Origin of the sequence: Alkaliphilus transvaalensis ATCC 700919 (assembly GCF_000621485.1) — a bacterium.
In the GTDB taxonomy this organism is placed as follows: Bacteria; Bacillota; Clostridia; order Peptostreptococcales; family Natronincolaceae; genus Alkaliphilus; species Alkaliphilus transvaalensis.
The window spans coordinates 57,672-446,976 of sequence record NZ_JHYF01000002.1 but is presented as its reverse complement, the minus strand read 5'-3'; the positions used below and the strand labels follow the sequence as shown (position 1 = coordinate 446,976).

Below are 389,305 nucleotides of genomic sequence, written 5' to 3'. Positions count from 1 at the left end.
CCTATTTCAAGTTTTATATCTTTATCTTCACCTTGAATAGTAACCTCTTCTTTTTCTCCATTCCAGTCTACTTTATGACCCAGTTCTTCTGCGATAAAGCGAATTGGTACTAAAGTTCTTCCACTTTCAATAACCGGTCGTTGGTCTGGGAAAGATACCAATTTTCCATCTACCCTAACTCGAACTTGGTTATTTGCATTTACAGATGTTGTCAAAGTTGAAACAAGAGTTAAAGCTAACATGATCATTAATAAACCAACAAGAAATTTTCTCATGATAATACCCCCATCATTTTGATATCAGTTACTTTTTTTTTACTTAATTCGTGAATAAGTAGTACTTCGAATCTTACCCACTTTAGAAGTTTTTTTTCATTTTAAAGTAATAGCTCATTATTCTTTCAACTCGTCTTGACTAATTTTTTATCTTTATTAATTTCTCTTTATTGATTTTTTCTTTTTTAATTTTTTCTTTACTATTTTTTTCTTTATTATTCTATTCTTTATTATTCTATTCTTTATTAATTCCTTTTTTTATTAATTTCTTTATTCAAAATGCATCACTGTCTTGTTTCAACGTGATTTACTATTGCTTTTATTAGCTGATCTAATTTTTAAACTTAGTATCTACTTTACTACCGTTACTTTAATTTTTATATTTTTAGTAGTCCCATAAGCCTTAGCATCTTCCAGACTTTTAATCTGTTCTGGCGTTAAGGCTACATAGGGAATCACCACATTTAAGATTTTTCCTTCATAATCTTCAGCTTTAATGGTAATCTGTTGATGGGTTTCTTCGGTATATTCTTCTAATCTTCTTATATCCTGAGTAAGGCTATAATAGAAATTTCTCCCTTCATTAGAAGTTAATCTTGTATCATGGGTTCTAATGGAAACAATATAGTTTTGACTAATGGTATCAATAATGGGAAAGTCTTCATGGAGATTTCTATTTAATAAACTTTTTATTTCTCTTCCCCTGTAAAATACAGGTAGTCCCCATACGTCAAATCCTGCAATTACCACTTCATCCACTAATCCATCGGGAAAAATACTTAAATCTATTTCTTCATTTTCTCCTTTTTTATCGCTAAAATCAGTCGGTAATGAACCCCCCATCCAAGCCCTAAGGGTAACCTGTTGTAAAATGGGAATCTCTTTAACAAACTTTATGGGTAAAGGTAGATCCATTCGATAAGCGACAATTAGCACTATATCTTGGCCATTTTTCAAATAACTGGAATGACTAAAATCAAGGCCTTCCCAACCATCAACGACACTTAATGCCTTTAACCTTGTATCAACACTACTACTTCTCCCTATTGCTAAATGCCTTTTAATCAGTTGTTTAATAATGGTGTTACCAAAAAATCCTTTAGTTTGGTCATAACCAGTAGCCATTAGATGATAAACTACATCCTCAAAATCAGTTATCTCCCCAGAATCCCTATAATCATCAAACTGTCTATCTAATTCTTCTTGAAGATCGCTAAGTCCGCTGACATAGTAAAGATAGCTTACTGAAGATAGCTCATTTGCAGTTTCTGTCATGGCATGATGGATAATCTCGTTGACATAGTATATTTTGCTGAAAAAACCTATCGTTATGACAGCACATATTAGTATGGGTAAAACAAGAGCCGCTTCTACCGTTACTGAACCTTTTGTGTTTTTTAATCTTCTTATCATTGTTATACTCCTTAATAACCCTGCCATAATTCAAGCTGATAAAAGGATCTATTATTAAGCTGATTCATGAAAAAAACTTTAATTGAATAATCTACCTTTACATTGATAAAGGTATTCGACCCTTGAATTAAATAATCTTCTCCATATAGGGGGTTCTGCTGTAGATTTAACTGGATTAAATCTTTAATTCTATCTAGTTTTAGGTCAGTATTCAAACTTGGTTTAAGTAAAAATAATCTTAAATAATCTTCATAGTTGAGGCTGATGTTGTGTTTATTTCTGTAAAAATCAACCCTTTCCCCAGCTAAAAGATTTTTAACGTCTTCTATCGAGTAGCCCATGGCCCATCCGCTTAAAATCATCGCCTTTATAAAGGGCATTGCAGCCCCTCCTATTGGAGCAGCCAATGCTGTAGCTAAAATTGTAGCCTCTTTTACAAGTTGGGGATTGTTGAAAACATAGACTAGATTGACCACGAAACGGAGCATTAGAAGATCTCTTCTTGCAGCATTAAAATTATGTGTTTGAGATGGATTACCATATAAAATATACTCAATTTCATTATCAAAAAAACTAATTTTACTAGCCTTTGTATCATTTCTTAAATTAAGTTGAAACTCCTCTTTTGGGGTTACATGGCTTTTAAATGTACCAAGGATATACTCATTAATATATAATTCATCCCTTAGGGCAATACCTAACTGAGAAATGCCCTTTGCAATAGAATCCATCATATGGTGGGATTTTTCATTATAATTTACATCCTGATCTACCTCATGAAAATCAACGACTGCTTCAGATTGATCCCCGCCTGTACCCTTTGAAGGCAACAGTTCTTGGAGATGTAAAGGGATTACTTTCTTCTCTGTAGCGTCCTCCTTCAATAATTCATTAGCCTGCTTTGCAGTTTCTCTTCTTGTATCTTTTTCTAAGGATACTCCTGTAACTTCCTCCTCAAGTTTCCACTTGTTATAGGAAAAAGTTCTATCATAGTTGGACAGATTTTCCTCCGCAATATCAAATATTTCATCGATACCATTTCTATGATTATTTAAGCCAGCCATAATATTACTTTGGATTATCGATTTAATTTCTCCCATTAACCCCCTAGCCTTAGTTAGTACTACGATGTTTGCTTCACTTTTTTCATCGAAACCCTTTACACTATAATTTTCCATTGCTCTGTGATATTTTTTAAGGTCTTCTAACATCCCTTGAGTTAAGCTATTATCCTGTTGGGTCTCCTTAGCTAGAAGCGCCTCCATTTGAATTTTCAAAGTTTTTGATTTTCCTTCTATTTCAATAGATAAGTTTTTGATGTTTCTATTATTTAAAAGAAGTTCTTCTATTAATTCTATTTGATTTTCTATCTCTAAGTGAATCCCTTCAGATAATTGACCTATTGTGGTTTCTATCGATTGAATCGCTAACCTAGTCCCCTCTAGCTCCCCAAGAAGAGCACTTCTTTCTTCCTCTGTCTGTTTAGAGGAAAGTAATGTAGCTAGCCGTTGATATTGTCTTTCCAAGTCCAACTTCATATCTTGTTCACTAATTAATTGATTAAGGCTATTTTTTATCCCACTATTAACTTGCTTAAATAAGGATAAATTAAAGCTAGATGCCTTTTGAATTGATTCATCTAGCTTACCTTCAAAATGGGCTATTACAGCAAGTTCCTTTTCTATTCGTGTTTTTTCATCTAGAAGCTTTGATGCTTCACCTACTTTAGAGAAATCTTTAAAGAGGGACATGACTTCCTCAACAACAGCCTTAGGTCCACGATATTTCATAAAATCTAGTATTTGCTGCTGAATTACCTCATCTTCCCCTAATGAAAGTAACTGGCTTGTTGTTATTCCTTCAATTTGAAACTGATAAATATTCCAAAATTCCTCCAAGTCTTGAAGATCGGTCCCTTCCAACCCCTTGTCTAAATATAGCTTCATGTAATTAAATAGCTCTTCACCTGGAATCGCCATTGCAAACAGCCCATAGTCATCCTTTAAGGTTTGATCATAATGGGATAAAGTTGAGTGGAGGGCATTGGCAGTCGTTCTTTTTAAGATGGTTTCTGATGTCCTTATTCTAGCCCCGTCCACCAGCATTCCTGTTAAAGTGATCACCAATAACAAAGTGATACTTAAAAAGATTGTTATGGCACCTCTTTCTCCTTCTAAATTCCTCAATTTTCTATCGCCTCTATTCAAAGAAAACACTTATCTTCTCCTTTACCTCAATTAAAATTTCATTATATTGATCCTTAATACTTCTTGTGACTTCTGTCTCTTCCATAAGATCATTTATTAAATCTATAGTTCTAATGGTTTCAGCATGATCTTTAATTACTGCTTTTGATGATATTCTAGCTGTATAACCTCTCCCTAACCCTAGTACCTCTTTTAAAAGAGGTATTGGTATTTCATATGTTATGTTGGCATCAACCAATATTTCTCTATACAATATTTGATCTTTATATTTAACCGTTATTTGACTATCTACAGGCTTTAGAACCGTTCTTTCTGTCAGCTTACCCTTAATATATTCACCAATATAATTTTCTTTCATGGTGGTTTGATCAATAACTGTAAAACGCCAATATAATGGATGTTGATAGTTTTTATTATTTACCTCTCCTGTTTCTAATAGAAGGTGAAGGTTTTGTTGCGTATCAATTCTCCCCCAATTCCGACTGGCAGCCTTTGTCACATGATTCACTGTGGATTGAAGGAAAGCTAATTGGTACAAAAGGATGACTATATAAATAACAAATAAAATTGTAATGATGACCAGTGGAAAGATTAAAGACAGTTCAACTGTCATACTCCCTTCTTCTTTCCATGAAGCTTTATAGCCTTTAAACTTATCTAAACTGAATAATGTATTCATAATCAACTTCCTTTATGGAAGGGAGGTCTAAATTGCCTCCCTAGTTTATTACTGGAGCTTCTTTTTATTGAGCCATTTCTTCTGGGTTTATATCGACACCAGTAATGTTATTTAATATTTTCTTTACAAATTCAACTATTACATTTCTAAAGATTAATGCTAAACCTACTAAAACCGCTATTAGTAAAACTAATTCTACAGTTCCTAAACCATCTTCTTCTGTTAAAAAATTCTTTATTATCTTGATCATAGTATCCCTCCCTTCAAAATTAAAGCTAAATCTATTTTTAATTGAGTCAATCGAGTTTGCCTTCATCTAATATTTAAAAATCAATTTCCTCAATCAAATTTAATTACATTTCCATTAAGATCAATACTGCAGGGGTCATAACAATTAATAGAATTGCTAAAAACATGATCATCATAGGAAGTAAAAGTTTTGTGGAGGCTTCTTCCCCCAACACTTTCGCTGTATTTTTTCTCATGATCCAGCATTCATTTGTCAGCATTCTAAGCATAATAATTGTTTCTTCGTTCCCCTTTTTAAGATTTTGAATAATTAAAGAAACAAACTTAAATATTTCTGGATTCCTACAACGATTTGCAAAATCTTCATAGGCTTCCTCTTCTGATTTACCATTTTTAATTTCCAATAATGTAATTTTTAGTTCTTGGTGTAAAACTCTGTTACCATCACTTTCCCCCACGATTTTTTCCCATGCCTTCGATACGGTTAGCCCTGCACTCATTAAAAGAATTAGCTTACTTAAAAACTCTGTAAAGTCTAACTTTATTTGAAGTTTTCTTTTATTAAGTTGCTGGTAAACTTCATGATTTAACCCATAAATTACAGCAACCATCATGCCTACTGCGATAACAAAGAACTCTATAGTGACATCCCCCAGTGCTACAGCAAAAAAAGAAATGATAAAAATTACTACTAATAATAAAGTAATCTGATTAGCCCAGTGGACCTTTACAAACCTTTTTCCTTCCTTTGTCCCATAAAGCTGACTAAAAGTAAGCATTAATTTTTGATCGTAGGCTGTACTATATTGATAATTAAAGCAGTTTAAAATATAATGGCCTAATATTAAAAATCGCTTAAGGGGATATGTTTTTTCATCTAAGTCTTCAAATAAATTAGTCTCCCTCTTTTTGGCTAAGATTAAGAAGATCATTATACCTACTGAATAAACAATTAGCCATCCAATCCATAACATTGATTTACACCTCTATTTTGATTATTTTTTTGCTTATAAATATTGAAGTAATCAACAAGGCCATTGCCACAGTCATAACGACTTTTCCAACAATAGTGGTAAAAACTGGCTCCATATAATCTGGAGCACTCCATGTCAGCACCAATACTAAAGCTACTGGAATAACGACTAAAAACTTTTGCTCTAATTTCCTTTGGGTCAGTAGCAAATCAAGTTCCTGTTGAAATTCAATTTTTTCTGTAATCATCTTTGAAGTATTTCTAATTACCTCTACTAGGTTTCCTCCTGTTCTTTTACAGGTAATTAATATATCAACAAAGCTTTCTATATCTTCTATATGGCTCCTACTGGCAAAGGCTTGAAAAGCTTCCTCTACCGTTTCATTCATTTCAATTCTCCTTACGATATACTGCAATTCTCTAGTGATATAGCTCTTTTCTCCTGGATTTAAAACCTCCATTTCTTTGATGGAATCTTTAACTGCTATTTCTAAGGATTTTCCGATCAAAAGAGAGGATGAAATCATATAGAGGGCTTCTTTGAATTCTAAAGTCAATTGTTTCTTTTGTTTTTCTATTTTTTCTTTTACTTTAAGGGAAGGATATAGCAATCCAAAGGGTGTTAATAACAAAGCACCAATTATATTTTGATAAAAGATATAACCAAAAATAAATAGTAGCGTCGCTGCAATGATTATGTAAAAAAGCTTTTCTTTTAAGTCCATCGGATATTGATTATAATCATATAGCCACTCTTCTACTAAACCTTCCCGTTTAGGCTTTAACTTCGTAAATAACGCTTCTTTTTTCACTTTGTTAAACGATTGGTTGTCTATACTTTTTTCATCCTTTTTCATTAGAAAAAGTAAACCCAATAAAGATATGGTTCCAAAGAATAGCAAAATCCCCCTTACAAACATATCTAGCTCACCTAACCCTTCCACTGGATTCCAGCTAAACTTAGCTTTAAATTATTGATTAGAGGATTCTTAGTTCTTTTTAACCCTCCAATAATCCTTCCATTAGCATCTTCCCCCTCCTCAATAAATTCAAATAGGGGATTTAATTGAATCCTTTCATTATCGCATTTCACAATTTCTGTTATTTCCATTACTCTTCTAGATTTATCCCTTAAACGGGCTAAATGAACAATTAAATCGATTCCACTGGATATCTGATGTCTAATGGCTTCTAAGGGTAAGGGGGTACCACTTAACACCATTGTCTCTAAACGACTTAACATATCTCGTGTTGAGTTGGCATGCCCTGTCGATAGGGAACCATTATGACCAGTATTCATGGCTTGAAGCATGTCGATGGCCTCTACTCCCCTAACCTCCCCCACAATAATTCTGTCGGGTCTCATTCTTAGGGCAGCCCTAATTAAATCTCTTATGGTAATGCTCCCTTTTCCCTCTAAATTAGCATTACGAGTTTCTAACCTTACAATGTTCTCAACTCTTTTTATCTGTAATTCTGCCGAATCTTCAACGGTTATGATCCTTTCATCTGAAGGAATAAAGTTAGATAGTACATTTAAAAAAGTTGTTTTTCCTGAGCCAGTGCCGCCACTAATAAATAGGTTATATCTTGCCTCTACCATTTTTTGTAAAAACAAAGCGGCTTCTTCTGTAATTGAGCCATATTGAAGTAACCCTTCAATCGTAATGGGGTTTTCAGGAAATTTTCTAATGGTTAGAATAGGCCCATTTAAAGCAACAGGGGGTAGCACCACACTAATTCTCGCACCATTTTCTAGCCTTGCATCAACTATCGGAGAAGCTTCGTTTACAACTCTATTTACTTTAGCTACAATCGATTGAATAACATCCTCTAACTTTTTATCATCATAAAACACTTTTGTATATCGGCTTGTCTTTCCTTCCCTCTCAATGAAGATATCTTTAGGTCCATTAATCATGATCTCAGTTATCGTCTCATCTTCTAATAGGGGTTGTAATATGTCTAATCTTCTCATGGAATTAAATATGGTTTCGATTATAAATTGCTTTTCAGAAATCTTTAAAAAGGTTTCCTTTGATTTATCAAAGACGGCTTTTTCAATTAACTCTTCAATTTCTTCATCAGAAGGGTCCTTCATATAATCTATGTTTTCTTTAATTCCGGCCTTAAGTTCTTCTATTAAAGCCTTAAATCTTTCATTTTCCATTCTTCTACTCCTTCACCCCTACTTTTCTAAGTTCTGAATTAGATTAAAAAGCGCCTTAGAAAAATCTGAATTAGTATTTAGTATGATTTGATTATTTCGTGTAAGCCATAGCTCTCGGTCTTCTGGGAAATAATAATCTACAGACCTTTCAGCTAGGCAATAATTTTTAATATTAGAGGCATAATTTAAGGCTAAAATTAATTTATTCTGTATCGTATCCTTTATATAGGGTAATCTCTCTATTTCCTTTAAAAATCCTTCACCCTTTGCCTTGGATGTTAGGTTATACTGTAAGACAAAAATAATTGAGGTAGATAAGGTCATGGCCTTAATGTTTCTCAAGTCAAAGTTACTGGATAAATCAACAATAATATAGTCATATAATCCGCTATTTTGAATTTCCTTAAGTAAAAAATCGATGTCATCTTCCTTTATTTCATCCCATTCTAAAGCACTGTCGAAGGGATCTATATAATTGATTTGAGTTCCATGATCTTTTATCTGCATCGATGATAATTTTGTAATTAAATTTTTTTTCTGCTCTTTTACTAAATAGAATAAATTTGAAGCATTGAAATGAGGTGTCTCTTGGGGAAAGTACTGCTTTATTGATGAAATTCCTTCCAAATTTAGATAAAAAATTCTCTTTCCCATCTGAGCTAGTAGTGTTGCAACCCCTATAGCCATTGTTGTTTTACCACTGCCTCCTACAGGGGAATATACCGACAGTATTTTTGATTCTGTATTACCATTAGGTAGAAGATAATTATTGCTTCCTTCACTATAAAGATCTAATACTTCTCCCATTAATTTATGACAAGGTTGATATTTTAATATAGAAGAATAAATATTTTCAGCTTCTTGATTATCCTTCATATCTTTCTTGCCATCTATAAGTAAGATCACCTTTTTTATTTTTTTTATTTCTGCCAGGTTTGACAGCATCTCTGGGCTAATTAATAGTATGTCTATTTCTCTATTGGCTTCTTTAAGGGACTGATCTAAATACTCCTTACGGGAGAATATACTTAAGTGAAGTTTAAACTGATAGTTTTCTGTTAGATACCCTTCTAAAGCTTCCAAATAGTCTTTGTCATTATCTGCAATAACCATATGTATCCTCATAAAAAACCTCCTAAAAATAAATTAAATTAGCTATATCTATAGATCCTTTATATTAAGATTTGTTTGTAAGAACAAAGTCTTCCTTCGGAAGATTTATAGGATGACTTTATTGAAACTCATTACGTAAAGTTCTCTTATTATAATAATAATTAAAGTCGAACTTTCCTATTCGTTATAAAAAAATGACTAGCAATACTCCTGAAGAAATGGCTATTGCAAAGGGGAATTTACCCTCTTTGTTCTTTGTCATATCTGTATAGGGGGTTATCTGCTGATTAATAACCAATAGCTTAAGGTACTTTATTAGATACCGCAGTCTATTACGGGTATTTTTCCTAATCATCATCAAATAAAGGGCAATCACACCACCACTCAGAAAAGAAGCAATCATTACTTTTATGATATAAGTACTTCCCATTATAGCTCCCACAGCTGAGAACAACTTGATATCCCCAGCACCTATAGCGCCTAGCAAATATAAAACACCAAGAAGGGCAATTGGCAATAGCATTCCTAAAATCGAATTTTTAATACCAACTAATCCGTAGCCAAGTGAATTTAAGGCTAGACCTAAGAACATAAATGAATAAACAATTTTGTTTTTAATCTTATTTGCTTTTAAGTCGGTATAGAGAGAGGAAGCTAAAAGAATGAATATTAATCCCAGTGAAATGATATTTACCGTTAATTTTCCCACAAAATTACTCCTTATTTAGGACTTTTATCCTCTTGACATTTTTCCCTTTGTTAGGTGACATATTATTTATGATTCGATGTTAGTTTTGTTTTCCCTTTATTTTTTTTGCCAAAATTTATATTTTTTTGTATAAAAAGATAGAATTGTATTATTCAAAAGAAAAGGACTGCCCTTATGATTTTAAAAATCATTTTATGACAGCCCTTTGGTATTACTCTGTATTAATGAAATTGCAGCAGGTCTCTAGAATTCATCAAAACCTGTTACTTGTTCAAAAATATAGTTTCCTTGTGGGTCAACAACCACTCGACTAACAGCCATATGGGTTACCCCTTCCCTTTCTCCTGGTGAATAGGATATTTCTGGTGCTAACCCTGCTGTAAATTTCAAGTTATTCATTGCATTGATGTAACCTTCCCAAGAAAGATCATTACCTGCGGCAGTTAAGCCAGCTACAAAGGTTTCTGCTGCTACCCACCCTGCCATTGTATAAGCATTATATGGGTTTCCTTCTGGGAAGTACTTTGTCATTGCATCTACTAAAGGTTGTAGACTAGCTTCATCTACGTCTAACCATCCCATAACATGAAGATTTTTTACTGCTTCAGGTGCTCTGTCAGAAGCTAATTGAAGGAAGCTGGCATCTGCATTAGAATAGGTTGTAAGCATTGGAACATTAATATTATATTCTTCAGCATTAGCTAAAATATTAGCTACCCCACCAGATAAACCAAATAGTATTACTAAATCTGGATCTACTTCTCTTAGTCTTAACATTTCACCTGTAAAGTCTGTATCACCAGGATTATATGCGGTTTGTAATACTAAACGACTTGATTCTCCCAATTCTTGCAAACCTGCAGTAACCCCTTTAAATCCATCATTTCCTGCTTCATCATTACTGTATAAAATAGCAATCGTTTCAGCGTTAAACTCTTCAATAGCATACTTTGTCATTAACTTCCCTTCATACACATAATTAGGTTGTACTGGGAAAAAGTTATCTCCTAATTGAGTTAATTCAGCTGCGCCAGATCCAAAGTATACAGATGGAATTCCTTCTTCTTCAACAATATCAGCAACGGCCATTACTCCTGGTGTTCCTAATTGACCAACAATAGCGAATACTTTTTGATCGTAGATTAATTTTTCTGCTGCAGCTATTGCTTGAGCAGGGTCGAATTGATCATCTTCTTTTAACAGTTGAATTGTTCTACCATTCACACCACCATCATCATTAACGGCATTGAAATAAGCTTCCATCCCTTGATAGTAGGGTAAGCCAATAAAGGAAAGGGGACCTGCCATAACACCAATTGTACCTACAGTTACTGTATCTTCAGTAACACCTTGAGCCCAGTCTTTGCCACCTGTTTCATTAGACTGGCAAGCTGCTAATGAAACTACGAATACCAACATTAATGCCAACATAACTACTTTGTTCTTTTTAAAATATTTCATATTATTTCCCTCCTAGTTTTATTTAATGGCCACCTAAGTAAGCCTGCTTAACTTTCTCGTCTTTTATTAAATCCTTAGCCTCTCCTTGATGAACCACCTTACCAGTCTCTAAGATATAACCATAATGGGATATTGCTAAGGCCTGCATAGCATTTTGCTCAACCAATAATATCGTTGTTCCTTGGCTGTTGATATCCTTTACAATTGAGAAAATATCTTTAACAATTAAAGGTGCTAAACCTAAAGAAGGTTCATCTAAAAGTAATAGTTTAGGATTAGCCATCAAGGCTCTTCCGATGGCTAACATTTGCTGTTCTCCTCCAGAAAGGGTTCCGGCTTCTTGCTTTTTTCTTTCCTTAAGTCTTGGAAAATACCCATACACTTGATCATAGGATTGATTAATGTTATGGCGATCTTTTCGAGTGTAGGCTCCAATTTTCAAGTTTTCTTCAACGGTTAGATCGGCAAACACCTGTCTGCCTTCTGGAGATTGAATGATTCCCTTTGCCACAATTTTTTCGACGGCATCGTTTTTGATACTTTTTCCTTCTAACTTAATGTCACCTTCTTGGACCCCTATTAGGCCAGAAATCGCCTTAAGGGTTGTTGTTTTACCAGCACCATTTGCACCTAAAAGAGCGACGATTTTCCCCTTTGGAACCTCAAGGGAGACATTTTTTAAGGCTTGAATATAACCATAATAGGCATTAACATTTTCAATTTTAAGCATCTTCCTCGTCTCCTTTCCCAAGGTAAGCTTCTTGTACTGCAATATTGTCTTGAATTTCCTTTGGGGTTCCTTCAGCAATTTTCTTACCAAAGTTGATGGCACAAATTCTTTCACATATGTCCATAACAAGGCCCATGTCATGCTCTACCAAAAGAATCGTTGTTTTATAGTGGTCTCTAATCTTTGTAATCAATTTTGCAAGTTCTTTTGTCTCGGACCCATTCATACCTGCTGCTGGTTCATCTAGGATTATTACTTTTGGCTCCGACACTAATGCCCTAGCTAACTCGATTAACTTTTGTATCCCATAGGGTTGGGCAGCTGCAGGCTGATTTTCAATTCCGTCTATTCCTAAAAACTTCATTACTTCCCTTGCCTTATTCTTCGCCTTTTCTTCTTCTCGCTTTATCATAGGAAGCTTGAATCCTTCAAAAAGAATGTTTCCCTTCATTTCACGATGAAGACCAACTGTTATATTATCTAAAACCGTCATCATCTTAAACAATTCAACATTTTGAAAAGTTCTTGCCAAACCCTTTCCAATCACCTCCTCAACTCGATAGTCTAGCAGGTTAATTTCCTCCCCTGTCTTTGATGTAAAAAGGACCTTACCTTCATCTGGCGTATAAAAACGACTAATACAGTTAAAAATCGTTGTCTTACCGGCTCCATTCGGACCAATGAGACCATATATACTATTTTCTTCAACTTCAAAGCTAACACGATCCACAGCCTTTAATCCGCCAAAGCTTATGGATAAATCCTCTATCTTTAAAATCTTCATGGTGTCCCTCCTTCTTTGCTATTAAGCTTACCGACCTTAGCTTTTAGCTTATTCCAAAGAAAGTCAAATCTCCTTATTAATCCTGTTGGGAAGAAGATAATAACAACTATTAGGGCCACCCCTGTTAAAATAAAGTTAATATTGGTTATCCCACCAACTAAGGGCAGATCTTGCATTACCCTTGGAAGTAGCTGAATAAAAGCTGCTCCAACGATACTCCCTCCGATGGAAGCTAACCCACCAATTACCACCATGGCTAGAAGGTTTAGAGATAATTCTACCCCCCATGCACTTGGTTCAACATATCTATAAAGATGGGCATATAGTGAGCCTGCAATTCCAACATAAAATGCGCTTAAAGCAAAAGCATACAACTTATATTTAAAAAGGCTAATTCCCATTGCTTGGGCGGCATGTTCACTATCCCTCATGGCTATCAATGCTCTTCCTGTTTTTGAATGAAGGAAGTTATAAGAAAATATGGCCAACCCAACTAATATCACGATTGATAGAATTAAAAAATGCTCTCTTTGTCTAATTTCAAAACCCAAAATTTCTGGATAAGGTATTCTTCTTAAGCCTGCATGGCCTCCAGTCAAGGCAGTCCATTCTATAAATATATTTTGAAAGGTAACCCCTAAACCAAGGGTTGCAATGGCTAGATAAAGACTTGCTAATCTTAAAGCAACTAGCCCTAGTAACAAACCAATTACCATTGGTACTAAACCTGATAATAATAATGATAATAGGAAGGGTAACTCTAATTGCATTGTTAAATATGCTGATAAATATGCCCCCATCCCCATAAAGGCCGCATGCCCTAAGGATACCTGCCCTGCATAGCCTAGCAGTATATTAAAACCTAAAGCTGCAATTGCAAAAATTACTACATTGTTTAGTAAAGTCATATTTGAAAAACTGATCATACCAGTCCAAAGGTTTATAATTGGTATTAGTAAGAAGATTATACCAACAACCAGATATTGTTGTGGTTTACCTTTTAAAAGATTAGAGATTAATCGATTATTTTTTCTAATTGTACCTTTAGAATCTTCCATCACTACACCTTCTTTCTTCTGACTTTACCAAATAAGCCTGCTGGTTTTACGATCAAAATTAAGATTAAAAAGCCATAGACAATTACTGTGCGCCATTTCGCTGATATATAGAAACCTACTAAATTATCCATTACTCCGATTAATAGTCCTCCAATTACTGGTCCAATAAAGGAAGTAAAGCCCCCTAGCACTGCTGCAATAAAGGATTTCAAATGAACATCCGCCATCATATTTGTATGGACATTTGTTGCAGGTGCAATTAAAATTCCAGCAGTAGCTCCAAGGATGGTTGCAATAATCCAAGCTACAGAAGATACTTTTGCTGTTGGTACCCCCATTAATCTGGCTGTCGTTTCATTCTCTGCTGTAGCTCTAATGGCAACTCCAAACATTGTTTTTCTAATAAGATAGAACAATATAAACATAATAATTAAAGTTAGGAAAATGATAAAATATGCATTGGGTCTTATTAATAGCCCACCAATAAAAAAGCTTGGCGTTGTTATGGCCCTTCTCATGGCGTGGGTGTCAGTACCAAATAACGCCCCAGCTGATCCATTGACAATCATGATTAGCCCCAATGTAATAATCATTTTTCCTACTAAACTGCCCCTAAGGGCTGGTCGAATAAATACCTTTTCAACAATAAAGCCAAAAATAGTTGCAAATAGTAATGCTCCTATAAAGGCCATAATATAGGTCACATGGGTATTCCCAAATGCTAAACTAAGCCTCTGCCATAAACTATAGGCAACAAAACCACTAAACATCGCCATTTCACCCTGGGCAAAGTTAGTTACCGCAGAAACTCGATAGATTAACACAACCCCAAGGGCGGCCAATGCATACAAACTACCTGTTTCAATACCTGCTATGACATTTTGTAAAAACGACGCCATATTGATTGCCTCCTCCAATTTTTTCTCAATTGGTCCTCTTATATAAGAAGAAAACCTACGGGCATAGCTCCCAACCCTTCTGGTCTCTTGCTTTCTTATAGTTCTTTTCCGCTTTTCTTCTTTTCGTTCTTTTCCTTTATATTTAGAAGAGTTTCAATTGTCTTGCTTTCTCTAAAAGTTCATCTCTAAAATCTGGATGGGCGATTGCCACTAATCGTTTTACCCTCTCTTTAATTGAAGTTCCCCTCAGGGCTGCTACTCCATATTCAGTAACAACGTAATCAACATCGTTTCTTGAAAGAGATACGGCTGCACCTGGCTGAAGGGTTGGAACGATTTTTGAGATGGTTTTCCTCTCGCCTTTTTCATCCTTTATTATCGTGGTAGAGTAAAGGGCGATGATGGATTTGCCCTCAGGGGATATTTGGGCTCCAATAGCTGTATCTGCCTGCCCTCCTGTACCACTAAACTGACGATGACCTATTGATTCAGAACAACATTGGCCTGTTAGGTCTATCTCTATGGTTGTATTGATTGAGATCATTTTATGATTTTGACCGATTACATAGGGATTATTTACCCATTGTCCCTTTAAAATTTCAACGGCAGGGTTATCATCTAAAAAGTCGTATAGTTTTTTACTACCTAGTGCAAAGGTAGCTACCATTTTATTTGGTTTTATGGTTTTTAAACGATTAGTAACTGCTCCCGACAAATATAGGTCTACCATGCCATCGGTAAACATCTCGGTATGAATCCCTAAATCTTTTTTGCTCTTTAACTCTGCTGCAACTGCGTTAGGAATACCTCCTATGCCAAGCTGAATAGTCGAGCCATCTTCTACAAGGTCAGCTATATACTTTCCAATTACTTGATCCTTTTCACTTGGTTGTAGAGTTGGTAGCTCTGATAAAGGATAATCTACTTCGATGATGCAATCTATCTCTTCTATAGAAATCACTGTATCTCCAAAGGTTCTTGGTACATTAGGATTTACCTCGAGGATGACTAAATCTGCAGCTTCCATCATTTCCCTTTCATAGGTAGCACTTAAGGCTAAAGATAAGAAACCATGCTTATCCATTGGACTTGCTGAACCAACAAAGATGTTGGGATTTTTATAAGCTAATCGTTTCTTTCCCGATAAATGTAAATGGTTCGGAATAAAAGAAATATTTCCATTTTCATGGGCCTTCCTAATCTCTGGACTGTAAAACCACCCCTCCATTGTGATACTTTCTTTGTGGGCAGGATTTGTGAAATATTCATATCCCCCCATTGGTAAGCAAGTAACTACTGTGACCTCCTTTACGCTGCCACTTAATTCATGGAGCCTCTCCATTATCATTTTAGGCTCGGCAGCTCCAAGGGCCGATATAATTTCATCGCCATCTTTAATCTTAGCTAAGGCTTCTGTCACTGATATCAATTTTGATTGATAAATTTCTTTTTTGTTCATGTTAGCCCTCCTATTCTGCTGGACCCCACTTAATGGTGCATGCATCCCAAGCATAGCCGATTCCAGCACTAACCCAAACAACAATACTTCCGTCTTTAATTTTTCCTTCATTTAAAGCTAATTGAGTCGATAATATTTGGTCTACTTGCCCAATATGTCCATAATCTTCTAGATATATTGATTGATCATTTTCTAGTCCTAATTCCTTTAAAATAAATTCATGGGCAGATCGCTTCATGTGGAGAACAGCAATATAGTCTATATCCTTTCTTGTATAACCGCTATTTAATAAACTATCATCTATAACTTTAATAAAGTTTGGCATACTCTTCTCACCAAGACCTTTTTTCATATGTTCTGGATCTAACACATCTAAGGATTTTAATCCGTTATCTATATTTTCCTTCGTCAAAGGATTATTGGTTCCACCATATTTTACAGCCACATCCTTTGAAAAAGAACCATCGGTTATAATACTTGTTTCTAGTATAAGGTTTTTGCCATGATTCTTCTTTAGTAAAATTGCACCTCCACCAGCAGCAAGGTTAAACATAAAGGTTACCCGTTGGTTTTTATAATCAATAAAATCTCCATTTCTATAACCACCAGCAATTAAAACGGTATTAATTTTCTCATCTTCCAACATCATAGATTTTGCCACCTTCATGGCGGCTACAGCAGTACCGCATCTTTGGGCCATATCAAAGGCCCAAGCATTATGGGCTCCTATCGCCTCTTGAATATAGATTCCTGTCGTGACTAAAGGATATTCCTTGTGTTCTTCTCCGATCGAGATGATTAAGTCTATATCTAACGAATTAACTCCTGTTCTTTTTAAACAATCCTGCGCAGCTCTAACCCCCATTTCCATTGTTCCATCACCCATACCCGGAACTGGCTTTTTATTGAATCCGAACTTGTCTTTTATTACTTCTACTGGAATTCCCGATTGATGGGATATCTCTTCAGCAGTTTCATACTGACTAGGGATATAGATGCCTGTTCCAACGATGCCTATATGTGCCTCTTTCATTTTCTTTTACCTGCCTTCCCAATTATTTTCTTGCTGTATTCCCTTTATTCTAGTGAAACCGTTTTCTTTTAATTTATCTATGAATTCCCAAAAAACCCACCACTAGCAAATTAAATTCATCTGTTTTTTCATAGCAGGAGGCGTGACCTGCCTCTGGAATGACAACAAATTTTGAGTTAGGTATTTTTTTGTGGATTAAGTGTAACTCTTCATAAGGTGTCACGACATCCTTATCCGATGCAATTACTAGTGTTGGTGCTTTTATATCACCAATCAACTCACTTATGTCATAATTATTTAAGCTAGATGATAACCTCAAATATCGTTCAAACCACTGATCGGTTAAAATCTTTCCAAAAATTTTAACTCTATCCTTCAGCCACTTTTCATTTTTTTCATAAAATGTATCAGAATAAATTAATGGCATTGCCAATTTAAAGAATTTCTCTCCATCTTTTAACTTTGCCGCCTCATCCCACGATGCTCCTATAGCGGCTAAATAATTAGTTAGCCTACTGATGGTGTTAGCTAAAATTAAACCCTTAACCATTTCGGGATATTTTAGTGCAAATAGCATAGCTACCTGTCCGCCATAGGATATGCCCATAATATTACATTCTTTTATTTCTAAATAATCTAGTAATCCCTTAAGATCAGATACATGTTGAGTATTATCATAATCTTCTGGTGAAGCCCCTGATTCTCCTTGATCTCTGAAATCTACATTTATCACCTTATATCCAGCTTTATTATATATGGGAGTCATATTTGTCCAGCTAGTAACACTCATCATGATCCCATTAAGGATTAAAAGAACCTGCTCACCTTCTCCAGTTACTTTGTAGTTAATTTCAACTCCATTTATTGCTACCTTGGACATCTCTACACCCCTATCTTTATCCTATAAAGGCTAATATTTTTTCTACTAATAGTTCTGGACAATCTACCAATGGAGAGTGGCCGCATTGAGGTAATACTTCTAACTGCCCACGACTTCCTATTGCTTTAACTGTCTCTTCTACCATGTCCCTTGTTACAACTAGATCGCTATCTCCCCAAAGGGCTAAAACTGATGCCGTTATGTCATTAATCTTATTTGATATATCAAATGTAGCTAAAGCCCAGTCAATATCAACAAGGTTTCTTTGTTCAAAGGTAGCGTCTAAAAATTCATTATAGGCTTCTTCACTAGGCTTCTTATGAACATAAATTGACATGTCCCATACAGTTTTCATCAACTCTCTATTGTGGTTTTCAATTGCCATAACCATGGGAGCCACCTGAACTGGGTCTTTGGCCATTTCTTCTTTGCTAGAATAAGCCTCCCCAATAAGAGGATTTCCTTGTTCATCCTTTTTCCAAATTGGATAGCCAAGATAAGAAACACTATCTAACAGAATCAAATTTTTAACTAAATCAGGATAGTTGGCAGCTAATTCCATTGCTACACCCCCACCAGTAGACCATCCTACAACCGTTAAATTATTTAAATTTTTTCGATCAATAAAAACTTTAATATCTTCTGCCAGTTCCTGTAATGTATCAAATCGATTATAATAGGTGGATTTTCCCATTCCTCTTAAATCTACAGCATAAAGACTATATTCTTCTGGAAAAAGGTTGAATATTGGTTCCCAATGTTTTGAAGAGGACATATTTCCATGTAACAACAATATATTTTCATCTCCACCAACAATTTCCCGATAAAATAATGTCTCCCCACTACTTACTTCAACAGTTGCAAAATTTTGTTTTCTCATAAGCTTACCTCCCTAGACTAATTCTATTTTAGAAATAATATTTTTTACATTGATCATTCATCATAAGGGTTTATCAGTTACTCACTGTTATCTTTTTATATAAGCAATAGTTGTGCCAACTTTATGAACAATTAGAATCAAATTTTAATTATAATTATTGAAACTATGAAATTCTCAAGTTTTCATAAAGATGTTTATTATTAGCCATTTATTGATCAACTAAATAATTATCCTCTTTAGGAAAAGGATTTCATAAAATGTGTATTAATTTTAGACACCTGTCTGTTCTTTACACACTTTTACATATTTGAATATTGGTTTTAAGAGTAAATAAAGAAACCTTTACCAAAGTTAAAGTTGGGCAAAGGTTTCTAATGGTAGCCGATTACATGAAATATGTCTTAATATTAGACAGTTATTTGATATTTTTCAATTTTTCCATAAAGGTTAGATCTAGAAATCCCTAAAAGTTCAGCTGTCTTTTGTTTGTTTCCTTTTGTATATTCCAGACATTGAATAATTGCTTCCTTTTCTGTTCTTTCTATTCGCTCACTTAATTTTTCTATCGGTGCTGAAGAAATCTTTAAGGTTTCATCTTTATTTAATAGTTGTTTTGGCAAATGTTCCAGTAATATATATCCTTCATCAACTAAATTAATTGCCCTCTCTAATATGTTTTCTAGTTCTCTTACATTACCTGGCCATTTATAAGTCTTTATCATTTCTAACGCATCTTCTGAAATACCTTCAACATAAGAACCTAGTTTGTAAGTTAATTTATCAAGTAAGCTTTTCACCAATAATTCAATATCATCCATTCGGTCTCTTAAAGGTGGTACTTCGATCATCATTACATTCAAGCGGTAGTATAGATCTTCTCTAAACTTACCTTCCTCTACTAAAGATTTAAGGTCTTGATTAGTAGCAGCGATTATTCTGACATCTGCCTTTATAGGAGCGATCCCACCTACCCTTTCAAATTCTTTCTCTTGTAGTACCCTTAGTAGCTTAACCTGCATTTCGTGGGGCATGTCTCCAATCTCATCTAAAAATATGCTCCCCCCCTCTGCTAGTTCAAACTTTCCAACTTTTCCACCCTTTCTAGCACCAGTGAAAGCCCCTTCGTCATATCCAAAAAGCTCTGATTCCAATAAATCATGGGGAATAGCTCCACAATTGACCTTAATAAAAGGCTGATGGTTTCTTTTGCTATCTCCATGTATAGCGTGGGCAAATAGTTCTTTCCCTGTACCACTCTCCCCTACAATTAAAACGTTTGAACCTGTTTTTGCTGCTTTCTTGCCATATAATTTTGCATTTGCTATAGATTTACTATTACCAATAATTGTATCCCAATTATAATAAGCTCCTTGAATCTTCTTTAATATTTCTTTATAATGACTTACCTTCGTTTCAAGCAACTTATTTTTAATAACGATATCTTGAAACTCTTCCATGTCGCCAAATAAAATCATTCCAAATCCGTACACAACTTTACCTTTTTGATTTAAAACAGGAATCCGATGAACAATTGCAGTTTCACCATTGGCAAAAGTATGCTTCCAAGCAATTTCTGGTTTTTTACTCTTCATAACAAAGGGAAATCGAGAGTTTTTATTAATTTCAACAACCTTTCTTCCTATAGCCTCTTCCCTAGTCACACCTAGAAAATCAAGAAACTGTTTGTTAATCATTCTAATTCTTGTTTCTCCGTCTACCAAAATCATTGAAACTGGTAATGGATCTGTAATCTTATGAAGAAATTCAACGGTATTATGGTCTATTTTTAGATTGTCTTCATTTAAAATTATCGGTTGTGTTATATCAATGTCTGTAATACCCATAATCTTCCCCCTTTAAAACTTGTCTATTTATTATATATATACTGAATTAACCCTTATTAATCTACTCAATGTATTTATTATTATAACATCATCATGTAAAAATTGGGAAGATTTAAATATTTCTTTGTAAACTGATAACTTCATGATCTATACTGCTCTTATTTAACTTAAGCCTTTATTGCTTTAAATTTAGAGGTGTTAGTGGGTGTTTTCATATTTACATCAAGTTTATATAAATTCATAGTTATGGTATTATGAAATTTCCGCTATTATTGATTAAATAGTTTAGCTTCAAATAAAAAAACTAGTGAATAAATCACTAGTTTTTAGGTCTTGGTAATTGAATTTTAGGGTTATTTTTCGATCTTCTAAATAACACAAATCTATTTCCTATTGCTTGTACAAAATCTGCTTTTAGTAGTCCAGCTGCTTCATTTGCAGTTTCCTTTGTATCCAAAAGTGCAGTCTCTAAAATTGAAATTTTAACAAGTTCTCTTGCCTCTAAAGCTAAGTCTAATTGCTCTAGAAAGCTCTCTGTTAAGCCTGCTTTACCTATTTGAGTTATTGGTTTTTCAGTATTAGCTAGACCTTTTAAATAGCTTCTTTGTTTTCCAGTTAACATTACATTGCTCCTTTTCTTATACCTCTACTTCTTTTCTGCTTTTTCTTCGATGTATTTCGTATTCTTTAACGCCTTTTTTCCAACCTGTTCTTACTTTTTCAACGGTATTTGCTTGTTCTTTAATAACAAAATCATTTTGGGCTAAACAAAAATAAGTCTTTGCAGCTATTTTACAGTTTTCACAGTTTATACAGTTCATACCAACTACTTGACCCCCGTCTCTTTAATCATAATACTCAAATTCAATTTCATCAATTTTTACTAAATCACCATCATTAATTCCTAGCTCTTTTAGCTCATCGATGATTCCCCTCTTTCTTAATACTTTTTGGAAGTAGGCTAATGAATCCATATCATCAAAATTAGTAGAGTATACTAATCTTTCTACAAACTTACCTTCTACAATATAGGTATCATTCTCTCTACGAATTGTGAAGGGTCTTTCTTGATCTTCTTCAAAATTATAAACCTTCTCTTCTTCTTCTCCTTCTAAAAGGGCTGCTCTCTGGGCTTCTTCCACTTCTTTTAATTTTTCAGATACATAAACCATTAAGTCATCTAACCCTTTATTTGTGGCAGCCGAAATCGGGAACACTTTAATCCCTTTTGGTTCTAATTCCTTCTGAACTCTCTCTAAATTTTCTGCAGCTGTTGGTATATCTGTTTTATTAGCTGCAACAATCTGTGGTTTCTCAGATAGTTTTTCGCTGTATAATTTTAGTTCTTGGTTTATCTTTTCAAAGTCTTCTAGAGGATCTCTACCTTCAACTGAAGCAACATCTAACACATGAATTAGTACTTTAGTTCTTTCAACGTGTCTTAAGAATTCATGCCCCAGTCCTATACCTTCATGGGCACCCTCAATTAATCCAGGTATATCAGCTAAAACGAAACTATCATTATACTTGGTTTTAACCATCCCTAAATTTGGCGTTATTGTTGTAAAATGATAATTTGCAATTTTAGGTGTGGCGCTGGTTACAACCGATAAGAAAGTTGATTTACCAACGTTAGGGAAGCCAATCAGCCCGACATCTGCAATCAACTTTAACTCTAATACGACAGTTAAGTTTGCTCCTACTTCTCCAGCAATTGCAAAACGAGGTGCTTGCCTTACGGCAGTTTTAAAATGTGTATTTCCCTTCCCACCTTTTCCTCCTTTTGCAATAATTTTTGAATCACCTTTTTCTGTTAAATCAGCAATAATTCTACCAGACTTCTCTTCTCTTATGATGGTACCAGGAGGAACTTTTAGAATTAGGTCCTCTCCATCTCGTCCAAACATATTTTTATTTCTACCATCTTCACCATTTTCGGCTGCATAGTGCTTTTTATATCTGAAGTCCATGAGGGTTCTCATGCCTTCATCTACAACAAAGACAATATTCCCACCTTTTCCTCCATCTCCACCTGCTGGCCCACCGTCAGGCACATATTTTTCACGACGGAAAGCAACAGCACCGTCGCCGCCTTTTCCTGCCTTTAAGTGTATGGTCGCTTTATCAATAAACATTTTATCACCCTTAGTTATTTAGTTTACTTTACAATTATATATCATCTTATGTACATGTAGGTAAAGTATCAATTCAATAATTTTATTATATCAACTAAATCATTACTGTCAACACATTTATGATTAAATGCCCCATGTACATACTTATTATGTCCATTATTTTCTTTTTAAAATCTATCCTTATATAAAATCCTCTCTTTTATGTCTTAATGGAATGTGTTTCCATTATTTCAATTGAATTGTTGGAGAATATCTGCTTCATTAATTAAATATATATTAGGTAATGATACTCAAACTGGAGGAAGGCCCATGATCTATATAAAGAAAAATAAGGTTAAGTACTATATCAATACTTATCTTGTGGTATTTGTTGTATTCTTTTTTGTCTTAGCAATTGTTTTATTTCCTAACGAATCTGTTAAAGCTGCCCACGAAGGACTTATGACTTGGCTAACCGTCGTTCTTCCTGCCCTATTACCTTTTTTTATCGGTGCAGAACTATTAATTGGTTTAGGAGTAGTTAAGTTCATTGGCGTATTATTAGAACCCCTTATGAGGCCCCTTTTTAATGTGCCAGGAGAGGGTTCCTTTGCATTTACCATGAGTGTTACCTCAGGTTATCCTGTTGGAGCAAAGATTATTACTAAGCTTCGATTATCGCAATCTATTTCTAAAATTGAAGCCCAAAGATTAGCGTCTTTTTGTAGTACCTCGGGTCCCTTATTTATTGTCGGAGCTGTAGGGATAGGGATGTTTAAGTCTAAAGAAATAGGTTATTTTCTAGCCTTTAGTCATTACTTAGCAGCTATTTGTGTTGGATTATTATTCGCTTTTTATCGTCGGTCTACACCTATTAATAAAGTTATAAATAGACCAGAAAAAAATAGAATAAGGGAGGCCTTTCGTCAGTTAAGTCGATGTAGACGAGATAATCCACCCTTTGGAGTCTTATTAGGTAATGCAGTGAAGGAGTCCTTTAACACCATGCTCATGGTAGGAGGCTTTATTATCCTGTTCTCTGTGGTTATTAAAATTTTAGGTGAAGTAGGATTTATTGACTATATAGCCTACTTTCTACATCTAATTTTAAGACCACTAAATATGAGTCTTACAGCAATAAAATCATTAATTGTGGGCTTATTTGAGATTACCATTGGTGGGAAAATGGTGGCTGAAAGCATGTATACTCCCCTCATTACTAAGGTGTCGGTAACAGCCTTCATCATCGCATGGAGTGGATTTTCTATCCACGCCCAGTGCATAAGTCTGTTAGGAACTACCGATCTTAACATTAATCTGTATTTATTAGCAAAACTAATACATGCTTTCTTTGCTGGGATCTTATCATATCTTCTATTTCCCCTTTATGCTAAATGGTTTCAACTATCCTCACCTGTATTTTTTACTGCTAACTCAAGCTCCTACAGCTCTCAATTCTTTAATAGTATTAAATCTTCTTTAGAGCTTTTTGTTCTAATATTTATTGGCTTATTAGTTCTTTCTCTTTTATTCTCATTACTATTATCCATCAGAGACTTTTTTAAAAAGAGAAAATAAGAACAAAAATAGACCCAGCAGATATGAATTTCCCCTATCTGCTGGGCATTATTATTTCATTCCTTTAAGCTCATTTCTGTTTTCTTTAACGGTCTCAACTAACTGTATCAGAGCATTTTCTGCTGATTCTAATAACTCATCTGCATATTCCCTTGCTCCCAAACGTAATTCTTTAGCATTATTTTGAGCCTGGGCAATAATATCTTCTGCTTGTTTATGGGCTTGTTTTGTTATCTCATCTTCATCTACCATTTCCTTAATATGTTTGTGGGCTTCCTCTAAGATTACATCTGCTTCTTTTTGTGCCTCTACTAAAATTCTCTGTCTTTCTTCTTTAATCCACTGAGCTTGTTTCACTTCATCAGGAAGCTGAAGCCTAATTTCCTTGATTAATTCTAATACATCATTTCTATCCACTAACACTTTATGGGCAAAGGGTATAGATGAGCCACTTTCTACAATATCCTCTAAATCCTCTAACAATTCTAACACCTTCATATGCTTCCCCCCTATCTACTACTCACTAAACGATTACCTACAATTTTTTTAGAATTTCCTTCTTTATTATATCTGGAACCAAACCTTCAATACAACCACCCAGTTTAGCAACTTCCTTAACGATACTTGAACTTAAGTATGAATTTTTACTACTGGTCATAAGGAAAATTGTTTCTATTTCTGGTGCTAACTTACGGTTCATTAAGGCCATTTGAAATTCATATTCAAAGTCCGATACTGCCCTTAACCCTTTAATAATTACTTTAGCTTCTTTGATTCTTGCATAGTCCACTAATAAACCTGTAAAACAATCTACCTTTACATTTCCAAAAGGCTTTACGACTTCTTTAATTAGTTCTACCCTTTCTTCCAATGTGAAGAGTGGATTCTTACTAGGGTTGGTAATTACTGAGACAATTACTTCATCGCAAATACTGGAAGCCCTTTGAATAATATCTAAATGTCCATTGGTAATGGGATCAAAGCTTCCAGGATATATTCCTATCTTCATTAGTTGGTTTCCTCCCTCAACTGATAAAAAGAAATACTGGTATTTCCGTAATCTTTTCTTCTAGTACAAATTAATAACTGATTTCCTTCAGGGACTTCATCATTTTTATCATGTTCAGCAACAATAATCCCATCAACCTTAAGGAGTTTATGCTCGGCAATTAAATCTAGTGCTTGGCTAACTAATCCTCTACTATAGGGTGGGTCCATAAAAATGACATCCGCCTTCACATTTTGATGGGCTAATCTTTTAATCCCACTTAATGCATCAATCGTTAAAATTTCTGCCCCCTCCTTCAAGCGGGTCTTCTCTAAATTATATTTTATAATTTCGACACTTTTCCTGCTTTCATCAACAAAATAAGCCTTTTGAGCCCCCCTTGATAGGGACTCTATACCTAAATTGCCAGTACCGGCAAATAAATCGACTATAATACCATCAATTAGATAATCTTGTATAATATTAAAAACCGATTCCTTTACTCGATCAGAAGTGGGCCTAACATCCATTCCTTCCGGTGGCTTAAGTCGATGACCTCTTGCCTTGCCAGATATTACCCTCATTACTCATTCCCTCTTCCTTTAGTATTATTTTAGCACATGTATATTTATTTAAAAAATATTTTTTCCAAATTTCCGTTTTTTTGGCTATACTATTTTTTGTTATTATAACAGATTTATACATCTTCCAACAAGCCGTTTATATCTATTCCCTAACTGAAGGATATCTCATCATCCAACTGCTCAAACTTTTCTTCAATTTTTTTCTTTAATTGGGGATAGTCTTTTAAAGTTAAGGTTTCGTCTTCTAGTAAAAATTTCTGAATTTCTTCTTCCACATGTTTTAAAATTTTCATATGTTTAAATATGTTTGCTATTTTAAACTCTGGTAGTCCATGTTGTCTTGTACCAAAAAACTCTCCTGGTCCCCTTAAAGAAAGGTCTTTTTCTGAAAGAATAAACCCATCATTCGTTTCAACCATGATCCCCATTCTTTCCTTGGCAACCTGGGTTTTACTATTATGAACCAGTAAACAATAGGATTGGTAAGCACCTCTTCCTACCCTTCCCCTTAGCTGGTGAAGTTGAGCTAAGCCAAACCGTTCTGCATTTTCTATTAGCATTACAGAAGCATTAGGAACATTAACCCCCACCTCTATTACTGTTGTAGAAACTAAGACATCAATTTCTTTTCCCTTAAAGGCGGCCATAATTTCTTCTTTTTCTTTTGGGTGCATTTTCCCGTGAAGTAAACCAACTCGATATTCTTTAAATTGATCTGTAGCTAGTTCCTCTGCAATTTCTGTAGCCGATTGGGCTTCTATTTTCTCAGATTCTTCAACTAAAGGGCATACAACATAGGCTTGTCTACCTTGCTGTAGTTGCTTCTTGATAAAGTCATAGGCTTTATCTTTCTTGTCAAGGGTAATTTCATAAGTTTTAATTGGCTTACGACCTGGGGGTAACTCGTCTATAATCGAGATATCTAAATCGCCATAAAGGATTAGGGCTAAGGTTCTAGGAATAGGTGTTGCTGTCATCACTAGAACATGGGGATTTTGTCCTTTACTGGCTAGTATAGCCCTTTGTCTGACACCGAAACGATGCTGTTCATCAGTTATGGCTAAAGCTAAACTCTTAAAATCTACACCTTCTTGAATAATGGCATGGGTCCCTACTACAATTTGCACTTCCCCATTTGCAATATCCGATAAAAGCTTTACTTTTTCCTTTTTCTTTAGACTACCCACCAACAAGCCCACCTTAATTCCTAAAGGTACTAGTATTTCCTGTAAGGAAATATAGTGTTGTTCTGCTAATATTTCAGTTGGGGCCATCATAACACCTTGGTGCCCATTTAATACGGTTAAATAAAGGGCTAAGATGGCTATAATCGTTTTTCCTGAGCCTACATCTCCCTGTACTAATCGGTTCATAGGAGTATGTTTTTTTAAGTCTTCTAGTATTTCATCTAGAGATTTTTGTTGGGCATTGGTTAACTTAAATGGAAGCCTTTCAATAAGATCATTAAAATCATCCTTCAGTTCTAGTGGAATTCCATTTAAATCCTTAGAGAAATTTTGCTTAATCCGTAATAAAGCTATCCGCAATAGAAAAAATTCTTCAAAGATTAACCTATACTTAGCAATTTTTAAAGCCTGAGCTGAATCTGGGAAATGAATATTGGTTAATGCAAATTTTAAATCACATAATCGGTTGGCCCTCAGTACCTTTTCTGGTAAATACTCTACTATTTCATCCGATAGGGTTTCTAATATTCTTTGCTGTAAAGAAATTAGTAAACTTTGTTTTAATCCTTCAGTTGCAGGATAAATAGGCATAACCCCCTCTGCAGGATTCCCTTCTATGGTGTCTACAAACTCGAAGGTAGGATTAACCATTTCTAGTCCATACCTTCCTCGCTTTACTTCCCCATTCACCATCAAGATGCTGCCAGCCTTTAGCTTGTTCTTTAAGTATTGCATGTTGAAAAAGGTAAGAAATAGTTTTCCCGTATCATCTTTTATGGCTGTTTGTAAAATTGTAACCCTACCGCGATTTGGTACCTTTCTTGCTTCACCCATCACTTCACCATAGATGGTGGTTTTTTCTCCAGGAGTCAATTGATTTATTTTTTTCACATTTCTACGGTCATCATAATCCCTTGGAAAGTGATATAATAAATCTTCTATCTTATTAATATTAAGTCGTTGTAACTTTTCACCTGTTTTAGGACCAACCCCCTGTAGGGTCTTGATGTTTTGCTTTAAAAGCTCCATTTTATCACTCCTAATTGTTCTAAAAGCGACGAAATCCAGCAAGACAGCGTATTAAATACGTAGACCTGCTGGATCTATTTTTCTATTCAACAGAAAATATATAATAGTATAGTGGCTGACCACCATAGTAAATTTCTACGTCACATTGGGGGAAGGTTGATTCAATTTCCTCTAATAAAGCTTCTGCTGCTTCTTCTTTAACATCTTCTCCGTAAAATAATGTGATCATTTCATCGTCTTCTGTAACGATCTTTTTCAATAGTTCTAGAGAAACTTCTGCTACTCCTTTTCCAGCAGCTTGAATAGCGCCGTCACCTATTCCTAAAATGTCATCTTTATTAATAATAATATCATTATAGCTGGTATCACGTACGGCATAGGTAACTTGCCCAGTCTTAACTGACTTCAGTGCCTCTATCATTGCTTCTTGATTCTCTTCACCAGTTGCCTCTGGATTAAAGTTTAACAAGGCAGTTATTCCTTGGGGAACTGATTTAGAAGGAATTACCATAATTGTCTTCTCTGAAAGTTCTTTTGCTTGATTTGCCGCCATAATAATATTGCTATTATTAGGGAGCAGGTAGATTGTATCGGCATCAATGTTATCGATTGCCTTAATAAAGTCTTCTGTACTTGGGTTCATCGTTTGACCACCCTCTATTGCATGGTCTGCTCCAAGGTCCTTAAATAGCTTAGTTAATCCGTTACCCATTGTTACCGTAATGATTCCAAAGGGCTTTTTCTGTGGCTTTTCAGCTTGTTTAACCACTTCGTTTTTATGGGGTTGGGCTTGTAGTCTCATATTATCAATTTTAATATCCCCTAGATAGCCAACAGCTAAGGCATGTTCTAATGCCTCACCAGGATGGTTAGTATGGATATGAACTTTAACGACACTTTCATTACCTACTACTAGTAAGGAGTCCCCAAGACCCATTAATTTATTTTTTAAAGCATCGGTATCAACATTTTCACCGTGGATAATAAATTCAGTACAGTAACCAAATTCTATATCTCCTGAAATTTCCTCTTCGTGGTGATGATGAAATTCCATTACTGGTTCTTCGTCAATTACTGTTGTCTTTCCTGTTAAAGCAGCTAAGGTACCCATGTAAAAATATAGTAACCCTTTTCCACCAGAATCGACAACACCTGCATCTTTTAACACCTTAAGCATATCAGGCGTTCTATTTAATGTATCTTCGGCAGCTGCAATTACTTTTTCCATAAAAGTAACTAAATTGGTTTCTGTCTCTGCAAATAATAGGGCCTTTTCTGCACTTTCCCTTGCTACCGTAAGAATGGTTCCTTCTACGGGTTTCATCACTGCCTTATAGGCAGTATCCGCCCCAAACTTTAATATGTCTGCAAGATCTTTGACATTTAATGTTTTTTTGCCTTTAGCTCCTTTTGCAAATCCTCTAAAGAGCTGAGAAAGAATAACACCAGAATTACCTCTAGCTCCCATTAAAGAACCATTGGCAAGGCATTCTGCAATACTTTCTAGAGAATCTGTTGATTTGGATTTAACCTCTCTTACAGCCGATTGCATTGTTAGAGACATATTTGTACCTGTGTCTCCATCTGGTACAGGAAATACGTTAAGTGCATTAACGATTTGCTTATTATTTTCTAGGGTTTGTGCTCCTTCAATAACCATTTTCTTAAAGAGCTGCCCGTCTATATGTTCTATTATCAAGCTAGTACCTCCTCAATTACTTTTCAACTCTGACGCCTTGAACAGTAATATTTACTTTTTTTACCTTCATTCCCGTCAGATTCTCGATATTATATTTTACCTTTTCTATTATGTTGTTGGCAACTACAGATATTCTTGTACCAAATTCTACAATTACAAAAAGATCTATGGTAATTGTATCATCTTCCGTTTGCACCTTAACGCCCTTACTTGAATGCTCTCTTTTTAATAGTTCTACAAGGCCACTTGCTGCAGACTTTGTGGCCATTCCTACTAGACCATAGCATTCCATTGCTGAAACTCCAGCTATTGAGGCCAAAACGTGATCATCAATCGTAATTTCACCTAGTTGGTTTGTTATTTTTCCAGGCATAATAACCCTCCTTTTCTTATTAGCTTCATTAATTTATGTTTTATTTAGTAGTTTGATCTCCGAACTTAAATTTATGTAATGTTCCTTCTGGATTATGGAATACATAAGTAATTATACACTTTTTTCACGACAAATAAGCATCATTTTTAATCATTATGCCTTCCCAAGTTACCTAATAGCTCTTTTTTATAAGGAAATAAGAAAGTATTACTTTAATTTATTTAATTTTAGAAACCTTATGTAAAGCGTTTAATGAAGTCATCCTTTAAATCTTCAGAAGAAATACTTTGTTATAAGCCTCTAAAGGTGATTTATAAGATGTCTATACTATATTTTATATCAATTAGCTATATAGTTCAACAAAAACCCTATGAAAGCCTTCTTTTTTATCTATATTTTGGATTATTTATAGATTATATTTGAATAATTTCATTATACTTATTGCAAAACTAGTATTAATATGTTAATATATATTATGTTTTTAAAGAATTGCCTTGTTTGAAGGAGGTGTAATAATGGCAAGAGTATGTGATGTATGCAACAAAGGAAAAGTTTTCGGAAGCCAAGTCAGTCACTCTGTCCGCCACAGCAAAAGAACCTGGGCTCCTAATTTAAGAAGAGTCAGAGCTATTGTTAACGGGACTCCAAAAAGAGTTAATGTTTGTACAAGATGTCTTCGTACTGGAAAAGTAGAAAGAGCATTATAATTACCTAAAAAAAATCATAAAAATGATAATATAAAAGCCGCCTTTATTGGGTAGGCTTTTTATATTTTCATTTATTATAATTAGCATTTTTCTTTTTATACTCTTTTTGAATTTTTAATAATGATAAACGATAAACTATAAACGAAAAATAAATGAACCAATTATTAGGCAACCGCAACCAAAGAAAAAAATCCACAATTTGAATGGGATGACATAGATCAATACAATGATTCCGACTACACAGAAAATTAAACCTAAAAGATTTCCAATGGTCAACCCATGTCTTCTTCGTCTTCTTCTGAACATTTCATCACCCACTTTTTTATTCTTCTTTACCATCATATTCAAAAAAATTTAAAATGCCACCCCCATTTTCACTTTTCTTCTAATCTGTCTAAAAGAAATTTAAAAACATGTTAAGGTGACACTTTTAGTCCTTACCGTCTTATTAGTCTCTGCTTCTACACACCAATATAATACCTTCCCTAATTGTGACTGTAGCCTCAGAGGTGGCTAATTGATTACTTATCCCTAGGGTATCCCCCATTTGAAAGTTATGATCTGTTAATGGGTACTCTAGTCCCTTTAATGTCACTCCCCTAACTTCCTTCGTAATAGGAATAATAGATAGAATATCACCAGGTTCTCCAGATATCGTGAGTTCTCCATCCACTATTGTCAATTCGTTCTTTTCATTTATCAACCTTCCATAAACCCCATTGTTTAGCATCTTATATAAAAGCATTACATTACCTAAGCTATGGTCCCATCGGGAGCCGACTCCTCCAATTATTGTAACCCTAAGGGGATTCAGCTCTAGGGCATATTCAAGGGCTAGTTCTGAATCTGTAAAATCTTTGCGGGCTGGAAATTTTTTAACTTCAACTCCTTTTTTTTTCATCCAAGCTAAATCTTCTTTAGCAATAGAATCTAAGTCTCCCACCAACAAATTTGGAGTTATGTCCATAGCAATTAAATATCGAGCTGCACCATCAGCACAAATAACATAGGTAGCTTCTGTAATTAAATTTTTAAAAAAACCTAAATTATTAAGGTCTCCATTAAGGATAATAAGCACTTCCATCTGATTACCTCCAATTTTAAAGAAAATTGTATAATTAACTAAGTTAAGGGTCATAGCTTTATCTATTTTCCTAGATATAACATTTTTAATTGCTGATGTTGAAAAACCACCTAAAAGGTGGTCTTTTACAATGACATTTTTAACGACTATACAATCGCATTTTTTCTCAGCAACTCTACTGTTTTAGGAATATCTTCACTATTAAAAATAGCACTCCCTGCAACGATTACATTTGCTCCTGCTTGGGCTACGAGATGAATATTATCTGGTTTAACGCCTCCATCGACTTGTATATCAATAGATAATTCCCTCTCATCGATGATTTCCTTAAGTCTTTGTATTTTTTTGATGGTAGCTTCAATAAACTTCTGTCCACCAAATCCAGGGTTGACAGTCATTAATAATACCATATCTAAATCTTCAAATACATATTCTAGAACATCTAATGGGGTAGCAGGATTTAAAGCTACACAAGCCTTCACATTATGTTGCTTGATTAACTGAATTGTTCTATGAAGGTGGGTGCAAGCTTCTGCATGGACTGAAATAATATCTGCTCCTGCCTTTACGAAATCGGGTATATATCGATCTGGATTCTCGATCATAAGGTGAACATCAAAGGGCATTGCTGTTTTTCCCTTTAAGCTTTCTACGATTAATGGTCCAATTGTTATGTTCGGCACAAAATGCCCATCCATAACATCGATATGCAATAGATCACAACCTGCTTCTTCTACTTTTTTAACATCCTCTAATAAACTTGCAAAGTTTGCTGACAATATTGATGGGGCTAACTTGATCATATCCTAGTACCTCCTGTTTTTTCTAACTTCTTCTAATAGTTGTAAATAGCTGTTGTAACGGGTGTTTGGGATTTTCCCCTCATCTACAGCTTCCTTAATACCACATTTGGGTTCATTTTCATGTATACAACTTAAAAACTTACAATCGTCTTGAAATTGATGAAACTCTCTAAAGGCACCTGCAAGTTCAACTTCTTCCATAAAATCTATCGTTAAAGAACTAAAACCTGGAGTATCTACAACCCATCCAGACTCATGATAAGGAATTAATTCAACATGTCTTGTTGTATGTTTTCCCCTAGCAGTTTTTGCACTTATTTCCCCTGTTTGTAGCACTAAGTTTGACTGTATTCGGTTAAGGAGGGTAGATTTACCTACCCCCGATGGTCCTGCAAAAACAGTGGTTTTATTCTTTAACTTTTCTTTTAATTGTTCTAAAGAAGCTTCGTCATATTTGCTGGTAAAGATAATTGGATAACCGGCTCCACCATAAATTTTTATAATTTCTTCCTTAAGGTTGTTATCATCAATATCCATTTTATTGATACATATTACAATCTCTAATCTTTGACTTTCTGCCAGTACAATAAATCTGTCTAACAAAGAGAAATTGGGGTCTGGTTGGGCAACAGCAAAGACCACTATTGCTTGGTCTACGTTTGATACAGGAGGGCGAATTAACTCGGTCTGACGTTCCTTGATCTCTTCAATCATCCCTAAACGTTTGTCTTCATCTGTTACAGAGATTACTACATAATCCCCCACCATTGGAATGACTTTATTTTTCCTAAAAATGCCTCGAGCTTTACATTCATAGATGCTTCCATGAAAGTCTATGTAATAAAATCCACCAATTCCTTTAATAATCCTACCTTCCTTCATTCAATTCCTCCTAAAAGTTTATTACTATTTGATTGCCATGTTGTTTTCCGTTAACATGAACTTCTATTACTTGTCGTCCTGACCCTGATACATCGAAAGAAGCATATTGTCCGTCCCGCTCTACATGATGTTTAGAAGTCTCCATACGTTTTTTCCCTGTTGATGTTATTGCAAAAATTTCTATTTCAACTTCGCCAGTATACTCTCGAAGATTAATTGAAATACTTTTTGTTGAAGTACCAACGGTGTTGGCATCATCATTATCGTCATCGTCATCTCCATTTCCATTGTCGGTTGGTGGCGTCTCAATAGGTGTTGTATCCACTGGTCTTGGCCCTTGACTAACCACTAGGTCAACAGTCGTATTTTCTTCTACCTCGGTTGTTGGAGGAACGCTTTGGTTAATCACTTGATTAGCAGCGAATTCGTCACTGTATTCTTCACGAATATTGCCACGTCTTAGCCCCAATTCTTGTAGGGTTCTTGTAGCAACTTCTAATTGCTCTCCCTTTAAGTTAGGCATAACTAATACTACCTTTTCGGGCCCTAAACTAACAACAATGTCAACCGGTGTACCCTGGGCTACTGTAAAACCAGCTCTAGGATCTTGACTTATGATTGATCCTGCAGGGATATTACTATTAATTCTGTCTACATTTCCTAAACTTAAATTAGCATTAGTTAGTAAATATGGTGCATCTGCTTCGTTTTCATGCACTAAGTCTGGAACTTCTGTCTCTCTTAAACCTAAACTCACTACTACCTTCACTGTATAGCCAGTCTTTACCCTCCTACCTTCGGGCGGGTTCTGGGAAATGATATGGTTGGCTTCTACTTCATCATTATATCTTTCATCAATATTTAATTGTAGATTCAAAGATTCAGCCAAGGCTTCTGCTTCTTCTCTTTCCATACCCACAAATTCTGGTATCTCAACTTCGCTGGTTCTAAAAAAGTTACCGAAGTAATAAAATCCAAAGGAAAACAACAATGCTGCTATAAGGGCTGCTACGATGGCAGAGGCCACGATCGTCTTCTTTACTTTTTTATTCTTTTTAGGTGACTCTTCTTCTTCTTTTTCTTTGACTATATTTCTCTCTCCACTATATTTACTCCCTTTGCTTTGAAGGTCTTCTTCACTAATGACAGGAATAATTTGTGTTGGCGAATCCTCTTCATTCACTGTTGGTTGAAATGGTTTAATATAGGGATTGTTTTTTAACTTTGATAATTCTTCTAATAATTCCTCAGTATTTTGATATCTAGAGGACTGCTCCTTCGACATTAATTTTATTATGACGTTTTCAATACTTTTAGGTAGTTCTGGATTTAGTTCTGTCGGCAGTTTAGGTTGATCTTGAATATGCTTTAAAGCAACAGTAATTGGGCTATCTCCTTCAAAGGGTACCCGACCAGTTGCCATTTCGTACATAACAATTCCTAATGAATAGAGGTCAGATTTTTCGTCTGTATACCCTCCACGGGCCTGTTCCGGTGAAAAATAATGCACTGATCCAATGACACTTCCAGCATTAGTCATAGTGGAAGAACTGGCCGCTAAGGCAATACCAAAATCTGTTACTTTCGCCCGACCATCAGCAGTTATTAATATATTGTGGGGCTTAATGTCCCTATGGATAATATGGTTATGATGGGCATGACGTAGTGCAAAAGAAATTTGTCTACTATAATCAATTATTTCCTCTGGACTAAGTTTGCCCTTTTCTTTGATCACTTCTTTAAGGGTTTTACCTGCCACATACTCCATAACGATGTAATAGATTTCTTCATCTTCACCTACATCATAAATATTAACCACATTTGGATGAGACAAGCTGGCTGCCGATTGGGATTCTCTTTTAAATTTATCAATTAAGTCTTTATCATTAGTAAACTCAGGTCTAAGGATTTTAACAGCTACAAAACGGTTTAAGAGATTACATTTAGCTCTATAAACCAGCGCCATTCCTCCGCCACCTACTTTTTCAACAATTTCATAACGATTACCAAGTATCTTACCAATCATGTCTTCACCTACCTTCTGATTCGTTTATATTATTCTTAACAACAATGACAGTGATGTTATCAAAGCCGCCCCTTTGATTAGCTAGGGAAACCAGTTCACGACAACAATCATCACAGTCTTCTACTTCTAAAACTAGCTTTTCAATCTCATACTTATCCACAAAATTACTTAATCCATCGGTACATAATACCAATATATCTAAAGGCTGTATATCTGAAGTTAATAAATCCACCTTAATATAATCATCTGTTCCTAACGCTCTAGTAATTACATTTTTTTGGGGATGCTTCATTGCTTCTCTCTCTGAAATACTCCCTCTTCTTACTAATTCTGCCACCAATGAATGGTCTTGGGTCAATTGTCTTATTTCTTTATTTCGAATAAGATAGGCCCTGCTGTCACCTATGTGGGCAATATAAAGCCTTTCTTTAAGCTTTATGATTAATGTGGCAGTGGTTCCCATTCCTTCACATTGGTCGTCAGTTTTACTTCTATTTAAAATTTCTCTATTGGCCCGATTAAAAGCTTCAAATAGAATCCCTTTTACGGATTCATCATCTAGATCATCCATTTCCTCAGAAATATATCTAATAATATGTTCTTTTATAGTATCAATTGCTATTTGACTGGCAACTTCTCCAGCATTATGCCCACCCATACCATCAGCAACCAAATAAAGCTCTATTCCTTCATTAAAGATACAAAAATTATCTTCATTGATTTCCCGCACTTTACCAATATCGGTAATAGCCCCAATATTCATAATACACCCCTCCTTCTATCAATCAATATTCTACTACTATTCTACATTTTATTCTACATTTTTCAGCAAAACCCTTCATGGCTATTTTCTAGATTCTAAATGCTTATTTCGTAACTGTCCACAGGCAGCATTGATATCTGCCCCCATTTCTCTTCTGACGGTTACTTCAATACCATACTTCTTCAGAACACTTTCAAAAATTTTAACTTGGTGTTGTTGGGATTTTCTGTACTCCCTTTCGTCTACTGGATTGACAGGAATTAAATTTACATGACACAAAAGCCCCTTTAGTAATTTACTTAACTGGTAGGCTTCTTCTTCCCCATCATTTACCCCTCTAATTAAGGCGTATTCAAAGGTTATTCTTCGATTATTTTTTTGCAGGTAATAATGGCAACTCTCGATTAATTCATCTATTGTATACCGCTTGGCTATTGGCATCAACCTTTTTCTAATCTCATCATTAGGAGCATGTAGGGAAATGGCTAAATTAATAGGGATTCTTAAGTCCGCTAAATCCTTAATTTCTGGAACTAATCCGCAAGTCGATAAGGTGATATGACGATTTCCGATATTAAGACCGTCTTCATCATTAACTATTCTTAAGAAATTGGTCACTTCCTTATAATTATGTAATGGTTCTCCGCTTCCCATTAGAACAATATTTGAAATTCTAGCTCCAAAGTCCTTCTCCATCATAAGGATTTGGGCAATCAGCTCCCCTGCTTTAAGATTTCTTTCTAACCCTTTTATCGTTGAGGCACAAAAGCTACACCCCATAGCACAGCCTACTTGAGAAGAGATACAAGCGGTATTACCATGCTTATAACTCATTACAACACCTTCAATAATATGGCCGTCTTCTAGAAGAAATAAATACTTAGTCGTTCCATCTAATTTAGATACCAATTTATTTTCTATTCTTACTTGACTAATATATGCCATTTCCTCTAATTTTTGCCTAAGATTTTTTGAGAGGTTGGTCATTTCATCAAAGGAATTGATTCCTTTATGGAGCCATTGGAAAATTTGAATTGCTCTAAATTTCTTTTCCCCTAAATCCTCCATAAATTTAATTAATTCTTCCTTTGTTAAGCTTAACAAATCTACTTTTAACAAGTTTAATCCTCCATTCTAATTTACCACGGTCTTTACTTTCTCTGTAACTTAGCAATAAAAAAGCCATCTGTTTTATGGGTATTGGGATACAATTGTACTGTCTCTCCTTGGGGTTCTCCTGGAATTAGATCAGAATACTCCTTACCAACGTTTACTAACTTAAATTTATCGTTATTGGCTAAAAATCTTTCGATAATGCCTATATTCTCAGATGGTTCTACGGTACAGGTGCTATAGACCAAATAGCCTTTCGGTTTGACATATTTTGAAGCCTTCACAAGGATTTCTAATTGCATTTCTGTTATTTCTTTTAAATCATCAGGCTTCTTTCTATACTTAATTTCTGGTTTTCGACGGATAATTCCGAACCCTGAACAAGGGGCATCTACCAACACGCCATCTGCCATGTCTATTAAATTTTCATCTAATTCTTTCCCATTAAAGGCTTCTGTTTTAATAATATTAATTCCTAGTGTTTTAGCATTTTTCTTAATCAGTTTTAGTTTATGATCATGGACATCCCTTGCCAGTATTTTCCCTTTATTCTTCATTAATTGGGCCATATGGGTTGTTTTCCCCCCTGGTGCACTGCATACATCAATAATAAAATCCTCTTCTTTAGGGTCCATAACCCTTGCAATGAGCATAGAACCAAAGTCTTGTATATATAAGTATCCTTCCTTTAGCAGTTGGAAATCTTGTAGGCTTGTGACATTATTTAATGTTAAGGCTTCTTTGATATAAGGGTTTTGTTGAACTTCAAAGCCCTGTTCCTTTAATAACTTTATACACTCATCAACTGAAATTTTGAGGGTATTTACCCTAAGATTTAATTCTGGCGTCTCATTATTAGCCTTTAATAATTCCTCTGTAAAGTCCAGTGAAAAGTGTTTTAAGAACTGCTCCACCATCCATTCTGGATGAGAATATGTAATAGATAAATATTTCACTGTTTCCTTCTCTTTATCAGGCATTTTAATTGCCTTGTCATTTCTAATGGTGTTTCTTAAAATTGCATTTACGAATCCAGAAGTTTGTTTATTATATTTTTTAGCTAAATTTACCGACTCATTAACTGCTGCCGATGCAGGAATTTTGTCTAGAAATAATATTTGGTAAATCCCCAACCTTAATAAAATTAAAGTGTAGGGATGAATTTTTTTTAGCTTCACTGATGAAAACTGCTTAATTACATGGTCTATATATATTACATTTTCCAGTACTCCGTAGACTAGTTCTGTTAAAAATCCCTTGTCTAACTGACTGTATTTGTATTGCTTTAGCTCTTTATTTAGGGCGATATTTGAATAAGCTTCATTAACTTCTACATCGTATAGTACCCTTAGGGCTCCTTCTCTTGCATTCACGAATAGCCACCTCCTATTTAATAAGTATAGCAAATACTTTTAAGTAAAGGAATGTTGAATTTGTAAGTTCTTTATATTATAGCCTATTTTGAGGATTTTTTTGCGGAGAATTGAATATTGTGGTGAAAAAGGAAAGTCTGCACTGGGGGTGCAGACTTTCCTAATTGGTCTATAGATTCAAATATATATAAATTAAAATAAATATAACTTAAAATAAAATTATTGATTCAAATTCAAATTATGAATAATTTTTTAAAACTATTAACTATTCTTTTATAGGAGCTCTAAAGATTAATAGATATCCTATCGACAAAATAATTATTGAACCAATAGAAAAAGTAACAACTGCTGCAAATGGATTTTGGCTACCACCTAAGCCAAGGGCCATCACTAAAAACTTCTGAATAGATAAGACAAAAGATCCATTGGTCAATCTACTGGCATAGGTAAACAACATTATCACTACGATAGGAATAATAGAAGTTACTACCTTCATCAAAGTATTAGCTCTGTAGTAAATCATTGTGATCAAGTAACCTGCACTTGTTGCAAAAGTATATAACGCTAGATTCCACAAGCCCTTAGATAAAAACCAGTTTCCAGTATAAACTCGATAAGTTTGGTCGAACATTCCTGAAGTCGTAATATATTGGGATAGAACATGATCTATGGCAATGTCTACGATACTCATAATTGCTGAGATTGAAATAATCGCTATTATTGTTCCTAGGTGGAAGGATTTCCTCGAAACATTATTAGCCTGCATAAATTTAAAGCTACCTTTAAAACAGTTTAAACCTACTATAAAAATAAAGATGGACGTTGCCCCACCAAAATGGGTTTCGCCACTAGGTTGGTTTCTTATGGCTACAGTGATAAATAAAAGCCCTATTGAGATAATAGCCAAGTAATATATGAAAATAGAGCTCCTAAGATCTCTTAGCTGATATTTTGCTACCTTTAACATCTTCTCCATGATTAATCCTCCTTCTAATTAGTTAAGCTAATAAATAGTTTTTGAAGCTCCGCCTTACTAAAATCTAATTCTAATTCCTTTGCAAGGGCTTCATTTCGTTTTTTATCAAGGATAGTAACGGATTTAAACTTACCAATTGTTTCTTCCCCAATATAAGTCAGTCCTTTTATATATTGGTCTACCCTTGAGGCTTCTCCAGAGATTTTGTAGGCTGATGAAAGTAAATTTTCTACTGAATCTTTAACAATTAGTTTTCCTTCTTTGATAATTAAAACTTCTTCTAATATATCTGAAATTTCTTCTATTAAATGAGTGGAGATAATAATTGTTTTTGGTGATTCTATATAATTAGTCAGAATTTCTTTATAGAGCATTTCTCGATGATAGGCATCAAGACCTAATACTGGTTCATCTAATATAATAATTTTTGCATTTGAAGCTAAAGCAATAATTACCTTAAAAATAGAAGTATAACCTGTAGATAGTTGCTTTACTTTTTTATTAATATTTAGCTCAAATTTTTCTGCAAGAGAATTAGCATAGTTATGGTTAAATAGTGGGTAGAACTCTTTAGTCCAATTAAAAATCTCTTTTACCTTTAATCCTTCTGGATATAGATTTTTTTCCATCATATAAAACACATTAGATAGCGCTTCATCATTTTCTAATACGACTCCACCATCAATACTGATCCTTCCTGTTGTGGGAAATATTCTATTGGTTATTAAATTGAGTAGGGTTGTTTTTCCTGCTCCATTTCTCCCTAAAAGCCCGTATATTTTATTTTCTTCTATCGTTAAATTAATATCGCTTAATGCCTTTGTATCACCATAGATTTTTGATATTCCCTTTATTTCAATTGTACTCATTTTTCGTTGCTCCCTTCTATCATATTAATGACTTCATGCTTGGCTATTTTAAGTTTTTCAGCTTCTTCTAGCAATCTAACAATAAAGTCCTCATAAAATCTTTCTTTTCGTTTCGTAAGTATTTTTTCTTTTGCTCCAGAAGAAACAAACATACCCACACCCCTCTTTTTATAAAGTATTCCTTCATCCACAAGCAAATTAACACCTTTTCCGGCTGTAGCAGGGTTTATTTTAAAATTTACTGAGATTTCTGTTGTTGAAATAATTTGCTGTTCTTCTTCAAATATCCCTCGAAGGATATCATCTTCTATTGCTTCTGCCAGTTGAAGATAAATTGGTTTTTCACTTTCAAAATTTAATAACAACTTTAGAACCTCCCCTCTTAATTGGTTAGTTACTTATGTAATTAAGTATATACGTAATTAAGGTTTTCGTCAATAGATTTTCCAAATTTTTTAAAATTTATTTATTTACGTATTTGTCTGACGTAACAATTTGAAGAGCTTGAAAAGAAAAAGGCTACCACCTAGGTATGATAGGCTGTAACCTTTTCTAAAAACAATTATGTAGTTGTTATATTAAGGATTACTACCCCTTTAACCCATATAAGGATATCTGTAGTTAGTAGGTGGGTTAAAGGTTTCTTTTATTGTTCTTGGATTCATCCATCTTAAAAGATTTAATTTACTTCCTGCTTTGTCATTTGTACCAGATTTACGACTACCTCCAAAGGGTTGTTGTCCAACTACAGCACCAGTAGGCTTATCGTTTATATAGAAGTTTCCAGCTGCATTACGTAGATGCGCTTCCATTTTTATTAAAGCTCCACGATCTTGAGAAAAGATTGCTCCCGTTAAACCATATATTGTTGAGGAATTACAAATATCTAGGGTCTCTTCAAAGTCTTCTTCCTTATATACATAAAGCGTTAGTACAGGCCCAAATATTTCTTCTGTCATTGTTTTAAAGTGGGGGTCTGTCGTTAATATAATTGTTGGCTCTATAAAATAGCCTAAGCTATCATCACAACGCCCCCCTAATATTATTTCTGCTTGATCCGAAGCCTTTGCATATTCTATATAGCCTTTTATTTTGTCATAGGCCTTCTGGTCAATTACTGCCCCCATAAAGTTACTGAAATCTTCTACATTTCCTACGTTGATGGTGCTGGCTTCTTTAATCAAAACCCCTCTAACTTCTTCCCAAAGCTGAGCTGAAATATAAGCTCTTGATGCAGCTGAACACTTTTGACCTTGGTATTCGAAGGCCCCCCTTATTAAAGCTGTTACCAATTGCTCAACGTTAGCATCTTTATGGGCAAATATAAAGTCCTTTCCACCTGTTTCTCCAACTATTTTAGGGTAGCTATTATATTTTTCAATATTATTCCCGATGGTTTTCCACATGGTGTTAAAAACCTGTGTCGAGCCGGTAAAGTGTACGCCTGCCAGTTCTTGATGATTAAATACCACATCTCCTAGTAAATTCCCTGATGATGGGATAAAGTTAATTACACCATCCGGTAGACCTGCCTCTTGTAATAGCTTCATAACAAAATAATTAGAATAAACTGCAGCGCCAGACGGCTTCCATAATACCGTATTCCCCATGATGGCTGGAGCTACTGGTAAATTTCCCCCTATAGCTGTAAAATTAAAGGGAGAAACTGCAAGGACAAAACCTTCTAAAGGTCTATATTCTAGCCTATTCCAATTGTCATTAGTGGATATTGGTTGATCTGTGTAAATTTCAGACATGAAGTATGTATTAAATCTTAAGAAATCAATCAATTCACAGGCAGAATCAATTTCTGCTTGATAAACGGTTTTACTTTGTCCTAACATTGTAGCTGCATTTAAAGTTGTCCTCCAAGAACCTGATAGTAACTCTGCTGCCTTTAAAAAGATTGCTCCTCGATGCTGCCAAGAAACCGACTCCCACTCTTTCTTGGCTAATCGTGCAGCCTCTATTGCTAGTTTTATTTCTTTTTCCCCGGCAAGGTGATAGGTAGCTAAAACATGTTTGTTATTATGAGGAATAACACACTCCTTAGTATTACCAGTATAAATCTCTTTTCCTCCGATTATTACAGGGATGTCAATTCTTTGTTCCTTTAACTCTTTTAATTTTCCTTTAAGAGAAATTCTTTCTGGGCTACCCTGTAAATAAGATAAAATTGGTTCATTCAATGGTTTCTTTACTGTAAAAAAAGCATTAGACATAATAAATCCTCCTTTATTAATAAACTTTAAATACTTCCCAGCAGTTTATTAAAAAGAAGGTTTTGATCATAGCTAAGGAAACTAGGACAACAGTCATTTTTAGACTAAATAAACTTTAATAACTTAGCTAAAAATAGACATTATTCTAATTTTTTCCCACTACAATCTCTTCTTTCCACACTGGGAGGTACAATCGTTTCCAACCTTACCCTATCGGTCTCATATCATAGATCTTAATCCTTAGATATTTCGACTCGAAGAGACATACTTATGAATTTTTAGTATAGTTTGTATATTTAAAAACTTAATAATATTATATACTTTCTAATATTTATTTTCAACCTAAGTTGCTCTTCCGCCATCACATAAAAGGACCCAAATACGAAAGAGTCATATTTGGGTCCAGAAAAAAGTAAACTTACTTGATGATTCTATTTATCTAGTTTTTTTACCTATTTATTAATTTTACCTTCTCCTATTTCGAATCATAATCAATCTAATCAATTGAGCTACAGCTGTAGCCATAGCTGCCACATAGGTTAGGGCTGCTGCATTTAATACTTTTTTAGCTGGTTTGTATTCCTCTTGTGTAATAAAACCAAATTCATCTAATAGTCTCATCGCTCTACTGCTGGCGTTAAATTCAACTGGCAGGGTAATTGCTGTAAAGGCAACTGCAGCTCCAAATAGTAAAATTCCTAAATCTGCAAGACCTGGGGCCCCTAAAATGATCCCACCGATTACAAAGAACCAGGCTGCCCGAGAGCCAAAGCTTGAAATAGGTAAAATAGCACTTCTTAAAGCTAATGGTGCATAACCGTGGGCATGTTGTAGTGCATGACCAACTTCGTGGGCGGCAACACTGATAGATGCAATAGAACTACCGTTATAGACTTCACTGGATAATCTAACCTTTTTACTTCTTGGATCATAATGATCTGATAATTGTCCATTTACTAATTCCACCGGTACATCTCGTAGACCATTTTTGTCTAGTATTGCTCTAGCAACATCGTAACCACGATAACCTTTTCTTGTTTGAACTCTTAAATATTGATTAAAGGCACTTTTAACTTTTCCTTGAGCGTATAAAGCAAAGATCATTGCAGGTATTAATATAAAAATTGTATGATCATACATGAAAAATGGAAACATAATATCACTCCTTTATAAAATGACATACTGCTCTTTCAACTTCTTTAATGTCTACATTTGTATTAATGCAAGGGCCCTCTGGTCTTTGATTAATGACTGCGATAATAGGCACTTTCTTTACATCCATTAATCCACCAACTAAATCCCTTTCACATGCAATTGCTACAATTGCCTTTGGCCTTAGCTCCATAATCATCTTTCTAGCCAAGGTTCCACCAGTTACAACAATAAAGTTTATCCCATACTTTTCCTTTAAGCCAATTAACTGATCGACACTACACAACCCACATCTTTTACAGTTTTCTACTTTATGGGTAATTTTATGGGGGCAAAAGGATTTTTGAAGACAATGGGGGGTTAAGACCAAAATAGCTTCCCCCTTTAGGTTGTAGCTAGTAGCCATAACCAGCTTATTATTTATAAGGGTATAGGCTCTTCTTATGGTATTTTTCTCAATTTTTAGACCTTTACCCACCACTACCATTATAGGGTAGAGTAAAGGAATAGTAAATTCCACAATCTTCATTAATGGTTTTGGTATACTATTATTATACCATAACAGCATAATTGATAGTATTGTAGTAGCAATTAACAAACCGATCAATAAAAGAAAAAATAGTAGGGCCAATATCACTACTCTAAAAACATCAAGATGATTTTGTAGCGAAATAATAATTAGTCCACCAATGAGTAGTGCAACAATCCCAAGAAGGGTTACAAGCATAAATACAAACTTTTTTTCAGTTTTATCTTGAGTAAGGGTTTGATTATAAATTGTAATCCTCTCCTAAAATAACATCTTCATCAATATGATTACCAACTAAAAAATCCTTAACAGAAAGACGCTTGCCACCACTAAACTGTAATTCTTGTATTACTAGCATGTCCTTTCCCGTACCAACAAATACTTCTTCTTTAGTAACTCTAATAATTTTTCCTGCTGGGTATGTTTCATCTATCTTCTCGACACGACTTTTCCAGATTTTCATAGTCTTATCTTGATAGGTTGTAAATGCTGAAGGCCACGGATTGGTACCCCTTATCAAGTTCTTTATTTCGAAAGCACTTTTATTCCAATCAATGTTACCTAATTCTTTGTTCATGATTGGGGCATATGTAGCTTCTTCATCATTTTGCTTTTGTCTTTCTACTTCTCCTCTTTCGATTAAATCTATCGTATTTAAAAGTAAGTCTGCTCCCATTATTGAAAGACGATCATGAAGTTCACCTGCAGTCTCATCTTCACCAATTGTTAGGGAATCCTTTAAAATGATATCCCCTGTATCCATCCCTACATCCATATACATCGTTGTATTACCTGTAACCTCTTCTCCATTAATGATAGCCCAATTAATTGGAGCAGCGCCTCGATATTTTGGAAGTAATGAAGCATGTACATTAATGCATCCAAAGGGGGGTATATCTAAAATTTCTTTAGACAACAAATGCCCGTAGGCTACGACAATAATAATTTGTGGTTCTAAATCCCTTATTAGCTCCACCATTTCTGGGGTCTTAATCTTGTTAGGTTGATAAACAGCGATGTTGTGCTCCAAAGCCAATTCCTTTACTGGAGGCATTGTCATCTTGTTTCCCCTGCCTTTAGGTTTATCAGGTTGTGTAAAGACAGCTACAACTTCATGTTCTTTTTCAATGATTTTCTGTAGACAAGGGACAGCAAAATCTGGCGTTCCCATATATATAACTCTCATTTACTGATCTTTACCCCCTTTCCTCAATTAGATCTATAAATAGCACTCCATTTAAATGATCTATTTCATGGCATAATGCCCTTGCCATAAAATCAGTTCCTTCAACGATAATCTCATTTCCATTTCGATCAAGACCCTTAACCTTTACCGTTTTAGGTCTAGTTACTTCACCAGAAGCCCCAGGCAAACTTAAACAACCTTCTGCATCTGTTTGGGTCCCCTTCTCTTCAATCATTTCTGGATTAATTATTTCTACTAAGCCCTCACCAATATCAATAACAATAATACGCTTTAAAATACCTATTTGTGGCGCAGCTAACCCAACCCCATCAGCATAATACATGGTTTCTGCCATATCATCTAAAAGGATGTGGATTTTTTCATCTATTTTTTCTACCACCTTTGATTTCTTTCTTAATACTGGGTCATCATCTTTTCTTATTATTCTAATTGCCATATATTTTTCCTCCTTACTTACATCATGTTGTATGGGTTAGTGTCAATGCTAACTGTAATTGTTCTAGGAACATATTTTTGTCTATGCTGTATAAAAAAGTACTTAACGATCCCCTTTAGTAGGTTATATTCAATTTCTTGGTCCTTTAGTATAATTTGAAAACGATATTTTTGATTTATTCTTGTGATAATCGATTCATTTGGACCTAATAAAACATCATTAATTTTACTACATCCCTTTCCCTTTAAAACATATTTCATCATGGCAGCCATTTTTTCAGCATAGGATGAAACTTCTTTCTCATTTGATCCACTAAAATTAATGGTGATTAAATTAGAAAAGGGAGGATATTCAAATTCCCTTCTAATCATTAATTCTTCTTGATAAAAATCTAAATAGTTATGCTTAGAGGCTGTTTGAATACTATAGTGATGGGGATCAAAGGTTTGTAGTATCACCAATCCTTCTTCCATCCCTCTTCCGGCTCTTCCTGCCACCTGAGTAACCAATTGAAAGGTCTTTTCAGCCCCTCTAAAATCTGGCAGGTTTAGGGTTGAATCTACAGAAATAATCCCCACAAGGGTTACATTAGGAAAGTCTAAACCCTTAGAGATCATTTGGGTTCCAATTAATATATCAATCTCACCATTTCTAAAACTCCCTAGTATTTTTTGATGGGAGCCCTTTTGACTTGTTGAGTCCATATCTAGTCGAGCAATGGAAGCTGTTGGAAACAGATCAGCAATCATTTTTTCTAGTTTTTGAGTCCCCGCCCCCATAAACTTAATGGTTTCGCTTCCACATTCTGGGCAACAAGAAGGACTAAGGCTTTTTTCTCCACAATAGTGACATTTTAGATGGTTTTGGGGCATATGAAGGGTCATTGAAATATCACAATGCTTACATTTAATCACATGACCGCAACCCTTACAGGATACAAAGGTTGAAAATCCCCTTCTATTTAAAAACAATATTGTTTGCTTTTTTCTTTGGAGATTTTCATTAATTAACGTCATTAGCCTCCTGCTTAATATTCCCTGATTCCCTTCCTCCAACTCCTTTTTCATGTCGACGATTTCCACAATCGGCAATTTCGACTGTAAAGGTCTCTTTGTTAAGGTCATTAATTCTATTTCACCAGTTTCTGCTTTATAATAACTCTCCAAAGATGGTGTTGCAGACCCTAAAACCACAATAGCACCTTCATTTCCACTTCGATAGGCTGCAATTTCGTGGGCATGATATTTAGGATTTTGCTCCGATTTATAAGTATTTTCATGTTCCTCATCTATGATGATCATCCCTAAGTGCTTTAGAGGTGCAAAAACTGCAGAACGAGCGCCGATGACAATATTAACTTCACCCTTAGCAATTCTTCTCCATTCATCATAACGTTCTCCTTCAGATAGACTACTATGGAGTAGTGCAATTCCTTCCCCAAACCTCCCCTTAAACCGCTCTACTGTTTGGGGGGTTAAGGATATTTCTGGAACTAGTACAATTCCCTGCTTTCCTCGGGCAATTACTTCCTCCATTAAGCGAAGATAAATTTCGGTTTTTCCACTACCTGTTACACCGTGAATTAGAAAGGTTTTAGGTTCTTCTTCATGGATGGTTTTAATTATTTTATCCATTACTAGCTGTTGTTCTTCAGAAGGCTTAAGCTTAGGAAAGGCTTTAATTTCTAAGTTATTAAAGGGATTTCGATTAACCACCTCTTCTAATATCTCTACGTACCCCTTCTCTACTAGCGCCTTAATAGGTGCTCTAGAAGTATTTAGTTCTTTTATTAGAGTTGCCAAGGGGTACCTTCCCTTTTCTTGTAAAAACACTAGTATTTCGCCTTGCTTTTTAGCCGACTTTAAATGCTTTATTGCACCTACTAAACCTTCTTCGTCAATTGTAAGCTGTAGATATTCTTCTGTTTTTACTTTTACCCTTGAAGTTAAATCAAACTCAATTTCTATGATTTTTTCCTGTGCCAAATTTTTAATAGCTGAGTAAATTTCCTTAAAATCTAGACTTTTTTCAATAACCTCTAAAAATTGAGATCCCCCTTCGGCCTCTAGTACTTCTAAAATTGATCTCTGTTTACTCTGTATTGAAGAAACTAAATCTCTCCAGTTTGACTTCATTAACTTAATGATTTTTCGTTCTTTTTGTACAATACCCGCTGGTATAAGACAATGAATTGCTTCTATGTATTTACATAGGTACTTGTTTTTCATCCACAGAATCATCTTAATTTGATCCTCTGTTAAAATGGGTTCATAATCTATCGCCTCTATCATTTCCTTATGGGTAGAAGTGTCAACAACCTTCTCTTCTATATTTAAGACATAAGCCTCAAGTCGTTTATTTCCTTTTCCAAAGGGAACGATCACCCTCATCCCTACACAGATCTCCCCCTGTAGATTGGTGGGGATAATATAGTCAAATATTCTGTCGGTTTGGTAGCTATTTTGATCTACGATTACTTGACCTATGATGTGATTTGACTGCACTTTCCACACCTCCTCTTAAACTATTATTATACCAGAATTCGAGACTAAATAAAAACCCCCATATTCTATTAACTTTAAACCCTAGCAAAACATATTATTACGCAATATGTAGGATTTATTAGTTTAGAATATGAAGGTTTATCTTTTTACTTAGATAGTTCTATCACTTTATCTAAAATTTTATTGGCTATTTCTAGCTTAGAAGCCATCTCAATTTTTCTTTGTTCCCCTTGCCGGTCAAGTAAGTAAACGATATTAGTGTCACTACCAAAACCAGCACCATTTTCTGTAACATCATTTGCAACAATTAAATCTGCATTCTTTTTATTCAATTTACCAGTAGCATATTCCAATAAATTATTGGTTTCAGCTGCAAAGCCCACTAAAATTTGATTCGTTTTCCTTTTCCCTAACTCTAATAAAATATCTGGATTTCTAACAAGATTAATGGTCAAGTTACCTTCTTGCTTTTTAATCTTCATATCGGCAGGATTTTCTGGTCGATAGTCTCCAACTGCTGCAGCCTTTATAATAATATCCTGTTTATTAAAATGTTCCATTACTGTATCGTACATATTAATGGCTGATGTTGTAGGCATAAAGTCCACTCCGGCAGGTGGCTTTATATTGGTTGGACCTGATACCAGTGTTACGATAGCCCCTCTAGCTTGAGCGGCTTCAGCTATGGCATATCCCATTTTTCCTGAAGACCGATTAGAGATAAAACGTACAGGATCGATGGTTTCCACCGTTGGACCTGCTGTTACTAAAAGATTTTTACCAGCTAAATCTTGTACAGGAAGGGCAATTTCTATAACAGCTTCAACAATTTTTTCTGGTTCACATAGCTTACCTACTCCAATATCACCACAAGCTAATCTACCTGAAGCTGGCTGAATGAAATGATAGCCTAAATTCTTTAACTTTTTAATATTATCCTGTACAATGACATTTTCATACATTTTCGTGTTCATGGCTGGTGCAAAAACAACCTTTGCTGTTGATGCCATGATGGTAGTAGATAGCATGTCATCGGCTATTCCATTGGCTACCTTCCCAATGATATTAGCTGTTGCCGGCGCCACCAATAGGACATCGGCTTTTTGGGCAAGGCTAATATGTTCTATATCCCAATACCTAGGAGTTTCAAACATGTCTACTGTTACAGGATTCTGAGATAAGGCTTGGAAAGCTTGAGGTTGAACAAATTCGGTTGCAGCTTTTGTCATAATGACATTTACTTCTGCCCCTAATTTTTTAAATCGGCTTACGATGTCACAAGCTTTATAGGCTGCAACACCACCAGTTACTCCAACTACAATATTTTTCCCCTTTAACATAGACCTTCACCTTCTACCCTTCTTGGTTTTCTTCATATTGTTCTTTCAGGTCATTATATTCTTTTAATTCCTTTAATTCTCTTTGCTCTCGCTTCGTATCGATTAGTTCCTTTTCGCCAATTAGTCGACTATAGGTAACTTTGCCTTCATGAATTTCTTGTGTAGCAATTGAAACTGGCTTTTGGGATTTAGCCCTCACTGTGATTTCATCACCATCAATAATTTGTCTTGCTCTTTTTGCTGCTGCTAAAACTAAGGTATATCTGCTATCAATTTTCTCCATTAAATCATTTGTTGATGGATATAACATGTGATCATCTCCTTCTAAAATCTTGATTGAATTTCCTCATAAACCCTCATAACTTTACATCTTTCAGCTCTAATAATGGCCTCGACATCTTCTTTTGCTCTAGTTAGGTCGTCATTCACCACTGCATAATCATATTTTATAACCTGCTTAATTTCATCTAGGGCTGAACCAAAACGCTTTTTAATATCTTCTTCTGTTTCTGTTCCCCTTCCAACAATTCTATTCCTTAATTCTTCCATTGATGGAGGTAAAATAAAAATAAAAACGCCACCTTTAAACTTTTCTTTAATTTGTAGGGCACCTTCAATATCAATTTCTAGTAAAACATCATTGCCATTTTTCAAGTTTTCTAATACATAGTTTTTGGGTGTTCCATAATAATTATCATAAACCTTGGCATATTCTAGAAATTCATCAAGTTCTAGCATATCCTCGAATTTTTCTTTTTCGATAAAAAAGTAATTCACTCCATCTACTTCACCCGTTCTAGGCTTTCTAGTGGTGGCAGAAACAGACACTCTTATTTGGGGATTTGTTTCCAGCAACTTCTTACAGATGGTCCCTTTACCTGCTCCCGATGGTCCTGAAATTACCAATAATAAACCTCTTGCCATATAAATCTCCTCTTTCTAGCCTATTCATCCTCATTGTTTTCTTCAACTTCTTTAACAACTTCCTTTGAATTTAAACGATGGGCTACTGTTTCTGGTTGAACAGCTGATAAAATAACATGATCACTATCAGTTATAATTACAGCTCTCGTTCTTCTACCATAGGTTGCATCAATTAACATTCCTCTGTCTCTTGCTTCTTGAATAACCCTTTTAATTGGTGCTGATTCTGGACTTACAATCGCTACAATTCGATTACCCGATACAATATTACCAAAACCTATATTAATTAATTTAATACTCATTTGTTCCCCTCCCTATTCAATGTTTTGCACTTGTTCCCTCATCTTTTCAAGTTCACTTTTTAGATTAACTACAATATTGGTTATTGTAAGATCATTTGCCTTAGAGCCAATGGTATTAACTTCTCGATTCATTTCTTGTATTAAGAAGTCTAGTTTTCTACCGATGGAGTCATTTTCCTCCATCGTTTTAGTAAACTGCTTAATGTGACTTCCAAAACGAACAATTTCCTCTACAATACTGCTCTTATCTGCAAAAAGAGCTACTTCCATTAATATTCGACTCTCTTCAATATGATATCCTTCTTCTAGTAGTTCTTTTATTCTTTCATTTAATCTTTGTCTATATTCAACAACAATTTGCGGGCTTCTTCCCTCTATCTCTTTAATATAGTCAGCAAGAATTCCTAATCGCATCAATAGATCTTCTTTTAATTGAGCCCCTTCTATTTTCCGCATTTCAGATAGCTTACTTAGGCTATTTTTTAATGCTTCTACTAAAGCATTCCATGTAGCATCTTCATCAAGCTCCTTTTTTTCAACACGAATAACATCGGGATATTTGGCGATTAAAGACACTGTAACATCATCTTTTACAGGTAGTTCCTTTAACTTTGTTAGGGCGTTAAGGTATTGCTCTGCTAAAGGGACATCTGCAATGACCTTTACCTCTGTGTCACCTATATTTTCATATGATATAAAAACTTCTACTCTTCCTCTTTTTACGTAATCCTTAATTGTCTGCCTGATGTTCTCTTCTAAGTATGTAAACATTTTGGGCATTTTAATATTTATGTCCAAATATCTATGATTGAGGGATTTAATTTCTACTAAAAATCTACGATCTGTGGATTGGGATTCACCTCTTCCAAAGCCTGTCATACTGGTTATCATCCTATTCATCCTTCCATTATATCATTTACTATTTATAGTGCATTAATGATTCATCTATTATTTTATCCTTCTATTGCCCTTGTGACAAGGATATTATTTTAGAAAATAATCGCCAGTACAGATGTCCTCAGCAGGCCCCTCCATAAAAACATCTCCACTTTCTGTAATAGAAATGTGCAATCTTCCACCATCTATATCAACTGTTACCTCTTTCTCGACTAACCCTAAGTGATGGGCAACCCCACAAACACTTGTAACCCCAGTACCACAAGCAAGGGTATAACCTGCACCTCGTTCCCATGTCTTTACATGAATGTTCTTTGGATCTATTATTTTTGCAAAGTTTACATTGGTTTTTTGAGGGAAGAATTGATGTTTTTCAATTATTGGCCCATACTTTCTAACATCCTGTGAATTTAAATCATCAGTAAAGATCACAGTATGGGGAACACCCATTAGGACAGTTGTTATTTCGAAGGTCTCACCTTCAATTTCTAATATTTCCTTTACAAACTGTTCCTTATTGGTTGCAACAGGTATGATTTGGGGATCAAAACTCATTTTTCCCATGTTAACCTTAATGGCAACTGCTTTTCCTGCTTCCGTCAGTACCTTTACTTTAAGGATTCCTGCCAAGGTCTCAACAGAAAATTCTTCTTGGTTTACAATTCCTTCATCAAAAACAAACTTAGCAAAGCATCTAATTCCATTACCACACATATTTGCTAAGGAACCGTCACTATTATAGTAGATCATCTTTGCATCTGCAACAGTTGATGGCGCCACGACTAAAATACCATCTGCTCCAATACCAAAGTGTCTATGGCAACTTTTCTCTGCAAAGTAGCTTAGCCGGTGGTCATAAGGAAAATCTTCATATTTAATGACTACAAAATCATTCCCTGCTCCATGGATTTTTTTAAAGGGTATGTTCATTTTATCCATTTTTTCACCTCTTAATAATTATCTTCTTATTACTTTTATTTTTATCTTTAGGTTTTCTTTTTTAGTTTTGTATTTTAGTTTATATTTTAGGTTGCATTTTAGTTTTTCTTTTAGTTTTTTTTAAAAATTTCTAATTTACTTAATCTAACACCCTTATTTGTTTAGTATATCTTATTTGTTTATTCACTTTTAGCTAATTTTATGAAGGAAGAAATAATTCTTGGTCTTTAATTTATGGACCTTTTCATTTAGTATCCCGACTTCCTTAGAAATAAACCCTAATGGAAATAATTGCAATGGGTATAGCTAAAGGTCTATTTTATGTTTATTCAATTTAAATAGTTATTCTCCTGCAAATTATTACGATTTCTTAATATATTTTATTTCTATGGTTAGACTATCGAATAATTGTTCCTCCATACCATTCTATAATTTTCGCCATGATTAATACAATGTTTTGAAGTTCCCGAAATAAAAATAGCTCTACTAAAAAGTATATAAAATCAATTAGCAATAATGATTTATTGGCATTTTATAATCAAATCATGTATGATTGTATTAATGTAGCCTAATAATCTAATATTCAAGTATTATCAAAAGACATTTACATGATAGGAGGGATTCCGATGGCCTTAGATGGAATTGTTGTAGCTTCCATAGTACATGAGCTGACATCTTTATTACCAGGGAACAAAATAGAAAAAATTCACCAACCAGAGGCTGACGAATTAATAATTGCCCTTAGAAGCCAGGGAAAAAATCATAAACTACTACTGTCTTCCAGTAGCCAACATACAAGGGTTCATTTTACTAATGTAGCTAAAGAAAATCCCAGTGTTCCACCAGTTTTTTGTATGTTCTTAAGAAAGCATCTTCAAGGTGGCCGTATTGTCTCGATAGAACAACCAAATTTTGAAAGAATTATCAAATTTGTGATAGAGTCCTACGACGAACTCAATATTTTAAAACAAAAGCATTTGATTGTTGAATTAATGGGGAAGCACAGTAACATTATTTTAGTAGAGGCAGAAACTAACCGTATTCTAGACTCAATAAAAAGAGTATCCTTTGACGTTAGCCGTCAAAGACAAGTACTACCTGGGCTAACTTATACCTTACCCCCCGCACAAAATAAATTGAATCCTCTACTTATTGAAAATTTAGATGGTTTTAAAGAAGGCTTAACCCCAAATATGTCATCACCAGTCTATAAGGTTATTTACAGCAGTTTTACTGGCATATCCCCCCTAATTGCTAGGGAGATTTGTTTTAATGCCAATGTTTCTGATGATCAACCGCTATTGGCTTTAGATGAGGCAGATTACCAAAAGCTTTTCCATTCCTTTAAAAATCTCATGACAATAGTAAAAAAAGGAACGTTTATTCCAAGTCTTTATATTGATGATGCAACTGGAAAGTATGTAGATTTTAATGTCTTAGGTTTAAATCATTTATCTTATTACCGCACAGAGACCTATGAAAGTCCAAGTCTTCTATTAGAGAGCTTTTATCAAAATAAAGATTCTAAAGAGCGGATGAAACAGAGAACACAGGATCTTCGTAAAAATATTAGTTTAAAATTAGAAAGGCTTTATAACAAAATTGAAAACCTAGAAAAAGACTTAAAAAATGCCGAAAAAGCAGAAGAATGCAAGGTCTACGGCGACTTAATTACTGCCAACATTCACTTGTTAAAGGATAAAGAAGCAGCAGTTAGCGTTATCAATTATTATGATCCAGACATGAAGGAAATTACAATCCCTTTAGACCAAAAATTGACACCTGCTCAAAATGCACAAAAATACTTTAAGCAATACAACAAGTATAAAACAGCCGTTAAAGAAGTCGCCCATCAAAGGGAAATTGCAGTTGAAGAAATTAACTATCTAGAACAAATTTTAATAAGTCTTGATCACGTCACCCAATTGGCTGATATTGAAGAAATTTATACAGAGCTTATTGAAACCGGCTATGTTAAGAAACGGGCTACCAATAAAAAAAATACAGGTAATATTAAGAAAACCAGTTATCTTAAGTATCTTTCTTCTGACGGATACGAAATTTATGTAGGAAAAAACAACAAGCAAAATGACGAGATTACCTTTAAGATTTCGGGAAAAAATGATCTATGGCTCCACGTAAAGGACATGCCTGGCTCCCACACAATTTTAAAGTGTCAAGAAGGTGAATATACAGACCAAGCCCTATTAGAGGCTGCTACCCTAGCTGCCTATTACAGCAAGGCTAAAAACGCTACTAAAGTCCCTATAGATTATACCCTAAGGAAAAACGTTCGAAAACAAAGCGGTGCAAAGCCTGGAATGGTGATCTACGATCATTTTCAAACGGTCTATGTAGATGGTGATCTTGCTGGTCTAAAGGTTAAAGAAATATAGTTATAGCTTCATATAGTTATAGCTTCTAAGTTGTTGTATATCGTTTTAATAATTAAATTTCTGCTATTTGTTATATATCAACAGCCCCATAAGACTTCTTCAGTCCTATGGGGCTACTTATGTTTTCATATCTATTAGGTTAATTTAGCTTATTATTTCGTTTGTGGTAACACTTTATTAGCTACAATCCCTACTATTGCTGCTAAGCTTAATCCACTTAACTGTACAACTTCACCTAATTGAATTCCGATAGTATTCCCATCTGCATCGGTATACATTGCTGTACCAATACCGATTACAAAGATTAAAGCTGCAATTAGTAAGTTTCTATTTTCAGCAAAGTCAATTTTAGCATCAACAATTGTTCTTAGCCCTACACTGGCGATCATACCGAATAATACGATACAGATTCCTCCCATTACTGCTACTGGGATTGATTGTAGAATTACTGAGAAGTAGCCAACAAAACTTAAGCAAAGGGTAAAGAAGGCTGCCAATTGAATAATGGATGGGTCATACACCTTTGTTACAGCCAATACTCCTGTATTTTCACCATAAGTGGTATTAGCTGGTCCTCCAACCATTCCAGCAAACATTGTTGCTATACCGTCTCCTAGAAGGGTTCTGTGAAGACCTGGATTTTTTAAGAAGTCTTTTCCAACAACTGCACTGTTGGTTGTAATATCACCAATGTGCTCCATAAATACGACTAATACAATTGGTGCAATTGTTAAGATTGCTCCTAAATGAAACTTTGGTGGCGTAACTGCTGGTAATGCGAACATAGATGTTTCTCTTAAACTTGAAGCTAATTCTGTTAAATTAATTACCCCTAAAGCAATGGCTGCTACATAACCTACTGTTACTGCTATTAATATTGGTAGCAATTTAAAGAATCCTTTACCGAAAAGAGAAACCATTAACACTGTTGCAAGTACAATTATTGCTAATGTCCAGTTGGCAGAAGCCATGTCTATAGCTACTGGGCTTAGGTTTAAACCAATTACAATAATCATTGGTCCTGTAACAACTGGTGGAAAGAAGGATTTAATTCGATCTAAACCAAACACCTTTACTAAAGCCGCCATAATTACGTACAAGACCCCAGCTACAAGGATTCCACCTTGGGCATATTGCAACCCACCAAAACGATTACTCACATCAACAATTACTGCGATGAAGGCAAAACTTGAACCTAAGAATACTGGTACCATCCCTTTAGTTACCAAGTGAAATAGTAATGTTCCTGCCCCAGCTGAAAATAAGGCTACCGCTGGATTTAAGCCAGTTAACATTGGTACTAATACCGTTGCCCCAAACATTGCTAATATGTGCTGTAATGATAAAATCAACTTTCTTCCTATTGAAACATGATCTTTCTCTTTAACTTGATTCATTGTTTCTACTGCCATTTTTATTCCTCCTTCGATTTTCTAAGGAGGTTACAATTAAAAGTCATGTATTTCCTCCTTTTCAGCCTCACTGGACTGTTTTAAAAGAATTATTGTTATATATTATGAATTTTCAATAATAACACTGTTTTCTCCATCAACTTCTTCAAATTTAACCTTTACTACTTCAGAGGTAGAAGTTGGTACGTTTTTTCCTACGTAATCTGCCCTAATGGGTAGTTCTCTATGTCCCCGGTCTACTAATACTGCCAATTGGATGACCCTTGGTCTGCCGATATCAATTAATGCATCTAAAGCAGCCCTTACAGTTCTTCCTGTATACAACACATCATCCACCAAAACAACTACTTTTCCTTTTATATCTACGGGTATTTCAGAACCATGTAGTACAGGGTCGTTGTTAATTTGGCTTAAATCATCACGATACAGGGTTATGTCTAAGATTCCAACTGGAATTTGTACTTCTTCTATTTGAGTAATTTTTTCTGCTAGTCTCTTGGCTAATGGTACCCCTCTTGTTTTAATCCCCACTAGAATAATATCTTTTGCCCCTTTGTTTTTTTCTAGTATCTCATGGGCTATTCTAGTGATGGCTCTACCTATGCCTTTATCATCTAACACTTGTACTTTTTTCTCTTTTCCCTCCACTTAAATTCCTACCTCCTTATTGGTAAAATTAAAGTATTACATAAAAAAATCTCTTACAGACTGTAAGAGATAGTATTCGTTTGGGCACACATAAATATGACATAAATTTCTTCATATTTATATACATTCCGCATTTTCCTTACAGCCTCACTGGACTTGTTTAAAGGTATTCACTTTTAACTAAAACAAGTATATCACAAAGCAGAATACTTGTCTAGACAAATTTGTTAATTTTGTTGCTTTGTTTTTAGTCTGATTACATCTAGCAATTTAGTAAAATATGCGGGTAACGGTGCTTCAAATTCTAAGTATTCTCCGGTTGAAGGATGGATAAAACCAAGGGTCTTAGCGTGAAGCACTTGACCGTCTAAGTTAAATTTCGAGGTTTTAGAACCATATAGGTCGTCCCCTAACAAGGGATGTTTAATATAAGATAGATGAACACGAATTTGATGGGTTCTACCCGTTTCTAGCTGAGCCTCAAGATATGTATAATCAATGAATCTTTCTAAAACCTTTATATGAGTTACTGCATTTCTACCACCCTGAATAACTGTCATCTTTAAACGATCAACAGGATGTCTGCCTATTGGTGCATTTATTGCAGCAGCATTCTCTTTAATATTCCCCATAGTAATAGCATGATACTTTCTTGTAATACTATGTTCCCTTAATTGTTCAGCTAATCCTCGATGGGCATTGTTATTCTTAGCCACCATTAGTAAACCAGTGGTATCTTTGTCAATTCTATGGACTATTCCTGGTCTAATGACACCATTAATTGAGGAAAGTTGGTCTTTACAGTGATATAATAGGGCATTAACCAAGGTATTTTCATAGTTACCTGGAGCTGGATGCACGACCATATTCTTAGGTTTATTCACTACAAGTAGATCATCATCCTCATAAACGATATCTAAAGGGATATTTTGAGGTTTGATATCTAGCTCAACTGCTGGTGGGATGCTAACTTCTATTTCATCCCCAACCTTTACTAAATATCTGTTTTTCTCAACTTTACTATTTACAGTAATCATTTGATCTTTTATTAATTTTTGAATATAACTTCTGCTAAAGTCTTCATATTGTTCAGCAACAAAAACATCAAGCCTTACACCTTCTTCTTCCTCTGAAACAAAAATTCTTTCCTTTTCCACGTTAACTCTCCTCAGGTTTTATTGAATCATATTTTAAGATGATATAGGAAATTAATAATGCACCTACAACTACACCACAATCGGCAATATTAAAAACTGGCCATATACGAAAATCAAAAAGATCCACCACATAACCATATCTAATACGGTCTATTAAATTTCCAATAGCTCCTCCAACTACTAAACTTAACCCAATTTTTAATAGAAGATGCATATTCTTATTCTTCAGTATAAAAATAATGACGCCAAGGGTAATGGCTGTTGTCATGATAATAAAAAACAATCGTTGATTCTGAAGCATTCCAAAGGCTGCCCCTCTATTTTCTACATAGGTTAGATGGAAAATGTTCTCTATTACCGGGATGCTACCTACAGGTTGTAATTGATTAATTGCCCAATATTTAGTGATTAAGTCTAAAATAATTACTGATATAATAATGATGGCACTAATCATCATGGCTATACCGCCCCCCTCTTACATTTAATTCTTTATGATTATAACATTTAGAAAAGAAAAAAGATACAAATTGTACCTTTTTCCTTTGAAAAAAGTATATTTTATTCTAAATCTTCCTTTTTAATTCTAGCTGTTGAAGCATCTTTACGATCGGCTCTATTTGTATATAATTGAGCCTTATATTCTTCATTAGTTATTTCATCAACCGCTTCTACAGTCCCTACTGGATGAATATCAAATACACCAAGGTGGTCCATACCTGTGTAGGAAGGGTCATTTTTAACTTCATTAAACCTAGCTACAGCTTGGTAAGCATCTTCACCATCAAATCCCGTATAATCTTTGCCGTCTAAATTGCTTCTTTCAAAATCTGGAAATAAAACTTCTTCTTCAACAGGTCTTCCACGGTCTGCATTAAAGGCTTCTATTGGTAGTTTTTTTTCAGCACATTCAATGCAAATATGGGCTTCTGGCATAATTTCCAAGCGATCTTCATCTATTTGAATACCGCAAGAGTCACATGCTCCATAGGTCCCCTCTTCCATTTTATCTAAGGCTCGATCAATCTCTCTTATTCGATATTTTTCATTATCCTCTAGGTTAGCTTGCATCTCAACCATAAACATTTCTGTTCCTAAATCTGCTGGATGATTATCATAAGCAGACAATTCTTCGGTATACTCCCTTATGGAAGCATGTTTACCATGATGATTTTCCATTCGATCAAGGGTATCCATTACTGCCTTTTTTTCATCTAACAGAAGTTTCCTAAAATGCTCAAGCTTTTTTGGGTTCAAAGTAATCCTCCTAACTATCATCAGTTTTATGGGTCTATCTGATCTAATTGTATTTTACTATATAGGATTATTCTTACCCTTTTCTTTTATTTTATTTTGAAAAGAACAAAGTCTTCCTCTAAAGAATAATTGGAAGACTTTAATTATAAATTTTAAATTAATTTTCCCTAATTTATTTCAGTACTTCTTGAAGTTTATGGACTTCCATCATTAAGTCTTCAAAGTCAGGAAATTCTAATGATTGTGGTCCATCAGATAATGCTTCACATGGATTCGGATGGATTTCTACCATGATGCCATCTGCCCCAGCTGCTAAAGCAGCTTTTGCCATTGGAATCACCAATTCTCTTCTACCTGTTCCATGACTTGGATCTACAATAATTGGTAATGAAGTTAAATTTTTTACAATGGGGACAACAGAAAGGTCAAGGGTATTTCTAGTATAGGTTTCGAAGGTTCTTATCCCTCTTTCACATAAGATAATATCTTGATTGCCTCCTGCTGCAATATATTCAGCTGCCAAAAGCCAGTCTTCAACTGTAGCTGATAGACCTCTTTTTAACATGACTGGTTTATTTGCTCTACCGACTTCCCTCAGTAAGCTGTAATTTTGCATATTTCGAGCACCTATTTGCAATATGTCAACATACTGGGCTACCACTTCTACTTCTCTCGTATCCATCACTTCTGATATTACAGGTAATTGATAATATGCCCCTGCTTCCTTTAGAAGTTCTAACCCTTCTTCTCCAAGTCCTTGAAAAGAATAGGGAGAGGTTCGTGGTTTAAAGGCCCCACCACGTAGGATTTTCCCGCCAGCTTTTTTTACCATCTCTGCGGTAGAAAAAATCTGTTCTTTACCTTCGATTGCACAAGGTCCAGCCATCACCACCAATTGACTTCCGCCAATTTCTACATCTCCAACTTGGATGATTCTGTTATCATTGTAACCCTTCTTGTTAATTAGCCTTAATTCCATTTTATCTTCCTTCTTATCTGATTTATTAGTGATCATCTATCGGTTAAGGAAATTTAAAGTTTAAGTTTCTTCATTAATTGATCTAATTGATATTATCGATTTAATTAATTCATGTTTTTTAACATATACTTAACGATTTCCTTCGAATTGATTGCCGCTTGATTCATAAACTCATTAAAATTTTCATGGGCTGAACCATCAGCCTTATCTGACATTGCTCGAATAATAACAAATGGAACAGAATTTACATAGGAAGTATGTCCTATTGCTGCTCCTTCCATCTCTGTACAGAAGCCTTTAAAGGTATCCCATATTTTCTCCTTCAATTGACTGCTACTTACAAAAACATCACCAGATACGATTCTTCCCATTAGTACTTTACTTTCATTAAGTACCTGTTGTGCTCCTTCAAATGCTAATTTAGCCATATTTTCATTTGATGGAAAGATGGATTTATCCATTCTTGGAATTTCTCCAATAGGATAACCAAAGCCTGTAACATCAAAATCATGTTGCTGAACATCTGTAGAAATTACAACATCTAACACATCTAAATCATCATGGATTGCTCCTGCAACGCCTGTATTAATAACAGCTGTTGCTCCCAGTTGTCCCACTAATACTTGTGTACAAATAGCAGCATTTACTTTACCAATTCCGCATCTAACTACAATTACATCTTTATTTTCTAATTTACCAATATAAAAATCCATATTGGCAATTTTTTTAGTTTCATTAATGGTCATTTCTGATTTTAACATTTCTATTTCTTCATCCATCGCACCTATAATTCCAATAATACTCATATAATGCCTCCTTAATATCTACCCTAACATCAAATGATTAATCAGGGGGTTATTTTTATGTATCATAAAAAGATTATACCTTAATAACCATCAAAGGTTAAGAGATTCTTATCAAAAGTATACTATTTAAATGAAATTAAATCAAATTTTGTAAATGTTAACTATCAAATTAAGGAAATTGCATAATTAATATTAAAATCCTCAGCTTTCACCTTTGCATAAAACAAATATAGAAAAAAACTAATCTCAGTTATATTGTCCCCTTATTTTTTACTTTATTAGCATAAGGAAAGGTCAAACTTAATATTAGATTTTTAAAATGTAAATTAAAATGAAATTAAAAGTAAAATACTTTTAACGTTATGGTATGATGCAATTTTTACACATACAAAAGTCTCCCTTAATACAGGAGACTTATATATATAAATTTATTTTATTTCTTTTTTTATTTTTCACCACTAATTTCATCACAAGCCTCTAAAACTGCATCAATTTGTGATTGTAGTAAAGTTTTATAGCGGGTTTTAAATATTTGCATGTGTTTTTTAATTTCTTCATATTCTTGCTTAACTTTATCTACTTCTCTGTTTGCTTTTTCAATAATTTCTTTTCCTCGAGATTCAGCATCTTTAACAATTAGATCTGCCTGCTTAGTGGCATTTGCCCTAACTTCTTCTGCAGCATTTTGAGCTACTACCAACGTATTTTTTAAAGTTTCCTCAATATTTTTATATTGATCCATTTGCTGACTTGCTCTTTCAACCTTATCCTTTAATTCCATGTTTTCTTTATAGAGCTTTTCATAATCTACCATTACCTGGTCTAGAAACTCATCAACTTCATCCTCTTTATAGCCCCGTAACCCTCTTTTAAATTCTTTATTTTGTATATCTAAGGGTGTTATCATTTGGACACCTCCTAAAGTATGTTTTTATATCGGTTTTCTGAATGTAATCTTTACCCGTCCACTTTTAGTTGTTCCGCCAATAGAAAGGATTTCAACTCTTCCCTTTCCTCTTACGGAAATAACATCCCCTTCTGAAACCTCGGTAAAATTTCTCTTAATTGTTTCCCAATTCACACTTACATATTCCTTAGCAATTAAATTTTGTGCCTCTGTTCTTGATAGCTTAAAACCTAAACCAAGGACAGAGTCTAGTCTTAAAGATGCAACATTTCCCACCATTTCTTGATATTTGACTGCCGGAGGTGTTATAGAACATATGGGGATTTCCTTTAATGTTACCTTTATATTTCCTACCTTTTCTAATTGAAAAAGAATATAATCCTTTAACTCTTCATGTATAATTATATGGCAAAAATGTTGTTGCTCATTTTGATGTAAAATAATATCTCCAATTTTCTCTCGTTTTAAGCCTAACCCTAAAATTGCCCCTAAGTAATCTCGATGATTAATTGAGTTGAAATTAATATTACCTCTAGCCTCTAAGGCTACGATTGGCACCTCAACCATTGTTTCATCTAGATAATCTGGAAAAATCACAAGAATTTGACGTTCTGCCTGTAAATGTCCACCTGTGCTAAAAAAATTAATTCCATGAAGAGAAGTCAAAATATTTTTGGCATACTTCACTTGAAAGGGAGTTAAAAAGTCAGTTGCCTTCACTTCGTGGTTTTTTAGTACCATTTGAACTTTATCCAGTATTCTGATTAAGGCCTGTTTTAGTAAAGGATCTTCAACATGCTGTAATAATTTCTCTTTATCCACTATACCACCACACCTTAAAATAAGAACATAACTAGTAGTCTAACAATAATTGGAATAATAGCATAGTTAATCAAAAAGATTGCTGCTAATGCTGAAAAATCAAACATACCTCTATATCCCAATTTATTATAAATTAAATTTCTAATTGGTTCTAAGATTGGATCAGTAACATTATAAACAAATGCTACAATTGGGTTTGACGGCTTAGGGTTAATCCAGGTAAACACAACCCTCACTAGTATTAATAGATTGATTAGCTGTCCTAGATACTGTACTGCATAAATTACACTGGCTGCAAAAGACAATAACATCACACTCCTAACTTATTTCTGCCAGGGGAACACCCCTTTGTTTTTTAATTCTTCTTTTATGTTACCTGCTATGTCTACATTATTTGGAGCTAAGATAAAAATTCCCGCTGAAACTTTTTGAATATTACCATCTAATGCGTAGATGGCTCCGTTTAAAAAATCAAAGAATTTTTTCGCTAATTCTTGATCAATGTTCTCTAGATTAATAATAACTGGCTTTCTATTTTTTAAATTATCAACAATCGCCGGTGCTTCATCGAAATTGCTTGGTTCATAAATGATTACCTTCATTTGAGTTTTTGTATGTATATTTACTACTTTATTTGCGTTAGTATTTTTTTTGTTTACTACAGAATATAGTTCTTCTTGCTCTTGTTGTTGTCCCTCTTCTATTGTTTCTTCCTCTTCTTCTTCAAAAACATCTAAACCTATAAAATATTTTACTTTGTCCATTAATTTACCTGACATTTTTATTCCCTCCTATTTAATCCTCAGTTTAGGTAAAAAGCTTACTACCAACTCTAACCATATTTGCACCTTCTTCTATGGCTACATGGAAATCATTAGACATCCCCATTGACAAATAGTCCATTCTAACATGGCTTAAGTTTTGATTTTTAATTTCCTCTGATAATGCCTTGAGTCCTTTGAAATACTGTCTAGTTTCTTCTGGATCGTCTAAAAATGGGGCCATTGTCATTAATCCAACTACTTTTACATAATGTAGTTCTGCTAATTTTTCTAAAAGTGGTATTGCCTCCAATGGTTCTAACCCATATTTGCTTTCTTCTCCTGAAATATTAACTTCCAACAGACATTTCATTGGTCTTTCAATCTTCTTAGCCCTCTTTTCAATTTCTAGAGCTAACTCATAGCTATCTAGCGAGTGGATATAATCCACTTTATCAATAATGTATTTTACTTTATTTCTCTGCAAATGACCAATCATATGCCAAGTGACTTGATCTCCAATTATTTCATGCTTTTTTGTTAGTTCCTGTACCTTATTTTCTGCTAAATGGGTAACCCCTAAATCGATTGCTTCTTGAATTTTTTCTGGCGGAACAGTCTTTGTTACAGCTACTAAAATGATCTCTTCTTTGGTTCTATTATTTTTTTGAGCTGACGATTCAATCAGTTCTAGTGTTTCCTTCAAGTTGCTTGCTATATTCAATCTATTACCTCCTCTATTATTTTACCCGTTGTCCTTCAGATACCTTGCTTCCATTAGAGACAAGTTCATCATATAGCTTTATCGTACTTACTGTAACTCTTTCATTATCTATAACTTCTTCAAAGGTTTGTTCGTGTAGGATAGCATATTCTCGATTACTACCCCTAACCTTAACTGGAATAAATCTTACAAAACCGTTTACATCTACACGATAAACACCTTTGCGACCATCCAGTTCGTCAATAGTAGTATTGGGAACCATAATTCCCTCATATCTTTCTTGAATTATGTCGATCATTACAGTTCTATCTTGATAGAACCCCTCCATAACTTCATTAATATCTAATATAATTACGCTTCGCTCTCCGTCAGTTACAATTTTCCTAAGCAAAGCGGAATACTGTCGTTCTTCACCCTGCCTTCTAATTCTAATCCTTCTACCTTCACTAAACATTTCAATTTGTTGGGTATCTACTTCTGCTACAATGCTCCATCTATGACTATTGATAATTCTTAATACTGTATTTTCTTCTTGTTGATCCGACTGCTGAGTTTTGCTATTATTAAGGGTCTCTAAATCTCCTACGCCTATGGACTCTATCGTTGTTAGATTAAACAAACCTTCAAGCCCATCTTGCCCAAAGGCAATAAAGCCAGGATAATCGCTATGGATCACTTGCAACGAAGATTGAAGCTTACTTTCAATTATTTTCTTCTCTTCCTCTAATTGTGCTAAGCTTCTACCACCAAAGCTATTACTACCGCTGATGATATTCTTTTTATCAGCCAATTCATCTAATGTTTTTTTATAATTAGATATGTTGCTATAATCACCTTTATTTATATCCTGCTGCATTTTAGCTAGAATTGTATTTACCTCTGAATCTATCTTATTTAGATCTCTATCGAAAAGAGACTTTTCTGCTTGGTTACTTTCAATATTTTGTATTCTATGATTAATTATTTCCAAATCTTGCACATATTTTTCATCAAGATTTTCAGAATATATTTCTGCTAATTTTTGTCCCTTAGCTACCTTTTCACCTTCACTTACAAAGAACTTAATTTCTCCTTGACTAGGTTTAGCAAATACTTTCTCGTCTCTGGCGATATATCCTGTTACCGAAAAGCTATTTTCAATAACCCCAAATTCTGCAACAACAGTTTTCTGACTGTTTGTTCCTAAAATTGGAAACACCCTTGATAAGAAGTATAAACAAATTATTAGGATAATAGCAAATTTTCCAAAACCCTTTTTAATTAATCTTTTCTTTTTCTTTTTAACCTTCGTTTTCATCACACCACCTACCAATAGTCTATGTTTTATAATTCTTCATTTACCAAAAAAGTCCTTCATGTATTTTTGTTATTTTCTACGACTAAAGTCCTAATCAAACGCTGTCAAATAGCAAAATCCTCCAATTGTAGGAGGATTTATGTATCTTGGAGTTAAAATTTGGCAAAAAACTTACCATATCGACTAATTACTTTAAGTTTTTTAATAGAACTAACCTTTAAGTTAGTTACCCCCTTCGAAGTTGTAGCAAGGGCAATACTATTTTCCGACTTAATGATTCCTAAGACGATACCTTTTACCCTGGTGGAATTATCCATATGTATTTTCACTTCGTCTCCTGCCATCACTTCTATCGATCCTAACATAAAATGTTTAACATCTATATTTTCTAGAATATCTGGCTCAACATCCTTATGTTCGATTAATATGATATGATTTTTTAAATAAAACTTTTCTTTTAGTACGACTAAAAAATATCCTATAATGCAGAGTAGAAGCAATGTTATCAATACTGTTAATAGATTATTGACCATTCTCCTTAATCACTTCCTTTTTCCCCCAACTTAAAATGTCCTATAGCTATTATAACATTCTCAACCCTCTAGTTTAAATAGGTTTTTTATCACTTAATAAATTTAAATTATTCGAATTACTCAGATGAATGGAATAAGTTTAACTCTTTTCAAATGATTTCATGAAGTTCTACTAACAGCATTAATACGCCATATATACATCCTAAAAGAAGTGAATATTCCAAAACAGACTTGAAAGCCTCTATTAGGAAAGATATATCCATTGATTGACTTTGGATTTTGACCTCTTTAAACATCAGAAGCTCATCTCTTTGATATTCCATATTCTCATCCCTTTGTTCTTTTTATCATTATATTATTATGCTTGTCTATTTATACTTTATAAGGACAACTTATTTCCTCTTAAAACTTTTTCCCTAACTAAATAAACAACATTTTTGTACAATAAGCTTTAGATTTGATCTCTTACACAATGGTCTACTGTAATGGATGAGGATAGTTTGGATATACTACTGTTGGAGGAGGTGAAAAAATGACTGTTCAAAAAGACCTTGAAAAGGTGTTAGCATATTGTGAAGCGATTAAAGGTGACTACGCAGTAATGGCCCATTCCACTGAAGACCAGCAAACAAAACAGATTTTTAATAATATGAAGGCGGATATCGATAAACATATGGAATTTCTGAGTGGAAGAATTGAATACTTAAAACAAAACAATGATTTAAATATTCAATAGTAGCAAAATCTGAGTCTAAGGAGAATATCTCGATGTTGCAGTTAATTAATAAATTTTACAACGCTACTGTAAGGGAACGCCATAAAAATTTCATTACTACCCTTACAAAATGGTTACTGTGGGGAAGTATTATTGGTACAGCTGTTGGTGGTTTTTCAGCTCTCTTAATTAATTTTAACGACTTTTTAACAGAAGTCCGAGAGGCCAACCCTTTCTTAATTTTTTTCCTTCCATTGGGTGGTGTTGTTATAGGATATATTTATATGTATTATGGAAAAGGCTCTCGAAAAGGTAACGATTTAGTTCTTGAACACATACATCATGGACAAGGCCAGATCCCCATAAGAATGGGACCTATTGTTTATATATGCACTTTTATTACTCACCTCTTTGGAGGTTCTACAGGAAGAGAAGGAGCAGCTATACAAATGGGGGCTAGTGTGGCCGAAGGGGTCAACCGAATATTTAAAATTCACCCTATTGACAGGAGAATCCTTATTATCAGTGGTGTTAGTGGTGGTTTTGGTTCTGCCTTTGGTACCCCCTTAGCTGGCACTCTATTTGGTATGGAGGCAATCGTTGTCGGTAAAACAAAATTTGAAGCATTGGTGCCTTGTTTGGTGGCAAGTTTTACTGGTCATTACGTTGCAACTGCCTTAGGTATCCATCATGATCATTTTATTATCAAACATATTCCTGAAATCAATAGCATTAATTTATTAAAGATTATTGGCGTATCAATTATTTTTTCCTTTACTAGTGTTCTATATGGTCAATTGAGACATGAAGTAAAGAGATTGTCCGATAAATATTTAAATAAAAATCTTATGCTACGGGCATTTTGGGGTGGAATTTTAATTATTTTTCTAACCTATATCATAGGCTCTAGAGATTACTTAGGTCGTGGCTTACCGATGATTAATAGAGCTTTCGAAGGACAGGTGCCTCCCTTTGCCTTCTTAGCTAAGCTCATCTTTACGGCTATAACCATGGGTTCTGGTTTTCGTGGTGGAGAAGTTATTCCACTATTCTTTATTGGGGCAACCTTAGGTAATACATTGGCTACGTTAATAGGCTTTCCTCCTTCCTTTCTTGCTGCCTTAGGAATGATTGCAGTTTTCTCTGCATCTACAAATACGCCAATATCAGCTTTTTTATTAAGCCTAGAAATGTTTGAAGCTAAAGGTATTTCATACTTTTTTATTGTCTGTATCATCAGCTTCTTATTCTCAGGTCATCATGGCATTTATGCAGCACAAAAGATCTATGAACCTAAAAGTAGGCTACTTAATCTTCCATCGGGTAAAACGATTACTGACATTGAGAAATAAGAACAAAAAAGAAAAAACCAAGATAATCCTTATTTTAGATGGTCTTGGTTTTCATTTTCGTGTATTCTATCCTTCACTTCAGTAAAGAGACTAAAATTGTCTTGCGGTACTTTGTAATTTTGGTCAATTAAGTGGGGAAACATTTTTTGTAATTCTCCTATTGTGACTGGTTTAGCATGGGGCATTAACTCATAACCCAATTGACCGTTTGGTTCTAATGTCCCTGTCTTCACATCACTTATGTTAGTTATCCCTTGTTGTCTAAGTCTCATCTCTAACTGATCTACAGTAAATCTTAGTTTTCTTAAATTTTCTGGTACGATCTGACCGTTTAGAATTACGATTATCCCTTTTCCTGTTAAAATATTCTCCAACAAATTAAAATTAACCTGTAGGTATTCAACAATAATTAAAAAAATTATAAAGATGGATGCAGCAACAATCGTTCTCCATGGGCTCGTCTCAATTATTGGCTGTACAATAATATTTCCAATTGAAATCATAATAACTGTTTGGGCAACAGTCATTTGAGAGATAGATTTTCTTCCTGTTATTCTAAGAAGTGCGGTTCCTGTAAAAACCATTAAAAGAGATTCCCAGATAATATGCATTTCCCTTACCTCCTCATCTTTCTCTAACTAGTATAAAGAAGTCTCATTTATTTTATTCAAGTAAGGGCTTGAAAAAAGCAGGTCTTTTATAGCCTGCCTTTAGTGCATCAGTAAAATACTATTTCTTTTCACCAAACTTTTCAGCTAAGGAAATACCCCCAACCCCAATATTGTCTAGTTCATTTTCTTTAATCATCATTAATACTGCCTCTGGTGGTACTTTTGCAATTTCTACTGTAGCTTCTGTAAAAGCCTTTATCAAAGCATTTTTCTGCTCTGTTGTTAACTTACCAATATCTAATGAAATATATGGCATAATTCTTTACCTCCCTTCAACGAATTTAAGATTATTTTAGCACTTATTCTAAAGACTAACAATTATATTTCTAATATAGTCTACTTCTTTTTAATTTATAACTGCTGAGTTTCCCTTAATCACCTTTTCTTGATTAGAAACATAGAATAGAAATGAGTCAACTCAAATAAATAGATTGATGAATTATTATTAATAAAATGGAGGGTTGAAGTATGGCTAATGAAACAATAAAGAAGGACCAATGTCCTCAATTACCTGGTACATTAATTAGAATATCTATTCCTGCAGGAGCAGTAATTAATCTTTTAAACTTAATTGAAATAACATCTCCAAGTGGCATTTGTCTAATAGTGAGATTACCTGCCTTAGGTGGAACTTTTAATATTGCTAGTATTATGGATACCATAAAAAAGGCAGGAGGAAGTATTGAATTTATTACTGAATAATTTTAATTAAGGAGGTCTTGAAATATAATAAGACCTCCTAATTATTAGCACTCTTCTTTATACTTTGCATAAGATATATTGCAAACAGAAAGGAGGGCTTACAATGACTATCGTTTCTAGAACAAATCCTGTAGATACAAGGTGTAAAAAACCAGCTCATCCATGTCCTCAATTGCCTGGTACCATCCTACGAATATTTATTCCTGCTGGGGCTGTAATTAATCTATTAAATCTAATTGAAGTAACTTCCCCTAGTGGAATATGCCTCATTATTAGATTGCCCTTACTAGGAGGTACTGGTTTCAATTTAGGTGGACTGTTTAATACAATTCAACAAGCTGGTGGAAGCGTTGAAGTTATGAAAAACTAAAAACATATAAAAATATAGGTGACTAATTAAAGTCACCTTTACTTATTTTTTGATGATTTTCCATTGACCTTCTCATATATATATAACTTTGTTTGTTAATTAATAATCATTATTAATTGTAGAATTTTCAGAATACTTATCATATAATTAAATTAAGTAAAACGATGTATGGTTTACAATTCAAACAAAAAGGAGGAAGTATTATGTCAAGGAAAAAACTGTATAAACTAACTGGAAGATATGGAGGGCAACGTAATCCTATGGTTGCAGACTTTGAAACAAGTAACGAGGAAGTTTATAAGAAACACTGTAAGCATATCGCCTCTTTTGGTGCTGATAACTATAGTATATCCTTCTGGACACCAGAGTCGGAACAGGCATTTCATGAGGTATTGGAGGATTAAGTTTTGGATGAAAGGGGCTGTCTAAAATGATTTCTTACTATCATTTTAAGACAGCCCCCTTTTATTGTTTTACTAACAACATTGCCTAAAATCTATTATATCCTCTACATATTTCTCAATCTTAATATCTTTGAAAACCCTATAATAACTTAATCATTTATTATATATTTTATTGCTAATCCCTTCTTAATAATAGCCAAAGCTACAAATTATTGAACCTGTGGCTTTTTTTTATATGGCACTTATTTAACATTTATCTTACTGGTTTAACAACCGCTTTTGCCTCTTCTTTAGCAAGTAAGAATAATCCATATTTTATTAACACATAAACCACAATGGCTACTGCTATTATTTCTTCAACTCTAACAACATACTTTAACATAGAAATTGATTGATTAGAGTTATTTAGAAAACCATTTGTAAGTTTAATAGAAATTCCACTAATGACTAATGGAAATGTAAAAGCAGAATAACTAGGGTAGAACTTTAATTTTAATAATTTGGGCATGTAGATTAATACTGCCACTAAACTAACTAGAGATACAAGGGCTAAAAACCCTACAATTGTCATATTTTTCGTTTGGAAGGAATTCATATATCCCGCTAAACAAAGACTGGCTGGTGCAGCAAAAATAGTTATAGTTGGCATTGCTGGTTCTGGGATCTCCTTCACCTTTATTACTCTATATAAGACAATTGGTAATAAGATTAAGTAACTTATAAAACCGAACCAAAAAATATATTGCCCTAATTGAGCTAAACCATACACTGGTGCTGTAACGCTGGCTACTACAATACCAACATAAACTACAAAATAGCTAGGAAATACCTTTTTGATATTAAATGACAGTATATATTTTTTAGTAAAGTAGACTATTAATAAGCTGTGTAATGCCAAACCAAAGATCCAAATTCCTTGTGCAATTACTGGATAATAAGGTTTAAGGTAAGTGGAAAGGATCATTACACCCATAGAAAATGTTGGCGACACACTGGCTACAACAGGATTTTGAAGACCTTCTACTATCCCTTTAGGGTCAGTAATTATTTTGGCTACTAATAAAAGTAATAGAAAAGCTGAAACGCTACCAAATATGTTTCTATAGACTTCTCCATAAGATAAAACTAAATTTCCTGTTGCTGCTAAAGCCAACATCAAACCTGCCATTGGTATAGGTACTTTTTTAATTAATTGTCCCATTTTCATCTCTCCATTAATCATTAATTATTGAAAGATTTAATTCTCTAGCAACAATCTCTGCTGTCTTTTCGGCAATTTCACCTGTAAAAGCTACACATTGGTTTTTATGTTCTCCTGAGGCCATATCCATCCCTTTAGTTAAGACCTTACAACAGAGTACTTTATGGTTATTTTTAAAACTTTCTTGTAGTTCGTTAGCTAATTCAAGGGTTTTTACTACCTTAGGGTCTCCCCCTTTTGTTCTTCCAAAGAAGTATCCAAGGGCCATAACTCCGCCTGAAACTGCTCCACAGACACACTTAGATCTACCAATCCCTACTGGAAATCCCGATGCCATTGCAATCATTTCATCTGGCATATCTAATTCAAGATTGTTTTTAATGGAATAGACAATTGCCTCTGAACAAAAGAAGTCTCCTTTTCTGTATAGTTCTTCAGCGTCTTGCTTGATTTTAGTAATATTAATTTCCTTCTTCATTACTTCGTCCTCCCTTTAATTAAAAAGCAGTTAGTAGACTTAAACATTTTTTTCACATATTAAATATAACATAGATGTTTTTAGCTTAGAAATTGAATGTATCTATAGGAGGAAGGAATTGTATTAATAAAATCTATAATTTTAAAAAACTCTTTAAGGATAATGGAAAAGTATAAAAAGTATCATTTTTATATGATCAAAGTCTTCCTTCGGAAGATTTAAATAAAAAAATGCCCTTAATTTGGGCATTTTTATTTATCCAGCTAATCTTTTTAAGCTTTCTTCTAAAGCTATGGAAAGTTGATCTGGGCAGGAGGTTTGTTTACCACCACAGGTAATTCCCTTTAACTTTTCTATCGCCTCTTCAACCTTCATACCTTCTATTAATTGACTAACTCCTATTAAATTGCCCGGACATCCTCCATGAAAATAAACATTCTTTACTGCTCCATTTTCAATATTAAAGCTAATTTGCTTTGCGCAAACCCCACTAGTTGTATAAGAATACATATTAGTCCCCTTTCTAAACTCTACTTTATTATGTATTTAGACATCAAATAAAATAGTAATGAAATATTGGGGAATTGTCAAATTAATTAATCTTTTAACAGTCATAACATAAATAGATTAAATTTCAGAAATAGTAATGTTTTATCTTCAATTACGTATTTCGATAATCTGATCCCTACCTTCTGATAAGTAAATTATCCCTTCTTCTGTAAAAGCTACTGTCTCTTCCAAATAGACATACACTTCTTGATAGCCCCATTCTGGAACATTTACTGCTGTATTTAACTCTAGGGCATAGCAGGTATTATGGTATAGAGGATAATCTCCCCATATAGGTACTTCATGTTGTTGATCCCATAAACCAATAGTGGGGCCAATACCGTGGCCGTGGGTGCCTATTGGATGGGTGTAGAGCATGGCTTTAATATTCTTTTCTTGTGCTTCCTGCAAAGATTCTAATAGAATCTGATTTCCCGTTTTCCCTACTGTGAAATTGCTTGCTACAATATCTTGAAATTGATTACAATTAGTTAAAGCCTTTTGTAGCCCTTGTGGAACATCCTTTTCATCTGCCTTTAAAACATAGGCCAGCCTTTGGGTGTCGGTGCTTAGTCCTAAATATTCTAAGCCCACATCACAATGGAGTAGGTCCCCCTCTAAAATGACCTGATTAGATAGTCTAGAATCATTTTCACCCCTCCGTTGCAGGTCTACTGTTGGAGTAAACCAACTCTTCAGTCCTAAATCATTAATCCTCTCCATCATCCACCATTCTACTTCTCTTGTTGTTGTTCTTCCCACTTCTATTACTTTATTCGAAAAAGCCTCTTCAATTATTCGTATCGCCACATGATAAATCTGACGATACATTTCTATTTCTGACTCTGTTCTGGTTTCTAGCCAACCGATACAGAGTTTTTCAGCACTAACTAATTTCGATGTATTTTTTTCTCCCAACACCTTTACAAGTTCATCAAAAAGCCCCTTTGTTAGTCCATCGGCTAAAGCAAAGTTTTGGGACACATTAATAGCAATTTTATTGGGGTTCTTTTCTTCTACTAATCTTTTAATACAGTCCCATTGATTTTCCTGTTTACTATCCCATTTTTGACAATAGAACTTTAAAAGATAGGGGCTAGGTCTACCAAGGTTTAAGCATTCTAACTCACCTTTACTATCTAGATAAAACATTAAGCAGGATAGCCTTGAGGCTGTTCTTTGTAGGGGAGGTATTAAGGATAGAAAAATAGGGTCTTCATTGTATTCCCTTGCTAGGATGATCCACATGTCTATTCCTTCTCGTTTCATTAAGCTAGGTAAAAGGTTATCTAACCTTTCCTTTAGCCAAGTTTCCATTATTATATATTGCTCCTTTAACGGAAGGATCTTCATTGACTCCTTTATTGTGTTTTCCATATTAAGCCCCCCTTGATTATATTATTTAATAGATGAATTTCCCATTAGAATCTCTAGGGTAGGATACTTATCTAAATCTTTAGGTTCAATAGTGAAAGAAATAGAATGTATCTCAAGTTGAAGGTCTCCTTCCCAGAAATCAGGATCTACAGTATATTTATGGTTATAGGTCATGGCCTCCCTTGTACCACTTCCCCTACCTTCGCCACCTCTGGGTAGCATTTTTCTGTCTTCTAGTAGACTATACACTTGGTAATAAACATCCATGCTATAGCCATTGCAGCTACGAATAAGGGAAGAAGAATTAATGACATTCGCTCCCTTATTAAGATCAATTTCAAATTCTCCAAGCCCATTAAATTTGATATATTTCTTTTGATTTAATTCTATAGGATATATTTCATTTAATTCCTTTTCGATATATCCTCTATAAAAAACAAGGGTTAGGCCATCTCCCTTTTGATAGGGTAGCTCGGTAAAAGGATAAAAGTACTCTAGATACTGGCCACCCGGATAAAATTTTTCTTTAATAGAAGTAGGGTAGGTTCCTCTTATATAGGGTGTTCCCCATTCTACTATATTTAATTGAGTATTTCTTTCTAAACCTAAATTAGGGAATTGGCGAAAGTAAAAGCCTTGATTTTTTAATTCTTCACCTAACTCAACTTCTGCCCTTAGGGTAATTCCTCTAAAATTTTTAATAAGTTCTAAAGGTTTGATTATCACCAGTCCATCTTCTACAATTAATTGTCCATCTATTCGTATACTTTCGGGAGCCATTAAGTAGGATAGATTCCAATTTTCTTTTTTTATTTTGTTAGCGATTAAGACTACCATTACTAATATTATAATAATTATAAACTTTTGTTTTTTAGAAACTTTCATATTAGACCTCCTTTAAGGATGTTATATGATTTTATTCTAGTTGTTTGGGGTTTATTCCTGCTGGTGGGTGTATTCCCTCCACAAAAGGAATATCTGCCGGAGCAATTTTATAATTTTTTAACGCCTTCGCCGTAACCCATTTGATCTCATCGTGATCCTTTAACTTTATATTTCCCTTCGTAATTTTAGCTATAAAGGCTATTAATTTTATCTTAAAATCGCCATAGTCATGAATATTTGTATCAAAGTATTTCTCTATATTAATTTCCACCTGCATCTCTTCCAGTAGCTCCCGTTTTAGGCTCACTTCTGGTGTTTCTCCTGCTTCAATTTTTCCACCAGGAAATTCCCAAAAACCTTCTAGAGATTTTCCTTTCCTTCGTTTAGCGATCATGATTTCCCCTGTATCATTATAGATAATTGCTGCTACTACTTCAATCATACAAAACTTCCTTTCTTTCATTAGTTGCCTATATTTTTTAATAGTTTCTCATTGCTCATATAGATATATCAGTTTTTTTTAACTCTGTTATAGAGATTTTTTTGATTACTATACTTTTTTATTATTATACTCTGTAATTTTAATTTCATATATATTTTTACCTTTTATTAGCAACAATAAAGGAGTTTTTCTAAATTAAATAGAATATTATTAATGTTAATTTTAAAATCTAATTTATTATTATTTATCGTTACTATCTATTTTGTTTCTATTTAAAGCATATCTTTTTATCAGTTACAAAGAAAGGAAAAATGCCATGAGAAAATTAAATGCTTGGATTATAGTCATTATTGTAGTAGGAGGGATCTTCTACTTATCTTCAATCCCCGGCTTAAGGGTTGTGCCTATTTTAAGTCAATTAAACTCCCTTTTATTAAGGTTTGATAGTATATTTATTAAAATCTCTGAACTAATTGCCCATCGGCTACCAGTAAACATGAATGAATTAAATCCAATACGTACTGCTGGTAATGATTTTTATGCTTATGCTAAAGCAAATCCAATTATTATCGAATTCATTTTAAGAAAAATTGCCCATGTTGTTGTCTTTTTCATTTTAACGATAGTCATATTCTTTTTATTAAATCAATATACAAAGCGGTCGATATCTGCTGCCTTTCTAGCCTATTTAATTACTGCCATCATAGCTGCATTAGATGAATATCGTCAGTCATTTACTGATGGTAGGGTTGCCAGTTTAATAGATGTGGGAATAGACCTAATTGGTATTACTTTAGCAACATTATTGATTTTGTTTGCTATTTTTATTACAAAAAAATGGACCCCAGAGAAGAGTCCATTAAATTAGGTTTGTATTTTTAGTTTTTAATATTTGATTTTTTAAAAAACTTCTTCTGCAATTCTCTTTAACATCTCTAAACCTTTTATTTCTTCTCCATACATAGGTACCCTTAAAAGCTCAGCATCTCTAAAGGTATCCTTCATTTCATCAATATAGCCTAACTGCATCTTTCTTCTATTTTGATAGAAGGGTGTTATGGCCTCTTCTTCTGGAATAATTAAGTTCGCCACAACTAGTTGCGTTTTAATCTCTAGTGTTTCCAGTTCCTTTGATGCACGATAAGCTTCAACAATAGGGGTTTTTTCGGGGTACATTACAAAAGCAAAGGTCGTTGTCTCTTTATTTTTCATCATATCGATTACTTTATCAAAGGCATCCTTTTGCTTTTGATCTACTTCACTAATTTCAGTAGAAATCCCTGCCTTTAGTTGTATTTGTTTACTCCAATCCATAGGCAATTCTAACATCCTTAAGGTATGGCCAGTAGGGGCTGTATCAAAAACGATTACTTGATAGTCTTCTAAGCTTGCAAATTCAATAAATTTCTGAAAAGCGGCCATTTCTTCTGTACAAGGAGAATCTAGTTCTTCCTTCATTGCCATAATTGTTGCAGCATCAAATTTTGATTCTGCCTCCCTTAATACATTCTGTTTATATTCTTCAGTTGCCTTCTTTTGATCAATCTTAGCAGCAAATAGGTTATCTATTCCTATAACTTTTGTAATTTTATCACCAACGGGTTGATCTAATACATTGCCAATGTGGGCGGCTGGATCTGTTGTTAGTAGTAGTGTTTTATAACCTTTATTAGCTGTTTCAACTGCTGTGATACAAGCCATCGATGTTTTTCCTACGCCACCTTTTCCTGAGAAAAAGATATTTTTTCGTTGGCTGTTGATTGGATACAGTATATTTGCTAATTTATTCATTAGAATCACTTCCTTGAAAGAGTTTTTCTGCACTTCTTTTAAACATATCTACACCTTTTAGCTCAGTGTCGAATAACTCCATCGTTTGAATTGGTAATTGACTAAATAGCTCCTTTGCTTTTTCAATGACTACCTGTTGACGATCATATTTTCCTTTGAAGAAAGGTACTATCGTTTCAGCTTCTGGAATTAATCCGTTTATAATTACCTTTGTTGTGTGAATCCCAATTTCTTCAAGATCATGCGAAGACCTTAAGGTCTCTTGTAGGGAGGTTTCCTCTGGTTGCATAACAAATATAAAGTCTGTCTGATTAAAGTCTCTTAATTTAGCAATGGCATTATCATATTTTTTCTTACTATCTTGAATTAAGGCTACAGGGCCCATACAGGTTTGACCGCTACCTTTAGCGCTTTCCTCTATGTGGCGACTCCAATCTACAGGTAATTCTAACAAACGAATCGTATGACCAGTAGGAGCAGTATCAAAAATAACGACTTCATAGTCATCTGTTTCCATAAAGTCTATAAACTTATCAAAGGCAGCCATTTCTTCTGTACAAGGTCCACTTAGTTGTTCCTCTGCTACCTTGATTAAATCCTCATCGAATAATTCCCTCATTGGAGCAAGGGATCTTTCTTTATATTCATCGGTTGCTTTATCTGGGTCTATTTCCATCGCATAAAGATTTTGTACTCCTTCGATTGGCGTAATCTTATGACCGATTTCTTGTTCAAAGACATCTGATAAGTTAGCAGCTGGATCTGTAGTAACAATCAGGGTTTTGCATCCTTTTTCTGCATAATATACTGCTGTGGTAGAAGCCATAGAGGTTTTACCTACTCCGCCTTTACCAGAGAACAGTATAAACTTAGTTTGCATATTACTCATCTCCTATAAATGGTTTTCAATTTCTTCTAAGGTTGGGTATTCTTTCTCCTTGATTACTACCCCATTAACGGTGGTAATAGGCAATACATCTCTCCCTTTTTCTTTAACCAATTGATATACTGCTTCATTTTCTCTAAACTTTAATGGTTGTTGGGTAATCATGTAGCGTTCTACAACAGCCTCTGGGTACTTCTGCTTTAATGTTTCAAGATTTTCCTTAACCTTTACTAAATGATCATCTACACTAGGTCCACAGATCCCTGTAGAACAACACATTGGTGGATCATAAACTTCTATTCTCATTAAACTTCATTCCTTTCCCCTAAATTATTTTTTTATTAAAAATGGATTTACTTTTCCATTTCTAACTATCTAATTACAATAGCAGAGCATAACAAATAGATCTAATTTTAAAATATATATTTATTTAATTTGATATCAATCTTTTATCTAATTTGAGATTCTACCCACAATTTTCCATAAAATATATATAAAATCGTTGCTAATATCTATTTAGTTAAATTTCTTCTATAAACTTAATTAACTTTAGACTTAATTACCTTTTGCTATTTCAGGAAACCAATGTCTAGTTTTATTAGCAATTCTAACCAATGCCAACATTACAGGTACCTCTACTAATACCCCTACTACAGTTGCTAAAGTAGCGCCTGAGTTTAATCCAAACAGTGAGATGGCTACTGCTACAGCTAACTCAAAGAAATTACTTGCACCAATCATCCCGGCAGGAGCTGCTACACTATGGGGCAATTTCCAAGCTTTAGCCCACCCGTAAGCGATGGCAAAAATAAAGAAGGTTTGGATGGTTAATGGTATAGCGATTAATGCAATGTGTAGTGGATTACTAATAATAACATCCCCTTGGAAGGTAAAGATAATAATTAATGTTAGCAATAAACCTACAATTGTTACATGATCAAACTTCTTTAAAAATACATTCTCAAAGTACTCTATCCCTTTATTCTCCACAATATACTTTCTAGAGAAATATCCACCTACAAAGGGAATTACAATAAATAGAATAACAGATAAGAACAATGTACCATAGGGAACAAACACATCTGTTACCCCCAACAGAATTGCAACAATTGGAGTAAAAGCGAATAACAGGATAATATCATTTACTGCAACCTGTACCAAGGTGTAGGCAGGGTCACCTTTAGTTAAGTGACTCCAAACAAAGACCATTGCTGTACAAGGTGCAGCCCCTAAAATTACTGCTCCCGCTACATATTCATTTGCTAATGCACTAGGAATTAGGGCGCTAAATACTCCCTTTAGGAAAAATGCCGCTATTAAATACATTGTAAAGGGCTTTATTAACCAGTTAGTAACACAAGTTACAACTAGCCCCTTTGGTTTTTTCGTTGCCTCTACAATACTGGTAAAGTCGATTTTTAACATCATAGGGTAAATCATTAACCAAATTAAAATAGCAACTGGAATAGAAATTTCGTAGTAGGTAAATTTACTTAAAGCTTCTGGTACTTGTGGCATAAACTGTCCAATTGCCACACCTATTAGGATGCAAGCAGCGACCCAAACAGTAAGATAGGTTTCAAAAAATCCCAATCCTTTACCTTCTTTTTTATTGATTTCATTACTCAAACCGATAACCCCCCTATTAATTTAATTTTTATTTTATATCATTAACATAACCTACGTAAATATTTTAAAAATACACTATTCAAATGTTTGTGCTATATCTGGTTATTTTCAACTCTTTTAATTAATTCTTCAACCTTTACTTTAATTAAATCCCTCGTATTTCTGAATCCTTCAATTGGGCCACCCGATGGGTCTTCTAGCCCCCAGTCTTCGCTATGACTGCATGGTACAAATGGGCAGGCTACGTTACAACCCATAGTGATTAAAATATCTAATTCTTCAGGAATGTCGCTTAATAACTTTGGGTAATGACCGCTCATGTCTATTCCAGCTTCCTCCATAACTTCAACTGCCCCTGGTTTTACTTCTGGGTAATTTTCTGTTCCTGCTGAGTATACTTCTAGTACATGACTGCCTAATTTCTTCGCCCAACCCTCTGCCATTTGAGAACGACACGAATTATGGACACAAACAAATGCAACTTTCTTTTTCATATAAAACTCCTCCTATGCCTAGTTAAATACTTTAGTTTACACTATTAGGATAATATGCTTTAATAATATGCTTCATTAGTATCCTTCTAAGTGTAGCTTTTTCCATTTTAATAATTTTGCCAGTGAAATCTTTATTTCTTCTCTCTCAGTTTCTAATTTAACTGGATAATAAAGAACAACTCCATTTATCCTATTGCTTTTGTAATCCTCCAGATTACCTTCAGGTTCACCTAGATGTATCACTGGTACATCTATCACGCCCGAATGACATCATCCTTTTTTACTGTATCTAATTGTTGCAGATTTTCCATTTGCTATTATATATTGAATAGCCTCATCTTCTATTGAGATCTTCATAGTCTTTTACCATCCAAGTTGATTAGACAATCCTCAGTTTGACAACAATAACTACTGACATTTCCACAGATGCACTGATCCTTAGGATTGGTTATATATTTAACAAATTCTTGCATTTCTGCGATTCGTTCCATATTGATTGAATAAAATACCCACTTTCCTTCTTTTCTCCCATTTACGATTCCTGCTTGCTGTAGGGTTTTCATATGATGGGAAATAGTAGGTTGAGTTAATTTCAATCCATCCATAATGTCGCAAGCGCATAACTCACCACAGGAAAGCATATCTAAAATTAACAACCTGTTCTTATCGGCTAAAGCTTTAAAAATTTCGATCTTATCTTCCATTTCCATTGTGTTTCTCTTCACCTCTTTTTCATATAGATATATATCAATGTATCTATATATAGTATATAAATTTACTAGTTTTTTGTCAATCTTTTCTCTTCTTTTTTTATTAATTCTATTGATTAAAGAAGTTGCATAAAACCTAGGAATGAACTTATATTATTATATTTGTTATGAAAAATATTTTTAATTTAATTATGTAATTTCTTCAATTAATATATCCCATTATATATAGTATTTACTTAATAGGTAAGTCCTATTAATCATGTTGGAAAAATAGATCCCTCAGAAAAAAACAACAATAAAAAACCCTGCATCTATTAAGATACAAGGTTTCTTCACTGGTCTGGCTGACAGGACTTGAACCTGCGACCTCCAGACCCCCAGTCTGGCGCGCTACCAAACTGCGCCACAGCCAGATATAATGTTTTAAGTAACCATAAATTAATGGTACTTATATATTTTATGAGGAAAAAGGTGTTTTGTCAAGGTGTTTTCTAGAAAAATTACCCTAACAATGTACTTATACTAGTTTATCCATATATTTGTGTAATTATACCATAAATTAAATACTTACAAAAAAGATAGTCCTCCCCATAAAATATGAGAAAGACCACCTTCCTATATTCTTTCTTTAATTTTATTATGTTATGTCTTCCTAAGATAACTCTCAAACTATCATTAAAATCTCATTAACAAAGCAATTTTAGTTTATTCTCATCCTTATAATTGATTTGTTTAATTTAATTATGTTAAAGTTTTCTGTAGGATATTTCAAGCTGCTTTTAAGTGTAAAAATTACTATTTTTTTTTTTCTTTGTTTAATTTTATTATGTTATGTCTTCCTAAGATAACTCTCAAACTATCATTAAAATCTCATTAACAAAGCAATTTTAGTTTATTCTCATCCTTATAATTGATTTGTTTAATTTTATTATGTTAAAGTTTTCTGTAGGATATTCAAGCTGCTTTTAACCTTCCATGTAAAAATTACTATAGTTTTTAATCTTTATTTAATTTTTATATGTTTAGAGATTTTTACAAGATAATAGCGATTAGTCCACCACTACCCTCATTAATAAGTTTTTGCAGCGTTTTCTGAAGCTTGATTCTTGTATCCTCTGGCATCATATAAAGCTTATTTTGAAGTTGCTCCTTCACCATATCATGAAGGGATTTACCAAACATATTTGTCTGCCAAATAGCATCTGGACTTTGCTCAAATTCTTCTAATAGATATTTAACCAACTCTTCACTTTGTTTTTCTGTTCCAACAATTGGAGATACCTCTGTAGCAATATCTGCTCGAATAAAATGTAATGAAGGAGCGTTTGCTCTTAATTTTACTCCAAACTGATTACCATGCTTAAAGATTTCTGGCTCCTCCAAAGTTAATTCATCGAATGCAGGCGGCACAAGTCCATAACCAATGTGCTTAACATCCCTTAAAGCCTTTTCTATTTTATCAAATTCTCGTTTAGCCTTTGATAGTTCCATCATTAATCCAATTAACTGATGGTCCCCCTCTATTTCATAGCCAGTTTTTTCTTGTAAGACACGATAGAATAGGTTATCCACAGTCATTAAGTCAATTAGGGCAGTACCTTCCCCCATCTTAATATTTTCTAAACCAACCTTTTTAATATTTTCAATTCCCTTAAGGCGGCTCACCATTGAATCTACATCTCTTAATCGTCTCATTTCTGAAGCAGCTTCTTTAATTTCGTTTAAGATCGAAGCCTTTAACCAATGGCTAGACTCAATTGTTTCTAACCAACCTGGCAAGTTAATATTAACTTCTGTAACTGGGAATTCAAATAATATTTCTTCTAAAATTTCATGTATTCCCCTCATATCCAACTTAGCACAGTCCTTAACAACAACTGGTACTTGATATTTTTCTTCTAGCTTTTCCTTTAGCTCCTGAGTTACTTCAGCTTCTGGAGTTCTGCTATTCAATACCATTACAAAGGGCTTTTTAATTTCCTTTAATTCACTAACTACCCTTTCTTCTGCTTCAATATAATTTTCTCTGTCAATTTCTGTAATTGTCCCATCTGTCGTCACAACTATTCCGATGGTGGAATGTTCTTTAATAACTTTCCTTGTTCCAATCTCTGCTGCTTCTTCAAAGGGGATCTGCTTCTCAAACCATGGAGTATTAACCATTCTTGGTTTACCCTCTTCTTGATGACCCAATGCACCGTCTACCAAGTAGCCTACACAATCAATCATACGCATTTTAAAGGATGCGTTATCCTTCAGAACTAGCTCAACCGCTTCATTAGGTACAAATTTTGGCTCTGTTGTGGTAATGGTTTTTCCCGTTCCACTTTGGGGTAGCTCATCTTTTGCCCGTTCTTTTTTGTAGGAATTTTCTATATTGGGTAAAACGAATAAATCCATTACTCTTTTAATAAGAGTGGATTTTCCTGTTCTAACAGGGCCCACAACGCCAATATATATGTCTCCTTGCGTCCGTTGTGCTATATCTTTGTAAATGTCATAGCCTTCCATTCCATTTCCCTCCTTTAAGATCTCTATATGTATCATTTCATATGCTTAACATTATAAATATATGATTATCCCCCTATATTATGACTAACTACCTCCTTAAGCTTGCTTAATACTTTTATATTTTTATTTATCTCAATTTATGCCTATTATTTTTGCTATCCTACATAACAAAAGCTACCTTTAACAGAAAATATCCTTCTAATCTGTTAAAGGTAGCCCTTAGTATTTCAATTACATGATAGCACATAACTATTTTATTTTTTTGATCTTATGCTAATTATATAATTTCTTCATAAAAGCATTTAGATGGGGAAATTGCATAATACCATAACTATGTATTTATATTCGTTTATTCAAATATAAAATTAAGTCCCCCAGTATGAAGGCAGTAATTTCCTCAGATGTTTAAATAATTACCAATTAATATCTTCATCAACTACTTCTTCTAGTTCATGGGTACGGGTTCTTGTCATTAAGTTTCCTACAGCGTCTGCCGTACTGGTACCTTCATAGAGGACATTAAAAATTTCTTTAGTAATTGGCATTTCTATTTGATATTCTTGGGCTAACTGATAAGCTGCCTTTGTTGTCGTAATCCCTTCTACAACCATGCCGATTTCCTTTAAGGTTTCTTCTAAGTTTTTACCTTGTCCAATTAATATACCTGCTCTACGATTACGACTATGCATACTGGTACAAGTAACAATTAAGTCTCCTATACCTGATAAACCTGCAAAAGTGGCAAGATCAGCCCCCATTGCCTTCCCTAACCTAGCAATTTCTCTAATCCCCCTAGTCATAAGGGCCGCCTTTGCATTATCACCATAGCCTAACCCATCGACAATTCCTGCTCCAAAGGCAATAACATTTTTTAACGCTCCACCTAATTCTACGCCAACAATGTCTGGATTAGTATAAACTCGAAAAGTCGGAGTAATAAATACATCTTGTACGAATTCTGCTATTTTTCTTTCTTTAGACGCAACAACAATAGTAGTTGGCATACCCTTACATACTTCTTCAGCATGGGAAGGGCCTGAAAGGGCCACAAAGGGTTGACCTGGCGCTACCTCTTCTACAACTTCAGAAATCCTTAATAATGTATTTTGTTCTAATCCCTTAGATGTATTAACAATAATTTGCTTGGAATTTATATAGGGTAAAATCTGCTTCATCACACCTCTAACCGATTGGGTTGGGACAGATACTAATATAATTTCGACATTTTTAACTGCCTCTTCTAAATCAGTAAAAAGTTTTAATACTTCTGGAATGTGGACTCCTGGTAGATAATGTTTATTCTCTCTAGTTTCACACATTTCCTGATATTGTTCCCTATTCCTCATCCACAGGTTTACATGATGCCCCTTTCCTTGTAGTAAAAGTGCTAAGGCTGTTCCCCAGCTCCCTGCTCCAAGGACTGCTATTGAAGAATAATTCATTACAAACTCCCCTTTTACTTAGATTTTTGTCCAATTTTTCTTTCTGTTCCATTCATTAATCTATTAATATTCTCTCGATGACGATAGATGGCCATAGCTGCCAAAGCTAAGGCAAATAAGAAGTAAGTACTTCCTAATGAAAAATACATTATAATAGGTAAAATAGATATTGCACTAACAGATGCTAAAGAAACATATTTATATCGATATAAAATGATTACACCAAATAATATACAAATAAGTGCAGACAGGGGATGAATGATTAATACAACCCCTATGGTGGTGGCAATACCTTTTCCCCCTTTAAATTTCAATAATATAGGCCAATTATGCCCAATTATTACTGCTATTCCAGCAAGAAAAGCCAGCTGTTCTCCACCAAAGTAAATTCCTATGAGTACAGCTACGACCCCCTTTATGCTATCGCCTAAGAAGGTCATCGCACCAGCCTTTATTCCTAAAGTTCTAAGAACATTAGTAGAACCTGCATTCCCGCTACCATGATCTCTTATATCAATATTAGCGCTTAATTTTGCCACAAGATATGCAGCAGAAAAATTACCGATTAAATATGCTATAACAATCATAAGCAGTGATTGCACTTTATTAATCCCCCTTACTTTTTTCCCTTAAAATAAATCTAATAGGTGTCCCTTCAAATCCATAGTTTTCTCTTATACGGTTTTCTAGATATCTTTGATATGAGAAATGCATCAATTCTTTATCATTGATAAATAAAATAAATGTTGGCGGTTTAACCGAAGCTTGGGTAGCATAAAAGATTTTAAGCCTTTTCCCTTTATCAGAAGGTGGTTGATTTAATAATGTTGCTTCGCCAATAATTTCATTTAAGCTTCCGGTAGGTATTCTCATGGCATTTTGGTTAGCAACATGCTTCACCTTATCTAGAATCGTATTCATCCGTTGGCCAGTTAATGCTGACACAAACATGATTGGAGCATATTCTAAATAGCTTAATTCATCTCGGATCATCTTGATAAACTTATTCATTGTATGGTTATCCTTTTCAATGATATCCCACTTATTAACAACGATTATCATACCTTTTCCATTTTCATGGCTGTAACCAGCTATCTTTTTATCTTGTTCTGTTACGCCTTCAGCAGCATCAATAACTAATAGGCAAACATCAGCTCTTTCCACAGCTGTAAAGGAACGGATTACGCTATATTTTTCTACATTTTCTTTAATTCTACTCTTTCTTCTAATCCCTGCTGTATCAATTAAAACATATTCATCTTCCCCATGGGTAAAGGGAGTATCAATTGCATCTCTAGTGGTTCCTGCGATATCACTTACAATAACCCTGTTTTCACCTAGCATTCTATTAATAATAGATGATTTACCTACGTTTGGCTTTCCAATAATGGCAACCTTAGTGGTTTCATCATCATCTTCACCTTCTTTTTTTTCAGGGAAGAATTTAATTACTTCATCTAAAAGGTCTCCAATATTAAGGGCTGAAGCTGCTGAAATCTCAATTGGTTCATCTAAGCCTAACTCATAAAATTCATAAAAATGTTCTGAATGACTTGGTGTATCAACTTTATTTACAGTTAAAACAATTGGCTTTTTAGATTTTCTAAGCATAGATGCAACTTCTCGATCGGAAGAAGTTAAACCTTCTCGACCATCTACCATAAAAACGATTACATCTGCCGTTTCAATAGCTAACTCTGCTTGTCTTCTCATTTGGGCTGGAATTAATTCTTGCGACTCTGGTTCGATACCGCCCGTATCAATCATTGTAAACTTACGATCTAACCATTCAACCTCTGTGTAGATACGATCTCTTGTTACACCTGGTTCATCTTCAACGATAGATATTCTTTTCCCTGCTACCCTATTGAAAAAAGTAGATTTTCCTACATTGGGTCTTCCCACTACTGCTACTACGGGTTTAGCCATATTACACTCACCTCTATCTTTTAATTACTAACTTAATATTTTTTCTATAAATCCATAACCATCTACTGGACTAACCTGAACAGGTACTCCCAGCTTTTCTTCCATATCATCAACAGTGATATCGTCTAGAAATACTGCCTCACCTGACTTTAACATATTTTCACCAATAATTATTTTTTCACCAACAGTTTGATTTTGCAAGTTTTTAATAATATCTGTACCTGTTAATAGCCCACTTACCGAAACTCTACCACCAAAAAAGTCATTTATTACAGAGACTACATTTACTTTAAGACCTTCTACATGATCCATTAAATCATCTGATAATTTTTTGATAAAAGGATAAGCAAGGGTCCCAGTAACAACCGTCACTGTTTTAGGCTTCTCTAAGGTTTTTGGGAACTCCTTTAAGGCATCATAAAAACTATCTTGTAAATCTACCATCATCCCAACACCATTTTCAAGCTGAGGAAAACCATCATAACTTTCAACCTCTGGGAATTCTTCTTCTGCTATAATGTAAAATTCATCCGACAAATAAACAAAGTTTCTGTCTATTTGGGGTTGAAAGTGTTTCTGCCATTTCTCAATTTGCTTAATTGTCCCTCTAGCAGTCTCCTTTGTGAAGGGTTGAATTTCAACTAATTCTTCACGGTATCGGGTTAAGCCAACCGGTACAACAGCCACACTATCTATAGCCTCGTTTAAATTACCTAAGTCTCTGATGGTGTTATCTAATTCTTCCTGATCATTAAACCCAGGACAAAGGACGATCTGACAATTCATTGTAATATGATTTTCTGCTAATCGATTTAATATATCCATAATATTTCCTGCAAATCGATTATTTAGCATTTTTTTTCTAAGCTCGCCATTAGTTGTATGTACGGAAATATTTATAGGGCTAATTCGATAACGAATAATTTTATTGATATCTTCTTCCTTCATATTCGTTAAAGTTATATAGTTACCATGTAAAAAAGAAAGTCTAGAGTCATCATCTTTAAAATATAAACTCTGTCTCATATTAGGTGGTAACTGATCAATAAAACAGAAGATACATTTATTTTTACAACTCTTCATATGACTTAAAATAGGGTTCTCAAAGTCTATCCCTAAATCATCATCATAATCCTTTTCAACCTCTAGGTCCCATTGTTCTCCATTTGGTTTTTCTATGATTATTTCTAAATATTCATCAGCTAAGTAAAATTTATATTCAATAATATCTTCAATTGGTTGTCCATTTATGCTGATGAGCATATCTCCAACTTCGATTCCTAATTCTTCAGCTATACTACCAGCTTCTACTATATTAATAATATTCTTTGCTTTAATTTCTTTCAAAAAGACACCTACTTTTATCATAATTAATTTAATCTTAGAAGAAAGCCTTCCTTCGATAAAAATATTGTAACACATTATAGCCCAGTATTACATAATAAAACACATCAAATAATAATAACATTCTAGTCTAAAGTCGTCAAGGTTGGGTTTTAACTGTCTCCTTTACATTTTTAACTAAATCCACAAAGGATTCATACTTTGCTAGTATGCCAAAGATGGTAATAGGCTTACCTATTGTCACCAAATTCATTCGCTTGGATAAAAATCCACCGATCCGAATTGGTAGATTAATTAAAGCAATTGAATTTACCACCAAAACCTTCCCTCTACAGCTTCCATAGAAATCATTTGTAAATTCTAAAATTAGTTGACTGCATTCTTTACGGTAGGAGCCCATCCCAATTACATAAACTTCATTTTCATTTTCATCTTTCCCCATAAATATTGGCTTTCCAATATCCTTTTGAGGTGTTATATCGTAGTAGGGGGTTGTTGCTATTTCTTGAAAGGTGGGGGGAGCATCTGTAGGTAAAAATCCAACGTGGATAGCTGCAGCTACAATAGAAGTGTGGGCTCCTCCATAACAGCTATAAATTATTTTCATAGATGAAATCCTCCAAAGCCTTTCTAAAATTTGTTTTACAACCTAGAAATCTTGGAAATATGCCCTCAAATTTACTAAGATCGATAATTTTCATTTCCTCATTAAAAATATCTCCTAATCCATACAGGATATTCACTAAAATCTCTTTTTTAGCTTTATATTTTAATAAGTATACCTCTCTGCCTTTCTCGTCTAGACCTATATAGTAGGGTTTCATTATTTTAAGGGTATAGTCTACTGTCTTATGGGGTGGATTTCCTTTTAAATGAAGATATGCAGCTAAAATAGCTGCATAGTCCCACTTTCTGTAAATATATATAATCTTCATAATACACCTAATGTTTAACTATGATGTAGGTTCCAGATTCTAGGTCATGTACCATCCCCTGGGTTGTCTTTGCTATGAGGAGTGCTAATCTTTCCTTATGTTCATCATCTCTAGCATAGAATACAGGGGTCATGGAACTACTGACCATCTCTTTATTGGTTGTTACTACTGCTAATATAAACTGTGTAATACCAAATTCCATGACTATCTCCCCATTTTCTCAGATTTTGATTTAAAGGCTACATCGAGGGCTCTTCGTTTTGAAGATTCTAATACTGGTGTTCTCTTTACTACCTCCACCAAACAATCTACATCTGGATTCATTGTGATAATTGCCATAACAACATTTCCGTTCTCTGGATTCCTTCTAGCTATTGGTGTAAAATCAGGTTCATCAACATCTTTCCTGATGCCCAACTGAGTCGATGCGTTATGCTGTATAGCCTGTCTTTGTCCGACATTTGCTAAAACCGACATTGCATCTTCATCCTTGGGAATTATTTCAACAGCAATTCCCTTTTCTAAAAATATTTTTTGTGAATCCTTTAACCCAATATTCATGACAAATACCCCATTGATTGTTAAAAGAGGCCCATCAAAACTAATCTCTGCTGGCTTAACCTCTGCAATATCTTCTATTGAAACCCCCTTTAGCATCTGGGTAATGATTACTATAACAATAGAGCCAAATGCTACTCCTACTAATATTCTAACTACCATAGGCAGCTCAAAGTGTTGCCCAATGAAATATCCTATTCCAGAAGCAAGGGATGTTAGTAACGCCAGATAGTTTCTTGCTTCAAATCCTTTAGCAATGTCTTCAATATAGGCAGTTCCCCTGGGAACAAGTTCTGTCACCTCAATATTATCTAGACTCTCCCGTTCCATATTCCTAACATCTCTAAAATGTTGGGCAGCCAATGTAATAAAGGTAATAGCCGTATATTCTTTTTCAGCTAAGGCTGGTACTGTAACAGCCCCTAACCCTGCAGCAATCATCCCTAATGTAAAATGACCTAAGTAGGATTGAGGATAGGTAGGGTACTGCCTATAATCAACCTTCATCATGAGTAGCCGTGCTATTGTGCCCATTACAAGGGCAGTAATGATCAATATAAAGTATTGTTCCAATCTGTTTCCCACCCATCTGCTTTACTTTCTTTTTCGTCTTCTACCTAAAAAACTATTGAATTCATCTTTAAAGTTAGAGATTTTAGATTTCCATTCCTTTCCACCACTACTTAAAAACAGAAAGGCTAATCCACCACCACCTATCACTGCTAATAAACCTGCAATTCCAAGACCAGACCCTGTATTACTCTCATCTTGAGGTTGTACTTCCTTTTCTTCTCCAGTTTCTTTATCTTCAAAGGTTCCTCCAAAAACAACGGTGGTTAAAACCTCTGCCAAAGGTCCTGTAGCTCTTTCTGGCCTTTCTCTTTCTTGTTCATAAGTTCCCATTTCAAATAACAGGGCACGGGGGGATATATCTTGATTGTAATCTCCCTTTGCGTAGAAAATATCTTTAATTAACCCTGGATGCATTTCATCTCCCACAGCTTTAATTTTTTGTGCGGTTTCTTCATTTGCTGCAAAGTTTTGATTTCTTCTACCGATTACGATTCTAACCATTGATGCCGGTTCGCCATTTAGCTCTGTATTGTATGCCTCTGCCGGTATAGCATCTCGATGGATATCAAATAATGCATTGGGTTGATGCTGTTGTAAAAGTTGCACAGCTGTTCTTCTAGAACGTTTATAGGCACCTGCATCATGGGGAATATGGTTTGTATCATCAAAAACACCATTTACTCCGAAGTTTCCAAATTCTTCACTTAATCTCTGGGCTACTTTTTTAATACCCCCACCTTCTTCTATACTTTCGGACCCATCAGTTGGAACATAGGACTCTGCTGAATGGGTTGTATAGATCCCCACACTTCTTTCTTCCTCTTGAGCCATTAGTGCCGCTAGTCCCTCATTACTCCTAATAAAAGATAGAAATTCTTCCATAGCAACTTTATCTATTACTGGGAGCTCTATATCCTTTTTAAATTCCGCATAGGCCGTCATATTATTGGTGTTTACTCTAATGACTTCGTACATTTTATTGTCATTACTGATATATTGGTCTCCTTTAGAGACTTCTCTAGCTGTTTCAAAAATTAATTCATTATTTCTCACATCATATACTTTAAAATGTTGCCCATATTGGCCATACCAGTCATCAGCATATGTTGTAGGCATCATAGAAATGATTAGTAATATTGAAAGTATGGCTCCTATCGCAATCTGTTTTTTACTTCTCATCTTCATTACCTCCTTCATCTCGTAGAGGAATTACGTTATCTATTTTTGTTTTATTTTCCGTTGTATTTTCTGTTAGATTCTCCAGTTGATTTTCTAAAGATTGCTGATCTGAAATCTGCGGATTCTCTTTGATTTCTTGCTGTCTATCTTCTGTTTTATGTTGATTACCGTCATCTTGTTGATTACTTTCACCCAAAGTACTAACAAAGTGACCCTTATCAAAATGTAGATTTTTCTTTGCAGTACCACCCTGTAATCTTTCTCGAATTTCTCCAAAAACTTCAGCAATAATTACCGCTAATACCCCAGCAATGACTGTTGTATCAACACCGCCTGCTCCTCCAAATCGTGTAGGGGCAGGTATATTATTGATATTATTTAATATTAATTGAATAACATCACTAATAATAACTCCACCAACTCCTGCAATAAAGGCAGCTCTTCTTGATCTTCCTAATATATAGCCAGTTACTGCCGCTAATATGGCATAAACATAGTTAGGATCTATTGTCATGGCCTCTGGCTCGGCTGGTAATACATATCTTTGAACTGCATAGATCACTGCTCCACCGACAACAGCTGCCACAACTGCCCTTAATTTTTCTTTACCTGTCTCTGCCTTAATAAATAAATAGATGGCTAAACCTAGGGGGATGACAAATCCACCAATATTAATGGACACATTCTCTGTTAAACTAATGTTAGGGATAAATACCGTTGAAACGACAATGGCAATAATTATTAAGATCGCTGCTTTGTCACTTAATCTTAAACGGTCCAAAACTCTTTCGGCTAAACCCATGAAAATAAGGACTGAAACAGCAATTAGTATGATCATTCCTATAGACATATATGTTCCTCCTTAATCAGTAGAATTTTACAACCTTAATTTCCCTTATCTTTCCCTTGCCATCTCAAAACTATACGAAAAAGCAAACCATAAAAGAAGAAGGAAGATATTATAAACTTCTTATAATATCTTCCTTCTTAAACTACTTTTAATAAAGTGCAGAAATAATACAATTTAATTTAAAGACACAATATCCCCTTTTAGGTTTTAACGCTTAATCAATTGGTATGATTACAGTAAATTCTGTTCCCTTGTCCAGTTCGCTATTTACTTTAATTTTACCCTTCAGTGATAATACAATATGTTTAACTATAGCTAATCCTAAACCTGTTCCGCCAACCTTCCTCGACCTAGCTTTATCCACCCTGTAAAACCTTTCAAATAATCTTGGCAAGTCTTTTTTGGGTATACCTATACCTGTATCTTTTACAGTTATAATGATGTTGTTATATTTTTCAAAGGCATGCAAATAGACTTTTCCTTCATTTGGGGTATACTTAATGGCATTATCTAAAAGGTTAATTAACATTTGTTTAAACCAGTCTGGATTCCCTTGTAGTATTGGTAAATGATATTCAATTCCTGTAACCAATTCAATATCCTTTCCATTAGCTATTGGTCTCATAATTTCTTCTACTTCTAAAAGGGCTTCACTAGTTAGAATTTCTTGATTCATAGCCTTTAGTTGGGTGTTTTCTATTTCTGACAGGGTTAGTATATCATTAATCAGTCTTGTCAGTCTTTCTGTTTCGATGTCAATAATATCTAAGAAACGCAATTTTGTATCTTCGTCGTCAATTCCACCAGATTTTAAGGTCTCTACAAAACCACTAATAGAGGTCAAGGGTGTTTTTAGCTCATGGGATACATTGGCAACAAAATCTGATCGCATCTTTTCTAATCTTCTTATTTCAGTAACATCTTCAATAAGGGCTACAATCCCTATAATTCTTGAAGGGTCCTCTTCCAATTTAATTGGATTGGAGTAAATCTTTAGTATTTTTTCACTAGGTTCTTCTGTTGTTACTTCAATCTGGTTTTCTACATTGTTTTGCAAAATATCTTTTAACTGCTCATCTAACACATTATTCCTTATCACTTCTAATATATGTTTTCCTAAAGCATCCTCCATCTTCATTTGAAATAGTTCTTCAGCAGCTGGATTTAAGAGAATTAAGCGATGTTTATTATCTACGGCTATAATAGGATTCTTCATACTAGTTAATAGGGCTTTAAATTTCGTGTTATTTTCCGATAATTTACTGATGGTTTCTTTAAGTCTTTCGGCCATATTATTAAAGTTATTAGCCAATTCTCCAATCTCATCATCTGTAATGACTTCTACCCTTCTATCAAAGCCACCAGCAGCAATTTTCTTAGTTACCTCTGTAATGGCCTTAATAGGCTCCATAATTTTATCTACAAAACGATAGGCCAACATTAGTGAAGGTAATAAACCAATTAAGATGGAGATAATAATATAAAAATATTGGGTCTGATTAATTCGAGTAATCTCCTGTAGGTTAACTGCTAAACGAATAACCCTTAGGTTATTTATGTTTAAATCTACAGGAATGGCTACATAAAACATTTCTTCATCTAGGGTTGTACTTCGCCTAAGATCTGTTCCAACTCTACCATTGAGGGCTTCTATCACTTCTTTTCGATTTCTGTGGTTTTCAATTGTTTGTTCATTTGCCATGGTGTCAGCCAAGACTTCTCCATGATTATCTATAAAGGTAATTCTTGCATCTATTCTTCTTCCGTAGTCTTCAGTAATTCTTTTTAGATCAGATTCTGTTAACTGTTGAAGATTTTCTTTAAGAAATTCCTCTATTAAAAATCCGTTTGATACCAGTTTATTTTCTAATTCATTTAGATAATTGGTACGAATGAGGCTTAAATTAAGAAAACCTGTTAATAGAACCCCTAATAATAGGATTACAATAAAAGCACTAAATATTCTCTTCTGCATTGATCCACCTACTTCATCTTATATCCAACACCTCTAATGGTTTCAATATATTTCCCAGTTTCATCGTCTTTAATCTTCTTTCTTAAATGTCTAATATGGACATCAACAGTTCTTGTTTCTCCATAATAGTCATAACCCCAAACTTCGTCCAACAACAAGTTTCTTGACAATACTTTACCTCTGTTTTCTATTAATATTTTCAAAAGTTCAAATTCCTTCAAGGTTAGGTCAATTTCAGTTCCCTCTACTGTTACAATATGCTTTTCTGTATCCATTACAAGATCTTTAACCTCTAAGACTTTAGCTTTTACCTCTTGCTTAGTGTCTGCTCTTCTTAAAACGGCTTTAATTCTTGCAATTAGCTCCCTTACACTAAAGGGTTTTGCAACATAGTCGTCTGCCCCCAACTCTAAGCCAAGTATTCGATCTGTCTCTTCGCTCTTCGCCGTTAGCATAATAATCGGTAGCTTTTCTAATCCGTCAATTCTCCTAATGGTTTTACACACTTCAAAACCATCTATTCCTGGAAGCATTAGATCTAGCACGACAAGATCAACGTTATTCTCTTCTAAAAATTTTATACAATCTTCTCCATTATCCCTTGTTGTTACTTCAAATCCATTTTTCTCTAGATTAAATTTAATTAATTCTGCAATATGTTCTTCATCGTCTACAACTAGTATTTTTCTATGGGCCATCTTCATAACCTCCTATTAGGTTAGTTCTATTATGGATGCCATTCTCCCTGTGTTTCCCTTTTCTTTTCTATGGGAAAAAAATAAGTTAGTAGTGCATCCTGTACAAATTTTACTTACTTCTATATTTCTATCTAATACCCCAATTTCCTTTAGGGCAATACGGTTTGCCTGCCATAGATCTAGCATGTATTTCCCTCCACCTTTTGAAACAACAAAACTTGAGGCATCTGTAAAATTTGTGTTAAATTTATTAATAACATCCTCAGAAACTTCATAGCAACATTGACCAATTGAAGGTCCAATGACAACAATTATCTCTTCAGGCTTAGATTTATATTCTGCCATCATCTTTTCTACCGTTTTCTTACCTATTTTGAGGACTGTACCCGGCCACCCAGCGTGGGCTAATCCGACTACTTTCTTAATAGGGTCAACTAAATAGAGGGGAACACAGTCAGCAAAATATGTAATTAGAGGAACATTTCTTTCGTTTGTAATCATTGCATCGATATTCTCAAAATCCATCTCTTTAGTAAAACCCTTTCCTCGATCTTTTGCAGTAACAATTTGTATTTTATCCTTATGCACTTGATCTGAAACCACTAAATCTTCAAATTTTACACCAACAGCCTTACAAAATCTTTTTGTATTTTCTCGAATATTTTCTATAGAATCGTCAGTTTTCCTACCTAAATTAAGTTGGGAAAAAGGCTCAGAGCTTACTCCTCCAGTACGGGTACTAAAGCCATGCTTAACAAAATCTATTTCTTCTAAACGGGTAAACTGTACCAATTTTACTCCTTCTTTTTCTATAATCCGATAATTCATTTTAATTACCTCCTTTTTTACATGGAAAAGGACAAGTGTTAACTTGCCCCCCTAATCATTTAATCTTATCTTTCATTTTAGTCTTTTTTATCCTTTAAGAGTTTCATTAGTTCATCCATAAAGGTGTTTATATCTTTAAACTCACGATATACAGATGCAAACCGTACATAGGCCACTTCGTCTAGATCTTTAACTCGATCCATCACTAAGCGCCCAATTAGTTCGGTGGTAATTTCTTTCTCCATTGAATTATATAGGTGTTTTTCTATTTCTTCCACAATATGTTCGATTTTACTTAAAGCTACAGGCCGTTTTTCGCAAGCTCTAATGATTCCATTAAGTACCTTGTTTCGATTAAATGCTTCACGGTTACCACCTTTTTTCACGACTATTAAAGGCAGTTCCTCTACTTTTTCATAGGTGGTGAAGCGTTTACCGCAGGCTATACATTCTCTTCTTCTTCTAATAGCTTGACCTTCATCTGTTGGTCTAGAATCTACAACCTTCGATTCTTGATGAACGCAAAATGGACAATTCATTCAATCTCCCCCATCACTTTAGCTTTCCAGCTTTCATGTATGGTTTCATTATAATATACTATAATTGCTATGTCTAATTTTTTTATTCTTTTTCGTCAATTTCTGGGTCTTTTTTCACAAATTCTGGCTCTAGCACTACTTTTTTATCCTCAATATTAAATAAATCTTGATAATGTTCTTTGTACTGGTCTTTAAATTGCTCTTTCTTTTGATCCTTTAAGGGGTCTTTATATTGTTGAGGTTCAACTGCACTTTTCATCTCTACCAATATAACATCTTCACCAATTTTTTTTATTTGATTCCACCCAATTTCATATTCAAGTTCTTTACCAAAAATACCTAAAAACTTTCCCGCACTTGGTATGATGATGGCGTTGATTCTTCCTCTATTTAAATCGACCTCTAAATCCATTATTAATCCCACTCTTTTACCATCTGTAATATTAATGACTTCTTTTTGTGTTAAATCTGATGCTCTTAACAACTTCATCCCTCCTAATTTTCCCACATGTTTATCAGCTATTCAACCATTTTTACCCATTTTGTCTTTTATTGATATACTTCTATTTTATATGTATAGACTTGTCTTAGGGTTTATGACTAAAAGTTTTTAAAAGGGACTTATATTGAAAAGGAAACCTTCACTACTCGGTGTTTTACGTCTAATTGACTTAAAACTGAAATATACTTAGTTCTTCAAAAAACTACGACTCAGATAGCCCTTTACTTAAGTGAATATAGGAAAAACCACCTCTCGGTGGCTTTATCCTTGTTATATATACTTCTTCATATGCTTTAGGGCTGTTTTTTCTAATCTTGAAACTTGTGCTTGAGAAATTCCAATTTCATCGGCAACCTCCATCTGGGTTCTTCCTTCAAAAAAACGGAGGGATAGTATTAATTTTTCTCGATCATTTAATCTGCGCATTGCTTCATTTAAGGCAATATTATCTATCCAACTCTCATCTTCACTTTTTTCATCACTTACTTGATCCATAACAAATATGGTATCTCCACTATCATGATAAATTGGCTCAAATAGAGAAACTGGATCTTGAATGGCATCCAAGGCGAAGACTACATCCTCCCTTGGTACTTCCAGCTCTTTTGCTATCTCTGTGATGGTGGGTTCCTTACCATTTTTATTGGTTAATTGGTCCCTTACTTGTAATGCCTTATAAGCGGTGTCTCTAAGGGATCGGCTCACACGAATTGAATTATTGTCCCTAAGATATCGTCTAATTTCTCCAATAATCATTGGAACAGCATAGGTTGAAAAACGTACATTTTGGCTAAGATCAAAATTATCAATTGCTTTAATCAATCCTATGCAACCCACTTGAAACAAATCATCCACATGTTCTCCACGATTGTTAAACCGTTGGATAACACTTAATACTAAGCGTAGGTTTCCCTGAATAAACTCTTCTCTAGCTGAATTGTCCCCTGCATAAATTTTGTCGAAGAGCTTCCGCATATGTTGATTTGTCAATACTGGTAATTCTGATGTATTCACTCCGCAAATTTCTACTTTATTTATGTGCATAGTAAATGTTCAGTCCTTTCACAGTGAATTACCCCTTTTACTATTTAAATTATTGACGGATTGAAGCTTTTTATACTGCAATAGAAACTTAACTATTAAATCTCTAATGGTAATTTATAACATGTATTTTTTACACATAGAGAAACCCAGCAATCTAAATGCTTGTGCATTTAGTTACTGGGTTTCTTTATTACATATTGAAGGATTAAACCATTCTATTAATTTCTTTTTTAAGCCTAACGATGATTCTTTTTTCTAAGCGAGATATATAAGACTGAGATATTCCTAATAGGTCTGCTACTTCCTTTTGGGTCTTTTCTTGGCCAGAAAACAAACCAAATCTTAGCTCCATGATCTTTTTCTCTCGTTTAGAAAGTTTGTCTAGGGCAATTTTAAGTAATTCTTTGTCTACTTCCTCTTCTAAAAAACGATAGATAATATCATTTTCCGTTCCCAATATATCTGATAATAGAAGTTCATTTCCGTCCCAGTCTATATTAAGGGGCTCATCAAAGGATACTTCCATTCTAATTTTATTGTTTCTTCTTAAATACATTAAGATTTCATTTTCAATACACCTAGAAGCATAGGTGGCTAGCTTTATATTTTTTTCAGGATTAAATGTATTAACAGCTTTAATCAATCCGATTGTACCAATTGATATTAAATCTTCCACTCCTACTCCTGTGTTTTCAAATTTCCTTGCAATATAAACAACTAACCTTAAATTTCTCTCAATTAAGATGGTCCTTACTGTACTTTCGTCATCTTTAAGTTTGCCTATTAAATAATTTTCTTCATCATTTGATAAAGGTGGAGGTAGTGCTTCACTTCCACCTATATAGAATATGCTGTCTTCCCTAAATATATTAAATTTCTTCAGCAACTTAATGGTATAATACCGTAGGGTTAATCTTGTTTTTAATAAAAATAATTTCACTATGCTAACCTCCTCAATGTAGTTCTTTTCAGTTTTAGACTAAGTCTGGATGTAACAAGGCTGTATAGTCACCACTTTTAGATAGCCGTTTGCTATACACCGCTATAATGATGTTTTCAATATTTTTAATTTCATAATCCTTTTCGATCAAAACAGAATCTGGCTTAAAACCCACCAACATTCCGTTTTCTGTTCCTAATGCCTCGAAAGGAATGAATCGAAGTCTTGTCATCCATGGGGTATTAGTCAACAGCATTGTAATTTCATTAAAGTTAGGATATTTTGAACCTATAAAAGCTGCTTGGATACTTTCAGGAAATAAATTGATTATTGCGTTGTACTCTACAATCATAACGGGATGACTTGTAAGGGGATCTTTTAATGAATTACCTGTATCAACTAATCCTTTTAATTCTACGTTTTCACCATTCATTTGAATTTTTACCTTCATATAAATCTTATCTCTTGATAATTGCTTTTGAATATAACCCCAGCAAAAATTGATAAGAATATATGCCAACCCACAAGAAAGCATTAAGTTTTTAAGAGTGATATTAGTGGTATAAAAAATCCCGTTACTGATTATTCCATTAAAGCTGGTAAAATAAAACAATGCAAAACCAGCACCCCCAAATACCATTGTAATGAGATAAAAAATCCCTAATAGCCTAAAAAACTCTTTAAAGCGATAGGGGGAAAATGCTATTATGATTATCAACATCGAACAAGTAACCTTCATCATCATGGAAAATAAAAAATGTAATGATGGGAAGAAAAGCACAAAAGCATATAGGGCTCCTAAGGAGGATGCCATTAATAGCCTAACTTTCTTAGTTTGAGTTTTTCCGAACTTTGATGTTAAAGATAAAATGATGAAATTCATAATAAAATTTTCTAAAAAAACATACTCTGCATAAACAATCATTCCCACACCCCCCAGAGGGACAAATTCATACTACTATACACATATTCACTAATCACTAACTTTATGTATATTATAATAGAACTAACTTTATTTTTCTGTCATTTTACGAAGTCGAAATTTTACTTTATATTGGTTTTTTTGAAGACGAGCCTACAAAGACTAGCTTAAACCCTTAAACTAATTATTGGCATATTTTATATCATTTTTGACATAAAAAAAGGGACCTGCCCCATAACAGATCCTTTTTGAATGTTTAATTTATTTTTTTCTTCTTAAGAAAATAGGTATATCTAGATCGTCACTCTTTATTTTTTCTTCAGTAGATGTTTCTTCTTTAATTGCATCGGCAAGCATCAATTTACCTTGCTTATCAACCATGTTAAGTAAATCTTTTTCAAAACCAGTAGCAATTACTGTAATTCTAATTTCATCCTTTAACTCTTCGTTTATAACAGCTCCAAATATGATGTTTGCATCATCATCTGCAGCTTGTGTAACCAACTCAGCAGCTTCATTAACTTCAAATAGCCCTAGTCCAGAACCACCAGTAATATTTAATAATACTCCTTTAGCTCCTTGAATAGAAGTTTCTAAAAGTGGACTTTGAATCGCTTGTTTAGCCGCTTCTACTGCTCTGTTCTCACCGCTGGCACGGCCAATTCCCATGTGGGCTAATCCTTGTTCAAGCATAATTGTCTTAACATCGGCAAAGTCAAGGTTAACTAGACCAGGTACCGCAATTAAATCAGAAATACCTTGAACACCTTGTTTTAAAATATCGTCAGCAATTCTGAAGGCTTCTAGCATTGTTGTTTTCTTTTCAATTACCTGTAATAACCGATCATTTGGTATTGTAACAAGGGTATCTACTCTTCCCTTTAGTTCTTCGATTCCTTGCTCTGCATGAGTTAATCTTCTTTTTCCTTCGAAGGTAAAGGGTTTAGTTACAACCCCAACTGTCAAGATTCCCATTTCCTTAGCAATTTCAGCTACAATTGGCGCTGCACCAGTTCCAGTTCCACCACCCATACCAGCTGTAACAAACACCATATCTGAACCTTGAAGCAGTTTACAGATATCTTCTCTACTTTCTTCCGCTGCTTTTTTGCCTACTTCTGGGTTAGCACCAGCTCCTAACCCTTTCGTTAGTTTTTCACCGATTTGTATTTTATGTTCAGCTTTAGAAGTATATAAAGCTTGTTTATCAGTATTAACAGCAATAAATTCTACACCCTTTAAACCTGATTCAATCATACGATTTACGGCATTATTTCCACCACCGCCAACACCAATAACTTTGATCTGAGCAAATTGTTCCATATCAACATCAAATTCTAACACAGTATAACCCCCTTGTTATGTATATAAGCTTTTATCGTGTTCGATCATAGCATCAGATAGCATGTCCTTTTTTTCACTTTAACATATAAAAACACTAATTTCTATAGGCTAAAGGACTACATTTCAGCAATTTGGTCCATTAATTCACCAATTTCATTTAAGTTTTTTCCATGATATTTAATTCAACAAAAATGTTAAATTTCCTTTTAATTCTGGGATAAATTTAAATATTTTCTATGAATTATTATTCAGTTCTACTTTTTGATTTTCTTCCCTCTACTAAATGTCGTCTAATTATGGCGAAGTTTTGGAATAAACGATTACCAAAGGCAAAAATTGCAGCATAATATAAGGGAACACCGATCCTGTCCCCAATATATGCTAGAATTCCTGCTAGTATAGCATTTCCAAAGAAACCAGAAACAAAGATTTCTGTATCAAATTTATTTTCTAAATTAGAACGAATGGCACCAAACACAGAGTCTAATGCCGCAAGTATTGCCACGGAAATATATAATGAAAAGGCTGCAGGATATTGTATTGGGATTCGTAAGCCCAGTATTACTCCAATTAAAAGTCCAATTAATGCTATAATCATTTTATTCACCTTCCTTTAGGTTTATATGGTTCATTACAATGTCCCCATCGTATCTTGGAATTCTTATTCTTGAGCTAGTTTGAGCCTCTATGACAACTCCATATACCTGTCTTAAAAAGTGGGCATTAGAATCTGGTGACTTCACTGAAGCTTCCAAAGTTACAGGATCTCCAATTGCCCTTATGACAAAGGGCTGTCCATAAGTGTGTCCATTAATTGTAATGGTATAACCTGCACATTTTATCTCTGAGTTTGGTAATAGACGCTGTCCGTTAATGGAGATGGCTTCTGCCCCGGCAAATTTAAGGTCATTAACAATTGCTAGAACATCTCCTTCATGAATCAGTAGATTATTGGGATCTTCCAATTCATATAAATCTCTAGTGGCATCGCTCATAGAAACGATAACCCCTTCACCCTCCAAATCTACAAATCCACTTATGACCCTTAGCTCGTTTATTTCATCATAAAGAACTTCTTTAATGGATCCTCCCTCTTGTACAGCTCTTTCATATTCAGCTAAACGGTTATTAGTAATTCGAATTATTTCTCTAATATCATTTACTTCAGTTCGCTCTTTATTTATTTCGTCTTGAAGGTCACTAATTGTCTTTAGACTTACAAAACTATAATCTTCAGTTGTATTTAGAAATTGAGTCGTAAATACATATCCAAATAAAATAAAAATAAGTGTAATTACTACTTTACTTTTGCTATAGGCTTTTTTCATATGATCCACCTCAGATCTTCTCTACTAGTTGGCATTGGCTTCAACAGGTCTGGCATATCTAAAATTAGTTACTCTGTTATATCGAGGTATTACGATATTATTTTGCTTTTTCATTGTAATCTTTAATCGATCACCGTAGTCTTGTTTAACAGTATAGATTGTTCCAAACCGCATATTTAAGGCCGCCTCCATAATTTCAGGGTCCCCTATTGCTTGTATTTGAAAAGGTTGTTTTAAGGGAACTGAATTCACATAAACAGCATTGGCATTATAAAAGATTTCTGTTGTTGCTGTATATCTCTGGTCATTAATTGAAATGGCTTCTGCACCAGCAGAATTCAACTTATTAATTACATCTAACATAATGTCAAATCTCAACATGATAAAACTAAAGTCTCCCTGATATTCTTGAGGAATATCTTCTAATGTAATGACTACACCTGGTCCTTCTACAGCACGGTTTCCTGATAATATTTGATATTTCTCTAAATCATTTTTTAAGTTTCTAATAATAAAATTTTCATCTGCTTCTGTCTGCTCATATTCCTTTTGTCGGCGTTCTAGTTCCGTTAATTCTAAACTTAACCGTTCTTTTTCAGTCCTCAAATTTTGAAGCTCTAAGGAAAGTTGTTGAGCCCTTTGTCCAGAAATAAATCCTCCGTCGGTTTCATTTTTTACAGTCTTAAACTGGATTGATATAATTAAGCCTAAAACTGCACATACTAATGCAATGGCAATTTTTCCTTTTAAATCCTTCATTTATATTCCTCCTAGCTGTTTCGGTCTCTAACAGTGATATGACCGTCATACCTTAAGTCAATGATAACATCCCTACGATTAGTTGTATATAAGTTAATTAGCACTTCTTTTAAAGCTAGCATAAGATAAGCGGGGTTAGATGCAGTTCCTAATTGTACTTCGATTCCATCAAAGGTATATAGACGTATGTTATCTGCCTCTGAGATATTTACCTCTGATATCGTTTCAAGCATTTCTGAAAGCTCTGCAGCCTCCAAAAGCCTAAATACTTTGTACAGATCTTGAAGGTTTATCACATCAACTGGCTCACCTACGTTAAAACTTTGAAACTCTGCTCCAGTAATAAGGGGTAGCTCTTGGGATAGTCCGTGATCTGTAACCTTCAAAAGAACCCCCTCTTGATCAATATATATATAAGAGCCCATATATGCTATTATAGCATATTCTCTCCGTTCTTTCACATTAATGATTATTTTATTTGGCAGTTTTCTTGTTACATCTGCAGCCTTGATATAGGCGTGTTCTGCAACATTTACCTCAATTTCAGCTAGGTTATATTTTAGTATATTTCTATCTTTTACCAGCCTAGAATATTGAAAAATTTCATCATAGTCAATTTGATGATTATCTAACACTTCAATCACCTTTAAGTTAAAAAGATCCGATTGTAACAAGGCATAAATCCCCCATAGCAAAAAAACAATAATTAATAAAATAGATGTTATTGTTCTTTTAATCCTAATTCTAGTTTGTTTTCTTTTCTTTATTTCTTCGTAATTACTCATATGTTCCCCCTACCTTAACTAACTTGTCCATTTTTTTACTAAGGGAATAGCAGCACAATGACTGCTACTCTTATACAGATCATGATTATTGGCTTAATAATTTATTTCAAATATTTTATGTTTGCTCCTAGACTTTTAAGTACTTCTTCAAGATGGTCATAACCTCTTTCTATATGTTTACCATGTTCTACAATGGTTTTACCCTCTGCTGCTAAAGCGGCAAGAATCAGAGCTGCTCCTCCTCTTAAATCCTTAGCATTAACCGTTGCACCAGTGAGTTTTTTTACGCCTTTAACAATGGCAACTCTACCATCTACTTTAATACTCGCCCCCATACGGGTAAGCTCTTCAGCATGTTTAAAGCGGTTTTCGAAGATCGTTTCAATAAATACACTGATTCCATCACTTACTGTCATCAACGCCATCATCTGAGATTGCATATCTGTAGGAAAACCTGGATAGGGTAAGGTTTTGATAGAATCAACGGCAATTAGCTTTTCTGGTGCTTCTAATCTTATTGTATTATTTTTACTTACTATATGGCAACCACATTCTTTTAATTTATATAAAATTGATTGAATATGTTCTGGTATTACATTATTTAAGAATATATTTCCTTTTGTGATGGCCGCAGCTGCTAAATAAGTACCTGCAACAATCCTATCTGGAATAATTTGATGTTCTACTGAGTTAAGCTCTTCTACACCTTCAATATAAATCGTTGCACTGCCAGCACCTGAAACCTTACCACCCATAGCATTGATATAATTTTCTAAGTCAATAATTTCAGGTTCTCGGGCTGCATTTCTGATAGTTGTTGTTCCCTTAGCAAAAACAGCCGCTAAAATAATATTTTCTGTAGCTCCCACACTAGGAAAATCCAATTGAATTTCTGTTCCTTTTAATTCTTTAGCTTCACAAAACAAAAATCCATGCTTCTCTACAATTTTTGCTCCCATTTCCCTTAAAGATCGTAAATGAAGGTCTATGGGACGGGGCCCGATCTCACACCCCCCTGGGTAACTAATTACAACTTTACCACATCTTGCTAAAATTGCACCTAAAAAAATAATCGATGATCTCATTTCCCGCACTAAATTTTCTGGTATTTGATAATTATTTAGCCCGCTTGAGTCAATAGATAATGTAGTACCCTCCCGCTCAACAGTACAGCCAATTGATTCTAGAATTTCTGTCATTATAATAACATCAGATAATTTAGGTATATCATGCAATACATTAAGTTTGCCATTTAAAACAGTTGCTGCCATTATTGGAAGAACAGAATTTTTTGCACCGCCCACCCGAACCTCGCCTGATAATTTATTTCCTCCAACGATCACAAATTTACTCACTAGTAAGTCACCTCCAGAATTTCTATATGTTTATATTTAGTGATTGCCTATGGATAAAACAGCAAATATATAAACATATTATGCAGAATTTCTGGAGGTGTTCCATGTTTTTAAAAAGGGCAGCTTTTAAATTTGTCTTATATCATTAGTTATTCATTAGTTTGTTTATCGCTTCATATATTTTTTCAGATGCCTTTAGCTTAGCTTCTCCTTTACTAGCTTTTTGCATCTCTTTTAAACCATTACTTTGACCTATTATTTCTTGTATATTCTGATATAAGGTTTCGCCAGACAAATCCTTCTCTTTAATCATCTTAGCTGCCTTTTTATCGGCTAAAGCCTTTGCATTATACTCTTGATGATTTTCTGCAGTATGGGCCTTTGGTATTAAAATTGATGCTTTGCCAGCTGCTGTTATTTCTGTAATTGTCATGGCCCCAGCACTACATATAATTAAGTCACAAGCCTTTAAAGCATAGGGCATATCGTTAATGTATGGGACAACTCGATTATTATTTAATATGGTTTTTTCTTTTCCTAAAAGCTCCATTACCTTTGAGTAGTGATTTTTACCAGTAGCTAATAGAATTTCAAAATTATTTTTAGGATGTCTTGTAAGTAAGTCTATCACTGCATTATTTAGTTTGACAGAACCTCCACTACCTCCTACAACTAAAATGAGGGGAAGCCCTGGCTTTTTATTATATTTTAATGCCGCCTCTTCTTCCGTAATACGAAGAAAATCTTCACGAATTGGATTTCCTGTAATAATCACCTTATTATGGTTTTTTAAATACTTTTTAGCTTCTTCAAAACTTAGGGCAATACAATCTACATATCTAGCTAATATTCTGTTTGTTAAACCTGGAAAAACATTTGATTCGTGAATCATTGTTTTTATTTTAAGTTGAGCAGCCATAAAAAGTACCGGCCCACATACAAACCCACCTGTACCAATAACAAGATCTGGTTGAAATTCTTTAAGAATTCTTCGAGCTTCCATTAACCCCTTTACCAAGAGACCTGCGCTTTTCACATTATGGAGAGAAATTTTTCTTTTTAAGTAACTAACTGGAATATGCTTTATAGGATATCCTGATTTTGGAACAATATCACTCTCTAAACCCTTTTCTGTACCGATAAAAAGAATTTCTGTATCAGGTTTTTCTTCTTTTATTTTATTGGCGATGGCAATAGCAGGATAAATGTGCCCGCCTGTTCCACCACCACTAATGACAACCTTCATTTCTTCAACTCCTATCAAAAGTGGTATACCTTGAAATATTAAGTAGAATCCCTGCAGTAGCCATGAAGATTACTAAAGAGTTACCTCCAAAACTAATGAAGGGCAATGGCATACCCGTTACAGGCATCGAGGATGTAACAACGGCAATATTGATAATTACTTGTACCGCCAACATTGCAACAAACCCAGTAGCAATCAAGCAACTAAACAAGTCTGGTGCATTGATGGCAATTCGTACTCCCCTCCATATTAATACCATAAATAATAATAGGACAACGGTACCTCCAATAAAGCCCAATTCTTCACCAATAATTGAAAAAATAAAATCGGTTTGGGGTTCTGGTAAATAAAAGTGTTTTTGAATACTCTTGCCTAAGCCCCTTCCAAACAGCCCGCCGGAGCCAATTGCCAATAATGATTGTATCGCTTGAAATCCCGTATTACTGGGATCTGCCCAAGGATCTAAAAAGGCAGTAATTCTTTTAGCTTTATAAGAGTTACCACTTAAAAATAGATAAGCGATCATTGCTGCAATACCTGCAAAGCCTGCTGAAGCTAAACCTACAAAGTGGGAAAGTTTCATCCCGCCAACAAAAACTAAAGACATAATTACCACCGCCACAACAAAGGCAGTACTAAAGTCTGGCTGTTGATAGATTAACCCAAAGAATAGCCCTATAAATAGTAGATAGGGGAGTACACCATAAATAAAACTTTGCATTTTCTCTTTTTTCCTAGTAATACTTGTTGAGACAAAGATGATAGCAGCAAATTTGGCAACCTCCGAAGGCATAACAGAGATGGAGCCTACCCCGATCCAACGTTGAGCACCATTAACCTCCTTACCAATAGGCGTTAGAACAAGAACCAATAAAGCTAAACTTACGATAAGTAGTAAGTTTGCGTACTTCTTCCACTTCCAATAAGGAAACTTAGCACAAAATATCATTGCAAAAGTTCCAATAATTGCCCAGATTATGATCCTTTTTAGAAAGTAATAACCGTCCTTCATGTTTACTAAAGCGTGGGAATAACTTGAGCTAAACACCATGATAATCCCTATTGCTACTAAAGTAGCTACTGACAAAATAATGGTGGAGTCATATGGATTTTTCTTCCCCATATTAAGACCTCCTTATATTGTTAACTATGTTCTTAAAATGCCTACCTCTTTCTTCAAAATTCGGATACATATCCCAACTGGCACAAGCAGGAGACAACAGTATTGTATCTCCTTCAACTGCTACTTCATAGGCTGCTTTTACTGCTTCTTCTAGGTCTTTAACCTTTCTTACATCCATAAAACCTAGACTATGGGCAGTTTCATATATTTTATTTGCTGTTTCGCCATAAACAACCATTTCCCTCACTTTACCCTTAAAGGTTTCAATAAATTCTCTAAAGTCACTGCCTTTATCCATTCCACCTGCTAGTAAGATAATAGGCGCCTTTATTGCTTCAATAGCCTTAATTGAAGCATCTGGGTTAGTACCCTTCGAATCATTGATAAAGGAAATTCCATTAATTTCATCTACAAATTCTGTTCGATGTTCTACTCCTCCAAAGTTCTTAAGGGTTTCTGCGATGGTTTCTACCTTAACACCCATCAAATAAGCCATAGCCGTAGCTGCCAACGCATTTTCTAGGTTGTGATTTCCAGGAATCTTAATTTCTTCAATCGGCAACACCTTTTCAAGTTTATTGTTTAGAGAAACGACTATGTTACCCTCCTTAACAAAAATCCCTTCTGATAAAGTCTCCTTACGACTAAAGAAAATAACTTTTCCCTTCAAATTTTTGCTAGCTTCACGACAAATTTTATCATCGTAATTTATAACAGCATAGTCAGATGAAATTTGATTTTTAAAGATATTTAATTTAGCCTGTAGGTAATTCTCCATAGTTTTATGACGATTTAAGTGATCCTCAGTTAAATTTAACAGGGCCGCCACCCTTGGATGAAAATCCACAATACTTTCTAGTTGGAAGCTACTAACCTCCATTACCATATAATCTTCTATTTTTGTTTCCAAAGCTTTTGAAATAGCAGCAACACCAATATTACCAACAACGTAGGTATTTTCTTCTGCCTGCTTAAATATCTCACCGGTTAATGCTGTAGTGGTGGTTTTACCGTTGGTTCCAGTAATGGCCACAACCTGTGCAGATGACAATCTAAAGGCAAGCTCTATTTCTCCAATCACCTCGATATTAGCCCTTCTAAAACCTTCTATAAAGGGGATTTCTAATGGAACCCCAGGAGAAACTACAACTAGGTCTAGTGGGCCTAGTTCATTAACACCTTCTGGATGTCTTCCTAATATGTAGGTTACATCTAACCCCTCTAGCTCCTTTAAGGAATCCGTTAATTGTTCTTTAGACTTTAGATCATTTACAATAATTTTACTCCCCAATTGGGCAAGCACTTTTACTAAGGGTACTCCAGTTACTGCTAATCCAATTACTAAAATATTTTTGTTTTTTAGATCCATAATCTTCACCTACTTTCTTAACCTAAAGCTACTATCCCAATTAAACATAATACGACGGTTATGCTCCAGAAAACGATCACTACTTTAGTTTCTGGCCAACCACTTAATTCATAATGGTGATGTAATGGGCTCATTTTAAATATACGTTTACCTGTTAATTTATATGAAGCAACTTGCAAAATTACCGACACTGATTCTGCAAAGTAAATTCCCCCAACAATCGGTATAATTAATGCGATATTCATCAATATTGCTAATGTTGCAATTGCACCACCTAGGGCTAAGGAACCTGTATCCCCCATAAATACTTGGGCAGGATGGGAATTAAATCTTAAAAACCCTAAACATGCGCCAGTAACAGCCCCTGCAAATATTGCTAAACTTGGCTGTCCCCAATTTAAGGCTATTAAGCTAAAAAAGGCTGCAACGATTAGTGTCACCCCCGATGCAAGACCGTCTAATCCATCGGTTAAATTAACACTATTAACTGTAGCAATTACTACAAATACGATAAAGGGAATATAGAGTATTCCAATATCTAAATACTGAGGGATGACAATATTTCCAATATTTAAACTACCCTGTATAAAGGGTACTAAAATCTTTGTTCCAGTAGATGAAACATTCGATTGATAAAGAGCTAAAGCTATGGCTACGATGGTTTGCAATACAATTTTCTGATAAGCTCTTAGTCCTAAAGACCTTTTTAGCACCACCTTTATAAAATCATCTATAAAACCAATGACACCAAAGGCTACAGTTGCCAATAATGCCACCATTAAATCTGTATTCATAACACCGGCAGTAACAGAAGTAATGATGATGGATAAAATGATAATAATTCCTCCAATGGTTGGGGTACCACTCTTAGATTTATGACTTTGGGGTCCTTCTTCTCTAATTGTCTGACCTACCTTCAACCTTTTGAGATAAGGTATTACCAAAGGACCCAGTATAAGGGTTATGGCGAATCCTATTATGATGGTGTAGATCAATTGTCTATGGTGTATCATCCTACTAGCTCCTCTCTTGTAAATAGATAATTATTTCTTCCATTTTCATACCTCTTGAGCCCTTTACAAGCACGAGGTCTTTCTTTTGTAGAATTTTGTTTAAAATCTCTATTGCCTCTTGATTATTTTCTAAAGTATAAATCTCTTTAAGTCCACCGATAGCTTTGGCTTCCTCCCCTATCCACTTGGCCATTTCACCAACTGTAATAAGAATATCTAGACCTGTGCCAGTTACATAATTTCCAACGATTCGGTGCCCTTCCTCCGAGAACGCTCCCATTTCCAGCATATTGCCAAATATAGCAATTCTTCTGTTCCCTTCCAAACGATCTAATACATTTAAAGCCGCCTTCATGGAATCGGGACTAGCATTATAGGCATCGTTAATCACCTTAATATCAGGAAGTTCAATGATTTCCATTCTCATTTTACTTGGAACATAGGAGTCTAATCCCCTTTGGATCTCAGATGGGGTCATGTTATAATTTAATCCAATCCAAATTGCTGCCAGTGCATTATAAACGTTATGTAAGCCAGGATAGTTTATTTTAAAGACTTCTATCTTTCCTTTAATGGATATCTCTAATGTAAAACCTTTTTCACCCAAGTCTTCTACTTTATCGGGATAAAAGTCAAGGTCTTTAGATACTCCAAAAAAGACTTTATGGTATGGGCTTTTTTCATCCTTTAAGGTTTTAAGATATTCATCATCTCCATTTAATAACAGATAATCTCCCTCTGTTAGATAGGTAGCAATCTCCATTTTTGCCTTTAGTATATTTTTTTGGCTTCCTAGATTTTCAATATGGGACATGCCTATATTAGTAATAACACTTATATTAGGCCTTACAATATCTACTAAATTATGTATTTCTCCGAAGGAAGACATTCCCATCTCCAGTACTGCCACTTGATGCTCTTCTTCTAAGTTGAAGAGGGTCATTGGCAGGCCTATTTGATTGTTAAAATTACCGAAGTTTTTTAATACATTATATTTAGACGAAAGACTACTGCTTATTAGATCCTTTGTTGTGGTTTTTCCTACACTACCGGTAACCCCAATAAAAGGGATGGAAAATAATTTACGATAGTTTCTTCCTAGTTCCTTTAAGCCATCAAGGGTATCTTTAACTTCTATAATAAAGACATCATCTAGGTTTTCTGGTAACTCGATTTGATGATTTTCCTTTACTAATACAGCTACTGCTCCATTATTTATTGCTTGGGAAATAAATTGATGACCATCATAAAATTCTCCTATTAAAGGGATAAACAGTGACCCCCCTTCTAAATTTCTTGAATCAGTAGAAATAGAAGTAATCCAGCCTTCTTTACCTCCATGGGTTTTTCTACCATTGCAGGCCTTGATAATCCATTCAATTGATAATTGCTTCATATTAGACCTTCCTCTCTTGCAACTTCTATGGCAACCTGTAAGTCATCAAATCTATAGACTTTATCTCTGATTACTTGTGTTTTTTCATGGCCTTTTCCAGCTATAATGACAATATCACCTTCGGATGCATTTTTCAAGGCAAACCTAATGGCTTCTTTACGATTTTCTACTACAGCATATTCCCCTTTAGTCCTATTAATGCCTTCTTCCACCATGGCTAATATTCTAACCGGGTCCTCTGTTCTCGGATTATCTGAAGTAATTACTGCTAAGTCACTTAAATTACCAGCAAGTTCCCCCATAACAGCCCTTTTCGTTTGATCACGATCTCCTCCACAGCCAAAAACTGTAATTATTTTGTTTGATGAGAATCCCCTTGCAGCCTTAAGTACATTTTCTAAGGCATCTGGGGTGTGGGCGTAATCAACGATAACGGAAAAAGACTTAATTTCTTTTATTAACTCAAATCTACCTGGCACTCCTCTAAATTCATCTAATGCTTCGACGATATCTTTACTTGGAATACCCAACATATGACAAGCAACAATTGCACTTAAGGCGTTATAGATGGCAAACTTCACAGGTATCCCCATCGATATAGTTGCCTTAAAATCTGGTCCTTCTACATCAAAGGTTACTTCTTGAAAATTAATATCTATATTTTTAGCTTTAAAATCAGCCTGATCATTTTCTATTCCATAAGTATATAAAGGTGTAGATAAAGTCTTAACCTCTTCAGCAATAATCTTACCATCTGCATCATCTATATTAATTACATTGCATAAACTTGTTTTATAAAAAAGTTTTTTCTTAGCATTTCTGTAGCTCACTAAATCTTGATGAAAATCTAAATGATCTGGTGACAAATTTGTAAATACACCAATTTTATAGTCTATCTCTTCAACACGTTCTAAGTCTAATGAGTGGGAAGAAACTTCCATCACACAGCTATCCTGCCCTGAAGCAGCCATATTACTAAATAGCTTTTGCAAGTCTAATGACTCTGGTGTTGTTCTAACTGCTTCAATGGTATCTTCTCCTACCATCGTTGCTATTGTTCCTATTAAACCTGCTTTTCTACCACTTCTTTCTAAAATACTTTTAATCATATAAGTTACAGAAGTCTTTCCGTTAGTACCTGTGACTCCAATTAAATCTAGTAATTTACTAGGGAAATCGTAGAACTTGTTTGCAATTTTTGCCATTGCCCTTCTAGTATTTTTGACTCTAATTACTGTAACGCCATCACTTTCAATCATATCTTCACAAAGAATAGCCTTAGCTCCATTTTTAATGGCATCTTCAACATATAGATGTCCATCTGTTCTGAATCCCTTAATACATATAAATAGGCTATTTGGGGTGACTTTTTGTGAATTATAATACACATGCTCAATTGTTAGATCTGTCTCACCCTTTATTTCTTCGATCTCTATGTAATCTATTAATTCTTGTAGCTTCACTGGCATCTTCATCCCCTTCTTTTCTTAGTGAGGAAATTGCGTAATATCCATTGATATATTAAATTCTGTAAATCTAATTTCCAGTATTGGAGACTAGATAAGAATGTTTTCATTTTCATTAAGATAAATTAAAATTTTAAACGCAATTTCCTTAGCTATTATTACCAATTAATAACTTTTTAAAAGGCAACATAAAATTATGGCTTGTGACCTCTAATTTTAGTTGCCCATTTTATTATATGACCTTTAGCTTATATAAGCTAGTATTAAATTACTGGTTTGAATTAAAGTCTACATCTATTACTGTTCCTCGTTCTACCATCGTATTAGCCTCTGGATGCTGTGCCTGGGCTACACCACTACCATTAATCTTAAGTCTGAGTCCCAAATTGTTTAAAATACTATTTGCTTCTCTAATAGTTTTTCCAGCCAAATTTGGTACCATAACTGTTGAATCATTATTTTTTTCACTGGTATATAATAATATGATGGATTTTTCAGGTACGGCAGCGCCTGGCTTAGGGAACATATCTACCACAATAGCATTATCATTATTTACATCATCTGTTTCAACTCTGTGAAGCAAGTTACTTTGTGTTAAGACTTGTGAAGCCTCTTTAAGGGACATTTGTCTAACTTCTGGAACAATAATATCTGCCCTAACAAGGTTTTCGGCTTCTTCATCAGTATATTTTGGCTTAATATCTAAATATCTTAAACTTTCTTCTAAAATTTCCTTTGCAACAGGTGCGGCTGTTAAACTACCAAAGGTACTAAAGCCCATTGGTTCATCAACGATTACCAACACTGCCAATTCTGGATCATCACTTGGAGCGATTCCAATAAAGGATGCAACATAAAAACCCTGTGCATACACGCCACCCTTAACTTTTTGTGCAGTACCAGTTTTTCCACCTACACGATAACCTGGGATGTAAGCACTTTTTCCTGACCCTTCTGAAACAACTGACTCCATAATTTCTCTCATCTCTTGAGAGGTTTTTTGTGAAATAACCTGTCTAATCATGGTATCTTCAAACCTTTGAATTACCTTACCTTCATCATCTAGCAATTCTTTTACTATTTTTGGTTGCATTAATTTACCATCATTTGCAATAGCTGAAATTGCTGTAATTAACTGCATTGGTGTTACAGCAATACTTTGCCCAAAGGAAATTGTTGCTAATTCCACTGGACCTACTAATGACTCTGGATACATTTGAGAAGCAGCTTCTCCTGGTAAGTCAATTCCTGTTCTATTAGTAAAACCAAAGGCATCTAGATAATGATAGAAGGTTTTAAGGCCTAGTCTTTCTGCTAATGTTACAAAGATCGGGTTACATGAGTTCTGTACGGCTTCTGTTAAAGTTTGGTCTCCATGAGGATTATACCATCTCCAGCATCTAATTGTCCTTCCGGCAACATTAATTGTCCCAGATGAATAGAATTGACTTTGAGGAGTTGCAACCCCCTCTTCTAAGGCTGCTGCAGTTGTAATTAATTTAAAGGTAGACCCTGGTTCGTAGGTGTCATTAATGACGGGATTTCTCCACATATCAAACCACGCATTTAATTTTTCATCATTGTCCATGCCTTCTAGAGATCTTAATAGTTCTTCATCTAAAGGAACCCTTGGTTGATTAGGATCATAGTCAGGCTTTGATGCCATTGCTAGGATATCTCCAGTTTTGACCTCCATCACGATGGCTGTTACTCTGGCGGCTTGATTAATCTCCAGGGCATTTTCTACCGCCTTTTCAGCAAAGTGCTGGATAACCTCGTCTATGGTTAATACCACATTAAGACCATTCTCTGCGGGATGATATCTTTCTAGACTAAAGGCTAATTGTCGTCCTGCTCCATCTGTATTCTTAATCCATCTTCCGGGATACCCCTTTAAATACTTGTTGTATTCTAACTCTATTCCAGCCATTCCTTCATTGTCATCTGTTGTATGACCTAAAATGAAGGATGCAAAATTTCCGTATGGATAGTATCTCTTATTATCTTCTGCCAGCCACACTCCCTTAAGCCTTGCAGCTCTTATGGCATCGGCTAAATCAGCTTCCACCCATCGCTCAATTCTCACTAAGCTTTGATTTCTTTTACTTAAGTTTTCAACCACTTCTTCTTCATCTAAACTCAGTATTTCTGCCAATATCCTTCCAGTTTCCTCTGGATCTTCTACTTCCCTTGGCCTAGCCCAGACGGTATTTGTACTGGCACTTATGGCAAGTTCTTTTCCGTTTCTATCGAAAATAATCCCTCGTTTTGCCGGTATTGGTATATCCCTAGTTTGCTGTGCATTTGCCAATTCCTTATATCTTTCACCGTTTACAATTTGAATCCAACCTAAACGAATGATTAAAGCAAATATAACCACAGTTGTTGCTACAAAAATAAATAATAATCTTTTTTTACTGGATATACTAGGCTGAGACAAAAGCTTCTCCTCCTTTTTATTTATAAGTATTCTTTAAATATTAAGTATATTGCCTATTCTATTTAACATTTTAGATAAGGGATTAGTATTGCCAACCATGGGCTCTTCACCACTGGCATTTACACGCCTATTTATTTCTTGATTCATCATCGCAACGGTGGTTTGGTCGATCGAAACATAAAAGGTATCTTCTTGACTAGGGTAGTTCATACCTAGCCTTTCTGTTGCAGCTTCTTCTATTGCTCTAGATTTGGAAACCCGCTCCATTTCTATTTTAAGTTTCTCCCTTTGGTTCTCCATTTGATCTAACTGTTGATCTAGGCGATGAATTTGATGTTTTACTTCGGTTATAGCAGTATATCTTAATAATAACGGTAAACTCATTGCTAAAATAGTCATAATCCCTAATGTGGCCATCACCTTTTCAAGGCGATAGCTTTTTTGAGGTTTGATTTTTTTCTGTTTCTTCTTATCTAGATTTAGCTGTTGCTGTTCTTGTAACTGGTAATATTCTTTTCTTGCTACTTCCAAATTTATTCACCCTCTCTCTCTTTTAGAACCCTCTAATTAAACCAACTAAACCTTTTCTGCCACCCTCAATTTAGCACTTCTTGCTCTAGAATTAACCTCTAATTCTTCTTCCGTAGATACAATTGGCTTCCTAGTTATAATTTGTAATTTCTGTACACCACCGCATTTGCATATTGGAAACTGTTTTGGACAAACGCATGGATTTTGAAGTCTTCGAAAGGCATTTTTAACGATCCGATCCTCTAGGGAATGGAAGGTTATAATACAGATTCTGCCTCCTGGATTTAAGTACTTAACTGCTGCTGAGATTGTTTCTTCGATGATTTCCAACTCTTGGTTAACCTCTATTCTAATGGCTTGAAATGTTCTTTTTGCAGGGTGTCCGCCTTCTAGTCTTGCAGCTTTTGGAATTGCCTTTTTTATAATTTCAACCAATTGATGGGTAGTTTCAATTTCTTCTTCCTCCCGATGTTTCACAATAAAGCTAGCGATTCTCTTAGCCCATTTTTCTTCTCCATACTCTTTAATAATTCTGGCAAGCTCTGTTTCACTATATTCATTCACGATTTCCTTTGCCGAAAGGGGGTTTCTGTTGTCCATTCTCATATCTAATGGAGCGTCATGCATATAGGAGAAACCTCTTTCTGCTTCATCAAGTTGGTGGGATGAAACACCTAAGTCTAGTAATATCCCGTCAATCCCTTTTATATCTAATTCTTCTAATACTCCTTCTAAGTTTCTAAAGTTATTTCTAACCAGTTTAACCTTGTGTAAATGACCTTGTAATTTTTCTGTAGCAGCTTTAATGGCATTTTCATCTTGGTCTATCCCAATTAATAACCCATGATCATTTAATTGCTGTACAATATGACTTGAGTGGCCGCCACCACCGAGGGTGCCATCTACATAAATCCCATCACCCTTTATATTTAAATTTTCTATACACTCTTCTAGTAATACTGATACGTGCTTAAAGTTCATTTTCCATCACCTTTATCCCTATATTCCTAATTCTGCCATCTTTGAAGCTATCTCTTCATAGCTTAAATTTTCATCATTGTTATAATTGCTCCATAAGTTTTGACTCCAAACTTCTATTCTGGTTCCTACACCAATCATGACAGCCTCCTTTTCTAATTCAGCATATTCTCTTAAATTATTCGGAATCCTTATTCTGCCCTGATTATCTAATTCACATTCAGTAGCTCCAGAAAAGAAGAATCGTACAAAGGCTCTGGCGTCCCTATTAGTAAGGGGCAATTGTTTCAATTTATTCTCCATAATTTTCCATTCATTTTGTGAATAGACAAATAAACAGTTATCTAGTCCTTTGGTAAGGATAAAAGAATCTCCCAACTGCTCTCTAAATTTAGCAGGAACACTTACCCTGCCCTTTGAATCAATTGTATGGTTATACTCACCAAAAAACATTCTTCATCCCACCTTAGGGGTTTTTGTACCACTTCATACCACTTCATACCACTTTTCATATATTTCTCTTCTTTTTTTAAAAATCCTCCCTAAAATTTAAAATAAAAAATCTTTTTAATACTTTAGTACTACAGGGCTATAAGATTTTTTAATTAGCAAAATTTTGTCGAAATTTATCTACAAAAGTTTATTTATTAAATATTTTGTAATTTATTAAGTAAATTGGCTTTTTTATACTCTGAATAAGTGACATTTTATTACTCAAATGTTGAATCTTATCAATTCGAAGCAGAATTTTGAATGTAAATGCTCTAATCAGCATCGTTATAAATTAAGAATAGCTTACATTTGAAAAACTTCTCCATTAGTGTTCTATGGATTTAAAATCTACTGACAAAAACAAAAAAAAACTACCTTTGCAAAGGTAGTAATTATGGTATATCCACCAATTTAATGGTGCCTGTTATTCAGCTATTTTTCTGTAGTAAGCCACGATTAATGAGTCTAATTGAGTACTTAGATTATAGATTTCTTTATAATCTACCTGCTGATCAATTAGCTCGTTTAATCGTTTTTTTAATAATGCAATTTCTTGTTCCAGCATAACCTCACCCCAATAATCTTATCATTAGTGACTTTTTATATTATCAAATAAAACTATCTAGTTTGTCAAAGGGGATTTAATCATTTTTTTGATAACTTATCAAAGGAATTCTAGTTTTTTCTTTAAATTTCTCCATAATTATATAATAAAAGATATTTTTTCCTTTTTTTATAAATAGGATTTTCTACCTAACAGATATTTTCTCATTACAAGGGCACCCAAAATAATAGCTAGACTAATTACCTGGGCTGTCCTTAAGGGCCCTATCATTAAACTATCCGTTCTTAATCCTTCAATAAAAAATCTTGCAAAGGAATATAGGATTAGATATAAAAGAAAAATTTCTCCCTCAAATTTTTTCTTTTTAGTATAGTATAATAAAAAGAAAAATACGATAAAATTCCAAATTGACTCATATAAAAAAGTTGGATGTACCTTTACGCCATTAATCATTATACCCCAAGGTAAATCAGTAGGTCTACCATAGGCCTCTTGATTAATATAGTTGCCCCATCTACCAATTGCCTGTCCTAAAATAATACTTGGAGCTACAATATCTGCTAATTGCCAAAAACGAATTTTCTTATATCGACAAAAAAAGTATCCTGCCAAAACGCCACCAATGATTCCACCATGGATTGCTAAGCCCCCTTGTCGAATGTTTAAAATTTCTCTAGGAAATTGTCCATAGTAATCCCAATTAAAAGCCACATAGTATAGTCTTGTACCTATTACAGCTATTGGTACTGCAATAATAGCTAAATCAATTATTATGTCATCGGGTAAGTTTTCTTTTTTAGCTCTAGCTGTTGCCACAAGGACAGCCAATAGCATTCCTAGTCCAATTAAGATACCATACCAGCCCACCTCTATACCTAAAATTCTAAATGCAATTGGATCCATCGATATTCCTCCCTTAAAACTTATAGAAAACAATAAAATAATTATGATACAAAAAATAATTATTATACAAATTTTCTAATAAATATGTTGTTTTGATAGAGATTATCATTTGAAAAAATGATAGTTGCCGTTGCCAGCAACTATTTAATTATATTCAATTACTTGATTAAAGTCAAATTATGGTTTAATGATAGATAACACTTGCCGTTCTTCATCAAAATGTTTCATTAAATACTCATTAATATCCTCTATCGTTACATCCTTTAAAAGCTGAATGTAGTCAAAGTAATTAATATCTTTGAAATAATAGGAAACGAAGGAATTGCCAGTGTACTCCATCGAATTAAAATAGCTTAAGGCCTCACCAATCTGCTTTCTTTGTATTCTTTCAAAATCCCTCTTGTCTAACCCATTAACCTTCAGATGACTAATGTGCTCATCTACGAACTTTTTTACTAAATAAGGATCTGTAGACTCTCCACTTAAAATACTATGACCATAATCCACTTCGCTGATATAATCAGCACTAAAGTTATGATCCACTAGTCCTTCATCATATAGTCCCTCGAATAAGGTAGAGCTTTTACCAAAAACGATGTCTAATAACAACCTGATAATAATCTCTTTTTTCATCAACTCAGTACCCCTTATCCCAACATGGAAATCCTTATACCCTAAGTTAAATAGGGGAGTAGATACCGATAGTCTCTCTTCTACTAGGTTATTAGATATTTCATCGGGTTCTTTAGACATATGTCTTTCAATATTAACTGGTTCAGACACTTTAATATTCTCAAAATTTTTCTCTACTTCTTCAAAAACCTGATCTTTATCTAAGTCTCCAGCTATAAAAAGAACCATATTTGAGGGATGATAAAAGGTTTCATAACAGTTATATAAATCTTCTTTTGTTGTTCTTGTTATACTTTCGATAGTACCTGCTATATCATTTTTTACAGGATGAATTTGATACATCCCCTTCAAGAAATTAAAGAAGACCTTCCATTGTGGATTATCTTGGTACATTTTTATTTCTTGCCCTATAATCCCCTTTTCCTTTTCTACATTTTCATCGGTGAAATATGGATTTTGAACAAAATTAATTAGATAGCTTAAATTCTCATAAAAATAATCTGTACTTGTAAAGTAATAGGCTGTAATATTAAAATTTGTGAAGGCATTTACATTTGCTCCTAGGGCAGCAAAACGATCAAATACGTTTCCTTCAGGTTCTTCAAATAATTTATGCTCTAAGAAGTGGGCAATCCCTTCAGGCACTTCTACCATTGCACCATCCCTCTTGCTGAACTTAAGATCATTAGACCCAAATTTTGTAGAAAAGGATGCAAACTGTTTTGCATACCCCTTCTTCGGCAGAAAGAAAACCTCCAGTCCATTTTTTAATGTCTTTCTATAAACCTTTTCCTTTACTATTCCCCCATCTATCTCAACATAGTTCATTGCTATACCTCCTTTACTGTTGCCCATTTTCTAAAAAATAGATTGTATCCAGCAGAATTTTTTCTCCCACAGCTGCTACGTCCTCTTTCTTTACTGCTTCTATCGATTTAATTAATTCTTTAGGAGTTATATATTGATTTGTTATCACTTGCCCATAGTAAAAATCAGCGATTGAATTAACGTTATCTCCCATTTCTTTGACGGAATTGATCATCGCCTTTTTTGTATTTTCCAGTTCCTCGTCAGTTATATTTCCTTTTTTAATTTCCTCTAACTGCTGTTTAATTACTTCAACAGTCTCTTCATATTTAGTAAACTCTATCCCGCAACTTACCAACATGATTGATTTAAACTTTTCCATTCTTGAGTAGATATAGTAACATAAGCTTCTCTCTTCTCTAACTTTAAGGAATAATTTTGAATGGGCTCCACCACCTAATAGGTTTACGTATACCATAAGGGCTGGATATGTAGGGTCGTCATAGGAGATATTTGTTCTGAATCCCATAGTTAGCTTACCTTGATTAATCTCCATAGACTCTCTAACAAACTTAACTTCCTTCGGTTTAACCATAATTTCTTCCCTAGGAATTTCAATTATATCTTGTCTTTCAAACCTAAATTGATTTAATAATTCTTTTTTTATTACTTCTTTATCTATATTGCCTACCACAACTATATCCAAAGGACTTTTTGTGATTAGTTGTTGATAATATCTAAATAAATTTTCTTGATTTATACCCTCTAAATCGTCAATTTTTCCGTACTCATAAAGTCTAAAATTTTCATTTTCACACATTTCTTCGATACAACGCTCTACTGCATATCTATTTTTATCATTTACCCTCGCTTTTATTTTTTTCTCAAGATTTGCCTTTTCCTGTTGTAAATATTCCTTTTTAAAAAATCCATCTATCCTATAGGGCTTATAGATCAATTCATTTAATAGATTAACTGAGTCTTTTAAAAGCCTTTGATCATCTACAAACCTTAAATCTGCAATTCCTAAAGAAAAATCAATTATTTGACTTTCTCCCTTTTTAATAACCTGTCCATCTAAGTAAGCACCGTATAGATATTCTAGTTCTCTTGATAATTTTTTTGATGTTTCAAAACCTTCTGTTCCCCTCTGTAATATCTTAGGTAATAAAGCATTATAGGTTACTTCATCTTGAGTTAAAGGTCTTCTAAAATAAAATTTAATTAAATTAGTCTTAAACTTATCCTCATGTAGTGTATGTAAAGTAACCCCTGTAGCGATTTCCTCCCTCGAATGATTCTTCATTAAATCTTCCCTCCTTGATTTATTAACAATTAATCATTTTTCCTATTATTTCAATAGTATGCTACACTTGCCTTTTTATAATTCCCTATTTCTTATTTGATTAAGCTAAATATCAGTAAAAATTATAAGAGAAATGATATCTTTCTATGTCCAGTAAAAATAAGATACGGTTTTTTATTTTCATTATCTCTTGATAACTGTTTCCATTTACCCTTCTGATTAAATAACTTATCATATAGCCAAAATCTAAAATTAATTGTATTTTTTTTAAATCAGTATAATCTTTATCTTCTGTATAAATATCCATAAAATATGTTAACTTTACTGTTCAAAAAATGAATAAAGATGGATCTAATTTTCCATCTTTACTCATCTTTGATATGTTATTTTATGCTCCTGGAGTTATTCTTCTAACGATATCTTCTATTTCTCTGCCAAATCCACTAAGAGGTCTTCCTCTACCAGTTTCCCTTACAATACTTTCGATACTATCAAAAATCTCTGGGTCAGCAGAAACAGAAACTCGATCAATTTCTCGGTCTGTTCTTCTAACAACGTCTTCTATCTTTCTTTTTGTCTCAGTTGTCATTTCGCCTTCTATGTCGGGGGATAAATCTACTCCTACTAAAGCTAAATTATCGGATATAACAACTGTCGCACTTCTTACTTCTTCTAAACGAACAACTTCATTTACTATGTTATCTGCTCTAATTGTAAGATCTTGCCCTAGCATATCCCGATTAGTTTGATTCTGTGGATTTTCAGGAGTAGCTGGATTAACTGGATCTTGCACCCTTTGGTCTGGAACAACTGGATCTTGTGGTACTGGTCTTGGGGCTGGACGACAACCTGTTGCCAAAAGTATTACTAACAAACAACAACCTAGTACTTTAAATAATTTTTTTGACATTTTACCACCTCCTAAACTTATTTTGTCACTTACTTTCATTTTTATTACAGTCTGTTAATAGTAGATTGTCCACTTTATTCCTATTTGAAGATACCAGATTCAAACTTTTAGTTTTTAGTTAAAACTAAAATTAATTATTTGAAATTGAATACAGGTTTAATGATAAATAGTATTTTTGTACATACTATAGCTAAGAAACCTTTTAGATAGGAGGTAATTAAACTTGTTAGATATTTTAATTATTAATCGTTTGTTTTACTACATTAAACGCAAATTTTATTATATGAAACTATGCTTATTTATTTTGCCGGTTCTATTACCATTGATATTAATATTTTGCTTAAGAAAAGTGTTTATTAATTTTATATTTATCAGTCAACCTAAAGCTGGCAATAAATAATGCTGGCTTCTTTGTTGCCTATTGTTACAGGATAAGGTATAATTTTACTTGTGTGCAAGTTTAGAAACTATAAATTGATTTTATATAAGAGAGGAAGATTTAAATGAAGTTGGGCATCGTCGGTTTACCAAATGTAGGTAAAAGTACATTATTTAACGCCATAACACAAGCAGGTGCAGAATCGGCTAATTATCCTTTTTGTACAATTGAACCAAATGTAGGTGTGGTTGCAGTTCCTGATCACAGATTAAATGTTTTAAGAGATCTTTATCAGTCAGAAAAGGTAATACCTGCAGCAATTGAATTCTATGACATTGCAGGTTTAGTAAGGGGCGCAAGTAAAGGTGAAGGTCTTGGTAATAAATTCTTATCTCATATTAGAGAAGTTTCTTCTATTTTACACGTAGTGAGATGTTTTGAAGATTCTAATATTACCCATGTTGATGGTAACGTTAATCCTTTAAGAGATATTGAAACAATTAACCTTGAGCTTGTTTTTTCAGATTTGGAAATGGTTGAAAAACGTATTCAAAAACAGGAAAAGTTAGCTAAGAGCGATAAATCATTATTACCAGAAGTGGACCTATTAAAAAGAATTAAAGAAACCCTTGAAGAGGGTAAATCTGTTCGTACATTAGATTTAACTGATGAAGAAAATAAAATGATTAAGGATTTTAATTTACTTTCCTCAAAACCTATCATTTATGTTACCAATGTTGACGAAAATGATATTCATAACCTTGGTGCAGATAATCCTCATGTTGCAAAGGTAAAAGAGTTAGCTGCAACTGAAAATGCAGAGGTTGTTACTATATGTGCAAAAATTGAAGCTGAAATCTCTGAGCTTGAAGAAGATGAAAAACAATTATTTTTAGAGGAGTTAGGGTTAAAAGAATCTGGTCTTGATCGTTTAATCAAAGCCTCCTACTCTCTATTAGGTTTAATCAGTTATTTAACGGCTGGACCTAAGGAAGTTCGTGCATGGACAATTAAAAATGGTCTAAAGGCCCCTCAAGCTGCTGGTAAGATCCATACTGATTTTGAAAGAGGTTTTATAAGAGCTGAGATTGTTGCTTATGACGATCTTATTAGTTCTGGCTCCTATTCAGCTGCTAAAGAAAAAGGGTTGGTTAGATTAGAGGGTAAAGAGTATATTGTTAAAGATGGAGATGTTATCTTATTTAGATTTAACGTATAGAAATTAAGTAAACTTTCTTTATAATTAGAATTACCTGCTTACCTTTATTGTTGGAGTAGCAAATCGTAGTGGAATTAATAGCGTCAATCTTATAGATTGACGCTATTTTTTTACTTTTTTATCAATAAAGCCCCCCATATAGACAGTATCAACTGTTAATACGGGGAGCCCCTATAGGTATACCATTCGCCTTTGGGCAAGATATATAACTATACAGTATTCTGTATGCATAAAAGATAAAATAAAAATCCTTCTAGTATATATTTTTATACTATTCAGGTGTTAAAATTCTATGACATATATTATCTTAAAGCTATGGTACATATTATTCTTTAATTAGTTCAACCATATCTCCATTTTTAAGACCAGCAGCGTTACCCTCGTCAATGTCAACATGCATTTCTAATCCATAAGAAGGATGCACTCTTACTAAAACATTATTAAAAATAAGTCCTCTCTCACCAGAGGTTTTAATCATTACTCTTTCATTATCCTTAACCTGAAAATCTGCAGCATCATCAGTATGCATATGAATATGTCTAGAAGCAATAATAACCCCTTCAGCCAATTCAACTTCGCCTTTAGGTCCTACAATTTTAACACCTGGGCTACCAGCAAGATCTCCTGAATCTCTAACCGGTGGTTTAATACCAAGAACAAAACTATCTGTTAATGATATTTCAATTTGAGTTTGTTTTCGAGCAGGTCCAAGAACACGAACTCCCTTTAATATTCCCTTAGGTCCAACAACATCAACCTTTTCATTTGTTGCATATTGTCCAGGTTGTGATAAATCTTTAAATTTTGTCAGTTGATAACCTTCACCATAAAGTACTTCAATATCTTTTTCACTTAAATGAATATGACGATTAGACATAGCTATTGGAAGCATTTTCTTCATTACTCATTCTCCTCCTTTTACTTATAACTGTAATTTCTTTTCCTGATAAATAGCATCCTGTTTATTATACTGCTTTTTTGTAGAAAAATCAATTTTCTGTTCATAAAAATCACGGTTGACTTTTAATTTAGTTGCAATTTGAATTATACTAATTTAATAGGTTTGTTCAGAATTTATAGCAGTTTTATTATTTAGTTTGTTATTGATCTTATACACAACTTATCCTTTATAATTCTTTAAGTTTCTTATTTAAATTTTCCCATGCTTCTTCTTCATTATCTCTTCTGTTAAAAAGGCCCATTGTAATGATCATTAGAGTTAAAAATAAAGTTATACTTGCTACAACCATATAATAGACGGGGTAGGGAGTATAGTAGGCTGTACCTATCAAAAACAAACTTAGTATAAAATAACTCCTAGATTTCTTATTGGCTAACAATGACTTTTTATATTTTCCCCATACTGCTTCTCTTCGACTGATTTTGTTTTCTACTAATTCATCAATTTCTTCTTCAGTAGGAAACATATTATTTTTCTCGATTAAATTCATCATTAATTCTTTATTCAATAGCAGAATCTTATACTTTTCTTCAATCTCTCTTATATATTGATAACAGTCTTTTGTAAAGTCAGATGTGGTTAATAAAATTCCTTTCTTACAACCTTCAGTAATCAACTCTCCGATAAACTCCTTTAAATCCTTCAATTCTACATAAAGTTCACTTTTATAAATAAAGGTTGAAATTAATAGCTTTTCATTATTATAGTTTCCAGCTATCGTTATGGTATTATGATTATTCCATTGATGACTAAGGTTTGAAAATCCAGCCTTATCAAAAATCTCAGTTATATAATTTCTTAACTCTTCTACTGTATTATTCATAATTTCTTGATAAATTTTTTGACTTGCTATTAGCCTTCTTTTTTGATTTTTCAGTGTTTCTAGTTTTTTATTTCTTATCCTAATGGTAATTAAGTGATATATTGTAACAGCCACTACAGTGATTGTTATTGCTATTGTAATTCTACTGGTTTGCATAAAAGTGATGATAAAGATTAGAAAAAATGCTACCATTCGACTAATAATAAAATCTAAGATCTTTGCTGCATCTCCCCTAGTATCTTCTTTATTGCTCATATAATAACTACGAAACCTTCTGCTTTCACCTCTATTTTCTTTATACCCTCTAATTTGATTAATAAAGAACTGAAATAACAAATTTGTTTTACTCATTATTTTCCCTCCTTTTACTATTTATACTCTTGCCATAATTAAAGAACTTATACAATATTGATTACCGTTTACTTCAGCTCCTTTTATTTCTTCGATGCTAGTAAAATGAAAAAAATCGTGACATAAAAAAAGGAACCTATTAGATTCCTAAACTTAAAACTATCGTATAAATAATAAATTATGCATCTAATAGATCTCTTCTATTGTGCTGATTAAGTTATCGATACCAATTTCATCTATATTAATCATTTTTACAAATTCATTATTAGCTGGAACTTCTAGACGACCTGACATGTTATGGGCAATGTAGTCATTATTTTGACTGGAGTATATGATTACATCAATTGGCAAACTACTATCGTCTATCGTTGTTACTGGATAACCCTCTTTTTTTAGTAGGGCAGCAACTTGATGTAGACCTTCTTGTACTGCGACAATTCTTTTATTCATAAATACCACCTCCCATATTAGATTGTGTATATTCCAGTTATTTATTCAAGTAAACAGAAAAAAAAGTCCCCCTTATGGAAGACTTTAAATTAAATTAACCCATGGCTCTTTCGAGCTTATCTAAATGTTGTAGCGGGAAGTGCTTTAATAATTCTTTAAATTGGTCAACTGTTAAACCTTGTGTAGTAGTATAAATCTCTATCTTACCATCTACATCTGCTTGCATAAACCGTTGTTTTACTTCTTCAAAATTCATATTCATTTTCATACCTCCTATATGGCTTTATTAATATTATGTTATAATCGGAGGTGTTCTATTCAAAAGGAACAGGATTCCTTTTATTCTTTTATCATTGCAATGTAAGGTAAGTTTCTATATTTTTCAGCATAATCAATACCATAACCTACAATAAAAGCATCAGGAATTTGAAATCCAACATAATCAATATGTAAATCACATTTTCTTCTAGAAGGTTTATCTAATAATGTGCAAATTTTTAAACTTGCAATCTTTCTAGATTTTAAATTCTCTGTTAAATACTTTAAAGTCAAACCCGTATCTACAATATCTTCAATAATCAAAATGTGCTTTCCCTCTATTTCTAAATCTAAGTCCTTTAATATTCTGACTACTCCAGAACTTTCAGTAGAGTTTCCATAACTAGAGACAGCCATAAAATCAATATACAGTGGTAAGTCAACTTTTCTTATTAAATCACTTAGGAACATATTTGCTCCCTTTAATACGCCTATTACTACGATTTCATCATCACTGTTATAATCATTAGTTATTTTTTTCCCTAACTCTTCAACTTTATCTGCAATCATTTCTTGAGAAAATAGAACCTTATCAATTTCTTTACTCATATACGATCACTCCTTATGTTCATGATAGGTTCATTATAACATATAGCCTGCAACATCTGAATAATTTCAGCTAAATTAAATTAATAATTCGTCATTTTATTAAGATAGCCTACTTTTTTTGAAATTCCACATACTTTAAATCGGATTCTAGATAACGTGCCATAGCGTAAATTGCATCAGAAAGCCTATTTACATACTTAACTAAAAGATCTCCAACATTCTCTACTTTTTTAAGACTTAAAATTCTTCTTTCTGCTCTTCTGCAAACTGTTCTAGCAACATGTAGGCTTGCTGAGCCTTTATTTGTACCTGGAATAATAAACTTATTTATTTGGTCTACCTTAGATATATATTCATCAATGATGACTTCTAAAGCATGAATATGTTCTTCATTAATTTTTTCGGGAAACTGATCACTATTTACCGTAGCCAACTCTCCAGCTACATCAAATAACTCCCTTTGTATTCTATAAATTAGATCACAAATTTTTTCATCTTCAATAAAGTTTCTAGCAAATCCCAGCATCGAATTTAATTCATCAATTGTACCATAACTCTCTACTCTAATATCATCTTTAGAGATTCTTGTACCATCATATAAACTAGTCTCACCTCGATCTCCCGTTTTTGTATAAATTTTCATAGCTTCGCCTCCTTTATAATAGACAGATTCTATTTTTATTGTACCCATTTTACATTATATACTTAACCAAATCTTAATAGAATTAAACAATAGTCACTAATATAGAGGAATGACTGATAATTATACCAAAAGCTATTGTGTTTTATTACAAATATGATATAATTATATTACAATTATTAAATAAAAAGCAAAAAAATAAGGGCGATGCCCTTATTTTTACACTGTAGCTGGCTTTAAGTTTCCTGCAAAATGACATGCAACAAATTTTTCATTACCCATGTCTTGTAATTCAGGAGTTTTAGCTTTACAAATATCTTGTCTGTACCTACATCTTCCATAGAATCGGCATCCTTCTGGTGGGTTAACTGGACTTGGAACGTCTCCCTCAAGAATAACTCTGTCTCTTTTAATATCGATTCTAGGAACAGGTATTGCCGATAACAAAGCTTGTGTATATGGATGTAGTGGATTTTTAAACATTGAATTGTAGTCTGATAATTCCACTACTTTTCCTAAATACATAACAGCGATACGATCACTTACATGCTTAACAACACTTAAGTCGTGAGAAATAAATAGATAAGTTAATCCAAATTCATCCTGAAGATCTGCCATTAGATTTAGAATCTGTGCTTGGATAGAAACGTCAAGAGCTGAAACTGGCTCATCTTGAACTATAAATTTAGGTTTTAGAGCTAATGCCCTTGCAATACCAATTCTTTGTCTTCTACCGCCATCTAACTCATGGGGATAAACATTCATTAATCTTTCCGCTAACCCTACAGTATCCATTAATTCTGTAACGCGCTTATTCATATCTTGTCTATTACTAAAAACCTTATTAACAAGTAATGGCTCAGCTATAATTTCAGAAACACTCATTCTGGGATTTAATGATGCAAATGGATCTTGGAAAACGATTTGCATTTCTTTTCTCATTTGACGCATCTGATCTTTATTATACTGTAAAATATTTTTACCTTCGAATATAATCTCACCGTCAGTTGCTTCTAATAATCTTAATACAACTCTACCTGTTGTAGATTTACCACAGCCAGACTCACCTACAAGTCCTAATGTCTCACCTTTGTTAATATAAAAGTCTACACCGTCAACGGCGTGAAGTAGTCCTTTTTTTGTTTTAAAGTGTTTTTTTAGATTTTTAACATCCAATAATCTTTCTTGCATAGTTTCACCTCCGGTTTTCTATTTTACACCATCTTCAAACAATAGGCATTTTACAAAATGTCCTGGTTCAATTTCTGTATTTAGAGGTTTTCTTTCAGAACAAATACTCATTGCCTTAGGGCATCTTGGATGGAATGGGCATCCTGATGGAAGATCCGTTGGATCTGGCATAAGGCCCTTAATTGGCTTTAAACGATCCTCATCATCATTAATATCAGGAATTGATCCGAATAACCCTATTGTATAAGGATGTTTAGGTGAAGTATAAAGTCTCTTTACATCAGTATACTCAATAACATTACCAGCATACATAATCGCTACTTTATCACAAACCTCTGCAACTACCCCTAAGTCATGGGTAATCATAATCATTGAAGTTTTAAATTCTTTCTTTAAATTCTTCATTAAATCTAGAACCTGAGCTTGAATGGTTACATCTAAAGCTGTAGTAGGCTCATCTGCAATTAGTAGTTGTGGATTACATGCTAAAGCGATAGCAATAACTACCCTTTGTCTCATACCACCACTAAATTGGTGGGGATAATCTTTGTGTCTCTCGCCTGGAATTCCTACCTTCTCTAGCATTGCCATAGATCTTTCAATTGCTTCTTTTGCATTAACACTTTGGTGTAGCTTAATTACCTCTGCTATCTGTTCTCCTACAGTCATAACTGGGTTTAAAGACGTCATAGGATCTTGGAAGATCATAGAGATTTTATTCCCTCTGATTTTTCTAATTTCTACTGGTGTTTTACCAATTAAGTTTTCACCTTCAAAGAAAATCTCTCCTCCAATAATCTTACCAGGAGGATTTGGTACCAATTGCATAATTCCAAGGGCCGTTGTTGTTTTACCGGCACCAGTTTCTCCAACCAGTCCTAATGTTTCTCCCGTTCCAATCTCTAAGTTCATATCTTCTACTGCTTTTACAGTTCCATCATTTGTAATATAATGAATAGATAAGTTTTTTATTTCTAACAAATGCTTATTTTCACTCATCTTGTCACACTCCTATCCTAATTACTTTAGCTTTTTAGTCTAGGGTCAAGTGCATCTCTTAATCCGTCACCTAGAAGGTTTAAAGCGAATATGGTGATCATAATAGCAACACCTGGGAATGTTGTCATGTGCCAGTAATCACGAATATAATCTCTACCAGTTGAAAGCATTGCACCCCATTCTGGTATTGGAGGTTGAATCCCTAATCCAATAAAGCTTAGACCAGCAGTTGAAAGAATTGCCCCTGCAACCCCCATTGTTGCTTGAACAATGATTGGTGCCATAGAATTTGGGATAATATGTTTAGAGATAATTCTAAAATCATTTGCACCTACAGCTTTTGCAGCTTCAATAAACTCTTGCTCTCTAATAGATAAAACTGAAGCCCGTACAATTCTAGCAAAACCTGGAATACCACCTATACCAACGGCAATCATTACGTTTCTAAGTTCTGGCCCTAAGGCTGCAACAATTGAAATTGCTAGTATAATCCCTGGAATCGCCAGTAGAATATCCATCATCCGCATGATTACGTTATCAAGTTTACCTCCATAGTAACCTGCTACGGCTCCAAGACTTCCTCCACATAGGGCTGCAATGGCAACCGAGATAATACCTACTCTAAGGGATATACGTGATCCATATACAATACGACTGAAAATATCTCTACCAAAGTTATCAGTACCAAATAAATGTTCGCTACTTGGTGACTTAAATCTATTTGTTAAAACCTGTTCGTCATAGCCATAAGGAGCAATAAAATCAGCAAATATTGCACTGAAAATTAAAATTAGCATAATTGCAAGCCCTACCATTGCGGCTTTGTTTTTCACAAGTCTTCTCCATACTTCTAGCCATTGGCTCTTCTTTTTCTTAGGAGCTTTTGGGACTGAAGGTTGTACTTCTTCCTTTTGTAATTTAACATTTGACATATGCCTACCTCCTTTACAGATTAATTAAATTATTTGTATTGAGCTTTAATTCTTGGGTCAATGAAGGCATATAATATATCTACCAACAGATTTACTAAACTGAAGGATAATGCTATAAATAATACCCCTCCCTGAACAACGGGGTAGTCTCTTTGTCTAATAGCTTGGATCATTAATGAACCAACCCCTGGAATCGAGAAGATAGATTCTGTTAGAACTGCTCCACCTAATAGTCCACCAAAGGATAAACCAATTACTGTAACAACTGGGATTAAAGCATTTTTTAAGGCATGTTGGTTGATAACAACTGATTCAACCTGGCCTTTTGCTCTAGCTGTACGAATATAATCTTGACGGATAACCTCAAGCATACTAGAACGGGTCATACGGGTAATCTGTGCAGCTGAACTAGTTCCCAATGTTATTGCAGGTAACACAATATGTTTCCATGTAGTAAATCCTGATGCAGGGAACCACCTTAAGTTTAACGCGAAAATAATAATCATCATAAGTCCTTGCCAGAAGTTTGGCATCGAAACCCCTACTAAGGCTAATACCATAGAAACGTTATCAAATAATGAATATTGCTTTGTAGCCGATATTATTCCCGTAGGTATACCTATCACAATGGAAACGATTACGCCCCATGTTGCTAGTTTCAATGTAGTAGGAAAACGATCTATAATCATAGTAGCAACAGGTCTTCTTTGGGTATACGAACGTCCGAAATCTCCCCTTGCAACATTAGTTACATAGCGACCAAATTGCATTAAGAATGGATCATTTAGTCCCATATCCTCTCTAAGTCTTTGAACTGCATCTTCCGGTGCGGATTCCCCCAACATAATTCTTGCAGGATCACCAGGAGTAAAATACATCATTGTGAAAACGATAAAGGTTACCCCTATCATTACTGGTAACATCAACAATAGACGTCTAAAAATATAACGATGCATAGATGTTCCTCCTTCCTTATTTTGCTACTTACTATTACATTAATATAGGGTCATATTCCATGACCCTATATTAATGTTAAAAATTAAATATTAGTTAATTAATAACTATTTGAAAGATACGTTATAGAAGATATGGTGACCAGCTGGGTGTAAGCTTAATCCAGAAATATTGTTTCTGATACCCACTAGGTTTTCATTATCTTGAACGAAGATCCATGGAGCTTCATCTCTAATGATTTCTTGTGCTTCTTTATACAATCTTTCTCTTTCAGCAGGATCTGCAGTTCTTCTTGCTGAGTCTAATAACTCATCAACTTTTGGATTTGAATAGAAAGTTCTGTTACCAGCAGGTCCATGTTGAGTTGAATGGAATAATGCATATAATCCGTAGTCTGGATCTCCAGTTACAGTAGTCCATCCAAGAATGAACATATCATGTTCACCTTTAGATGTATTTTCTAAATATGCACCCCACTCAAGAACTTGAACATCTGTAGTAATGTTGATTTGTTGTAATTGATTTTGAAGGATTTCAGCGATGTCCATTCTTTGTCTATTTCCATCGTTAACCCAGATAGTAGTGCTAAATCCGTTTTCTAATCCAGCTTCCTTCATTAATTCTTTTGCCTTTTCAACATTGTAACCATATTGCTCTAAACCAGTATGGGCAGCAAATACACTTGGTCCTAAAGCTCCAGCAGCTGGAGATCCAACACCTTGATATACTGCTTCAACGATAGTGTCAACATCAAGGGCATAGTTAATAGCTTGACGTACTCTTACATCATCAAATGGAGCTTTGGTTAAGTTGAATCCAATATAGTTGTTACCTAAGCTTGGGTCTCTTAATAAAATTAAGTCGCTGTTATCTTCAATTCTCTTGATTTCGTTTGGAGTAACATTGTTAGCTATATCAATAGAACCAATTTCTAATTCGATAGTTCTATTAGTTGCTTCTGAGATCGCCTTAAATGTCATCGTTTTAAATTCTGGCTTAACAGAATGATGATCGTCGAATCTTGTCAATTCAATAAACTCTCCGTTACTCCAGTTTGCTAACATGAAAGGACCTGTTCCTACTGGATGTTGACCATAGTCATCACCTTTTTCTGTAACAGCCTTTTCATTTAACATTCCAGATGCTCCGTGGGCTAAATGAGCTAATAAAGGAGCAAATGGCTCAGAAGTACCAATTCTAATAGTGTAATCATCAATGATTTCGATAGCTTCACTATTGATAGGTCCAACGATATGACCAATATGATCAGACTTTAATGCTCTTAAAAGAGTAAATTCTACATCTTTAGCTGTAAAGTCTTCACCGTTATGGAACTTAACGCCTTCTCTTAATTTAAATTCAAAAGTAAGGTCATCAATTTTTTCCCAAGATGTTGCTAAACCTGGTTTTAAATCCATGTTTTCATCTTGAACAACTAATGTTTCATAAATTTGCTTCATTACTAAAGCTGAAGAAGCATCATTTGTTCCATGTGGGTCAAGTGAAACAGCATCAGAAGGTGATGCAATAATTAACTCGTCCTTAGCTACAGATGGCTTATCATCTCCTGTAACAGGTGCATCAGTTGTTGAGCCACACCCAACTGCTACTAAAACTACTACTAACATTAAGCTTAATAATGCTAGCATTTTTCTGTTTTTCTTCATTGTATTTCCCCCTTTTATTTATTTTCTTTGCCAGTGGCAAAAGATTATATCTTATAAGATGTATAACTTCTTTTGAAGTTTGTACATTTATAAATTATATGAATATTATATAATCAATTGAATTGTTAGACAAGGAAAATGAATGAATATGAAATTTATTTAACATTTACATTTCTGTATCTTCCAAAACTTAACAATTTTCAGATAATTTTACAGGAATAAATATCCATATTTTTTTCTACATATTATATATTATATTTTTAATCATAACAACTTTACAAAGCCATAAAAAAAAGAGGGAAAAAAATTCCCCCTTATCCTAATACTTATTTAAAAATTAATTGAAACATGATCATGACGATTATAATGCCACCGAATATAAAAACAATATAGGGTAATAGGACTTGAAAAATTGCAATGATGAATGCTACTATATCAGTCCAGTCAAACTCGATGTCATCCTTAGGTGTCTGAAACTCAGACTGTTGAGATATTCCCTGCTGTCTCTTCTCTTCCAACATACGTATCACCCCTTATTTTATTCTACTTAACCAAGTGACAAGCTACAAAGTGTCCTGGTGCTGCCTCTTTAAACTCTGGAACTTCTGCTTTACATTGTTCCATTACATGAGGGCATCTAGTATGGAATCGACAACCTGATGGTGGATTTGCAGGACTTGGTATGTCTCCCTTCAAAATGATACGTTTCCTTCTATTCCTTGGATCTGGAAGTGGAATAGCTGATAATAGGGCTTGTGTATATGGATGTAGTGGATTTTTATACAATTCTTCTTTTGGTGCTAATTCCACCATCGAACCTAAATACATAACGCCTATTCGATCACTAATATGCTTAACTACACTTAAGTCATGGGAAATAAACAGATAGGTTAGTCCCATTTCATCTTGTAAATCCATTAACAGGTTAAGAACTTGAGACTGAATCGATACATCTAGTGCCGAAACTGGCTCATCACAAACAACAAACTTTGGATTTAACGCCAGAGCTCTTGCTATACCAATTCTTTGTCTTTGTCCACCACTAAATTCATGGGGGTAACGACGAATATGATAAGGTGCAAGTCCGCATCTTTCTATAATATCTTTTACCATCTCTACATTCTTTTCGCCCCTTGCAATTCCATGTTCGCTAAGGGCCTCTCCAACAATTTCACCAACTGTCATTCGTGGGTTTAACGAACTGTAGGGGTCCTGGAATACGATTTGCATTTCTGTACGAAGGTTTCTTAGCTCTTCCTTTGACATTCCATATACAGATCTGCCCTTATAGAAAACATCCCCTTCAGTTTTTTCCAATAGTCTTAATAGAGTTCTTCCTGTTGTAGACTTTCCGCAACCAGATTCACCTACGATTCCTAATGTTTCCCCTTCTTTGATTGTAAAGGATATATTTTCAACAGCACGAACATAGTTAACTGTCCTCTTTAATATTCCAGACTTGATGGGGAAGTATTTTTTTAGGTTTTCAACAACTATTAAATCATTTTTTTCTGCAATAATTTCACTCATTACTTCGCCCCCTCCTTTTTAGTATGAAGCCAGCATCTAACTTTACGCTCTCCACCAATACTTTCTAGTGGTGGCATTTCTTCTCTACAAATATCCATTACATGGGGGCATCTTGGATTAAATGCACAGCCTGGAGGTATAGCTAATGGATTAGGCACACTACCTGGAATAACTTCTAAACGATCTGCAGTTCTCTGTAGATTTGGTTTAGAATTTAATAATCCAACTGTATATGGATGCTTTGGTGCTTCAAATAAATCATATACATTCGCTTCCTCTACTACCCTACCAGCGTACATTACGATAATATAATCAGCCATCTCCGCTACAACTCCAAGGTCATGGGTTATTAGCATAATAGCAGTATTAAGCTTTTCTTTAAGTTCTTTCATTAGTTCAAGAATTTGGGCCTGTATAGTAACATCTAAGGCTGTGGTTGGCTCATCTGCAATTAAGAGTTTAGGATTACAAGATAATGCCATTGCAATCATTACTCTTTGTCTCATTCCTCCACTAAATTGGTGGGGGTAATCATCAACTATTTCTGCAGCTCTTGGGATACCAACTAGATTTAGCATCTCTATACACTTTTCTCTGGCGGCCTTCTTGTCTAATTTTTGATGAAGCATAATGGCTTCCATTATTTGAGACCCTATTGTAAAAACAGGGTTTAAAGATGTCATCGGTTCTTGAAAAATCATTGCAATATCATTACCGCGGATTTTTCTCATTTCTGCTTCAGATAGTGTTAATAGGTTTCGATCATCAAAAGTAATTTGACCATCAACAATTTTCCCAGGAGGATTTGGAATCAATCTCATAACAGACATGGAGGTAATACTCTTACCACATCCTGACTCACCAACAATCCCAAGAGTTTGCCCTGGTTTGAGACTAAAATCTACACCGTCCACCGCAGGTATTATACCGTCTTCTGTATAGAAGTGAGTTCGTAAATTTTTTACTTCTAATAAATTCTTCATAGTCACACCTCCAGCTATTGTTTCAGTCTTGGGTCAAGGGCATCACGCAATCCATCACCAAGTAGATTTAGACTTATTACCACAATAAATATAGCTAACCCTGGAGGAATCCATAACCACCATCTAAACCTTAAAGTAAACTGATTTTCTGCACTTCTAAGCATATTACCCCATGTTGGAGTTGGCGGTGCTACCCCTAAACCTAAATAACTTAGGGCGGATTCTGTCAGAATTGCTGCTGCGATTCCGATTGTTGCAGAAACAATAATTGAAGCCATTGTATTAGGTAATAAATGCTTCATAATTTTTCTAAAGTCACTAATACCTAAAGCCGTAGCAGCTTCCATAAATTCTCTTTCCCTCAAGGATAAGATTTCACCACGAACGATTCTTGCAATCCCTGGCCAACCTAGTAAACCTATTACAAGCATTACGTTATAAATACTTGGACCTAATAAGGCAACTACTGTAATGGCTATTGGTAAAAATGGAAAACAAGAGAATATATCTGCTAACCTCATAATGAAGTTGTCTACTCTTTTACCATAAAAACCAGCAATTCCACCTAAAGTTACACCAATTAATAAACGTATACTTGTTGATACTAGACCAACCGTTAAAGAAATTCTTCCTCCATAAAATAATCTTGTTAGATAGTCACGACCTAAGTCGTCTGTTCCTAATAGATTTACATTGTCTGGTGCAGCATTGGTCTTTGCCATATTTACTGCACTGGGGCTGTGGGGTGTTAAGTATGGTGCAAATATTGCCAATAGGGCTACTACTATGATTGTCGCTAATCCCACCATTGCTAACTTATTCTTAAGCAATCTCTTCCAGATGATTTTCCAAGGACCCATTACATCTTCTTTTTTAGCACCTGCATTGGGGTCGACTTGTTGTTTCTTCTTTTTATCTTCTTTAATCATTTTTTTTGCCCCCCCTTTTAGTCATAACGAATTCTTGGATCAACAAATGCATAGGATATATCGGCTAGCAGGTTACCTGTTAACGTCAATAGAGCTAAGAACATGTTGATTCCTAATAACAGTGGATAGTCTCTTTGAATTACCGAGTTAAACTGCATTCTTCCCATTCCTGGCCAAACAAACATAATTTCAATGATTACTGCGCCAGAGAATAGTGTCGGTAATGAAAAACCAAGTAATGTTATAACTGGGATTAGTGCATTTCTTAAAGCATGTTTATAGATTACTACCTTTTCCTTTAATCCCTTTGCTCTTGCTGTTCTAATATAGTCTTGACGAATTACCTCAAGCATACTAGAACGGGTATATCTCATTAAACTTCCTGCCCCTGTTAATCCTAATACTGCAAGGGGTAAAATCATATGCCTTGCACGATCTATTATATTGTAAGGGAAGGCATAGATAATCCCAGGAGATTGAGCTCCAGAAATCGGCAACCATTTCAGGTGAATTCCAAAAAATCTAATCATTAGTAGTGCAAAGAAGAATGATGGTATCGAAATACCCATTAATGCAAATATTGTACCTGCGTAATCAAATATAGAATACTGTTTTGTAGCTGAAATTACCCCTATTGGTATGGCAATTAATAAACTTAAAAATAATGACCCAAAAGCTAATTGGAAGGTCGTCCACATTCTTTCTTGTATTAATACAGAAACTGGCTGTCTTAGTTGAATTGATCGACCAAAATTTCCCCTTAACATATTTGTTAACCAATCAAAATACTGTTCGTAAGCAGGTCTATCAAAACCATATGCTTCCTGTAGTTGTTGAATTTGTTCGGGTGTCATATTTGGATCTGAGAATAACGATGCTAAAGGATTTCCTGGTGCAAAATGAAATATAGTGAACAGTAAAATACTAACTCCAATGAGAATTGGTATTTGCTGTATTAGTCGTCTTATAATGTACTTACCCAAGTCCATTCCTCCTTATCAAGTATTAATCAAGCATATAGCCCAGTAGAACCAGGCTATATACTTGAATATTCAGTTAGAGTCTAGAGATTATTGAACAATTTCCCATAAATGAGCATCCATGTAGTATCTTCTGAACTCAGTTGGATTGAAGTTCTTAATTCTATTATTTACTATCCATGGGTTAGTTCTCATATATACGAAGATATATGGTAGATCTTCGTTGAACTCTATAGCTATTTCTTGATAAATTTCTTTACGCTTGTTTTGATCTAACTCAAGTACACCTTTTTCCATTAATTCTTCTAGTTTTTCATTGTGGTAGTAACCTCTGTTGTTTCCTGGAGGTGCATTTTTAATACTGTAAGTCGATGCCATGTCTGGGTCAGTTGTTAATGACCATGCCATAACATACATATCCCACTCATCTTTATTTGCTGGGTCTTGGATTAATGTTCCAAGGGAGTTAAAGTCCATTAACTCGATTTCTACATCTACTCCTAATTGTGCCCAGTTTTCCTTAGCTAAAGCTGGGAACTGAACAGACCAAGCTGCTTCTTGGTAAGTTTTCCAGTTAAACTCAAATTTTTGTCCGTCTTTATATCTCCATCCGTCACTTTCAAGTAACCAGCCAGCTTCATCTAATAATTCAGCCGCTTTCTCTGGATTATATTTGTATTCATTTAAACCAGAATCTGGATAAGCCCAAGAAACTGGAGAAATTGGAGTATTAGCAACAAATGCTCCGTCTGCTCCGAAGAAGGATTCAACGAAACCATGTCTATCAACACCATATACTAACGCCTGTCTAACCCTTTGATCTTGGAAGATAGGATTAGTAAAGTTAAATGCTGCAAAGGCATAACCATTATTCCAGTTATTTATTAAGTAACCATGATCAAACTCTTTAATTAATTCATAATTTTCTTTTGATGTTTCAAAGTTAACTGCATCAATTGATCCAATTTGGAACTCTGATAATTCGTTGGCTCTTGCTACATGTCGATAGATGTAACCATCAACCTTTGGAGCACCTCTCCAATAGTCTGGGTTAGGATCTAACTCAACATATTGATCTACAACATAGTTTTTCATCATGAAAGGACCTGTTCCAAGAGGGTCTCTATCTAAATCTGCCATTTCATCATAAGTTGCTTTGTCATAATAATGCTTTGGCATAACCCAAATTGTACCAATATTTCTTAAATTAGTAGCTCTTGACTCTGTCATAGTAACCTCAACTGTATAGTCATCAAGGATCTTAATTCCTTCTGGCCAATCAGCGTCACCAGCTTTAACTTCTTCAGCTCCAACAATATATCTTACACTATTGAATAATCTTCCTTTGTAGTCTGGTCTCATAATTACTTCCCAAGTGAAGGCAACGTCTTCTGCTGTTAATTCAACACCATCGTGAAATTTGATTCCTTCTCTTAATTTAAAAGTATAAACTAATCCGTCATCAGACACTGTATAGCTCTCAGCTAAACCGCCCTCAGTTGTAAGGGTTGTATCTTCTTCCCAGCTTAATAAATAGTCAAATACTAAACCAATAATATCTGCATCATAAGCTGTTTGGTAACCAACAGGATTAAATACACCATTTACGTTTGTTCCACCAACAGTTATAATATTACCTCTGTCTGAACCAAGAATTGGCTTACTTGGCTCACCATTGTCACCTGTAGTTGCTGGCTCTTTAGGCGCACAAGCTGCTAAAAACATTGATGCAACTAATGTAAGAACCAACACTAAAATTAGTTTTTTCTTCATTTTTTTGTTTCCCCCTTTAATGATTTTTTATAATAATAGGAAAAAGCATTGCTACTTCTTCCTACTAATAACAAATATTTTGTTTTGCAAGATTGAAAAATCACATTTTGTCGAATGTTGTAATTTTTCTATAAATTTTAACTAATATAATATTTCTATATGTTTTCTAAAATTCCTTTTTTTTTGGATAATTTTTTTTATACGGTTAGTTTTTTTAATTTAGTTGTTTTTCAGATTTTTTAGACTTTTTATAATTTTAATAAAAAAGCGAATAAATTACAACCATTTTTCGAAATATTAAGTATAATTAATAACTTTTTCTATCAATTTAGAAAAAAACACTTCTTCCCCCACCACGTAAGTCTGCAAATTCTTTAGATGAAATATACGGTCCATAAAGGAATAGGGTAATAAAAAACAGTGATATAATATAGCAGATTAGTATTCTCATTTTTGACACTGGAATTCGGCTCCACTTTTCTGTCTCTTTAATATAGACCCATGTAACGATAAAGCTCAGTGCTGTAAACACCAATGGCATAACGAAAACTGCATTTTCTGGTGATAGAATATTTGGTATCAACACTTCTAAGGGTGGGTGATACATTTGTTTAAAGGAAACATAATAAGCAATGCCCCCAGTTATTGTTAAAATTAGAAGGTATAGTTTATTTCCAATATTGTCAAAGAATTGCCTAATGGCAATAGCAGCTACCCCTATAAAAATTAAATTTCCTGAGAAATAAATCCCCATTACCATCATAGAAAAGATATTTAATAGTAAGTGATGAATTAATATTCCGCCTGTAATATTTACCTGCGATTCAGCTACCCCTTGGAAATCCATCTCAATATACCAAACTTGAAGTATTAAAATCATATAAAATAAAGTACAAACAAGACCGATTGTTATGATAGGGTAATTTAATATCTTTCTAATTAAAGGATTAATTGATTCTTTGTTTTTTTTAGAATAGTAAATTTTAAAAACTGCTATTAATACCAACAATATAACAAGCCACCATCCACTGCTAAGCATCACCATTAATTCCGTCAGTAAACTTATATTCCCATAAGTATCAATATAACTTAAAATTAGCATACCTACCTGATTTAATTCATCTAAATAGATACTATCACTATCGTCATATGGACTATTAAGTACATCTTGATTCTTTGATGACAGTATAACTGCAGGCACACCTCTTTTTCTAAACTCCATCAATGATCCATTGGTAGAGCTTAAACTCTCTTGAAGCTCAAGACCCAATTCATCACCCATCAACACCCATCTATTTACAATGGACTTTACCCGTTTTCTATCAGCCCTAGGATTCTGATAAGTTGAAACTGTCAATGGTCCAGCATTTTCTCCACCTAACTGATCTAATAAAATAACCTGAGTCTTTTCATTTGTTGATATGGGGTTTGAAAAGTATGACTCTATCCCTATTCCTCCCGTTTGCTTACCATTATAGGCCAAGAATATAAGAGTAGCATCAAGGTTTATATCTTGATTTTTCATTTCTCTTGCTAGTTCTAATAATAGTGCGAGGGAAGAAGCATTATTGGAGGCAGATGGATAAATATTTCCCATAGCATCTCGACCTAGACCATCAATAGATGCTCCTATAATAATATATCGTTCATACTGTTGACTTTTTCCAGGGATAACCCCTATCACATTATTTGATATCACTGGATCAAAAGATAAAACTGTCTCAACGTCTATTGTGTATCCTAGATTACTAAATTCAACAATTTCATTAAAAACTTCCCTCTTTACTCCAAGTTTTAAAAGACCTCTCTCAGGGGTAAAGGTTAATTTACTACCTAAACTTAAGTCATGGAGATCTACTGGTTTTTCTTCTGGATAAATTACTACAGCAGCCTTCTCTGAACGAAGACGTTCATCCATCTGATGGGAACTTCTATTTAATCTATCAAAAGCTGCATCATGATAGTCAATTAAAACAGCAGTATCCTCATATCGATCATCTGTATGCAGTAGTTGACTGAAGTCAGTTAAATGCACCATATTTCCTTGAAAGGCCCCTCCTACACTTAATCCATCTAAGGGCACTCTAAAGTCAACAGTATGTTCATAGACTTTAATGGGATTACCCGATGAATCATTTATTTGTAGCGTTGCTATTCCAACGTGGGGTTGTATTGTTCTAAATTCTCGTTTATAGCTTCCTCCTTCTAGAGGCGTAAGCTCAATTTTTCTAAAATAATCATCAATATAGTTTACTACCAACTGATTCCCTTCACTACCCACTAATCTTCCTTCCAGTTCCTCATTGGTAAAGTATAGTAGATGTTCTTGAATGTTCTCCAATTTTAATTGTCCAGTAAAATTTTGATCTCTGCCACATCCGCTAATAATCATCATTACAAAAAATAAAATTAATAACCGTCCCTTTGTTTTTATATGATTCATATTTATCCCCCTTGTTAGTCAAAAAAATCCATTATATCTACTTTCATATTATTCTGTATATTATTAAAATTACCTTCTTGCCATATTAATTTTTTTTATCATATAAGTCTTCTTTATTTTCCTATTTACTATAATTAATATGCTTGTTTTCTTTCACTATTCATATTTTTCAATAGTTCTAATGAATATTAATAGAGTTTAACATTTCTCTAATGTTTATTTTACAAATATGTTGTTTCTTACTTTCTGTTGTAATATCCAAAAAATAAAATAGTTGGATTTAGGTATACTACATACCTAATCCAACTATTTCTTAGGACATTAATTTCCATTGTCTGGAGCCTTTATAATATTATTTTTAAACAAATTAACAACTCGATCCCCATTATTTCCTGTCAGTAGGAAGTAGTAACCTTCTAGATAGATAAAATCATCTTTTACTAAGCCATACAAATCTTCATTATTATTAAAATAAAAATGTATAGGCCCTACCACACTATCTTCGCTAGAATCCCCTGGGAGCTTTTCCTGTTTAGGATAAGTAAACAATTCCTCTATAAACTCGAGAATTGCATCCCGCTCCTTTAATAGACCAATCGCTTGATTCTCTGTATTTCTTAACTCAATCCCTACAGTTTCTAATAATATATCTTTTAATTCCTCGGGAGTTAGTTGTTCTAGATAATTATCATCATCTTTTGGATCTAATACTTCTTGATGATCGTTACTTGATATTTGGTCTATCATTTCTTCATTTCGACTACAACCTGCAATCATAAATATAAAAATCAACCCAATAGCCAATAATGCTATTTTTTTATTCTTCATACGATTCACCTACCCTGATTAATCTTAGACTTTTATTATACCATATTCAAAAGGATCATTGCATAGGAATGATATCCTGATAATATCGTATTAACGCCTGCATAGGTAAAAAGTACTGCTGCAAAACCTATTATTGCATACCAGGCAGTTTTTTTATCCTTCCAACCTTTGTTTAGTCGGACATGAAGATAAATGGCATAAATCACCCAAGTGATAAAGGACCAGGTCTCTTTAGGATCCCATTGCCAATATCTGCCCCATGCTCGATCTGCCCAAATTGCTCCACTAATAATCACGACAGTTAACATGATAAAACCTAGGGCAATGGCTCGATAGCTGATTAAATCTAAAGTTTCTAAAGATGGTATATGATTTGTAATAAATTTGTCTGTTTTCAAACGGTCCCTCAAAAGATACATGACAGATATACCACAGGCTATTGCAAAGGCCCCATAGCTAAATATAGCCGTACTCACATGAATAATAATCCAGTTACTTTGCAGGGCTGGCATTAATGGCCTTATTTCACGGGACTGCATCGCAGCATAAAAAATTACTAATAGCAATAAAGGTGTCACAAAGGTACCCAATATCTTAAACTTATATCTTCTTTCAAACTCGAAAAAACAAATGGCTATTCCCCAAGCAAAACTCGTTGCAAACTCATATTGATTACTTAAAGGTAATCGAGCAGCCTCTACAGCTCTAGTAGTTAATGAAACAGTATGAAAAACTAACCCAATTTTTATCATCAAACTCCCATAGTCAGCCATCATTTCTTTTCTGAACAGAAAAAATACAAAGTAACAAATCATCGCTATTGTATAGACAACAAGGGTAATATTAAAACTTTGATTCTCCAATAGCATATATTTCCTCCTAACATGTTTTATAAATTACTTTAAACCTCTAACTGTCTATTCTGGTTATTTAAACCAACATTAATCATACCTTTATCATTGCCATATATATGTAACTTATTCTTTTCTAAAGAAATCAGTAATGTAGCAGGTTTTATATAAAATGCAAGTATCAAACCCACCATAGCTAATAGCCCACCTGTGATGGCTGCAATTTTCCCCTTTAATCTATTCACCTCAAGATATGTATACATTCTTGGATTATCTAACTTAATTTGATATTCGTTCCATTCGATTAAATCGCCAGGTGCTGCAACGTTCATGTCTACCCTTATTCCATTAAAAAATAAGGAATATAGAAACATTGGATTATTTAGATGATTAGATCTAGTAAAAAGACCTCTTTCAGTGGCAATAAAATCTGGATAAAATTTCGTAAAGTGAATGGCTACTTCTTCATTTTCTTCAATAAAAACTGTGCTTTCATATAAGACATCCTCAATAACTTCATTATCTCTCCTAAAGACTAGATCGGCTGCCCATCCAGTGGCTGACTGATAGAAATTGAATCCATTATATCCAAGGGGTCTGTTAACAAAGATTTCTTGGCTTTTTAGTATTTCATCATTACTATTTAAAAGCTTCAAATCTGTATAATATTGATTTACTGTCCCATCTTCCCTGTAATCAACTCTAAAATCTTCAATTGCCACCCTAAAGTCGGTCCCTTCTACATCAATTATGCTCCCTGGAACCCCATAAACACTTGTGGAAAAATTTGTATACTGACCATAACCATAGGAAAGGATAACTATTAGCATACCAAGATGGATTAGCCATGATCCAAGATAACCAATACGAAATTTCCTTCCTATGTATAAAATCTTATCTTTTTCTTTTTTCATTTCAAAATGCTTGAATCCATTGCCTTCAAAGATTCCATTAATATAATTTTCTTGATCTTCTTTATGTTTAAATGTAATGGTTTCAGTTGGATTTGTATTGTCTACCTTTGGCAGGGTCCTCATTCTATTAAGTACGTTACCTAGTCTTGTAATACTGCATAAGGTTAAATTAACACAGAGAAAACCAAATAACATAACGAAATACCATGACCGGTAAATGTTGTTTAATCTTAAGGCTAATATTAAGTTTAACCTTCCCTCTGAAAAGTTGTTTTGGTAAAAGGATAGCTCCCTCTCCTGAGGTATAATCGAACCAACTAAAGAGATCATGGCTAATATACCTAATAAAAATAAACCAAACTTCATAGACCTAAGTAAATTTAAAACTTTTTTTATTTTTTTGTTTTCCATTATATCTACTCCTTTATAAGATAGTAGTGAATTTCATAGAGGAAACTACCACTGGTTATCATTTCCACTAGTGGTAGTTTTTATTTAGACTATTGATATTCTGCAATAATATCCAAGGCTTGTTGGGCATATTCTTTAGCCCTATTTAAAGTCTCTCTAGCTTTTGCTGCATTATGGAACCCTGTACTGTTCTCAACAAATATAAAATCCCATCGGTACTGGGCTTTACGATGCAATGATCTTAGTTCTCTAATCACTTCTTCATCTTCTAATTTTCGTTGATCTAATAATTCAGCGAACCCTTCGATTAGATCTACCAACATCATTCCAACTTCTCCTGTCATATCCTTTACTTCCTGTTGGATGGCTTGGGTTCTATCAATCAACGCTTGTGGTTCTCCTCCATGACAATCAAGACATGACTCTGTAACTGTCTTTAGAGGACTTTTCGCCCAGTGGGAAAGGTATTCCTCCCCTTCTTCAACAACCCGAGGCATGTGACAATCTGCACATGAGACTCCCATCCGATCATGTACACTCCCTGTATAGGTTTCAAATTCAGGATGCTGAACCTTAATTAAAGGTGTACCAGTTCTAGGATGGATCCAATCTGCAAAATCTATTTCATCAAAATATGATTCAATTTCATCTACTCCTAGACCATTATCCCAAGGTAGTACAATTTCTCCAGTATTACCGTCGAAGTAATATTCAACATGACATTGGGCACAGGCCATTGTCCCTGGCTTAGGTTCTTGATCTAGTTTTCTAACCCCTTCGGCAAAATGAGGAGCAGTTATTTGAATCCCACCCTCTGGCTCATTTCTATGGCAATTATAACAACTAATTGCATTTTCTACTTTTTGGGATGTTTCATAAAAATCTAGTCGGAATAAGTCTTGTCCATTTTCTACCCATAACTTTTCAAAATCTGCAGTTTTACATCCTAAACAAGAAGCTCCAGGCTTTGGCCTTGAAGTATTGATCACATCCTCCAATGAATAATAATGACCCCTAGCAATATAATATTCTTTTGAGAATCCTATCCCTTCATATAATACCTTAATCTCTGGATATTTATCTAAGTAACTAATAGGCATTAATCCTCCTAATCCAGTATCCTCTACTTTATTATCTTGCATTCTTGCAGTACGAATAAAGGATTCATAAATCATAGGATATTCTTCTTGCCAACTCTCAGCAGAAAGAATCATATCTTCAACAGCAGGTAGTTCCACTCTTGGTTCTTCTGGCTGCTGGGGTTGAGGCACTGGTTCTTCATCTCTAGCACAACCAATTGGAACTAATAATGTAATGATTAATACCAAAATCATTAAATTTTTGTAGTTCTTTCTCATAATGTCTACTCCTTTCAAATTATCCAACTCTCTAGTATTATTACTAATTCTTTTCTAAACTATAAATTTTTTATTAAAATTTTAAAATTATTTTTATAAACAAGCTAAGTTCCTTATATTTCTTTCATATAATCTATTAGTTAAGGCAATTGGATAATGTATTTAAAATTTATATTTCCAAAACTAAATATATTTTTAAAATAGTTATCATTTTGTTCAATTTCCTTAGTCGAAATTAATTAGAAAGGAGATGCTTATGGAAATTATCCCACCACCTCAACCAAGTAATCCTACACCTGAAGAACGATTAAAACTACTTTATTTTGGCTTAGAGTTGAATGAAAGGCCTGAAGACTTTACTAATATAATTAGTCTCTTTAACCCACCCCAGGAAATATCAACTATTTTACCCCCAGGATCATGTAAAGGAATTAAAGTTGCAATATTGGGGGGAGGCTTGGCAGGATTATCTGCTGCCTTTGAATTAAGAAAGTTAGGATTTGATATCACCATCTATGAAGCGGAGGAAAACAGAGTAGGTGGTAGGGTTTTTACCCATTACTTTGATAAAAGATTAGGTCTTTATGGAGAATTAGGCCCCTTAAGATTTCCTGTAGCCCATCAATCATTATGGCATTATATTGATTTATTTCGGCTAAATACTAGACGATTTATCGTAGCAAATGAAAATACCTTTCGATATGTGGGTGGAGTAAGAAGTCGTAATACTCCTGATGAAGTTCAAAGATTAATCTATCCACTATTTAATTTGACCCCTGAAGAAAAAAATACTCCTTGGCCAAGTTTAGAAGCTAGAATTCTAGAAGACTATATTCGACCTCTTTCCCCCGAGGTTAGGGCAGAAATTTTAGAGTTAAGAGAAATTTACTCCCCTGCCATAGCTTCAGCTGACTATTATAACATTAACCAAGCCCTCCAAAATGCTAATTTAAGTAGAGGCGCAATATCAATGTTAAGTAGTGTTAATCCTTTTCTAGGCGGATACTTAGACAAAGGGCATATTAATTTTTTACAGGACGCTTACCCATTAAATTTTTTATATATGTACGAATTGATTGGTGGCTTAGCAACCCTTCCAAAAGCCTTTTATCGTTCTTTAATCAATCCATGCCCAACAGAATATGGAGAACGTGTTCCTTTGAAAGCTTTAGGTAAAGTGGCTTTTAAAAGAGGCCATCAAGTTACAGGATTAAGTCAACGTGAAGGTGGATCTGTCGCAGTCCAATACAAAGAACGTCATTCTTCAATTAAGAGAACTAAAATATTTGATTTTATTGTTTGTGGTATTCCCTTTTCTAACCTAAGACTGATTGATTTGCAGCCTCAATTTAATATTGAAAAAATGGAAGCTATTCGACAATTAAATTTATCTCCAGCACAAAAAACTACTTTCCTTTGCAACCGCCGTTTTTGGGAGAATGATAGAATTATTGGCGGTACCTCCTCCACAGATCTTATTATTAATAGTATTCTCTACCCTACCGATACAGCTCCTATTGATAGCCCTGGGGTAATTACAGCCTCCTATAATTGGACGCAAGATGCTCTACGTTTAGGAAATTTTATAAGAAAAGATGCAATAGAAATTATTAAAAGACAAATCGAAGAGATTCATGGGTTACCTAAGTTTAGCTTAGACAGTATTGTCGTAGCCCATAAAACAATCCTTTGGACTGATCATCCTTGGGCATTGGGAGCTTTCACTTTTACAACTTCAAAGCAAAACCAATTATATGCTAGGGTAAGTATAGCACCAGAATACAATAATAGGGTATTTTTTGCCGGTGAACATGTCTCTAACGCCAAGGGTTGGATGCAAGGAGCCCTACAAACCGGCATGTTTGCTGCCAATAACATTGCTTTAAAATGTCAACAATATACTTAGATTGATTGCACAAATCTATAGGTAAGCTTCATATGATAGAATATAATTACTTATTAAGGAGCATTGCCTATGGCCACTTTTGAAAAAGAGGTACTAACACTTTTATCTACTGATTTATTTAAAAAAATATTAGGAGCAGGCAATCTACCCCTAGTTCAATTAAATGCTGTCTTAGCCCTATTAATAAAGTCACGAATCCCCTTTGACCTTGAATATTCACCGGGAACACGAAGAATTGCTGCAGGTCTAAATCTTTCTATCTATATAAACCCCACAACAACCCTAAGCTTCACCATCCCCCTTGAAGAAGGAGGAACAGTATTTAATATCCCTACTTAGTTATATTTATGTTAATTATAAAGACCCTGCTTTCTTTATGAAAGAACAGGGTCTTTATGAATTATTGGAAGTAATTGAACATCACTACGCTTTTATTATGTTTTGCTTTTATTATGTTTTGCTTTAATTATGTTCAACTCATCTTTTATGCACTAAAACGTGTTATAATCGCATGTAGATCTTGAGCTAATTGTGATAGTCCTTCACTGGAGCTTGCAATCTCTTCCATAGAAGCAGTTTGTTCCTCCATAGAAGCTGAAGCCTGTTGGGTACCTGCAGAATTTTCTTCTGCTATTGCTGCAAGATTTTCCAATGTCGTAAGAATTTCTTCCTTCATTATTTCCATTTCTTTACTAGAATCATTTAAATTATTGACTGCTCTTTCAGCAAGCTTAATACTTTCCGAAATTTCCATAAATGTTTCTCTACTCCTTATAACGTTATTTGTTTGCTCCTTTGAAATTAAAGCAACTCGTTCTGCAGTATTTACAGCGTCTTTTGAATTACTCTGAAGTTCGACAACAACTTCATCTATAGCCTTTGTTGAAATGGAAGATTGCTCGGCTAATTTTCTTATTTCTTCAGCTACAACTGCAAAACCCTTACCTGCATCTCCTGCCCTAGCTGCTTCTATGGCAGCATTAAGGGCCAATAAATTAGTTTGTTCTGCTATTGAAGCAATAACATTACTAGCAGAACCGATTTTCTCAGAACTTTCATGGCTTTTCAAAATAACATTATGTATTTCTTTAATTGCTGAACTACTTTCTTTCGTTATATTAGATAAGTTCTCAACTTCTTTAATACCATCCTTAACTACTGTAGTTACCCTTTCTGTTGCTAGATTAAGCTCAGTAACATATAATTGATCTTTTTCAATAATTTTTCCAAGCTCCACTGCTTTATTTGATCCGTCTTCTGTACTTCTAGCTTGTTGGGATGCTCCTTTAGCAATTTCTTCGACTGTTTTTGCTACTTCTTCACTGGCTACTGTAGATTGTTGAGATGTAGCGGTTAATTCTTCTGAAGCTGCAGCAACTTGATCAGAAGATTTACTAATTTCGATTACAATGCTTCTAAGATTTGTTGTAACCCGCTGAATTGAATTAGCTAATATTCCAATCTCATCCTTTTTATTAAGTAAATCTTCCTCAACATCTTCAGTTATGTTTAAGTCTGCTAATTTTTCAGCTTTTTCTTTTATCCTTTTAATTGGATTTGCAATGGTATCACCTATAAAATATACAACAATAATGCTTATTAACAAACCTATGGATGCAGTCAATAGGATATTTCTAAAGATATTTGGTACTGCCGCCAGTACTTCACTTTCATTTGCAGTTATAACCAGAATCCAATTAGTGTCAGGAATAGGTGCATAGGCAGCGTATAAACTGTTACCTTGAAAGTTATAAGGGTTTAGACCGCTCTTATCCTTTAATATTATTTGGAACAAATCTGCTACTGGTCTTAATTCTTCATTTTGAGATGCCGACTCAATAGGATTTACTTGGTTTAAAACCCGATCTCGATCGATATGACCTACAGTTCTACCTTCTGTATTGATGACATAAGCATACCCACTTCCTCCATAGCCCATATCATCAATAATGGTACTTAATCCAATACCATCCCTTTCACCAATTAGTACCCCAACAATTTTTCCATCCCTTTCTATTGGCGTTGCATAAATTATATAAGCTTTTCCGTCTCGAATGAATATATCAGAGATATTAGTAGAACCACTAAAGGCTGTTTTAATATAATCCTCTTCTCCTAACTTTACTATTCGACCGTCATGGAAATAAGCTGTCCCATCTGGTTGAACAACTCCAAAGGATAAATAATTTGTTCTTTCTAACTGTCTTAATAATAGAGGTAGTTGCTCTTCCCATTCCATATTTATTATATCTGTTCTGTTAGCAATCATTTCTAAAGTTCTTTTTTGGACCTCTACCCTACCCTGTACAAGCTTTGCTCCCTCTTGTGTCAATAAAGTTAGAGCCTGTTCAGCTTCTTTAGTCAATGCTTGTGTAGCTTGATATACTGACATTCCTCCTATAAAAACGCAAGTTACTAGAATGAGTATTGAAAAAGATATGATTAATTTTAATTTTATGCTTTTCACCTTTCTGCTCCTCTCAATATGTTTCTTCTGGATTACATCGGTTGCTAATATTTAACTTATTTTATTTTCCTCTATAACCGAGTATAAGTGTGGCTTCCCTTTAATTAGTATAGGTAGGCTTTTTACTCTAACATTAACAATTTTATCATTATTTTTTCGATGCTTAAAATTGAAATAATTTTTTAATACCATCTTGGCTTTCTTCATTTCTTCAAAGATTTCTTTTTCTGATAAAATATTAATATCAGTAATTCTCATGTTTTTTAACTTCTTTGTTGGTATATCATAAAAATTAGCAGCTTCTCTGTTTGCATCTACAATTTCTGATGTTTCTGGATCAATTAAAAGAATATTTCTATCATTCTTATTAAATAAGTACCAAAAGAAATCTTCCTCACTATTTACTAATTCTTCGATATGATTTAAAAGAAAAGAAGGCCCTTCGACTTTACTTAGAGCCCGTAAAATCTTTAATATCCTTGGCTCTGCTAAAAGTAGGGTCTTTATATCACCAGGTAGTTTATTGGCATGAAGGAAAATTTCGTCTTGATCTAATTTAAGGACTTTAGTTAACTTAAGCAATAATTCCTCACTAGGGGGTGGTTCAATATTATTTTCTAATTTACTGATATAGGGATAACCAACCCCAACCTTTTTTGCCAATTCTCGTTGGGTCATATTTTCTTTTCGTTTACATCGAAGATATGCACCGAAATTATTCATTATTTCCCATCCTTTGTACATTTGTCTAACAATTAACATCTTATATCAAGTTGTGTTTGTACGCAACATTTTTCGTCATTTTTTTACCTTTTATGCCACATTTCTACAATAATTAGTAAAATAGTCCTATTCTAAAACTAACTTCATCCTTTATTTTTGTCATTAAAAACCCCTGTTTTAAACTACTATTCTATGCATAAAAAAACTCCCACTAGGACTAAGGAAGTATTTTGGTTAAAGTTTACTTTTTAGAAATTTCATGATGATTGTAGATTTATATTAATCGGACTTAATAAGACAGCAAACCATATTAGGATTACAGGTATAATTTTTAAAAACATGATGATCTTCAGCTGCAATATGATTAAATCCAAGTCTAGACCAAAAATGATCTGTTCTTTGATTCAATGAAGATATGTAGATTTTATTAAAGAATACTTCTTCCTTTATCCGTAACTTAAAGTGTTCCATAAGGAGGGTTCCCCGCCCTTCACCTTTGGGAGATACCTCTAACTTGATAATAAATATATAGGGTAAAGACTCCCCAGCATTAAAAAGCAGATCGAAATTAAATGTGAATCCTCTTTTATAACAGTTAGCATTATACTGGCCCTCCTTTAGCTTGTATACATTGAATTGGGGTTTAAAATTAATGATCTCTAAAAAGTCTCCCTGTAGCTTATCAATTAGTCTACTCACTATATTAATACTATCTTTCAATTTCATCCCTCCTGAAGATCTCCAGTCTATTAAAATATTTATATTTATGATTTACATCCACTATTTATGAACTAAACAAAACAACATTAGAAGCTAAAAAAATGAGGGTATGGTCTTATTTCCATCCCCTCATTAATATGCTAAAAAAAGTTATATTATTATAGTGTTATAGGTTAGTTTTCTTCTAGAAATCCTTTGAAAACTCATCAATACATTGTTGTACTAAGGTTGTTGTATAGGCAATAGCTGGCCCTCCACCAAAAGCTCCAGTCACTAAAGCAGCTTCCATAATTTCCTCTGGTGTGGCTCCAATTTTTAAAGCATTGTAAACATGAAGAACAATACAGTACTCACACCGACTATAAACACTAACACCAACACTTATTAGTTCTTTTACTTTTTCATCAATTGCCCCACCTTTAGCTGTAACACCTGCAAAGTTCATAAAAGCTGACATGATCTCTGGGTTTGTTTTACCTGCTGCTCCCATACCTGCCATTAGTTCACTTAAAATTTCCCTTGGATTTCTAGTCATAAATTAGTCCCCTTTTCATTAGATATTTATTAACCTAGTTAATATTTTATCAATTTATACAAAAGGATTCAATTTATATAACCACTTCTACCTATTGAAAATTCTAATACTTCATTGGCAATAGATAGATACTGACAATTATATCTATTTTCATAAAGGGGGATCATTCCCACGATTTAACGTAGGAATGTTTTGAAAACACCTGATAAAATTACTTGTTTTCTTATAGTATTCTTTTCTTTTTTTCTATTAAAGTAACTATATATCATAGTTCCCACAAGTCCACCAATACTCCCACCTACTGCTGCAAATAATAAGGCAGGAATAACCTTCATTGGGTCATTGAAGGCAAATGGCGCCAACATTCCTGGAATAGGAGATGCAGTTCCAGGGGCGTTAGTTATAATACCAAAGGTTACAGCACTGATCCCTGCTAATCCCCCCCCTAAAAAGTTGGAGAGATAAATTGGCACTGGGTTTGATGTAACGATATCTGCTTGGGTTAAAGGTTCTAACATAACTGCTACTACATTGCTGGAATCCCCTAATTTTAATTTTTTAAATACAATTCCATTGGCAAAGGCACCTCCAAAACTAGCTATGCAAGCAATACCCATGGCTGGCCCTTGTAACCCCAACATTGCTGTTAGAGCCATAGAGCTTAAAGGAGATGTACAGATTACTTTAATCATGCCACCTAGTAAAAAGCCCATTACTATTGGCGATTGCTCTGATGCATTAACAATTACATTCCCTATATTTAATAAGGTCCCATTTACAACTGGGGCCGTCATAACTGCAATAAACCTCGCTAAAGGTGCAATCATTAAAGCACCAAAGATCACCTCTACACCTTGAGGTAATTTTTTTTCGATAAGTGGTGCTACAAAACCAACTATATAACCTGCTACAAAACCTGGTATAATTCCTACTCCTGATAAAGCAGCCCCTGCCACCACTGCAAAAATAGGATTAACACCCATCTTTAATGAAACTAAGATTGCTGCAATCGCACCACTCATACTACCTGAGGATAAACCTACTTCCTTCAGAAAAGCAATTTGTAGTAAATCTCCACTGATAAAATTATGGATTGCTTCAACTAAAAATGTGGCAATAGCAGTACCAGCCAAACCTGTCATGGCTTCTTTTCCTTTTGGTGCCTTTAAACTAAAGATAGAAAATACTCCTAAGGCCAATATTAATAATCCAATTCCTTTAAAGGTTAATAGCATTTTAAATTCCTCCTTCAAATTTTTTAAGTACAAACAAAAACACGAAAACAGGAAGCCAAAAAGCATATAGAAATATCATGCTTTCGGCTTCCTGTCCTTTTATCTGAAAGTTTCCCAATCCCAATAAACTGAGATCGGTTGCTTCTTCGATGTCTTTATTTAAAAGAACTCTCCAGGAATGTGTCCAATCATTGTCCTTTTACCTGAAAGTTTCAAACTAGACTTGAGCATAGTCTTGTTCTTGCTTCGTCGGTGATCGCTTTATAGCAATGCTCCTCAATGATTATCATCCACTAATATTTATTTTTATTTGTCTTCAAATATAGAATACTAAAATTATAAATAAAAATCAATAGTCTAAATGAATAAATTTTAAATATGTTATTATTTTTATTAATATGTATTAGCTTTTTTATAGACTATATCTATGATTATAATAGACTAATGAAAAGAGCTCTAAATAATGGACTTTAACCTTCAACCCTTTCTAAAAAAAGCCTTGAATCAAACCCACCTCTTATTTCCTTTTTCTGTTGTCTAATCTCTTCAAATTCCTGAAGGCTAACCCCTTTAAATTTTAAAATTGCATAAACCAATTCAACTAGGTCGGCTAATTCTTCAATATCCTCATTCTCATAGTATTCATCTAATTCTTCTTGAAGTTTTAGGTTAAGACTTTTTATGTATTCCTCTTCCTTTAAAGTTCTTATTATTGGCTTTTTTCCACTTTTCTCAATAATCGCTGGAATATGATCTCTAATTAGTTTATTATATACTTTCATTGCTTTCCCCCTATTTTTTATTCTATTAATTAAAAAACTTCTTGCATAACCATAACTCCCAATTTATATTTATTTTATAGAAACATTTTATAGAAATGTAAACTACTACTATCAATTATGCAGTTTCTTCAGTTGTTCATATTCTAATATCGAATTATGGTGCTCATCTAATCTTAGATAATTTTACCATACTTTTTCAATTACCTCTTACTTTTATTTTTTAAATTCCTTATTGCTTTTGATCACCAGTGGCAGTTCAAAGGCATCAACAGTTTACTCAATTCAAAAACTGAGAAAACCCAAGGGCAATAACCCTTGAGTTTTCATATTGATATGTGAGCAAATCTATAAGCCGAGTTCTGTATCTGACGGTCATCTATCTAGGCCGGCTGTTACCAGACGGCTCAAGCAACCTACCACGGGACACGACGAGCAGCCGCTTTTTCATCCCTACTTGGTCTTGCTCCAGATGGGGTTTACATAGCCAACTAGTCACCTAGTTGCTGGTGAGCTCTTACCTCACCTTTCCAGCCTTACCCCCTACATAAAGTAAAGTCGAAACCTTACAAAAGTAAAGGGCGGTATCTCTCTGTTGCACTTTCCTTGGAGTCGCCTCCACTGGGTATTACCCAGCACCCTGCTCTATGGAGCTCGGACTTTCCTCGTCCACAGCAAAGCTGTGTCCGCGACCATCTGACTTACTCACAATATTCACTTGTTGTCCTGCTGAGATATAATAATAACATAGATTTAAGAACCTGTCAAAATCCAATTTTTGTTATTCTTTTCGGTCCATCGCTAAATTAGCTAAAGCATCGGCCCTTTTATTATGCTCTCTTCGTACATGTTGAATTTTAAATGATTGAAATTTTCTCGTTAGAGGTAAAACCATTTGATAAATAGGAATTAAGCCTTCGTTTTTAACTTTATATTCACCTTTAATTTGTTTTACTACTAGTTCGCTATCTAAATAACATGTAATATCATTCACCCCAAGATCTAATGCTGTTTCTAATCCTTTATAGAGAGCTTGATATTCAGCTACATTATTAGTTTGTTTCCCTATATATTGACTAATTTCTTTAATTACTTCACCCTGTTCGTCCTCTAAAAGGATACCGATTCCTGCCTCACCAGGGTTACCCCTTGAACCACCGTCACTGTACATTACTGCCTTCATCTACTACACCCCTATTCATTTAAATTATCCTTAATAATAAGTAATAATGTCTTTTATTTTGATTCTAATGTTTAAGACCTTCAATCTTTTATCTTCTTTGCGTGATGTCTTTTAAGTAATATCTTATTAACGGCTAACAGATATCCCTTGCTAACCCTTTGTCCTAAATGATGTAATCCTAGAATATTTATTCTAACAAAAAAGACCCTATACTTCAAGACAATGCGCTTATAATAATTGAAATGGATTAAGATCTGTTTCTGAAGGAATTATTTCGATATTTAATCCTTTTTCTTTACTTTTTACTGTTAAATATTCTGTCATCCATTGAACAAATAATACTTCTGATTCATAATGACCTATATCGATGACATTTAAACCATAGTCTAGTGCAATCTGGGCATCATGATATTTAACATCTCCTGTAATAAGACAATCGCATTTGGCCTTTATTGCATCAAAAATCAAATCTGCTCCGCTACCATTAACAATCGCCACTTTTTTAAGGTGAGTATTAACATCTCCGCTGAACTTTACTTTCTCAATCCCTAAAGAAGTTTTAATTTTATCAACCATAATTGAAACCTTCACTGGTTCTTCCAAAGTACCTACTCTCCCAATCCCTGTGACTGGCTGACTATTTATTATCGGATAAATATCATAGGCAACTTCTTCGTAAGGGTGGGTTTGAATCATTCCCTTTAAAGCTTGACTCAAATCTTCTTTTTTAATGATTGTTTCCAACCGTATTTCCTCTACCTTTTCTAGATTACCCTTAGTTCCTATAAAGGGGTTTGTTCCCTCTAGGGCCATAAAAGTACCTATCCCCTTACTTCTGAAACTACAATGGCTGTAATTCCCAATATGTCCTGCTCCTGCAGAGGCTAAAGCATTGGCTACCTCTTCTTCGTGGCCTAATGGCACAAAAACAACTATTTTATAATATTCCTGTTGGTTTGTTACCTGTAAAATTTCTGTTTCTTCTAGTCCCAGTTTTAAAGCTAATTGATCATTTAGCCCTCCTATCACCACATCTATGTTGGTATGGGCAGCATACAGTGCTACATTGTTTTGTATTGCTTGATAAAGTAATCTTCCTTTGGGGTCATCTTTAGAAATAGACTTTACTGCTTTAAAGATTATTGGGTGGTGGGCAACAATTAAATCTACTTTTTTTTCCTTAGCCTCTGTAAGTACTGCTTCTGTTACATCTAAAGTTATTAATACTTTACTTACATCATCTTGAAGACCTCCCACTTGAAGTCCAACATTGTCCCAAGTTTCTGCTGTTTTTTTAGGTGCTAATCCCTCAATTATTTCAATAATGTCCTTTAATCTTTCAGCCATTCCAACACCTCCTCTAATTCCTTTAATTTTGATAAAGCCATTTGATTTTTTTCTATTGTCGATTCTGCAGTTAACCCTCTAGTCTCTTCAAATATCTTGCTAAAAGCCTTTATTTTGCGTTCAATAAATTCTTCAGCTAAAGGTAGGGGATTATCCTTTAAGTGAAAACCGACCATATAAAATATTTCTTTATCTACCAGCTGTTTTCCTTTTTCAACAACAATTATTTCATAGATTCGATGATCTTCTTTCACTAGTAAATCTTCTTTAATGGAATATCCATTTTCAATTAGGTAGCGTCTAAGCTCTTCTTGGGCCTGCATCGGTTGAAGGATAAATGTATTAATATTACTAACAACATCTGGCGAAGCTTTTAGCAAGTCTGCAATTAATAATCCACCCATTCCTGCAATAATAACTGTATCTACTTCTCCTACCTTTAAAGTTTCTAACCCACTTCCTAGGCGAGTTTCAACTTGATTTTCATATCCAAAATCTTTAATATTTCCTTCGGCACTTTCTAAAGGTTTTTGATTAACATCACTGGCAATAACAAATGTACTGATTTTATTTTCAAGCAAATATAAGGGAATATAGCCATGATCTGTTCCGATATCTGCAACTCTACTACCTTCTTTAACTAGACAAGCAATTTTTTCAAGTCTAGGGGTTAATTTAACTTGCATATTATTTACTCCTTTATTTCAGAATAATAAATGTATCTCTTTATTTTCTCCAATTAATAATGAACTAAAACCAAAACAAATTTAGCAGGGAGGTTTTATGATGCCCCACATACCTAAAAAACCAAAGGAAATTGTTCCTCCAGAAGATATGGTGCATTTTAAATGGGGTGGTCGTACTCAAGAATGGGAAGAAGAAGCAGACCAATATATGCACACCCTTCAAGACCAAATTGATCGACAAGAAACTGAAGAAGAAAAGAAGAAAAAAATTGAATATGCTAAACAAAAATTTTACTGGTAAAAATTAAATAGATTCGCCAATGAGCGAATCTATTTTTTTATTCAAGATAGTCCTTTAACTTTTTACTTCGACTTGGGTGTCTTAGCTTTCTTAAAGCTTTAGCTTCAATTTGGCGTATACGTTCTCTTGTTACATCAAACTTTTTACCTACTTCTTCTAATGTCCTGGCTCTTCCATCATCTAAACCAAAACGTAGGCGTAGTACTTTTTGCTCTCTTGGGGTTAATGTATCTAATACTTCAATCAGCTGTTCTTTTAATAAGGAAAAGGCAGCAGCTTCTGCTGGAGCCGGAGCATCATCATCTGGGATAAAATCTCCTAAATGACTATCCTCTTCTTCTCCTATTGGAGTTTCAAGGGATACGGGCTCTTGAGCTATCTTTAATATCTCCCTTACTTTATCTTCTGAAAGATCCATTTCCTTTGCAATTTCCTCTGGCTTAGGTTCTCTTCCCAATTCTTGTAATAATTGTCGCGATACCCTAATTAATTTATTTATAGTTTCTACCATATGCACAGGAATTCTAATTGTTCGAGCTTGATCTGCAATAGCTCTAGTAATGGCTTGTCTGATCCACCAAGTTGCATAGGTACTAAACTTGTATCCTTTTCGATAATCAAATTTTTCAACAGCTTTTATTAAACCAAGATTTCCTTCTTGAATTAAATCTAAAAATAGCATTCCTCTTCCTACATATCTTTTAGCAATACTTACAACTAAACGTAAATTTGCTTCTACTAAGCGTTTTTTGGCATGCTCATTACCTGCCTCCATTTTCTTAGCTAATTCTATTTCCTCATCACCGCTTAAGAGAGGTACCTTTCCTATTTCTTTAAGGTACATTCTAACAGGATCATCAATATTTATTCCCTTTAATAGGGCAACGTCATCTTCAATATTTTCTTCAATTACTTCATCAGCTTCTATTTCAACTTCTTCTAAATCAACATCTATATCAATATCTTCAATATCTAAATCCTCTTTGCTTCCATCTCCAACAACGTCAATACCTAGAGAAGCTAAATGATCATATAAATCATCTATTTGATCTTTATCAATATTAATTTCTTCTAGCGTATCCATAATTTCGGCATAAGTAATCATGCCTCTTTTTTTGCCCTTTTCTATTAATTTCTTTACCGATTCTTTTTTTGCTTCATTTGACTCAGTCAATATATTCCCCTCCCTTCATTAAAGCTGCAGCTTCTGTATCTCTGTATTAATTTTCATTATTTCCATGCCGATTTTAAGCAATTCCGTCTCAACCTCTTCCTTATTTAGTTTCTTACTTTCTATAAGTTCTTTCTGCTTATTTTGAAGCAATTTAGCTTGATACATTAACTTAAATCTTTTAATGTTGACAATATATTTTTCTAGAGTTTTTGAAAAGTCTAAGTGGTCTATATCTATATTTAATATATCTTCTATATCATGATTAAGATGCGGTAAATCTTTTAAAATTAATTCGCTATTGGTGATTTGATTTCTTAATATATATTCAACAATTAATTGATGATTTCCTTTTGAAAAATCTTCTGGATTAATGCCTTTAGCAATTAACTCTAACATTTTGGGTTCTACCAACATCGTTTTTATTAGTTGTTTCTCTGCCATGACGTGACCATTTTGCTCTGCTGGCGGCACTGCTTCTATATATTTATTATCTCTTTTGTTGTTAGAACTATACTTTAGATTCTTGTCAAAGGGCGTCGTTCCTTTGTTTCCATATATCTCCAAGTGAATTACCTGTTTGGAGACACCAATTTCTTTTTCAATTTTTTGAACATAAACTTCCCTTTCAACTGGACTCTTAATTTGCTTTAAAATTTCTGCTAATTCTTTGACAAAATTAATTTTTCCTTCTGGTAGTTCTAGATTATGTTTATTTTTAGCTTGTATAATTTTGTAATCAATAGGGCTCACTGCACCATCTATTTGTTCTTGAAAGGCAAATTTACCCTTATCTTTAATAAAATCATCTGGATCTTTTTTTGAAGGCAAGAGTAATATTTTGCAATTTAAGTTAGCCTCCTTTAAGATTTCTATACTTCTAATCGTTGCTTTTACCCCAGCATCATCTCCATCAAAGCATATGATTACTTCTGAACAATATTTTTTTAAAGTTTCAGCGTGTTGCTTTGTTAAGGCAGTACCAAGGGCAGCTATAACATTTTTAAAACCTTCTTGATGAAGGGCTATTACATCCATATAGCCTTCTACTAAAATAATTTTGCCATCGGTAATATGTCTTCTGGCAAAATTTAAACCATAAATAGTACTACTTTTATTAAAGATAGGAGTTTCAGATGAATTTAAATATTTTGGCAATGAATCATCCAATACTCTACCACCAAATCCAATAACATTCCCTGTTATGTCGAAGATCGGAAACATAACACGATTTCTGAAACGATCGTAATAATCTGTTTGTTTAGCATTTTGAATTATTAAACCACATTTTTCTAAATCTTTTAATTGATAGCCTTCTTTACTCAAATAATTTAACAAATCCTTCCATGAATCATTTGAATAACCAATACCAAAAGATTTAATAACTTTTTGAGATAATCCCCTTTTTAATAAATACTCTAAAGCAGCATTTCTTCCTCTGGTTAAATTATTATAGTAAAATTGAGCTGCCTTCTTATGAATCTCAAAAAAAAGCATTTTTTGTTCCATTGTCTTCTTATATTCCTCTGAAGTATTGAGTTCCTTCAGTTGAATATTAGCCCTTTGAGCTAGCAGCTTAATTGCATCAATAAAGCTTAAATTCTCAATTTTCATAATAAAACGTATAACATCTCCTGCTTCGCCACAACCAAAACACTTATACATTTGTCTTTGAGGATTTATGACAAAAGAAGGAGTCTTTTCATTATGAAAGGGGCATCGGGCTTTATAGGTATCTCTTCCCGATGACTTAACCTGTATATACTGTGAAATTACATCGACAACTGAATTACGGTCCTTTATTTCATCTATTATTTCTTCTGGAAAGAAATTTCCCATCATAATCACACCTAAAGTTATTCTTTACTACATACTATTTAGTTCTTTGTAATTTTAAAATCTCCTTCTAATATACTTACATTTTTATTTAATAGATATTTTTCAATAAAACTAACTAGCATATGGGCAAATTTCTCATTGTCCTCTTTCTTCCTTTTTGAAGGTCCTTTTAATCTCCCTTTAGATGCTAGAATTTTTTGGTTTAGATATCTTTGATGTAAATGTTGATCTATATTTTCTGGGGTATAAAAATTGCCCCATGGATTTAAAACATAGGCTCCTTTACCGATAATTAAAGCTGCCAAACCTATGTCAGCAGTGATGACTAAATCATCTTTTTCTGTATGATTAACAATTGCCATGTCGGCTGATTGAAATCCCTTATCAACTATTATTTTCTCAACAAGAGGATATTGATGGGATATATGATCTAAACTATGTATAAAAATTAGTTTTATATTATATTTCTTACATTTGTCTACAATGATCTCTTTTACAGGACAAGCGTCAGCATCTACAATAACTTTCATTTTTATCTCCTTTTTGTAGGGATTGATGAATTTTATTCGACATAGTTCTCCTTAATTCCTCCCTAACCCCTAAAAAAAATATATTCAGAATATTAACTCTTCCCTGTGGATAACCCTACTGTGGCGAAGGTATAAACTTATTTTGAAAGACTTTAATTGCATAGGAGTCTGTTGCACCTGCAATAACGTCCGTTACGATTCGCTCTAGGCTCTCCTTTCCCATTAAAGAACGATATTCTTCGGGTATTTCATGAGGATTCTCTAGAAAATGTTGAAATAAAGAAGAAACAATAAAAGTAGCTTTTTCTTTTTCCCTATTGCAAACATCCCCATAATAAACCCGCTTAAACATAAATGCTCTAAGTTCCATCATAATTTCATAAATTTCATTACTTTGATAAATATCCAGTTTATTACCTTCACTAATTTGAAGGAAGGTTTCTTGAATCATATCCTTAACAAAGGTATTAACCCGTTTACTGTGGGCGTCTCCTAAAACATGGATAATTCCTTTAGGGATGTCTCCATCTTTTAATATTCCTGCACTAATACTATTTTGAATATCATGACATAGGTAGGTAATTCTATCGACAATTTTAACTAGTTTTCCTTCCATTGTCATTGGAGCATTGGCTCCTGTATGATTGAGTATACCATCTCTAACCTCGAGGGTTAGATTTAATCCTCTACCATTCCTCTCTAAAACCTCTACCACCCTTAGACTCTGCTCATTATGTCTAAAATGGCCCGTGAGATCCCTTAAGACATCTTCCCCACTATGGCCAAAACAGGTATGTCCTAGATCATGGCCTAAGGCTATTGCTTCAACCAGATCTTCATTAAGTTTAAGGGCCTTAGCAATTGTTCTCGCAATTTGACTGACCTCTAAAGTATGACTTAGTCTGGTTCGAAAAAAGTCATCCTTTACAATAAATACTTGGGTTTTTTCCTTCAGTGCTCTAAAGGATTTAGAATGAATGATTCGATCTCGATCCCTCTGGTATACAGTTCTAATATCACATTCATCCTCTTCTTCTTTTCTTCCCCTTGTGTTTTTACTAAGTTGAGCAAAGTTGGCTAAATATTTACTTTCAAAGGTTTCTGTAACTTCTCGTAATTTCTGTGCCATAGCTTTTCTCCTTACTGGATATTTATATTATATATACTCTATAAAATATAAAAACCCTTTTTAACAAGAGGTTTTTTAGTGTCAATAGATAATTTTTACAAAAAAATAAATTTTATACCTTGACTTTTTGAATATTTTGTATTATACATTATCTTTTTCCAGAAAAGTTACTAGTGAATTTAAAACCCACTACCTATTTTTATAAATTTACTAAAACTTAATCTATATTTAAAGAACCTTTTCAATCTCTTTTGTATAATAAAGGTGCTAGATTATTAAAAGGAGGGCTTACAATGAAAAAATTAAATCTTTGCATTGATATTGATGGTACCATAACAGAGGCTTATGACTGGATTCCTAGAGCAAATAGTTACTTTAATACTAATATTACAGCTATGGATGTAAAAGTTTATGACATACATCAAAACCTAGGTGTAGAGCGAAAAGCATACGATGAATTTTATAGAAGCTATGGAGAAATCCTTCATGATGAAGTAACGATTAGAGCAGGAGCCAAAGAAGTTCTAGATGAATTAGCAAAGGATCATCAAATACATTTTGTTACAGCCCGAGAGGAAAGGATGAGGGATGTGACAAATAAATGGTTAAAGCGCCACCTAATCCCGTTGAATACCCTTTCATTATTGGGTAGCCATAATAAAATAGGGAAAGCAATAGAACTGAGCTGTGATATTTTTATTGAAGATCGCTATGAAAATGCTATTCAATTAGCCTCATCTGGCTTTCAAGTCTTACTAATTAATTGTTACTATAACCAAGAGCCCTTGCCCCCTCAAGTTACACGAGTAAATAATTGGTTTGAGATTAAGAACGTAATTGAAGAATATACTCAATACCCAATTAGTCAATTTAAAATTGCAACATAAAATAAACCCTGAATAACCTTTTAAAAGCCATCTGTAAAGGAGTAATGTTGTATGGTAACAGAAATTATGAAACTAAAGAGTTTTTAACTTTATTAGATATATTCTGCTAAATTATAGAGGACTAACTAATCCACAGCGTCTATATATAGTATAAAACAATCAATTAGAAGCTGTAGTTTTGACTACAACTTCATTATACAAGGAGGATGCTATGAGGATCGCTATTATTGCTTCTGTAGGAGAAGGTCACAATTCTGTTGCAGGATCACTACAGGAGGCACTCAAAAATGAAACACCTAATAGTGCATTAGAAATATTTGATCTTTAGATGATAACAAAGTCTATCAATTAATCACCCAAATTTATTTAGAGCTTATAACAAAAAACCGTCTATCTATAATAAAATTTTTAGCTGGTCTCAGCAACATCCTAATACCACAAACTTTATTAGTTTTTGCAATTTTTTAACTCTGAGTTATTTAAAACGGATTAAAAGGTCCTTCCAAGCTGAAACCTTTATTTTTACCCATCCAATCCCTACTAGTTGCTATAACTATTCCTTAGGCATACCTGGGTGGACTAGTTTTTTGTAATAACAACCTCCCTCATGATCCCTTCTACAGTTTGAAAATACTTAATTGATTTGAAATTACCGCTATAGACAATGATACAACAGGAAATTTCTGGTTTATTCCCCTTCAGTTATTATTGTAGACATTTCCCCTCTCTAAATCTTCTTGGTCGTAGAAAGTGGCTATCTTAGAATCAAATTCCTTAATGATATCAGTACATAAAGTTACATATTCATGATTATTTAGAATACCTATAAAATCATCTCCACCAATATGCCCCACAAAAGCTTTTTCTTTGCTCCCTTCTTGTAGTTTTGAAGTAATAATACTGGCTGTTTCTCGTATGACCTCATCACCCTTTTTAAAACCGTATACATCGTTATATACTTTAAAGTTGTCTAGATCAAAGTATAGTATTGTAAACTTACTGTACTGTAATAACTCCCACATTTTTTCTAGTTTATTTTCTAGTTTATTTTCTAATTTTTTCTATTGTAATTATATATTACAGTGGTATAATTATAAGTAAGAATTGCATATATATACAAATTAGTTGAAATAATTAATCTGGGCTCCTTTTAGCCCAGTAACTATAAGGGAGGTATATTAAAATGAAAGGCTATTTGTTATTAAGAGATGGAAGTATATTCTTTGGGGAAGCTGTTGGTAAAGAAAATATATTGGGAAATATACTTATTGATGAAAAGGGAATGATTAAAGTTGAATGCCCAACAACGGGGAAGTTTGGCGTAGTTGGAACCACATTACTTAAAGATCATAATAACATGTTACTGTCTGATGCCGACTTTGAGTGCCTAAAGCATAAAATTGAAAATAATGATTTACAGGGAAAAATTGTAACTGATAATTTGCCTATAGATTTCCATGTATACGATGTTAAAACCTATATACCTATGTTCTAAAATAACTTAAACAACCGTCCCTTAAGCTAAGGGACGGTTATTTACAGCATTTATACTATTCTACTGTCTATTCTATCTAAAATAACTTAATTTCTAGAAGCTGCATTTATTCCCGCAATGCGGCCAAAGACAAATATGTCAGTAATGGCGTTACCACCAAGTCTATTACCACCATGTACGCCACCTGTAACTTCTCCCGCTGCCCATAAACCAGGAATAATATTTCCGCCTCCATCTAAAACACGACTTTCAACATCAATGACTACACCACCCATTGTATGATGCAATGATGCTTTTCTTGGACTTATTATAATTCCAACATCATCATTAGATTCTATATACTCAAGATCTATAGCTCCTGCAATGACTTCTTTATGGAAGTCAACATCCTTTTGATTTGCCACATAGCTATTATATTTTTCTATTGTATTACGTAATTGTTCTTCAGTAAAGGCAGGAGCAACACCTGCTGCCGAGGTTTTAGAAGCTTCCGCTAATTCGGCAAGATTCTTACCATACCATACATGACCGCCTTCAACCATAGCTGCTACACGGGGATTATAGTCGCTTCCTTTTAATTGTTGATCTGGCTTTCCGATATCTCCCCTACCAGCGTAGATAATATAGAAAATACCATTATCAAGAGCTAAAGAAGCTTTTGCAAGCACATCACGTTCAGCATATTCGTTTACGAAACGATTTCCTTCTCCATCAATCCAGATTTGCTCTGCCGCATCTGACCAAATACCATCTGTCATTGTACCTTTAACAGGAGACGAGGAAGGCATCATTTGTGCAACTTCCATACCACTTACAGCAGCACCAATTTTAAGTCCCATTAAAATGCCATCACCTGTATTAGTACCCATATTGGTCGATAGTGTTCTAGTTGTAAGATCATCTCCCCAATAACTGTCATATTCCTTAACCATAGTTGGATCTGCACAATATCCACCTGTTGCAAGTACAACACCATTAGTTGTGTTAATTGTAATTTGTGTACCATCTATCTGTTCAGCCTTTGCCCCAACGATCTTACCAGATGCATCTACTAAAAGTTCAGTACCTTTTGTTTCTGTATAGATAGTAACACCCTTTTCCTCTGCAACTTTTGCAAGATGAGGAATACGTAAAGCCCCTGACATAAAGTTGTGGGTTCTTGGCCACATAGCACCAAGTACCGTACCTGTTCCAGGCGCATCCCCATATTTAGCATCGGCACCGTAGGATGCTTCAAGTCCAATTTCTCCCATCCATTTAAAAGCATCTAGTGAATGAACAGCCAGCTGTCTTGCAAGATGGACTTCTGGAGCAATCCAATTACCATTTATTAACTCCCTTAATCCTCCTGTGTACATGTGCCACATATGTAATGCACTAGAGTCGAAGCCAGGCAAATCTTCTCCAGCCTTTTTGCCAATATTATTTGAATAAAATTCATTGATGTCAGCCTTTAGTTCTGTTAATACTTCCTCCCATTCTGGAAAAACATCAAATTTCAGATTTGGATCATTGGGGTCTAGGGCAAGATAACCATCCAATGTATCCTTTTGCCCTCTAGTCAATATCATTTGATTTTGAGCCTCTACGTCAACTGCATTGTAGGCTGCACCTGCCAACAAGGTATTTCCACCTAATACAGAACCTTTCTCTATTAGGATTACTCTAGCACCTTCTTCAGCAGCACTAATTGCAGCCGATAGTCCAGCTCCACCACCACCCATTACAAGAACATCTGTATCCCATGTTTGTGGCTCTTTTGGTGTAACAACTATCTTATTTTGTTTTAGAGCGTCAACATCTAAACCAGCATTTTTAGCGGCATTGGTAACTGCATTAATTATTGCAAAGCTCGTTAAAGTTGCTCCTGTTACCGTTTCTATAGCTAAACTCTGGTGCTCAATTATTTGAGCTGGTATACGTTCAATCGCCACTTTTACAACATAATCAGTTTCAGAATTCTCTATAAACTCAATCTCTGTTATTTTACTGTCTTCTACAGCTATCTTCACAGTCATTGGCCCTTGCATACCTGCAGCGGTTCCTTCATAACTACCATGGATAAGGGCAGTTGGCTGATCATTAGTACACCCAGCAAGCATCAAAGTAATCATACAAATACAAATAAGTAATGAAATAAACTTCTTCATTTTTTCTCCTCCGATCTTAAATTTAATAAATACTTAAAGACTTATAGGGCTTTAAATATTTGGGTTTAGAGTTTATTAGCGAAAGCACTAATAAAAAACTACTTAAACCAGTTTCCTTTCTTTTTTGACTTCGACTAAATTTTAACATACTTTATGCCTTAAATTGATTAAGTAGTTATTAAGATTCTATGCCTTTTTACCATCCAATATTTGTAATTAAATCCATTAAGCGACAATAAACAGCAATTTTACCCTAAAATTTATAAAAAAATCCCTTATAATGCTGAAAATGCATTTTTAGGGATTAAGGAATCTTAATATTTATTTTGTTTTTATTAATATCTTCTTAATTTATAATGTGGAATTTATTTTAATATTGACATTAAATTATCATTTAAATTTTTATTCCATAAAAGGAACTCAATTGTTTATATCAACTTTTTCCTTTAGGGTCAAAGTAATAACCTTGTCCCCACTCCATTTTTAAGAATCTTGGATTATTCACATCTTCTTCTATTTTATTTCTAATATTATGTATATGAACAATTACAGTTCGTGTATCACCGTAGCTTTTCGACCCCCATACTTTATAATAAATTTCTTTTGGGGTATAGTATTTACCTGGATTCATCATTAAAAATGACAAGATCTTAAATTCTGTAGAAGATAATTTTAATTCGCCTTCCTTTTTAATAACAACATGGCGGTTTGCATCTAATTTAAAACCTGTACATTCTAAAACGTTCTTAGTATTATTAGGTAATTTATTTGCCCTTCTTAGATTTGCTTTTATCCGAGCTTCAAGGATTTTATTATCAAAAGGCTTAACTATAAAATCGTCCCCTCCCTGTTCAAGCGCTTTAACAATTGTATCACTACAGTCAAGACAGGATATAAAAATAATAGGACAATCATGCCACTCTGTTAATCTTGAACAAAGGTCAACGCCATTAACATCAGGCAACAAAATATCAAGAAGTATAATATCAAATTTATCTCTTGCATTTGCGTAGGCATCACTTCCTGTTTTGGCCCAAACAACTTCATAGGTTTCAGCTTGTTTTAGATAATATAGAATTATTTCTGCTACTAATGGATCATCTTCGATTAAAAGAATTTTAATCATTTTGTCTCACCCCTTAAATCAATATTACCTCAATTGTTACTATTTTGACAAGGGAATCGAGGGATTTGATTATTCCCTCCTCCTTTTACTTCCATTATAGTTAAATCTTTATGTTCTATCAATTATTTGATATACTTTCATTGTGGCATTTTTAACATAAACTAATTTATCTAAGGTAAGTGAGGTTTTTTTATGAGGCGAAATTATTTTAAGGCAATACTTGTATTCTTAATTATATTTAGCTTTGCTTTTTTTATTGGCTTTAAAATAAATAAAAGCTTTGGTATTTTGAAAAATGGGGACACATATTCTGATGATGAAGCAAACATGATCTATTCACTTACAGATTATCAATGGGATTCTTCAACTAATACCTATTACTTTGACTTAATTCGAAAAAATAAGTATCAGCAGTTAGAACTGATTTATGGAAAATTGCCATCAGAAGTTTATATAAACGGTACTGCCTTGAAGGAATCTTCTTTCTTTACAAGACTATTACTTAGTTCCCATCTATTTATAGATAACAAGATTAGGATAGTTTTTGACACCAATATAGATCCCCATAAAACACCCATATATGTAACAACTACACCTAGTGCTGAAATGGCACTTACAACCTTTAATATTGTATTTGCCTTTAGTCTTGGAATAACATTTTTAATGTTTATCTATGGTCTTTCTCTTTATCATCGAAAAAAAACAGAAAAATACCTATTATGGTTTGCAATTTATACTGGTGCATTGACTTTATGGAGTGTTCTACCTCTATTTGTAGGTACAGGTATAAATTTTCTACGTTACTATGCCTTTGCTTGGTGTGTAATACTTGATATTGTTATATGTTTTAAAATGTTTGATATTAAGCTTCCTGGTCGCTTAAACCTGCTCCTAAGTGTAAGGGGGGTAATTTCTATTTTAGTCCTGTGGTCAATTTTAGAAAGTATATTTCCAAAATTACATAGTGAAATTTATGTTTATAGCTTGTTCTTATTTTCCATTGGAGTTCTCATATATGCCTGTGTTGATAAGCGTAAAGGAGGGTGGTTATTAATTTCAGGTCATGCTTTAAGTCTAGGACTACGTATGGCCATCCCCTTATCTTCCCTTTCATCATCAAGTGTAAGTTATCCATTACGTGCCCTACAGTTTTCAAAGTTTTTTAATGTTCCATTTGCCTTTTGCTGTATGCTATTAATTAACCACATTTTTGCTGAAAAATATACTGAAGCTGAGATCCTTGCTAAAGAGTTGGAACAGATAAACCAAAATCTTGATAAAAAGGTTTTAGACGGCAAACTAGCATTGGAAGAGCAGATGAAACGACGACATAGCCTTATGATGAATATCTTTCATGATTTACGCACACCATTATTTGTTATACAAGGCTGCACCGAAAAAATTACTAGCCAACCACAACTACTCAATACGGAATTACCTATCATTAAGGAAAGGTTAGATTTTACAAAACATCTAGTTGAAGATTTATTTTTGATGGCAAAATTGGAGGATAAACAAGTAATTCTTGAAATGGACCGGATTCCTGTATCAAGCCTAATTAAAAATGTTATCAGTGCCTGTAGTATAGAGGCTGAAGGTAAGAATATTTATATAGATGCAGAATTAAAGTGTGAATGTCTAACTTGGGGAGATGAATATCGTCTTAAACAGGCTTTTCAAAACCTTCTTTTAAATGCAATTTACTATACAAAACCAAAAGGCAGGATCTATATATCCTTAGAAAAGAAAAAAAATATAACGATAATATCCTTTACAGATACGGGTATTGGAATATCTCCACAAGATATAGATAAAATATTTGACAGGTATTATCGGATAAGTCATACGGATAAGCACCAATCTACTGGCTTAGGCCTTTCCATTGCACAAGAAATTATACAGCAACACCTAGGAAGTATTAGCGTCGAAAGTCAATTAGGGTCTGGCACAACCTTTACAGTACACCTCCCCATAATCTCTTAACCCGTTAATTACAGCTTAAAAGTCAAATTATAAAGGGCCGTCCCAGTTACAGGGAGGCCCTAAAAATGATTTATTGTTTTTCATTTACTCCAACAGCACTGGCGGTGGCCTGCATTGGATAAGATTCTAACACTCCACCAGCAATGATAATCTCTACATGATTTCCTACTTTAAAATCTCTGCTAACATCTCTAAAGCCGATTGCAACATTCTCTGGAATATTTTCAAAGAAATTAGTTTCCTCTGTAATAGTTACCCATATCAAACCACTGACATCTGCATCTTTAGAATCCACCAATAGACGCTTTCCACCCTCTTCTATCTCTACTATTTTTCCAACTATTTCAGGAGTCTGTACCCTTGCATTGATCACTGGAACTTCTGAGTTTTCAGTTATGTTATTTGCTTTATTTGCAGCTGCCCCATCCTCCAACAGAATGAATTGCCCTTCTGCATCCCAATCTATATTCAAACCAACTAAACTAGATATTGCTCTTAATGGTAAGTAGGTACTACCATCTATCATGATGGGGGTCAATACCTCACCGTTAGCGTCCTTTAATTCTACTGCTTCATTGTTGTATTTCACCATTATATCTGGCCTTAATATGGCACTTACGCTATTGTAGACGGTACTGGCTCCTACGGTACTTAAGCCTGCTATAACCAGTATTCCACAGATTGATAAGGACCTTACAAATTTTGATTTCATGTCTATTCCTCCTAAATAAAATTAATTAAATTCGTTATGAATTTTAGACGATGAAATCATAGAATAAGTTCCCTATCTTGTAAATTACTTGTATTAGCACTTTATTGTAACTCATTACGTAAAGCTCTTTTCCCTCAAAATAATTAATGGAATACTTGCTATTCCTTAACAAAACTACTTCGTATTTTCTACATTTCTAATTCTAATCTTTGAAGCTTGTCAAAAAGCTTTGCTAAAATATCTTGTAGATCCTTAGGGTCCACCCTTTTAGGAGGATCCTTCATAAACTCCACAGCACTCCATATTTTAGCCAACTTAATCTGTTTAAGCAACTTTAGCTCTTGTAAGGGAAACTCAATATACGAATCTCTCCACTTTGAGAGGTATCTCTTCGTTATTAAGGTTTCAAGGGAATCATTTGGAGTTCCTAAACCAGGTATTGTTATAGCAAGGTCAATGGCAGGAGAGGCACAGCTAATTCTTTCCCAGTCAAACAATACAACTGTTCCATCTTCTCTAACACCCCAATTGGTAGGATTTGTGTCGCCATTAATCCAACAATGAGGTAGAAAAAGCTCCTGTGACTGTCTTTGAGCCTCCAACAATATTGGCTCCAGCTTCACAGCGTCTTTCTCCTTGTATTGACTTAATAGTGCTTCATTAAATGAGATATCCCACTTGGGGCGATAACACCCCTTAAAGACCTCCTCTTTACGCCATGTTTCTGAATGAAGTTTGTAAAGAACCTCCACTACAGCTGGATCTCCCTGTCTACTTTTAGGCGGTAAAGGTGTTGGGATATCCTCTATTAAGATATAATAGGTTTCCCCTTCTTCGTAATGCCATAGTAGCTTTGGTATATGAGGAATTGTATTTTTTAAGAATTTTGTAGACTCTGTATAAAATAAGTATTCCTGTGGTTCTGCCATTTCCTTTAAAATAATAGAGTTGTTACTAAATTTTAAACGATAGCATCCACCAATATCTTTTATACCCGCTAACTTGTCAATTATAGCTACTTCTCCATAGGTAGACTGTAGGTAGTTCTTAAGATTTTTTGGCCATCTTTTCATTACCATCCCCCTTTTTTCTGAAATATATAAACCAAGATGACAATTTAAATAATTCCCTCTTCTGAATACGAGAAATCCATCTATCTACTGCATTAGAAAGATAGATGGATTTTAGTGAATTAGGATGAACTTAATATTTAAATTTAGCTATACTTTCTTGCATTTCCTCTGCTAGCTTTGATAAGGATTCACTTGCATTAGCAATTTCCACCATAGAAGCAGATTGCTCTTGTACAGAAGCTGAAGCTTCTTCGGTTCCAGCTGCATTTTCCTCTGATATTGTCGATAGATTTGTAATAATATTTACTATTTCATCCTTCTTTCTTTCCATTTCTTTCCCAGAATGATTAACCTCTTTGATCACTTCTTTCATATTTTCAATAGCATCTGCAATTCCTTTAAATTTTGAGTTGGTCATTTCTACACTCTCTGTTTGAGATATTACAATCTTATCAACATTTTGTATCGTATTGACTGCATGTCCAGTTTTATCAATTAAATCTTGAATAATACTCATAATGTCTTCTGTAAATTTATTCGATTGCTCTGCAAGCTTTCGTATCTCGTCTGCTACAACAGCAAAACCTCTGCCCGATTCCCCTGCTCTAGCAGCTTCTATAGCTGCATTGAGGGCTAATAGATTGGTTTGCTCTGCAATACTTCTAATCATCTGACTGGCCTTCTCGATTTTTTCTGCACTTTCATTGGTATTTAAAATAATGACTTGCACCTCTTTTGAAGCCTTATTATTGCTCTCTGTCTTTTCTATAAGATCTTCTAAGATTTCAAAACCTTCATCCTTTAAACAATTTACCTTATTTAAAGAGCTACTTAGGTTTTTTACATACTTTTGTTGTTCCTCGACTAACTCTCCCAACTCATTAATATGTAATGCTCCCTGTCCTGTGTCTCTTGACTGTTCAGTAGCTCCTTGTGCAATGGACTCAACTGTTTTTGCAATTTCCTCAGCCACAGTAGCCGATTGCTCACTGTTACTTGTCAACTCTTCTGACGAAGCAGAAAGTAATTGAGAAGTATCGGCTATTTGAACGATGAATTCCCTAAGGGTATTGGCCATGATCATAATGTTATTATACAATTCTCCTAATTCATCTTTACTATTAATGGTAGTTTTATCATCTATCTTAGAAATATCTTTTTTAGCAATTTTTTTAGCCACTTCATTAATAGTAACAATTGGGGCTACTAGCTTTGTACTAAATATAATGGCAACAATTATTGCTAATAGAATGCATATTAGTGAAATAATTATAAATATCCACTTTAGCGATAGAATATTTGCTTCCAGTTCTGAATTTTCAACAGAAATCCCTAGATACCATGGTTCATTTCCAATAATATTAATCGGAGTTATTATTGTAGAAACCTTATTTTCGTACAGATCATGTTCTAATAATAGATGTGCTTCATTATCTATACTTACTATATTATCCCATACATATTTTATTGGATGCCCTTTTAGATCATCGGATTCGAGAATCAACTTCCCTTGAAGTTCTTCTTCCTTAGCATGGGCTAAAACCATACCTTCTTGATTTAATAGAAAACCAAACCCCGTTTCACCAAATTGTAACCCTGTAACAATCTCCTGAATTCGGTCTAATTCTAAGGTTGCATAGCCTATACCCATTGCTTTATTCATTTCATCTATTATTGGTGATACAACAATCACAGATAATTTCCCAGTTGTGTTAGACACCAGCACATCTGAAATGATAGGAGCTTTGGAATCCATTGCCTGCTGGAAGTACTCTCTAGTGGCAACCGAACCCTCATCTCCCCTATAGTTCCATCTTGTACCTTCATAATTGGCAAAGGAAATATTAGCAAATATATCCTTGTAAAAAGGATACACCCTTGCCAATTCAGAAACTGCATCTTCAGGATCAGCATTAATTAATCCTTTCAAACGAGAAAAACCCTCAACCTTGGATATCGCATCCTGTAGGAGCAATTCTACTTCTTGCCCCCTTGAATCTACCACAGCCTCTAGCAAAACATTGTTAGATTCCACCATCGATTTTTTAGAAAAGCTATATCCAGAAAATGATAATACAGATAAAGAGATTACGATTAATAAAGAAACCATTACTGATAATTTTAAACGAATACCCATTTGGCAATCACCTCATTCATAGTATTTTTATTTACTGCTTTCTCATCATCACCAAACACTTATTGATTTTCCGTTACCAATTTGAAGAAGACCTGAAAACACAAATTAGCTTTTCTCTCAATTACTACTTCAATTTAGTTAAGTATCAGCTTACAAGATAAACAGACATACTTTTTTACATAATTTTCTTAATAACCTTAATACTACTTCTACCTTTTATTTGTTTTTAATCAATTTCTAATTTATCACCCCTCGTTTTTTAGCTTGCAACTATATATTCATGATCTCAAGAAATACCTAATATACAGAAATAAGGTTTTCATACTTTATTTCGACAAATTTCACAAGATTCCCTTCTTATATTAGACATTTTTTTTAGATATATTCTCCTGTAACAAGAACTAAATGAAATAAGATATCATTTGATTGAGGTGGTAGAATGATTATAAAGAAAGCCATGAAATCATTGATATGGAAAAATAAACTATTTAAAGAAAAATCTTGTGTAATAAAAGTTCTTTCATTGTCCTTTTCTCTCTACTTTGTTTGTGACGTTTCTCTTGATTTAAATATTATTTAGTAGAATTTATCTCTGAATAGATCTAAAGAAAAAAGGATATTACTTCTTAAAAAACTAAGAAATAATACCCTTGTATTTTTATGCTAAATCCTTGAAATATAATTTCTTTCATGGGCCAGATTCTTGTGGGTTTAATCGTATAACATTCATACTTTGTTCTACTAATGGGATGTCAAATGATTTTAATTACTTTATTCCACTATATCAAAAGTATAAATGCAAGGGCTATCTTTGCTTACTCCAAGCTGGGGTATGTCTATTGAACTCAAAAGGCGCTGTAAGTTTCCTTTAAGGGTATGTCTGTAACACTCGTCACAGGCAAATGTTATCGCTATAGTATTATTTTCTTCGTTCAAAAGGATGTTACGTGTCTTTCCTGTATAATCTTTAATAAAAGTATTTAAATACAGTTCCAGTCTTAGGGGAAGGGGTTTATCTGCATGTTCAAAGGAAAATGCTTTACGGACTTTATCGTGCCCGGTACCCTGACAAGCTCCGTTTTGTTCCCAAAGCTTAAAGCGTTGCTCTTCGGTGAGAAGTTCACCCATCGCTTCCATAAACCTATTATCACACTCGTTTCTGCCGTATGTTTGAACAATGCTTTCAAATATAGACAATACATCTTCAGGAATACCGTTTTTTCTCTTTTTCATAATGCTTAGCATAGTTTTCAATTACTTTAGCCTCCTTTTCTATATTTAGTTTTATAGGTAAATTTCTTTTATTTGTAATAAGTAAATTTTCCATAAAAAAACTCCCCTCTGGCTATTATTTCTAGTGATTTCCAGAAAGGAGTGACATTAAGTAAAAAATTCAATTTATTGGTAAATTTCAATAAAATATATTTTTTTATTTAACAACATTTTGCAGATCATCACTCAATTCCCTTATTTTAGAATTTTCATCAAGCAAATTAATTAGACGATTATTTTCATCCTCTATTGAAGCTAATATTTCCTCTGTAGTTGCAGCATGTTGTTGTGATATTGCAGCTATGCTCTCCAGCTTACCTTGCACGTTTGAGAAGGTAACACTGATATCATCTATCATGAAATCCTCTTTTTCTATATGTCTACCAATAATATTAGAAGCAGTTTTTATTTCATCAAAGCTTTCATAAACCTTCTTAACTATATTATTTCCTTGTTCTACAGCTTTATTGCCTTCTTGAGCTTTCTCTAAGGCTTTCTTTGTTTTATCTTTAGTATCAGTTATTATTTCATTTATATCATTTACTGTTTTAGCACTCTGTTCCGCCAATTTTCGCACCTCATCCGCCACTATAGCAAAGCCCTTTCCAGCTTCTCCTGCCCTTGCAGCTTCTATAGCAGCATTTAGTGCCAGTAAATTTGTTTGTTCTGCTATTTGTGTAATGCCAGATAAAAAATCATTAATATTATTCATATTATCCTGTAATTGGGCAACGGTTGATAAAGAAGAACTAACGGAGCTTTTAATTGTTTCCATTTGCTCATTCATCTTTTCGATATCGTCAGAGCTGGAATTAACTGTATGAATAATGCTGCTGGAGATGGTTTTTACTTCACTTGATAAAAGCTTAATTTCACAAACCCCTGTGTTGGTATTAGACATTGATAAGGAAATATCATAAATCTCATTGGCTTCTGATTCTACACCTTTGGCCATTTCTTGGACGGAGAAGGTAATCCCTTTACTAAGCTCCCCTATATCTTGTAAATTACTGTTGCTTTTAGTAATACTATCATTTAAAACGACAATACCATTTTCTATTTTTTCCATAGTCAAGCATAATTTTCCATAAAGTTCCCTAGACTTAGCTTCGTTCTTTATTGAAGCCTCCACATAATCATTGCCCCATTTTGTTAGAAAATAAAGGACTACTAAACCACAGTTGATTACTAAAACACGAGCTATAAATTCACGAATATTTGCTTCTCCACCTAAAAGATATTCGGGTTTTATAATATAGAAAGATATAAGGAAGCCATTAAATATCAGGGCATAATATGCAACCATTTTACTCTTAAAATACAATGCCACCATACATCCACATATAAAATACATCAAAAACACTCTTGCAGAAACACTACCCTGTTGAGAGTATAACATAAATGAACCTGCGAAGACGGGTGATAAGCAGATTAATAATCCACCAATAGTTATATTTAGTATTCTTTTCAAATTTAAAATGTAAATAATATTATTAAATATTGCCGCAAAAAAAGTAAAAGTAGCTAAAGTAATAGCATATTCCATGCCAGCAACTGCAAATGCTTGAGCAGTTAAAGCAAAAGCAAATAAATAAACTAAAATTACATTAAATTTATTTACCCTCATCACATCATAGTTGTTAGTACCCTCATAACTCATTTAAAGTCACCCCTATTGTAATTAATATAAAGAATATAGAACTGCAAAGTTATATGGGATAATTCTATTAAAATATAAGAAAACCCTCTTTTTTCACCTATTATCCAATAGCATTTTTCTATATCATATTTATATCCTAACACTTTTCTTTGGCTATAGAAATAAAGTCTGTGTTAATCAATTGTTAACTAATTTCCAATAGCACTTTAACTGTCTTTGGTATTATCTAATAAAACTAAATAACTAAATTAAATAAGGTATTGCCTCTTAAAACGATTAAGTGGCAATACCCAAGTTTATATGTTATAGTAGTCTTTAAACTTTATTAATATACGCTTCTAAGCTTAAACAAGTAGCTACAAGCTTTATTTTAATTGGTCTACATTTTTAATTGCTGCATGGGCAGCGGCTAATCTCGCAATTGGTACTCTAAAAGGAGAGCAAGAAACATAGTCTAGATTAAGCATATGACAAAACTCAATAGAATTTGGCTCGCCACCATGCTCTCCACATATTCCAAGTTTTATATCTGGTCTAACCCTTTTACCTAAATCAACTGCCATCTCCATCAGTTTTCCAACGCCATCCCTGTCTATTCTTTCAAAAGGATCCTTCTCCAATAAATTCTTTTCTAGATATTCTTTTATAAAAGAACCTGCATCATCTCTAGAAAAACCGTAGGTCATTTGTGTAAGGTCATTTGTACCAAAGGAGAAGAACTCTGCTTCTTTGGCTATTTCATCTGCTGTTATTGCAGCCCTTGGCACCTCAATCATAGTACCTAATAGATATTTAATATCAGCTTCATTCTCCTGTAATACTTCTTCAATGGTTTCTGTAATAACTTGCTTAACATATTGAAGCTCTTTAATTTCTCCTATTAATGGAATCATAATCTCTGGCACTATATTAATACCTCTATGTTCCTTTACATAGATGGCTGCTTCAATAATTGCCCTTGCCTGCATTTGATAAATTTCAGGATAAGTTACTGCTAAACGACATCCCCTATGTCCTAGCATTGGGTTAAACTCTTTTAGGTCATTAACCACATCCTTTAGCTGATGGTAGGGAATCTCCATTGAAGTTGCCAATTCTCTAATATCCTTCTCTTCATGGGGCAAAAATTCGTGTAATGGTGGGTCTAATAATCGAATCGTAGCAGGAAGTTCTCCCATGACATCAAAAATTCCAATGAAATCTTGACGCTGTATAGGTAACAACTGGTCTAGTGCTTTTTTCCTTTGCTCTATTGTTCTAGCCAAAATCATTTGGCGAACAACAGGAATACGACTCTCTTCAAAGAACATGTGCTCTGTTCTGCAAAGTCCAATCCCTTCTGCACCAAAATCTAAAGCCTGTTTTGTATCCCTTGGGGTATCAGCATTAGTTCTAACTTTTAATTTTCTATATTGATCAGCCCACTTCATAAACTTTTCAAAGTTCCCTGTTAGCTGTGAGTCCTTTGTTTTAATCTCTCCAGCGTAAACCTCTCCATTAATACCATTTAAAGAAATATAGTCTCCCTCTTTAAAGACTAACTCTCTAATTTTAATGATCTTATTGGGTTCATCAATTTTAACCTCTCCGGCTCCTGCAACACAGCATTTACCCATTCCTCTTGCGACTACTGCAGCATGGGAGGTCATCCCCCCTCTAGCTGTTAAAATACCAACTGAAGCTACCATTCCCTCGATATCTTCAGGTGATGTTTCGTGTCTAACTAAAACAACTTTTTCACCAGAAGCATTGGCTTTTACTGCATCCTCAGGATTAAAATAAATTTTACCCGATGCTGCTCCAGAAGAAGCTGGTAGACCTCTTGTAAGAATTTCAGCTTTCTGTAATTCTTCTTCATCAAAGGTAGGGTGTAATAATTGTTCTAATTGTTGAGGTTGAACCCTCATTATCGCTTCCTTTTCTGTAATTAGTCCTTCTGAAACCATCTCTACAGCTATGTTAATAGCCGCAAGTGTCGTTCTTTTACCATTTCTTGTTTGAAGAATGAATAATTCTCCCCTCTCAATGGTAAACTCAATATCTTGCATATCTTGATAATGCTTCTCTAATAGTTTTGTTACATCAATAAATTGTTGGTAAACTTCTGGCATTTTTTCTTTTAGTTCAGAAATTTCCTTTGGAGTTCTGATTCCTGCTACAACGTCTTCTCCTTGGGCATTCATTAAAAACTCCCCAAACAACTCATTATCTCCATTGGAAGGATTTCTTGTAAAGGCAACTCCAGTTCCAGATGTTTCTCCCATATTACCAAAAACCATCGACTGGATATTTACTGCTGTACCTAAATGGTCAGAAATATCATTTATTTTTCTATAGACATTAGCCCTAGGATTGTTCCAAGACTTAAATACCGCTTCAATTGCCATTAATAACTGTTCTTTAACATCTTGTGGGAATGTTTTTCCAGTTTCCTTCTTAATAATTTTCTTAAATTCTTCTACTAAGTAGATCAGATCTTCTGCGGTTAAGTCGATGTCTTGTTCTATATTTTTTTCATGTTTCCTTTTGTCTAATGCAGTATCAAATTTGTATTTTTTGACTCCCAGTACAACATCACCGAACATTTGAATGAACCTTCTATAGCTGTCATAGGCAAAACGGGGATTTTGTGTTGCTGTAGCTAACCCTTTAACCGATTCATCATTAAGTCCTAAATTAAGAATCGTATCCATCATTCCTGGCATTGAAAAAACTGAGCCTGATCTTACTGAAACTAATAATGGATTAGTGAGGTCACCAAACTTTTTTCCTGACTGTTTTTCTAACTGATCAAGATGAAGAAAAATCCCGTCTTCAAGGCCCTTCCAGATTGTCTTATGGTTTTTATAGTATTCGTTACAAGCTTCTGTTGTAACTGTAAAACCCGGAGGTACTGGTAAACCTATTTTTGTCATCTCTGCTAAGTTGGCCCCCTTCCCCCCTAATAATGGCTTCATAGACATATTTCCCTCTTTGAAATCATATACAAACTTCTGCATTATCTACCGCCTCCATTAAATTAGTACTTTGATATCCCATTATTAAACTTATATCCTATTTCTCTAAAGATCTCTAAAATGATACTGGCACTTTCTTCTACCGCCTTTGTCGATACATCAATTACAGGGCAATTAACCCTTTTCATGATGGCTTCAGCATAGTCCAATTCTGCTAAAATTCTTTCCATGCTTGCATAGTTTGCTTCATGCTTTAAACCAAGGGCTTTTAATCTCTCTTGGCGAATTTCTATTAATTTTAATGGATTGGTGGTTAAGCCAATAATCTTTTTAGGATTAACTTCGTATAACTCCTTTGGTGGATTAACTTCAGGTACTAACGGTACATTTGCCACCTTAAGGTTTTTGTGGGCAAGATACATACTTAAAGGCGTTTTAGATGTTCTTGAAATTCCTACAAGTATAATGTCAGCCTTCTTTAACCCTCTAGGATCTTTTCCATCATCATATTTAACTGCAAATTCAATAGCTTCTACCTTCTTGAAGTATTTTTCGTCTAATCTTCTTATCAGACCTGGCTCTCTTCTAGGATTATTGCTTAAAACTCCCCCCAATGTATTTACTAAGGGAGTCATGATATCAACATAGGGTATGCCATTTTTTTCTGCTTCTTCAACCAAGAAATTTTTCAAATCCTCCACAACCATTGTAAAAACAATTACTGCTTTTTCCTGCTTTGCTTCCCATAATACCTCTTGGATTTGCTGTTTTTCCGTTATGAAGGGAAAACGCCTAATCTCGTAGTCTTCAACACTAAATTGACTAATACCGGCCTTAGCCACCTGTTCGCCTGTTTCACCTATAGAATCTGACAAAATATAGATTACTAAATTATTATTTTGATTCAATGGACTCCCTCCTACTCTTTACATAGTTCCATAAATAATTTTGTAATGTTACTTTTAGATACCTTTCCTATCACCTTAAGGTTCTCTTTTCCATCAACAACTGTTTTTTCTATTACTGGTAGGCTATCCACTTCATGCTCAATTATTTTCACCGCAGCATGCAGGACATTTTCTTCCCCCATTACTGTTATAATATTGGGTCTTCTTGTCATAATCATCCCTACAGGTACCTTATTAATATCAATTCCACCAATGGCACTTTTTAAAAAGTCTTTTCGAGATACAACACCCGTTAAACTTCCATTAGAGGCAACAAAGATGGTCCCTACATCCTCTAAAAACAATGTCACGATAGCTTCATATACCGAGGTGTCCTCTGAAACAATTGAAGGAACTGACATAATGTCTGATACCTTTATGTTTTTAATTTGTTGAGAGAAAAGGTTTACTTCTGCCTTTCCCAAATAAAAATAACCTACCTTGGGACGAGCATCTAAAATGCCAGACATTGTTAGTATTGCAAGGTCTGGTCTTAAGGTAGCCCTGGTAACGTTTAAATTACTGGCAATTTGCTCACTTGTTATTGGCTCGCTTTCTTTAACAATTTCTATAATTCGTTGTTGGCGTTTTGATAGTTCGATGGTAATCACCCCTTTATGCTATACTATTTATATTTATGTTATATTATATAATAATGTATCATAAATCTGTATATTTTGCCACTATTTTTTTATCATATTCTTATTCTTTACTTTAGACAGCAGAAAACAGCTGAAACAAATTTCCAGCTGTTTTACGCTTCTAAAATTTTAACTTTTCTTCTAAATATGCTTCCAATTCATTTATAGCAATTCTTTCTTGTTCCATTGAGTCCCTATGTCTTATGGTTACTGTTTGATCTTCTAGCGTATCAAAATCAACTGTAATACAGAAAGGTGTACCAATTTCATCATGTCTTCTATATCTTTTACCAATACTTCCAGCTTCATCGTAATCTACCATAAACTTTTCTGATAGTTTTTCAAAAAGGCCTAATGCTTCATCTTTTAATTTTTTAGTTAATGGGAAGATGGCTGCTTTAAATGGTGCTAAAGCTGGATGAAGGCTTAATACAACCCTTGTATCGTTTTCAGCTACTTCCTCTTCTCTATAGGCATCTACTAAAAATGCTAATGCAACACGGTCAACCCCTACTGATGGTTCTATACAATAGGGAACATATCTTTCATTTGTCACTGGATCAATATAAGTAAAATCTGAACCTGAATGTTCTGCGTGCTTTTTAAGGTCATAATCGGTTCTGTCGGCAATACCCCAAAGTTCTCCCCAACCGAAGGGAAATCTGTATTCAATATCGCTGGTTGCATTACTGTAGTGGGATAATTCTTCTTCTGAATGCTCTCTTACTCTTATAAATTCTTCCCTCATATTTAGGTTTAGTAACCAGTTTTTGCAGAAATCACTCCAATAATTGAACCATTCGATATCTTCTCCTGGCTTACAGAAAAATTCTAGTTCCATTTGTTCGAACTCTCTTGTTCTAAAGGTGAAATTACCAGGTGTTATTTCATTTCTAAAGGACTTACCGATTTGACCAATACCAAAAGGAACTTTTTTTCTAGCTGTTCTTTGTACATTTTTAAAGTTTACAAAGATTCCTTGGGCAGTCTCTGGTCTTAAGAAAATTTCGGTACTTGTTTCTTCTGTTACCCCTTGGAAGGTTTTAAACATAAGGTTAAATTGACGAATATCGGTATACTCTAATGCCCCACATTCTGGACAGACGATTTTTTCTGTCTCGATGAAGTCCTTCATCCTTTTGTTGTCCCAACCATCTACAATAATGTCTTGATTCTGACTTACACCATAGTCTTCAATTAATTTGTCTGCTCTAAATCTAGCCTTACATTTTTTACAATCCATTAAAGGGTCATTGAATCCACCCACATGACCTGAGGCTACCCAAGTTTGTGGGTTCATTAAAATTGCAGAGTCTAAACCAACATTATAAGGACTTTGTTGGATAAATTTTTTCCACCAAGCTTTTTTTACATTATTCTTTAGCTCTACTCCCAAAGGACCATAATCCCATGTATTTGCCAAACCGCCGTATATTTCAGAGCCTGGAAAAACAAAACCTCTATTTTTCGCTAAAGAAACTACTTTTTCCATTGTTACTTCTTTTGACATTCAAACCCCTCCTCTAATACTTACATCAATAAATTCAAAAATAAAAAAAGCCCTTCATCCCTATCAATTAGGGACGAAAGACTTTACTTCCGCGGTTCCACCCTAGTTGGTACAATGTACCCCCTTAGTCAAATAAGCTCTGAAGTGCCCTTCGAAGATAGTCTATACTGGGCTTTCACCTTCCCCAGGTCGCTAAAAATAGATTTATCTACTACTCCTCTTCATCATTGCTAATAATTTAATTAATAATTAATCTACCAAATATTCCATCCATTGTCAAGAAGTATTTAGTAAAAATTATTTATCTGCTCCGTCATCAGTATCTTCTAAGTCTTTATTAAGGTCTACATCTACCTTAACTTCGCTATCATCACCATCCATAAAGTCCATATCAGAAAGATCTTCTTTATTTCCTTTAAAGATGTTTTTAATTTCGTTTACCTTACCTTCTGCATAATCGTTTATGTCAACTACTTCTCCATCCTTCTTTACAATTTCAATGGTTGCCTTTGAAGCTACAGCAGCTGATACCCCAATAATTGATACTAATGGTGCTAATACTACCCCTACAGCGCCAGCTGTAACAGGGATATTAAGCATAATTTCTCCATCTTTTTTCAAAATAACTCGTGTTACATTACCTGTTTTGATAATTCTTTTTAGCTTTTCGATAATGTCATTACCAGCTATCCCTAGTGACTCTGACCAGTTTTTGTTCCCTTTTTCTTCTAGCTCAATAAGGGAATCTACTAAATTACCGTTGTTTCTTTCTAAAACTTCCTTCGCTTCCTTATAGGATACACCCGTACGCTCTCTAATTGTGTCGATTTTTTCAAGATTAATATCCATTCCTCTCAACTCCTTATTTATAATTTTTCTAGCATTTCTAAACTTTTAAATTGATATTTATTAATATGAACTATGATGTACTTCCTTAAAATCTCCTTTAGTTCCTTATTTAATTTATCATTTACTTTAAGCTTTTGAATTTCTGTTATATCTTTATTGATTAGATAATTTGCTAGTCTAACTGCCGTAACTGAAATTTTTATTGCAAATGGATCTACTTGAAAGCAATTGGGACATAGGAGCCCACCTTCTTCTACACTAAATTTTATTTGAGAAAAACTAGTGTTATTACAACTAACACAACTGGTGAGGTGGGGTTTATATCCAGCATAGGTTAATAGTTTTAATTCAAAGCTTCTTGTAACCGTTAGAATTTCTATATCTTTTGTTGATATTACTGTGAGGGTTTTTCCCAACAGATTAAATAATCTGTTATTTGTTTGACCTTCATTTGTAACAGCTTCTACCAGTTCTAAATAATATGCCCCATAGGTTAAAGCATCTAAATCTTCCCTAATTTTGTAAAAAATCTCTTTTGAGTCACATTGACTAACTGTGTATAAGCTTTTCCCTTTATAAAGGACAAAATCGCTATAACAAAATGGTTGAATACCAGCCAGTAAGTTACTCTTGGGGCGGCGGGCTCCTTTGGCAATTGCAGTAATTTTACCTACTTTTCTAGTGAATAGCGTAAGCATACTGTCGGTTTCCCCATATTTATTGTTCTTTAAAACAAAGCCTTCAGTTTTAATTAACATTAGATGTCCCCCACTACTCCAAAATCATTGTATCAGAAGCTTACTTTTAATGGCTTATTTAAGGGAATTGTCATTTACAGCTATTGGATAATCTGTCTGATCTTCCTCTTCAAATATCTCTTGATGGCGTTTGTAGTATAAATAAGCCTCTATATTCCCTGTATTTTCGAATATTTTCCACATTTCATTTGGTAGCATGTCGTAGTCCCCTTTCCTTTTTATGTATTACTTGAATGCCTTTATATTTTTTGTAATTTGGGGACTACTATACATTGAAATTTTTGTAATTCTATATTAAATTTTATTCGTAGCCAAAACCACGAAGAATACTTTCACTATTTCTCCAGTCTTCCCTTATTTTTACCCAAAGCTCTAAATACACTTTAGATCCTAATAGGGATTCTATATCTTCCCTAGCACTTTTACCTATTCCTTTGAGTTTTCTACCTTGTTTCCCAATAATAATTCCTTTATGGGTTTTTCTTTCACAGTAGATGGTCGCATGAACATCGATAATATCCTTTTCTGGCCGCTTTTTCATCATTGAAACTTCTACAGCCACACCATGGGGAATCTCTTGTTCTGTATAGTGAAGAATTTTCTCACGAATAATTTCACCTACAATTACTCTTTCTGGCTGGTCTGTAATCATATCACCCGGGAAATATTGTGGACCTTCTTCTAAGAATCCCGATATCTTTTCTACTAAAGCATGAAGATTTGCCCCCTCCAAGGCTGAAATTCCAACAATATCTTTAAATAATCCTGTTGCTTTATACTGATTATATAGTTGATTAAACTCTTCTTGCCCCATCTTATCTATTTTATTCATGACTAGAATAATAGGTGTTTTTATTCCCTCTAACTGATCCATTATAAATCGATCACCTGGTCCAATGGTGTTTCCTTCATCTACTACAAATAATACTACATCAACTTCTTTTAAAGATTCTGTAGCTACCTTAACCATGTAGTCACCTAACTTATGTTTAGGCTTATGGATTCCAGGTGTATCTAGAAAGATAATTTGATAGTTTTCATTTGTATAAACACACTGAATTTTATTTCGAGTGGTTTGGGGTTTATCTGAAATAATAGCAATTTTTTCTCCAATTATTTGGTTCATTAGAGTAGATTTTCCTACGTTTGGTCTACCGATAATTGTTACGAATCCTGATTTAAATGACATTTTAACAACCTCCACATTGATGACCTAAGTCTTCTGGGGTAAAGGAGTGGGGCAATAATTGATCCATTGTATATATTTTATAATCTTCCTCCGACTTACCCACAATAACTTTGATATTTTTTCCAAACTCAACCATTACTTGACGGCAGATTCCACAGGGGAATGTATACTGGTTATCATCACCAGTAACAGCAATAGCTTCAAATTGTCTTTCTCCTTCAGAAACAGCTTTAAATATTGCTGTTCGCTCTGCACAGTTTGTACCTCCATAAGAAGCACATTCTATATTGCAGCCCGTATAAACCTTACCAGTTTTTGTTAACAATGCAGCTCCTACATGAAATTTTGAGTAGGGCACATAAGCCATTTTCTTGGCCTCTATTGCTCTTTTCATTAATTCTTTATATTCCATAAAGTTCCTCCTAATATTAGGGTTATGTTATTCCTAAATCAAATATTTATTTTAGTATTTGCTTAGTATTTGCCTAATGGGTATAAATACTCTAATCTAGTTGTATCTGTCTATTGTTTGGGAAAATAATAATCCATGTATTCCCTTTATTCATTTCAAGTTTATTTCCTTGTTGATCTCGATAAATCGTTGGAGCTTGGTGGGAATCCTTACTCCATGTGATGGGTATTGCATAGCCATTGCTAATATACATTCCCTCACCTTTGTCAACTAATTTAATATCTCTTCTACCAGCTGTATCTCCCTGTATATGCCTTATATTGGTATATTGTACGATAATATTTTTTGTTGTCAATTGTTGATTATTCATTTCATCTATATGGGGCCCATTAAATTGTATTCTATTGTATAGTCCTGTTTCTTTGTCATATTCAAAACTAGTTGAGATTTGATTTGTGAAGGGGAAAATTACCTTATTAGCTTGATCTCCCTTTGGTATTACTTCTTCACTACTAAACAATAGCATATTTGGCAAATCTTCTTTTATTTCTTCTCGATACTTCATTCTTTCCCAGCCCTTCATAATCATTTCAAAATTAGTATATAGGCTGTGCTCAAACATCCCTCTTTGTTGTCGCCTAACAGGGTCTCTCCAAGTTACTGTAGACTCTAAAAAAGATAGGGTATTCATGTTATCTGCCTTCAAGTCTTTAACTCCCTGTAGCGCTTGGGGACTCCCTCCGTGATGTAGTAAAATGGCATCGTGATTAAAGGCTAAGTCTATGTAATAATGACGGGCGCTTCTTACTGGTCCAATTTTTTCTGCATCAAAACTTTGAAAAATTGCCAGTAATCTAGTAATGTTTCCTTCTGCTAAGGTTTCGTAAATTACTTCTGCCTGTGAAATACCACTTTGGGGGAGGGCTACTTTAATGTTATTGATCATTACAGCAACTGGTCTCCGACGGGCTACTTCTTCATCAACATACAGCCCTGTTAATGGACTGAGGGCTAAACCTTCTAAGTTTTCTTCAATTTCTTCCACTACATCTACATCAGTTTCCTCTATGTCTTCATTTAATGAATCATCCTTTTTCCCACAACCTACTAAACTTAAGAATAATAATAGTATTAATAAAGAAGCGAGCCACTTCTTATCAATAAACTTCATATCTTTCACCCTTTCTCCTATCCCCGTGTCTATCTAATAAAATTAATTTTTCTTTTGACCTGGCTTAACGATTCCTCCAGAAACAACTAGCTTAATGGCATCCTCCACCGACATTTCTAAAGGAATTGTATTGTTTCTAGGAACCATAATAAACATTCCTGATGTAGGATTAGGCGTGGTAGGAATAAAGAGTCCCACTAAGTCTTCACCTGTTTTCCTAACAACTTCTTCGGTTCCATCTGAAGTGATAAAAGCAATGGTATATAGACCCTTTGTTGGATATTCCACTAACACAGCGTTTCTAAAAGCTGTGTGCTTACTCCCATAGATTGTTTCTGTCAGTTGTTTAATTGAGAAATATACAGTTCTAACTAAAGGAATTTTCTCTAGAATTAATTCGGTAAAGGTGATCATCTTTAGGCCTGAATAATTCCTTGCTACTAATCCTACAGATAAAATTAACAGAATAGTGATGAGTACCCCTAACCCATAAATTCTAAAACCGAGCCAATCTTCTATTGGCTGTCTAAAAACCAAGTCTACTCGATTAAAGAGCCATAAAATTAAGATTGTTGTCAAAGCCATTGGTAAAATCATCAATAAGCCGGTTAAAAAAGTTTTACGAATTTCCTTCCACAAATCTCTCACCTTCTGCTCTTTAGATTATCCAAATAATTGAAAAAAGATTACAGTAATTAACAACCCTAAAATAGCCCCTACTACTACTTCAAAAAAACTATGGATTTTTCCTTCAATTCTACTTTGACAAACTAATAATGCCATTAGTAGTGAAAGGGTTGCTACAAATGTACTCTCCGAAATAAAAGTCATAGAGGTTGCTAGAGAAAAGGCTACTGCAGCATGTCCACTGGGCATTCCCCCCTGTAGGGGTGTTCCTCTGCCGAAATAAGCCTTTAAGCTTATGGTTGCAAAAATAACAATAATAAATACAATAAATGTAATATGTATAGGTGATTGTCTAACAGAGTGAAGTACCCATTGAGCATAGGGATTAAATCTCTGAAAAAAAAGGAAATATGCAACAAAAATTGCGTTTACAGCAGCAATTAAAACTGCTCCTGCAGCTACATTTTTAGAAATTTTAGCGAATATATGATACTTATCGGTAATAAGATCTATTGCTGTTTCTATGGAGGTATTAATCATCTCAGCAATAATTACTAAAGAAATTGTTAAAAGCAATATTAAAAATTCTATTTTACTCAACTCAAAAAACAAACTAAAGATTAGTATCGCAATCGTGACAAAGAAGTGAATTTTCATATTGCGTTGAGTTTTGAGGGCATATATAATGCCCTCAATAGCATAGTTTAAACTATCAATTAGCTTCCTAACCCTCATTTACATGCCCTCATTTACTGACGTACCTGCCCCAATTGGCTTAATACATCTTCTTCTTTTTTTCTCATTTCTTTTTCACTGGCATCATCCATATGATCATAACCCATTAAGTGGAACATACTATGGACTGTTAAAAAGGACATTTCTCGCTCAAAGCTGTGACCATATTCTTCGGCCTGTTGAAGGGCCTTTTCAACAGAGATCACAATATCTCCTAATAGTTTTTCCTCACCTACAGGAAATTCATCATCCACTAGAGGGAAGGAAAGCACATCGGTGGCATAGTCTTTCCCTCTATAGGTTTTATTTAGTTCTTGTATCTCCTCATTACTTACTAGGGATAGGCTTACCTCAAAATCTGGATCCCACCCTTCATATTTCAAGCTTAGTTCAACAGCTTTTGATAATATCTCAATCAGTTCTGTACTGGTATTTATCAAGTCTTGTCTATTATCAATGACTAGATTCATCGGATTTCCTCCCTTTGACTTCTTTTAGATCAAGGTCTGGATATTCAATTCTTTCGTGAAAAATCCCTAATATAACATTAACAAAGGTATTCTTAAGTTTTTCTAATTCTCCTAATGTTAAATTACTTTCCTCCAACTGTCCATCCTCTAATTTATCTTTTATAATTTTATTAATAAGTTTCTCTACTTTTTCTTTATTAGGGGAAGATAAACTTCTCACAGCAGCCTCTACAGAATCTGCCAACATAACAATTGCAGTTTCTTTGGTTTGAGGTTTTTGTCCCTTATACCTAAAGCTTTCAATATCAACATTTTCCCCATTTTCGCTATTTTTAGCCTTATGATAGAAATAAGCTACTAATGTATTACCATGATGTTGATCTATAAAGTTGACAATTTCCTGGGGGAGATTATGCTTCTTAGCTAATTCTAACCCATCCTTCACATGACTTGTAATGATAATACTACTTAAAGTAGGACTAATTTTATCATGGGGATTTTCAGATGTTAATTGGTTTTCTTTAAAGAAATAAGGTCTAGAAGTTTTTCCAATATCATGATAAAAAGCTCCTGTTCTTGCCAATAAAGAATTCCCTCCTACTGCGTTTGCTGCAGCTTCACTTAAATTACCAACAATGATACTGTGGTGATAGGTTCCAGGTGCTTCAATTAATAATTTTTTCAGCAATGGATGATTTGGATTAGATAATTCTAATAGTTTTAACGGTGTCACTACATCAAACAGAGATTCCCAAAGAGGTAATGAACCTACTGTTAAAATTGCTGAGAAAATTCCATTAATAAAACCGTAAGAACCATAGGTTAGTACTCCTAAAACTTCATTACTGTTGATTAGACCAATTCCCATTACTGTCATTAGATGGGCAATACTAACCAGAAAACCCGATATGAAAATACTTCCCCTTTGTTGGGTATTTAAGACACTGAAAATTCCAACAGTCCCTCCAACTAATGCCATAAATAAAAAGGTTATATCATTACCAGTGATAACCGATACCACCAAAGTTAAACAAAGGTTAAGCAAAAAAGATAATCTAGCATCTGTTAATATAGCCCAAAGCATTGCGGCGGCGGCAACTGGCATGAGGTAAATTGAAATAACAGAAAGTACTTTAGAAATAATAAGAACGCAGATAAAGATGATGGCAATCATAAAAAGCCTTCCAATCTTGTCCAACAGTTCTCGATTAAATACATAGATATAGGCAATAATCATCAGTTCTAGCACTAATACAATTAGAGCCACACCAGCATAAAGCATTACATCAATTTGACTTACCCCAATTAATAAACCTAATTCTTGTAATAGGGCATGCCTATCAGCAGTAATGATTTCTCCTTCTCTAAGGATTATTTCTCCCTTTTTTATCATCTGTCTTTCTATACTTTCTCGAGCCTCTTGACGTTTTTGATCGGTTCCCTCAGGGTCAAAAAACTGATTTGGTCGTATAGTAGCATTAATAATGGCTATTGAAAGTTCTTTCAAACCACTATCAAGCTCATCTAATCCAGAGATAAAGTCTTTAATATTATTTTTCTCTTTCTGAAGATCTTCAATCTTGATCCCTGCACTCATATTTTGCTCAATTATTTCGTAGATATAATTTTCTAGGTACTTTAATCTTTCAATAGAAGCATCTAACGCAATTCTTGAGACATCTGCAGAAATATTGAGATCATTAAGGGCAATTAGGTTTTGTTTTTGAAATCGGTCCAGTTCTTCATCTTCTCTTACTCCATAAACTAAATTAAAAAAACTTTCAATATCCTTTTTCACTTCAATTTGTACGTTTGGCTCTAATTTATATCTTAAAGCAACTTGATCTGAGGCGGCATCTTTTAGACGCTCTGTTTCATATCGGTCTTCTATTTCCTTTGGGGCTCGAATGTCGACAGGAGCTCTTTGACCTATATTTATATCAAATTTCTGCGGCTTTAAACTAGTAAACAATATGACGAAAATACACACAAAGAAAAGTAATGCTAATAAAATTTGCTGTATTCTCTTTTGGTTAAACATTTTAAATGAGCCTTTTAAAAAATTATCTTTAAGCTTACGATATTTGCCCATTGGATTTCCTCCTTAGATTAAAGCCCTATTTACTCTTATTATTTTTTATTTTTACTATTTTGCTTGTTGTTTTCTTCTTGTTTTAATTCATTGATTTCATAGGCCTTAATAATTTTTTGTACCAGTGAATGTCTGACAACATCCTTATCTGATAAATGGCTAAATCCTATTTCTTCTACATTTTTTAAGACTTCCATCGCATGTTTTAAACCAGAAGATTTTCCCCTTGGCAAATCAACTTGTGTAATATCTCCTGTAACAACAGCTTTAGAGCCTGCCCCCAACCTTGTTAAAAACATTTTCATCTGTTCTTTTGTCGTGTTTTGAGCTTCATCTAATATTATAAATGAGTAATCTAAGGTTCTTCCCCTCATGTAGGCTAATGGTGCAACCTCAATCATACCCCTCTCCATGTACTTTTGAAATTTTTCAACTCCTAGAATATCAAATAGCCCATCGTATAAAGGTCTTAGGTATGGGTCAACCTTGTCCTTTAAATCTCCTGGAAGAAAGCCTAGGCTCTCTCCTGCCTCAACAGCTGGTCTTGTCAAAATAATTCTATTGACCTGTTCGTTTCTAAAAGCTTTAACCGCCATGGCTACAGCAAGATAAGTTTTCCCTGTCCCTGCTGGACCAATCCCAAAGGTTAGATCTTTATTTTCAATTAGAGAAACATATTCTTTTTGCCCTAAGGTTTTAGGTTTAATAGGTTTCCCTTTATCAGTTACAAAGATCACATCGCCTGCTAGTTCTTTAGCCTTTGTTTCCTTTCCTTCCATGATTAGATTTACAGCATAGGTTATATTTTGGGTTGTTAAACCTTCACCTTTATTGAATACTTCCATTAGCTGAACAATAAGCTTATTTCCTAAGTCTACTGCTTCTTCACTTCCAAGAATAATGATTTCACCTTCTCTAAGGACTAAATCTACTGAAAGTAGCTTATGAATTAAATTAATATGCTCATCGTAGTTACCAAATAATTCTCTAGTAAACTCTGTATCATCCATTTTTATGCGTTTTTGGTATGTGTTTTTGTTCAAAGACTAATCCTCCCCAGTTATAATTTGCTTTTGTTTTGCTATATCTTCAATAACCTCAATAATAAAGGTTCCCTTCAGGGTGCTACCTTCCTCTATAAAAGTAATCTTTGTATCAACAATTTCTCCTTCTAATGGAATTTCCTCCATCAGCTCTCCTATTGCTTCTTGATGGATTATTTCCTTGGCTTGCTGGAGCTCTATTTTTTCTTCAATCTCCACAGCTTCATAATAGGTATCTAAAATAATTTCGACAGGTAGCTTTATATTCCTCCATAGCGTTATGGTTTTATTTGATTTTTCAACTTCATAATCTGAATAAGGGATTTCATTACCTCCAATTGCCAGTTCTAATTTTCCAAGTTTTATCCTTCTACGATTATAAACTTCTCCCGTCCTTTGTTTTTTTATCTCAACTAAAGAAATACTCTTGTTTGACTCATAATAGGTTTTGGCGAAGACCTCTCCATAGGCATGAACGTATAGTGGGTTCTTCATCTGCTCCCTTGAGACTATACCTGTTATTAGCAGATCTCCCTCGGAAACAATATCCCCTTTTTGAACAACAGCGTCACCATTTTTGGCGATGACCTGCTCGATCACCCCTTGCTTACTAGCCACTACATCAGCAGGTGTATTTTTATCTATTTTAGTTGGCGGGGCCACCTTTTCAACTACTTCTACTTTAGCATATATACCCTTTATTTCAATACCCACCCATGCTAGTTCATTAAATTCTATCATCAACTCATTTTCAAGTTGGCGGAGGTCAATTCGATAACGATTAGCACCTGGCTTTAACCCAATTTCTCTAAGATAGTTTATAACGGGTTCTTCTGCCAATTGTTGATTACCGATGACTTCTACATCATAGATGAAACTAGAGGCTATGATAAGCAAAAGAATAGAAAAAAATGCTCCAATTAAAAGCATTTTGCGTTTTTTAATTTTGTGGGCCCAAAAAGGATAGCCATTTTTTTTAGACAAATAAACCCTACATCCTGCTTTACGGGAAATTCGTCGCAAATCCTTAAAGCCCTTTATCCCTATACAGGCTTCTAGGGTAGTATAGTTAACCCTTTTTATATCCCATAAATAGATGCCTTTTTCGATGCAATGATTTATAAACTTTTCAAGGTATAGTCCCTCTACTCTAATGATAACATAACCCCTTAGATAATTCCATAGTCTGAGTATTAACATATGATACACTCCCTAATCCATAAATTCTATATGAGTTATTTCTCCTACGATAACAATTTCTTCTACCACGATATTCTTTAAAATTAAATTTTTTCCAATTATTCTTAAGACGCCATTTTTGGTATAGATTCGTACTCTAGTTGTTGAATACTCTAGAATGCCTTTATGATTTTCTACATAAATTTGAAGGTTGCCCACCATGGTAATTTTGGGAAGATCTAGTATAATATCTTGAGGAAGTTCTAATATATCGGCTATACTTTTCTTTATTTCTTCTGATTTTTTCATACGGCACACCCCCTATCTATAAATTTTTATGCAAAATTAGCCTTATATAGACCTGAATTTATATAAACTAGCATAGGAAAAGCTTGTTAGGACAACTAAAAAACAATAACAACAAGTGACAAATAAAAAAAGCAAAAAAAGATAGGGTTATTAGCCCTATCTAATTTCTCTTCCTCTTAAGCTCTTTGGTTTTCCTAAAACCTCTGACATAATGATTCCTTGAATTACACTTTGCCGGTTAAACTTAACCTTTGAGACCTTCATTCTACCTATTTCACCACCAGAGATCACCGATGGTATATTTTCATCTTGTTTTACTTTTTCTCTTTGTTTTACTACTGTTCCCTTACTCTCTTGCTTTAGAGGTTTGTTTTCAGTCCTTACAGTTTCAGTAGTCGAGATTTCTGTAATGGTTTCTTCTTGTTTTGTTTCATATTGTTCAAAAGTATCCCTCATATTTTTTTGCAGTTCCCTCAGCATATCCTCTAGCCCTGTAACTGTCCTTTTGGGCCGTGGTTGGGGCTTTGGAGCTGTTTTTGGGTGTTGTGGCGATGCTGGTCTTTGGGGAGCTTCATTCCTATTCGGGACATCATTTCTTTGGGTTTCATTTCTTTTTGCTGTGTTTTGTTCCTTAGATTTATTAAACAAAGAACTAATAACAGCAATAACAATAAACCCGATTATAGCTTCGAAACTCATCGAATCACGTCCTTTATATTAGGAGTTTCTATTTTTTTGTAGTGTAATCCTTCTCTCCATCATCTTCCTTAGTAGCACCTGCAATAGCTTCTCTCATATTTGTATCAGCTAAAACATTTTTCATATTATAATAGTCTAATACCCCAAGTTTACCTTCTCTTAAGGCAGCTGCCATTGCCTTTGGTACTTCAGCCTCTGCCTCAACTACCTTAGCCCTCATTTCTTGAACAGCAGCGATCATTTCTTGCTCTTTTGCCACAGCCATTGCTCTTCTTTCTTCAGCTTTAGCTTGAGCAATTCGCTTATCTGCCTCTGCCTGATCAGTTTGAAGTTGTGCACCAATATTTCTTCCAATATCAATATCTGCAATATCTATTGAAAGGATTTCATAGGCTGTACCTGCATCTAAACCTTTTTTAAGTACTGTTCTTGAGATTAGATCAGGATTTTCTAAAACTTCTTTATGACTACTGGCAGAACCAACAGTTGTAACAATCCCTTCACCTACTCTGGCAATAATGGTTTCTTCTCCAGAACCTCCAACTAAACGCTCAATATTTGCCCTCACCGTTACTCTAGCCTTAACCATTACTTCAATACCATCCTTTGCAACGGCTGCTATTTTAGGGGTTTCAATAACCTTTGGGTTAACACTTACCTGTACTGCTTGAAGTACTTCACGACCTGCTAAGTCAATAGCTGCTGCCCGTTCAAACTCTAGATTTATTTCTGCTCTTTGGGCTGCGATTAATGCGTCAATTACACTATTTACATCTCCACCTGCTAAATAATGGGCTTCTAATTTATCAATATTTAATGCTAATCCTGCTTTTGTAGCTTTAATTAATGGATTAACAATTCTAATAGGCTGAACCCTTCTAAAACGCATTCCAATTAACGTACCTATTCCAATTCTTACTCCCGAGAAATAAGCAGTAAACCATAAACCTAATGGTACAAAACTTAAGAAAATCGATGCAATGATGAAAAATAAAGCAATAGCAACAATAATAACAATAATACTTTCCATTATGAATCCCTCCTAGTCAATTTTTCTTACAATTATTCTTCTGCCCTCCACCTTTATAATCTTTACGGTGGTGCCAGATTCTATATAATCTCCTTCTGAGACTACATCTAACAATTCTCCGTTTACCTCTATAGTTCCTGCTGGTCGAAGGAATGTTTTTACAATTCCCACCTCGCCAACAAATTCATTATATCTGCTATAGTTACTGGTATACCCTAGTTCTGCCTTCTCTTCTGCCCCTAATACCACCTTATCAAAAAAGCGCAGTCTTGGGCCATATTTCAAAAGAAGGATCGCTGCAACAATTGTTAAAATAAAGGCGATTACTAAAGAAGTAATTGCAGTTACGATACTATTGGCAGCAAACACAATACTTGCAGCAATAGCCAGCAAGCCACCTAAACCTGCCACACCAAAACCTGGCGCAAAGGCCTCAATGGTTAATAATGCAATCCCAATTAAAAAGATGATAACAATCCCCCCTCCAGCATACCCTGCCAGAATACTGCCACCAAAATATAAACCAAAGGCAACAAGTCCAACCGTACCTCCTACGCCAAAGCCTGGTGTAAAAAGCTCCACCAATAGACCAATAAATCCAAGGGTTAGTAAGATGGGGGTAATATAAGAACTTGTTAAAAACTGAGCTAACCGTACTCTATTGGGTACCTCAAGAAGAATGATATTTTCATAATCAACCCCTAACTTCTCTAAAATTTCTTCATAATCAGTTGCTACCACATCAAGAAAGTTCAATTCCGAAGCTTCACGGGTTGTTAGATTTAGTAATCTGCCCCTTTCTACAACACCTGGAATCTCAATACTTACGTCTGCCATTGCTACTACCAATTCTTCATCCCTACCCTTCTCTTGAGCCATAGTCCGCAGCTCACCAGCCCAGTAGGAAAGGGTTTTTTCTGTATTTGGTATTGGCTCTGCCGACCCAATTGTCCCCCCTGGGGCCATTGCAATATGATCAGCTGAAATGGTAATTAATACACCGGCAGATTCCGCCTTAGTGTTTACATAAGAAATTGTATGTAGGTCTTCATTTGCTATCGTCTTAGAAATTTCTTCAGCAGACTTAATTAGTCCCCCTAAGGTGTCTATTTCTATAATAACTGCCCTAGCCTTAGGATCTGCATTAACCCTTTCTAGACTTGACTTCAGATACTGATGTACTGCTGGGTTAATCTCACCCTGTATTTGTATAACATAAACAGTCTCTCCTTGATTAACACCCACAGCTGGAATAGTTAGAAACAAACATAATAACAAAATAATTAAAAACTTCCTTTTAGTCATCCTTTCACCTCCCTTTAGTCTACTATTCTATATATATGCATATTTTCCCTTCCTAAACTAAATATATGTATAAAAAAGAAGAGCTTTACAACTGTTATCCAGTTGTAAAGCTCTAGTATTTAGCTAAATCTACTTTTTCTAGCCTTCAGATGGGTGAAACATAAAGTAATTCCTTAAGGTAAAACAATCTCCGAATGAATTGGATAATGGTCAGATGCTCTATTTTTGATAACATCATAGCTATTAGCCTTTATGCTTTGATCTACAAAGATGTAGTCGATTCTCTTTGATAGAACAGGTAAATCAAAGGTTGGAATATGACCTTTATCCATAACGGCAGCCACATCTACCATTTTCTTTCTAATCTGTCTCATTTCATCATTTTCTGGTGGAGCGTTGAAATCCCCTACCAATACTACATCGTAGGGTAAGGTTTGGATATAATCTAAAATAACACTTATCTGTTTTCTTCTCTCCTCATGATTTAACCCTAAATGGGTAACTAAAAAGTGAATTTTTCTTCCCTCTACGTCAATGATCGTACTTAAAAGCCCCCTTGGCTCTCTACCACTGGGTAGGGCAATATTCTCTGAAAAAACAATAGGATGTTTACTTAATACACCATTTCCATATTTAGCGGTTCCGATAACCAAGTTTTCTCCATAAACATAGTTCATAGAAAGAGCATTTCCTAAATACTTCATTTGGTTTTGAAATCTCGTACGGGGCATACCGCTATCGGCCTCTTGTATTCCGATAATTTCAACACCACTTTCATTAATTAGCTCCACCATTTGATCTATGGTATTTTTCCCAGCTAGATTTTTACCATGATGAATATTATATGACATTACTTTTATCGTTTTTTCACTACTTATTGAAAATTGCTCATGATCTTGAGTCATATCGATAATCCCGATCTCCTCCATATCAAAAATTTTTCCTTCATTGTTTTGAGGGTATATTCTTATTTTATTAAATTGATTGAAATTTGCCATTCTTTTAGTAATATAAAAATGATTTAATTGGATACCAGATGCATTTTTTTTAATGAGGGGATAATCTAAGATATAGAAATGGGTCATTTCTTCCCTATCATTAAGTATTTCCAAAATCAAATGATCTATATCTCTCGGAGCTTGAATTTTTATATGGGATATGCCATTTTCATCAATATATTTTAATACCTCTAGACCACCATGGGAAGATGACCTAGTAATTAAACCTAAGCCTACAAAAACTAAAACAATGACAATCAGTCTTTTAAATCGCTCCATAGTCTATACCCCTTATCTTTTGAAAGTTTTGATAATTCATTATAACATACTAGGGAGGATTCTTTATAACAGAAAATAATGGCAAAAAGCAACAAAACCCGGAATAATATCCGGGTTGTTTTATTTATGATTGTAAGTATTTTTTAACAATTTCATTAACCAGCTTACCATCTGCTCTACCTTTTGTTTTAGGTACAATAGCAGCCATTACTTTTCCCATATCCTTCATGGTGGAAGCACCAACTTCCAAAATTGTTTCACTTACAAGCTTTACGATTTCTTCCTCTGACAATTGTTGTGGCAAGTATTTTAACAAAATTTCAACTTCCTGACGAGCTTGATCAACAAGGTCTTCACGACCTCCCTTTTCAAATTCATCTAGGGCATCTCTTCTTTGTTTTACTTGCTTTGCAATAATATCAACAACATCTTCATCTCCAAGCTCAATTCGCTTATCAACTTCAATTTGTTTAATGTCAGCTCGAACCATCGTAATAACATTTTTTCGAAGCTGTTCTTTATTTTTCATCGCTTCTTTTAGATCATTCGTTAATTGATCCTTGAGGGACAAATCAATCACCTCTACTTTTTAATCTCTTAGAACTTCTTAGCCTTAGAGTTATTTCTGCGAGCTGCCTCAGCCTTCTTCTTACGCTTTACGCTAGGCTTTTCGTAATGCTCTCTTTTTCTTACCTCTGATAATACACCAGATTTTGCACATTGTCTTTTAAATCTGCGAAGAGCACTATCTAAGGATTCATTATCTCTTATTTTGATCTCTGACATTTACTTCTCCCTCCCTCCGCTAGCACCCGCCGTGCTTTATCTATAGCAACATAATGCTATATTGCTAGTGGGATTACTACAATACCTTGTTATTATACATTAAATAAAAAAGTTATGCAATAAAAATTTTAACCTGGTGGCCATTGTAGTTTTCTCCCCCCCAACAAATGGAAATGAATATGGTCTACTGTCTGACCACCGTCCAGTCCGCAATTGTTGACGATTCTAAAGCCTGTTTCCTCCAGATTAAATTCTTTTGCCAACTTTGTTATTGCAATAAAAACTTCAGGCATAATCTCCTGAGCAACCTCTTCATCAATAAAAAGGGCAGATGGAATATGTTTCTTAGGAATAATCAATAGGTGTACAGGTGCTTGAGGGGTAATATCATGAAAGGCTACGATTTGATCATTCTCATAAACCTTTTTAGAAGGAATTTCCCCCTTAACGATCTTGCAAAATATACAATCCGACATGTTACACCTCCTTATCCCTATAGTATATCCATAATTTATTTCCACAAAAATATTAAAATTCCTTTTTTCATTTTAAAATTATATCAATTTTCCTATTATATAATCTTTTTTCGGAATCTCTAATAGAACTCTTTTAATTGCTCCTTCTATTTCTTCATCTGAAGGAACCAATACTTTGAGGTAGTTATCTGTTAACCCTTCTACATACCCTACTAATTCATTAGAATTGTTTTCAAAAAGGACTTCTATAGTTTCACCAATAAATCGACTTTGATATTCTTCCTTTAGCTGATTCCCTAAAATAATTAATTTTTCACTTCTATGGTGTTTCTCTACACCATTAACTTGATCAGAGAAATCTGCTGCTGGAGTACCTTTTCTAGGTGAAAATTTAAAGACATGAATATCACTAAAGGCCATTTCTTCCACAAAACGATAGGTTGTTTCAAAATCATCTTGGGTTTCTCCTGGAAAACCAACAATAATATCTGTTGTTAAGGCAATATTAGGATAATAACGTCTAATTCGTTTTACAATTTGACGATATTCATCGGTAGTATACCTTCTGTTCATTTTCTTTAATACTGAATCACTGCCGCTCTGTAGGGACAAATGGAAGTGCTGACATATTTTTTCTAACTTTACTAGTTCTTTAATAAAGTCTTCACTAATTAGAGTGGGTTCTAAAGAACTTAATCGAATCCGTTCTAGTCCCTCAACCCCGTTAACTTCCTTCAAGAGATTGATTAAGGCATCCTTTTCCTTTAGATCTTTCCCATAAGAAGCCACATGGATTCCCGTTAATACCACTTCTTTAAAACCATTAGTAACCAAGGTTCTAACTTCCTTTAAAACATCAGAAATCTTACGACTTCTAATTGGCCCCCTAGCATAGGGGATAATACAATAGGCACAGTATTGATTGCAACCTTCTTGAATTTTTAAAAAAGCCCTTGTTTTGCCTTTTATTTCTTGAACAGAAAGCTCTTCAAATTCTTTTACTTGCATGATATCATCTACTGCATTTATTTTTTCACTAGGGTTCGATTGTTCAACAAATTCAACAATTTTTCCCCTCTCATTTGTACCAACTACGATATTAACTCCTTCAATGTCCAGTACTTCCTTTGGAGCAGTTTGAGCATAACAACCTACAACTGCAATAATCGAGTCGGGGTTATTTTTTTTTGCTCTACGAATAAACTGACGAGATTTTTTGTCACCTACATTGGTAACAGTACACGTGTTAATAACGTACACATCTGCTACATCAGTATCGGGTACTACTGTATAGTCAGCCTTCTCAAATAGCTCTGTCATTGCCTGAGTTTCGTATTGATTAACCTTACATCCTAAGGTGTGGAATGCTACTTTCTTCACTTAATACCCTCCTAAATCACCTAACTCATACATAATCATTGATAGTAAAGCGAAACCTGCCGTCTCAGTTCTTAGAATCCTTGGTCCTAAAGTAATTGGCTTAAGATCCATTGCGATAGCCAGTTCAACTTCCTTCTCTGTATACCCACCTTCTGGCCCAATCCATATTCCAATTTCTGTAGTAGACTTATTATTTTCTAACTTAAGAAGAGATTTCAGACTCCTATCTTCTTCTAATTCGTATGCCATTAAATTTAATTGATTTTGCTGACTATGCTTCAATGCAGCTTCATAAGTCATAGGATTATGTACAACTGGAATAACGCCTCTTTTACTCTGCTTGGCGGCTTCTAAAGCTATTTTCTGCCATCGTTCAGTCTTCTTCACTTCATCTTTACTATTATGAAACTGAACTACTGTCCGTTGTGTTAAGACTGGAACAATGGATATGATCCCCATTTCAGTTGTCTTTTGAATAATTAAATCCATTTTAGTTGACTTAGGAACTCCTTGGTAGAGGGTGATCTTTACAGGAGACTCAGTATTGATTTCATTTTTTGATAGTACTGTAAGTAGTATATCATTTTTATTAATTTCCTTAATTTTTCCTACGTATTCATAGGCAACGCCATCACATACTTCTACTTCTGACCCTTCAGTTAATCTTAGGACTTTAGAAATATGCTTAACATCTTCTCCCTCAATAACTATTTCTTGATTAGCTTCATTAATTTGAGAAGTCTCAACAAAAAACCTATTCATTCATTTCACCCTTAATTTTTGATACGATTACTGCCCATTCTCCCATTTCTTTTACCTTTAGAATTTCTAACCCATTTTCTTCCAAAGCATTCTTGACCACAGTTACTTTGTCTAATATGATTCCAGAAGAAATAAAAACACCATCTTCCTTAAGGAATTGCTTTATATCCTTTGCTAACCGTACAATGATATCGGCTATAATATTAGCCACAACAACATCAGCTTTACCAGAGATTTCTTCCATTAAATCTCCATGTCTTACATCGACAACATTATCTACATGGTTTTCTACCACATTTCTTTGGGCTACTTCTACAGCCAATTTGTCTAAGTCTATAGCAACTACTTCTTTAGCTCCAACCTTGGCAGCAGCAATTCCCAAAATCCCACTACCACAGCCAATATCATATACAATAGAATTAGGTGCTACCCTGTCTTCTAATTCCATTACACACATCATTGTAGTTTCATGGGTTCCAGTTCCAAAAGCCATACCTGGGTCCATTTCAATAATTATTTCATCACCTTCTGGTTGGTAATCTTCCCACGTAGGCTTAATAAGGATTTTTTCACCTATTTTAATAGGTTTGTAATACTGTTTCCAAGAATTACTCCAATCTTCTTCGTTTACTTCGATGGTTGTAACCTCACCCAAGCCGATATCTAAACCGTACTGTGGTAACAAGGCTACTGCGTCCTTAATCAATTCCACCTTATCAATTAAGTCTGCACCCGCTGGTAGATAGGCTTTAACAATTGCACCCTCTGCGAAATCTGGGGGTAATAAAGCTTCATCCACATAATCCCACGCTTTATCATCTTGATTTAGCATGAAAAAATCATTTGGGTCTTCAATAGCTACTCCCGAAACACCAGCATCATAAAGAATATTGGATACTGCTTCTACTGCTTCCGTTGTGGTTTTAATTGATACTTCGATCCACTTCATTTTATCACTTCCCTAAAAATAATGTCCCAATAGTTCTATCCTATTATACAATATATTTTCTAAAAAACCCATTAAATCTTAACTAATGTGCTAAAAATCACTCTACATATTGTAGAGTGATTTTTAATCTTTACTCTATTGAGGAAATTGCCTAGTACCATACATCTAAATTTATATTGGTTTTATACAAGGATGAAAGCTTAGTCGTATATTGTGGAATTTCTTCTATTACTAGATAGTTCATTTAAATTAATCATCTAACTACTTAAAACATCCTTTACCTTATCAAAGAAGGATTTTCTTTGTTCGTGTACCTCTTCTCCACCTTCAGCTGCAAATTGTTTTAAAATATCCTTTTGTTTTTCTGATAGTTTCTTAGGTACTTCAACAATTACCTTAACATATTGGTCACCTTTTCCATGCCCTCGAGGGCTAACAATCCCCTTACCCTTTAGTCTGAATACAGTTCCACTTTGGGTTCCTTCGGCGATTTTATACTTCACCTTACCCTCAAGGGTAGGTACTTCCATTTCGTCTCCTAATGTTGCCTGTACAAAGGTAATCGGTATTTCACATATAATATCCATACCATCTCTTTGGAAGATTTTATGGGGCAATACTCTAATGACCACATAAAAATCTCCTGGTGGGCCTCCCTTTACGCCAGGCTCCCCTTCTCCACGAATAGGAATAACCATTCCTGTATCAACACCTGCAGGAATTTTCACCTTAATTTTTTTATGTTTTCTTACTTTTCCTTTACCTTTACAGCTAGGGCATGGACTCTCTATAATCTGTCCATTGCCATCACAGTGGGGACAAGTCTTTACATTAACAATTTGCCCTAAGGGTGTTCTTTGGGCATACCGAATTTCTCCCTTACCTTGACAGTGGACACAGGTTTTTTTAGCAGTTCCTGGCTTAGCGCCAGTACCCTCACACTTGTCACAATTATCATTTCGGTGGAATTCTACAGTTTTTTCTGTACCAAAAGCTGCTTCCTCAAAGGTTACAGTAGTTTCATACTTAATATCTGCACCTTTTTGCGGGCCAGAACGTCGGCGAGAAGAAAAACCTCCGCCTCCAAACATATCAAAAATATCTCCAAAAATGTCTTCAAAGCCACCCCCAAAGCCTTCAAAACCACCGCCACCATTACCATTTACTCCTGCGTGGCCAAACTGGTCGTATCTTTGCTTCTTTTCTGGGCTACCTAATACTTCATAGGCTTCATTTAGCTCTTTAAATTTTTCTTCTGCTTCCTTATCTCCTGGGTTACGGTCTGGATGGTACTTCATTGCCAGTTTACGATAAGCTCTTTTTAAGTCTTCGGCCGAAGCGTTCCGATCCACCCCCAAGACTTCATAAAAATCTCGTTTACTCACCTACTCACCGCCTCTCAGTTTTGAGGACACCCATAGGGTGTCCTCCTTAAACTACTATTTATCGTCATCAGAAACTTCTTCATATTCTGCATCAACAACATTATCGTCTTGTGCTCCTTGAGCTTCAGCTTCTGGATTAGCTCCTTCTGCTCCTGTTTGTTGATACATTTGTTGAGAAATGGCATGGAAGGCATTTGTTAAGTCTTCAACACCCTTCTTCATATCTTCAAGATTATCAGCTTCAATAGCTTTCTTTAGTTTCTCGACTTCAGCAGTAACTTTATCTGCATCTTCTTTATTTATTTTACCTTCTGCTTCTTTTAAAGTTTTTTCTGTTTGATATACTAAAGAATCAGCTTGGTTTTTAACTTCGATTTTTTCTTTTCTCTTCTTATCTTCTTCTGCAAATTGCTCTGCTTCCTTAACTTTTCTCTCAACTTCATCATCGGAAAGATTAGTAGAAGCTGTAATAGTAATTTTTTGCTCTGTTCCTGTACCTAAGTCTTTTGCAGAAACATTTACGATACCATTGGCATCAATGTCAAAGGTTACTTCAATTTGTGGAACTCCTCTTGGTGCTGGTGGAATACCTGTTAATTGGAATCTACCTAAAGTAATATTATCATTTGCCATTGATCTTTCCCCTTGAAGCACATGGATCTCAACTGCTGGTTGATTATCTGCTGCTGTAGAGAAAATTTGGCTCTTCTTACTTGGAATTGTAGTGTTTCTTTCAATTAACTTGGTAAATACGCCCCCTAAAGTCTCGATACCTAATGATAAAGGAGTTACGTCTAATAAAAGTACGTCTTTAACTTCTCCAGTTAATACCCCTGCTTGAATTGAAGCACCAACAGCAACGCATTCGTCTGGATTAATTCCTTTATGAGGGTCTTTACCTGTAATATTTTTAACTGCAGCTTGAACAGCTGGAATACGAGTTGATCCACCAACTAAAATTACTTTATCTAAATCTCCTGCCGATAAACCTGCATCTGACAGGGCTTTTCTCATTGGTTCTTTTGTTTTTTCAACTAAGTGACTGGTTAATTCATCAAACTTAGCTCTAGTTATATCTAATGTTAAGTGTTTTGGTCCTGTGCTTGTAGCTGTTATAAAAGGAAGATTAATATTTGTTGTCATTGTGCTAGAAAGCTCTTTCTTAGCTTTTTCAGCTGCTTCCTTTAAGCGTTGTAGCGCCATCTTGTCTTGTCTTAAGTCGATAGCCTCTTGCTTTTTAAATTCATCTGCAATGTAATCAATTAGTACTTCATCAAAGTTATCTCCACCTAAGTTGTTGTTACCACTTGTAGATAATACTTCAAAAACACCGTCTCCTAATTCAAGGATAGATACGTCGAAGGTACCGCCCCCTAAATCGTAAACAAGAATTTTTTGATGTTGCTCTGTTTTATCTAAACCATAAGCTAAAGAAGCCGCTGTTGGCTCATTAATAATTCTTTGTACATTTAAACCTGCAATTTTACCTGCATCCTTTGTTGCTTGTCTTTGACTATCTGTAAAGTATGCTGGAACAGTAATAACTGCATCTGTTACAGTTTCTCCTAAGTAAGCTTCTGCATCTGCTTTTAATTTTTGTAAAATCATTGCAGAAATATCTTGTGGTGTATAATCTTTACCATCAATTGATACTTTATGGTTAGAACCCATATGGGTTTTAATTGATATAATTGTTCTTTCTGGGTTTGTAACCGCTTGTCTTTTAGCTGGTTCCCCCACAATTCTTTCTCCATTTTTTCCAAAAGCTACAACCGAAGGAGTTGTTCTGTTCCCCTCAGAATTTGGTATAACTACTGGTTCTCCACCTTCTAATACTGCTACACATGAGTTGGTGGTTCCTAAATCGATCCCTATAACTTTAGCCATAGATCTTTCTTCCTCCTTTAATGAATTATCATTTTATCAAATTTATTTTAAATTTATTTATACAAAATAACACTTTACCCCTTATAACCTTATATTACAAATGGGAGTTTTATTTTGATACCTTTACCATAGCTGGCCTTAAAATTCTATTATTTATTTTGTAGCCCTTTTGATATACCTCAATAACTGTATTAGATTCTACATCCTCAACATCCTCCTGCATAACTGCATGGTGCAGGTTCATATCAAAGGGTTGATTTAAGGCATCAATTTCTTCGATGTCATGCTTTAATAGAATTTCTTTTAATTGTTTAAATACCAGTTGAATTCCTTGATATAGTCCACTATCGGCTTCAGCTTCATCAGAACCTGCAATAGCTCTTTCAAGATTATCAACAATACCTAATAGATCAGATGCAATTTTTTCATTAGCATATAAGTAGATTTCACTTTTTTCTTTTTCTACTCGCTTCTTATAATTAATGAAGTCTGCCTGTAGTCGTTGCAACTGATTAGTTTGTTCTTGTAATTCTTGTTCTTTTTTCTTTAACTGATCTTCTAAAGACTGAATTTCATCAGGATTGTTAGTTTCTTCCATTACATCCTCCACAGCCTCTAGGTTATTGTCAGCCGTTTCTGCTTCTAATTCTGTCTCTTCGTCTTTTTCCTTTTCTTCTTCCCTGATTTCCTTCTCCAATTAAAACACCGCCTTTTTCATTAAGTACTATATAAAATCTAAAGATAGTGGAAAACACATAAGTATTTCCCACTACTTTACTTATCTGTTCTTTAATAGATGATTAATATAGGAGCTTACTTGGTCCATTACACTAATTACATGGGAATAGTCCATTCTAGTTGGCCCTATGACACTTAACCACCCAATTACATTCCCCTCCAACTTAAAGCTGGCAGTAACCAAACTACAGTCCTTTGCTTCTTGGAAGGGGTTCTCACTTCCAATTGAAATACTTATTCCCTCTGATTCAGTTGCAGTAATTAAGTTACTAATTAATGCTTTTTCTTCTAACATCGTTAGAAAAGACTTTGCCCTTAAAAGATCACTGAACTCTGGAAAGTTAAATATGTTAGTAGTCCCATTTAAGAAAAGTTCAATGTCATCGATCTCCTCTAGGGTTCTAAACACTTCTGGAACAACAGTTTCAATGATATTACTAAATTCATTGGCTTCCTTTTTTAAGTCTGCAGCCAACTTCTGCTCTATCTCTTGAAAGGTTAACCCAGAGAGTTTATCATTTAATAGGGCCGATACTTTTAAAGTGTGTTCTAGGTCCATGCCACCTGTAACCTTTAACAAAGGTTTTTTGATCACACCGGTATCCGTAACAATCATGGCGATAATATGCTCTCCATCAATGGGTACTAACTGTACATGCTTTAACTTACTCCCCTTAATTTGAGGTGCTAAAGCGATGGATGTATAATTGGTTAGCTGGGATAGGATTCTAGAGCTATATTGTAATAGATCCTCTATCTCACCAAACCGTTTTAATAAATCTGCCCTCATTGTATCCCTATGGAAGGAGGCAATTTTCTTCATTTGTAATAGATAGTCTACATACAATCGATATGCCTTATCTGAAGGAATCCTTCCGGCGGAAGTATGGGGTTGTGTTAAAAACCCTAAATCTTCCAAGTCAGCCATTTCATTTCTAATTGTTGCAGGACTTACCCCTATATTGTATTTTTTCGTTAGGGTTCTAGAACCGATGGGTTCTGCAGTTTGAATATAATCCTGAACAATCGCTTGTAATATTTTTAGCTTCCTTTCATTTAATTCCATCATATCACCTCAATTATTAGCACTCTTGATTAATGAGTGCTAATGCTACCTGCTATTAAAATATCACTTCATAATATTTTTGTCAATAGTTTCTAATAAACTTTTTTAGAAGCAAATTTTATAGAAGCATCTCTTGAAAAACAAGGTTTGAAAGGTCAATCCCCTTTGGGGTAAGACGTACACTTTCTTGATCTATAACGATTAGCCCTTGCCTCATAAGCTTTTCAAATTGACTTTTGTAAATCGTTAAAGGAGATCTCCCAAATCGTTCTTGAAAAGATTTAAGTTTTACCCCTTCCATCAGTCTTAAGCCTAAGAACATACTTTCACTTATTTCATCTTCTCTACTATTAATGATATTTTCTACAATTGGTAGCTTGTTATTTTTAATTTCATTAATATAGGTTGTAATTTCCCCTTCATTATGATGTCGTTTAGGGGAAAGGTAGGAATGGGCCCCTGCACCAAAACCTAAATAATTTCCATAATGCCAATAGGTTAGGTTATGTTGGCTTTCGTAACCACCCTTTGCGAAGTTGGATATTTCATAATGCTGATAACCCTTCTCCTTTAAAAAGTGTATCGATTCATGATACATCTCTAACTCTAGGTCTTCTCCTAGTTCTTTAAGTTTTCCTTCTTGTTGCCATTGTAGAAAGAGGGTATCCTCCTCCCATATTAAGCTGTAGGTAGAGATATGCTGTATCCCTAAGCTAGTAATTTCTTTTAAGCTCTGTTGCCACTGGATCATTGTCTGCTCTGGTAAAGCGAACATTAAATCTACGTTAATATTGTTAAAGCCTACCCCTTGGGCATCCTGTAGATTTTTCAAAAAATCTTCATAGCTATGGATTCTCCCTAAGCTTTTTAGATGATGATTTTGGGTAGCCTGTAGCCCAATGCTTAATCGATTAATGCCACTTTGATAGTAGCCCTTTATATTTTCTAGGCTAAGGGTTCCTGGGTTCATTTCCATGGTTACTTCTGAATTCTTACCGATTTTCACTTTTTTTATAAGGTGATTCATTAAAGTGTCCATTTGAAGACCCGTTAATAACGAAGGTGTGCCTCCACCAATAAATATGGTCTTCACTTCATATCCCTTTAATTCATCTTCATAAAAATCTATTTCCTTTATAAGGGCCTCTAAATAGGGTTCTATTAAATGTTTCTTCCCTCCATAGGAGTTAAAGTCACAGTAGTAGCACTTCTTCTCACAAAAGGGTATATGGATATATAGGCTGATAGGTTTCATTTTTCACCTCTCTATTTACAATATAAAACCATTTCACATAATTTATTTAATGATTTTTAGTTGAATATTATTTAGAACATTACTTTTCAGTTAAAGTTTATCTCATCAATCATTATTGTCAATAAATTATACCACAACCCGCTTATTTATAATAAATAAAAAAAGACCTCATCTAATATAAGGTCTAAACTTTCGTCTTAATTGGCAAGCGACTAATAATTGATTACTTCATTAATATTATTTATTTCTATTTCTATTTCTTTTACTAAGTTCAAGATTTCATTATAATTATTATTTTCTTTTACTTGAAATGGATAAGCTACTAAATTATACAGTGTTAAGTCATGATTAGTTACTGTTCTTCCACCTTGGCCTATAGCATAAGTCAGATTACTTAATTTATTCAACCTAATTTCTAGTTGATTGACATGATCCTTATTACTAGACAAATATACTTCTAAGTTACCAATTAGATCTCTTAAGTTATTTTCAATAGTTATTATTCTGTCTACCATAACATCTTCGTAAAACTGCTTCAGTATATGATAAACTTCTTTTTCATCCTTCATGAAGATGCCATCTTTTTCAGTAGCAACTAAATAACCATCTACAACCCCAAGAGCTTCTTTAAACCTCTCTTCGTTAATGTGATCTTCAACAACTAATAAAAGTCTAGCATGGGTTTCTATTCTTTCTGCCCAGTAATAATTAGTGTTATGGTCAGTAATCATGGAATTATTTTTTACTTGAAAGCTACAGCCTACTAGAAGCAACATGATACTTAAAAGAGCAATATATTTTTTCATACATACCTCCTTGAAAAAAGGTGGCTCGAAAGCCACCTTTATAATTTAAGGTCTAGCTCCTGTGGAAAAGAATGGTCCATTTGATTTTTGATATATTACGCTATTGCCTTTTTCTTCGCTCCTTGTATCAGAAGCGCCTACTTATATTTTAATTTGCATCTCTGATGAATGTCAAACGAATTTTTCCTTTTTTCACTCACTGCTAAAAGCTTTTTAGCTTCATCTGCACAGCAGATGTTTTCCTTATATAATTAAAGGGCCTAGTCATAGAACAAAATGACTAAACCCTCCAAATATTCTTTTAATCGTCTAACTTTAAAACTGACATAAAGGCTTTTTGAGGTACTTCGACACTACCAACTTGTCTCATACGCTTCTTACCTTCTTTCTGTTTCTCTAGAAGTTTCTTCTTACGGGAAATATCCCCACCATAACACTTGGCCAATACGTCCTTACGTAATGCGCTAATGGTTTCTCTAGCAATGATTTTTTGCCCAATAGCCGCCTGTAGTGGAATTGGGAATTGGTGTCTTGGTATTTCGTTCTTTAACTTTTCACACATTGCCTTTCCTCTAGCATAGGCTTTTGTCTCATGGACAATAAAAGAGAGGGCATCTACTTGTTCAGTATTAATTAAAATATCAAGTTTAACTAGTTTTGAAGGTCTGTAGCCCAGGAATTCATAATCCAAGGAACCATAACCCTTCGTTTTTGATTTTAAAGCATCAAAGAAGTCATAAACTACTTCATTTAATGGTAATTCATAATGGATGGAAACTCTTGTATCATCAATATACTCCATATTCTTCATGTCTCCTCGTCGCTCTTGACAAAGTTCCATTACTGTACCGGTATATTGAGTTGGTACCATGATACTAGCCTTTACAATTGGCTCCTCCATCATATGAATTTCTTGAGGTTTTGGTAGGTTAGCAGGATTTTGAATCATAACTACTTCACCATCGGTTTTAGTAACACGATAAATTACACTTGGAGCTGTTGTAACCATATCAAGATCGAACTCTCTTTCAAGCCTTTCTTGAATAATCTCCATATGTAATAATCCTAAGAATCCGCATCTAAAACCAAAGCCTAAGGCTACTGAAGTTTCTGGCTCAAATACTAGAGCCGCGTCATTTACCTGTAACTTTTCAAGGGCATCTCTTACGTCTTCATATTTCTCCCCTTCTGCAGGGTAAATACCACAATATACCATTGGAGTAACTTTTCGATATCCTGGCAATGGTTGTGGTGTTGGATTTTCTGCATCGGTAATGGTGTCCCCAACTCTACAATTTCGAACATCTTTAATGCTGGCAGCAACATAACCAACGTCCCCAGCCTTTAATTCTGCTAAAGGAATTTGACCCGGTGAGTTTACGCCAACCTCAACAACTTCAAAAATCTTGTTGGTAGCCATCATTTTTATTTTCATACCTTTTTTGATGCAACCCTCTACAACTCTAATATAAGCAACGACACCCTTATAATTATCATAATAGGAATCAAAAATTAATGCCTTTAAAGGTGCTTCTTCCTCTTCCTTTGGTGCAGGGACCTTTTGAACGATGGCCTCTAAAACATCTGTAATATTAAGACCTTCTTTAGCTGAAATTAGTGGTGCATCACTGGCGTCTAGCCCAATAATATCTTCTATTTCCTTCTTAATTTCATCTGGTCTTGCACTTGGTAAGTCAATTTTATTTATAACTGGGATAATTTCTAAATCTTGCTCTAAAGCTAAATAGACATTGGCCAAGGTTTGAGCTTCTATTCCTTGGGCAGCATCTACCACCAGTATTGCCCCTTCACAGGCTGCTAAACTTCTAGATACCTCATAAGTAAAGTCCACATGGCCGGGAGTATCAATTAGGTTTAAAAAGTACTCTTCTCCGTCTTTTGCTTTATAGGCCAACTTAATGGATTGAAGCTTAATGGTAATTCCTCTTTCTCGCTCTAAATCCATATTATCTAGTATCTGGTTTTGCATTTCCCGTTGACTTATTAGTCCTGTATGTTCTATCAGTCTATCAGCCAAGGTAGATTTTCCATGATCGATATGGGCAATGATAGAGAAGTTTCTAATTTTCTTTTGTCTATCACTTGGCATAAGGTAAAATCCTCCTTTAATCTTGCGTAACTTTATAAATTATATCATAAACTGTCAAAGGGTGGTAGCCTATCTATTAATATTTACAAAAAAATGTCGGTTATCCCGACATTTTACCTATTAATGCTTTTATACTTTCAAATAAGGCTACTGATTTCCCCTTAGTCCACTCAATATAACTAACTAAGTTTCCATAGATGTTTTCATGATCTATATAAAACTCATGCCCCATTATTTCAAGATAATGGATGTTATTTTCTCTACCATAAGAAAATAGTTGCCCGCCATCAAATAGGGCCATCATATTTCTTAAGGCATAGTCTGTTGCCAAGAGGCCTAAAACCAAAAGTAAAAGTAAGAGTAGTAGCCCTAATCTAACGTAACGTTTTTTTCTCTTTAAAACCTTTTTTTCTTCCATTCTTCCAACTGTTTTCATCTACATCACCATTGATAGTGTAGACTACTTCTCTATTTTTTAAACCTATTTACTAATTAACTTGAGGGATTCTGCTATAACCTCTGCAAAGTAGTAGGCAGACCTTTTTGCCTCTTCTATCGTATTGGCATTACTTCCTAGTTCTACAAGGGCATAATGATCTACTAAAGATGTATTTAAAATATAAGGTTTCATAAATAATGGCTTACTAAAACCAGGGTACATTTGATCACTAACGGCCTTTACAAAGCGACCAAAGGTCTCAACTTCTTGCCTGTTAGGGCTTTTTTCCCCTATTACAAAATAATATTTAGCCATTGTCTCATTATTGTAGCTCCATTGATTATTTCGAATCAAATTTTCATTATCTGGAAATTCAAATCCATCTCTATGGATATCCAAAACCACTTTTATGCTTGGATTTGCCTTTAAGATTTCTTGAGCTGTTACTAAAGAGCGGCCATAGGATCCATTAAAGGAGGGATAATCATGATAGGTGGTATCATGAATAACATTAAAGCCTTGTTTTTCTAGTTCTTTTACAACAATTTCCGCTACAGCAATTACCGAATATTGCTTATTTAAAGTATGATAGTTCCCTTCTGAAGCAGGTTTGTATGATTCAGTTCCGTGGGTATGATAAACTAAAATATGGGGTTTCCCCTCTTCAAAATCTATTTTTTCTGGTAACTTTAATCCCTCTAAAGAAATATCTCCCGAAGTACTCCTACTATCCACTACATCTGTGTCGGGCAAGTAAATTCCCGTCTGATTATCGCCATAGTCATAATCTTCTGGGTTATCAACTTCTGCTAAGTCATCTACTTCAATAGCTTCATCATCTACATCTACAAAATAAATATCTTGCGATGTTACTGGTAAAGGATTATTGACCCCCCTATTTTCATCCAGTTCTGATGCCATTAGCTGATTATAGGTTGTCATACCGGGGAATTGTGGTTCAATAAAGGAATAGGGATCATTAAGATCAATAAAAAAAATACTATTGACCACTGTTGCATAAATGCTTTTAATCCCACCCAATAGATTGCCGCCCTCTTGGGCTCCTCCTGCTGGAAAAACATGATTAATTGCCTTATATAAAAACTGTTTGTCCTGTTGTTGCTGTTGAGCTATTTCTCCATTAATATATGTAGCAGCAAAGGCGTCTCTGTTAAAAAGCATATTACCAAGAGAAAAGAAAATTGCCAACAATAAAACCAATATAAGAATATTTCGATAGTCCTTTCTTAAACTTCTATTTCCATTAAACAACTTTAGCACCCACCTTTTTTGTAGAATATATTAGTATATACAATACTTATGAAGGGGGTGCTTAATTATAGAACTATTTTTATATTTAATTTTAATTACATCAGATTATTTTTCCTAAGATCTTCTTAAATCAATCAATGCAATAATACAGTATATCTTTAACATTTAAAGACTAGTTTTTTGCAATTATTATATTTTAAACCGATATAAACTTTAAGCTTATTTAGTTCTAAAATTGGTTCTAAAATTTAATTCTTAAACTAATTAATATAACGATTAACATCCTTTAAATCGATACCAGGATGAAGGGCGATATTAATACCATTGGCAATAATTTGAGAAAGGTTTGTAATTGTCTCGTCTATATCCTTTGGTGTAACCATTACATTTGCATTATAGGGTTCTAGTATTTCTCTAATTAACGCATATTTTTCTTCCTCTTGAAGCTCCTTTAACATATTATAGAAATCTGAGCCCTTATCTGCCTGTCTAGTAAAGGCATCGATTACCATAGCAATTGTATCGCTGGTTAACGTTGCTGCATCTACTACTGTAGGGACTCCTATGGCAATAACAGGTACACCTAAATTTTCTTGGTTTAGGGCTTTTCTTTTGTTACCTAAACCAGACCCAGGGCTAATTCCTGTATTGGAGATTTGTATTGTAGCATTTACCCGCTCCATTTTTCGAGAAGCCAATGCATCTACAGCCACTACAACATCTGGATTAATTTTTTCTACTATTCCTTTAATAATTTCACTGGTCTCTACTCCAGTAGTTCCCATTACACCAGGGGAAATTGCACTAATTTGAGCTAGGTCATCATCTTTATCTTTATTGTAGAATTGAAATAAATGTCTCGTCACAAATACCTTAGATACCACCTTTGGCCCAAGGGCATCGGGAGTAACATTCCAATTTCCTAAGCCGACTACTAAAGCTTTAATGTTTTTTCTGTTTCCAGTTATAGCCCTTAACTCTTTTGCCATTACTTGACTTACTTCATCTTTTAAATCTGCATCTGCCCTTCTTAGACCCATACACTCTAATGTAATATAACTACCTTTAGGTTTTCCCATAACTTTGGCGGCTTCTTCATTTAATACCTCTACCCTAGTAATGGTAACGTCCTTTAACTCTTCTTGTTCGACAGAAACCCCTTGTATTTCTTGCTTTTTCTCTTCTTGATATAGTTCTCTAGCCTCCATGGCGAGGTCAGTTCTAATTTGAAATTCGTTATTACTATTTTTCTTTTCCATTTTTCCACCTCATATCAATTTATTCAATAATAAGCTTCTCTTCATTACCTTTAGTATTAGATGAATAGCCACAAATTATTAATTATATGAGGGAAAGATTGTTTTGAAGATTTTTTGATTTACCGATTCTTATTAATGGAAAAACTATTAATAAAACTATAGGCTCCAAAGCCGATTTGAGCAGCTCCAATAGCTGACATAAAGAAAAAAATAACTAAAAATTGCCTAAGTCCGCCTTGAGGCTCTAATCTTTTTATTAGATAGTCTATCAGAGATAAAATGATGGCAAAAAAGACCCCAATCAACATCTGTTTTATACTTTTTCTTCTAGATGGTGGCGGCTGATTATGCTTACTTTGTAAGTCTTTAATCGTTTGATTTCTCACTTGATCATTTTCGAATTCCCTTAACCGTTGATTGAACTTATTATCCAAACTTATTACCTCCCTTTTAATGGTATGTATTAATGATACTATTTAATTCATTAAATGTAAATAATTGTTTAAATCACCAGAATGCTCTATTATATTAGTATAATAATTCTTCTTTATGGTAATAAAACTATATAAAAGTTATTAAATTATTTTATTGCATTTTGTCCTTATTTCTGATAAAATTACAATGTTAGTGACCACGTAAGGGGGTGAACATGTTGGCAAATATTAAATCAGCACAAAAGAGAATTAAAGTTATTGCAAAGAAAACTGCAAGAAACAGAATGGTTAAATCTCAACTTAAGACTGCTATTAGAAGATTTGAAGAGGCTATTTCAGCTGGAAACTTCGAAGATGCTAAAGCTAAATTAAGATTCGTTGAGAAGAAATTACATCAAGCAGCTGCCAAAGGTGTAATTCATAAAGCTAAAGCTTCTAGAAAAGTTTCTAGATTAGCTACTAAGTTAAACAAAGCTGTATAATCCTACATGAAAAAGAAAACCGTGTCTCGGTAACCTTAAAAATAAAATAAGCGTACTTATGTACGCTTTTTTAATGCTCTTTTTTATTACACATCTCCATTAATAACAATTCTAACGCCAGTCGATCGTTGATTTTACCCGATTTAATCATCAAGTCCATCTCAAGAAAATGATTCAATAGGGCTTTTAATTGCTTAATTGAATAGTGCCTACTTTGCTCTGCACATTTTGATGCTACAAAGGGATGGATGCCAATTTTAGAAGCAATCATTTTAGGGTTGTAACCTTCCTCTAATAATAATTTTGTCGATAATATATTTTTCAACTGATTACTTAAGGTTACCATTAAACGGATGATCACTTCCCCTTCTTCTAAAAGGTGATTTAACCTTTTTAAGGTCTCTTGAATATTCCGCTGCCCCACTGCATCTAAAAGCTTAAATATATCATTCTGAAACTTAAAGGTTGATACCTTTTCAATATGGCTAATCTCTACTTTACTTTCATCCCCCATGTAGTAAGCAATTTTCTTAATTTCATTGGCTATATCCATAAGGGTTTGAGTGGCATTTCTTCCAAAGTAATCTAGATGATTCATTAAGTAAGTCAGCTCTTTAGGCTGAATTTCTTTATCATATCCCTTTATTTCTTTTAAAATCCATTGACTTAGTTCGTTTTCTTTTAATTTTTCTATATTAATTACTTGACCATACTTAGAAATAGTCTTAACAATTTTCCTTCTCGAATCAATAGTTGGCTGCCCATAAAAAACTAAGCAGGTACTATCAGATATTTTTTGAAAATAACCGATTAACTCTTCTTCATCATCTTCAGTAAGGACCTTCTTTTTCCCTTGAAAGCCTTCAAAGTTCTTAACAAGAACTAACTTTTTTTCTGCCATAAAGGGTAAAGTCTCACAAGCATCAATTAATTTCTCTGCAGTTAAATCTTTGCCATCAAAAGTCATCAGGTTAAGACTTTCAAAATCAGGTGAAACTAATTTTTTTATTAGTCTCTTCACGGCTTCTTCCATTAAATAAATTTCTTCTCCGTATAGTAAATAGATATTAGCTATTTCATTTTTTTTAATACTGTTTAAGATTATTTGATAACTCATCTTTCCTCCAACTTTCTTTATACCATAAATATTTTCCTGATGTTAGTAAGTAGTATAACATAACTAAAATAATATAATAAATTAGTATTATCATACCATTAATTTTCTCAACTTGTATACTGCTATAGGAGAATCTGCTACTGGTCTCTACAATTAAATAAATATAAGTTAGTAGTCCATTTGTAAAGTAGTTTATCAGAGCACCCAGCTGCTGATTGATTAATCCTAAAAAAATACTAATTAACCCCAAGGATAATAATAAACCAAGGGTGGGAACAATTAAAAGATTAACTAATAATGAAATAATTGAAATCTCATTAAAATGATAGGCTATAATTGGAGTAGTTCCCAATTGAGCTGCTAGGGTAACCACTAGTAATCCCTTCAACGACTGGGGTATTTTCATAGGTATTTTATTTATTAATGGATACAGCGTTAGAATACTTAGGGTCGCACTAAAGGATAATTGAAAAGATACTGAAAACAAACTTAAAGGATTAAACATCAAGGTTACTACGCCAATGAACATTAAACAATTTATAGAATCATATCTTCTATCTAGAAAATAGGCTAACACATATAAAACATACATCGATGCTGCCCGTATAATTGATACGGGGAAACCAACGATATATCCATATAAGAAAATACATCCACTAATAACAATTAATCTCTTGTTTCTTCCAACGGTGAGAATTTTTAAGACCTTCTCTAACAGTAATACTAAAATACCAATATGTAGACCTGAAACTGCTACCATATGGGCAGTTCCACTTTTTGAAAAAGCTGACCGAATTTCTGGTGATAGGTATCCTTGATTACCAAATAGAACACTCTTCATAATCTCCCCTTGAGGATCTTGTAGGGTTGAATCATAAAACTTTTCTACGTAACTTTTTACTTTAAAACTTAGCCCAAGGGGCATAAGCTTTGTGGTTGGGTGAATCTTTTCAACTTGCTGGGTATTGGCACCTATCTCATATAGAATCCCCTTCCCCCTTAAATATAGCTCATAACCTACTAAACCTCTATCATTAAACTCTTTATTGAGTTTTGGGTTCTTTATCCTAACCACATCTCCAGGCTCTAAATTTAAAGAAGGATCTCCCCTTAAAATGAGTCTAGTCTTTTCTTTAATTTTAACACCTTCATGATTAATGTATAGCTGTAAGATCTCTCCCTCTACTTCAATTCTGTCAAATCTAATAGCAGGCATGGAAAGAATTTTTATTTCCATAAGGGGTAATTCTTCTCCATAATTGCTTAAAGTAGTGGTGTTTGGAAATTGTATTTGATAAATAAATACACCAAAAACCATTAGAAGAATTGCCAGCCATAAAGTAGACCCTTTTTTTAAAAACTCTAAGGCTAGTAGCAATAGTGCAAAAATAGCAAAAAACATTCCAATCGGCAAATCTACCGTCAAGATGTGGCTACTTAAAAGGATTCCCAAAACAAAAAATATAAAAATAAATGTAAAGGGTCTACCCATCATTTTCTGCTCCTTCTTTCCTAAAGTTAATAAAGTTTACAGATAAGATCAAGTTAAATTTTTTAGTTATTCAATTTCCTGCACTAATAACCTTCTAAGAGTATTATGGAATTTACTTAGATAAAATAGAGAATCAAGATACCTTCAAGCATAATATTTAAAGGTACCTGATTCTCATGTCTTATGCTTCTATTTTTTTCTCTTTTATTTTTTCTAACAAGATTCCACTTGCTAACGTAGTAATTGGAATTGTTAATATTAGACCAATACTTCCTGCTATTGCTCGAACAATTTCTGTAGCAATTACATCTAAATTAACAATCTCCACCATATTAATTTCATAGGCCATAAATAATAATAAAAGTGGTATAGCACTTCCTGCATAGGCAAGAATAAGGGTATTTGACATGGTTCCCATAATATCTTTACCAACATTCATCCCAGAAATCATCAACTCTTTTCGACTAATTGATGGGTTTATCTTTCTTACTTCCTCCATAGAAGATGCTACTGACATGGCAACATCCATTACAGCTCCTAGGGCCCCCAGCATAATTCCAGAAAAAAGAAGTCTTGTAAAATCAAACTCTATATTCTGGGGAATATACATTAACATATTTGCTTCTGTGGCTGATAACCCGGTTAATCTTACCTTGGTTCCAATATAAAAGGTAATAAAGCCCGCAGCTAAGACTCCTCCTAATACCCCTAGTATTGCAGAGAAGCTTTTTATGTTGATCCCACCAATTAACAATATTGTTATGACTGTAATTAGAATGGAAATTCCTATCGTCAATAATATAGGGTCGTATCCCTTCAGTATTCCAGGCAACAGTACCTTTACTATAAAGAAGGCCGTTAAACATAAGGTTACTAAAGTTTTCAAACCTGTCATCTTTCCTACTAAAAGAATTAGCAGAAAAAATATAGCAATGATTCCATATACATAGGTATCACGGGCATAGTCTGAGATTATAAATTCTGTACCATCCATATATTCTTCTATTGTTAAAATGATTTTATCTCCTGCCTTTACAGGCAAATCATAGGCCAAATTTCCAGTTAACATATTTTTGATTTCAATAACTTTCCCTTTATAGGCCCCAGAAGTAATCTCTACTGTTACGATATATCCCTCAACAAAATCAACCTCTTCTCTTTGCCCCTCTTCAACTGAAATAACCTTCCCTCTACCAGCACTAGTACTAATGGGCTCGTCAAAGTCAAAAGCAAAACTAGGTAGGGTTAGTCCAACTAATAATGCTAAGGTTACTAAAAATAATACAGTTTTTTTCATTATTTTTCTTCCTCCTTTGTTTGCCTCCCTTTACATTTCACTCACTTCTGTTATTATACTAAATAAAAGGCAGAAAGTCACCACTTATGACTTTCTGCCTTTATTTACTGTTGTCTTTGAGAACTATAATGTCTAATTGGATTTGGGCGAATATAGGCTTCCGTATGGGTATTTCCTTCATATGATAATCGAGTATGGATATTTACGGTATGATTTTTTTCATCGTGGTTTACTTTAATGCCTTGGGGTCTACCATCATCACTGTAATACTCTAAATAAAGATTTAAAATATTTTGTGCTCCCTCTTCATTAACATCTTCATAAATTTGAAGATACTCTTGGTCTGGTACCTCTAGATATAAATCATAACCATCATCAGTTTTTACTCGTCTATCCTGTATACTATTTAACATGCCTTGCCACCTTCCTTCATTATTGGTAGTTTGAAATATAGACTATAAATACTTCCTCTTTTCTATTTTTCCCTACGAAGGAATAATTATTAGGGCATAGACAAATTATTGCTTTTCATAATACAAGACTCAGTTTTTTATATTTACATAAAACGAATATAGATTCTGAGTTATGATATTATTCAATTTCTTCAAATAATGTAGGTTTTATATTCTTCTGCCAGCTCTACCTTTGAAATAAATACCGATTCGGCCTCCTTTAAAAATTCTTCATTTCCCACTTCTGGATAAAAATGAGTTAAGACTAATTTTTTGACTCCAGCAGCAAGGGCCATTTCTCCAGCTTGCTTTGCTGAAACATGGGGAGTATTCTCGGTCCTATCCTTTTCAAGGATTCCTCCTTCACACAAAAATAGATCACTTTTCATTGCAAAATCTATTAGTGGCTGATGATACTTTGTATCTGCTGAATAAACTAGCTTTTTACCATCCTTTTCAAAGGCCATTGCATAACATTCAATTGGATGATCTGTTTTTTGAAAAGAAATCTTTAATCCTTTTATATTGATTTCCATACCATCATGAAGGACTTTTTGATCAAAAGCTTGATTATATTGCACCCGAGCATAATCCGCTTCTGGAGTAGCTGGCAAATATAAATCTATAGATTTTTGTGTATTCCCCATCATTTTTTTTATAGCAACTGCATATCGTAAAACTAATAGATCGCTCATATGATCGGGATGAAGATGGCTAATTAAGATGCCATCTAGTTCATTTAAGTCTGGACAATATTCTAATAACCTAGACAAAACACCATTACCGCAGTCTATTAATATCTTGGTATCTTCATCCTCCAATAGATATCCCGAGCAAGCTCCCTTAGCTTTTGGATATGGTCCATAACAACCTAATACAGTTAATTTCATTTATTCCCTCTCCCTTTCCATATAAAGTAACGCTATACCTAATGTAATTGAAGAATATTATTATGTAATTGTGTAATTATGTAGTTCTGTAATGATGTAGTTCTATAATGATCTACCTGTTATTTTAAAAGTCTATCTTTTTACATTTAACTTCCTTAAATTAATATTATCCCTTATATCTTTTTACTATACATAAAGTCATATACAATTGAATACTGAAGCTAAATAAAAGCAACTCCAATTATCAACTGGAATTGCCTTTCATTAGATATGAAGTTTAATTACTTTATTGAACTGCTTAAGATATTGAATTGCTTCAAAAATCGGCTCATAATAGGGCAAAATTCTTCTTGCTTTATAGAGGTGCCATTTTGCTTTTTCATAATTTTCCATCTGTAGGTAGATTAGCCCCAATTGATATTGTCCATAGCCATTTTCAGGTGTCATCTCCACCAGTATTTTACCATAATATAGGGCAGCCTTAAGATCTTTTAAATTGTTTAGGTAGATTTGTGACAAACTCAATAGTACATAACCATCACCTGGGTAATATTTCAAAACCTTTTTGTAGTATTTTACTGCCTCTTCAAAATCCTCTACTTCATAGTAAGCAGAAGCAATCCCGTGGTACAAATCTGTTGTAAAATCATCTACGTTTATTTTTTTAAGCTTTTTTAAGGCTTTTTGATAGCATTCTATTGCTTCCTTATTTTTTTCCATCTCATACAGAATATCCCCCATCATCTTTAAGAAAAAAGGATTATTGGGTTGTTGCGTAATGGCCTTTTTAATATATTCAACGGCATAATCATAGTTTCCAATATTACTTAAGGCTAATATGAGATTACTCACTAGGAATTTATTTTCTGGATGTTTCTTTAAAGCTTCCTTACATAGTTTAATTGCTTCATCTTCCATTTCATTCATAATGAAAAAACTGCTCATATTAAGATATGGTTCTGCGGATTCTGGTTGTAATCTTAAATGTAGCTTTAAACATTTAAGAGCCTTCCCTAGATTCCCCATCTCTTCATATAGGTAGGCTAGTTCTTCAAAAATATAGAAGCGTTTATATCTTTTAAGATAAAAGGGATTATATCTTAAGAAAAACAGCAACCCATTAAAGGCAACCTCTACACGTTTATCCCTTAAGTGGCTTCTCACTTCTTTATAAAAAAGTCCCCATACTTCATCATTTATGTCTTCTTTAGAAAAGCTATACTTCTTACTCCAACCCTCTTCCAACTCTTTATATTTTAGAGCATCTAATGGATAAAAGATCTTATCTTCAATTTTATCTTCTTCTACAGAACTAATAATTTTATGATAAATTTTATGATAATCTATTTGCTTATTAAATTGGATCTCTAACCAATACCCAGGTATGTTTTTGTAGCTTCCTTTTAATTTTAAATAGGTGACCTCTATCATTATAGGTGGAACCACTTTATTATCAAGTATCTTTATTTCATTCATATGAAATTGTGTTTTAATAAATTTTAGTCTCTCTTCATTGCTGGAGAAAAAAATGTTCAACTTCATTTTTCCTCCTCCTTTCCAGCATAACCTCTACTTCTTTCTATTCTACTATAACCATAGGGGTTTGTTAACATAAAAATGTTAAAAAGAAATAAATTTATGGTTAAAATAGCTCATCGAGAAAGAGAAATACTGTTTGGCATGTATCTGTCCCTTCAATGAAAAAGACAATCAAATTCTTTTCTGGTATAAACTGTATTCTACTTACTTCTCCCTTATTTCTGAGAATTCGAACAGTAGAAGCCTTCTTAATAAGATATACCTCTCCATCCTTTATATAGATAACCCCTTCATCGATTACCATAAAGTTCCTTAAATCCTTATCGTCCCCAATTTGAAGCTGAAAGGTATCGACATCTAGATATTGGGTAGTACCTGTTCCATTCAAAGCGGCTATCTTAAAGGTACTGATCTGATCCTCCACAGGATGAGCATACACTAAGGCATGATCAATTAAATAAATGTCATTTATTCGATAAGGTTTTTCATTCTCTATGGCAACTTCCTCTGTAACCCTAATACTACTTCGGTCTTTAAGATCAACTATTTGAATACTTCTAGACTCCTCTACTCCAGTTGTAAAGTATAGATAAGCATCATCCTTAGTCCAGAAGGGAACTCCAATAATTAGCTCTGGTTTTTCTAATTCCACTAGATAAGTAATTTTTCTTGTTCTTCTTTGATAAATACCAACCTTATCTAGATCACGATAAAGAAAAGCTATTGTATTCTCTTGATGGTTCCATTGAGGATTAATTCCATAGATAAGATCGTGAACTTTATTACCACTATCGGCACCAAAACTCACGAATCCTTCGCCATTTTTTTCGTCTAACATTTTTATGCTTATATATCCTGCCTTTGGAGAAAAAATTATGTTTTCATGATAGGGTTTCTTGATGTGGGAAATGTCAATTGAATCGATGACTGTCGTTTTTTTATTATTGAAGTGATAGATTTTTATTGTGTTTTCTGCCTCATTAATGATTGCTATTTTACTCATATCTTGACTTACTACATATTCCATATTTAATTGTGTTTCAATGCCAAAACCATATCGCTTTTGTTCTTCTACCGAATAATGCTTAATTGCATCAGAATCTTCTTCAGACCATGTTAGGGTCTCAAAATCTATAGATATTTGCCTTTTCCTCTGCTGATCGATTAATTTAAAACCATCATTTTCAGTTACCAATAAGCCTTCTAAATAATTATTTGTGCCTTTTAAAGTATAGTAACCTTCTTTCTGAAGTAGTTGGATCTCTATTTGAGAATCTTCTTGTAAGCCCTCGCTATTGGATAATGAAGTCAACATTATCTCTGTATTCGTTTCTTTTAGATCTGTTTCTTCAAAGTTATTTGTACATCCTGTTAATATAAATAATCCCACAAGAATTAAAATATACTTTGTTTTATTTAATATCATTTTTCTCCTCCATTTTAATAAAATTATAAAAATATCTTAGGTATTATTCTGCCAATTATATCCTTTTTTATTCATAACCCCTTTTCAATCGTTACTTTCTCCCTATATTAAGATATTCTCTTCCCTTTTTAAGGTTTCTTATATATATTAGATATAGACAGTAAATTATAGAAAAGGAGTTACATTAATGAAAATTATCAACAACAGAATCCACCTTTTAATATTCATACTTATTATGGCATTATTTTTAACCAGCTGTCAATCCGACACTTCTTCTTACCTTTCCATTCATGTTTTAGATGTAGGTCAAGGGGATAGTATTCTTATCATAACCCCAAATAATAAAACAATTTTAATTGATGCAGGAGAAGCAGAGTATGGCACTAAAGTGGTTAACTATTTAAAAAACAATAGAATTAAAAAGATCGACTGGCTAATTGCTACCCATCCCCATTCAGATCATATAGGGGGCTTAGTGGAAGTCATCAACCAATTTGATATTGGAGAAATTTATATGCCGCCTGTCGTTCATACTTCTAGAACTTTTGAAAATCTTATAGGAGCTATTGACGAAAAGGGAATGAAAATTACAGCTGGAAGAGATGGTAAATTATTAGAAATTGATGAAGACCTATTCTTTCGATTTCTGGGACCATTAAAGGATTATGGTGATCATTTAAATAATTGGAGTATTGTTAACCAGTTACGCTATAAAGAAAAGACCTTCATTTTTATGGGAGATGCAGAATTAGAAGTGGAGAAGGACTTGATCAGTACCTATTCTTCTGGAGATTTAAAAAGCCACTTTATTAAAATAGGTCATCATGGAAGCAATTCCTCTAGTAGTAAAGATTTTTTAGAATCCCTCCGTCCTGATGTTGCTGTTATTTCATCAGGTAAAAATAATTCCTATGGACACCCCCATAAGGAAGTTGTTGATCGTATCAACGAAGGAGGAATTCATTTATATCGTACCGACCTACAGGGGACCATTGTCTTTTACAGTGATGGTGAAAAAATTTGGTCCCCTAAGGCTCCCATTAATGACTAGCTTCTATTATTAGGCTCAACGTCAAATAAATATCTTTCAAAAACTTCTTTTGTCCAACTTTCACCTAAGTAACGTTTAGTGGATAAAAAGCCGTAATCTTCTTTATAAAAGACATTTCTAAAATTTTCAAACCATTTTTGGTGGGAGTCCATTTCTTCTTTTGAAGTAGACTTTCCCTGTAGCAGTAAGCCTGTGTGCCATTGTTCTAGTAATGAAGCTATGGCTTCATAGGCTTTATCAATATCTGTTGTTCTAATTAAACCATTAAATTTATTAGGTAGGACATGATCTTCAATAAAGGATTGGGGTTTAAACTCTTTAATAAACAGTTCTTCATATTGAGTTTCTTTATTAGTCAGGTCTTCAATCCCTGCTAAGGTTTTACCCTTTTCCAACTCTGAAAAGGCATAATGGGTTAATACTAATACTCGCTTTGGCGCTATGATGACTTGATAAAAAAAGATAGGGTAAACATAGTCCTTCTCGGGATATACCATGCCGAAATCATAATGATATAAATGCATCCCCTTAACACTCAAATTAACTAATTTACTAATCCCATCTCCTTTATATATATTAACTTGTCCCTTAGAAAATAATCGTTTTTTATTTCCTATGGTCTTAGGAGTCTCAATAGGAGATAAAGTTCCTAGGTTCTCAATATAGCTTGAAATCGGATATAAAGCGGTTGGAATCATCATAAGTTCATTCTCCTTTCAAATGTATTAACAGTTGAGGAGATTGCATAAAACGAATATACATTCAGATTTAAATGGTATTATGCAATTTCCTCAGTTATCTTAAACTTAGTTTAAACTATAATTAAGTTTTTTTATAGTCTATTGACATATTTTTATGATATAGAAATCTCCTGTATTAATGAAAACCTGCATTTATTTCCTTTAGATTTAAATCAAGAAAAAAGGTGAAGACTTGTCTTCACCTAATTCAATCACATTTTTGGGCATTATATGATTGACTCCAATGTGTATTGGGATAATTAAATATTCTACAAAAAATAATAATATCCTTTTTTATTGAGGAAATTGCATCATAATTTTATAGCAATATTAATGTATGTTTAAAAGACCTTTCCCTAAATTAATATTATAGCTAAACGTAAATGTAATTTTAGACGATAATATAATAAAGAAGCCCATAAGGGAGGGATTTTATGAGTAAAATTAACAAGGTTGGGTCAGTTAACAAAGATCGTATTCATCGTATGTATGTAGATAGGAAAACTGTTGTTAGTGGAGTTGCCAGCATTGAGAAGATAGATCCTATAAAGCCTGTCCATAATGAGGCTTCTTCTGTTAATGAGAATTTTCTACTGTTTACCGGTTCTTTTTACGATAAAATAGAAGACTTAAAAAAATATTATAATAAGTTTTATTTAGATCACCAAGACTTAGGTAATCTGATGGAGAAATTTAAAGATCAAAAAAGTGATGATTCCCTAGAAGAAATCATCACCATCATTAATGAATTAGTCGATAAATTTAATAAAGCAATTGGTAGTCTTAGGAGCTTTGAAGCCCAACTTCCCAACATAAACTTTAGTCAAGAAATCTATGAGGCAATCCTCTCATATGAAAGTGAATTGAGTACAATAGGAATAACATTGTCTGAAGAACATGATTTAACCTTTGACCCTGACACACTAAAAAACAATTTAGAAAGTCAACCTAACTGTTTATTTTTTCTATTTGACCACCAAAAAGGTTTAATTCGCAATCTCTTTACAATCTTTAGGAATATTAAAGTCTCCCGTATAATAGAGGCCTATAGTTATGGAAATTCTTCTGATTCCATTTCGGGCTTGTTAATAGATAGCAAACTCTAAAACATAAAGAACAATTATATTAAGTCGTCTATTGATAATTCTTCATCCTTTAGATGTACAAGGTGTTCTCCTAGCTGATCAGCTAGGATTTCTTTTGCTGTTTTTTGGTCTTCTTTGTTATTACATTCTACTTCTAAACGTTCTTTTTGTAATACCATCTCTGCAAGCAATAGATCCTCATCCATTAAATGATAGAGTCCATCTCCTTGATCCTCTTCTACTACCTGATTAAGTTGCGTAAACAGCTCTTTTACAGCTTTATAATTTTTTACAGCATATAAGCTTTGATAAAGGGTAACATCGCCTTCTTGATTTTTAAAAGAAAGTAATCGATTAACAATTCCCAACACTGCTAATAAGTTCTCTTTAAAATATTGTGGAAAGGTTAGATAAGGTTTTCTTTCTTTTATTAAATCATAATTTTCTATAACTTGTCCGATTAGTAATGTCTTAAATTGATAGGGTAATACAGTAATCTGAGAACTTACTATCTGTGGAAGATCGCCATTAGTTATTCTGATTAGTAAAATTTCATGCAAATTAACTTCCTCTTCTAAATCTGCTTTACTAAGACTATGTAACTCGTTAGTGAAAAGATTTTTTATTTGAAGACTATTTTCCTTTAGTTTTAGGACCTCATAAAATCCAAGATAACTATTTATTCTATTCTTTATATACTTTATTTCACCTTCTTCTAGTTGCCCCTCCATATCCTCTAAATACGCTTCTGCATAGGATCTTTTTTCTGTATTGGCAACATAATCATAGGCCAACCAATCTGTAAACTGTTGTGCCAGTCCCTCAGTTTCTTTTAAAAACTTAGCCTCCAAGTTTTTTAATTGAACTTCGTTATGTTTTCGATAAATATGAGTAATTACCTTTTCGGTGATAAATTCTTGTAGCATACTATCCCTCCTTATATTATCCTTATGGTTTGAATCATAGCATAGAAAGAGTTCAACTTCAAACCAATATTTTACACCACCCAAGAAAAATAGATTTATTACTAAAAAACTAAGTAATCATTTAATAAAAGCTTCTTATTGCGTTATATAGGCCATTTTGGACTCTACTTCTATTGTAAAAAAATTTCTAAAGGGGTATTATAGAACTTAATGACGACCTAACTATATGACAAGGAGGATTATCTTGGCTAAATTAATATCATTTCATGATTACATTCATAAAAAAAACAATAAAAAAAGACCTCCCCTAACCCGCTCCAATCCTATAGGCTTTTCAGACATAAAGAATGGCATTCTATCTATAGCCATTAAGGATCAAGAACTTATTTATAAAAATATTAAGTATAATTATTATCACCAATATGTCGAGTATATCCAACTTAGTGGGATGATAGACAGTCAATATAGTTTTATAAATTATATTGAAGATCATCTAAACCTAGAAGAGCCCTTCGAAATTCTTCATGGTGTAGATTTTTCAGGGGAAAAATCATTAAACCGCTTATCAGATGACGATTGGGAAAATATTGCAGATATGATTGTTAGAATTAGTTTATGCTTTACCTTAGAGGATGAAGTTGGAGAAATAGATTTACTACCCTTAGCGGAGCAATATGAATGGGACTATGTTTTACTAGACATGAAGTAGACAGCACTTATTTAATTTAATTTTATTTTATTTATTTCTATTTAATTTTTATTTAATTCTAGTATTATATTTTTAGTATTATAAAATTTTAAACTTTTAAAGACAAATTCTTAGGAAATTTGTCTTTTTTCATAATAAAAGGGCATCTCAGCCCTTTTGTATAGAATAGGAAAGTTCTGTTTTAATAATATTACTTAAAAGAACTTTACGTTATGAATTCAAAAAAGTCATCCTTTAAATCTTCTGAAGGAAGACTTTTTCTACTTTTTGTCATGTACTAAATTTGTGATTGTAATTTCTGGTGTTTCTAAAGCTTTAGTAATTTTTTTATCTAACATGATAACATCAATGGGCATTTTTCTTTTATGAAACTTCTCTTTATTTATAAAATCCTTCACTAGATTAGAAAGAAACACAATATCACTTTTTAAAAAAGTATCACTCGTTAATAATATTGGCATAAATTTATTAACTTCTGTCTTTCCTGGTACATCTTTAAAGCCCCCATAACTACCAATATCATCATTTACATTTATTTCAAATCGCAGGGTAATACCTTCATCATTGATTCTAATAGCACATGCTACTATGTTCTCAAATAACTTTTTAAACTGTTGCAACTGATTATTGGTTAAAGATATAGAAAAAGATAAATTTACATGATATTGCAGACCACTTTGTGCCACTAAAGGTTTCATACTTAACCACCTTTCTGTTTTAACAAAACTTATTATACCAGATTTTTTAGTTAAAAAAAGTATCTACCGACTATTTTAATAAATTTTATTATTTACTTTAATTAGTTTAATTATCATTTATCTGACATATATTTTATAGAGGTGATAATATGAAAAAAATAATAATATCCATTTGCTCTTTTCTTATAATCCTTTTGACGATATTTAGTACCTATTCCTTTTTTGAGTCTGAAGCAGTGATTAGAACTTTTATAACCTATACTTCCCCCCAATATCGGCTTACTAGTCAACTACTAGAAAATTATTACTCTGAGGATGGGCCCCTTCAACAAAAAGCTGAAAAAGAAATCATATCCATTACATTAAAGGGGTTAAACTTAGAAAAGTGGAATGAATATATTGACTACATCCAGCTACAGGTCTACGAAGACCAAGTACTTCCTAATTCTAAAAGCCAACTTATCATTGCCTTAAATCTATCAAAAGATTTAGCTGTTATAGGGGTCTACGATTTTATTGGAGATCATTATGTCTTTCATAGCAAGATAGATCAGCTAACTCCTATCAATAAAATAAACCTTTATCAAGTCTCCTCATTAGATCATAAGGCACTATTCATTAATCAAACAATAGACGAAAAATTTGGCGGCTTTTTTTATGAAGATTTTATTGAGGTCTATTATTACTTGTCTGGGGACTTTAAAAAAGTTTGGCATAAAACCATCTATTTCGAAGAAATCTATAAAGAAACTTGGATACAACCTCAAGGTAACGACAATCTATGGAACAGGGTTATTGAAGAAACTATGATTGAGTTTATCAAAAATGAAAATGATCCCTTTAAGCTTGCTACAGCAACTTCCTTGAAAAAATACACTTCTATTACGCCAAAGACACCTGCTATTGGGGATTTTACCTTAGCTAACTCTGAAACCCATAATGATATCTATTATTGGAGTGAAAGGTATCAAACATTTATTCTAGGAGAGATAAGTCAAGACGTATTTCTTTCCGACGCTGCATTACTATTGGACCTATCAAAGGGAAGGGAATCTTTATATGGTATCCCAAATCAAAACTTTAAGCTACTTACATCTAAGGGTGAGTTAATCTATTTACCTAAAAAGGAATTTAGCGGAATGTTTCAATTTATTTTTGAAGAATGATATAATTAATGTAACTAAAGAAAATGAGGTGTAGAGATGACAAAAAAATTATTCTGGGAGGACGCTACCCAATCCTCCTTCAAAAGTAAGATACTTTCAGTTGAGGTTTATGAAAAAGATCCTTCTAAATTTACTGTTGTTATGGATGAGACTGCCTTTTACCCCGAGGGAGGCGGCCAACCTTGGGATGAAGGTACTATTGGCGGAATGAAAGTCTCTTATGTTTATGAAGAGCAGGGAGTAATTTATCACGTTTTAGATCAAACTGCCACCATAGACTCTAATGTAACTTGTGAAATTGATTGGAATAGACGTTTTGATCATATGCAACAACATTTAGGTCAGCATATCTTATCGGCAGCCTTTGAAAACCTTTATTCCGCTAGTACTGTTGGCTTTCATCTCGGAACTGAATTTGTTACGATAGATGTTACAAAGGACTCTCTTTCTTATGATGAGGTAGTACAAATAGAGGCGGAAGCTAATCAAATAATATTTAATAACTTAAAGGTTTCTAGCCATTTTCCATCTGTAGAAGAACTGAAAAACCTTCCTTTAAGAAAAGCCCCAACTGTAACAGAGGGGATTAGGATTATTGAAATAGAAAACTATGATTACTCTCCATGTGGTGGAACCCACCCTACCCATACAGGAGCTGTAGGTTTAATCAAAATTAGAAGGTGGGAAAAAATGAAGGGTCAGATTAGGGTTGAATTTGTTTGTGGTTTAAGGGCCCTTAAGGATTATTCATGGAAAAATCGTCAAATTAATGAAATATCTAACCAATTGTCCATTAGAGATATTGAAACTCAAGAATTTGTCGAGAAAATGATTGATGAAAACAAAACCTTATCCAAAACCATAAGAACCTTTAAAAAAGATCTGCAGGATTATCAGGTTAAGGAGCTTTATCAATCAGCAGAAATCCATAAGGATTATTCTCTAGTAGTAAAAATATTCGATGGACTAGATTTTAAAGACCTACAATCTATGGCAAATAGCTTAAATCAATATTCTAAAACGATAGCCTTATTGGCAACAAAAAACGACAAAGCCCAAATCGTGTTCACCCGATCAAAAGATGTAGAGATAAATATCGGGAATCTCTTTAAAGAGGTAATAGGACTAATTGAAGGTAAAGGTGGTGGAAGTCCACAAACGGCTCAAGGAGGAGGAAGTGACCTTGCCAACCTTGATGGATTGATGACAGCTGCAGTACTGAAAATTAAGAAGGACTATTTAAGTTAGTTTAATTTGGCAAAAGGAGTAATCTATTAAGATTCTCCTTTTTAAAATGGGAAAATTGCATAATTAATATTAAATTTATATTAATACAAAATGAGTATAAGTTCTGAGTTATGGTATTATGCAATTTCCACAATTACTATGATTAAACTTTAAATAGCTAACTTATATAATTAAAAATTAAATACCAAGTCTTACTTCAAAAGATTCAAAGGGACCAAATGCATTTACCTAAAGCTCTCTTGATACAATTAGAAAGTAATACTAATACGATCCTGTTAGTATAAATTTCCCATAAGGTTATCTGAAATTTTTTCATTCATTAATGATTTTAAAAAATAGTTGAACTAAGGCTTTATCATATTGAAGGCCTGCCTGTTCTTTCAATAATTTTAATGCATCCTCTTTAGATTTTCCTTTTTTATAAACTCGATCTGTCGTCATAGCATCGAAAGTATCACAAATGGCAATGATTTTCGCTTCCTCCAAAATTTCTTCTCCCTTCAGACCCTTAGGATAACCTGAGCCATTTGTTCTTTCATGGTGTTGTTTAATAATTTCATAGGTTTCAATGTTAAAATTCTCTAAAATTAAGTTTTTACCATTTGTTACATGTTCCTTCATTGCTTCATACTCTGCTTCCGTTAATTGACTTGGCTTGTTTAATATTTCATCATCAACATATATCTTCCCAATATCATGATATTTTGCCGCACAGCATAGATTTTGAAACCGCTGTCCCTGATACCCTAGATTTGTTGCCATCATTTTTGCCAATTCATATACCCTCATAGAATGATTATGGGTATAGGCGTCTTTGTTTTGTATCTTTAAAAGTATATTATAAATATCTATAAAACTATTTTCAGTATGGATATAGGAATCATCCCTCACACTATGGACTAAGAGACAAGTTCTTTCTAGTGCATTGATATGTAATAGATCGTCTTCATAACGTAACATCACTAGTGTATCCTTCTTATAATACTCCTTTGTCGTAATACAATAGATTTTTCCTTCAAGAATATAATAGGATTTAACTGAATCTTTGGTTAAGGGAGGTCTAAGGTGTACACCCTCTCCTTCATTAATCACATAAATATTAATTTCTATTAATTGGTCTTTGTATTTATTGATGATTTCTGCAGAACCTTCAGGGAGCTTTGCTGATTTTTGAAATTCGTCTTCTCTTATAATGCAATAATTATTCTTCATCCTCTAACTCCTTTTAACAGTAATGGTAGAAGTATTTGTATACATTCGCCTAATTTCAACATTATCTTTCCTTTTATTATATCAGAAAATTAATTATTTCCAATCAAAATATCAGAATTTTCGATTATATAGGTATAAAGTCTGCAATAAACAAATAAAGGATAACCCTATTTAAGAGTTACCCTTATTTTATAACGAATCGTAAAGTTTTACTTTAATTTATACTTACATTCCCCTGCAACATAGGTCTCTAATACATTTACATCCTTTAAAGAAGTTGTAGGAATAGCCTTAATATCTTCTTGTATAATTAAAAAGTCAGCAAAATAACCTTCCTGTATCTTCCCCTTGTTATTTTCTTCAAAGGTGGCATAACTAGATCCAGTTGTGTATAACCCTATACTTTCTTCTATTGATAAGCATTCTTCTAGGTTCCACCCTTCAGTTGGGTTTCCTTCATAATCTTTTCTAGTGACAGCACCATAAATTCCTAAAAATGGATTGAAGGACTCAATCGGACAATCGGACCCCCCTGCCACCTTCACACCTGCCTTTAACATAGACTTCCATGCGTAGCTATCCTTTCCTCGGGCTACTCCTACTCTAGCTTCTACCATTTTAAGATCTGTTGGTAAGAAGCCCGGTTGAATATCAGCAATAACTTTTAATCTACCCATCCTTTCAATTAACCCTTGATTCGTTATTTGACAATGGATTAATCTTGGTCTTTTATCCTCTTTTTCGTCTAATAGTTCTTCAAAAATACTTAACAGTTGATCCATTGTTCTGTCTCCAATGGCATGCACAGCTAATTGTATTCCATTTTCATTTGCCTTACTCAAGTGTTCTTTAAGCCTTTCCTTTTGAAAAATTAATATTCCCCTATTATCTGGATCATCTTGATAGGGTTCTAATAAGGCTGCTGTTCTCCCGCCTAAAGATCCGTCTGCTAGCATTTTAAGGGGGCCAATTTTAAAGAAGTCACCTCCCATACCTGTCTTATAACCTAAATCTATTAACTTTTGTAGCTTTTCTTCTTCTTGCAATAACATTTGAAGATTAATTCTGCAATGAAGTTTGCCTTCAGCTTCTAATTCTTGATAGGCTTTAATAACTTTTGTAAAATCTTCTACCTGACCAAAATCTTCTGTCTGGATAGAGGTTAATCCTACCTTCAATGCGTCTTTAACTGCATCCTGTAGGACGCTTTTGATTTGCTCTACCTCTGTCATCATTGGTATTTTTTCAAAAGCTAATAACAATGCATTCTCTCTTAATATACCATTTGGCATTGTTGTATTGTCATATCGATCAATTTTTCCACCCTCTGGATCAATACTATTTTCATTAATTCCAGCCAATTCTAACCCACGACTATTTACCCCACATATGTGATAACATGCTCGGGAAATATAGATGGGGTATTCCTTTGTAATTTCATCTAAAAAATCTGCTGTTGGTAATATTGATTGGGTAAAGTTCTCTTCATTCCATCCATGACCAACAATCCATTCACCAAAATAATTGGTTTCTAAACCTTCTATGTAATTTTTAATTGTCGTCTTAATATCTTCTAAAGATTTACATTGCCTTAGATCTACCTTCTTGGTTGAAAGACCATAGCTGATTAAGTGCATATGACTATCATTAAAACCTGGAATTACCCACTTCCTCTCTAAGTCAACAATCTTAGTATTTTCATCAGATAATTTTAAGACCTCCTCATTAGATCCTACTTTTACAAATCTATCTTCTTCTACTAGAAAGGCTTCTACTATTTCACAATTATTCATAGTCATAATTTTTCCATTTATAAACATTTGTTTAGTTTTCAATATTTCTCCTCCCTAAACTATTTTATTTTAATTTTATACTAACATACTTTTTAATTCTTTAGAATATTTTACGTTTTTTGTTTAATACTTTTTATATCATGTTTTATTTTATCAAGTTAGAAGGAGAGGGTTTTATTATGAAGGAAAAAGTAATTGAAATGATTGAAAAAAGAGGCGTCTCAATTGTTGATTTAGCCCAATTGGCCTATGAGCTTCAGGTCGATTACATCCCCATTACTTTAGAGGATGCCATAGAAAATATACATAAAGTTCTAGAAAAAAGAGAAGTTCAAAATGCCATTTTAACTGGAATTTCTATTGATATACTAGCAGAAAGGGATCAATTTGAAGAACCGCTACTTTCTATACTTAAACGAGACGATTCCCTATATGGTATAGATGAAATTTTGGCCCTAAGTATAACAAATATTTATGGCTCTATCGGCTTAACTAACTTTGGTTTTTTAGATAAGATTAAACCTGGTATCATTGGTAAAGTTAATGACTCTAAAGGAGTACAGGTAAATACTTTTTTAGATGATTTACTATCAGGAATAGTAGCAGCTGCTTGTTCTCGAATGGCCCATTCTTATGGTGACTCAAAAATAGAAGAACAAGAAATTCAAATGAACTAAGGATACATATTTGTTGTAATTCTCTGTAAAAATATAAATAAGCAATTTGGGTGTAAGGAGTTCATAAAAGATGAAGGTAGAAAACTATAAAAGTACACTATTATCAAAAAAGCTTAATGAAAACCTCCTTCAATTAAAGGATATTTTTTCAGATTGCTGTGATATCATTTATAGGAAATTAAAGATCAACGTGGGTAATACTTCCTTAGATCTCTTAATGGTTTTTACTGATGGACTGGTTGATACTCAAACCATCAATGAGCATATTATGAAGCCCATAACAACCTATCAGCCTTCCCCTACCTTAAAGACCCTATCTTCTTTTACATTAGATACACTAAAAAATGTTATCACCATTAATAATGTAGATGAGGTAAGTAATTATCAAGAAGTACTCTATGCCATATTATCGGGGGATACAGTTTTAATGGTAAACGGATTTGATATAGGATTATCTTTAAACACCAAGGGATGGGCTGAAAGAACAGTTGAAGAACCCCCAGCTGAAAGTGTTATACGAGGTTCTAGAGAGGGGTTAACAGAAAACCTATCCAGTAATGTAGGACTCATTAGAAGAAAATTGAAAGATACTTCCCTTAAAGCTAAGGAATTAATAATTGGCACTAGAACCCAAACAATGATTAATGTTTTGTATATGGATGATTTGGTAAATAAACAACTTCTAAATGATTTGATAAACGAACTAGAGTCAATTGAAATCGATGGCATATTTGAAAGTGGTTATATAGAACAATTAATTGAGAAGCATCCTTATTCACCTTTTCCACAAGTTCAAGTTACAGAGCGGCCCGATAAGATATGCGGAAACTTATTGGAGGGAAGAATCATTATATTGGTAGATGGAGCTCCATTATCATTAATTTTGCCAATGTCTTTTTTCCTATTGTTTCAATCACCGGAGGACTATAATGAACGCATCATTTTTGGAAATCTGTTAAGATTGTTACGATTTTTAGGTTTCATTATTGCTACATCCTTTCCATCTATTTATGTAGCTTTGATATCTTTTCACCAGCAAATGCTACCTGCAGATTTAATAGTTGATCTATCTAAGACTAGGGCACAGATACCCTTTCCGCCAGTAGTTGAAGCACTACTAATGGAATTAACTATAGAACTACTTAGGGAAGCTAGCGCACGACTACCTGGAACGATTGGTCAAACTATTGGTATCGTAGGGGCAATTGTTATTGGCGATGCCGCCGTAAGGGCCAATATTGCAAGTCCAGCAATGGTAATTGTCGTTGCTATTACTGCTATAGGGAGTTATGTTCTACCCCATTATAGCACAACTTACCCTTTAAGGTTTCTTCGGTTTCCTATGATCTTTATGGCTGCCACCTTTGGAGCCTTTGGCATCATTATCGCTTGGGCTTGGATTATAATCCACTTATGTAGTATCAGTTCTTTTGGTTTCCCTTACCTGTCACCATTAGCGCCCTATGATTCAGAATTTACTAAAGATACTGTATTACGTAAGCCCTTTTGGTTTTTAAGACAACGACCAAAAGTTGCAAATAAAAATAATCGAAATAGATGGAGTTAATAGGAGGAATGTCAGTTGTATCAAAAATATACTGGGGGCGAGATTTCAGCTATACAAGCCTATATTATTATTGTTAGTATCATGATTGGAACTGGTATTTTGAACTTAGCTAGAGTAGTTAGTGAAGTGTCTAAACAAGACGCTTGGATATCAGTTTTAATTAATGGTATATTTATAAGCCTAATAATTGGACTGATAACCTATACAGTAGGTCGATTTCCTGAATTGAACTTTTTACAGTATTGCAGTTATTTACTTTCTAAACCAATTGGTTATTTAATTAGTTTTGCCTATATAATCTATTCCATTGCCTTCACAGCAACAATCATTAGCTTTTTAACTGAAATGGCTTCAACTTGGCTTTTGCCTAATACGCCTATATTTATTATTAGCTTCATCATTGTAATTACAGGGGTCTACATGATTCAACACGGACTTACAGTATTAGCAAGATATAATGAAGTAATCGTATTTTTATTAATCCCTTTAGCTCTTTTAATTTTTGTTGGAATGCCCGAAGTAAGGCTTATTAACTTAAGACCTGTTGGGGCTACTGGTATAACAGCAATTTTAAAAGGGGTTGTGCCCTCCTTTTATGCCTTTGCTGGCTATGAAGTAATAATGATCTATTACCCCTATATATCCAATAAATCAAAGCACATTACGAAGTATTCTGTACTATCAATTCTCCTTGTTACAATATTTTATACGGCTACTGTTATTTCTCAAATTGCTCTTTATGGTCATGAAGAAATACAACATGTTTTGTATCCATCCATTAACTATTTAAGAGCTGTAGATTTTCCTTTTATAGAACGGATGGAGCTATTTTTTACAATTTTTTGGACCTTAACAGTATTAGGGACCGTTGGTTTGCAGTATTTTGCGACCTCAATTGTCCTTCAGTCAGTCTTCAAAAATAAAACCACTCGTTTCTTTACATATTTATTGGCACCTTTAGTCTTTGGACTCTCTTTGTATCCCCAAAACACCCCTCAAGTTGCAGATATTGGAAGTATAATTGGTAATCTTAACTTCTTTTTTGGTATACTTTTACCTATTATTTTATTTATTATGTGTATTATTCGAGAAGGTAGGAGAAAAAATGAACAAAAAATTTAAACTTATTGTAACCGTAATACTATTAATTACATTAACTGGATGTTGGGATTCTCAAAGTCTTGAAGATTTATTGACCGTATATGGAATAGGGATAGATCTTGCTCCAGAAGACCCTAATAATTACCAATTCAGCATAGTCTTTCCTACTGTTATTGAAGAGGCTCCTAAGGCTAAATTTGAACTTTCCGTTAAAACTCACTCACTAACGGCTGCAAAACAACAATTGCAATATAAAGTATATAGACAAATTAGCTATGGAAATACTAGAGTAGTTGTATTTGCCCATGATGCAGCCGAACATGGTATTATTAAACATGTAGATGCCATGTTAAGGGAGCCTGTTTTCCCTAGAACGACTCGTTTGGTAGTTGTAGATACTAAAGCCCATGAGCTTTTAGAAATGACTCCACCTGTTTCCCTCTTCGTTACCACTTTTTTATTTCAAGCCATAAATCAAAGTAATGAAGCCACAAGGGTGCCATTTACAACATTAAGAAACTTTAATTATCAATATTATACAACTGGTATCGAACCTGTTTTCCCCTATATAAATTTTAATCAATCTGCTAATACCATTTCTATTGATTCTACAGCACTTTTTAAAGGTGACAGATTGATTCATGTACTAGAAGGTAATGAAAGTACTTACCTAATGCTCTTAAAGGGAGAAATTAATGACGGTTTCTACTCAACTCCCTATACCGACACAGATGAAAATCTTCATCATATTAGTCTTCGTATTAAGACTGGCAAGATGAAAATCCGCTCAGAGTTGATTGATTCACAACTTTATATCAATCAAGAAATAACTTTATCGGTTAATTTAGCTGAATACACTGGCGAAGCTTCGGTATTTGACCATGAAACGATTAAGGAGTTTGAAGCATATCTAGCTCAACATCTAGAAGTGAATTTATCAAATACAGTTAAAATATTACAAGACTTAAACTCTGATAATGCTGGCTATGGCCTATATATACGGGCCAATCATCCTGAATATTTTAATCCTGAAGAATGGGGAGACCAATTTTCTAACGCATTAATTAATATTAAGGTCAATATTAATATGCATACAGTCGGTATTACCAAATAGTCTGAAATTCTATAGCGAAGAAATAGCATAATTAATTTTATATATGCAGCTTTTATATTCCATAAATCGAATATAAATATATCGTTTTAGTATTTTTAATTCCTTTAATAATAAAGCAGAGTACAAGGCTCTGCTTTTATTTAAAATATTTACATTATCATACTCATCATGTTGTTCTTACCATAATTATTTTACCCTGAAGATTTCTCAACATAGATATCAGAAAACTCAATGCTAATTTTCTCTACCTGATTGCAATTGGTATAGGGAGTAGTTTCTTCCATTAATATAGGCCAACTATCTTCTTCTCCTATTGGAAGTTCAATGATAAACTCAGAACCTTTATTAAGAATACTTCTAACTGAGACTTTACCTTTGTGCATTTCAACGAGGGATTTTACTAAGGCTAAGCCGATTCCACTCCCTTGATTTTTTCTTACTAGTGATTCGTCAACTTGGCTAAAACGTTCAAAGATGATATCTAATTTTTCCTTTGGAATGCCTGTTCCTGTATCCTTTACTGTAACAATAACTTTATCTGCTGTTTTCTTAATTGATACAGTAATACTTCCACCAGCTGTGGTATGCTTAATTGCATTAGAGAGGAGGTTAAGTAGAATCCGTTCTATTTTATCTGGGTCACAGGCAATGATTAAACTATTTATCTGGGTTTCAAAAATAAATTTTATATCCTTATTCTCTATATAATCCTTAACTGATAGGGTAATATCTCTAATAATTCTAACAATATCGTAATTTTCTTTGTTTATTACGTAATAACCTGCATCTATCCTATTAATGTCGATCAAGTTATTTACAAGTCTTAATAGACGATAGCAATTCTGCTTCATGGTATTGATCTTTTTAATAATATTTTTTTCCATTGGTTTATTGGCATGATCCTTTAAATACAATAGAATTAATTGCAGCGTTCCTAATATAACATTTAAAGGTGTTTTAAATTCATGGGAAATGTTTGAAAAAAACTCTGTTCTAAGTTTATCAAACTCTAAAGCCTCTTTTAGCCTTTTTTCATTTTCTGTAATTGCTTTTTGCAGTTCATCATTTTTTTTACGGGCTGAGATATCTCTAATCATACAAATAACAGTCTTATTATCACCGTAGGGCAAATTAATAGGGGCCACCTCAGCATTTATTTTGCTTCCTTCTAAATCTACCAACTCTATTTCAATTAAAGTTGTTGATTGGTATTTGGCGGGAAAACACGCTTCCCTCACTTGTCGATACTCTTCTTCTTTAATAAAATCGAATATAGGACGGTTAAACAGCTCAACAGTATTCTCCATCTTTAGAAGTTTTGCAGCTGCTGGGTTAGCATATTTAATTTTCCCCCTGGAAATTACCACCCATCCATCTGGGGAAGATTCTACTAAAAAACGATAACGTTCTTCACTTTGCCTTAGCTTTTCTTCCATTTCCTTTTGTTTTGTAATATCACGAACAATTGCATGAACAATGCCATCATCCATAAGGGGCGTACAATTCCAAGATAACCATTTATATGTACCATCTTTACAGCGGAATCTCATTTCATGATCCATTAACACATGACCATCATAACATTTTTTCAACATTTCTTTCGTTAAAGGGATGTCTTGAGGATAAACTAGTTCTAACAAAGATTTTAAAAAGATTTCCCCTAGAGAAAAACCCAAAACCCGCTCCCATGCCAAATTCAAATTAACAAAATTGCCCTTTGAATCAAAAATACAAAGTAAGTCAGCTGATGCATTAAAAAGCTTAAACTGTGGACTTTCTGCCTCCTTAATCTCAGTAATATTTCTTCCAATAGATAGTACTGATTCAATATCTCCTTCATCATTTCTTTCTGGGACTAGTCGAATGTGAAAATGTTTAAACCCATAGGGACTTGGTTGTAAGGATTCAAAGGTTAATTCTTCACATGTATCAAAAACTCTTTTTACAGCCATTACCCACTTACTAAAATAGTCTGCCGTAGAATTTAATTCTATTAATGTCTTACCAATTAAGTTTGACTTTGAAACACCAAATTCTTTTTCTACTACTTTGTTTGTATAGAGTAATTGTAAATGTTTGTCAACACGAATAATCAAGTCTGGAGAATTTTCCACCATCGACCTATAATTATATTGATTTTTCATACATAATCCCCACCTTAAATCATGTATTTTTATCCCAGTGATTCTATATTATAACAATTATTCACTTATCAAAATTCTATAAAAAAACAAAAAACCCTTTTTAATTTAACAATTGTTAATATATTCAGAAATTTACTTTTTATTTTCTTTTCATGTCATGTAACTTGTTAATTAAAATCCATTTAGAAAAAACAAAACTCCCTGTAACGATGGTTTGCTAGAGGGAGTGTGGACACTATTTATTTTTGCTGCAGATATCCCTTACGGATTTTTAACATATAGCTTATTGCTTTTTCTCCTTCTTCAATCAAACAATATACTTGTCCGTAAAAACTATAGAGCTCATTTATTTTTAGCTTAATTTCATTTTTCATAATTAATTTCTCAACAATTTCTAACTGATTTAAAGCATTATTATAGTCCTTCTGTATGATATATAATTCTACTATAGCAAAATGATAGTCTATGATCATCTCATTCATGGATACTTCTTTGGCGATGATTAACCCTTCCTGTAAAGCCTTAGAAGCATTACTTATGTTACCTAGTTTCATTTCACACTGAGCTTTTGTCAAAATGATGCCTAACAGATCACTTGGCTTAGTTGCATTAATTAATTTAAAGGCTTTATTTATATAGAAAAGAGCCCTCTCAATATTTCCACATTGCAAATTTAGAATGGACAAATTATCATAAATGACAATCAAATAATAATTCTCTATCTCTCCTGCCTTTTGTAATAGTTTATTATACATCCTTTCTGCCTTAGGGAAATTCTTTAAATCCCTATAGGTATTAGCCTCTAGTATACCAATTTTAATCTGATGACGAAATGAAACTATATAATCTACATCTATTTTCTTTAAAAGATTTAGATAATGGAGGGCCATATCATATCTTTCTATTTTTCTATAGGCGAGGATTAAGTTAAGTATAATTGTATGAGTGTTAACAATATCTGGTGAAACATCATTTTCTATTGCAGTATCATAGGCTTTTATGTAGTAGATCAGAGCTTGATCAACTAACATTAACATGTAATAACAGATACCTATAAAGTTATATATTCGTGCTACTATTCCATAATCTTTTTCTTGCATATAGTAGACTAATGCTTCTGATAAATCTTTAATAGCATCTTTATATTTATAGTTTTTATGATAAAATTCCCCTCTTATTAAGAGCAATTCCATTTTAGGTCCTATTAAGTTCCAATGTTCAACTGTTTTCATTAAGGTATTAAACTTAGCATCAAATAACCTTTCATTTATTATGGCTTTATCCACAGATCCTCTAAGGTATTCTATTTCATTATAAATGTCCCTTTGAACCCGCTCTATTTCTGATTCCATTAATTCTTCTGGAAAAATTTCCTTTCCAATTCTCTTATAATATTTATTTATGTTGTTAGCTATGATAACGGCTACTTTTTCTGTTAGATTTCGTTTATTTTTCTCGATCATACTAATTAAACTCTTTGATATTTGGTCACTTGCAATGTCTTCTTGATTTAACCCCAGTTCTTTACGTATCTTTTTTACCTTCTCTCCAGGAGTTAATATCTCCATAATACCCTACCCCTTTCCTTTAGGCTTCTGCCATAGGAATCAATTACAGTCCCTTAACTGTATTAATCCCTTTCTGTATTTTTCTATCCCCTACTAATAAATATATACTATTATTAACGATAATTCAATAGTCATGTAAATGTTATTTGCAGTTTTTTTGCTAATTTGTTTAAATTTGTTATTAGGATTATCTATTATTAATCTTTATTTTTGAATATTGATATAGAGATAGCGATAATTTTCTAGGTAAAAAGACTATTTTCTTTCCCTATATCACGTATAACATATTTTATATGTTTTACATCTATTGTATCTATAGTAAACTCCCTCTACCCTTTAAATTTCATATAAAATAGAAAAAATCCCTATTAAAGGGATTTGATAGATATTTATAGGCTCACTGTGACAATTGGAATTTCTTTCTCAATTCTATCTTTAATCTGATTTAATAAATCGATTTGTCTCTCAGTTAAGTTGCCTTTATCTAGCTTTTTATTTAATACAGAATAGAGGACAATATCTCTTAATCTTAAAAAATATGGTAATTGGTCGATCCAATATTGATCGAGTCTATGGATCTCATTATACCCTCTGAAAAAGGCCCTTAAAAACTCTGTAGCAAAGACCAGTTTCTCTTCTTCTGTCTTATCTCCAACACATCTCCAAACAGAATAATATAAAGCAATAGCTATATCGCTAATATACCATTGATATGAACAATCATCAAAATCAAAAACGGTTATTTCTCCTCCATCAACAAAAAAGTTTCCGAAATGAATATCAGTATGAATTAGTCCATAAGAGTCTTTGTCTCTTGGAAGGCTGTTAAGATAGTCTACAAGTTGCTTAGCTATGTTTATAATTTTTTCTTCCTCGTTACCTATATATTTCTCTAGATCTAATAAATCATCTTCATCCCAAGCTGGTCTTTTAATCCTATCGTTTGGAACTTGATATTCTTTAGTAGCCCTATGGATTTCAGCTATTGTTCTGCCCCATTTTTCAAATAAATATCCATTCCATTCTAGTTTATTTGTGGGATCAACAATTTTTCCTGGAGCCTTATCAAATAAACTAACAAGAAAATAGCCTTTCTCTACAGAGATAATTTCAACTAAATTGCCGTTAATTGATGGATTTGGTTTTGCCACCTTAATCCCTTGTTCAGATAAAAATCTTAACCAGTCTAATTCACCCAAAATCATATTTTCCTCTCGATGGCTGCTATGTACTAGCCTTAAAATATATCTATTTCCATCTTTTTCGCCTTCATAAACATAGTTTTCGAATTTACCTAATAATTCTAGCCCCTGCTCTTTTAAACCAAATCTCCTCGCCGCTTGATGTAATAGACCTTCACTAAACTGTTCTTCTACTGATTTTTCCACTGTATTTCCTCCTAACTATAGAATTCACCATTTTAATAACCATAGAGAGAATAATGCAATAAAAACTGAACTATACTTATCGACTATATATTTTTTTTATTATGTATTAAAAATATTATTCGTTTGTCTAGTATATCTATTCTACTGATAAAGCAGAATTCCTGCTATTGATCATACAAAAAATCCCTGTTAGTGAGGGATTTTTTGAACTTTGATTATAGCTATTTACGCTTACTGTTTGTTCTATAGATTTAATATCTTCTCTAAAAGTTTATTCGTTACATCATTGATCTCTTCAAAACGAATATTTGGGATATAATATTCTTCCATACCATCATGGTTCTTCTTTGTCTTTTTAAGATTTTCATATACCTGCTCCAACAGTAATGTGAAATATCCTTGACTTATTTCAAGTTCTTCTGCATATTTGTTAAGAATGTCTGTATTCATGTATTCATCTAAATCTAAAATCTTTTTAGCCTGTTCCTGCCTATAACTAGTTATAGCTACACTTGCCTCGGGTATAACAATTGATTCTAATCGCTCTGGTACAAGGGGTTCATGATAAAAATCAACATCATATCCTTTTTCTAAATATTTATCTGCAATTTTCTTTAATATGTCAGATTTGCGCTGGCTAGAGGACCCCACAACGCTGTAGAGTTTTTTGGTATCTTCTAAATAGGTTTCCCGATGATGAATATGACCAAAGAAGGTATAAGCACTACCAAATAGGTGTCGTTCTTTTGGTAACTTACTTTGTTGTTTAGTTCCTTTGATTATTTTCTTTATAAATTCTTGGGATTCTTCTGTGGTTTTTAATTGATTTGATGCCTCTTGATAGATCCATTCAACATCATCATGAATTATCTTAGCTGCTGATAAAAATTTATATACTCTTTTGTATATTTTCCCATTATGTTCTGTTGAGCTTATTATATCATCTCTATTTGCCCTTAGATCCTCTTCATTCCAATGCTCCCCTAGGTTGATGATTTCATCCACTGCTCCAGGGAATTTCGGATCAATCACGTGGGGTGATGTGCCATCGATAATTGCAACCTTTAAGGCTGGTATCACTACAGCATCAACCCCTTCAGGATCTGCTGAACAGTGATGAAATTCGATATCATAACCCCTTTCTACCATTCCGTGACCAATTTTCTTCATCAAAGAAGATTTTCCAACTCCAGGGCCACCCTTTAGTAAGTAAAGTCTGTTAGCTTCCTTTAAATCAATTACGTACTGATAATACGAGAAAAAGCCTACCGAAGTATTGCCTCCTGGAAATAATCGTTTAATCTTTCCCTTTGTTGCCATATGATTTAATCCCTCCTCTAAGCCTGCTATCTTTTCAGTTTATTCAACTGACTTAGAAGAGGTGATTGTTAAATACTCTATCCTATAGATATTTTATTATCATGCTGGTGATAAATTGATAAAAGCTAACTTATTATATTTCTTTAATTTCTACTACTTTACATTCGGCTGCTTCTATTGCTATTTTAAACTTATCATTACTTATTTCTTGGCTTAATTCAACTACAGCATTTTTATCCGAATAATTTAAATCCACTGAATGAACTCCCTTAATCCCCATTAGATTTCTGATTACTTCCGAAGCGCAGTATTCACAATTAATGCCTTCAATTATAATTTTCTTTTTCATTTTATTTCCTAGCTTAGGAACCAATATTATAGGTTCTACTAAATAAACCAGGATTCACCTCCCTTTATTGTCATTTACTTTATGCACCAGTTAACTAGAACACTATCTACTACCAAATTTAACTTTGCCAAAATCAACTCTATTGTTTAAAAGAGCTTTGGTAATTTTATTACCAAAGCTCAGTCTAATCACTATAACGTTTCAATTCCCACTACATAGTATTTTTCAGTATTAATAGCAGCTTTTATAGCTTCATTACTAACATCGCTGTTTGTCTCAACTACAACAATCTTTTCTACTAAGTTTACATCAGCACTTATTACTCCATCTACACCAGTTAAGGCCTCTTTCACATGCTTAACACAATTACCACACTTCATACCTTCAACTACTATTTTCTTTGTCATTTCACTCTCTCCCTTTTAATTATTATCACTTTATTTAACTAAATCCGCTGTGACGTTAGATTAAATAAAATCTGTTTCTGCAACTATATATCAGAGGTCTAGTTAGACTCTCCACGTAGAATATAGAAAAATTTATTTACCAACATAAATAGGACTAATATCTACCTTTTTAAGTCTCAATGAGTTATATACAACGTTTAATGAGCTTACGGCCATGGCAGCAGCACCTAACATTGGGTGTAATAAACCAAACATGGCTACTGGAATAAACAGTGCATTATAGAACCATGCCCAGAAGTAATTTTGCTTAATTTTTCTAAAGATAGCTCTAGATAACTTAATTGCAGATATAATCCCACTTAACTCTCCTCTTACTAAAGTCACATCAGCAGCTTCTATTGCAATATCAGTACCAGTTCCAATTGCTATACCTACATTAGCTTGTTTTAGCGCTGGAGCATCATTAATACCATCTCCTACCATAGCTACTGTATCATACTTTTCTTGTAGTTTTACAACTTCCTCTACTTTACCATCTGGCAGCACCTCTGCAATTACGTGGCTAATTCCAACTTTCTTACCTATAGCTGCAGCTGTCCTTTTATTATCCCCGGTAATCATGGCTGTCTTAATACCCATAGCCTCTAACGCTGCTATGGCCTGTGGGGAGTCTTCTTTAATAGGGTCTGCTACAGCTATAATCCCTAATAATTGATCTCCTTTAGCAATCATCATGGCAGTTTTTGCTTCTTCTTCTAGCCTAATTAATTCTTCTTCATAGGCTCCATAAGAAACGTTATTTTCTTTCATCAGTTTTCTATTTCCTACAAATATTCTTTCTCCATCTATATTACCTGTTACTCCCATACCTACAACAGCATTAAAATCAATTACTTTTCCTAAATTAATTTTTTCATTCTTTGCCTTTTCCATAATAGCATGGGCTAGGGGATGCTCAGACCCATGTTCAATAGTAGCTGCATAGTAAAGGAAATCTTCTTCACTAACACCTTCTGCCATAACTAAATCTGTCACTTCTGGTTTCCCCTTAGTTATAGTCCCTGTTTTATCAAAGGCTATAGCCTTTACTTCTTTAAAAGTTTGAATCGCTTCACCATTTCTAATTAAGATTCCATTTTCTGCTCCCATACCACTACCTACCATTAATGCCGTTGGTGTTCCTAGTCCTAATGCACATGGACAAGAGATTACTAATACAGCTGTAGATGTGATAAATGCTAAAGTAAGTGGTGTCATCTCAGGGTTTATCCATGGTAGGAATGTTGCTCCCCATTTGATAATACTTAGGTGAAATTCTGAGAAAATGTTAAAAGAAATAAATGTCCCGATTGTAAGAAGAATTATTGCTGGAACAAAGTAGCCAGTAATACGATCTGCAAATTCCTGTATCGGAACTTTAGAACCTTGACATTCTTCCATCATTTTAACAACTTGAGATAGGAATGTATCTTTGCCTACTTTAGTTACCTCAACCTTTAATAAACCTTGTTTATTAATTGTTGCACCAATTACTTCATCGCCTTTTTGTCGTTTCACAGGCATCGATTCTCCTGTAGCCATGGACTCATCTAATAGTCCATTTCCTTCAACAACAATACCATCAGTAGGTACTTTCTCTCCAGGGCGTATCACCATGACATCTCCTACTTGTAAATCCTTAGTAGGAATTTCAATTTCCTCTCTATCAACAATAATCTTTGCTGTCTTAGCCCCCATTTGAAGTAGCTTTTTAATAGCTTGAGAAGCTCTACCTTTTGCACGGGCTTCTAAATATTTCCCAATTAAGTGGAAAGTCATAATGCTTGTAGCCATTTCAATGAAGGATTGTAGCGGAAAGAAAAGTGCCATTAAGCCAATTAAATAAGGTGGTAAAGAACCTAATGTTACTAATACGTCCATATTAGGACTTTTATTTTTTAGTGCTTTCCAGCTTGCAACATGAACATGCCACCCCGTTCCAAAAATAATTGGTATTCCAAGGACTGCAATAATCGGTAAATAACCTGGAATAGGAGTAATAAACATTTGGATCAACATAAGACCCTTAATAGCAATTGTAAATATAATAGATGTCATCATTGTTTTCTTTGCTTTATTGATTTTTATTTCATCTTCATCTATTAAATTTTCTTCATCTTCTTCTATATTAAGTTCATACCCTAGCGAAGAAACTTTTTTCTGCATATCTATTAACCTAGTTTTTTTAGGATCGTACTCTATTGTCACCTTTTCTACTGCAAAATTCACATTTGCAGATACAATGCCTTCGATTTTATTTAACGATTTTTCCACCTTATTTGCACATGCTGTACAAGTCATACCTTTAATTTTCAAGGTAACTTTTTCTGTATTTTTTTCTTCGTCTAATATTGCTTTATATCCCATATTATCAACTGCATTTAAAATGCTTTTAATATCGATTTTATTACTATCATACTCTACTTGTCCTTTTTCAGTAGCTATATTAACACTTGCATCAATAATACCTTCTAAAGAATTTAATTTCTTTTGAACGTTATTAGAGCAACTACTGCAGGTCATACCTTGGACTTTAAAATCTACTTTTTGAATGCTTTTAATTTGCTCCACCTTTAAAACTCCTCTCTATTTTTAAATTAAATCTATTAACATCCACTTCAACCACTCACCGCATACTATACCCCCGTATAGTATATAGCTATTTAAAAAAATTTCCACCTTTATATTAATGTCTTATAGAACTCCTCCTAAGCTAATTATACTACTGTAATGGCACAGAGTGACTTTCTAATAATAGTATCTCTGCAGCATTTAAAACTCTCCTTGAATATTCAATTTGTTTAATAATATCAAAGTAGTGGTCATCACTTTCAATCATAAACTTAATATCATCAATTTGCCTTTGCATCTCACTTAAGCGGTTTGTAATAATTTCTTTGTCTTCCCGTGATAGTACAGTGGGCTTCTTCTTTTCCAGAAGAAAGCTTTTCATCTTATTTAATCCATACATAATACCTTCTTTAATTTTCAATGATTGTTTTATAAGTTTTTTCAGTTTCATAAGATAGCCCCCTCCCTCTAGACTCAATATACCATACCCCCGTAGGGTATGTAAAGTGTTTTTTATATAGCTGATACCTTTCAAAAGAGTTCTCTATAAATATTTTAAGATGATTATAATTGCTATTGCTATGACTTCGAAATTTAGATGAAGAATGGATTTCAACCATTTGTAGATATGATATTGTCTCAAATAATCAAGTAACCCCTTACTCTATCAAAAATAGGTTAAGGGGTTATGTCTATCGATTCTATTAAACGCAACAACATCCACACCAGCATCATTAGAATGCTATATATTCTTAATCTCTAAGTTCTATGTCAAATATATCTTTTATAAGAGCCTCAAATTCTTTTATCATCAACTCCTTATTAAGTCCGTAGTTATTGTAGCTTGTCCGAAAAATCTAATAATAACAAATCTATAAAACACCAATAACCTCAACAAGAATTGATTCTACTTTGGATTTTACCCACTTAGTATAATTTACACTAGTCACCATTACTGGAAGATAATCTCATCCGCTACTCTTGGGAATCTAGGGTCAATCACATGGGGTGCGGTATCATAAACACATTATTTAAGCTTTACTAAAACCAAAATAGCCATTTAATTTTTATTACCCTCTCTTTGGTCTCTTTATCCTTCTCCCCTATTTCTATATAATCTATAAATTTATTTACTATTGTAGGGGTAAGTTTATCGATATTCTTATATCGATTTACTATAGCTCTATAGGCTTCAATATCATTAATTTTATTTTGTATTTCTTCAATATGTTTAGATAGTTCTTCTTGTCGGCCTAATAGAGTCTCTTTTTCCTTCTCGAAGCTGGACTTCATTTCTATAAAAAGGACTTCATCAACCACACCTTTTACTTTATCTATATAAAGATTCTTTATAAGGGTAGTTTTCTCTTCAATTAGCTTCGTATTCATGGTTTGCTCTTTCTTTATCGCTAAAACCCTATTAGATATTTCTGATTGTTGGTGGAGTTTTGAAGATACAAAGTCGTTGTCGATCATGGTAAAATGGGTAACAATTTTTTCTGTAACGATAGCTTCTAGTTCGTCTAATCTAATGGAGTGGCTACTGCATAGCTTATTTTGTTTGCCGGTCTTAGCATATAAAGAACATCTTAAGTATACGTTTTTACTACGTGCACTAGTATTAGAAGTCTTACTCATTGTACTACCACAATCCATGCATTTTACTTTTGAAGCAAATATATGAGTCTTACCCGTACCACTACTCCCTCCCCTGCTAGTTATTCTTTTTTGAACACTTTCAAAGGTGGTTTTATCAATAATTGCTTCATGAGTTCCTTCTACTACTACCCAATCTTCTTTATCTACATTGATTTTTTTCTTGGTTTTATAGCTTACCTTCTTTACTACTCCCTGTACCATATTACCAATATACATTTGGTTTTTTAAGATTCTTTTAATTGTTGTTTTGTTCCATAAACCATAGCTTTTCTTTTGAGCAGCATTAACGTAGTTTAGACCTTTCATCTGTTTATATTTTGTAGGGTTAGGTATGCCTTTGTCATTGAGCATAAAGGCTATGTGCTGGGTACCGTTTCCTTCAAGGTACCATTTGTATATTTGTCTTACTGTCTCAGCAGCTACCTCATCAACTATTAATTTGTTTTTATCGCTAGGGTCTTTCGCATAGCCATAGGTGGCAAATGAGCCAATAAACTTACCATCTTCTATTTTACTTTTGAAGGTGGCTTTTATCGTTTCTGATATATCCTCGCAATACCATTCATTAACTAGGCCATTAATTTGTCTAGCTTTCTTACCACCTTTTTGGTGGGTATCTACATGATCACTTAGGCTTATAAATCTAATATTCCATTCTAAGAATTTATTGTGTAGATATTTTTCGATTAGCTCCATATCTCTAGTAAACCTAGACTGACTCTTACAGAGGATAATATTAAACTTCCCTTGTTCTGCTTCTGCAATCATTTTACAAAATTCTGGCCGTTCTGAATCTAGACCAGAATAGTCATCATCACTATAAATATTATAGATTGACCATCTCTGTTCAATAGCATATTTAGTAAGCATATTTTTTTGATTTTGTATACTTTCGCTATCATCAAGCTTACTTCTTTTATCTCTATCTTCGTCGGAGAATCTACAATAAATTGCCACTTTCACGTGATTATATCCTCCTTTTAGACAGAATATAACCACCTACTTTATGCATTTATTAATAGTAGAGGAAATTGCATAATTGATATTATATTTATATTAATGCAAAATAAAAACTTCGCTACTTAGTGTTCAACGAGTAATTTGTTGGAATACAAAGGAGATTACTCGTTTCACAATGCGCGACTTAGTTTTTATTTTTGCATAAATCGAATATAAATTTATTGTTATGGTTTATTGTTATGGTAATATGCAATTTCCCCAGTAAAGTATAGTAGGTGGCAAATCAAGTTTTATTTCTCACTTATTAAAATCATCTCGATAAACAATTGTTGAAGGCTATCCTTCATTTGTTTAGTATTATTAAATTCTTCTATTACTGCTATGTTATGTTTTTTCTTTTCCATAACATCACCCCTTTTAAAATATATGCTACTGGAAAATTGTTCTATTACGTGGACAAAATAAAACCATGAACCATCATAGCCCATATTGTTAACTATGAATTTTTTTCTAACAAAAAAACAGACCCTATACATTCAAGAGTCTGTTTGAGATATTAAATTCACTCAATTAAAAAAACAATATTATTATTAATGAAATTAGTATTATAGTCTTCTTATGTAGGTTCAGATACCTAACTTTTAGGGAATTTAACTTTTTAAATTTAATTTTTTTATAAAATCGAAAACTAAATGAACTGTAAAATAAAACAAGTGTACAAACTAGTAAATCAAGCCATCTATTTTTTAAAAAGTATAAATACCAAAATACCGCCAATATAATGAGAAAAAATGTAAAAAATTCATAGTACCAAAATAAATTTTCATAATTTTCATCTACAACAATTGGATCTTTATAAAAAGCAAGCCCGATGAATGCCCTTTCTTTCCAAGTGATGGGAATCATTGCTGCAGGGTAAATAGATTCATTAGATCCGAAAAGACTTATGGTTCCAAAATATAAAGTAAAAACTACTCCAAGAGTATATGCAACATTTGTAACTACTTTAAGAGGTTTTCTCAAATTCATATTTTATTCCTTTCCAATAAATACTCATTATAATGTATTTAACAAATGTGATTTAACATAGTGAGTCTTCCCCAATGCACCGTCGCCATAGAGCCAGCAGTCACCCACCGCCCCTGGCACAGATCCCGGCGTGCGGAACTACCGCACCGGGCTCTTCAGTTGTATATCTCTACTTCCGTATTCTGCTTATATTTGAAATACCATTTGTTCGTTTGCGGTTTCTACATACGGTTTTAACAGTGGATAGTTGTTTTTTAACTTCTTCTTAAATTCTATCCAGTTAAAGCTCCTTCTTTGACTTCTTCGGTTTAGCCATTTATACAACTGCCTTTTAACAATTATATACATCTTTTCAAGCATCTTATAGTTTCCAATCAACCCATAGTAATTATAGTATCCTCTTAATTTGATGTTCAGATGGTCTGTCAGTTTCCTAAGTCTCTTATTTCTACTTTCTTTTATCCACTGTTTAAATCTCTGAACTGATGCTTTAAACTTTCCTTTACTTGTTGTATGGGTGATGATGTCTTTCCCCTTCGTTGATACTCTCCAATTAAAGTTAAAACCTAGAAAATCAAATTCTCCATTTCTTTCTTTACTAAATCTACTGAACTTTATGAGTTTTGTTTTATCCTTTGCAAGTTCAAGACCAAACTTCTTGAAACGTCTCTCTAGCGCTACCATAAACCGTTCTGCATCTTTCTTGTATCTGAAGGCGCATACAAAATCATCAGCATAGGCTATTAACATCCCTTCACCTTCTAAGTACTTTTTGACTACTTTTTCAAACCATAGGTCTAAAATATAGTGAAGATAAATGTTGGCTAATATGGGACTAATGACACCACCCTGCGGGGTTCCTTGATGAGGTTTTTCAACGATGTTCTCTTCTGTCATAATCCCTGCTTTGAGCCATTTCTTGATGAGCCTTATAAAGGACTTATCAGCTATATCATGGAATAGCATTGACACTAGATATTCATGGTTGATATTTTGAAAGTACCCTTTGATATCTGCCTCCACTATATAGCCATATTTGCCAAAGTTGAGTTCCTTTCCTAGATGCTTAACCGCATCTTTAGCACCTTTTCCTTTTCTGTAACCATATCTAAAATCATAGAACTTAGGTTCATAGATGGCCTCTAGTATTTTACTGCAGGTCGCTTGTACCAATTTATCTCTTACAGTTGGTATTCCTAGAGGTCTTTGACCACCATTAGATTTTCTAATGTGTGTTCTTCTTACTAGGTTGGTACGGTATGATCCATTTCTTAGTTCTCTTTCAAGTAAATTTAGTTCTTCAGTTAAGTTGGATTCAAATTCTTTGGCACTTATTTTGTCGACTCCCTTTGCTGCTCTTTTATTAATAGACTTCCATGATTGGCTAAGAGTCCATTTATTCAGTAGTCTATATAGATTTTCAAACTTATGGTCTTTCTTGTATTTCGCTTTCCTTTCGATACCATTCAGGGAGGTTTGCAAATGTTTTTCCAACCCTACATGTCTGGCATTTTTTTCCTTTGAATGGTGCATACTCCTGTTTCTCCCTTCCCCTTGTAGATGGCTCTCCCACCCTCTGAGTAATATGGAGAAATCCGACTTCTTACCACCTTTACATATTCTTCTTTTTCGGTTGATATATGCTTCTCATTTAGAGGGATGATAAGATCTCCCAAGTTCCTGACATCTCTCTCCATACATACCACGTCCTTGGACCCCGACAGACCCTCCAAAGTCTCACCTTTAACGACTTCTTTGTATTGGCTTCCATGACGTTAAACATGTCGCCATCTGCATTATCCTATTTCTAGGCACACGATTTACGGGGCTGAATATGTTTCAGGGATTACGGTCTCCCCTGTGGTCTATATAGTTCTTTGTGTACGCTTCACCTTTACTGTCACCAGCATTGGCGCAACACTCAATACAGGTGGTTGGTTATACCTTACCTGACAGGGACTCTCACCCTGCAAGAGATGCCAAGCTTTGCTTGGCGCACTAACGTTTCCGTGTTTGCGACGCCTTCGAACTGGACCCTAAAGATAGACCGTCTTGGCGGTGCTTGCCACCCAGTGAGGAGGTGTGGTGCTCTGACCTTTCCCGCAAAACGCGCCCTCCAGCACCTCCCTCAAACACGCTGTTATCTGCTGTCCCACGTTTCTTATTCACTAATCCCACTACAGCTTTTCTAGTTTTGATGTGTAAAATTAATAGTTATCACGTATTCTAATTACTTCTTTTTTTGTTTCATCGGCTTGACATTAGCATAAAAGCTATCTTTCTTGATTGCCATAAAAACATTATAACCATCTAATTCCCAAATTTTTACACCTCCAAATATAGAAATTAACTTGTTTTTATACCAATCTTTACGTTTTGTGACCATATACATTTTCCCACCGATCACTAATCTATTAAATCCTTTTTCAATAAATTCTTTAGCAACAGAAAAATCAGTATGATACGGCGGATTAGAAAGTATAGAACTAAAGTTTTTTTCATTAATATTACTAAATCCATCGCTTTGATATATTCTAATTCCTTTGACATCATTTAGGATAATATTTTCTCTAGCAATATCTACTGCTTTACTATCTATATCGGTCATTACTACATTTGTTGGACCTACTATCTTAGCTGAAAATATTCCAACTATACCATAACCACATCCCAAATCGAGTATCTTATCATTATCATTAAATTCAACTACTGACAACATAGCTAAAGTCCCTCTATCTGCATTTAGAGGTGAGAAAACCTCATTTGAAGTTTTAAATTTCATATTTACATCTCTAATATTTACATTTAACATACTTACTACTTATCCTCCAAAGTCATCTGAAACTTTTCGTTTCATCTTTTTTTATTTATTTAACTTTCTACATTATGTATTATATCCAATTTTAAAATGGGATTGCATATAACGTAATATTACCGAAACCAGATTCGTAAATCGTGCTGTTTAGGAGATATTCACGAACCTTGTTCTGCTAATTTTTACCTCTTTAATTTTACCTGATGTCAATAGTCATATAACTACTATTCTACGTGCTATATTGTTACACCTTTGTAAAGTGTTCGCCAAATTCTCTTATAATTCGACATTTATTAATTACTTTACTCTTTTTTGAGCATTAAAATAACCGACAGCGTTGATATGCTCTTCCTTACAGTTAACAGTTTTTATAATTTTAACTGTCTACCATAAGGGGAACATATCATCATACCATCGGTTTGTTTATTATATTTATATTAATCAATCAGCCCAAAGATTCTTCATTAGCTTTTCTATCTTCTCTTTTCGTTCTTTAGTTTCTTGAGAATTAATCTTTATTTCGATTACATCTCCTTCTTTTGCTCCTTTAGGTAGTAGTTTTTTGGAATATCAACCATTTTTCTATTTTCTAGCTCTACTACGTTCCATAATATTTTTAAATCAATACCAAAATAACCATGGAGTGAAATGTCTCATAATCCTAGAGTATTTGTCAAACAGATCAACCCTCTAAGGTTTTATTATCTGTTTATGTAGTCATCAACATCTTCATCAATATTACTTAACTGCTGTTTTGCTTTCTCCAAACCCCAATCGTTAGGCATCTCGTTTTCATCATTGAACTTCCACTTACACCCACTATTTATCCACTTTGCTCTTAATAATCGGTGGGCTACCTCGACTGGCATACGATCATATTTTTCTAAATCACTTTTAACATAGCCTGCACTATTTAAATCTTGATTGGTGAATTTTTCTAATTCTTCAGGCAATATATCATCACTCACACACGATTCATTACCACAACAAGCACAAATATACCCAATAGCAAACTCTTCTAATAATACTTTTCCACAAATGGAACAAAAATACCTACTCATATTGAAATAGTCACCTCTTATTTTATATTGTTTACATAATAGTTATATGCATCCTGACTCCATTTTGCTATATTACGGGCATTACTACTACTCCATTTAGGTAAAAAGCAAGTGATGATTTGACCAGTATTCTTATTATATACCAAAAATTCTTCACTGCGCTACATTCTCAATTCTTTGCTCTAATATTTCCAATACTGCAGTGTCCATTTGTTCTTTTGTAACTATTAATAGATTGGATGTATCAAATGTATTCTTCTCAGCGTATCGAAGGTAATGCAGATATCGAACTAATCTAATGAATGCCCTCAATTTTTCATCTGACCACGGAATAACTACTCCAAATCTCCCAAGAGCAGATGCATTTATTGCTCCACCCATTAGATGCTTTCTACTAACTAAGTTCTCAATTTCAATAGCCATGAAACATCTTGCGTTATGATTCATATAAAGAATCTCTTCAAAGCATGCAGGAAGAACGAATCCATCTCCATATCTCTCTAAATTGTTTCTATTGTATTCAACCAGCCTCCTTACGAAGCATCAATTAAAGGGTTTCTTAACATATCATCATATACAAGACCTAAACGCTCATGAGTTGCAAAAGGACCTATTGCAACATCCAATCGAGGAGAATAAATAGAGAGGTCATATTCGTCTCGCATTGATGACCATTCTTCCTGGATATCATCAATATCGAATACTTGCTTTAAATTATCTCTCAATTGTAATTGATACAAGTGAAGTGCAATATTTTTAAATCTACCTCGAGGATCCCTCATTATAATCTTTCCTTTCTAATTTAAATGGCTATCGTTTCTGCACTCAAGACGTTTCTCAGCCCTAGATAGCTCTTATCTTGGACTGAGAAATGTGCTTTGGCCTCAACTACTTAAAAGGGGTGACCCTAATCAGCTAAAACGAACTTGAGTGCATTGTTAGGAGGCGTTTCTACACTCTACTCTGATTCAAATAAATTTTTAAGTATTTCCGTTATGGTATTAACATCTTGACTATTTTCAGCAAGCCTGTATCTATCATCTTCCGAAATATTGTTCCATTCAGATATTTCTTGGTAATCAATTCCTTTGTACTCTAATAGTTTCTCTGCACTAATAACCTTAATTTCGATATCTATATCGTTAATTACCTTATCAAGATCAATTGATATTGGAACTATAAGTTCTGTACTGATAACCTTTAGCATTATGTTAAATAATATATCAGAAAATAAATGATATAGTTTTACACATGTTTCATTTTCAGTTAATGGGTATAAAAGATTTTTATCTTCGTTTAAAAATATTATATTATATTTGGATAAGTTTGCATGAGCAAGCAAGTTTCTTATTTGCCTCATACCATTATCATGGTTATTTAGAAAGTCATATTCAATATCATTAATAAAATTTTGTTGTTTTAACTTTTCTATTACTTTCTTGAATCCGGAATCATAATCTTTTATCTTTGATTTAAATACAATTTCAGCTAAGTTGAATAAATAATTAAGAGAAGCATGTCCATTTTCATCATTTGCTATTTGTTCACAGTATCCTAGTAAATTCCCATAATATCGCGAGTATTGCCATATATACTCGATAACTTTACCTTTTGAATATACTTGTCCCATATAATTCTTCCTCCTGCTATTCTGTTTAATTTTTTAAGTTACAAACATCATGCACAAATATCATATATGTCGCCTAATGTATTCATATAGCCACTATTCTACGTGCTATATTATTACACCTTTGTAAAGCGTTCCTCAAATTCTCTTATAATTCGACATTTTTAAAAAATTTCTACTCTCTTTTAAGCATTAAGATAACCGATAGCGCTATCACCATCGGTTTGTTTGTTTTAATATCTTTATCAATTAATCAGCCCAAAGATTCTTCATCAGCTTTTCTATCTTCTCTTTTCGTTCTTTAGTTTCTTGAGAATTAATCGTTATTTCGATTACATCTCCTTCTTTTGCTCCTTTAGGTAATAGTTCTTTTGGTATATCAACCACCTTTCTATTTTCTAGCTCTACTACTGCATATTTCTCTTCAAATCCATCAATAATCACCTTCACTCGTTTCACTCCCTTTATTCAACATAAGCTTTTCCTTCTTCTATTATGTCCTTTAATCGTCCAACACTTATACCGTTTATCTTAACGAGTTCATCTATTGATGTAAAAGGTCTTATTTCTATAATTTGATGTGCATAGGCTAGCCCTATGTGTATGATCCCTTGTAATTCTTCTAAAGTTGCAGTATTAATATTTATTCCATTTTTGTTCTGCAGGTCTTTTGCACTTTCATTTTTTATAATCTCTTGCTTAATTGGATTTAACTTTATGTCATAATTACTTCCATCGGTTGTAATAACTATATCGCCATGTATATCAGTTCTATAAACTTCTGTATTTGCTTCCTTTAACCTTTTCATTACAACATCGTGGGGATGCCCATAGGTATTATCCGTACCTACTGATATGATTGCATTTATATTTTACCTATGTTAAAGTTCTTAATAACTTCAGCCATACCCCCTACATGATCAGAATGGGGATGAGTTGCTATTAGTACATCAATTGTCAGTATTCCCTGTTCTTTTATGTAAGCAACAACCCTCTCTGCTACGGTATATTCTCCTGCATCGATAAGTATTGCTTTTCCATTTGGTGTTTGAATTAGAGTAGAGTCACCTTGTCCTACATCTATGAAATGGACTATCATTTCTCCACTATTCTCTTTTGGTACCTTGGTTTCTGACTGGGTGCTTATAGGCTGTAGATTTGATTCATTTTGTGGGGTACAGCCTGTAAATAGCATTGTTATTAGTAGTATGACAGATATGATGGATATAAGGTGTTTGCATTGCTTTTGCCTCCCTAGTTGCATTCATAATTATAGTGTGCCATTAGAAGGTCTCATAATCAATTCTCAGTACAGTTGTATTGATCTTTCATTAATTCTTGAGTTAAAGGTAATAAAAGTTCATAAGAAGCTGCTACTACTTTATATGATACATTATTAAAATCTCCATGATTTATTTTATTTCTTGTTACTTGGATACATTTTAAAAGATTAAATGCTATTATACTATTAATACATGTTCCATTATGTAACTTTTCCCTTTCCTCTTCTATATTTTTAGAAAAACACTTAGGTGGATTACTTCTTGTATCTTTTAAGTCTGCAATTATAAATTCATTAATAATGTCTAATAACCTCTCTAGATATTCTTCTACATAGATTTGTTTTATAATACTTTCAAATCTAGATGCTAGTAACTCATAATTTATATGGATACCACCATTCTTTTTTGGTGCTAAACTATCAAAAACAGAAAATAATGCACGAAATCTATGGAGCATATTTATATTTTTATTAGATTCAATAAGATTGAAAAACTGTTCATTGGCTTGTTTGTTTTCCATATTATCTTTCATTATATGTGATTTTAAATTTATTTCATTTCCGCCTACAATTCTCATCGGAGGTCTCACTTCAACTGTTGCAGCTAAAAAATCATTCGATGTATTTATTTCTAGTTCTCCTTTTATTCGTGTACAAACACCAAACAAAGAAAATAGTTTGATCAAAAACTCTTTAAATTCGTTAGCTATTAGAAAGTTCTTATTTTTATCTTCACTTTTTATATTAAAAGTAGCTGCTATACTTTTATTATCCAATTTCTTTATAAAAACTTTTTCTACATAATCTTCAAATATATATTTTTTTAATTCAAAACTTTCTATTATGTCTATACCTTCTATTATTACTTTTGCTTCACTAATAATCATATCCAAAACTCCTTATCATTTTTTAATTTTAGCATTGGATGAAGTAGCATCAATTTTATAATTTTGATTTAAAGGGTTATTTTTCTTATTGATATTTTTTTAATCCCTAACCCATCTAGTTACAGTACTGGAACCAGGTTAATTTCTAGCAACTAAGGTGGCATTTCCTGTTTCTTTGACGTCTTTAACTATTTGATTTTAAAAATCAGCTGAAAACCTATTTTGCTTTGATCTCATTTTAGACAACCTCCTGTTAGTTTTTATTTTACTAAATTAGTGTGTAGTTGTCCAAAAGGGTTAGGAAGGATTAAGAGATGTTAGACTGAACAGTTAATACTCTAATTTTGTAAAGTCAAATTCAAATCTATGTTGACTTGGATTCCTTTTACATACAAAAAAATACCTATCTCTTTCAGGATCGTATTCAAATCTGAAACTTCCTCCACAATTATGAATGTGACATTTACTTTGTAGTTTCATCATCCCCAACTTACCGTCTTTAAATAAGCCAATATGCCTTGATAATATAGATTTAGGCATAATACTGATTATTCGCTTTCTTTTAAGCATAATAAGATATACTACTATCATAAATGCAAATAAAAATACCATCATAGAGATAATAATCCATGTAGATGAGGTTATTCCTAGAAAAGCCTTTTCGTTAAAATCAATTAAAGTAAGGTTTTTAAAACTTTGAAAAATTGTTATTAAACTAGATATCAAACTTATAAACGAAACTACTGAAAGTGTGCTTGCTGTTCTTATAGCTGCTTTCCAACTAATATTTAATTTACCTCTTTTAACTTCATACACTACTTTTTCTTCTTTTTCTCCATTACAAAGAATCAAAGTATTTGCAATTATTCCATTATCACCATTAATCGTGTTTCCATTTTCGATTACAATAGTTTTGTTACCATTTCCATTGATATCTCTCATGATTGCTCCTTTCTTACACTAATTATTTATTAATCAACATATAGTAGCTAGTAATCCAGCATAATTCAGATTGAGGGCTCTACAGTATCTTTTTTCTTAATTTCAATCTTCTGTATAAATTTCTTCTTACTTACTTTATAAGGCATAGATTATCTCTTTCTTCAGTTACTTTGAACCTGTTCTTCCTCATTAAATATTATCTTCTTAAACTTGGAACATTCCAATTAACTTGTACTGTTGTATAAACATTTTTCTTAACACTTAACTTTTCAGTTGGATTATCAATTATATTAAATATTAGATTTCTTTCATCAGCAACATTACTGACAACAACTAAATAGTAATTTTCTTTAAATTGTCGTGCAATATTCCATTCTTTATCAGTAAATAGCATACTCCAACTGAATGTAAGCGACTTTAAGATTTTCCTGAAGAATTCTTTATCCCAGCAACCGATAGTCAAGCTTATAAACAATTTGGAAATTCAGTAGCAGTCCCTGTCGTAAGAGCTATTGCTAGAGAAATGATCCAAATAATGTCTCAGCAAAATATGCTCTAGAATACTCTTTTATTATATATTATTGTGTAATATTATTCCACATTTTTGTATTTTTTTGTAAACAATACAATACAGCCACTTTTTTATTGTAAAAAACTTATACTCTGTAAAAAAGTGGTTTCTATATTAATCCTTTAATCGTTCTACTAGGTACTTGTCCTTTAAAAGGATGTACTTCTCCAGTTGGAAGTATCACACCTTTATGGCATCCTCTTTTATCATAGACTTCAATCTCACCATGTAGTGGATCTTTATGGTAATATAACTTCTTTTTACGGTCATAAAATATACTTTCAGAGTAATTGCCCTTCCTCCATCGCTTCTTTAATTTCTCTAAGCCTTTTAGTGCAGGATATTGTGAAGCAGGTGTTTCAGCCCAATTAATCATTATATATCTTCCTTTCTTTCAAAAAATAAAAAAAGCGCCGATAAAAGGCGCTTGGTCGAATTTATATGAAGTTCAAAAAACAAAAAAAGCCCAAATTATGGGCAAATTTCCTATTTAATTTTGATCAACTTGATAATTTTTTAAATACATATACTAATTTGTTCTTAAAAATTTCTCAAAAAATAAAAAAAACCTGCTAAGTCCTTAGCAGGTTCACTTTCTTCTCATTTTTTATAATTGTTAATAATATTGTTCTTTAATAAAATGTCTTTTATTTGGGTTAAATAAAATGACAATGTATTGATAATTATTGTACCTAAAAATAACTTAAAATTACAATAACTTAAAATTACAATTTCAAGATGATTTCAAATAAAAGAGTAGAAAAATCTTTTTGATCTCAAACTTTCTAGTATCTGATTAATCGTATAAAATATAGTTATAGTTCAAAATAGAAAACAATAACTATATTAATGTATTAAGTTAAAGTACATATTGCATATTGAGTTATTAAATTTATAAAATTCATTATAATTTACTTTCACGATTAAGGTTCCCCGACAATCAATTCAAAAAACAGACGTTTTTTATAATTTAGACAATTCTTTCAATATATTTTTTTCTGCACGTAATTTAGTTTTATTTATTGTTTGCTGAGTTACTCCTAGAATTACTTTTATCTCTTTTTCTGTTAAATTGCGCTCTCCATAATACAATTCTATAATATTTCTTTGTCGTATTTTTAAATTCGTATGTAGATCATTTTTAACTATTAATTGAAAAAACTGTCTCCTTGTTTCTAATTTTGTATCTAAATTTATTTCCTTACTAATATTCTTTAAGACTTCTATATCATTTTCTTCATCAGCATATGTCTCAGCTTGATTAAGTCGATCAAAATAGTACTTTATATCATCTGACTTAGACCTTCGTTTACAACTTTCTGCATTAACATATTTTTCCCTAGACCATATTTTCTTTATCCGTGCACTAATAGCACGCCTTAAATAAGGCCACAACTTACCTTTACTTGAATCAAACCTATGAATAAACTCAAAAATAACATAGTCAACTAGTTCATTGTACATTTCTTCTTTTGTTTTAAAGGATTCATCAGACCAATATTTTTCAAGTTCAGCAAATATTAAACGTCTAAACATTTTTTTCAGCTCTATATAAGCACCAGTACTTCCTTTATCATTATTTGTGACCTTATTACAAAGTTCTATTACTTCTTCTTCCATTGCATCATTTCTCAGTATATTTTTGTTAGTATTTTTTACTTTAATAACTTCGGTAAAGCTACACGTCACTATCTCATAGCCTTTTTTAAGCTTACCATATTCATCACCACAAAGAGCAAGTGCCTTTTCAGGTGAACTTGCCTTATATGTTGCATTAATTTCCTCACCTAATAAACTAAAACCTTTGATTAAATATGTATCCATCCAAACCTCCTTAATATATAAGTATATATATTAATTATAGTAGCAATTTCATTTAAAAGTAACTAGACTTTTTTGATAATTATGCTTTAAATAGTTGTTAATATATGCTAACATAAATACTATGACGAACGTTTGTTCTGTGTCTAGAGGTACCCATGATAATTACAGAAAAATTAGAAGAAATTATTATTAATTGCAAAATTATTAAAAGCTTTGTCCCTCTTCCTGATCACATTTTGGGACATTACTCTTTCGATGGTGAGTTTTACATTATACTTATAAATAAGGAGATTGAACATAATGAAAGGCTATATAGAACTGTTTTAGCTGAAGAGATTGGTCATTATAGGACAACTATAGGGGACATAACCCCTAGAAGGTATATGTCCTATAGAGATCGCATCGAAGTGGATAAAAAGGAGCTTCTTGCCTTAAGGTGGGCTTGTGACTTTCTTATTCCTACAAAATCGCTAATGGAAGTGATCAGTCGGCAACCATCAATTTCTCTCGAGTATTTAGCTGATCACTTTATGGTTACAGAAAAACTTTTACTTCAAAAATTTGATTTTATGGCCAAGATAAAGCCTGTGTGGGAAATTGATACTGAAAGGTGTTTGTATTTACATAGCTTGCCATCTATTTTTATTTATAATGGTTTTATAGATTAATCTCTATTCTATTAGACAGCCGACTGAAGTACGTTCCAGTCGGCTATCTCTAATAATTTTTAATTATTAATTCTCTAAATTTTCGTTTCCCCTCTTTTTCAACTGAGTACATCACTTCTGTCTCTAAAAACTCAAAACCTTGATACCATTCACGCACCTCTGGGTAATCGTTAATAGTTAATATAAACTTTCCTTTTATATTTTTTAAAATATCCTCAACAAATATGCTGCTCTCTTCCAAACTCATTTTCATAACCTTCTGTTTCGAAATAATGGATTATAAAAGGCAATGTTTGAGTTCTTCTATAAATAGATAACAAGACAAAATTAGATATTTAAATATCCGATTTTGTCTTGTCTACAAGGGGGGACTAACCTACAATAAAAATTGGTAAGTATAAACCAGGATCATTAATATTAACTTCCTTAACGGTTGTGTCGGATGAATAAATTACGAAGAATATTTTACCATTAATTCTGTCAAACAAAATATCATAAGGGCCTATAGTAAATTTATAAAATCTCGATACCTCACCGATATACATCATTCTGTCTATCTCTTTTTTTATGGCTTTAAATTCATTGTCAAGTCGATTAGGATTTTCGTTTAAACTCACAAGATTTTCACGCATGCTATTTGAAAAGTTTTCAAGACCTTTAAGACATATCTCCTTAGTTATTTTCATGGCTTCTTCTTTTGTTATTAAATCACTAGAATTATATTTTTCATCAATTATTATATTTGTAAAGTTTCTAATTATGGTGTCTGCAGGAGATACTGGCATCTTTGTATCATAATAAAATGTGTTTTCATTAGATAAGCATGGGGAATAATGAACCGTGGCCTCTAAATTTTCTGAAGCAAACCTTAAGGGCACATACGTTAAATCTTTATATATTATCGCTGGATAATCTAATTCATAATCTATTCCATTGACAAAAGCGATATTACTATTAATGGCAAGGGCAATCTCTTTTTGAGATTTTGTAATTGTTATTACTTTATTACTCTCGCTCCAATCCACAGAAGCACCTAATTCTTGAGCGATTAACCTTACAGGTACTAATGTCCTGTCATTTCTAATAATTATTTCATAATCAGTTATTAGAGTTCCGTTCAAAAATAATAGTGCAGCATGTTCCTTCAATTCAACTTCATCATTGTTTGATAAAATAATTCTATCAGATAAGTAAATTGCTGACGGATTCCCTTTTTCTATATCTGAAGCGTTTATAATGTTACTATTTGCACAGAAAATTAAGATTGTCATTAACAAACACGAAAAAGTTTTTTTCATAAATATTACCTCCAAAAAGTATTATAAATCTACAAATATCAAATATTTCTGCAATACACTTTGCCACAAAATAAACAATACTGCCTACTTTTTTGATGCTGAGTCAGCCCGTATCGCCTACAAAGTTAGATCAATTAGGTTGCAATAGAAAACCATAGCAGGATCTTCTTAACCATCAAAATTAAAGATTATTCTTGTTAATTAAGCGAAGCTGATGCACGAAAAAGTTTACGACGAATCCACAACACGGTTAATTATATAATTAAAAGATACTTGCTATTCATAGTTTACTATTTTATGATGGGAAAATTGAGTAAAAACTGCCTTTTTTTATTAAAAGACAGTTTTTATTTTAACTTAATTAGGTATCGTTGTTTTATAGAAATACCGTCCTACGCGTTAATTCTTTAAGAGGTCAACACTAAAGCTCATTATTTCAGTATACTACTATATGGTAAGTAGAACTTAAATGTTTTAAAATTAGGATCATTAGATGTTTGAAGGAGTGTTTCTCTACCAGACTTTTTCACATTAGAGTGATCTGCATAGTAAACATTCGACCCATCCCCAGAAGTAACTAGTCCCACATGACTAGCGCTTGTATTATATATTATTGAGCCTGCAAAAGCCTTATTCCAACTTGTTTCCTCGTAAAAGTAACCCTTATCGACCATATACGGAGCTACTCCACCATTATTATTGTATCCTGTTCTAAACCAATTTATGTATTTATAGGCTCCTATAGTAGAACCATTAGAATAGTGAGCCCAATTACCGCTTACATCTTGAGGAATGCCGCCTTGATTTATCGCCCTTGAAACAAAATTAGCACAATCACTACCATGACCGTTGGCCTTCGAGTACTCTGGTTCTGCTGCCCTATTATCTCTGGCCCAGTCTCTTGCTTTAAGTCTATCATATTGGACACTACTCACAGAAATTTCTAAGTTGCTTACTTCGTCCCTTAATTGAATCTTATTAACCATTTCCTCTACGGCTTTATAGCCATTATCAAAAGCATTTTCCTCGTCCTTTTCTCTGCTACTTTTGATACTGTCAACGCTAGTTAGAAGTGATTCGTCTTCCTCAAGGAAGTCAATTCGTGAAAAGAGCTCAAAACCTTCTTCTGTCGACGCCATACTAAAATTTCCTAACTTAATGGTGTAAAGCACTTGAACATTTCTTGTGTTGTTATAAGCTTCTTCAATATCCATTATAAGATGTTTAATTTCATTTTCTGCAATTAACTTCTCCATACCTTCCAACTCATCAATCTTATCAAGCATTCCTTGAACAAAAGCATTTTCAGATACAGATCTTGTCAACGTCATATCTACGTAAACGTCAATGTCAACTAGTCTATCAGTTCCCACAATCTTCTCTTCATAAATCTTATAGGTGAAGTTTTCAAAAATATATGAATCTCCATATGTATCAACTAATTGATTTTGTATTGCTTCATAAATCTTTTGTTGCTGGTATTTGCTTAGAACACTTGCCGCTTGCACATCTTTAGTTGTAGCGAAGGCAGTAGAAAAACCTACCATCATAATGAACACCATAGTAAGACTTAAAAATACTTTGCTTTTCTTTAACATAATAACACCTCCGTTATTTTATTATTTTAATGAGTTCTTTCTGTTGATATAACAGTAACTGTTTCACTAACCCCATTACGAACTACAGTAGCAGTTACACTAAGCCTATAGGTTCCACCAGCTACATTACTACTCTCTGCAAATGTAAGCCTAGTAGCACTTGTGCTATCTGTCCAAGTCCGAACAGTTGACCACGTATTTCCAGATTTTTTTTCAAGGCTGTAAATAGCACTAATGCTAGTGGTACCTTTTGCTCCGCTAATAATCGCACTGCTGGAAGCAACTCCGGTATTTGATATCGAAAGCGATGTAGTAATGCTGTTGATATTAAGCCACAATGGAGCTATCTCAACTATTTTGGACTGCCCGTTTGTGACCATCGATTCATGTGTTAACACTTCTGTAGAGGCTAAAACACTTTGTGAAATAATAAACAATCCAACAATCATAAGCGACAACATTTTTCTAAAATTCATTTATAACCACCTCCCTCTTTTTGTAAGTTAAGCAATTTCTAAAACAATAATTTCTTCGCTCATTGAAAGGTTTATTGAAAATTCATTTTTCAAAAATGCCTACACTATATAAACGCTCGGCTAATCATTTTTCCTAAATTTTTAAAATTATTTTTTTAAAATTATTTTTTATTAATAGAAAAGCTTTCACAGGAGCAAAAAAGATGGTGCGTTAACCATCTTTTCTCTCAACTCAATTATTTTTTACCAATCTTAATTGATTTAAATACTTTTATAAGCTCATCAGCTACAAACTCTCCTTCAATATTTATTGTTAATGAACCAATACTTCCGATTAAAATATTATCAAAATCCTTGCCTGTAGCAGTAGTCACAAAAACAATGTCATCATTAATTATGCGTTCTTCAAAAATACGATTTTCATTATCCACAAAATTGTCCATATTTGAGCTATAGATGATATAAAGAACTTTTTCTTTGTTTGTAATCGTTATAATCCCCACATCACCTAATTCTTCTCTACTATATTCGAAATACCCGTCAGGCAAATACCCTATATTTATTTCAAAGTCAGCCAAATTAACATATGTAGCATTATTAAACCTGATAGACGTAAATTGCTCGTATATATTTACACCAACTCTAACAACTGATGCCCTAACATCTGAGTTAAATAGTAATGCACTAAATAAAATTGTAGATGTTGCCATTATAAGTATGGCAACTCTTTTTGTGTAATACAAAATTTGCTTAAAATTATCTTTTGCTTTATCTTTTGAAAAAAGTTTATCCATTTTTAATTCAAACTCCGGCGAAAATGAATATATTTTATAAAGTTCTTCATTTGAAGGTATACTTGTTATTTCTTCCAAGTAATTATCAATAACTGCTTGACGTAAGAGAGCTTCAAATGCTACATCATTGCTGTTTCTAGTACTCATTTTAACTCACCTTGCTTTCATTAAATCATTTATTAATTTCTTTTTTGAGTAATACATAATATTATCGACTTCTTTAGGAGTTATCCCAAGTTCATTGGCTATTTCAATGTAACTCTTATCAAGATAATATTTTAAAAGAAGCACTTGTTGACTTATTACGTTTAGAGTTTTCACAGCATTTTGTAAAGATTTATACTCTGATGACATAATCACTTGTTCTTCAACAGGCATATCGCTCGATTTAAGTTCATTTTGCAACTCATCAAAATCTTCATCGCTATAGCGCTTTTGTTTCCGGATTATATCAATGCACTTGTTCTTCACTATATAAACGCACGAAGCTCTTGTTTTCCTATAATCTAAATATAAGTATTTTTCTTTATGATTTATTATTGAAACAAAGGCCTCATGAACAGCGTCTTCAGCTAATGTTCTGTTGTTAAGTATTTTCATTGCAACTGCCAATAATGCGTGTCTATGCTCTTCATAAATTTTAGTCAAAGTATTCTTATCGTATTCATTGTTAAGCATTGATATGTAAATGGATAGCATAATTTGGCCTCCTCTCCCGTCACATCTAAAATTAATGAATATTAGATATAGAACCTGGACATTCGATACGATGTAATTATATTCAATATGACTTATTGGAGGGTCTAGATTAATTTTATATAATCACCACTTCCATTTGATTTTAATTTTCTAATATGAATAATTGCCTAATTTGAACTCTTGTCAAAATAATTAGAATCATATACATTTTTTCTTTTCTTCAGAGTTTCTGCTTTATTGTATAAATATCTCACGTATAGAGCTTCTATAGTAATTGTTAGAACCAATTAGCTCCTTTTTAAATTATATCACATGGAATTTAAATTTTGGTAAAATATGTTTTACGTTATTGAATCTACATATACCTTAAAACCAACACACCAACCAATATGGCAAACACTCCCTTCTCCACGATCCCATCAGTAGTAACAACAGCCATTTTCACCCTTTTCTTACTAAATGGAAAGAATAAAGCCGTTCCAGAATGGGTTAATATGTCTGCTAATACATGTAAAATACATCCTAAAGAAAGTCCAATAGCTAGGCTCTTAAAGTTATAATACTCAGTTATAAGATATGAAATATATATTACAAAGCCTAAACCAACTAAACTATGGGTGAAGGTTCTCTTCAGTTGCCGCTGAGGGGCTATTTTCTTTCAACCATGATTTCAAGTAATATCTAAGGTCTTTTATTGTACCCCCATATAAAAAGCTTTTCTTAATCTGCATCACTACACCTCCCTTCTAAGAATTGAATCCAAATAAAAAAAGCCTATTTCTAAGCTTCTCTTTAAATAAAGTAGGTGGTTCTTTAAAAATTGCTTTACGAGACTGCATCATGGGGTGATGTGCCATCGATAATTGCAACCTTTAAGGCTGGTATCACTACAGCATCCACCCCTTCAGGACCTGCTGAACAGTGATGAAACTCGATATCATAACCCCTTTCTACCATTTCGTGACCAATTTTCTTCATCAAAGAAGATTTTCCAACCCCTGGGCCACCCTTTAGTAAGTAAAGTCGGTTCGCTTCCTTTAAATCAATTACGTACTGATAATACGAGAAAAAGCCTACCGAAGTATTGCCTCCTGGAAATAATCGTTTAATCCTTCCCTTTGTTGCCATATGATTTAATCCCTCTCTAAGACTTTCTATCTTTTCAGTTTATTCAACTGACTTAGAAGAGGTAATTGTTAAATACTCTATCCTATAGATATTTTATTATCCTGCATGCTGGTGATAAATTGATAAAAGCTAACTTATTATGTATTAATGGCTAAGCTCAGAAATAGGTGAAAAGTTTAAAGATAAAAGCAAATTATATTATAATCAAATGGAATCTAGATCTTTTTTTTCATGTAATATCTGTTATGACCCGAAGGACAATCTTCTAAAACACCAAAAATTTCATATCCATTTTTTAGATAAAAATCTTTTGCTTGAAAATCAAAAGTGTCTAAATGCGCAAGTTCACAACCTTTTTCTTTTGCTATATTTTCGACTTCAATTAATAGTGCTGCACCATACCCACATTGTCTATACTCCTCTTTAACCCATAGCACGTCTATATATAGACAATTCCAACAATATAAGATGCTATTAATCCCTGCTATTAATTCCCCCGTCTTCCCTCTTATAACTCTATTTATAGCTACAAAGGTTGATTCTTGGGTAAAAGGAACTTTCGATAAATTGAACTTAACAATACCGTCATCAACTAAGCCCACTTCTTCCTTTGTACTTTTTTCAATAATAAAATTTTTCACGTTAATTTCCCCTTATTCAATTTTATTTTGTATTGCCATAGTCTTAAAACACCTTTTCAAATTTTTATATCATTTTTTGTCCGACTTCTTGACGGAGCCACCCTCTAGGTGAAGGCCCTGCCTACAGCTAATGTGACGACTGATTTAGTTAGAAGAAATGGGTATATAAATAATCCACATAACTCTAACCTAATGTCGTTACTAATTTAATTTTTCTATAGCATTAAGTTTTCTTATCGATAATCTATGCCAATATATAAATACTAAAGCCAAAATCATATAACCTAATGCAAATACTGAAATTAGATCTATTAATTCACCTCGGTAAAATTCCGTATAGAAGTTTAGCATAAAGTGAATCCAAATAGGAACGAGTAAATTTTTGCAATGATGATAGCAAATCCCAATTATAACCCCAACCGATGTAATGCATATACTAAACACGATTATATACTTTACTAGTTCAATTCCATTGTAACCTGTAGACACAAACCACAAAGGTGCATGCCAAAAATTCCAGATTAAACCTACTATTATTGATCCTTTAATTACACCTAACTTTTCTTCAACAGCTTGTTGTAAGTATCCCCTCCAACCACTTTCTTCTCCAACTGCTCCCTGTATTAAAGTAAAAAAAATAGCTGAGATAATTGTAGAAGAAGATAAGTCCAGTAAATTCTTGACTGGGAAACCCTGTTTTGTTGCTAGAAAATATATACTAACCAAAAAAATTAACAATTGAATTAAGAACGTCACTATCAATAATCTAATATTTAGTCGTTCTCGAAAACTATTTGTGTAAAAATTTTTTAAGGTACTATTTGGATAAAGCTTTTTAAACATAATTAAAAGAACTATAGTAGGAACCCATGAGTTTATAGCTGTCAAGAACTGCATGACTAATGGTGCCCCACCCAATTTTGATATTGCTATACCCGATAATGGAAATAACACTAGCCAAAATAATAAATACACAGAAATAATATATTGCTTTATATATTTTTTTTCTTTACTTATAGATTGCATTAACTTCCCTCTTTCTAACTGTATTCTCTTCTATTAATGATAAGTTCTAGGCAAATTAAACTAATATACTTCAGATCACGTTTCTGCAATTCTCAGCACTTCCAACTAAACCCACTTCACCTTCTTTTTGTAATCTTTTTTTTATAATCTTTTTTTTATAATCTTTTTTTTATAATCTTTTTTTCATCACTATTGCATCTAGTAAATTATGGGACCACTTCAATTGAGTTTTTTCTATTTCGTTAAATCCTCTATTTATCCAAAAATGTAATACTTCTTTATTGTAATTATAAACGACATCAATTCTTATACACTTTAATTTTTTCATTCTTATGTAGTTTTCAAATTCTTCATAAATTTCTTTTCCTAATCCTTTACTTCTATATAAATTATGCACCATAAGTAGTGATAAATAGCATTCTTCTATTGGACAAAAGTCTATAAACCCTATTACAGTATCATTGAAATTTTCTTTAACGATTAAGGTTTTAAAATTCATTTCTTTCATTTCCTCATGCTCTTGCTTTAACCATTCAAGACTTACTTCTTTCCTCCCCATATGAGATAAAAGAAAAAGCTGATTTGAATTATATACATCTAAAATCCCTTTTTCATCCTCTTTAGTTGCCTCGCTTATAGTAAAATTTTCTGTCTTTAAAATCACTAAATCCTCTCCTATCAAAGTATTTCTATTAACATGATTCTTGACCTACTTTCAGTCATCCTCTAATTCTTCATTTTCAAAGGCTAGTAGCTTTCTTTGAGTTTTTCCAGTTCTCCTAGGAGACTTTCATTCGTTAACCACACTCCCCGAACCATAGTTCCTTCTATAGTTCTAGTACTTTTAATGTCTTCTAGGGGGTTTTTCGATAAAAAAATTACTAAACCAATTAGATATCTATTCTAAAGCTATACACATAATCCTAATCTAAAGTTATCCAATATCTTTGAGTAATTCCTTCACCTTCTGGTATTTCATTTTCCAATTTAGCACCATTTTTTATCATAATCTTGGCAGAAGCAACATTTTCCTTATCACATGTAATTAAAACATGATTAATATTCATTTTTTTACATTCTATTAAAGCTAGGGCCAGTATTTCTGTTGCATAGCCTTTATTTCTTTCAGATTTCCTCACACTATAACCTATATGTCCACCAAAGTTTAATAAATAATTATTTAATCGATGTCTTATATCAATCATTCCTACCAAGCGTTCATCATCTGTAGTAATAGCCATATATGTAGTTGCAGGAACTAACCCCTCTCCTACAGTTTCTTCTTTTAAATTATCACAGAATGCACTATACCATTCTTCAAAAGTATTAGCATTTCTCAAGCCTGCAGTTCCATCCATGCTATCTCCACTTTCAATAAATTCTCTTTTATAATCCAGAAGTTCATCTTTATATTTTAATGACGGTAATACTAATCTCAATCTATTCATTTTAATCCTCCCATTGTATAAATACATTTATTTCTACCGACTCAATTTCATCATTCAGTTTATATTTCTTAATTTTAGCCTTTAATAAGTGGAAGAATTATCAATACCATTGCTAAAACCAATAATGTCCTTGTAATTAATTTAGGTAATTTACTAGACCTGCTACTTTTAAACCATCCTTTAAATTGCAAATTATTTCTATATACAACAAAAACAATTATTAAATTTGCAAATGCTATCATCCATCCTAACGAATTTTCTAATAAAGCTATATCTAATAATCCGTAAAGCCACACTTCTAGAGTTACTAATAAACCTGTACCAAATATTAATATAAACAAAACCCTTATTATTTCGATGAATGCTAACATATGATAATATCTCCTTTTAAAATAATCAATTCACTTCATAAAGAAAACTACAAAACATAAATTCTCCACATGATAAAAGGTATTCACTAGACTTTACATCTTTTATCTATTTGATTAATTATTTATCAATTTAAATTGGGCTTGGTCTATTATCTTAACACCATGCCTATCATTTACTAACTTAACCTCTGACGATTGGCTTTTTAAAAAAACAAGCTTATCTCCTTCTATTCTGAATACGTACTTATATAATTTATCATGGGTAATCATTGTTAATATGTCTTCCTCTATTTTATAGTCACCAGTTGGAAAATAACTGCTTAAAAGGTCATATGTAAAGGAAATATCATCACCTGAAATGGTAATCCGGGGAGTCATGACTGCCCCTATAATTGTTCCTGATTGTTCTAGAATAAAAGTTCCTTCTTTTATAGAATTGTCCTTATTGTTAGAATTACATGATGTGAAAATTGATAAAATCAGAATCATAATCAAACTAACCAATAATCTCTTCAAGTTTAATCCTCCCCTTCCAACTATTTGTGTTTTCCTTAACTAGTATTCTACACAGTAGCAAATTGTACCTTTTAAAAATGTCTATTATTTTCCATTATAATTCGACATATCTTTAAAGTCTTTTCTACTTTACAAAAATATGAATAAAATTATTAAAACAAAACACCTCAACTAAACCATCAGGTTGGCTATGGTTTATTAAGGTGTTTTGTGAGGGTGCTTATTCATTTAAATATTTAATCAAAAGCAACTCACATTGATATACTTTTATATATTATTTTACTCTACATTTTATTAGGAATCTTCCTCATTTGTGTCATCTCTATATTCTAAAATATCACCCGGTTGGCATTGTAGTTCTCTACATATCGCTTCCAGTGTGGAGAATCTAATGGCCTTTGCTTTATTGGTTTTAAGGATTGATAGATTAGCATTTGTAAGGTCTATTCTCTCTGCTAGTTCAGTTAAAGAGATCTTTCTTTTTGCCATCATAACATCCAAGTTAACGATAATCATCTTAGCCCCCCTTATACAGTTAAATCATTATCTTTTTTGATTTCCATGGCAAACCTAAATACATTGGCCAATACCAACACTACACAACCTATAAAAATATTTGAAATAAATACAGACACTAATGATGCCCCTAAGGACCCAGTAGCTTCTAAAGCCCTCCTACCTGTAGCTATTAAAGTTAATTGATATATCGTACTAACTAAAGGAAATGCAAAAAAGATATATGCCATCCTTTTAAACCTCATAATATTCCCCTCAACAAAGGGGTTTCGCTCAAATAATATAGTTCTAACAACCCGTTTTAGCATTACTATAATAGCCAAAGATCCAATCGAGCTTATAAATCCTGATAATACATATAATAAACTACCAACACCTTCTAATTCCTTAGTTCTAATCATACTGTATATCATTGGAATAAATAAAAATAACCCTATAATACCTATCAGCATTAAAAGATTTAAAAAAACATTTAGATATTTAGTTGATTCAGTTGATTCAGTTGATTCAGTTGATCTCATTTTTTTAACCCCTCTCTCTTTATATTAATACCATTATATTACATTAATTATTGTTTTTCAATAAATATTTATTAATTTTAGATATATTTTTATTTAAATTCAATATTTAAACAGAAACTACAAAACTAGATTTCTATTTTTAAACTTAGGTTCCTTATCAATTTAGATTCCTTATCAATTCAGGCCCCGTTTGTACGCAAGATTCTCTTATCTAAAATAAAATTGCCATCAATTATCTTCTTCCACGCAATAAAAAATACCGTACAATTTCATTACTGAAAACATACGGTAGTAAATTCTATTCATAATGGTAGTTATTATATATTTACAACAAAATATGATTAAAAGTGTTAGACAGAACATGATAGTTGCACTATTTCCTCAGACAAGACTAATTATATACTAATTATTATCTAATAACTTATCAATTTCTATCTAATAACTTATCAATTTTTTTATCCAATTCTTCTATTCTAGATTTTTGACTTATATAAGTCGTCGTCAATAGTGATAGTAACATTGAGATAATAATTAAAATACCCCAAATATTACTTTCAAAGATAATAATTGTTGCAGCATAACAAACAATTAGCCAAATAAAAAATATGGGTATAAATTCCTTCACTTCTGTACCTCCTTCACAAGTCTAATAATCTTCCCCCCCTCGTTTATCTCCATTTAGTTAAAATTCATTTACGAGAATACACTAATGCTTTCGGGGCTAATTCCTCTAAATTTCCATAATAAAATATGTAATGTCATCATCATTTATATTAGCTTCTGTTATGTTGACAATTTCTTGATCAATCCTACGTTTAGCTTCTAACACATCTACTTCCATCCCTTTTTTCATGATATCTATTAAAATTTCTTTATTAATTGTTTTTTGAAATTCTCTTGGTTCCATCAAACCGTCGGTAAAAAAAATAATTCTATCTCCTTTTTTTAAGTTTACTTCAGCCCTTTGATAAAGGGGTTGAAAATAGTCACCAAATTTACAGATTGGGAAGCCTTCACTTTGATCCAATACTTCAACTTCACCTGATTTTCTAAATAAAATAGGTATCGTATTCATTCCCCCTGTACAATAGGATAATATTTTCGTTGAGGCATTGTAGACAGCACTAAAAATTACAATATGCATCTCATCAGGAAAATATGCTTTATTAAACTCCCGATAAAGGTATTCCAAGGTTTTATCAGGGCGAATATAGCTCCCCATTCTTCCGTCATAATAGACTGGTTTAATAATTCGCTCAGTAAATACTGTCATCATTGCTGCAGCAACTCCATGTCCCGAAACATCTGCAATTACTAATCCAATATTTTCTTCGTCAATTTTTTGAATATAGTAAAAATCTCCACTCACCTTTTCACATGGAAAATTTTGCGAGGCAAATTTTACGTTATTAATTACTAAAAATTCTTCTGGAAGCAATGATTGTTGAATTAATTTTGCATACTCAAGATCTAAAATTAGTTTTTCATTTTTATTCTGAAGTTCCATTGTTCTCTCTTTAACGGTATGTTCTAAATTATCGGCGTAACTTTTTATTGTGTTACGGGCCTGATCTAATTGCTTAAAATGTCTTTCTAAATTGTATAGAAATATACCCCTAAAGATGTAAAAAGCACTTATAATCTTAAGAATATGCCCTAAAAAGTTATATGTATCATACACACTACGATACATTGTAAATGAAACTTCTGTGAAGATTGCATAGGTAATCCCATATGCATATAACATAAAAAATTTGCTTTCAGTTGCTTGATAGTCTTTAATAACTCTAAGTATAGTCACTATAAAAAAGAGGATAATAATATATTCCAGATATACTTTTATATGTGTTAACCCTTGTCCTTGTATAAATAAAACTGGAAATATGTCCAAATGAAAACTTACGAGATAAAAAATAAATAAAGTTCCCATTCCTGCTAGTATTAAATAGGTAAGGGGCTTTTCCTTTGACCTATGATCATGGGGAATAATTGCAGCAATCATCATACCAAAGGATTGAATCAACCTTGCTATAATCCAATAAGTAGTCGCCCTAGGAATTGAAGCTTCGACAAAAAAACCTTGCATGCCATTATAGCTCATAGTATGAAAGAAATCCAACCAACCTACCATAAAAAAAATAACTGCAAACACCAATAGCCTCGTTCTATGAATTTTTGTATATGTATAAAAGGTTACAGTAAAAACAATAAAATAAATTATGATTGTTATAAACTCCAACAGAGTATGAAAGTGCAAAAAGGAGGTAATGTCAAAAACCCAATAAATATGGGGTTCCAGTTTATCTACTAACGAAAAGGTACTATAGATTATAAGCCAAAGGAATCCTAATTTCAGATACGTTGTATTAATGATCTTGTTTTCGATTTTTTTAATTACTTCCATATTCGTCCCCCCCCTTATTACAAGAAACTACACAAACTATTTTTTTACAAACATCTTCCCGTTATATAGACATTATTTCTCCAAATTAAGACAAAATCCTCTATTCTATTTTCATTTATTACCAATGTCACAATTTTTTTAGAAAAAAAATGAACCCATACTCTCAAGGGTTCCCATTCTATATTAAGTATCATATTGTTATTGTTTAGTACCAATCATTTTGATTTGTACATTGCCTTTTACCTGTATATTGGCATTAGAAAATTGCTTATTCCAATTCTCTGCATCAAAAAAATCTTTATGGTTGGCTTTAACATATCTTCCATAACCAATATTATCTGAAACATATTGAATTTGTAAGCGATTAATTAATTGTTTACAGAGTCCTTCAAGGTGCAGATTAGCTGCATTTTCCATTTCTTTTATTATTTTTTCATCAAGAACTGTCATTGGTGCTGTATATTCTGATATATGGGCAATGAGGGAGACTTCATGGAAAATATGTAGCTGTGCATCACGAATCTCTGTTTTTATCTTATTTTTACCACTAATCACTCTTAAAGTAAGTATAGGAGATTCATCAGCATCCCCTAAAGGATAAGGCAAAGACATAAATCCATCATTAACTTCTCCCCTTAAGACAATTAATAAGAAGCTATCTACCCCTTCTATCTTGCCAATCATCCTATCCGAATTAAATAGTGCAATAGTATTTACAAGAAACTCATCGGGTCTATTTCCATATTTTAAATAAGGCATAACAGGTTCAATTCCATCAGTTTTTAAAGCATTGTTAAAACTTCGCAATGTTGTTAACGGAATTGTCGACGTTTCTTGACTTTGCTTTAACAAATCAGCAAGATAGAGGCTTACTAATGCTGATGCTGGAGGATTGAGTTCCATCAAATCAACTGCTCTTCCTTCTGTAATCATTAACTTCATGGTTCCCCTACCTTCCGGATCCCTCAACAAAGAGTCAGTATGTTGCTCTAAACCTCGTTTGGCAACCTCTTCACCAACAATTAACAAATGAGTATTATTGAAAGTAATTCTTCGAGCCGCTTTATTTTGAATATTATCTTGGGCATTTCTAAGGGATGCCCCTTCAGCAGAAATTTCAACCTTAGGCGCTTCAGCTTCTGGCAAAACAGTTGGCGCAGCCACTGTTACCAAATATTTGCCTGGATTCTCTTCACTAAGATCGACTCCAATACCATAAACTAAATAGAGATCTTCTAATTGCTTTGCATCCCAACAGGATGTAAATAGACCACAGATCAATATTAAAATTACTAATTTGCTAGCTCTTCTCACTTACAACCTTCCTCCCTCTAATTATGTACATTAACAAAAGTAAAATAGGAAGCACTATACCAAAACCAATACTTGCTTGCCCAACCTTTTCACTATAAGCAACTACCTTTGCAGAATTATCTGGTAGTAATGACAAAACATAAATAATAGGAGATAAAATATAGACGATTATACTAACTCTTTTATTTGAAATGATTGATTGGAGGGCTAAACAACCAGCAATTTGTTGAATAGTTAAAGTACCCAACACAGCAAAAATCCAAAAAAAAGAGAAAACAATTTCAATACGTTCAATAATGGGGAAATCTATCACATCAAGATAATTAATTATTGAGTATAAAATACCTGTTAGTTCTTGATAGCCAAACAATGCTATTTGAGCAGCCACAATAACAGTATATAACGCTGTTACAAATAAAATTGCCCATACAGAATATTTTAAGTTATTCTTATTTTTGTTAGATATATAGGGAAAAATAATTAAAATCACTTCATATCCTCCAAAAGCGTAAAAAGAGGGCATTACTCCTTTTAATATATTTTCTAAACCTGCACCACCTATAGGTTTAAAGTTAATTAATGAGGCCTCCGTTAGCGAAGGAAAAATGAGAACTATTAATGGAATAATTGCAAATACCATAATCTCATTAAATCTACCTACAATGGTCAACCCATCCTTTAGAATATACACCATAGTAGCAACAATAATTAAAGAAATAATTGAGGGAGGAGTTCTAGGTAAAAACCAAGTCCCTATCATTTCGTTTAAAAACCTAACTATAAGAGAACTTGCAAACACTGAATAAACAACATAAGCAGAAGTAATGATATAAGCAACAGGCTTACTTAAAAGATATGAGGTATATTCTAAAAAATTTAACTGGGGAAATTTACTGATTACAAAAATAGTAACACCCACAATTATACTTATTCCAATCCCATTGATTAAAACTGATATCCATGCATCTTGTTTAGACACTTCCGCTACAGACCTAGCTAAACCTAATATGCCAGTCCCTACCATCACGCTAACAATAATTAAATAACTTTGTTCAGCAGTAATTTCACCATCTTTATATTTGCTGATCATAGAAACCTCTCCTACTCAATTTTTTTATTCTTATTGGATGCAGGTAATGGCCGCTCTCCAATACTTCCAATTTGGGCCCTAAAAACAGTATCCTTCAAGTCTTTTATATAAATTGGTGCAATAGGCGTTAAATATGCATAGCCAAAGGAATTGATTCTACACATGTGGGCAATGATCCAAGTCCAGGTAATGATAATACCAAAGGCGCCAAAGGTTGCTGCCATTAAAATCATTGGAATTCTAATGAATCGTATGGCGTAGGAGGTACTAAAATGGGGTAAAATATACGACCCAATGGCGGTAATGGCTACAACAATCACCATAATTGGGCTTATGATACCTGCTCTAACAGCAGCATCTCCTATAACCAATGCTCCCACAATACCAATGGTTTGTCCGATTCGTGATGGTAGTCGAACGCTGGCCTCTCTTAAAAGTTCAATTGTTCCCTCCATTAAGAAAGCTTCAATTACAGGTGGAAATGGAACCTCTACTCTTGTTTTTGCAATATCTAAGATAAAGTCAGTTGGTAAAATTTCTTGATGAAATGTGGTAATAGCAACGTAAATTGCTGGAAAGGTTGTGGCGATAATAAATCCAATAAATCTAATAAAACGAACAATATTGCCATAAATAACCCGTTCATAATAGTCTTCGGGGGACTGAAAGAACTGAAATAGTCCAACGGGCAAAATGAGGGCATCTGGGGAGCCATCTACCAAAATACTAATCCGCCCTTCTAATAAATTGGCACAGACCTTATCGGGACGTTCTGTTACTAACATTTGAGGCAATATAGAGAAGTTATTATTAATTAATAATTGTTCTATATAACCACTGTCGAAAACACCTTCTATTTTAATTTCTTCTAATTTATTTAATATGTCTTGAAGTAATTGTTGATTAACGATATCATTTATATAAACAACTGCTACTGTGGTATTTGTTCTTGTGCCAATGGTTAAAGGCTGTATTACCAAGTTAGGATCTTTTAGCTTCCTTCTAATTAAGGCTGTGTTTGTACGAATACTTTCAATAAAACTTTCTTTCGAACCTCTTATTACGCTCTCAACAGAAGACTCTTCTACGTTCCTAGTTTCAAACCCTTTAGTATCTAATAGAAAGACCTCATTCAATCCATCAATAAACAATACTGTATCACCTGACAAAATTGTATGTGTAATGTCTTCATACTTTTTCGTTTTTTTTATATCATTCACTAGTAAATTATCCTGTAGAAAATTAAGTATCGTATCTTTTGAATGATTAGATTCCTGAAGCATGTTAAGTCGCTTAATAATCCCTTCATTAATAATGAAATTGTCTACAAGTCCGTCAGTAAAAATTAATGTAGCCTCATCAAAATTACCACAGTTATAATGTAAGTTTACCTTTCTAAAAAGAATATCACTTGAACCATTAAAAATATTTTTTATATGATTTATATTAATTTCAGCTTCTTCTAAGATTTCAGAGTTAGCATCTGTTATGTTGGACTTTTCAATTTTATTAATATTTTTATTGTATCGCTTATATTTATTGTATCGTCCCAATTTAATCACTCCACCCATGTATTAAATATAATCTATTATTTTTCAATGCTACATTAATTATGCACCTAAGTACCGAAATCTACTGGCAAGTAAAAAAGAAAAAAAGAGAGATAGTAATTAACTACCCCTCTCTATTCCTTTATTATTTATATAATTCCATAAATGTCGGTGCCACTTTACATGGCATAACATTAATCTCTTTCCAAACATTCCCCTTAACATATGGTTCCAGTTCCAGATACTGGTCTACATCCTTTCTGGTGGGAAAATCAACAACAACACAAGAACCAATCATTTTATCATTTTCATCTAAAAGGGCAACTCCATATAGATATTTCCCCTCTTTAAATAATTTATCCACAAGCTTTAAATGTTCCTCTCTAGCTACCATTCTCCTTTCAAGGGCTCCATCATCTTTTCCATCATAGGCTGTTATCATAAATTGCATTTTAATTCCTCCCCAGTGGTTATTTAGTTTCTCTACATGTTACTGTATATAATTAAACATATTTTACCCCAATCCTTCTAGTAAATCAGATTTATTACTTTAATTTTATTTTAATTTCTTTACTAATTTCTATCTATGTTGATGATATTTTAAATATTTGATTGTACTCTATATAGAATAATAACTTATTTAATAGCTAATAATACCGATGTCTAATTTTTAGAGAAGGGAGTTGCAATATGAGTAAAACATCAATAATATTACTAACTAAGTTGGGGATGATTTTTATATCTGCATGGATTACCTTTGGCTATATAGACGACAATACTATTGGGCTAATTTTTCTTGTATCCCTAATAGGAACAATATTAAATTATATTTTAGGAGATTTATTTGTTTTACCTGCTTTAGGAAACATAGTAGCATCTCTATGGGATGGACTAATGGGTTGGTTAGTTGTCTACTTATACGCAATAATTATCCCTACTTTTACTGTAAGTTGGACTTCACTAGCCATCTTTTCGCTATTGGTTGCTATAGTAGAATATTTCTTTCATGTCTATCTTGTTAAGTCTGAAAAAGTTGCCCCATAGTATTAAAACACTTAACCCTACTATATTAATTATAGCTAATTTAGTATATCAATATATTATCCTTGTATAAATATGATTTTTTAAAAGAATAATAGGATAGGAGGTGTTAAAAATGTTTAAACACGATAAACAATTACTAAGAAATGTTAAAGTTGAAAGACCCAACCCACAATATGCTGCTTTACTACAAGAGCAGTTAGGGGGACCAAATGGAGAATTGAAAGCAGCATTACAGTATTTATCTCAGAGTTTCCGTGTAAAGGATCCTGCAATTAAGGACCTCTTCCTTGATATCGGTGCTGAAGAACTAAGTCATATGGAAATGGTAGCTCAAACCATTAATCTTTTGAATGGTCGTGACTTAAGTGTAGAAAGTGTACCTCTAGGAGAAGTTCAAAATCATGTATTAACAGGATTAGCTCCTGATTTAGTTAATGCTTCGGGGGCTCCCTTTACAGCCGACTACGTTAATGTTACAGGAGATTTAGCAGCAGATTTATTATCTAACATTGCTGCTGAACAAAGGGCGAAGGTAGTTTACGAGTATCTTTATCGACAAATTGGTGATAAGTATGTAAGAGAAACAATAGATTTTTTACTTAATAGAGAAGAGGCCCATAACGCTTTATTTAGAGAAGCCTTAAACCGCATTCAAGATACTGGCTCTAATAGAGATTTTGGTGTTACTGAAGATTCTAAACTCTACTTTGACCTATCTACACCCGGTAAACATTTTGATAACCCTAATCCAACCCCACCAAGCTTCAATAATCCAAGACAAATGGGACCAGGACCAGGATCAATGAATTAAAAACACAAGGTTTTAGCCCCATTCCTTAGGGCGACTATGGAATGGGGCTTTATTATTTTATAATTCCGTATTTTATATCATATTTTATATCATATTAGTGTTTTAACTTAACCAAATAAAGTTTCTTACTTGAGCTTCTCTTTCTCTTTGAACTAACTGATGCCTTAATTCCCTTTCTATTTCCTTCTTATTTCTTAATAAAACACAGGCATCCTTTTTAAGTTTCGAGATATTTAGCTCAAGTCTAAAGTTTCTGATACTGATGGTTTTTGTCATCTTTACAACTCCTTTTTAATATTTCTTGACTTATTCATTATTAACAGCATTAAGGCAGTTTAAACCTATTAACTGTCATGATCTTCTTCTATAGTTAAATAAAAAATAAACTAATCTACATTAAAAAAGGACCCTCTGCCCTTTTTCTGTATCAGTATATTCTTAAGATTAGTAATTGTGATATTAAAGTCAAAAAAATACAAAGGCCTGAGAACTGAACTCTGTATTTTTTGATTTTATTTATGTTTTTAAATATATTATTTAAAGGATGTAACATTTGGACTACCCATTAGTTGGTTATTTATTTCTAAATGAAGTTCTGTAATCGTTATAGGATCTTGAATTTCAATATTCGGGTATTTTCTAACTAATTGTGCTTCGATATCAAAGATATCGATATTCTTTTCTTTCATCTGATTAAATAATTCTTCACAATTTTGCTTTACTACTTTTTCAGTAGCTTGCTGAATTTTTTCTGCATTTTCTGAATTAAAAACAAAGGGGACTTGTGTCTCCATAAGGGATGTTTTTAAAGTCATGCTTTTCTTTAAAATAATTTTGTTTCCATCATATTCTATATCAGACTTAGTACTGCTATGGATTGTGTCCACCGCCATAAAAAGTTCTTCATCTCCGGTTATATCTGTTGCCGGAAAAATAATTAATCCTCTGTCTACACGATTAGTTAAAAATCGCCATGCCTGCATCTTTCCCTCTTCTATTTTTCCTACTAACTTATCATTAACAAAGATTGCACCACCATCGACAGTCATTCTGGCATCAACAGGATTTTCTTCTATTGAGAGGTTGGATAAAATATGGGTATGCCCCGCTTGATAACGTTGGTTCAAATATTGATTTAGTCGATCTACCCGAAACATTTTTACTAAAAAGGGGTTTTCCATTAGTTCGTTAAGATATAGACCAATATACTCATTTTGCTTGATGGGAAAGTTGAGTATCGTTGATGGCTCTTCATCAGTTACGATAATATGGGCTCTTAAAATTGTCTCCTGACCTCTTTCCAATATATCTACAATATAATTTAGTCCCTTTTCGGCAACCCTTTCCGTTACGATTACTGCCTTCATTTGGGTATAATCAACTTTAAAAGCAGCTTGTCGATTAAAATCCCTTGCTGCATCAAATAACGTAAGTCCTTCCATTCTAAAAAAAAGTTTATCCCCTTTTTCAGCATTTGTTTGGTTACTTCGAAAAGAATGAAAAGCCTCTGTATAAAGAACATATTTTCCTTCGTCATCTATATCTACCACTGCAGCTGTAACGAAGATAACTCGGTTTATGTCATTATAATCAAAACATCCAGCAAGAAAAAGATTTACTACTATGATTAAAGCTAAAATGATCTTTTTCATCATCATTCACCTTCTTCAAAGATATTATCAGAGATATCCCTTAGATCTGCCCTTAATATGAGATCCTTAAAGTTAAAATTTTTAAAAGTTCCTAAAGGAAATAAATATGGATATCCGCAACTAGTTAGTCCAGCAATGTGGGAGACGAATATACAAAAACCTATAAAAAAACCTGGTAACCCTAAAACTGCACCAAAGATCATAATAATATTTGACCAAATTACAATAGCCCCATAAATTTTAGGTATTAAGAAAAGGGATATTGATGCTAAAGCTACTACTAGAACAGTTATTTCAGAAGCCAATCCTGCCCCTATAGCCGCATCTCCAAGAATTAAAGCCCCTACTATACTCAAAGCTGATCCGATAGGTTGAGGAAGACGTATTCCCGCTTCTCGTAATACTTGAAAAAAGAACATCATTATGAAAATTTCAACAATCATTGGATAGGGAACGCCAGCTCTAGTTACTGCTAGCCTAAATACAAAAACCGTCGGAATCAGTTTAAAATGATGGGTGGCTATTGATAGGTATAACCCAGGTAAAAGCAATGCGATTAACAAACCAACCCATCGAACAATCCTAAAGTAATTCTGAGCATATTTATTTGAATAATAATCATCAGGTGTTGTCATATCTTCAATAAAAAAATGGGGAGCAGTTACAGCAAAGGGGGTATTATCAACTAAGATCACCACTCGCCCCTCTGTTATCAATGTAACAGCAATATCTGGCTTTTCTGTATATCCAATTGTGTCAAAAACAGAGCGTTTTTCCTGTAATCTTTCATCAATATAATTTGAGTCTAATAGATACTCTACTTCTTCGTCCTCTAGCCTTTTGCGGATATAATTTACTAGTTTAGATGGGGCTTCTCCATCTAAATAAACCATTATAACATTAGTATTACTCCCTTTTCCTATGTTTATATTTTCTAGCTTTAATTTTTGATTTCTTAACCGCCTTCTTACTAAGGATATATTATCATTTATATTTTCAGTAAATCCCTCTCTCGGTCCCTTAATAACCGTCTCGGTAGGAGGCTCTTCTATTCCTCTGTTACTATAGCTTTTTGTTTCGCAATATATGATTCTATCATCAAAACTAAATAAAATAACTGTATTTCCGGACAAAACCTGTAGTATAAGTTCTTGTAGATTCATTACATATTCCGAAATTGCTATATTTAGAATTTTTTCTTTTATATAGTCTAAGTCTTCACCCTTTATTTCTCGTTTAATTAGGGGTTTAATAATGTTTTCACTTATCTGTTGAATATCACTCATAGTATCGATAAAAATAACTGTTGCTTCCCCTTGATCCGTTTCAATTGTACGAAAGGTAATATCAAATATATTTTCCAAGGATTTTTTTATTTCCTTTAAATTATCTTCATATTTTTTATGTAGTAGACTTCTCTTACCCATAATGATCACCCCAATATTATTGTTAGTTGCCCCATTGAATAATATTCTATCTGGTGGCAATAATAGAAGATAATTCTCTAGGTAATTTATACAATTTTTAACAGGAGTAGGTAAATAAATGGATAAGTTTAATTCAATGCATTTAGCATTTTTAATTGCAGGTACAACAATTGTTTCTTTGAAGACCTATCCTAAGATCTACACTCAAAATGGTCTTAGGGATAGTTGGATTGCTATGATTATCGCTTCAATTTTGATTTTACTATTTATGATTTATGTTATTAATACTTGCAGAAGGAGTAATACCTATAACTTATTAGAAATCTATCAAGGGGCTCTAGGAAAAACATTGGGCAATATCATGTTAGGATTCTTTTGTTTTACCCTATATATAACCTTAATAGAAAGTGCTGCAGTTCAGTCAAGTTCTATGCATACTAATATGCTCCTTGGCACCCCCATCTGGTTTTTTATTCTCCTTTTTGTTGGTCCAGCTATTTATACCATTGTGCAAGATAAGGTGGCAATTATAACGGTTACTTTAGTAGGGATTGCCCTCATTACTGTAGCTGGAATTAACTTGGCCTCCTTGTCCCACACCTATAAAAGATGGGAATTACTATTTCCAATCTTTTCTCGAGGCATCAGTAGAGGGTTTATTATGTCGATTCTGCAAATTTTAGGCCTTTATGGGTGTGTTGCCATTACTTTTCCTTATTTAATTGATGTAAAAACCCAAAATAAACTACTTCGACATACAATGTTTGGCATTCTATATGTTATTCAAATGCAAATTGTATCAATAACCGGAGTAATTGCAACCTTTGATATAGGCAGAATTAATCAAATGCCTTATCCAAAGCTTTTACAAACCCAATTAGTAAGTCATTTTCGCTTTTTAGAAGCTGGTGAATTATTTGTAATGCTTCAAATTGTTGGTGGTTGGTATTTAAAATATGTTATTACCTTCTATGCACTAGTTAAACTACTTAAGGCATTTCGTATTAAATTTAAATATCAAATTTATATCATTAGCTTATTGGTTGCAGTACCCGCCTTCTTGGTAGCCAGAAATATCGTAATATTATTTCAATTTTTAAATATTTATGCTTATATTGCCCTTGTAAACTTTATAATTGTTCCGACTCTAGTTTTTCTACTCTACTCGGTCAAACAAAAAAGGCTAATAAAAGGCACCTAAAGTAGTTATCAAATCTTAAACTACTATATAATTTACGATCATTTGCTACACATAAAAAGACCAACATCTACATATAAAACCTTCTTAGTCTAAGGTTTTTTTGTAGATATTGGTCTTTTTTTACTTAAAGGTATCTAGTTGTATGTCTGCAATCCAGAAAATAGCTTGATCTGTGCTAAACTCTAAAATAATTTCATTTAATTGATGATCATTTAATGTCACATTTAACATCTCCCACATTTGGGGTATTTTCACTAAATGAGTTATATCTTTTTCATAGTTAAGTTGGTCTCTATTGTATCCTTTTATATTAATATCAATTTTATCAATTGTACTTCCTTTAACCCAAAGGGTTAAGGTATCATAAATGCTTTGATCTGTTTCATCAGTACTAATAGATAATTTAGGATTTTCATTGTTTACCTTTTCTACCTTTAAGGAAAAATCATGATTTCGAAGAATGACATTATCTCGGTTAATGCCATCTGAGTAAGTATATGTAAGGGACTTTGAACTTTCTGAATATTGAATCTCCACTAGATCTTCTTCATCAGGTTCTCCGACTATAATCTTTTCACTATATTTTTCACTCCACTGATTATAAGCATCTTTAACTTTAATGCTGACAACATATTCTCCCTCTTCAGTAAAACTTAAAATGGGATTATGACTATTAGAGGTACTAATAAGTTCCCCATCCTTTATAATTTCCCATAAGTATTCTTCTACAAAATTATCTTCACCAGCTACTATACTTTCATCAATAAACTCCCATTGATCCTTATCACGTATAGTGGTAAAATATGCTCTTGGTGCCGTTAGTTTCTGTTCTACCTCGCCTTTTCCTCTTAGAAAAGTACCTAGAGAAAAATCAGACATAAAACCATAGACCCCAAGCCCTAGCAATAGCAGGAGAGAAACTGCCATAAGGGTCTTCTTGGGAAGCGTATTCCTTTTTTCTTTTGTAGATCTTCTACTTGCCGCTTCGTAATCGGGTTTACCTGAGGCTTCGTTTGAATCTTCATTTGAATCTTGGTAGATCCTTTCATGAGTTATTTCATTGATGGTTTCCTTTACTGTGTCAGCACTTTCTTCATCTGTAGTAGCTCTAGATAATATTTTTGATAGCCAACCTTTACTTTCATTAGCGTTATGGTGGGTATTATCATTTTCATCAGGATCAATACTTTCCATGCACAAATGGTAAATATAAAGCTTTCTATATTCATCTAAAATCTGTTTCAAATTATGAAATTTATTATTATTCTTTAACCCTTCAATGAATTGTTGTACTTCTAGTAAAAGATATTCTTCTCTTTTTAAATTTCTGTATTCAAAATAAATAATTTTTTCTAATACATGGCTTACTTTAATACAAAGTTCATTAAAATTTATATCATTTTCACCCTCATTAATTAAAAGTAGTTCATCAAAAACAAGGGTATCATCCACCATCACCAATTGGCCTTCATCAATTAATATATTTTTAGTGGCATTCTTTAAGTGATCATAACTTGCAATCCCTTTAAGATATTGTAGCGCCATACTCATTCTATTTTTAATTGGGATATAATTTTCTTCTAGATAGAGAAGTAAAGGCTGTGTGTCATCCATTACTTTCGTTATAATAACCAATTCTTCTTCTAATGCTTCTACATAAACCAAGTTATTTAATGTTCCTTCTAGGGGTTCATTCTTCAAGACATCAATGACACTTTGATTTTTTATATGATTAACCACTACTGGTATTCCTGCCGTAAGTTCGACACCAATATAGACAGCCTGATGCTCTGTCTCCTTAAAAGTTTCTATTATTCGATAATGTGACGTATAATTATATTCCATATTTTACCATCCTCAGTTTATGATGTTTTTATCTTATATTGATAGTAATGTTTATTTCTCAAATGATAAATGGGTATTTTGTCTCATATTTATTAACTCCATCAATTATCTCTTATCTTATTGATCTCACCAAACCATTTTCATCTACTATAATTGTTGGAGACAATCTTTGTAGTCTTCCAAATACCCGTTTACGATCTTCTTCCTCTTTTAAATGTTTTAGTAAACCAAATTTAATTTCTCCTGGCCATGCCTTAACCGATTCAATATTATTTTTAGATAGATGAAGCTCTAATGCAATAAAATCGTTTGCTATGGCTTGCCTACTGGTGGAAAAAACAAAATTTCCTAAGGAAAAGGCGGTTAATTGATTGCCTTCCCACCTTATTTCTTGTATCACATGGGGGTGGGTACCGATCACAGCCCTTACTCCCGCTTCTAATAATTTTTCATTTAAGCTGGTTTGTTCTTCATTAGGAATCTCTGCTAATTCTTCTCCCCAATGGATCGACACAATTACATGGTCCACCTTATCTACCCATTTACCGATATAGCTAATTAAAGGTTCATAACTATAGGCTGTAGCCATACCACTTTTATGGGCTTCTGCCCTCCATTCGGGGACTGGAATAACCCTAGAGGCTGCTAAAAATGCAAATGAAACACCATTAATCTCTTCTATATGGGGTCTAAAGGCCATTTCCATATTCTGACCTACCCCAATATATTTAAAGTTCATCCTATCTAATTCTTTCATTGTTTCATCTAAAGGGGCATCCATACCATGGTTGTTGGCAAGACTAAAAAGTAATTTTTCATTAATTGGATCAAATAAGGCAAATCGATCTGGATTAGTTTGAAAGGCATAGGTTTTTTCCATAAGTTCGCCACTTGTCCCTACTGCTGTTTCTAAGTTAGCTACTACAAAATCTGCCCCTTCTAAGATTGGCATAAATTCTGTTAAAGGATAATGGTCTCCCTTTTCAATCATTACCTTAGCAACATTACCATCCATCATAGTATCACCAACAAAAATAATACGGGCTAAATTTTTTTCATTCTTTTTTTCATTATCATTTTCTTCATCTTGTGTATCTTGTCTATCATGCTCATCTTTCTCATTCTGATTTTCATCTTCTATCACAATTGTATCATTGTTATGATCATCATTTAAATAATCATCTTTACTATTACAGCCACTGAATAAACCCACCATTACCATAACAATCATTAATATAAATCGTATCTTTTTCATTTTATTCACCCTTACTAATGTCTTTTCTCTATTATGTGGTAATTATCCTACTTCTATGGATGGGATCTTCTGTAATATATTGTCATAATCATTATATCAAGTTAAATAAAATGTTGCAATAAGCTAATATTTATGAAAAAATTCTACTTACGATTATTCCATAAGTAGAATTTTTAAAACAACTGTTCTAACTACCTTATACTATGGCCTATTGCTAATATATCGATTTAGATAGCCAATTGATCCTATTATAAGATTTTAGGCTTCTCTGTCATTTTCGTTAATAGTGGTTAGGACTGACTAGGTGGAAGGTGTAGATCAATAAATTGAAATTTATTGACATCAAAAAGCCCCATATCCGTTAGCTTTATTTCTGGAATAACAGGTAAAGCTAAAAAGGACAATGTCATAAAAGGGTCTATCTCAGGGTTTACCTCTAACTGATGGTAAGCAATATCTAACATTTCTTTTAACTGGGTATTCACTTCTTCCATTGAAGCATTAGAAATTAGTCCTGCAATCGGTAAACTTAAGGTCTTTAGTACCTGCCCTTTAGAGACGATGGTTATTCCTCCACCAACCCGCTCTACCTCTTTTATTGCCATCAACATATCAGCGTCATTATCTCCAATGACAATTAAATTGTGAGAATCGTGGGCGATGGTAGAAGCTAAGGCTCCCTCTTTTAGTTTGAAGTTCTCTACTAAACCTAATCCGATGTTTCCCTTCCCATGATGCCTTTCAACAACTGCTAGTTTTAATATATCTAAGCTCTTATGAAACTCAAACTGCCCCTCCTTAACCTCTACTTTTCTAATCACCTTTTCGGTAACTAAGCTATGGGCATTTAACTTGATAACATTAACAATATCAGAGGAAACATTTAACTGTAGGTCTATTTTATTAACAGGTTTCATGTTTACTGTATTAATCACTTTGCTTGCATCGGAATGAGGCACATTAAATAGGGGCTGTTTTTCTTCTGCAACTAATTGACCTTTTTTAAATACCTTAAGTACATTAAATTCCTTTAAATCTTCTAAAACAACAAGATCTGCATCGTAGCCTACCCCAATCGCCCCAACATGTTTTAATCCATAGCATTCGGCGGCATTGATACTGGCCATTTGAATGGCTGAAATAGGGTCTATTCCCGCCTTTACTGCTAGTCTAAGATTATTATCGATGTGGCCTCCTATTAAAATATCCTCTGGGTGTTTATCATCTGTACAGAATAAACACCTTCTCATATTTTCCTTAGTTACTGCCCTTACTAAAGTCTCTAGGTTTCTAGCAGCTGAACCTTCTCTAATCTGAATATACATTCCTGCCCGAAGTCGATTAATCATTTCCTCAACTGTAGAACATTCATGTTCAGTCCTCACTCCTGCTGCTACATAGGCATTTAAGTCATTTCCTTCTATAGAAGGTCCATGCCCATCTATAATCTTGCTCTCGGCAACGACGATTTTATTTATTATTTTCTCATCCCCTGCAATAACACTTGGGTAATCCATTAATTCACCTAATCCTAAAACCCGTTCATGATTTATCAACTTTGCCAGCTCTTCAGAATTTAAAATGGCCCCTGCATTTTCGAAGGAGGTAGAAGGTACACAGGAGGGAAGCATTACATATACATTTAAGGGAAGTCCTTTACTGCCTTCTAAAATATATTCTATCCCCTCTAACCCACATACATTAGCAATTTCATGGGGATCGGCTATGATGGTTGTTGTTCCCCTTGGGACAATTGCCCTCGCAAACTGAGGGGGAGTTACCATTGAAGATTCGATATGAACATGACCGTCTATAAATCCGGGAGCAACATATCGCCCTTCTAAGTCAACTTCATCAGTTCCGTTATAGTTTCCGATGCCAACTATTTTACCATTATGAATAGCGATATCCCCCTCCACAATTTCGTGGGAGAATACATTGACTATTTTACCATTTTTTAATACCAACTGAGGCTTTATTCTTCCAGCGGCTAAATCAATCCGTTCTTTGATCCGTTCTTTGATCCGTTCTTTGATCCCTTCCTTCAATTCTATCTCCTCCAATATTTTTTATTATCGATCTACCCAATGTAGCGTCTCATCTAATCATACTTTACACTACATTTAGATGATATTTGTTCTATATAATTTGTTCTATATAATTTGTTCTATATAATTTGTTCTATATAATTTTCCCTATTAAAATCTTCTATACTTAACCTATAAATACCTTCATTCTTCTGCCTTATTTATTGCCTTCAAAAGTTTCTCTGGTGTTACTGGTATTTCTGTCATCCGAACCCCTACTGCATCATAAATGGCATTTAGTATTGCAGGGGCTACACCAATCATTACAGGTTCTCCTATTCCCTTTGCCCCATAGGGAGCAGTTTCTTCTGGCGATTCAATAATAATTTTTTCTAGTTCTGGTATATCTAGAGCTGTTGGTATTAAGTAATTAGAAAACCGTCGATTCTTCATTTCTCCTTTTTGCAGCCCTAGGTCTTCAAAAATCGTATACCCCACTCCCATAGCAAAGCCACCATCTATTTGTCCCTCTACTAATTTAGGATTTATGGCTCTTCCAACATCTTGTGCACATACGGCTTTTGTAATCTCTACTAAACCTGTCTCTGTATCTACTTCTACTTCCACACCATAGACAGAAAAGGTATAGGGCCAATAGGGAGCCCCTTGACCTGTTTCTTCATCCATTTTTGTTGTTAGAGCTGTAAAGCTACCCTCTACCCGAAGAGTCTTTCTCTTGTTTTGTTTTGAGAATGTATCAGCAATCTCTTTAAAAGTTACTGCCAAACTAGGGAAAGAGTTTAAATAAACCTTCCCATCCGCCATCTTTAGTCCCACCTTACTATTGATTTTAAGGTGTTCAACTGCTAATCTATAAATTTCTTCCCTTAAATTTTCACTAGCTATTTTAATGGCATTGCCAGTATTATAGGTTTGACGGCTAGCAGCTGCTGTACCAGCATCTGGAGTCGTAGCGGTATCTTCACATACAAATAGGATCTGCTGTAGAGGTATTCCTAAAACTTCTGCAGCGATTTGACTTAAGATGGTTTTAGCCCCCTGACCAACTTCAGTAGCGCCTACATAAATAGCCACTTTTCCATCGGGTAAAAGCTCAGCAATAGCGTTAGAAACATCTGGAAATCCGTTACCATAACCTGTTCCGTAAAAAATACTACCTATTCCTTTTCCTCTTTTTTTCATATTCCTACACCTGCTTCCATTGCCAATTCTTCCATCTTTTCCTCATAATGATTTTTTATACCTAAGCTATTTTCAACTGCTTCAATACATTCCTTTAGAGGCACACTATCACTAAGTACCTGACCTGTTGCAGTTGTAGAACCTAATGTAAAGCCATTTATTAGACGAATGGTAATTGGGTCTATATCAAGCTCTTCTGCAATCATATCCATTTGTTGTTCATGGGCGATAGGAACCTGAGTAGCTCCAAACCCCCTCATTGCCCCAGCAAAGGGATTATTTGTATAGACAGCATAACTATCAACTTTAACATTTGGGATTTCATATGGACCTGTTGCATGTACCCCGGCTTTTCTCATAACATTAATAGCCCACGATGCATAGGCTCCTGTATCCCCTACTAATTCTGCCTCCATCGCCAATAGCTTTCCATTAGCATCGGCTCCTGTTTTATAGGTCATAACCATTGGATGTCTTTTACTGTGGGCTAAAAAGGATTCTTCCCTTGAGTAAACGGTTTTGATGGGTCTTCCTAATACTTTAGTTGCCAAAGCTAAATGAACTTGCATTGTGATATCTTCCCTACCTCCAAAGGCTCCACCTACAGCTGGGTTAATAATTCTCACTTTTTCCTGGGAAATATGAAGGGCTTCAGCCACCTCCAGTTGATCGAAGTGGGGATATTGGGTTGCAGCACAAACCACAACCGTATCCCCATCCATGTAGGCCAACCCCGCCTCTGGTTGTAAAAAACCATGGTCTACCATGCCGCATTTATACTGTTTTTCAATAATAACAGCACATTTTTTAAAAGCTTCCTCTATATTTCCCCGACGTAACTTATAGTGAAATATAATATTACTTTTATGGTTTTCATGTACCAAGGGAGCATCTTTCATCATTGCTTCTACAGGATCGAAAATTGCTGGTATTTCATTATATTCTACCTTTATTGTTTTTAAGGCCTTCTCTGCAATTTTATTACTTATGGCAACTACAAAGGCAAGGGGATCTCCTATTCTTCTAACTTTTTTACTACAAAAAACTTCATGATCTTTTAAAACAACCCCATGATGATTATCTGGCACATCCCTATAGGTAAAAACCTTAATAACCCCTTCCATTTTCTCTGCATCTTGGGTGTCTAAATTAACATGGGCATGGGCTTTGGTAGACCTTAAGGTTTTTCCCCATAACATATCCTTCATATAAAAATCTTCTGGATAAGTTGCCTCTCCGATAACTTTAGCCATGGCATCTACCCTGACTTCACTATGACCGACCGTTTTAAATTTCATTATCCTCTGCCTCCTTTACCAGATAATAAGCCGCTTTTTCTATTGCATCTACGATCTTGTTATACCCAGTGCAGCGACATAGGTTGCCAGAAATTCCTTCCCTAATTTCTTCCCTTGAAGGGGTATTATTTTCATCCAAAAGAGCCTTTGCCGATAGTACCATTCCAGGAATACAAAATCCACATTGTACTGCCCCTTCTTCTAGGAAGGCTTTTTGAATAGGATGAAGTTTGTCATTGCCTTTGCCCTTTACCCCTTCTATGGTTAAAATCTCTTTACCATTTGCTTGAAAGGCTAAAACCATACAAGAATTTACTGTAACTCCCCCCATAATTACGGTACAGGCTCCACATTCTCCTTCACCACATCCCTCTTTAGTGCCAGTTAACCCCACAACATCTCTGATCAAATCAATTAATCTCATGTTTTCATCTATTTCTAAACTATATTCCGAACCATTTATCTTAAGATTTATTTTCTTCATCTTTAGACCCCTCCTTTTTTTGCCAGGTGGGTTGCTTTTCCTAGCCCATCTTTAAAAATCCCCTTAATTGCTTCACTTTTATAGTCAGAACCATGGCGACCGGCTAATCTTTTAAGGATGATATTGCTATAGAGGTTTGCCCCTGCTTCAATTAATTCGTCTGTTACTTGTTTATTCCTCATAAAATCTTCTACTTCTTTTTCTCTTATGGCAAACTTTCCACAAGAACCTGTGGCAATTCTAATTTCATTAAAACATCCATCCTTCATTTCTAAAAATACAGCAACGGATATTCTAGAAATGGCAAGGGCTTTTCGAAGGCCTAACTTAGTAAAACCTAACCCTTGGTTTTCTTTGATATTTTCAAACTCAATATAGGACAATAGTTCATTATTCTTTAAATCTACCTTCCCCTTATCTATAAAGAAAGTTTCTAGTGGGACTTTTCTTTCTGTCATTTTATTAGCAATTACCAGTTGACTATTAAGGGCCAGTAAAGGAGGCACAATATCAGCCGCTGGTGATCCATTACAGATGTTTCCCCCTATCGTAGCTGCATTTCTAATTTGGGGTGATCCAACTTGACTGGCAGCTTCTATTAGTCCCCAAAGGTTTTTTGGAATAACTTGACTTTTCATAAGACTAGTAAAAGTGGTGGCAGAACCAATTAGTATACGACCTTCTATTTGTTTAATTTCCTTTATTTCATTTAAATTACTAATATCAATTAATACCTCTGGATTAACCCGTCCCTGATGCAGTTGTATAATAATATCCGTTCCACCTGCAATAATTTTACTGTTGTCTTGATATTGGTCTAATAAAGACAATACAGCTTCTACTTCAGTTTCTTGGAAGGTCTTATTAATCTCCAATTTGAATCCTCCTTTTAGCTAAAATCCCTTACTATTTGATAAAATACCAGCCTGTATAAAAGCCCTAAACGCTTTGTTATAGATGGCTTCTAACAGGCTTTAATTTTACTTTTTGATCCCACTTAAAATAATTTGTTGTTGTAATATTCTATTAGCTTCCGTCATAATTTCTTTCTCATTTAAGGTTTGTAACTCTCTGTTTACCATTAATATTTTTCCGTCTACAATTGTCGTCTCTACATCACTGGCTGAAGCTGAATAGACCAATTGAGAAATAATATCTGCCTCATAATTTGGCCCTATATGCAATTTATTCAAGTCCATAATTACAACATCAGCTAACTTACCTTTTTCTAAACTACCCAATTGATTTTCCATTCTCATGGCCTTTGCTCCCCCAAGGGTGGCCATTTCAAAAACCTGATGGGCTGGCATCACGGTAGGACTTAAGAGTCTAGCCTTCTGAATTAAGGCTGCACTTCTCATTTCTTGAAATATATCTAAGTTATTATTACAGGGAGCACCATCGGCTGCTAAGGACACATTTGCACCCATTTTTAATAGCTCTGGTATTTTTGCAATTCCTGAGGCAAGTTTTAGATTTGAATTAGGACAGTGGGCTATTTTGGTCCCTGTGTCGGCCAATATTTTCATTTCTTCATCATCTAACCAAATACAGTGGGCTAACACTAATTTTTCACCTGTTAGGCCTAAATGGTGGAGATAATTTATATTTCTCATTCCCCGATCTTGTTGAACTAATTCAATTTCACCTCTATTTTCTGAAGCATGGGTGTGAATCATCACATCGTATTCAATTGCTAGATCCCTCACCTTTATTAATAACGCTTCAGAACAGGATACAACAAACCTAGGTGTGAAGGCATATTGTAGACGACCATTCCCTTTTCCGTGCCATTTTTTTAGTAGTTTTATACTCTCATCAATAGAATCTTCAGTTTTTTCCATTAAACTTGCTGGTAGACCACTTCCATAATCCATCATACATTTGCCAGATATGGCCCTTATACCACTTTCTATAATTGCTTCAAAGGCTGCTTCTGTATGGCTAACCGTTTCCATATCTATGATAGAGGTTGTTCCTCCCTTAATTAATTCAGCGATTCCTAACTTTGCAGAAATATAATTAGATTCTGCCGTATGGGAACCTTCTAAAGGCCATACCCTTTCCTTTAACCAATCTAATAATTCTAAATCATCAGCCTGCCCCCTATACAGTGTTTGGGTTAGATGGATATGGGTCTGAATTAACCCTGGAATAACTACTTTTCCTTCTGCATCGATAATGATGGCTTCTTCTATTTCTATTTTTCTAGCAACTTCTTTTATCAAATTTCCTTCGATTAAAAGATCCCCTTTAAAAATTTCCCGTTCTTTGTTCATTGTTACAATCGTTCCATTTTTGATTAATATCTTACTCATAATGGTCTCCCCCTTAAATGAATAATATAAACACCTATCAAAGATATTTATTATAGATCCTTCATAGCTATTCATATTTTATAAAGCTCCCACCCAAAGATGGGAGCTTTATAGAAATTACATCACAACTAAAGCAATTCCAAAGATAATGGTCAAGACATACATAATAGGAGATACAGCTTTTCCTTTACCTGTTATTAACTTTAAGAAGGTATAAGACATAATACCAAATACAATCCCTTCAGCTATACTAAAGGTGAAAGGCATCAAGACTATTGTTAAGAAGGCAGGAATGGCTTCTGTATAGTCTTCTAAATTGATCTTAGCAATTGGAGAAAGCATGAATAACCCCACTAAGATCAGTACTGGTGCTGTTGCTGCCGATGGTACGATTAAGAAGATTGGGGAGAATAATAATGCGATTAAGAAAAGTGACCCTGTAGTAAAGGCAGTTAAACCAGTTCTTCCACCTTCTGCTACACCAGATGCACTTTCAACATAAGTTGTAACAGTACTTGTTCCTAGACAGGCTCCTACAGTTGTACCAATGGCGTCGGCAAATAAAGCTTGCTTTGCCTTTGGAAGTTTTCCGTCTTTATCTAACATATCTGCTTTAGTAGCTACCCCTACTAATGTTCCTAAAGTATCAAATAAGTCTACAAATAGGAAGGTAAATACAACTACTACCATATCAAGGGATAAGATATTTGAAAACTCAAACTGCATAAAGATAGGTGATAAGGATGGAGGAGCACTTAGTAGCTTTTCAGGTAATGGCGTTACTCCAAATGGAATCCCAATTACAGTTGTAAGCATCATTCCAATTAGTAGAGCTCCTTTAACTTTTTTAGCTAACAATACCCCAACGATAATAATTCCTACTAGTGCTACAAGTACTGCTGGGTCAGTTATAGAGCCTAAGGTTACTAAGGTAGCTCCATCACCTACTACAATACCTGCATTTTTAAAACCTATTAGAGCAATAAATAGACCGATCCCCACACTTACCGCATGTTTAATATTCATAGGTATACAATTAATAATAGCTTCTCTTACATTAAACATCGTTAAAAGCAGGAAAATAACCCCTTCAATTAAAATAGCTGTAAGGGCAAACTGCCATGAATAACCTAAGTTAATTACAACATAGTAGGCGAAAAAAGCATTTAAGCCCATCCCTGGCGCTAGGGCAAAGGGATAGTTGGCTAAGAAGGCCATTACTAAAGTAGCAATAGCAGCCGATAAAGCAGTAGCTGTAAATAATGCATTAATATCCATACCTGTTTCACTTAAAATAAGTGGGTTGATTACTAAAATATACGCCATGGTCATAAAAGTTGTAATGCCTGCAATTACCTCTGTTTTAACATTAGTTTTATGCTCCTTTAACTTAAAGGCTTTTTCAAAAAAACTACTTTCAGATGCTTGCATCTTAGAACTCATTAAAATTTCCCCCTTCGGTTTAGGCATTTCAAAACACACTTTTGACTATAGGCAAAAACCTACCCCATGGTGTCTGAAAACTAAATTCTCCCCTCCTTTATTTTTAATCCATTCCTTCACCTAGTAACTGTAACTCATTGTAACTTCTAATATTAGTCTATTACTGGTGAAAGAATCTTAAAATTATTTACATCAATAAGCCCTTGGTCAGTAATTTTCCACTTTGGACTTGTAGATAAGGCTAAGAAAGATAGATGCATAAATGGAGCGTGGACGCTACAACCTAATTGCTCCTTAGCTACCCTTTCCAACTGGGCTATTTTTTTACTTACTTCTGGTCCTGTTAGTTCGTCTGTAATTAATCCTCCTACTGGTAGTCTTAATTCTTCAATAACTGAACCTCTGTTGGTTAGGGCAATTCCTCCCCCCATCTTTATTACATGGTTAATTGCAGCAGTTAAATCCTTCAAATTTGTTCCAACAGCAATAATATTATGGGTGTCATGGGCAACACTCTCGGCAAAGGCTCCTTGCTTTAAACCAAAGCCCTTAACAAAGGCTTTACCAATGCTACCATTTCTTCCATATCGCTCTAGGCAAACAATTTCCAATACATCTTGGCTAGGGTCCGACATCACAATTCCCTGTTGTACCCTTAGACTTTCCTCTAAACTACCAGAAAGATTTTGATCTGGGATCAGTTCAATACATCTAACCCTTGCTTGACTACCTGTTGCTGTAATTTGTAAGTCTTTTTCTTGTATCGGAGGACATTTCACCGACTGTTTAACATTTTCGGGGTAAGTATATTTAGGTAAATCAATAAGTAAATTACCTTGGGAAGCCACTAATTGTCCCTTTAAAAATACTGCCTCCACTGTCATGTCTTTTAAATCACTAATGACTGCTATATCTGCCATTTTTCCTGGTGCTAAAACACCTCGATCTTCTAAGCCAAAATAAGTGGCAGGATTAATGGTTACCATCTGAATTGCCTCTACAGGGTTTACCCCTTCAGCAATGGTTCTTTTTACAATTTCATTCATATGACCCAATTTCTCTAAATCTTCTGCCACCATATCATCAGTAGCTAAGATACATCTTCTGGAGTCAAGACCTTCTTCTGTCACAGCCCGAATACATTCTGCCATATTTCTTTGGGTTGAACCTTCCCTCATGAAAACGTATACACCCTGTCTAAGCTTTTCTACGCACTCTTCCTTTGTAGTAGTTTCGTGACAAGAACATTTTCCACCAGTGGCAATAATATGGGCAGCAAGCTCACTACCAAATAATTCTGGTGCATTACCATCTACTATCTTACCAATACTTTTAGCATAGATGGTAGAGGCAACTAAATCAGTAATTACTTCTGGGGTATTTCGATAGACATGTTTAGCGTTACTAAAGCCCTGTAGCTCTCCAATTCCAATTACATTAGGATAATTTAAGATTTCCTTCATATCCTTAGATGTTATATCATATCCTGCCGTTTCTAGACCGGGACAATCGGGAGTTAAAGCAGGTACAACAAGATGAACATGGTTAGGTACAACACTTGCCTCTTCTGCCATGGCTTTTATCCCTATAGGGCCTAAAGCATTGCCTATTTCATGGGGATCAGCCACAAGGGTAGTTGTCCCCGATGGAATAGAAAGTCTTGAGAATTCAGTAATTGTCAACATACTACTTTCAAAGTGCATATGGGAATCTATAAAACCTGGGGCTAAAAACTTTCCTTGTAGATCCACAACAATTGTTTCTGGCCCTATTAAACCAGTCGCATCACCAACTACTAAAATATACTTTCCCTTTATAGCAATATCAGCTTGATAAATTTCTCTAGTAATTACATTAATTACATTTCCACGATAAAGGACTAAATCTGCCCAATGTTTATCAGACATTAAGACATCAATTAATCCCCTATATTCTATTGCTTGTTTTACTCCTTGGGCATCTAACAAAGGAAATCCCCTCCTCTCTCCTTTACTTATCTTCCATTAAGTCTTTATAAACATCGATGTTATCTACAATTCCTATAATAGCAGCATCAATAGGTGATTGAAGCTTTTCAGCTGCATGCCGAGCGGCTGTTCCTGTAGCAAATATTACAGTTTCACCAATCCCCGCCCCTACTGTATCTACAGCAATAAGGGGTTGGCCTATGGGCTTTTCCTCCATACTTAAGGGTTGGGTAATCATTAATTTATTCCCTGTTAACCTTTCATCTTTTCTTGTTGCTACTATTGTTCCAACGACTCTACCTAATTGCATAAACCTCTCCCCCTTATTTTGGAGCTTTTATCTTAATTAGCTTAATTCCTCTGGCTTTTGCTGCATCATGGGCCAATGATGTGATAATAGCATTTTCTTCTACTTGAATTTCCTTTTCACCAATTGGATAATTTAATATGTCTCTTTCAGTAATAACAACCCTCTGAGACTTATTCTTATCACCCCATTGAAATGAGTCCAATCTTACAATAGAATCTATGGAATCCATAGATTCTACTGATATTTCTTTAGGATTTATCTTTCCTTTAAGAATCTCCAACAGATAATGGTTGTTATCAATTCTTTTGACTCCCATATCTGTTAATCTAGTTATATGGCCTCTAATAACCTCTTTTAAGGCAGAAGAAGTAGTTTCCTTCCCTTTGTATAGAAATAGCCCATCTAGGTTCATCCATAGCGGTATCCCCCTCCATAAGCCTTCCCATAAAAGCCTTGGAACCAACTGATCTTGAATTCCTAAGGCCAGCTTAAAGGCGGTATTTTGTGTTGGAACTGGAACCACTATAGAATCTATTCCTTTAAGGATCTCCTCTGGATAAAAGTTTTTTGTCTCTTCAAATACTCTTTTAGGTTGAAGCTGCTGTACAATTATCCCTACATCTAATAGAGCTTCTGCAGCCTCTGTAAAGACCAGATCGTATCTAAATCCATAGGATCTACCAGCTATTAACGTCTTTATTCCTGTTTCTACCTCATGGTTGTTCCCCGTAAAAATGACTAGAATATTTTTACTCATTCCGCCAGAGGTATCGTTGGATACGGAAGCAGTTCTATTGGAAAGCTGCTTCATAATTTCCCTTGTTCGGTTATATTGATTCATGTCTTCACCTACTCAGGATTATTTTATTCTCCCTTTAACAGAACTCTTTCAACTTCTGAATGGGGTCTTGGGATTACATGAACAGAGTGAAGCTCTCCAACTGCTCTAGCTGCTTCTGCCCCTGCATCAGTAGCTGCTTTAACTGCTCCTACGTCTCCTCTAACCATAACAGTTACAAGCCCATATCCAATTTTTTCATATCCGACTAAAGTAACGTTGGCTGCCTTTACCATTGCATCGGCTGCTTCAACTGCACCTACTAAACCTTTTGTTTCTACCATTCCTAATGCTTGACTCATACTTATTTCCTCCCTTTTTTGTAATAACCATTGGTTATTTTAGAATGTTTTTCTGCTTTTCTTGGTCTATTTAGTTGAGAAAATTGCATAAAATTTAAAATTTATTAATACAAAATGAAAACTTCACTGCTTAGTGTTCAATGAGTAATCTATTATAATATCAAAGAAATTACCCATTTCACAATGCGGGACTCTGCTTTCATATTTGCATAAATCGTATATAAATTCATTTGTTATGGTATGATGTAATTTCCTAAGTTGACTTATTTTCATTTACTTATTTTCATTTACTTACTTTCTTTTACTTACTTTCTTTTACTTTTTTACTTCCAATAGCCTTATTACTGACTTGACTGGTATTAGATTTCTTTTTCTTATCTTGTAGATTTTTCTTAAACATTTCAACTAGCTTATCTACTTCATCATGGGGTCTTGGGATCACATGATGGGATAACACAGTACCTATTTTACTTGCAGCCATTACTCCTGCTTCTACACTGGCCTTTACAGCTGCCACCTCTCCAACGATATGAATTGTTACCGTAATGGCTTTACCAGCACCAATAACCTTATCATATCCTACTAAGGTTACGTCTGCCGCCTTTGCCGCTGCATCTAAGGCTGTAATAGCTGTTGTTAAACCAACTGCTTCAATTAATCCTAATGCTGCCACAAGCTCACCTCCCAATATATTAGCTTACTGTTTACTTATTAAATCCTTTTTTTCCTATGGAATTTAGTGATACCGTGGGTACATAGGAACTCAAATCCATATATTTAGTCGTAGCAGTAACTTTGCCATCCTCTGCAACTGTCTTTCCACTTACCTTCTTTTCATCTTCTTTTTGATACTGTTTTGCCAATTCATCTAGGGTCATGGTTTTTGATGTATCTCGATCCCACTGATTTACGGCTTTAATGGAAGCGTCAGATTGCGGGCTAGATAAAGTGTAATTTTTATTAGTAGATATTTTTTTTTGATTAGTTGATATATTCCGATAATTAACGCCATTATTTTTATAAATTATGTTAATTAACAACTCTTCCTCTTTTTTATTTAGATTATTGGAGGTAGCGTTTTCATATTTCTGCGTTTTTTTATTTTCCTCTTTATGATAAGGGGACTGCTTCACCATATTGTCCATCACTTTTCTAGTTAGTGGATTCGCCATTTTCCTCACCGCCATCTATTTCTTCTTCTAATAACTTATCAACCTCATCATGGGGCCTTGCAATTACATTAGTAGAGATAATTTCTCCTAAGTGTTGGGCAACTGCTATGCCATTGTCTACAGCTGCTTTAACTGCTGCTACTTCCCCAGCGACGATTACTGCAATAATTCCTGAGCCAACATAGTTAAAGTCCATAATTTTAACATCGGCTGATTTCACCATCGTATCGGCTGCTTGAACAGCTGCTACAAGACTTCTGGTTTCAATGAATCCTAAGGCCTGTTTCATCTTGATAACCACCTTTTACTATTTTTTCATCCCTGGAAAATATTTGTTTATGTCAATCTGTTCATATCCTGGAATAATTGCCCGCTCAAATTGTTTCCTCATTTCGCCTAAAGGCTTTGTGGCATCTATTCCTAATTTATCGGTTACACCCCTCATTAAATGGGAGGGCTCTAAACCTGAGCCTAATCCATCGGGGATGATTACTAGGTCCTTCGATGCTTGGACCCTAGATGCGATAGCCCATTCTATATCATCGTGGCTATAAATATCTACATCTTCATCTACAATCACAACATGTTTAACATCTTTACTACTGGCTAAGGCTCCAATGATGGCTGTTTTCCCATCTCCATCCTTTTGCTTTTCAATAGAGGCAATGGCGTGGAATCGACATCCCCCCGACACAGTCACATTAACATCCTTTACCTTAACTAATTTCTGAAGAGTTGTAAAAAGTTCTACCTCCCTGATTAGTCCATTGGATAGATGTTCTTCTCTACAAGGAAAAGCAGTTTGAAAAATTGGATTGTTTCGATGCATGATACAACTCACTTCTACAACTGGATGGGGAGCAATAGCACCGTAATACCCCATTAATTCTCCAAAGGGCCCTTCAATCTCCCTTTTATGAGGTGGCATTACTCCTTCTATTACTATCTCTGAATAGGCAGGAACCTCTAAATCTACAGTATGACACTTTACTAGTTCTAAAGGTTCTCCCCTTAAAGCACTATCGACTTCATATTTATCAACTCCGTAGGTTTCACTACTGATTTGAGAAGCTAAGAGAAATTCATAGTCATAACCAAGAATGATGGCTACTTCAAGAGGTTTATTTTGAGCTTCTTTAATTCTATACTGGCTATTAGCCAAAGGAGAAGCAACCAAAATCGACATTTCATTTCCCCTATTGATTTGTAATCTACGAACCGAAGTATGGTTTTTTCCTGTATCAGGATCTTTAACTACTACAATTCCTGCAGTAATAAAGCTAGATGAATCGCCGCCATGAAAGGTAGGAATAGGGAGTATTCTTTGAAGGTCTATATTTCTTGTTATGATGTTTTCCTTGACTGGGCCATCGGATAATCGCTTTACTGGCTGAGGATTGGCGATTGCCTCCATGAATTTAAAGAGTCTTTCTTCTTGATTGGTCTGCATCATTTTATAATAGATTTCTCTATTCCCAAATAAGCCCCCTACAACCGGCATGTTATAGCCCTTTACTTTATTAAAAAGAATTGGTTTTTCATTGTTAAAATATTTGAGGACTGCACCTAACTCATATTTTGGATCAACTTCAACATTACACTGCTGCAATTCTTCTATTTTATTCAGTTGATCTAGTGCCCCCCTAAGCATTTGGTTTTCCATTATATCCCTCCTATTCGCCCCATCTTTTGAATAGGTTATGTTCTATATCTAATTGATCTAAGGTTCTCCCCACCATGATACTCACTAGATCTGTAATACTTTCTGGTTGATGATAAAAACCTGGGGCTGCCGGCATTACTGTTACCCCCATTTTCGCTAACTTCAACATGTTTTCTAGATGAATTACGCTTAAGGGGGTCTCCCTTGGAACAACCACCAACCTTCTTCTTTCCTTTATCACAACATCAGCAGCCCTTGTTAGAAGGTTATCTGACATTCCATTAGCCACCGCTGCCAAGGTCTTCATAGAACAAGGAACGATCACCATTCCGTCTGTTTTGAAGGAACCACTGGCAATAGGTGCAGCCAAATCTTTATTATCATGGAAGTAGGTAGCTAACGATTTTAGTTCTTGAAGATCCATTCCACACTCGTGTTTTGCAACATATTCACCCATTGTTGATACAACTAAATGGGTTTCTATATTTAAATCTTGAAGAACCTTCAATAAGCCAACACCATAGATGGCACAGCTACCTCCTGATAGTCCAACAATGATCCTCATATGCTCACCACTTTCTCAAGTCCCTTTATTGGTTATTACTGGATAAAAAAGCGCTATAATTGGGTAAATCCCGCCCGCCTAAGCGGGCAGGTTCACTCATTAACCCCTTATATTATTTAACTTTGTTTTCAGCGTCGCCGCCACCAATCCAAGGGTCTTCCCCTTTTTCCCAAGCATTAATATATTCATCAATCGTCATTACCTTTGTGAAGATACTTAAATCATTCAATCCATATTGGTGCATTTCTTCTGTTTTTGAAGCACAACCATCACTTAGGGTAATTACCTTATAGGCGTTAGCTAGTGCATCTGTAGCTGAACTTCTTACACATACATTAGTCCACACACCAGTTACCACAACTGTATCTATATTTTCTTCCCTTAAGTAAAGGTCTAAGTCTGTATGGGCAAATGCACTATGACGTCTTTTAGGTACGATATATTCGTCTCCTTCTGGATATAACTCTTTAATAAAGTCAGACCCCCATGTTCCCTTTACTGCATGAACTGGTCTTACTCTAAAATCTGCATCATGTTTACGATGGGCTTCTTGAATATGAACTAAATGGATATCGTCATCTTTTCTAGCTCTTACCCATTTAAAAAGTTTTTGTAAGTCTGGTATAATTGTTTCTCCACCAGGACATCTTAGTGGAGCCTTCTCTCCAACAAAGTCATTAAGCATATCGATTACCAATATCGCATGACGTGGCATCATTAATTCCCCCTTCAGTTTTTTATCTTCCTATGGGATACACCAATTTTTTTATCCTATCATTAATATTTAATCATTAATATTTAATCATTAATATTTAATTGTTTTATCTAACTTATCAATTCTTTGCCTTCTAACAAATTGACCAAAACCTTCTTTAACAACAATCCCAACATTTTCATCATATACTAGGGTTCCTCTAACAATTGTCTTAACTGGTTTACCCTTTAGCTTTATACCATGTAATGGGTTATATTTTGCCATAGAATAGGTTTTCTTTTGGTCTATAGTCCATTCTTTCTCTAGGTCTATAATGGTAAAGTCTGCATCCGATCCGATCATCATAGCTCCCTTCTTAGGATATAAACCATATTGTTTTGCAGGGGCTGTACTTAATACTTCTACCAATCTTGAAAGGCTTAATCTTCCTTTGTTATAGCCTTCACTTACCATAATAGGTACTAAGGTTTCTACCCCTGGTATACCTGGGAAAGCAGTCCAAATATTCATGCCTTCACCTTCTTTTTCTGTTTCGATTTCATAAGGGGCATGGTCTGTAGCCATAAAGTCAACGCTACCATTTTGCAGTCCTTCCCAAAGTTCTTCATTATCCTTAGTAGTTCTTAATGGAGGTGCTATTTTAGCAAATTGCATATGCTCTGTCATTGCATCTTGATAGTTTAACATCAAGTAATGGGGGCAGGTTTCAGAAGTTACATTTAACCCCTTCTTTTTTGCTTCTCCCACTAACTTTGCACCTATACCAGAACTCATATGAACAATGTGTAATCTTGCCCCAGTGGCTTGTGAGAAGTTAATCCCTAACTCGATAGCAGCTTGCTCTGCCTCAACTAGTCTTGCCTCTGCCCAGGCTGGACCATCTAACCTACCTTCTTTTTGAAACTTCTTTACAAAGTAGTCACACATTGCGAAATTCTCTGCATGGATTCCTACCGGTACTCCAGTTTCTGCAACCCATCTAAAGGCTTCTAGCATCTCGGGATCATTTACTCTTTCATAGGTTGGTACAGAAGGTGTCATATACACTTTAAAGGCACATACTCCGTAATCGGCTTGTTCTTTAATAATATGCTTCTTACCTGCTCTGATATCTTCTCCTGTTACACCACCCCACATGGCATAATCTATCACTGCTTTATCTTTAATAGCAGCTAGCTTAGACTCTAGCTCTTCAACCCCTCTAACTGAAGGCTTAGAACAACAAGGCATATCCATAATCATTGTAAGCCCGCCAGCAGCAGCTGATGATGTTCCTGTTAAGAAGTTTTCTCTATGGGTGAATCCAGGATCCATAAAATGAGTATGGGAATCGAAGCATCCTGGTAAAGTTAAGTTTCCTTCAACATCAATTTCATTTTCATATTGGATTCCTTCTAGATTTGTAACAAAACCTGCTATCTTTTCATCTTTTACTAAGATATGGGTATCCACCATTTCGTCACCATAGGGTATTTTCGCATTTTTTAATACTACATCATATTTCATTTAAAGACCTCCTTTTATTCTCTCTTAGAATTAGTTTCCATAAATCTACACACATGACTAAATTCTAAACCCCTTTTGAAACTTCATTTCACATTTAATTCGAATAAAGTCCTTCTACTCCATTAAATGGGTTTCTAAAATTTGCTCTTTTCTAAATCCTTCTAAGCCAAGATAAAATTCTAAAGAATTTAACAAATAATCTAATTTTACTGGACCAACAATTTCAGAGCCTGTTACAGCAACCCCATACCTAGAAGCTTCTTGTTTAACAAAGTTATATGCTCTGTAGAGGGGTGTTGCACCACAATCAAACATATTCATCGAAACAACGACACCAGATCTTTCTGGAAATTTGATCCCAACGGCTCTAACTGTGGAAAATCCGCCACTTGGTCCTCTAACTCCCTTTGCAATTGCTTTAGCAATATTTACATCTTCTGTAGCTAAGAAAACATTATAGGCTGTTAATCCTTCTAAGTCTGCACTAACTATGGTAGCCCCAGCTGATGAATGTAGGGCAGCTGGACCGATATCTGGTTTTCTTGCATCAGTATGGGCAACTTCCTTTAAACCTTCATATTGGCCTTTTCTGATGAAGGAAAGCGCTTTACGATCTTCATTTCTTGCATTTGCTCCCGAAAAGTAAACTGGTACTTCATATCTTTGATAAACTTCTTCTCCAATTTCTTCAGCTAACTGAACACATTCCTCTAAGCTAATGTTTTTAAAAGGGAAAAGCGGTATCGTATCCTGTGCGCCAATTCTTGGGTGAGTTCCCTCTTGTTGTTCCATATCGATTAGCTCATAACATTTACCAGCCATTTTTAATAGCGCCTCTTTTAATGGGGCTGGTTCGCCAATTACTGTAACAACAGTTCTATTAAAGTCATGTTCTGGCTCATAACTAACTAGTTTGACACCCTCTTTACCTTTTAACTCCCCCACTACTGCCTCGATCACCTCTTGTCTTCTTCCGTCACTAAAATTAGGAACTGCTAATACATATTTTTTTTCTGTTGACATTTAAGTTCCTCCTTAAAATAATTTGATAGATCATATAATAAATAAAATTTGATTGTGTTAATTTTACATTTTTGATCCCCTACAAGAAGCATTTCAATGACCAATCATGCATAAAAACCAATAGTAATATTTATGTTATCGTTGTACTTTTTAGTATGTATATTATTTATAAAAAGGTATATTGCTTTGAATCACAAGGTTTGTTGTTTTTGATTAGTTGTCTATTAAACAATTCAATAAATTCGAATAATAACCTTTGTTGTATTTATCTAAATATTTAGATTTATACGACATTTTTCGCTATTTGTTTTGTTCATTATTAACGAAAATATTCTCAATATAACTTGTTTTATTTAGCTAACCTCTTTAAATAACTTAATTCCATAGGTTTTAAACTCCCTTTAGTAAACCTATATAGTAGGACTAAAATAAGAAGGAAAATCTAGATTAAAATCTAAGTATTATACATATATAATTTAGGAAAGGAGAAATGTCTATGGCTTTACGTTTAATTGATTTATCCCAAGAAATTTTTCAAGGTATGTCTGTTTTTCCTATGCATCAACAAACCTTCATTATGACAAACATGACCCATGAAGAAAATATGCAAACCACCGGTAGTAAGAAATTAGGCTTTTCTGCAAGAAACCTCTTAATTAGTGAACACGGAGGCACCCATTGTGACGCTGTTTGGGAATATAAGCCTTCTGGGGCAACCATCGAAAAAATGCCGCTGGAATATTTTTGGGGTAGTGCCCTTTGCATTGATTTATCCCATATACCTGCTACTAGGTATATAGAGCCTAATGATTTAGAAGCAGCAGAAAGAAAGTCAGGTCTTACTATTGAAAAGGGTGATATTGTTCTATTATACACAGGCCATTATGATCGAAACTTTGGAACTGACAAATGGCAGACCACCTACAGTGGCTTAAGCTATCAAGGTGCTAAATGGCTGGCAGAGAAGGGTGTCGTTAACATTGGAGTTGATGCCCCCGCTATTGATCATCCTGAAGATATAGATTTTTCAGGACATCTAGTATGTGGAGAATATGATATAACTAACACCGAAAATCTTTGTAATCTACACCTATTGCTTAATAAACGATTTTTATATTTCGGTCTACCATTAAAGATTAGGGAAGGTTCGGGTTCTCCTATTAGGGCAGTGGCACTTTTAGATGAATAGTTTTTTTAAGTGTAACTTTTTAAGGACTGTATTCTATTTTGTACTAGAATCCAGTCCTTTTCATTAACTCTTTATCTACTTTTTCAATAAACGTTTAATTTTTAGAGCAACTTCTAAGTTCAAACGATCTTTGTGATTTTCTAGATTCATGCCAGATATGTCTTGTATTCTCTGAATGCGATAGAGAATTGTATTATAATGGGTAAACATGGCACTGGAAATTTTTTTCAAATTCCCATTATACAAATAGTAACTTTCTAGGGTACTTACTAGATCTGTCGATTTTTGATTGTCATATTCTACTAAAGGCAGGACTGTTCTTTTATAAAATTCTTCTAATTCATCCTTTAATACTTCTTGACTAAGGATTTTATAAATTCCTAGCTCATCAAAGTACACAACTGATTCTTCCTTAAGAATTTCACCTGTCTGAATTGCTCTGATGGCATCAATATAACTTTTATACACTTGATCTAATCGTTTATAGGGTCTACCTACACCAATTTTAAATTCCGTAGACTTTAATCTTTCAGTAAGTAAGCTATCAATTTTTTCAGTAAAGGTTTTAAGTAAGTCTTTATTTCTTTTATTATGGGATAGTAGTACATAAATACAATCACTCTTACAAGCAACAAACCCTTTCAAATCTAGTTCTAATAACAGTCTTTCTGTTGAACGACTTAAATCATGTGTTCCTTGATAAATTGAATCCCTTACGGGCTGTCCTTGAAAAAATAGCTGAATCACAATACTAATATATTCCTCATCATAACTCAACTTAAAGGTGCTTGCCCGTTCTATTGCCTTTTCATTTCTTCGTTCGTCCCTAGAGAATAAATCTTCGATAAATTCTGTACGGTAGCGATTTTCCACTTCCCTTACAGAAATTTGCTTTAAGATTTCTAATGCAATTGTGGTGGAAGCTGACTCTAATACTGACAGATCAAATCCGCCTAAAGGCGAATCAATATCCCAAGCAAATATATGGCCATAGACACGATCTTTTACTAAGATAGGCATAATCATTCTTCTAATGGGTCGATCATTTATCGTTACTGAACTTTCATCAAATTTTTTATTATATCTTTTTTTAGAACCTTGACTATAAAATTTTTCAACATTTTCAATTAAACAATTTTTCATATCTTCTTTTGAACCCAGTTGATGATGAGCTTGATTTAAAGAGAATAAACTAATATAAATAGGATTTCTCAAATTTTCATAGATAATTTTAGTTAATTCTTCAAAGCTTCCTTCATTAAGGGCTACATTCATTAACTGTTCATGAACCTTTTCAATTCGTTCTAACAATGATGCCTGTTTATTAAAAATTTCTTTAAATACTGCTGTTGTAATATCGGAAAAGGGTGTAGCATAGTGGATATCAATAATAGGAAAGTTTAATTTATTAGCTATATCTAATACTTCTTGAGAGAGACTTTCTAAATATGGCGTTATTTTAATACCTATACCAGCAAGGTTTTTAGCTGCCCCTTCTTTAATCAAACGTTTTTGACCTTCTATATCGTCCTTTTCAAAGGAATAGGCCGTAGTGAGCAATAACTCCCCTGGTGAAACCCAATTTAAGGCATCTGGATCTGCCATAATATTTACCTTTGAGACAGTTCTTCTTGTTCCCAGCAGTCCAGCTATCAGTGTTGATTTTTCCATACAAGTCATACCCATTACATTTTCTATCGTTATCCCATTTTGTCTTTTCATATCTATCTGCCAACCCCCTAGTACTTTATATTTATTAAATATATACAAAGGAAGGTACTAAAAGCTCCTTTGTAGTATATATTCTGAATATTTTACAAATATCCTTTATATCTTATTTACAAATTATAAAAATACCTGCCTAAAATTGCAGAATAATTTACCAAATTTTTTAGGAACCCAATTATCTAATTGCTACGAATTTTATAAATGGAAGAATTATTCGTCATTATTCGACATGTATACAGGGAGGTTATTATCCATGAGCATTACCACATTTCAATTTAATCTAAATCTGATTAAAACCTTTGTCACAAAACTAAGGAATGAAACCATTTCTCATCGAGATCAGCGGGTATTATTAAAGTCTTATGCTAACTTACTAAACCTGAACTTAACAGATTCTATGATCGATGAAGTTTTATTGACTTTACAGATTTAATTGCCCTATAAAATTAATTCCTCGATGAACTCAACACTAAATGATAGAAATCCCTTTAGTTCATCTATGAACAAAGTCTTCCTTCGGAAGATTTATAGGATGACTAAGCCTTGGCATCTTGTCCTTTGGTCTTTCAAAATATAAAATATTACATAACAATTCAAAAACATAAAAAAAGAGAGGATTACCCTCTCTTTGTTATTTGTTATATCCAAAATACCGTTTGCTCTATTTTGACACCTATCTAACGATAGGTGGGTGCCCGCATAAATACTTCAATCTTCCTCTGCCTCATTAGGACTTACTCTAGGCCCGACCTCCATATTTAATATAAAGCTCCCGTAAATATAATGTAGGTTCAAAATAAAAGCTTCACGGGTATTTCAGAAATCTTTAATTTTGGTGCGGATGATGGGACTTGAACCCATACGAGCCTAGGCCCACTACCCCCTCAAGATAGCGTGTCTGCCATTCCACCACATCCGCTTGTTGTTATGGTACTTTAATATTATAATACCCTATTATATAAAAGTCAATTCCTTTCCTTAAGGTGGTTGAAAGAGGAAGTCAATCATTAGACTCCCTCTATTGGATTATTTTTGTATTAATATACCAGTTTTCAATTCCCTTATAAATATTAATATCATGAGGGTGCTTTTCACCTTTAACATGATCTCTAACTAGAATCCCATTGTTTTGGAAGAATAAGCTTAAATAGGGTAACTCATTAGCAATATGGAATTGAAGTTTTTGATAGGTCTCTAACTTTTCTTGACGATTCCTTGCCCGAGAAGCATTCTCCAATAAAGTATCCATCTCTTCATTATTATAGGCAATATAGTTAGTTCCACCTATTTGTGATGAATGGAAGGCAAAGGTTAGATCAGGTACTGGCGCTAACTCCCAGCCCCCTAAAAGGATATCAAAGTTACCTCTAGAAATTGCTTCGTTAAAGTCTTCCCATTCTAAAAATTCTACTTCTATTTTTATGCCGATTGCTGCCATCTCATCCTTAATAAAATAAGCAGTTTTTTCCCTTAAGGTATTTCCCTTATTTGTAATTAATTTAAAAGTAAGGGTTTCACCTGCTTCATTTTTTCTGTACAGGTCTACATAATCTTTAGTAAAGCCAGCTCCTTCTAATAGAGCATTAGCTGTATCAACACTATAACCATATTGTACCCCTGCTTCATCACTATATAGCCACAATTGGGGATTTATTGGAACATCTGTTACTGTCGCATTATTCAGATATACATTTCTGACTATTGCATGACGATCTACCCCATAGGCAAAGGCCTTTCTTACAGCTTCATTCTGTAATAGCTTATTTCTGAAATTGAAGCCAATAAATTCATAATCATTACTTACAAATTCATAGGCATTCACCCGTCTATTATCGGCGTACCTACCCCAGTCAATAGAGGTTGGTCTTGCCACATCCACATCACCATTTTCAAATAATGATAATTTCGCTTCAACATCTGGTACAATCAATACCTCAACGGTATCGATATAAGGTTTTTGACCCCAATAATTATTATTTTTCTTCAATTGAATTTTTTTCATCCGTTGATAACCTTCTAATTGATAAGGACCTGTCCCTACAAGGGGAAAGTCTTCATTATTTAATGTAATAATTTTATTCCCCTCAAATAGATGCTTTGGTAATATCGGAAAGGTCATCACTTCAAGACCATTACTAAAAGGTCTAGTGAAGGTTACTCTTACGATATCATCATCGATAGCCTTCATATCCGATACTTGTTGTAGACTTCCTCTATAAATTGAGGTACCCTTCAGATCTTTAAGGGTTCCCTTTATAGCTTGAAAGGTAAAAATAACATCTTGGGAAGTAAAGGGTTGTCCATCATGCCACCTAACATCTTTTCTTAGGGCAAAATCTATACTTTGACCATCAGGAGAAATTGTCCAATTTTCAGCTAAGGCAGGTTCTAAATCCATCTCATGATTAAAGGCTACCAAACCCTCAAATACTAAATGCTGAAACTGTTGTAAACTTTTATTACTATTAAACAAAGGATTTGCTGTATTAAACCTTGTTACAGCCAATTTAAGATTACCACCTTCTGCTGGGTCATAGTTTTCAATGACGATTTCCTCTTCTTCATCTTCTTGGAAGGTCTCATCTGGCAGCAGCTGTCCACTACAGGCGGTGAAAGATAATGCTATTATTAATATTAGAATGATATAAATGTTTTTTGACATATTCATCATTGGTCCCCCTCTTACAGCAGTACAACACTTCTACTTACTTAACTTCTCTTTTCTTTCCATTATAAACTATTTTAGTAGGTGTTAAAACATAAAATAATATTTACTAAAACAAGGTTGGTTTATCAATTAAATGCCTAATTAGCTTCAAGACTCCTAAGTCTTCATAGATTATTTGATATCTTTCATAATCCCTTAATACCTTTGTTAAATAGTTTCTAGTTTCAGGAAAAGGTATTTCATCTAGATTTTTGCCATCTTTACTATAGGCTGGGTTTTCGAGCCATCTACTAACATTGCCATTTCCTGCATTATAGGCTGCCACCATCAAATGCAAATTACCATCAAATTCATTTTCTAAAATACTAATATACCATACTCCAATTCGAATATTAAGTTCTGGCTCATAAAGAGCTTCATAGGTAAAATTATCTATATTTAATTTTTCTGCAGCCCAATCTCCTGTTACAGGAGCGATTTGCATTAATCCCCTCGCTTCTCTTCTTGAAATTGCATTAGGATTAAACCTGCTTTCATTCCTCATAATAGCTGCTACTAAATATGGATCTACATTATATTCCTCAGCATATGTCTCTACTAAGTCACGATAATGAAAGGGGTATATTATCCCTAAAATCCATTTAGCATTGTAGGTTAAAAAGGCACCAATTACTAGAATTAACATTATCATTAGTAAGGTTCGAATTTTTCTGCTTATAACTATAATCAATGACACCCCTCCACAAAACTTTCCTTAATCTAAATTCCTCCACAAAACTTTAACTTCTTTAATTAAGTGCTCTAAATCCATTGAATTATCAATTGTTTGGTGGGCAAACTTCTTCTTTTCCTCTAAACTCATTTGAGAATTAACTCTTTTTTCAGCTTCCGCCAAAGTTAGCTGATCTCTTTCCATCAGCCTTTTTAACTGTTGCTCGTAGGGTAAAGCCACCAGCCAAACCTCATCCACTAATTCAGTAAGCTTCATTTCAATTAATAAAGCTGCATCTACAATTATAACAGTATTTGGCCAGTTTTTCTTGTGGGAAATTATCTCTTTTTTTATCTCTTCAATTATTTTTGGATGGGTAATTTCATTAAGCTTTTTTAAGGCCTCATTATCTTTAAAAACAAGCCCCCCCAACTTTTTTCGATCTAATTCGCCCCTTTTATTTAAGTAATCTTCCCCAAAAAAGTTTTTAATCTCGTCTAAAGCTGGTGATCCCTTAGTAACGATTTTTCTAGCGATGATATCACCATCAATGATTACCGCCCCTAGATCTGAGAGTATTTTTGAAACGGTAGACTTTCCACTAGCAATTCCTCCTGTTAGTCCTATCACCTTATTCATTTTGCTAACTCCTTTATTTTGCATCGTACCAGTTACTACCATAGGATACATCTATCTTTAATTTGACAGCTAAATCCATAGCTGATTCCATACCTACTTTGATTATTTCTGTTACCTGCTCCATCTCTTCATGGGGAGTTTCAACAATTAATTCATCGTGGACTTGTAGAATTAACCTTCCATTGAGACCTTCTTCCTTCAATTTACGATAAACATTAATCATTGCAATCTTAATAATATCAGCAGCACTCCCTTGAATAGGCGTATTCATAGCCATGCGTTCTCCAAAAGACCTGATATTAAAGTTTTTAGAGTGAAGTTCTGGCAAATATCTTCTACGATTTAGTAGGGTTACCACGTATCCTTTCTCCTTACCTTCCTTTATAATATTTTCCATATAATTTCTAACAGATGAATATTTCTCTAGGTATTTATCGATATATTTCTTTGCCTCTACTCTAGATATTTTTAAATTCTCACCTAAACCAAAATCACTAATTCCATACACAATTCCAAAGTTAACAGCCTTTGCACTGCTTCTCATGGCAGAAGTAACTTCTTCAACTGGCACTCCAAATATCTCTGATGCTGTTCTTGTATGAATATCTTGGTCTTTTTCGAAGGCATCGATAAGATTTTCATCTTTTGAAATGTGGGCCAGTACCCTTAATTCAATTTGTGAATAATCGGCATCGATAAACTGATGGCCTTCTTTAGAAATAAATACCTTTCGCAACTGACGACCTAGTTCTAATCTAACAGGAATGTTTTGTAGATTTGGCTCGGTACTTGATATTCTGCCTGTGGTTGTTACTGTCTGATTAAAACTTGAATGAATCCGCTTTGTTACAGGATTAATAATAGATAATAAACCATCTACATAGGTGGACTTTAATTTTGCGATGGTACGATATTCTAAAATTTTAGGAATAATTTCATGTTTTTCTTGAAGTTTCTCTAATACTTCTGCATTTGTTGAATAGCCTGTTTTTGTCTTTTTTAAAGGTGGTAGCTCAAGTTTATCAAATAAGATTTCTCCCAGTTGTTTAGGGGAATTAATATTAAATTCTACTCCAGCTAACTCATATATTTCTGTTGTTAATTGATTTATTTTATCTGTAAATTGTATTTCTAATTTCTCCAGCATATGCTTATCAACTTTAATTCCTGCAACTTCCATAGAGGCCAAAACCTCTGTTAAGGGTAACTCTACCTCATAATATAATTTTTCTAAGCTTAGTTCGGTCAATCTTTCTTTAATTTTGGGTACTAGGTTATAGATTACCTTTACCTGTTGATATAAGAAATTTTGCAGTTCTTCTTCAGTTAAGTCTGTAAAGGTTTTACGGCCCTTCCCTTTTCCTAAAAGCTCTTCTTCGTCTTTTATGTCTTCCCCTAAATAGATGGCTGCCAGTTCCTTTAGATTATAGGTGGACTTTGCAGGATCAATTAAATATTCTCCGATAAAGGTATCAAAGGCAACATGATTAATATGTATTTGATGGGGGGCAAAATGTACTAATTCCTTTTTAATATCATGTCCAATAATTTTCGTATTTTCATCTTCTAATACTTCCTTAAGTAAGGCTAATGCCTTCTCTTGATCCTTTAATCCTTTAAAATCTATATAATAAATATCTTCTGATGTAACTGCCATTCCTAATGCAATAATTTTGTTAGTGATAATATTTTCTCCACCACCAACTATGGTTTTTATTACTACTTCACCAGTTTCCTTCATTTTATCAGCTAAGATTTTAACATCTTCTAGACTATCAATTACTTTAAGATTTTCTGTAGCAATGGTAGTTAATTGATTACTACTTGATTCTACCTTAGAAAATCTACTAATTAAGCTATTAAACTCAAAGCGCTTTAATAAACCTATTAGGTCCTCATAGTTAGGTTCTTCTGCCTCAAGGGTCTTAATGTCAAATTCTACTGGAATATCTGTAATGATTGTGGCTAACCTTTTACTTAAGATAATATCTTGGATATGATTTTCGACTTTTTCCCTAAGTTTAGCAGCAGCAATTTCATGGGTGTTTTGAATTAGATTTTCTACTGATTCAAATTGTTTAACAAGTTTAATAGCCGTTTTTTCGCCGACACCAGGTACCCCAGGGATATTATCGGACTTATCTCCCATTAGTGCCTTTAAATCAATAAATTGCAATGGAGTAACTTCATAATCTTCCATTAGTTTTTTGTCGTCGTAAATATCTAAACTTGAGATTCCTTTTCTAGTAATTAATACTTTTACATCCTGAGAAACTAATTGAAGGGCATCTTTGTCTCCAGTTACAATTAAACACTCCATTTCTTTATTTTCACAGTACTTACTGAGGGTTCCAATCAAGTCGTCGGCTTCATAGCCTTCTAATTCTATACGGAAAATATTTAAAGCATCTAAAAGTTCCTTTAAAGGCTCAATTTGCTCTCTTAATTCGTTAGGCATTTTCTTTCTACCAGCTTTATAATCGGTAAACTCTTTATGTCTAAAGGTTGGGGCCTTTAAGTCAAAGGCAACGCCTATGTATTGGGGCTTATAATCCTCCAAAACCTTTAATAGCATTGTTAAAAAGCCATAAATGGCATTTGTATGTTGCCCATCCTTAGTAACAAAGGGCGGCAGGGCATAAAAGGCTCTATTTACTAAACTATTTCCATCGATAATCACAATTCGATCTTTTGCCATATCTCTCAATCCCTTCAAATAAATATTTATCAATATTTTATCATGTATTGTCATGTTAGTAAAATAAAGAAGATGCCACCTTTAACTATAGTATTAACATTATTAATTTTGATAATGGTATTTTTATAAACTTTATTAGATATTTTAGAAAAAAATAGAGGCAAATTACAGATCGTAATCTACCTCTACCGAAAAACTATTCTAGCTAAATCTTATTAATAGTTATATACTACTTGAAGATCTGCTCTTATTTCCATTTCCCCTGTTGATAATTCTGTATTTGCCATTGCTTTTTCAGCCATATCATAACTCATTTCCATTCTTAAAGCTATTGGTGCGTTATAGCTGTTTTCTGTTACTTTAGATGGTTTTCCAACCTTTACCCCTAATGTATCGGCAAGGGTTTTAGCTTTACTATCAGCATCTTTAACTGCTAGCTTTAATGCTTCTTGATAATATTTACTAGTATCTGAAACAGTAAAGCGTACTCCATTTACTTGATTAGCACCACTTTTTGTTGCTAAGTCGATGATTGCACCTACTTTATCTATATCTCTAACTGTCACTTCAACATAATGAGATACTCTAAAGTTACCATCTGTTGTTCTACCATCTTGAGGATTGTACTGACGTTCTTGATACATGTTATAGGATGAAGTCTTAATGTCATCTTTTTTAATGTTTTCTTTAGTTAATGCTGCAATTAACTGGTTACTTAGTTTAGTATTCTCTTCTTGAGCAACCTTTGAATCTTTATTACTGGTTTCGACTCCTAAAACAACTATCCCTACGTCTGGCTTAGCCATTACAATTCCTGTACCTCCAACAGAAATTTCCCCTGCAGCTGGATTTACTGCTGTTGCTGTATTAGTTAGGAGTCCCCCCAGCATAAAGAAGCCAACTAATGCTAAAGATAAAATTGATAGCATAATCCCCTTTTGAAAAATTTTACTTTTCATGATTATTCCTCCTCTTCTTAATGATTTTATTTCCTATACTTACCACTGGTAAAGTAATAGCTGTTATTAAAACCGCCCATGGAATTAATCCATAAAGGTTAATTAATGCCCTTTCTCCAAACCGAATAATTTGATTGACTGATTTAATGAAATTATCTTTTCCTCTACCCAATAGACCTTGGTCCACAGACTGTAGTTTAATAGCTGAATCACTAGTTTCCTTTACTTCTATTAATTCAACTTCAATGGTAGACAAACTCACCAGTTGATCATAATTTTTTAAGGTTCCCCGCATACTATTAATTTGAAGTCTTATCCTAGATAACTCATTTTCTATCCTTAGAATATCTTCTATTTTTTCAGCTTTTTGTAAAATCTCCCTTAAACGTTCTTCTTGTATTTCAAGGTTTAACACTTCGGTTTCAACATCTCTATAGGTCATTGTTATATCTTGGGCATTAGTATTTTCATTAATGACAATCCCAACTTCCTTTAATTCTTGAAAGATGTCGTTAAAATTTTCGCTAGGAACACGAATATTAAAGTAGGTAGTTCTAAGGGATTCCTCGGGTTTTTCTCTATTTAAAAGACGATATTGTGTATCAGACGTTTGAAAATACCCCCCATATTTCTCTACAAGGTAATAGGTATCTTTATAAGATTCATCGAACTCCATTGTTTCGAGGGATAATCTCCCTTTATTAATTATCTTTCTGTTATCTGTGGCTAATTCAGCTGTAGCTACTGAAAATTCTTCTTTTTCCAGCGCTTCTTGCTCCTCAACACTTTCAGCTGCCTTATCTCCCATAGTTACTGAAAATTGAGTAGTCGTTTCACCTGACCTACCAGTTATCGTAGGAGTAGTACCATAGTTCTCCATATCCCTTGCCGCCATTTCATTTGAATAGCCAGCATCTGTCATAGGCTCCATCATCAACTTATTTGGATTTAGATCTTCTAAAGCTGTCATGGAGATGGCAGTAATCATTAATCCTGCAGCGATTCCACTAACTACCTTCCAATTAATTAAACTTTTATTCTTTTCTGTTTCCTTCTCTTTTTCATCCTGAAGCTTTTTCCTTAATGAAAGGGTAAAGTCTGTAGGTAAATCAACTTCTTCCATCTCATTTACTGTACTGACAATTAACTTTAGATTTTCTAAAGAAATATAACAATTTTCACAGCTTTCTATATGTTTTCTAAACTTTATCATCTCTTCCTCCGTTAGCATTTCATCTATAAAGAGAGAAGCATACTCTTCAAATTGACTACAATTCATTTTACCCCTCCTTTCATGCCTCTTGTAACTTTTTGCTTAGTAATATTCTTAAACTGTTTCTTGCACGACTAATTCTCGATTTAACTGTTCCTTCTGAACATTTCAGTATATCTGCAATTTCTTGATAACTAAAACCATTTATATCTCTTAATATAATAATTTCCTTCTGATCCACTTTTAGTTGATTAATGGCATCATGTATAATATTTCGCATTTCTTTTCTTTCAAATAAATACTCCGGAGTATTCATTTCATCAGCTACCTCAATTTGATAGGTTTTTTCGCCTGTATCATCTTGTTGTTCTAAATAAACCACCTGGGACTTTTTCTTCTTTCTTAAAAAGTCTATACATGTATTACTGACAATTGAGTAAATCCATGTGGAGAAACTGCTTTTTCCCTCAAATTTATTAATGGATTTATATATTTTGATTAGAGCTTCTTGGGTGATGTCATTTGCATCCTCTAGATTTCCCAACATTCGATAGGCTATATTAAATGCTTTTTTTTGATAGGGCTCTATCAACTTTTCGAAACTAAGTATATCTCCCTGTTTCGTTTTTTCTATTAAGGAGATTTCCTGTTGGTTCAAGCGCTTCACTCCTTCCCGTCCTCTTCATTAATTTAGACGTATAAAAATTAACTTTGTTCCATGTTTATATTAGTCTTTTAAAATTATTATCCTTCTTCTATATAATGTAAACTTTATATTTCTGAGAAAAGAATTAACTATAAAAATAACCAGTGAAAAAAATCACTGATTATTCTCATATATCTTTAATTTTTTGTCTGACGAAAAAGGCAAGAAATTACTATTAATTAAATTGCCATCTACCTTATTATAATGAAAAAAGGCATGATGCATAAATTGATTTTTCATTCGATACCTTAAATCCGTCATTTTAACTTGAATTCTTTCCTTTCCCTTTTCCATCACATCTACATGGAAAAAGGGTGTAAAGCTTTTAAAATACATCCCTAGTTCTTCTTTTAAAGACTTCTGTATAATTGGATTTTCAACCTTTTTTAATTCTCTAACAGAGTTAGTATTATAGCTTAAACTATTAATTTCTCCCACATAAAAATATGACTCTGTCTCGACAATAAAGTCCCATTTAAGGGGGTTAAAGGTTGATGGCATTAATTCTAGTTTCTTAAAGTCTCTATCATATTTTGTCTCAAGTAGTATTCTTAGTCGGTTTCTAAAATATCTTCTACCCATAACATATACCCCAAAGAATATTAATAATAAAATATTTTCAACAAAATTTCTTTTGCCAAAAAAGATGATATAAACATTCATTAAAATGAGTATTGGGTCATAAATCATTAATAAGTTTAAAGTATATTTCTTTCTATTTAAGGGATATAATATAGATGCGCCATAGGAATTTAGAATATCTAAGGCGGTATGGGATACCCCCCCGATTAAGGTCCAAAAAAATACTTCTCTAAAGAAGAAATTATGATAGAACAGTGATAAGGTTAGGGTTATTAATAATGATAATGCCATAATTCCTGGAAATGAATGGGTTTCAACTCGATGATGTTTTAGATAAACATAATCCCCTTTTATTCTAGCAGCTATATCAAAATCGGGGGCTATGGCTCCAATTACGGCCCCTACACAAGCTGGATTAGATAATGCAGGGGCGTGTTGCATCCCAAATAATGATAACCCCACCAGTGCATGTGATAGTGGATCCATCTGAACTCCCCCTTTTAACTTTTTAATAAATGCTATTCATTCTATATAGCACAGTGTCATTTATTCTCTTATGTATTATAACAAAGGTTTTGATCCTTTTATAGTTGAATTATTTTCTAATTATTTTTAAACTTGACAGCTTCATATATATATGTTATGATTAACCTTGTCAATAATTCAGCCGCGGTGGCGGAACTGGCAGACGCAGCAGACTCAAAATCTGCCGGTGGCAACATCGTGGGGGTTCGATTCCCTTCCGCGGCACCAATAAATGAAGTCCTTAGAATAGCTGGTAGATAGCAATTTGGGGCTTCTTTTTTTATGTCTTTTTATTTTACATATGTCTTTTACTTTACACAAAACATGATAATGCGATAATTTATATTTGTCGCATTATCATGTTAATTAATAGAAAGGGGCATTATCATGGAATATCAATTAATCAATATCTCTACTGAAAGTTTAAAAAAGAATGAGAGAAAAATAATACCCTATAAAATCTATAATGAAGAAGTTATTTGTGCCGGAGATAAGGGAATCTATACCTATAGTGGTAAGATAAAAAAGCAAATAGGAGCAAATGTCATTAGAGTAGTTTCAAAACCCTTTGAAAATAACGCTAAAAAATTATACTATGTTTCTTTAGTTAACAAGGGATATTATCATATTAATTTAAATAGTTATACATATGAAACTAAAACAAAAGAAATCATCTTAAATATTGCTACAAACCTTACTTCAAAAGATGAGGCCATTCGCTATATTCATCAGGAGAGGGTTTACTTTAGATATTTAGACGAAAATTTGATACTTTTTGGATATCGAAAAAATTGTGTAAACAAAAATTTTGAAATTTCCTTTAAAGACTTTAAAATAGAACTTAGTAATGAATTTAACGAAACTTTTCAAAATCAAATATTATCATTAGAAGACAAGGAAGTGTTACCCCTGCCCAAAATTAATTTTGTCGCAGGCCCTATTTCTTGGGTAAATGACAATGCAAATACATATTTAGTATTAAAACAAAATTTTTGGCGTATTGATGATAAAAAAGAGCTCTTTGAATACAGAAAAAACTACCCCCTATTTGATACTTCTAAAAATACACTTATTAGTGATGATCTGTTCTTATTAAAATACACCAAAAATGCTGAAAGCAAGGCTTCATTAGGTAATCCATTTATCATAAAACCGTCTGATGATAATACAATGATTAATGTCATTAATGCAGCAAATCAAAAAATAACCTATGAATTACAAAAGTTTACAGAGGATGAAGCCTATATTGTTGAGTTTGATCTTCTTACTAAGCAAAAATCCGTTACTCCTATTAAACGAAAATATTATCCACCTATTTTTAAAGCCAACAACAGATTATATTCTCATGGTCATAATTGTTTATTTGACGTTATAGATCAAGATAAGGACATTATATTTTCTCAAGAATTAGGTTATTTCTACATTTTTTTGGATACAGAAAATATCATAACTTTTTATTTTGACTTTGAAATTTATAAACCATTTAGTTATATATATAATTTTAAAACTAAAAAAAGTATAAAATATGAGGGGGCCTTACATTATTCAAAGTCAGACAATGTTCTTATCAGTATTCTTTATTAGATGCTATATTTTACACTAGAAACCCTATGGCCTTTCTCTGATTGAGAATTTCTATAATAGGAAAAGTTTACCTAATCCTTCACGCTCGTTATATCAGTCATTAAAATTACTTTTATTTAACAGTGTACATAACAATCGATAAGCTAAGATTTTAATCATACAATTACATGTGATGCTTTAACCCTAACCCGTTAAAAGCTAATAAATATTTTTAATTATTTTAAATTATTTCTAACGATCTCTACTATATGTTTCCATAATTATTAATATATTCGAAAATTTTATTTTTCCCTCGACAAACTACGACAAATTACACCCTATGCTATGTTATATAATAATTAGGTCGGAAGATATAGTAGAATTAGCTAATAAGTTCTATGTATTTTCTCTGGGGGGATTGGGATTAATAAATAAACTGTTAGAAACGAAAAAGAACTTCTTTGCTGCGCTGGCTAAGAAGTTTCTTTTAATTTCCCCCTGTACTATACCAATACAATCTTATGGGGAATAATTGTTAGTAAGCTAACATAAAAACGATTAATAATTTTATCTAAATCCTTTTCTAATGCAATAGGATTTAAAGATATGGAATCATCATCGGTATAGGTTTCAATTATTTTTAATAGGGTATCTTTAAACATATCTTTATTTTCATTATTTTCAATAGTGCTTAATTCTGGAAAATGCTCATTTAAGTCACTATTTTTTATAAACACCATTACCATAAAGGTAATCATAGGGATATGAAAATAATTAACTACTAAAGGGTTTATTTTATATTTTTTTACTAAATCTAAAAACAAATCATCAAATTCTATTAAAATTTCATCAAATTCGTTATTTAAGTTCTTGTTTAGAAATTGATATAAATTAATAAAAAACTCCCTTTGTTTAATGGTTCGATCAGTAGTGTTTTCTAATTGCTTTAACATTTTATTGTCTTTATATTCCTTTATATCGATAATTTGTGCCATGTTGAATACCTCCTTAAGATATTTTTAATATTTGCATATCTTCTCAAATGTATTCAGATAATATGGACAGTAAAGATTAATGTTTAACTGTAAAATATTGTATTTTTTTAAGGGTGGTGTATTAATGGAAGATCAACAACGTTATTCAGAAGTTAAAAAAGTGTCTATAGTCAGTATCATTGGTAATGTGTTATTGACTATTTTAAAAGGGATTATTGGCTTTTCTGCCGGCAGTACTGCCCTATTAGCAGATGCCTTTCACTCTGCTTCAGATTTGTTTGGTACAATTGTTCTACTTCAGGGTTTAAAAATTGCTCATATTCCCCCAGATGAATCCCATCCTTATGGGCATCATAGAGCCGAATCTATTACTGCTAAAATTTTAGCCATTATCTTAATTGTTACTGCCTTAGGTATTGGTTATGAAGCCTTCAAAATTCTTCGTGAAGGCGATATTACCCCTCCTGCTATTACGGCTATATACATTGCAGTTTTGTCTATTATCGTAAAAGAAGGGATGTACCAATACTCTGTAAAAATTGGGAAGAAAATTAAAAGTTCTGCAGTAATAGCCGATGCTTGGCATCATCGTTCCGACGCCTTTTCTTCAATTGCTACTTTAGTGGGGGTTACTGGTGCAATATTTGGTTTTCCTTTTATGGATCCAATAGCAGGGATTCTTGTTTCTTTTCTAGTTTTAAGAACAGGAATCAAAATTTACTTAGATGCAATAAAGGGACTTATGGATACAGCACCAGATAAAGAAATCTTAGATGCTATTAAAAAATCAGGAGTTGCTGCAGAGGGTGTGAGGGAGATTCAAGATTTAAAGGTGAGGCAATATGGTTCTAAGTATTTAGTAGACATGAAAATTTGTGTAGACCCTAAAATTACAGTAGAAGAGGGACACGGGGCAGCTGCACGAGCTAAAGAAAATATTCTTAATGAAAACGAAGATGTTCAAGATGTGCTAATTCATGTTAATCCATGTTATAAAACAAAAGATTATTGCCAATTATGTGATAAAAAAGACGAATAGAATTGCATTTTCCTTCCATCAATGCTACTATTTTAGTATTAGACTATGGGAGGAAATTTTTTATGGATTTTAGACAATTAGAAACCTTCGTTGCTGTTGCAAGATTTAAAAGTTTTTCCAAAGCGGCTGACCACCTTTTCTTAACTCAGCCCACCATCAGTAGTCATATTGCTAATTTAGAAAAAGAATTAAATACAATATTAATTAATCGTTCTAGCAGAAAAATTTCCTTAACAAAAGCTGGAGAAATATTATTTGAATATGCCACTAGTATTGTAAACCTTAAGGAAGGTGCAGTCTTTAAGCTAAATGAATTTAAAGGAAAGATAGTAGGTAATATAGAAATAGCCTCCAGTACAATTCCCGAGCAGTACATTATCCCTGAAATAATCTGTGGTTTCAATAAGAGATACCCTGATGTAACCTTCAGCATGCTTCATTATGATTCTCAAGAAGTAGTAGAGGGAATTATACAGGGAGATATAGATTTTGGAATTGTTGGAGCAAAAATTCCCCATAACCAACTTCATTATGAAGAACTTTTATCCGATGAGTTATCTCTAATTACCCCTTACCGACCACCCTACAATCAGTTAGGTGATGAAGTTGAACTAAGTAACTTATTAGAATGGAAATTAATATTACGTGAAAAGGGTTCAGGTACTAGACAACTTCTAGAAAATGCTCTAAAAAATTCAGATTTGAGCTTAAATCAGTTACAGATCATAGCTTATATTGAAAATACCGAAGCCATTAAGCAGTGTATCCGCCGTGGTTTAGGCGTATCATTTTTATCTAAGCGGGCTGTAGAAGATGAAATAGAACATAAGTCACTAAGAGCCCATCGAGTTAAAGGATTAGATCTAACAAGAAAATTCTATTTTGTGTATCATAAGTATCGTAATCCTTCTCCGTTGGAAAATGCGTTTCAACAGTTTGTATGTAGCTATTTTAGCCTTCCTAATCTATAACGTTGGAGATTTTCTTAAATGGAATAAAACTAAAAGCCCATGTTATCATTTAATTGATCCCATGGGCTTTCTTCTATCTTTTGCTGTATTAACCTTACCTTTTATTCCAGATTATAAATAAAAAGCTTTATAGGCTTTATAGGTCATATATAAATCTATTTTACTAATAAGCTCCAATGGTGCATGCATGCTCAACATTGGTGTCCCACAATCTACAACTTCTGCTCCATAGTTTGCCAGGATGTAAGCAATGGTTCCACCACCACCCTGGTCCACTTTTCCTAATTCTCCTACTTGCCAAACAACATCATTTTTATTAAAAATCTCCCTAAGTTCGCCTAAAAACTCTGAGTTTGCGTCATTACAACCACCTTTACCCCTAACCCCAGTATATTTACTTATGGTTACTCCCTTACCGATGAAGGCGGCATTTCTTTTATCTAACACCTCTGGATAATTAGGATCTAACCCCGCTGTTACATCTCCAGAAAGGACCTTTGTGTTTTTAAAAGCTCTATGAATCGACACATAGCTGCTACAACCCTGTAGGTTAAGTAACTCTGCAACACAATGTTTGAAGAACATAGATTCCATACCAGTATTCCCCATGCTACCTACTTCTTCTTTGTCTACAAATAAGCCAACAACGGTTTTATTCGGCTGTTCCATCTCGAAAACTGCTTCTAAAGCAGCAAAAGAACAAACTCGATCGTCATGACCATGGGCTGCAATCATACTTCTATCTAAGCCTACATCCCTTGCTTTACTTGCTGGTACAATTTCAAGTTCTGCAACAGTAAAGTCTTCCTCTGTAATTTCATATTTATTATAAAGTATGTTTAAGATATTTAGCTTAACTCTTTCACTAATGTCTTGATCTTGATAAGGAATATTACCAATTAAAACATTAAGTCCTTCTCCAGTAATTCCTTCTCCCATTTTTTTTGCCATCTGATCACTGGCTAGATGGGGTAGGAGATCAGTTATGTAGAATACAGGATCATTTTCATCTTCACCTATTACAATATTGATCTTGTCTCCATTACTTTTTACCATCACACCATGAATAGCAAGGGGAATCGTAACCCACTGGTATTTTTTGATCCCACCATAATAATGGGTTTTTAATAATGCTAATCCGCCATCTTCATATAATGGAAATGCCTTCAAGTCCAACCTTGGAGCATCTAGATGAGAGCCAACTATCTTCATACCCGCTTCAAGATTCTCCTTCCCCATTACAAATAGGGCTGCGGCTTTACCACGATTTTCTGCATATATTTTATCTCCAGCAGCAACCGTTCCCTTTGCTATTGCCTCTTCAAAGGAGATAAACCCCTTCTTTTTAGCTTGAGCAATGATTTCTGTAACGCATTCTCTCTCGGTTTTTCCATGATCCATAAAGTGTTTATAGGCTTCACCAAAGGCAAAAACTTTTTCCAATTCTCCATCTTGCAGTTGATCCCAAGCACTTCTAAATTCTTTAGTTAGTTTTTTTTGAAGCGCTTTCCCTTGTTCTACTGTATTCATCCACTGTTCTCCCCTTTATCTACACTATTTTCATCATACATATTAAAAATATTATATGCTACCAATATCATATAATTGCCAGTTATTAATGTCAATCGTTTATAGTCTAAATAAAGGGATTTATTTAAATTTTCTTTATATTGTGTTTATAGGCATAAATTGCAGCTTGGGTTCTATCATTTACATCGATTTTCTTAAAAATATTAGAAACATGATTCTTTACAGTTTTTTCACTGATAAAGAGGCTATTAGCAATCTCTCGATTATTCTGGCCTTCTGCAATAAGGGTGAGTACTTCATATTCCCTTCTAGTTAGTTTGTTTTCAACTGAATCTTCATCTTCATTTGGTTTTTTTCGATTAAACTCCTTTACTAACCCTGTAGCCAAATTAGGATGAATGTAAGAAGACCCTTTGTAGACATCTCTAACTGCTTGGACTAAACTTTCACTCTCTGAGTCCTTTAAAACATATCCATTTGCCCCTAAATTAATTGTCTCAAATAAATATTCCTGGTCTTCATGGAAAGTCAACATAATTACCTTCGTTGTCTTATCTATGTCTTTTAATCGTCTTAATGTCTGTATGCCATTTAATTTGGGCATGTTAATATCTAATAATACGATATCGGGTCTTAATTGTTGTACCTTTAGCAGAGCTTCTTCTCCGTCACCTGCTTGTCCAACAATTTCTATGTCATTTTCTAGTTCTAAAATTTGCTTTAATCCTTGTCTTACTAAGGAATGATCATCAACTATTAAAATGCCTATTTTTTTCATATAAAAACCTCCTATTTCATATCTGGTATATTTACAAAAATTTTAGTTCCTTTATTTGGCTCACTTTTAATTTCGAAGGTACCATTTAATAATTCTACCCGTTCCCTTATACTGAATAATCCAAAACCTCCTTCTTCCTTTTGCTTAAAGGCTATTTTTTCCACATCAAAGCCTACACCATTATCAATAATCGTTAATTGTAGACCTTTAGATGACATCTCTAACTTAATTTTAATTTGACTTGCTTGGGAATGTTTTCTAGCATTATTTAGAGCCTCTTGTATAATACGAAAAACTGCTAGATTTTTGATGGAGTCCTCCATCGTTAATTGAGAAAGAATTATAAAATCAGTTTGAATTCCTGTTTCATCTTGAAACCCTTCTACAAACCTTTGAACAGTTGGTATAAATCCTAAATCGTCTAAAGACATTGGTCTTAAATTATATATAATCTTACGAATCTCTTTAATTCCTTCTCTCAAAAACTGCCTTAGTTCTCTTAATTCTTCCTTTGATCTTTCTCGATCAATATCTATTAATTTTTCACATAGCTCTGCCTTAATTACTAAATTAGCCAATGATTGGGCTGGACCATCATGAATATCTCTTGCAACCCGCTGTCTTTCTTCTTCTTGGGCTTGAATAATCTGCTTTCCTAGTATTGCTCTTGACTGTATGTCTTCTATGGTATTTGTAACATTAGCTAAGTTTCCATTTAAGAACTCCATTGCAACACCTATTTTTGAAATTAGGTCCTCAGCCTTTTTTAAAATATCTAAAGAGTTTTTATATCTCATTTCTAGTTCTGTACGCTGTCTAATTAAATCAGATTCTTCTTGTCTTTTGATGACCAACTGAATTTGGATTTCATTAGCTTTTTCATAAGCTCTTCTAATATCTTCTTCACTAAACTTTGAAAAATCCTTGCTAACATCTAGAAGTCTCTTTCTACAACCCTTTTCTATGGACTCCATTTTCTCCACTTCTTGTATGACAGCATATATTTTTATTTTTACAAGTTCTAATTGTTCCTTTAATCTTTTACATTCTCTACGGGCATTTTCAGCTATATCGAAAATAGCATCCTGACTATCTTCTATTGCACTGATAGCTTTATTGAGGATCATATTTATATCTTTAGCATCAATCTTTTGATTGTTCATTTTTCCACCCCATATAGATTCTAATATTTTTAGTTCTGCATAATTACATACTTCTCCTTTATTTTAAATTGAGAATTGTTTTATTTTTGTAATAATCCTACTATGTACCTATTTCGTGCTACAAAAAGCCCAGCTAGTTGTATTTTACTAATACAAGGCTGGGCTGATTCTGCCATTATTTTAATTAACAACCTGATAATCTGCCAATAACCATAATTCTTTCGATTTTCTCATCTCTAAAATATAATTAACTGTTTCAGTTGACACTCCACTGTAGCCTTCCAGTTCCCATATTATTTTTAACCGTATTTTCTTTTTATCAATACTATTTTCCAATTGACTACTTTCTATAATTGTTAATGCTCTTATTTTTTCAAAGAAAGTTGGCTCATTAAGCATCTCTTCATAAAGACTTATTTCATCTGTTATCAATGGATCTACTATATAATCTTTAAGTATTTCTTCTAATTGCATTATATCATTAGTTTCTTCAGATTCCAGTAAAGCGTTCCACATATCGATCCTTACTTGAAATATTTCTTCTATTCGCTGAAGTAATTCCTCTGTAAGGGGTTCCTCTTCTGTAAAGGATGCAAATATCACTTGTAGGTGGGATGATAATACAATCAGTAGCAAAAAAAATACCAGCATGCGTTTCATAATTTTTCCTCCTTTGTTATAAACCTAAAAGGTTGTAGGCTTTTATTATAAACAAAGAATATAAAAAAATTTGCTTGTTTTTGCTGGTAGTTTCTTTTTTCGATTTTCATTATTCTACATATTACATTATTATCCTATCTAAACTACATCATTTCAATTTTCTTTTTTTCTTCATCACTAAGCACTTTTTCTAAATCTAATAGAATAACCATTCTTTCATTAACTTTAGCAATACCACTAATAAACTTTTGGTCTATTCCTGTAATAATTTCTGGTGCAGGATCTACATCCTTCTGGTCAATTGTTAAAACTTGAGAAGCATCATCTACTAAGAATCCAACTTGTTTATCATTTAAGTATATGATGATAATTCGAGTATTTGCATTAACCGCCTGCAGCTCCATATTAAACTTTTTCCTTAAATTGATAATTGGTGTAACTACCCCCCTATAATTAACGATTCCATCAATGAAAGTAGGGGAATTTGGAACCTTCATACTTTCCTTAAATTCGCTAATTTCCTTAACGTGCATAATATCTACACCATACTCTTCTTTATCTAGTTTAAATATGACATATTGTCTTTCTGACATATCATTACCTCCTAAAAATCGACATATTTTCGCTTATCTTTTAATAATTCTATAAAGATTTCCTTTTTCCTTCTGATCAAAGAAAAAAAAGAAGATAGACAATACTATCTTCTTATTAATCAACATATTCAATTGAATCTAACTGTTGTTTAAAGGACTTTTTAAAGGATTCAATATATTCCTTTCTTAAAGTTGCCCTTTCCTTTTCTTCCTCCGCTGTTAAGGTTCTAGTCTTTGCTATTTTAGCTAATTCATTTATTCTAGCGATTTTTTCTTTAGATACCATACTAACACTCCTTTGTTATTCTTCATTATATCAATATAACATAAATTCTATACAGATTAAAGGTCAAATTCAGTCTAAGGATTTTTAGATTCTGGACTAATTTCAATTTCCTTCGGTTCCATTAAATTTGAAATATCTTTATCTTCCTGTTCTTTAACTCCTTCTTTAGTATTTATATTTTCTTCTAATATCTTTGACTCTTCACTAGACTCATTATTAATGGCACTAAAAACCTTAACCAACTGAATCATTCTTGTTAATTGATCTCCTTGTTCTTGACTAACAAATGGTTTAATAATTTCGATTAAATCCGTTTCATCTAATTGACCCTTCGTCTCCATTGATTTAAATAATTTTAATACACCCACTAATGCCTTTAGTTCCTTTGTTCTTCCTTGAAGCTGCCCTTCCAAAATCGGATCAAATAGTTCTATGTACTTCTCTACGGTTTCTATTGTAATCGACTGGGTGTCTAAACTTTTAATTTCTTGTAATTTGCTACCCATATGGTGAATTTTTGAGTGCATATCAATGGATTTATAGATGATGTCCTGTTTATCTGCATCAACAAACTCACTAATGTCTAATAACATATTTTTCTTTTTATCCTCAATTGAAAGAGAACTGTAGGTACTGCTATTGAGGATATCGGGGGTCTCCATCATTACTTTAACCTTAGAAATAATCTGTAGTAACATCTCTGTCCTATGGATAATTAATTGCTCTTCGGAGCTCATATATCCTTTTATTCGATTTAACAATCTTGCTTTCTTTTCCATAGAGTTAGTATCAATTTCATAAATATTTAACTTTGTACTTCCTTTTCTTAAATATAGCATTAATATTGGCAATAGCCATAACCAGTTGGAAGGAAAGCTATTATTTTTTTCAGTATCCATTTTTTTCCCCCTTTACCTTTTTTCCTTAACCCATCTGTTCTTATATATATGCGACATGACCAGCCATTGATACAAAATATATAAAAAAATTCTAAAGTATTATCATTTTTTTGTGGCAATAAATGTCCCTGCTGCATAGTTTATATGGATAGCTATTTTCTATAAATATGACATTATTTAGGAGGGATATAGGTGGATCAAAGAAAAATTAGCGAACTTATTGAGGCAGCTAAAAAGGGAGATCTTTCTAAATTAGAAGAAGTTAAAAACTATGTATCTGAAGAGGACTATCAGAAAGCATTACAGTTATTTAATCAATATGCAGGAAGATCAGAAGCAGAAATTATGCAAGAATTAGCTCGCCTTAAAAAAACTGTACCAAATCAACAGGAAATTATAGATAAGATTCAGCCCTTCTTAAATGAAGAGCAAAAGGCTAAATTAAGAAAAGTTTTAGAAGTATTGGATCAAGAATAAGAATTACAAATAATAAAAAGGACTATCGTTCTTCCTCTAGAGAACAATAGTCCTTAATTCTATGTTTATATTTACCTCAACTTAATACTTCATTTTACTTCATCTCAAAATACCTATCGCTTATTTTAATTCTACCAAACCTTCAACTCTATCTACAATAGTATGTTTTAAAATTAATTCATTACAAGCATTGATGTCTACATACATTACCCTATCTTCTTCTAAGGTTGTAACCTTTTCTCTTATGCTTCGATAAGCTTCCCCAGTTCCCTTACCTAATGTAGCACCTGAATGAAAATCGATCCCTTGAGCTGCTGATAATAATTCTATTGCCAATACATTTGCAGCATTAAAGTAAATCTCCCTTGCCTTTCTTGCTGCAATAGTTCCCATAGATACGTGATCCTCTTGGTTTGCTGATGATGGAATAGAATCTACACTAGCGGGGTGGGCCAAGACCTTGTTTTCTGACACTAAAGAAGCAGCTGAATATTGAGCGATCATAAAACCTGAGTTTAACCCACCTTTAGCTGTTAAGAAGGCTGGTAATCCACTTAATTGAGGGTTAACTAACCTTTCTATTCTACGTTCCGATACATTAGCTAACTCAGCAATAGCAATTCCTAAGAAATCGAAAGCAAGGGCCATAGGCTGTCCATGGAAATTACCTCCCGAAATTACCTCTCCCTCATTAGGGAAGATCAAAGGATTATCTGTAGCTGCATTCATTTCTATTTCTAACTTCGATTCTACATAAGTAATGGCATCTTTACTTCCTCCATGAATTTGAGGTATGCATCGAAGGGTATAGGCATCTTGTACACGTAATTCCCCTTGTCTTGTTGTTAATGAACTTCCCTCCAGTAAAGCTAATAAGTTTACTGCTGTATCTATTTGTCCTTGATGGGGTCTTACTTGATGAACCTTAGCATCGAAGGCATCTACTATTCCCCTCTGAGCTTCTACTGTCAGGGCAGCAGCAATGTCGGCAAGCTTTGTTAGTTTTTTACAATCGTATACAGTTAAAGCACCTATGGCGGTCATTACCTGTGTCCCATTAATTAGTGCTAAACCTTCCTTTGAAGTAAGGGATATTGCCTTAATACCTGCCTGTTCCATAGCTTCTTTACCAGATAATCGCTTACCTTTGTAAATTGCTTCTCCTTCCCCTAACATAACTAAAACCATATGGGAAAGGGGGGCTAAGTCTCCACTTGCTCCTAAAGAACCTTTTTCTGGAATAATAGGATGTACACCTTTATTTAACATTTCTAATAAGGTTTCAACTGTAGATAATCGGATCCCCGAATGTCCTTTAGCCAGTGCATTTGCCCTTAAAAGCATAATCCCTCTAACAATTTCTTCATCCAATGGATTTCCTACCCCGCAGGCATGACTAATAATTAAATTTCTTTGAAGGGTTTCTGCTTCATCTTTGGAAATTGCAACATCACTGAACTTACCAAAACCTGTGGTTATTCCATACACCACGTCTTCATTATCTACAAACTGATCTACTAATCTACGACTTTTTTCTATTTTCCCCTTAGCTTCTTCTGTAATTTCTACCTGATAGTTCTCCCTTGCCACCTTAACTAATTCTTCTAGAGTTAAACTATTCCCATCAATTCTAATCTGCATCTTAGGTCCACTCCTTTATATCATCATATTATTAATAATAATTAAACAATTCTTTATATAATCTTTCTACAGTAAATTTTGAATTCCTTCTATATTTACAATTATTTTTTAACAGTTAAAATTATTTTAGTAATTTAATGTTTTAGTCTGGTAAACTAATAGAGGGAAATTATATTTTTTTAATTAAGTATATCATTGCAAAATAAACATTTAATCTTTAAGTTTAGTGTTTTCTTCTATACAAAAACAAAACCCACTTAGAAACTATTCTAACTGGGTTCTGCCTTTAGATATCTTTATTTTTTATAACTACGATAATCTGTTTAAACGACTCTCAATTTGATCGTAAACTGCTTCAGCTGAAAGACCTCTAGCTGTTATAATAGGTGTTTTTGTTTGGGCATTTTCTATTCCCATTGTATTTGAATCTTGACCGGTTACAACAACTGCATCAAATGCATCAAGGTTTCTACTATGGTCTAAATTTTCTACCTTAAATCCCTTACTTTGAAGATAATCTTTAACATCTGTCAATGAATGTTCTATCGCTACACGTTTTTTCATATTGACACCTCCCTAAGCATCCATAATCAATCATGGTAACTTCATTTATTATTATTTGCTTGGTAGTCAATATTATGCTGACAATTACTATTTTACTGTTTCTTCCATAAAAGGACCCATAATACTACTGGTAATTTTAGCTAAGTTGTAGGCATTAAAATCAAATTCTCTTTCTTTAACAGATGCCGAAAGATAAATTACACCCTTTAAATCACCATTATAAATAATAGGAACAACGATGACAGATTTCCAATTAGGTGTTCCTGTAAAGATATCTATTTGACTAATATCTTCCCAGTCAATTAAGTATTCTCCCTGTCTAGTCTGAATAACTTTATCAATTAGTTTTTCGTTATAGTTTAGACTGCTTACCCAATTATCTACAAATCTTTTGCGATAAAACTTAGAGCTAATTTTCCCATTTTCAACTAAGAAAAGAATCCCTTCCTCTGCCTCTAAAATTTCAATTAATCTTCCCAATAAAATGAAGTTCTTTTCTTCTCTTGGTCTCTTTTCAGTTAATATTTCTATTGCTTCTGCAAGTACCAACACATTCCTTTGATCCTGTACAATATTTCCCGATACAATTCCAGCCAATTTATCGGTTCGTTTATCAACAAAGCTCATTCCATTACGCCAAGTTACAGTCATATTTCTACCTTGTTCCTTAGCATTATATAGGGCTTGATCTGCCTTTTCGATTATAATTTCCTTATTAGATCCATCTTCTGGGAAACTTGCAACACCACAACTAATGGTTAAGTTAAATTCATCACCTAGTAACTTTGCTTCTTCAAAGGAAATACGGATCTTTTCAGCAATTTTATAGGCAGCATTTTTATCTGCACCTGGTAATAATATAATGAACTCTTCTCCACCATATCTCCCTACAAAATCACTTGTCCGAATACTGCGCTGTAGTACTTTCCCAGCTTCTTCTAATATCAGGTCCCCCCGTTGATGGCCATAGGTATCATTTATGATTTTAAAATGATCAATATCGCACATAACGATAGAAAGATTTTGATTAATCTCTTTTGCAGATTCAATATTTTCTAATAGAAGCTTTTCAAAATACTTTCTAACATAAGCTCCCGTCATTTTATCTATTGAAGATTCAATCTTTAGATAATAGTTGTTTAACATAATATACGCAAGAGAAATGAGCTTCTTACATTCTTTGAAGGTTTCATAGGAGAAATTATTAAACACTTTATCTGTTTCTAAATAAAGGTATCCACTAATCTTTGATTTATCCTTTAAGTGCCAGTTTCGTTTTTCTGTTTGTAAATGTTCAACTTTTCCCTGTTGTATAATTGGTAAGCATATGGATGCCCTAATATCCTTATTTGCATACTCTCTTTTGCTATCACTTGTCTGGTTAAACTGATTCATTATAAGTAAGCCATTTTTATTATTTGTTGCCTTTTCTAATAAATGATTTATTTTCTCGACATTAATTTTGGCTCCTATATGGGCAATTACTTCATAACCATCTTCTTTTACGCCTAATATAGCTCCAGAGGTTGCCAGTACAAATTTCCCTGCCAATTTAGTTAAAAGTTCTAGATTAAATTGAACATCATTGGATAGGTGATCCAACAGCCCTTCTAAATCATCAACTTCTATAGATACTAGAGATTTATACTGTTGTAGGGCTAGTTCATAGAAGGCAGGGTTTTGAAATAGTTCTTGAAATCTACTAATATCAAAAAAATCTTGTAGATTAATATCCTGCAACTTTAATGATTTATTGATTTTAGGAAGCTCTGAGGCTTCGATGGTTCCCCGCTGTATTAAACTTTCCATTCTTAACAACTGTTGTTTTAAATTATATTTATTCTCCACCATTAAGTAATGCTTTTTATACTTATCTGGTGTACGATTTAGCAGATGTTGAATAACCTCTAATGCATTAAGATAATAACTGGTAGCTTTATAGTAATCTCCTTCTTTAAAATATGCATACCCAAGACTACTATGAATCTTCCATTCCTCTTCCTTATCATTTGATGGATGGAGTTTACCAATTAAGGCTTCAAGGGCAAGTATTTTCTTTTTATTATCTTCAAGAACTAACCCTTCATACAAATTCCTTTTAATCATTAAATAATGATTAGTAAAGTCTCCCATTAAGGTCTCATCTTGCTTAAGTAGTTCTTTTACCACATCTATTTTTCCTTTATCGTAGAAATACCCTACAGCTGTCATTAACGCAATCCTATGATCTCTACTATAGGTTTTCTCTCGATATTCTTCTAGTATTTCAAGTAATTCAGCTTCTTCTACAGCTTCTCCCAAGGAGGTCTTAACCATAAATTCTGTTAACCTGATCCTTAATAGACTGATAAAGTTGTTCCCACTATATTCCTTTAGATTTTTTATTTGCTCTAAAGCTTCATGGAAGGAACCCATTGTCATTAAAAAGTTAACCATTGCTTTATAATAAGTTTCTCGATTAAGATTGTTATATATATCACTCTCAGCCTTAAGAAGATAGTTATAGGATTGCTTATAGTCTCCGATCATTAGATAACATTCGGATAAATTCATATAACCAATCATTTTAATATGAACATCTTCATACTCAGTAGCTAAATTAATATTTTTATGCAATACCTCAATGGCATCATCATATCGGTTTTCAAGCATATAACAATCAGCTATATTATTATAGGCTCTAAATAAATCTTCCATTCTATGGTATTGCTGTGCAATTTTCATTGATTTTTCAAAATATTTCCTTGCTTCCTCAATTTTTTGAAAATGATCTTGAAGGATTACCCCAATATTATTGATTGGTCTACTAGTTTCTTCTATTCGTTTACCCTTTTCTAAAAATCCAACACTAATTTCACAATATTCCTTTGCCTGTAGGACATTACCCTTTAAGAATTCTAAAATTCCCTTTTGGTTAATAAACATGCCTATATATTCAAAGCGATTGAGCTTTTTAGCTATCTCTAAATATTTTTCACAGACTTCCTCTAAATTATCTACCTCTTTACTATGCATGTATACCCTAGCTAGCAAATAAGCTGCCTTCAATAACCCTTCACCATACTGTATTTTCTCAGCATTATGTAGGATTTCTTTTAAATCTCTTTCGGCTAATTTTAATTCATTTCTATTTAAATAAATTTGAGCAATATTACATTGTGCATCAATGGTAAGCTCCTGAATCTTACCATTTGTTAATGACGTAACCTCTTTATAGCTCTCTAATGCCTCATTATTTTTACCTTGATTCTGATAAACTTCACCCATTCTAATTAGAAGTTTTAGATATTTCTCATCAGGATTCATCTTTAGTAGAGAATAGGCTCGCTTATAAAAGACCACTGCCTGAGTATAGATGCGAAGATTAAACATGTGATCGCCGGCCTCTATACAATAATCAATGGCCTTATTTCTCTGATTAGACTGAAATAAGTGGTAGATTAATTCTTCTTTATTTTCCCTACCTTCCTTTTGATACAAATCTTCTAATATGATACTTACCTTTTGGTGTAACTGTATCCTTTTTTCCAATTGAATTGATTCATAGATGTAAGTTTTTAGTTGACTTCTGTAGAACCCATAGGTATAACCCCAGTCCTCCAATTTTTCGTTAAGAATTTTCAACTGGGTTAATCTATTTAGACATGGTGAGTATTGCTGATCTTCTCCTAATAACTTAGACAATATTTGTAGAGACACGCTGGTATTAAATAAAGATACAATTTCCAGTAGCTTTTTTGTAAAGTCATCAAAGGTATTTAACATAATATAAATGGACTCATCAAAATTTTCAGGTAATTTTATTCGTGAATAATCTTCAATATTGCTATGCCATGTATATCCATTTTTTTCGGAAGTATAGTCAACATAAATATGTTTTTGAGCATAGAGTTCACGAATTGCCTCTTCTATTAATGCAGGGTTTCCATCTGTTTCCCTCATAATATTAGTTGCAAAATTTAAAGGTTCTATAAACCATCCTAGAATATATTTAATCATCTTAGCAGTTTCTTCTACAGTTAGTCTTGATAATTTAATTTTTAATACCTCTACAGAGTTATTCCAATCAACAAGATAATTATGGGTTTCCTGCCAATGATAAAGTTCATCAGTATACCCAAGTAAAATCATTATTGGTGCTTTTTTTAATCTATTGATCTTTAGGAAATAATCGATAAACTCAATAACAGTTCGGTCTGCAAAATGAATATCATCGAAGGTCAGAAGGGTCTGTTGAGCACCTACAGTTTCTATGATAAAGTTGGTAATGCGATCGTATAGACGTAAAATTTCTCGATCTTCCGTTAATTCTCTTGAGGGCGTAATTTTTTTGTTAAATCCGATTTCGGGTATAATCTTGACTAGCTCTTCAGCATATTTATCTATGATATTTTGAGGGGCATGCCTTAATACCTGACGTAATAAAAGGGTAATGGTTTGGTGGAAATCATTACGATCGTTTAAAATACTTGTACTAAATACATGGACTTTATTAAATTGCATTTGATGTCTAACCTCATTAATAAACCGCGATTTACCTATTCCTTTATCTCCTTGAATGAGGATTAGACTTTTATTCCAGTTTTCCACTAATGACATGATTTTTTTAAGTTCCATGTCTCGTCCTATAATGGGAATTTTAAAGTTTAGCGTTTCTAACACAGTTTTATCTTCTATAGGTTCCTTTAACTGATACAACCCTTCAATATCCCTATTCATTTGATGAATCGATTGATATCGGTCGATATAATCTAGTTGGGTAGCATTCTTAATGATATTAAAAAAATCTAGTTCCCACTTTAATTGTACTTTTTCACTACATAAACTTATTTCATCTAATAATTTATGATAATAAAATTCTTCTGTAGTATAAAAATAGTAAAGCAATACCCCTAGAGAATAAATGTCTGTATAAGGGCCAGTTTCTATTCCATAATATAGCTCTGGGGCTCTACTATTTACTGCCAACTTTTGTTCATGCTGTTTATCAAACTCTTTCTTTTTTAAAGAAATTAAATCCATTAATTTAACCACTAATTCCCCATTATCTCTGGTAATAGATATGTTTTCTAAGTCTATATACTTATAATTCATTCCATGGAAATGTAGAAAATCTAGAAAGTTAGCCATTTGCTTATAAATCTGTAGCAAATCTGCTTTACTTAGACTCCCTTTTACAGGCTTTAATACTGTCGGCTGAAAATATTCCGTTGTATAGAAATAAAGCATCTCATGATTGTGTTTATCATCGATGGTTTCAACAGTTCCACAACTATATAGAGATACGATATTTTTATGGTTTATTGCAGAAATTTCATGAAAGTGATGTCTGCAATACTCAATAAAGGTCTTAGAGTACTGATTGTCTTTTATAATGTATAATAAAACCTTTTTATTTTTTTGCAATAAATCAGAGGCGGTATATTTGCTGTAAAAGTTATCAATTTCTAGACATTCGCCTATTTTATATCGATTGTTAATAATCTCCATGAATCCACTTCCCCATATTGATTTTCACCTTTTGCTTATACCGTTCTTGAATAAATCATTTCTACGCTCTTTAATATTGCCTTTTTTTCATCACTATGCAGGTCTTGTAAAAGGTCATCTAAATAATGCCTTCTGGCGTCTAAAACCTCGTTTATTATTTCATGGCCTTTTTCTAACACATAGATCCGAACTACTCTTCTGTCCTTCTCATCACGAACCCGCTTTACTAACTCGTTTTTTTCCATACGATCTACTAAATCTGTTATCGTACTGCAGGCAAGATACATTTTATTGCTTAGTTCTCCTATGGTTAGATTTTCTTCGTTTATTAAATATTGCAATGCTTGAAATTGGGGTGGAGTTATTTCGAAATTAGTTAAAATTTCTCTTCCCTTTTGTTTTATTACAGTACATAAATGTCTTAACTCTCTCTCCAGCTCCGTAATGGTATCCTCATATCTTATATCTTTCATAGATAACCTCCTATCCAGATAATCAGTCAATTTGATTTTCCTTAATTCAATTAGTATTCTAACTTCTACCTATAAAATCCTCTTTTATATCTCAAATTTTTTAAAAATCTATAGTTATTTATGACTATTTTTATTTTTTCTATTTTCGAGAAGGGATTTGATTTTTTCTGTAGAAGTGTAAGTTAGCTTAAAAGGTTTATTTGTAAGGAGGTTCATTGATGAAAAAGCTTCAACACACCAACCATTCTCAAAAAAAAATTCTCTCATTTACCATCATTCCAAGTACAACAAATAAAGTCATACATTTTAGTATTCCCTATTGGTCAATATTTTCTTTCATAGGTGTATTCTTATGTATTAGTCTTTATTCTATCGGAGTTTCTAAAAATTTATCCCAAACTCAAGAACAATTACTGATTACAACTAACAACTTAACAATATTAAGCTCACAAAACCACGCACAAACAATAGAAATTGATTATCTTAAAGGTAGATCTGAAGAAATAGAAGAAAAATTGATCGCCTTAAATGATCTACAAACTAAAGTTTTAAGCATGGTAGGTTTGGAAGACCCATTAGAAGAACAACAAGCTGCTAATCCATTAACAGTTCTAGTCTCTCGTTCGGATAATCGTATACCTGTCGTAGATCACAATTATGACCTTGAAGAGGACATAATTCTATTAGATAATCTTATTGAACAACAAACAATGAATTTTGAAAAACTTGTTGTAGATGTCGAAAAACAACTTCAATACATTGATTCATTACCTAATCTTCGGCCAGCAATCGGCAGAGTTTCTTCAAATTTCGGTTATCGACTATCCCCTACTAGTCGTAATAGAGAATTTCATTCTGGTATCGATATTGCAAATAAGACTAATACAGATATTGTTGCAGCTGGCAGTGGTGTCGTGACCTTCTCTGGATACAATGGTGCCTATGGAAGAATGATTATTATTTCCCACGGATATGGTTATACCAGCGTTTATGCCCATAACAATACCAATTTGGTAAAGGTGGGAGACCATGTTGCTAAAGGAGATGTCATTGCAAAGATGGGAAGCACTGGTCGAAGTACTGGCCCCCATGTCCATTTCGAAATTCGCCTAAACGGTAAAGTTATTAATCCTAATACAGTTCTAGAAAATTAATAAAGGAGGATCTTAATGTTTAATAAGAAGGAAGATATCCATTACAGTAAAGCGACTACCATCATCGGCGCAGATTGTCAGTTTCAAGGAGACTTAAAGGCATCTGGTACAATACGTGTAGATGGAGAATTTAAGGGAGAAATAAGGGTGGATGGAAATATATATATTGGCGAAACGGCTAAAATAGAAGGTAATATTTACGCCAATAACGTTATGGTTTCAGGTGAAATAAAGGGAAATATAGAGGCCCACCAACAACTTCGTATTACCTCCTCTGGCAGCTTATGGGGGGATGTTAATGTTTCTAGCTTCATACTTGATGAAAACTCTTCTTTCGACGGTAACTGTAAAATGAAGCATGATCACGTTAAAACAGAAACAACTAAAGATCCAGTTTAGTAGTATTTTAGGAAGTGGCTTAATTATTTTTAAATTAATGTTACAGCAAAAATAAAAACTTCGCTACTTGGGTGTTCAATGGATAATATAATGTATTATTAAGATATTGTCTATTACTTTCACGGAGAGGGGCTTAGCAATCATTTTTGTAAATTGAAGAATAAATAGATAAGATATTATGTAAGTTTCTCAACTAAAAAACATCCTACTAATAGCACAGATGATGTGCCCCCCAAAAGTTAGACCTAAAAATCTAACAATTGGAGGTCGCTTCAGCCTAGAGCTTAGCAGGATGTTTTATTTCGTTATTCAGGTACAATAATGTTAATGGCTTCTTTAATTACTTTAAAGTTCATAGGTAGTGGTCCGCAATATTCGCCATCAACATCAACAATAATTTCTTCTGGTCCAATAATACTAAAATCACTAACTTGAAGATATTTAAAGTTTGGATGGTTTACGTGGTTGCCTTGAAGCATCAAGAAGAAGATGCTGGCTACATCTATAAACTGGCAATTCTCGATAATGAGAAGGTCAAATAATCCATCATTAATTTTTGCCTCCGATGCAATATGCTTAAACCCTCCCACATGGGGACTATTTGCCAATACAAAAAATAGAATTTCCTTCTCCTCTGTAATCTTTCCAATTTTCAATTGAATCTTAATCGGCTTAAAAATCTGTTTTGGAAACTCTTTTATTCCCTCTAAATAATATGCAAATTTTCCCAAAGCTGTTTTAGACTCTGATGAGACCTTGTGGGCCACATCTGTTAATAGACCTGCTGCCGCAACATTCATAAAGTATCGGTCTCCACAGGTTCCTATATCCAGCCCATGAACTCTATTTAAGTGAATCATATGGGCAAATTGATGGATGTTCCTTGGAATTTTCAAATGATTCCCCAGATCATTAACTGTACCTGCTGGATAAATTGCAAGTTTAGTTTTATGATTTAGCTTACTGTTCATCATCCCATTAACAACTTCATTAACAGTACCATCTCCACCTGCCGCAATAATTAAATCGTAACCTTCTTGACAGCTATTATATGCTATCTCCTTAGCATGCTGTGGTGCCTTAGTTCCCTCAAGATCTGCCTTTATTCTGTAATCTTCCCAAAGGATTTCCTTTAGGTCAGGAATGTTTTTCTGAAGAATTTGTCTACCTGAATCAGGATTATATATTATTTTTACTCTTCTCATAAATGGTTCCCCCTTATATATAACTCCTTATAAAATAGGTTTAATTGTACTAGCTCTTACCACTGAGGATTTATATTTATTAATGTATTCCTCCATTATTTTACAAAGCTGTCTCATTCCCACCTCAATTTCTGGGGGACTAACTGCTGCTATACTCAATCTAAAATATTCATCATGGAAATTATTTAAATGAAACAAGTTACCCGGCGCAAAGACGATATTTTCATTTACTGCTAACTCATATAATTGCTGAGATGAACAGTTAGAAGGCAGTTTAAACCAAAAATTCACTCCACCCCTCGGCAAAATATATTCCACCTCAGAAGGCATATATGCTTCAATACAGCTAATCATTTTTTCAAATCTCTCCTTATATTTTCCCTCCATATATCGTAGGTGCTGTTGCCAGATTCCCTTCTTTAAATAGAGTTCTAAGGCTCTTTGTAATAACCCTGAAGTGGAGATATCAGTCGTATGCTTTGCCATAAGAAGTCTTCCATGAAGATTATTAGGAATTACTAAAAATCCTAAACGAAGACCTGGCATAAATATCTTAGAAAAGCTTTTAACATAAATCACAATATTTTCTTTGTCTATGCTTTTTAAGGTACTTGTATCATCATGATAGTAATTTAGCTCACTTAAATAATCGTCCTCCATTATATATACGCCATAATTTTTACAGATTTCTAATAGTTTTTCCTTCTTTTCTCTTGTATATGAAACGCCAGTTGGATTTTGGAAATTCGGCATGATATAGAGCAGTTTTGGCCTATTTGACTGTATTTTCTTTTCCAATATCTCCAAATTTAGTCCATCGTATTCAAGGGGGATGTCAATAATTCTTGCCCCACGGGATTGAAAGGCTGCAATTGCACCAGTATAAGAAGGACCCTCAATAATCACATAGTCGCCATAATTAAGTAATGCCTTTGATACAAGATCTATTCCTTGTTGTGCTCCAGAAATAACCTGGATATTTTCTGCATCAACATTTATACCATACTCTTTCACATAGCTCCCCAAAATTTCTCTAAGGGGATAGTAGCCTTGTCCCTCTTGGTAGCCAAAGGCATTTCCTTTATCTCTGTCTAAAACATCATTTAATACTTGTTTAAAGTCATCGACTGGAAATAGTTCGGCGGATGGAGTTGCACTGGCAAAGTTAATTGTATTTTCTTCAATTTTAATTTGACCTTGGTCTAGTAATCTATGCTTATTAATTGCTTGATGGGTTTCTTCTTCTATACCCTCTGGATCATCTCCCTTGATTTGATGGGCAATATAAGTACCGCTACCAATTCTTTTGTAAACTAGTGCTTCTTTTTCTAAAATCTCGTAGGCTTTGACAATGGTTACATTATTTACTTCCATCATTTTAGCCATTTTTCTTACTGGTGGAAGTCGATCTCCTTCCATCAGTTTCCCCCCCAAAATTAACTCTTTAATGGATTTATATAATTGAATATATAAATGCTCTGAGTCCTCCTTTGATAGTCTTATATTATTGTATATCTCCACGCCCATCACCTCACTTATATTGTTACCATACAATTAATTATATCAAATTTTATACTAAAAATACAAAAAATAAAAGACACAATTAAATGTGCCTTTTATCTCTTTGTTTTTAGTCTCTTCTATAACGATCCGCCATTCTTTGTAGTTCTTGAGCCTGAAGACCACTTTCTTCTGCAAAGTTTTTAAACATTCGGGCTAACTCATTATCCTCAGTATGCTTAGAAAACATTTCGTAATCCCTTACCATCTCCTGTGCATCTAATAGCTTCTTTGTAATCATATCCTTTGGTCCTAAATTCATTTGAAGCACCTCCTTTTAATTTATATTTTGTCTAATGGAGAATTGAAATATGTATACATTTTTAAAATTAGGAAATTACTCATTGCTCACTGGGGACTAAGTTTTAATACTTACATAACTAATATAAATTCAGAGTTATGGTATTATAATTTCCTCAAATAAAAGACGACCGTTTTTGTTTGCTTTTTAATTTTAATTTTGATGTCGGATTTTTTTTATTTCTTCTTTATATAAATCAAGAATTAAATGGGCTTCTTCAGCATTAAGTTTATTTCTACCACCCATAGTCTCAAAAAATCTTTTTGGAAAATGAATTTCATCATAAGAAAAACCCATTTTTTCTTTTAGGGCAATTTTTTCTATAAAGGTTTTTGTGGCTAGCTTCTTTAAATCCTCTAGAGAAACTTTTTGTCCAATAGCCTCAAGGCCTGCAATTACAGTAGGATAGTCATATATTTTTCTGGCGAAGAGACATATAACTAGGCTGTTTAATAGATTACGATCAATTTCTTCTTGAATAAGCTTCTTTACTAACTCTTCATTACCTATATTTCCCTTTTCTTGATCAAAGGAGTAACCTGCGTTATCTAGATGGGAGTGTCTTCCACCTACTGCCTGTCCTATTAAATTACCATACCCAGTATGATAACCTGCTACTTCATTTTTACCTAAAACCATTGCAAAATCCTTGCCACCATACTTTTCGGCAAGATAGTGAGTCCCCTTAGCGGCCTGTTTATAAAAGAGATTGGGTTGTTTTACTATTAACTTAATCATTTCATGATAAGCTTTAGCATTACCAAATTGAGGTTTTTCAATTGTTTCCTTTTCTGTAATATACCCTTTTTCGTATGCCTCTGTAATCCATGCCAGCAAGACACCAGTAGTCATGGCATCTAGCCCCATCAATTCTACAGTTTCTATAAGGACCATTAGTTCTTCTGGATTTCCCACCCCTAGCATCGATCCTAATGAATAGATCAGTTCATGATCATAAGCAATGGTAGATGACTGATATTCATGGGAATCCCCGTATTTCTGCCTCAATAAAGCAATATGAATACAACCAATGGTACAGCCACTACAGGCAACCTTCTTAATTAAATGATCTTTAGCAAAGGTTTCTCCACTAATTTCATTGGCAAATTCAAAACAATTATCTTTAAAATTATGGGTAGGCAAAGCCTTTATATCATTAAGGGCATTGATATTAATGGACGTTCCTACCCCGTGATATTTTTCCATTAAATCAGTCTCGTTCACCCTATGATAGATCTCCTCATAGACTTTATTATATTTCTTGGGGTTATCTATTATCTGAGATTGATCTCCTTCAACTATGATCCCTTTAATGCCTTTACTTCCCATCACTGCTCCTAACCCTAGTCTGCCAAAATGTCGATAAGTATCTACAGTTACACAAGCAAAATTAATGTTCTTCTCTCCTGCTTCTCCAATAACTAAAATAGAACGCAACCCTCTTCTACCTGGTTGGTCATGTAAAAGTCGTGTGGTCTCATCGGTATTAAGTCCCCATAGGGAGTGGCCCTCTTTTATTTCTAAGGAATGGTTGTTAATTTTTAATATGATTGGTCGATTGGCTTTTCCTTTGATCACTAAGCCATCTAACCCTGCCATTCCCATTGCCATTGAAAATCTCATTCCTACATAGCTTTCTCCTAATTCTCCTGTTAGGGGTGACTTAAAGAGACTGCAGGTTTTGGTTACTACTGGAAAAACTGTATTTAGGGGACCTTTTGTATAAATAATTGGCTGTTGAGGATTTAAGGCCTCTTCTTCAGGGAAACCATGTTCCTTTAAAAGTTGAAGCCCTAAAGCTACACCACCTATATAAGTAGATAAATCTGGTCGGTCTAACACCTCTGCTTCTTCATTATCTAAATCTATTACCATTATTTTAATAGTCCTATTACTCATTTATCTAACCTCCATTGCCAATACATTATGGGGGCATCTTGTTACACATTTACCACATTGAATACAGGTAATTACCTTGCCACTAGTATTATCATATTTAATAGCACCCACTAAACAGGCTCCTACACACTTTCTACACCCAGTACATTTATCAATGGCATACTTAATACCTCCCCCTTTTCTTGGGATAATTGCCTCAAAAGGACAAGCTTTAACGCAGGAAGCCTCTAGACAACCTCGGCAAATATCCACCACCAACCTTCCTTGGTATCCCCCACTGGTTTTTATAGTAATGGCACTTTTTATTAAAGAATAATCTTTATGAACAGCTGTTGCACATGCAATCATACAGGAATAACAACCTATACATTGACCTACATTTTTTACCTTTAGTATTGGTAGTTCTTGATCTCGCTGGGTCTCCATAGAGACTTCACCTCCAACTTATATCCATACTTCAACATAATGCTGTATTATTTTCCTTTGTTGGAGATAATATACCTAGCAAGAGGGAAATTGGAATATTCTTAATTTAGTGGAGGAATTTTCGGTTTCAATATAGAATTTTTAGAGTAACAAAATAAACTGGGGGGTTATTATGGGTCACTTTTCAACACTTAAATATTTTTTCGTCAAGAACAAATGGTATTATTTCTGGGGAATTATCTGGCTACTTTTAGTAGACGTTTTCCAGTTAATTATTCCAGAAATCTTAAGACGCTTTACTGATCAGCTACAGGAAAATACATTAACCCGTAGTGATCTGTTACGCTATGGTGGATATATTCTATTAATTGGTATAGGTATAGGTTTTTTCCGTTTTTTGTGGCGAATATTTATTATTGGTACTTCAAGAAGATTAGAATATGAATTGAGGAATAAGCTTTTTTCTCATTTATTGAGTCTATCTACTAATTACTATACCCACAATAAAACTGGAGACTTAATGGCCCACGCTACCAACGATATCAATGCCGTTAGAATGGCTTTGGGGATGGGGGTAGTTATGATGACAGATGCTGTATTTATAACAGTAGTAGCCATTACCATGATGGCACGAACTACAGATTATCGACTAACATTGTTGGCCTTAATTCCATTACCGATTCTTGCCGTTAGTATTGGCCGTTTCGGTAAAGTCATCCATCGACGATTCAAGGCGGTTCAAGAAGCTATATCAACTTTAACTGACACTGTTCAAGAAAATTTCTCTGGAATTAGGGTTGTTAAGTCTTTTGTGCAGGAAGAAGACGAAGTTAAAAAATTTAATGAAAAAAATCATAACTTATTCCAAAAAAATATGGGATTAGTTAAACTATATGGTCTTTTCCACCCCTTTATCCAGTTCGTATCAGCTTTAAGTTTTATCATTGTTGTTGGCTATGGAGGTATGCTGGTAATCTACGGTGACATCTCTTTAGGTGACTTCATTGCCTTTAACAGCTATCTATCTTTACTTGTTTGGCCTGTTATGGCCATAGGTTGGGTAATTAATGTAATGCAAAGGGGTACAGCTTCAATGGAAAGATTAAATAAAATTTTTAGTGAAACACCTGAAATCATTGAAGATTCAAAGGCTATTTCACTAGATCATTTCCGTGGAAATATTGAATTTAAACAGGTTACCTTTAAGTATCCTAACAGTCATGTTAATGCCCTAGAAAATTTTTCTATCAAAATTCCAGAAGGAAGAAGTCTTGGGGTAATCGGTAAAACAGGAAGTGGAAAATCATCTATTGCGAATCTTATCCTTAGACTTTATGATGTAGACGAAGGAAATATTTTAATTGACGGCCATCCTATTGAGAAATTACAACTTGCTTCTCTAAGACAACATATTGGCTATGTAGACCAGGATAGTTTTTTATTTTCTACTACTATTTCTGAAAATATTGCCTTTGGTATTGATAAGTACACTCAATTAGAAGTAGAGGAAGCCGCAAAGCTAGCAGAAGTCCACGACAATATAATCGATTTTCCTAAAAAATATGATACCTATGTTGGGGAACGAGGAGTCACCCTATCTGGTGGTCAAAAACAAAGGGTTTCTATTGCTCGATCCCTTGTAAAAAAGCCTCAAGTTCTAATTCTTGATGATTCTCTATCGGCAGTTGATACCGATACCGAGGAACGAATTCTTAAATCTTTAAAAACTGAAATGAGGGGCAAAACAAACATCATCATTGCCCATAGAATTTCAACCATTAAAGATTGTGATGAGATTATCGTTTTAGAAGAGGGAAAAATACTTGAACAGGGAACCCATGAAGCCTTATTAGAGAATCGTAAGCAATATTATGAATTGTATCAAAAGCAGCTATTAGAAGAAAAAATAGCCAGTGAACATTAGGGGGGATTAAAATGAGTAATATACATCAAGAAGAAACCTTAGGAAAAGCCTATGATTCTAAGCTTATGTCTAGACTACTTCAATATGCCAAACCCTATTGGAAGTGGCTTTCTCTCTGTATCATTTTATTGATGATTATATCAGCCATTGACTTGGCTCAACCATATGTAATTAAAATTGCCATTGATGATTACATTAATGTTTTCGAAAAACCAATTTATGTTTATCATACTCCACCTGAATCTGAAAAGGGCTTTTTCTTTCAAGACCGATATTACGTTAAAGCCAAAAACATGGACGATGACCTGTCCTTTGATAAGATCGTTCAATTAATCCAATATGATGGAAAAGACTATTTAATTGAAGGAACTGGAGCTAATTCTTTACAAAACCAAGATTATCAAATAATCAAACATGGCCAAGAATCGATATTACAAGTAAAGGATCAGTCTTTCCCTGCAAGGTCTCTCTCTAAGGCAGAGATAAGACAATTTAGACAAAATGATGTTCTTTCACTACGTAACCTTAGTATTTTATACTTTATCCTAATTACCTTTGGCTTTCTAATGAATTTTGTCCAGGTATACTTATTAAACTACACAGGTAATTTAATCATCTATCGCATTAGAGATCAATTGTTTAGTCACCTACAAAATATGTCCCTTAGCTTCTTTGACAGTAATCCTGTCGGTCGCTTGGTAACAAGAGTTACAAATGATACAGAAACCCTCTATGAAATGTATACCAGTGTCTTAGTTAATCTCTTTAAGGATGTTTTTCTCCTTTTGGGGATTATCGTAATCATGCTAAGACTAAATGTTGCCCTTGCTCTAGCTTCTTTGTTGGTACTTCCACTTGTTTTAATATCAGCAGCAATTTTTAGGGTTAAAATTAGAGAAGCTTATCGAGAAGTACGGGTACAGCTGGCAAGGATCAACTCTTTTTTAAATGAGAATTTTACAGGGATGAAAACCATCCATACCTTCAAAAGAGAAATACAGCAGTTCCAAAAGTTTGATCAGAACAACCAAGATCTTTTAAAGGCTAATCAAAGAGAAATATTTGTCTTCGCCATTTTCAGACCATCTATGGAGATATTACGCTCTTTAGGGATTAGTATTATAATATGGTACGGTGGGGGGCAAGTCCTTAGACAAACGATTGAATTTGGCGTCTTATTTGCCTTTGTAAATTATATTAAACTATTTTTTCAACCCATTAACGATCTAACTGAGAAATATAATATCCTTCAATCGGCCATGGCTTCTTCCGAAAGAATTTTTGCGCTATTGGATAAGAAGTCGGATATAGTAGATTCTACTACTCCTATCATCCCTAAAGAATTTAATGGAGAAATAGAATTTAAAAACGTATGGTTTGCCTATAAAGATGAAGACTGGGTACTCAAAAATATTAGTTTTAAAATAAATCCTGGTGAATCTGTAGCTTTTGTTGGAGCAACGGGAGCTGGTAAATCTTCCATTATAAATTTAATTGGTCGTTTTTATGATATACAGAAGGGTGAAATCTTGATTGATGGAGTAAATATTAAAGACATACCACTGAAAGAACTACGGAGCAAGATTGGTATTGTATTACAGGATGTGTTTATGTTTTCGGGTACAATTAAAGATAACATTTTATTAAACAATAAAAAAATAACAGATGAAAGGGTTAAGGAGATTTCACAATATGTTAATGCCCATTCATTTATCGAAAAGCTCCCTAATCAATATGATGAACTTGTTATGGAAAGAGGAGCAAATCTCTCTACAGGTCAAAGACAATTATTGGCTTTTTCTAGAGCATTAGCCTTCGATCCTAAAATTTTAATATTAGATGAGGCTACTTCTAATATCGATACTGAAACAGAAAACTTAATACAAGATGCCATTGCTAAATTAATTAAAGGTAGGACCTCAATAGCTATTGCCCACCGATTATCAACCATTCAAAACTGTGATAAAATTATTGTGCTACACAAAGGTGTCCTTCGGGAAATAGGAAGTCATCAAGAGTTACTACAATTAGAAGGCATCTACTACAAGCTCTATCAATTACAATATAAAGAAAGCTTTTCAGTATAATTTTGTAAAAATATGATGCAAGGTGAAGGTTTACTGCCTTCATCTTTTTTTATTGTATTAAATGTATCAAGGCTGTTTCTATATTTTATAGAAATCTCCCCTTCCCAATAACGTTTTAGATCCTTTAGTTTATCTTTTAATCCATCTGAAATATCTAATAAATCAGCTTTCTGTAGATTTTTATCGAAAAATAATCTATTTATGCCAAAATATAATTTCCTCTAATAAAAATAATTTATGTTATGATCTATGAAATACTTAAGTAAATTTATATTGCAAAATGCAACATATTATTATTTTCATGCAATAAAAAAATCTTCCACATTAACTGGGAAGATTTTTCTTATATTTTGGATAATTTGATTAGCCCTCTTGTAAAAACTTTCTTTCGAACATATCACATTCGTCTAAGGTACATGTATTGACAACGCAGTGAATACATGTATATACTCCACACTCACGGATCTCTTCACTCTTATCACAATTCATATTTTCTTTTAGCATAAACATGCTCCCCTTTCATCGTTATCATTTTGTAATTTTATTATATCAGTTATTCATTTATCTGTCAATTGCAATTCTTAAAATTATTTTATTCATTACTTCAATATAATATTCTTTATTTTTGATAAAATATTTTTCCATAGGAAAAGTTAAAGATTAATCACCCCTTAATTAAGACATAATATTAAAAGAGTACTTAAGGAATAAACCTTGAAAGGAGCATTACAATGTCTAAAGTGCCTGTTAAAGTTGTTAATGATATTCACTGGATTGGTATGATAGATAAAGACCTGCGAATTTTTGATGTGATTATGAGAACCGAATATGGAACTAGTTACAATTCCTATTTAGTAAAGGGTTCAGAAAAAACTGCAATTTTTGAAACTGTAAAAACCAAATACTTCGACGAATATCTCGCTATGATTAGTAGATTGGTCCCTCCTGAAGAAATTGACTATTTCATTATTAATCATACTGAACCGGATCATTCTGGCGCCTTAGCAGAACTTTTAAAGGTTAATCCTAAGGCTATTGTCGTAGCTACCAAACCCGCTTTGAAATTTTTAAGACAAATTATCAACTTCCCCTTTAACGAAATGGAAGTAAAGGACGGCGACTCCATCTCTTTAGGTAATAAAACGATTAAATTTTTCGAAGCACCTTTTCTCCATTGGCCAGATTCTATGTATTCCTACGTGGTGGAGGATAAAATGCTAATTACCTGTGACTCTTTTGGTTGTCATTATGCCAGTGATGAGATCTTTAACGACGAAATAGAAAAAGACCCTTTAAAAGATGCAGATTTACAGTCCGCCTACAAATACTATTATGATATGATTATGGGTCCCTTTAAAAATCATGTTTTAAAGGCTTTAGATAAAATTAGACCTTTGGAAATTGATATCATTTGCCCTGGACATGGCCCTATCCTCAGAAATGACATAGATTATTATATCGATTTGTATCAACGTTGGAGCAGTGATGTTAAGATAAATGATGGAATTACCCGTGTCACCATTTCCTACGTCTCGGCCTATGGTTTTACCCACGAAATAGCTGAAGAGATTGCAAAGGGATTAAAGTCTTTAGATAACTTTGAAGTGTATTCCTATGATATTCTCCATACAGAGCATAAGGATATTATGAGTAAAATCTACTGGTCCGATGGTCTTCTTTTCGGTTCCCCTACTATTTGTGCAGACGCATTAAAACCTGTATGGGATATCCTTAGTCAAGTAAATCCTTTAGTTCATGGTGGAAAAGTTGCTGCAGCCTTTGGTAGTTATGGATGGAGTGGGGAGGCCATCAAAAATATTGAAGGTCGATTAAAGCAACTACGTATGAAGGTTTTAGAACCTGGTTTAAGAATAGCTTTTAAAGCTTCTCAAGAAGAATTACAAGAGGCTTATAACTTTGGAAGACAATTTGGAAACTATATACTTGATAAAAATAATGAAACTAAGCAAAAGGAGTTGAGTTGATGATATGACTAATAATATAAGCGTATATAATGAGATCGGGCAATTAAGAAGTGTTTTATTACATTGCCCTGGTGAAGAAATAGAAAATATTGTTCCTGATTATTTAACTAGACTACTATTTGATGAAATTGCCTTTATGAAGCAAGCCCAGAAGGAACACAATCAATTTGCTAGTATTTTAAAAAGTGAAGGAGTAGAAGTTTTATATTTGACAGAATTAATGGCAGAAATTTTAGAAATTCCAGAAGTTAGAAATCAATTTTTAGAAGATTTTATGTCGGAAGGTAGGGTCGCCACAGAAGGCTTAAGAGCTGCCTTAAGGGAGTTTTTTGCTCCAATGGCCCCTCTGGAAATGGTTAAAAAATGTATCAATGGCGTTAAAAAAACAGAAGTAAAAGAAATCACTAAAAAAAGCCTTGGAGATATGATTAAAAACCCCTATCCTTTTTATTTAGATCCGATTCCTAATATGTACTTTCAGAGGGACCCCTTTTCATCAATTGGAAGAGGCGTAACCTTGAATGTCATGCATTCAGTTACCAGAAACCGAGAAACTTTATTTGCTAAGTATTTATTTGATCATCACCCCAGATTCAAGAATGTTCCACGATGGTATAATAGAGATAAAACCCACTCATTAGAGGGAGGAGACGAATTGGTACTTTCTGATAAAGTCATTGCAATTGGTGTTAGCGAACGTACCGATGCAATTTCCATCGAAACTGTTGCAAAAAATATTCTTAATTCTGATGAAAGTTTTGAAACGCTATTAGCTTTTGATATCCCCAAAACAAGGGCTTATATGCACTTAGATACTGTATTTACCATGGTGGATCACGATCAATTCACGATTTATCCTGGTATAGAAATGCCTCTAGACGTCTTTAGTATCCATCGAGGCAAAAATAATGGCTTAGAGATCACCTATGAGGCTGCAAAATTATCGGATATATTGAAAAAGTACTTAAAACTTCCTGCTGTAAACTTAATTCGGTGTGGTGATGGTGATCCAATTGCTGCAAGTAGAGAGCAATGGAATGATGGTAGTAATACTTTAGCAGTCTCTCCCGGAAAGGTTGTTTGCTATAACAGAAATCACGTAACGAATGAGGCCTTAAGAAGAAATAATATAGAGGTATTAGAGTTTGATTCCTTCGAGCTTTCTAGAGGTCGAGGTGGTCCCCGTTGTATGAGTATGCCCCTACTCCGAGATAAACTTTGATATTTTGTTTTAAAGCTTATGCCTCACTTTTATAAACAATAGTGGAATTGTTATCTTGCGCTTATCATTATTGTGTGTGTCATTATTGTGATTCTCATTTTTTTGACTTTTATAAGAATAAATTGTAAGATAGAATAAAATTAATAATCGTTTTTAAGCAAGAGTAGGAGGTCTTACAATGTTCGATTATCATGTACACAGTTGTCAATTTTCTGGGGATGCCAGTATGTCTATGGAAGAGGCTATTGAGACAGCAATAAAAAGAAATATCTTAGAAATTTGTTTTACTGATCATACCGATTATGATTACGATGGATTAAATAATGATTATAAATTTAATTATGAAGAATATTTTAAGACGATTGATTTTTACAAAAATAAATATAAAGATCAAATTTCAATAAAACATGGGGTTGAATTTGGTCTTCAGCCCCATCTAATTGAAAAATATTCATTAGATGCTTCTAACTATAATTTTGACTTTATAATTTGTTCGATTCATGCTGTTGAGAAAACTGACCTTTATAAAGGGAATTTTTTCACTAACAAAAAACAGTTAGACGCCTATTCAGTATATTTTCAAGAACTTGAGCAAGTGGTAGATGGTTTTGACGACTATTCGGTTTTGGGACATTTGGATGTTATCAAGCGTTATGGGAGCTTTGATATATCCCTCCCTCTAGATGATTATCGTGAGTTTTTAACGCCACTATTAAAGAAAATTATCCATAAAGGTAAGGGGATTGAATTAAATACTTCTGGAATACGTTATATGCTAGGAGATTATCATCCATCTTTAGACACATTAAAGCTATACCACAGTTTAGGTGGAGAGATTATTACTGTAGGTTCTGATGCCCACCAAATACCCCAAGTAGCCTTTGACTTTCCTAATGCTTTAAAAGCCCTCAGTGAAATTGGCTTTAAATATATTACTACCTTTAATCAAAGAGTACCTAAATTCCATTCAATTAGCAAGTTGATTGATTAAGATTAAGATTAGTATTAATATTAAATTTGATAGATTAATAGAAAAAGCATGACTCTGGTCTTAAGAATCATGCTTTTTCTGTTGTTTCACATTGTTATGGTTTTAATGGGCACCCGCTGGTCTGCTCCACATTTTTCACAGAAAAAAATATGTAGACAACAATGGTGGGCTACTCCATCTACTTGCTGTGTAATCTCCTTCGATAGATATGGACTATAGTCATCATAATAATCTTGAATGGCTCCCCTCGCTGTCATTCCACCACCACATTTAGGGCACTCAACAATATAACTGTTCATACCATTACAAATTGGACATACTTCTTCCATCATAGGTACCCACTCCTCTACCAGCTGGCTTTTTTAACCCCTGGAATTTGTCCCTTATAGGCCAATTCTCTAAAGCATATTCTACAAATTCCAAACTTACTTAAATAACCATGGGGTCTACCGCATATATTACAACGATTATATTTTCTCGTTCTATACTTTTGTTTTCTTCTCTGCTTTACTATTAATGAAGTTTTGGCCATGTTTCTCCTCCTTTTAATCTACTTAATAATATTATTTACTAAGGATAGCTTTTCAATCCCTAAAGATAAAACAAAATCGACTTTCACCATTATTATCGCTAGGAAGTCACTCTTTTTACCTTTTTAATAGAGGAAATTGCATAGTTAATATTAAATTTTATAACGAGAAAAGATTACAAAAAAGATTAGGATGCATGGCTCCGTTAGAATATCGAAACCATGCATCAATATGTGCATGCTACTTTAATTAAATTACTGTCTAGTTGACAAGGGTTAGTTCCTTTTACTGTCTGCTTTATTTATCATTATTTTTTTCTGTTAGAAATTGTAGTATTTCTTCTGCATGTCCTGTGGTTTTAACATTCCTAAATTCCTTTACTAGCTTTCCATTTTTATCTATTATAAACGTAGATCTAACTGTACCAATAACATCCTTGCCAAACATTTTTTTAGGCTTTAAAACCCCATATAATTCATGAACAACCCTCTCTTCATCACTTAATAATTCAAAGGGTAAGTTTAGCTTTTCTTTAAATTTGATATGGCTTTTTAAACTATCTTTACTAATCCCAAGAAGGGTATAGCCTTTAGCATTAAATTCTTTGAAATAATCTCTGAACTCAGAGGCTTCGTTGGTACAGCCAGGGGTATGATCCTTTGGGTAGAAAAATAACACGACATCATTTTTGTCTTTAAAGTCACTTAAGGATATATTTTCACCATTCGTGGAAGCTAGTGTGAAATTAGGAGCCTGTTCTCCTACTACTAAATTACTCATGTCATCACCTCAAATTATGTTTATATGTATTTTACCCACATTTATATAAACAAAATCACTTTTATCATAATATATTGTAGCTAACAAGAAAACTCAGCGAACGTAGCGTATACATTCATACGCAAGGGTGCTGGGGTTTTGCAGTAACGCTGAAGATGAGGGCTTTTCAACTACTTTGTAGCCTCTGTAGCCTGTTCAAAAGTCCTTAGATTCAAGGAACAAAAAAACCCAGCGAAGGTAGCGTATACATTCATACGCAAGGGTGCTGGGGTTTTGCAGTGACGCTGAAGATGAGGGCTTTTCAACTACTTTGTAGCCTCTGTAGCCTGTTCAAAAGTCCTTAGATTCAAGGAACAAAAAAACCCAGCGAACGTAGCGTATACATTCATACGCAAGGGTGCTGGGGTTTTGCAGTGACGCTGAAGATGAGGGCTTTTCAACAGGCTACTTGCTGTATTTCTCAAACAAGTCATCCAACGCCTCCCTCATTAAAAAAGCCTCTGTCTTTTCAGTTTTTTTGGATAGCTCTGCTAATCTTTCTAATTGAGTTTTTGTAAAATAGTTAGACTTTTGCACCATATTTTCACTGGCGGCGACACAGACTTTATTTTTACCTTCTCTCTTGGCTCTAAATAATGCACTATCGGCTGCTCGAATTAGTTCTACTGCATTTTTTGCGTCCTTGGGATAATTAGAGATTCCGGCACTAATTTTAATTGAAATTTCTTTTTTACGGCCTCCTATATGAAAGGTGTTTTCGTCTATATGCCTTCTTATTTCTTCCATCATAATGTAGCCAGTATCAGAGGTGGTATTGCTGAATAGTAGGTTAAATTCATCTTTATTACTTCGACACAGAGCATCTTTATCTTTTATATTCTGCTTCAATATAGAAGCGATTTTTTTTATGACTTCATCCCCAACAACTTCTCCATAGTAGCTATTAACAGCCTCAAAATTATCAATGTCTATCGTTGCTAGGGTAAATGTATTGTCTTCGCTGTTAATCTTCTCATCTAATAAATTTATAAATGTTTCCTTATCTAAAATTCCTGCAATCTTCTCGATCATGATAGACCCCCTCCAAAAGTTAACTCAAAATATAGCTTGTTCCTATTTATATGTACCCAATATCATTTATTATTCACTATGGATCTATTAAATTCCTTCTTTACCTATGGGAATATTGTAATAAAGTTTATTTCCTTAGAATATTTATTGTAGTAGAAATTTTAAGTGTTTCTAAACACAATTGAGGTGATCTTTTGAAAAAAACATCCTTTATCATGGGCACAATACTTCTAGCTTCAATTAACTTTATTGTGAGATCCCTTGGTTTTATTTATCGGATCCTACTTTCTAGAACCATAGGAGCTCAAGCCATTGGATTATATCAAATGGTTTTCCCATTTCTTATGGTCTTAATCACAATCCCCACCTCTGGAATTCCGATTGCAGTTTCAAAACTGGTGGCTAAGGAAAACTCCCTTCATAATCGGAAGGGAATTTATCGATTATTGACACTTTCACTTCTATTAGGAGGCGGAATTGCCCTTTTAATAACGATAGTAGTATCCTTAAATATGGATTTCGTAATTACAAAGATCTTAAAAAATGAAGACTTATTCTACCCTGTTTTGTGGTCTATACCTGCTATTGGCATCATTACTTTTTCTAGTATTTTGAGGGGCTTCTTCTATGGTTTAAAGGACATTAAACCAGCAGCCACAGCTCAAGTTTTAGAACAAGTTGCAAGAATTGTCTTCGTTCTATTCTACCTATATTATAGAAAGCCTAGTCATCCAGTTACTGCTGCTACCATCGCCATCATTGGCGTTTCTATAGGGGAGTTTTTTGGTCTTTTATACTTAATTTTAAAGTTTAACTTTAAGAAGCTTATAGGTAGAAGAAGCTTTGTTCCCCATATTAGTACTGGATTTATGAACTTAATGAGTGATTTACTGTACATATCAATCCCCATAACCATTAGTAGACTACTTTCAGTTTTTATGCAGACAATCAATTCTATCCTCATACCTCAAAGATTACAAGCTGCAGGATATTCATCGGTGGCAGCTATCGAGACTTTTGGAAAAATTTCTGGAATGGCAATGCCACTCTTATTTCTACCTTTTACCGTTACATCAGCATTGGTTTTAAATATCATTCCAAATATTTCTGAAGAGCTTGCTGTAAATAACACAAAAGAGGTTGCTCATAAAGCAAATTTAGCTCTAAAAATTACCATCTTGATTGCTATACCAATTACAGGGATGTATATTATATTTGGAGACCAGTTAGCTCAACTAATTTACCATGAAGCTGAAGTAGGTCGATACCTTGCCATAATCAGCTACGCCACCCTATTTTTATGTATGCAACACACTCTATCTGGTATACTACATGGGATGGGTAAACAGGTCATCACAACCATCAACTTCATGTTGGGAATGATCATCCAACTCTATTGTACCTATTTCTTAGTTGCAAACCCCAACTACGGCGTTAATGGCTTTTTTATAGGTTATATTTTAGCATCCTTTGTTATCTTCATCCTTAATTTAATAACATTAAGTAGACACGTTAAGTTACAACTACCTTTTTTTCAATCAATACTTAAACCTACCCTTTGTTCGGTTTCAATGTTTTTAATCATCATTATTCTTGAAAAAATTCTTGTAAATTATATCTCAACCACCCTTACAATTATTGTTTCTTTATGTTTTGGCGCCTTCTTCTATTGTATAGCCCTTATATTAACTAAAACAATAGATCTAAAGTATTTTATCAATAGCATTAAAGGATAGTAAATTCGCTATCCTTTTTGTATTTGAAAATTACATAGCTGAGAAAATTACATAGCTAAGGAAATTGCATAATTAATTCAAAAAGCCTATTAATAAAAAATGAAAACTTGGCTATTCACCTCGTAATCTAAGATTTGGCCATCTACTTCTATTTCATTAAATAATTTCCTTCCAGTAAACTAACTCCTTTATCTTTTTAAAGAAAAATATTTAATAATTTCTTCAGGTTCCATTGTATTTATAACATCTTTTTCTTCTAGCCATCCTTTACGCCCAATGCCTACACCATAGTAAATATCATCTATTCCTTCTATACTATGGGCATCTGGTTCAATTACCAGCTTCACACCCTTTTCTCTAGCAAATCGGCAAAGTCTCCAATCGAGATCTAAACGATGGGGATTACTGTTTATTTCTATAGCAACTTGATTCTTACCACAAGCTTCTATAATTTTTTCTATATCTAACTGATATCCTTTTCTAGAAAGTAATAGTCTACCAGTAACATGCCCTAATATTGAGAGGTATCTATTTTCTATAGCCTTTAAGATTCTTTTCGTCATGGTTTCTTCATCTAGGTTAAAGTGACTATGGATAGAACCAATTACATAATCAAAAGAAGCCAAAACTTCATCATCGTAGTCTAAGGAACCATCGACAAGAATATCTGATTCGATTCCTTTTAAAATCTTTATTTTCGGGTACTTTATTCTTAATTCCTCAATCTCTTCATGCTGTTTTATAATATTTTCTTCCTTTAACCCTCCGGCATAAAAGGCACTTATACTATGGTCTGAAATCCCAATATACTTAAAACCTTTATCTATCGCAGCACTTACTAATTCCTCTATACTATTTTTCCCATCACTGTAGTGACTATGAACATGTAAAACTCCCTTTAAGTCCCCTACATCTATTAATCGAGGAAGTTGTTTATGCTCTGCAGCTTCTATTTCTCCCTGTCCTTCCCTCAACTCTGGTGGAATATATTCTAATTCTAAAAGATTGTAGATCTCTTCTTCAGTTGATGCAGGCAACCTGTCTTCCCCTCTAAAAACACCATATTCATTAACTTTTAGACCTAACTTTTTAGCTCGGTGCCTTAACATTGTATTATGTTCTTTACTTCCTGTAAAATGTTGTAGGGCATAGGGGTATTCGTCTTCTTCAACTAGCCTTAAATCAATATTAACTCCAATGTTTAACCCTATACTACTTTTAGTTTCTCCCTTAGCAATGATCTTTTCTACCCCTTCAATTGAAGTAAAGAAATCCATCACTTTTCCACGTGAATCCATTGGACAACTTGCAATAATATCTATGTCTTTAATGATTTCCTTTCTCCTACGAATACTTCCTGCTAGGGAAATATCAATAATCTCTGGTAACTCTTTTAACTGATTTAAAACATAACCCCCATACTTCAAACCTGTAGAGATTAAAAACTGCCCCTGATACTTTTTTAGCTGCTGTATTCCATCAAAAATTTTCCCTTGGGTCTTTTCACCAAATCCCTTTAGATCTACAAGTCGATTTTCTATACAAGCATATTCCAATTCTCCAATAGATGTAATTTCTAGTTTTTGATATAATTCTCTAATCTTTTTGGGGCCGACGCCTGGTATTCTCATCATTTCCATTAATCCTTCTGGAGTTTCTGCCTTCAGCTTTTCATAAAATTCTAATTTACCTGTTTTAACTAGTTCTATAATTTTCTCTTCTAGAGCCCTTCCAATTCCCTTTACTGTATTTAGGCGATTTTCCTCCACCAAAACCTTTAAATCTTCTTCCAGAAGTTCTACAGTTCTTGCCCCATTATAATAGGCTCTTATCTTAAAGGGATTCTCCCCCTTAAGCTCCATCATCATTCCTATTTCTTCAAAAATTTTACTGATGTCGTATTTATCCATAGTTCCCCTCCTACCTGTAACTTTGTTTTCCTCTTTTCTATTTACATTATACCCCTACAATGGGAAAAATAAAAAGCAACCCACGAGATGATTGCTTTCTACTGAAAATTTGTAAGTTCTTATTCCATCTATAATCTCTTAAATTAGTTCAACTGCCCTATATTTTGACTATAGATATAACTCTATTGTTTAATAATTACTGTTGTATCTATTCAGATACTTCAACCCTTTCTACTACCTCAATTTCATCTCCTGCTTTCACTAATCCACCCTTTAAGATTTTTGTAAAGATACCTTCTTTTGGCATTACACAATCCCCTACAGTGTGGAAGATAGCACAGCGGCTATGGCATTCCTTACCTATTTGGGTTACTTCTTGAAGGGTTTCACCAATCTTCAGCTTTGTTCCTATCGGTAATTCATACAACTTAATTCCTTCAGTAGTGATGTTTTCAGCAAATCGTCCTGCTTCTAAGTCTTCAATGCCCATTGCTTTAATTTTATCAATACTTTCTTGTCCTAAAAGACTTACTTGTCGATGCCAATCGCCTCCATGGGAGTCACCCTCTAGACCAAAATTGTCAATAAAGATCCCCTCTTTCATAGGGTCCTTCGGAATACCCTTTTCCTTACTAATATTAATTGAAATTACTTTAGCCATCTTAAATTCCCCCTTAAATTAATTTAATTTCACCTATTCCATCTGTTTTATAGCCACCTAAACCATTAATATATTCTATAAAATCTTTACTTTTCATTACTTCAATTAGCTGAAGAATCCTTTCATCATCTAATAAATCTTGCGATATTAATAGATCGTAATCTTCCCATGCAATAGGAATAAAATCTAATCCCATTGTAAAAGCTGCAGAAGAGATTCCCATTCCACAATCGGCTGTTCCACCTGCTATGGCGGCTGCAACAGCCATATGGGTTGTCATTTCTCGCTGGTACCCCTGAACCTTTGAAGTATCAATTTGTAACTTTTCTAAATAGTAATCTAGAAGAATTCGAGTACCTGCACCCCGCTGACGATTTACAAATTGTAGATCTTCTCTTCCTAAATCTTCTATTCCTTTAATTCCCTTTGGGTTACCTCGCTTTACCATCAAACCTTGACTTCTACCCACAAATTTTATTAAGGCCATCGATTGACCCTTTAAGTACTGTCTTACATAACTTAGATTATATTCTCCACTATTGGTATCAAGTAAGTGTATTGGAGCAATATGGCATTCTTGTTTTTTCATTGCCATAATTCCCCCAAGACTACCAACATGGGCTGAAGATAGATACAATTGACTGTTTGCCTTATGAAGCTGATTGCCTAAAAGATCCATAACCATATCATGGCTTCCTATTGAAACTAATGTGTCATAAATTTCTTCAATAGGCTTTAGTAATTGAATTTCCACATTTGTTCCACCTTCATAGCCTTCTAAGTTTTGCGGAACAACTAAAACACCATCAGCTCTAACCAATGACATAGTTACTCCTGCTCCCCTTTCCAGTGGGGTTGCAATTAACTTTTCACCGACCTTACCTAACTTCATTCTGATGTATTCTTCATGTTTTAAAGAAGAAACAACCCTTCTAGATAAAGTGGCATTAATCGTGGGTGGTTTAACCATCACTTGTTTATTGTAGGCAGCTATTAGAGGCTTAACAAAAAACTCTACTGTAAAATAAGCGGAAACTGGATAACCAGGTATCCCTATAACTGGTTTTCCTGATACAAGGGCTAAGATGACTGGCTTCCCAGGCTTAGTGGCTACTCCATGAATAACCACTTCTCCTATCTCCCTTAAGACATCCACCGTAAAATCTTTAGAGCCTGCTGATGATCCCGCATTAATTACAACAATATCATTTTCTTCAACAGCCTTCAGTATACTCATTTTAATTTTCTCATAATCATCTTCAACAACACCATATCGATTAGGAACACCATTATATTCCTGAATCATTGCAGCAAACATGCTGGTATTGGATTCGATGATCTTACCATCTTCTAACTCATCATCTACACTAATTATTTCTGAACCTGTGGGAATTAATCCAACCTTTGGCAGGGAATAGACCTCCACTTTTCTTATTTGTCCTGCCAATAATGCCCCAATATCTACTGGTCTAATTTGATGATTAGCTGAAATAATCAATTCCCCTGCTACAATGTCTTCACCAATAGGCCTAACATGTTGCCATGGTCTAGCTGGTTCGTGGATTTCTACAGTAACCTCATCTACTACGATAATATCCTCTATCATAATCACTGCATTAAAAGGTTCTTTCATTTGTCCACCAGTATTAATATAACTAAAGTCTTCTCCTTCTTTAAGATGGACTGCCTTGATTTCTGTGGCGCCATAGGTTTTTTCAGCTACTACAGCAATTCCATCCATTGCTGCTGCGTTATAGTTTGGAGAAGATTTTTCAGCAAAAATTCCAGTGGTGGTAATACGACCTAAGGCAGAAGTAACTGGAATCATTTCTTTTTTTTCATCAAATTGATTAAAGTTAATCCGATTTAAATATTGTTCTTGTGCTTCTTTTAAAGGAATATTAGTTAAATATATATTTCTTGTATCCTTCATTCCACCCACCCTTTTCATTAAAATAAGTAGACCTTTACTTTTTCTCCTTTGTATAGCCCTTCTTGATTTTGATCTATACAGATGTAGCCAATAGACTTTGTCATCATTGTAAGCATTCCCGACTTTCCATAGACTGGCGTAACCGTTGTTTTTTCTCCTTCTTGAGAAACAGTAACCATTACATAATGTTCTCTACCTGTCCCTGACGAAACGTTAACAGTCATTTCTCCCATCAAATAGGGTTGTACTTGTTTCAATGTATATAAATGATGAATTAGTTCTCTTACTAAAACTTGATAAATTACCATTGCCGATACAGGTTGTCCAGGTAAGCCAAATATCGCTGTATTACCTATTTTCCCAACAATAGTCGGTTTGCCAGGTTTTACGGCAATACCATGGATAAAAACCCCAGGTTCACCTAATGCATTGATCACATCTTTGGTAATGTCCTTGGTACCCATCGAGCTTCCACCAGAAACTAATATAATATCGCTTTTCTCTAGGGCCTCAATTAAGACCTCCTTTAAACTCTGGAAGTGGTCTTTAACAATGGTGGCTTCTACCACCTCACATCGATCGATTTCTACAGCTGCCGATAAACTGTAGGTATTCATATCCCTGATCTTACCTAGTTCGTGTTTTTCATTAAGGCCTATTAATTCATCTCCCGTTGAAATAATACTGATTCGAGGCTTTCGAAAGACCTTTACCTTACTAAAGCCCATCCCTGCTAAAACCCCTATATCTTGGCTTCTTAAAAGTTGGCCCTTTTCAAATATGACTTGCCCTATTTTTACGTCGTCACCTATTTGAAGAACATTTTCTAATGGTGCTACTGGTTTTTGCATACATACCGTCTCTTCGTCCAGTAATTCGGTATATTCCACCATTACAACGCTATCACTTCCTTGAGGTAACATTCCCCCTGTGGGAATATAGCAGGCTTCCCCTTCCTTGATGGTCAACTTTGCCGCTTTCCCCATTTCAATTTCACCAACTATATTTAAAAAACTTGGCAATGATTCACTGGCACCATTGGTATCTTTTGAAATAACTGCATAGCCATCTACCGTAGAACGATTAAATTCTGGAACATTAATTGGTGATACCACATCTTCTGCTACAATCCGATTATTTGCCTCAACAATGGCTACTTCTTCAACTTCTAAAACAAGATCTTTAAAGGATTCTCGAACTTTTTCCTTTGCTTCCTTCATTGATAAGGTGCTTAATAGCTCCATTGATAAACCTCCTCAAACTTAGGAAAATCAAATAAAATAATTTCCCACCAAATTTAAATTTTAAGACTTTGTTCTTTATTATTTTAATTGAAGAAGTTGCATAATTAGTGTTTAGATTTATATTAATGCAATTTCCTCAATTAATAAAAGCTAACCCCTATGGATTAGCTTTATCAAAAGTACATTTAAACTTCTTCAAACAGACATTATGTCTGTACTATGTAAAGTAAATTTCCTTTCCAAGGGTGGGGAGGTAAATAAATTTCTTTATTTACCCAAAGGTGAATAATCTTAGCCTCAAGTTTTAACTTTTAAAACCTTAGATTAATTCACTCGGAAATTTGATGTAATTATTTAATTTAAATATATGGTAACATATTTTGTTTGACAATTCAATTAATTTATTCTGTTAATGAAGCCCCTCGTTATTTTAAACTAGGGGCTCCTATCTAATCTATTCACCAATACTAAGCTAAATTTTTTAATATGACATCTGGGTTAGCCTTTTCAATTTCCTTTGGAACATCTTTAAACTGTTGAAAGTTATCGTTAAAGCTTTGGGCTAATTTAATTGCTGTTTGATTAAATAAACTAATGTCTTCCCATGTATTAGATGGGTTTAAGATTTCTGTTGGTACTTCTGAGCACTCTGTCGGAATCTGCAACTTAAAAATTGGGTCTGTAACATAGCTTACTTGATCAAGTTCCCCCTTCATGGCAGCTCTAACCATCGATCTAGTGTATTTAAGTTTCATTCGATTGCCGGTTCCATAGGACCCACCCGTCCAACCTGTGTTAACTAAAAATACATTCACATTATATTGATCAATCTTCTCACCTAATAATTTGGCATAAACTTGAGGTTTTAAGATCATAAAAGGCCCACCAAAGCAAGTAGAGAATGTTGCTGTTGGTTCAATAATTCCTCTTTCTGTTCCTGCTAGCTTACTGGTATATCCCGACATAAAATGATACATAGCTTGTTCCTTAGTCAATTTAGAGATAGGAGGTAATACTCCTGTCGCATCTGCCGTAAGGAAAATAATCGTACTTGGGATTCCTCCCTTTCCTGATAAAATTGCTTCATCTATATGTTCTACTGGAAAAGCAGCTCTTGTATTTTCTGTATATCTATCATCGCTATAATCTGGTATGCCACTTTCATTTAAAACAACATTTTCAAGTATTGCACCTTCTTTAATAGCATTCCAGATTTGAGGTTCATGCTCTTTAGAAAGATTGATGGTCTTTGCATAACATCCTCCTTCAAAGTTAAATACACCATTTTCTGTCCAGCCATGTTCGTCATCACCAATTAACCTTCTGTCATGATCAGCCGAAAGGGTTGTTTTTCCTGTACCAGATAGCCCAAAGAATAAAGTTACATCCCCTTTTTCTCCAACATTAGCAGAACAATGCATTGGTAGTACATTTTTAAAGGGTAATAAATAATTCATTACAGTGAAAATTGATTTTTTAATTTCACCAGAATATTTTGTTCCACCAATCAACACAACTTTTTTCTCAAAGCTTATGATAATAAAGACTTCTGAGTTTGTACCATCAATTTCAGGTATCGCCTTAAGTTCTGGTAAAGCAATAACAGTAAAGTCTGGATTAAAACCCTCTAATTCTCCCTGCTTCGGTCTAATAAACATCTGTTGAGCAAATAGATTTTGATAGGCAAATTCATTAATTACCCTTATTGGCATTCTATATTGTAAGTCTGAACCTACAAACCCATCAAATATATATAATTCTTTATCCTTCATGTATTCCAAAGCTTTGTTATAAAGTTTTTCAAAGCTTTCTTTAGAAATCGGTAAATTAGTTTTATTCCAGTTAATATGATCATGAACTAATGGTTCATCAACAATAAATCGATCATTGGGAGATCTTCCTGTATATGTGCCAGTATTAACACATAGGGCACCATTATCAGCTATCCTTCCACCTTCTTTTTCAACGGCTCTTTTCATCAATTCCTTAACTGATAAGTTAAAATGACTTTTAACAGAACTTAAAACACCCGAGTCGATCAATTGATTGACATTATTCACAATAATAACCTCCCAAAATTAATTATAGTCATATTTTTATAAACTTGTTAAAGCTTTTGAAATTGCATAATATATTTAGATTTATGTTAATGGGATAAGCCAAATATAAATTCTCAAAAAAAATTATGTAATTCCTAAAAGCGATCATTTAATTTAAACTTAAATTCGTATACCTCAATTCACTTATTAGTATAGCACATTTACTTTTAAAATCAATATAGGATAATAAAATAAATTATTAAAATTTATTAATGATATATATTAACTAGTACGTCGAATAATTTGTATGTCACTTTTTCTGATAAGTTTTTATTTTCTTATAATTTCTCTTATGTACACCCTCTTAAAACAACAAAGCCTTCCTTCTAAAGATTTAGTGGTAGACTTGTGTTGAAATACATTAAAATTATGAAGATTGCAACCTTTAAAAGACCATAATTTCCTATTTATTACAAAAAAACCCTAGATCACTAATATAATCTAAGGTTTAAGAATTAAATTAAATTCTATATTCTTTTCGATTTGCCATTCCTTTATAAAGCTTTTAAAGTACGTTTTCATATCCTATTCTGTTAAATTAATGCCCACCATTTTCATTAAGTATTTTGCGTTCGTTGTATTACAACGTCCACTTCTTAATAAATAATCAAATTTAATTTCATTATCTACATAGTACTCAGTAAAATGATAGTTTTTAACTTTTAAATTTTTCTCTAACTCTAAATCACATAATTCAAAGTCATGGGTAGATATAAGACCTATCACCCAGTCTTTGTTTAAGTTTCTTAAAACGCTTTGGGCGCCAATAATTCGATCTTTAGAATTTGTACCCCTAAACATTTCATCAATCAGATAGATCATTGGTTTTCTTTTTCTTGAATAGTCTATAATCATTTTAATACGTATTAATTCTGCATAAAAGGTTGATATTCCGCTATTTAAATCATCACTAATTCGCATGGAGGTGAAAATATCCATCACGGAGGTCTCCAATTGTTTTACATAAAGTGGTGCTCCAGCATAGGCTAACACTAAATTTATGCCAATTGTTCTTAATAAAGTTGTCTTACCTGACATATTAGAACCAGTAATTATACAAGAATTATTGTCCACTATAATATCATTACATTTACAGTCGTCTACCTTGATTAAGGGGTGACCCATTTCCTTTACTGAGAATTTTTGCCCCTCTTCAAGAATGGTAGGAAAACACCACTCTGGATACAACTGCTTTATAATGGCTAAACTTGATATTGCTTCAAATTCACCTATAAATCTAAGGATTTTTCTAATATCTGTACCATAACTTTCTTTCCAATGTTCTAAATCAAAAACACAATGAAAATCCCATAATAGGGTGGCATTAAGGATGAAGTATACCAACGGATTATACCTTATATCAATAAAGTTTGATATTCGTTCTAGCATATGAATTGCTTCTGATGCTGATTTTCGCTTTAATATAATATCCTCTTTCAGCTGCGTTAAATATCTAGAATCTACATTTTCCGCTTCGATCAATGTCAACATATTCTTATAGGCTTCTAAATTGTTTTTAAATCCATAGACTGTATTTAGTATACTTGAAGTCTTTTTATATCCTATATAAGTTAAAGCGAACTGAATAACCATATGAATTAGGGGTATGGCAATAGGTATTGGACTTCCTGTAAATATAAGAACAAAAGAAAGTAATAAAATTAAAGGTGATATGTAAAATATACTTTTTACGCTTTTATTTTTAATCAATTTTGATCGATCTTCAGCATAGTTCAAAAGTTTTTCCGGGTTTTTGGCTATCTCTTTAGACTGACTTCCCCTTCGATGTAGTTCTTGACTAAAATCAATTTTTCGAGAAAGCTCATTTACTGCTTCTTGTCTATTTTTAATTGCTTCGATTCCCTTGTCGGGTGCTTCTAAGAGACTTTTTAAACTTCTCCTCCCTTTATAGGTATTAGCTAGATTGATCCATTGAAATAGAGATTTAGGACCAAAAATATCTAAATCACTAGTATATGGGTGATTTAAGTCAACAAAATCTACGCCACAATCTTTAAAAGTTACCCACTGGCCATTTAATCGTTTAAGATAGCTTTCGTTAATTTCTGCTAAGTCTCTGACTCGCCCCAGTTCCCTTTTAATACATTGATGCTTATAAATTACTGGTACTAAAATTAATAACAGTACCCCTAATGTCAAATATCCATAAAGGGCTGACATTTGAATAAATAAGGTTATACTTATGGCTCCACCTAATAAGATAATTAATAATCTGATATTAGCCATCTGATCAAAAAACTTCTTTAGCTTTTTTTCTTCCTCTTGATATTTTTTTAATCTTTTTTCAAATTCGCTTCTATTAGACATTAGCTTCTCCTTTTATTATGTTTTATTTTTATTGTGTTACTTTTTTATCCTGTATAATCAGTATGAAATTTCCTTCCGACTGATCACTTCTCCATTTTTTAATTCTGATAAGGTTGTACCAAACATTACTGCTTACTTAATGGGTTACTATGATGCCATTACCGCCCTTTGAGTCTAAATTACCTATTGACTCAACTAATAAAAAATTTCAGGTTCAACGATTAGTGCTCTTGAGATGTTTTCCTATCTTATATAATAAAGTACTTAATAAATAAATTATACCTAAATTTTCCTTTTATATATACACCATTTTAAAAATATTTAAATTTTTTACAATTATTAATAGGATTTCCTTCTACACGCTTCATGTTTAGGTAGTTTTGATTTCCATAATTTTATATACAAAAAAGCTAGCTCCCTATCGTAATAAAACATAGGTTGCTAGCTTTCCAAAGTAAATAATTAATCATTAATCTAACTGATCTATCAATTCAATAAAAAAATATAAATATATCTAGTTATTTTTAAGATAGCTTTTTTTAATTTGAAGATATACAGGTAATCCTATTAACGTAATTACTAAACCAAATAAAGCATTAAAAGTATCTGTTACTAAGGTACTTCCAATGATATAGACTCCTCCTGCAATACCAACTATCGGTACAAGTGGATACATTGGTACTTTATAACTACGGGGAATATGATTAAATTTCTTTCTAAGAATAAAAATTCCTGCTACTGTCATGATGAAGAATAACCACATAACAAACATGGCTAAGTTTGTTAATAACTCAAAGGAACCACTTAACACATAAAGAGCCGAAAGTATTCCTACGAAAATAAATGTGTTTAATGGTGTTTCAAATTTTTCATTAATTTTACCTAGTGTCTTAGAACAGGGAAAAAGTTTTTCTTGTGCCATAGCAAAAGGTACTCTAACTCCAGTCATTAAATAACCATTTAATGCACCAAAAATAGAAATCATAATACCTGCAGCTATTAATGCACCACCACCATTACCAAATAATACTATAGCTGCATCAGAAGCTGGTGTACCAGAAGCAATTACTTGATCTACTGGAATAATATTTATGATAGCTAAATTAATTAAAACATAAATTACAATAATCATAGAAAGACCTAAAATAATTGATTTTGGTAAGTCTTTTCCAGGGTTTTTTAATTCTCCTGCCATATTACCTACCCCGATCCAACCATCATAAGCCCAAAGAGTTCCTAAAATAGCTGCACCAAAACCTGCGATTCCTGTAGTACTCTTAGCTGTTGCAGTAACAGCTTGAAGGGCTCCTGCATTCCCTTGTATTAAACCAAAGGCAATAATGATTACAATTGGTATTAATTTTGCAATTGTAGAGATAAATTGAACCTTACTTCCTAACTTTGTTGAAATAACATTAATCGTTATGATAAAGAAAATCATAAAAATTGCTAATAATTTTTGTTGTGTTTCAGTTAGAGGAACAAAAAAGGTTGCTTGAGTAACAAATACAATTGAAAGGGCAGCTGTTACACCGGGTACATAAATAATTGATTGTACCCAACCAAATAAGAAGGCCCACTTTTCACCGTATAATTCTTTTAAATAGGCAAAAACACCACCTGTTTTAGGAATAGCAGTTGCTATTTCTGTTACCGTTAATGCCGAAGCAATTGTTACTATACCACCAATGATCCAAGCTAAAATACCCAATAGCGGCGTACCTGCATAGTCAAAAACAGAAGATGATTTAAAGAAAATCCCTGAGCCAATTACTACTCCTACTACCATTGTAATTGCTTCAGAAAGGCCAATATTCTTTTTTAATCCAGCCGATTCAGGTGATGATGAATCTTGCTGTAAGTTCTTTGTGTTTTCTACTGATTTTTTTGCTACTACACTCATTTAACTTTCATCCTTTCCTTAGTTGTAATAGAATTATAAGTCCAATCCCGGTAAACTGCATAGGCATAAAAATAGACAGGAAAGTAGGTAACACAAAAACATGCTACGCTACTCCCTGTCCTTTTATCTGAAAGATTCCCCATTCCATCGAATAGGTTGCTTCTTTGATGCCACATTAAATGTAGTCTCTCCAGGGGTGTGTCAGATTATTGTACAAGACCTGAAAGCTTCGGTCACTATTGTTTGCATGATAGTGCCTTTCTCCTACGGTTATCTAAATTAGATATCTCCAATAATCATCATCCACCTATATTAATTTCTTTTTTATTTTAAGGATTTACCCCTTTAATGTCAATACTTATTTGAATAATTATATAAAGTCATACTATATTTATTCTATTGAAAATTCTGTTTAAATTGAAAAATCTTAATTGTAAATTTAAACTTCAAGTTAAACTATTTAAATTTAGCCATTTCAGCACCTAGTCTTCTATTGCTATATTTTTCTAGATTCCGTTTTTTAATAACACAAAATGAATATTTAATCAATTTTTACTATTCTAATATTAAGGGCTATTATTTATTAAACATAACTATCATTTAAGGAATTGCATTATCTCTTAACTCTGAATTATTATTCGTTTAAACAATATAAATCGAAAATAAAGCTAACATTGACTATACAATTCTATCATTTGAAGAAATTGTATAATACCATAAATCTGAATTTATATTCGTTTTATCCAAAGATGAAAGCTAAGTCGTGCATTGTGAAATGAGTAATTTCCTTAGTAAAATAATATATTACTCATTGAATACTAAACAGCGAAGTTTTCATTTTGCATTAATATAAACTTAAAATTAATTATGCAATTTCCTCATTTAAATAAAAGTACCCAAACACTGAACTGCCCTCCTTGCGGTACTCATTAAAAATAACAAAGCACTTTTAACTATAAGGAGAGGCAGATCAAACTGGGTACTTCTAATTAATCTAATAATCTTTTTTGATTATACAATCTCTTTAAATATAATAATCCCTTTAATAAACTAATTAACTTTACTATTTTGATAGTTATTAAATAGCTGGTCAATCTCTTCTTCTTTTAAAGTTTCTTTTGCAAGTAACCCATTAGTAATTTCTTCAACTAGGGGAAGATTGGTTTTAATTAGTTCTTTCGTTTCTTCATACAGTCTTTCCATTTCTTTATTGATTGTTTCGACTAAGTTTTGATTTACCCCTTGCTGACCTAATAGGATATCATAATTGATCATGCCTAATTTATTTGACATACCGAATCTTTTAATCATAGAAGTTAAAATATCTGTTGCTCTTTCAATATCGTTGCTTGCTCCAGTAGTAATATTATCTTCTCCAAAGATAATTTCTTCAACAATTCTACCTGCTAATGCTACTTTAACGTTATTTAACATGTCCCTCTTCGTATGATACATTTTATCAGGAGGAATATTCATACTAAAACCTCCTGCTCCTTTAGTACTAGGAATTATGGTTACTTTAGTTACACGATTTTCTGGACACAATAGCTTGGTTACAGCAGCATGGCCTGCCTCATGATAGGCAGTGATATCTCGATCTATTTGAGCAATATTACTTCTATCCTTTTTCTCTTCACCTGCAATTACTTTATAGAAGGCCTTATCAACATGTTGCTCTGTAATAACATCAGCATTTTCACGGGCAGCATAAATGGCTGCTTCATTCATTAAGTTTTCTAGTTTCGCACCACTAAAGTAGACAGTTTGTTGTGCCAATGCTGAGATATTAAAGGCCTCACTAACTGGTTTATTCTTAGTGTATAATGATAAAATCTCAACTCTAGCTTTTAAGTCAGGTAAGCCTACTTCAATTTGACGATCGAATCTACCTGGTCTTAATAAAGCCTCATCTAAAGTATCTAATCTATTAGTTGCTGCTAAGACAATTATTCCCTCATTATCTTTAAAACCTGACATTTCTGTTAAAAGGGCGTTTAGGGTACGATCGGATTCGTCACTACCTCCGAGTCCACTTCTATCACGCTTTTTACCTATGGCATCAATTTCGTCAATAAAAATAACACACTTATTTTTTTCAGATGCACTTTTAAATAGACTTCTAATTCTGGCAGCTCCAACTCCCGCATAGATTTGAACAAAGTCAGAACCGGAAACTGCTAGAAAATCTACTCCTGCTTCACTAGCTAATGCTTTAGCCATTAAGGTTTTACCTGTTCCCGGTGGTCCATAAAGGATTACCCCTCTAGGAATTTTAGCTCCATATCGTTTATATTTTTCTGGATACTTTAAAAAGTCCACCATCTCCATCAAACTAGACTTCGCTTCTTCGTTCCCAGCAACGCTTTGAAAACTAATTCGAGATTTCTTTTCCGTAGAATATTCTACAGATGACATCTTGTCATATTCTTTAGAGGCTTGCTTAGAAGTGTTTTTTGATAAAAATATAGCTAGTCCAACAAACGCCCCTATGAATACTACAAAAATAACGATTTGAGAGATAGTAAATTGCTCACTAACCTCAATTACTTTAATATTTTTCGTTAATAACATTTCCTTTAAGTTATCGGTTCTTGGGTTATCAGTAATAAAACCCTCACCCGAGATCAACTTTCCTTTAAGATTTGCGGCCTCTGATAGGTATACCTCTTGTACTTCTCCAGCTTCAATTTTTGTTAAGAAGTTTTGATATGATAGTTCAGTTGTTTCCTGCTGAAAGTACATTCTATATACACCAAAGGATACCATTGCCACGAATACCAGAACAATACCTGCAATTACATATAGTTTATGTTTTCTTATTTTCATTAGGTTAAACATAAAAAAACCCCCTTTTCTAATTAAATTGGGTTCCTTGTACTAAAGAAGTTTACATAATATATTAACATAATAACGCAAAAAAATAAAGCCCTAAGGCTTTCTATTTTTTGTAAGTTAATTTTCCTTCTTAACTTTTATTTCATTTATTTCCTTTTGTGCAGCCAATTCCTTTATCATAGCTTTTTTAGTTTTGGTCGTCAAAATTTCATAATTCCCCATTGCAGCAGCTGCAACAAAAAAAGCATTGATTACGGCAAGATATACATTTTGTAGCGAGATTTTATCAAATATCACCACATTAGCCAGTACTACTACAACAGCTGTAAGTAAAGTGACAATTTTTTTGTCAATTGAATCTGGTAAGTAATCTTTTATGAAATGAGTTATAATATTGGTAACAAAAACTGCACCTGTAAAGGTCATTAGAAAATCGAAGGTAATCCAGCTAAAGGTTTCTCCCATCCCACAATTCCTCCTTTTAGGATCTTATACTATCTTATGTGGGTGGAAAAAATTAGTGCAGTATATATTTTTATAGTTGAGGAAATTGCATAATTAATATTTAACTTATATTAATGTAAAATGAAGCTTATGCATAAAACCAATATAGTTTCAGATTTATGGTAGTATGTAATTTCCTCAGTTATTATTTAGTTTCTAAGATAAGAATTTTATTTTATGTGCCACTAGACGATTATATTCCTCTTCATTTATTTTCCCCTGATGTTTCTGATCAGTTAGCAATTGAATCATCATCTTTGCTAATAGTCTTAGCTCCCACTCTACTTCATTAATCTCTTTCGCTGAAGTTAGGTGTTGCTTTTCCATTACCCATTCCCCCTATGTATTTATTTTTCTTAAATCCTTATAGCTTACCAATTGATCTTTTTCAACGATTAAACTAATAGAATAAGAAAATACGATCTATATCTCTATTATTTTATGAAAGTTCATGAGGGGATATGTCGAATTAATCAATTGATAGCAGATTTAATATAATAATCTTCTAATTGTCCCAATTAATTGTTGTTATTCGATATCAATTGAAAAAATCCTTCTTCATACCTAGTTTTTTATTTATTTAGATTGTTATCTTAATTTTTGTAAAAACACTATATTTTTACATACTTCCACTTACCGGTTCTAAATCGTAAAAACAGTATAGTGTATCTTATAACTTGATCTATACATATTCCTAACCATGCACCGATTAACCCCAAGTCAAATATAAAAACAAATAAGTAACCTAATGTTAATCTAATACCCCAAATACCTGCCATAGTAGAATATAGAGGCCATCGAGTGTCCCCTGCCCCCCTTAGCCCTCCTGCTAAAATTAGTTGAGAACTTTGAAAAGGCTGTATTATTGCGATCATTTTTAAAACCATTGAAGCACTATTAATTACCTCTTGCTCGTTTGTATATAAGCCTACTATTTGTTTTGAGAACACGAAAAAAATTGCAGCTATTGAAGTTGCAACTACTGAGCCTAAATGACGCACTTCCTTTCCATATTCTTCTGCCAATTTTGTGTCCTCTGCTCCTAAGCTTTGACCGATCAAAGTAGAGGCCGCCATTGCAAAAGCCATCCCTGTCGTAAAGGAAAGGGAAAGAATATTGATGGAGATTTGGTGAGCTGCATACACTATTGTCCCTAACCCTGCAACTATTTTAATAAAGAAGAGGTTGCCAGTACGCAGTACCAATTGTTCCATTGCAGAAGGAAGTCCTATTTTTATTAACTTATTCATTAACTTATAGTCTATATGAAGTATATTTGAAAAGTTCAATTTCAAACCACTCTTACCTCTAATTAATAATATCATTAGAATTCCAAAGGCTAATATTCTTGAGACTAAGGTTGCAACCCCTGCACCAGTTACCCCCATTTGAGGAAGTCCAAACCTACCAAATATCAATGCATAGTTTAAAGCTACATTAATGATATTTGAAGCTACATTAACCTTCATTGGCGTCTTTGTATCACCACTACCCCTTAAGACAGCAGCAATGGCTAAAGATATATTTTGAAAGATAACACCAATCAATGCTACTTTAAAATAACCTAACCCAATTGCGATTACTTCCTGATCGGCCCCCATAAACTTGTAAATTGCTTCTACATACATAATAGCTGGTGTTACGATTAGGATAGAAAATATAATCGTAATAAAAATGACATGTCTTGTAGCTTGGTTAGCCTCTTTATTATTTTTTGCCCCAATTGCCCTTGATACTATAGCCGTACCCCCAACATTTAAAGCTTGGAATACAGCCATAATTAGGAAGATAGGTTGATTTGTCAAACCGATAGAAGCAATTGCAGCAGCTCCTAATTGACCAACCATGATCATATCGATGGCACCAAATAAAGAGATTAAAATTAATTCTGTTACTGCAGGCCAGGCAATTGCTATTACTTTTTTTCTCAATAGCTTTTTATCAACAACACCTGCACCTAAGGCTGAAGCCGTGTCCATAATATTTTGTCCCCCTCATATTTAGACTAACTAAATTTTCTTTATATTTATATTTTATCAAAATTAAAGGAGTTTTACAAATAATTTAGAATTTTTAATATGTGGTGAAATAATCTAACATTTAACCTATTGACTTTTTCAAGTTTATCTAGTAATATTTTCTTGTTAAAGGATATAAGCTTGGGGGTATGGCGCAGCTGGGAGCGCGTCTGACTGGCAGTCAGAAGGTCAGGGGTTCGAATCCCCTTATCTCCACCATTATTAAGATAAAAGAGTCCATAACTGATGTTATGGGCTCTTTTGATTGTGGGTATAAACTGTTGAATGCTAATATTTAAATTGACTTCTATAGGACTTTCACTATAGATATTTGCCTAATCTTGAGGAATTTATTATTATCTGCAGTCATTAGACTAATTTAGAGATATTCAATACTCTGGTAATTAGTTATATCAAAATCACCTAATTTTTCTTGTAAATAATCACACAATTCAACCCACAATTGTATTTTTAAATTATCATTATAATTTATTTCTTGTGCCAAATAAAATTTCTTTCATATGCAACTTCCCCAGAACTCATGATGTCTGCTTAATACTCTAGCCAACTCTCATACTTTAAGGATTCTCGGTTATGTGTAGTATAGTAATTGTAGATTAGTAATTAGGCAAAATCAAATAGGTTAAATTTATTGTTATTGACTAGCATACTATAATGATTTTCTTCTACTTTATATAATGTATCTTCATAAAACTTTTGCAATGCTTTCCTTAGCTCAATTGAAGTATTCTCCCATTTAATTGGGTTTATCACAATATTTTCTGTGGCTACTACAATCATATTGCTAAGATAGCTTAAGCGTTTTTCTTCACTCAAATCATTAATCTGATTTACGAAATATTTTAATTCACAATCATGATTTTTCAACCACGATATTAAAATATATGATTTTTCTTCACATGGAAAAACTGAAAAGAATATATATTTTAATTCATCTTCTAATGAATTTGTTGTTTTCTGGATGTTATTTAATTTCAAATCTTTTTGTGGAGCAAAAAAACCGGAGGCTGCAAAGAAAATTTCTTGCTCTACCTCCCATATTTTGTATGACAATGATTCATAATTTTGTGATTGAATACCGCTATCTAAAACTTCCTTAACATACATTAGACATCTTATATCCGTAAAAAATGCTCTTGTAATATCTCTTTTTAAACGGTCTTTCTCTAACTGACCTTGGAACCATGATGATATACGCTTAAACCCCAACATTTTCTTATATAGCTCATGAGATAAATTTCTATATGTGTGTAAAAACACATGCTCAGCTGAATAATCAAACTTACTTTCATCAATCAGACGAAATAAAGATAAATCATGATGACTGCAAAAACCTTTAAATGTAGTAGCTTGACCTCTCCCCCATTGGGACCAACCACCACTTATGATATCCTTTGGTTTTGGTATAGGCATAACGAGTTTTCCTTTATAAGATAGTCTATTTAGAATTCTATTGTTTTGTATCGAATGAGCTTTAATAATTCTGTTACTACAACTCGCTTTATCTGGGTGCAGACATAATTTTAAATCATGTTCTTTCAAATAAAAACTCATTTGTTTACTGATCTCTCTTTCAAGTTTTTTTAACTCATCATTATTTCTAGAGCAACAGTTTTTATATTTCTTTTCACTGCCACAATAACATCTATCATTTCTCCCAATTTTATCTGTCATTTGATCCCTCCGTACAAATTATGTCCCTCTATTACAATTTTCACCTTTTTTAAAAGTGTTAACTTTCAGAGTGTATACACATAACGTTACAACAGTTACTGAAGTGGTACTTCTCAGCCATTCTGTTAATTGACGTAACGTTATGTGGTGAACTTATTAATTATTATGTTATCTACTATTTGAGATCATTCTATCTGTAAATTCATTAAAGCTATCTCTTAATAGTGGTAGGTCAACTTTTACATTATTTAATATACTGCTCCAATCGCCATCATATTTGTTTTCTAAACGATAATTTAAGATTTGAATTGGTGATAATTTTGTTTCTTTCATATAATAAAGAAATTTCTCAAATTCCATAATGGACATTATTTCTGGATAACAATTATCTTCAACATCTATTCTTTGATAATCCAGTATGTTTTTTCTATACCAACTAGAGTTGGCAAAATATAATTGCTTATATGTTAATATAATTTTAACTACAGTTTTATCCCCACTAACAAGATCAGAAAATACACCGCTTTTATATAAATTCTCTATTGAATTCAACTGCTTAAAAGCCTTACTAAAAGCTCGCGTTGAATTATCTTTTCTCATTGCATTTTCGGTAGCGATGATTGAATTAAATTCAGTCCCTTTACACTCAACAAGTACAATTGAATCATCAAATTCTAAAAGAAAATCACAAACTTTAGAATTTGAATACCTTATTAAGTCGTTCTCAGTATAAATGTGATCCTTCGATAAAAAAGTCGATAACAATGTACTCACATATCCTTCAAAGGCCTTTCCGAATTCATTACCAAATGTACCACCAGAAGTAATGCTCTTCATCAGATCATATATTCCCTCTGTGGCTTGTCTAAGAAGAAAATGCTTGTGTACAACTAAATACCTACTCTCATCAAGCTTTAGCATTGGTTTATCATAAAATATTGATTCTATATAAACATCAAATTGCATTGCTAGTGAATTATTTATTTTACTTATCTTCTCAATACAAGCCTGACTGACATATCGTGGCTCAATTGATAGTAATTTAAACACATTGCGTATAGACTCATTCTCTGCGATTTTTTTATCACTATCTAAGTAATACTCTATTCGAATTCTTGGCGGTACTCCTTTAGTTGACGAGGCAAAAACAGAAAAACATATTAACATCCATTCTGAGAATCCAATTCCAAATTTACTTTCAAATACTTTTGATGATTTATTTAAACTTGTACTTGTAAATATCAGTATTGCTCGCCCTAGATCGTCATATCCATAAGTTCTATTCACATAAAATTGTTGTCTTGCCATATTGATAAAAAAGGGTATAATACCGTCTTCTTCAACTTCTAACAAGTATTCAGCTACAGGGTCATAATATCTGATATAATGATCGATAATTTCTGAAAACTTAGCTTCAGTTAAAATTTCATTTCGACACAATTCATAGTACCGACAATTAGACTCTATGGCATGTAATATATGTGTCTGAAACGTCCCTTAACCAGAACCACCTGCCCCCGCTCAATGGTGGAGGTCAACTCTAAATTATCTTAGAATATGTTTATTATTAGAAGTACTTAATCTTATTTTCATAGAATACCGTTATAGATCCATTACTTGGTATACTATCAGTTAAAAAACCATTATCATAAAGCTTAATCGCTGTAGCTTTTCTTAGATATCGCCAAAAATTCATCATCATATTTTCTATCGGCGCACCTTGTTTGCCTACTATTGTTGACTGTAACAATTTAATCACGACATCAATATTATTGCTATCAAAGAAATATGATGTGCAAGCCTTTGTTATCTTTGTAATAATACTTTGATACTTAATTGAATCATTATAATTTATAATGATATCTTTATCTTCTACATCTATATTTGATGCTTTTGCTAAATTCATAAGGGAATCATCTTTTATTTTTCCACTTACAAGTAATGGCAACGTATCAGTCAAATAATTTGCCAAACTTATATAAAAAGTGTTTTTTGAATTATTAGGATTCATCGAATTCAGGCTAAAGATATTAGAAATATAATTATTTTGACCTGCGCCTATGACAACACTTGTGTATTGGTTACCTCTATGTATTCTCTTTATTTGAAAATCTTCTCCGAACCTCAAGTAAGCTTCACATTCTTCATTGAAGTCAATCTTACTCTTTTCATACTTTCCAGTTTTAGTTTGCCAATTTGATGCAACCCCTGCATCTTTCATAACACTATGTAGGCCTTGTCCTGCGCCTATTATACTTCCAATAAAGTTCTTGATATTGGGAGAGTAGCTCTCAAGTTCTTTTCCACTTTCTTTTATAACATCTGCCAATTCAGAACCAATAACTAATACTGGTTCTGTAATCATCTCTATATCTTCTTCAAGAAATATAGCAGTATTAGGGCTAAATACACCTTCATGTTTCTTAAAAATATCCATTTCAATTAATTCATGCATCAAATTCTCATCTATGTCATAGGCCAATTGAGGAGACTTTATTACGTCTCCAATCATTTTCTTTATGTCTTCATTTATTACATTTTGAATATTTCTATAGGATTCTCCAGTATAACTAGCAATTGATTCAATTAATTTCATTAATAATCCTCCTTAAGTAATCGAATATTGAACCTCTCATTTTTAATAATTTTTTGAGCAGTTCAAAATGGCATACTAATTGAATTCTGTCACCTAACATTCTGGTATTCACGACGTCTGACGTAGTCAGATGTGTCTGCTGAAATGCGCTTCCCTGAAATCCATCCAGCAGACCAAGGCTCCCTGAGGAGCCACAGCTTGAGTATTATATGTGAAGGTGCTTCTTCTTAAGTAAGCTACTAATCATTCGATTTCTCTTGGCTCTCTGTTTTTAAACCATTTTGCTTCTGGTATTTGTGGAAAAATTGAACTGTATTCTGCAAATAAATTATCAATTATTTCTGGTGCTTCAACGCTGAAGCGTTCTATATCTTGACCATAAACCTTATAAAAATCCTTTTTAGAATAATGCACAATAGGATTTCTTATTTTGCTTAATTCAATATATTTTTGAATTTTTAAATTTCCTCTGTTAAATTCTATTGTCGAATCTATTGCATTTGGCAGAAAATCATATAGCCGCTTATCAATTCTAGTGAAACCTTCAGCATTCCTTTATTGGGAGTCTCTAAAAATTGTAAAAGTTTTTGTTCATCATCATTGAGTCTCTCTTCTCTATTTTTTAAGCTCAAATAGATCAACTTACTTATCCATGCCTCTGCTGAAGAACAAAAACATAAAATAGAAGTCCTAAAATATCTCCATTTTTCATAAGTATTTGTGGTGGCTTGGGCTAATTCAGAAAAAATAAAAGACCATCGTTAAACATCTCATCTGATAAGTTTGTAATTGTTATACTTCCAAACATTTTTTACCTCCTAATTTTTTCTTGTTGTAAGCACTTTCCCATAACGTCTCCGTATCTCCGGCGCCTCCGAACTGTACCGGCGCCGCCCTTCTTCTTAGCGGTGCTTGTACCCAGTGAGAAGGGGTGCGCAAAAATACTCTCCCAAACGCAGAATACACAAAAATGTATGCTAAGGATTATGCTCATTTTACTGGAATATATCTATAAGGAAATTCAGCACGTGCATATTCCGAATATTTCTTAACAAAAACTCCCTTTGCTTCAGTGTATCCATCTCTATCATGAGGATATTGTTCTTTTAACTTAAGTTTTAGCTTCCCATATTCATGAGCAATATTAGGATATGAAATTAAATAATCTCTAAAGTATAATTCATCCCAATCATCGTAATGTCTTACATGAATATGCACACATTGCCCTTCAAAACCTCTTGGTGTATATCCTTTCAAGTACATAATGATGTCCTTTTTAGGATTATTCACAACATAACCTTCATCTTTCATTTTTTCCGTGATTGCTGATAAATCAATATCATGAGGAATTTCAACTAATATATCAATAGTAGGCTTTGCTATAAGCCCTGGCACAGAAGAACTTCCAATGTGATTAATTCTTAAAATTGTATCTCCGAAAACAGATTGCAAAAAATCCCTTTCAACAAAATAATAATCTATCCAAGCAGAATTATGTGGTTCTAGTAAAACTGGAAATAACTCAGAAAGCTTTTTGTTTGATACATTAGAAAAATCCTGTCTCATTTCATCATTCCCTCCACAAAATAATTAATATTAAACTATATCAAATAAATGTAAGCTACACGCATTTCAAATCATCTTTTACAATGAAATTCCTCGAAGCAGCCAATTGCTCCAACCTACTATATATAATATTACTTGCTTGATCTGCCCAGCTCTCGAATGCTGCCAGATCACTTTGTTGATTGATATAGTACAAGTACAGGTTATCCACTAATAGACTGTTTTCTTTCATATAAATACTAAGTGCATTTTTCATCTCCAAAATATCATCTTGCCATTCGCCCACATCTTCTAAAATCAATGTATATAAGCTCCTAATTAATCGTTTCGAATAACCTCTGATAGTTTTCCCTACATCACCTTTATCTTTTGTATTATCAAGTGTATATTTTAGCTTATTTATAGATTCCTCAAAATCAGAAAGTAAACTTAAAATCAACTCTGAATCAGTAATCAACTCAGGCACTTCTTCTCCCAAATCTACTCCGTAAATACAATAACATATAATTTTTATCCAAAATCCCCAATCTAGGGGTTTACTTTTTACATCGCTTAATGTAATTATTGTTGTATCAATCTTTGTAACAAATGGATACTCATTTAATAACTCAGACTTAATTTTGACTATTTCATCTTTATCTATATTCCTCTCTAAACTTTTGCAAACTATAGTAAAGTCAGCGTCTGATTTATATAGTTCTGCCTTTCCTTTTGGGATTGAACCACAAATATAAATACTATGAACATTATCTCCTAATTTTTTCAAGACCCTCAGTAGAAATTGCTCTACAAACTCCTCATACTCATTTTTTATCATGCATGATTTAATCACTTTTTTTAGCACCATATATACCTCCTGTGATTTTTTTCAGATAACGTTTCCGTGTTTGCCACGTCCCTAAACCGGACACCTTAAGCCGTTTCTCGCTGAGCTAAGCTCCTGGTGAAGGAATGTGGTGCGCTGATCTTTCCCCCAAAAACGTGCCCTCCAGCACCTTCTGTAAACACATTGTTATGTGGCGGAATCACTCAAGATCCACGACAGAGCACCTTCTATTTTTCATTTCTCTTTTTAAAATATCTTGCAAGTAGTTGAGTATTATATATTAAAATATCAACTGTGGTTATGTTATTCGAACAAATCTAAGCACACTCTATCTTTCATGACAGACCCCACAAATTGACTTACCCGTTTGTGTTCAGGGTGAACTTGATAATTGGCCAAATCCTGTTCTGTATAAAAAAGACTAATTAATACAACTTTTCTATTGCTCGTTTTCGCAGGATTAAGAATAACTTTCATTTCTACTATTTCACTGATGAGATTCTTCAAATTCTCCAACTCATATTTTACCTTTTCTGCATTTTCTTGGTTTTCTTCATCACAAAATCCATCCATATAATTCCATGCAACAATATGCCTGATCACAACTTATCCCTCCAAACATCTCATTTTTCTAACTATTTTGCTTATTTCCCATTTTCATTTATGTACACTCTTCACTTTACTGCCATATAACGTTTTACGTATTCCCGAAGGTCTGGTTACTACACTCATATTATCTCAAACTTTGGTAATACGCTGTTCTACCACATATCGTTCCCCCAGACTCAGACTGTGTTACAAACGGCATTGCCTAAAATAATCACCGCTAAACCTCTAGGCATAAATAATCTAAACTTTCACTTGAATAATAAAGTTAAGTCGTAACTATTAAATATAACGTCTCACTTTATTCATATATTTTATATACTCTTCTCCGAATTTCCAAATACACCATCTTTCTTCCGAAAGAATAATCCAGTGTACTGATATTTGAAAACTTATTAACAACAAAAACAATATCCATGAACGAGTTAACAACACACATCCTAAAAAATAAATGAAATATGCAACGTACATTGGATTACGCGATACTCCATACAGCCCACTTAAATTTATCCCGCTCTTTTTAGGTATAGAGTAACTTATTATAGATACGACATATAAAATGATTCCTAAACCATATATTATCACACCTATGTAAAACCAAACAGAGTCAGTTTTGATTTTGAGTAAGAATAAATATATCAGTATCAAGGCAGTTGTAATTTGATAAACCCAGAATGCTGCTTTTTCTCTTCCTATTAACGGAGCAAAGAAACTTGCACGTTTAAGTGCTTCTTTATTTATCATATTTAATAGTCCATACCTAATAAGAATAATTGGTATAACTGTTATAAATGCATTCATTTTGTCCCCTACTTTCAAGATTCAAGGTTTTTAATTTTTTTGTCCGTGCCAAGACGGCGCCGCTTTTGCACGATATGTCGTAGAACGGAACCGTCTTTACGACGTCTTCGAACTGGGCCCTAAAGGAATAACCCTTTAGCGTGCACCCAGTGAGAAGGTGTGGTGCTGAACCTGCCCGAAAAACGTGGTTCCAGCACCTTTATGCAAATGCGTGGTTATATGATGGACACTCACTCAAGTTATTGTCTAAAATGACTCTATTAATCTTCTCTTTACCAATCATCAGGAACAAGTAGCCATAAGGCAGGAGTAAGACATTTATTTCCCATAATATAATCATTAGGTGTATATCTGAAAGGCTTTTCAAGCCTCTTCCATACTCTGTTTAAAACTTTTAAATTAAATATACCAATCAAGTGCTTGTCATATTCTTCCACTGTGCTTTTTA

The 389,305-nt window shown here is 33.7% G+C and carries 379 protein-coding genes, 4 tRNA genes, 2 other RNA genes, 2 pseudogenes and 4 riboswitches (1 of these 391 running past the window's edge); of the genes and pseudogenes, 48 read left to right on the top strand and 339 right to left on the bottom strand.

Translation table 11 applies throughout. The features are described 5' to 3' along the window. From T335_RS0104500 to obgE, 23 genes are all read right to left on the bottom strand, one after another. Nucleotides 1-275 (bottom strand): copper amine oxidase N-terminal domain-containing protein (locus tag T335_RS0104500; protein ID WP_026476478.1); only part of this gene is annotated, 275 nt, incomplete at its 3' end. Nucleotides 276-626: 351 nt separating this feature from the next. Beyond that, entirely contained in the window at nt 627-1,688 is a 1,062-nt protein-coding gene (locus T335_RS0104495) for an endonuclease toxin domain-containing protein (protein WP_026476477.1), read from the bottom strand. An 11-nt stretch (nt 1,689-1,699) separates the two neighbouring features. Further along, nucleotides 1,700-3,904, bottom strand: coding sequence for a DUF5702 domain-containing protein (locus tag T335_RS0104490; RefSeq protein WP_026476476.1), 2,205 nt, complete (start codon nt 3,902-3,904; stop codon nt 1,700-1,702). Beyond that, the gene (locus T335_RS0104485) at nt 3,888-4,574 is read right to left on the bottom strand and encodes a TadE family protein (protein WP_026476475.1); all 687 of its coding nucleotides are present in this window, start codon (nt 4,572-4,574) and stop codon (nt 3,888-3,890) included. The genes T335_RS0104490 and T335_RS0104485 overlap by 17 nt, the downstream gene beginning before the upstream one ends. 64 nt (nt 4,575-4,638) lie before the next feature. After that, on the bottom strand, nt 4,639-4,824 hold the full coding sequence (locus T335_RS0104480) for a Flp1 family type IVb pilin (RefSeq protein ID WP_026476474.1): 186 nt from the start codon (nt 4,822-4,824) through the stop codon (nt 4,639-4,641). Nucleotides 4,825-4,927: 103 nt separating this feature from the next. Then, nucleotides 4,928-5,797, bottom strand: a complete 870-nt coding sequence (locus tag T335_RS0104475) for a type II secretion system F family protein (protein ID WP_026476473.1) — start codon at nt 5,795-5,797, stop codon at nt 4,928-4,930. A gap of 4 nt (nt 5,798-5,801) precedes the next feature. Beyond that, a complete protein-coding gene (locus T335_RS0104470; RefSeq protein ID WP_156943623.1) occupies nt 5,802-6,740 on the bottom strand; it encodes a type II secretion system F family protein in 939 nt (312 codons plus the stop codon). Then, a complete protein-coding gene (locus T335_RS0104465) occupies nt 6,728-7,966 on the bottom strand; it encodes a CpaF family protein (protein ID WP_026476471.1) in 1,239 nt (412 codons plus the stop codon). The genes T335_RS0104470 and T335_RS0104465 overlap by 13 nt, the downstream gene beginning before the upstream one ends. Nucleotides 7,967-7,984: 18 nt before the next feature. Further along, on the bottom strand, nt 7,985-9,091 hold the full coding sequence (locus tag T335_RS0104460; RefSeq protein ID WP_026476470.1) for an AAA family ATPase: 1,107 nt from the start codon (nt 9,089-9,091) through the stop codon (nt 7,985-7,987). Between the two features lie 172 nt (nt 9,092-9,263). After that, nucleotides 9,264-9,788 carry an A24 family peptidase gene (locus tag T335_RS0104455; protein WP_169735926.1) on the bottom strand — a complete coding sequence of 175 codons (525 nt, stop codon included), beginning with the start codon at nt 9,786-9,788 and terminating at the stop codon, nt 9,264-9,266. A 243-nt stretch (nt 9,789-10,031) separates the two neighbouring features. Next, nucleotides 10,032-11,249, bottom strand: a complete 1,218-nt coding sequence (locus T335_RS0104450; protein ID WP_026476468.1) for an ABC transporter substrate-binding protein — start codon at nt 11,247-11,249, stop codon at nt 10,032-10,034. Nucleotides 11,250-11,271: 22 nt separating this feature from the next. Then, entirely contained in the window at nt 11,272-11,979 is a 708-nt protein-coding gene (locus T335_RS0104445; protein WP_026476467.1) for an ABC transporter ATP-binding protein, read from the bottom strand. After that, nucleotides 11,972-12,763 (bottom strand): ABC transporter ATP-binding protein, encoded by a 792-nt coding sequence (locus T335_RS0104440; RefSeq protein ID WP_026476466.1) that lies wholly within the window; start codon nt 12,761-12,763, stop codon nt 11,972-11,974. Before T335_RS0104440 ends, T335_RS0104445 begins: the two co-directional genes overlap by 8 nt. Next, nucleotides 12,760-13,821, bottom strand: a complete 1,062-nt coding sequence (locus tag T335_RS19860) for a branched-chain amino acid ABC transporter permease (protein WP_051569128.1) — start codon at nt 13,819-13,821, stop codon at nt 12,760-12,762. Before T335_RS19860 ends, T335_RS0104440 begins: the two co-directional genes overlap by 4 nt. Nucleotides 13,822-13,823: 2 nt before the next feature. Further along, nucleotides 13,824-14,720 (bottom strand): branched-chain amino acid ABC transporter permease, encoded by an 897-nt coding sequence (locus T335_RS0104430; protein WP_026476465.1) that lies wholly within the window; start codon nt 14,718-14,720, stop codon nt 13,824-13,826. Between the two features lie 142 nt (nt 14,721-14,862). Then, complete coding sequence (locus T335_RS0104425) at nt 14,863-16,179, bottom strand: acetyl-CoA hydrolase/transferase family protein (protein ID WP_026476464.1); 1,317 nt, start codon at nt 16,177-16,179, stop codon at nt 14,863-14,865. 10 nt (nt 16,180-16,189) lie between these two features. Continuing rightward, on the bottom strand, nt 16,190-17,212 hold the full coding sequence (locus T335_RS0104420; RefSeq protein WP_026476463.1) for a 3-oxoacyl-ACP synthase: 1,023 nt from the start codon (nt 17,210-17,212) through the stop codon (nt 16,190-16,192). A 73-nt stretch (nt 17,213-17,285) separates the two neighbouring features. Continuing rightward, nucleotides 17,286-18,092 (bottom strand): alpha/beta fold hydrolase, encoded by an 807-nt coding sequence (locus T335_RS0104415; protein WP_026476462.1) that lies wholly within the window; start codon nt 18,090-18,092, stop codon nt 17,286-17,288. Nucleotides 18,093-18,108: 16 nt separating this feature from the next. Continuing rightward, nucleotides 18,109-18,972 carry an intracellular short-chain-length polyhydroxyalkanoate depolymerase gene (gene phaZ / locus T335_RS0104410; RefSeq protein WP_026476461.1) on the bottom strand — a complete coding sequence of 288 codons (864 nt, stop codon included), beginning with the start codon at nt 18,970-18,972 and terminating at the stop codon, nt 18,109-18,111. A gap of 407 nt (nt 18,973-19,379) precedes the next feature. Then, nucleotides 19,380-20,816: a sigma-54 interaction domain-containing protein gene (locus tag T335_RS0104405; RefSeq protein WP_084280960.1), complete on the bottom strand. Its 1,437-nt coding sequence runs from the start codon at nt 20,814-20,816 to the stop codon at nt 19,380-19,382. A gap of 319 nt (nt 20,817-21,135) precedes the next feature. Then, the gene (locus tag T335_RS0104400) at nt 21,136-21,438 is read right to left on the bottom strand and encodes a YhbY family RNA-binding protein (RefSeq protein WP_026476459.1); all 303 of its coding nucleotides are present in this window, start codon (nt 21,436-21,438) and stop codon (nt 21,136-21,138) included. A gap of 16 nt (nt 21,439-21,454) precedes the next feature. Further along, nucleotides 21,455-21,637, bottom strand: a complete 183-nt coding sequence (locus T335_RS0104395) for a hypothetical protein (protein WP_026476458.1) — start codon at nt 21,635-21,637, stop codon at nt 21,455-21,457. 24 nt (nt 21,638-21,661) lie between these two features. After that, nucleotides 21,662-22,951, bottom strand: a complete 1,290-nt coding sequence (gene obgE / locus T335_RS0104390) for a GTPase ObgE (RefSeq protein WP_026476457.1) — start codon at nt 22,949-22,951, stop codon at nt 21,662-21,664. Between the two features lie 309 nt (nt 22,952-23,260). Between obgE and ylbJ the strand changes: the two genes are divergently transcribed. Then, nucleotides 23,261-24,508, top strand: coding sequence for a sporulation integral membrane protein YlbJ (gene ylbJ, locus T335_RS0104385; RefSeq protein WP_051569127.1), 1,248 nt, complete (start codon nt 23,261-23,263; stop codon nt 24,506-24,508). Nucleotides 24,509-24,559: 51 nt separating this feature from the next. Here ylbJ and T335_RS0104380 read toward each other — a convergent pair whose 3' ends face one another. From T335_RS0104380 to T335_RS0104355, 6 genes are all read right to left on the bottom strand, one after another. Further along, on the bottom strand, nt 24,560-25,006 hold the full coding sequence (locus tag T335_RS0104380; RefSeq protein ID WP_026476455.1) for an ATP synthase subunit B family protein: 447 nt from the start codon (nt 25,004-25,006) through the stop codon (nt 24,560-24,562). Nucleotides 25,007-25,043: 37 nt separating this feature from the next. Further along, the gene (gene coaD / locus T335_RS0104375) at nt 25,044-25,517 is read right to left on the bottom strand and encodes a pantetheine-phosphate adenylyltransferase (protein ID WP_026476454.1); all 474 of its coding nucleotides are present in this window, start codon (nt 25,515-25,517) and stop codon (nt 25,044-25,046) included. Then, nucleotides 25,517-26,080: a 16S rRNA (guanine(966)-N(2))-methyltransferase RsmD gene (gene rsmD / locus T335_RS0104370; protein WP_026476453.1), complete on the bottom strand. Its 564-nt coding sequence runs from the start codon at nt 26,078-26,080 to the stop codon at nt 25,517-25,519. Before rsmD ends, coaD begins: the two co-directional genes overlap by 1 nt. A gap of 149 nt (nt 26,081-26,229) precedes the next feature. Next, the gene (recG, locus tag T335_RS0104365; protein ID WP_026476452.1) at nt 26,230-28,296 is read right to left on the bottom strand and encodes an ATP-dependent DNA helicase RecG; all 2,067 of its coding nucleotides are present in this window, start codon (nt 28,294-28,296) and stop codon (nt 26,230-26,232) included. A gap of 82 nt (nt 28,297-28,378) precedes the next feature. After that, nucleotides 28,379-29,992, bottom strand: a complete 1,614-nt coding sequence (locus T335_RS0104360) for a DAK2 domain-containing protein (RefSeq protein ID WP_026476451.1) — start codon at nt 29,990-29,992, stop codon at nt 28,379-28,381. Between the two features lie 19 nt (nt 29,993-30,011). Then, nucleotides 30,012-30,368 carry an Asp23/Gls24 family envelope stress response protein gene (locus T335_RS0104355; RefSeq protein WP_026476450.1) on the bottom strand — a complete coding sequence of 119 codons (357 nt, stop codon included), beginning with the start codon at nt 30,366-30,368 and terminating at the stop codon, nt 30,012-30,014. A 515-nt stretch (nt 30,369-30,883) separates the two neighbouring features. On the opposite strand from T335_RS0104355, the gene rpmB reads away from it, so the two are divergent. Further along, nucleotides 30,884-31,075, top strand: coding sequence for a 50S ribosomal protein L28 (rpmB, locus tag T335_RS0104350; RefSeq protein WP_026476449.1), 192 nt, complete (start codon nt 30,884-30,886; stop codon nt 31,073-31,075). A gap of 448 nt (nt 31,076-31,523) precedes the next feature. Here the strand turns inward: rpmB and T335_RS0104345 are convergent, their stop codons facing one another. The 22 genes from T335_RS0104345 to dapF form a co-directional block, all read right to left on the bottom strand. Next, nucleotides 31,524-32,159, bottom strand: a complete 636-nt coding sequence (locus tag T335_RS0104345) for a thiamine diphosphokinase (RefSeq protein ID WP_026476448.1) — start codon at nt 32,157-32,159, stop codon at nt 31,524-31,526. 146 nt (nt 32,160-32,305) lie between these two features. After that, entirely contained in the window at nt 32,306-32,962 is a 657-nt protein-coding gene (rpe, locus tag T335_RS0104340; protein WP_026476447.1) for a ribulose-phosphate 3-epimerase, read from the bottom strand. A gap of 3 nt (nt 32,963-32,965) precedes the next feature. Beyond that, on the bottom strand, nt 32,966-33,844 hold the full coding sequence (rsgA, locus tag T335_RS0104335; RefSeq protein WP_026476446.1) for a ribosome small subunit-dependent GTPase A: 879 nt from the start codon (nt 33,842-33,844) through the stop codon (nt 32,966-32,968). A 10-nt stretch (nt 33,845-33,854) separates the two neighbouring features. Further along, nucleotides 33,855-35,870, bottom strand: a complete 2,016-nt coding sequence (gene pknB, locus T335_RS0104330; protein ID WP_026476445.1) for a Stk1 family PASTA domain-containing Ser/Thr kinase — start codon at nt 35,868-35,870, stop codon at nt 33,855-33,857. A 4-nt stretch (nt 35,871-35,874) separates the two neighbouring features. Beyond that, nucleotides 35,875-36,633: a Stp1/IreP family PP2C-type Ser/Thr phosphatase gene (locus tag T335_RS0104325; protein WP_026476444.1), complete on the bottom strand. Its 759-nt coding sequence runs from the start codon at nt 36,631-36,633 to the stop codon at nt 35,875-35,877. Nucleotides 36,634-36,714: 81 nt separating this feature from the next. Next, nucleotides 36,715-37,752 carry a 23S rRNA (adenine(2503)-C(2))-methyltransferase RlmN gene (gene rlmN, locus T335_RS0104320; RefSeq protein WP_026476443.1) on the bottom strand — a complete coding sequence of 346 codons (1,038 nt, stop codon included), beginning with the start codon at nt 37,750-37,752 and terminating at the stop codon, nt 36,715-36,717. Between the two features lie 32 nt (nt 37,753-37,784). Next, complete coding sequence (rsmB, locus tag T335_RS0104315; protein WP_026476442.1) at nt 37,785-39,119, bottom strand: 16S rRNA (cytosine(967)-C(5))-methyltransferase RsmB; 1,335 nt, start codon at nt 39,117-39,119, stop codon at nt 37,785-37,787. A gap of 265 nt (nt 39,120-39,384) precedes the next feature. Then, complete coding sequence (locus T335_RS0104310; protein WP_026476441.1) at nt 39,385-40,095, bottom strand: hypothetical protein; 711 nt, start codon at nt 40,093-40,095, stop codon at nt 39,385-39,387. A gap of 14 nt (nt 40,096-40,109) precedes the next feature. Beyond that, nucleotides 40,110-40,964 (bottom strand): ABC transporter ATP-binding protein, encoded by an 855-nt coding sequence (locus T335_RS0104305; protein WP_026476440.1) that lies wholly within the window; start codon nt 40,962-40,964, stop codon nt 40,110-40,112. Continuing rightward, a complete protein-coding gene (locus tag T335_RS0104300) occupies nt 40,961-41,329 on the bottom strand; it encodes a GntR family transcriptional regulator (RefSeq protein ID WP_026476439.1) in 369 nt (122 codons plus the stop codon). Before T335_RS0104300 ends, T335_RS0104305 begins: the two co-directional genes overlap by 4 nt. 231 nt (nt 41,330-41,560) lie before the next feature. Beyond that, on the bottom strand, nt 41,561-43,186 hold the full coding sequence (pruA, locus tag T335_RS0104295) for an L-glutamate gamma-semialdehyde dehydrogenase (protein WP_026476438.1): 1,626 nt from the start codon (nt 43,184-43,186) through the stop codon (nt 41,561-41,563). Between the two features lie 152 nt (nt 43,187-43,338). After that, a riboswitch (molybdenum cofactor riboswitch) is annotated at nt 43,339-43,458 on the bottom strand. Nucleotides 43,459-43,651: 193 nt separating this feature from the next. Then, on the bottom strand, nt 43,652-44,341 hold the full coding sequence (locus T335_RS0104290) for a zinc metallopeptidase (protein WP_034327626.1): 690 nt from the start codon (nt 44,339-44,341) through the stop codon (nt 43,652-43,654). Between the two features lie 4 nt (nt 44,342-44,345). After that, entirely contained in the window at nt 44,346-45,065 is a 720-nt protein-coding gene (locus T335_RS0104285; RefSeq protein WP_034327624.1) for a DUF116 domain-containing protein, read from the bottom strand. 43 nt (nt 45,066-45,108) lie between these two features. Further along, nucleotides 45,109-46,053, bottom strand: a complete 945-nt coding sequence (gene fmt / locus T335_RS0104280) for a methionyl-tRNA formyltransferase (RefSeq protein ID WP_026476435.1) — start codon at nt 46,051-46,053, stop codon at nt 45,109-45,111. 10 nt (nt 46,054-46,063) lie between these two features. Continuing rightward, on the bottom strand, nt 46,064-46,510 hold the full coding sequence (gene def / locus T335_RS0104275; protein ID WP_026476434.1) for a peptide deformylase: 447 nt from the start codon (nt 46,508-46,510) through the stop codon (nt 46,064-46,066). Nucleotides 46,511-46,527: 17 nt separating this feature from the next. After that, nucleotides 46,528-49,014 (bottom strand): primosomal protein N', encoded by a 2,487-nt coding sequence (gene priA, locus T335_RS0104270; RefSeq protein ID WP_051569126.1) that lies wholly within the window; start codon nt 49,012-49,014, stop codon nt 46,528-46,530. Nucleotides 49,015-49,160: 146 nt separating this feature from the next. Next, nucleotides 49,161-50,354, bottom strand: a complete 1,194-nt coding sequence (gene coaBC / locus T335_RS0104265) for a bifunctional phosphopantothenoylcysteine decarboxylase/phosphopantothenate--cysteine ligase CoaBC (protein ID WP_026476432.1) — start codon at nt 50,352-50,354, stop codon at nt 49,161-49,163. Between the two features lie 13 nt (nt 50,355-50,367). Then, nucleotides 50,368-50,664: a DNA-directed RNA polymerase subunit omega gene (gene rpoZ / locus T335_RS0104260; protein WP_026476431.1), complete on the bottom strand. Its 297-nt coding sequence runs from the start codon at nt 50,662-50,664 to the stop codon at nt 50,368-50,370. 14 nt (nt 50,665-50,678) lie between these two features. Beyond that, nucleotides 50,679-51,284, bottom strand: a complete 606-nt coding sequence (gene gmk / locus T335_RS0104255; RefSeq protein WP_026476430.1) for a guanylate kinase — start codon at nt 51,282-51,284, stop codon at nt 50,679-50,681. Between the two features lie 14 nt (nt 51,285-51,298). Continuing rightward, nucleotides 51,299-51,580, bottom strand: a complete 282-nt coding sequence (gene remA / locus T335_RS0104250; RefSeq protein WP_026476429.1) for an extracellular matrix/biofilm regulator RemA — start codon at nt 51,578-51,580, stop codon at nt 51,299-51,301. A 12-nt stretch (nt 51,581-51,592) separates the two neighbouring features. Beyond that, complete coding sequence (locus T335_RS0104245) at nt 51,593-52,471, bottom strand: YicC/YloC family endoribonuclease (protein WP_026476428.1); 879 nt, start codon at nt 52,469-52,471, stop codon at nt 51,593-51,595. Between the two features lie 93 nt (nt 52,472-52,564). Continuing rightward, the gene (gene dapF / locus T335_RS0104240; protein WP_330371177.1) at nt 52,565-53,416 is read right to left on the bottom strand and encodes a diaminopimelate epimerase; all 852 of its coding nucleotides are present in this window, start codon (nt 53,414-53,416) and stop codon (nt 52,565-52,567) included. 626 nt (nt 53,417-54,042) lie between these two features. Between dapF and T335_RS0104235 the strand changes: the two genes are divergently transcribed. Then, a complete protein-coding gene (locus tag T335_RS0104235; protein ID WP_026476426.1) occupies nt 54,043-55,812 on the top strand; it encodes an Rqc2 family fibronectin-binding protein in 1,770 nt (589 codons plus the stop codon). A 152-nt stretch (nt 55,813-55,964) separates the two neighbouring features. Here the strand turns inward: T335_RS0104235 and T335_RS0104230 are convergent, their stop codons facing one another. The 15 genes from T335_RS0104230 to T335_RS22180 all read right to left on the bottom strand — a co-directional run bounded on the left by T335_RS0104230 (nt 55,965) and on the right by T335_RS22180 (nt 67,435). Beyond that, nucleotides 55,965-57,224: a uracil-xanthine permease family protein gene (locus T335_RS0104230; protein ID WP_084280949.1), complete on the bottom strand. Its 1,260-nt coding sequence runs from the start codon at nt 57,222-57,224 to the stop codon at nt 55,965-55,967. A gap of 102 nt (nt 57,225-57,326) precedes the next feature. Continuing rightward, nucleotides 57,327-57,872 (bottom strand): bifunctional pyr operon transcriptional regulator/uracil phosphoribosyltransferase PyrR, encoded by a 546-nt coding sequence (gene pyrR, locus T335_RS0104225; RefSeq protein ID WP_026476424.1) that lies wholly within the window; start codon nt 57,870-57,872, stop codon nt 57,327-57,329. Nucleotides 57,873-58,099: 227 nt separating this feature from the next. Then, on the bottom strand, nt 58,100-59,029 hold the full coding sequence (locus T335_RS0104220) for an RluA family pseudouridine synthase (protein ID WP_026476423.1): 930 nt from the start codon (nt 59,027-59,029) through the stop codon (nt 58,100-58,102). 1 nt (nt 59,030) lies between these two features. After that, nucleotides 59,031-59,486 (bottom strand): signal peptidase II, encoded by a 456-nt coding sequence (lspA, locus tag T335_RS0104215; RefSeq protein WP_084280947.1) that lies wholly within the window; start codon nt 59,484-59,486, stop codon nt 59,031-59,033. 101 nt (nt 59,487-59,587) lie between these two features. After that, on the bottom strand, nt 59,588-60,283 hold the full coding sequence (locus tag T335_RS19855; RefSeq protein ID WP_051569125.1) for a TraR/DksA C4-type zinc finger protein: 696 nt from the start codon (nt 60,281-60,283) through the stop codon (nt 59,588-59,590). Between the two features lie 172 nt (nt 60,284-60,455). Continuing rightward, nucleotides 60,456-61,262, bottom strand: coding sequence for a 3-deoxy-7-phosphoheptulonate synthase (aroF, locus tag T335_RS19850; protein WP_051569124.1), 807 nt, complete (start codon nt 61,260-61,262; stop codon nt 60,456-60,458). Between the two features lie 104 nt (nt 61,263-61,366). After that, nucleotides 61,367-62,068 (bottom strand): 5'-methylthioadenosine/adenosylhomocysteine nucleosidase, encoded by a 702-nt coding sequence (locus tag T335_RS0104200; RefSeq protein ID WP_026476421.1) that lies wholly within the window; start codon nt 62,066-62,068, stop codon nt 61,367-61,369. Nucleotides 62,069-62,513: 445 nt separating this feature from the next. Next, nucleotides 62,514-62,975 (bottom strand): DivIVA domain-containing protein, encoded by a 462-nt coding sequence (locus T335_RS0104195; protein WP_026476420.1) that lies wholly within the window; start codon nt 62,973-62,975, stop codon nt 62,514-62,516. A 24-nt stretch (nt 62,976-62,999) separates the two neighbouring features. After that, entirely contained in the window at nt 63,000-63,797 is a 798-nt protein-coding gene (locus tag T335_RS0104190) for a YlmH family RNA-binding protein (protein ID WP_026476419.1), read from the bottom strand. 14 nt (nt 63,798-63,811) lie between these two features. Then, on the bottom strand, nt 63,812-64,102 hold the full coding sequence (locus T335_RS0104185) for a YggT family protein (protein ID WP_242837242.1): 291 nt from the start codon (nt 64,100-64,102) through the stop codon (nt 63,812-63,814). A gap of 18 nt (nt 64,103-64,120) precedes the next feature. After that, on the bottom strand, nt 64,121-64,576 hold the full coding sequence (locus T335_RS0104180) for a cell division protein SepF (protein ID WP_026476417.1): 456 nt from the start codon (nt 64,574-64,576) through the stop codon (nt 64,121-64,123). A gap of 28 nt (nt 64,577-64,604) precedes the next feature. Continuing rightward, nucleotides 64,605-65,282, bottom strand: a complete 678-nt coding sequence (locus tag T335_RS0104175) for a YggS family pyridoxal phosphate-dependent enzyme (RefSeq protein WP_026476416.1) — start codon at nt 65,280-65,282, stop codon at nt 64,605-64,607. Nucleotides 65,283-65,298: 16 nt separating this feature from the next. Next, nucleotides 65,299-66,579, bottom strand: coding sequence for an HlyD family efflux transporter periplasmic adaptor subunit (locus T335_RS0104170; protein ID WP_026476415.1), 1,281 nt, complete (start codon nt 66,577-66,579; stop codon nt 65,299-65,301). A 152-nt stretch (nt 66,580-66,731) separates the two neighbouring features. Next, complete coding sequence (locus T335_RS0104165) at nt 66,732-67,112, bottom strand: hypothetical protein (protein ID WP_026476414.1); 381 nt, start codon at nt 67,110-67,112, stop codon at nt 66,732-66,734. 149 nt (nt 67,113-67,261) lie between these two features. Further along, a complete protein-coding gene (locus T335_RS22180) occupies nt 67,262-67,435 on the bottom strand; it encodes a hypothetical protein (protein WP_156943622.1) in 174 nt (57 codons plus the stop codon). Between the two features lie 209 nt (nt 67,436-67,644). Between T335_RS22180 and T335_RS0104155 the strand changes: the two genes are divergently transcribed. After that, the gene (locus T335_RS0104155; RefSeq protein ID WP_026476413.1) at nt 67,645-67,848 is read left to right on the top strand and encodes a DUF1657 domain-containing protein; all 204 of its coding nucleotides are present in this window, start codon (nt 67,645-67,647) and stop codon (nt 67,846-67,848) included. A gap of 32 nt (nt 67,849-67,880) precedes the next feature. Further along, nucleotides 67,881-69,179 (top strand): voltage-gated chloride channel family protein, encoded by a 1,299-nt coding sequence (locus T335_RS0104150; protein WP_034327620.1) that lies wholly within the window; start codon nt 67,881-67,883, stop codon nt 69,177-69,179. A 29-nt stretch (nt 69,180-69,208) separates the two neighbouring features. Here the strand turns inward: T335_RS0104150 and T335_RS0104145 are convergent, their stop codons facing one another. Both T335_RS0104145 and dmpI read right to left on the bottom strand, forming a co-directional pair. After that, entirely contained in the window at nt 69,209-69,790 is a 582-nt protein-coding gene (locus tag T335_RS0104145; protein WP_026476411.1) for a DUF421 domain-containing protein, read from the bottom strand. A 118-nt stretch (nt 69,791-69,908) separates the two neighbouring features. After that, nucleotides 69,909-70,106, bottom strand: a complete 198-nt coding sequence (gene dmpI / locus T335_RS0104140) for a 4-oxalocrotonate tautomerase DmpI (protein WP_026476410.1) — start codon at nt 70,104-70,106, stop codon at nt 69,909-69,911. A 212-nt stretch (nt 70,107-70,318) separates the two neighbouring features. On the opposite strand from dmpI, the gene T335_RS0104135 reads away from it, so the two are divergent. The 3 genes from T335_RS0104135 to T335_RS0104125 all read left to right on the top strand — a co-directional run bounded on the left by T335_RS0104135 (nt 70,319) and on the right by T335_RS0104125 (nt 71,326). Further along, nucleotides 70,319-70,552, top strand: a complete 234-nt coding sequence (locus T335_RS0104135) for a hypothetical protein (RefSeq protein WP_026476409.1) — start codon at nt 70,319-70,321, stop codon at nt 70,550-70,552. Nucleotides 70,553-70,655: 103 nt separating this feature from the next. Further along, complete coding sequence (locus T335_RS19845) at nt 70,656-70,922, top strand: hypothetical protein (protein WP_034327618.1); 267 nt, start codon at nt 70,656-70,658, stop codon at nt 70,920-70,922. 203 nt (nt 70,923-71,125) lie between these two features. Next, entirely contained in the window at nt 71,126-71,326 is a 201-nt protein-coding gene (locus T335_RS0104125; protein WP_026476408.1) for a hypothetical protein, read from the top strand. A 253-nt stretch (nt 71,327-71,579) separates the two neighbouring features. On the opposite strand, the gene T335_RS0104120 is transcribed toward T335_RS0104125, so the two are convergent. From T335_RS0104120 to mutT, 6 genes are all read right to left on the bottom strand, one after another. Beyond that, nucleotides 71,580-72,527 carry a TDT family transporter gene (locus T335_RS0104120; protein ID WP_026476407.1) on the bottom strand — a complete coding sequence of 316 codons (948 nt, stop codon included), beginning with the start codon at nt 72,525-72,527 and terminating at the stop codon, nt 71,580-71,582. A gap of 13 nt (nt 72,528-72,540) precedes the next feature. Continuing rightward, nucleotides 72,541-73,005, bottom strand: a complete 465-nt coding sequence (locus T335_RS0104115; RefSeq protein ID WP_026476406.1) for a C-GCAxxG-C-C family (seleno)protein — start codon at nt 73,003-73,005, stop codon at nt 72,541-72,543. A 255-nt stretch (nt 73,006-73,260) separates the two neighbouring features. Next, entirely contained in the window at nt 73,261-73,515 is a 255-nt protein-coding gene (locus T335_RS0104110) for a TIGR03905 family TSCPD domain-containing protein (protein WP_026476405.1), read from the bottom strand. Nucleotides 73,516-73,662: 147 nt separating this feature from the next. Beyond that, the gene (locus tag T335_RS0104105; RefSeq protein ID WP_026476404.1) at nt 73,663-74,931 is read right to left on the bottom strand and encodes a M24 family metallopeptidase; all 1,269 of its coding nucleotides are present in this window, start codon (nt 74,929-74,931) and stop codon (nt 73,663-73,665) included. 21 nt (nt 74,932-74,952) lie between these two features. After that, complete coding sequence (locus T335_RS0104100) at nt 74,953-75,816, bottom strand: hypothetical protein (RefSeq protein WP_026476403.1); 864 nt, start codon at nt 75,814-75,816, stop codon at nt 74,953-74,955. A gap of 31 nt (nt 75,817-75,847) precedes the next feature. Next, nucleotides 75,848-76,258: an 8-oxo-dGTP diphosphatase MutT gene (gene mutT, locus T335_RS19840; RefSeq protein WP_051569121.1), complete on the bottom strand. Its 411-nt coding sequence runs from the start codon at nt 76,256-76,258 to the stop codon at nt 75,848-75,850. A gap of 316 nt (nt 76,259-76,574) precedes the next feature. On the opposite strand from mutT, the gene T335_RS21510 reads away from it, so the two are divergent. After that, entirely contained in the window at nt 76,575-77,126 is a 552-nt protein-coding gene (locus tag T335_RS21510) for a VanZ family protein (protein ID WP_051569120.1), read from the top strand. A gap of 32 nt (nt 77,127-77,158) precedes the next feature. On the opposite strand, the gene T335_RS0104085 is transcribed toward T335_RS21510, so the two are convergent. From T335_RS0104085 to T335_RS21505, 48 genes are all read right to left on the bottom strand, one after another. Next, nucleotides 77,159-78,049 (bottom strand): ArsA family ATPase, encoded by an 891-nt coding sequence (locus T335_RS0104085; RefSeq protein ID WP_026476402.1) that lies wholly within the window; start codon nt 78,047-78,049, stop codon nt 77,159-77,161. Then, nucleotides 78,042-78,929, bottom strand: coding sequence for an ArsA family ATPase (locus tag T335_RS0104080; RefSeq protein WP_026476401.1), 888 nt, complete (start codon nt 78,927-78,929; stop codon nt 78,042-78,044). Before T335_RS0104080 ends, T335_RS0104085 begins: the two co-directional genes overlap by 8 nt. Nucleotides 78,930-78,941: 12 nt before the next feature. After that, complete coding sequence (gene arsD, locus T335_RS0104075; protein ID WP_026476400.1) at nt 78,942-79,241, bottom strand: arsenite efflux transporter metallochaperone ArsD; 300 nt, start codon at nt 79,239-79,241, stop codon at nt 78,942-78,944. A gap of 249 nt (nt 79,242-79,490) precedes the next feature. Beyond that, nucleotides 79,491-80,564, bottom strand: a complete 1,074-nt coding sequence (gene arsB / locus T335_RS0104070; protein WP_026476399.1) for an ACR3 family arsenite efflux transporter — start codon at nt 80,562-80,564, stop codon at nt 79,491-79,493. 92 nt (nt 80,565-80,656) lie between these two features. After that, nucleotides 80,657-81,058 carry an arsenate reductase ArsC gene (locus T335_RS0104065; protein ID WP_026476398.1) on the bottom strand — a complete coding sequence of 134 codons (402 nt, stop codon included), beginning with the start codon at nt 81,056-81,058 and terminating at the stop codon, nt 80,657-80,659. Between the two features lie 75 nt (nt 81,059-81,133). Next, on the bottom strand, nt 81,134-81,316 hold the full coding sequence (locus T335_RS0104060) for a hypothetical protein (RefSeq protein ID WP_026476397.1): 183 nt from the start codon (nt 81,314-81,316) through the stop codon (nt 81,134-81,136). Between the two features lie 95 nt (nt 81,317-81,411). Continuing rightward, the gene (locus T335_RS19830; protein WP_330371173.1) at nt 81,412-81,768 is read right to left on the bottom strand and encodes an ArsR/SmtB family transcription factor; all 357 of its coding nucleotides are present in this window, start codon (nt 81,766-81,768) and stop codon (nt 81,412-81,414) included. Between the two features lie 336 nt (nt 81,769-82,104). After that, nucleotides 82,105-82,181, bottom strand: a tRNA-Pro gene (locus T335_RS0104045). Between the two features lie 619 nt (nt 82,182-82,800). Then, entirely contained in the window at nt 82,801-84,279 is a 1,479-nt protein-coding gene (spoIVA, locus tag T335_RS0104040; protein WP_026476396.1) for a stage IV sporulation protein A, read from the bottom strand. 413 nt (nt 84,280-84,692) lie between these two features. After that, nucleotides 84,693-85,721, bottom strand: coding sequence for an NAD(P)H-dependent glycerol-3-phosphate dehydrogenase (locus tag T335_RS0104035; protein WP_026476395.1), 1,029 nt, complete (start codon nt 85,719-85,721; stop codon nt 84,693-84,695). A 14-nt stretch (nt 85,722-85,735) separates the two neighbouring features. Continuing rightward, the gene (gene plsY / locus T335_RS0104030; protein WP_026476394.1) at nt 85,736-86,323 is read right to left on the bottom strand and encodes a glycerol-3-phosphate 1-O-acyltransferase PlsY; all 588 of its coding nucleotides are present in this window, start codon (nt 86,321-86,323) and stop codon (nt 85,736-85,738) included. 4 nt (nt 86,324-86,327) lie between these two features. After that, complete coding sequence (der, locus tag T335_RS0104025) at nt 86,328-87,650, bottom strand: ribosome biogenesis GTPase Der (RefSeq protein WP_026476393.1); 1,323 nt, start codon at nt 87,648-87,650, stop codon at nt 86,328-86,330. 27 nt (nt 87,651-87,677) lie between these two features. Next, nucleotides 87,678-88,997 (bottom strand): DUF512 domain-containing protein, encoded by a 1,320-nt coding sequence (locus T335_RS0104020; RefSeq protein ID WP_026476392.1) that lies wholly within the window; start codon nt 88,995-88,997, stop codon nt 87,678-87,680. A gap of 136 nt (nt 88,998-89,133) precedes the next feature. Then, complete coding sequence (locus T335_RS0104015) at nt 89,134-89,601, bottom strand: DUF3189 family protein (protein WP_026476391.1); 468 nt, start codon at nt 89,599-89,601, stop codon at nt 89,134-89,136. Further along, on the bottom strand, nt 89,585-89,929 hold the full coding sequence (locus T335_RS0104010) for a DUF3189 family protein (protein WP_026476390.1): 345 nt from the start codon (nt 89,927-89,929) through the stop codon (nt 89,585-89,587). The genes T335_RS0104015 and T335_RS0104010 overlap by 17 nt, the downstream gene beginning before the upstream one ends. A gap of 7 nt (nt 89,930-89,936) precedes the next feature. Continuing rightward, nucleotides 89,937-90,131: a capping complex subunit for YIEGIA gene (locus T335_RS0104005; protein ID WP_034327615.1), complete on the bottom strand. Its 195-nt coding sequence runs from the start codon at nt 90,129-90,131 to the stop codon at nt 89,937-89,939. Nucleotides 90,132-90,133: 2 nt separating this feature from the next. Further along, on the bottom strand, nt 90,134-91,060 hold the full coding sequence (locus tag T335_RS0104000) for a YIEGIA family protein (RefSeq protein WP_026476388.1): 927 nt from the start codon (nt 91,058-91,060) through the stop codon (nt 90,134-90,136). A gap of 21 nt (nt 91,061-91,081) precedes the next feature. Beyond that, nucleotides 91,082-92,239 carry a stage II sporulation protein P gene (spoIIP, locus tag T335_RS0103995; RefSeq protein WP_026476387.1) on the bottom strand — a complete coding sequence of 386 codons (1,158 nt, stop codon included), beginning with the start codon at nt 92,237-92,239 and terminating at the stop codon, nt 91,082-91,084. Beyond that, nucleotides 92,229-93,089, bottom strand: coding sequence for a DUF1614 domain-containing protein (locus T335_RS19825; RefSeq protein ID WP_084280943.1), 861 nt, complete (start codon nt 93,087-93,089; stop codon nt 92,229-92,231). Before T335_RS19825 ends, spoIIP (T335_RS0103995) begins: the two co-directional genes overlap by 11 nt. A gap of 214 nt (nt 93,090-93,303) precedes the next feature. Next, nucleotides 93,304-95,064 (bottom strand): two-component system histidine kinase PnpS, encoded by a 1,761-nt coding sequence (pnpS, locus tag T335_RS0103985; RefSeq protein ID WP_026476386.1) that lies wholly within the window; start codon nt 95,062-95,064, stop codon nt 93,304-93,306. Nucleotides 95,065-95,072: 8 nt separating this feature from the next. Beyond that, nucleotides 95,073-95,762: a response regulator gene (locus T335_RS0103980; RefSeq protein WP_026476385.1), complete on the bottom strand. Its 690-nt coding sequence runs from the start codon at nt 95,760-95,762 to the stop codon at nt 95,073-95,075. A gap of 15 nt (nt 95,763-95,777) precedes the next feature. Further along, nucleotides 95,778-96,590, bottom strand: coding sequence for a peptidoglycan editing factor PgeF (gene pgeF / locus T335_RS0103975; RefSeq protein WP_026476384.1), 813 nt, complete (start codon nt 96,588-96,590; stop codon nt 95,778-95,780). A gap of 77 nt (nt 96,591-96,667) precedes the next feature. Next, nucleotides 96,668-97,129 carry a transcriptional regulator NrdR gene (gene nrdR, locus T335_RS0103970; RefSeq protein WP_026476383.1) on the bottom strand — a complete coding sequence of 154 codons (462 nt, stop codon included), beginning with the start codon at nt 97,127-97,129 and terminating at the stop codon, nt 96,668-96,670. An 82-nt stretch (nt 97,130-97,211) separates the two neighbouring features. Next, the gene (locus tag T335_RS22910) at nt 97,212-97,613 is read right to left on the bottom strand and encodes a YlmC/YmxH family sporulation protein (protein WP_084280939.1); all 402 of its coding nucleotides are present in this window, start codon (nt 97,611-97,613) and stop codon (nt 97,212-97,214) included. Between the two features lie 288 nt (nt 97,614-97,901). Next, nucleotides 97,902-98,675, bottom strand: coding sequence for an RNA polymerase sporulation sigma factor SigG (sigG, locus tag T335_RS0103960; RefSeq protein WP_026476382.1), 774 nt, complete (start codon nt 98,673-98,675; stop codon nt 97,902-97,904). A gap of 205 nt (nt 98,676-98,880) precedes the next feature. Then, nucleotides 98,881-99,615: an RNA polymerase sporulation sigma factor SigE gene (gene sigE, locus T335_RS0103955; protein ID WP_026476381.1), complete on the bottom strand. Its 735-nt coding sequence runs from the start codon at nt 99,613-99,615 to the stop codon at nt 98,881-98,883. Nucleotides 99,616-99,649: 34 nt separating this feature from the next. Continuing rightward, nucleotides 99,650-100,540, bottom strand: a complete 891-nt coding sequence (gene spoIIGA / locus T335_RS0103950) for a sigma-E processing peptidase SpoIIGA (RefSeq protein ID WP_026476380.1) — start codon at nt 100,538-100,540, stop codon at nt 99,650-99,652. 258 nt (nt 100,541-100,798) lie between these two features. Next, a complete protein-coding gene (gene ftsZ, locus T335_RS0103945) occupies nt 100,799-101,881 on the bottom strand; it encodes a cell division protein FtsZ (protein ID WP_026476379.1) in 1,083 nt (360 codons plus the stop codon). Between the two features lie 244 nt (nt 101,882-102,125). Continuing rightward, nucleotides 102,126-102,479: a small basic family protein gene (locus tag T335_RS0103940; protein WP_026476378.1), complete on the bottom strand. Its 354-nt coding sequence runs from the start codon at nt 102,477-102,479 to the stop codon at nt 102,126-102,128. A 1-nt stretch (nt 102,480) separates the two neighbouring features. After that, nucleotides 102,481-103,209 carry a DUF881 domain-containing protein gene (locus T335_RS0103935; RefSeq protein WP_026476377.1) on the bottom strand — a complete coding sequence of 243 codons (729 nt, stop codon included), beginning with the start codon at nt 103,207-103,209 and terminating at the stop codon, nt 102,481-102,483. A gap of 24 nt (nt 103,210-103,233) precedes the next feature. Next, nucleotides 103,234-103,968, bottom strand: a complete 735-nt coding sequence (locus tag T335_RS0103930) for a DUF881 domain-containing protein (RefSeq protein WP_026476376.1) — start codon at nt 103,966-103,968, stop codon at nt 103,234-103,236. An 11-nt stretch (nt 103,969-103,979) separates the two neighbouring features. Continuing rightward, nucleotides 103,980-104,753 (bottom strand): cell division protein FtsQ/DivIB, encoded by a 774-nt coding sequence (locus T335_RS0103925; protein WP_026476375.1) that lies wholly within the window; start codon nt 104,751-104,753, stop codon nt 103,980-103,982. A 101-nt stretch (nt 104,754-104,854) separates the two neighbouring features. Then, complete coding sequence (gene murA / locus T335_RS0103920; protein WP_026476374.1) at nt 104,855-106,108, bottom strand: UDP-N-acetylglucosamine 1-carboxyvinyltransferase; 1,254 nt, start codon at nt 106,106-106,108, stop codon at nt 104,855-104,857. Between the two features lie 145 nt (nt 106,109-106,253). Further along, nucleotides 106,254-107,354: an undecaprenyldiphospho-muramoylpentapeptide beta-N-acetylglucosaminyltransferase gene (murG, locus tag T335_RS0103915; RefSeq protein WP_026476373.1), complete on the bottom strand. Its 1,101-nt coding sequence runs from the start codon at nt 107,352-107,354 to the stop codon at nt 106,254-106,256. Nucleotides 107,355-107,358: 4 nt separating this feature from the next. Next, nucleotides 107,359-108,477 carry a stage V sporulation protein E gene (spoVE, locus tag T335_RS0103910; RefSeq protein WP_026476372.1) on the bottom strand — a complete coding sequence of 373 codons (1,119 nt, stop codon included), beginning with the start codon at nt 108,475-108,477 and terminating at the stop codon, nt 107,359-107,361. Nucleotide 108,478: 1 nt separating this feature from the next. Then, nucleotides 108,479-109,846 carry a UDP-N-acetylmuramoyl-L-alanine--D-glutamate ligase gene (murD, locus tag T335_RS0103905; protein WP_026476371.1) on the bottom strand — a complete coding sequence of 456 codons (1,368 nt, stop codon included), beginning with the start codon at nt 109,844-109,846 and terminating at the stop codon, nt 108,479-108,481. 17 nt (nt 109,847-109,863) lie between these two features. Continuing rightward, nucleotides 109,864-110,859 carry a phospho-N-acetylmuramoyl-pentapeptide-transferase gene (gene mraY, locus T335_RS0103900; RefSeq protein ID WP_026476370.1) on the bottom strand — a complete coding sequence of 332 codons (996 nt, stop codon included), beginning with the start codon at nt 110,857-110,859 and terminating at the stop codon, nt 109,864-109,866. 4 nt (nt 110,860-110,863) lie between these two features. Continuing rightward, nucleotides 110,864-112,255, bottom strand: coding sequence for a UDP-N-acetylmuramoyl-tripeptide--D-alanyl-D-alanine ligase (locus T335_RS0103895; protein WP_026476369.1), 1,392 nt, complete (start codon nt 112,253-112,255; stop codon nt 110,864-110,866). Beyond that, a complete protein-coding gene (locus T335_RS0103890; protein WP_242837241.1) occupies nt 112,252-113,724 on the bottom strand; it encodes a UDP-N-acetylmuramoyl-L-alanyl-D-glutamate--2,6-diaminopimelate ligase in 1,473 nt (490 codons plus the stop codon). The genes T335_RS0103895 and T335_RS0103890 overlap by 4 nt, the downstream gene beginning before the upstream one ends. 265 nt (nt 113,725-113,989) lie before the next feature. Next, nucleotides 113,990-116,161 carry a stage V sporulation protein D gene (locus T335_RS19815; RefSeq protein ID WP_034327610.1) on the bottom strand — a complete coding sequence of 724 codons (2,172 nt, stop codon included), beginning with the start codon at nt 116,159-116,161 and terminating at the stop codon, nt 113,990-113,992. Nucleotides 116,162-116,194: 33 nt separating this feature from the next. Continuing rightward, the gene (locus T335_RS0103880; RefSeq protein ID WP_026476367.1) at nt 116,195-116,692 is read right to left on the bottom strand and encodes a septum formation initiator family protein; all 498 of its coding nucleotides are present in this window, start codon (nt 116,690-116,692) and stop codon (nt 116,195-116,197) included. Nucleotides 116,693-116,737: 45 nt separating this feature from the next. Then, on the bottom strand, nt 116,738-117,673 hold the full coding sequence (gene rsmH, locus T335_RS0103875; RefSeq protein ID WP_026476366.1) for a 16S rRNA (cytosine(1402)-N(4))-methyltransferase RsmH: 936 nt from the start codon (nt 117,671-117,673) through the stop codon (nt 116,738-116,740). Between the two features lie 18 nt (nt 117,674-117,691). Continuing rightward, nucleotides 117,692-118,123 carry a division/cell wall cluster transcriptional repressor MraZ gene (gene mraZ, locus T335_RS0103870; protein ID WP_026476365.1) on the bottom strand — a complete coding sequence of 144 codons (432 nt, stop codon included), beginning with the start codon at nt 118,121-118,123 and terminating at the stop codon, nt 117,692-117,694. 463 nt (nt 118,124-118,586) lie between these two features. Continuing rightward, nucleotides 118,587-118,727 (bottom strand): aspartyl-phosphate phosphatase Spo0E family protein, encoded by a 141-nt coding sequence (locus T335_RS21905; RefSeq protein ID WP_084280936.1) that lies wholly within the window; start codon nt 118,725-118,727, stop codon nt 118,587-118,589. 168 nt (nt 118,728-118,895) lie between these two features. Further along, entirely contained in the window at nt 118,896-119,630 is a 735-nt protein-coding gene (lgt, locus tag T335_RS0103860) for a prolipoprotein diacylglyceryl transferase (protein WP_026476364.1), read from the bottom strand. A gap of 177 nt (nt 119,631-119,807) precedes the next feature. Beyond that, the gene (gene yfmH / locus T335_RS0103855; protein ID WP_026476363.1) at nt 119,808-121,091 is read right to left on the bottom strand and encodes an EF-P 5-aminopentanol modification-associated protein YfmH; all 1,284 of its coding nucleotides are present in this window, start codon (nt 121,089-121,091) and stop codon (nt 119,808-119,810) included. 13 nt (nt 121,092-121,104) lie between these two features. Next, complete coding sequence (yfmF, locus tag T335_RS0103850; protein ID WP_026476362.1) at nt 121,105-122,376, bottom strand: EF-P 5-aminopentanol modification-associated protein YfmF; 1,272 nt, start codon at nt 122,374-122,376, stop codon at nt 121,105-121,107. A 388-nt stretch (nt 122,377-122,764) separates the two neighbouring features. Next, nucleotides 122,765-123,286 carry a YhcN/YlaJ family sporulation lipoprotein gene (locus T335_RS21505; protein ID WP_051569118.1) on the bottom strand — a complete coding sequence of 174 codons (522 nt, stop codon included), beginning with the start codon at nt 123,284-123,286 and terminating at the stop codon, nt 122,765-122,767. A gap of 503 nt (nt 123,287-123,789) precedes the next feature. On the opposite strand from T335_RS21505, the gene ychF reads away from it, so the two are divergent. Then, complete coding sequence (ychF, locus tag T335_RS0103840) at nt 123,790-124,884, top strand: redox-regulated ATPase YchF (RefSeq protein WP_026476361.1); 1,095 nt, start codon at nt 123,790-123,792, stop codon at nt 124,882-124,884. A gap of 325 nt (nt 124,885-125,209) precedes the next feature. On the opposite strand, the gene pduL is transcribed toward ychF, so the two are convergent. The 22 genes from pduL to T335_RS0103730 form a co-directional block, all read right to left on the bottom strand. Further along, nucleotides 125,210-125,785 carry a phosphate propanoyltransferase gene (pduL, locus tag T335_RS0103835; protein WP_026476360.1) on the bottom strand — a complete coding sequence of 192 codons (576 nt, stop codon included), beginning with the start codon at nt 125,783-125,785 and terminating at the stop codon, nt 125,210-125,212. Nucleotides 125,786-126,011: 226 nt separating this feature from the next. Further along, nucleotides 126,012-127,019: a restriction endonuclease gene (locus T335_RS0103830; RefSeq protein WP_026476359.1), complete on the bottom strand. Its 1,008-nt coding sequence runs from the start codon at nt 127,017-127,019 to the stop codon at nt 126,012-126,014. A 186-nt stretch (nt 127,020-127,205) separates the two neighbouring features. Continuing rightward, nucleotides 127,206-127,469, bottom strand: coding sequence for a YkuS family protein (locus tag T335_RS0103825; protein ID WP_026476358.1), 264 nt, complete (start codon nt 127,467-127,469; stop codon nt 127,206-127,208). Between the two features lie 94 nt (nt 127,470-127,563). Next, nucleotides 127,564-127,731, bottom strand: coding sequence for a hypothetical protein (locus T335_RS22475; RefSeq protein WP_169735925.1), 168 nt, complete (start codon nt 127,729-127,731; stop codon nt 127,564-127,566). A gap of 77 nt (nt 127,732-127,808) precedes the next feature. After that, entirely contained in the window at nt 127,809-128,336 is a 528-nt protein-coding gene (gene hpt, locus T335_RS0103815; protein ID WP_026476357.1) for a hypoxanthine phosphoribosyltransferase, read from the bottom strand. A 109-nt stretch (nt 128,337-128,445) separates the two neighbouring features. Continuing rightward, entirely contained in the window at nt 128,446-128,979 is a 534-nt protein-coding gene (locus T335_RS0103810; protein ID WP_026476356.1) for a cob(I)yrinic acid a,c-diamide adenosyltransferase, read from the bottom strand. Nucleotides 128,980-129,195: 216 nt separating this feature from the next. Next, nucleotides 129,196-130,167 carry an ABC transporter ATP-binding protein gene (locus T335_RS0103805; protein WP_026476355.1) on the bottom strand — a complete coding sequence of 324 codons (972 nt, stop codon included), beginning with the start codon at nt 130,165-130,167 and terminating at the stop codon, nt 129,196-129,198. Between the two features lie 18 nt (nt 130,168-130,185). Next, a complete protein-coding gene (locus tag T335_RS0103800; protein ID WP_026476354.1) occupies nt 130,186-131,166 on the bottom strand; it encodes an ABC transporter ATP-binding protein in 981 nt (326 codons plus the stop codon). A 26-nt stretch (nt 131,167-131,192) separates the two neighbouring features. Continuing rightward, nucleotides 131,193-132,098 (bottom strand): ABC transporter permease, encoded by a 906-nt coding sequence (locus T335_RS0103795; protein ID WP_026476353.1) that lies wholly within the window; start codon nt 132,096-132,098, stop codon nt 131,193-131,195. A gap of 29 nt (nt 132,099-132,127) precedes the next feature. Beyond that, a complete protein-coding gene (nikB, locus tag T335_RS0103790) occupies nt 132,128-133,054 on the bottom strand; it encodes a nickel ABC transporter permease (protein WP_026476352.1) in 927 nt (308 codons plus the stop codon). Nucleotides 133,055-133,159: 105 nt separating this feature from the next. After that, nucleotides 133,160-134,719 carry a glutathione ABC transporter substrate-binding protein gene (locus T335_RS0103785; RefSeq protein WP_026476351.1) on the bottom strand — a complete coding sequence of 520 codons (1,560 nt, stop codon included), beginning with the start codon at nt 134,717-134,719 and terminating at the stop codon, nt 133,160-133,162. Between the two features lie 326 nt (nt 134,720-135,045). Further along, nucleotides 135,046-135,240: a hypothetical protein gene (locus T335_RS0103780; RefSeq protein WP_026476350.1), complete on the bottom strand. Its 195-nt coding sequence runs from the start codon at nt 135,238-135,240 to the stop codon at nt 135,046-135,048. Nucleotides 135,241-135,262: 22 nt separating this feature from the next. Beyond that, a complete protein-coding gene (locus T335_RS0103775; protein ID WP_026476349.1) occupies nt 135,263-136,249 on the bottom strand; it encodes an ABC transporter ATP-binding protein in 987 nt (328 codons plus the stop codon). Continuing rightward, nucleotides 136,249-137,232: an ABC transporter ATP-binding protein gene (locus T335_RS0103770; protein ID WP_026476348.1), complete on the bottom strand. Its 984-nt coding sequence runs from the start codon at nt 137,230-137,232 to the stop codon at nt 136,249-136,251. Before T335_RS0103770 ends, T335_RS0103775 begins: the two co-directional genes overlap by 1 nt. A 14-nt stretch (nt 137,233-137,246) precedes the next feature. After that, nucleotides 137,247-138,161 (bottom strand): oligopeptide ABC transporter permease, encoded by a 915-nt coding sequence (opp4C, locus tag T335_RS0103765; protein ID WP_026476347.1) that lies wholly within the window; start codon nt 138,159-138,161, stop codon nt 137,247-137,249. A gap of 17 nt (nt 138,162-138,178) precedes the next feature. After that, the gene (locus T335_RS0103760; protein WP_034327606.1) at nt 138,179-139,150 is read right to left on the bottom strand and encodes an ABC transporter permease; all 972 of its coding nucleotides are present in this window, start codon (nt 139,148-139,150) and stop codon (nt 138,179-138,181) included. 81 nt (nt 139,151-139,231) lie between these two features. Beyond that, nucleotides 139,232-140,914 carry an ABC transporter substrate-binding protein gene (locus T335_RS0103755; RefSeq protein ID WP_026476345.1) on the bottom strand — a complete coding sequence of 561 codons (1,683 nt, stop codon included), beginning with the start codon at nt 140,912-140,914 and terminating at the stop codon, nt 139,232-139,234. A 328-nt stretch (nt 140,915-141,242) separates the two neighbouring features. Further along, nucleotides 141,243-143,357: a M28 family peptidase gene (locus tag T335_RS0103750; protein WP_026476344.1), complete on the bottom strand. Its 2,115-nt coding sequence runs from the start codon at nt 143,355-143,357 to the stop codon at nt 141,243-141,245. 321 nt (nt 143,358-143,678) lie between these two features. Continuing rightward, complete coding sequence (locus T335_RS0103745) at nt 143,679-144,185, bottom strand: hypothetical protein (RefSeq protein ID WP_026476343.1); 507 nt, start codon at nt 144,183-144,185, stop codon at nt 143,679-143,681. 35 nt (nt 144,186-144,220) lie between these two features. Next, the gene (gene ccsB, locus T335_RS0103740; RefSeq protein WP_026476342.1) at nt 144,221-145,054 is read right to left on the bottom strand and encodes a c-type cytochrome biogenesis protein CcsB; all 834 of its coding nucleotides are present in this window, start codon (nt 145,052-145,054) and stop codon (nt 144,221-144,223) included. Nucleotides 145,055-145,086: 32 nt separating this feature from the next. Then, nucleotides 145,087-146,361: a cytochrome c biogenesis protein ResB gene (locus T335_RS0103735; protein WP_026476341.1), complete on the bottom strand. Its 1,275-nt coding sequence runs from the start codon at nt 146,359-146,361 to the stop codon at nt 145,087-145,089. An 89-nt stretch (nt 146,362-146,450) separates the two neighbouring features. After that, complete coding sequence (locus T335_RS0103730; protein ID WP_026476340.1) at nt 146,451-147,719, bottom strand: ammonia-forming cytochrome c nitrite reductase subunit c552; 1,269 nt, start codon at nt 147,717-147,719, stop codon at nt 146,451-146,453. A gap of 256 nt (nt 147,720-147,975) precedes the next feature. Here T335_RS0103730 and T335_RS0103725 point away from each other — a divergent pair, with 256 nt between their 5' ends. Both T335_RS0103725 and T335_RS0103720 read left to right on the top strand, forming a co-directional pair. Then, complete coding sequence (locus T335_RS0103725; RefSeq protein ID WP_034327604.1) at nt 147,976-149,625, top strand: flavin monoamine oxidase family protein; 1,650 nt, start codon at nt 147,976-147,978, stop codon at nt 149,623-149,625. 69 nt (nt 149,626-149,694) lie between these two features. Further along, nucleotides 149,695-149,964, top strand: a complete 270-nt coding sequence (locus T335_RS0103720; protein WP_026476338.1) for a hypothetical protein — start codon at nt 149,695-149,697, stop codon at nt 149,962-149,964. A 145-nt stretch (nt 149,965-150,109) separates the two neighbouring features. Here the strand turns inward: T335_RS0103720 and T335_RS0103715 are convergent, their stop codons facing one another. The 10 genes from T335_RS0103715 to T335_RS0103675 form a co-directional block, all read right to left on the bottom strand. Then, complete coding sequence (locus tag T335_RS0103715) at nt 150,110-152,017, bottom strand: methyl-accepting chemotaxis protein (protein ID WP_084280931.1); 1,908 nt, start codon at nt 152,015-152,017, stop codon at nt 150,110-150,112. A gap of 126 nt (nt 152,018-152,143) precedes the next feature. Next, nucleotides 152,144-152,815 carry a helix-turn-helix domain-containing protein gene (locus tag T335_RS0103710; RefSeq protein ID WP_026476336.1) on the bottom strand — a complete coding sequence of 224 codons (672 nt, stop codon included), beginning with the start codon at nt 152,813-152,815 and terminating at the stop codon, nt 152,144-152,146. A gap of 279 nt (nt 152,816-153,094) precedes the next feature. Continuing rightward, nucleotides 153,095-153,535, bottom strand: a complete 441-nt coding sequence (locus T335_RS0103705) for an N-acetyltransferase (protein ID WP_026476335.1) — start codon at nt 153,533-153,535, stop codon at nt 153,095-153,097. A gap of 184 nt (nt 153,536-153,719) precedes the next feature. Then, nucleotides 153,720-154,070 (bottom strand): carboxymuconolactone decarboxylase family protein, encoded by a 351-nt coding sequence (locus T335_RS0103700; RefSeq protein ID WP_026476334.1) that lies wholly within the window; start codon nt 154,068-154,070, stop codon nt 153,720-153,722. 176 nt (nt 154,071-154,246) lie between these two features. Further along, entirely contained in the window at nt 154,247-155,305 is a 1,059-nt protein-coding gene (locus T335_RS19805) for a PTS sugar transporter subunit IIC (protein WP_051569117.1), read from the bottom strand. 81 nt (nt 155,306-155,386) lie between these two features. After that, a riboswitch (glycine riboswitch) is annotated at nt 155,387-155,491 on the bottom strand. A gap of 284 nt (nt 155,492-155,775) precedes the next feature. Further along, on the bottom strand, nt 155,776-156,087 hold the full coding sequence (locus tag T335_RS0103690; protein ID WP_026476333.1) for a nucleoside triphosphate pyrophosphohydrolase: 312 nt from the start codon (nt 156,085-156,087) through the stop codon (nt 155,776-155,778). A 332-nt stretch (nt 156,088-156,419) separates the two neighbouring features. Further along, an RNA gene (gene rnpB, locus T335_RS21515) (RNase P RNA component class A) lies at nt 156,420-156,792 on the bottom strand. Nucleotides 156,793-156,865: 73 nt separating this feature from the next. Beyond that, nucleotides 156,866-157,267, bottom strand: a complete 402-nt coding sequence (locus T335_RS0103685) for a ribonuclease HI family protein (RefSeq protein WP_026476332.1) — start codon at nt 157,265-157,267, stop codon at nt 156,866-156,868. Between the two features lie 228 nt (nt 157,268-157,495). Beyond that, nucleotides 157,496-158,614 (bottom strand): Nif3-like dinuclear metal center hexameric protein, encoded by a 1,119-nt coding sequence (locus T335_RS0103680; RefSeq protein WP_026476331.1) that lies wholly within the window; start codon nt 158,612-158,614, stop codon nt 157,496-157,498. Then, complete coding sequence (locus T335_RS0103675) at nt 158,599-159,300, bottom strand: tRNA (adenine(22)-N(1))-methyltransferase (protein WP_026476330.1); 702 nt, start codon at nt 159,298-159,300, stop codon at nt 158,599-158,601. Before T335_RS0103675 ends, T335_RS0103680 begins: the two co-directional genes overlap by 16 nt. A 100-nt stretch (nt 159,301-159,400) precedes the next feature. Between T335_RS0103675 and T335_RS0103670 the strand changes: the two genes are divergently transcribed. Next, nucleotides 159,401-159,601: a hypothetical protein gene (locus T335_RS0103670; protein ID WP_026476329.1), complete on the top strand. Its 201-nt coding sequence runs from the start codon at nt 159,401-159,403 to the stop codon at nt 159,599-159,601. Nucleotides 159,602-159,638: 37 nt separating this feature from the next. Here the strand turns inward: T335_RS0103670 and rpoD are convergent, their stop codons facing one another. From rpoD to T335_RS0103650, 4 genes are all read right to left on the bottom strand, one after another. Beyond that, nucleotides 159,639-160,775 carry an RNA polymerase sigma factor RpoD gene (rpoD, locus tag T335_RS0103665; RefSeq protein ID WP_026476328.1) on the bottom strand — a complete coding sequence of 379 codons (1,137 nt, stop codon included), beginning with the start codon at nt 160,773-160,775 and terminating at the stop codon, nt 159,639-159,641. Nucleotides 160,776-160,793: 18 nt separating this feature from the next. Beyond that, complete coding sequence (gene dnaG / locus T335_RS0103660) at nt 160,794-162,611, bottom strand: DNA primase (RefSeq protein WP_026476327.1); 1,818 nt, start codon at nt 162,609-162,611, stop codon at nt 160,794-160,796. 38 nt (nt 162,612-162,649) lie between these two features. Continuing rightward, complete coding sequence (locus T335_RS19800; RefSeq protein WP_051569116.1) at nt 162,650-163,141, bottom strand: YaiI/YqxD family protein; 492 nt, start codon at nt 163,139-163,141, stop codon at nt 162,650-162,652. A gap of 115 nt (nt 163,142-163,256) precedes the next feature. Continuing rightward, nucleotides 163,257-164,270, bottom strand: a complete 1,014-nt coding sequence (locus T335_RS0103650) for a deoxyguanosinetriphosphate triphosphohydrolase (protein ID WP_026476326.1) — start codon at nt 164,268-164,270, stop codon at nt 163,257-163,259. 293 nt (nt 164,271-164,563) lie between these two features. Here T335_RS0103650 and T335_RS0103645 point away from each other — a divergent pair, with 293 nt between their 5' ends. Next, nucleotides 164,564-165,157 (top strand): 5' nucleotidase, NT5C type, encoded by a 594-nt coding sequence (locus tag T335_RS0103645; RefSeq protein ID WP_026476325.1) that lies wholly within the window; start codon nt 164,564-164,566, stop codon nt 165,155-165,157. Between the two features lie 698 nt (nt 165,158-165,855). On the opposite strand, the pseudogene T335_RS19795 reads toward T335_RS0103645, so the two are convergent. Next, nucleotides 165,856-166,194: pseudogene (locus T335_RS19795) on the bottom strand (diguanylate cyclase); the annotation flags it as partial. 146 nt (nt 166,195-166,340) lie between these two features. On the opposite strand from T335_RS19795, the gene T335_RS0103630 reads away from it, so the two are divergent. After that, entirely contained in the window at nt 166,341-166,652 is a 312-nt protein-coding gene (locus tag T335_RS0103630; protein WP_026476323.1) for a hypothetical protein, read from the top strand. Nucleotides 166,653-166,738: 86 nt separating this feature from the next. Here T335_RS0103630 and T335_RS0103625 read toward each other — a convergent pair whose 3' ends face one another. Next, nucleotides 166,739-168,802 carry an FAD-dependent oxidoreductase gene (locus tag T335_RS0103625; RefSeq protein WP_026476322.1) on the bottom strand — a complete coding sequence of 688 codons (2,064 nt, stop codon included), beginning with the start codon at nt 168,800-168,802 and terminating at the stop codon, nt 166,739-166,741. Nucleotides 168,803-169,235: 433 nt separating this feature from the next. Next, a complete protein-coding gene (locus T335_RS0103620; protein WP_026476321.1) occupies nt 169,236-169,928 on the bottom strand; it encodes a response regulator transcription factor in 693 nt (230 codons plus the stop codon). Nucleotides 169,929-170,120: 192 nt separating this feature from the next. On the opposite strand from T335_RS0103620, the gene T335_RS0103615 reads away from it, so the two are divergent. Then, a complete protein-coding gene (locus tag T335_RS0103615) occupies nt 170,121-171,911 on the top strand; it encodes a sensor histidine kinase (protein ID WP_026476320.1) in 1,791 nt (596 codons plus the stop codon). A 70-nt stretch (nt 171,912-171,981) separates the two neighbouring features. Here the strand turns inward: T335_RS0103615 and T335_RS21500 are convergent, their stop codons facing one another. From T335_RS21500 to T335_RS0103395, 43 genes are all read right to left on the bottom strand, one after another. After that, the gene (locus tag T335_RS21500) at nt 171,982-172,623 is read right to left on the bottom strand and encodes a DUF3221 domain-containing protein (protein WP_026476319.1); all 642 of its coding nucleotides are present in this window, start codon (nt 172,621-172,623) and stop codon (nt 171,982-171,984) included. A 188-nt stretch (nt 172,624-172,811) separates the two neighbouring features. Then, nucleotides 172,812-173,696, bottom strand: a complete 885-nt coding sequence (locus T335_RS0103605) for an aminoglycoside phosphotransferase family protein (protein WP_026476318.1) — start codon at nt 173,694-173,696, stop codon at nt 172,812-172,814. Between the two features lie 130 nt (nt 173,697-173,826). Then, a complete protein-coding gene (locus T335_RS19785; protein WP_051569115.1) occupies nt 173,827-175,833 on the bottom strand; it encodes a methyl-accepting chemotaxis protein in 2,007 nt (668 codons plus the stop codon). Between the two features lie 771 nt (nt 175,834-176,604). Continuing rightward, complete coding sequence (locus T335_RS0103595) at nt 176,605-177,087, bottom strand: hypothetical protein (protein WP_156943621.1); 483 nt, start codon at nt 177,085-177,087, stop codon at nt 176,605-176,607. A gap of 175 nt (nt 177,088-177,262) precedes the next feature. After that, nucleotides 177,263-178,765, bottom strand: coding sequence for a methyl-accepting chemotaxis protein (locus T335_RS0103585; RefSeq protein ID WP_026476316.1), 1,503 nt, complete (start codon nt 178,763-178,765; stop codon nt 177,263-177,265). 365 nt (nt 178,766-179,130) lie between these two features. After that, entirely contained in the window at nt 179,131-181,764 is a 2,634-nt protein-coding gene (ppdK, locus tag T335_RS0103580) for a pyruvate, phosphate dikinase (RefSeq protein ID WP_156943620.1), read from the bottom strand. A gap of 20 nt (nt 181,765-181,784) precedes the next feature. Continuing rightward, nucleotides 181,785-182,630, bottom strand: coding sequence for a pyruvate, water dikinase regulatory protein (locus T335_RS0103575; protein WP_026476314.1), 846 nt, complete (start codon nt 182,628-182,630; stop codon nt 181,785-181,787). Nucleotides 182,631-182,641: 11 nt separating this feature from the next. Then, the gene (locus tag T335_RS0103570; protein ID WP_026476313.1) at nt 182,642-183,280 is read right to left on the bottom strand and encodes a helix-turn-helix transcriptional regulator; all 639 of its coding nucleotides are present in this window, start codon (nt 183,278-183,280) and stop codon (nt 182,642-182,644) included. A 151-nt stretch (nt 183,281-183,431) separates the two neighbouring features. Continuing rightward, the gene (locus tag T335_RS0103565; protein WP_026476312.1) at nt 183,432-184,820 is read right to left on the bottom strand and encodes a glycine--tRNA ligase; all 1,389 of its coding nucleotides are present in this window, start codon (nt 184,818-184,820) and stop codon (nt 183,432-183,434) included. A gap of 297 nt (nt 184,821-185,117) precedes the next feature. Beyond that, nucleotides 185,118-185,669 (bottom strand): DUF4342 domain-containing protein, encoded by a 552-nt coding sequence (locus T335_RS0103560; protein ID WP_026476311.1) that lies wholly within the window; start codon nt 185,667-185,669, stop codon nt 185,118-185,120. A 17-nt stretch (nt 185,670-185,686) separates the two neighbouring features. Continuing rightward, complete coding sequence (gene recO, locus T335_RS0103555; RefSeq protein ID WP_026476310.1) at nt 185,687-186,427, bottom strand: DNA repair protein RecO; 741 nt, start codon at nt 186,425-186,427, stop codon at nt 185,687-185,689. A 54-nt stretch (nt 186,428-186,481) separates the two neighbouring features. Continuing rightward, on the bottom strand, nt 186,482-186,625 hold the full coding sequence (locus T335_RS21900) for a YqzL family protein (RefSeq protein WP_084280924.1): 144 nt from the start codon (nt 186,623-186,625) through the stop codon (nt 186,482-186,484). Between the two features lie 103 nt (nt 186,626-186,728). Then, nucleotides 186,729-187,616 (bottom strand): GTPase Era, encoded by an 888-nt coding sequence (gene era / locus T335_RS0103545; RefSeq protein ID WP_026476309.1) that lies wholly within the window; start codon nt 187,614-187,616, stop codon nt 186,729-186,731. Between the two features lies 1 nt (nt 187,617). Then, nucleotides 187,618-188,028: a cytidine deaminase gene (locus tag T335_RS0103540; protein ID WP_026476308.1), complete on the bottom strand. Its 411-nt coding sequence runs from the start codon at nt 188,026-188,028 to the stop codon at nt 187,618-187,620. 91 nt (nt 188,029-188,119) lie between these two features. Next, a complete protein-coding gene (locus tag T335_RS0103535) occupies nt 188,120-189,199 on the bottom strand; it encodes a DUF3048 domain-containing protein (RefSeq protein ID WP_156943619.1) in 1,080 nt (359 codons plus the stop codon). A 42-nt stretch (nt 189,200-189,241) separates the two neighbouring features. Continuing rightward, a complete protein-coding gene (locus T335_RS0103530; RefSeq protein ID WP_026476306.1) occupies nt 189,242-189,838 on the bottom strand; it encodes a DUF502 domain-containing protein in 597 nt (198 codons plus the stop codon). 24 nt (nt 189,839-189,862) lie between these two features. Further along, entirely contained in the window at nt 189,863-190,561 is a 699-nt protein-coding gene (locus T335_RS0103525; protein ID WP_026476305.1) for a diacylglycerol kinase, read from the bottom strand. 14 nt (nt 190,562-190,575) lie between these two features. Then, entirely contained in the window at nt 190,576-191,031 is a 456-nt protein-coding gene (ybeY, locus tag T335_RS0103520; protein ID WP_026476304.1) for an rRNA maturation RNase YbeY, read from the bottom strand. Beyond that, nucleotides 191,015-193,123 carry an HD family phosphohydrolase gene (locus tag T335_RS0103515; RefSeq protein WP_051569114.1) on the bottom strand — a complete coding sequence of 703 codons (2,109 nt, stop codon included), beginning with the start codon at nt 193,121-193,123 and terminating at the stop codon, nt 191,015-191,017. The genes ybeY and T335_RS0103515 overlap by 17 nt, the downstream gene beginning before the upstream one ends. 38 nt (nt 193,124-193,161) lie before the next feature. After that, entirely contained in the window at nt 193,162-194,133 is a 972-nt protein-coding gene (locus T335_RS0103510) for a PhoH family protein (protein WP_034327676.1), read from the bottom strand. A gap of 36 nt (nt 194,134-194,169) precedes the next feature. Continuing rightward, complete coding sequence (gene yqfD / locus T335_RS0103505) at nt 194,170-195,366, bottom strand: sporulation protein YqfD (protein ID WP_026476301.1); 1,197 nt, start codon at nt 195,364-195,366, stop codon at nt 194,170-194,172. 12 nt (nt 195,367-195,378) lie between these two features. Then, nucleotides 195,379-195,654 (bottom strand): sporulation protein YqfC, encoded by a 276-nt coding sequence (yqfC, locus tag T335_RS0103500; RefSeq protein WP_026476300.1) that lies wholly within the window; start codon nt 195,652-195,654, stop codon nt 195,379-195,381. A gap of 156 nt (nt 195,655-195,810) precedes the next feature. Beyond that, nucleotides 195,811-196,353 (bottom strand): hypothetical protein, encoded by a 543-nt coding sequence (locus tag T335_RS0103495; protein ID WP_026476299.1) that lies wholly within the window; start codon nt 196,351-196,353, stop codon nt 195,811-195,813. 28 nt (nt 196,354-196,381) lie between these two features. Beyond that, the gene (gene floA, locus T335_RS0103490; RefSeq protein ID WP_026476298.1) at nt 196,382-197,383 is read right to left on the bottom strand and encodes a flotillin-like protein FloA; all 1,002 of its coding nucleotides are present in this window, start codon (nt 197,381-197,383) and stop codon (nt 196,382-196,384) included. A 12-nt stretch (nt 197,384-197,395) separates the two neighbouring features. Beyond that, nucleotides 197,396-198,688 (bottom strand): NfeD family protein, encoded by a 1,293-nt coding sequence (locus tag T335_RS0103485; protein WP_026476297.1) that lies wholly within the window; start codon nt 198,686-198,688, stop codon nt 197,396-197,398. A 173-nt stretch (nt 198,689-198,861) separates the two neighbouring features. Further along, on the bottom strand, nt 198,862-199,965 hold the full coding sequence (locus tag T335_RS21495) for an endonuclease/exonuclease/phosphatase family protein (RefSeq protein ID WP_051569113.1): 1,104 nt from the start codon (nt 199,963-199,965) through the stop codon (nt 198,862-198,864). Nucleotides 199,966-200,089: 124 nt separating this feature from the next. Further along, on the bottom strand, nt 200,090-200,536 hold the full coding sequence (locus tag T335_RS0103475; protein WP_026476295.1) for a GatB/YqeY domain-containing protein: 447 nt from the start codon (nt 200,534-200,536) through the stop codon (nt 200,090-200,092). Between the two features lie 26 nt (nt 200,537-200,562). Then, nucleotides 200,563-200,751 carry a 30S ribosomal protein S21 gene (gene rpsU / locus T335_RS0103470; protein WP_026476294.1) on the bottom strand — a complete coding sequence of 63 codons (189 nt, stop codon included), beginning with the start codon at nt 200,749-200,751 and terminating at the stop codon, nt 200,563-200,565. Between the two features lie 128 nt (nt 200,752-200,879). Next, on the bottom strand, nt 200,880-201,227 hold the full coding sequence (locus T335_RS0103465; RefSeq protein ID WP_026476293.1) for a histidine triad nucleotide-binding protein: 348 nt from the start codon (nt 201,225-201,227) through the stop codon (nt 200,880-200,882). A 78-nt stretch (nt 201,228-201,305) separates the two neighbouring features. Further along, nucleotides 201,306-202,607: a tRNA (N(6)-L-threonylcarbamoyladenosine(37)-C(2))-methylthiotransferase MtaB gene (gene mtaB, locus T335_RS0103460; protein ID WP_026476292.1), complete on the bottom strand. Its 1,302-nt coding sequence runs from the start codon at nt 202,605-202,607 to the stop codon at nt 201,306-201,308. Continuing rightward, nucleotides 202,608-203,369 carry a 16S rRNA (uracil(1498)-N(3))-methyltransferase gene (locus T335_RS0103455; protein ID WP_026476291.1) on the bottom strand — a complete coding sequence of 254 codons (762 nt, stop codon included), beginning with the start codon at nt 203,367-203,369 and terminating at the stop codon, nt 202,608-202,610. Further along, nucleotides 203,362-204,318, bottom strand: coding sequence for a 50S ribosomal protein L11 methyltransferase (gene prmA / locus T335_RS0103450; RefSeq protein WP_026476290.1), 957 nt, complete (start codon nt 204,316-204,318; stop codon nt 203,362-203,364). Before prmA ends, T335_RS0103455 begins: the two co-directional genes overlap by 8 nt. A gap of 257 nt (nt 204,319-204,575) precedes the next feature. Continuing rightward, complete coding sequence (dnaJ, locus tag T335_RS0103445; protein ID WP_026476289.1) at nt 204,576-205,703, bottom strand: molecular chaperone DnaJ; 1,128 nt, start codon at nt 205,701-205,703, stop codon at nt 204,576-204,578. Nucleotides 205,704-205,757: 54 nt separating this feature from the next. After that, a complete protein-coding gene (gene dnaK, locus T335_RS0103440; RefSeq protein WP_026476288.1) occupies nt 205,758-207,590 on the bottom strand; it encodes a molecular chaperone DnaK in 1,833 nt (610 codons plus the stop codon). Nucleotides 207,591-207,699: 109 nt separating this feature from the next. After that, nucleotides 207,700-208,287, bottom strand: a complete 588-nt coding sequence (grpE, locus tag T335_RS0103435; RefSeq protein ID WP_242837240.1) for a nucleotide exchange factor GrpE — start codon at nt 208,285-208,287, stop codon at nt 207,700-207,702. Nucleotides 208,288-208,368: 81 nt separating this feature from the next. Continuing rightward, nucleotides 208,369-209,394, bottom strand: a complete 1,026-nt coding sequence (hrcA, locus tag T335_RS0103430) for a heat-inducible transcriptional repressor HrcA (protein ID WP_026476286.1) — start codon at nt 209,392-209,394, stop codon at nt 208,369-208,371. 118 nt (nt 209,395-209,512) lie between these two features. Further along, nucleotides 209,513-210,649, bottom strand: a complete 1,137-nt coding sequence (hemW, locus tag T335_RS0103425) for a radical SAM family heme chaperone HemW (RefSeq protein ID WP_026476285.1) — start codon at nt 210,647-210,649, stop codon at nt 209,513-209,515. Between the two features lie 212 nt (nt 210,650-210,861). Further along, on the bottom strand, nt 210,862-211,455 hold the full coding sequence (locus T335_RS0103420; protein ID WP_026476284.1) for a membrane lipoprotein lipid attachment site-containing protein: 594 nt from the start codon (nt 211,453-211,455) through the stop codon (nt 210,862-210,864). A 301-nt stretch (nt 211,456-211,756) separates the two neighbouring features. Continuing rightward, on the bottom strand, nt 211,757-213,565 hold the full coding sequence (gene lepA, locus T335_RS0103415; protein ID WP_026476283.1) for a translation elongation factor 4: 1,809 nt from the start codon (nt 213,563-213,565) through the stop codon (nt 211,757-211,759). Between the two features lie 100 nt (nt 213,566-213,665). Then, complete coding sequence (locus T335_RS0103410) at nt 213,666-214,001, bottom strand: hypothetical protein (protein ID WP_026476282.1); 336 nt, start codon at nt 213,999-214,001, stop codon at nt 213,666-213,668. A 45-nt stretch (nt 214,002-214,046) separates the two neighbouring features. Beyond that, complete coding sequence (gene spoIIP, locus T335_RS0103405; RefSeq protein WP_026476281.1) at nt 214,047-215,276, bottom strand: stage II sporulation protein P; 1,230 nt, start codon at nt 215,274-215,276, stop codon at nt 214,047-214,049. A 260-nt stretch (nt 215,277-215,536) separates the two neighbouring features. After that, nucleotides 215,537-216,535, bottom strand: coding sequence for a GPR endopeptidase (gene gpr / locus T335_RS0103400; RefSeq protein WP_026476280.1), 999 nt, complete (start codon nt 216,533-216,535; stop codon nt 215,537-215,539). Nucleotides 216,536-216,654: 119 nt separating this feature from the next. Continuing rightward, nucleotides 216,655-216,969, bottom strand: a complete 315-nt coding sequence (locus tag T335_RS0103395) for a hypothetical protein (protein WP_026476279.1) — start codon at nt 216,967-216,969, stop codon at nt 216,655-216,657. Nucleotides 216,970-217,184: 215 nt separating this feature from the next. Between T335_RS0103395 and rpsT the strand changes: the two genes are divergently transcribed. Further along, nucleotides 217,185-217,451, top strand: a complete 267-nt coding sequence (gene rpsT, locus T335_RS0103390; protein WP_408605157.1) for a 30S ribosomal protein S20 — start codon at nt 217,185-217,187, stop codon at nt 217,449-217,451. Nucleotides 217,452-217,521: 70 nt separating this feature from the next. Here rpsT and holA read toward each other — a convergent pair whose 3' ends face one another. The 7 genes from holA to T335_RS0103355 all read right to left on the bottom strand — a co-directional run bounded on the left by holA (nt 217,522) and on the right by T335_RS0103355 (nt 225,664). After that, complete coding sequence (gene holA, locus T335_RS0103385) at nt 217,522-218,568, bottom strand: DNA polymerase III subunit delta (protein WP_026476277.1); 1,047 nt, start codon at nt 218,566-218,568, stop codon at nt 217,522-217,524. Then, a complete protein-coding gene (locus T335_RS0103380; protein ID WP_026476276.1) occupies nt 218,537-220,060 on the bottom strand; it encodes a ComEC/Rec2 family competence protein in 1,524 nt (507 codons plus the stop codon). The genes holA and T335_RS0103380 overlap by 32 nt, the downstream gene beginning before the upstream one ends. A 181-nt stretch (nt 220,061-220,241) precedes the next feature. Next, a complete protein-coding gene (locus T335_RS19780; protein ID WP_034327595.1) occupies nt 220,242-221,357 on the bottom strand; it encodes a YibE/F family protein in 1,116 nt (371 codons plus the stop codon). Nucleotides 221,358-221,461: 104 nt separating this feature from the next. Continuing rightward, on the bottom strand, nt 221,462-221,770 hold the full coding sequence (locus T335_RS19775) for a hypothetical protein (protein WP_051569112.1): 309 nt from the start codon (nt 221,768-221,770) through the stop codon (nt 221,462-221,464). A gap of 191 nt (nt 221,771-221,961) precedes the next feature. Beyond that, nucleotides 221,962-222,699 carry an MBL fold metallo-hydrolase gene (locus tag T335_RS0103365; RefSeq protein WP_026476275.1) on the bottom strand — a complete coding sequence of 246 codons (738 nt, stop codon included), beginning with the start codon at nt 222,697-222,699 and terminating at the stop codon, nt 221,962-221,964. A 264-nt stretch (nt 222,700-222,963) separates the two neighbouring features. Continuing rightward, a complete protein-coding gene (locus tag T335_RS0103360; protein ID WP_026476274.1) occupies nt 222,964-224,241 on the bottom strand; it encodes a tetratricopeptide repeat protein in 1,278 nt (425 codons plus the stop codon). Nucleotides 224,242-224,341: 100 nt separating this feature from the next. After that, nucleotides 224,342-225,664 carry a hypothetical protein gene (locus T335_RS0103355; protein ID WP_026476273.1) on the bottom strand — a complete coding sequence of 441 codons (1,323 nt, stop codon included), beginning with the start codon at nt 225,662-225,664 and terminating at the stop codon, nt 224,342-224,344. A gap of 187 nt (nt 225,665-225,851) precedes the next feature. Between T335_RS0103355 and T335_RS0103350 the strand changes: the two genes are divergently transcribed. Further along, entirely contained in the window at nt 225,852-226,715 is an 864-nt protein-coding gene (locus tag T335_RS0103350) for a ComEC/Rec2 family competence protein (protein WP_034327592.1), read from the top strand. On the opposite strand, the gene T335_RS0103345 is transcribed toward T335_RS0103350, so the two are convergent. Further along, nucleotides 226,712-227,416 (bottom strand): hypothetical protein, encoded by a 705-nt coding sequence (locus T335_RS0103345; RefSeq protein WP_026476271.1) that lies wholly within the window; start codon nt 227,414-227,416, stop codon nt 226,712-226,714. The genes T335_RS0103350 and T335_RS0103345 overlap by 4 nt on opposite strands. A gap of 473 nt (nt 227,417-227,889) precedes the next feature. Between T335_RS0103345 and T335_RS0103340 the strand changes: the two genes are divergently transcribed. Beyond that, entirely contained in the window at nt 227,890-228,561 is a 672-nt protein-coding gene (locus T335_RS0103340; RefSeq protein WP_026476270.1) for a hypothetical protein, read from the top strand. A 14-nt stretch (nt 228,562-228,575) separates the two neighbouring features. Here the strand turns inward: T335_RS0103340 and T335_RS0103335 are convergent, their stop codons facing one another. Further along, complete coding sequence (locus tag T335_RS0103335) at nt 228,576-229,466, bottom strand: hypothetical protein (RefSeq protein ID WP_026476269.1); 891 nt, start codon at nt 229,464-229,466, stop codon at nt 228,576-228,578. Between the two features lie 244 nt (nt 229,467-229,710). On the opposite strand from T335_RS0103335, the gene T335_RS0103330 reads away from it, so the two are divergent. Beyond that, the gene (locus tag T335_RS0103330) at nt 229,711-230,175 is read left to right on the top strand and encodes a hypothetical protein (protein WP_026476268.1); all 465 of its coding nucleotides are present in this window, start codon (nt 229,711-229,713) and stop codon (nt 230,173-230,175) included. Between the two features lie 260 nt (nt 230,176-230,435). Here the strand turns inward: T335_RS0103330 and T335_RS0103325 are convergent, their stop codons facing one another. Next, a complete protein-coding gene (locus T335_RS0103325) occupies nt 230,436-230,873 on the bottom strand; it encodes a hypothetical protein (protein ID WP_026476267.1) in 438 nt (145 codons plus the stop codon). A 149-nt stretch (nt 230,874-231,022) separates the two neighbouring features. Here T335_RS0103325 and T335_RS0103320 point away from each other — a divergent pair, with 149 nt between their 5' ends. Together T335_RS0103320 and T335_RS0103315 are read left to right on the top strand one after the other, a co-directional pair. Further along, nucleotides 231,023-232,039: a hypothetical protein gene (locus T335_RS0103320; RefSeq protein ID WP_026476266.1), complete on the top strand. Its 1,017-nt coding sequence runs from the start codon at nt 231,023-231,025 to the stop codon at nt 232,037-232,039. Between the two features lie 36 nt (nt 232,040-232,075). Then, entirely contained in the window at nt 232,076-233,287 is a 1,212-nt protein-coding gene (locus T335_RS0103315) for an alanyl-tRNA editing protein (protein WP_026476265.1), read from the top strand. A gap of 312 nt (nt 233,288-233,599) precedes the next feature. On the opposite strand, the gene T335_RS21490 is transcribed toward T335_RS0103315, so the two are convergent. Together T335_RS21490 and T335_RS19765 are read right to left on the bottom strand one after the other, a co-directional pair. After that, entirely contained in the window at nt 233,600-234,499 is a 900-nt protein-coding gene (locus tag T335_RS21490; RefSeq protein WP_051569111.1) for an HD-GYP domain-containing protein, read from the bottom strand. 209 nt (nt 234,500-234,708) lie between these two features. Further along, complete coding sequence (locus T335_RS19765) at nt 234,709-236,334, bottom strand: amidohydrolase (protein ID WP_051569110.1); 1,626 nt, start codon at nt 236,332-236,334, stop codon at nt 234,709-234,711. Between the two features lie 137 nt (nt 236,335-236,471). Between T335_RS19765 and T335_RS19760 the strand changes: the two genes are divergently transcribed. The 4 genes from T335_RS19760 (at nt 236,472) to T335_RS0103285 (ending at nt 240,751) form a co-directional block, all read left to right on the top strand. After that, nucleotides 236,472-236,969 (top strand): phosphatidylglycerophosphatase A family protein, encoded by a 498-nt coding sequence (locus T335_RS19760; RefSeq protein WP_034327590.1) that lies wholly within the window; start codon nt 236,472-236,474, stop codon nt 236,967-236,969. Between the two features lie 70 nt (nt 236,970-237,039). Next, entirely contained in the window at nt 237,040-238,536 is a 1,497-nt protein-coding gene (locus tag T335_RS19755) for a spore germination protein (protein WP_051569109.1), read from the top strand. A gap of 15 nt (nt 238,537-238,551) precedes the next feature. Next, nucleotides 238,552-239,658, top strand: coding sequence for a GerAB/ArcD/ProY family transporter (locus T335_RS0103290; protein ID WP_026476264.1), 1,107 nt, complete (start codon nt 238,552-238,554; stop codon nt 239,656-239,658). Continuing rightward, the gene (locus T335_RS0103285) at nt 239,642-240,751 is read left to right on the top strand and encodes a Ger(x)C family spore germination protein (RefSeq protein ID WP_026476263.1); all 1,110 of its coding nucleotides are present in this window, start codon (nt 239,642-239,644) and stop codon (nt 240,749-240,751) included. The genes T335_RS0103290 and T335_RS0103285 overlap by 17 nt, the downstream gene beginning before the upstream one ends. Nucleotides 240,752-240,942: 191 nt before the next feature. Here the strand turns inward: T335_RS0103285 and T335_RS21485 are convergent, their stop codons facing one another. From T335_RS21485 to T335_RS0103160, 23 genes are all read right to left on the bottom strand, one after another. Beyond that, a complete protein-coding gene (locus T335_RS21485) occupies nt 240,943-242,895 on the bottom strand; it encodes a PAS domain-containing sensor histidine kinase (protein WP_051569108.1) in 1,953 nt (650 codons plus the stop codon). A gap of 239 nt (nt 242,896-243,134) precedes the next feature. Then, on the bottom strand, nt 243,135-244,463 hold the full coding sequence (locus T335_RS0103275; protein WP_026476262.1) for a helix-turn-helix domain-containing protein: 1,329 nt from the start codon (nt 244,461-244,463) through the stop codon (nt 243,135-243,137). A gap of 389 nt (nt 244,464-244,852) precedes the next feature. Then, nucleotides 244,853-245,851, bottom strand: coding sequence for a phosphotransferase enzyme family protein (locus T335_RS0103270; protein ID WP_026476261.1), 999 nt, complete (start codon nt 245,849-245,851; stop codon nt 244,853-244,855). A gap of 243 nt (nt 245,852-246,094) precedes the next feature. Further along, entirely contained in the window at nt 246,095-247,171 is a 1,077-nt protein-coding gene (locus T335_RS0103265; RefSeq protein ID WP_026476260.1) for a hypothetical protein, read from the bottom strand. A gap of 133 nt (nt 247,172-247,304) precedes the next feature. Then, nucleotides 247,305-247,520 (bottom strand): heavy-metal-associated domain-containing protein, encoded by a 216-nt coding sequence (locus T335_RS0103260; protein WP_026476259.1) that lies wholly within the window; start codon nt 247,518-247,520, stop codon nt 247,305-247,307. 191 nt (nt 247,521-247,711) lie between these two features. After that, nucleotides 247,712-247,927 (bottom strand): heavy-metal-associated domain-containing protein, encoded by a 216-nt coding sequence (locus tag T335_RS0103255; RefSeq protein ID WP_026476258.1) that lies wholly within the window; start codon nt 247,925-247,927, stop codon nt 247,712-247,714. Nucleotides 247,928-248,059: 132 nt separating this feature from the next. Continuing rightward, nucleotides 248,060-250,537, bottom strand: coding sequence for a heavy metal translocating P-type ATPase (locus T335_RS0103250; RefSeq protein ID WP_026476257.1), 2,478 nt, complete (start codon nt 250,535-250,537; stop codon nt 248,060-248,062). 151 nt (nt 250,538-250,688) lie between these two features. After that, a complete protein-coding gene (locus T335_RS0103245; RefSeq protein ID WP_026476256.1) occupies nt 250,689-250,988 on the bottom strand; it encodes a metal-sensing transcriptional repressor in 300 nt (99 codons plus the stop codon). Between the two features lie 590 nt (nt 250,989-251,578). Next, nucleotides 251,579-253,159, bottom strand: coding sequence for a recombinase family protein (locus T335_RS0103240; protein WP_026476255.1), 1,581 nt, complete (start codon nt 253,157-253,159; stop codon nt 251,579-251,581). A 1,212-nt stretch (nt 253,160-254,371) separates the two neighbouring features. Beyond that, nucleotides 254,372-255,718: a group II intron reverse transcriptase/maturase gene (gene ltrA, locus T335_RS0103225; protein WP_026476253.1), complete on the bottom strand. Its 1,347-nt coding sequence runs from the start codon at nt 255,716-255,718 to the stop codon at nt 254,372-254,374. After that, nucleotides 255,682-255,882, bottom strand: a complete 201-nt coding sequence (locus T335_RS0103220; protein ID WP_026476252.1) for a hypothetical protein — start codon at nt 255,880-255,882, stop codon at nt 255,682-255,684. The genes ltrA and T335_RS0103220 overlap by 37 nt, the downstream gene beginning before the upstream one ends. A gap of 533 nt (nt 255,883-256,415) precedes the next feature. Continuing rightward, nucleotides 256,416-256,997 carry a class I SAM-dependent methyltransferase gene (locus T335_RS0103215; protein WP_026476251.1) on the bottom strand — a complete coding sequence of 194 codons (582 nt, stop codon included), beginning with the start codon at nt 256,995-256,997 and terminating at the stop codon, nt 256,416-256,418. Nucleotides 256,998-257,441: 444 nt separating this feature from the next. After that, nucleotides 257,442-257,513, bottom strand: coding sequence for a hypothetical protein (locus tag T335_RS22980; RefSeq protein WP_242837244.1), 72 nt, complete (start codon nt 257,511-257,513; stop codon nt 257,442-257,444). A 188-nt stretch (nt 257,514-257,701) separates the two neighbouring features. Beyond that, a complete protein-coding gene (locus T335_RS0103210) occupies nt 257,702-258,061 on the bottom strand; it encodes a hypothetical protein (protein ID WP_026476250.1) in 360 nt (119 codons plus the stop codon). Between the two features lie 153 nt (nt 258,062-258,214). Then, nucleotides 258,215-258,508 (bottom strand): hypothetical protein, encoded by a 294-nt coding sequence (locus T335_RS0103205; RefSeq protein WP_026476249.1) that lies wholly within the window; start codon nt 258,506-258,508, stop codon nt 258,215-258,217. An 86-nt stretch (nt 258,509-258,594) separates the two neighbouring features. Beyond that, a complete protein-coding gene (locus T335_RS0103200) occupies nt 258,595-258,843 on the bottom strand; it encodes a hypothetical protein (protein WP_026476248.1) in 249 nt (82 codons plus the stop codon). Nucleotides 258,844-259,019: 176 nt separating this feature from the next. Beyond that, nucleotides 259,020-259,691, bottom strand: coding sequence for a hypothetical protein (locus T335_RS0103195; protein ID WP_026476247.1), 672 nt, complete (start codon nt 259,689-259,691; stop codon nt 259,020-259,022). A gap of 246 nt (nt 259,692-259,937) precedes the next feature. After that, the gene (locus T335_RS0103190; RefSeq protein WP_026476246.1) at nt 259,938-260,138 is read right to left on the bottom strand and encodes a DUF3006 domain-containing protein; all 201 of its coding nucleotides are present in this window, start codon (nt 260,136-260,138) and stop codon (nt 259,938-259,940) included. 14 nt (nt 260,139-260,152) lie between these two features. Further along, on the bottom strand, nt 260,153-260,497 hold the full coding sequence (locus T335_RS22625) for a ComEA family DNA-binding protein (RefSeq protein WP_026476245.1): 345 nt from the start codon (nt 260,495-260,497) through the stop codon (nt 260,153-260,155). Nucleotides 260,498-260,553: 56 nt separating this feature from the next. Continuing rightward, complete coding sequence (locus T335_RS22620; protein ID WP_242837239.1) at nt 260,554-260,787, bottom strand: MBL fold metallo-hydrolase; 234 nt, start codon at nt 260,785-260,787, stop codon at nt 260,554-260,556. A gap of 200 nt (nt 260,788-260,987) precedes the next feature. After that, nucleotides 260,988-261,857, bottom strand: a complete 870-nt coding sequence (locus T335_RS0103175; RefSeq protein WP_026476243.1) for a hypothetical protein — start codon at nt 261,855-261,857, stop codon at nt 260,988-260,990. Between the two features lie 330 nt (nt 261,858-262,187). Continuing rightward, the gene (locus T335_RS0103170) at nt 262,188-262,799 is read right to left on the bottom strand and encodes a hypothetical protein (RefSeq protein ID WP_026476242.1); all 612 of its coding nucleotides are present in this window, start codon (nt 262,797-262,799) and stop codon (nt 262,188-262,190) included. A 196-nt stretch (nt 262,800-262,995) separates the two neighbouring features. Further along, a complete protein-coding gene (locus T335_RS0103160) occupies nt 262,996-263,193 on the bottom strand; it encodes a protein NO VEIN domain-containing protein (RefSeq protein WP_026476241.1) in 198 nt (65 codons plus the stop codon). A gap of 42 nt (nt 263,194-263,235) precedes the next feature. On the opposite strand from T335_RS0103160, the pseudogene T335_RS21890 reads away from it, so the two are divergent. After that, nucleotides 263,236-263,358: pseudogene (locus T335_RS21890) on the top strand (DNA cytosine methyltransferase); the annotation flags it as partial. A gap of 121 nt (nt 263,359-263,479) precedes the next feature. Here T335_RS21890 and T335_RS19745 read toward each other — a convergent pair. Continuing rightward, nucleotides 263,480-263,746 carry a colicin E3/pyocin S6 family cytotoxin gene (locus T335_RS19745; RefSeq protein WP_034327584.1) on the bottom strand — a complete coding sequence of 89 codons (267 nt, stop codon included), beginning with the start codon at nt 263,744-263,746 and terminating at the stop codon, nt 263,480-263,482. A gap of 587 nt (nt 263,747-264,333) precedes the next feature. Then, on the bottom strand, nt 264,334-265,194 hold the full coding sequence (locus T335_RS0103150; RefSeq protein WP_026476240.1) for a sigma-70 RNA polymerase sigma factor region 4 domain-containing protein: 861 nt from the start codon (nt 265,192-265,194) through the stop codon (nt 264,334-264,336). Nucleotides 265,195-265,349: 155 nt separating this feature from the next. On the opposite strand from T335_RS0103150, the gene T335_RS0103145 reads away from it, so the two are divergent. Beyond that, nucleotides 265,350-265,862, top strand: coding sequence for an ImmA/IrrE family metallo-endopeptidase (locus T335_RS0103145; protein ID WP_026476239.1), 513 nt, complete (start codon nt 265,350-265,352; stop codon nt 265,860-265,862). A gap of 49 nt (nt 265,863-265,911) precedes the next feature. On the opposite strand, the gene T335_RS19740 is transcribed toward T335_RS0103145, so the two are convergent. The 22 genes from T335_RS19740 to T335_RS0103035 form a co-directional block, all read right to left on the bottom strand. After that, entirely contained in the window at nt 265,912-266,109 is a 198-nt protein-coding gene (locus T335_RS19740) for a hypothetical protein (protein ID WP_026476238.1), read from the bottom strand. Nucleotides 266,110-266,233: 124 nt separating this feature from the next. Beyond that, entirely contained in the window at nt 266,234-267,160 is a 927-nt protein-coding gene (locus T335_RS21480) for a stalk domain-containing protein (RefSeq protein WP_026476237.1), read from the bottom strand. Nucleotides 267,161-267,591: 431 nt separating this feature from the next. After that, nucleotides 267,592-268,758 carry an amidase domain-containing protein gene (locus tag T335_RS0103130; protein ID WP_026476236.1) on the bottom strand — a complete coding sequence of 389 codons (1,167 nt, stop codon included), beginning with the start codon at nt 268,756-268,758 and terminating at the stop codon, nt 267,592-267,594. 26 nt (nt 268,759-268,784) lie between these two features. Then, nucleotides 268,785-269,234 carry a hypothetical protein gene (locus T335_RS0103125; RefSeq protein ID WP_026476235.1) on the bottom strand — a complete coding sequence of 150 codons (450 nt, stop codon included), beginning with the start codon at nt 269,232-269,234 and terminating at the stop codon, nt 268,785-268,787. A gap of 236 nt (nt 269,235-269,470) precedes the next feature. After that, entirely contained in the window at nt 269,471-270,175 is a 705-nt protein-coding gene (locus tag T335_RS0103120) for a DUF4367 domain-containing protein (protein ID WP_026476234.1), read from the bottom strand. A 6-nt stretch (nt 270,176-270,181) separates the two neighbouring features. Beyond that, nucleotides 270,182-270,727 (bottom strand): RNA polymerase sigma factor, encoded by a 546-nt coding sequence (locus T335_RS0103115; protein ID WP_026476233.1) that lies wholly within the window; start codon nt 270,725-270,727, stop codon nt 270,182-270,184. A 355-nt stretch (nt 270,728-271,082) separates the two neighbouring features. Next, nucleotides 271,083-271,298, bottom strand: a complete 216-nt coding sequence (locus T335_RS22975; RefSeq protein WP_408605159.1) for a metal-dependent hydrolase — start codon at nt 271,296-271,298, stop codon at nt 271,083-271,085. Between the two features lie 254 nt (nt 271,299-271,552). Next, the gene (locus T335_RS0103105; protein ID WP_026476232.1) at nt 271,553-271,855 is read right to left on the bottom strand and encodes an ATPase; all 303 of its coding nucleotides are present in this window, start codon (nt 271,853-271,855) and stop codon (nt 271,553-271,555) included. Nucleotides 271,856-272,070: 215 nt separating this feature from the next. Further along, entirely contained in the window at nt 272,071-272,496 is a 426-nt protein-coding gene (locus tag T335_RS0103100) for a GNAT family N-acetyltransferase (protein ID WP_026476231.1), read from the bottom strand. A 201-nt stretch (nt 272,497-272,697) separates the two neighbouring features. After that, nucleotides 272,698-273,522 carry a CPBP family intramembrane glutamic endopeptidase gene (locus T335_RS19730; RefSeq protein WP_034327581.1) on the bottom strand — a complete coding sequence of 275 codons (825 nt, stop codon included), beginning with the start codon at nt 273,520-273,522 and terminating at the stop codon, nt 272,698-272,700. A gap of 169 nt (nt 273,523-273,691) precedes the next feature. After that, nucleotides 273,692-274,186, bottom strand: a complete 495-nt coding sequence (locus tag T335_RS0103090) for a GNAT family N-acetyltransferase (protein WP_051569106.1) — start codon at nt 274,184-274,186, stop codon at nt 273,692-273,694. Between the two features lie 259 nt (nt 274,187-274,445). Beyond that, entirely contained in the window at nt 274,446-274,970 is a 525-nt protein-coding gene (locus tag T335_RS0103085) for a GNAT family N-acetyltransferase (protein WP_026476229.1), read from the bottom strand. 74 nt (nt 274,971-275,044) lie between these two features. Then, nucleotides 275,045-275,341 carry a hypothetical protein gene (locus T335_RS0103080; protein WP_026476228.1) on the bottom strand — a complete coding sequence of 99 codons (297 nt, stop codon included), beginning with the start codon at nt 275,339-275,341 and terminating at the stop codon, nt 275,045-275,047. A 114-nt stretch (nt 275,342-275,455) separates the two neighbouring features. After that, nucleotides 275,456-275,857 carry a hypothetical protein gene (locus tag T335_RS0103075; protein WP_026476227.1) on the bottom strand — a complete coding sequence of 134 codons (402 nt, stop codon included), beginning with the start codon at nt 275,855-275,857 and terminating at the stop codon, nt 275,456-275,458. 294 nt (nt 275,858-276,151) lie between these two features. Then, nucleotides 276,152-276,373: a helix-turn-helix domain-containing protein gene (locus T335_RS0103070; RefSeq protein ID WP_026476226.1), complete on the bottom strand. Its 222-nt coding sequence runs from the start codon at nt 276,371-276,373 to the stop codon at nt 276,152-276,154. An 11-nt stretch (nt 276,374-276,384) separates the two neighbouring features. Next, nucleotides 276,385-276,894, bottom strand: a complete 510-nt coding sequence (locus T335_RS0103065; protein WP_026476225.1) for a DUF2975 domain-containing protein — start codon at nt 276,892-276,894, stop codon at nt 276,385-276,387. Between the two features lie 424 nt (nt 276,895-277,318). Further along, nucleotides 277,319-277,519, bottom strand: coding sequence for a hypothetical protein (locus tag T335_RS0103060; protein ID WP_026476224.1), 201 nt, complete (start codon nt 277,517-277,519; stop codon nt 277,319-277,321). A 105-nt stretch (nt 277,520-277,624) separates the two neighbouring features. After that, the gene (locus T335_RS0103055) at nt 277,625-279,298 is read right to left on the bottom strand and encodes an MASE3 domain-containing protein (RefSeq protein WP_026476223.1); all 1,674 of its coding nucleotides are present in this window, start codon (nt 279,296-279,298) and stop codon (nt 277,625-277,627) included. Nucleotides 279,299-279,496: 198 nt separating this feature from the next. Next, nucleotides 279,497-280,612, bottom strand: a complete 1,116-nt coding sequence (locus T335_RS0103050; RefSeq protein ID WP_026476222.1) for a Ger(x)C family spore germination protein — start codon at nt 280,610-280,612, stop codon at nt 279,497-279,499. Further along, a complete protein-coding gene (locus tag T335_RS0103045; protein WP_026476221.1) occupies nt 280,599-281,702 on the bottom strand; it encodes a GerAB/ArcD/ProY family transporter in 1,104 nt (367 codons plus the stop codon). The genes T335_RS0103050 and T335_RS0103045 overlap by 14 nt, the downstream gene beginning before the upstream one ends. Before the next feature lie 11 nt (nt 281,703-281,713). Then, entirely contained in the window at nt 281,714-283,255 is a 1,542-nt protein-coding gene (locus T335_RS19725; RefSeq protein ID WP_034327577.1) for a spore germination protein, read from the bottom strand. A gap of 142 nt (nt 283,256-283,397) precedes the next feature. Next, nucleotides 283,398-283,703 (bottom strand): YciI family protein, encoded by a 306-nt coding sequence (locus T335_RS0103035; protein ID WP_026476220.1) that lies wholly within the window; start codon nt 283,701-283,703, stop codon nt 283,398-283,400. Between the two features lie 239 nt (nt 283,704-283,942). Between T335_RS0103035 and T335_RS0103030 the strand changes: the two genes are divergently transcribed. Then, nucleotides 283,943-284,296, top strand: coding sequence for a DUF2512 family protein (locus tag T335_RS0103030; RefSeq protein ID WP_026476219.1), 354 nt, complete (start codon nt 283,943-283,945; stop codon nt 284,294-284,296). Between the two features lie 112 nt (nt 284,297-284,408). After that, nucleotides 284,409-285,107, top strand: coding sequence for a manganese catalase family protein (locus tag T335_RS0103025; RefSeq protein ID WP_026476218.1), 699 nt, complete (start codon nt 284,409-284,411; stop codon nt 285,105-285,107). 102 nt (nt 285,108-285,209) lie between these two features. Here T335_RS0103025 and T335_RS22170 read toward each other — a convergent pair whose 3' ends face one another. The 3 genes from T335_RS22170 to T335_RS0103010 form a co-directional block, all read right to left on the bottom strand. Next, the gene (locus T335_RS22170; RefSeq protein ID WP_156943616.1) at nt 285,210-285,383 is read right to left on the bottom strand and encodes a hypothetical protein; all 174 of its coding nucleotides are present in this window, start codon (nt 285,381-285,383) and stop codon (nt 285,210-285,212) included. A gap of 257 nt (nt 285,384-285,640) precedes the next feature. Next, nucleotides 285,641-286,759, bottom strand: coding sequence for a Ger(x)C family spore germination protein (locus T335_RS0103015; RefSeq protein ID WP_169735924.1), 1,119 nt, complete (start codon nt 286,757-286,759; stop codon nt 285,641-285,643). A gap of 2 nt (nt 286,760-286,761) precedes the next feature. Continuing rightward, nucleotides 286,762-288,186 carry a spore germination protein gene (locus T335_RS0103010; protein WP_034327575.1) on the bottom strand — a complete coding sequence of 475 codons (1,425 nt, stop codon included), beginning with the start codon at nt 288,184-288,186 and terminating at the stop codon, nt 286,762-286,764. A gap of 118 nt (nt 288,187-288,304) precedes the next feature. Here T335_RS0103010 and T335_RS0103005 point away from each other — a divergent pair, with 118 nt between their 5' ends. Next, nucleotides 288,305-289,387 carry a GerAB/ArcD/ProY family transporter gene (locus tag T335_RS0103005; RefSeq protein WP_026476215.1) on the top strand — a complete coding sequence of 361 codons (1,083 nt, stop codon included), beginning with the start codon at nt 288,305-288,307 and terminating at the stop codon, nt 289,385-289,387. 120 nt (nt 289,388-289,507) lie between these two features. Here T335_RS0103005 and T335_RS0103000 read toward each other — a convergent pair whose 3' ends face one another. The 21 genes from T335_RS0103000 to ftcD form a co-directional block, all read right to left on the bottom strand. Continuing rightward, entirely contained in the window at nt 289,508-291,232 is a 1,725-nt protein-coding gene (locus T335_RS0103000; protein WP_026476214.1) for a PKD domain-containing protein, read from the bottom strand. 112 nt (nt 291,233-291,344) lie between these two features. After that, complete coding sequence (locus T335_RS0102995) at nt 291,345-292,487, bottom strand: CapA family protein (RefSeq protein ID WP_026476213.1); 1,143 nt, start codon at nt 292,485-292,487, stop codon at nt 291,345-291,347. A gap of 290 nt (nt 292,488-292,777) precedes the next feature. Next, the gene (gene ade, locus T335_RS0102990) at nt 292,778-294,535 is read right to left on the bottom strand and encodes an adenine deaminase (protein WP_330371171.1); all 1,758 of its coding nucleotides are present in this window, start codon (nt 294,533-294,535) and stop codon (nt 292,778-292,780) included. Between the two features lie 183 nt (nt 294,536-294,718). Further along, nucleotides 294,719-295,717 (bottom strand): xanthine dehydrogenase family protein molybdopterin-binding subunit, encoded by a 999-nt coding sequence (locus tag T335_RS22805; RefSeq protein ID WP_026476211.1) that lies wholly within the window; start codon nt 295,715-295,717, stop codon nt 294,719-294,721. Continuing rightward, nucleotides 295,714-297,015 carry a xanthine dehydrogenase family protein molybdopterin-binding subunit gene (locus tag T335_RS22800; protein ID WP_051569105.1) on the bottom strand — a complete coding sequence of 434 codons (1,302 nt, stop codon included), beginning with the start codon at nt 297,013-297,015 and terminating at the stop codon, nt 295,714-295,716. Before T335_RS22800 ends, T335_RS22805 begins: the two co-directional genes overlap by 4 nt. Next, entirely contained in the window at nt 297,005-297,499 is a 495-nt protein-coding gene (locus T335_RS0102975) for a (2Fe-2S)-binding protein (RefSeq protein ID WP_026476210.1), read from the bottom strand. The genes T335_RS22800 and T335_RS0102975 overlap by 11 nt, the downstream gene beginning before the upstream one ends. Before the next feature lie 2 nt (nt 297,500-297,501). Then, nucleotides 297,502-298,374 (bottom strand): FAD binding domain-containing protein, encoded by an 873-nt coding sequence (locus T335_RS19715; RefSeq protein ID WP_034327571.1) that lies wholly within the window; start codon nt 298,372-298,374, stop codon nt 297,502-297,504. A gap of 105 nt (nt 298,375-298,479) precedes the next feature. After that, a complete protein-coding gene (locus tag T335_RS0102965) occupies nt 298,480-299,817 on the bottom strand; it encodes a 5'-deoxyadenosine deaminase (protein ID WP_026476209.1) in 1,338 nt (445 codons plus the stop codon). Nucleotides 299,818-299,934: 117 nt separating this feature from the next. Continuing rightward, the gene (locus T335_RS0102960; protein ID WP_084280909.1) at nt 299,935-301,260 is read right to left on the bottom strand and encodes an NCS2 family permease; all 1,326 of its coding nucleotides are present in this window, start codon (nt 301,258-301,260) and stop codon (nt 299,935-299,937) included. 152 nt (nt 301,261-301,412) lie between these two features. Next, a complete protein-coding gene (gene ade, locus T335_RS0102955) occupies nt 301,413-303,227 on the bottom strand; it encodes an adenine deaminase (RefSeq protein ID WP_026476207.1) in 1,815 nt (604 codons plus the stop codon). Between the two features lie 22 nt (nt 303,228-303,249). After that, the gene (locus T335_RS0102950) at nt 303,250-303,537 is read right to left on the bottom strand and encodes a EutN/CcmL family microcompartment protein (protein ID WP_026476206.1); all 288 of its coding nucleotides are present in this window, start codon (nt 303,535-303,537) and stop codon (nt 303,250-303,252) included. Between the two features lie 13 nt (nt 303,538-303,550). Beyond that, entirely contained in the window at nt 303,551-304,378 is an 828-nt protein-coding gene (locus T335_RS0102945) for a hypothetical protein (protein WP_026476205.1), read from the bottom strand. Nucleotides 304,379-304,401: 23 nt separating this feature from the next. Continuing rightward, a complete protein-coding gene (locus T335_RS0102940; RefSeq protein WP_026476204.1) occupies nt 304,402-304,677 on the bottom strand; it encodes a BMC domain-containing protein in 276 nt (91 codons plus the stop codon). A 301-nt stretch (nt 304,678-304,978) separates the two neighbouring features. Beyond that, entirely contained in the window at nt 304,979-305,350 is a 372-nt protein-coding gene (locus T335_RS19710) for a BMC domain-containing protein (protein ID WP_051569104.1), read from the bottom strand. Nucleotides 305,351-305,381: 31 nt separating this feature from the next. Further along, nucleotides 305,382-305,864, bottom strand: a complete 483-nt coding sequence (locus tag T335_RS0102930; RefSeq protein ID WP_156943615.1) for a hypothetical protein — start codon at nt 305,862-305,864, stop codon at nt 305,382-305,384. Continuing rightward, the gene (locus tag T335_RS19705; protein WP_051569103.1) at nt 305,830-306,138 is read right to left on the bottom strand and encodes a BMC domain-containing protein; all 309 of its coding nucleotides are present in this window, start codon (nt 306,136-306,138) and stop codon (nt 305,830-305,832) included. The genes T335_RS0102930 and T335_RS19705 overlap by 35 nt, the downstream gene beginning before the upstream one ends. A gap of 18 nt (nt 306,139-306,156) precedes the next feature. Continuing rightward, nucleotides 306,157-307,512 (bottom strand): UbiD family decarboxylase, encoded by a 1,356-nt coding sequence (locus T335_RS0102920; RefSeq protein ID WP_026476202.1) that lies wholly within the window; start codon nt 307,510-307,512, stop codon nt 306,157-306,159. A 10-nt stretch (nt 307,513-307,522) separates the two neighbouring features. After that, nucleotides 307,523-308,077 carry a UbiX family flavin prenyltransferase gene (locus T335_RS0102915; RefSeq protein WP_026476201.1) on the bottom strand — a complete coding sequence of 185 codons (555 nt, stop codon included), beginning with the start codon at nt 308,075-308,077 and terminating at the stop codon, nt 307,523-307,525. A gap of 112 nt (nt 308,078-308,189) precedes the next feature. Next, entirely contained in the window at nt 308,190-308,792 is a 603-nt protein-coding gene (locus tag T335_RS0102910; protein ID WP_026476200.1) for a cysteine hydrolase family protein, read from the bottom strand. Between the two features lie 90 nt (nt 308,793-308,882). Beyond that, a complete protein-coding gene (locus T335_RS0102905; RefSeq protein WP_026476199.1) occupies nt 308,883-310,298 on the bottom strand; it encodes a dihydroorotase in 1,416 nt (471 codons plus the stop codon). 114 nt (nt 310,299-310,412) lie between these two features. Further along, nucleotides 310,413-311,321, bottom strand: a complete 909-nt coding sequence (gene ftcD / locus T335_RS0102900; RefSeq protein WP_026476198.1) for a glutamate formimidoyltransferase — start codon at nt 311,319-311,321, stop codon at nt 310,413-310,415. A gap of 496 nt (nt 311,322-311,817) precedes the next feature. Here ftcD and T335_RS0102895 point away from each other — a divergent pair, with 496 nt between their 5' ends. Next, nucleotides 311,818-312,510 (top strand): cyclase family protein, encoded by a 693-nt coding sequence (locus T335_RS0102895; protein WP_026476197.1) that lies wholly within the window; start codon nt 311,818-311,820, stop codon nt 312,508-312,510. Nucleotides 312,511-312,585: 75 nt separating this feature from the next. Here the strand turns inward: T335_RS0102895 and T335_RS0102890 are convergent, their stop codons facing one another. Continuing rightward, nucleotides 312,586-314,232, bottom strand: coding sequence for a PucR family transcriptional regulator (locus T335_RS0102890; RefSeq protein ID WP_026476196.1), 1,647 nt, complete (start codon nt 314,230-314,232; stop codon nt 312,586-312,588). Nucleotides 314,233-314,491: 259 nt separating this feature from the next. On the opposite strand from T335_RS0102890, the gene T335_RS0102885 reads away from it, so the two are divergent. Continuing rightward, nucleotides 314,492-314,671, top strand: coding sequence for a hypothetical protein (locus tag T335_RS0102885; RefSeq protein ID WP_026476195.1), 180 nt, complete (start codon nt 314,492-314,494; stop codon nt 314,669-314,671). Between the two features lie 204 nt (nt 314,672-314,875). On the opposite strand, the gene ssrS is transcribed toward T335_RS0102885, so the two are convergent. The 10 genes from ssrS to T335_RS0102840 form a co-directional block, all read right to left on the bottom strand. Continuing rightward, a non-coding RNA gene (gene ssrS / locus T335_RS21880) (6S RNA) lies at nt 314,876-315,064 on the bottom strand. Between the two features lie 7 nt (nt 315,065-315,071). Further along, nucleotides 315,072-315,157: transfer RNA gene (locus T335_RS0102880), tRNA-Leu, on the bottom strand. Nucleotides 315,158-315,256: 99 nt separating this feature from the next. Then, entirely contained in the window at nt 315,257-316,906 is a 1,650-nt protein-coding gene (locus T335_RS0102875; RefSeq protein WP_026476194.1) for a peptide ABC transporter substrate-binding protein, read from the bottom strand. A 106-nt stretch (nt 316,907-317,012) separates the two neighbouring features. Then, nucleotides 317,013-317,636 carry a lytic transglycosylase domain-containing protein gene (locus T335_RS19700; protein ID WP_051569102.1) on the bottom strand — a complete coding sequence of 208 codons (624 nt, stop codon included), beginning with the start codon at nt 317,634-317,636 and terminating at the stop codon, nt 317,013-317,015. A gap of 24 nt (nt 317,637-317,660) precedes the next feature. Further along, nucleotides 317,661-318,257 carry a dephospho-CoA kinase gene (gene coaE, locus T335_RS0102865; RefSeq protein WP_026476193.1) on the bottom strand — a complete coding sequence of 199 codons (597 nt, stop codon included), beginning with the start codon at nt 318,255-318,257 and terminating at the stop codon, nt 317,661-317,663. A gap of 13 nt (nt 318,258-318,270) precedes the next feature. After that, a complete protein-coding gene (gene polA / locus T335_RS0102860) occupies nt 318,271-320,955 on the bottom strand; it encodes a DNA polymerase I (protein WP_026476192.1) in 2,685 nt (894 codons plus the stop codon). A gap of 215 nt (nt 320,956-321,170) precedes the next feature. Beyond that, entirely contained in the window at nt 321,171-321,914 is a 744-nt protein-coding gene (locus tag T335_RS21475; RefSeq protein WP_051569101.1) for an SIMPL domain-containing protein, read from the bottom strand. Then, nucleotides 321,904-323,193 carry a DUF4349 domain-containing protein gene (locus T335_RS0102850; RefSeq protein ID WP_026476191.1) on the bottom strand — a complete coding sequence of 430 codons (1,290 nt, stop codon included), beginning with the start codon at nt 323,191-323,193 and terminating at the stop codon, nt 321,904-321,906. The genes T335_RS21475 and T335_RS0102850 overlap by 11 nt, the downstream gene beginning before the upstream one ends. Nucleotides 323,194-323,206: 13 nt before the next feature. Further along, a complete protein-coding gene (locus tag T335_RS0102845; RefSeq protein ID WP_026476190.1) occupies nt 323,207-323,794 on the bottom strand; it encodes an RNA polymerase sigma factor in 588 nt (195 codons plus the stop codon). 153 nt (nt 323,795-323,947) lie between these two features. Further along, nucleotides 323,948-324,901 carry a metal-dependent hydrolase gene (locus T335_RS0102840; RefSeq protein WP_026476189.1) on the bottom strand — a complete coding sequence of 318 codons (954 nt, stop codon included), beginning with the start codon at nt 324,899-324,901 and terminating at the stop codon, nt 323,948-323,950. A 180-nt stretch (nt 324,902-325,081) separates the two neighbouring features. Between T335_RS0102840 and T335_RS0102835 the strand changes: the two genes are divergently transcribed. Together T335_RS0102835 and T335_RS0102830 are read left to right on the top strand one after the other, a co-directional pair. Further along, nucleotides 325,082-325,168: transfer RNA gene (locus T335_RS0102835), tRNA-Leu, on the top strand. A gap of 159 nt (nt 325,169-325,327) precedes the next feature. Beyond that, a complete protein-coding gene (locus T335_RS0102830) occupies nt 325,328-326,524 on the top strand; it encodes a hypothetical protein (protein WP_026476188.1) in 1,197 nt (398 codons plus the stop codon). Nucleotides 326,525-327,006: 482 nt separating this feature from the next. On the opposite strand, the gene T335_RS0102825 is transcribed toward T335_RS0102830, so the two are convergent. Next, nucleotides 327,007-327,498, bottom strand: a complete 492-nt coding sequence (locus T335_RS0102825; protein WP_026476187.1) for a hypothetical protein — start codon at nt 327,496-327,498, stop codon at nt 327,007-327,009. Nucleotides 327,499-327,622: 124 nt separating this feature from the next. On the opposite strand from T335_RS0102825, the gene T335_RS19690 reads away from it, so the two are divergent. Together T335_RS19690 and T335_RS0102815 are read left to right on the top strand one after the other, a co-directional pair. Further along, nucleotides 327,623-328,537 carry a cation diffusion facilitator family transporter gene (locus T335_RS19690; RefSeq protein ID WP_051569100.1) on the top strand — a complete coding sequence of 305 codons (915 nt, stop codon included), beginning with the start codon at nt 327,623-327,625 and terminating at the stop codon, nt 328,535-328,537. A gap of 62 nt (nt 328,538-328,599) precedes the next feature. Then, nucleotides 328,600-329,508: a selenium metabolism-associated LysR family transcriptional regulator gene (locus T335_RS0102815; protein ID WP_026476186.1), complete on the top strand. Its 909-nt coding sequence runs from the start codon at nt 328,600-328,602 to the stop codon at nt 329,506-329,508. Nucleotides 329,509-329,619: 111 nt separating this feature from the next. Here T335_RS0102815 and T335_RS0102810 read toward each other — a convergent pair whose 3' ends face one another. The 7 genes from T335_RS0102810 to T335_RS0102780 all read right to left on the bottom strand — a co-directional run bounded on the left by T335_RS0102810 (nt 329,620) and on the right by T335_RS0102780 (nt 335,417). Beyond that, entirely contained in the window at nt 329,620-331,038 is a 1,419-nt protein-coding gene (locus T335_RS0102810) for an aminopeptidase (protein ID WP_026476185.1), read from the bottom strand. A 124-nt stretch (nt 331,039-331,162) separates the two neighbouring features. Continuing rightward, nucleotides 331,163-331,816, bottom strand: coding sequence for a response regulator (locus tag T335_RS0102805; RefSeq protein ID WP_026476184.1), 654 nt, complete (start codon nt 331,814-331,816; stop codon nt 331,163-331,165). An 11-nt stretch (nt 331,817-331,827) separates the two neighbouring features. After that, the gene (locus tag T335_RS0102800; protein WP_026476183.1) at nt 331,828-332,979 is read right to left on the bottom strand and encodes a sensor histidine kinase; all 1,152 of its coding nucleotides are present in this window, start codon (nt 332,977-332,979) and stop codon (nt 331,828-331,830) included. Nucleotides 332,980-333,159: 180 nt separating this feature from the next. Then, the gene (locus T335_RS0102795; protein ID WP_026476182.1) at nt 333,160-333,639 is read right to left on the bottom strand and encodes a hypothetical protein; all 480 of its coding nucleotides are present in this window, start codon (nt 333,637-333,639) and stop codon (nt 333,160-333,162) included. A gap of 143 nt (nt 333,640-333,782) precedes the next feature. After that, complete coding sequence (locus tag T335_RS0102790) at nt 333,783-334,232, bottom strand: chemotaxis protein CheW (RefSeq protein ID WP_026476181.1); 450 nt, start codon at nt 334,230-334,232, stop codon at nt 333,783-333,785. 115 nt (nt 334,233-334,347) lie between these two features. Further along, nucleotides 334,348-334,518: a DUF896 domain-containing protein gene (locus T335_RS21875; RefSeq protein ID WP_084280896.1), complete on the bottom strand. Its 171-nt coding sequence runs from the start codon at nt 334,516-334,518 to the stop codon at nt 334,348-334,350. A gap of 74 nt (nt 334,519-334,592) precedes the next feature. After that, on the bottom strand, nt 334,593-335,417 hold the full coding sequence (locus T335_RS0102780) for a hypothetical protein (protein ID WP_026476180.1): 825 nt from the start codon (nt 335,415-335,417) through the stop codon (nt 334,593-334,595). A 192-nt stretch (nt 335,418-335,609) separates the two neighbouring features. Between T335_RS0102780 and T335_RS0102775 the strand changes: the two genes are divergently transcribed. Continuing rightward, nucleotides 335,610-335,894: a hypothetical protein gene (locus tag T335_RS0102775; RefSeq protein WP_026476179.1), complete on the top strand. Its 285-nt coding sequence runs from the start codon at nt 335,610-335,612 to the stop codon at nt 335,892-335,894. 120 nt (nt 335,895-336,014) lie between these two features. Here T335_RS0102775 and hutH read toward each other — a convergent pair whose 3' ends face one another. The 4 genes from hutH to T335_RS0102755 all read right to left on the bottom strand — a co-directional run bounded on the left by hutH (nt 336,015) and on the right by T335_RS0102755 (nt 344,062). Then, nucleotides 336,015-337,535, bottom strand: a complete 1,521-nt coding sequence (gene hutH, locus T335_RS0102770; protein WP_026476178.1) for a histidine ammonia-lyase — start codon at nt 337,533-337,535, stop codon at nt 336,015-336,017. Between the two features lie 309 nt (nt 337,536-337,844). Continuing rightward, complete coding sequence (locus tag T335_RS0102765; protein WP_026476177.1) at nt 337,845-338,099, bottom strand: YkuS family protein; 255 nt, start codon at nt 338,097-338,099, stop codon at nt 337,845-337,847. An 87-nt stretch (nt 338,100-338,186) separates the two neighbouring features. After that, a complete protein-coding gene (locus T335_RS0102760; RefSeq protein WP_026476176.1) occupies nt 338,187-343,589 on the bottom strand; it encodes a diguanylate cyclase in 5,403 nt (1,800 codons plus the stop codon). Between the two features lie 35 nt (nt 343,590-343,624). Next, a complete protein-coding gene (locus tag T335_RS0102755; protein ID WP_026476175.1) occupies nt 343,625-344,062 on the bottom strand; it encodes a MarR family winged helix-turn-helix transcriptional regulator in 438 nt (145 codons plus the stop codon). A 218-nt stretch (nt 344,063-344,280) separates the two neighbouring features. On the opposite strand from T335_RS0102755, the gene T335_RS19685 reads away from it, so the two are divergent. Both T335_RS19685 and T335_RS19680 read left to right on the top strand, forming a co-directional pair. Next, nucleotides 344,281-345,216, top strand: coding sequence for a M23 family metallopeptidase (locus T335_RS19685; RefSeq protein ID WP_051569099.1), 936 nt, complete (start codon nt 344,281-344,283; stop codon nt 345,214-345,216). A gap of 15 nt (nt 345,217-345,231) precedes the next feature. After that, nucleotides 345,232-345,615, top strand: a complete 384-nt coding sequence (locus T335_RS19680) for a bactofilin family protein (protein ID WP_051569098.1) — start codon at nt 345,232-345,234, stop codon at nt 345,613-345,615. Nucleotides 345,616-345,920: 305 nt separating this feature from the next. Here T335_RS19680 and T335_RS0102740 read toward each other — a convergent pair whose 3' ends face one another. The 5 genes from T335_RS0102740 to T335_RS0102720 all read right to left on the bottom strand — a co-directional run bounded on the left by T335_RS0102740 (nt 345,921) and on the right by T335_RS0102720 (nt 351,006). Beyond that, nucleotides 345,921-346,820, bottom strand: a complete 900-nt coding sequence (locus tag T335_RS0102740) for a diacylglycerol/lipid kinase family protein (RefSeq protein WP_026476174.1) — start codon at nt 346,818-346,820, stop codon at nt 345,921-345,923. 27 nt (nt 346,821-346,847) lie between these two features. Continuing rightward, nucleotides 346,848-348,347, bottom strand: coding sequence for a MocR-like pyridoxine biosynthesis transcription factor PdxR (gene pdxR, locus T335_RS0102735; protein WP_034327565.1), 1,500 nt, complete (start codon nt 348,345-348,347; stop codon nt 346,848-346,850). A 103-nt stretch (nt 348,348-348,450) separates the two neighbouring features. After that, nucleotides 348,451-348,642: a hypothetical protein gene (locus T335_RS0102730; RefSeq protein WP_026476172.1), complete on the bottom strand. Its 192-nt coding sequence runs from the start codon at nt 348,640-348,642 to the stop codon at nt 348,451-348,453. Between the two features lie 192 nt (nt 348,643-348,834). After that, nucleotides 348,835-350,580, bottom strand: coding sequence for an aldehyde ferredoxin oxidoreductase N-terminal domain-containing protein (locus T335_RS0102725; protein WP_026476171.1), 1,746 nt, complete (start codon nt 350,578-350,580; stop codon nt 348,835-348,837). After that, nucleotides 350,581-351,006, bottom strand: coding sequence for a 4Fe-4S dicluster domain-containing protein (locus T335_RS0102720; protein WP_034327560.1), 426 nt, complete (start codon nt 351,004-351,006; stop codon nt 350,581-350,583). A gap of 172 nt (nt 351,007-351,178) precedes the next feature. On the opposite strand from T335_RS0102720, the gene T335_RS0102715 reads away from it, so the two are divergent. The 5 genes from T335_RS0102715 (at nt 351,179) to T335_RS0102690 (ending at nt 359,215) form a co-directional block, all read left to right on the top strand. Further along, a complete protein-coding gene (locus tag T335_RS0102715) occupies nt 351,179-352,930 on the top strand; it encodes an ABC transporter ATP-binding protein (protein ID WP_026476169.1) in 1,752 nt (583 codons plus the stop codon). Between the two features lie 11 nt (nt 352,931-352,941). After that, nucleotides 352,942-355,017, top strand: a complete 2,076-nt coding sequence (locus T335_RS0102710; protein ID WP_026476168.1) for an ABC transporter ATP-binding protein — start codon at nt 352,942-352,944, stop codon at nt 355,015-355,017. Nucleotides 355,018-355,748: 731 nt separating this feature from the next. Continuing rightward, a complete protein-coding gene (locus tag T335_RS19675) occupies nt 355,749-357,002 on the top strand; it encodes an FprA family A-type flavoprotein (protein ID WP_034327558.1) in 1,254 nt (417 codons plus the stop codon). Between the two features lie 4 nt (nt 357,003-357,006). Then, entirely contained in the window at nt 357,007-358,224 is a 1,218-nt protein-coding gene (gene arcA / locus T335_RS0102695) for an arginine deiminase (RefSeq protein ID WP_026476167.1), read from the top strand. A 178-nt stretch (nt 358,225-358,402) separates the two neighbouring features. Further along, nucleotides 358,403-359,215 (top strand): histidinol-phosphatase HisJ family protein, encoded by an 813-nt coding sequence (locus T335_RS0102690; RefSeq protein ID WP_026476166.1) that lies wholly within the window; start codon nt 358,403-358,405, stop codon nt 359,213-359,215. Between the two features lie 86 nt (nt 359,216-359,301). Here the strand turns inward: T335_RS0102690 and T335_RS0102685 are convergent, their stop codons facing one another. Next, nucleotides 359,302-359,547 (bottom strand): hypothetical protein, encoded by a 246-nt coding sequence (locus T335_RS0102685; RefSeq protein ID WP_242837237.1) that lies wholly within the window; start codon nt 359,545-359,547, stop codon nt 359,302-359,304. Nucleotides 359,548-359,561: 14 nt separating this feature from the next. Beyond that, on the bottom strand, nt 359,562-359,747 hold the full coding sequence (locus tag T335_RS0102680) for a type Z 30S ribosomal protein S14 (protein ID WP_026476164.1): 186 nt from the start codon (nt 359,745-359,747) through the stop codon (nt 359,562-359,564). A gap of 44 nt (nt 359,748-359,791) precedes the next feature. Here T335_RS0102680 and T335_RS22970 point away from each other — a divergent pair, with 44 nt between their 5' ends. After that, a complete protein-coding gene (locus tag T335_RS22970; protein ID WP_408605158.1) occupies nt 359,792-359,998 on the top strand; it encodes an IS3 family transposase in 207 nt (68 codons plus the stop codon). Between the two features lie 44 nt (nt 359,999-360,042). Here the strand turns inward: T335_RS22970 and bcp are convergent, their stop codons facing one another. After that, complete coding sequence (gene bcp, locus T335_RS0102675; RefSeq protein WP_026476163.1) at nt 360,043-360,525, bottom strand: thioredoxin-dependent thiol peroxidase; 483 nt, start codon at nt 360,523-360,525, stop codon at nt 360,043-360,045. Between the two features lie 444 nt (nt 360,526-360,969). Further along, the gene (locus T335_RS0102670) at nt 360,970-361,596 is read right to left on the bottom strand and encodes a diguanylate cyclase domain-containing protein (protein WP_026476162.1); all 627 of its coding nucleotides are present in this window, start codon (nt 361,594-361,596) and stop codon (nt 360,970-360,972) included. A gap of 194 nt (nt 361,597-361,790) precedes the next feature. Between T335_RS0102670 and T335_RS0102665 the strand changes: the two genes are divergently transcribed. Next, nucleotides 361,791-363,332, top strand: a complete 1,542-nt coding sequence (locus tag T335_RS0102665; protein WP_026476161.1) for a putative polysaccharide biosynthesis protein — start codon at nt 361,791-361,793, stop codon at nt 363,330-363,332. A 188-nt stretch (nt 363,333-363,520) separates the two neighbouring features. Here T335_RS0102665 and polX read toward each other — a convergent pair whose 3' ends face one another. The 11 genes from polX to T335_RS0102605 all read right to left on the bottom strand — a co-directional run bounded on the left by polX (nt 363,521) and on the right by T335_RS0102605 (nt 380,728). Then, nucleotides 363,521-365,242 (bottom strand): DNA polymerase/3'-5' exonuclease PolX, encoded by a 1,722-nt coding sequence (gene polX, locus T335_RS0102660; RefSeq protein WP_026476160.1) that lies wholly within the window; start codon nt 365,240-365,242, stop codon nt 363,521-363,523. 208 nt (nt 365,243-365,450) lie between these two features. Further along, nucleotides 365,451-365,903: an MOSC domain-containing protein gene (locus T335_RS0102655; RefSeq protein WP_026476159.1), complete on the bottom strand. Its 453-nt coding sequence runs from the start codon at nt 365,901-365,903 to the stop codon at nt 365,451-365,453. Nucleotides 365,904-365,916: 13 nt separating this feature from the next. Beyond that, nucleotides 365,917-367,836 carry a molybdopterin biosynthesis protein gene (locus tag T335_RS0102650; RefSeq protein ID WP_034327642.1) on the bottom strand — a complete coding sequence of 640 codons (1,920 nt, stop codon included), beginning with the start codon at nt 367,834-367,836 and terminating at the stop codon, nt 365,917-365,919. A 17-nt stretch (nt 367,837-367,853) separates the two neighbouring features. Further along, the gene (locus T335_RS0102645) at nt 367,854-369,080 is read right to left on the bottom strand and encodes a molybdopterin molybdotransferase MoeA (protein WP_026476157.1); all 1,227 of its coding nucleotides are present in this window, start codon (nt 369,078-369,080) and stop codon (nt 367,854-367,856) included. Nucleotides 369,081-369,296: 216 nt separating this feature from the next. Further along, nucleotides 369,297-369,431, bottom strand: a riboswitch (molybdenum cofactor riboswitch). 116 nt (nt 369,432-369,547) lie between these two features. Beyond that, nucleotides 369,548-371,140 carry a phosphoenolpyruvate carboxykinase (ATP) gene (gene pckA, locus T335_RS0102640; RefSeq protein ID WP_026476156.1) on the bottom strand — a complete coding sequence of 531 codons (1,593 nt, stop codon included), beginning with the start codon at nt 371,138-371,140 and terminating at the stop codon, nt 369,548-369,550. A 564-nt stretch (nt 371,141-371,704) separates the two neighbouring features. Then, a complete protein-coding gene (locus T335_RS0102635; protein ID WP_026476155.1) occupies nt 371,705-373,507 on the bottom strand; it encodes a MutS-related protein in 1,803 nt (600 codons plus the stop codon). A 514-nt stretch (nt 373,508-374,021) separates the two neighbouring features. Continuing rightward, on the bottom strand, nt 374,022-375,410 hold the full coding sequence (locus T335_RS0102630; RefSeq protein ID WP_026476154.1) for an APC family permease: 1,389 nt from the start codon (nt 375,408-375,410) through the stop codon (nt 374,022-374,024). 105 nt (nt 375,411-375,515) lie between these two features. Beyond that, nucleotides 375,516-375,614, bottom strand: a riboswitch (glycine riboswitch). Nucleotides 375,615-376,460: 846 nt separating this feature from the next. Further along, nucleotides 376,461-378,248: an ATP-dependent metallopeptidase FtsH/Yme1/Tma family protein gene (locus T335_RS0102620; protein WP_330371169.1), complete on the bottom strand. Its 1,788-nt coding sequence runs from the start codon at nt 378,246-378,248 to the stop codon at nt 376,461-376,463. A gap of 114 nt (nt 378,249-378,362) precedes the next feature. Continuing rightward, on the bottom strand, nt 378,363-378,710 hold the full coding sequence (locus T335_RS0102615) for a hypothetical protein (protein WP_026476151.1): 348 nt from the start codon (nt 378,708-378,710) through the stop codon (nt 378,363-378,365). Nucleotides 378,711-378,905: 195 nt separating this feature from the next. Further along, nucleotides 378,906-379,076 carry a hypothetical protein gene (locus tag T335_RS22165; RefSeq protein ID WP_156943614.1) on the bottom strand — a complete coding sequence of 57 codons (171 nt, stop codon included), beginning with the start codon at nt 379,074-379,076 and terminating at the stop codon, nt 378,906-378,908. 284 nt (nt 379,077-379,360) lie between these two features. Further along, complete coding sequence (locus T335_RS0102605; protein WP_026476150.1) at nt 379,361-380,728, bottom strand: MATE family efflux transporter; 1,368 nt, start codon at nt 380,726-380,728, stop codon at nt 379,361-379,363. A 182-nt stretch (nt 380,729-380,910) separates the two neighbouring features. Here T335_RS0102605 and T335_RS0102600 point away from each other — a divergent pair. Continuing rightward, a tRNA-Ala gene (locus T335_RS0102600) sits at nt 380,911-380,986 on the top strand. 405 nt (nt 380,987-381,391) lie between these two features. Here the strand turns inward: T335_RS0102600 and T335_RS0102595 are convergent. The 9 genes from T335_RS0102595 to T335_RS0102550 form a co-directional block, all read right to left on the bottom strand. Next, nucleotides 381,392-382,462: a YecA family protein gene (locus T335_RS0102595; protein ID WP_026476149.1), complete on the bottom strand. Its 1,071-nt coding sequence runs from the start codon at nt 382,460-382,462 to the stop codon at nt 381,392-381,394. A gap of 168 nt (nt 382,463-382,630) precedes the next feature. After that, on the bottom strand, nt 382,631-383,815 hold the full coding sequence (locus tag T335_RS0102590) for a hypothetical protein (RefSeq protein WP_156943613.1): 1,185 nt from the start codon (nt 383,813-383,815) through the stop codon (nt 382,631-382,633). Nucleotides 383,816-384,029: 214 nt separating this feature from the next. Beyond that, on the bottom strand, nt 384,030-385,058 hold the full coding sequence (locus T335_RS0102585; protein ID WP_026476147.1) for a hypothetical protein: 1,029 nt from the start codon (nt 385,056-385,058) through the stop codon (nt 384,030-384,032). A 243-nt stretch (nt 385,059-385,301) separates the two neighbouring features. Further along, entirely contained in the window at nt 385,302-385,472 is a 171-nt protein-coding gene (locus T335_RS22160; RefSeq protein WP_156943612.1) for a hypothetical protein, read from the bottom strand. A 576-nt stretch (nt 385,473-386,048) separates the two neighbouring features. Beyond that, nucleotides 386,049-386,624, bottom strand: a complete 576-nt coding sequence (locus T335_RS0102570; RefSeq protein ID WP_026476146.1) for a GrpB family protein — start codon at nt 386,622-386,624, stop codon at nt 386,049-386,051. A 55-nt stretch (nt 386,625-386,679) separates the two neighbouring features. Beyond that, entirely contained in the window at nt 386,680-387,471 is a 792-nt protein-coding gene (locus tag T335_RS0102565; RefSeq protein WP_026476145.1) for a hypothetical protein, read from the bottom strand. Nucleotides 387,472-387,753: 282 nt separating this feature from the next. Continuing rightward, nucleotides 387,754-388,053: a Dabb family protein gene (locus tag T335_RS0102560; RefSeq protein ID WP_026476144.1), complete on the bottom strand. Its 300-nt coding sequence runs from the start codon at nt 388,051-388,053 to the stop codon at nt 387,754-387,756. Nucleotides 388,054-388,338: 285 nt separating this feature from the next. Then, the gene (locus T335_RS0102555) at nt 388,339-388,857 is read right to left on the bottom strand and encodes a methyltransferase family protein (protein ID WP_026476143.1); all 519 of its coding nucleotides are present in this window, start codon (nt 388,855-388,857) and stop codon (nt 388,339-388,341) included. A gap of 272 nt (nt 388,858-389,129) precedes the next feature. Further along, nucleotides 389,130-389,305: the end of a hypothetical protein gene (locus tag T335_RS0102550; protein WP_026476142.1), read on the bottom strand. The gene runs 322 nt beyond the window's last position; 176 of the gene's 498 nt are visible here — the last part of the coding sequence; its start codon lies beyond the right edge, outside the window — the gene reads right to left on this strand; the stop codon is at nt 389,130-389,132.

Coding starts and splice junctions, on each gene's coding strand:
- T335_RS19845 (WP_034327618.1), top strand. CDS start 70,656: ATGACTATCGTTTCTAGAACAAATCCTGTAGATACAAGGTGTAAAAAA.
- T335_RS0103285 (WP_026476263.1), top strand. CDS start 239,642: ATGAACAAAAAATTTAAACTTATTGTAACCGTAATACTATTAATTACA.
- T335_RS0103085 (WP_026476229.1), bottom strand. CDS start 274,970: ATGAATAGATTGAGATTAGTATTACCGTCATTAAAATATAAAGATGAA.
- T335_RS0104165 (WP_026476414.1), bottom strand. CDS start 67,112: ATGGTCAATAATCTATTAACAGTATTGATAACATTGCTTCTACTCTGC.
- T335_RS19755 (WP_051569109.1), top strand. CDS start 237,040: ATGAAGGTAGAAAACTATAAAAGTACACTATTATCAAAAAAGCTTAAT.
- T335_RS0102950 (WP_026476206.1), bottom strand. CDS start 303,537: ATGCAATTAGGTAGAGTCGTTGGAACAATAGTAGCAACAAGAAAAGAT.
- T335_RS0102690 (WP_026476166.1), top strand. CDS start 358,403: ATGTTCGATTATCATGTACACAGTTGTCAATTTTCTGGGGATGCCAGT.
- T335_RS22180 (WP_156943622.1), bottom strand. CDS start 67,435: ATGGAATATCAAAGAGATGAGCTTCTGATGTTTAAAGAGGTCAAAATC.
- T335_RS0102570 (WP_026476146.1), bottom strand. CDS start 386,624: ATGAGACAGGATTTTTCTAATGTATCAAACAAAAAGCTTTCTGAGTTA.
- T335_RS0103030 (WP_026476219.1), top strand. CDS start 283,943: ATGAGTAAAACATCAATAATATTACTAACTAAGTTGGGGATGATTTTT.
- T335_RS0102965 (WP_026476209.1), bottom strand. CDS start 299,817: ATGAGTAAGATATTAATCAAAAATGGAACGATTGTAACAATGAACAAA.
- T335_RS0102825 (WP_026476187.1), bottom strand. CDS start 327,498: ATGGCACAAATTATCGATATAAAGGAATATAAAGACAATAAAATGTTA.
- T335_RS0102595 (WP_026476149.1), bottom strand. CDS start 382,462: ATGACAGATAAAATTGGGAGAAATGATAGATGTTATTGTGGCAGTGAA.
- T335_RS0104420 (WP_026476463.1), bottom strand. CDS start 17,212: ATGAAAGAGGCACATATAGGCATCGTTGGAACAGGCATCTATATCCCT.
- T335_RS22475 (WP_169735925.1), bottom strand. CDS start 127,731: ATGAATATGAATTTTGAAGAAGTAAAACAACGGTTTATGCAAGCAGAT.
- T335_RS0104355 (WP_026476450.1), bottom strand. CDS start 30,368: ATGCCTGGAAAAATAACAAACCAACTAGGTGAAATTACGATTGATGAT.
- hemW (WP_026476285.1), bottom strand. CDS start 210,649: ATGAAACCTATCAGCCTATATATCCATATACCCTTTTGTGAGAAGAAG.
- T335_RS0104450 (WP_026476468.1), bottom strand. CDS start 11,249: ATGAAATATTTTAAAAAGAACAAAGTAGTTATGTTGGCATTAATGTTG.
- T335_RS0102910 (WP_026476200.1), bottom strand. CDS start 308,792: ATGCCACGTCATGCGATATTGGTAATCGATATGCTTAATGACTTTGTT.
- T335_RS22165 (WP_156943614.1), bottom strand. CDS start 379,076: ATGGAAAAGCAACACCTAACTTCAGCGAAAGAGATTAATGAAGTAGAG.
- T335_RS0103125 (WP_026476235.1), bottom strand. CDS start 269,234: ATGAATTTTAGAAAAATGTTGTCGCTTATGATTGTTGGATTGTTTATT.
- T335_RS0102655 (WP_026476159.1), bottom strand. CDS start 365,903: ATGGCTAAAGTAATTTCAATTAATATTAGTAAGGAAAAGGGTATTCCG.
- T335_RS0103255 (WP_026476258.1), bottom strand. CDS start 247,927: ATGACAAAGAAAATAGTAGTTGAAGGTATGAAGTGTGGTAATTGTGTT.
- T335_RS0102730 (WP_026476172.1), bottom strand. CDS start 348,642: ATGAATTTAGGACCAAAGGATATGATTACAAAGAAGCTATTAGATGCA.
- T335_RS0103935 (WP_026476377.1), bottom strand. CDS start 103,209: ATGAAAAAAGCCTATAGCAAAAGTAAAGTAGTAATTACACTTATTTTT.
- dmpI (WP_026476410.1), bottom strand. CDS start 70,106: ATGCCATATATTTCATTAGATATTGGTAAGTTAACAACAGAGCAGAAA.
- T335_RS0103650 (WP_026476326.1), bottom strand. CDS start 164,270: ATGGCACAGAAATTACGAGAAGTTACAGAAACCTTTGAAAGTAAATAT.
- T335_RS0103260 (WP_026476259.1), bottom strand. CDS start 247,520: ATGAAAAAGAAAATTATAATTGAAGGCATTAATTGTGAATACTGCGCT.
- T335_RS0103380 (WP_026476276.1), bottom strand. CDS start 220,060: ATGGGTAGACCCTTTACATTTATTTTTATATTTTTTGTTTTGGGAATC.
- T335_RS21900 (WP_084280924.1), bottom strand. CDS start 186,625: ATGCTACCAAATGAAATGTGGAAAATATTCGAAAATACAGGGAATATA.
- T335_RS0103615 (WP_026476320.1), top strand. CDS start 170,121: ATGAGGCGAAATTATTTTAAGGCAATACTTGTATTCTTAATTATATTT.
- T335_RS22625 (WP_026476245.1), bottom strand. CDS start 260,497: ATGAAAAGGTTAAAGGAAGCAAATACAGAAGTTTATAGAACTGATATA.
- T335_RS0103715 (WP_084280931.1), bottom strand. CDS start 152,017: ATGTCAGTATATCAAGCTACACAAGCATTGACTAAAGAAGCTGAACAG.
- T335_RS0102635 (WP_026476155.1), bottom strand. CDS start 373,507: ATGTCTAATAGAAGCGAATTTGAAAAAAGATTAAAAAAATATCAAGAG.
- fmt (WP_026476435.1), bottom strand. CDS start 46,053: ATGAGAGTTATATATATGGGAACGCCAGATTTTGCTGTCCCTTGTCTA.
- ppdK (WP_156943620.1), bottom strand. CDS start 181,764: ATGCAGAAGTTTGTATATGATTTCAAAGAGGGAAATATGTCTATGAAG.
- T335_RS0103645 (WP_026476325.1), top strand. CDS start 164,564: ATGAAAAAATTAAATCTTTGCATTGATATTGATGGTACCATAACAGAG.
- T335_RS0104145 (WP_026476411.1), bottom strand. CDS start 69,790: ATGCATATTATCTGGGAATCTCTTTTAATGGTTTTTACAGGAACCGCA.
- T335_RS0103535 (WP_156943619.1), bottom strand. CDS start 189,199: ATGAAGTTTATTGATAAGAAGTGGCTCGCTTCTTTATTAATACTATTA.
- T335_RS0104430 (WP_026476465.1), bottom strand. CDS start 14,720: ATGGCGTCGTTTTTACAAAATGTCATAGCAGGTATTGAAACAGGTAGT.
- T335_RS19830 (WP_330371173.1), bottom strand. CDS start 81,768: ATGGAAATGGAAGATAAGATCGAAATTTTTAAAGCTTTAGCCGATAAG.
- pnpS (WP_026476386.1), bottom strand. CDS start 95,064: ATGCAGAAGAGAATATTTAGTGCTTTTATTGTAATCCTATTATTAGGG.
- T335_RS0102850 (WP_026476191.1), bottom strand. CDS start 323,193: ATGAATTGTAGTCAATTTGAAGAGTATGCTTCTCTCTTTATAGATGAA.
- T335_RS0103200 (WP_026476248.1), bottom strand. CDS start 258,843: ATGAGGGATCCTCGAGGTAGATTTAAAAATATTGCACTTCACTTGTAT.
- T335_RS0104115 (WP_026476406.1), bottom strand. CDS start 73,005: ATGAAGAAGGAAATTAATATTACTAAAATCAAGCAAGACGCTGAAGAA.
- T335_RS0103620 (WP_026476321.1), bottom strand. CDS start 169,928: ATGATTAAAATTCTTTTAATCGAAGATGATCCATTAGTAGCAGAAATA.
- T335_RS19675 (WP_034327558.1), top strand. CDS start 355,749: ATGTCTAAAGTGCCTGTTAAAGTTGTTAATGATATTCACTGGATTGGT.
- T335_RS0102680 (WP_026476164.1), bottom strand. CDS start 359,747: ATGGCCAAAACTTCATTAATAGTAAAGCAGAGAAGAAAACAAAAGTAT.
- T335_RS0103980 (WP_026476385.1), bottom strand. CDS start 95,762: ATGGCCCATAGAAAAATACTAGTTGTAGACGATGAAGAACATATTGCA.
- T335_RS21475 (WP_051569101.1), bottom strand. CDS start 321,914: ATGAAAAGTAAAATTTTTCAAAAGGGGATTATGCTATCAATTTTATCT.
- T335_RS0104345 (WP_026476448.1), bottom strand. CDS start 32,159: ATGGAAGTGCTTATTATCCTTAATGGAGACCTTAATAATTTAGGTTTT.
- T335_RS0102555 (WP_026476143.1), bottom strand. CDS start 388,857: ATGAATGCATTTATAACAGTTATACCAATTATTCTTATTAGGTATGGA.
- pknB (WP_026476445.1), bottom strand. CDS start 35,870: ATGATTGGTAAGATACTTGGTAATCGTTATGAAATTGTTGAAAAAGTA.
- T335_RS0103420 (WP_026476284.1), bottom strand. CDS start 211,455: ATGAAAAAATATATTGCTCTTTTAAGTATCATGTTGCTTCTAGTAGGC.
- T335_RS0104290 (WP_034327626.1), bottom strand. CDS start 44,341: ATGTTTCCATTTTTCATGTATGATCATACAATTTTTATATTAATACCT.
- T335_RS0102830 (WP_026476188.1), top strand. CDS start 325,328: ATGGAATATCAATTAATCAATATCTCTACTGAAAGTTTAAAAAAGAAT.
- T335_RS0103755 (WP_026476345.1), bottom strand. CDS start 140,914: ATGAAGAAAAAACTAATTTTAGTGTTGGTTCTTACATTAGTTGCATCA.
- T335_RS0102630 (WP_026476154.1), bottom strand. CDS start 375,410: ATGAGTGTAGTAGCAAAAAAATCAGTAGAAAACACAAAGAACTTACAG.
- T335_RS0103130 (WP_026476236.1), bottom strand. CDS start 268,758: ATGTTAAAGAAAAGCAAAGTATTTTTAAGTCTTACTATGGTGTTCATT.
- T335_RS0102905 (WP_026476199.1), bottom strand. CDS start 310,298: ATGAAATATGATGTAGTATTAAAAAATGCGAAAATACCCTATGGTGAC.
- T335_RS0103495 (WP_026476299.1), bottom strand. CDS start 196,353: ATGAGTTTCGAAGCTATAATCGGGTTTATTGTTATTGCTGTTATTAGT.
- T335_RS0103070 (WP_026476226.1), bottom strand. CDS start 276,373: ATGATTATCGTTAACTTGGATGTTATGATGGCAAAAAGAAAGATCTCT.
- rsmH (WP_026476366.1), bottom strand. CDS start 117,673: ATGAACTTTAAGCACGTATCAGTATTACTAGAAGAGTGTATAGAAAAT.
- lepA (WP_026476283.1), bottom strand. CDS start 213,565: ATGCCAAGTGATAGACAAAAGAAAATTAGAAACTTCTCTATCATTGCC.
- T335_RS0103750 (WP_026476344.1), bottom strand. CDS start 143,357: ATGAATCATATAAAAACAAAGGGACGGTTATTAATTTTATTTTTTGTA.
- T335_RS0103735 (WP_026476341.1), bottom strand. CDS start 146,361: ATGGAAAACAAAAAAATAAAAAAAGTTTTAAATTTACTTAGGTCTATG.
- T335_RS0104180 (WP_026476417.1), bottom strand. CDS start 64,576: ATGTCAGGTAAATTAATGGACAAAGTAAAATATTTTATAGGTTTAGAT.
- T335_RS0103745 (WP_026476343.1), bottom strand. CDS start 144,185: ATGAAGAATAAAAAAATAGCATTATTGGCTATTGGGTTGATTTTTATA.
- T335_RS19780 (WP_034327595.1), bottom strand. CDS start 221,357: ATGAAAAAAACTGTATTATTTTTAGTAACCTTAGCATTATTAGTTGGA.
- T335_RS0103785 (WP_026476351.1), bottom strand. CDS start 134,719: ATGAAGAAAAACAGAAAAATGCTAGCATTATTAAGCTTAATGTTAGTA.
- der (WP_026476393.1), bottom strand. CDS start 87,650: ATGGCTAAACCCGTAGTAGCAGTAGTGGGAAGACCCAATGTAGGAAAA.
- T335_RS0103925 (WP_026476375.1), bottom strand. CDS start 104,753: ATGAGTAATTACGAAGAAATAAAGAAAAGAAAACAAACTAGAATTAGG.
- T335_RS0103005 (WP_026476215.1), top strand. CDS start 288,305: ATGGATAAGTTTAATTCAATGCATTTAGCATTTTTAATTGCAGGTACA.
- remA (WP_026476429.1), bottom strand. CDS start 51,580: ATGAGTATTAAATTAATTAATATAGGTTTTGGTAATATTGTATCGGGT.
- polX (WP_026476160.1), bottom strand. CDS start 365,242: ATGGATAAATACGACATCAGTAAAATTTTTGAAGAAATAGGAATGATG.
- T335_RS0103685 (WP_026476332.1), bottom strand. CDS start 157,267: ATGAAGGCAGTAATGTACAGTGACGGTGGTTCAAGGGGTAACCCTGGT.
- T335_RS0103800 (WP_026476354.1), bottom strand. CDS start 131,166: ATGAGTGAAAATAAGCATTTGTTAGAAATAAAAAACTTATCTATTCAT.
- pruA (WP_026476438.1), bottom strand. CDS start 43,186: ATGTCTAATGCTTTTTTTACAGTAAAGAAACCATTGAATGAACCAATT.
- T335_RS21875 (WP_084280896.1), bottom strand. CDS start 334,518: ATGGTATCTAAAGAAAAAATCGCTAGAATAAATGAATTAGCTAAAATA.
- T335_RS0103160 (WP_026476241.1), bottom strand. CDS start 263,193: ATGCTATTTACTGATAAAGAATGGAATATTGCACGACAATTTAAAGAA.
- ylbJ (WP_051569127.1), top strand. CDS start 23,261: ATGATCTATATAAAGAAAAATAAGGTTAAGTACTATATCAATACTTAT.
- T335_RS22800 (WP_051569105.1), bottom strand. CDS start 297,015: ATGAAATTTAAAACGGTCGGTCATAGTGAAGTCAGGGTAGATGCCATG.
- T335_RS0104065 (WP_026476398.1), bottom strand. CDS start 81,058: ATGAAAAAGAAAGTTGCATTTGTTTGTGTCCATAATTCGTGTCGTTCT.
- T335_RS0102585 (WP_026476147.1), bottom strand. CDS start 385,058: ATGAAATTAATTGAATCAATTGCTAGTTATACTGGAGAATCCTATAGA.
- T335_RS0102995 (WP_026476213.1), bottom strand. CDS start 292,487: ATGAAAAAGATACGATTTATATTAATGATTGTTATGGTAATGGTGGGT.
- T335_RS0103805 (WP_026476355.1), bottom strand. CDS start 130,167: ATGCAAGAAAGATTATTGGATGTTAAAAATCTAAAAAAACACTTTAAA.
- T335_RS0104305 (WP_026476440.1), bottom strand. CDS start 40,964: ATGAGTACAATTGAAATAAAGGGAATATCAAAAATCTATGGTGATACA.
- T335_RS19730 (WP_034327581.1), bottom strand. CDS start 273,522: ATGCAATCTATAAGTAAAGAAAAAAAATATATAAAGCAATATATTATT.
- T335_RS22620 (WP_242837239.1), bottom strand. CDS start 260,787: ATGATAGTCCATTTCATAGATGTAGGACAAGGTGACTCTACTCTAATT.
- ychF (WP_026476361.1), top strand. CDS start 123,790: ATGAAGTTGGGCATCGTCGGTTTACCAAATGTAGGTAAAAGTACATTA.
- T335_RS0104310 (WP_026476441.1), bottom strand. CDS start 40,095: ATGGAGAAGATGTTAAAGGTAGCAAAATATCAGCTAAGAGATCTTAGG.
- T335_RS0103560 (WP_026476311.1), bottom strand. CDS start 185,669: ATGGATATTAATCTTGAAAAAATCGACACAATTAGAGAGCGTACGGGT.
- T335_RS19775 (WP_051569112.1), bottom strand. CDS start 221,770: ATGTTAAATAGTATACAGGATAGACGAGTAAAAACTGATGATGGTTAT.
- T335_RS0103605 (WP_026476318.1), bottom strand. CDS start 173,696: ATGAAAAGATGGCCAAAAAATCTTAAGAACTACCTACAGTCTACCTAT.
- T335_RS0103410 (WP_026476282.1), bottom strand. CDS start 214,001: ATGAAAACAGTTGGAAGAATGGAAGAAAAAAAGGTTTTAAAGAGAAAA.
- T335_RS0103940 (WP_026476378.1), bottom strand. CDS start 102,479: ATGATTATAGCATTAATTGGACTTTTAATTGGAGTAATACTGGGCTTA.
- T335_RS0103725 (WP_034327604.1), top strand. CDS start 147,976: ATGGAAATTATCCCACCACCTCAACCAAGTAATCCTACACCTGAAGAA.
- T335_RS0102755 (WP_026476175.1), bottom strand. CDS start 344,062: ATGAAAGATATAAGATATGAGGATACCATTACGGAGCTGGAGAGAGAG.
- murD (WP_026476371.1), bottom strand. CDS start 109,846: ATGGATCTAAAAAACAAAAATATTTTAGTAATTGGATTAGCAGTAACT.
- T335_RS0104285 (WP_034327624.1), bottom strand. CDS start 45,065: ATGCTTGTAACCCTTCTTGGGATTGTTGCACTACTCATTGGTGGACTA.
- T335_RS0103045 (WP_026476221.1), bottom strand. CDS start 281,702: ATGATCAGCAAATATAAAGATGGTGAAATTACTGCTGAACAAAGTTAT.
- T335_RS0103010 (WP_034327575.1), bottom strand. CDS start 288,186: ATGGGTAAGAGAAGTCTACTACATAAAAAATATGAAGATAATTTAAAG.
- ltrA (WP_026476253.1), bottom strand. CDS start 255,718: ATGCACCATTCAAAGGAAAAAAATGCCAGACATGTAGGGTTGGAAAAA.
- T335_RS0104400 (WP_026476459.1), bottom strand. CDS start 21,438: ATGTTAACTGGAAAACAAAGAAGCTATTTAAAAGGTCTAGCTAATACT.
- T335_RS0103780 (WP_026476350.1), bottom strand. CDS start 135,240: ATGTTGGAAGAGAAGAGACAGCAGGGAATATCTCAACAGTCTGAGTTT.
- T335_RS0102815 (WP_026476186.1), top strand. CDS start 328,600: ATGGATTTTAGACAATTAGAAACCTTCGTTGCTGTTGCAAGATTTAAA.
- pdxR (WP_034327565.1), bottom strand. CDS start 348,347: ATGGGCGTGGAGATATACAATAATATAAGACTATCAAAGGAGGACTCA.
- T335_RS19690 (WP_051569100.1), top strand. CDS start 327,623: ATGGAAGATCAACAACGTTATTCAGAAGTTAAAAAAGTGTCTATAGTC.
- lgt (WP_026476364.1), bottom strand. CDS start 119,630: ATGGATCCAATTGCATTTAGAATTTTAGGTATAGAGGTGGGCTGGTAT.
- T335_RS0103215 (WP_026476251.1), bottom strand. CDS start 256,997: ATGTTAAATGTAAATATTAGAGATGTAAATATGAAATTTAAAACTTCA.
- T335_RS22805 (WP_026476211.1), bottom strand. CDS start 295,717: ATGAAAAAAAGAGGAAAAGGAATAGGTAGTATTTTTTACGGAACAGGT.
- yfmF (WP_026476362.1), bottom strand. CDS start 122,376: ATGAAGAATCATTCGAGGGAGGAAATCGCTACAGGGGTTACTTTACAT.
- recG (WP_026476452.1), bottom strand. CDS start 28,296: ATGGAGCTTTTAAAGCAAAACATCAAGACCCTACAGGGGGTTGGTCCT.
- T335_RS0103315 (WP_026476265.1), top strand. CDS start 232,076: ATGACAAAAAAATTATTCTGGGAGGACGCTACCCAATCCTCCTTCAAA.
- T335_RS19800 (WP_051569116.1), bottom strand. CDS start 163,141: ATGAAAGTTATTGTAGATGCTGACGCTTGTCCTGTAAAAGAGATCATT.
- T335_RS0103340 (WP_026476270.1), top strand. CDS start 227,890: ATGAGTAAAATTAACAAGGTTGGGTCAGTTAACAAAGATCGTATTCAT.
- T335_RS0102895 (WP_026476197.1), top strand. CDS start 311,818: ATGGCTTTACGTTTAATTGATTTATCCCAAGAAATTTTTCAAGGTATG.
- T335_RS0103365 (WP_026476275.1), bottom strand. CDS start 222,699: ATGAAATTAACTGTATTAGGTTGTTATGGACCATATCCAAAAGCTAAG.
- T335_RS0104480 (WP_026476474.1), bottom strand. CDS start 4,824: ATGATCAAGATAATAAAGAATTTTTTAACAGAAGAAGATGGTTTAGGA.
- T335_RS0104155 (WP_026476413.1), top strand. CDS start 67,645: ATGACTGTTCAAAAAGACCTTGAAAAGGTGTTAGCATATTGTGAAGCG.
- T335_RS0103345 (WP_026476271.1), bottom strand. CDS start 227,416: ATGATGATTCCAACCGCTTTATATCCGATTTCAAGCTATATTGAGAAC.
- T335_RS0103055 (WP_026476223.1), bottom strand. CDS start 279,298: ATGGAAGTAATTAAAAAAATCGAAAACAAGATCATTAATACAACGTAT.
- yqfC (WP_026476300.1), bottom strand. CDS start 195,654: ATGAAAAAATCAGAAGAAATAAAGAAAAGTATAGCCGATATATTAGAA.
- rpe (WP_026476447.1), bottom strand. CDS start 32,962: ATGATCAAGTTAGCCCCATCAATATTGTCAGCAAACTTTGCAAGTTTA.
- hpt (WP_026476357.1), bottom strand. CDS start 128,336: ATGAGTAAAGAAATTGATAAGGTTCTATTTTCTCAAGAAATGATTGCA.
- T335_RS0104035 (WP_026476395.1), bottom strand. CDS start 85,721: ATGAATTATTCTTCAATAGCAGTCCTTGGAGCAGGGAGCTGGGGAACA.
- T335_RS0103630 (WP_026476323.1), top strand. CDS start 166,341: ATGAAAGGCTATTTGTTATTAAGAGATGGAAGTATATTCTTTGGGGAA.
- mraZ (WP_026476365.1), bottom strand. CDS start 118,123: ATGTTTTTTGGTGAGTATAACCATACAATTGATTCAAAGGGCAGGGTA.
- T335_RS0104170 (WP_026476415.1), bottom strand. CDS start 66,579: ATGAAAACGAAGGTTAAAAAGAAAAAGAAAAGATTAATTAAAAAGGGT.
- T335_RS0104495 (WP_026476477.1), bottom strand. CDS start 1,688: ATGATAAGAAGATTAAAAAACACAAAAGGTTCAGTAACGGTAGAAGCG.
- T335_RS0102765 (WP_026476177.1), bottom strand. CDS start 338,099: ATGAAAAAACGTGTAGCGATAGAACATTCATTGACAGATGTTAAAGAT.
- T335_RS0103355 (WP_026476273.1), bottom strand. CDS start 225,664: ATGATATTAAATAAAACAAAGTATATTTTAATTCTTGTGGGATTATTT.
- T335_RS0102930 (WP_156943615.1), bottom strand. CDS start 305,864: ATGGCGGTGAGGAAAATGGCGAATCCACTAACTAGAAAAGTGATGGAC.
- T335_RS21505 (WP_051569118.1), bottom strand. CDS start 123,286: ATGTCAAAAAAATTATTTAAAGTACTAGGTTGTTGTTTGTTAGTAATA.
- def (WP_026476434.1), bottom strand. CDS start 46,510: ATGGCAATTAGAATAATAAGAAAAGATGATGACCCAGTATTAAGAAAG.
- T335_RS0104245 (WP_026476428.1), bottom strand. CDS start 52,471: ATGATAACCAGTATGACAGGCTTTGGAAGAGGTGAATCCCAATCCACA.
- spoVE (WP_026476372.1), bottom strand. CDS start 108,477: ATGGGGAAGAAAAATCCATATGACTCCACCATTATTTTGTCAGTAGCT.
- nikB (WP_026476352.1), bottom strand. CDS start 133,054: ATGCATCGTTATATTTTTAGACGTCTATTGTTGATGTTACCAGTAATG.
- T335_RS0104325 (WP_026476444.1), bottom strand. CDS start 36,633: ATGAATATTGGGGCTATTACCGATATTGGTAAAGTGCGGGAAATCAAT.
- T335_RS0102800 (WP_026476183.1), bottom strand. CDS start 332,979: ATGAACAATCAAAAGATTGATGCTAAAGATATAAATATGATCCTCAAT.
- T335_RS0103625 (WP_026476322.1), bottom strand. CDS start 168,802: ATGAAGAAGTTTATTTCATTACTTATTTGTATTTGTATGATTACTTTG.
- T335_RS0102810 (WP_026476185.1), bottom strand. CDS start 331,038: ATGAATACAGTAGAACAAGGGAAAGCGCTTCAAAAAAAACTAACTAAA.
- T335_RS19745 (WP_034327584.1), bottom strand. CDS start 263,746: ATGATTAATTGGGCTGAAACACCTGCTTCACAATATCCTGCACTAAAA.
- T335_RS0104380 (WP_026476455.1), bottom strand. CDS start 25,006: ATGAAGGTGTTAGAATTGTTAGAGGATTTAGAGGATATTGTAGAAAGT.
- T335_RS0103325 (WP_026476267.1), bottom strand. CDS start 230,873: ATGAAACCTTTAGTGGCACAAAGTGGTCTGCAATATCATGTAAATTTA.
- mutT (WP_051569121.1), bottom strand. CDS start 76,258: ATGATTGAAGTAGTAGCAGCAATTATCTATAATGATACAGGGGAAATC.
- pgeF (WP_026476384.1), bottom strand. CDS start 96,590: ATGAATTATCGGATTATAGAAAAAGAAGGAGTAAAATTGGTACAGTTT.
- T335_RS0103825 (WP_026476358.1), bottom strand. CDS start 127,469: ATGAATAAAAGAATTGTCGCAGTACAAGAAGGTCTACATCAAGTTGCT.
- ccsB (WP_026476342.1), bottom strand. CDS start 145,054: ATGCTATTGGAGAATCAAAGTTTTAATATTACCCTTGTTGTCTATACA.
- lspA (WP_084280947.1), bottom strand. CDS start 59,486: ATGATGATTAGTGCCATCATTATTATATCAGTAATTATTTTAGACTTA.
- T335_RS0103210 (WP_026476250.1), bottom strand. CDS start 258,061: ATGAGTAGGTATTTTTGTTCCATTTGTGGAAAAGTATTATTAGAAGAG.
- T335_RS0103830 (WP_026476359.1), bottom strand. CDS start 127,019: ATGAGTAAAACAAATTTGTTATTTCAGTTCTTTATTAATCAAATTAGA.
- T335_RS0102565 (WP_026476145.1), bottom strand. CDS start 387,471: ATGGTGCTAAAAAAAGTGATTAAATCATGCATGATAAAAAATGAGTAT.
- T335_RS0104235 (WP_026476426.1), top strand. CDS start 54,043: ATGGCCTTAGATGGAATTGTTGTAGCTTCCATAGTACATGAGCTGACA.
- rsgA (WP_026476446.1), bottom strand. CDS start 33,844: ATGAAGGAAGGTAGGATTATTAAAGGAATTGGTGGATTTTATTACATA.
- T335_RS0104135 (WP_026476409.1), top strand. CDS start 70,319: ATGGCTAATGAAACAATAAAGAAGGACCAATGTCCTCAATTACCTGGT.
- T335_RS0103350 (WP_034327592.1), top strand. CDS start 225,852: ATGAAAATTATCAACAACAGAATCCACCTTTTAATATTCATACTTATT.
- T335_RS0103335 (WP_026476269.1), bottom strand. CDS start 229,466: ATGCTACAAGAATTTATCACCGAAAAGGTAATTACTCATATTTATCGA.
- T335_RS19685 (WP_051569099.1), top strand. CDS start 344,281: ATGAAAAAGCTTCAACACACCAACCATTCTCAAAAAAAAATTCTCTCA.
- T335_RS0102885 (WP_026476195.1), top strand. CDS start 314,492: ATGAGCATTACCACATTTCAATTTAATCTAAATCTGATTAAAACCTTT.
- coaE (WP_026476193.1), bottom strand. CDS start 318,257: ATGAATAAGGTGATAGGACTAACAGGAGGAATTGCTAGTGGAAAGTCT.
- T335_RS0103670 (WP_026476329.1), top strand. CDS start 159,401: ATGCCCCACATACCTAAAAAACCAAAGGAAATTGTTCCTCCAGAAGAT.
- murG (WP_026476373.1), bottom strand. CDS start 107,354: ATGAAGGTTGTCATTAGTGGTGGTGGAACAGGCGGGCACATTTATCCT.
- T335_RS0103760 (WP_034327606.1), bottom strand. CDS start 139,150: ATGGACTTGGGTAAGTACATTATAAGACGACTAATACAGCAAATACCA.
- dnaK (WP_026476288.1), bottom strand. CDS start 207,590: ATGGCTAAAGTTATAGGGATCGATTTAGGAACCACCAACTCATGTGTA.
- T335_RS0103245 (WP_026476256.1), bottom strand. CDS start 250,988: ATGAAACTGAAAAAACTTATAAAACAATCATTGAAAATTAAAGAAGGT.
- T335_RS0103540 (WP_026476308.1), bottom strand. CDS start 188,028: ATGGAATATAAAGAATTAATGAAAAGAGCAATAGAGGCCAAGAAAATG.
- T335_RS0102940 (WP_026476204.1), bottom strand. CDS start 304,677: ATGAGTCAAGCATTAGGAATGGTAGAAACAAAAGGTTTAGTAGGTGCA.
- T335_RS19740 (WP_026476238.1), bottom strand. CDS start 266,109: ATGAGTTTGGAAGAGAGCAGCATATTTGTTGAGGATATTTTAAAAAAT.
- T335_RS21495 (WP_051569113.1), bottom strand. CDS start 199,965: ATGGAGCGATTTAAAAGACTGATTGTCATTGTTTTAGTTTTTGTAGGC.
- T335_RS0102920 (WP_026476202.1), bottom strand. CDS start 307,512: ATGGAAAACCAAATGCTTAGGGGGGCACTAGATCAACTGAATAAAATA.
- T335_RS0104445 (WP_026476467.1), bottom strand. CDS start 11,979: ATGCTTAAAATTGAAAATGTTAATGCCTATTATGGTTATATTCAAGCC.
- gpr (WP_026476280.1), bottom strand. CDS start 216,535: ATGGAAAAGAAAAATAGTAATAACGAATTTCAAATTAGAACTGACCTC.
- T335_RS0104010 (WP_026476390.1), bottom strand. CDS start 89,929: ATGAAGATTATATATATTTACAGAAAGTGGGACTATGCAGCTATTTTA.
- rpsU (WP_026476294.1), bottom strand. CDS start 200,751: ATGTCAGAGATCAAAATAAGAGATAATGAATCCTTAGATAGTGCTCTT.
- T335_RS0103810 (WP_026476356.1), bottom strand. CDS start 128,979: ATGAAAATTTATACAAAAACGGGAGATCGAGGTGAGACTAGTTTATAT.
- pduL (WP_026476360.1), bottom strand. CDS start 125,785: ATGAAGAAAATGCTTCCAATAGCTATGTCTAATCGTCATATTCATTTA.
- T335_RS0103275 (WP_026476262.1), bottom strand. CDS start 244,463: ATGGAGATATTAACTCCTGGAGAGAAGGTAAAAAAGATACGTAAAGAA.
- T335_RS0102710 (WP_026476168.1), top strand. CDS start 352,942: ATGAGTAATATACATCAAGAAGAAACCTTAGGAAAAGCCTATGATTCT.
- T335_RS0103515 (WP_051569114.1), bottom strand. CDS start 193,123: ATGGGCAAATATCGTAAGCTTAAAGATAATTTTTTAAAAGGCTCATTT.
- T335_RS0103170 (WP_026476242.1), bottom strand. CDS start 262,799: ATGAGAGATATCAATGGAAATGGTAACAAAACTATTGTAATCGAAAAT.
- T335_RS0102805 (WP_026476184.1), bottom strand. CDS start 331,816: ATGAAAAAAATAGGCATTTTAATAGTTGATGATCATTCCTTAGTAAGA.
- T335_RS0102915 (WP_026476201.1), bottom strand. CDS start 308,077: ATGAGGATCATTGTTGGACTATCAGGAGGTAGCTGTGCCATCTATGGT.
- coaD (WP_026476454.1), bottom strand. CDS start 25,517: ATGAAGATAGGAATATATCCTGGAAGCTTTGATCCCATTACCAATGGA.
- T335_RS0102645 (WP_026476157.1), bottom strand. CDS start 369,080: ATGGAGCTATTAAGCACCTTATCAATGAAGGAAGCAAAGGAAAAAGTT.
- T335_RS0104015 (WP_026476391.1), bottom strand. CDS start 89,601: ATGAAAATAATTTATAGCTGTTATGGAGGAGCCCACACTTCTATTGTA.
- T335_RS19805 (WP_051569117.1), bottom strand. CDS start 155,305: ATGCTATTAACCTTTAAAGGAATTGGATTATTAATATTGGCCTTAGGA.
- T335_RS21500 (WP_026476319.1), bottom strand. CDS start 172,623: ATGAAATCAAAATTTGTAAGGTCCTTATCAATCTGTGGAATACTGGTT.
- rsmD (WP_026476453.1), bottom strand. CDS start 26,080: ATGAGGGTAATATCTGGCAAGGCAAGAGGTCATCGACTTAAGCCACCG.
- T335_RS0103730 (WP_026476340.1), bottom strand. CDS start 147,719: ATGAGAAAGAACTACAAAAATTTAATGATTTTGGTATTAATCATTACA.
- T335_RS0103145 (WP_026476239.1), top strand. CDS start 265,350: ATGATAATTACAGAAAAATTAGAAGAAATTATTATTAATTGCAAAATT.
- T335_RS0104085 (WP_026476402.1), bottom strand. CDS start 78,049: ATGAATAAATTAGCAAATATACTGTATCCAATCAACAGCCAACGAAAA.
- T335_RS0104465 (WP_026476471.1), bottom strand. CDS start 7,966: ATGGAAAATGAAAGATTTAAGGCTTTAATAGAAGAACTTAAGGCCGGA.
- T335_RS0103930 (WP_026476376.1), bottom strand. CDS start 103,968: ATGAAGGATTTAAAAGGAAAAATTGCCATTGCATTAGTATGTGCAGTT.
- ybeY (WP_026476304.1), bottom strand. CDS start 191,031: ATGAATCTAGTCATTGATAATAGACAAGACTTGATAAATACCAGTACA.
- T335_RS0104425 (WP_026476464.1), bottom strand. CDS start 16,179: ATGAACAAAAAAGAAATTTATCAATCAAAATTGATATCAGTGACAGAA.
- T335_RS0103795 (WP_026476353.1), bottom strand. CDS start 132,098: ATGTCAAATGTTAAATTACAAAAGGAAGAAGTACAACCTTCAGTCCCA.
- T335_RS0102760 (WP_026476176.1), bottom strand. CDS start 343,589: ATGGAGATTATTAACAATCGATATAAAATAGGCGAATGTCTAGAAATT.
- T335_RS19825 (WP_084280943.1), bottom strand. CDS start 93,089: ATGTCTATAGGAATGATCATACTAATTGCTGTTTCAGTCCTTATTTTC.
- T335_RS0103770 (WP_026476348.1), bottom strand. CDS start 137,232: ATGAAGAATTTATTAGAAGTAAAAAATTTACGAACTCACTTCTATACA.
- T335_RS0104120 (WP_026476407.1), bottom strand. CDS start 72,527: ATGGGACAATTAATTAAAAAAGTACCTATACCAATGGCAGGTTTGATG.
- floA (WP_026476298.1), bottom strand. CDS start 197,383: ATGGAAAGTATTATTGTTATTATTGTTGCTATTGCTTTATTTTTCATC.
- dapF (WP_330371177.1), bottom strand. CDS start 53,416: ATGGATAAAATGAACATACCCTTTAAAAAAATCCATGGAGCAGGGAAT.
- T335_RS0103150 (WP_026476240.1), bottom strand. CDS start 265,194: ATGGATACATATTTAATCAAAGGTTTTAGTTTATTAGGTGAGGAAATT.
- T335_RS0104485 (WP_026476475.1), bottom strand. CDS start 4,574: ATGAATACATTATTCAGTTTAGATAAGTTTAAAGGCTATAAAGCTTCA.
- T335_RS0104100 (WP_026476403.1), bottom strand. CDS start 75,816: ATGAAAGTTTCTAAAAAACAAAAGTTTATAATTATTATAATATTAGTA.
- arcA (WP_026476167.1), top strand. CDS start 357,007: ATGACTAATAATATAAGCGTATATAATGAGATCGGGCAATTAAGAAGT.
- T335_RS0102725 (WP_026476171.1), bottom strand. CDS start 350,580: ATGAGTAATAGGACTATTAAAATAATGGTAATAGATTTAGATAATGAA.
- T335_RS0102605 (WP_026476150.1), bottom strand. CDS start 380,728: ATGGACACGGCTTCAGCCTTAGGTGCAGGTGTTGTTGATAAAAAGCTA.
- T335_RS0103115 (WP_026476233.1), bottom strand. CDS start 270,727: ATGCTATCCATTTACATATCAATGCTTAACAATGAATACGATAAGAAT.
- recO (WP_026476310.1), bottom strand. CDS start 186,427: ATGTTAATTAAAACTGAAGGCTTTGTTTTAAAGAACAATAAATATGGG.
- T335_RS0104110 (WP_026476405.1), bottom strand. CDS start 73,515: ATGTATTCTTATACAACTAGTGGGGTTTGCGCAAAGCAAATTAGCTTT.
- T335_RS0103220 (WP_026476252.1), bottom strand. CDS start 255,882: ATGGAGAGAGATGTCAGGAACTTGGGAGATCTTATCATCCCTCTAAAT.
- T335_RS0102790 (WP_026476181.1), bottom strand. CDS start 334,232: ATGTCAGAAAGACAATATGTCATATTTAAACTAGATAAAGAAGAGTAT.
- T335_RS21905 (WP_084280936.1), bottom strand. CDS start 118,727: ATGCTGGAACAAGAAATTGCATTATTAAAAAAACGATTAAACGAGCTA.
- yqfD (WP_026476301.1), bottom strand. CDS start 195,366: ATGTTAATACTCAGACTATGGAATTATCTAAGGGGTTATGTTATCATT.
- T335_RS0102875 (WP_026476194.1), bottom strand. CDS start 316,906: ATGAATATGTCAAAAAACATTTATATCATTCTAATATTAATAATAGCA.
- T335_RS0103775 (WP_026476349.1), bottom strand. CDS start 136,249: ATGAGTGAAATTATTGCAGAAAAAAATGATTTAATAGTTGTTGAAAAC.
- sigG (WP_026476382.1), bottom strand. CDS start 98,675: ATGCACATAAATAAAGTAGAAATTTGCGGAGTGAATACATCAGAATTA.
- rpsT (WP_408605157.1), top strand. CDS start 217,185: ATGTTGGCAAATATTAAATCAGCACAAAAGAGAATTAAAGTTATTGCA.
- nrdR (WP_026476383.1), bottom strand. CDS start 97,129: ATGAATTGTCCATTTTGCGTTCATCAAGAATCGAAGGTTGTAGATTCT.
- T335_RS0102740 (WP_026476174.1), bottom strand. CDS start 346,820: ATGAGAAGAGTAAAAATAATATATAATCCTGATTCAGGTAGACAAATT.
- prmA (WP_026476290.1), bottom strand. CDS start 204,318: ATGAAGTGGATCGAAGTATCAATTAAAACCACAACGGAAGCAGTAGAA.
- T335_RS19860 (WP_051569128.1), bottom strand. CDS start 13,821: ATGGAAGATTCTAAAGGTACAATTAGAAAAAATAATCGATTAATCTCT.
- T335_RS0102620 (WP_330371169.1), bottom strand. CDS start 378,248: ATGTTTAACCTAATGAAAATAAGAAAACATAAACTATATGTAATTGCA.
- T335_RS0103525 (WP_026476305.1), bottom strand. CDS start 190,561: ATGAGGGTTAGGAAGCTAATTGATAGTTTAAACTATGCTATTGAGGGC.
- T335_RS22170 (WP_156943616.1), bottom strand. CDS start 285,383: ATGACAAAAACCATCAGTATCAGAAACTTTAGACTTGAGCTAAATATC.
- T335_RS0103035 (WP_026476220.1), bottom strand. CDS start 283,703: ATGCAATTTATGATAACAGCCTATGATGGAAAAGATGATGGAGCCCTT.
- phaZ (WP_026476461.1), bottom strand. CDS start 18,972: ATGAGAAAACAAAATTTTGCAACTGTTGAAGTAAGTAGTGGGGAGACA.
- T335_RS0102840 (WP_026476189.1), bottom strand. CDS start 324,901: ATGGATCCACTATCACATGCACTGGTGGGGTTATCATTATTTGGGATG.
- T335_RS0102615 (WP_026476151.1), bottom strand. CDS start 378,710: ATGGGAGAAACCTTTAGCTGGATTACCTTCGATTTTCTAATGACCTTT.
- T335_RS0103000 (WP_026476214.1), bottom strand. CDS start 291,232: ATGGAATATAATTATACGTCACATTATCGAATAATAGAAACTTTTAAG.
- T335_RS0104460 (WP_026476470.1), bottom strand. CDS start 9,091: ATGAGGATACATATGGTTATTGCAGATAATGACAAAGACTATTTGGAA.
- T335_RS19760 (WP_034327590.1), top strand. CDS start 236,472: ATGAAGGAAAAAGTAATTGAAATGATTGAAAAAAGAGGCGTCTCAATT.
- T335_RS0104125 (WP_026476408.1), top strand. CDS start 71,126: ATGTCAAGGAAAAAACTGTATAAACTAACTGGAAGATATGGAGGGCAA.
- T335_RS0103080 (WP_026476228.1), bottom strand. CDS start 275,341: ATGTTAGCATTCATCGAAATAATAAGGGTTTTGTTTATATTAATATTT.
- T335_RS0102685 (WP_242837237.1), bottom strand. CDS start 359,547: ATGATGGAAGAAGTATGTCCAATTTGTAATGGTATGAACAGTTATATT.
- bcp (WP_026476163.1), bottom strand. CDS start 360,525: ATGAGTAATTTAGTAGTAGGAGAACAGGCTCCTAATTTCACACTAGCT.
- mraY (WP_026476370.1), bottom strand. CDS start 110,859: ATGATACACCATAGACAATTGATCTACACCATCATAATAGGATTCGCC.
- T335_RS0103690 (WP_026476333.1), bottom strand. CDS start 156,087: ATGAAAGTATATAATAAACTAATTAGAGATCATATTCCAGCGATTATT.
- T335_RS21485 (WP_051569108.1), bottom strand. CDS start 242,895: ATGAAAAATCAATATAATTATAGGTCGATGGTGGAAAATTCTCCAGAC.
- T335_RS21490 (WP_051569111.1), bottom strand. CDS start 234,499: ATGAAGAATAATTATTGCATTATAAGAGAAGACGAATTTCAAAAATCA.
- T335_RS0104415 (WP_026476462.1), bottom strand. CDS start 18,092: ATGTCCAAGGTAGCAATAAATGGAGTTGAAATTAACTACAAAGTAACT.
- T335_RS0102650 (WP_034327642.1), bottom strand. CDS start 367,836: ATGAAGGATACAAGAAATATATATTTAACTAATATTCCTTTAAAAGAA.
- hutH (WP_026476178.1), bottom strand. CDS start 337,535: ATGCAGATTAGAATTGATGGGAATAGTTTAACTCTAGAAGAATTAGTT.
- T335_RS0103015 (WP_169735924.1), bottom strand. CDS start 286,759: ATGAAAAAGATCATTTTAGCTTTAATCATAGTAGTAAATCTTTTTCTT.
- T335_RS0102715 (WP_026476169.1), top strand. CDS start 351,179: ATGGGTCACTTTTCAACACTTAAATATTTTTTCGTCAAGAACAAATGG.
- spoIIGA (WP_026476380.1), bottom strand. CDS start 100,540: ATGATTGTTTATGCAGAGTATGTTTTTTTAGAAAATTTTATTATGAAT.
- T335_RS21510 (WP_051569120.1), top strand. CDS start 76,575: ATGAGAAAATTAAATGCTTGGATTATAGTCATTATTGTAGTAGGAGGG.
- spoIVA (WP_026476396.1), bottom strand. CDS start 84,279: ATGGAAGGCTATGACATTTACAAAGATATAGCACAACGGACGCAAGGA.
- T335_RS0103265 (WP_026476260.1), bottom strand. CDS start 247,171: ATGGCAACAAAGGGAAAGATTAAACGATTATTTCCAGGAGGCAATACT.
- T335_RS0103895 (WP_026476369.1), bottom strand. CDS start 112,255: ATGAAGCAATTATCAATTGAATGGATTATCAAGGCCTGCAATGGTAGA.
- obgE (WP_026476457.1), bottom strand. CDS start 22,951: ATGTTTATTGATAAAGCGACCATACACTTAAAGGCAGGAAAAGGCGGC.
- T335_RS19705 (WP_051569103.1), bottom strand. CDS start 306,138: ATGAAACAGGCCTTAGGATTCATTGAAACCAGAAGTCTTGTAGCAGCT.
- T335_RS0104230 (WP_084280949.1), bottom strand. CDS start 57,224: ATGGCAGTAGAAACAATGAATCAAGTTAAAGAGAAAGATCATGTTTCA.
- ftcD (WP_026476198.1), bottom strand. CDS start 311,321: ATGTCAACAGAAAAAAAATATGTATTAGCAGTTCCTAATTTTAGTGAC.
- T335_RS0104395 (WP_026476458.1), bottom strand. CDS start 21,637: ATGAACTGTATAAACTGTGAAAACTGTAAAATAGCTGCAAAGACTTAT.
- T335_RS0103105 (WP_026476232.1), bottom strand. CDS start 271,855: ATGGCAACAAAGGGAAGGATTAAACGATTATTTCCAGGAGGCAATACT.
- T335_RS0103485 (WP_026476297.1), bottom strand. CDS start 198,688: ATGACTAAAAGGAAGTTTTTAATTATTTTGTTATTATGTTTGTTTCTA.
- T335_RS21480 (WP_026476237.1), bottom strand. CDS start 267,160: ATGAAAAAAACTTTTTCGTGTTTGTTAATGACAATCTTAATTTTCTGT.
- T335_RS0102720 (WP_034327560.1), bottom strand. CDS start 351,006: ATGGAGACCCAGCGAGATCAAGAACTACCAATACTAAAGGTAAAAAAT.
- T335_RS0102670 (WP_026476162.1), bottom strand. CDS start 361,596: ATGATCGAGAAGATTGCAGGAATTTTAGATAAGGAAACATTTATAAAT.
- T335_RS0104005 (WP_034327615.1), bottom strand. CDS start 90,131: ATGGAATTTGGTATTACACAGTTTATATTAGCAGTAGTAACAACCAAT.
- T335_RS0103565 (WP_026476312.1), bottom strand. CDS start 184,820: ATGTCAAAAGAAGTAACAATGGAAAAAGTAGTTTCTTTAGCGAAAAAT.
- T335_RS0104475 (WP_026476473.1), bottom strand. CDS start 5,797: ATGTTATGGATTGGATGGCTAATTGTTTATTCAGTAGGTATAATGATC.
- T335_RS0103205 (WP_026476249.1), bottom strand. CDS start 258,508: ATGAATCATAACGCAAGATGTTTCATGGCTATTGAAATTGAGAACTTA.
- T335_RS0102890 (WP_026476196.1), bottom strand. CDS start 314,232: ATGAAAAGACAAAATGGGATAACGATAGAAAATGTAATGGGTATGACT.
- T335_RS0104195 (WP_026476420.1), bottom strand. CDS start 62,975: ATGATAACACCCTTAGATATACAAAATAAAGAATTTAAAAGAGGGTTA.
- T335_RS0103065 (WP_026476225.1), bottom strand. CDS start 276,894: ATGAGATCAACTGAATCAACTGAATCAACTGAATCAACTAAATATCTA.
- holA (WP_026476277.1), bottom strand. CDS start 218,568: ATGAGTTATCAAATAATCTTAAACAGTATTAAAAAAAATGAAATAGCT.
- T335_RS0102975 (WP_026476210.1), bottom strand. CDS start 297,499: ATGAAGAAAATAAATCTTAAGATAAATGGTTCGGAATATAGTTTAGAA.
- coaBC (WP_026476432.1), bottom strand. CDS start 50,354: ATGTTAAAGGGGAAAAATATTGTAGTTGGAGTAACTGGTGGTGTTGCA.
- rpmB (WP_026476449.1), top strand. CDS start 30,884: ATGGCAAGAGTATGTGATGTATGCAACAAAGGAAAAGTTTTCGGAAGC.
- T335_RS0103700 (WP_026476334.1), bottom strand. CDS start 154,070: ATGACTAGAAATCCAAGGGAAATTTTAAGTGAACTAATGGCAGGTATG.
- T335_RS0103710 (WP_026476336.1), bottom strand. CDS start 152,815: ATGAATAATTTCGGTGCATATCTTCGATGTAAACGAAAAGAAAATATG.
- T335_RS0103680 (WP_026476331.1), bottom strand. CDS start 158,614: ATGGCTGAAAGATTAAAGGACATTATTGAAATAATTGAGGGATTAGCA.
- T335_RS19680 (WP_051569098.1), top strand. CDS start 345,232: ATGTTTAATAAGAAGGAAGATATCCATTACAGTAAAGCGACTACCATC.
- polA (WP_026476192.1), bottom strand. CDS start 320,955: ATGGCAAAAGATCGAATTGTGATTATCGATGGAAATAGTTTAGTAAAT.
- T335_RS0102795 (WP_026476182.1), bottom strand. CDS start 333,639: ATGAAACGCATGCTGGTATTTTTTTTGCTACTGATTGTATTATCATCC.
- T335_RS0103120 (WP_026476234.1), bottom strand. CDS start 270,175: ATGAGTACTAGAAACAGCAATGATGTAGCATTTGAAGCTCTCTTACGT.
- T335_RS0103510 (WP_034327676.1), bottom strand. CDS start 194,133: ATGGATGATACAGAGTTTACTAGAGAATTATTTGGTAACTACGATGAG.
- T335_RS0103465 (WP_026476293.1), bottom strand. CDS start 201,227: ATGTCGGATTGTATATTTTGCAAGATCGTTAAGGGGGAAATTCCTTCT.
- T335_RS0103675 (WP_026476330.1), bottom strand. CDS start 159,300: ATGCAAGTTAAATTAACCCCTAGACTTGAAAAAATTGCTTGTCTAGTT.
- T335_RS0103360 (WP_026476274.1), bottom strand. CDS start 224,241: ATGAAGTTGAACATTTTTTTCTCCAGCAATGAAGAGAGACTAAAATTT.
- T335_RS0102960 (WP_084280909.1), bottom strand. CDS start 301,260: ATGAGTTCTAAGATGCAAGCATCTGAAAGTAGTTTTTTTGAAAAAGCC.
- T335_RS0104150 (WP_034327620.1), top strand. CDS start 67,881: ATGTTGCAGTTAATTAATAAATTTTACAACGCTACTGTAAGGGAACGC.
- arsD (WP_026476400.1), bottom strand. CDS start 79,241: ATGAGAATAGAAGTTTATGATCCACCAATGTGTTGTTCTACAGGGATC.
- dnaG (WP_026476327.1), bottom strand. CDS start 162,611: ATGGGAAATTTCTTTCCAGAAGAAATAATAGATGAAATAAAGGACCGT.
- T335_RS0104405 (WP_084280960.1), bottom strand. CDS start 20,816: ATGGGTATTACAGACATTGATATAACACAACCGATAATTTTAAATGAA.
- aroF (WP_051569124.1), bottom strand. CDS start 61,262: ATGGAATTAAGGCTAATTAACAAGAAGGGTTACAATGATAACAGAATC.
- T335_RS0104440 (WP_026476466.1), bottom strand. CDS start 12,763: ATGAAGATTTTAAAGATAGAGGATTTATCCATAAGCTTTGGCGGATTA.
- rpoZ (WP_026476431.1), bottom strand. CDS start 50,664: ATGTTATATCCATCAACAAATGATTTAATGGAGAAAATTGATAGCAGA.
- T335_RS0103320 (WP_026476266.1), top strand. CDS start 231,023: ATGAAAAAAATAATAATATCCATTTGCTCTTTTCTTATAATCCTTTTG.
- T335_RS0104105 (WP_026476404.1), bottom strand. CDS start 74,931: ATGGAAAACACAATAAAGGAGTCAATGAAGATCCTTCCGTTAAAGGAG.
- T335_RS0103720 (WP_026476338.1), top strand. CDS start 149,695: ATGGCCACTTTTGAAAAAGAGGTACTAACACTTTTATCTACTGATTTA.
- T335_RS0103455 (WP_026476291.1), bottom strand. CDS start 203,369: ATGAATAGGTTTTTTGTTGAGACTTCTCAAATTAATGAAGCTAATCAA.
- T335_RS0103025 (WP_026476218.1), top strand. CDS start 284,409: ATGTTTAAACACGATAAACAATTACTAAGAAATGTTAAAGTTGAAAGA.
- T335_RS0102945 (WP_026476205.1), bottom strand. CDS start 304,378: ATGAATCAATATAACCGAACAAGGGAAATTATGAAGCAGCTTTCCAAT.
- T335_RS0104200 (WP_026476421.1), bottom strand. CDS start 62,068: ATGAGTATTATTGGAATTATAGGTGCGATGGATGAAGAAATAGAAATG.
- T335_RS0103890 (WP_242837241.1), bottom strand. CDS start 113,724: ATGCCAGTGAAGCTACAAGAATTAATAGATTACATAGAGATCGAAGAA.
- T335_RS0104080 (WP_026476401.1), bottom strand. CDS start 78,929: ATGCAAACTAAGTTTATACTGTTCTCTGGTAAAGGCGGAGTAGGTAAA.
- T335_RS0103175 (WP_026476243.1), bottom strand. CDS start 261,857: ATGATTATTAGTGAAGCAAAAGTAATAATAGAAGGTATAGACATAATA.
- hrcA (WP_026476286.1), bottom strand. CDS start 209,394: ATGGAATTAAATGAAAGGAAGCTAAAAATATTACAAGCGATTGTTCAG.
- T335_RS0102780 (WP_026476180.1), bottom strand. CDS start 335,417: ATGGATACTGAAAAAAATAATAGCTTTCCTTCCAACTGGTTATGGCTA.
- T335_RS0103585 (WP_026476316.1), bottom strand. CDS start 178,765: ATGAGTTATGAGGGTACTAACAACTATGATGTGATGAGGGTAAATAAA.
- era (WP_026476309.1), bottom strand. CDS start 187,616: ATGTCATTTAAATCAGGATTCGTAACAATTATCGGTAGACCAAACGTA.
- yfmH (WP_026476363.1), bottom strand. CDS start 121,091: ATGAACTATGTTGAGATAGATGGGGGAATAGTAAAGGAAAAGGTTTAT.
- T335_RS0103195 (WP_026476247.1), bottom strand. CDS start 259,691: ATGGGACAAGTATATTCAAAAGGTAAAGTTATCGAGTATATATGGCAA.
- T335_RS19785 (WP_051569115.1), bottom strand. CDS start 175,833: ATGGGTATTCGTTTAAAATTATCAGTAATGGTTTCTTTATTAATCGTA.
- opp4C (WP_026476347.1), bottom strand. CDS start 138,161: ATGATTAAAGAAGATAAAAAGAAGAAACAACAAGTCGACCCCAATGCA.
- spoIIP (WP_026476387.1), bottom strand. CDS start 92,239: ATGAGAAGTAAAAAACAGATTGCGATAGGAGCCATACTTTCAATATTA.